The sequence below is a fragment of the Paenibacillus sp. 7523-1 genome (assembly GCF_002276415.1).
Taxonomy (GTDB): domain Bacteria; phylum Bacillota; class Bacilli; order Paenibacillales; family Paenibacillaceae; genus Paenibacillus; species Paenibacillus illinoisensis_A.
The window spans coordinates 1-364,077 of record NZ_NPBR01000002.1 but is presented as its reverse complement, the minus strand read 5'-3'; the positions used below and the strand labels follow the sequence as shown (position 1 = coordinate 364,077).

Below are 364,077 nucleotides of genomic sequence, written 5' to 3'. Positions count from 1 at the left end.
ACCAGTAGCACCTGTTGCTCCTTGCGCACCCGCTGCACCCGCGCCTCCGGTTGCTCCCGTTGAACTTGTTGCACCTGTTGCTCCAGTGACTCCTTGCGCACCCGCTGCACCTACGCCTCCGGTTGCTCCCGTTAAACCTGTGGCGCCTGTTGTTCCGGTGACTCCTTGCGCACCCGCTGCACCAATGCTTCCGGTTGCTCCAGTTATGCCTTTAGCTCCTGTTGCTCCGGTAACTCCCGTCACACCCACTGGACCGACACTCCCGGCTGCTCCTTGATCTCCTTTTATTCCTCTATATCCACGTGGTCCTCTCCAACCTCTACATACTCTTTTGCACTTTCTGCTCTTCTTTTTCTTATTATATTTCTTAGAATAAGCATCCCTACTACAGGAAGGTTTATGATCTTGTGGAGGTTCATGATTTTGAATCTGGCTATAACAGGGTTTTGTCTTCTTCAATTTCTTCTTCGTTGAAGAGCGATGGCTGGCCTTTTTCGGTTGCTGACGCAAAGCGTTTTCTTTTATGCGAGTAATCTGATTGAGATCCAATGAAAAGGTCAACTTCAACACACCTCCTTATGCCTAAGATATGCGGTGGTTGAAAACTGGGACTAGGTAAACTCATCAATAAATAGCCTATCGTCATAAAGAAAAATGCTCATATTAACCAAATCCCAACAGCAAGCGAGGCCAAATATAAGAAAACCTCAAAAGGCAATACTATGTATAACCGGGATCACCTTAAGTCTACACTCCATGAATTTAACTCGAGTTAGCTCCCTCCACGCTTTTCGAGCAAACGATTATTTTGTTAGTCTACAAATACCTTGATATATTTATATCAAGAGATATACGTCAAATATATAAAAATCGGAGTTCAAGTTTGTGAGGTGAAGCACGTGTATACCATTAGTGAAATGCAATCTATATTGAATATCAATGCTTCGACTCTCAGATACTACGAAAAAGAGGGGATTCTCCCCGAAATTGAACGTAATGATGGTGGAAGACGAGTATACAGGGAAGAACATCTACTGCTGATGAAATTTCTCCTCTGCTTAAAGGAAACGGGAATGAGCATTGAAGATCTGAAAGCCTATATGAACTTAGGCTATCATGTGGAGACCATGCTTGAAGACCGAAGAGATATTTTAATCAAACACAAAAAAAGCGTAGAACACCAGATCGCCCAAATCCAATCCAATCTGGAACGCATCAATCAGAAAATTGGATTCTATGATGACTTGATTTCGAAGAAGAACCTTCCTGAGTGAGGATGCTTGACTTAAAGTTAACTTTAAGATGTATGTTATGTACACATCACATAAAGGAGAATTACACATGCACTCAAACATAACTTATCGTCGTACTCCTCAGGAGCCCATTACATCAAGTTTCGGAAAACATTCCACAGCAAAAGAAACGCTCCAAGAAATCAATCTAAACAATAAAGTGTGTATTGTAACTGGTGGATACTCTGGCATTGGACTGGAGACCACACGTGCTTTGGCAGAAGCCGGTGCTACAGTTATTGTGCCTGCACGAACCATAGAGAAGGCTCGTACGGCTCTAGCCGATATCCCTCGTGTTGAAATAGAAGTGCTTGATCTCATGGACCCCGCTTCCATAGATGCTTTTGCCAAGCGCTTCCTGGATTCACAACGCCAACTTGATATTCTTATTAACAATGCTGGTATTATGGTTCCTCCTCTGACCCGGGATTTCCGTGGGTATGAATCCCAAATCGCTACGAATCATCTAGGACATTTCCAGCTCACTGCACGTTTGTGGCCTGCCCTTAAACAATCAGGAAGCGCTAGAGTGGTATCGGTCTCCTCATCAGGCATTGTGTTTGGCGGAGTTAACTTTGAAGACCCAAATTTCGAACAAGAGCAATATGAGAAATGGAGAGCTTACGGACAGTCCAAATCTGCAAACTCCCTTTTTGCCGTTTCATTAGATAAATTTGGGTATGATTATGGCATTCGGTCATTCGCTGTACATCCTGGAGCAATCTATACCGATTTGTCACGCTTTTTGTCCGAGGAAGAATTGAATAATTTGGACTTTGGCATGGATCTCAAGACAGAAGAGCAAGGAGCAGCAACGAGTGTATGGTGTGCCACAAGTCCGACTCTGGAAGATCAAGGCGGGGTTTACTGTTTAGATGTGAACATTGCCAGAGCTGTACCTACGGTGCAAGATATGCCGGGTGTACTGCCTTGGGCCATTGACTCTGATTCAGCAGAACGATTGTGGCAGCTTAGCGAGAGTTTAACCGGTGTAAAGTTTGATCTCTAGCCTAACCGGAAGTTTACGAAACGGCACCTTTAATCATCATATTCAATTTGGATACGTCCACTCTAAGCCATAAATTTTATACAAAGCCGCTCCAATGATGGAGCGGCTTCACTTATCTATAATGATACTGACCACCTACACTTGCCAAGCCCTGCAACACCCATGCTATAGTTAATCCAAAAAAAGAGGGAGACTTCATGAGTTTTCAACAATTAAACACCATCATCCCCGTATTTAAGAAAATTGAAATGTTTCATGATCCTTGTCAGATCGTGCCCGATCCAGGCTATGAGAAACTAATCATCATTCGGAAGGGTTATCTGCTCATCATAACAAACACAGGTGAATCCAAACCGGTATCGCACGGTTACGCTTGCCACTCCTCAAAAGGTCCTGTTACCTTACAGCTGCCATCAGGTCGTCAAGCCGAATATGTCGTTATCACTTATGGAATTGTTCCGGTAAATACTTCATGGAATTGGGACGGGCCGCTGCGCCTTCTAAGTGGGATCAAGGTGCAGTATATGGTTGACGCCTTGCTTCAGCTTCAAACCTCTCCGGCGTCCGATGAGGATGAGGATGAAAGTCATGCAAGCAGATTCCGCAGCCGCATGATGCTTGAACGTATCCTTTATTTTTTCATGTATGAAAGCAGGATTAGTGATGATCTGCATTCAGCGGATGCACGCATCGAGAAGTCTGTGCAGTACATTGAAGAGCATTACATGCTGAGATTGACGCTGACCATGCTTGCAGAACGAGCCAGTCTCAGTCCCGGACATTTCAGTGTGCGTTTCAAGGAACGCATGGGCATGACTGTCAGCCATTATCTCAAGCAATTGCGTATCGAAAAAGCAAAGGAGCTATTCGAGCTGGATCGCATGTCTCCAAAGCAAGCGGCACAGAGCGTCGGCTTTGCCGATTATTTTCATTTTAGCCGTACGTTTAAGAATGTGACCGGCAAGAGCCCTGTCGAATATATACGAGATTTGAAAAGAATCTAATAATACGACATGCTTCATCATGGATTTATACATGTTGCTGTTTGAAATGACATGATACTATCTGATAGAGAATAATTATCATTATCATTTCAAGGAGGAACATATGGTACACCATCGCATGAAACATTTGATCTCCCTCAGTCTGATCCTTGTGGTTATGCTGAGTCTGGCTGCCTGCGGGCAAGCTGGCAATACAAAGAATACTTCGGCACAAACGGAAGGCGCAGCTGGGAACAGCACGACCAATGTCTCTGCCGACAGTGGTACTGCATCCGGCGGAATCACTGTGACAGACGCCCGGGGTGAACTGCAGCTGGACAAAGCACCTGAACGAATCGTGGCCATGGACTTCAGCTTCACCGACATGCTTGTCTCATTGGGCGTGCAGCCAGTAGGCATCGCGGATGACGGCACACCTGAGCTGTTCATGGATTCGGTGAAGGACAAGCTTGGTGACTACCTGTCTGTAGGCTCCCGCTACGAACCGAACATCGAACTGATCAGCTCCGTGCAGCCGGATTTGATCATCGTAGACATCAATAAACACGGCGCAGCAATTCCACAGCTCGAGAAAATTGCTCCGCTATTGGTGCTGGACGATTTTCAGGCGGATTATGATCAGATGCTGAAGAACTTCAATATCCTTGCAACAGCGGTTGGCAAGGAACAAGAAGGCTCAGAGCGTCTAGCTGAGCATGAGCAATTCGTTCAAGACATCAAAGCCAAGCTAACAGGCAAGGACCTGACCATTCTGCCCGCTGTCGTCAATCCCACTGGCTTCTTCGGACACTCTGACCATTCCTATACTGGCTCAATCGTGAAATTTCTCGGTTTCACAGATCCATTGCAGAACGAAAAGTCATACCCTGAGTTAACGCTTGAGAACTTGTCCGAGCTTAACCCGCAAGTACTCTTCCTCATGCCGACTGCTGAAGTCACGATTGCGAACGAGTGGGAGAAAAATCCGCTGTGGAACAGTCTGGATGCGGTATCCTCCAAACAAATATATACCGTCGAGCGCCGCAATTGGTCACTCTCCCGCGGTCTGCTCGGATCGGAGCAAATTATGGCTGATATGACAGCCAATCTGGAGAAATGATCAAGGTGAGAATCGGATTTATACCGAAGAGTAGGCAGAACCATTCGATGGTTCTGCTGCTTCTTTTTTTCTCCGCTGTCATGCTGCTTATTCTTAGTTTTCTGCTCAGTCTCAAAGTCGGTATGGCACGGATCAGCTGGCATACGATCTTCGAGGCCCTCTTCTCCGGAACAGGTGACTCGAAGGAGCATCTCTACATACGCACACTTCGGCTGCCACGCGCGGTGCTGGCATGTATGATTGGAGCACAGTTAGCTTTGGCAGGTCTGCTAACTCAGATTGTGACCAAAAATCCGCTCGCTTCACCGCATGTATTCGGCATCAATGCCGGAGCATCGCTGGCCGTCGTCACAGGAATGCTCCTCTTTCCTGCAGCCAGTCTACTGTCCTCCATCGGGCTGGCTTTTGCAGGAGCCATGCTTGGTGCTCTGGCGATCTGGATGCTTTCGGGCCAAGGAGCGCAGCAGCACGTTATGCTTGCTCTGGCAGGCATTGCTATACACTTTCTGTTTGCTTCGCTTACCGAGGGAGCTATGATTCTGAACCAGTACAATACAGAGAGTATGATTTTCTGGCTGGCCGGATCGGTCAATCATGCCAGTTGGCAGCATATTCAACTGTTGGCACCTTTGCTGGGCATCGTGCTGCTGCTAGTCGTCCTGCTACTACCTTCTCTGCGTACGTTGGCATTGGACGATGAAGTTGCTATCGGATTAGGGACCCGACTCAAAGGTGTGCGTGCATTTGCCATGATCCTCGTTGTGCTTTTGGCCGGATCAGCTGTGGCAATCTGCGGCCCAATCGGCTTCGTCTGCCTGATCGTACCGCATGTCGCCCGTGCAATGCTTGGTTCCGGCTCTTCGCCTGGCGTTCTTCTGACACTTGCGATGCTGCTTGGCAGCATCCTACTACTGCTTGCCGACGTGATGAGCCGGTTGATTTCCTTCCCGTTCGATTCCCCGGTAGGCATTGTCATGGCAGTTATCGGGGCTCCCGTCTTTATCTATCTCGCTCGCAGGCAAGGAGGGAAAGGCTGATGAGCAATAACTGGATTCTCGGTTCAGGCATCATTCTGTTATTCCTGCTTGCCCTTGTTTCGATTGCTGCCGGAGCTGTCCCCATTGCACCAATAGACATAATCAGCGGGCTGACTGACCCTAATAGCCGATCCTATTTCATCGTACATGAAGTAAGACTGCCGCGTACACTGGTCGCCATTGCAGCTGGAAGCGGCCTGGCTGTAGCCGGAGCCATTCTGCAAACCATCCTGCGCAATCATTTGGCCAGCCCGGATGTAATTGGTATAACACAAGGCGCAAGCTTTGCCGCAGTCTCGGTCATTTTTCTGTTTCCGGCAGCAACAGCAAGCATTTTGCCTGCTGCTGCATTTGGCGGAGCACTATTGTCCCTGGCTATTCTTATCCTGATCAGCCGCAGACTGACACTTGCACCCGCAACACTTGCACTCGTTGGTGTCGCCGTAGGTTCTGTATTTCAAGCGGGTGTGCAGTACTATATCGTTACCTATCCTACCAATGTCAACATGGCGCTGCTCTGGATGTCGGGCAGTCTCTGGGGAAGAGGTTGGGAGCAATTACGACCACTTGCACCACTCCTCCTTCTGATACTGACGATTGCCATCGGCAACGCCAAAAAACTGAATATTCTGGAAGTCGGTGATGCAATAAGCATCTCACTTGGACTTCTTGTGCGCCGGGAGCGGTTATGGTTGCTCTTACTTTCCGTCTGTCTAACAGGCGCTTCCGTATCGGCGGTAGGGGCCATCGGATTCATTGGCCTGCTAGCCCCACATATAGCCCGAACGCTTGTCGGTACACAGAACCAGTGGCGCCTGCCCATGGCTGCTGTGATTGGCGCCATACTGATTGTTCTAGGCGATATAGTGGGCCGGATCCTCATTATTCCGCGCGAAGTGCCTGCAGGAATCGTGACGTCCGTGATTGGAGCACCGTACTTCATATATTTACTCCAGAGAGCAAGGCGAATAGGCAGGCATTAATGCCTGCTGGTTTGAGACGTATGTAAACACCAGGAAGCGAGCCGTGTACTGCTAACACGAGCTCGCTTCTTTTTTGTTTTATGGTAAGTTCAACAGGTTTCTGCCCTGTTTATTTTAATACACTGGTGAACTCCTTGATTTTTTCAGAGATTTCTTGGGGATGGGAACGATACAAGTAATGTCCCGCATCCATTAGGACCATTTCTGCATGAGTAGAATCCTTTATTTGCTTCTCATGTTCGGGAACCCATTGATCCGTTGCAGCGTTATTCGCTTGAACAAAGAGGAGAACAGGTAAGTTTTGAGGGAACGATAGCTTCTCGGCTTCAGTAAAGTTGGTATACATGTGCTCTGCCTCGTTCAACTGCGTGTTGTTATACATGTTTTTACGTATGAAGATGTCTATTTGCTCTTTGGTTTGTTGATCATATGGCAGTCCTTCATAAGGGTCCGTGCTTAATTTTAACTGTATGCGGTGGAAGCCCAGGTTACGAAACCATTTAATCGGAGTTGTCACCGATGAATCAATGGTCTGTTCTTCTTTCAGCGTTGGAACACTGCTATCCAGCCCGATAAATGCTCTCACCTCATCCGGATATTGGTTCACATAATCCAGACTATAGATCCCTGATATGGAATGCCCCATGAGAATGTACCGGTCAATATGGAGGCTTTGTAATGCTTCATGAATTTCACTTACGATATTTGCAGTGCTGCGCTCCTTCTCGGTCTGATCGCTCAATCCGTAACCAAAAGGCTCTACGACGACGACTTTGTAAAATGGTGATAGTTCTGTAATGAGCGGTTTAAAATCAAGCGCAGGTGCCGCAGTTCCATAACCGGGTAACAGGACGACCGTCTCTTCGCCTTTCCCCTGAATCGAAACATTCATCTGTTTCCCGTCCACAGATACAAGCTGACCGTAGGGTTCCGTTCTTTTTTGTTCTGAATAACTGCTAACCTTGTTAAATGTATACACGCTGGCTACAAAAAGCAGGATGGCTATAACGATTGCAGCGATGATTTTAAGTAAAATATGTAACACTTTCTTGAATAATGTACGATTCCTTACTTCCTTTGCTGCTTGTAGTGTCAATCTCTTTCAGCTCCTCTTGTCATCTGTACATTGACTTTCCGGTCCACTGATGCAAGTCTAACCAACCAAGTTGTCCTCTGAATGAATACAATATGAACGGAGTATGAACAACATAAAATGCAAAGAGATGAAGTTCCTAAACTCTTTCCAGACGTAAAAAATCAGCCCATGTAATTAAAAAAAGCCGCTAAATAGCGACTTTTAGTCAGGAAATGTTCAATTGTTAAATCCCTTTGTACTCAAGTAACTCTGAAAAAAAGGACATGACTTTGAAGCTCCTAAACTCCTAAGCTCTTATAAGTCCAGTGTCTTGTTTTTAGCTGCATTCCAAGCAATGAAAAATTCACGGACACATCTGTATCGTTGATCACGATCCTGACTAACCGCTCGTAAAGCGACTTCATATAGCGATCTGTTTGCTTCCCATTTTGCAAATGAATGATCCATCTCACCACCCAGCAGCCCGAATGCAATGGCTCCCATGGTAAACACATTCGTTCTCGCATCAATAGACGCCCCCCGTGTGAACTCTTCCGGTGCCTTTGAGCGTGCTGCTCCCCAAAAGTTCTCTCCCATGTCATTGACAGAAGGAGCCGCTCTATAGAAGTCAATATCACAGATCTTCGTTTCATCCGTTGTAAAATCATACAGAATACTACCGTCATAAAAATCAACAGCAACGTATCCTTTGGACTCCACGTGTTGATGAAACTCAAATATCTTATCCAGTGAATGCAGCCTTTGCTCAACAGATAGCTGTTTATATTTATAAAAGGGCGATTCCGGATGACTATGTTTCGCTTCACCTGCAAATAACCAGTGTGAATGCAGGCATTCGCCAGTAAACCATTCAAAAATGGCAGCATACCCATTTCTCGTTTCAAAATGATCTATAAGTTCAATGAGATTAGGATGGGCCAAAGTATTGTACAGTGGCATGGCACTCCTTAGCCTGGAAATTGCATCTCCGGGATTACCCGAAAAATCCATGGGTCTGCAACCCGCATATTTAACAAATCGCTTCTTGCCGTTAATCTCAACTCCAAAACTGATGTTACCCGAGTCCTGCTGGTCAAACACGCTAAAGACGGTACCAAGCGATTGCAGCCATGTGAAATCATGGTCTTCTTGAAGTTCGAATGATACACGATTCATCTTGAATGGAATCGATTTTTGACCCATACTATCGTCCCCTCACCATTTGGGGGATTCACGCCGTTTATAGGGCTACTTAAACGTGTTCCCCCCATTTTGATCTGCCCTGTTATCGTATAAATGTCTTCTCATAAGACATCACTCCTCTCATATCCTGTACCACTATTATCCATATTAATGCAAATTTAGCAAACCTCCATCGGGTGAGGAACTCCTCGTATTTTACTGAATCATTGAGAATCGAAAAAAGTCGCTTAAATAGCGACTTATTGTTCTAATGCTCTTATTTAACTATCCAGATAATTGAATTGGATTGCTCTTCATGCATGTTGATTAATACTGAAACACCGCCGGGAATTGTTGTACAATTCCCATTGTCATCATGTCCGCCATCTCTAACGCCTGTTGTTGAATGGAATCACTTATTGCAACATTTCTTACGTAATCTTTCGCTATCCGAGTTGCCACCTCTTCCGTGAGGAGACGTAAATGTTCATGCATCATTCGTTGCCATTCGATTTGAGACCAGTATGGATTAATTTGTGCCAGAAAGGCTGCTATTGCATCTGCATTCGCATACCACCGTTTCTGAGCATCTTCTGCAGCTGTCGTGTTACCTGATTTCAAGTTACTAACAAGTTCAGCCGCAATGGTTAAATGTTCTCTGAACAACGTTTCAAATCGCTTGGCAATAGCCGTCCCGTACAACGGTTCAAGCAACATGGCGAAATCACTTGGATTGCGTAAAAGTCTTGCAGTTGTTGGCTGGACATCCTCAAGCCCATCGACGATACTGTTTACGGTTAATCTCGTCCAGAACACATGCTGTTCCCATAATGATCTGAGCTTCCTGTTTAGTTCGACACTGGCTGGCGTCCAGCTCAAATGATCTGATTTTCGATAGACAGGATAATAATACGTTGGAACATAATTCATCACGATCCGTCAGCTCCTTTTCTACAACAATATATAGGCAATAGCCTTCAATGGTGCATTCTAATGAGCAAAGTTGATACTTTTGTCATTCCTAATTATTGATGAAAAAAATAAAAAACCAATGGACGAGTTAACGTCCACTGGTTTACATCTTCTAATCGTTTACACGGATTCTTCCCATATCTCGGGTTCAACATGTACATGTACAGTATACACGTCGTGTTCTCGGAGCAATTCGTCTTCAACATCGGTGCATATATCGTGTGCTTGCTGTAGGTCCAGGTCAGAACGAACCGTAATAACGACGTCTACAACCGCATTATTTCCGTAGCTTCTCGCTCTTACATCTTTCACTGTCTCTACCCCATCAATCGTAGCAATGGTTTTTCTGTACTCCCGAATAAGCTCCACATCAAAGCCGTCTGTTAAATGGTGTGTAGCCTCTTTGAAAATGTCCCATGCTGTTTTACAAATGAGGAAACCTACGATGACTGCTGTTACCGGGTCAAGCCAAGGCAGACCAAACTGCGAGCCTACAATTCCAATGACGGTACCGGCACTTACCCAAGCATCGGATATATTATCACGAGCTGCTGCCATAACAGCCTGGCTTTTGATTTTGGTAGCAAGTCGTTTATTAAACCGATAGACCAAGTACATCACAACTGCACAGAAAATGCCTGTATATGCGGCAATCAGATCCGGCGATTCATTTTCCCCTTGAAAAACGGAACCAATGGCTTCAAATAAAACTTGTAAACCAACAGCCATCATGATGAACGAAGCAACTAACGATGCAACGGTCTCCGCTCTCCAGTGACCATATGTATGATCCTTGTCTGCTGGACGTTGAGCAAGCCTGAGTCCAATAAGGACGGCGATCGAGGCCACAATATCGGTTGCGTTATTCAAACCATCTGCTTTGAGCGCTTCCGAGCCTGCGATGGAACCAATAACCAGTTTTAATGCAGTCAGGCATATATAAGCAATGATGCTAATAATGGCTCCTAGTTCACCCATTTTTAGATTGTCGTACTTCAGTTGATCCACGAATAAAATCCTCCTGCAATCCCCAGTCTTCTAGCACGTTTTTGATAGTATCATCGAGAGATTATGTGGGTCTAGAGAAACGTTTTGGGCACAGTGAAACATAATCTGAACGCGGCAAGACTGTTACAACAAACTAAAAGAATTGGAGCGGGTAAACTTTTCCCGTGTATAGAACTACAATTAGAAAAAGCGAGCCGTCTGCTCGCTTTTTCTACAATCCTGCATCTCATCCCGTTTTTTTGTTCTTCACGTATCTAGTTCATATCGTGAGTCTTCATCTTGGCCAATTCCTTATTTCTCTTTAGTAGTCAATTCTTCAAGGCCGGAATCAGAGTACTCCACTCTTCCCCATTAACGGTTCCCTCGAATTGGTACACTGGCTGGTAATAACCTTTTGAATCGTAGGTATAAGTCAGCTCATAACTCTTTACAATCAAATTGTCGCCTTTTTGCAGATCATTATACATGTAGAAATTCCCTCTGAGAACTTCTTCATACGCTTGCGCCGGACTGCTCACATCAACGGTACGAATATATTTATTTTTATTCATGGAATAGAACAAATCCTGTGGAATAAGACCCTCTGCCGCAGGAACAATGATGATCATCCCATGATCAAAGTCTCGCTGTTCTGTTGACATTTCGGAGTTGGTCATATGCAAATCCCATCGAACGGTATCTTCATTTTGTGTACTAAATTCAGCTTCCTTAGGCAGTAATCCATGCTGACTTAGCCACTTACCGTAGGTGGTTCCTTTTTCTTCCAGAACCTCCACCTGCATTGAGTTCGTCGCATACTGATTAGGTGCCAACGACCAATTACCGCTATTCACGTTGTAATTAAAGGTGTAATCGGTCCCTCCGCTGTCATACAGACTCCAGATCCGGTTGAATCCGTCAATGGAGATGTGACCTCTCTGCTGCAGTTGAAAATGATCACTCAGTAATGAAACCATCTGCTTGGCATACTCCATGTTATGAATCTCAAAGCTTCGATATAGTGCTACGGGTTCAGCGTGGTCGGGCAGTTTCGTGTCTAGCGTCACATTGACCTCATTCATTTTCTGCGATGTGGCTGGACGAATGGCAAGGTTCCCGAGCTCTTGGCTGGAATACATGATGAGGGCCCCTGTAAATAACAGTACAAAGGTCAAAGGAATGCAGAACGCACGAAACATAGCTTTGAGGGATATTCTCTTTTGCTGCCTGATATCAAGGATTGCACTCATCAACCCGTATCCCGCTAAACTGCCGAGCGTATTGTGCAATATGTCATCCAGTTCAAAAATTCCTCTGCCCGTCACCATCTGGAATGTTTCTATACCTATTGTGATCATCAGCGATATGATGAATATCGACTTGAAGCCACGTGTCTTCATTCCCAGAAGCGGAAGCAGGAAGCCTAGCGGTGCGAACATCAACATATTGAAAATAATAAGCTGGAATTCGCTCAGGGACCATTGATTCCATGCACTTACATAGCCGCTGAACAACTCCAGGTTTACCCATCCGTCAAAATTAGCCCCTCTGCTAAATGTTGTTAACATCATGACCATGATCAGCCAGCCCATCAACGAAAATGAGGCTATAAACTGCCATAATTTTATGATGCGTTTTCCACCTCTTTTTCTGTACAACCTATACGCCATAAACACGATTCCCAAGGCCATGAGACCGACTATTAATGCAACACCCATGACAGGCAATAGTTTCTGTATCACTTGAATGAAATCCATCTGTAACTCCTCCCATAATCATTGGCTATACTGAGCAGCCATTTATGGTTCAAGTATACCGACAATGGAAAAAAGCTCCTATCTATCAAGCTTTCATGAATCTTTCAATCGTGTAAGATTGTGCTTGATATCCAAACAAAATAAAACAAAAAAGGAGAGCCGCCTGTATAATTACAAGCAGCTCTCCTTCTATTTTAAATCGTTTTTTAGTGATCCAGAAATACAAGCTGGATGAAGAACAATACCGCAAACACGTAGAATACCGGATGAACATCCTTACCTTTACCACGAAGCAGCTTCAGAACGGGATAGAAGATGAATCCTACGCCAATACCTGTCGCAATACTGTGCGTTAGTGGAGTAAGGATGATAATCAGGAAAGCAGGAAATGTTTCTTCGAGATCCTTCCAGTTGATTTTGCTGATAACACTGATCATGAAGTACCCGACAATAATCAATGCCGGAGAAGTAATTGCCGGAATACCGGATATTACACTTACAATAGGTGTGAAGAACAGCGTAAGCGCAAGCAGCACACTTACCGTTACTGCCGCCAGTCCCGTTCTTCCTCCCGCAGCTACCCCTGTGCTGGACTCGATATAAGCCGATGTTGGGCTGGTTCCGAGCAAGGCGCCGGTGGTTGTTCCTACGGCATCTGCCAAGAGTGCACCGCGTGAGCGAGGGAATTTCCCGTCCTTCAGGAGTCCTGCCTGTTCTGCAACACCAAGCATCGTTCCCGTTGTATCAAACAGCGTGATTAACAGGAAGGTGAAGATGATCGTATACAAGCCATTCGAGAATACACCTGCCAAATCCAGTTGGAAAGCCGTTGCTGTAAGTCCTTCCGGCATGGATACGATTGATTCAGGCATTTGAAATAGTCCCATCATCCAGGCTAGAATCGCTGTAACCACCATTCCGATGAACAGATAACCTTTTACATTGTAAGCCATTAACACAACCGTAATAATCAACCCAATAATCGTCAGGTAGGTCATTGGCTCTGCCAAGTTCCCGATGGTAATCAAATTCGATTCCGAATCGGCAATAATTCCCGCATTTTGCAAGCCTACTGTCGTAATAAACAGACCGATCCCTGCTGTAATCGCATGCTTAAGACTCGCCGGAATGGCATCAAGCAGCATGTAGCGGAAAGAAGTAAGTGATAAAACAATAAATAAAAGCCCTGCGATAAATACTGCGCCCAGTGCAACCTGCCAAGACACACCATATCCCGCAACTACACTATAGGCAAAGAATGCATTCAGACCCATACCCGGCGCGATAACGATCGGATAGTTGGACCAAATCCCCATAATCAGCGTTGCCACAATGCTCGCCAGTACCGTTGCAATGAATACCCCGTTGAACTCCATCCCCGTGCTGCTGAGTATTCCCGGGTTTACGATCACTATGTATACCATCGTGAAGAATGTCGTGATCCCTGCGATGATTTCTGTTGAAACACTCGTGCCTCTTTCTTTCAGTTTGAACCAGTTGTTCATGGTAAAGCCAGCCTCCAACTTTCAAATTATTTCTGGATTAGATAAAAACAAAAAAATCCTAATCTTCGTATAGGATTGTAAATTTATCGCTCCTATATTCGTCATTAGGATTGAACAGCTAAGCTTAGAGACCCAAAAAGTGATCCTCATATCTGTTATAACCTGATGTCCATTTCGTATTTTAATCAAAGTAACACGCATTGTCAACGAATCAACCGATTTGTTCACACTTAATTACGAACTATATAGATAGATTGGAATTAATTCATTCGTTTTTCCGGTAGGGATACATTCCCTTATGGGTCATCCGAAAATCGGAAATGCATAATAAAAAAACACGGTACCTATTACGGTACCGCAGTTTAATGATCAACCAATCTATTCGATATGCTTCATGTACTCTTTGAATTCCTCGGCAATTTCTTTGAATTTTGTATGATGCAGGTAATGTGAACCTTCCATCGGTATGAGTTTGCCCTGTGCAGATCGTTTGGCTTGCTCCTCATGCAGCGGAACCCACTGCGGATTGTTTTCATTATTCGATTGAACAAAGAGAAGCACTGGCAGATCAGGAGGGTAAGTGAGTTGTTCTCCATTTTTGAAATTGGAACCAAGATGCCTTAGCTCATCCATCATCGTTGGATTGGACGCAACTTGATTCGAAATCAAGTCCATCTGCTCTTTGGTATGTTCATCGAAATCAAGGGACGCATAAGGATCTGCACTCACTGCTTTAATGAATCTCATCCAACCTGAATCCTGAAGGAACTGCATCAATCCCAGAGGCAATTGCACATCCATGCCGGGTTGATTGGGAACACTGCTGTCAATGCCGACAAAAGCAAGAACTTCATCCGGATACGTGTTCACATAGGATACTCCATAAAGTCCCGTGATTGAATGCCCCATCAGAATATAACGGTCAATACCAAGCTGCTGAACAGCTTCGTGATATTCGCTGATGATATTCTCCGTTGTTCTCTCCTTCTCTGTTTCGTCACTCAACCCATAACCGAAAGGCTCAATGGCTACGACTCTGTAATCGGGAGACAATTCATCAATCAACAATTTGAAATCAAGCACTGGCGATGGAGTTCCTTGTCCCGGAAGCAGAACAATCGTCTGCTCACCCTCTCCTTGAATATACGCATTCATCTTTTTCCCATCCACATGGACATACTGGCCATACGGTTCGATTTTCTTTTTCTCCAATCCGTTACTGATGGCATTCACCACAAATACGATGCCCATGAACAGTATAAGTCCACCGGCGATACCTCCGATTATTTTCAACCATAAGTTTCGTTTCTTACGGCTTCTCGTTCCCGTTGTTTGTATTTCCACCGTTTTTGCCACGTTCATCTTCTCCTGTCTTCGCTTCTGAAGCGTCGCCTTGGCGACATAGTTGAAGTGTAACCAAGCAAGATGTCTACTTCGTGACGGCAGTATGAACTGAATATGAACAAGTCAAAATCAAGTGATGTCATTGTTAAATCAACGCAACTGGAGAATAGATTCACAACCCTTAGGCCAGGTTTTGTCCCTCGTTATGAAGCGCTAAGCTAGATTCTCTCAATTTCCCTGGGACATAACAAAGGGGCTAGCGGAAAATTACCTTCTAACCCCTTTGCACTATCATCATTGTTCTACTTACTTAGCAAGGTATCTGCCTTCTTCGCAGCTTCGGCTATTGCTGCCTCTGCCGTAACGGAGGAATCAACAACCGCACGAAGGATCTCATCCTTAATCATCTCACCAATCTCAGGATAAACCTTCTGCATCGGACGAGGACCTGCATATTCCAGTTGGTCCACCGCTACTTTGAACAGCGGCTTTTCTTCATAGAGCTTCTTCATTTCATCACTTTCCACCGCGCTGATTCGGCTAGGTAAATATCCCGTGAAGGAGCTCGCATAGATCGTTTGCTCTTTCGAGGTCATCCACTTGATAAACTTCCACGCCGCTTCCTGCTTTTCGGGGGACAGGCCAGAGGTCATCACCAGGTTGGCACCACCCGTTGGTACACCAAACGTATCATTCGCAGGCATAAATGTTGTTCCAAGTTCAAAGCCCTGCTCTTCTGCAACCTTCATATTATTGGTCAAGTCTGCAGTGGAAGCGAACAGCATCGCTGAACGCTGATTGTGGAAATCGGTCTTGGCTTGCGTACCCGCATCATCCGTCGTACCGATGCTCATGATGCCTTCATCCTTCATCTTCAGCCACAACTTCACAGGTGCAATTCCCGTTTCATTATTGAATGCTGCACTTTTCCCATCCTCACTAATCATCGTTCCTCCGCTCTGTCTCACAAAAGCTTCATAGAACCAAATATCGACAGGCATCGAGATGCCATAGCGCTGATCCTTAATCGTTAGCTTGCGTGCATAATCTTCAAATTCAGTCCAATTCTTCGGTCCTGCAGGATCAAGTCCTGCCTCCTCCAGCATCGTACGGTTGAAGTACAGGATAGGTGTACTGCGTAAATAAGGCAGAGCATACAGCTTGTCATTCACGTAGGAATTCCCCATCAGACCTGGAATGAAATCATCCATATCAAGCTGATCCTTCTCTACAAAAGAAGTCAACTCCTGTGTCATGCCGGATTCGGCAAATACACCAACCGAAGCAATTTCATTTTGCCATACTTCGGGAGCATTGCCCGCTGCAAAAGCTGCCTGTGCCTTGGAATGCTGATCTGCATACGATCCCTGATATTCGGCCTTCACAATCACTTCATCCTGGGATTCATTAAACATTTTCACCAGGTTCTCATTGTTCTCGGCAATCTTGTCCCCCCATGAATACCAATATGTAATCTCGACCGGTTTACTCGCCGCACCATTCGAATTCCCAGAAGCAGCAGCATTATCAGTTGAAACTGCGGAATTGGAATCACCACAACCAGCTAAAGCAAGTGCAAGCGTTCCTGCCAACAAAAGCGAACCAAATTTTTTCATGAATAAACCCTCCCATAAATTAAGAATTGAATTATTTCACACCGGAATATACGAATGCTTTAATAATTTGCCGTTGTCCAAATAAGAAAACAATTAGAATCGGAACGACCAAAATCATGTTTCCAGCCATCAAAATGTGCCATGCCGCTCCTCCGTCCACCTCGCGAAGCTTGGAAATCCCAATCGGAAGTGTTCTGGCTGCATCCGAGGTGGTCATCACAAGCGGCCAAAAATAATCGTTCCAGTGTGCAATAAAACTGAATAATGCGAAGGTTACCAGCGTCGGACGGGCCATCGGCACCATAATCCTAAGGATGATCTTCCATTCAGGTGTCTGATCAAGCCGTGCGGCTTCAATAAGTTCTTCCTGTACCTGCTTGAATGACTGCCTGAGCATGAAGATCCCAAACGCGCTTGAAGCGAAGGGCAGAATAAGTGCCAGCAAATTGTTAATGAGTCCCCACTTGCTGAGTAACAAATACACGGGCAAAAAGATGAGCTGACCTGGAATCATTAAAGTGACCATCGTAATTCCAAATAACAGCTTGTCTCCTTTGAAGGAGTATCTGGCAAACGCATAGGCAGCCAATATAATGGTCGTAAATTGAAGAAGAAGGATACTGATGGATACGACAACACTGTTCATTAAATATTTCAAGAAAGGTCCCGATTCCCATGCCGCCTGGAAATTGCTCCACATCACCTTGGAGGGGATCCATTGGGGTGGAAAGATCACGGTCTCCGGATACGACTTCAATGATGTTGAGATCATCCATAGAAAAGGGATAGCAAAAATCGCAACCAGGACGATCGTGGCCGTGACGTTCAGAGTACGCAGAATTGACTTTCTTGCCATGATATTGCCTTGCTCCTTTCTATTGGTAGTGAACCTTGCGGCTTAGCAGCTTGAAGTAGACTAATGTAAGCAAACCAACGACAACAAGCAGGATAACTCCAGCTGCCGAAGCGTAACCGATCTTGAAGTAGCGGAATCCATATTCGTAGATATAAAAGACGAGCGTGTTCGTTGAATTGATTGGACCTCCATTAGTCATGATGGCTATGGTTTCGAATACCTGGAACGAACTGATCAGATTAATGATAATTAGGAAAAAAAGGGTCGGTGAGAGCATTGGCAACGTAATCTTGTAGAACTTCCGCCACCAACTGGCCTCGTCCAGAGCTGAAGCTTCATACACATCCTTTGGAATGCTTTGAAGTCCAGCGATGAAGATGAGCGCGTTATAACCCACGCCCTTCCAGACCGAAACAAGGACAAGTGACAGTAATGAACTGTCAGGACTGCTGAGCCATTCCAGCTTGGGCAAGCCAACCATGTCCAGCAAACCGTTAAGCAAACCGAATTTGGGATCCATCAGCCACATCCACACCAGGGATACAGATACAAGAGAAACAATATGTGGACTAAATAGCGCACCCTGAACAAACCCATACCATGCGCCTTCCCGATTCAGCCATATGGCTAGCAGTAGTGAAATCACAATGGATAAGGATACGGAAAGAAGCGTATAGTTCAAGGAATTGCTCAGGACCTGAAGAAACGCACTATCCTTAAATAACTCGGCAAAGTTGTTGAAGCCTACAAACTCCTTGACCGGATTAATGAAGTCCCAGTTGTAAAAACTGAGGAAAATCATATAGAAGATCGGATAGATGAAAAAGATCGAAAATATCACGATAGAGGGAGCCACCATGACATAGGGACGAAATCTGGACCAAACGGTCATGAATATTTCCCTCCCAGGACAATGAGCTCTCTCTCTGCGGATCTCTCATGCTGACGAGCACGGACTCCGTTCCGATCGAAGTAGTACAGGTCCTGCATGGAGACCGTGATGTTCACCTCGGAAGCTGACTCCAGCGGCTTCAAAAAACTCTTCACAGACACAAGTCCAAGCGCGGAATCCAGTTGATAGATGATTTCTGCACCTAGTGTCTCACGTGTCATGATCCGGCCCGGGAAATGAACAAGTCCGGACTGCGCGCGGTTCTCAAGTGTCATTGTTGCTTTCTCCGGCCTGAAACCAACCTGCCCAATATTATCATGCAGCTGCCCATTCAAGTATGGCAGGATACGTTCACGATCAATCACATTCATCGGCGGTGTACCAATAAACTGGGCTGTGAACACATTATCGGGATCGTCGTAGATTTTCATTGGACCATCTGCTTGTTGAATCAGTCCTTTGTTCATGATGACGATACGATCTCCCATCGACATCGCCTCAACCTGATCATGTGTAACAAAGACAAAGGTTGCGCCTAGCCGTTTGTGAAGCTGAATTAACTCCGTTCGCATTTGATGACGAAGTTTGGCATCGAGATTCGACAATGGCTCGTCCATCAGAAAGACCGCAGGACTCTTCACCATGGCCCGAGCCAAGGCAACCCGCTGGCGCTGACCTCCAGACAGAGCTTGCGGCTTCTTATGCAGGTACTCTGCCAGACCGACAACCTCTGTGATTTCCTTAACGAGGCGCTCGCGTTCGGGCCGGGGGACCTTGCGATTTACGAGTCCGAACTCGATGTTCTCCTTGACTGTCATCATTGGATACAAAGCATAGTTCTGAAATACCATGGCCACATTGCGCTTGCCTGGTTCTACACCATTGACACATTGATCTCCGATCCAAATTTCTCCGCCCGTTTCTTTCTCGAGCCCTGCGATCATGCGTAGTGTCGTCGATTTTCCACAGCCAGATGGGCCGACCAATACCGTAAAGGAACCATCCTCAATGGTCAGATCCAGACCCTCAATGACTTTATCCTGCTTGAAGCTTTTTTCAATCTGCTTCAACACAATTTGTGCCATGAGCTTCCCTCCTCTTTCATTTATTGAGCGGCCGATGCGAATTGAACGGATAAAATAAGGTCACTTTCTTCTCCTAATGCACCAGCGACAGGGCCAAAGCCTGGCATATCACAGCAAAAGCTCTGAATATCATCGAGGAGACCCGCCCCCTGTATCGGATGGTGAGTTATCTCTACCTGCCCCTCATGGACTTCGATAACACGGTATGCCGGAACGTCAAGGCAAGCTGCGGTCTGAACATAGTGCCACTTCCCCTGCTTCACAATGGAGTTTATGTGATTATGTCCGCAGAAATAGACGCCGCCTTCCGGTTGATTATTGAATATGCTCTTCAGTTCATCCTGTGGACGAATGTACAGCTTATCGAGTGTCGAGCGTGCAGTGGTATCAAATACTGGATGGTGCCCGAAGAGAAGTACTTGCCTATCAAGTGAATTGTTAAGCTCTTCTTTGAGCCATGTCAGCTGCTCTTCGTCCAGCTCCCCTCCCCAATCTGCAGGATTCATTTCCTGGGTCGTGTCCAGAAAAATCAGCTTGGCATGAGGCGTGTCAATCGCCCGATAGCGATCTTGACCTGTTAATTTGGAGATTTCATGCTTCGGTATCGAATACGTGTCATGATTGCCAAGCACATGAATGAAGTTCCGTTCACTCCTGGAAAGGAAGGAGAAAATCGATCGGAATTCCTGAGCCGTTCCTTCATGCGTCAAATCCCCAATGGAGATATGAAAGTCCGCCTCTACCTCCAAAAAAGCCTTGAGCATATGTTCATATGCACGAACTCTTGCAGCTTTCATCTCTTCCGTTCCGTGACTCATGCTTGAATAGTGATAATCACCAAGTAACGCTAAACGCATGAACTCCACCTCCATCATTTTTTCGATACGTATTGCTATTTAAGTCCTCTTCACCTTTAACTCCGTTGAATGCTCGTATTGGTTATCCTGCTCCATGATGCATTCGTTGAAAGAAGACCATATATAGTCTGGAAGGATTCCTGTCTCCTGGATATCCTCTCTTGAGGAAATACCTGTAAGCACGAGAGCCGTCTTCATTCCATTCTGCTGACCAAATAAAATGTCTGTTTCCAACCGATCACCTATCATGAGGCAACTGCTTTTGTTCACATTCAAAAGCTGGAGTGCCTTCTCTGCGTAGTAACGGGAAGGTTTACCAATCACGACCGATGCTTTCTGCTGGCTGGCTGCCTCAATCGAGCTTAAAATCGAGCCGGTGTCCGGAATGATGTCTCCCTGGACGGGACAGCAGCTGTCCGGATTCGTTGCCATGAGAACTGCTCCATGACGAACTGCTTTTGCCGCCAGATGAAGCTTATCGTAATGGAACTGCCGATCCATTCCGACTAATACATGCGTTGAATGAGTTGGATCTTCCGTCATAGTGATCCCGATCGCTCGAAGTTCACTCCGCAAAGCCTCTTCACCTACAACCAGTACCCTGGCATCAGGCGCATACTCTGCAAAATACATCCCTGACACGTATCCCGCGGTCAGAATTTCGTCAAGCTCGCATGGTACACCCAGGCTCAGCAGCCTTTTGTAGCATTCCTCCCTGGTATGTACGGGAGTATTCGTTAAGAACAACAGACGCTTGCCTTGTGATCTCAAGCTGCTTATGAAGCTGTTTACGCCAGGAAGGATCATCTGGCTAACATATATCGTTCCGTCTAGATCGAAGCAATACGCATCGTAATCATACACATTTTCCATAACCTTACCCTTGCCCACTCATACTGAGCTGGACAGCTCCAACACATCCCTGAAGGATTCGAGCTCGTCTGTACAGACCCACACGGACGGGTAATCCTGAAATTTCTTCATGATGGAAGTCTCGTTAATAGTCCAGGCCATCAGTTGAATCCCCAGCTCTTGACATCGATGAATATAATGCTCGGTCACAAAAGCGTAGTGCATGGACAAGAACGTCGCTCCCATCTCTACAGACCAGTCAAGAATAGCCTTCGAACAACCAAAGGTAATCAGACCGATGCGTACCTCACTAGATAATTGTCTGATTCTCTCCAAGGCGTCAAAATCAAATGACGTAATGACGACCTGATCCAGCATGTTGAATTCCTTAATCACTTCAAGTACTTTCTCCTCCAGATGAGGATAGTAGGCACCCATCTGCTTAAGCTCGATATTAAGTCCCATTTTCCCCTTCAAAGCTCGAAGCACCTCTTCAAGAGTTGGTATGTGCTCATCTTGTTTTATGTGGAACGATTGCAGCTCCGAAGCTGAATAATCAGCTACTCTGCCCGTTCCATTCGTCATGCGGTCAACCGTATGATCATGAATGACAACCGGGATACCATCTTTGCTGAGATGTACATCCAGTTCGAGATGTGTGAACCCAAGTTCTACCGCTTTTAAAAAGGATGACAACGTATTTTCAGGATATTTCTTTGGATAGCCTCGATGAGCAACTCCTTGAATAATCATGCTCAATTACCTCCTGTTATTTTTTTGGACAACACAAAAAACCCAGCAGCAAATCACCCTCCTTCAACATCAAGGTTGTATTGATTTACTTACCACCGGGTTTTCTCGTCGTCTCCACCCAAGGATAAATGTATGAAAATTAAGCCCAGAATTTCTCATGGCCTATCGAAACATAATCTGCCCCACTCTTTAGGGCTTGCTGTATCTCTTCCTCATGCCGGATCAGCCCACCAACAATTAACGGCTGTGTGATGCGTTCATTCAGCTCTTCGATGACTCGCGGCATCAGCCCCGGCATCAGTTCAACCTCATCAGGTTTGTAGCTCTTAATCATTCGAACTGCAGTCTCAATGGCTGCTGAATCAATGGCAAATATTCGCTGAATGCTCCGTATGCCTGCTTGCTTGGCCGCAGAAACCGCATTACTCTTCGTTGTCACGATACCATCAACTTTGAACACATCGGCAAGATATTGAATGGCCGAGGCATCTCGTCCAATCCCGGATACCATCTCGGTATGTACATATGCCTGTTTGCCGCTTTGATGCAACCTGTCTATGATGGAGCCAAGATTCGTAATGTTTCCTGTCATCAGAATAACTCGCTTCACATCGCTTGCTATAGCCTGTGCAATCTGTTCATCAACCGTAATGGAGGCGATGATCGGATAGTTCTTCATGATTCAGTCCTCATTCCCTCGTTTGTCATCTTAAATGTTAAAGCTGAAATATTTCTTTTGTTTCATGTTCATGTAAACGGGTTGTTAATTTCACGACTCCACATTCGCCATTCAGAGACAGCCTGAATGCAGTAGTAAAATTGGTTCGGAGCAGCTCAAGTTAACTGAACGCTTTAATAAAAATAGGTCCGTATCGACATAATCGACTACAGACCTATTCTGTCACGATATTCGTTTGTTCTCAGGCCATGTCCTATTCAATTACTCCTTCACCGAACCCAGTGTAATACCGTGAATGAAAAACCGCTGAAGGAACGGATAAACAATAAGTACAGGAAGCATGGCAATGAAAATTTTTGCGGCATTTAGGGTTTGATTAGACAACTCATTCATCCGTTTATATTGATCTTCCGTCATGTTGGACGCGTCGATGACCACAACGAATTGCTGGATTAACGTTTGCAGCGGATAATGATCCTGCCCTGAAGTCAGCACCAATCCATGGAAGAACTCATTCCAATGGTAGACGATGGTGAACAATGTGACCGTAGCCAGTACCGGTACGGCCAGCGGTACATAAATGGTGATTAACATTCGCCAAGGGCCGGCCCCGTCCACAAGCGCAGCCTCGTCCAGTTCCTTGGGCAGATTACGGAAATAGTTCACGATCAGAATGACGTTAAATACCGGCACTCCACCGCCAAGAACAAGTGCCCAGATGGTATCATACAGCCCTATCGCCTTCACCGTCATGTACCATGGAATCAGTCCGCCGTTGAACAGCAGTGTGAACACGAGAATCCACATGAATACATTGCGCATCCGGAATTCGCGTGGGCTTCGTGAGAGCGGATAAGCCATCATCGTGGTCACCACAAACGTGATTGTCGCACCAAGCACAACCCGCTGAATGGAAATCCAGAAGGAATTGAAAAAGGAACGGTCGCCGATAATTTGTTGATATGAATTGAAGTTGAAGCCAACGGGCCATAACCATACTTTTCCGGCTGCCGCCGCTGATTTTTCACTTAGAGACACGGCCAGTGTATACCAGAGAGGCAGTATGCACAGGAATGCAATCAGGAGCAGCACAACCAGAAGCGTGACATCGAACACCCTGGATCGCAGCGTTGTTTCTCTTATCATCTCGCTCGACTCCTTCTCCTTATCAGAATATTCGGTAATTGGCGAACTTCGAAGCCAGCAGATACGAAACGATAATTAGAACAAAACTGACCACCGATTTTAGCAACCCAACTGCGGTTGCAAGTCCATACTGCATGTTTAGCAACCCTTCGCGGTATACCCAAGTATCGATAATGTCACCCGTGGAGTAGAGCAGCGGGTTGTACAGGTTGAAAATCTGATCAAAACCTGCGTTCAGTACATTCCCCAGGCTTAATACTGCCAAAAGCACAATTGTAGTACGCAAGCCAGGCAGCGTCACATGCCAGATTCTCCGCACCCGGGTTGCTCCGTCAATTGAAGCGGCTTCGTACAGGGATGGACTGATGCCCGTAAGTGCAGCCAAGTAGATGATCGTGTTGAAGCCGAACTCCTTCCATACATCACTGCCTACGACAATAAATGGGAACAAGTCTGCACGGGCGAAGAACAACACCGGTTCAATCCCCACGAAGTTCAGTAATCCGTTGACCGGACCCGTGTACGAAAACACGTCGAGCAATATGCCTGACAGGATAACCCAGGACAAAAAGTGCGGAAGGTACACGATCGTTTGAACCCAGCGCTTAACCACCATAAGACGCATTTCATTCAACATGATCGCAAAGACTAACGGCACAATCAGGTTACCCGCAATTTTCATAACGGCAATGTACACGGTATTGAAGAAAATGGTCTTGGTATCGTTCAGGCTAAACATATATTCGAAGTTCTCCAGCCCGATCCAGGTCGATTTCCAAATGCCCTGGCCCGGGTTAAAGTCCTGAAAGGCAATGGCAATCCCGAACATGGGAATGATGCTGATGAACAGCAGCCATACAAATCCGGGCAATAACATAATGTAGTAATGTTTGATGAAACTTCGGTTTCGCATCCGGTGTTCCTCCTCCGCAATCTCCCATCCCTGATCTTCTCAAGAAGAAGCGCCGGATGACTGACCCGGCGCTCTGGACAGCTGCCTACTTGACGTACTCCTTCACTTCCTCAGTGATTTTGTCGCCGCCTTGCTTTTTCCAATCGCTGACAAACGTATCGAACGTATCCAGAGGTGCAGCTCCCATGATGATTTTTAGGAAGGTTTCATCCTCCAGCTTCTTCAAATTGGACCAGCGGCTTTCCATGGTGCGGGTCTGGGAATAGAGAAGGCTATATACCTTGTTGTAGTCCTGCTGCAAGGATGATGATCCGACCAGCAGTGAATAGATACGGCTCCATACGCCAAGGTCAGCCTGAGGATCCCAATACTGGATGTCCATCTTGTCATACGGCTCTTTCTTCACCTTTTTGACGTTCTGAATGTCTGCAGCAAGCAGTTTGTAGCCCGGATCGGTAAAGTCTTCCGGTTTTTTCGTGCCGGCAAGTACTTCCTGCAAAGCTTTCGCTGAAAATTCGCTCTCATCCATATAGGACATCGGTACACGCAGTGGATAGTGACCTACAGGCACAGAGATATCAAATTTCGATTCATCACGAATGAGCAGATTCAGCATTTTGATGACCGCTTCGGGATGTTCATATCCTTTGCGCACGACAACAAATACGGTAGAAGGAGCGCCCATGTGAGCATTAAATTGTCCATCAGCATCCAGCGGCAGCAAGTATGCCTGCCAGTTGGCTTTCGGATCGTTTTTAATCGCATCGGGAAGAGGTCCATATCCCATCCACCATGGTGCGAAGAAAATACCAGCATTACCGTTGACTACAGGCTCGGACGCTGCTTTGCGAATGCCGAGTTCCTTGTCGATTAGCCCATTCGCATACATGTCGCGCAGTTTGGCGAGCGCTTCCTTCGTTTCTGGCAGAATGGAACCGTAGACCGCGTTACCTGCATCGTCTTTTAACCAGTAACCAGGATAAGCCTTATAAGCCCCGAAGATTGGATCAAGTCCGTACGTGTTGTTCGTTGATTCCAGGAAATTGGCATATAACCGGCCGCCGTTCTGCTGCCCTGCAATCCCAATCGTATCGTTCTTGCCGTTGCCGTCTGGGTCTTGTTCCACGAATGCTTTCGCTACGTTCTCCAGTTCCTCCATTGTTTTGGGCGGTTCAAGTCCCAGCTTGTCGAGCCAGTCCTTGCGTATCCACATTTGGTGAACACCATCGGATTGTACTTGTATACTGGGAATAGCGTACATTTTCCCGTCAAATGTAACCGCCTCGGCAGACACACCGTTTGTTTTCTCCATATAACTTTTCATGGCTGGAGAAGCATATCGATTAAAGGTATCGGTCAGGTCTTCCAGCTGGCCTGCCTTCACCATCGCCCGCAGCTGGGTATCCTTGACCACGAGCGCATCGGGTAAATCATTGCTTGAAATCGCGAGGTTTACTTTCTGCTCATAGTTCGTTCCGGAAGCCGCCTGCCAGGTGACTTTTGTATCAATATTCAGATTATCCTTCACATAACGGGAATACTGGTTGTTCTCTGGAGTATCCCCGGCAGGCAAACTTTTGTCTGTCGGATCGACCTCTTTGCCATATCTTAGTGTAATCGTCTGATCGTACTTGCCGAATGGATCTGCCGGCCCTTCTTCAACAACGCCAGGCTTAGTATTATTTTCCGCCGTTTCATTCTCCTTGTTGCCCGTGTCGCTGCAGGCGCTCGTGAATGCGAGCAACAGCATCATTGCCACCATGACCATTTTTTTACCCAAATGGATGCTCCCCCTTAAATGGAATGTCCTTCGCGTCCAGCACCAACAATATAACACGGCCGGAAAACGTTTATGGATAGAGAACCGAACGAAGAACAGGAGGTGAAACGTCTGTTTTTGTTAACGCTTACAATTCATTCATCCTACCTTCTCTCCATTCGTCTACCCTCTTCTTGGTGTACTGCGGTACTCGCTTGGCAGCATGCCCACCTGCTCACGGAAAATCCGGCTGAAGTATTTTTCGTCCGCATACCCCGTATGTTCCGCGATCCAGACAATCGGTTTGGCCGTTTGAGTCAGATAGTCCTTCGCCTTGTCGATCCGAATTTTGCGCAAGTATTCGTTAAACGAATAACCCATCATTTCCTTGAAACATTGATTGAAATAACTCCGGCTGAGGTTGACCCGTCTCGATACATCGCTGGCGAATAGCGGATTCTGCAGCTCGTCATGTACGATTTTGACAGCGGTCATGATACTGCTGCTGACCTCCTTGCGAATATACTGTCCACCCGATAAACGTAGTGCTTCTGCACGAAAGTTCGCCATCCATTCCACCACATCGTTCCATGATGCAAAATGAACAGGTGTCGTCATTTCCGTGCTGACGATGTTTTTAAACGTGCGGTTCCAGTCTTCCGTTACACCGTACAGCAACTGCATCAATCGGGGGACAGGCAATCTCATTTTTTTCAAATCATCTAAAAGTTCAACCATATAAGACTCTTCATGAACCCAGCGAAACGAATGCAACTTGTCCTTAACGCTCACATCGCTTGCTTCAAGGACTGATGACTTGAACCGTTCACGTTCACAGCGCGACTCACCGAACGATTGAGTTTCTTTTCCTTGCTCCCCATAAAATAACGCATCCTTTCCGGATTCCATCATGGCTTCGTCATTGAACCGTTTTCGCCTGTCCGCCTGGATACGGTCATGAATGCGACCAAGCACTTCCTCGAACCGCTCTTTCTCAAGCTGTACTTTGGCAATGTAATCGATGGCGCCCAGACGGAGTGCCTCCTGAATGTATTCAAAATCCTGATGAAGCGTCAGAACCGCAATTGGCAGATCCGGGTATAGCTTACGAGCGGTGCGGATTAACTCGATCCCTGACATGACCGGCATGGCCAGATCGGTAATCAATAGATCGACGTGGTTTTCAGACAAAAATTCAAGCGCCTTCTCTCCGTTTCCCGCTTCACCAACGATCCTCATTTCAAATCTGTCCCAAGGCATGGCGAGCATAAGCCCTTTGCGCACAAGTTGATCGTCATCGACGATGAGTACGTCAATCATGATTTTTCCTCTCCTTCACAGTGAATAGGCAGCTCAATGACAATCCAGGTTCCTTGCCCCGGTTCGCTGGATACGTTCATACTGGCTTGGCCTTCATAATAAGACTCCAACATGCGCTTGACATAATTCATGCCAATCCCCATTCCGACCCGATGACGCTCGGCCTGTTCTTGTTCCAGCAGCGCTTTGATCTTTTCTTCGGAGATTCCCCTCCCGTTGTCTCTGATCGAAATTTCAAGCCGGTTGTTGTGCCTGCTTACTTCAACTTCGATTCTTCCTTTGTCATCCAGCCCATGGTACAGCGAATTTTCAACAAGCGGCTGCAAAATAAACCTCGGCACGGGCACGTTAAGCAGCTTGTCATCGATATGAATGCCAACATCGAATTGAAAATTATAGCGAATCTGCTGCAGGATCAGATACTGCTTGAGCGAATCAATCTCCTCCCGTATGGTTGAGCTCTGTCCGCCCATGCGCAGATTGTAATACAGCAGCTTGTTCAGTGAAGTAACCAGCCGGTCGATCTCCTCCTGTCCATTCATGACGGCCAGCCAGTGCGCAGTATCGAGCGTATTCATCAGAAAATGCGGATTGATCTGGTAGAGCAGCTTTTCAATTTCCAGGTCTGCCCTGCGCTTCTCCTTTAACTCCACTTCGGAATATAACCTTGCAATGTGGGACTTCATTCGTCCAAATTGTGTCAGCAGCATTTCAAATTCAGGTATGCGCGAGTTCGCTTCGACCACGTCGAAGTTGCTGTTCAGCATCTGCTTCATTTCCCGGTGGAATTGGGACAACGGCCGATATACCATTTTCCACAACAACCAGCCGATAGCCAAGCTGACTGCGGCGAATAACACGGTTAACAGAACCATCTGCATGATCCAGCGGTTTTTCTCCTGATCATAATCTGCCTTGGACACGAGCGACACAACGCTCCATCCCTGGTTGCTGTATTGCTGGTACCAATAATAGCCCGAAGCGATTCCTGAAGTTGTAGAAGGTTCGGAGAGCTGGCCCGAAACTGGGAATTTTGCGTTCTCAGGGAAAGCGTCCCTTAACTCACTGTAAGAGATGCGTCCGTGATTATCTAAAATGAGGTGGGCCGTGTTTTTACTGACATCATCCAGATCAAGAATACTCTGTGTTAGATTAAACCCGGTTTCAATGTATACATAGGCATCCTCCCGTTCGGGCAGATCCACCTTTCGCAGCGCGGAAAGAACATATTGATCGTTGAACCTATCGTTACTGATATGAGGCCCGAAATACGTGATTCCGTAATAACTCGCCATGATCGGCAATTTCTCCGGATCGAATGAGTCCTTCACCCCCATGGTTTCAAAGAGATAAGTGTCGTCTTCACGAAAATAATACATCGATAGCCCGATATTGGGATTGGTAAACGCAATCAGGTTCAGCTGATTTTTGATCTGGTCGGTTAAATAACTGCGGTCATATGGTTGATCCGCAAGCATGAGCTGCTCCAGTTGTTTACCAATGCTTCCCTCGAAGGCGAGCTGCTGAGATACATGGTTCAGGTTGCTGAGCGTGTTTTCCAAGGAAAGAGTCACCTGTTTGAGGTTACTTTGGATTCCGGATTGCAATTTGGTCGTCAAAATGGAATGGATTGTTCGGTAGGATAGGTAGCAGGATAAGAGGAAAGGAATGAGGGCTACGGCCGCAAAAAGGAAAAGAATTCGGTTTTTGAGCGTAATCCGTTCGATACGGGATCTTCGTACATGTTCTGGTTTCATGCATTCATCTCCGCTTCCGGGTTTCGAGAAGGCCAGACATGGCGGAAGTCCCCCGTTAATATATACGAGGGACTTTCTGTCCTGCCAATATAGAAACCACGCGTTATGTTCAGTTGCCATTCAATCTCTTCAAACGATGCAGTTGCTTCGATGACCCACGCTCAGCTGCGCAGCCAGACGCTCATTTCACCCGGTTCACGGTTCCCCCACAGATAATAAGGAATGGCGGTAAAACGTACCGGAATGCGAGGTTTGCGAATCGGTTGGTACAGTTGATCCTCCGGCCATGCTGACCCATCGGTAGTCAGTCCGTCGCCCTCGACAACAACGCAGCCGCCAAGTAAATTCGGTGCATCGCGCTCTGTTAAGTTGGCTGCTTCTGCAATGGATAATGAAGCCAGCGGGGCTCCGTTATCCGCCTCTTCCACGCAATATACAAGTGGTCCGCGCTGAATGGCTGCTTTGCCTGCATCAGCTCGAATCTGCGGATGAGCTTCAATCAAGTGCGTTTCAAGTGGCAGTAACCACTCCAATGAATCTCCTTCCATCCAAAGTCGTTGGATATGAGCATAACCATTGTTCAATGTATATGCCTGGTCTTCGCCATTCACTCGCAAAACCGGCTGCCCACTCTGGAACCAGTTCGGAATTCTGAGTGCAAGCGTGAATGCAGCACCATCGGAGCTGTCTGGAGCAAGTGAGATATTGAAGTTGATTTTTCCGTTCCAAGGAAGCTCGGATTGTTGACTCAGCTTGACTGCCCGGCCTTCGGCAGACGTGAATTCTACCGTACTGCCAATGTATAAATGAACATGAACTACATTCTCTTCTGGAGAGACATCGTAGATATAATCGTTCAGCGAGCTGAGCAATCGGGCGACGTTTGGCGGGCAGCAGGAACAGCCGAACCACTTCTGACGGACCGGTTTCACATGATGCTTGTCCGGATTGCGCAAGCTGGCCTCTGGCCATACTTCAAGCGGGTTGACATAGAAAAAGTGTTTGCCGTCCTTGGACATGCTGCCAAGTACGTTATTGTACAGCGCACGTTCCATCACGTCCGCATACTCACTCTTCGCCTCGAGACGAAGCATGCGGCGCGCCCAGAAGATCAGTCCGATGGATGCACAAGTTTCCGCGTACACCGCGTCATTCGGCAGATCATAATCAAAAGTGAACGCCTCGCCCAAATGTGTCGCGCCGATGCCTCCTGTAATGTACATCTGTTTGCGAGTTGTATTGGCCCACAGCCGTTCGCACGCCGTTCGCAAGCTGTCATCCTTCGTCAATCGGGCGAGATCGGCCATGGCTGTATACATGTAAACGGCACGAACGGAGTGTCCAACGGCTGCTGTCTGTTCCCGTACCGGAAGATGGGATTGGTACATTTCCAAATTCGGCGAACCGTGCGACCAGATGTTTGTTCTGCCTCCCCGTTCCCATTCCTGGATGAAATAACTTGGGCTGCTGCCCCGCTCATCAATGAAATATTGGCTTAGATTTAAATAACGTTCCTCACCGGTTGCATGATATAACTTGACGAGAGCCAGTTCAATCTCCTGGTGCCCGCAGTATGCCCGTTTCTGGTTCTCTCCCGTACCGAAGAGATTATCGATCAAGTCAGCGAAACGGCATGCAATGTCCAGCAGCTTACGTTTGCCCGTTGCGTCAGCGTAGGCCACCGCAGCTTCGATCAGATGTCCGGCACAGTACAGCTCATGGGCCTCATACATATTTGTCCACTCTTTGCCCGGTTCCTTGATTGTAAAATAAGTATTGATATATCCGTCATCCCGCTGAGCCTGCCCGATGAGTTCGATTGCCCCATCTGCGGTGTTCTCCAATTCGGGATCAGGATGACTCCTTAGCGAATAAGCAACCGCTTCCAACCATTTATATAAATCGCTATCCTGAAACACCCATCCGCCGAATTCTCCCTGTTCCAGACCGGCAGCAATTCGGAAATTGCGAATGGCGTAACTGGGTTCCGCCCCTTCGATACGATCATTTAATGCCTCCCATTGATAGGGTATGACTGTTTGACGTACCAGGGTGGAATAATCTTCCCAAAATGAGTCCCGGATATGAACCTGTGTTGTCTGCATCAGTAGTACCTCCTATATTAATTGACTCTTTACGAACTCAATTATATGCTTGGTATAACCGTCTTAATAGGAATGGAATGAACCATTTTCTATAAAATATGACACAAGCGAAAGGGGGCGAATATTCTGGGTGAAGACAACTTGATAGAACTTCATATGCCCCCACTCCCCTATTATTTGGGATCGGGCCTGACAGAGTATAAAAGAGGGGACCAGCATCCCCATCGCAGCAACATCGGGGCGTATGATTTGCTGATGCTTGTCCGCGGAGAGATGTACATCGGCGAAAATGGATCACAATGGACACTAACTGAAGGAGACATGCTGCTGCTGCTGCCTGATGGAGAACATTATCCGATCCGACCTTGCGATCAGGATACCGTTTTTTACTGGGTTCACTTTGAGCATGCACCAAGACGGGATGCATCAGTGGCTGAGGAAGTGGAAAACAATACATCACCTTACACAACCAGGCCATTTATTAACCCTTACACGCTGCGATTGCCTAAATACATGCATTTGACTGATTCACGTACGGTGTTCGGTATGGTAGAACAGCTGCTCACCCAGCCGTCTACACTTTCCTTTTGGCAGGAACAGCAGCTTCTCGGAGAACTGCTCGGCTTGCTTGAAGAAGAATGTTTCGGTCGAACGGATTCGGTAGCTTCCCGATTGGCTGAACGGACAGCAGCTTACCTTCAAGCTAACTATCGGGAGAAAATAACGAATGAAGCTATCGCGACCGCCCTGCACTTTCATCCGAATTATATTGTACGATGCATGAAATCGAGATACGGATGTACACCATCCGATTATCTGCAGCAGTTTCGGCTGGAGAGAGCCAAACGCCTCCTGGTCACAACCGACTGGTCCATTGACCGGGTCGCCGAGGAAGTGGGTTTCCGTTATTCCCCGTATTTTTCGTCCTGCTTCAAACAGGAATTCGGCTCTTCTCCGCTGCAATTTCGCAAGCAATACTTAAAATAGAATTGAGCTTCATTCCTAACAGATTTGAAAGTCTTCATGATCAGTCATGGAGGCAGCGATTGTCATGAAATCTTCGGCCCCAATTTCAAAATGTCCTTTGCGGAATGTAAATCCCCAATTTCGATTTCCGCGTGTAAAGTCGAGTTCGTTTAATAGAGAGGCAATCTTTACTTCCCGACACGGAACATAACGGATATCCCGGCGGAAGGGTACAAATGATTCCGTCATCTGATATTTGTAGACTGGGCTGTCCTTCACCTGGCCAATAGCGGTAAATGCCTGGAGTGGCTTCCCTGTCGACATGTCTGTGCGCGGAGAATAGTATATCAGCCAATCACCTGGGGACATCAGACGCAGTGATACTGCCTTGCCGTGACACAACTGTGCAAATCCGCCTTCTACGGCTGTATGGACATGAGAAGCAGAAACAACGCCAATCCAATATCTGCTTGTCTGATTTGTTAAAACCGACATTAGATTTCCCCTTCTCTCTGCCCAATGCCTAATTCCATCTTCAAACGATCCAATTGCAAAAAGTGATGTCTGTAATGCATTTCGATCAATAAAAACCATTCCTGGGCGTCCAGTGCCCCAAGTCTTGGGTGAATGACTTTATCCGTTGCTGGCGATGGACGTAAAACAGCTTCCATGTCCCTCATTCCTGCGATGACTTGATGCAGCCCTTCAACCAGCTGCTCCTTGTTCTCCGGTGACTTCGGAGTGTATTGCGGTGAAGCAGGGACTTTAACACGAATGGCCGGAAATTGTTCTTGCTCGAACACGCTTTCCCCCAGCTCCGTTTTTCCCTTATTCGTATTTACCGAAGGTTCGCTGTGAACCAAACATTGATTTATATTAGGCAGGTGCATAAAGAGCGCTGATTGAATCAAATGCATATACATCTGTCCTATGGACCATTCCTCCTCATCCGTCTTTCTATGTAATTGCTCTATATCCAGGTGTTTCAATTCAGCCAAATACCTCTCTACCGCATTTTCAAAAGATTTTAATACATGAAGTGTGTTTTTCATTCTTCCAGCAACCCCTTTTCATCTTAGATATAATCAAAGTATAAAAAAACACTACTGACAGGGGTATGTCAGTAGTGTTTTAAGATATTTTTCGCAGCTTCTTGAATTCGCAAGCGCAGAGACTCCGGCTCAATCACTTGAATATCCCCACCCCAGCCAAGCAAATGATGCAATAGTTCTTCCGTATGCCGGACACGAAAATGAAAATTCACACCTTCCACATGATCCTCTATGGCTTCGATATAGAAGTTGACTCCCTCTATAATCTTGTCTGCTATTTCAGGGTTTGCCCTGATCAGTACCCGTTCATTCCGATCATCAGACGGCCGATATTTGCTTAAGTCAAAACTATCCGGTAAAAGGAAGTGATCCTCCAATACTTGAAGTTCCGTCATACGGGACAGTCGGAAATGACGAATGTCTTGTCGCATATCGCAGTGCGCGATTAAAACCCAATGTTCATGCAAAAGGGTTAATCCATACGGAGAAACCTCCCGGAGATGGCTTCGACTCCCGTCTGCCCCCGGCATTTTTTTGCGGTACATAAAACGAATCTTGTGCTTTTCCAAAATGGCGCTACGTATTTGCATAAGGTACGTTTTAACCGTCTCCCCAGTTAATGGATCACTTCCATGAAGGAGCCGCATAGTTTCCCGAACACGAGTAGATTCATTTCGAATGGATTCTGGTAAAATAGCTTCAATTTTACGTTGAGCCGATTCGGCTTCATGTGCGTATGTATGATCCAATCTCTGTTCAATAAAATCTGCCCCCATGAGCAGGGCTACGGCTTCTTCGGCTGTAAAGCTAACCGGGGGAAGAAAGTATCCTTCCATTAGTGAGTAACCCTGACCAGGTGCTCCTATTATTGGCACCCCAGCTTCGCTTAGTGCTTGCATATCCCGATATATCGTTCGTACACTTGTCTCAAACCGGGAAGCCAGATCTTCTGCCCTTAGCGTTTTGCTGCGCTGTAACTCAAGGGTAATTGCAAGATGCCGCTCCGTTTTATTCATACTTCTATCCTCCGCTTATCCATCATCCAAACTGCATTCATTTTATCATAGTAAGATGTTCATGTTTAATTTGGAGTAATGGATCGCAGAAAATCCTCAATTTCATCCATATACCCCTTCACTGTGATGTTACGGGGTGCAAACAAACTGATCAACAATGCACGCGCCGGTGATTCGGCCGTAGAGACGGACAGCATGGAGTGCTCTGTGTTTGGTAGGAGTTTGACTCGTAATAATTCAGATGGTGATACATGTTCCCTGTAAACCCTCTCCGTTTCCTGCACGTCGACGTTTATATCCTGATCGCCGAGCATTAGCAGGACAGGTGACTCAAAATTCGAGATATCGTTTGTTGCATCGGAAGTGTAGTTCCGGCTCACGAATCTCCATCGTTCTCTGGACATGGCATCTTCTTGCCCAGCGAGGCACACATATTCTTCATAGGAACTGCCTGTGAGCAGCAGCTTCTTAATTTGGTTATTCTCTTTAACCTGTTGCTCAATCTCATTCATGGGGCGTCCTTCTTTAGCCATTTCACTCCGTGTGTTGTACTCTCCCTGCGTCAGCCAGTTGATTGCCGGAGACACCAGAATGCTGAAGGCTAGCCGTTCTTGGCCAGCCAGCTTGGGAATAACCCATCCTGCCTGACTTGCGCCCCATACGCCTATGCGACTCGCGTCGATTTCCGGTTGCTGCCTCGCCCACGCCAGCGCCTGCCGTGCTTCCTCTACCCGATCATCCATACGCTGGTCAAGCCAGCTGCCTTCCGATCCGCCGATTCCCCTCTTGTCCAGCGACAGTGAAGCATAACCAAGCCCAGCAAGCCGCTCCCACAGCGGTTTATAGCCGTCGTTGTGTGTCGCGTCGATCGGCCCGTCGCCATGAATGAATAATACTAAACCCACTTTGCCGCTGTATTTCACAGGAAACGTTAACACCCCCGTCAATTTGCCTTGGGGCGTATCTATTTGCACCGCTCGTTGGACCATGTCAAAGCTATTTTGCCGTAAAATAATTGTACCCGTCCCTCCTAACAGCAGCAGGATGATCAAGAGCATCATTCCCCATTTTTTCTTCACGTTTTTTCTACCTCCCTTCCTCGTAAAAAAGACTATCCTTCATGGATCATGTAATTCCAGTCCGGGTCGTCAAACAACCACATCATGAAGGAGCTGCGCTGTACTTCGAGCGTGCGGAATCCCATGCGCTCATACAGTCGTTTGGCTCCGAGGTTACTACCTGACACATGCAAGCTTACATATCGGACTCCCGGCCTTGCTACTGCTTCGCGAAGGGCCCATTCCAGCATCGCTCGGCCTACTCCTGTTCCCCGAAACCCTTCATGGACGGTTATATCGGCAATATACATTTCTCCACGCACCGGACGATGACTCAAACATGCCAATCGTAGAGCAAAACCGAGTGCTTTCCGCCACCCAACGTCTTGAATTCCTTTCCACAAGGGAAGCAGGTCTGTTAGTGTAGTACTCGAACGCAGCTCGCCTGACCGAGCCTTAAACTGGAGGCACAAGCTGCCGAGGATGACGTCTTCCTTCATGGCAACGATGCGCTCGCTTCTCCCCTGTTGTTCATCCAGCGAGAGACATGTTTCAAACAACATCATCATTTGTGCGTTATTCAAATTTGCACCAAATTTGCTGCAAAACCCTTGGAATAATAGTTGGCTGACCGATGCTTGCTGTCCCTCTTTCATTCGCTCCATCTGAACGACAGGATGGATGATCATCGTTTTCCGTCACCATCCACTGCATCGCTGCCATTATGTTCAATACGTGCAAACAATTCATAATATAAGCTTTCTTGGGTGAACAGTGACAGATATGACTTCTCCACAAGAATCCGTGAACGATGTAGTACGAGGCCCCTGCGGTCAGCAATGGCCTGGAATTGACTGAAGTGCTGCTCCAGGTCTTCTTCGCCATGTATTGTAAACTGGTAAGATAAGTATTCGCCAGCTGGCAAAGCGATATCGCCTTTCACGCCATGCACTTCCGTGCACAGCAATACACGGTCGTCTCCCTCATACACGTAATGAATGTCCGCTTCAAATAACTCTGGCAGCGTATCCCCCTCCTGAACCAACATTCGAGCATCCAATTCACTCTCCATGTGGGTCTCGATCCATGTAGTCAGGACAAGCTGATCACGTTGAATAACCTGAAAGGAAGTTCCATCCTGCCCGTAGTGCTCGTTCTCATCCAGCACCTTACGGATAAAGCCGCTTAACGATCGCAGCCTGTCTATTTCGGCTTCCATCTTGGAAACAGACTGTACAAGCAATTTCTGCATATCGTCTGGGGTACCTTCTTCACTCCATTCCCGGATGGCTTTTACCGGCAACCCAACTTTACGGAGAAGTAAAATATGAGCCAATCGGTAAATCTCATTCATCCCATACATACGATATTGATTGTCATCGATATACGACGGCAACAATATGCCTTTTTCCTCAAAATAACGGATTTGATGGACCGACACGCCCATCAGTTTCGCCAACTCGCTGATCGTAATTTCCTTTTTCAATTCCTTTCCCCCTCAGTTACGTGGAATACGCACTTAGCATATACCTTAGGTCAGACCTAAGGTCAAGTCGTGAAAGATACAGTGAACCAAGACTGCTTCGGATAGCAAACGTTCTGATGTATCATAGAGTTGCTATTCCAGAATAAAAAGACCATCATAAGATGGCCCACATTACGTTTTATAGTTTTTCAACTATTTGTTCAGAATTACTCTATTCGCTTTTCGTATTTGAATAAAATCAGCTTTTGAGTAAGCTGAACCTCTTTAGTCTTTTGGTATCCGAACTTTTCATAAAAGTAATGATTACGAAAGCTTAAATGCGGTGTATATAAGGTCCATAATTTTGTATTCGGAAAATGTGATTCCACAAATTGAATTGCTGCTGTACCTATGCCCTTACTTTGATTAGAAGGAGAAATGAACACCTTATCAATGTGCATGCGCTCATCGTTGCCTCTTACATCAATCGCACCTATAATTGTTCTTTTCTCTAAAATGGTAAAGTGTTGATATTTACTAATATTTTCAGCCAATTTTTCATAGGTTTCACATGCCGGATTAGATTCAAAGTCTTCGTACTTTTCCAAATCCTCTTGAAACGCTGCTTTTTGAAGAAGAAGCAATGTTTCAATATCTTCTAAGGTTGATTTCTTAAATGTAATAGGCATCTTTTATTCTCCTCTTCCATAGGAAAGCCAGTAATTTTATCCGCTTGTCTAAAAGAGCATAGAGGTTTACTTAAGTATGAATTATACCTAGCTGTGATCGACATACATCCAAGGCACGATAGGCGGAGCGTTCCATGTATGCCAAGATCTCGTCTAACGAAAAAACACTCATCTCCTGCTGGATATGTTCCACTGGGTAGTTAAAGTCCTCCAGCGCCTGTTTCTTCAATACGATTACATTCTTCTCATCAAGTTCATCCATAATTGGTATGTACGCAGCGGAATTCAGTGCTTCGTAAAGTCCCTCAGAAATAAACATCTCATTCAGCTTCGCATTGCACAATCGAAAGTCATGGTGATAGCGATCGTACAGTGTAGGCTCCTTTTTAAGTCGCTCTTCAAATCCGCTAAAGTAAGATTTCATAGCCCAAACTTCATCTGCTACCAAATGAGTTAAATAACCCAGCATGAAAGGCTCAGTAATATGCTCCTTATATTTAGTGATGAAACGCCCATATTCCCATCGCCTGTTGACGCCATACTTGAATTGAGCCCCTAGAAAATGGGTATCTCCTTTTTCGGAGTTGGCATCTGGCGCTATGGCGCCAAGGAGCATATCACCACGCTGCTTGATAGACAGCTCCTTGCACACCAAATCTGAAATCAGCAAATGCATCAACCTAGAGCCCATCTTAATCATCCCCTTGATCCATTTCAGATTTCTTATTCCAATGATAATACCACATATTGGGATTAACGCTCAAAAAAAACAGCCGATCCATTGATCAGCTGTCTTGATGGAGGCTTCGGTAATTAGTTAATCATAAATGCAGACTACTCGTTCTGTGATGGTTTCATACCCACTAATATCTTGAAGTCCATCGTAATTTGTTTCAAATCCATCCGTAAAATCTTTTCTCTGGACTCTTGTGAAGCCCCCCAAGATAACGGAGTCATCCCAAGCAAAGGTGGAATGAGGTGCTCACTGAGGCTAACTTGATATTGAATGTTTTCAACCGCTATTAAATCGAACCGTTCGTTAAAATAACGAATTGTAGGTGTATTCGAATAGACATGTTTACCTGTTCCTTTGTAGAGGATATCTCTTATTTCTTTTAGATAATGCTGCTCTGGAACCACTTTGATCACCAAACCATCATCTGTGAGCAATCTCTGGAACTCGGAATAATTGGCTGGGGATAGAATGTTGATGATGAAATTAAATTGCTGGTTAGCTAGTGGGATGTTTGCAATGTCTGCAACACACCACATGGCATTTGAATATTCCGCTGCTGCAAGACTGATCCCCTCTTTTGAGATATCCATTCCTACAGCCAATATAGCGTTACGCTTTCTCTGATTTATTGTGGATTGTATGCTATACAAATGAGAACCTTCTCCGCAACCTGCATCCAGTAAACGTATTGGTTCTTTGCTCGTGATTTGGTTCAAGATTATTTCACTTACGGCAACCTGCAAGGGATGAAATAATCCGCTCTGGCTAATTATTCTTCTGGTTTCGAAGGTGTATCTATCATACTTAGATTTAATGGAGCGAGAGGATAGATTGATATATCCTTGCTTAGCAATATCGAAACAATGCTGATTCATGCAGATTAAGCTCTGCAGGTGAATCAAGTTCATCGATTTACTGCATAACGGGCAACGAAACATCTCTTGTGAGGCCTTGATTTTCTCAATACTCATCCGCTTTTTACTTTTGTTGAACACAAAAAAAGCACCCTTTCATTCGTTTTAGGTCAACGAAAAAAGGCACAGTCAAACAAACCCGGCTTCTTGTTTTAAAAATTCCGGGGTATGTGAGCTGTACCTATCATTACCTTAAACGAATGAATTGGATGATCATATTTAAGCGCTCCTTATAATGATAACTATAAAGCACTTAAATAGTAACATGTTTCGCATGTCTGGTGTACATTTACATAAAAAACACCACTTTGACGAGCAATAAAGCATATCTTCACCTAGTTACCTGTATTGTTAGTTTCCGAAGCACGTTGTTCGAAAACACCTAATTTTGCATCGAGTTCCAGTGAGTTGCCCATACTACGTACCGAATATATATAAGGGAGAGACTCGAATGGATCTGCAGAGCGGTAAGTTATACTGGCCGACAACAATAGCTAATCCCCCCTCTTACCCTAAGTTGGAGGAGGACATATCCTGCGATGTGCTCATTATCGGCGCTGGCAGCTCCGGAGCTCAGTGTGCAAATTTCCTTTGTGACCAGGGTGTATCTGTCGTTATCGTCGACAAGAGAAAAGTTGGAGAAGGCAGTACCAGCACCAATACGGCCTTGATTCAATATGCAGGTGAGAAGAGTTTTGTATCGCTCAGTCACTCCTTTGGTGAAGAAATAGCCTCTCGTCATCTGAAGCTATGTGAACAGTCTATTAATCATATTGAGCAAGTAAGCAGCCAATTACCCATCAATCCTGATTTTATAAGACGTGATAGCCTCTATTACGCAAGCTATGAAGAGGATGTTTCCGCTTTGAATGAAGAATATGCCCTTCTACAGAAGTACGGATTTAAGGTAGATCTGTGGAATGAACAGCATATATCCGGCTCGTACCCATTCCGGAAAAAGGCAGCACTGTACTATCATGACGATGCGGAAATGAACCCCTTAAAATTCGTATATGGACTTCTTGAGAAAGTAAAATCTCAGGGAGGAAAGATCTATGAGAACACGGAGATAACAGGCAGACGATTCGAACAGGATTATGCCGTCTTCTACACTAAGGAACGTCGCGAAATCCGAGCCAAACATGTAATTATTGCAGCCGGGTATGAAGATAGCGATTTTAAAACCGAAAAGAATGCTACGCTGGCAAGCTCCTATGCCGTCATCACGAAGCCGATTAACGACTTTTCAAGCTGGTACAAACGAACATTGATCTGGGAAACTGCACGTCCATATGTGTACATGCGTACAACCCCGGACAATCGGGTTATTATCGGAGGAATGGATAAGGATACTTCCTTCGCTTTAACCCGAGATTCCAAAATTCTGGCAAGCAAGGACAAGCTCATTCAAGAGTTTAACAAGCTATTTCCGGACATTCCGGCCGAACCTGAATACTACCTGGGCGCCTTTTACGGAGGCACGCATGACGGATTGCCTGTCCTCGGCCAATACGAGACATATCCCCACTGCTATATTTTGATGGCATACGGAGATAACGGAACGGTGTATAACGGTGTCCTGGCCAAAATTGTTTCGGATCAGATTCTCACTGGATCGAGTTCGGATCTCGATATCTACCTGCAAACCAGACCGCTTATCTCCAGGTAATTCAAGATAAAAACAACTTTCAAGGCAAATGGATGGGTACCGGGCTTAATACAAGGCTTAAGGTACATGCTCAGGTTCTCGTTCGCCTGGAACAAGAACCTGAGACACAAAAAAAGCCGATTTCACAATGGAAATCGACCTTCAATAACGCTCTTGTTCCCGTTATTCCGTGATTATAATCGGACCATTTTTGGTCAGGATAATCGTATGTTCGATTTGAGCCACATAGCTCTTTTTGGTAGCAAAGGTCCAGCCGTCATTTTTTTGGAATACTTCTTCTTCAGAAGTTGAAATAAACGGTTCAAATGCAATAACCATTCCATCCTTTAGCAATTCGTCATCCGATGTATCGTTGTAATTATAAATATGATCGGGTGCTTCATGGATTGTACGTCCAATACCATGTCCTGTAAGATTTTTGATAACCGTTAATTCATGCTGCTTGGCAGTTTGAAACACTGCTTTTCCGATACCGCTTTTTTTGGAACCGGGTTTTGCTTTTTTAAGCCCTGCTTCAAATGCTTTTTTTGCAACTTCGCATATTTTGGTTAATACTTCTTCTCCCTCGCCAACTACAAAGGAGATTCCCGTATCTGCAAAATAGCTGTTCTTGGAGCCGGATACATCTATGTTTACGATATCACCTTCCTGAATAACGCGCTGTCCAGGAATACCATGCGCTACTTCATCATTAACACTGATACAAGTGTACCCCGGAAAATCATATTCACTTTTTGGAGCTGACACGGCCCCTTCTTTGGCAAAAAGCTCTCCGGCTATGTCATCAAGTTCTTTCGTCGTTATACCCGGAACTGTCCGCTGCACCAATTCATCCCGAATGGCGGCTACGATCTTACCGATTTCCTTCAAACCATTAAAGTCTTGTTCTGTCTTTGCAATCATTTTTTCTACCTCACTATCTTTTATCATCAGTGCACTTCATTAATGCTATTCTCTCGAAAATCGTACACAAAGTAAATGGTTTCCCATCACTCTCTATAAACTTACATGATCCGTTTGGAAATTGGATGATCCTTGTTCATTTCCAACAGGTCCCACAGATTACCGTATAAATCTTTAAATACAGCAACGATCCCATAATCTTGTTCTTTAGGCTCTCTAACAAATTCTATCCCTTTGGAAATCATCTCATTATAGTCTCTCCAAAAATCGTCAGTGTTCAGAAACAAAAACACTCTGCCACCTGTTTGGTTGCCAATAAACTGCTCCTGTTCAGGCTTCGAGGCTTTAGCCAGTAATATAGTAGTACCGACTGAACCTGGAGGAGAAACCACTACCCATCTTTTATCTTGCTCTTGTTGATAGCTATCTTCAAGTAAGACAAAATTCAATTTTTTTGTATAAAACTCTATCGCTTCATCGTAATCCTTCACAACCAAAGCAATATGTACTATGGACTGAATCATATAAGTTGGCCTCCAAATCGATGATCCCTCTATTGTGACACATTTACTAATACTAACGCAATGAAGCGATCTCAATTATCCGTCTAATGTAAATTTTAATTCCAAAACAACATAATTTCTTCAAATTGGTTCATCCTATAAATAGGAAACAAAGTACTTTCCAGAGAGAAGGGTATCCGAGATTGAATGGGATAAATGAATGGCTCAAGCAGATTGCACATAATTACGTACTGATTGTCATTGCAGCAATATTATTTTTTGCAGTTAAAGCCTTAATCGGGTTTATTACATATAAGCATTATGATAAACAATTAAAAATCTTAAACCAGAAGCTCAATACCCTTCTTGAGGATAAAAATAAGATGGATTAATGGATAAACTGGCTTTGTGCTAATGGTCGTTGAAACTGAGGAGTGATCAACATGTTGGGGAATATTATTTTCGGTTTTATGATCCCTGTTCTAATTGGTGGTTGGATTTTACGAAGACAGCCCAAAATTCTTCTTGTTTTTTATCCGCTAGGAGTAGCTGCCTCTGCTTGCATTAACAGTATAGGTTTCAACTTTTTCTGGAACATACTCCCTAACTCCAATAATCAGTCCTATACCGCTCTTCCAATGGATCTGGGCATCTACCCGATCTCAGGATGTCTTATGATGTATGCCATTATCAAAAAAGGCGCAAAACCCTGGCTCGCCATAGTCATTACATCCGTGATTCTTACCCTCATTGAATGGCTGGCCAAAGAAATGGGCAGAGTTATGTACTTCAATGGATGGAATATCTACTGGACTGCCGTTTCCTACCTTCTGCCTTTAGTTTTAGCATACGTTTACGGCCTTCTTTTCAGAAAGCTGTTCATACATTCGGAACTATAGGAAGGGATTTTACATGTCAGCCATCGCCATTTCTGATTTCTTGTCACCTGGAACACCAATCCTCTATGTCAAAAAGGAAAAGCCCCTTACATCTGTCAAAGGGGCCGTGAGTATATTATGCTTCTTCCTGTTCAACCTGACTAGGCCCGGCCATGAGACCTTGGACAGCCCCCATGAACGGCTTGATAGACTTGATCATACCGTAGCCCATTTTCACAACGGGCACGAATTGCTGGATCATGCCGAATAACCGCATTCCTCCACCAAGCAACCCTCCAGCACCACCAGCTGCTGCACCGCCACCGAGCCCGCCAAATAAGGAACTCATCATGGGCAGAAAGGACGAAACCTGCGCTTGCGACATTTGGCGCGAACGCGTAGACGGCTTACGTGTGCCTTTTCCCTGTTTTCTTTTGTGAGAGGAGCCTCCCTTACTGCCTGAAACAGCCTTTCGGTTCCGGTTGGAACGATGGGAGCTGTCTCCTGGTGTCGGTGTGCCCAATGCGGTTCCTCCACCAGTTAGCACCACTCCACCGTTATTCACTTCAGCGATATAACCAATGTATGTTTCACCATTATGAAGAGTCACGCAGACGGGTTTGGCTTTATATCGCTTTGCCTTTAGGCGTATATCGTTGATTTTAGCCATAGAATTCACCTCGCTCTACTGAATCTCCTGTAGTTTACGCAATAAATGGACTGCTTGCCTGTGCGAATGGGGCATATGTAAGGTATTCATAAGCCCCCTTGTGGCTTCTTAGTAAAACGGCATGGAACCGCTGAATGTATTCCAGGGGGTTAAAGATAAGTGAAACACTATTTTTTACTTGAAACGATATGTAAAAGGCCCTGCTGAGAAACGGCAGGGCCTTTTACAACTTTCATTTTTCTAATTGGGTACTATCCCGAATTCTACTAAAGTACTTTCAGTCCCCAAACGTTTGTTATTCAGCTCTCCATCTTCTACGTCGTCTGCCACCCTATAATCGGTTTCTCACTGTCTATCTGAGCGGTGCAAAATGGCTGATTGACGATAGAATCTTCTCCGTTCGTTCGATAATCTCAGAAGTAAGTTCCAGTTCGGTTGCTTTAATGTTTTCTTCAATTTGTGCCGGTCTACTGGAGCCGATGATGGCCGAACTTACAGCAGGCTGACGCAGAATCCACGCCAGAGCAAACTGGGATAACGTTGCCCCGAGCTCATTGGCCAGTTCCGACAGCTGTACAGTACATTGGAGCACGTCTTCACGCAAGTAACTGTTGATAACCCCATTGGTTTGATCATTGGAAGCCCTTGTTCCTACTGGAATCTGCTGTCCAGGTTTGTATTTGCCCGTCAACACACCTTGTGCTAATGGAGAAAATACGATAAGCCCCTGTCCTTCCTGCTCACATTGTTCAATAATACCTTCTCTTTCGATATAACGTTCAAACATGTTGTAAATCGGCTGATTGGATATGATTGGACGCAGATTCAGGCGTTTGCCGATCCCGGAGGCTTCCGCAATCTGTGCTGCGGTCCATTCGCTGACACCCGCATACAAAATTTTGCCCTGTGCCTGCAGGTCATCTAATGCCCTAAGCGTTTCATCAATAGGTGTTTCGGAATCAAAGCGGTGGCATTGATACAAATCAATATAATCGGTACCTAATCGCTTTAAGCTCGCTTCGCACTGCTCCATAATATGTTTGCGGGACAATCCACGATCGTTTGGACCCGGTCCTTGTGGGAAAAAGAGCTTTGTAGCCAGTACGTAACTGCTTCGTGGATACTGCTTCAATGTACTGCCCATTACCTCCTCCGCACCGGGATAGGAATTAGATGTATCGAAAAAGTTAATGCCCAGTTCGTATGCCTGATGCATGCAGGCACGCGCAGCTTCCTCCGATGTAGCCGATCCGTAGGTCAGCCAGCTCCCCAATCCGATTTCGCTCACTTTCAATCCGCTTCTGCCCAATCTTCTGTACTTCAACCAAATCACTCCTCCATTAAAGTTAAAATGAGAGCTTATCTCCTGAAAACGCTCTATTGAACAATCTTAGGATAGTGGTTAAACTTAGGTTTAAGTCAAGCCATTCAATCGATTTTTTTGAAAGGAAGATTTGCTTGGAATTTACGATTAAACAAGTCGCGGAACGCACCCAATTACCGCCTTCCACGTTACGCTTCTACGACAGAGCAGGTTTAATGCCTTTGTTGAAAAAGACAGAATACGGTACCCGCCAATATTCCGAAATGGATATCTGCTGGCTGGAGTTAGTCCGCTGCCTGAAGGACAGCGGCATGTCCCTGGAGGATATCAAAGCATTTATGCTGTTATGCCTGGAGGGTTCTTCCACGAGTGAACAGCGAAAGGTTATGCTGGAACAGCATCGACAAAATATACTGAAACAACTGGATACACTAAACTGCAGTCTTGGTACAATTGACTATAAGCTGGAGCATTATAACGAAATTGGCATCTTTCACATCGACTCCAAATAGCATATCGATTGTTTAATATTCTATAAAAAAAGAGGCCCATCTGAATCTGCTGGTTCAGGCGGGCCTCTTCATTTAGGTGAAAAGTTTATAGCAGATCGAACCGATCCAGACGGCAAAGACGATCCACACAAGGATAAACAATCCTCCTGTAATCCAATTCGTGGGTTTACCGTTCTTCCGGATCTCCTCCGCTTTATCCCTGCAATCCCGGATGACTTCTTGAGGAATCAGCTTCAAAGCCATCGTAATGCCGAGCGGCACTATAATCAGGTCATCAAGATACCCAAGTACAGGTATAAAATCAGGGATCAGGTCTATTGGACTGAAGGCATAAGCTACTACGCCGACCGCAAATAATTTTGCATACCAAGATACCCGAGGATCCTTGTACGCCAGGTACAAGACGAATACATTTCGTTTGATCTCCCTTGCCATGGCTTTTACTTTATCGATCCATTTTACTTGTTTCATCTTCTGCCCTCGCCGCTTGTCATTGTAATGAATTGATCATAAACCATTTACATCCGGTTTGGTAGTAAATCATGAGTACACTCCACGTATGACCCTGCACATGCAGGTCCTCTTTTTTGTAAATTATTTTACACAACGAATACAGAGGACTGGGACTTCTTTTACAGTCGAATGATAATCTTCATATTGACGGACAAATGAATAAAGCTACATATGTTCATGTTTAATAATAAAGGAGGAATTATCGTGAAATTATCCAAAAAAGTACTTCCTGCCGTTGCACTCAGCCTGGTCTTTGCCGCTTCTACCGTCTTGTCTGCCGGTCAAGCCCACGCGGTACAAGCCGTTAGTGTAGAGACAAAAAAAATCAAGAATATCATTTTCCTCATCGGTGACGGCATGGGAACGGCTTATACTTCCGCTTACCGTTATATGAAGGATGACCCTTCGACTAAGATCATGGAGAAAACGGTATTTGATCACTATCTTGTGGGCGCTCAAATGACCTATCCGGACGACGACACACAAAACGTAACGGACTCGGCTTCCGCGGCGACCGCAATGTCTGCTGGTGTGAAAACGTATAACGCAGCTATTGCTGTCGATAATGACCATACTGAAGTGAAAACGGTTTTGGAGCAAGCCAAGGAAAATGGAAAGTCCACCGGACTTGTAGCTACGTCAGAGATCACTCATGCTACACCTGCTGCCTTCGGCGCTCATGATATAAGCAGGAAGAACATGGATGCCATCGCAGATGATTATTATGATGAATTGATCAATGGGGAGCACAAAGTTGATGTACTTTTAGGTGGAGGAAAAACCAATTTTGTACGTGAAGATCGGGACTTGACCAATGAGTTCGAAAAAGCAGGTTTTAGCTACGTGAATGATCGCAGTGCCCTTCTCAAGGATACAAATAAACAGATTCTCGGACTATTTGCTGACGGAGGTATGGACAAGTTGATTGACCGTACTGGCGAAACGCCTTCGCTGGCCGAGATGACAAATACAGCCATTGATCGCCTGAGCTCAAACGAAAATGGGTTTTTCCTCATGGTTGAAGGAAGCCAGATCGACTGGGCCGGTCATGATAATGACATCGTTGGTGCTATGAGCGAAATGGAGGATTTTGCTGCAGCATTCGAGGCGGCTATTGATTTTGCCAAAGAAGATGGAGAGACACTTGTCGTAGCAACCGCTGACCATTCCACTGGTGGACTTACGCTCGGGAAAGACGGAGAATATAACTTTTTCGTGGATCCGATCAAAGCTGCTGTACGCACTCCTGATTTCATGGCAGCTCAAATCGCTAAAGGGGCTTCCGTGGAAGAAACCCTTAAGAGCTATCTCAAACTTGAGTTAACTTCCGAGGAGATTCAATCGGTTAAAAATGCAGCTAAAGAGGCAGATGTCACGACGATCGACAATGCCATCGAAGCCATTATTGATAACCGCTCGTTCACTGGCTGGACGACAGGCGGACATACGGGAGACGACGTGCCAGTCTACGCTTACGGTCCGGCAAGTCATCGATTCTCCGGCCTGATCGACAATACGAATAATGCAGAGATCATTTTTGATATCTTAAAGAAGCATAAATAACAATCTGCCTCTCACCAATAGCCCTTCTCTTTATCCAGCAGGAAAAGGAGAGGGGCTCTTCTGTTTTATTCTAAGTTGCCTTAGTGAAAGAATGGTTATAAGAAGAAATATGCAACTAATATTAATATTATTGCTTTAACTTTTCAGGGTTCTTCACTTTGATCGACACCACTTCGCCGCAGTCCAGACAAACGGTATAAATCTTTTCAGACCCCATTGCAAGTTTCTTATCCACTGGACGGAGATTGATAAAATCTGAAGCTTGTACAAATGAATTTCCTCCACAATCAGGGCATCTCTTTTCCGTTGCTTCCATATAGACTGATTCCTCCTGGTCATTTACTTTGCTCATCCTTATGAATGGAATTTCCTGTATTATAGGAAATGAACCACTTTCAATATACCGTATTAACCAAATCAGGACAATATTAACACATGCTATAAATGACAATAACACTGCGTTTTTAACCCTAATCTGAAACGTAAAAAAAACAAGAAGCCGCGTCTCCCGCGTCTCCTTGTCTATTTCAAGCTTCCCATGAACACGGCCAGGTACCTCCTTGAACATTTGCAGGGAGTCCATGGGCAATTCATTGATCTACAGCATGGATGTGTACTTCTCATTCAAGGACAGAAGATGAACTGGGCTTACCTAATGCTCGTTTTATTTTGAAGCTCGCCGACTAGAGACTGAGGATAAATACTTGTTCCGATAAAACAAAAAAAGTCGCCATGCAGGCGACTTCCTCTGTGTGAATTACATGTGCGAGTTGCATTACAAGATGTTTATTCATGTATCAGCATATATACTATTTTAGCCATTTCTGCCCGTGTGACTTTACCTTTCGGATCAAAGCGAAGATTCGCTTTGCCTGTCATCAGTCCCAGAGCATTCACATGCTCTACAGCATCGATGGCCCAAGCAGATACCTGGCCTTGGTCAGAGTATGCTGCTCTTCCCGTGGATTTCTGCTTTTCCATAAACAACACTTGCTGTGCTTTCATCAACATCACGGCTGCCTCTTCGCGGCTGATGGAATCCTTCGGCCTGAAGAGATTACCGTTTCCTTGTACAATACCAAGTTCGGTCGCCTGAGCAACGGCTGATGCATAATATGCATTGGCTGGTACATCGGCATACACCTCGGTTTTCCCCGAAGAATTCAGCCCTGCAGCACGCATGATCAGGGTAATGAAATCGCCTCGGCTTACCTGCAGGGCAGGACCGTAGTTATCATCGTCCATCCCCTGAATCAGATGTTTTGCCGCCAACGAGTGAACATAACGCTCAGCCCAGGAGTCCTCCATATCCTTGAATGGTTTATGATATTCCAAGATTGCATATAACCCTGGTTGCTCCGCCTCAAACGTTACCGTTCCGGCTGCGAAGCGGCCACCTTGATATTCCATTCCTTGACCAAGCAGATATACACCCGCATATTCAGATTGAATCTGTTTTTGCTGTTCAGCCGTCAAGATTCGATTAATCTCGACCGGACTGCCGAACTTCGTAACCTCCGTCTCGTTCTCTCCTTGGATGAGGAACATACGAAGCGATTGCACTAACTCCGTGCGGGAGTAATGTTGGTATCCCGTTAGACTGTTATTCAATAGTTGCTTCGAACTATCGTTATATACAGTACTGAAACGCAGGAGCAGCTGGTCTGTCTCTCCCCATTCTTGCGGCAGGGAACCAGCCGGGAGCGTGACTTTTAATACAGGTGATGAGATCACCATAGAGAGCCCGTCTGCTTTCACTTTTTTCACCGCACTGGCAGGTAGGTATACATCAAACTCCCCGTTATCGTTCTGCTCTTGTATGCCAGCAAGTGTAATGACTACTTTTCCTCCACTCGCTGAACTGGCGGCTTGCTCCAGCGCTTGTGCTTCAGCACGATAAGTACCATCCGAAGATGGATTAAGCGTGATTTGACCATTGCTGATCGGGGCTGCTGGCATCGTCACACTATTATTTTCTGCAGGAGCTGCCGGTTTACTGTTACCTGAACCTCCTCCATTACCCGGAGTCTGTCCCCCAGGAGCCGAGGTCCCTGTAGAGAATCCCCAAATATCGGATAGAGCACTTCCACTATGCTCGTCTTCGGCTTTAGCATACCATTGATAGTAGCTTGCGTTGGAAAGTCCCTTCCATTCCACAGAGGCTTCTCGTCCACTCTCAACGTTAGCCTTGGAGCCTATTTTCTGATCCGTGTAAACTTTAACCCCGATATAATCAGTGGCTACTCGCTTTGTTGCTGGTGCCAAACCAAGATCCAAGCTAAACTCATCTTTGCCTTGTTCGGTCTCTGGATCATAGTAGTTGTAGTCATCTAGATAAGGTGAATACGTTTTGATATGGAGCTTGTTGTTTGCCATGTCAAACTGCATAAGCCGGATATATCCAAGTCCTCCTTCAGGAGCACCTTGATAATCTGCCAGCATTTGATACACGTTGCGGTCAGGAATGCCATCTCCGTTATCATCCAGCTGATCGACCTTAAGCTCGGCATCGTGATAGTGCCCGGAAAGCGCAGCAATCACGTTTTTGTTCGGTTTTACAACCTTCTCAAAAATTTGGTCGGCGATCGGTGAACGGTTATTAGATACGAGCAAATACTCATGCAAACAGAGAATGGCTTTACGTTCCGGATACTTGGCAACGATGTCGTTCATCCATTCAATCTCTTTTTCACCAAGTCCCCATCCCATATACACAATGACAAAGTCATTCCCGTTCGCTGATACCAAATCATAGTGTCCACGGTTATTCTCATATGAACCGCTAAATACCTGATTATTGATGAACCGGTCGGCTCCAAAATACTGCTGGAACTTCGCGTAATCGTTATCCTGGTGCCCTACGTCGTGATTTCCTGCGAGTACTCCATAAGGTATCGAAGCATCCTCAAGAACTTTCATGTTTTTATCTGCTTCAATCCATTGATATTCCTGGTCTGCTTTGTCGACGACATCCCCGGTATGAATAACGTATTTAATGTTCATGTTTTCTTTTTGCCCGGCGATCCAGTTGACGATGTTTTGATAAATCAGTGGATAACTCTGGGAATAATACTGCGTATCCGACATCCAAACAAATGAAAAGTCGTACGGGTCCTGTGACTCCGGTGTAGGCTTATTGCCTGCAGCAGCAGCTGTTTCCGCTAGTTCGTCCTGCACCATAATTTGGATGACATCTTCGTTTTCATAATCACCTGCCTGTACCACAGCCTTTAATTCAAAATCTTCTGTACCGGCAATAACCTGATCCAGCTGATTCCATTTTTGCTCGCTTATGCTCCAGGCATATAAGCTTACTTTTCTTCCTTCAAGCGACTTGCCCTGCCATTCGATTTCAACACGATCTGTACTTTTCACGGTTGGATCAAGCTTCACTTCGAAGCGTTGGTAAGGAAACTGCTCAACCGAATCATTGACCAGATATGTTCCATCGATCGCAGCGATTTTTTGGTAATCCTCTGCATTCATGGCTTTTTCTCCGGAAGGAACCATTTCTCTAGGCGGCTCCGTAACGGAAGTATTCAGGTATCCTGCAAAACCTTCAGCTCGGGTTGCATCGTATTTATAACCTTTGTAAAAGGTCACATTCATGTCGTCTTTGCTTGGGTCCTGAACTTTAACTGTCAGGTTGGCGTCTGTGCCAACATTTGATTGATTTTGCTTAGGCGCCACCAATTCCGGTGGTAGCGGGTTCTCATCGGGCACTTCAAACTTTACCGTGCTCTCCGCAACGTTACCCACATTATCCGTTGCCTGAATTTGCAGGACATGATTCCCACCTTGCATCTCTCCCGATGAGGTTTTTAATGGAAGAGTAATTACATTGCCATCCAGCTTCACATTTACCTTGTCCACGCCGGCTATCGCATCCTGGATTTCAGCATCGATGATGAATTCACCACGATAGGTTTTGGCTTCTTCCACGGTTGGCTTGATATCTGGTGCCGTATTGTCCACCATGACTTTGGCCGTTAACTGCTCTTGACCATCGGTTAGAGCGACTTGATGTGCTCCATCGCTGATACCGGTGGTGTCCCATTCATAGGCTTTAGCCGTAAGATGTTCCGGTTTCAACTCAAAATGGAAGCCGATCGATTCGCTTTTCCCGGCAGAATCGCCCATTTTAATCTGTTTTTCTTTCTCAGCGTAGGCCGGATCCCATATTTCAGTCCCATCAGCCAAGAGCAAACGTACGTTTTTGACTTCAAAGTCATCTTTGTTCTCTTCCGGACGTTCATCAAACGGCGAGGTTTTGGAACCTGCCCGGATGTAGATCACATTATCCCCCTGAAGCAAACGTTCCGAATCAATAGGAAAGGATAAAGTCGTATAGCTTGTAATCGGGTTCATGAACGTATAGAGAATCGACTTGTCCTCCAGCTCTGGTGGTCCCATGGTTACTGCATTTTTAAAATAATAATCGACATTAACGGCTTCAAAAACGAAATATGCATCATGCTCAAGCGCAGCATAAGTACTGTCATCCGGCAGAACTTCACCGTCTATACTGAGGCTGGCGTCCATCCCCACCGCTTGCGAGGTCCCTTTAATGGTGTGCACACCACGAATGGTATCCAGTTCCTTCACATTAAGTCGAAGCGGTTCATCGCTTATTCCTCCGGTCACGGATATAACTGCTGGCTCGGTTCTCGTTTCGTTAGTACCGTCCGAAGCAACGAAATAGTACTCGATGGTTTTGCGTCCGATGAGATCGGCCGGTGACATGTTATAGTGGTACATCAGGTCATCGTAATCTTCCGTCAAACGATGTGCCGTAAATTCAGCCTGTTTATCTGAACGAACGAATACCTCTACGGATGTTACCTCACGGTCATCTTTGGCATCGACGATCAGCTCTAATCCGTTCGATTGATCCGCTTCGGTCGCTTTCGTCATATCCTGAACGGTCGGTGGAACGGTATCCAACTCGATATGGACGGGTACGGAAGGAACTTGTTCCGGCAAGATGCTGCCTGGCGATGGTGTTTCCATTCCGGAGCTTGACTTGATCATCATTGTGCTGCCGTTTCTCGGATAGGTGTAAGTGATTGCTTTATCTTCCTTCGTTTCATCACTTTTGGTTCCATTTTCATAAGTCTGATCCGCATCGTAATAGGCAGAAGAGATTTCCTTCCCCGTATTCGTTTTGATTACGAGCGCTCTGCGGCCGGAATTCGCCATGCCATCACTCTGGATCGAGTGCAGCGTAACATTTGGAATGAGGTTGGTTTGATAAAATTGGTTGAAATCTTCCTCGGAATAAGCAGTGTTGACGCTATTTTTGATCCAAAATACAACCGATTGCTGCGCAGGAATAACAAAATCGGGATTGGCTGCTCCCCATTCCACGTCGGCACTTGGTCCTTTGTCAGGATAACGATAGTACAGGCTGTAATTTTTAAAGTTAACCGGTTGGTCTGTATTGTTATATATCTCGATATACTCATAGGCATCCGAGGACGTACCCGGTACATTCGTTGTATTCGGCACAAGCTCAGTAATAAGCAGCGTAGGTGCTTTGCTCGGATCGAATGCATCCCATTGGACCTGTGCCGAATACGGCTTGTCCATATTGCCTGCTTGTATCCGGTATTGCAATTCAGGCTCGGTAAGTGCCGACGCCGGAATCGTTGCTGTATACTCGTCTGTTTCAACTATATTCGTCATGACTGCAACACTGTATCTGTGCTGGGAGGGCGTCTTGTACAATAGATTGACCGCAGGCTTGCTTCCATCTGCATTTGTACCCAGATTCTTGATCTGCGCCTTGATCTCAACATCCTGAATGGCCAAGACGTCAGTTGGAGCCGTATGCATAATTTCGATTTGGGACCCTTCTTCCACAACTGGCGGAACAGCCTGTGCCGGATCAATGGATCCTGGTGTGGCTGAGATTTTCCCGGCATTCTCCATAACACTCATCTGAGTGCTTCCAGCTGCCGGATGTTTGAAGAAAATCCCCATATTCGCTTTAACCTGAGCCGGTTCATAAGCTGCTGAAACGATACTCTCGTTGGCTTGATTTTTGATCACAAGTGACCTGGCACTTCCATTCGCCATACCAGCTCCGCCCTGTATGCGGAACAAGTGCTCCCCTTCGGTCAGAGATGTTCCATAATTTTGATTAAATTGCTCAGCCGTAAGATCGTTATTGCTTCCGTTCAAAATCCAAAATACGACCGGACTGTGAGCAGGAATCAGGATGTCCACATCCTCTTCTGTCTTCCAGGTATCCTTATTATTGTAGAAGAAAGTATAGTCTTTAAAATTAATCACTTGGTCCGTGTTGTTATACACCTCAACAAACTCATACGCATCCGTACTGAGATTGGGCAGATTGGTCGTGTCTGGTACCATCTCGGTAATCAGCAGATCAGGTCCTGTGGACTGCTGCATTAGAGACATGGATGGTCGAATGGCCGCCGAGTATCCTGTCGATTGAATGATTTTTCCTTCCACGTTCATTATGTCAATGTCATAGTCTAACTCTCTGCCGGTCAAATTCTCACCAGGAATGATCCCCACATAGGTATCCGGACTCTGCTCTAAGGGTACAAATTCCACCGGAGCATACATTTGGCCGTCTACCGAATAAGAGATACGCCCGGTCCATGACTGGTCGGTGCCATATACCGTTGCAGTAACCGTGTAATCCTGCATTTCGTAAATCCAATCAGCCGGGGTGTGGTCTATCTGAACGTTTACAGCTTGAGTGACTTGTGTCTGTTCCTGGCTGTCTTCCTGCGGCAGGCTTTCTGCATGAACTGCTGGCAGTGATGTGAAAGGCATCCCGGTTGTCAAGATCATGCTGCTTAATAAAGCGATTGCAATACTTCGCTGAAGAATCCTTCTTCTGTTCAATTTAACCCGCATCTCCTTTTATTCCATTTTTGCTTGCTCCACTTTGACAAACATTGTTTTATCATAAGTGGGATTTGTTAGGAGAGTGCGCTCCCTAAGTAAATGGAAAGTTAACGGTAGTACCCTTTCTCGATTAACTAGAGTTGAACAGATCCAACAAAAAAAGCCGCAAATCGCGGCTTTTCATGGAATTCTATTCTCTATCAGGCAACAGCTTAAACTCCGTCTACCAGATGTTTAAATTCTTCAATGTTTGTCTGAAAATCAGGAACCGTTTGTGTCTCTTCAGCAGCTTGGACCAGTTTAACAACCAAGTCATTATACGGTGTCGCAATTCCTGTACCTTCCGCTTTGCTCGAAACGACTCCATTAATGTAATCAATCTCGGTTTTACGTTTTTTCTCCAGATCTTGAAGCATGCTTGCTTTGAGCAGCCGGGAAGGTTCCATCACATACCGTAACGTTTTAATCCGTTCAGGAATATCTTGTTCACTTTGGAGTTCAAGGGAGGCGATATCGAATCCGTTCATTTTGACAAATTCAACCCCGTTCGCATGTCCGACCTTAATCGTTTCGTCCGCGATATGAACGGCACTCACAATACCGACTTCATCATCCAGAATGTCTCCGTATTCTCCGTTCAATGCCGCCGAAAGACCACTGAATGCATTATTGATCAGCAGCTTGGACCATTTGGTTCCCACTAAGTTATCGGAAATGTGTGTTCCTCCTACCAGGTCCAAAACCGATTTTACACGCTGAATGCGATCGGATGTTTCTCCATTTAATTCGCCAATCTGAAAAGCATACTTCTTGAATTGTGTGTACTCCGTTGTGAGGCTTGATACACCTGGTTCCATGAACGTGGCGCCAAACTCAACGGACCCCGCAATAACGCGCTCAGCGCCCACAATGGAAGCAACGTTCTCTTCAGGAATCCCGTTTTGCAAGGAACACACGATACTCTCATCATGTAAGAACGGAAGCAATTCTCGAAGGATGGTACTGTTGGATAATTGTTTGGTCAATAGCAGCACAAGATCATATGTCCCAGATTTTTGGTCAGGAGTGATGGCTTTAACTCTTGCATGAAACTCCGTTGTACCGACCACTTTTGCTCCCGTTTGATTCAAGGCATCAACATGCTCCTGATATGCATCAATTAACTCAACATCCATGCCACCATCCGCCAGGTATGCTCCTACGATGGTTCCTAGAGATCCTGCTCCTAAGATTGCGATTCTCATTATAATTTCCTCCTTATTTCTGCTCGAGATAGTTATATACAGGCTGTGCCGCGTTCAAGGTCAGGTCTGTTAGGATATGTGAAGCTGAAACAACTTCCAATACAGGCAAATCAGCAAGGGGTGCGAGTGCATGTTCAAAAAGCTGAAGTCGTGCTGGTCCCGTCCATGCTTCCTTCACTTCGATATCCGTAATTTGGGTTCGAATCAAATCACATATTCTTAAATTCCCACTGTAATCCGTAGCAATCTTCATCATAAAGTTAGGCCGACAGATTTCACTTTTGGCGAGTTCCTTATCCATCGGAACATGCTTATATCCCATCGTTGCCGTTGCAACACGAAGCGTTCCGTAATCAAGCGTACCCACAAGTGTATCTGAATCAATATATAGTTTGGGTGCACCTAACTTTTTGGGATACGCCGTGAGTTCTCTGCCACTTGCAATCGCAGGAAAGTTATCCACGTACATGGAATGCACATAGTCACCATCCTCACCATTGAATCGCACAGGGATAACCTGCCCAGCTTCGGTATATGCACCTAATCCGGAGACATCCGGCATCCACATCACTTCAAATTTAACCAGCGGCTCAACAATTTCCAGTGGTTCAGGTACCGCTGCCCGCAAAGCTTTTTCATCCGTTCGATAAATAATGTTTAAGTATTCCCGATTCACAAATTTATAGGGTGGCATGGGGTAAGCCGGTGCCGTTAGGGGTGTATTCAGATTTTTGGCTATGTTATTCACATCGATTTTCATGAAGGACACCTACCTTTTATGTTATGTTTTTATCTCTCTCACAAATAAAATTCTACATTAATAATTAAATTTAATATAATACATAATAAGTACTATATATATTTATTGAAATAAATAAGGGGTGCGAAACGAATGGAATTGCTGCAGCTCAAATATTTTCAAACTGTTGCCTATACCGAACATATCTCCAAAGCAGCTCAACAACTAAATATTGCTCAGCCCTCCTTAAGCCTGACGATCAAAAGACTGGAGGATGAGCTGGGTACAACCTTGTTTGATCGAAAAGGAAGAAACATTCAATTAAATGCGTCAGGGAAAATTCTATTGAAGCATGTTAATCGAATCTTTACCGAAATTGAAAATGCTCAACTGGAGATCCAATCGGAAGAGCAGCACGTTTCTAACATCATTCGTGTTTCGATTACGAATCCAAGATTCCTTACCGGGCTAATTAGCGAATATATTAGTAGCAACCCGCAAATTCAGATTCATCAAGGCATTGGAACGAAGAGCAAAATCATCACAAGCTTGCACAAAGGGGACATCGATGTAGGAATAACAGGTCATCCGATCCAGGATGAGGAGATTGAGAGTTGTGTACTGGTTAATGAGGATATTGTTCTTGTTGTACCTTCCCATCATCCGTACGCTGGAAAGACAAACATCTCGTTACATCTTGTTGCAAACGAACCCTTCATATCTCTTGCCGATAATGTGGAGTACAGCAACTTTACCACCATGCTCTGCGGGAAAGCAGGCTTCGTTCCCAATCAGGCCTTTGAAGTGGATTCACACACACTGCTTGAAATCATCAAGCTTGATCAGGGAGTCGCTTTGTTACCTGTTTCCGTATGTAGAAAACTGGGGTTACACTATATAAAAATTGCTGATGATTCAGCGATCTACCCGATTAGCTTATCCTGGACCAGACAAAAATCATTGTCTCCTTCGGTTCGACATTTTCGAGATTTTATTTCTATGTATTATGAATTGAATGCTGACCTCTTTATGGTGGATTAAGAACGGAAAGAATTCATAACAAAAAGGCAGCGGGATTCACCCGGCTGCCTTCTTAATTTATATCTTCCATTGTGATGATGATTTAATCAGCTACGGCTGTCTGCACTGGGCCAAGGTTGGTCAGGTTGACACCAGACAACGTAATTGTGGTGTTACCGTCTTCGGCACCTGCAATGTTACCCATGTCAAACACGATACGGCTGTTTGCATAGCTTGGTTCGGTTGTATCGAATGTGAAGGTGTACTCTTGTTCTTCCGTGGATAAGCTCACTTGTTGTCCATAAAATCCATTCCACGCGTATCCAGCGGGAACATCCACCCAGCCGATACCAACCCCCATTTTGCGGGCTTTATCCGCTTTGGCCTTGAAAGTCAGCTTATACTTGGTTCCCTGCTGCATTGCAAAACCTTCATTAATAACCTGCCGGTCCCACGGATTCGTTCCCGCCTGACCGATCACTGCTTGCAGCTGCTGATTCTCAACATGAATCGCAAGGTCAGATTCAACACCGGCTGCATATTTGAACCAGCCTTCACTTCCTTTGGCAAAGTCCCCATTCGGGATCAGATTGACGTGTACCGGCTGTCCCCCCTGATCCGCACCCTGGTTCACCTCGAACAACATCACATTTTGAATGGATACACTGTGCTCTTCCGCTAGCGGTCTGCCAAGACCAAAGTTCAGTAAGGCCGCCGCTTCCGCTGTTTCTCCCATTGTAAATGTGAAGGTGTATGGCTGCTTAATTTCAGTCAGATCTACCTTTTCATCCATATACTTGGCTTCGCCCCCATTACCTTGCGAGACCACAGCCTGTATTGATTTAGGTGCAGAGGCTGAAGCATCAAAGCTCAGACGATAGGTCTTGTCAGCCTCAAGAGCAATCGAACCCTGCTGCAAAAACGAATCCCACTCATCGTCTGTTGCAGCCGGCAACGTAATATTAATTCCATGGTCTTTCCCATACGTAGCCGAGAGCACGTCGGGAATTAGCGTCCAATCGTTTCCATCTGCGGTCAGTTCGCCATTCCTTACTCTATTCTGTGAAACGTCCAACCAACGTGTATTATATTCGTTTCCTTCAAAATTGACATAATACGATGTTCCGGCTTTCAGTGAAACTGCTGGCAGATATAACGTCTTATAGGATTGCCATCCCCCTGTATCTCCAAGCAGAAGTTCGGAGCTTGCAACCGTTGTGCCTTGTTCATCCTGCACACTGAATCGGACTTTTGAATCGGCTTTGGCACTTGCCATCCTTGTGGAGAATGCATATACACCATCGTTTGCTGCATCGATTTTGAATTGCAGCAGATCACCTTCGTCCATGTAGCTGACATGTTTGCCGCCTTCATCGGAATTTTCGAGCTGCAGACCTTGCATCATCCATGCATCCGCAGCAGGAATATGAGTATAGCCCTGGATTGTTACTGGCTTACCTCGTTTAGTCAGCTTCACATTGTCAATGTAAACCTTCCCTTCGGAACTGCCGAATAAAAGCTTCAGTTCGGCTGTTACCGTTGCTGCTGACGTTGCGTTCTGTCCGATCACAATTTCACCCGAATAATTCTTGAGTTCCTGACCAAGTTGGATCTGCTGCCCTTGATTCACCTGCACATCATGCCCCTCTGCGGTAGACAAATCCAAATCCATCGTACGTGGCGAATCCGCCTTTGCATCAAAAGTGAATCCGTAGGTAGTGCCCGCTTCCAGCTTCATTCCCGGCTGTACCACAGCCACCTGATCAGAATGGCCGTTCGTTCGTAGAACGTCGACCACGAGCTGCCGTTCCATGATCGGGAACTTCAGGAAGTTGTTCACGGTAATCTGCGCTTCAGCATCAGACTGAACCTGTCTGGACCAGAAGCCGAGGCGATCCTTCCCTTGATCAAATGTGCCATTAAAGACATAATTTCCATCCGGCAGTGCTTTGCGTTCCACTGGAAGAGAGTCGGCTTCACCGATATCTGTCAACCGCACATTGGTCACCGTAACTTCCCCTTCATTCAATCCCAGATTGAATTCAAACCTTGCATTGTTGTCTGCCCCATTCCGCATGTTGAAGGTGTATTCATACGGTTGCCAATCTGTAGTTAATGAGAAGCTCTTATCCTCGGAGTAATTTGTCCAGCTTTTTTCAAACTGTGTCACTTTCGAACGGATGACTCGATCCGCAGATGCCTTTGCATCGAACTGCACTTTGTATTTTCTATTTTTCTTCAAATACATCGGCATTTGTGTCAGTTGTACAGAATAACTTTCGGTTCCGGCTTGTGAGATCGTTACTTTCGCTGCCTTGCCCTTCTGCACATCATCAATAACCTCTACCTTACCAGCCCCGCCTGCATTCGTGAGGAAGTTCCATTCGTTCGGCACACCATCTACATCCACACCTTCAGAAAAGCGATCATTGTAGATCTGGTTTCCATCCGTTTGCGGTTCCCGCTGCCATTCCGGTTCGATAGGATTAGAAGTTACGTCCGGCCATTCGCTCAATTTCTTGTACTCGTAAACCCGAACGAAATCAACACTCATCTTCTCAGAGACAAAATCACTTTCCGGCGATCCCGGCCAGTCTCCCCCAACGGCAAGATTGAGAATTAAATAGAACGGACGATCAAACGGAGCAGGAAAGGTGTAACTCTCCGGCTGTCCCGCTGCTGTCGTCTCCCAGTTATTTACCTGATGATGCAGTTTGCCGTCAACATAGAAACGAATCATGCCAGGCAGCCATTCCACCTGAAAATCATGATAATCATCTGCGAACGATTCACCTTGCGGCAAGGTAAACTTGCCTTGGTCATGCCCGTGAGAACCATCTGGTTTTGGGGAATCGTAATGGATCGTACTGTATACTTCATGATCTTTGTTTGTACCGCCAATCAACTCCATAATGTCGATCTCCCCGGAAGCTGGCCATCCTCCGTAAAGTGCTTCATCTGTAGGCATCATCCAGATTGCAGGCCACATGCCCTGCTGCGCGGGCAATTTCGCTCGTACGACCACTTTTCCGTACGTCCAGTCGCCCTTCTCTTTCGTAATCAGTTTACCAGAAGTATAATTTTTGCTGCCCTTCTGCTCGCGCTTTGCTTCAATCTGCAATACATTGCGGTTGCCATCCTTAACAATACGTGTGTTATTTGGGCTGTAATATTGCAACTCATTGTTGTACACAAGCTCCGTATCCTGAACGGTCCATTTGGATGCATCCACGGAAGGCGCATTGAATTCATCATTCCAGACCATTTCCCAATGCTCATCCGGAATCGTCGTTGCAGGAATCGGTTTTTCACCTGAAGGATTGCCCGGTACGGATGGTGTCGTTCCGCCTGAATTGGAAGAGCCGCCCCCACCTGTACTAGAATTATTGCCATCGTTAGAAGTACCTGGTGTAGCAGCGTTTGGTTGCTCGGACTGTCCTGTCCCAGGAGTAGTGCTATCCTTGTATTGTCCTGGTGAAACCGCCTTCCCATTAAGCAATACGTTGCCTGCATCTACGTCCAGCAGATTGATTTTACCTTTGCTGTCAATCATGGTATTACGGGCTTTGCTGCTTACTTTTAATGTATTAATCGTACTCTCGGCTGACAACTCAACGGTAGCTCTGCGTTCAACAAACATGTTTTCAATTTGAGTTGTCCCTGTGATCTTCACATGTACCGGACTTGTGTTTTTGTCTACCACAATTCGATTCAATTTAGAGTTATGAATATCGATAGAGTGATTTCCTCCGCCCTTCACGATCACATTTCCAGTGACCGTCACTCCGTCGAGCGCCACTGTACCTTCTCCAATAGCTTCTGTAAGTAACAAGTTTCCATTAACTGTGGTATTTTTCAACGTCACATCGGTTGAGCGGACAATCAGATTACCTTCTACGTTGGATTCATAGGTACCTGGTTTGCTTTTAATATCTGCTATCAACGTAGACATGATCGTAGCAGCTTCTGCTCTCGTAATGTTGGATTCAGGTGCAAGATTTCCGTTGTATCCGTTTACAATTTTATTGTTTACAAAGTAGTTCATCGCATTCCTAGCATAGTCAGCTACATCTTTGTCGTCTTTAAACGCAGAACCGAGCGATTTATTCTCACTGCCTGTCGATAACTGAAACGCACGATCTGCCATTACCACAGCATCCTGCCGGGTAATCGGAAGCTGGGGGGACAGATGTGTTGCATCCGTTCCCTGAATAATGCCAGATCCACTTGCTCGTGTGATCGCATCATAGTACCAGTCTTTTTCACTAATGTCAGTGTATGACGCCGCTCCGGGGCCTCCAGCGAATCCGAACACCCGATCGAGCATTACAACAAATTCGGCACGGCTGATACGTTCACTCGGTCTGAATGTGCCGTCCGTATAACCTTTAGTGAGCGCCATATCCTGCATACGAATAACTGCATTTTCAGCCCAATGTCCCTGCAAATCTTTGTATGGTGCCCGAAGCAGGCTTGACGCCTGCTCCTGCTCCGTTATCATTTGCTGCTTCATCTGTTCTGCCCCGACTACGGCCGGAGCTGCCAGTGAAACGATCATGCTTCCTGCTACGAGACAAGCCAACCCTTTTTTCACTCATATTCCTCCCTAGAATGTGTGGTCACTTACAGGGCAGTACTACTCTTTTACTGCCCCAATGACGATACCTTTAACGAAAAAGCGTTGTAAGAATGGATATATGACCAAAATCGGCAATGCCCCGATGAAAATCTGTGCTGCGCGAACCGTACGCTGGGAAACATTCTCCAGCATGGATGGGTCCACGTTGATTTTACTGAGGTCTTGCTGCACGATAATGGTTTGTAGCAAGGAAGCCAGTGGGTAATTTTTGACATCGGACATATAGATCATGCCATCGAACCAAGAGTTCCACTGACCTACCATGGTAAACAATGATAAGGTTGCAATCGCAGGCATGGATAGCGGTACATATACCAGTGCCAGCGTTTTAATGTGACCTGCTCCATCCAGATAAGCTGCTTCCTCCAGCTCTTTAGGCAGACCACGGAAGAAGTTCATCATCAGGATAACATTCCACACGGACAATGCACCTGGCAGCACCAGTGCCCAGATCGTATCCATCAGTCCTAGTTTCTGGACCAAGATATAACTTGGAATTAGACCTCCGCTGAACAAAATCGTAAATACAAAGAACCAGGTGTAGATCGAACGGCCTTTGAAATTAATATCTTCCTTCGACAGTGGAAATGCCGTCAGAAGCATAATCACCATACCAATCACCGTAGCAATGACGGTTCGTTTAACCGAAACCAGCAAGGAATTAATGAAATTTGAATTGCCGAACGTTTTGACATATGCATCTGTCGTAAAGCCAATCGGCCAGAAGCCGACAAGATTGGCTGAGGCCGGTGCCATGCTGCTGAACGAAACAGCCAAAATATGAATGATAGGCAGAATGCAAAGCAGTGATAGTACGCCCAGAAAAATATAGTTCGCAACGCTGAATATTCGATAGCCTTTTGTTTTGTAATACAAGCCCTTTTTCTCCTCTCTACTAGAACACGCGGTAATTCGCCAATTTGTAAGCCATGCGATATGAGATAACGATCAGAATGGTTGCCACGACCGATTTGAACAATCCTACAGCCGTTGCGAAGCTCATTTTGCCGTTCAAAATACCTAGACGGTATACGAAGGTATCGATAATATCACCTTTGTCATAAACGAGCGGATTGTACAGATTGAACACCTGATCGAACCCTGCATTCAAAATGTTTCCGATGGAGAGTGTCATGAGTACAATCGTGATCGGCATCAGGGCTGGTATTGTAATGTGCAGTGTTTGTTTGAACCGGTTTGCACCGTCCACTTCCGCAGCTTCGTACAGTGCCGGGTTAATACCGGACAGAGAAGCCAGAAATACAATCGTGCCAAAGCCAAATTCTTTCCACACATCACTAACAATCAGTGTTATCCGAAACCAAGTTCCATCCCCCAGGAAAAAGATTGGATCTCCGCCTAGTGCAACGACCAGTTTGTTCACCATACCGCCCTGCGGCGAAAGAATATCAAGCAATATTCCGCCCAGGATAACCCATGACAGAAAGTGCGGCAGATACACCAGTGTTTGACTGACCCTTTTAAAAGCAGATAAACGAACTTCGTTCAACAAAATCGCAAACAGGAATGGAGCAATTAAACCTGCGATTATTTTGAAAAATGCAATCACCAGTGTATTCCAGATGACCTGGCCTACGTCCGGGTATAAGAATAAATACTTGAAATTATCCCAACCTACCCATTTGGATTCGGTAAATCCGAGGTATGGTTTAAAATCCTGGAAAGCAATCACAATCCCGCCCATTGGTATGTACTGAAATACAATTGCCAGCAAAACAGCTGGTACGAGCATCAAATGCAAGGACCAATTCCGCTGCATGTTCCAGCGCTGTCTCGCCTTGATGGCACGCCCCTTGCGAGGCGTTTCTAACGTATGTTCCTTCACCCCTACATCCCCCATGTTCTAAAAATTTGTATTTTACAAGTGGATATGAACTTGTATATTAAAATTATAGCAACGGTTATTAGCAATCTATATCCTAATATTGCAACAACGATAACAATATTTTAATGAGTTGAGGAGGCCCAGCATTGTTCGCACGTCTGAACGTCTTCACCAAAATTACACTGTTGTTTGTAGCACTGCTTGTCCTGGTTTTGTTCCTGTACACCTATTCAAACCGGGAAAGTGTACGTGTAATCGAACACGAAATTCAGAACAATACCATGAATCATTTGTCCACTTTTGCCGACTCTGTAGAATCCAACATTTACCAATTATCTCTCTATGGGATGTCCATTGGGCAAGATTCGAGCATACAGGAATATCAGCGGCCGGATTACAAAGATGTGCCTTATGAACGGGTCAAAGTTGGAAGTGCTATTCTTGAAAAAATGAATCTGTATAATGCAGCCAGCAAATGGCATTCCACCATCACCCTTTATTTTCCAAGGTTGCAAAAAGTCATTTCCACGGATTATTATGCTTATATCCCGTATGAAGAGGATGAATTTTCCAAGCCACTTTCGAAATCATGGGCATATAAGCATAATCAATTTGAGTGGTACACGACCGATCCAACGACAGCGATCGACACTCCTGGGAAGTCGAGACTGATTACCAAGATAAGCTTTCCAGTGTATCATCTGACCAGCATGCTGGATCAGAACAAATTGAATAACAAAGGTGACCCTTTTATGTTCCATCCCGAGTTTGGCTTAATTAACAACACTAGTGGAAATGGCACATTGACTGCGATTCAGTCCAAGCTGAAAGAGATGACTTTGCAGGAAAAAGGCGGATTCACCACGACGCTTGACCGTACAGAATACTATGTCTCGTACATCCATTCAGACAGTCTGGGATGGTACTACGTAGACTACGTGCCTATGCAGCAAATTCTAGGGCCGATCACAAATAGTCGTAATCTCTTCTACGCTTCCATAGCCGTTTTGATTGCTATGAGTGTTGTCGTATTGTATGTGCTTTATCGAAGTGTGCAGCTTCCATTGCTCCAACTGGTAAAGGGAACGAACCGTTTGTCGACGGGAGATTTCTCTGTTCGATTACATCATTCTTCACGTAATGAATTCAGTTTATTGTTTGCACGATTTAACATCATGGCACAGCGAATTCAGGAGTTGATTGAGAACGTGTACGAAGAACAACTCCGAAGACGTGAGGCCACACTAAAGCAGTTACAATCACAGATTAATCCGCATTTTCTATACAATTGCCTCTTCTACATCAAAAATATGGCGAGGATGAAAAATGAGAAAGCCGTTGTGGCAATGGCGCTTAATTTAGGTGAGTATTATCGGTACATCACAAGATCCGAGAATGATCAGGCCACCATCAAAGAAGAGTTGAACATGGTGGAAAATTACCTGGAAATCCAGGCACTCCGGCTGGAACGCATGCATTTTACCATCGATGTACCGGAGGATATGCTGCATAAAACGTTACCCCGTTTAAGCTTACAACCTATTGTTGAGAACGCTATCATTCATGGCATTGAACCCCGTACTGAAGACGGCCATATCAACATAACAGGTTATCATACGGATGAATGGTGTACGATAACCGTCGAGGACAGCGGGCTGGGTATGACGGAGAATCAGATGCAAGAATTGGTTGATAATCTTAAAAAACCGCTCGATGGCAATATGGGATGCGGAACTTGGAATGTTCATCAGCGTTTGTCTTTTTTGTATGGTGAAGACGCGGGTCTAAGCTATGAACATACGCCTGGCGGAGGCGTTAAGGTAAGCATTACATGGTACAACAATATCAATGAGTAGGTGAAGTACATGTTACAAATTTTGTTAGTTGATGATGAACGTTCCGTTGTAGAAACGCTGGCGGAAACCATTCCGTGGGAGAGCTGCGGAATCGGCACTGTACACGAAGCTTTGTCAGGTGCCGTAGCACTGGAAATTATGGAGAATCATGATATTGATATCGTAATCACTGATATTCGCATGCCGGAGATGTCTGGTATTGAGTTAATCACGGCAATTCACGAGAAATGGTCGCATGTGCAGACCATTTTACTCTCGGGCTTTGCTGACTTCGAATACGCCAAACAAGCGATGGCTCAAGAAAGCTTTGATTATTTGCTGAAGCCTGTAAGTGATGAGGATCTAATCGAAACCGTACAGCGGCTTGTTGACCGGATCAAACAAAAATGGGAAGCGGCGGCCTCCTATCAGCGTGCCTTACATGCATTCCAGGATAACTTGCCTTTATTGCAATCTACGATGCTCCATGAATTGCTGACAGGCAAAACCTATTCTCCCTCAACGCTCGCAGACAAGCTCGAATTACTAAATCTGCCCTATTCGGTTGGTGAGGAGCTGGGCATGCTTGTTATTCGAATGGAAGAGCATCTATCCGAGATGGCTGACCATGATCTTTCGCTGATGCAGTATGCCATTAGCAACATTATCAGCGAGGTGACGCAGCAGCATTTTCATATGTGGCATACGCGGGATGTCCATGATTATCTGGTTGTGCTGGTTAGTGTCAAAAAAGGCGGCACACAAAGTATGAGCAAAGAGGAAAAACCTCAAGTGCTGCTGGAACATTACGCTGCCCAAATTCAGACAAACGTTCAGTTATATTTAAAAGGGGCTATTTCAATCGCAGTCTCTCACTGGGGCAAATTCCCTAATGAGATTGGTGAGATTTATGAGAGTGCTGTCAGATCCATGCGGAAGCGTATGGGACATGCTCAAGGCTTGTTCATCACGGCTTCAGACGATAAGGATGTACACCCCCTTCCTGCCATCCGTTCACTGTACAAGCCTCCAACCCTAATCAGTCTTCTGGAAGCTGGCCGCTTTGACGATGTGGAACAGAAAATTGAGGTCATTTTCGAGGAATTGCTCGAATCCGCGCAGCATCATGATATCGCAGAAACGACGATTGAGGTGTATCATGCCTTGGCAGGGGCGTTTGCTTATATCATCCATAAGAATGGAAAACAAATTTCTTCTGTCCTGCCTGCCGAAACGTATAAATACTTCCAGGCTCCAAGCTATGCTACCGCCCAGCAGTTGAAAGACTGGTCGATCCGCACACTTCATTCCATCAGTGAAGACGCAGAACAGGAGCTGAAGGACAATCACAGTACCATCGTTCGCAGTGTCAAAAGCTTTGTGGACCTGCATCTGGCTTCCGATGTTTCCTTACCGGCTATTGCCGAGCATGTCCACCTGCACCCAGTGTATCTATCCAAAGTATATAAGGCGGAGACAGGAGAAGCGCTGACGGCCTATGTCTATCGGTTACGGATGGAGAAAGCAGCTTATTATTTGCGTTCGTCCAGCGCCAAAGTATTCGAAATTGCGGAGCTTGTCGGCTACAACAACACGGCGTATTTTATTCGGGTATTTAAAAAGTTTTACGATCTGACACCGCAGGAATATAGAGAGAATCTGCCGGTTTGAAGCAAAAAGGCCTCGCTGGAATGATTTCCAGCAAGGCCTTTTCTTTGTACTTTCCCACCTGCTTTAGCAGCTTGGTTAGAACGAAATAACGGATAAGATTTAATTACTTGGCTCGTACTTACTTTCCGCTCGTAACGGATTGGTACCACTCATTAACTTCCTTCGTATTTTGATCTCCACCGGAAGACTTCCACTTCTCTACAAATGTATCAAAAGCATCAACCGGAGCTTTACCATAGATGATTTGCGAGAACAGGTCCTTCTCCATTTTGGTTAAAATGTCGTTGTTCATTTGCATTGACATCGTTGGTGCACCTGTGAACATCTGTTTTAAAGCGATATCTTTTTGATCCTGAACAATCTTGGCCGCTTCCACCATGGGTACCGGTACACCAGACTTAAGTTTTTTCTCGAAAGGTGTTGTTGCTTCTTCACCGTTAGCAAACTTCGCAAGCGTAGTCATGTTCAGACTTGGGATACGTGCACCATCAAACGTTAAGGTGTATTTCTCAGGTGCATAACCGCCTGTCACACTAGCATCCGTTGTTACTTTGCCGTCTTTCATTGCCCAGTCATACCCTTCAGCGAAGCCATTTTCGAATTCATCACCTGTTTTTGGATTTGCATAGTGATCAAACAGATAGTTTTGATAAGTGAAAAAGACTTCCGGGTTTTTCATATCTTTGTTAATCAGAACTACACCGTTGTCGTTCGCGGTACCGCGTCTGCCTGCCTTGCCATCAGGTCCAGATGGAATCGGATAAGCTTTGTACTCCGCTTCCGGATTGTTTTTCTTCACATCTTCGAGCGGCCATGACGGCATCCAGTGAGGCCCGACAACAATCCCTGCTTTACCTGCTGTAAACTCTTCTGCTGCTTTGGTTTCATCATATACCCCAGCTTCTTCTGGAATATACCCTTTTTTCATCCAGTCAGCCAGTGTTGCCAAAGCTTGTTTTGCTCCTGGATTTACAGAACCGTACTCCAGTTTGCCTTCTGCGTTCAGATTCCACTGATTTGGCATCGTGCCGTAGGCTCCGAAGACCCAACCAGCATCAGACATCCATGTGCTGAGCCAGTTTTTGAATCCGATGGTCAGACCGTAGGTGTCTTTTTTACCATTGCCATCCGGGTCTTTATTCGTAAACGTTTCCATAATCACTTCAAGATCAGCCAGCGTTTCAGGTGCTTTCAAATTAAACTTCTTCATCCAATCCTCGCGAATCCACATCACTGGATCACTATTGTAGGAGTAATCCAGAATCGGAATACCAATCCGCTTACCATCCTGCATGTACGGATACCATACGGAAGGATCTTCATTCACGGCAGCTTTCCATGTATCACTTGCATATTTATCAAACAATTCACCAGCATCAACGAACTTGCCTGTTTCAATCAACTCACGTGCCAGATTGAAATCGCCGCGATACGAAATAATATCCGGCATTTCTGCATTGGAAGCCAGCGACAAGCGCAGCTTCGTTTCAAACGCATTGTTGGTGGACGGTGATACCCACTGATTTTTTAATTCAATGCCGAGCTTGTCTTTTGCCCATTTGGTGTGCACGTTATTGTCCTGATCTTCTCCAGATTTGAATTTGATTTCGGGTCCCCAGGGACGTAAATAAGTAAGTTTTACGGGCGGATCATACTTCCCTTCCTTCAATTCCAGTGCAGTACTCGGAGTGCTCGGTGCAGCCTCTTTGCTTGCTCCACTGTTACATCCGCTAAGAACTGCTGTAAGCGCCAACATTCCTGCCAAAGCCAAACCGCCAATCTTTCTTTTCTTGATTGTTTTCAACTTGTGAGTCCCCCTGTATGTAGTGATGTTGTCTACAGAGTCCATCATAATGAATGAACCATATGAATGCCCATACTAATATTGCAACATTTATTGTATTAATTTAGGATATTAAAAAGTGAATACGGATGTTGTATTAGTACAACGTCTTACTCTTGTCTCTCTTGTTTATCAGGGTGACCGAAAGGTTCCAGCAAGGTTTGTATCTGCTTGGCATCATAAGGTTGGCCTAACAGTTCAATAAACTGCTCGGGTGATCAGTTGTTATTGGTATCGTTGCTGTTACTCATACTCATGGTTTTCCGTCCACTCTATGTCGAGTTCATTTCCACACTTTTCCCTCATCATCTTACGTTTCGATTGTTCTGTAAAGGTTGAAAATGATCATAAAAAAACAGAGGATTGCGGACGTAATCCGCTCCTCTGTTTCTTGCAGTTTATTGCACTAGTTGGACATGATCGTGAGTTTCTGTTAGTTACTCGTATATTTCACCCAATCGTATTCTGCGTATAACGGATTAGCTCCATTATATGCCCCTAACCAGCTGTCAACGCCGGTTCCGTTCCACAAGTTCATCATAATTTTACCTGGTGTTTTCGGAATATTGGTTGTAGCTGTATGTTTCAGCACGCCATCGACGTACCACTTAATGTGACCTGGTTGCCAATCAAACGCATACGTGTGGAATCCCTGGGACGCATCGAAGCCCAGATTTACGATCTTCTCATGATTTCCAACGCCGTTTGTATAATAATTGAATTGTACTTTCGTTGTGTCTTTGCCAAGGAACTCGATATCAATCTCATCCCATTGTGTGCCATCAGAAGGACCGGTATAGGTGAAAAAAGAGGATACAATCCCTGTATTTTTAGCAGGCTTCATGCTAACTTCGTAAAGTCCATATCCATAACTGTTGGTTGTTCGGTATTCTCCGCAATCAAATTTGTTGTATGCCGAACTCGTCAAACCCAGTCGCAGTTTACCATCACTTGTAAAATTGACATTGTTCGCCCGCCAAGTACAGTTAAACATGGAGCCGTTGGAGTATCCATCTGCCTTTTGCCACGTACTAGAATTGAAGTAGGTTAACGGCTCCCAGAACACATACCCCGCGAAAGCGCTTACCGAAAAAAATAAAGAAACCACTCCCGAAACAATCAATGTGTACCATGTCTTCCTTTTCATCATACACCTCCATTAAGGATTCCACCCATTTATTAAAGCGCATACATTGGTTGGTATTTCCATTTTACCCGGATCGAAAATGACGAACTATAGCAAACTTCCAAGAATAAATATTCATTTTTTAAGCTCATGTTCTCTGTCGTCTTCTATAAAAAAGGCCCTTCTGTTAGGAAGGGACCTCTTATATTCCACGTACGACTCGAAACCCCTGATCGGGGCCAAATCCATTAGCATCAAATTTACCCGGAAAGGAAATCTCATTGTTGTTAACACCGCCAATCCAGCCGCCCCCCTTGACTACACGCCAGGTATTCTCCGGGCTCTCGGGATGGCTGTACCAATCCCAGCACCATTCTCTCACATTCCCTGACATATCATGGATGCCCAGTTCATTGGCCTTCATGGTACCCACTTTTTGGGTTTGATTTCGGTTGCTCTCAATCGCAGGCCAGCTCCAGTCGCCAGTCAATATCTTGTCCCCTGCATTGATCCAGTACCAGGCTACTTCATCAGGATTGCTGCTTCCACTATAGACGTAGTTCATGCTTTTTTGGCCTCCGCTTGCAGCATACTCCCACTCTGCTTCAGTGGGCAAGCGATAACCGTCTGCGCCTTCATTTACAGTGATCGTCCATTTGAGATTGTCGTTTTCGTTTTTGTTGCTTGGATCGGTCGTATTCTTGTCGATATTATAGTAGGGTTTCAGGTTTTCCTTGATGCTGCGCTGATTGCAGTATTCCACGGCATCGTACCAGCTCACCATTTCAACGGGCAGGTCGTCTCCCTTGAAGCCGGATGGATTCTCGCCCATGATCTCCATCCATTCCTTCTGCGTAACTTCGTATTTCCCGATATAAAAATCAGAAACGGTTACGTCCTTACCGCTAAACGTCGACTTGGTGCTCTTAAAGGTTCCACCCTCCACGTATACAAAATGATCCCCTACATCAGCATTCGTTGATGAACAAGCGCTTAGACAAGCCACAGCTACAATGAACAGAAATAGCATCCACTTTTTCATTCTATGTCTCCTTCTGGTTCCTGGATTGAAAGCAAGACAGGCCTTGGACCTGTCTCGCTAGATCTCCTGTTCAGGAAATTACGATTGAACCATTCCCTGGGAATGATGACCAGAAGCTAGGACGTTACCAAACGGTCACGTTGGAGCTTCCGCTGCTTTGATATCCTTCAGTTGCCATCACCTGATAAGACCAGCTGTTGCCCAGATACATGCCTTTGCTTGCCCATGCATTCACGTGATTGCTGAACGTAATTGTAGAGTTCACACCAATGGGACGCTTGGTTTGTCTCACACTCCAATATTGAGGGAAGGTCTGCGTTCCATCAATGGAAGGTGCGTTGTATCTCATGGTGGTATAGATATCATATGTGCCGCCATCACTGTTCACTGTGCCTTTATATGTTCCGGTTGGACGGTATGTTCCCCAGTTGTCCACCACGTAGTATTCAATAAGTGCATTCCGTGTCCACCCGTAAAACGTCAAATATCCGTTGCCAGATGGAGAGAATACACCCGCATTGTAATTCACTACTCGATTAGGTGTACCGTAAGTCCACCCTTTACCGACAACAAAGTTCCCCGTGTTCTGCCAGTTTACACTGTAGTTTCCTCCCGAACCGTTCACGGCATTAACTGTACCCCCTCCATCTGTCCAGTTCTGCCAATAATCTGTTGCTGCGCTGGATGTAGCGGCAAATACTCCGAAGCTCATGGAAGCGGCAAGGACAACAGTTAACAATTTTTTTCCGAATTTAAACATGGTAAAAACCTCCTGATATTTGGATTAGTTTTTGAATAATTCGGTACTTTTTTGGGTAGACACTGGAGTTGGAGTTGAGTTCGTATTTATTTAAAAAGACGTTTGGAAAACAGATACAAATCATTTTTCCACACTGGCCAGTCATGACCTCCGCTCTCTTCATACCAGATGTGCGGTACGTCCTGCTGCTCCAAATATAGATGTACGTCAACGCTAATTTGGATAAGATTATCCTGATCGCCACAGGAGATCCAAAGAAGCGACAAAAGCGAGATTGCTTCCTGCGGATTAGGAAGAAGTAGCTCTGGCGCTTTGGTGTTTGGAGCGGGAGAGAAGGCACCGACCCAAGCGAAATGGTTGAGATTGCCCAACCCTATGTTTAAGGACTGTCCTCCGCCCATGGATAAGCCGGCGATTGCCCTATTATCCCTGGTTGTACTTGCGGAATAATTAGATTCAATATACGGAATAAGGTCATGAATCAAGTCGGATTCAAATCGTTCAAAGGCTTTTATTTTCTCCGGGTCAAATAGATCTCCCTCGGCTCGATCGTTTGGCATGGCGCGACCGTTGGGCAAAACAACAATCATGGGCTCCAGCAGGTTATCGTTGTAAAGATTGTCCAAGATAATCTGCGGGCTACCATGCTGCTGCCATTCCATCTCATCTCCACCGATCCCGTGAAGCAGGTAAAGAACAGGGTATGTGTTTTCGGAAGAAAATCCTGGAGGTGTGTACACCAGTGCTTTCCGGGTATTCCCTACCGTAGTGGAATCATACTCTATCGTCTCTATTGCTCCGCGAGGTATATCATTGCGGTATTGGTCAAATCCAGCCGGTGCTGAAGATATCATGTACAGTACTCCCTTCATAGGTGCATTTAGCTATTGGATTAATCTCCGGCCTTTGTTTTGTTAACTGACATAGCCAAAACCAAGAATCGTGAAGCGTTTATCCTCATGCCCTTCTGCCATTTCGATCTCGATCGTATGCTCTCTGACGTGCTTATCTTGAATTAGGAGCATGGCATGACAGCGTGTCCAATTTACTTCATGCGGATTGGCTTGTTTGGTGAGAACACCATCCACTTTGATAAGGGCTGTTCCGAACTCGTCGCTTCCGGAGTCTTTGAAAATTAATAGAAGACACCTGCAACGCATTTGCAGCTTGAACTTTTGCGCTTCGGCCCTATCACCGCGGGTATACATCCAATTGTGCGGGAAGAGCGGCGTAGCATAATCGTGATCATCCATCTCGGCCATCTGCAGTTCGGTATCCGTCTGCGCGAAGCACCCCGGGTTGATTTTGGCAAGCTGATTGCCGTTTTTTCGATCAAGCAGTTTCACGTGGACGAAATCATCCCCAATCACAGGCGGCCTTCTCAGATCATGATCGTCCTGGTCCAGTTCGGCATGATTCACTGCATCAAACAGGTGACCCAGTGCATCGGCCATGATCTGATGTCCCAGGTTGGTCGGATGATATATATCATGAAAATATTGCTCTTTGGTTACGACGTTACCTTCTTGCTTGGTCTTGTGGAATTGCTCGACAAGAGCATCCTTCATGCTCACCATGGGCAGATTGTAATGCCAGCCCACCGGAGCTAGGCGATCCTGTAGATTCCAGTCATTCTCAAAGACACTGAACAAAAGGATGACTGCAGGCTTGTTATCTGCAGCAAGCGCTTTCAATATTAACCTTTCATAACAGTTCCCCCGGGTTTCATCGTCCGCATCATTAACTGCAAACTCAATAACGACGATATCCGGTTGAATTTGGCCATCTCCAAGCACATCACGATCATAGCGTATCATTCCCAGTTCGGAAGGCGTTCCGCCTACTCCGGCTTTAACCAGCTGAATGGAACCACTGTCTGATGGAGCAAACATCGCCTTGAACCGCTCATACGATCGATAGGCGTAACTACGGAGATGAATAGGAATTGCGCCAGCGCCGTGGGTGATCGAACCACCGATATAAGCCATAACAACAGGTTCACCCTGTCCAGCCTTCTGAATTGCCCGTTTTAATCTGGCATTGTGACCTTTGTTCAAAAGAGATTGGCTAATCATTTTGTGATATTCAGGGGAGCAGTAATCGAACGTTGCCTCGTTATTCGTCTCCTTCACTCCAACGGGATCGCGCGGTGCAGTTATCCCTTGGTGTATATCTGCTTCTGGTGTATCTCCTGCATCGCGAACCATGTTTACCACCATCCTCTCTTCGATCATAAAGTTCATCGTCATTTGAAGGAATCCAAACGGGTAAAACTTTATGCTTGGTGGGTCCTTCTTCACGAGTGTAACACTTACATAATTTTACAGATACCCGATAAAGTATAGGACTTGCAGCAATCATATCATTTCATTTTGGTCATGATAATCGGAAAAAGGAAAGAACTAAGATTTCCAATGTAAACGCTTTAATTTATACACATTTACCGTGATATAATGGGTTTAACGTTTGCAATAAGAGGAGGAAAACCCATGAATATCACCGGTCAAGGCGCCTATGATACAAATACATACAACAATCTCTTCCACAAATTTGGTTATGATGAACAGGAAATAAACGCACGGCTGGAGGAGTCATGGAACGAGCTGTTTTATGGAGAAGAGGATACGCGAATCTATTACCCGATGGGTGAGGACAAAGGCTATTTACTCGACACCGGTAATAACGATGTTCGCTCCGAAGGCATGTCTTATGGCATGATGATGGCTGTTCAGATGGACAAAAAAGAAGAATTCGATCGGCTCTGGAATTTTTCCCATACGTTCATGCAGCATGCTGAAGGTCGATACAAGGATTATTTTGCCTGGCACTGCAAACCTGATGGAACCCGCTTATCTCAAGGTCCTGCACCTGATGGTGAGGAGTTTTTCGCGATGGCTCTGTTCTTTGCTTCTAACCGCTGGGGTGATGGAGATGCGCCTTTTAACTATAAGGAACAAGCCAGAAGAATCCTCCGCGCATGCATTCATCAAGGTGAAAATGGCGAGGGAGATCCCATGTGGGACCCGGAAACCAAATTGATCAAATTCGTACCGGAATCTCCATTCAGTGATCCATCCTACCATCTCCCCCATTTCTATGAGTTGTTTGCATTATATGCGGATGAAGACGATCAATCCTTCTGGAGAGATGCAGCGGCGGCAAGTCGAGCTTATCTGCATACCGCCTGTCATCCTGTAACCGGGCTTTCGCCTGAATATGCGAACTATGACGGATCACCCGCTCCTGTTCAGCCGCATGGTGATTTTAGACACTTTTACAGCGATGCTTACCGGGTTGCCGCGAATATTGCTCTGGACTGGGAATGGTTCGGCAAGGATCCCTGGCAGGTGGAGCAATCCAATCGAATTCAGTCCTTCTTCAGCAGCATTGATGTCGCCGAATATCGCAGATATACCATTGAAGGTGAACCGTTCGATGAACCTTCCTTGCATCCAATCGGTCTGCTCGCTACCAACGCGATGGCCTCACTGGCTGCAGATGGTCCACATGTCGAACATTTCGTACGCCTCTTTTGGAACACCCCCCTGCGGCAGGGTGAGCGCCGCTATTATGATAACTGTCTGTATTTTTTCAGCTTGCTGGCTTTAAGCGGCAGATATCGGATATATTAATCCCTCTACAATGAGTCATCGTACAAATGGAGTTCCTATGCATCACAGCGCATCGCGCAGACTGAAATCTCACGTAAAGAGGACCTTTCCGGCGATAACAGCCGTGAAGGTCCTCTTGTCAATAATGTTAATTGCTAACCGCGATAAATTTCCATTGTTGATTCGTTGCACCCGTGTACGTATTCTGCTGCAACTTGGCACCATCGGATGTAGAAGCGCTTTCTACTTCAATCGCTTTGTTGCTGTTCACGTTAATAATACTCCAATATCCATTCCCCAGATCGTTGACTTTGAAATGCTGTGCGGTCGTGTTCAGATTGCTCATGAGCTGAACCGCTTCACCGTTCGTGAGGGTACCGTTGCGAATATCAATCACTTTGTCCGGTGAGTTCACGCTGGTTAGTGTATAACTGCCACCGCCGATGGAGGTCAGAACCCACTTCTGAGGATTGCCGCCCAGATCGCTCCACTGCTGAAGCTGTAGATTGTTTTGATTTTGCCCCCCAGGAACGTCAATGACCTTATTAGAATGTCTGGCCACAATTTTGTAGGTTGCACCTGACACAAGCCCGGTTGTGGGTCCACCACCATTTCCACTACCTGGATACGATTGAGCACGTTCATGGTACCAGTTGAACAGGAATCGTCCCATGGCACTTCGTGAAGCATCGCCATCCCATTTCAGTCCAGCCGTTGGATCGGCAAAAGAACTGCGCTGCCCTGGCTCAAGAATGAAGCCGTTCATGTGAGCCGCAATACTAACGTTTCCAGCCGCGTTGAAGATGGTTTTGGTATTGGTACCGAAACCTTCGTTGCTGCCATTAAACAGGTTCCAATAGGCCGAATCACCAGGTTTGTTCTTAAACCAGGTTACTTCCGTGATATTGATCGGATACTTGTCTGCTGCTGCTTTCACATTGGTATTCCACTGATCTTGCAAAATGGAGAAGTTATCGTACGCGCCGTAACCCGGATACCAGTGAACGGCATATCCGTAGTTGTTCAGGGGATCCGTCAATGGATGGCTTGCCGTCAGACTGTAGAACTGGTTATACCCCAGACCTGCAGCCCAGATTACGTTATCGGCACCCTGGTTACGAATCGTGGAGATGATGGAGTTCTGGAAATTGCGCAGGTCATTCCAGTGATCCACAAAATCATTTTCCCCGTTGTATCCGCCCCAATGTCCATTCGCATACGATTTCACTGGCTCGTTAATGAGCTCAAAGTGAACGTTATCGGCACTTTTAATCTCGGGACGAGATGCAAGATATCCCCAGATTTGATTGAATTTCTGCAGGTTGGAAGCGGTGGTTGCCTGGTCATCCTTCAACGTAAAGTCGAGTCCCAGGACGACATACACACCTTTGGTTTTGGCATATTGAATGTATGGGATAATGACGTTCTGCGTAACGGTCTGCACACCGGCAAAATTGTATGTACCCGCCGCCACATCACCCATGTCCTCACGATCAATGAACAGACGTACCTGATTCATGTTCCATCCATGATTGCTGCCGTATTTCGGACTTGTGTCCGCAAATGTATCGGTAATGTCTTTCAGGTAGGCCAGTGTAGCCGCATGACGATTGTTGCCGTGCAGATTAAGATAATAATTGCTGTTCTGATACGTCCAGTAGGCACCTGAAGGTTGATGCCAACCGTTCAGAAGCACAGGCTGATTGTTGCTGTTCACCAGATTCTTGCCACTTACGTGAAGCTTGCCCATAGGCATGCCAACCCACGCCTCTGCGCGGCTTCCTCCCCATGGAGCAATCGTAATCAGTAAAGCCAAAACGAGTAAAAGTTTACAAGACATCCACATCTTTTTCACTTTATATCCTCCTGTCATGATCGATTGCTTTTCCTCAATGCAATATCCGATGAATCGCAGCAAAGCCTAAGAGTAGACTAAGCATCGGTTGGCGCACGCTTCCGCAACCCGTTCCACACGTTCAGGGGCAAGACTCCTCCTCCTCTCTTCAGATCGTATCGATCTGTCTCGGATCTTTCTTCACGGTTAAGCCTAACGTTTTAGCCAACGATTCCTGTACGTTCTACACTTTCCACGAAATAACGCTGCACGAAGAGATAGATAACAATCAAAGGTAGAATGGCGAGCAATATTCCCGTATCCTGAATCATGCTTAGATAAAAAGGATCCGCCTTAGAGGCTCCATCACTTACTTGTTGGGCCAGATTATACGGAAGCGAAGACAGTTGGGTCGACATGACCTTACTTGAAGTCAGATACGTGGTCGTGTAGAAGCTATCATTCCACTGCCATACAAAGGAAAACAGCATCACGGTCACCATGGATGGAATTGCATTCGGCAGCATAATTCGGGCAAAGGTCCGCCCAATGCCTGCACCGTCCACATATGCCGCCTCTTCCACTTCCTTCGGAATGCCGCGGAAGAACTGACGAAAGATAAAAATATACAATCCGGCTTTAAGCGAATTGGCCGTAATGGCGGTCAGAATGAACGGCCAGTAGGTATTCAGCAGGTTCACCGGTTTGCCAGTAATCAGTGTCATCAAGCCCATCAGGTCGAAGCTTTTCAGATTGAGATACACCGGAATCAAAATCGTCGTGGGCGGAACGAGAATCGTGAGAATGACACCTGCGAACAGCAAATTGCTCCCCTTGAACTTCAACCTGGCGAAACCATACCCTGCAAGGGCACAGGACGCTGTCGTTAACAGTGTTGTTGTCGCTGACAGAGCGAAGGTATTGAACAGAGTCGACCAGTAATCCATAACCCGGATAGCCTGCTGAAAGTTATCGATCGAGAAATTCTGGGGGATCCATACCACCACTGCGGAATACAGGTCACCCTTATCTTTGATGGACGTTGAGATTTTCTGAAATATCGGAAAGAGGATAACAAAGGAAAGTCCAGTAATCAGTACGAACCGAATCACTGACCAGAGCCAGCCTTTCCAGTGTTCCAGCGATAATAATCGAGAAGTCGTCACGCTGAACGTCCTCCTTTCTAATCTTGATAGAAGACTCGTTTCGAGAAAATAATGGATACAATCACGAGAATGATGGCAATCGCTAGAAAATACACCCATGCCATCGCCGAGCTGAGGCCAAAGTCAAATTTCACGAATCCGGTATCGCGGATCAGTTCAGTCATGGCGTTATTGGCAAACGAGTCGATAATCGTGTAGATCGCATTGACAAAGATCAGCGGACTGACCATCGGGAATGTAATCTTCCAGAATGCTTCGTACCCGGTAGCACCTTCCATTTTGGATGCCTCATAGAGCTGAGGAGAAATGGTCTGAATGCCAGCCAAAAAGATCAAAATTTGCACCCCCGACTGGCTGACAATCTGATAGATTCGATCAACGGCACTGCTCAGATACGTCACGATCCATTCGCTCACCCCGGCATCCAACATCAGATTTTCGAGCTCAAATGTACCTAGTGCGCTTCCTCCAGTACTATTCTGATTAACAGCATCAATCAAGCTGGTGCTTTCCAGTGACATGATGACACCGGATGCCAAAATAACGGGCAAGAAGAATATGGAACGTGCCACAGCCCGGCCTCTGAACTTCTGGTTCAGGATGACGGCGAGAAACAGGCTAAATATGACAATAAGAGGCACATTGACAAGCACATCGGTAATCGACTCGATCAACGCTCGGTTAAAACTGGTATTGACGGTGAGCGCCTGAATATAGTTGGCAACCCCGGTGAATTGAATGGCAATGCCTTCCGCATTGGCCTGAATCGTGCTCATGCTGTAACGCAGTGACGCGAGCAGCGGGATGAAGAAAAATAATACAAATCCGACCAGCCATGGAAGCACGTAGATGACGCCCCACATGGCTTTCTGCTGAGCATACGTACGACTTCCCGATTTCCATTTCAGGAGTGTCTTCAGAGCTGCTCACCACCTGTCACATAACCTTGGGCTTCCACGGATTGGCCCTCAACCTCTACAGGAAAATCATTATAATTCACGATCACGAAGCCACCGCCATCATAGGTTGTTCGGTACACACCTTCCGCCAATGCTTCATGCGATTTCATGGATCGCCCGGCAAATGGAAGATTGGTCTGATTGACCTCGTTGTACATCTCGGCAGCCAGATCTACCCACTGCTCGTAATTTGCCGCGTACAGATCGTCATAATCGGTCTGTTTGACTACATGATTAGGCGCATTAAACCAGGCAAAGTACGGACTTGCACCATATTCAATCAGCTTCAGCACATATTGTCTCGGGTTCGTATACGTCGAGAGATTATAGGGAGATCCCGTATAACTAATATTTCCATGAACCACCAATTGGAAAAATGGAATCTCCTCATCCTCCAGTTTGAACTGACTGCTGCTCATTGGAGCATCTGTCAGTCCGGTAACATAAGGCAGTGCGTAGCCATTTCCACCTTCGGCCACAACGGAGCCTGCCTGCTGTTTGATCTGTTCCAGGGCTTTGGTGACTACGCCCAACGCTTCCGTTCGATCCAGCTGCTTCTTGGGATTCATGTCGCTGTTCAGCTGTTCAGCCAGATCCTGCAGGCTCAGAGATTGCGCTTGCTCTTCTTTTATAATAGACTTCATCTCATCCAGCATATCTGTGGTAACCTGATCCAGCTTGTTGGGCGAAAGTACATAGGCTGGTGACCTTTCCCGGTCACGGCGCTGTAAGGCTTGATTCATCGGATACACAACAGCCGGTTCCTGGGTTAACGTTCGTGAAGCCTCTTTATTTGGTTTGAACCCTTTCTTCGACTGCACATTCAGCAGAGCTATATCCGGATAAAATCCGATACCCGCTTCCCGTGCGTAATCACTAAATTCGCGCATGCCCTTCTTGCCACCAATGGTTCCATCCACCGAAATGGAATCCGGCAGTCGGTGGTGCAATCCATCATTGAACCATCCGGCGTAGCGAACCTGAATGTTGGATACATTTTTCTCCGTGAGCGTGGACAGAATCTGCTTGGCTTCCTCAAAAGTCGTAAGCGCCTCAGTCGAATCATAAGGGATGCCCAGCATATGCTGCCGGGTTGTCATCCCGCCGAACAATTTCAGATAAAATGGAATGCCCGCCTGTTCTTTACCCGCTTGCTGCTCGGGAAGTCCTCCAGTTTGCAGCAGATAATTCCGATAGAGTTCCGCCAGCCCTGAATAGGAAGCCTTCTCCCCGCCGACAAAGGCGTAACGGACAACAAAGTCTGACGCTGTCGGTTTTTTCTGGAATTTGGGAAGTGTTCGCACCATGTCACTTGCCTGAAGCGTTACATCGCTTTTATTCATGACATAGAAGCTTGGATATACGTTGTTATAGCTGTTCAGCTTGCCGCTGATATCTGCATTCACCACTGCCACAGCGTCCCCTTCCTCGATAATGCCAAGGAAAGCTCCCTCTTTGCGAATCAGTCCAAAGACCGGCAACCTGGCTTTGGCTTCCGCCAAGCCGGCTTCTCTCAACTTCATCGTCAAATCCGGGCCGTAAACATCTTGTTGATAACCGGGATACTGGAGCTTGCCATTGTTAAAATGGATTAGTGCTCCCGAGCCGTCCGGTACAAATATCGAGCCCTCTTCATTCATCCCACCGGCTCCGAAATATTCCAGTACGGATATGGTGTTGATCGGATATTCTTCCGGAAAATGAATGCCGGATGCAGGAACACGCACCAGCAGATTCTCACCATCCAGTTCGTATTCCAGCGTCATCATGAAGAGCCTCGGTCCACTTCGCTCCTGATCGATCCCGTGCTCGGCATGGTCCTGTGCCAGGTCTTCTTCCGTATAACCGGCCGTGTCAAATGCCTTGAGAGCACGAGACAGCTGAAGTCCCTGCAGAGCCTTGTCGATTCGAACATAAACACCTTCTTCTTTGTCTTCGGTATACCCGATCTTCAAGGCGCGTTCTCCTGCCTTGTCGAGCTGTGCTAACAGCTTTTGCTCAAATCGTTCCTTGCTGATTTTGACCGGCAAATCTTCAATGGAGCGCTCCGTGCTCCCGAACTGATAGTGAACCCGGACCCCGCTTGGCATAGCCTCATAGCTAACCTGCTTATGACCGATGCTATCCGTATAAGAGTTCACCGTACTGCTCTGACCCTGGTTGTTAAAAAAGCTAAGTCTGGCTTGGGATGACAGAAGATCTTTGTTAATGCCGGCCGCAATCCCGTCCTGCTCTCGATCTGCCGGATTGCTGCGCCAGATCTGTCCGCTCTCTCTGTCCAGGACAGCAATCTCTGCCGTTTTTTCATCGATAAACAGCTGTAAGGCTTCATTCCTGGCAATGCCAATCATGCCTTGCAGGCGAGGATCGCTGAAAGAAGATTTCAGTTGTTCTCCGGGAGGCAGGGAGGGAAGATCGGCCTGATCTACAGCTGCTGCTGCCTCACGAGCTTGCGGTGATAGCGAGACCTGGCAACCACTTAGAAGCAGACTGCCAATCAGCAGCATTCCGGTTATTTTTTTTGCTACAGCATATTTCACTGAATGTCCTCCTTCCTTAGCCCCGAAGCACGATTTCTTGATAGATGGTTACGACAAACGATACGATCTGCTGCACCAGACTGAAGAAAAGCAAGCACAGAAAAGCCATAAATGCCATGGCTACAAGGGTAAGCAGCATCGTAAGCACCGTCTTAGCCGGTGTGTACTGATGAACGGTCATGTTGCCCACAAATAACAGATACACCGTCCACGCCACAGCAAGTGCATTGGAGAAATAATAAAAGGCTGTCTCCTGCACGGAAATGACGAGACTCAGCCAAATCCACGGGAAATGAATCAGGAGCAGCGGCACCAGTGCAAAACACGTCGACATGAAAATCTCCGAAAACTTGCCTTCTCCGTCCATCAGGGTCGTTAGCGACCAGTTGGCCACACACCAGAACAGTACCGGGATCATGACATACAACACTTCAAGCAGGCTGTTCAGATACTTGGGATTGTTAAAATTAATGAGAAAACCGCTGTACTGGGCATGCAAAATCTTGGTAACCGTCAGCAGCAGCATAATCATACAGGCAATCATCAATGTCGTTCGTTGATTACGTTCATATTTCAGTTCCCAGTACCCATCGAACGGGTGAAAGATGAGGTGCAGCGGATACTGGTAAAGCTGCTTACTTGGCGCTTGCATTTGTTGTCCTCCTTTTCTGCCTGCGAACGATGACGACGGTAACAAACGCAGCAACAGCAAGGAATAGACCGGACATCATCCACGAAAAATGCTCACGCATCAGCTCCTTGCGGAACAAAAGAAAAGCTTTGGAGTAACCCTGCCGCTCCATGCTACGTTTGAAATATTGCGCAGATTCGGCATAATCCTTCTGGCGAAGAAGCGACTTGCCAATACCCGCATAGGCATACTCCAGGTTCGCATTCATCTCGGCGGCCTTGGCGAACAGCACCGAGGATTGATCTTCATCCCCGTTGTAATAACTGCGCACCGCTTCGTGCAGCGTGCGCCCGTATTCCGTGATCTCGAATACCGTAATCTCACCGAGCGCCTTATCCAGCACAAGCATTCGGTCTCCTGCACGTTCCAGTGCAACTGGTGTGTTAAACTGTCCCAACCGATTGCCTATCCCCCCAAAAATATGGAGCAGGTACCCATCACCGTTATAGGTGAATATTCTCCCTCTGCTGGAGTCAAGCACCGAGTACATGTCACTGTCTCCCACGTCTACATCAATCAGGCGCGATGGCCCTGCTTCATTCGTGTACATCAGATCACCTTGTGGGTAATGATAACCTTGTCTGCGCAAGATATCGGTCCCCTGGGCATTCAGCTTCTTGATTGGATCTTTGCCGCGGTCACCGCTCGTGGCATAGATGAATCCCTCTTCATCCATATCCAGGTTGGTGAATTCCGTCGGCGTGAACATGACCATCTGACTGCGCTGCTCGCGCGTGGCAAATCGTTTCCACAAATACTCTACCGGGTCAACTTGAACCCTGTTCGCCCCGATAAAGGAGGAAAATGTACCGTCGGCACTGAACTCCATGAATCCGTCAAATACACCCGCTGCCATGACATAAATGCGGTCTCCTTTATCCATGACAACCCGAACGGGTTTGAATTGAAAATCCGCTTGTAACAGATCCGATTTCGGTTCAGCCAGAACCTTGACCAATTGGCCTTGTTCATTCAGATGAACGACCCGTTGATTGTCGGTATCCGCAATGAGAAGATCCCCTTTTTCACTTACATACAGCCCTTGCGGATTATTGAATTGCTCCTTCTTTCCCTCACGTTCAAAGGAATCAATCGTCCGGACCAGCTTCAAATTACGATCCATTTCCACAATGCGACCATTGCCGGAATCCAGTACAAACACCCGCTGATCCGCGGTAACATGCATGTCACTTGGTTCTTTGAATGCACCAGCGTTCACTTTTTTCCCCGTAATGATGGACGTGGCCTCGTATGCTGCAGGAGCCGGAACGGAATCGCCCCAGTAGGAATATTGGTAAGCATCCTGCTTGCCATCTGCACTCACGGGTGCTGCCTCCTGGCTGAACCACAGGAGGCAGACCATGCCCATGATGATCCAGCCCTGCTTGTTCCATGTGCATATCCGCACCTCGCTGCCTCCTTTCTACTCTTTCATGCCCGAAGTAGCCATCGTCTGCATGACACTGCTCTGGGAGATGATGAACAGGGTAATCGGTACGATCATAAGCAGCAGTGCAACCGCTGCACCAACCCCCGCTCTCGCTATTCCTCCCTGAACAATCTGGCTGAGCGCGTAATGCAATGTTTTAAGATTTTCACTGTAAATAAAACTTCCACCGTCTGTTCCCCAGAGGGCCGGAAACTGCAAAATCATCAGAGTAAGCCAAGCTGGCTTCACATTAGGCATCACAATACTCCAGAAAATCCGGTATTCATTCGCGCCATCAATCTTCGCTGCCTCCAGCAGTGCATCCGGGATCTGTTCCATGAACTGTTTCATCAGAAACAGTCCCAACGAGAACGCTAGGGATGGCACGATAATCGAAGCATGACTGTTAATCCAGCCGAGCCAGGACATCACCATGTAGTTCGGGATGGCAGTGACATGCGGCGAAAACATGAGGGACAGAATGACAATTGTGAACAGCACCTTAGAACCGGGAAAACGATATTTCGCCAGTGGATAAGCCGCCGCTGAGGCCAGAAGGATATGTCCTGCCGTCCCCAGGATCGTAATGAGCAATGTATTGGCAATATAACGGGATAACGGTACCCACGAATTGCCCATCAGATTGATCAGATCCGCGAAATTCTCCGTTGTCGGATTGTTCACCCAGAAGCGCGGTGGAAAAATAAACAATTCATCCAGCGGCTTAAATGCGTTGTTAACAGCATAGATGAGAGGTAACACCATAAATGATCCAAACACGGCCAGCAGGGCAAACAGCATCAGGCTGACGGTAAATGACCGATTCAGTCTTTTGGGCATGCCGAACACGGCACGTACTTTGCTGGTCATTGTCATTCACCTATCTTTCTCAGCATTTTTTGCGTCAAGACGTTCGTACCAAGCATCAGTGCAAACAGCACCGTTGCAATGGCCGAGGCATAACCCATCTCGAAGCGAATGGTGCCGAAGTCCATCAAGTGGGTAACGACCGTATGCGCTGCATAGTTAACACTTGGGAAACCGGCCAGGGCAATCGAAATTTCGGCTACAGCAAATGAAGCCGTAATCTGCATGACTGCGCCAAACATGAGTTGGGGTCTCATCGATGGCAGGGTAATATACCAGAGCTCCTGCCAGCGATTTTTGATCCCATCCACTGTACCGGCTTCCACCAGCGAGCGGTCAATCGTCTGCAAACCTGCGATAAAAGCCAGGAAGCTGGTTCCCAGACTGAGCCATAGTTGAACGATAATGACGATGGCCAGCACGTATCTCTCATCTGCGAGCCATTGGATGGGTTCCAGGGTGACGCCCAGACGCATCAGGAAGCCATTCATGTACCCGTAGCTGTCACCGGAGAAGATGATCAGCCAGATGAAAAACACGTTACCGGATATGGACGGAGCGTAGAATACCAGCGTCATAACCGCCCGGATTTTGGGCGACAGTTCATTGATGATCCAGGCAAACAAAAAGCAGGCAATATAACTGACTGGGCCGGTGATGACGGCAAACAGCAGCGTATTTTTCAGAGCTATTAAAAAGACATCGTCCCCCAGGAACAAGCGTGAATAGTTTTGCCAGCCGATAAACCGCGGTAGCTCCAGCATATTGAAATGGAAAAAGCTGAGCCCAAGCGAAATGCCGACCGGAATGACAGTGAACATGAAAAAGATCAACATAAACGGTGCCATCAATACGTAATAGTGTCTGCTGAGATACAGATCCCTTTTCAAAAGGGACCACCTGCCCGCTGGACGCGTATGGATGGCAGGAGCGGCTGCTGTCTTGGCTGTTTTGGCTTGCAACCGTTACCCTCCCTTCCTTCTACTTCAGATTGAATTCCTTGCGCTTTAACTCGATTTCATCATCGATATACAAGACATAGTCTGACAGGGCCTCACGCGGGTTTTCGTTGGCGTTGACCACTTTACGGAATGCATTGTCCAGATGCCTGCCTGTGAAATAACCTCCCGGAAGCTGTGGGATACCTTGTACCCATTTCCATTGTTTCTCCAGATTTTGATAATCCTTCACGGGCCAAGGCAGCTGCTGCAGTGCCTTAATATTGGCCGTCGGATAGCGGGCAGCTGCCCCCATCAGGCCTTCCATTTCTCTACCGTATTCGATCTGGGTCTGCTCATCGGTCCACCATTTCATGAACTTCCATGCAGCTTCCTTGTTGCCTGCATTTTCGAGCATCATCACGGCGCTGGTCGCACTGGCTACCTCATGCCGTATAGTACCGTCCGGAAGCTCAGTACCCGGAACAATGGTAAAATCCCAGAGGTTGCGAATTTCTGGTGCCATAACCGTCAGCATGTTGTACGTGGTATAATCGGCGATGCCAATCGGCATTTCCCCAGTACGGAACCGGTTTGGAAAGTCTGCCTTGAGCGGAAATTTGTAATTGGTATAGAACTGGGTCCAACGTTTAAAAGCATCCATTGAAATCTCCGAATCCAGTGCACTCTTCTTCTGATCTTCCGTATAGAAGGTGCCATCATTCTGATACAACAGCATGGCAAAAGTAGAGTTCGGTACAAGGTTTGCATTGTTCAGCGTATCCTCTATGGGCAGATAGAACTCCATGTTGTGTTTTTGCAGAACAGCTATGGCGTTATAGACGTCCTGCCATGTCTTCGGGGGTTCAAGGCCCAGCTCGTTCAGGATATCTTTACGGTAGAAAAGCATCGGGAAGTGCTGCTGCTCCGGCAGCGCGTAGACCCCGTCATTGTAACGGTAAGGCGTCAGTCCGCTTTCACGGAACCGTCCGGAAACTTCTTCGAAGTCCAGGAACTTGCTCAGATCCGCTGCCGCATTTCTCATCGCATAGTTCACGGGTATGTCCTCACCCATCTGCATGGCCACGTCCGGTCCTTCCCCCGAAAGCGTTGCAGGCAGCAGAATGTTGGGCGGAACAAGACGCAATTGTACCGAGACATCGGTATCCGGGGTAAACGAATCATCGATCAGACCCTTAAGCACCTGGGCTTGGTCCCGTCCAGTTGTAATCCAGACGGTAATCGCGTCTTTCTTTTGCTCCACGTTGCCGATACTGTCGTAATCTTCCGTATAGGAAGCCACATAGGCACCCAGTTCATGCTTTACTTGCTGGATGGCCGAAGAATTTGCATCCGGCAGTGACCCACCTGGCTGGGATACGACAAGGTAATCCATCGTAATGGGCTGCTCTCTCACGGTCAGAATCCAGGTGCCAAGTCCGCCCACGTTAATCTTGAATGTATCCAATCGTTTCGGTACCGTCTCCGGTCTGGCCACCATATCCTTAAGCTGAACGACCATTGCATTCAGAATCGCGACTTTATCGCTCTGCTCACCCGTGGCCTCCTCGAGATAGGCTGCAACCGAGCTAAGTGTTTCCGCCTGTCGTTCAAATACCTCGGTCATCTCCGGAATACGCCGTTCGAGCTGATAGTCCCGCAGCGGATCGGGCTGGTTCGAAGTGATCATTAATATTTTGCGGTACATCTCGTTCAGTTCCAGCACGCTGGACTCCACCGTACGGAGCAGCGGGGCAATATCACCTAGTGTGACTGTCATCCGAATGCGGTGTTTCCCTTTTTCAAGATGGAACTGATAGGGCTGTTCTTCTCCGGCTCCGAGGACTTGCGTTTGCCAGGAAGGACTGTAATTAAAACGAATGCGTTTCATTTCCTTAAACGGTACCTTGCCGTCAATGGTGAGACTGCGGGTGGCATAAATGCCGCGCAGTTGGTCCTGCTTCACCTTCAGCGCGATCTGATATAACCCGTCTTCCGGCACGTCAATTTCCCACTCAATCCATTCACCCGGTAGTTTCCAGTTTATTCCTCCAATGGCGTTAATCCGAATCTTCGAAACGTGATATGGCTCCAGTGAAGGACTGGATCGATCCGAGATGGGTGACAGTGTCGGCGAGGACTTGCTCGCTGCCTGCTCTGCCTGAACCTTCAGCATGACAGGCTCAGCCGGTTTCAAGCCACGTGTCTCATAACTTGCCTGCAAATCCGCATAGGAAGGGACGTCCTCTTCCTGATACAGTTCGATATAATCAATGGCCATGCTCTCTCTTAACGAGGTGAGCGTTAAATCCTGTGTACCCTTTTCAAAATAAAATTGGAACGGCTCCTCGAAGTAACCTGCGCTATCCCTGAAGGAAGCGAGCTGCCACTCGGGCTGTTCCACCTGTCTCGGCCTGAGATCGTTGCCGCGGTCATCCCGCCTGATGTCTTCTTCCCGATTGCCCCACACCCTGTCGAACAGCAGGACGTCAGCACCCCTGAATGGAACCTGCCCGTTTAGCTCCAGCCTGCGTTCAATCCCTGAACTCTTGCCTTCAACGGGATAATAATGGATGCGGACATGGTACAGACCACTCACTTGAACGGGCACATCCCAGCGAATGCTTCCGGTTTCAGGCGTAATGACGGCTTTGCCGTCCAATCCCTCATATCCCTGTACAACTTCGAACGCTCCGCCTTCCGCCCGAACATAAGATTCGCCTTCAATTCGTATGACGTTATCCGGCTTGGCGCTGCTGGCATGCATACTCAGATAATGTTCATAGCTGCTTTCATCGTCCGTGTTCGAGACCGCTTCAAAATCTTCGAGTGCATGTACCGTTCCCGTGCTTTGATCACGCGATGGATAGATCGTCCAGATCGAGAACACTAAGGCCAGGACAAGCACCAGAATCAGCCCCATTTTCTTACGTGACCGCATGTTCGAATGTATCCCCTTTCCTGTAAGCGTAGCGACCATAAAACGGTTGACTAACTAACCCGGACAGACCACACCGCTACTGATGCGTTCTGCCCGTGAATAGTGTAGGTGCTTATTTATATACCTCATCAATCGCTGCCTGGAAGGGAGCCTTGTATTTCTCAATCAGCGTAGATACGGATACGCCCTCTTTAAGCTCTGCATCAAAGTCCCAGAATGGCAGGGACGGGAATGTATTGTGGTCGAGTACAAGCATGCCCTCTGCAACCTCTCTAGCGTTATTGATGTCTGCCTCATCCGTCAGGTGTGTCTCCAGCGTGGATTGGCCGGGATACTCGTAGATCGAATCGATCTCGTTAATTTTCTCCCAGATGTACATCAGTTGTTCCGGGTTCTCCACCGCTTTAGGAATTGTAATTGCTTGGTAGCGTGATTCACCGGAGTGATATGCCGAAGCACTTGGTCCTTTGGGAAAAGGTACAAAGCCGATATCATAATCCTTCATATCAGTCATAATGCCTTCCACTTCGTACATTGCCCCTGAATACATCAGCGTATTACCTTGACGGAAGAAGGTGGATGGTTCTGTCCAGTCACCGCCTTCTGAAGCTCTGCCGACTTTCTCCGTTGCTAGTTTGGACAGGAAGTTCAGCGCTTCTTTGGTTTTCGGATCTTCCAGGTTCTGCTTATCCTCTTTGGTCAGAGAAGCTTCGTTGGAATACAAAATTGGTTCAAGAAGGCCCGTCTGAGCAAGTCCCCACGTATCCAGCTTGCCATCGTTGTTTCGATCCTTGTTTGCTTCTTTTGCGACGCTGAGGAATGTATCCCAGTTCCATTCATCGGCATCCACATATTCCTGCAATGGCTTCAAGCCCAGTTCCTGCATAAGGGTCCGATTGTAGAAAATGCCATTAATGAACGAAGATTGATCTTCGGTAAACCCGTAGCCCTTGCCTTCGTACTGCATGTATTCCTTGGTCGTTTTCTGGTTGAATACCTTGTCGTTCTTGATATAGTCATCTACTGGCCACAACAGATCCTGTTTGGTCAATGCGGGGATGGCGTAGTCCTTACCGAGCCTTACAAAGTCCCCAAGCGGTTCACCTGCCATCAGGGAAGCCACCACTTTCTCCTGATACTCACCAAAGTCGATGGAAATATATTCGATGTTAAAGTTGTGTTTTTTCTTCAGTGCTTCCAGATTTTCGAGGCGCTGAATATTGTCCGGGTTATTGTCCTGAATCTCCATATCCCACCAAGCAACCACTTTGATGGTCCGGCCGCCCATATCAAAATCCATCTCCGGTGTGGAGTTTTCATTCTCGGGCTCAGTTTCGGCAGGTTGTTGTTCCTCCTGAGGTGCCGGTTTCTCCGGTTCAGGTTGTGCGGTTGGCGTAGAACTGCATGCAGCAATTAACAGCATGACCGCGAATACCAGGCTCAGCAGCATAAACTTGTTCTTTCTCATCGTCTTCCCCCCTGATTGTCGTTTGCTCCCACAGTGTATCTCTCGGATGAAAGCGTAAACAACCTGATGAAAATTAGATATTTACCCTGTCAAATTATAGAAAGGCGGGCTTTTGAAGAGATGCGCTGTCTTTTTAATGTGAATTGGTAAAGAAATGCACTGTCTGCAAAAAGTTGCACATTGTATGCGCTTTCTTTTATTCCCATAATAAAATTATGCCTTTATCCAGAGATGAACCGCCGAACGAAATTCAGGAAGGTGAGGTCATGCTTCTTGTACAATATGCTGCTTGTCGATTACAGTGGCCGTTGGTGCAGAGAACTTCAGCAACTGCTGAACCATAACAAATCGCAGTATGTGATCGGTGAATGTGTCCATTCTGCTCCTGCAGCACTGACTGCTTTGTCTGAACAGCAATTTGCCATTGTTGTTGTATTTACGGAGCGGTGTGATACGGCTGGGCTGTGGTTATGTCACCACATACGGAAAACAAGTGATATTCCAATCCTTCTGCTGGGTGGAAGAGATCACTACCGACTTGTGCGGAAAGCACTGGCTTATCAGGTAAATGACTATCTGTCTGGTCCAGTCGGGCCCTCTGATCTGCTGAACAGTTTACTTGGAATGCAGAACAGGCTGAGCTCTGAACCAGTCAAGCCAAGTCTGCCTAGTAAATTCCCTATTCCAATCTACGGAAAAGCAATGAACTCCAGTCATGTCATCCGCCTGGTCAAAGCCTATATCCGGGATCATCTGGGGGATGAAATCACGCTAAGGAAAATTTCCGATATGCTGCATTTCAATTGCGCTTACCTCGGCCAGAAGTTCAAGCTGGAGGAAAATATGTCTTTCACGGATTACTTGCTTCAGCAGCGTATGGAGAAAGCCAAGCAGCTTCTATCCTCTACCAGTTTGCGAATATACGAAATAGCTGTAGAGGTCGGTTATAAGGATATTGATTGGTTCTACAAAAAGTTCAAATCGTATACCGGTTCAAGTCCCAATGCCTACCGGAGACAGAAAACCCATACGGCATAGGTATAAATGAATCTGTTTGCTATTGGAACGCTTCCAGACAAACAAAAAAACGCAGGAGCAACTGCTCCTGCGTTTTTATCATATCCGGATCCTTATGACATCTGATGAAGACAGTTGACCTATCGTCAATGTACGGAAGCATACTTGACTCTTGAAACATGTCTCAGCCAATCATTTCTGTTTCTTACATTTCCCCTATCGAACCAGCAAGGATTCGCGATATTCCTGCGGCGTCATACCTGTCAGCTTCTTGAACAGACGCGTAAACGAATGAGCTGCTTCATAACCGACTTGCAGCGCGATCTCCCGCACCATAAGATCCGTATGGGCCAGCAGCTCCTTGGCTCTTCGAATGCGGCAATCGTCAATAAATTCGGACAAGTTGATCCCGGTTTCCTGCTTGAAGAACCGTGAGAGGTAGGATGGGTTGAAATGATTCATTTCAGCCAGTCGGACCAAGGATAAGTCCTTCTCCAGATTGTTTTTGATGTACGTGCATATCGTTTGGGTCACCAAATTAGCCCGTTCCGCTTCATTGGCCTGTTTGAATTGAACCAACTGATCAGCAGCTTGGTACAGGTTGTGTACGGCCTCTCTTATACTTCGATAATCTCCGAGATGAAGAAGGCGTCGCTGATCAGGGATCTCATGCGGAAGCCCCCAACGATTGAATGTGGTGTACAGCATCAGTGCCAAGTGATAGTACGTCTCCATCGCTCGCTCCATGATCATGTCCTGCTGCAGCAATTCGTTGATCAGCTCTTCAAAGACGTCATAAAAAGCCTGGAACCTGCCGGTCTCCAAATAACCGATCATTAATTCGATCCGGCTTGAAATGCGGATGTAATCCTTGGAAGCCCCCACTGCAGGTTCTTCGGTTCTATCTGTTAACACCATGGATACCCCATCCCCGATCTTCATCCATTGCAGGAGACGCAAACGTTCGTATTGTCTTGGAATTTGGGACCATGGACAGCCCTGTCCGCTTAATGCGAATGCTATGGATACACCTAAAGAGGACTGGCAAGCTTCTTGAACAATTTCCAATGTACCTTCGACATAGGTGACAAAATGATCGTCCCCGCTGACATTCTCTCTATTCGGTTGAATCAGCCAGACCGCATCACCATAATGATCGGTTACGCTGGCTGACATCGCATGTTCACGAATAAGCGAAGAGCCGATCACTCGAATGGATGCCTGAACATGTTCGAGATCAGCCGGGTTTACAGGCATCGTGTTGAATCGTCCAAGCACCAGGAATACCGGGGAATCGGCTTGCAATTCAATGTTTCTTCGGGTCAGCTCAGCTTGGATCTCATCTGCTGAACCGGCCGGCTTACACTGCTGAAGAAGCTTACGCACATATTCCTCCTGCTGCAGCGCCGCTAATCTGGAAGTAATCTCATCAGACTGTTCCAGCACTTCATTCATGGTATGACTTTGCCGAATCTCTTCGATCACCTGTTCGACGACGGTCATCACTTTGTCATAGCCCTCCGTTTTGAGTAAATACCTTACGTTGCCCATTTGAAAAGCCTTGTAGGCATAATCAAAATCACTGTGTCCTGTCAAGAAAATAACGCGGCATTGCGGCCATCGGGCCTGAATCTCCTCAGTCAGCTCCAGGCCGCTTGTTCCCGGCATGCGAATATCTGTCAGAACAATGTCTATCCTGGAGCGCCGCATCCAAGATAACGCCTCCGCAGCTGAATAGGCTTTGCACACGTCAAGGCTGTCTGGCATATATCTGGCAAACGTCTCATACAGACTATCCGTTATAATCTCCTCATCGTCCACGATTAAAAGTCTATACATTCGTTATTCGTCTCCCCTTCCTTCCGCCTGAATCCGAACAGCGACTCTGAGCCCCTGCAGCTCACTCTTGGAGAGAAAAAGACCACTTTTTTCCCCATAGGTCAGTCTAAGGCGCCGGTGTATATTCATTAATCCGGTCATTTCATCTGTACTTGTTTCATTCAGCAGCCGTTCTTGGAGGAGCTCAATATCTTCCATGCGCAGCTCGTTACCGTTGTCTTCCACGACAAATTCGATATAGGACTCCTCCTTATAGAAATGTACGCGCAAGAGACCCGTGTCTGTATTTTTTTCAAGACTGTGCTCGTAAGCATTCTCAATAATCGGCTGAATAATCAGCCTGGGCACCTGAATCTGTTCCATCTCCAGGGGTACCTGTCCGAAGTCCACCTTGATACGTCTGGAGAATCGCAGCTGCTGAATTTCCGTATAGATTCGTGAATGCTCCACCTCCTCCTTCAAGGGAACATGATCTGTCCCGTTTCGGGTAATGAAGCGGAAATACTCGCCAAGCATGTTCGTAAATTGTTCAATGCGATCCGTATCTCCTGTTCTGGCGAGGGAATTCAAAATAAAGAAGCTGTTGTACAGAAAATGTGGATTAATCTGGGATTGAAGCTGTCTTAATTCGGCCCGCTGCATCATCATGGTCATTTTGAAATCACGGTCAATCAGCTGCCGAAGATTTTCGATCATAAGATTGAAACGGCTGTACAAAAAACCGAATTCGTCTTTTCGATGATGGTTGATTGGAATGTCCAGCACGCCTCCCTCCATTTTCTTAAACCTTTTGACAAGTAGCAGCAGCGGCATGTGGATCAGCTTGTAGCTGGAATACAGATACGCCGCAATGGCGATGAATGAAGTGATGGCAAAAATCCAGGCCCATTGAACAAATCTGCTGAGAGGTTTGGTTACGATTTCCTCCGGCAAATAGGTGGCTACGGACAATCCCAGCGTACTTATATGAAGCTGGTTCACATGATACAAGGTATCGTCCACACTCACCTGAAAATTGCTTTGCGGATTCGTAAGGCTGGACTTGCGGTGACTGGACAGAATGGCATCACGCCGCTGGTCCGAGATGGCAAGCCCCGTTTGGTCCTCAATCAGCAATGTTGCGCTCTCGGGATAAAGATTGAGCTGTGACAATTCATTCTGAACTTCAGCGTTATCCAGTTCCACTTGGACAACAAACAGCGGATCCTCAACTCTTTGGCCTGTTAGTCTCACAGCGCTAAGATTCAGGTTGTCACCTTTCACAGTAAAGCGAATTCCTTTTTCTTCTCGGGTTGAGCTAAAGTAGCTAAAGGATTCCTGATCAAAGTCATCAATGCCCTGCACCGCCGAAACGCTCTTGTTGACTGAAGGGATATGTACGTAAACGTTCCTGATGTAAGCACTGCTGTTTTTGAAAGCAGCCAATCGTTCCGATAAATAATTCAACGTTTCACGTCGTTCCACTTGATCCATCATGTTCCATAGAATGGCAAGCCGGTTCAGTTTGCGGTCTTCCGCGATGTCGAACTGCTGCAGTTCCATCCATTCGATCTCCCTGTTCAGCTCCATGGCAAATTGGTTCAAACGCCGATCTGTTGACAAGGATATTTCCTGGCTTGCAGTGTCGTAACTCCAGTGATATAGATATACGCCGAGAAGAATCAGCGGAATGACAAAAGCCAGGTAGGTCATGATTAGTCTTGCAAATATGCTATTGAGCCACGACTGGGCAGGAATCCTAAACAACCCTTTCACCTCCTGTGAGCCAAACCGCGAGAAGGTTTGTGAATTAATTCGAAGATGCCAACGAGCTGTGATCCCCTCCACCATTGATTCTGAACCACGCATTCACCTCCGATGTAATTTCTTCCCCACCGAGCTTGTACCAATCGTCGACGAACCGATCAAACTCTTCGGGGGGCGAACCGAGGATAATATTCATGTAGGCTTCAAGCTGGAGATCTCGAAGAATAATTTGCCGGTCAACCATGCTTTCGGTTATGCCCCCGGTATATTCGTCGTATATCAGCTGCCCGTTCAAGTCATAGGCATCGGCAATGCTAAAAGCACCCGAAGGGCCATAGGTCTGTTTCCATCCCCATCCACTCTTTATGCCTTCCGAGTCATAAGCAACTATTCGTTTGTGGATCGCAAGTGCTTCATTCTCCAGACTGGAGTAATCTCCTTTTTCTGTAGCGTCACGAATATCTCTGTAGGCATCTATGTTTTTGGTTCCTGGAAACGGAGTTACTGGCGAAAGCTTCCATACGGCAAGTGAGTCATCATTGTAGTACTTTTCATACTCAGCTTGTTCACCCCAGTTTTTGTCCAGATGCAGATTCATAAGCTTAACGATGACCTCAGGATGCGCAAATCCTTTTTTTACGGCAAAATATTGTCCTGTATTGGAACGCAGCGGGACCCGTATGTCTTTTCCAGACTCGGCCACAAGAGGGTATGCTTGCCACTCTGCGTCGGGGTCCGTATCGCGCGTAGTCTGAAGCATGAATGGGGTCCACTGTTCACCATACAGCATGCCTATTTTACCGTCCTGAACCAGTCGAGACTCCTTGCTTCCGTTTTTGTAGGCAAACTCGGGATCAACCTGGCCATCAAGGTATAAGTTTCGCAGCATCTCAAGCGCTTTTTTGACCTCTGGTTGTATGCCACCGTAGACGAGATTCCCCTTCTTGTCCTTGATCCAGATATTCGGATAAGCCTCGTAACCCGCCATGAATCCGGATACGCCCATGACGGGATCCCACAAATAACTCGTCATCGCCATTCCATAGGTGTCGTTTTTCCCGTTACCATCGGGGTCTCCTTCGGTGAACGCTTCCGATATGTTCAGGACATCCTCCATCGTTTTGGGGGGCTGTAGATTCAATTTTTCCAGCCAATCCCTTCTGACCCACAGATACTGCGCCGTTTCAATGGAAGATGACGATTCAGGGATAGCCATCAGTCTACCGTTTATGGTAGCAGCGTCGAATGCACCTCTACCCTCAGCCTCCAATATTTTTTTGGTAAGAGGAGTGGCTTGCGTCTGGTACACTTCGGTCAGGTCTTCAATCAATCCGGCATTGCTTAACTGCCTGAGTTGGTATGGGTTTACTTTGACAACGTCAGGGAAACGGCCTGAAGCAAGCGCTACCCCCAGCTTCTGATTATAAACGTCACCCGTTGCGATCCAGTCATAACGAATCTGAATACCCAATTCTTCTTCATACAAGCGTGTCCAGCGATTATCTATCAGACTTTCACCCGGTAAATCCTCAACCATTCGCTCCAGTTCCTCCCCTGTTTCCCTGACAAAAGTGACTTGTATGGACGGAACATATTTCCCTTCCTCCTCATAAGGCTCTCCCTGCTGCCCCGCGGGTAACGGTTGCGTCTGCTCCGACATTCCTTGCATAAGGCTTACAGGCATGAGCAACGTAAGGAGCAGAATTAAGGTCCATCTTATCCTGTACTTCCATCGATTAGACACGACAACTTGCCCCATTTCTATTGGAATGAATCATGCCATTTATTCGACGGATCATCCGGAATTCAACTTTCTATATCCAATGATCTGTAGGCGTACAAAAAGCCGCCACCAGGCGACTTTATATATACCATTGTGTATTTGTTGCCTAGACGACCCGGTATTCGAAATTGGAGAAATCCGCCATGCCTCCAATAACCTTCGTTGAGTAGAGGAATAAGCCAATCCGGCAGCCCATAAAATGGTCCAATTTATAGAACATCTTGTGGGGGATGCCAATAGGCTTCCACTCCGTATCATCAAGATAGGCAAATGAACACTCATCCTGATTATTCACAAAATTGCCTGACGCCTGGAGCGTAACGACCGGCCCGGCTACGGGAATTCGTGCATGTTCCGTCGCCGGCTCCTGATCAATCAAATTCCCGAATATGCTGGAATCCTCACTTTCCCTTGCTTGCATGACTAGGTAAAACTGTCCCTCATCCCTTGTTAAAGCAATCAAACCGTAGGTTCCTATTAAAAAACATATTCCTGCATAATCACCATCGTTTAATCCGCTGCCATCCAGTGTCACGTTAACCGTACATGCAGGTCCCATCGCGCGCTGGGTTAATGTATTCACGGCAAACGTTAAGTTCGGACTGAGCTGACCGCTCCGAATACGATATGTACCAGGCTTCTCGGTTACAGTCCAAAGCGCATCATGGGGCGTATGATTCCACTGCCAAAAATCACGCAGGCGTACTCTACCGTCTTCTCCGATGTGATAACTGAAATCGTCGCTGCCTACCAGAGGGCTGTATTGATAATCCGGCCTTGTACTAGGAATATTAATTTCTTTTGGTGCCTTGCTTGCAAAAACGGGTATACTGCCTTCAAAATGCACAGGAACAAGTACTGGAATACGACCCACCGCACCATGATCCTGAAACAGCATGGCATACCATTCTCCATCCGGTGTATCAACAATCCCACCTTGCGCAACACCTGAATTGAAATAACCCATATCATCGTTAAAAACTTCCCCACCGACAAATTCACCGTCTATCGTATCCGCCATGAAGTAAGCCTGCGTTCTTCGTCCCGCCTCTTTCGAAATGTGAATCAGGAACACATAATACTTCCCATTGATTTTATAGAAATGGGCTCCTTCGTAACCCAGATGGAAAGGCTCTCGCTCTTTTACGATTAAACGCTGCAATCCCCCCGGTTTAGGTCCTGACAGATCACTCTTTAACTCGATCAGATGAATTTCGGTATTGCCATGTACCAGATATACCCGGTCGTCATCGTCAAAGAAAAGTGAGCAATCATGATAAAAGCCCTCAACAATGCGTTTGTTCCATGGCCCCAATATAGAAGAAGAGGTGTACAAATACGTTTTTCGCGTATCATTGGCTACAAAAATTACATAAAAAGTCCCTTGATGATACCGAAGTGAAGCTGCCCACATTCCTTTACTATAAATCTGCTTGCCGCCTTCCAGTCTTTGGGCGGGCGTGTCATCCAGTCTATCATACACATGAGTTGCCACTTCCCACTGCATCAGATCATATGAACGCAGGATGACACATCCTGGCATCATATGCATCGTCGTACTCACCATGTAGTACGTATCTTCTACGCGGATAACATCGAGATCCGGATAATCAGCCCATAGGATCGGATTGTCATGAACCATGCCTTAATACACCCCGCTTATTTATGAATATTTTAAAAATAGCAATTCAAACACTGACTCCTCAGTCAAAATCATTTTACATGTTTTAATCCTGAAGCGACAGAAAAAAATAACATCTTTCTCCATTATAATGTAGGTTGATGCCACAAATTAAGCGCTTTCAAAAATAGATAAGCTAATGTGACCTTTTCTTTAAAACCATATATATGCCCAAAAAAGAAATTTTTAAGGGCGGCTTCAAGGTATGATTATATAACTAGGGAGGCCCGTGAGGCCCCCCTTAAACTTGTTATTTTTCCGGGTATGGATCAATCATGCGAATGGTTCCATCGGAGTTATACGTCAGTTCGGCAAATTTGACACAGCGCTTGTAATCGACTCCACCGGACAGAGAACAGTCATGATAAAATAAATACCATTTATCCTTAAATTGAACAATGGAATGATGTGTTGTCCATCCCAAAACAGGCGGTAATATGGTGCCCTGGAATGTGAATGGTCCCATAGGATTGTCACCTGTAGCATATACCAGCTTGTGCGTTGTTCCCGTGGAGTAAGACAAGTAATACTTGCCATTATACTTGTGCATCCATGGTCCTTCGAAATATCTGCATTCTTCGTTGCTGGCGGTAAGCGGCTTGCCTTCCTGATCCACGATTACAATTTCCAATGCTTCCGTAGACATAGAGAGCATATCCTCGCTGAGCTTGGCAATTCGTGGACCAAGCGCAGGCGCATCCGGAGCAGGACCTTCGGCATCTTCCACGTAGCTTCCCGTCTGCCACTTCTCCAACTGACCGCCCCACAGGCCGCCAAAGAGCATGTAGGCTTCGTTGTCCTCATCAATGAATACGGCAGGGTCAATGCTGAAGCTGCCTGGGATGTACTGCTCCTCCGGTTGGAATGGACCTTGGGGAGAAGAGCTTGTTGCTACACCGATCCGGAAGATGCCATCATGATCGCGTGCGGGGAAAAACAGATAATATTTTCCGTTTTTGTACGCAGCATCTGGCGCCCACATCTGACTGGATGCCCACGGGACATCCTTAACGTGCAGCACTTCACCGTGATCCACGACCGGTGAATTCAGATCGGCCATGGACAATACATGATAATCCTCCATTTTGTATTGGTCTCCGTTGTCATTCACCGGACCGTCATGATCCAGATCATGAGATGGATAGATATAGATCCGATCTTCAAAAACATGTGCTGATGGATCTGCAGTATAGATGTGGGTGACTAGCGGTTGATGCGGTTTAGGCACTTCAGACATTCAAATACTCCCTTTCAAAAGAGATGATTCAATTTCAAATTTATTTTCGGACGCTTTAACGATATAAGTATCACTTTTTCTCCATTGCAGCACGCTTCGGAATTTGAGCGACGCGCTCATAAGCCGGTTTGGGAACATGCGACTCATCGAACAAGAATGGCCAATTTTTCCTGCCTCTGACCGGGAAATGATCAAGCCAGGTATAATCATCGGCTGCTCCCCAGAATGTGACGGCACTGATGTGTTCACGATATTCGTAAAGGAGACGGAAAATGGATTCATAACGCTCGGCTTGCAGTTCCAGCATCCCCCTCTCAGGACGAGTCAGGTCCGTACGTCGGTCGTCAAAGCGAAATACCGATACGTCAAGTTCAGTGAGCTGAAGCTGAAGGCCAAGCTGGGCATAACGCTCAATGGCAGCACGCATGTCGTCCAGCGTGGGGTCGTATAAATTCCAGTGTGCCTGCAAACCTACCCCATGAATCGGTACGCCTTGGTCCAGCAGTGAACGGACAAGTCGGTAGATGCGCTCCCGCTTATGCGGGTTGGACTCGTTGTAGTCGTTATAAAACAATAGAGCCTGTGGATCTGCTTCATGAGCAAACTCGAATGCTTTCCCAATAAAGTCCTCCCCGACAATATCCAACCATTTGGAAGGCCGCAGAAATGCACTTTCATCATTCTCATCAGAGATGACCTCATTCACAACATCCCAGCAGTAGATCACATCCTTATATCTGCCGATGACAGTCTGAATATGCGAGCGAAGCCGTTCAAGCAGTAGATCCCGCTCCGCCTTTTCGCCCATTTCGTTTTCGAACAACCAATCGGGAGTCTGATTATGCCAGACCAGCGTATGTCCTCGCAGTGCCATGCCTTGCTCTCTGGCAAATGCAGCTATGACGTCTGCGTTCTCGAACGTGTACAGATTCTCCTCCGGGTGTAGGCTTGAAAATTTCATTTCATTTTCTGCGGTCAAGCTGTTGAAGTGGTAGGCCAGCAGCGAGCGCTGGCTGTCGATCGTCAGGGGATTAACCGCTGCACCGATATGAAAAGCATCCTTATATAAAGCCTTCAATGATTCCTCTTCACGCCTGGATTCCATAATTCCCCTCCTCCTGATTACCGAATAAGTAATATTAGTTCGTCTCGTTAGATCAGTTAGCTAGATTTCATAATCGAACCAATCGAAGCGTGCAGGTGTATGACTTGCCTGGCCGTTGCCCGTGGCATATAACCCGACTACCGCTCCGGTAAAGCACATTTTATGCACAAAGTCCTCCGGAGAGATGGCCCGTGCTGAACCCGTGCCAAGACTTACCCAGTCCTGTTCATCCAAGGAGCAGCTCAGTTTATACTCCGTCTCCGTTGATTCAATCCGAAGAAACAGCTGCTCAGCTTCAGTCTCATTCTCGTACACGATTTTCGACTCTCCACGTACCGTCAGACGGGCAAAAATGAGGTTGCGTCCTTCCGACCTTTTAACACCAAGCTCATAATGCGCATCCTCATCCCGGCGAATGCACATGCCCGCTTCTTCTCCATCAGCAGTCGGCACAAATGTCATGCTCGTTGTGTAGCAGGCCTGAAGATGCTGCTGTCTACGGCCAATAAACGTAATCTGGCCAACGTCGCTGAGATTTGCCTCCTGCCCGTAAAGTGTCAAAGAACCCGGATTATCCGTTATGGAGCATGCTCCTTCTGACGGATTGCGCACAAACATCCACTGCGGACCCAATTCTTCATTGAAGTCATCCCGGCCTGCAACAATTGCTGCATTACCATCCGCTTGAGAAGGAACTGACATCGGCATACGCTGAATCGTCATGTCCAGGCTTACCGTGCCTTCATTGTTGTCAATGTGCGGCCAGCCCTCATTCCAGACAACCGGCGCAAGGAATGTTTCGCGTCCAAGCACGCTATATCCGTCTTCTGTCAAGCGGACGCCAAGGAATACAGCCCACCATTCCCCGTGATGATCCTCCACCAGATCGGCATGGCCCAAATACTGGATTGGGTGGTCCAAATGGCGGTGAGTCAGAATCGGCTCTGGATACCGTTCGAACGGACCATACGGATGTTCGCTGCGACCGATGATTTCGCGATGCTCCTTGGCCGTCCCTCCAGAAGCAGACATCATATAGTACATCCCGTTGATTTTGTACAAGTGCGGCCCCTCGGTCCACGGTCCACCGTCTCCGTGCCATACTACCTGCGGTTCGGATAACGCCTCTCCTGACGTAATGTCGATCTCATATTGAATGGCATGTGAATCGTAGTCCGCTCCTTGCTGCGCCGTAACATACACTTTTCCGTCATCGTCAAAAAACAGTGAGGGGTCGATTCCCCCATACGGAATGCGAATCGGATCAGACCATGGTCCGGCAGGGTTGGTTGCCGTAACATAGAAGTTCCCGATACCTCTAACATCTGTCGTGATCATATAAAACGTACCTTCGTGGTATCGAAGCGCAGGTGCGTAAATCCCGTCCGAGCTCTTCTGACCAGTCAAATCAAGCTGGCTCACCCGATCCAATACGTTGCCGATCTGCTCCCAGTGAATCAGATCCGGGCTCCGGAAAATCGGAACTCCCGGAAAATACTCAAACGAACTGCAAACAAGGTAAAAGTAATCCTCTGCCTTCACAATGCTCGGATCCGGATAAAAACCAGGAAGAATCGGGTTCGCATAGCGAATTTGTTGTACTTGAAGCTGTGACATTTATTCCTTCACACTCCCTACATTAAGTCCTACGACAAAGTATTTTTGCATGAACGGGTATACAAGCAAAATCGGAACGGAAGCCACAATGGTCACGGCCGCACGAATGGAAATTGGGGTTACCTGAGTCGAATGCTCCGCCCCTATACCATTGGCTACGGAAGGATTGCTGTTGGCGTTCATACTGGAAGACAACAATTTCATCAATTCGTATTGCAGTGTGCTGAGCTCTTGACGAGACGACGTGTACAGAAAAGCATCAAACCAGGAGTTCCATGCCCCGACGGCAACAAAGAGCGCAATGGTCGCCAGCACCGGTTTACATAGCGGAAAAATAATTTTCCAGAAAATCCGGAAATCTCCTGCACCGTCTATTTTCGCAGATTCAATCAAGCTTTCGGGTATGGTGTAAATATAAGTACGAATGACGATCAGGTTAAACGCACTTACCAGTGATGGCAGGACATACACCCAGAAGGAATTAATCAAATGCAGATCCTTCATCAGGAAGTATCCCGGAATCAGCCCGGCATTGAAATACATGGTCAGTACAAAAATAGTTGTAATCAGCCTACGGAAAATATAATCGCGCCGGCTCAGCGTATAGGCCAGCATGGTGGTCAAGAAAATATTAAGCAGCGTAGAAAGTACGGTCCGCGCAACTGAAACCAAAAACGCATTATAGATCGTGCCCGAAGCAAAAACTGCTTTGTAATTCTGCAAGGTGAAATCACGAGGCCATAAATATAAGCCTCCCCGAATGGTGTCATTCCCTGCATTAAACGAAACTACAATGGTGTTTAAAAATGGATACAGCGTCACAATTACGAGCACGATCATGAAAATCGTGTTAAAAGTGCCGAACAGAAACGGTTCAAGGCCTCTGGCACCAGGACGGCGTGCAGAAAGCGCCGATGTATTTCCTAAACCGGACAATGGTGTTTTTTTCATCTTATAAGAGCCTCTCTTCCCCAAGCCGCTTGGCTGTCCAATTCGCTACAAGCAACATCGTAATGCTGACCACGGTCTTGAATATACCGCCTGCAGTCGCAAGCGAATAGTTACCCTGTGCAATCCCGTATTTGAGCACAAAGATATCAATCGTTTCTGCCCAGTCAACAACCAATCCGTTACCCAGCAAATATTGAACTTCGAAACCGGCCTCTAGAATATGCCCGATCGACATAATCAACAGGATGACAATGGTAGGCTTGATTCCCGGCAAGGTGACATTCCACATTTTTTGATAACGGTTAGCTCCATCAATGTCGGCAGCTTCGTACTGTGCCGGGTCGATCGAGGCCATGGCCGCCAAATAAATGATGGTACTCCATCCGACTTCTTTCCAAATGTGGGAGCTTGCAACAACGCCCCAGAAATACTTGCCTTCCGTCAGCCATAGAATAGGCTCATTAATTAAATGCAATTTCATCAGGATATCGTTGATAATACCGTCAGAAGCGAGTGATGTCGCTACGATTCCGGTAACAATAATCCATGATAAGAAGTGAGGCAGATACGAGATCGTCTGCACTGTCCGCTTCCACAGGACCTTCTTGATCTCATTAAGCAGCAATGCCAGAACAATAGCGGTTACAAAACCCAGAATCATGTTGATGATACTCATGGCTAGCGTATTGCGAAGCACTCGCAAAAAATTGTCATCGGTAAACAAAAACTGGAAATGCTTAAATCCTACCCACGTCTGCTGTGAGAAACTCCGTGCCGGTTTATAATCCTGAAAGGCCATCGTCCAACCCCATACAGGTACGTACGCAAAGACAATAATGTACGCAAGCAGAGGAACAGACATCCAAATGAGTTGTCTCTGTGCTTTAATATTCTGCCAAGTAATCCGCCTGATTTTCGGTTTTTTCTTCGGGCGGAGCGGCTTGGTACCCACTACAATTTCCTCCATAATATCAAGCTCCCTATCCATCTTTATAATCAAAGGAAAACGTCGAAACAACCAGAACACATCTGCAATAACCATGTTTCAAAAGAATCAGGAAGGAAGGTTATCTTCCTTCCTGACATAAGTTGTTTTTATTTCACAGACCAGTTATCAATTCTCCACTTCAACACTTCATTGATACGATCTTCATATGCCTTGATGTCAAGCTTTTGAATCTCGGAAACGTATTCGCTCCAAACATTGTCAAACTCTGATGTACCGGCCAAGATGGCTTTTGGCAAATATTTGGTCGACAATTCGTTCAACTTCGTATTGGCAATCTTGGCTGGAGATCCCTCTACCACATCGACAGACCAAGCAGGGTAAGTCACCGGATTCTCTGGTGGAGCACTGAAGAAATCGACATAACTGTTGAAACCATATGCATCCAAAACTTCCTTATCAAACGGTTTCAAACTTGCCTGGTATTCTTCTGGCTGATTACTTGCCGAAGTTGCGTTGCCATCGCTAAAGTACCCTTCCGTTTTCGGCGCAGTTCCATAAAATGCGTCAGCTTTGTTGGCAAGCTTCCAAGCAGCATCCGATGCATTGTCGCGTTGTTCTTGTGTTTTCATGAAGCGGCCTTCTTCATTGACATAATAGTCTTCATCCACAATGCCCCAAGTGAGTGTTTTCTGCCATTCTTCCTCCATCAGTTTATCGAGCACTTTGAGGATTTTTACAGGGTCTTTGGCACTCACGGTAATACCGAAACCATTGTTGAGATTCAGTGCTGCGCGGTCACGATAATAGTCTTTGGTGCTGCTGTCATACACAAGCGGGAAACCTACATAAGTGCGTTCAATTTTGTCTTGCGTTATGAGAGAATCTTCCGCGCTTTGGAAATTCCAATGTTGATCGAACATGCCGAGTACGGAACCACTGGACAATTTGGCCATATATTGGTCGTAGTTCTGTGCAAACGCTTCCTTATCAAGCAAGCCTTGGGCATTGATTTCATTTAGCTTCTGATAGTACTGTTTGGCATAATCCTTATCGGCGAAGATCTCCGCCTTGCCATCGTTGACAACCACTCCGCCATCATTCGGATGACCGATCAAATGCTGAGGCGGGTTCAACAAGCCCCAGTTTTTCCAGTCATAGTTCAGGACCTCAAAACCGATGGTCGGCTTGCCGTCAATAGTCGGATATTTCTCTTTGTATTTCGCGATCAGGTCGAAGTATTCATCCAGTGTTTTTGGAGTTGGGTAACCGAACTCTTTCAGCACGGCTTTCTGAATCCAGAACGCGGGACCGCTGTAATAGGTGTCAGCTACTTCGCCGTTATATGCACCATAGTTTGGCAGGTAGTAGATATGTCCATCATTCGGGTCCTTCATTTGATTCCAGTACTTCTCGTAATGTTTTTTCAAATTCGGGGCGTGTTCTTCAATCAGATCTTCAAGCGGAATGACTGAACCTGCAGCTGTCAGTTTGGTATCAGCTGAGATCAGGTCTGGATAATCCCCACCAGCAATCATAACGCCAAGCTTTTGGTTTTTGTCACCGGCCAGAAATTCGAACTTGAATGATACGCCAAGCTCATCCTTCATTTTCTTGTAAATCTTGTTGTCAGCGGTTGGCTGCTGTCCGGCCTCGTTAAGGAATACCGAGATTTCTATCGGATTGTCAGGCCCTACCTCTGTACCACTTCCCTCTTCTCCGCTGCCTGGGTCACTTGTACCGCCGGAACAACCAGCCAGTACAACGCTCAGTGACAACAACATGGTTGCCCCCATACGGAAAAACTTCTTTTTACTTTCCCCCATAAAGCACCTCCAAAGTTTGATTACGCCTTCATGAAAGCCCTTTCATTTGAATAATTTCATTATAAATTTAATGGTAAATGGAAAATACACCCGAATTATAGCTCTTTCCGAGAAAAACTCAGGTTTTCATTCTATAATCTATAGATTCAACCGTACGCGATTTTATAAAAGGATTTTGTTAGACATGTTTCTTATATTCATTCGGAGACATGTTCAGCCTTTTCTCAAACTGCTTCAAAAAATGATGATAGGTGGAATATCCAACTTTTTCCGAGACCTCGCTATTTTTGTATTGATTCATTTGGAGTAAACGGCAAGCTTCCTCAATCCTCAAATTATGTAACAGTTCATTGAAACCAATGCCATTTTTTCGTATAAGCAGCTGTCCTAGGTAGGCTGGATGCAAAAAGAAACGCTCGGCAAGCATTTTAATGCTCAACCCTTCCCGGTAGTGTTCATGAATGTAATCATTGATATCCTGTACAATACCCTGCGCTTCGGAAGCATTCTCCTTAAGCAAAAGTTCAAAACAGACTCGCCCGCACGATTGGAGCATGTCGATCAGATCATTCCATGTCAGCAGGCGTTCATCCAGATTGGGAATATCGAACAGACGATTTGGAGCACCGGAATCCTGTGCCAGTTCGGCTCTCATATATGCTCGAATTTCATGAAGTAGGTAGATCACGTATTTGCGGGCCTCCTCCGGGTGAACTCGTAACTGGCGAAAAGATTGCTCAATATAATCCACTGCTGACTTGTAGGCATCGTGGTCGATGAGTTGAAATGCCCCCAGAATTCTCGCCGTGAGTTCAACCTGATCATCATGTCTTTGGAACGTAAGATCCTTAAGGCTCTCATAGTCCATCACGCCGTTCCTATTCGTTTCATAAAAGGTATGCAGGAGCGCTTTTTCTGCTGTGACCTTGGACTGATTAATGAAAAGAAGTGAAGACGCCGCTTCACCAATGGCTATAAAAGCATGAAAGTCCGCCAGACGGCGTGCCAGTTCCTCCAATCGCTGTCTGGCTGTACTGCTCGTGCCTTGGGAGGCTGATTCAGCACTCCCAAACACGATGGAAACCAGATCATTTCGCAAGCGAATCACATACATGGATTTTGACCTGTCCAAAAATTCCGCAGCAACCGTGCTCCACCTGCAATAATCCTCTGCCGCGATCTGAACGAGGCATACATTCCAAACATGAGAGGAGCGCGACAAGGACTGCAGTACACCCGCAGCTTCTGTGGATAATTCTTTGCCTGTTAGAGCCTCCTTTATCGCCAGATTTTCCTTCTCTCTCTGTGCCACCTGCCCCACGTATAGTTGTTCCCGCTCCTTAGCCAGTTCCTGTCCCATCTGACGGATCTCTAGCTCGGCCTGTTCCTCATCCAGTGGTTTAAGTAAATACCGGGAAACTCTATGTTTGAGTGCCTTTCGTGCATAATCAAAGTCACTGTACCCTGTCAGGATAATGAATTTGGTAGACTCGTTGCCCCTGCGTCTCCACTCCGCAATCATCTCCAGGCCGTTCATCACCGGCATATGAATATCAACCATGACCAGATCGGGCTTCAGCTCCTCCATTTGTTTCAGGCCCTCCGAACCGTTTCCGCAGACCCCGCACACCTCAAAGCCAAGGTTCTCCCATGGTATCCATAACTGCAGGCCCTCAAGCGCCAAAGGCTCATCGTCAATTAACAACACTTTAAATGCCATCGTCCACGCCTCCTTTTACATCCTGACGTTCCAGCAATTGCAATGGGATTTCAAAGGATACCTCAGTTCCCTCCCCGATCCTGCTTACCAGGTTAAAATTCACTTTATCGTCGTAGTACAATTCAAGACGGCGATATACATTTCGTATTCCAATATTGTATCCGCCGCTCTCTTCCTTGCTTCGCATGTGATACAGAACCTCTTGAAGCCGTTCCTTGTCCATACCCTTTCCATTGTCAGATACAACAACACGCAGATGCTCGTTCACAATTTCAGCTTGAATCTTCACATAGCCAAGCCCCTCAATGGCCTGAATGCCATGTTTGCAAGCATTTTCCGCCAGCTGTTGGATACTCATTTTGGGTATTTTATATCGCCTTGCCTCTTCAGTAATGTCAATATAGTACTCGAACTTGTCCCGGAAACGGAATTTCTCAATACCCAGATACATAACCGTAAAGCTCATTTCCTCCTCCAGCGTGACCACATCGTCCTTCCAATTCAACAGACGGCGAAGCAGCTTGGACAGATCCTTGATAATATCCTTCACGTCCACATAGTTATTCTTGGTGCTAACCACAAGCAGCGCATTCAACGTATTGAATAAAAAGTGAGGATTCATCTGGCTTTGCAGCAGATTAAGCTCAGCTCGAATGCGCTCAGCCTCCTGGCTTCGCTGCTGAATTTCAAGCTTGTACACATTGTTGATCAATGAATGGATTCGTGCTGTCATCATATTGAAATTGCTAATCAAATGCCCAATCTCGTCATGCCCACCATCCATGTTAATTAGTTCGAATTTCTCGTTACCCACCTTCTGCATATGTCTCGACAGCCGCTTAACACGATAATTATAGGAACGGAGCATGACATAAATGAAAATGGAAGTGATCAGCGTAATAATCCCGGCCAGCATTCCAAAGTAAAGCTGCATGGATAACATCGCTTGTTTGACACGCGTTTCCTGAGGAACACCAATAAGCTTCCAGCCTTTCACATAACTAGCACTACCAATTGGAACGATATGCAAGTCTTTGTCTGCCGCTTTGCTCATATCAAACAAAGCATAACTACTCTCCATCTCGCCCTGATACTTGTCATCCGCAGATACAATAATTTGATTCTGGGCATTCACCAGATACAGATCCAGAGAACTCTTTTCTCTGGCAATCACATCATAGAAGCGACTTACGTAGAAATCGATGCGTACCAACTTCTGATAAGAGTTGTCGGCGTTGTAGTAATCCATTTTTTCGATCACGCTTAAATACGAAGAGGTTGCAGCACGATCATTCGTTGCCTGATCACGGTATGCAAGCACTTTCAGGGTTTCCCCAGCGGCTTTCCACTGCTCGAACCAGGTTCCGGAGCGTACGTCGTTGTCCAGAACATAATAATCCCCGCCAGGCACAATGGTCGGATTTTCGGTGTAAACCCCTATTCGCTGAATTTGGTTGTTCACAGGAATATAGGAAGTCACCCGATGACGAAGCTGATCATCGAGTGTGTTATAGAAATCCAGTTGACTGTCATACACCCGATCCATGGATTCGCTCAACAACTTGTCCGTAATCAAGGCATGACTAACGGCGACGCCACCATCAATCATGGTATGAATATCCTTTCTTGCACGCTCCAATGAGATTTGTAAATTCTGCTCTTCCCGTTCCTTGATCAACCCTGACATACGATCCATAAACAAAACATTGCTTACAAGGATAGGAAGTAAAATACCAATGACATATATCAATATAAATTTGTAATTCAAGGGTATATCGTTCACGATGCTGCGAAAACGGATTGTTCTGAACATGTTTGCTATCGCCATCCTTCATTCGTACTTCTCATCTCTAGGGGGATCTATTGCTGCTTACGATATGCAGAAGGTGCCATGCCCGTCATTCGCTTGAACTGACTTACAAAATAGTCTGCATTCGGATAACCAGACTGTACCGCAATGTCAGCAACGCATGCGCAGCTTTGGCGTAATAGCCTTTTCGCTTCCTCAATCCGTTTATCGTTTAAATATTCCCGAAACGTTTTGCCCGTCTGCTGCTTGAATGCCTGCCCCAAATAATTGGCGTTCATATGAAATTGATGTGCGAGCTCCTGAAGCTGCAGCTTCTTACGGAATTCCTGATTGACATATTGCACCACACGAAAAATGGTGCTGCATTCCTTTTCTTTTCTCTGCTGCTGCAGGGCCTCCAAAGCGTTCAAACATAACACACGTGCATAATCCCGAAATGCTGGATAGGAGTCGATTTTAGTAATGCCGCCTGCCTTATTTTGAACGTGAAGCATAAAACTGCCCATATCTCCATCCAGCTCTTTCAACTCCTTGAGAATACTCATTTCAAGGGCAAGCAATTGAACCCGGACGTATTCCATATTGGAGAAGGGCAATCCTAGGTCAGAATCTGCAAGAAGTGCTTGAATCTTCCCTTCCAACCTATCCTGTTCACCAGAAAGAATGACTTCCATCAGACCGGCTAAAGCTTTTTGATTTACGCTGGCCAATGGGTCACTCTGCGGCAGATCCTGATGATGAACAAATCCGCCCCCTCCCTGATAACGCTTCCATCTCAGAGCGAACAAAGCTTTCTCGTAGGCTGATCGCATACCAAATTCTGTGCCCGAATGATGTCCAACGGCGACAATCATGGATGAATGACCAGCATAGGTCTCCGCCATATTTCTGCCCATTGACTCAAGGAGCTTCAAGGAATTATCGATGTCAGCAGCAAACACTCCGAGGTTTCCTTCAGCATCCACAAAAGGTTCCGACCAATGGACACCACCAAAAGCATGTATTCGCCCTTTCACGTCATCTTTACTGATATCCGTGGCAATTAGAAGACAGGCCATATTCTCTTGACCTTCCATTTGCAGCATGGTATTCACTTCGTCCTGCAGCTCCATGCTGACTTCCCCTTGAATCAGGCGATCAAACAAACAATTCACATACAGGGCACGATCACGCTGGTGTATTTCAGCCGAAATCTGTTCTTCCTGAATTTTACGGCCCATCTGTTCCAATACGTTTTCTATCTCGATCTCATCTATAGGCTTGAGTAAGTAGTCCTCTACTCTCTGCTCCAACGCTGTTTTTACATACTCGAAGCTATCATATCCACTTAATATAACGAATCGGGGTGCTTTGATCAGTTCATGCTTGGAACGGTCGATCAGTTCCAGGCCACTCACAGAGGGCATATGAATATCTGTAAACACCAGATCCGGTTGAAGACTTTTGATCATGGACCAGGCAGCGTTCCCATTCTCCGCCTCACCACAGATACGAAAACCGTATTTGTCCCAATTCACCATGGTTCTCAGGCCTTCGAGCACCCACGGCTCATCATCCACCAACAAAACATTCATCATTCGTATTCCCCCTCTTCAGTAAATGAAGCATGCATCGTGTTTGATAGCGAACTTATAATGTTTTAGTTCTTACAAACCAATACTATCATATGCTTAGCTTCATTAAAGCTAATAAATGCGTCGAATCTTCTCTCGTGATGGAAAGAGATTCAACATATCTGAGCAATCCCCAAGTCTAAGTGACTATAATAATAACTGTGTAACATTATAATTATCCAGAGCTTTCAGCACATATACAACATACAATACTTGATATAGCAGCCAAAGCTTTACTATTTGATAGTAAATAATGAATACTACGACATGTTCACAGTGGTAACGAAGAGATCTGCATGTAAATTGTACAGAAGAAAAAAAGGATATGATCAGCTCTAATCACTTTGAAGCCTGCATGCATAAATTAGCTTCATAGCAACCACATCATTATGGAGGGCTGAAAATGAATGACATATGTAATAATGCCAAATCGACACACACTAATTCAGATAAGTCCGGTTTCTACAGGGACATTTGGGAATGGAAGGCTTCCATCTCCTCCGTCAGTGATGATAAAGTCTCCCCTTTTGATCTTGGTGAAGCCGCTAAATACGAGATACCCAAAACCCTTGAAACGGAAATTCACCGTTATTTGATGCCCTATAGCGTTCATCCCGAAGGTGGGTATGTTGCATACATATCGAATGGGCGTGTTTGGGGAACATCAGGTTCTGTCCTGACGTCAGATGAAAAACTGATCTTCGACCTTTCTCCCGAATACGATGGAAGACTTAATAGAATGCTGACACTGGAAGAACACCCTGCTTTGTATCGGAGTAAGATACAGGAACTACATTATCTCCGTGGGACTTCTGCTGTTTTGACTTTTTGCGGGAGTCATAATTATTTTCATTGGTTATATGACGTGCTGCCTCGATTGGGTATGCTTCAAATTCTAAATGTTCCTTTTCAATCGCTTATCATGAATCCTAATCCTTCTGCATCGTTTGTGGAAGAAACGTTATTAATGTTTGGCGTATCGGAATCGTGCGTGATTCGTACTGGAGACAATCGGGAAATTCAGGCTGACCGCTTGGTCGTGCCTTCCCTAATGATGAATTCCCACTATCCGCCTTGGGCTACATCTGTCCTTCGCATGTTTATGCTACCTGGACGTGACACAACGCTTCATTCACCAGAACGCATTTTCATTTCCCGGAGCAAAGCCTCTGCACGACGGATAGCTAACGAGGGTGAAGTCATTCGGCTTTTGGAGGCGTATGGGTTTGTTTCGGTCTGTCTGGAGGATTGGAGCATTGCCCAGCAGGTTCAACTCTTTGCTTCCTCGAAAGCGATTGTTTCACCGCATGGAGCCGGGCTAGCCAATCTCGCTTTTTGCATGGAAGGCACCCTTGTCGTCGAAATTTTTCATATCCGGCATGTGGTACCTACTTACTGGATGATCAGCAACCATAACAAACTTGATTATTATATGATGTATGGGCAAGATGACGGAACGACGCCAGACCGTTTTTCAGGATTAGAGGACTTCACCGTGGATCTGAATCGACTGGAGCAAACGATTCGTATAGCTGGTCTGAATAAACTGGATACCTGAACAACCCTTCAGGTCCCTCAGAGCCACTCGTAACTAGTCGATAAGGATGCGGGTTCCTGGTTACTTAAAATAATAATAAAGGGCTACTGACCAAGAGAGTCAGTAGCCCTTTATTGAACTCGGGACATGTATCAGATCGATGATTATGGATGATGAATTTGCAATGTAACATCATAAACTTCATGTGACAGCATGAATGGGAAAGAATGTTATGCTCTCATAGGTGTTTTCTCTTGTTGCAATATTCGGTTCTTGGGATCGAAGGACGATCGTTTAAGCACCCCCGTCTTCTCCATGCTATGGTATGTTTCTCCAGCCTCCGTAAGCAGAGATATCCTCTGCTTCTTCTTCAGCATAGCCTTCGCATATAAATCCGGGTACTTCTGTCCCGTCTGCCAGTTCAATTTTCCCTATACCTAGCGGGGCCGGTATTAATGCAGCGAACGCTCCAAAAGAAGCGACAGGCATCTGCCACAATTCAAGCGTAAAACTGCTGCCGCCTGCCTTCTTCTTGAGCAATCCAGGCTTAGCCGGTATGCTAGGCAGCTTCACCATTTGATACTTCTCCGCGGTTTGCGACTCACCTATGAACTGACTCCCGCGCTCCAGCATTTGCTTCTCCAGTGGATAACCCCTCATGTGCAGGCCGCAGACGGCAACCAGCATTGTTTCTTGTCTGTTTGCTTCCAGAGGCGGCAAATTTACTTCAAGAAACGAGGCCGCAGCGTTTTCCATCAAGTGCTCATTTCCAGATAGCGAAAATAACGTTATTCCAAAGGGCATCTGAGACGCGGCATCCTCTGCCGGTACAGCCACCGCGCATAAATCCAGGAGATTGCAATGGTTCGTGTATCGTCCCATGTCCGAATTCGTGGTTATTGGGCCCGCTTCAACCTGCTCTCTCGTCCATGTGCCTCCGCAGGTCGGCATGACAAGCACCGCTTCCTTGAGAAGCTCGTTGCTCATCATTCGCAGCTCCTGAAGCTTATGCATCGCGGTAAATACGGAAGCTGCATCATATTTGTCTGATCCACCTGATCGCAAGACTTGTTCCGTCACCGGGAAAGTGACTCCTGGATTTGATTCGATGAATTCACCTACACTGGCCCAGCGCTCAGCTACCCAAGGTCCATCATATAGAAGTGCAGCAGCCTCCTCAAAGAGATCGTAATCGATATACGCGAGTGGAAGCTCCAACTGTTCGATCCTCTGGACGGCTGAATCCCATGCCTTGCTGTATTCCTCCGCCAACGGACCAAAAAACGTTAATGGTTTTTCAGGCAGATACAACTTTTTGGGAAGCTTATCGACCAATCGCGGTATTTCCTTGGACCACGGGTCTGATGATTCAACGCCTCGTAATTGCACATCGACAATCCTTGCTTCCTGTATAGAATGGGTAAATACAGTTACACAGTCCAGACTGGCACAAGCGGGAACGACACCTTTTGTCGACCAGGCTCCAAGACTCGGTTTATAGCCGATGAGACGGTTCAGCGCTGCAGGAACCCTTCCGGAGCCCGCTGTATCCGTGCCCAGGGCGAATGCCGCCTGCCCCCTCGCTACGGCTAAGGCAGATCCCGAACTGGACCCGCCGCTTATCCACTCAGCGCTCAGCGCGTTATGTGTCTCACCGTAAGGACTCCGGGTGCCTACAAGCCCGGTTGCAAATTGATCCATATTGGTTTTACCTACAGGAATCGCTCCGGCGTTTAACAATCGTTCTACAACTGCAGCATGCCTGTCTGGAACATATGCATATTCGGGACAGCCAGCTGTTGTTGGTGTGCCAGCCAAATCGATGTTGTCCTTAATGGCAAAGGGTACACCCCACAGCGGCAAGGAAGTATCCATTGTTTGGAGCCGATCCAAATACGGCTTGATCCTCTCCAGCACAGGCGGAGTGATCCAAATATTCATCCCTTCGTCCTCACGGGATCGGCGGATGATCTCTTCAATGACCTGCTCGGGCTTGAACTTCCCGTTCCCATATTGCGCTTGCAGCCAGTCTATTGTCAGTTCACACGGTATTTCCATATCCAACTTCCTCATCCGTCACCCCTCCTTGACGCGTACATATCAATCAGGCTGGTCTCATTTCATTCAGCTTCATCGCTAGATGCAGCTGCAGCACATCATCGCCATGGTCCATGCTGATCCCCAGCAATTCACACACCCGCTCTACACGATAGGAAACGGTATTATAATGGGTAAAAAGCTCCGCTGACGTCTTTTTCACATTACGATTATGCTTAAAGTATACCTTCAACGTTTCAAACAGCTGGGAATTATGCTTCGCATCATAGGCGAGCAAGGGCAGAATAAATCGATCGCGGTACTCCTGGACCTCCTCTGTATCAGGCAGATGGTATAAAAGCTGAAACACGCCTAGCTTCATATAGTCCACATAAGGTTCACGGTAATCGCAAATGGAGCTGATATGATGAATCTTTTTGGCATCGTTATAACTTTCGTACACCTTCTCCGCAGCTTCGGTTCGATTACCGATACAGAGAGAATAGCTCTCAGCAGGAAAAACCACCTTCATATCAGCGAGAATGGCTTCCATCGTCGCATTCCGAATCCCATGCATTTCTTCTGCGAAAAGAAGAACCAGCTCTCCCTCCAGTATGGTTGCCTGAAGCCCCACACATCTGGATTTGGTTCTCAATCTTTTAATCGCCTGCTGCATGGTCCTGATGCTAGGTTTGACGTTCAGAAATCGCACTAACGCGACATACCGCGTTTGATCATCATCAAGCGCATACCCGCACGCTTCCGCTCGCAGCCTCAAATCCTCAATAGTGACAATTCGGCCCGTAATCCAGTCCTGCAGAAACTGATCAACGTACTTCAGCTCTACTTCCCGCCTGGCGTTGGCGTTAATCATCTCGAGTCCTACCAAAACACCTACGCGATCAATCGTCAGCCGATCGACAACCGAGTGCTCCTGGTTCCATTCCAGCAGAACCAGCAAACACTTGTCGTATTGCTTGTCATTAACGGCTGATACATATACACGAATTCGACGCTCGCCTAGTGTTATGAAACTTACACCGAGGCTGCTCTCCTCCCGCAGACCGGACCACAGCATCGGATTATCTGCCTCCACAATCTCCTCTGCCTGGGGAGAGAGAAACAGATGATTGGAGTCATCAAGCAATACAATGGGATTGTTCAATATGCCATCCAGCGTTTGCAAAAATTCCTCTAAACCTTTCCCGTACAGGAGCTGTTGAGACAGCTTTTGAAAACGGCTTTGCAGCAGCGAAAGCTCTCTTGCCTCCTGCACAAGGACCCGCTCCATAATATCCCGGACAACATCCGAAAATACGGTCGCGGCCGGAAGCTCGAAAATTGGAAAGCCCAATTGGTCAGCCAGCTCGAGTGCACGGTCAGGAATATGATCGATGAATCGTTTGGTTTTGATCCCCAGCGCCGATACACCTTTCTCCACCAGCTGCGGTATGATATCCGCAATAGCCTCCGGCTGATCACGAAACGGAAATCCACTGGTAATCAGAAACTCCCCCGGGCGTACCCAATCGATCACATCGGGCACTTCCATCACGTTGACACGGTTAATCATTCGCTGCATGCCACTCGCTCCAGCCAAGACGACAGCTTCCTTAAAGTCGGGGATCAACAAAACATCACTGCACGTGAATCCTGCCTTCTTGTGATCTGCCATCTCCCATCCCGCCTGACTATTTCAATTTGGTGGAAAAGACATCTTCCACTAATGTCGTATTAAAAAAGGAGTTAACCGGAGCATTTTCTTCAACCGGCAAAAAAATACTGATCTGCTCTGTCGGCTGTACATCGTCATTGGCTACCGAATGAATAACGCCTGCCGGGACATGGAACGTATCTCCTGCCTGGTGGCTCTTCCATTCTCCATTGCACAGCAGTTTCACTTTACCTACCGTGATGTGAATGATTTCAGCTACATCATGATAGTGAGGCAGTACCTGACCGCCCACTCCAATCTTTTCCCACAAAACAGAGCTGGCACGAAACCCCATCTGATCCGCCTGTTCCGCAGACACAATCTCGCGGTGATACAGGTGAATGTGATTCGGCATTAATCCCCATTGCATGTCTTCTCCAGTGATAACCTCAGTTTTCTTGGCTGTAATCATCGTGTCATTCCTCCATTTGTTTTTTTATGGATGTATCCCGTCTAATCCCTGCGTTTAAAAACGACAGCCACTGGCCCGCCGCCTGCCGGCCCCTGATGTTCGGCTCCACCAGACACATAGATCATTGGATCACCACACACTGAAGCAAGCACACCTCCGACGACAGCTCGCGCATGTCTCGTATGGTTGATATCCGAATCATCAAGCATCGTATGCCGGTGACCCCGGATGAACCCGGTGGGATCAGCATCTGCCTTAGCCATTACCTGCACCATTTCAGCATCTGCATGAACATCCAGCAGGCGCTTGAGTGCTGGGGCGTCAATCGAATCTTTCATTACAGCATGGTCGATAAAATACGGACTTTCTGCAAAGTCGGAATTGCCGAAAACGATTACCTCACAATACGCCAGTTCGCTGCCAGCCGACGTGGAGGCTACCCTGCTGAACAGATGCCATGAATTGCAAATGTCCGTATCTTGAAGTCCAGCTCGTTCCACCTCGCCAAGAGCAACTGCCGCACCTAGTGCAGAGGCTCCTCGTGAATATCCCATGGATTTGTAGGTATCTTCTGTCACGGTGGTTTGAGATCTGCTCAAGGCATCATGCACGCCCTCGGACGTTAACAGCGGACACTTAATTTGCACAAAATGTACTTCTGCCGAGGATTCGATGCCAGCTTCCGCTATGGCTCGCTGAACGGCCGCAGCCACTTCGTCCACTTGAGCCAGCCTTCCAATCTCTTCGGGAAGAAAATCCCGTGTTTTTGCGACGCCAATGGCCAGCGATTTCTGATCTTGTCTCTGACCAACTTGGTTGTAAGCACCCTTGCGGCTAATCACTGTAAAGTGAGGGCTGAGTATGCCCTCGGTTCCTCCAGACATGACATAGGATATCGTAGAGGTTGATTCTTTTCGGTATTCGCCAAAAAATTGCTTTAACGCCAGCACAGCATAACCACGCGTAAAATCGTTTACGCAGCCATTGCCCTCTGTTTTGCCTAAGACTGCGACCACATCTTGAGGAACTATAATTCCCTCTAGGATGGCTTTCTCCATCGCAGCCGTATCGTTAGGCGAACGGCTTGGAATACGGTTCACAGTGCATCTCATCATAGGTCATCCGTCCTTTGCCAGAATATAATTCTTCTCTCAAGTAAGCTGATGGCCCAAAAGAGAACCAGTCCGCATAGTGCGGATGCAATAATTGCGGAGAACATCACAGGTGTATCCATATGGTATGAAGATACCAGGACGACATAGCCGAGCCCTTTGTTAGCGCCGACAAATTCACCAACAATGGCACCCACGATAGCCAGCGAGGTCGAGATTTTCAACGCAGAAAACACATAAGGCAAGCTTGCAGGCAGCCGTAATTTCCAGAAAATTTCCGACTTGGTGCCTTTATATGTGGAGAACAGCTCCCATGCCTCGTGCTCAATGGCTTTCAGACCCTTTACGCTGTTGACCAAAATAGGGAAGAAACAGATTAGCATGGAGGCTACAACCTTGGAGGAATATCCCGTGCCCATCCATACGACCAGAAGCGGAGCCAGAGCGACGAGCGGAGTCGTTTTGAGTGCAATCGCCAGCGGGAATACTCCTTTTTCAATGGGTTTGGAATGCACAAAAATTACAGCGGTAATCAATCCCAGGACATTGGCAAGCACGAAGCCTGCCAATGCTTCCAGCAGCGTGACCAGCATATGTGACCATAAGGAGCTGTCCATAACCGATAAGATGCCTGTGGGAGATGGAAGCAAATAAAGGGGTATGTCGAAAAGGCGTACAATGAGTTCCCATAATATAAGAAAGGCAACGGCGAATACGACAGGATACATGGCATCTTTGATCTTGGTTTTCATAGGTGTTTGACCCGCTTTCTTAACTCATTGACAGTCTGGTGGAAGGCCGGAAGTTCATCCATGCCAATCTCCCTCGGTGAAGGCAGCGGAACCGAAATAATATCCTCCACGCCGGCAGGCCTTGGTGACATCATGATCACGCGGTTGGATAGCAGCACGGATTCCTGAATCGAGTGGGTAACCATAACAACTGTACTTAGGCTCGTTTCGGGACTCTCCCATAGACGCAGCAGTTCGAAATTCAGCTTTTCTCTCGTAAATTCATCGAGTGCCCCAAAGGGCTCATCCATAAGCAATACTGTCGGATCTGCAGCGAGTGCCCTTGCAATCGCAATCCGCTGCTGCATGCCCCCGCTCAGCTGATGCGGAAAATGATTCATGAAATCCTGAAGTCCAACCAACCGCAGCGAGGATTCCGCTTTTTCCTTGATCTCTTTTTTGGTGAATTTCTTCTCTCCGATCGTGAGAGGCAGCGATATATTTTGGATTGCGGTTAGCCAGGGCATCAATACAGGCTTCTGAAACACCATGCCGAGCGAGAGATCCTTCGATGGATAGACGATCTCTCCTCCTGCATTGGGTTGAAGCAGATCGAGCATTAACCGGAGCAGCGTTGACTTCCCGCATCCGCTTGGGCCGAGGATTGAAACAAATTCATTTTTATAAATATCAATCGACACATTATTCAATACGTTGACGTCACCAAAGGATAAGGAGCAATTTTTCAACGTAACCGCGATGTCGCTTTTGGAAGAAATGGTTGTCTGTTGTTCATGCAGCCCTGAAGCTTCTTTCTCCAGACCACTGGCCGTTGTCAGCATAAAATCACACCCTATTCGATAAATTCGTTTGAAAATACGTCTTCAAGGTTTTGCTCTTCCTTCAAGAATTCCAGATCGATCAAGTTCTGCTGCAGCACGTCCCACGCCTCTGATTCCATCTTGCCGAGTGGAAGATTCTCGGGCTCCAGCAAAGGAATACTTGCGTTCATCATGCTCACCTCGTGATCAATGGTCAATTTATCCCCGTATTTCAAGCCAAATTCGGCAGCCTCTTCCGGGTTCTCAATAGCGTAGCTCCAGCCCTTCATGGAAGCTTGTACGAAGCTTTTCACCATTTCGGGATCACGCTCGATGATGTCCTCTGTCGTAAACAATGTATCTGCATAAAAGTTAATATCATAATCGTTTGGCTCAATAATATTGACTTCATTCCCCTGCTCCTGTACGGCGAGGACCTCATTGATGACATAACCTGGCCATGCCTTTACCTGTCCGCTGAGCAATGGGCTGAGATCATATTTTGCTGGCATTTCCTCCACCTTGGTTCCGTCTATACCCGCATTCTTCACCATTGCTCGGTAAGTCAGCTCTTCATTCCCTCCAAGCTTCACACCGATCTTCTGGCCGACCAGATCCTCCATTTTCGTGATCCCTGAATCCTTGAGACTAAATAGCACAAATGGCGTTTTTCTGTAAATGGCGGACAGCGCCTTCACGGGAACCCCTTTCTCCCTGGCCATCAGTATCTGATCTGCGCCCGTCACGCCGAATTGCTCCGCACCTGATGCAATCATCTGTACAGAAGGAAAATCAGCGCCGCCTGGTCTGATCTCAACATCCAAACCCGCTTCTTTGTAAAATCCCTTTTCTACGGCGGTATAGAAGCCAGCAAACTGTGCTTGATGAACCCATTTTAGACGCAGAACCACTTTTTTCAGTTCACCGGATTCTCCATCTCCTGATGCTGAACTAGGCACATCGTTCGACCCGCAAGCTGTTAGTGCGAGCAAACAAACCGACATTACGATAAGCAGTGACTTTCTGGACCATCTCCACATATGATTTCCTCCCGTGTTGTTGTTTTTCTATTGCTGTGGCGGTGTTACTTAAAAGGCTGCTAGCGCCTTTAAAACCTCGCTGGAGTTACTAACGCTGCCGAATACGCCTCCCTGCATTTTGACCATCTGGAGCGCTGCATGATGATTATCAGGGTCGGTTGCTCCCGTGCAGTCTTCCAGAATCAGACATTCATATCCTCTGTCGTTGGCTTCACGCATGGTTGTGTGCACACAAACATCCGTTGTAATTCCCGTCAAGATCAGATGAGTGATGCCTTTATTCTTCAGGATCAGATCCAGGTCTGTGGCATAAAAACTGCCTTTACCCGGCTTATCAATGATCGATTCACCTTCGATGGGAGCAAGCTCATCAATAATCTGCCAGCCCGGTTCACCTCGAACCAAAATGCGTCCCGCGGGTCCCGATGAGCCGATTTCTGCCCCGATCTGCTTGCTGCGCCAACGTTTGTTTGCAGGCAGATCGGATAGGTCCGGTTTATGTCCCTCTCTCGTGTGAATGACGTGAAAGTCTTCTATCTGCCTGACCCGGTGCAAGAGCTTTCGAATAGGCTCAATGGGTTTGGCCGTCAGGGACAAGTCATACCCCATCTGTTCCACATAACCGCCTTTGCCGCAAAAATCGATTTGCATATCAATAATGACTAATGCGGTTTTACCGGGATCGATGCTCCCGTCATAAGGCCAATTGTAAGGTGCTGCTGTAATTTGCATTGATATTCTCCTTTCAGAACAGAGATTGAGATCCCTGTGTTGATTAAATTAGATGTAATATAACCTGACTCATTCCTTCATTTATTCTTCTTGTGTCATATTATATTACGAAGGTTTCTGGATGTCTTTGTAGTTTTCCATAAAAAAGATTCATTATTTTTTGTTGTTTTTCACAATCATTCAATTCATGTGTTATAAATTATCACATAACATTTTTCCCCTGGCCTAAAGAGCAACATAAAAAAAAGCCGCTGATTCAGCGACTCTCCATTGGTATGCATTGCTATGATGAACACCTATCTATGACCTTATATAGCATTCATAAAGTTTACTGTGCAGTTATGTAGCCACTCCCTGGTTCAGGATCATACTGTATTCGATAAAGTCGATCCGTTCCACGCGATACAGATCATAGATCTGCTCCCCGGCATTGATGAATCCGTATAATTCATCATGCGAATCATTGGCCAGTTTTACATAGGACAGTTTTTGTGCAGCTTTGCTCGACCGGATATTTTGTTTGCGAATCTTCAAAAATACCGTTTCTATGGCATGTTCGAGAAATAGTTCACTCAAAAAGACGGATTTCGCCCGTTGACTGTATCCGTTACCGAAGTAAGGTGCTCCAATCCATGTGGCCAGAAACCCTGTATGGTTTACGATATGATATAAATCAATGGTTCCAATGGGCAGGCCCGCTTCGTTTAGAATTGTACGAGAAATCGTGGTTTTCTGTTCTTCCTCGTCCATCAACTGTTTGGTCAGGAATAAATATTCCTCAGGTGAATGACATTGGTAACGAACATAAGGTGACACTGAGGGGTCGTTCAATAAGCTGTACAGTGCGTGGCATTCATGCAAATCGCGTTTTTTTAACATTCTGTCTACCACCTAGTCCTTTTAGTTCGCTATATAAGCAAATTAAGTATATAAAAGGTATTGTGGAGTTTAATGAATTCTGTATGTGGCTTATGTAAAATTCATTTGGCAACATGGTATTTGTGTTTGAACGATACCGAACGAGTCATAGATAAAAAAAGGCATGTCCTTTCTTGTGAGAGGACATGCCTTTCGTACGAATTAAACGCATGATTAGATCACTGCATACCTTGCATGATGGCATTAATAATCCCTTGCTGGGTAACCGTATTGTTTGAGCGGTTAAACAAAGCGAAACCATGCTGACCGTTATGGCCATTGTCCCAATACACCGGCACGGCCCCGTACTTCTTGGCAGTTGCCGTTACCGCCTTGGCATAAGCTTGACGATAAACGTTATTGGTGGAGTCATACGTCGTTTTGTCGATGGATCCGAATTCTCCAATGACAACCGGATAGCCCTGCGTTACAAACTTATCGTACATCGATTTGAACTGTGCATTCAGATAGTCTTCCTGACCCCAGGTTGATTTCTTCGAAGGATTTGTTGCCGCTGCGCCCCACTGCGTGATATTTCCGTTCTCCTCACCAGCAAAATCCCACGGAGAGTAGTAATGTGCAGAGATCATAATTCTCTTCTGAGAGCTCGGGATTGCCGAGGATCTGAAGTTATCTGTAGGAAGAGCAAAGCCATAATTGCCCACCGAATAGTCAATATTGGTGTTCCAGCCTGGAATCAGTAGCCATCTGGCGTTGTTGTTGCCCCCAGTCTGCCGGACCGTGTCCACAAAAATTTGATTATAGGCGTTCAAGTTAGCATAGTATGCCGCATTCGGATTGCCGTAATTTCCGTCGAACACTTCGTTCATCGATTCGAAAATGAGACGCTCATTATAATTGCTGAACTTGGTAGCAATCTGCTGCCACACCTTTTGGTATTTCTCTTTAATTGCAGCCTGATTGCTGCCATTCACAAGAAGCCATCCGCCCGGGATGGAATTATACCCATCTCCATGAATGTTAATGACGACATATAAACCTTCATTATATGCATAATCAACCACGGTTTGGACTCGATTCAACCACGCAGCGTTAATCGTGTAATTGGGAGCGCTTCCAATATGATTGAAATAGGATACAGGAATGCGGATTGTCTTGAAACCTGCTGCCTTTACCTTTTTAATCAACTCTGGAGTAACGACAGGATTGCCCCAAGCCGTTTCACTAGGGACGCCATTCACTGTTGCTTCAAGCTGGTTCCCCAGATTCCATCCTGCACCCATCTCCGATACGATCTGTGAAGCGTTCAATGATCTGAAATCCGCTGCCGCTGCTTTAGTACTCCACCCGGTCAATGCCGCAGCCGCAAACAATACAAGTGCCAAACTGCAAACGCCATATTTCTTCATTTGTTTGAGCATAACCAAACCTCCGCTTATTTTTCATTTTTACAAGCAGTGCCGTTACTCTCTTTATACCAATTGAATGAATCGAGAAGATATCCCTCCCTTCTATATCGATCACACCAATGAAATGGTCGCCTATCATCAACAGAATAACACAAAAATGGAAAATAAAGAACAATATTCTCTATGGAATCTTCGACGTAAAAATTTGTCCCAATCTCGGGTATATCCCGTCATACTTAGAAATTCTTTAGAAATATCCTACCCATATATTCAGAGTTTTGCTCTATCATTGCCATGACTATTTACCAATTAAACATACCATTCAACTTTTTTCGGAGTGATGTAGACATTGAAGGATTATTGGCTTTTGCAACAATTTCAGCTATTTCTCGCCTACCTATTTCCTATAATATTCACATGTTTTTTCGTTTTATTATGCGGTTTGGTGACTTGGCGCATGGTTAGGGATATCGCGGCTTTGGAAAGTACTGTACACCTTATTTCGGAAGAATTGGATCAATTCCAGGAACTGGTGACACAGACGCATAAGGACGACAGCGCCAATTGGAGATGGCTTGGAGGTTTAACGAATGATGTGGTTATTGCTTTGGAAGAATTGATCAGGAACATCGAGCTAATCCAATCGGTATCCTACGAATACAAGGAAGAATACATCCAGCTCGTACACGAAGCATATGCAGCAGCATACCAATTGCGAGAATTACTCCATGACGAACGTTTCTATTAAAAGTCTTGCCAACCTTTTGGCAAGGCTTTTTAGGTTGAATGAAGATATGTTGTTGGCTTATTTAAATAATCTTTAGATTTTCTTTAGAAATATACTCATGAATTCCTTAGTTTATTTCATTATGATTTTGCTATCGACAAGCGAGGAGGTAAAACCATGGTCAGTAATACAATCTTAGAGCTGCTTCATCAGTATGGATATCTGATTTTTTATTTTGCCTTCTCCCTTGGTCCGTTCGGAATTCCCATTCCGAATGAGATCACGATTATCAGCGGGGCCATCCTGAGCCACACCGGTGCAATCGATGCCGGAATCACTTACTTCTGTATTTTATCCGGACTTTTAACAGCGATCACTGTCGCCTATGCTGCAGGTAAATTGTACGGCGCGAAGAACCTACGCCGATTTCAACATAATAAACATTTTATCAAAGCCGAACGAATGCTGAATCAACGGGGCCATTGGGCGATGTCGATCGGTTTGTTTATTCCAGTCGTACGATATGTTCTTCCTCTGGTGATCGGGCTGAGCGGAGTACATTTCAGAAGATTTGCAATGATATCCTATTCCAGTGCTCTACTCTGGACCTTAACGTATTTTGCTGCAGGCATCTACTTTGGAGATCCCCTTCTGTCTGTGCTTCAGTTATTACGCTTTTGAGTCCGTCTTGTATTTGCAAAATTCGATATGAAACCCATGGAGGAACTTAATTCATGAATTCCAATGAGACAATTTTGTTTTTGAAAAGCTTTGTAAAGAATCCCAAACATGTAGGTAGTGTCATACCAAGCTCTCGTTTTCTGGCGAGCAAAATGGTTAGTCATGCACCCTGGCCTGAATTCCAGGCCATCGCTGAGCTCGGAGCAGGCACAGGGGCCATCACCCGTTATATTGAAAAACAGGTACAGGATTCTACCAACGTAATCGTGTTTGAGTCGAATCAGATTATGAGGACCAATTTACAAAAGGCATTTCCCACATTCTCCTTCTATCCGAATGCTGCTCAATTAGTAGATTCGATGAAGCAAGAAGGCATTCAGCAACTCGATTGTATCTTTAGCGGATTGCCGTTTTTCAATTTTGAACCTGAGCTCCGAAACACGTTCGTAGACCAAATCGATCTGGCTCTCAAACCTGGAGGTTTATTCATCGCCTTTCAATATTCACTTCAGATGAAGAAGACACTTTCCAAACATTTTGTCATCGAGAACATCGATATCGTGCCTTTGAATATGCCTCCTGCGTTTGTTTATGTCTGTCGCAAAAAGGAAACAATTTAAACATTCTGGACGATGGATTACACTAATAGATGTCACAAATTCATTATATTGATTTATAGACTGGACTTAAAAAGGAGCTAGATTTATGAACACCGTACTTGTTGTCGATGATGAACCCGATATCCGAGATGTCATTCATGTCTATTTACGTAACGAAGGATATCACGTCATTGAAGCAGCCGATGGTCTGGAAGCACTTCAAATTATAAAAACAACATCGGTTCAACTCGTCATTCTGGATGTTATGATGCCCGTCTTGGACGGAATTCAAGCCTGTCTTAAAATTCGCGAAGTATCCAACACTCCGATCATCATGCTGTCGGCCAAAGAAGAAGATATTGATAAAATCACTGGCCTGACTACCGGAGCTGACGACTATATGGTTAAACCATTTAATCCATTGGAATTGCTCGCTCGTGTCAGGGCCCAGCTGCGGCGTCAAACCCTGATTGGAAAAGCAGAATACAATTCTCTGATCCTTATCAAAGATCTTGTCATCGATAAAAGTAAACATTCCGTGAAGTTGAAAGAAAACGAAATTTCGCTAACGCCGCTGGAGTTTTCGATCCTTGAGCTGCTTGCCAGCCACCCCGGACAGGTATTCAGCTCCGAGAAGATATACGAAACCGTGTGGAAAGAACCTTACGGGTATTCGGATAATACCGTTATGGTCCACATTCGTAATCTGCGCGAGAAGCTGGAAGCGAACCCAAGAGAGCCTCAATATATTAAAACGGTATGGGGAGTAGGTTACAAAGTTGACTAAACCGCAATCCAAGCAAACGAAAAAGATACAGCTTCACATCCTCAATCGATTGGTGATCAGTTTTGTTATTTCAATAGTTGGTTCGGTGTGCGTGAATAATGTTCTTATTATGACGGTTTCCAAAATCAGTGATGGGTTAGAATGGCACTGGCTTCTTACCTTTTTCCCTTATTTCATTACGCCTATTTTTATATTGATCTTTACATTCACTTTTTTGATTGCCACGCGAAAAATTGGCAGAGATCTGGTCTCCTTGGAACAAGGTCTTCAATTCATATCGGAGGGGCATCTGGATTATCGGGTAGCCGTTAATCGTCAAGACGAATTGGGACGGGTCGCTACCAACATTAATCTCATGACGGAGCAGCTGCAGCAACAGATTATGAAGGAACGTGAATTGGAAAAATCCAAAATGGACTTAATCACAGGCATCTCGCATGACCTGCGTACGCCTCTTACGAGTATTATTGGCTATATTGAACTTCTACGAACCAATTCCTTTCAAGACGAGGCGGAATATACACGATTCGTAGAGAACACCTATAACAAAGCGACGCACTTGAAAAAATTGCTGGATGATCTATTTGAGTATACTCGCCTTACCTCCGTCGATACCCAATTGGATCTGAGAAAAATTGATCTATTTCAACTTTTAGACCAGATGTTATTCGAATTTGAACCTCTCGCCATGGAAAATGGCATCCACATCGAGAAAGATATCGGTGATTCACCAATGATGACCTATATCGACAGTGATAAAATGGCTCGTGCCATCGATAATCTGTTGATGAATGCCCTGAAGTATTCCTTCAAACCGGGTACGATTCATATCCGGATGACCATGCAGCCTGAACATGTAATCATTGAAGTTGAAAATAAAGGAACTCCCCTAACGGCAGAACAGATGGACAAGCTGTTTGACCGGTTTTATAAGGTGGATTATTCAAGAAGCAGCGAAGGCATTCAATCGGGATCTGGGCTCGGCCTTTCGATTGCGAGAAATATTGCAGAGCTGCATCATGGCACCCTAACCCTTCAGCATGAGGATAATGTGTTTAAGTTTCGGCTAAGGCTGCCTTCCGGCATCCGGTAGATTTTACAACAATGGAGGATTAATGATTGAAAATACCCAACTTTCTTCTTTTTCTGCTAGCTTTCCTCAAGAATCCGAAAAGAGTAGGAAGCATCTTCCCCAGTTCAGCATTTCTGGCACGTAAAATTGTTCAGTCTGTGTATTGGAATGATGTTCGAGCCATAGCAGAGCTTGGGGCAGGAACGGGTGCTATAACACGCATCATGGAAGCTAATTTACCGAGCTCTGCAGCAGTACTTTTATTTGAAAGAGACCGAAGAATGCGGAAAGCTCTAAAAAAGGAATACCCTCATTTCAAGCTTGCTTCCAATGCCTCCTCTTTAGTCAAGAAAATGAATCAGGAGCAGATCCAACAGTTGGATTGCATTATTTGCGGATTACCTTTTTTTAATTTTTCCAAGACAATGAGAGATCACATTCTTGCTCAAATATCACAAGCTCTCCGGCCAGGAGGCATGTTGGTCTTATATCAGTACTCACTTCATATGAAGCAACTACTGGCTGAAGAGCTGATTATTGAGAACACCCAATTTGTCACCAGGAATTTCCCACCTGTCTTCGTGTATACATGCCGTAAGAAAGACAATGATGACTGAAATCTACAGTGCTTACCTGAATTAAAATCTCCCATGACTTCATCAGCATTATGTTCTATAAAAACATAAATAGCCGCTGTATTCAGCGGCTATTTCGCTTAAAGCTCAAGCTCATAGGTTTGTTCGATATGGCGGACTCCCCAGGCATCGTTCTGTTGTTCTTTAATTTTGACAAAACCTTGCTTGGTATACATGGCTATAGCTGTTTTTTGGTCCTCCGTCGTTTCCAGAAAGACATTGGAGTATCCCTTCTGTTTACAATAAGCCATGGCTTCACGAATGAGTTTCTTGCCAATACCCATACCTCTGTAGTCCGGATGCAGAATAAACCACCGGATCTGGGCTCTTTGGCCTGGATGCTCAATAACCGCGATACAGCCAACGATTTCATTATCGCATTCGGATATCCAGAACCGGTCCTTATCCGGATTGTACGTCTGGAGCAAATCATAGAACGTTTTGCAGACATACCCTTCAAATATATGATTATAGCCGCACTCCTTGGCGTATACCCAGCCGTGAAGATGAATCAATGCTCCAACGTCACCTGGTTTCAATTCAGTCCGGACCTCTATGCTCCGATCTTCTGAATTGCCGGATAATTTGTTCTGAATCGTGGTCATGCTTTTGGCAATACTTAACTGACTCTGTTCAGGCAAATCAACAATCATATTGTGTATCTGTTCATCGGATAATTCATTCAAGTGGGACAACTTTTCTTCACCGAGCTCCGATAAATACAGCAAGGACGATCTTCCGTCCTCCTTGGACTGCACGCGGTAGGTCAATCCCATTTTTTCAAACCGTTTTAACATTCGGCTCAAATAGCCCGGATCGAGTCCTAGCTGCTCAATGAGCATGCTTGCCTTGCATTCTTCGGATTGACCAATTTCATAAAGGACCCGGACCTCCGATAGAGAGAACTCGCTATCAAGCAGGTGCTTATCCAGCAAACCCAGCACCTTGGTGTAGTATCGGTTAAATTGGCGAATGATTGGAATAACTGATGTTGGTAAATTCATGGTGACCTCCTGCTTATAGTGAATATTATTTGACTAAGTCAACTAAATACATCATATCCATTTTAATTGACTCAGTCAAATAAATAAAGGTAGTGTAACAACAAAAACCGACTAATTTCCTGATTAAGGATGATAAGTCGGTTTCATAACATAACCCAATATTAGTGTTTTTGTTTAGTACGAGACCAAACGATTACAGGAATAAGGAGTAGAGATCCCCCCACCTAATAATGAAAGTGTGGCATAGCTTGTTTGTGCCACAACCATTCCCGACATGGCGCCTCCTGCGGCCCCTGCCAGTCCAAGTAGAGCCAAGGCCAGAACAAGAAGAATCCTAGAGTCAGCCGACGAATATGCAGCCAGCAAGCCTGCGAACAATAATGTCACGTCAGACGCGGTTGACCCGTTCCCAACATTTCCTGAGCATACAGTGCTCCCACCGTAATGCCGGACACCTCATTTTCTCATCTGCTCATTTCATTATAAAAGAGTACGATAAGTCTACAATCCCATAACATTGGGATATTAATGTTGAACAGGAAAGAAGTATGAACAATCATCTATTAAATACTTAAGAAGTACATAGAATCCCTATGCCCCGGAATCAGACCACAGCCAAAAAAAGCCGCTACATGTAGCGGCTTCTTCGGCTGTTCGAGTCATCCTACCATTAATAAACGCAACGTTGATTGACTTATCCAAAATCAGATTTTGATCAGTCCATCCGAATACCAGACACCTGGGATCATCTCACGTTCCAATTCCAGAAGATCTTTGATGATCTGATCCGCATCACCGATGGAACTGACAAGCGGATCCGTCAACATCGCTCTTCTTAGCTTCTCGAAGCTCTGCTCCACAACGGCCTCTGCCGTAAGCTCATGGGTATCCAATACAAGCTCCTGCATCCCTCGAATTCCTCTCGGCATCTCACCGACATGAACCGGCTTCGCTCCCTCCATGCTTACATCACATAACAGCTCCAGGAACGAATCATCATTCATATTTGTCACTGCCCCATTGTTGAGCGTATTCACGAAGAAGCGTTTCCCCAGATTGCCCACCATATTTTCAATAATGTCTGTTGCATGATCCGGGCCGAAGGTACTCATGTAATCGGCAATAGGAATGTCCCCCGAAAGGAAACCGTCCACTTGGTTCCACATCTCGTCGTGACGCTGATAACGGTCCTCTGTCTCCCAGATCGATAACGGCGGGATACGATCCGACGATTTACCATGACCTTGCCAATAACGGACATACTCCTTCGTATGTGCAGTACATGTAGGGATATATCCAAAAATATCGTACAATTCATACGTAATGGCGTCGTTATGGAGAGCTTTGGCACCTTGATCGCCACCGTTGTTTTCCTCACCGGCCGATTTCCGCATAGCCTCCGCAATCGTCGGCATGACGTCCTTGCCTTCGAACTCCGCTTTTAGGAGCCACGTGAAATGATTGACCCCGGCAATGCGGAAATCAAACTTCCGATCGATTTCCTCAGTGAACTCTTTTCTATCGCCGATGATCCCTGCTCGCACAGCATAATAAGCTTTCTTATGAGGCATATGATGACTGTCACAAAGCGCAAACGATTTCAGCTTCGGTGCATAACGGTGCAACGCTATACCGTGGACGGTAGACGGATTGATATAGTTAATCACCCAAGCATCGGGACAGAGCTCCTCAATGTCTTTGGCGCATTCCATAATGATCGGCAATTCCCGCATCGCACGGAAAATTCCTCCTGGCCCGATCGTATCCCCTGAGCACATACGGATGCCATATTTCAACGATACCTCGCAATCAATCCCCCGATATTTCACCGATTGCTCTGCGAAGCTGAGTACAACGAAGTCGGCCCCCGGAAGCACCTGTCTTCGGTCTGTCGAGCCCTCAATCTTCAAGGATACATGGTTCTCCCGAGCAACCATTTCCGCAAGTCTCACCATTTTTGCCAGCCGCTCTTCGTCCGTATCGACCAGAGCAAGCGTCCCCTGGTTCAAGTAAGGGGAATGAACCATCTGCCATATGGACTGACGACCAAAAAATAGACTTCCTGCTCCAATAACGACAACCTTAGGATGCGGCATTTTCGTAGTGTTCATGAATTACCCTCCTCATGTGATATAAGTTCATTATAGAAGAGTGGCTAATAATCGGAATGTGCAATAGTTTTCAATACATGTCATATCGTACGATATTTAACAACGTGTAAAACCTTTGATATAATGAATTAATTTTAAAGATGTCAGGTGGTAAAGGCGGATGAGGAAATCGGATGAGTGAAAACAGACTGAACATGAGCATCCTTAACGAACTTTCGGAATATATTCATCTCCGGATGAGCTCCTACCTAGAACAAACTCACGATCAAGAATGGACTGAACACAAATCGCATCCTGATTACGATCTTTGGTTCATTCAGGAAGGCTCCGTCAAGATAATAATCGATGGGTTCGAATATACGGCAGTCCCGGGAGATGCCATATTCTTTTATCCGGATATGCCCTATATCGCCTCGACGTCCGAGGACGTTTGCCGATTCATATACATCCATTTCGATTTTGGCATCGGGGAGCAGCAGCGAATTCTGGGCGGTTTTCAACTTCCGGGAATTGTGCCGTGCAACCTGATTCAGGAGGAAACCATGCTGTTCACCAGAGCATTTCGTCGATTAAAACAGGAGAACGGCACGTCAGGGAACCAACTCTACTTAAAAGCCTCTCTTCTCGCCGTAATTGCAAAGATTCTCGAGCTTCACGGCCAGGGCGCCTATGTGGGTCAATTCCTGAACGGTAAGAAACCGAGAAAATCCGAAGGCAGCTTGGAAGTATTACAAAATGTATTTCAATATGTCGATGCGAACCTGCACCGTCCGATCCGAATGAACGATCTCGCAGCCATGACTGGAATCTCTGAGAAATATTTTATTTCCTATTTCAAGAAAACCGTTGGGATCACCCCGGGTCAGTACATTTCCCAGATCAAAATGAATCGCGCCAGGGATTATCTCTACGAGAAAAAGTATACAATTCAACAAATCGCCAGCTTCCTGGGCTATCCGGATCCGTTTACCTTCTCGAAAGCTTTCAAAAAATACTATAACGTGCCTCCATCCAAGTTTGAATGATTAGGTTACATGGATGTAATTTGTGGGAAAAAACGCAAAAAAGCCGCCTTATGGCGGCTTCTTATCCTAGATGTGCTCCAATTGTATGCTAATCGTTCTCTCCCTACCCTATCTATTCTTCATAGACTACAACGGTTCTGCTTTGCTCTTCCCACAGGACAGTTGCTCTCAACGCCTCACTTATAAAACGAACAGGCACATAAGTACTCCCTTTGGTGATGGTGGCTGGCGCATCCAATGATACGTTTTGACCATTGACAGTTGCGGTCTTACTATCAACCACAAGTTTAATGCTTACTCCATCCTTGGTGACAGTTATGGAGCGTTCTTCAGGGTTCCAGGTGACTTCGGCGTTCAAAGTCTCGGCAATGGCGCGAAAAGGAACGAATGTGTTACCTTTTTTGATGAACGGTTCAGCATCTGTCCCTTCACCATTCACATACAACTTCACTCCATTCTTTTTACCCGCCTTTTCATTCAGTTTCCCCAGTGTTTTGTACAGATCGAGATTTTTGAAATTAGATTTTATCGCTTCTTCCTGCAAATACACAGCATCCGTCACACTACCATTATTCTCAAGCATCTCTGCTGCGGTTTCCAATGCCTTATCCTCTTCCATGATAGCTTCCAGTTCTTTTTTCTGTTCCTCCGTCAATTCAGCTGCATATTTTGTGAGCAAAATATCGGCCAAAACGGCACCCGCGGGCTTGTCTTTTACATTTTGAATGGCTTTTAACAACCCTTTGTATCCTTTGGGTCCTTTTTTACCGGGTTCTGATGAATCGGTTGTAGGGCTCTCTGTATTCTCTGCCTTTGATACTGAAGGCTCTTTCACTTCATCTTCTTCCGTACTAGCCGTTTCAGAAGGATCCATTTCTTCGGTCTGTTTTTCCTCCACTTGCCGCTCCTTGTCCTTAGGTGATTTTGATGATACTTCTTTACTTGGCTTTCCGGGTGGAGTGTTTCCCGGTTTAGCTGAAGCTGTGCCAGCAGCGGTGCCTAACATTAGCGCTAGACTTGTTAACAAGATGACCGTTTTTTTCATCGATGATTCCTCCTGAAGTAAAAATATATGCACCATCATTATCGGCAGAATGCATACGTTTCGATAGGGAGTTTGTATATGTTTTTTTGATGACTAAATCTTCAGAATGAAGTCAACACAAAACCACACACACAAGGAGAATCTACCATGAGTCATTTGCATTGTCATATGAATTATTTATTCGATGTAAACCTCCATCAGTAAGAAAAATACTCGTAACTTCAGCACGTTAACTTAACATAAAAAAGAACAGCTACCAACCGGTAACTGCCCTTTACCTTTGTATGATATAATTTAGAGTTGTCCTGAAGTTAGTTCAGTGTCACTTTTTCGTAAAACTTACTTATGCGGGGAAAGAGACGAAATGCGTTGCCGTAAGCAATTGCCTTCATGTTATCTTCGCTAATTTGCATGGCTTCATGGAGTACAGACTCCCGCTGCATGCGTAGTACGCTGTCTGCCGGCCAGGGAATATCCGCACCAAATAGGATCCGATCCGGCCCAATTAACTTTTGGATTGTGCCGAGGTTCAGCGTGGAATCATAGTAGAGATGGTCCAGCTTGGCCATTTCGGCTTCGAATAGTTCCGGTGTCGCTTCCACTTGGATGGAATCCTGCCCTATGGCTGCAAGGGCAATCCTCCACTTGATGTACGGAACCATGCCTCCTGTATGAGGAAGAATAAACCTAATTGAAGGGTATTGGTCGAAAATGCGATGAACCGCCATCGTAGTGACAGCACGGGTCGTATCAAAGGTTCCTTCTAGCAGCGCAGGACTCAGTCCGGCAATTTTCTGGGGAATGAGAATCGGGTGAAGAAACACAACCGCACTACGTCGATCCAACTCGCTCAGCAGTTCAGCGTAATCTGGATGACTTAAATATTTCCCTTGATAGCTAGAGAGCATTGCAACTCCATCCAGTCCAAGAATATCTAGCGCATATATGGTTTCTTCCAGGGCAGCTTCAGGATTCGGGAGCGGCAGCGTAGCAAATGCACCATACTTTTCTGGATACTGCTGAGCATACGAAGCAAGCTCTTCATTCATTTTCCGCGCAAGCGTATTGGCAGATGGCTGGTCAATGAATGTCAGATCTGACGGGGCCGAAAGAAACGAAAACGAAATGTCGGCTACACCCATTTTCTCAAGTCCAATCTCGGGCGTCCACTTCGGCATAAAACTCGGAATCTCCATGCCCAGCTCCTTCTGTTTCCTTTGCATCTCTCTAGAAATGATATGATGATGCACATCAATAACGGGATTAAACATATATGATCAGCTCCTTTTATTTGTTTTCAAGCCATTGGTTTAGCTGGTTTTGCTTTTCTGCCAATATTTTGTCAACGCCTGCACTCTTTAATTTTTGGATATACGCCGGCAATTCTGCCGGGTCAAACGTTCCTGTCTGAAATCCAGCGTCATACTGATTCTGCACATTGGTTACCGATGTAATTTGCGTTTTGACCGGATTGATATCGAAGCTGAATCCCATCGCCCTTGATTTTACGGCACTTTCATTTTTACTCTTTAACACCTCCCACATATCAGGGTCATTCCCTTCCCAGATATAGGATAGAAAATTGTTGCCAACTGCGTATTGATTGGAATCATATCCTGATGAGCTCACACCGTCCGGCTTGGCAATGAGGCCATCGCTCTGTTTAACATAGTGCTTGCCCTCGATGCCATTCGTGAACAGATTAATGACTGCTTCGTCCGAGTAAAACAGTTCCAAAACCTGAATTGCCTTATCCGGCTGTTCACTGTTTCTCGCCAAAGACATCATGTTGGAAGCAACGCTATTTCGCGTCATATAGGAATCCTCCAGGGGAACACATGCAAGCTCTGTCCCTGCCGCCAGTGATTCCGAGTAACACTCATTGATATTCCGGATATAGGAGAAGGCTTTGCCCGCCTTAATCAGGTTGGATCCCGTTTCCTGGGATGTTGCAACATCTTTGCTGAAATAACTTTTCTCGTACCATTCGCGCATCAGATCGGCCATCGTTGAGAAGCGTTCGGTGGCAAAGAGATTCTGCACGGTATAATCCGTTCCATTGAAATCCAGTACGCCAGGCGCTGTTCCCAATGGATCAAAATTGAGCATGGCCTGTCCGGGAGTTTCCTGCGAGGTATAGCTGACGATTGGTGTGACTCCCGGCTCTTCATCCTTGATACGTTGCAGCACACCCGAGATATCACTCCATGTCTTTATGGACGCAAGGTCGATACCGTGCTTATCAGCCAGCTCCTTGCTCATCACAAAACTTGGAGATAGTGCCCAGGCTTTGATGCTTGGAACGCCATAGGTTTCACCATTCATTCTTCCGGCTTCCACCGCTTCTCCCGGAATGGTCTCCAGAATCTTTTGGCCAAATTCGTTCAAATGTTCGTCCATAGGCAGCAGCTGCCCCCTGCTGATCTGAGACTCCAGACCGAACCACACACTGGTATACACCAGATCCAGTTTGTCGCTGCCAGCCAGCATCAAGTTCATCTGATTCGCATAATTGGAGCCATTCACAGGCAGGAGCTTTACCGTTGCACCTACTTTCTCAGCTGTAATTTCACTAATGGCATCCTGAACCTCCTTGACATCCGTCACGTCGCCAAAAGCCGGATACGTCATGACCACTTCGTACAAGCCGGTTTCTGCGTCATTTCCGCGTACCGAGTCTTCCTCGCTGCCCGAATTTCCGCATGCTGTTACTAAAACACCAAACAAGGAAATCACCAGCGTGAAACCTACAAACCTTTTCTTTGTAAACATCTTACTTCACTCCCCCATGTTTGCTATTGGAACAACCTATTGGATGCCGAGCGCTGTTAGCCTTTTACAGCACCAATGGTCAACCCTTTAACGAAGAACTTCTGGAAAAACGGATATGCTGCGATAAGCGGCAGTACACCGATGACGGCAATAGCCATTCTCACGCTTGCAAGAGGTACGGATGAAGCGACAGCCGTCTGGCCGGACAAACTGTTCTGCTGCAAATACTGAACATCGGACAACATGCGGTTAAGCAGGTTCTGAATACTGTACAGGCTTCCGTCATTGATGAAGATCAGACCGTTAAACCAATCGTTCCAGTACGAAATCATGAGCATCAGACCAATCGTTGCTAGACTGGGGAGCGCTAGCAGGAGAACAATTTTGCAATAAATGACCCATTCACTCGCGCCATCCACGTAAGCCGACTCTACAACTTCACCGGGAATTGACGTGGAGAAGAAGCTGCGCATCAATAAAATGTAGAAACCATTAGTCAGTAAATTCGGGATGATCAAGGACCAGATGGTATCTTTCAAATGAAAGAGGTCCGTATACACCAGGTACATGGGCACGAGCCCGCCATTGAAAAGCAGAGTGAAAAATACAAAGAAGGACAGGAACGAACGAAACGGAAGCACATTTCTCGATAATGGATAAGCGATGAGGGTTGTAATCAGAAGGCCAAGAATAGTTCCCACAATCGTGATGAACGTGGTTATTCCGTACGAGCGCAGAATCAATGAATACTGATCGAACAAGTACACATAAGCATCGAAACTGAATTGATCCGGAATCAAGCTATATCCATTTCTAATGATGGCTTGTTCCTCGGTAAGCGAAGCGGATATGAGGAGCAGAAACGGAAATGCTGCAGCAATTGCCATCGCGATGAGCACGAAGTGAACAGTTATTTGATACACTCGATTTGAATACAAGTTGGCCACCCCCTTTTACTAAAACAGAGCCAGATCCTTGTCTTTTCGGCGAACAAACGCATTGGTCGTCAAGACTAATACAAAACCGACGATGGACTGGTACAGTCCTGCTGCGGATGACATTCCGAAGTCCCCGAAAGTCATCAATCCGCGGTAAACATAAGTGTCAATGACATCCGTAGTGGTTTGCAGTGCACCTGAATTCAACGGGACCTGATAGAACAGTCCAAAATCGGAATTGAAGATGCGTCCAACCGAAAGGAGAACCAGAATGACCATTGTGGGTTTAATCAGAGGAAGGGTGATGCTCCAAACTTGTCTCCACCTGGAAGCTCCGTCCAGCGTAGCCGATTCGTAATACTCCTGGCTGATGCCTACGATGGAGGCCAGATAGACGATGCAGGTATAACCAACATTTTTCCACAAGTACACAATACTTAATATGTAAGGCCATTTCCCTGCGTCTGCATACCACGACACCGAATCGATCCCCAGCCAAGGAAGCACGTAATGGTTGACGAACCCATTCTCCTCGTTTAGCAAGGCTAGTACCAAATAAGCGACTATAACCATAGAGATGAGGTAAGGGAGTAAAATAATGCTCTGATACAAGCGGGAGACGAATCTTTTTCTTACTTCGTTTAGCAACACCGCTACGGCAATAGAGAGTATCGTTCCGAGCACGATAAACGCGCCATTGTACAATAATGTGTTTCGGGTAATCACCCAGGCATCCTGCGTTTGGAACAAGTAGGCGAAGTTATCAAGGCCTACCCAGTCGCTTCCCCATATTCCCTTTGCGAAATTAACATTTTTAAATGCAATGATAATGCCAAGCATCGGCAAGTAGTTGTTGATGAACAGATAGATGATACCTGGCAGGATCATGACCAATAGCAACCAATGCCTTTTTATGTTTTGGATGCGATATTCAAAGGTACTACGACGCATGCCCTTCTCCCCCTTTTCTACGTAACGATACTTGATGTCGTAAATCAAATATATCCCTCCTTTTCTCCTTCGTGTAAGTTTATCTAACGTTATTTTCTTCTTACAAGAATAATACGCTGTAAACACCCCCTAGTCATTGGTGTAATCGTCTAAAAAATTCAACGAATCTTGGACTGATCCACCAAATGGAAATCTCTATCCCGGTATCCGTGTCAATAATAGTTACGTGGCCACGAAAAATATCTAGTTTTTTATACGCTCTACTCTCGCAAACAAAAAAAAGCAACGCGTCGACAAAGGACGCGCTGCTTTTTACTCCTAGCAAAAAATAGTTATGAATGGATCTCTGCCATGTGCCTGCTGGTCGGGAACGCACGGCCTCCAACAAGTACACCTCCCGAGAATACCGCTTCTCGTGGAGGTGCCGCTGCCAGCGCATGCATCGCATTCAGGGCATTTACTAATGAGAAATTACCGCGTTCACCCACTTTTGGAATTAACGGCGCATTGGAAATAAGCTTGTACGTCTCAAGCAACCAGTGGTCTTCTACCCAACCGGATGCTTCAGCGAGACGTGACCCACGTGAGAGCATGTCGCCATTGCCGAATGGACTCCACGAATCCAGAATATTATCTGAACCGACATGTACAGCTACTCCCGCTTCCAGCAATAGTTTAATGGGCGGCATAGGTCTATCGATAGGGGCACTCGTCATAATGGATACGCCGTTCGCACACAGCTTTTCTGCCAATGAACGTACCTCTGCTTCACTAACCTGACCCAAACAATAAGCGTGGCTCACTGAAGTGCGGCCGGACATGCCTGCTTGTTCCGTTAAATCAGCGAAACGATCAATCGTGTATGTTCCGAGGTGATCCGGGTCGTGCAAATGTAAATCGATTCCCGCAGCAAATTCTGCCCCCAGCTCAAACATCGCTTCCAGGCTGGCGTCCACTCGGCGGTCCAGCCCGGCCGGATCCACACCGCCTACATAGTCGGCTCCAGCCCGGAGTGCTTGCCGCATGACGGCTACAGACTCGGATCGGAGTAGTCCTTGTTGAGGAAACGCAACGATCTCCATATCCATGCGGCCCCGATATAATTCGCGAACTTCCAATATCTCCTCAAGATGCGAGAGGCCGATTTGCGGATCAACGTCAACGTGCGTTCGGATCTTGGCCGTACCTTGGGCGAGCATCAAATCCAACAACCGTTTAGCACGTTCTCCTGCTCCGGTCGGAAGTTCTCCCAGCATACGTTTCTCGAATTCCAATTGGCCAGGCAGGGTGACAAAGGGCTGCAGTGTCTTCCACGGCTCGCCAAGAAAATGTTTGTCCAGGTGGATATGCATATCTGCCATGGGCGGAACGTAATGCAAACCTCCCGCTTCGAAGACATTTGCCTCTTGATGGCTGGTACCTTCAGATGCAAACTCCGCATCGGTTGCGGCTGCTTCAATGCTGATGATCGTTCCCGTCGTTCGATCAATCGTTAGATTGAACAGATCATCTGCCCATTTGACGTTTTTAACGATGGTTAACTGTTTCTCCATAGCTTCATCCCCTTCAGTCCTGTTCCAATAGTATACATAGCTTTTGATTTGCGCAGCCATTCTATTGCTTATGAATCATATTGCCCACCTGCACACCCGATTTCCAAACGATTCGCGTTTCCGGCTTATCCAGCAGCACATCCCTTTCGGATCGTTCCCGGAACAACACCATATCTGCCGGAACGCCTACCTTCATTCCATAATTTTTAATACCCAAAGCCTGAGCTGCGTTATACGTCAGCATCCTGATCAACGCAAGGGCATCCCGTTCCCCGCCCATATACGAAGTTACGGCCAGAAGCCAGGCAACCTCTAACGGATCCGCTTTGCCAAACGGTGTAAACGCGTTGCGGACATTATTGACGCCAATTGCTACATTCACACTGCATTCCTGCAGCAATTTCACTGGCGCCAAGCCTCTGCGCGGCCCTTCCGCATCTCCCCGACCATTCAAAAACAGGTCGGTCATCGGCAGCGTAATGACGCTGATCCCTGCACGATGCAGAAGTTCCGCGATATCCATGGCTTCATGCTCAGGCAGAGAACCGAGCGAGGTTACATGTCCGGCAGATACCTGTCCCTGCATTCCTGTGATGAGTGTTCTTCTGGCTATGTTCGCAATGGCACGGTCCTTGGGATTGTCCGAAAAATCCGTATGAAAATCCAGCGGTTTTCCGTATTTTTCTGCCAGACCAAATGCAAAATCCAAGTGATCTTCCAGGCATTCATCCTGATAAGTGATTCCTCCGACGACGTCAGCCCCCATACGCAGTGCTTCCTCCATTAACTCTTCAGTCCCAGGACTTCTGAATACGCCTTCTTGTGGAAAGGCAACCACCTGCAAATCCAGTTGACCTCTTATAGATTGTTTCAGATGGAGAGCCGACTCCATAGCCTTGAGACCAAGAATCGGATCAACCTCGGCATGGCAGCGCATATGGGTAACACCGTTGCGGACAGCTTGACGAATGACAGCAAGCGAGCGCTTGTTCATGTCCTCGTCTGTAAAAGAACTTTTCAGTTTAGCCGTTATCTGAATTGCGTCTTGGAGAGAATCTGCATCCCGATCCATGACATCCAGTAAATAGGCTTTTTCCAAGTGAATATGCGGCTCGACAAAGCCGGGTAGCAGCAAGCCTCCTTTGGCTTGAACGACATTCATCGCTTCCGATATCCCTTCACCGGTTGGTAAGATAAATGCAATTTTACCAGAGGATACCCCCACATCCATTCTGCTTCCATCCTTGGATAACACGGTATCGGTGATAAGCAAATCAACCATGACAGCCCTCCGATCATGTACGCTTTTGTTACACGTTAAAAACAATTCAAGCATATTCCACTCTGCAGGGGGAAGTCATTGGATGATAAAGATAAAAATAATTTGGATTATTGGACGAACAAGCCAAAGATATTTACTCGAAAGGACCTTAATGTTATATTACTTAACAAAAGTTTAACTTGTTCCAGAAAGGGATGGGTCGATGTGCTGCTGATAGATTTGCTCAATAACGGCATTTACGATGATGCCAGAGTGATTACTGGGCACAAGGGTCTTACGCGCGAGGTTCAAACCGTTAACATTATGGACTGTCCAGATATCATACGGTTTTTGAGGCCAAACGAGCTCTTGCTGACCAACGGCTATTTCATGAAACAGCAACCTGAAGTGTTCATTCACCTGATCAGGGACATGCAGCGGCTTCGCTGCTCCGGTTTGGCCATCAAAACCAAGCGTTTTGAACTTCCAATCCCTGATGAAATATTACATGAAGCCAACCGTATCGAATTTCCTATCATTGAAATTTCCGATGTATGTCTATCCCTTGGTGAGATTTTGCAACGATCGACCAGTGTTATTCTGAACAATAAGAGCGACGAACTCCAATATGCACTTAGCATTCACAAAAAATTCTCCGAAATGATTATGCGCGGCAAAGGAATTTCAGGCATTATCCAGTCCTTGTCCAAACTGCTCTCATCCCCAGTCATCCTGTTAAACAACAAATGGAAAACCATTGCTTCCACTAATCAAAATGCAAATATTACTGAGCTTACTGCAGCTGCAGTTAGTGCACTTCACGGATTGTCCGACACCTCCAGCCCGACTTCATTGTGCTTAATCGACTCATCCCTTCGGGAACGCAGCTGCATGCTAGTATATCCGGTAAAAACGTATCGTCACGAAGGCTATTTGTTATCTTTTCATACACCGGATCAATGGACCGGTCTGTACGGTTTAACGCTTGAACAAGCCTCTAACGTCATTGGAATGGAGCTAACCAAATCCCAAGCAGTCAAGGAACGTTCCCGCAGGCACAAAAACGAGTTTTTTTCCGATTTGATCGAGGGTTATATCACTTTCGAGCAGGAAGCACTGAACCGCGGCAAGAGATACGGGCTTAGAAAGGGTTATTCATGTGTCGTGCTGGCTATTCGTAATGATGAGGCGGCGGCACTAAAGGGAGGCAACTTGACTGAACAAGAGGAGCAATACGAGCACATCAAACGTCATTTCGGTACGCTTGAGCATCCTTTTACCATGTTTACCAAACATGATACCTACTGCATTTTGCTATCCATCCCGGACTCAGGCTGGGACGAGGCGAAACTCACCGAGCATCTCACTGGAATGCTTAAACACCTCCATCAGGAGAATGGAATGAGCATGTCGGTTGGCATCGGCAAACCTGCAATGAATGTGCTCGGCGTTCGCCATTCTTACACAGAAGCAGTCAATGCGCTGCAATTCGGCTATCGATTTAAACGCAAACAATTTGTCCAATCCTACCAAGCCAAGGATATCGGATATTTGTTCCATATGCTTCCCCAAGACGAGCTAAAACAATTTTACGAATCGACTCTAGATGGATTATTGCAAATCGCCGACGAATCCGAAAGAAAAGAGCTGCTCCGTACCCTGAACGCATTTTACGAAACACAATGCCAGCTTGTCGAAACATCCAAACAGCTTTTCGTGCATCGGAATACGGTGGTGTACAGATTGGAAAAGTGTGAAAGACTCCTGGATGTTAAACTCAAAGATCCCGCTGAAAGTCTACGAATTCGTATAGCGCTAGCGATCGAACCTTTATTGCTGCAAAAAGATTAAGAGACACATCTTCAGCAGGTTCTTGTTTCGTCAAAAATCCTATGCGATGATCCCGCTGTTCTACCGGTATCTCAATAAAAAACAGCCGTTCTCAGGATCTCTGTGATCGGCTGCAGATTATTTTTTAAATGAACGCTATCATCTACATGTAAGATATATACTCATCGCCGAAGCCCGAAAACAGAAGCTGCCGTAAGAAGGAGACCAATTGCTAACAGCCATGCCCATGAGTCATAAGTAAACATTTGAACAAGCTCCCATACGTTTGAAGGGCCAGATTGAGGTCCATCACACTTCTCCCCAAAATATCTCCGTTTCATAATCAAAAAGAACCGTACCCTCCCGTTTATTTCGATCAAATATATTCTGAAGCTCAGTCATCATCGGAGTATAATTGGGATGCCCGGGCACAGGACTGTAGGAAGATGATTGCAATCTGCCTTTCAAGCCCTCGAAGTCGAACTCCTGACTCATCTGAAAGTTCGCTTTCTGCATCGTGCCTTCCCTGAAAAAGGATTGAAGCACAGACTCAGAAATGTTTTTATGATTCACTTTTTCATAGTCGGTAGCGTACGCATGCAGCAGCTGATCATATTCTACACGAAACGAGTTACCGGTGGTAAGACGGGAATTCCAGACTAATACGACTTTACCTCCGGGCTGTAAAATCCGCCTAAACTCGGTCTGCGCTGCCAAGCGGTCAAACCAATGAAACGCCTGTGCGCACACAATAAATTCTACCGAATGATCAGGTAATCCCGTAGTTTCTGCAGAGCCTGATATCGTCTGAAAGTTCGGTTCATTCTCTAGCATTAGCTCGGCGGCTGTGCGCATGGCCTGATTCGGCTCGACGGCTATAACATAGCTTCCACGTTCCAGAAGCAATTTCGAGAAGATCCCTGTACCTGCACCGATATCTGCGATCTTACTGTTCGAATGCAAACCAACGGAGTTGTATAGATAATCAATGGCCTCTTTGGGATAACTCGGGCGGTAGTTCGTATAGGAATCAACCCGGTTTGAAAACCGTTCTTCATTTTTCATCTGTCAGCAGGTCTCCTTTGAATTAGACTATCCAAAACAAAACACCATTTCACTACTTTCTCTCTTTATTTCATAAAACCTTCCTGTTTATTCCATTATTTGTGCCATAAAAAATAACAGACCCCGGGCAGCCTGTGCTCGTGATCTGTTATCTCTACTAAACTCGTTTGATGTGGACTGCTGCGTTTACTTTAAATGGATCTTGAAGACATCTCCAGCTTCACCACCAAAAACGATAAAGCCAGCTTTGGGAAGCTCAATGGATTGTTGATCGGTGGCAACGGAAAAGTGAACCACTTCGCCCTGCTCATTATATACAGCGTAACCGCCGCCTTCCGGCGAATCTACCGTCAATGATTTGTTCGCAGAACGAGAATCGATTGCATACCAGCGGGCTTGACCGCTCGCCGGGATGGTGGCCTTTCCTGTCTTACCGCCAAAGATTGGTGTAATCGCATCCTCTGCAATATATTCCTGTCCGTCCTGAATCAAAATCTCAGCATTATTCTTGGTGTAAAATTGCAGATCGAAAGCATCTCTACCGTTCATCACGGGAATCTCTGCAACATTCACTGCATGGTCTGAATCTATAATTTGAGTGCCGTTTGCATAACCACTCTCCGTATCAACGCTCAGATTTTTGATTAGCATCGAAGGAAGCAGATAAAAAATCGATGTAATTTTTTCATCTAACGCGTAATATTTGGAGCCGCTGCGATCTGTCCATCTCTTTTCTGTGTCTGTGTTCAAAGGGTTGGGATCCAATTTTTGATAATCATACGTGTTCATCACCGTTTGACCTAGACCCGGCAATGATATCACTGCCTGCACCTTAACATACACTTTCCCGTTTTGTTCCTTCACAAAACTGGCCTTCACACTTCCATCCGTACTTGTGAATTGCCCCTCTCCAGTGTAGACATACGTCTGCTCTGGAATGATTCCGCCCTGCAAAGCTGGCAGAGTGATTTCGTCGTTCTTGACCTGAATATCCAGTGTTGTACCTACTGTACCGTATAGACCCGAATACGCATTGAGCTCCGTAGGCATCTTTACTTTTACGGGTGGGGAGAATGTCTGATCTTCCTTGATATCCTCGATGACACCCTGATCCTCCAATACTTCCAGCAGTACTTTGCTCGCAAACATCTGATTGTAGATGGAGGACCCACCTGAGGACAGAACGGCCATTGAAATATCATGTTCAGGTATAGTAATTAGTGATGCATGATACATCATGGTGTCTCCACCTTTGGCAAGTGCAGTAATGCCATAATCGCTAAACGGGGTAAGATCCACAGCATCCCATCCCAGGCCGTAATTGAATGTATTCCGCTCATCCGAGACCCATATTCCTTGTCGATATTCATGATTTTGCATAGACTTGACCGAGGATTCGGACAATATGTCTGGTCTGTTACCCATCAATACTTCAGCGAATTCGGTCAATTCTTCGGATGTAGAGTATATTCCACCTGTACCGAGAATGTTCGCATTTTCAACTGGCATTTTGGTTTCAATCGTGGGCCAATACGCTTCAGACAATTGATCTCTATCGAATGAATCCTGCGGTGTTTTGGTTGATTCCAGCTGTAACGGATTGCTGATAAACTTGGCGACATAATCGCTGTAGCTTAAACCACTCACGCGTTCAACCAGGATCTCAAGCAATTGAAAGCCATCGTTACAATAAACGGAATATGAACCAGGTTTCGATTTTAACTTTTCGGTTTTGAGTTTGAGCAATAGTTCATCGTGGTTGCGCATATCATTGTCGTTAAACAGCATGCTGTTCCCGTAATGTGAACCATAGAGACCAGATGAATGATTCATCAGCATCCGCGGGGTAATTTGGGTGTACCTGGCATCCGCCATCTCAAAGTCCTGAATATAGGTAGTAAGAGGCTCATCCAGATCTACTTTCCCGGAATCCACCAGCATCATGGTGGCTGCGGTGACAACCATCTTGCTCACCGAGCCAATGCCGTACATGCTTTCCCTGGTGACTGGTGTCTGCGATGCTTTGTCGTGAAAGCCAGTACTGCCCGACAATATGATTTCCCCTTGATCCCTAATGGCATATTGCAGACTTGTGACTCCATAATTTTGCACCAGATTTGTGGCCATTCGTTCTACCTGCTTTTCAATTGAAGTGCTCTTATTCGCCTCTGCCTTGACGTCTGTCATCGGAGTGATCACAAGCACCGCTGTAAATAACACACTGAACAGTTTCTTCATCCTCAGCTTCCTCCCTCAGTACTTTCGATAAGATGAATTCATCATATCTGGGAAGAGACACTCTGAACGTGAACAAACCCTGAATGGAAAAAAACAATCCCTGAACGGCATGTTCAGAGACTGTTGACTTCAAAGGGCAGCACAACCATGTTATTGAATGTCCGCTGATGATGTTCAATCGTCATATGCCCACCGTACTTTTCGCACATCCTTGATATATTCGTAAGGCCAATTCCGTGAAACTCCGGATTGGGCTTCTCACTCTTCATATGGGTTAGTGATTGCTCTGCATGATTCAGCACCTGGATCACAATTGCAGATGCAGTAGAATGAATGGCGATCAGGATATATCTGTCTTCAGCCTGTCTGACTTTTTTGGAAGCCTCGACTGCATTATCCAGCATATTCCCAAGTACAACACAGAGATCATAACGATCGATATGAACCTGTTGAGAATGAAGCTGAATGCGGGCGTCAATCTTGATTCCGTTTGCCTGTCCTACGGCAATGGTATTGGTGACAAGCGCATCGATCACGAGATTGCCGGAGTTTACCCGCTGGTACACGCCTTCAATCTTATTCAAGGTAAGCTTTATATGATCAGAAGCCGCTTCATGTTTGTTTTGCTTGATACATTCTTCAATGTACAAAAATTGCTGATGAATATCATGGATGATGCCTTTCACATTTTTGAAACTGTGCACTGTCTTCTCGTAGTTGGCATCCTGATAATCCATCTGACGCTGCAGCTGGGCATTCTCATTCGCAAGCTGAACCTTCTCCACCATATTATCGAATACATAGACAATGAACACATTGAGAAACAGCGAGCCCATCACGGAAATGATATAAAAGATGTTTTTCTCACTGTAGTTCGAAGCCACATTAATCTGATATAACGTAATGATCGGTACAATGAGAAATAAAAGATAATACCGATAGTGCAGGGCGAAACTTCTGCGTTTGGCAATAAGACGAACGACCTGAATGACAATAAACATGAGACTGCAGCCAAGCAGCATCACCTTGTAGAACACCCCATGATAACCCTCGTTGAAGTGATCCCATGTGGTGTAATCCGTAGCGTCCCAGACACTCATAATATACACAGCAATATAATTCACCATGGTGACCAGTACGGCATATAGGACCGTGAAAACCAGTTTTAGCTTCAACTCCACGTCATAGGATTGAGCCAAACTGAAGATAAATATTAACACAACCAACGACGAGATGACCGAAGGCAATGTAGAGGCCAAATAGAAAAAACATAAGACAATAAACAGGGCAAAATAGACCACTCTGTGCGGCTTTTGCCTGGACTTGCCGAGTACCGAATTGAAATAAAAATTCACCTGGAATGCCATAAGCAGCGTAACGACGATGACGGATAAGATTGTAAATGGTTCCATATCATTGAATCCTCATAATCATATATTTGGTATAGGCATCCTTGACTTCCTTGACTTTGGAACGACCGATGGGCAATTCAGCACCATTTAACATGACGACCTGGGAGCCGCTAAACTTCTGGACATGCATCAGGTTAATGATAATTGAGCGATGAATTTGCAAGAAACCATGATCCTTCAAAGCATCCGCATAATTCGAAATAATGCCTTTACTTTCATGCGTGCTTTCGGTGGTCACAAAATTCAGTTTGTTTTTGATTGTTAGACTTTTGATCACTTCAATCCAGAGAATGTCATCGTATTTCAACAGCAATTCTTCATAAGCTGATTTTATTAATACAAACTTTTTGTCCATTGATCTCAAGTACTGACATAGTTTAATCATTTTCTCCTCGAAGATATGTGGCTGGATCGGTTTGATCAGATATTGAAAAGTAACCACATCGAAGCTCTCTACCATATACTCCGGATAGCTGGTCAGAAACATGATTTGCACATCCAGAAATTTCAACATTCTGATTTCTTTGGCCGCCTGTATGCCGTTCATCCCGTTCATCTCCACATCCATAATAAGAATATGGAAGGTATCCCCAACCGTTTTGTAATGAGAAATCAATTCTTCACCGGATGGAAATAAGGTAACTTGGAAATCAATATTCGTTTTCAGAGATAAGGAGATCAGCATCGCTTTCACGAGCTCTCTTTGTTTCTCCTCATCATCACAAATGGCAACATTAAACATGATTGTACATCCGCCCTTCATTTGACGACAATTCTGAGTTTCACTCTCAAATATACTACTTTATCATACATTTCAGGGGGAAATGGGATGAAACGCAAGTTTCAAACCCTAAACTGCATGGAGATCGGTATGGACCAGGTAAAATTCCTGATTTATCGAACCACTATTGCTTGCTATCCGTGTCATTGATCAACATCGATGAACGTTTTTTTATGGATGAAAAAGGCTAGATTATGCACCATCCCAGCTAGTAGTGCGTAATAGAAGTAACTACTCAGATATCGAGGTGATTCAAATGAAGGCTGTAACGAGGTTACTGTTCCTATGTATGATTCCTCTGTTCTTGTCCGGCTGCTTACAAAACTCGAAGGAAAGTAATCAACCGATAAATACTTCAGATCTGGAGCCCCCGGTTAATATTTCAGTTGAAGAAGCGGAAGCTAAGATTCCGTTTGAAATCAAACAACCGTCAGTTCCTTTCCATGTTACTCAACAATCAGCAAGGATTTTAGATACCAATGGAGAATTTGATGCAATTGAAATCACGTATGCAAATAGCGATGAAGGAATAAATCTCATCATAATGATTACAAACTCACAGATTGATACACCTCCGACTGGGAAGAAAGGTTTGAAATTAACTAACGGTTCGCAAACATGGGACCAAGGAAACGAACATGTGAGTGCCATCTATTGGAGAAACGAGGGTCTAACTTACTCTCTTATTTCAGGAAAAAACAACAATCTTGAACCGTTATACGATTACCAAACCTTAATTGATATAGCAAATACATTAAATTGAATTTGAAAACTAATCGTACTCATAATGAGAAAAGGAGCCAACTCCTAAAGTTGGCTCCTACTTGAATGTGAAGATATAATATCGTAACACATGAATTATATAAATTAGGTTATATTACAACCCCATATCATCAGCAAGCTTCTCAACACCTGTGAAGATGGAATCTCCGTAACCCCAGAAATTATTGAAATCAATAACATAGATCTTCTTGTTTTTCACTGCGTTAATACTTTGCACCTGCTTGTTAGCAAGCAACTTGTCAATCGTTTCTTGCGGATCAATACCACCAGCATATTTGGAAATGATCATCACATCCGGATTGATCTCGATGAGTTTCTCCAGACTGAGTGTGCCTGTTTCATTGATCAACATATTATGTACGTTGATTAATGACATTGCACTTTCGATAAACGTATCTCCATTCCCGTTGTAAACCGCAATGGTTCCATCACCATTATCAGAGAAGGACGCATAATTGATTGTTTCAGCGCTAGCACGAGCCTTCAATGCTTCTTCGCGTACTTTAAGTTCCTCAATATAGGCCGCCGCGTTAGCTTGTACATTAAAGATCTCGCCTAGCTCGGTGATATCCTTATACAGACTATCCAACGAAGCATCAGTAACACTCGTGCTCTGCACAAACGTTTTGATACCCATATCATTCAAGCTGTTGACTGTACCCACACCCCAGTCGGCATCCTCAAACAGCCCGCCACGTCCCATAATCAGGTCAGGTGAAGCGCCAATGGTCACTTCCTTACCAACATATCCTTCGGCCAGAACAGGGATTTTCTTAAACTCATCAGCAATATCTTCAGGCACACTGCCAAATAAAGCAGCTACACCCACGAGCTTGTCCGTCAATCCAAGGCGAATCATCAGCTCGGCTGCACCTTGTGTATTGGCAACAACGCGTTCAGGTGCCTTGTCGAAGGTTTGTTCCTTAGCGACCCAGGTACCGTTCTCTGTTGTATAATTCGACACGGTTACCGGGTAAGTTGTTTCAGATGCAGCTGAAGTATCAGCATCGGTCTGCTCCCCATTTGCTGCTGCATTCGTGGCGCTGCTCTCCTCAGTTTGCTGTGAGCTGCCCTTGGCACCATCGCTGCCACCACTTGAACACGCAGCCATCACCAGAATCATTGCAGTAATCAAACAAAGAAACATCCCTTTTTTTACGGACACCAACATGTAAATAACCTCTCCCTTTTCCATTCTCGTCTGTCTTTTTGACCATTATGTAAAATAACTATTGTCAGTATACAGTAAATGTCGGAGTGTGTAAATGAGAACAATAATCAATATCAACTATATAGAAAACAAAAAAAGCCGCTAATATAGCGACTCTCACATGTGATTCTATTCTTGCCTCTCCATGAATACTATCAAACCGCATTAACAACCGATCCAACAGGATTACCAAAAGCGTTCCTTAAACCCCTTCAAAATCGATATCCCTTCTACAAAGTAATAATCGCCGTAAATCAGTGGAACATCGACATTTTTCTGCTCAGGGAAGTGGCTCGTTCCATGCAAAATAAGGCCTTCTTCTGCTTCGGAGTCCCAAGCACCATAATTCATATACAAGGAATGAAGAATTTTCTCTCCGCTTTTGAGATACATCTCTGCTTCAAGCCCATCAACCTGATCAGCTAAAAGCAGCAGTCCACAAGCAGCACAGGCTCCTGCCGACGAGTCACGAACTGAGGATTTTCCTTGAGGTGTACGAAAATCCCAAGTTGGAACCTGGTCTTCAGGTAAATTGGCCAAGAAAAAATGAGCCGTCCGTTTGGCTGCATCTAGATAATGCTGGTTACCTGTATAATGATAGCTTAGACTCATGCCATAGATCGCCCATGCCGTACCACGGGACCAAGCAGACTCTGGAGAATATCCCTGGCCTCCCTTTACTTCAAGCTTCTCCCCGGTTTCCGGGTCAAACACGAGAATGTGGGCAACAGAGCCGTCCGGACGGTAAAATTGCTGCCGCACGGTATCCGCATGCTTGACTGCAATGTGTTTGTAACGGGGATCTCCCGTTACGCTTGATGCCCAGTATAGCAGTGGTAAATTCATCAAGCAGTCAATGATGGCCCAGCCTGCCATATGCTCCCCATTCCATGCCCGGATATAATTTCCCTGGATATTAAAGCGTGCAGCCAGGAGATTAGCAGCAAGCAGAGCTCTCTTTTTGGAATCCTCTGAACCTAGAAGCTTATATCTGGCACCGCTTGTTAATGTCCACATGAAACCGATATCATGATCAACCATCTGGGAATCCGCTAACAATGCATCAAGCTGGCGTTCGCAGGATTCTGCCGCTTCCTTAAGATCCTTATCTTTGGTGTCCCGATAGACAAGCCACAGTATGCCGGGCCAGAAGCCCGCAGTCCACCAAGATGGTTGTTCTAACTGATATTCTCCATTTACACTTGCGTGAGGAAACCCATCCCCGATTCGACGAGAAATCCGTTTCACTTTTGCCTTCGTTTGATCCCATGCTTCCTGCACCCAATCCGGTTGAATCATCATTTCTCATTCCCTCCTCTTCAAATGTGCACTTCTAGTGTTGATCATGGTAGGCTTTATCCAAATTGACCTCTCCTCCGGACCATGCCTTACGCGAAGTCCACTCGGCCTCTCCCTGCCAGAAATCTGCATCAGGTGAGAGTCCTAACGCAAGAAATACAGTCGTACAGAGATACAGACTGCCCGTCGATATATAAAATTCTCCTACTTCCGGCTGGCTTCCGGCGAATCCAATTCGCAGCCATCCGGCATCGTCAAACGTCCCTGGCATCTGAATCTGCCGCTTGATTACCGCCGTAAGTGCGCAGCGAACTTGAGCTGGTTCCACTTCTACCGGGAGTTGCTCTCTTAGCGCCATGAGGGATAAATGCTGAAATGCCCCGAAACGATAGGCAAGCGATCGTCCAATGGGCGGGAAGGTGCCTTCCGGTGAAATTAAGCGTTCCAGGATGGCCGCATAGCGAGTTGCTCTGTCTAGCACCTTGACCCTAATCACTTTCCAATCCTCGAATTGATCTCCTAACGCGTCCAATGTATCCACGAGCATGGGTTGAATCACAAAGCTGTTATAGTAATCCCAATGAAAGTCAGGCCCGTCACCATAGGCACCATCTCCCAAGTACCATTGGTCATGCTGCCTTACCGCATAATCCACTCGCATACGATCCCAAGTTTCTACGCCCATTCGGGCAAGGGCCGCCTCAATGATTGCACTAAACAACAGCCAGTTGCTGAATACGGGGCGTATAATTCGTGTTGCGAGCAGGGCTGATTTCATATTATCTTTCGCTTTCTCATCCAGCAGTTCATACAGCTCACGTGGAGCCCGAAGCACCGCATTCGCAAGAAAGGCTGCGTCGACAACAGGCTGGCCGCCTTGCGTGAAATTCATAAAATCGGGTGAAGCTGGATCTGTCGCAACTCCAATTGAACGCCTGGCCAGGTCTGCCATCCTGGCTCGAATCTCCCCTTCCTCACCTGAACGAGGGCCGTGTTCAAGCCATGGTGCAATCCCGGCCAGTGTGCGGCCCAAAGCTTCTAGATATGCGTATTCTGCTCGATCGCCCCCCTTTGATTCGACAGGCATATCGAAAATAAGTCTGCTTTCGGATAAGGCGTAGAGTACAGGATGTGCTATGCGAACCAACGTATCCACCCAATACTTTCTGTCAACCGACACTTCCTCTTCCTCCTTCAGAATGAACATTTTTAGAAAATTATAGATGGTTGTTTAGACGCGAACAATAAACTATAATCATCAAAAACTGACCTATTGTGCTTAGGAGGATAAGGCATGCTTACGTTACTTTCTTGCGGCTATCGCACGATTCACCATGAAGGGATTGTGAGAAACCGACCAAATGGTTCAGGAAACTACACCTTTGTGTTTTTTAATAGCAGAGCAGAAGTGAGATTGTATGACAACATAAGCACGGTTGAGAAGAATACCTTCATTTTGTTTCAACCTCAAACACCTCATTATTACCGTGAGCTGGAGAGTCCATTTATTAATGATTGGTTCCACTGTAGCGGCAGCGAATTCCACGAATTTCTTCTACGTATTCAATTTCCTGTGGACACGCTTATTGAAGCTACAGATCCCTTGTTGATTTCCAGAAGCATCGCGGAACTTCAGAAGTGTTACAGACTGGATGGAAAGCTACGTGAGAGTATTATCGATTGCGACCTTCGGTCTTTCTTCATGAAATTGAGCGACTTGCGAGAAAGAACCGCTCCCCACCAACTCAGTCGATATTACGTCCAATTTACAGAGCTGCGCAACGACATCTATCGTTCTCCCCAGCAGAACATATCCGTGACAGAGCGAGCTTTACGATTAAATTTGAGCAAATCGTATTTTCAACACATCTATAAGGAGCTATTCGGTTGTTCCGTTATGAGGGATATGATTCATGCCCGGCTTGAACATGCCAAATATCTTTTGGATCACAGTGAGCTCTCCGTTAATCAGATTGCGTACGCATGTGGATATGAGAATGACACCCACTTTATGAGGCAGTTCAAGAAATTTGTTGGTGTTTCGCCCCGGAAATACAGATTCAGAATCGAGCCCAGTTGAGTTATGTTCGTTTGCACTTTAATTCCGTTCCCGTTCTATAAAATTACAAAAAACCGTTATTCAATTAACGAATGAACGGTTTTTTGGCTAAACTCTTAAATGATTTTGTTAGACTTCGAGATTTAACCAATCTGCCTTACGAAGCTGATAATGGTTATATTGTTCCTCTTCAATCTCAATCTCATCGATGAAGAGAAATTGGTTTTTCAGAATGACTTTGTTAGACGACTTGTTCTCTAAGAGTGCAATTGCGTTTAAATTTTCTACTTCAGTATTTTGAAATAGAAACTGAACAATACCTCGGACAGCTTGAGAAGCATAACCTCGATTTCGATGTTCTTTCGAGATTGCATACATGATTTCTCTATTCGGATTCGGTAGTTCATCTTTTATACCAGAACAACACCATCCGATAAGTTCTCTTCTCTCTTTCAAAACAATCCCTAATCTCAAAATGAGTTCCTCGACATGTTTTCCCTCTTGCACTCGCTGAATAAATTCATTGTTGGTTGGAATTTCGTAACTTATCAGCCATTCTTGGCGAACTTCCTTTGGAACATTCCACCCTGGTAAAAAGCCATGAATTTCAGGCTGCCATGTGAGTTCATGAATACGCTCAAGGTCAGAAGGTCGATATTCCCGAAGAATAATATCTCCACATTCAATAGAGAGTCTGTTATTTATGGTGTCATTAGATTGCATTATATCCTCCTATAATTTATGTACGATTTCTATTTTGGAGCGCAATTCTAGTAAATTCGGTTTAAAGGATAAATTCCAGGAAAGCTTTTGAATAATAACGCTTGTATTTTCTCGCTAAGCTCCACACCAATTTCAAATTCAGATACCTTATCTATTCTCAAATGACTCCTCCTAAACGAAGATATTGATCTAAACCTTTATACATTGCCTTTCTATACGGGTTCGCTAAAACCCTTTTATATTAACGCAATAGATATCTACATGATCCTTAGCACTCTGCTCTCTGTTGATTAATTCAGGTTTCCCAAGCCGGTAAAATAACGGCCTTAATCACTTAATCCCAGTACGTAGAAAATAAAAAGAAACACCCTCATGGGTGTCCCTTTTCGTTCACTCTAAATTTTAATTTCATGAGAATCTGGTCGTTCACTTCGTCGCATTGTTGTAAACTTCATCCGTGACAGGTTCTAGCCATTCAGGTGTACCTGCAGTAATCGCTATATGTTCAAACCAGCTGTTTTTTGCGGCACCATGCCAGTGTTTTACACCATCATGCGTAACAATAACATCGCCGGCTTTCAGGAATTGGGCAGGTTTGCCTTCCTCCTGATACCACCCTTCTCCACCGGTAACTAATAATATCTGGAATCCGTCACGGTGAATGTGCCAGTTGTTTCGGCATTCAGGCTCAAAGGTCACGTTCCCTACGCCAACATTCACTTTCGGATCTGCAACCAGAGCTTGAAGATAGCTTTGTCCCACAAAATATTGTGCATAAGCTTCATTCTTCTCTCCTACCGGAAATATAACGCCGTTCTTTACCTCTTCATGTTTTGTCATATTTGATTTCTCCAATCTGTTGATTATAATTATTTCTCTTCATTTTCCGGAATCACTTCATTGATGCAAGCAAGTGCATTTAGTGTTCTTGGAAAACCCATATAAGGCAGACAATGTGTGATCGCCGCAATCAGTGTTTCCTTGTCATTTCCCACATTAATATTTCCCTGTACGTGTGCCCTAACTTGGCCTTCGGCACCTCCCAATGCACTGACCATAGCCAGTGTTAACAATTCCCGGATTTTCAAATCAAGTCCGTCACGGGTATAGAAATCACCGAAGCAAAAAGCCGAAAGGTATTCCTGAATATGCTTCTGGTCCGAAGGTGCACTTGCTCTCATTTTTTCAATGACATCCCCAAAAATCTCAATCTGTACAGCAAGCCCTTTTTCCAAACGACTCTGTTCCGAAACCTGGCTTTGGCTTTCAATAGGCAATGCAATATTACGGAACGTGAACACCTCGTTCACTTCATGAATAGCGTTTAATGTTTTCGGAAAACCGATGTATGGGGCACACTGGTAAACGGCCTCTTTAATTTCAACCGGAGTCACCCCAACATTCAATGCCGCACTTACATGAGCCTTAAGCTGAGGTAATGTCTGATTGACCGTAAGGACCACCAGTGTCAGCAGCTCCCGCTGAATGTCCGTCAGCGTACCTTGATAGAACACTTCTCCAAAGATAAAACGGCTTAAGATGTCCTGAAATTCAGGATCTGTTGCATAGGCAGAGGGCACGCTCTCACCAAATAGTTCTTGGTATTTTTCCTTGCTCTTTTCGATTCGATCCAAGTGCTTCGCCTCCCTGTAGGCTTCTATTCTATTATTTCTGTGAAGGAAACATAAATGATGGAGATAATACATATTGATGCGTTACCGCACATGTGTATAATATAAAGGGAAAGTAATGCAGCTTCAATAAACAAACCGTCTTCATTCGTGCGCTATTGCACAAATTTGAAATAATGTGCGACTACCCTTTGGAAAGGAGCGAAGCCTCATGTCCAAATTAAAATTGGATCGAAGAGTGCAAAAATCTCAAGATGCAATTAAGAATGCATTCACTCAACTGATGTCTGAGAAAAATCTGGATCACATTACGATTCAGGACATTTCGCATCGGGCAAACGTCGGTCGTAGAACGATCTATGATCATTACATGGATAAATTTGATTTGCTCGACAAACTTATTGAAGAACACATTAACGAGCTACGCAGAATATGCGAAGCCGCATCTGACTTAAGTTTTGCAGAGGGAAATCTCCTCTGGTTTGAATACTTTGAACATCATCTTCCCTTCTTTTCAGCCATGTTATCAAGCAAGGGCGCCTCTGTATTTCGTCATCATTTTCTTGCATTTGTTATTGAAGAATTAGAGGGCGAAGTGAATATAACCGAAGGAATAAATCAGGGATTAAGCAAGGAGATCATTCTTAATTTCTTTGGAGCGGCAATCGTGGAGATCGTCGAAGCGTGGCTTACCAATGGAATTTCGGAGTCAACTCAGGTTATTGCAGAACAAGTAGGGGTTTTGTTGGATCGGAATTTCTAGGAACGAGTTACAGAATGAGATATCACAGCAGAAGGAGCATTGAGCCATGATTTTTATTACCAAAAAATTGATGAATCGGCTAACTCAATCTTATAGAGAACCTGACATGTACATATGTTATTGCACGCCGCAGAGCTGGTCAGCGAAGACAAGCCGGGCTATATTGCTCATAAATGAAGATAAATTAATCATCCTTTTCCTCAATTTTTTCTCGACTAAAGTCATACATAAAGTTGAATTCCAAACAGCAGAATTACAAGATCAAACCTATCATTCTGGAACCTTATTTTCTGCAACATGGTCATTCCACGTTCAAGGCCAGCGATGGAAATTCATGATTCCCAGGAAAATCCTTACGCTGGGCTCGATGCAGAGCGACTTTTTGAATTTTATGAAACTGCGTATCTATCATTAATATTGAAATCATCACTTCGATCTCCCGCAGCATGAATAAGAGCAGTCGATCCAATGAATCGACTGCTCTCCTGTGTTAAATCAACAGCTGTTCAACCAATTGAGCTTGAGCATCTGCATATAACTTTATTAAACTGCAAGCACCCGTACAGCTAAACATGTCGATGAAGCTTGGTGTTACACTCCGATGTTGTCGCAGTGACATACTCCATGTAATTCACTGAACCTTGAAAATTCAGATACGCTTCATAACGCATGCGGATGGCAGGTAGTGTAATATAATCCAGCACCTGTTCCTTCGGAACCCACCTGCACTCGCTCGTTTCCTCAGATGAAGCTAATTCTCCACCTTCTAATTTACATACAAAATCAAACATGACCTTTGTCGGAACATCCGTCACACCGTCATACCACTTATGTACTGCTGTATTCGAGACAACACTAATCAAATGACTAACACTGGCGTCTATCCCGCTTTCTTCCTTGATCTCACGGATCACGCCATCAATCAGGTTTTCTCCTACTTCAGTAATCCCGCCTGGGTACACCCAGCCATCGTCATGGGCCTTTACTAACAGGATATTTCCATGTCCGTCTTCTACAATTCCGCCTGCCGATACAATATGCGTTGGAAAAACCATCTAATCACCCCCTCAACAGTAAATCTGTATATAAATTCCACATCCTTCATATAACTTCCTGCATAAACCACATATTCCTTTTCCCTGATGCTTAGTCCATTCAACTTTTTGATACAAGCTGCGGGAAATGTGATATGGTCTAGAATGTATTTGTTGCATAACAAACGCACTACTTGCTGAGGAGAAGATTACAAGTGAATGAGATTCAAGGAATTGAGAAACCACACAGATTAACCGATCCACTGGTTGTAACCCTAGTCGCAAGCCTATGCTGCTTGTTATGGGGAAGTGCTTTCCCATCTATTAAACTAGGGTATATCGCTTTTAACATCATGCCAGAAGATATTGGTTCCAAATTTGTATTTGCAGGGTATCGATTTATACTTGCAGGATTGCTGCTCCTGACCCTGTACCGCTTGATTCGAAAACGGAAGTTTGCTCTATCTGGACGGCAATGGACCAGTCTCACTATGCTGGGAGTCATGCAAACAGGCCTGCAGTATATGTTTTTTTACATAGGTGTATCCAATACGACTGGTGTTAAAGGCTCCATTGTGAACGCAACAGCAACCTTTTTCAGTGTGGTGCTAGCCCATTTCCTGTATCAAAATGACAAGCTAAGCAGTAAAAAAGTTATTGGCTGCGTGCTGGGATTTATCGGTGTCATTATTGTCAATTTCAATACCGATCTACTTTCATTTTCCGTTTCGTTTACAGGTGAAGGCTTCGTCATTGCAGCTGCATTCATATTTTCCATTACGGCCATCTACGCGAAGCATTTAACCTCTTCCATGGATGTATTGGTTGTCACGGGTTTCAGCCTGTTTGTCGGCGGATTGACGCTGGCTATGCTGGGTCTGCTGCTGGGCGGACAGGTAACACATTTCACCCTGGAATCCACCAGTAACTTAGTTTATTTGGTACTCCTGTCATCCGCAGCATTTTGTTTATGGAATATGCTTCTTAAATACAACAAAGTAGGAAAAGTGTCTGTATACAACTTCCTTATCCCCGTGTTTGGCTCATTGCTATCTGCTGTATTTTTGGGCGAAAGCATTATGGAACTGAAGAATCTGGTTGCTCTCCTGTTCGTGTCGATCGGCATTTACATCGTGAATCGAGCAAGCTCTGCATAGCATCCGGCTGTTTGTAAACAATCTTTCCCGTAACGATAGAAAAACCAAGTTCATCTCCTCTTTACGGGATCGAACTTGGTTTTTCTTTACCTTATCTATTAATTTCGTGCCTGGTTAACCCTGGCAATAAGTTCATGAATAACATCATCAGGTGAACGCTCATTCATCCATTGTTGACCGAACATTTGAAATACTTTGATCATAGGGAAGTCTTCCCAAAATCCCACAAATTCCTCGTTAAGATATACCTTATCTGTAACATGCTCGTTCATGTCATTCAGACATTTTTCCAATTCCGCTTTTGCTGCCGGATCACTCATCCATTCGCTCAGAAGGCTGAATTTGTGAAACGTAATCTCTTCTTTCCCGAAGTCACAATGGAGACGTTCCGTGATTCGGATGTCTTTGGACGAGCTGCCCAGCGAAATTTGGAAGTATCCAGTCTCTGCCACCCAGCGGTTATACTTGGTGTTATAGTACGAAAAATCTCTCTCTTCCAGATCAAAGGTAATCTTGCGTTTCTCACCGGGCTCCAGTTCGATTTTGACAAAGGCTTTTAACTCTTTCTCCGGACGAGTCCATGTGCACTCTTCATCGTGTACGTACAATTGAACGACTTCTTTCCCTTTGCGCTTACCTGTGTTTTTTAACTGGAAAGAAACGGTGACGCCGGTGTTCGTCTGAGCCACTTCCAGATCCGAATACGAGAACGATGTATAGGACAATCCGTGCCCAAACGGGAATTGAGGAGCCAGTTCTTTCCGGTCATAGTATCGATATCCTACAAAAAGACCTTCACGATAATACAGCTTGCCATTCTCTCCGCGAATCCGCATATGGGACGGGTTGTCCGATAGCTTCACAGGGAAGGTCTCCGACAGCTTACCCGATGGATTCGTGTGTCCGAATAATACATCTGCAACCACTTTACCCATGCCTTGCCCCGACAACCACGAGTGAATCACACCAGGTACATGCTGTACCCATGGACGCATCGCGAGTGCGGTGCCGCTGCTGGTTACGACAATGCACTTGGGCTGAACCGCGGCTACCGCCATAATCAATTTCACTTGATGCTCGGGAAGGTCAATGCCTTGCAGATCATGCATCTCCGATTCGGCATATTCCGGTTGGCCAACAAACAGTACAGCAACATCAGAATTCTTGGCTAATGTGACGCTCTCCTGAATTAACTCATCGTGAATGGAGTCATCCTCCGGGTATCCTTCTGAATATCCCATCGTAATATTCTCGCCGGCCAGATTCTTTATCTCGTCCCACGGAATGTCTACTCTTGTCGGCGTTACCTTCGCACTGCCTGCCCCCTGAATTCGAGGCTTCTTGGCAAACCGCCCAATCACGGCAATGGACCCCAATGATTCCGGCTGCAGCGGAAGAATCGCGTTCTCATTTTTCAGAAGCACAATACTTTCGGCTGCCGCTTTGCGAGCAAGTGCATGGTAATCCGCATCTTCAGAAGTCTCCTCGCCTTTGTTGCCCGTTACCCGCTCGACCAGCTTCAAAATGCGACCCACGCTTCGATCCAATTGTTCTTCGGAAAGGCTTCCGTTTCGAATCGCCTCAATGATGGCTTTGGCATTGTAATGAGCAGGACCTGGCATCTCCAGATCAAGTCCAGCCTTCAGTCCGCGTATGCGATCATTGACAGCTGTCCAGTCGGATAGAACAACGCCTTCATAACCCCACTCTTCTCTCAAAATGTCATGCAGCAAATGCTCGTTCTCACTCGTGTACGTTCCATTCAATAAGTTATAAGAACACATAACCGTCCAAGGATCGGATTTCTTAATAATTCGTTCGAAGGCGCTCAGGTAAATTTCGCGCAGTGTCCGCTCGTCGATTTCCGAACTGGTCACCATTTTCTCAAACTCCTGGTTGTTTCCCGCAAAGTGTTTAACAGAAGCACCTACACCTTCGCTTTGAATCCCATTAATGAATGCTGCTCCAAGTTCACCCGTCAAGCACGGGTCTTCCGAATAGTATTCGAAATTTCTACCGCCAAGCGGTGTCCTTTTCATATTGACACCCGGTCCAAGCAGCAGCTCTACATCCATGGCTTTCGATTCGCGTCCTAGAGCCACACCGACCTCATGCAGCAATTCCGTGTTCCACGAAGAACCGATGGCCGAACCCGTAGGGTAACAGGTTGCAGGTACATTTTCCGTTGTGATGCCCATTTCTTCATCGCTGTTCGTTTTACGGATGCCGTTTGTTCCATCGTACATATGAACTGGCGGAATGTTCAACCGCTCGATACCCTTCGTCATCCACATATTCAATCCCGCGCAGAGTGAAGCTTTCTCGGCCAGAGTCATTGCCGACAACAATTCATTAATCGATTTATCCATAGTACTCACCCTTTTTATTTAATTTTGTTCCTGTTCTTTCTTCAGTTCCTGTGCATCATACAGTTTGAAAAACGGAAACCATACCACAAATACAATCAGCAGGACCACCGCCAGCAAAATAAGACCATTAAATCCAGACATAATGTAGGTGGACAAGCCGATCGGCGTGTACCATAGCTGGAAGATCTGGCTCGGGATCCGCACCCAACCCCAGTCGAGAGCCAAGTACACAATCACCGGAGTGATAAGCGCGTTGATCCACATGGGCACCATAAGCAGCGGATTAAAGGCAATCGGTGCTCCGTACACGACAGGTTCATTGATGTTGAACAAGGACGGAATGATGGTCGCTTTGCCGACAGATTTCAGTTTTTTCGATCGTGCCATCAGGAACCAGACCACTAACGGCAAGGTCGCTCCCATCCCCCCAATACCAAGCCATCCAGAGAAGAAGGTTTCAAATGTGTTGATATTGACCGGATCTTGTCCAGCTGCAACAAGAGAAGCATTCTGTTCAATTGCAGGTATCCAGATTGCGTACCAGATCGGTGTCATCACCCATGGGCTCACGCCGAAGGAATAGAGGACTACGCCGATAAAATTAAATAATAAAAATCCGGTTAAACTTTGTCCCACAGCATTGATCGGCTCAAATATGTTTACAATCAGTCCAAAAATATCAAAATGAAGCTGATATACGAGAACCCATCCTGTGGTTAATACCAGAGCGATCGGTACGAGAAAGTCGAACCAGTCCATAATGAATTCGGGAAGTGAAGACCCCTTTTTGAAGAACGAAAATTTGTTGCACAGGATCATCACAAGCGCAACGAATACTCCCACCAAGAGTGCTGTGATCATTCCCGAAGGTCCAAATCGTTCAAGGATGAACTGAATGGTACCATCTTCGTTTATTGTCGGATTAAGCAGCATAGCGAACAGGGATACCCCCGTCATTCCCGCCAGCAGTTTGATTTTGTGCCGCTCCTTTTTTTCCATCACCACATAAGGCGTCAGGAAAGCAATAAACAACCCAAGCAAACCGAAACTGAACGTCGTGATCGGTGTCAGGTCCGGCATTCCCGGAATAAAGTCCTGCAAAATTGAAATCAATGTAATAATCGAACCGATGAAAATCATCGGAATGGCGACCATAATGGCTTCTTGAATCGAAGAAACCCAAATATTATTCGTAAACGCCTCCAATCTTGGCGCAAACGAATCTGTCATCCATTTCATGAACCGCTTCATCCAAACTCCCCCTGTCTTCCTCTTAGCTGCTACAACCATAGTATATCGATTCGTGTGAACGCTTTCTTGTTGGAACTTGCCACTTGATGGTTCGTTTTTTGTCCATTTCTAGTCCTACGTTCTAGCTTGCCTGCCTGTACAAGAAATAAACAACAAAAAACATCCCTCCATTACAGAAAGGATGCCTTAAGGATACTTTTTTTAATATTGTCTATTTAAAATGAGCAGCACCACGCCATGTGGCGGGAGCAAAATCACTCTACGCCAACACTCATCTCTAATGATCTCTGTCCTCATGAAGGGGCCGCTTCTGTTGTTTAGATAAGAGATCTCTTCTTCCGTTAAGGCGTATGGCGATCCCATGCGTGTCCACTCATCAAATACGGAGCCATGATCCCGATCGAGTTGATAACTGGTGCATTTATAAGGTCCTGGGAGCTTGTTAAGCGTAAGTTCAAAAGCTTTGCTGCCCTTCTCCTCAAATACGTCATAACGGGTTGAACAGGATAATTCGGACCAATCTCCACTCGCAAACAGCTGATCTACATGCACATAATGATAGAACAGAAATTGCATGCTTCCGTCACTTTTTCGCGTTCCGACATAACCGTCTCCCTTGAATAGCAGCTCATCACCCAGCTTCTGCATAAGCTCAAATGCATAATAGCTAGGTTTCTTCAGACCATCGCGATTGATCAGGCCAAAGCCTCCATAGAAAGGAGAAGTAGGAACGATACTTTCTTCGAATACATCGGTAAAAGACCAAAAAGCCATGGCTTTCACATCACCGAGTGTATTCATGGTGTGATAAATGACGAACGGAGCCATAAACATGGTATCGTGCAGCAAGTTACGGTCATACAGCGAAAAATTCCACTCGGTGACATGGAGTTCAACATGATCGTACGAAGACGCCTTCATTTTCTGCCGAAGAAGATCAATACTTTCCTTATAAAAAGATGGCGGCATGATTTGAGTTAATCGATCCTCTTCAACTTTTAGCTTGGGATACTCTGAATAGATATGGAACGAGAAAAAGTCGAGAGCAACTTCATGCTTCCTGCAGTATGACAGAAACTCCTCAGCCCAGGTGTCGTTCCAAAGAGATCCATAACCCATCGCTGGGCCCCCCACTTTCAGATCGGGCAATACCGTTTTGATAGCATGGGCGGTCAATTCGTAAAAAGCGAAATATTCTTCCTTGCTTCCTGCCCAACAAACACCAGCCAGGTCAGGCTCGTTCCATACTTCGAAGTACCACTTCTTCACTTCTTCCGCCCCATAACGATTCAAACAGTGCCTGATGAATTCGCGAACAAGTGCCTGCCACTTGGCAGGGTCGGATGGCGGACTAATATTCCCCCTCCACCAAAACAACGTTTCCTTGGATCTCGCCAGCTGGCTCGGCATAAAGCTTAATTCCACGAATGGCCGAACTCCCTGAGCCAGCAGGAAATCATACAACTTGTCCACATAAGACCAGTTATAGACAGGAGCGCCTTGCTCCGTTTCACTGTACACCATCATCTCATCATTAAATATGCCGTGAAATCGAATGTACTGAAAAGGGACTTTGCCTTTCAAAGCAGACAGCTGATTCCGCCAATCTTCACGCAAACCTTCGATGGCTCTCCCCGCCGTCATGGTGATATTCCAGTGCTTTTCGTAGACGAACGACGTCTGATCCGCACGAACCTCAATGCTGGTTTGGTCTGACAGATGCGCAGACGATACAGGCAGCATCTCCTGATTCGCGTTGCCCTTGGGATCCAGATATCGATACAGCGAGCCAATTGCGTTCAGCGTTTCCATCTCGTAATAATCTCCGCTAGAAGATTCCTCATACGTTTTGGGTTTGCGGTTCACATTCAACTCATGGGGCTCCGGTGTACGCGAAGCTTCACGGTAGGAACCGGGCGTGCAGCCGTACTTTTCCTTGAAGTATTTGTTAAACAGCTTGATGTTGGCGAATCCGCAATCCAGTGCGATTTCGGATATTTTTTTATCATTTGCTGCCAGCTGGGCCTGAGCTTTCTCCAGGCGAATGAGGGTCAGATACTTTTGGAAAGGTATCCCGATCTTGTCCGTAAAGAAGTGGGAAAAATAATGCAAGCTTAAATGCTCGGAATGTGCCATATCCTGCAGCGTAATCTTCTCATTATAGTGAATATCAATATATGTGAGGACCCTGTTCAGCCGTTTATAGTCATAATCCTTACTTCCTTCTTCCTGCGTCGGATTCGTTCCATCTGAAAAATACCTCTGCAGGAAGCCGCATAACATCTGTAATCTGCCCATTGTGAAATTTTGATACCCCGGCGTTTTTTTGTTGATCTCCCAAACCATCTGCGCAAGATGTTGTTTGATGCTATGCAGCCGGGGAACGTCCTGCTCTACGTTCAAGGCAGAGTTACAGGAGATAAACGCATTATCGTTCATCAACTCCGGACCAAACTGCAATGTTAATAACACGTTGTCCTGATTGGTTCGTTCCATCTTGTGCACGGACATGCTGTTTACCACAATCAGATCATCTTCATGCAATGTATACTGCTGCTGGTCCAGATACATGTTGATTGAGCCATGGAGAACATAGACAACCTCCACTTCCTTATGCCAATGGAAATCGATATGTTTTACTGAGTTCACGAAGAGTTTCATCGGCAGATCGTCGTGATGTTGAATAAACTCATATAGATAGCGAATGGTCTGCACCTTCCTTCATACCGCTTATTATAGACACAGCATTTTGAAGATATCAATGTGCAGGTCAGTTTCACGTCCGTTACATTCATTGTCTGTCTTTTTTGGAGCCTCCCTACATTGTTCTTTAAGAATAACAAAAAAGCCGATCAATTATACTCCATTGATCGGCCTTTTTTCCTAACTATTCAGACTACCTACTTCATATCAAAGTCCCTTATTTCTTACCAACCGCGATCGGACATGCGCTCATCCGCAGACAATTTGGAAATCTCGATCCCTTTCATCGGTGCACCCAGGTTTTTGGACACTTCCGCAATCAGTTTGTAATCCGTGTAATGTGTTGTCGCTTCAACAATGGCACGAGCGAACTTCTCAGGGCTATCCGATTTGAAAATACCGGATCCAACGAATACGCCGTCTGCGCCCAAATGCATCATAAGTGCTGCATCTGCCGGAGTAGCTACCCCACCTGCAGCAAAGTTAACAACTGGAAGCTTGCCATTCTCATGTACTTCGAGCAGAAGCTCATAAGATACACCCAGGTTTTTCGCTTCAGCATACAACTCGTCCTTGGACATGTTTTGGGCTTTGCGGATTTGGCTGTTAATCAGACGCATATGACGAACCGCTTCAACAATATTGCCTGTTCCCGGCTCACCTTTGGTACGAATCATCGATGCGCCTTCACCAATGCGGCGAAGAGCCTCTCCCAGATCTTTGGCTCCACATACAAATGGTACAGTGAACTCATGTTTATCAATATGGAATACTTCGTCTGCAGGTGTCAATACTTCACTCTCATCGAGATAGTCCACGCCCAGGGATTCAAGCACTTTGGCTTCGATGTAATGACCGATACGCGCTTTGGCCATCACCGGAATGGATACCACTTTCATAACCTCTTCAACGATCGTTGGATCTGCCATGCGAGCTACACCACCGGCTGCGCGAATATCAGAAGGTACCCGCTCAAGAGCCATAACAGCTGTTGCCCCAGCCGCTTCCGCAATTTTAGCCTGTTCCGCATTCATGACGTCCATGATGACGCCACCTTTTTGCATTTCAGCCATTCCTCTTTTAACACGATCTGTACCTGTTTGCATGATTGTAATCCTCCCAGTTTAACTTTTGATTCATTTCAAAAAGGACATCTTATTTCAACAAAGTAAATGATCTATTTTTCGATGCCACTATTGTTTCCCCTTAAACTATGAATTAGTATAAAATGAGAATGGATACATAAAAAGATCCAATATCACCGGATTTTATTGTACCACTTTGAATGTGTTGAACCACTTTATACAACCATTGGAGGATCTATGCAATTTCATTTAGCGTACAGTTCATATTTGAACCGACAATATACCAAAATGAAGGCTCTCTATCATGCGGTTCGTGACGCTATTCATGATGGTAACCTCGTATACGGCGAAAAGTTACCTTCCACAAGGGAGTTAGCAGCGTCATATCACATTTCCCGGGGAACCGTGAACCAGGTCTATGATACGTTAACTGCCCAAGGTTACCTTCAGTCAGAGCACGGCAGAGGTACCTTTGTTGCTTATCAAGCGGATTTAAGCAATGAGGATTACCAGGTAAAATCCTGTACTCATCACTTGTCAGCTTGGGGAAACCGTATCCAACAGCTTGAGCAGCAGACTGCCCAACAAACGGCAAAAGCTCGTGATCACAGCAAAGAGAACAGCGAAGTGATCGACTTCAGCAAATATCAGCCGGATCTTTCCAAGTTCCCTTACGATGAATGGAATAATCGATTGTATGCAGAGATACGGCATCGTGAGGAGAACGTTATTCATGCTTCTGCCTCTGTTAGCTCAACAGGAGACCCGAAATTAAGAGAAGCCATTGCTGCCTACCTGCGGAGAATGCGGGGGATTCATGTAGATGCGGATCATATCGCCGTTACTGCAGGTTCCATGCAGGCTATAGCGCTGCTCACTCAGTTGCTCGCAGACCCTGGCGACCATGTTGTGACGGAAAGCCCTTGTTATGTCGGGATTTCTCAAGCCATTATGGCTGCAGGCGCCAAGTTGATTGAAGCGAGTCTCGATGGTCAGGGACTGGTTCCCCAAAACTGGGATGCACGTATGTTGTTTGTCACGCCGTCGAGGCAATTTCCAACAGGCGAAATGCTTAGTCTTGAACGCAGACAAACCCTGCTGGACTGGGCACATCGCCGGGATGCCATGATTGTCGAGGATGATTACGACAGTGAGTTCCGATACCGCGGAATGCATGTTGAACCTCTGAAAACACTCGATAAAGAAGGACGCGTCATTTACCTTGGAAGCTTCACCAAAACATTGCCTTTTGAAGTCCGGCTGGGTTATGTGGTCCTCCCTCCCACCTTGGCAGACACCTTTCGAAAGGCCCAGGCTTTATATGAGCCAAGACCTGTCAATCTAATTGAACAGCGGGCGCTCGCCGCATTTATGACAAGCGGTCAGTATGAGCGCCATCTGCGCAGGATGAATCGTCTGTACAGCCGCAAGTTCCATATGCTACTCAAATTATTGAATCAGCAGCTCTCTACATGGTTTGATTGGGTGGAAAATGAAGCGGGTCTGCACGTGTTCGGCTGGTGGCGAGGTACAACCTCAGCTTATGAAGCCTTTCGGTCATCCGCCAGATCGGAAGGGGTGCACTACTCGGAAGTCAGCAGCTCAACATCGGATGGCATAAAGGTTGGTATTTATTTATCATTTGCCCATTTGTCGGATGCACAAATACAGGAAGGCGTTGCGAGATTACAAAAAGCTGTAATGTTCTAGTCTTATCTTGAGGCAATTTGACTCTTTAATAGCAGTAAAAAAAATCCCCTCATGTGTGGCAGGAAGAACTCACGATTAGATGTGATTTCTGATTGATCCTGTCACCCCGAGGGGATTTTTATGATTAATGCCTGGGGAATGCTTAATGTATAATGTGCCTATTTCATTTCATTCTCATTGCTTATTTATTAAATGTTACCTTCTCCAAACCGCCTTCAAGAATGATCGATGTATCCCGTGGTTTCGTTTCCGCGATTTTGCGGCCGCCTCTGTACGAGTAGAGCACACCGGCTTGTTTACGGATGGCTTCATATTCATTCTCTGCTTCCAGAACGATGAAGTTGGCCGGCTTGCCTTCTTCAATACCGTACACATCCTCGATGTGGAGCGTTCTTGCGCTGTTTTTGGTAATCAGGTCAATGGAATTCACGATTTGATCGTAACCAAGCAGCTGCGAAGCATGGATACCCATATGCAGCACTTGAAGCATGTTACCTGTACCGAGTGGATACCATGGATCGAAGATGTCATCGTGACCGAAGCACACGTTCAGACCTGCTTCCTGCAGCTCTTTGACACGAGTCAGACCTCTTCTTTTCGGATACGTGTCGAAGCGTCCCTGCAGGTGGATGTTAACCAGCGGATTGGAGACGAAGTTCAGGTCCGCCATTTTCAGCAATCTGAACAGCTTGTACGTATATGCATCATTGTATGACCCCATCGCCGTCGTATGACTCGCAGTCGTACGGGAACCCAGTCCACGTTCATAGGCTTCCTTGGCAACGACTTCGACAAAACGGGATTGCTCATCGTCTATTTCATCACAGTGAATGTCGATTAGACGGTCATATTTCTCAGCAAGGTCAAATGCAACCTTCATGGAATCGACGCCGTATTCTCTCGTGAATTCGAAGTGCGGAATGCCTCCCACAACGTCAACGCCCATTTTCAGCGATTCTTCAAGCAGCTCCACACCGTTCGGATAGGAATGAATACCTTCCTGCGGGAAAGCAACAAGCTGGATGTCAATGTAAGGCGCCATCTCTTCTTTTACTTCAAGCATCGCTTTAACTGCCGTCAAGCTTGGATCTGTTACGTCCACATGTGTCCGCACATGCTGGATGCCCTGCGCCATTTGCCATTTCAGCGCCGTTTTGGAACGAGTTTTAACATCTTCATGCGTCAGAAATGCTTTGCGTTCGGACCACCGCTGAATGCCTTCGAACAACGTACCGCTCAAATTCCATTCCGGCTCACCTGCCGTTAACGTTGTATCCAGATGAATATGAGGCTCGATGAACGGTGGCAGTACAAGCGAACCGCCCACATCGACGACTTCCTCATTCGCAGCAGCAGCTGGCTCCTGCGTGATTTGTTCGAACTTCCCGTCTTTTACGACGATATTCCATAGACCTTCTTTACCCCGCAATTTCGCGTTCTGTATAATCATTTATTTTCCCCTTTTCTTTGGATTCTTTCGCAGATAGGATCAGCATAAGTACAATGTAGGCTACTGCTGTACCAAGAAGTGCATTCAACGGCGTTACTCCTGGTGCAAGTTGAGCGAAAGCCACACCGATCGCCCAAGCCGCCATCGCTATCCAGTTTACCGTTTTGAACGTCATCTCGGCAAACGGTTTATAATTTCTGCGCTTCACGAAGAAGTAATCTGCAATGATAATGGCCCCAATGGACGGTACGGCTGCGCCGAGTACGTTCAGGAAACCAACGAAGTTGTTGTACATCCACATCGCAAAGATGGTACCCACGATGCCGTTAACGATAACGAAGAATTTCTTCGAAATTTTAGTGATGTTGGCAAAACCAAGTCCCGAAGCATATAGAGCATTGTCGTTCGTTGTCCAGATATTCAATCCCAGAACGATGATTGCAGGAATGATCAAGCCTTGCAGGAACATGACTTCCGAAATATCTGCCAGGTTATAGGCCATGGCGCCGACTGCACCGAACAGGAACATGAGCGAGTTACCCAGGAAGAATGCAATGACGGTTGCGGTAACTGCCTGGCGTGACGTACGGGAGAACCGGGCAAAATCTGGCGTTAACGTACCCCCGCTGATAAATGATCCTATACAAATGGTTAGTGCTGCTGCTGCAGTGAGCGACTGTGCCGGCGTGTAATCAAACAATCCTTGCAGGCCACCCAGCGTGTCTGCACCTTCGAACATGGAGTAACTCCCGAGAATGGCAATGGCCGGAACCGCGATATAACCCAAAATAACAAGTGACTTCATACCGTAGATTGCAGATGCCGTCATGGCGAGACCAAACACAAAGATTAGCAGGTACACATTCCAATCCATCGCTTTGGCAACAGGAATCGCGAACATCGCTACGCCAACACCGAACCATCCAACCTGCGTGAATCCGAGCAGGAACGAAGGCAGATACGACCCTTTCTCACCGAATGCATATTTGGCCAGCAAATGTGTGGACAAGCCTGTCTTCGCCGCGATATGTGCCAGTGCTCCTGTATAGATCCCGAGCACCAAATTACCCGCAAGCACGATACCAATGAACTCCATAAAGGTTAAGCTGACACCAAGCGTCCCTCCTGCCAGCATGCTTGCTGAGAAGAACGTGAACCCCAGCATAACGGACAACGTCTTCCAAAAATGATTTCTCTGCGTTTTTGGCACTGCCTGCCATGAAAATTCTTGATCTTGTTTGCTCATCAGAATACCCCCAACTTAAAGTGTCCTGATACCAAAAAGCAGAAAAAAGAGGCTACTCGTCAGGTCATAACTGACAAGTAGCCTCTTTTTTGCATCATAACCCGCGCGAAGACGCAGAGCATCCCTGAACGGAATATGCCCTGTTTCATGCGTGATTATAAAAATCCGCTGCCCTTGCCAGCCTCTCTGGACTGAATTAAAGGTACCAGTATTCAATTACGTTCTATTATTTTGGAAAACGCCACAGATGTCAATGTCATTATTATCCAAACACGATAAAACAGTTATGGAATCAACTTTTCTTCTTAGACCTTCTTCATGTTTTCAGCGTGAATAGCCCTTCATATCTTCCGTTAACGATTATCCTTGCATCCTTGTTCTCAACAGATCCAACCTGTGATAAACTGGCCTTGCTTGATCTGGTTAAGTCTGAAAGGTGTGATGACCATGGCATATAAACTTGATACTCAAAACAAAAACGTACGTTCATGGAAGCAGCAATCTATTTAAAGGAGATGTCACGTTAAAATTGACTATGGAGAAATTTGATTATAGGTCAGAGACAGAGCGATTAATCATCAGACCTTTACAGAAAGACGATTATATCAATTGGTTGAATGAATTCGAAAACCGCTTCCCCTCCCAATACCGTCATGATCAAGGGAAAGTGGACATGACTGAATGTACACGGGATTGGTTCCATCATCTGGTAGATCGACATCAAGAGCTAGCATGCACAGATGCGGTTTATGTATTTGGGGTGTTTAGAAAGGAAGATGGTACACATCTGGGTACGATTGATATTGCAACCTTAGCCAGAGCTAATTTTCAATGGGCAAGCTTCGGCTATACAATCCATAATCAATATTGGAGGCAAGGATACGGCAAAGAAGCAGTAAAAGAAGCCCTTAATATGGCATTTGAACATTTGAAATTTCACCGTATAGAAGCCCATATTAACTTGGATAATATCCCTTCGATAAAACTTGCTGAGCGCGTAGGTATGGAATTTGAATGTATACGCAAAGGCTTCATACACGAATATGATGAATGGACGGACCATTTGGTTTATTACAAAAATATCAATTAATCTTTTCCACTGGTGAATTCAAAGATCAAAAACAAAAGACGGACTCCGTATGGTGGAATCCGTCTTTTGTTTATTTTTTTGATTATTATCAATATGCTTTAATTCGTTTTCACTGGCAACTTGCCGGTAGCTTCTTGATGACCAAGCAGTACATTGATTCCGGCTTCTGTATTGGGTTCCTGTTTGCCATAAACAGCAAGTCCTGAGCGAATGTTCTTCAGATATATCGTTTCATAGGGATTGCCGAGCGACAACAGCGTGTAGCGTTGATTTCGAGTGTTCATCTCATTAATTAGGGTTTGATAAGCGCTCCATCCAAACTGGCTGGCCACGTTACGGAACTGGTAGGAAGCCAGGATGACATAATCGGCTTTGGCAACCGTCTCTTTCGTTTGAGCTTGTCCAATTAGGGCAATGTCCGTCTTTAACGACAGGTTTTTTGATGCCTGCTTCAGCTGTCTCTCAAGCTGTTTGGCTTGCTCTTCCTCCGCTGCAACAATGACGACCCGATCTCCTTGTTGCAATGAATCCGGGCGTTTACCGTCACGGCTGGCCAACAGGGTGACTGCGCGCTCTGCAATTTCCCGCTCCACCTCGCGATGTCCCTCTGAACCGATAACTTGGTTAAGCTCGGCCAGCTTAGACGTAAGGCTTTCACTGCGTTCAAACAAGCCATACTTCGCTTTTAGTTCCAAAATGCGCTCAACGGATGCATGAATGGTATCAATCGGAATCGTTCCGTTCTTCACTGCATTCACGAGTGTTTGGTGAGCAGCGGCACAATTCTGCGGCATTAGGATGATATCCACACCGGCATTGACCGCCCGTTCTACCGCCTGATCTTCACCAAAATGCTCCGCTATCCCATCCATGGTGAACGCATCTGAAATAATGATCCCCTCATATCCAAGCTCTTCCCGAAGCAGACCATTCAATACCTTTTTGGATAACGTGGCTGGAACAGGCACCCGTTGTCCATCTTTAAGCGAAGTGACCTGTTCGTTGTCTATGGCAGGAAAAGCAATGTGAGCAGTCATGATCATCTCCACCCCGTTTTCGATTGCTGCCTGAAAAGGTTTCAGCTCCACCGAATCGAGCCGCTCGCGGTTATGCGTCAGGACCGGCAATCCGAGATGGGAATCCACCATCGTGTCCCCGTGTCCTGGAAAATGCTTAACTGCCGCAATGACGCCAGATTGCCGCAGCCCTGTTATCGTTGCGAGACCAAGTCTGGTGACCAAATCTGCATCTGAACTGAATGATCGCATTCCGATGATCGGGTTGTCCGGATTGCTGTTAATATCGAGCACTGGGGCAAAGTTGATATTCAGTCCCAGTGCTTTCAGCTCTTCGCCCGTCAGCTGTCCTGCCGCTTCAGACAGGGCTGAATCTCCGGTTGCACCTAGAGCCATTTGACCCGGTAAATTGGTACCGCCAGGGATTCGCTTAATCACGCCGCCCTCCTGGTCAATGCCAAGAAACATTGGAATGTCCCCTGCTTCCTTTTGCAGATTGTGCGTGAATGTTGTGATCTGCCGAGTGTCCACAATATTTTTATCAAAAAGGATTAAGCCACCCAGATCCTGATTATGGATACTGCTTTTCAATCCTTCATTGACTGTCGTTGTCACTTTACCGTTCCACTGCCGAATGTCAGGCATAAGCATCTGACCGACCTGCTCACTCACGGTCATATAAGAAATCAGCTTGTCCCAATCCTGAGCCTGAATGGCTGCCTGGCGTTCGAACTGAATCAATCGTGACATAAATACGGCATATTCTGCTCGCGTGACCGTTTGATTCGGACGGTAGGTGCCATCTGAATATCCGCCGACCAAACCATTGGAGCTCATGACGAGAATGGGCGCTGCTGCCCAATGGCTTTCCGTATCGGACCAATTGGCGGTTTGCTTGCCTTCCGATAGAGAATATGCGCGTGTTAAGAAAGCTGCAGTTTCAGCGCGGCTAAGCGGTGCATCTGGACGGAAGGAGCCATCCGGGAATCCGCTGGCCAGTCCATTTTTAGAAGCGATCGCAATTTCTTTAGTAAAGGCGTGTGTCTCTGGAACATCCGAGTAAGTCGTACCTTCAGCGGGCTTCTCTAGCTGTTCAGGATATAGCTCCCGTACCAGAAAGGTGACAGCCTGTGCTCTTGTGACAAGCCCTGCGGGTTTAAATTTCCCATCTCCATACCCTGCGACGGTTCCCCGCTTCGCCATATACTCAATACCATCTTCTGCCCACTTGGAATACTGTAAATCATTAAAATGCTCTTCGGCTGCTGCATTTCCCGCCCATATGAGCATAGAGCTGAGAACGGCGCCGAATATGCCTATCATTTTTCGCTGCATTTGTTTCACTCCTGTTGCTGTTCTATGTAAGATAAATAGACGCTATTGATATCCGTTTAGTTACGTTTTATAGCCTTGGACTTGATCATCGCTTACATACACTTGACTGTAAATGACGCATCTAAGATAATTAGGGTTTCACTAAAAATAGCCGAAGAGGAAGATTTTACATTAGGAAGTGAGGTGATTGTCTTGAATTGGTTAAATGAACTCTCCAAATCACAGAAACGCAAACCGAAAAAGGAGCTCGAACGCTCACTTGTTGAAGGCATCTTTCGGGTGTATGACCGTTTCCCCCGAATGGGTCTTCGCGAGCGGATCGGGCAGCAGGATATGTCTCTCGATATCACGGATGCCTATGTTAACGGGCGAAATGCCATGATTGAAGCTGGCGTGGGTATCGGCAAGTCCTTTGGTTATCTCATCCCCAGTCTGCTCATTAATCAGGTATCACAACAGCCCATTATTATCGCCACATCCTCCATTCAGCTTTCGGAACAGATACATAAGGATCTTCGCGTCATCGGCAGCCGGCTCGGCTTCACTACAGTTCGCTCTGTCGTAGGTAAAGGCATGGGCCAGTATGCTTGCCGAAACAGGGCTGCGGAGTTGTTCGAGCCAGATGATCCAAATTCCCCCTTGTCCACCCTTGCTCAGCGAGTAATTAATTATGAAATTGATGAAAGAGCGGACATCCAAGGTGGAATTAGTGATACTGAATGGTCTAACGTGTCCGTAAATGATTGCCAATTCGAACGTTGTCATCATAAAAATGGATGCTTGTTTTACGAAATGCGTGCCAAAATTAATGCTAGGCCAAGCGAGATTGATTTTATTATTGTGAATCAAGATCTGCTCATCCGGGATCTGATGAAGAAAAAAGAAGGAACAAGGGGCATTATTACAGAAAGACCGGCTCTAATCATCATTGATGAAGCCCATAATCTGGAGGCCAAAGTTAGAGACGCAAGAACGCTCGAGTTCACGTTAAGAGGCATCTGCCGTACACTGGACAACACGGTACAATTGCTCATGAAGCAGTCTATGGACAAGACTCTCCTTTCCCAATCCAAATTCATCAAAAGATGTACTCAGCATATTTTCAAACAAATCGAGGCTGACCTGCTCCGAGAGGCCAAACAGGATAGTGACCGTATCAAGATTGCTGAGATGCAAGGCATACCATTTCGCCAAGTCTCCCAACATTTGAAGGACCTTAGTCTTCGCTTATCGGTTCTGACTTCACGCAACGAGCGCGAGATTGACGAAGTTTATGAAGCGATGAACGGGCTTATATCTCTCATGGATGTTTTGGCTAACACAGATGATAATCATCTTAGTTGGGCAAGTAGAACACTTCGGGCAACCACAATCAGCATCTGTCCCAAAGATATAAGCCAGTTTCTAAAACATACGTTATTTAACGGCAAAACGTCTGTGATTCTCACGTCGGCCACGATGTGTCAAGGCGGAGAAACGCTGGAGGAACAATATTCTTATTTAACACAATCGCTTGGTTACAGGGGCGATTATATGGACCGCAAACCCTCTCCATTTGATTACACGAACCATGCCATGATGTACATCTCGAACAAGGTTCCAACCTATCATTACGATCATCGCGAGCTGTATCTTGAAGCAGCCTACCACGAAATGATTCAACTCTGTAATTTAACCCAAGGTAGAACTTTGGTCCTTTTTTCTGCCAAGGAAGACATGAAGTATATTCATCAGAAGCTGATCTCAGATAAGGGTAAATATCCATGGGCGGTACATGTTCAGAAGGAGGGATCTTCCCAAGATGGGGTAATCGCAGAATTCCGCCGAAGTAAAGGTGTCTTGCTTAGTACAGGCGTTTTCTGGGAAGGTGTAAATATTGAGGGTCCTGACCTGTCGCAAGTCATTGTTTTTCGTCTGCCCTTCCATGTTCCGTCCGATCCCATCTATGCGTATAAGGCCACTGTATCCGACAATTCGTTCATGGACGTCTTTGTACCGGACATGCTTCTTCGGTTACGGCAAGGAACAGGACGATTGATTCGCAGCGAAACGGACCTTGGCGTGCTCAGCATCCTTGACTCTCGCCTCAGCGAAGCAGCCAGGAAGAATTACCGGGAACAGGTGCTGGAAACATTACCTTTTAAAAAGGTGACAGAGGATTTTTCGATATTGAAGAAATTTGTCCACGAAAAGGACATTAAACAGTAAGTTTGAAATGGGATACTACTGTTAACGATTGGTTGCGGACACTCATTAAAGAGTCGCATTATGGGCGTTCAACATAAAAAAGCTGATACGGTCTTGTCACCCGCATCAGCTTTTCAGTTTACAATCCAACAAGGGAATGTACCTTGGCAATTACTTCTCTATATACATTGTCTCTATTTCGTTGCACGTTATGCCCATCATCGTAAGGTCTGCCGGGGCAACTTCATCCCCAGATGAGCAGTGAATATTGATTTACTCCTCATACTCCTTAATAACCTGCTCAATCCCCATCAAAATCAGCTTTAAACCAAATTCAAAAGCCTGATCGGTCCCCATTACCTCAAAAAGTCCACTTTTGTACATTCCTCGGAAAAGTCCTGCTTCTGCCTCTGTCATGGAGTCCAGAAGTTCGTTCATCTGCCCGCCCGGAGCCATTCCCTCATCCTCCAGCATCACGGCGATATTACGCTGATGTTGATAATCATCCAAAACGAAATAGAACACATAGTTTGTAAGCGTTATAACGGCTTGCAATTTCTGCTCTTGCTCAAGTGGTGTCGATTCTACGCAAAGCAACATACGGTTGGTGAATCGGATCATGTCAGGTTCATGGGGCAGCGTCATCATCATGAGCTGCGTCGAGCAGGGATAGCGACTCAACACGCTTCGAATGGTTATGGCTAGTTCCTCCAACTGCTCTTTCCAATTCCCCTCCGAATTGAATTCCTCCAAAATGATTTTCGATATCTGGTTAGCCAGTCGTTGATAGAGATTCTGCTTGCTCTTGAAATACCAATAAATAGAAGGCGCCTGAATCCCCAGACGATCGGCTAATCGTCTCATGCTGAATTTCTCGATGCCCTCTTCTCCCAGAAGTCCCCACGATGCTTCCAATATTTTATCTTCCGAGATTTGTGGCTGTTGTTTTTTCATTAATATCCGCCCTTTATCTAACAGTGTAAGTTTTACTTTACAGGTTCATACGCTCATGATATCATCTTACACTGTAAGGCACAAACTAACACTGTTAGATTGTCAGCAATACTAAATTACATGAAGAAGGTAGTGACCCACATGGATGCAGAAAACCTCCATTATTTTGAAAAGGCTCCAATCACCAAAGCCGTAGCTCACTTTGCCATCCCGATGATGCTCGGCACGTCAATGAACGTCATATACTCCATCTTGAACGCCTATTTCCTCGGTACGCTGGGCAATACTGCGATGTTAACCGCTCTTGCGCTAACTTTGCCTTTGTTTGCCGCCATCATGGCGTTAGGTAACTTGATTGGCATAGGCAGCGGTACCTTTATTTCCCGTTTGCTGGGCGAGCAGAAATATGATGACGTAAAACATGTGTCTTCCTTTGCGTTCTACAGCAGTTTAGCTCTCGGTTTGCTGGTCATGGCCATCGGTCTTCCATTGATCGATCCCATCGTTCATGGTCTAGGTGCAACAACAGAATCATTTGGATTCACAAAAGAGTATGTCACCGTTATGCTGCTTGGCTCGCCATTTGTAATCCTGTTTTTCACACTGGAAAATATCGTACGCTCCGAAGGATCGGCCATCACGTCAATGGTCGGCATGATCCTCAGTGTGGTCGTAAACATCATACTTGATGCGGTAGTCATCTACGTCTTTCACTGGGGCGTTATTGGTGTAGCCTCTGCTACCGTGATTTCCAACCTGGTTGCGAGTGCATTCTACGCCTTTCATATGGGGAATAAAAGCCGTTTACTCACCATTTCTGCCAAATGGTTTAAGGCAAGCAAAGACATCCTGAGCAATGTATTCAAAATTGGTGTTCCTGTCTTTATCATGAGTATCTTCCTGGGGGCCATGTCACTTTTCTTGAACCATTTTCTTGCCGACTATGGGGATCAGGCTGTAGCGGGTTACGGGATTGCATCACGTTTGCTGCAGTTTCCTGAATTCATTTTGATGGGATTATGTGAAGGAGTTGTGCCACTGATTGCTTTTACGTTTACGGCGAACAGGCTGCGTATGAAACAAACCATTGGATTTACGATTAAAAGCATTCTCGTTCTAGCCGCCGGGTTCGGCATCATCGTTTATCTGATCTCCGATCATTTAATCGGACTATTCACGAATGATCCGCAGCTCATTGAAATGGGAAGCTATATTCTGCATGTGACATTTCTGTCCCTGTTCATCTCAGGAATGACGACGCTGTTCACAGGCATTTTCCAGGCAACTGCCCAAGGAACCGCCGCATTTGTTATGTCCATTATTCAAGGAGTTACATTGATTCCTGTGCTTTTCATCGCCAATTATATGAGCGGCTTCCATGGCGTGGTCTGGTCACTAGTTATTGCGGATGCTGTTGCTTTCCTCGTTGGTGCTGCCATGTTGTTTATGCTGCGGAATAAACTGCAGCCTGAACTGGAACACCTTGTACAGTAGTATTCATTATTGGTTATTAGTGAAGCAAGGTCAGAATTCTACAAAACAAAAATAAGCCGCTTAAATAGCGACTTATTTTTGTATGATTCTAGTGTACATTTTTACAATGCACTTTTGTTTCTATCCATTTACGGATTTGTTGACCATAGCCCCGCATGCTTCAACAATACGCGTGGGTGCAGCTTCAGTTGTGCCACGATCAGGTCTGCCAGATCTTCAGGCTGCATCACCTTGTCCGGATTGCCGTCCGTCAACTTGAGCTCGACTGCCATATCCGTAGCAACAGTGCTAGGAGTCAGAGCCGTAACACGAATGTTTTTCTTACGTACTTCAAGCATCAAAGACTCGGTGAGTCCATTCACAGCTGCCTTGGATGCAGTATACGCGCTCGTAAGCGGCGCACCTTTTTGTCCAGCCGTAGATGAAATGTTAATGATATCGCCTGTGTTGCGCTCCATCATTTCTGGCAATACCGCACGGGTCGTGTAATATACACCTTTCACATTGACATCAATAATATTGGTCCATTCTTCCGGTGTTAACTCCATGAATCCGCCGAATTTGCCGATACCCGCATTGTTGATCAGAATATCGATCGCTCCGAGCTCTCCCCGCACAGACTCTACTGCTGCTGTAATGGAATCCAGATCGGTCACATCTGCTGCAGCAATCGCTACGTTCACATTGTACGGTTTAAGTTCTTCCTTGACCTTTTGCAAATTCTCAAGTGTCCGGCCTACAAGACCTACGTGAATGCCCTCTTGTGCAAATGCAATGGCAATCGCGCGACCAATCCCGCGACCTGCTCCTGTAATTAATGCTACTTTTCCTGCTATGGACTGCATATTATTGTTCGCTCCTTCGATTAGTAGATAAGTTAAATGGAATTACAAACCTAGCGTTAAAAACAATCGTTCTCAACTTCTATTCCATTCTAACTGCCCTTACTTTAAATGAAAAGCATGCACTTTTTGGTGCGGTGGTTACCAAACGGTAACTGCCACATCCATTTACTTGCTTTCTTCCTTAAGCTGACTTAGCCGATTCAGACCCCAAGTATACATCATTTCCACAATGGGCAGTATGCTCATTCCTACTTCTGTCATCGAATATTCAACCTTGGGAGGGACATCCGGATAGACTTCTCGATGAACGATGCCATCCTCAATTAGCTCACGCAGCTGGCTTGTCAACATTTTATGTGAAATTTTAGGAAAGAGCTTTTGTAAATCGCTAAACCGATGAGGTCCTTCTACTCCCAAATGCCATAAAATAACCACTTTCCACTTGCCGCTAAGAATTGATAATGTATACTCTTTCTCGCAATGGTAATCCTTTTGGGCTAATCGATCCCGGATATCTTGTCTCAGCGAATCTGTCATGTCTTATCATTCCTTTATTGTATTAAACATTAGTTGGACAAGAAGTTGCCTTCATGCATCAACAGCATATTATTTAGCAACCCTTCTATTATACCACCACAAGTTTGTATAAAAGAAGATAACATGATTCGGATGTGAACAAGAATAACGAAGAGAAATTAAAAAGAGACATTGGCTGCTGGTAAGACATATTTTTTTCTCAAACGTCTGTTGCAAAAAAAAATAAAAAAACCAAAGAAGCAGTAAATCTCTAAGTTTTATTACATATATTTACAAAATTTGATACCTGTGCTATGTTTGTTTTGAAAGCGCATCCATGACTGGTTTTATTGACAATTCTTGATCTTATTTCACAATGAAAAGGGAGATGGAAATGAAAAATCAGCTCACAAAGGCAAGCGCACTAATGTTGGTATTTGTCCTCATGTTTGGTTGGATGAACACGCCTGTTCATGCAGATCCTCCTCTATTCACAATTGAAAGCGAAAATGCTCAGCTGACGTCCGATCTGCAAGTCGTTACTGAAATTTACGGACAACCCAAACCTGGCTTCTCTGGAAGCGGATTTGTCTGGATGCAGAATTCCGGTACGATCACCTTCAACGTTACTGTTCCTGAAACCGGTATGTACGCTATCTCCACTCAGTACATGCAAGAGTTGAGCCCTGATGGAAGACTTCAATATTTAACCGTTAACGGCGTGACCAAAGGGTCGCACATGCTGCCCTATTCGACAGCATGGTCGAATTACGACTTCGGATTTCACAAGCTGAATCAAGGGATCAATACCATCCAAGTTAAAGCAGGCTGGGGCTTTGCTTATTTTGACACCTTCACTGTAGATCACGCCGATCTCGATCCTCTGGATGTACAGCCTGTTCTCACCGATCCTGAGGCTACACCCGAAACCCAGCTTTTAATGAACTATTTGACAGAAGTTTACGGCAACCATATTATTTCTGGACAGCAAGAGATTTACGGAGGCGGTAATAATGGAGATACCGAATTGGAGTTTGAATGGATTCACGACCTTTCCGGTAAATATCCGGCCATTCGAGGTTTCGATTTTATGAATTATAATCCTTTATATGGTTGGGAGGACGGCACAACCGATCGCATGATCGACTGGGTTAATAACCGAGGTGGGATTGCTACAGCTGCATGGCATATCAATGTTCCTCGCCAATTCGACACCTATCAACTCGGAGAATTCGTTGATTGGAAAGAAGCAACCTACAAACCGACCGAAACTAATTTTAATACGGCGAATGCAGTCATTCCTGGAACGAAAGAATATGAATACGTGATGCTGACCATTGCGGATTTGGCGGAGCAGCTGCAGATTTTACAGGATCATGACGTGCCTGTTATTTTCCGGCCTTACCATGAGGCTGAAGGTAATGGCGGGTTAAATGGCGAAGGAGCCTGGTTTTGGTGGGCTTCGGCTGGCGCAGATGTATATAAGCAGCTATGGGACCTTTTATATACCGAGCTCACGGAAACTTATGATCTGCACAACTTGATCTGGACTTACAACAGCTACGTTTATAGCACATCCCCTGCTTGGTATCCTGGCGACGACCAGGTGGATCTGGTCGGCTATGACAAATACAATACGATTTACAATCGATATGATGGTTTGTCCGGCGTTCCCAATGAAGATGCGATTACATCGATATTTTATCAGCTTGTTGATTTGACAGGCGGCCAAAAGATGGTGGCCATGACGGAGAATGACACGGTTCCAAGCGTACAGAATCTGATGGAGGAAAAATCGGGATGGCTCTACTTCTGCCCTTGGTACGGAGAACATCTGATGAGTTCTGCATTCAACAATCCGGCCACTCTCAAAACACTTTACCAAAGTGATTATGTCATTACGCTCGATGAGCTGCCAAATTTAAAGGTGGGTACCGGAGCACCAAGAGTCTCCATTACTCCTGCAGACAATGAATGAATAGAACGAAGAAAAAATGAATACCTGGAAAATGTATTTAAACGAATGTTCGGAAGCTTTCTAAACGAGCTTCCGAACAATACATAGCATGCCCTTCCGCCCAATAAGCGGAAGGGCATGCTTCATGCTGCAAGTAGGATTTCAATTGTAGCATTTCTGCTCCAATCAAAATTCACCCTCTTAACTATTAACGTCATGAAGCAGCCAAATCCACCATGAGAAGGTTGAGAATCACTCCGGGCATATATTACAATTAAATCTAGAGCTATGAATCCCAAAGGAGGCGCTAACATGCTTGAAAGACCAACGACAGAGGAGTATGCAGCTTATTATGAAGGATACATAAAACTGGTTCCCGAAGGGAATATCATCGAACGGTTGGAGCAGCAATCCAATATCGTACATACCCTTCTGTCCTCATTGACTGAGGAGCAAGCCAATTACCGTTATGCTGAAGGCAAGTGGAGCGTAAAAGAGGTCATTGGCCACCTGACGGATAACGAACGTATCATGAGCAGCAGACTGCTTCGCATCGCCAGAGGCGACCAAGCAAATCATCCCGGTTACGATCAGGATGTCCTTATGCAAAGTCATCCCTTTGATGCGTACACCGTAGCCGATCTGAACGAAGAATATACGGTCGCACGTCGCTCGACCCTTCTTATGCTCAGTCATATCACGCCGGAAGCTTGGCTGCGTAAAGGAATTGTTAGTGATAACCCAGCTTCGGCTCGATCCATTGCTTATGTTTTGGTTGGACATGAACTGCACCATCTATCGATTCTACGCGATCGTTATGCTGTAGATGTGCCATTATAATTAACTCAACTTTTGGAAGTGAATCCCCATTATGGTTATTGGACAGACGTTGAACCTTCGTTCCCTGAAGATATCAACATCTGTCCATCATCCTTTAATCCGTCCATCTACGCTTACGTTGATTCCCTATTATTTACCTTTCAAAAGAGATTGAATTTGTATCCTTATTCAATGTTAATGCAGAGTAATTATTCAGTATCGGCATATCGCCTTCCCATTCAATCGGTAGCACCACATAGCTGGATTGAAAATAATCTGCTCCATTCCAACGGTCCGCAAAGTACAGATATTCCTGTTCGGATCGCTTCAGTACAAAAGACGGCTGCGTGTGATATGTCGTTTCGTCACCGAAATTCCTCAGCATCCCCCACGGTCCATCCATAGTTTCCGCCACTGCTACCTTCCCTTGATTCGGATCCCAACCCGTACAAAAAGAGGTTAGCATGTAGTATTTCCCATTCCGCTTGAAAACCGCCGGCGCCTCCCGATACTCCCCCTGCCACAACTTTCCGATCAGACTGTCGACATTCAGGTAATCCTGCTGCAGACGATAGATATGAAGATCCGCATTATCTCTGGCAGCTGATATAAAGTAGGCAGTCCCGTCATCATCCTGAAAGAGCGTACAGTCACGCGACATATAACCATATGGATTGAAGCTGCCATGATAGATGAAATGGCTATCTGGATAATCGGATGTGGCAATGGCACATGCAGCATCATTATAATTCGTTCCGTTCTCATAGTGGACCCATAGTACAAACTTTTTAGTTTCCTGATTAAACAGCACTTTGGGCCGTTCGAGGTTCACTTTTCCGACCCTGTCATTCATTAATTTCATGTTGGTTCGTACCCTGATGGGGGCAGCCGGAGTGGAAGTCGTAAGGATATGATTTCGAAACTCCCAATTGAACAGATCTCTGGAACGGTAACAACTGACATAAATATCATCTCTGCGGTCTTCCCCATACCAGTAATAATAATGATCATGGAACAACATATGTCCACCATGGGCATGGATCGGCTGACCACTTATATCACGCCAGATGGTTCCATTGGTTAATTGATGATTATTCAAACCGTTATCCCTCTCTTCTATTTGTTTTTCAGGTTGGAGTATTTGCTATTCTTCATCTGCTCCAAATACCTTCACTTCCCACAACCTTGGTGTATACCAGTTGTTCGGGTTGTTATGGAGCTGAGCATTCACCATATGGATTCTTACATATCTCGCCGTACTTGATAACGTATCCGAGGTGAAACCGTAAGAGGTATTATTGGTACGATCCAATGCTTCAGTCCAATTTACATTGTCTGTACTTGTCTCAATTTTATATTTGTAAAACCCTTCAGAGCCTTTTTGCATCCACCAGGAAATTTGTACATTATGAATCTCTTGAACCGAACCGAGGTCTACCTTCCACCAATGTGGCCAGGAACTGCCTGTACCGATCCATTCCGTTTGATAGTTGCCATCGTTCGCATAATTCGCCGGGTTCGTCCCCGTAGCCGTTTGCGCTGTTGCTGGTTTGCCTTGGGACAGCAGCTTTCCGTCCTGGACAGGGACTACGACATCATCGTTCGCACTGTAGAGGACTTGATCGAAATAGTCATAGAATGCGTAACCATTGGAGAAGGAAACGGGAAGAAGCCGCTCCTCTGTTGTTCCGTTTTCCGTGCCAGCCCAGCCGAACATCCATCGATAAGCAACCATAACCACTTGGTTACCCGTGTTTGATTTTACCCGCATGACAGAACCCGATTGTGCCGAGAAGGTTGACGTGTTGCCTATCGTTCGTAATTCAGACCACTCTCCATCGATGCTTGAAGCGGAGGAATACATAGGTATACTCGGGTACCAACCCGCAGCTTGGGACGAGAACAAATAATAAACGCCATCCTTTTTGATCACTTTGGGCAGTTCCCGATGTTGATCCTGATAGATTACGGAAACCTGGTTTTCCACATCCAGCCAATCAGAGGTCAACTTGTACAAAATCGTATCTGAATTATTATTCGCTGTTGAGATCAAATAAGCTGAATCGTCGTCATCTTTGAAAATGGAGATATCCCGAGACTCATTCCCTTCTGGTCGAAAGCTTTTATGAAAGGTGAAGTTCTCTCCAGGCGTGGCAGAAGCTACTGACACCCTGGCAAGTGTGTAATCTGTGCTGTTCTCATAATGGGCCCAAAATACGAATTTGTTCGTGGGAGCATGGTATAAGACATTAATCCCTTCGAATTTGGAATTCGCCAAGTCCGGATGATCCGTGTAGGAAAGTACCACCTTGTCATTCCCATAAGTGATATCGTCAGTTGACGTCTGTTGTATCATCTGGCCAAAGCCGCCTGAGGACTTTTGAACAAAATTAAATCTGTAGTAGGTATTCCCTACTTTTAGTTCATTCGGGAGGTTTAAAGTAGATTGGTTCGTATTATCAAAGGTTGTGAGGTTATCTGGAAGGGTGTGGGGTGCATATTCGGGCGAGACAGCAGAGGTTATCAAGGAGCTTCCGCCATATGCTTTCACTTGATATCTGTATGTGCTGCCTATGGTAAGGTCATAATCATCCATCGTTGTTCCGGTCAAGGTTTGCAATAAAATGAAGGGCTCATTGTTCTCGGATCGATATAATTCATATTCGTTTGCTCCATTAACAGGTGCCCAGTGTATTTTGGCATTGGACACTTCGGATGCGTTCTTAAGCACAAACAGTGTTGCTGCAATCTGGGTCCCCTCACTATCTTCAGCGTGAACGGTTTGAGCAGAGAATAATAGATGGCAAGTTAACACTATCAATGCAATCACAATAGCCGTCCCTCGTTTTTCTATAACCATGTCTCATCATCTCCTTTTTAGTAGACCAACCTTCCTTATGCCGGAAGGCTGATCTTGGTAGAGTGTGACTTTATTTCAACTTCATGAGTGCCATGACATCCGTCTCGCTGGCCTGGCTATACCACTCGTTTACTTCATCGATGACTTGGTCTCCGCCTTTTTCGTGCCACTGCTTCACAAAAGTATCAAATGCTTCAATTGGCTCATTGCCGTATATGATTTTGGTGAAGGTTTCTTGCTCCATGGTAGTCAGCTGCTCCCACACATTTTGCATCGTTGGCGTAGGTGGACCGTTAAACTCGTTTGGAAGCAGAACATCCCGGTTTTCATATGAAATGCGATATCCATCTTTGGTTGTTTGATCCTTAGAATCACTTTGGATGAGCACACCGGTATCGGCTTTGACACCGTTCGCCAGATCAAAATATGATTTTCCGGGACCATCTACACTCGGCGTATTTTTGGTGAACCCCATTTTCCCAACACTTTGTATCGCTTCCAGAGGTTTGTTGAATTTTTTCGGATCGAATGTCACCTCTTCATTGACGATATCGTAATCGTAACCCTGAGCGTAGCCATATTTGAAATCCCCCGTACTGAAGGCCGCATCGTACATTTTATCGTAGTACAGGAAGAATGCCTCCATGTTTTGGAATTCGTTATTGAACATGAATACGCCATCGTTTTGCTGAGCGGACTGATATGTCTTATCACCATTTACACCTTGAATGGTCGGGTAAGCTTGGATTTTGGCGCCCTCGATATTTTTCTCCACATCCTTCACACTGTCATAGAGCCAAGGACGTCCAATGATGATGCCTGCCTTGCCTTCGGTAAAATCGGATAATGCGTCCCATGCACCCTGAGTGGCCAGTTCTTTGTTCAAATACCCTTTGGCATACCAATCCCGCAGCTTGGCGAGTGCCTCCCTGTTGCCTTCAGCTACTGATCCATAGGTTAATTTGCCATTGTCGTTCACCCATTGCCGCGGAAGGTGTTTCCCTGTATATGCGCTGAAGATCATGACGGGATCACTGACCCAGCCCGTGTTGTAGGAATCCTTGCCCGAGAATGTAAACCCGTATGTGTCTTGCTTGCCGTTACCATCCGGGTCCTCCGTGGTAAATGCCGCAATGACGTTCTCAAACTCTTCTATGGTTGTTGGCGCTTTCATTTTAAATTTATCCAACCAGTCCTGACGGATCAGCATGACTTCGCCCTCCGTCAGATTCGGTGCGATCGCCATTCCGTAAACCTTCCCGTCCCTGACCACCGGATTGAACGTCGTTGGGTATTGTTTGTAAATCTCTCTCATCCGCTCTGGCATATAAGCTGCAATATCTTCCGTTATCTCTTTGACCCGGCCCGATTCGATCAAATCGTTGACTAGCATGGTGTCATACACCGGCAGGACATCAGGCAGCTTTTCGGAACCGGTTAACGCCAGCCGAAGCTTGGTATTATATTGGGAAGCATCGCCACCCAGCAGTGTGGTTTCGATCTTGATGCCCAGATTTTTTTCTCCCCAGCGGGTTAATACATTGTCATTCAAACTTTCACCATTGATATATTTGCCGGCATTTTCATCCTGTTGTTTCGCAATCGTAATCTTGAATGGAGGATCGTATTTTCCGTCCTTAAGCACCGATGTCGGTGCAGATTCAGTACTGTTCTCTCCTTGGCTGCATCCAGCCACAAGCAAAGCGGACAGGATTACCAAGCTAACCATTTTCCGAATCCTTATTTTTTCCTTCATTGAAACATGCCCCCTTCGTCCATATCGTACTGCTTGCTAATCATTCTACTGCTCCTAATCATGATGAAAACTACTCTTTCACAGCACCTAACACAATCCCCTTCACGAAGTAACGCTGCAAAAAAGGATAGACCAAAATAATAGGCAGCGTACTGACAAAAATTTGGGCTGCCTTGATGCTCTGCTCCGACATGGCCGCGACTTCAGACTGGCTCATCGCCATGTTCTGCATGTTGCTCTGCACCACAACCGTCTGCAGGAAGGAAGCCAGCGGATACCTGCTCGCATCCGACATGTATAAAATCCCGTCAAACCAGGAATTCCAATGTCCGACCATGATGAATAAAGATACGGTAGCGATTCCGGGCAGAGATAGCGGCAGATAGATTTTGCTAAGGATCACAAAGAAAGATGCTCCGTCAATGAATGCTGCTTCTTCCAGCGCTTTTGGAATCGTTTTGAAGAAATTAACGAGAAGTATGAGATTGTAAGCTCCGAAGGCTCCTGGCAGTACAAGGGCCCAGATCGTATCCTTCAACCCGAGGCTTGTCACCAAAATGTAAGAAGGTATCAGTCCCCCGGAGAAAAGCATGGTGAAGATAAAGAACCACATGAGTGCGTTGCGGCCCCGAAATTCCTTGGACAGAGCATATCCTGCACAGGTCAGGATAAACATGCTGATGGTGGTCCCCAAAACGGTTCGGGTGATGGATGTCAGCATTGCACCATTGAAATTGGAATTGTTAAACGTTTTTACATACGCATCCACGTTGAACCCGACCGGCCAAAATGACACCATATTACCGCTAATGGCCGCTTTGCTGCTGAGCGATTGCGCCAACAGATGAAGCAGTGGAAGAAAACACGCCAGACCGGCCAGTATCATGAACACGTAATTAAAATAGGAGAATACTCTATAACCTGTCGTCTTATGGTACATGATCCCTCTCCCTCTTGTTAGAATATTTTATAATTGGCATACTTATAGGCCAGCCTGTAGGATACGACGATCAGAATCAGGCTGATTCCCGATTTGAAGAGACCAACCGCTGTCCCGAATCCGTATTGCCCGTTTAACAAGGAAGAACGATAGACATAGGTGTCGATAATATCTCCCGTACTGTAGACAAGCGGGTTATACAAGTTGAAAACCTGATCAAATCCGGCGTCCAGAATGTTGCCCAGACTAAGTGTAGAGATGACGATAATCATCGGCAGCATGCTGGGCAAGGTGACGTATCGAATTTGCTGCCGGCGTGTGGCTCCGTCAATCTCAGCCGCTTCGTAATAGGAGGGATTGATTCCCGCAATGGTAGCCAAATAGACAATCATGCCAAAACCGAAGCTTTTCCAAACGTCACTCACAACGACAGTGTACCGAAAGAGATCCGGATCACCCAAAAAGTAAATCGGTTCGCTCTCAAACAACCAGTTCAATATTCGATTGATGCCTCCGTCTAATCCCAGAATATCAATCATCAGTCCCGCGACAGTGACCCAGGACAAAAAGTGCGGCAGATACACCAGTGTCTGTACACTTTTCTTAATCCCGATATTTCGTACCTCGCTCAGCAAAATAGCCATGATAATCGGAACGATAATACCGACGATAATTTTGGAAACCGCAATAATCAGCGTATTAACGATCGCTTGAGTTGCTTCGTCGTACTGGAAGATCCTTTCGAAATTTGCTAACCCGATCCACCGGGAACCCGAGATACCAAGCCATGGTTTGTAGTCCTGAAACGCCATGAGCAAGCCAACCATCGGCCCATACGAGAAGATACAGACAAATACGAAAGCGGGAAGACACAGTACATACAACGGCCAGCTTTTCCTGATTTCGGTTTTCCATGGACTACGCCTTTTAATCCTGGTTTTTACTTTTTCTGCGGATGTAACGGTGCCCATCTCATTAATGCTGCATACCTCCTTTATGACAAGTCCTGGAAATCAATCCTCCAATCAAGCTTAACAAAAGCGCTTTCATTCCAAAATGCCAAAATTTCAAGATCATCACCCCAGCCTGAACCACTTTAAACCGCTTTCATTTTAGCGTTGTGCCGCCCTTCCTCTTTTCGGTCGTTTGGCTTATATTAAAGTTAAATTGGTAGAGACCTTATTACTCCCAAGCTTATGGTCAGGAAAGGGAATCACGATGCTAAGAAAAATGTACATGAAGCGATTTATCTATTTCTTTGTTTTTTTTCTGCTGCTGACGTTAAGTTTATTTTTCGTGATGAACCGTTTGAGTTCCAAAACACTGGAGGACAATCTGATTGGAGCTTCCAAGAACCAGCTTGATTATGTGAAAGGCATTTTGGACGGAATTATGTATGAGGCTAACATGTACGGGGTCCAGTTTGCAGCCGACAGTGACGTCCGGTTTTATCAGAGCCAAGTGATTGAGCTGAGTAACTACGATTCCCAAATGAAGAAAAATGAAATCGTTGATCGCTTACGTCAAATTTTGCTTTCCAGCCGTTCGATTGAGTCCATCGGCATCTACTGGAAGTCTGAAGAATCGTTCCTGTCCACCAACAATACGCTGGAGGCAAGACTTCCGTTCAAGGAAGTTCAAGAACGGGGTTGGCGAATTTTCGAAGGCAGCCTGTATTACTTTGCCGTCTACCCTTATATCCAAAAAAACGGAAAAGTTGAACCTGCCCAATATGTCGTTGGCGTAAAACTGAAAACCGATTATTTGAAGAGCCTGCTCAAGAAGGCGGTCAACAATGACAGCTCGAATGCTTTTTTCCTGTTTAACCAACAGCAATTGTGGAGTGAAAAAGAAGTTGACAACGATTTATTGAAAGCGGTTAACAGCATGCTCACGCCCCAACCGGAGTCAACTGTAAAATATGATTATCATACCAAATCGGATGATTACTATGTTCTCTCAAGATACATTGAACCGATTGACGCCTACCTGATTACATACACACGTACGAATGATTTTCTGCAGCCGCTGGATCGCAATCGCAAAGTTTTCCTTGTGAGCATTTTAGCCGTTTTGACGCTCGGTTTGTTTGTTATCTTCACGTTTTACCGGAATTATTACCGAAACATTCGTCTGTTGGAGAAGAAGTTCTCACAGGTTGAACAAGGCAATCACAACACACGAATTACCGAGAACACCGATAAGGAATTCTACAGCCTATTCCGCAGTTTTAACCATATGGTTGCAGAGATCCAGGAGCTGTTCGTATCCTTGAAGACCGAAACAAATCTGAGAAGAAGTGCCGAATTAAAACAACTGCAAGCCCAGATTAATCCGCATTTTTTATACAACAGTTTGTTTTATATCATGTCGGTCGCCCAGTTTTCGCCGGATGCGGTCATGCGAATGAGCAAGCACCTGGCGGAATATTACCGCTATTTAACCAAATTGGACCGGCATGAGGTAACACTGGAGAGCGAGCTTCAGTTTGCGGAACATTTCCTGATCATCATGACACTCAGCAAAAAAATCGAGTACAAGATCGACTTGCCGTCCGAACTTGCCTCCCTTCCTCTGACGCCGCTGATCATTCAGCCTGTAGTCGAGAACGCCATTCAACATGGAATTGAAGGACGACAGGGAGCCCATCAGGTCACGATCGATGTCAAACGGACGCAAACTGCCATAACGATCAGGATCTCGGATGACGGAAAAGGGCTCTCACTGGAGGAAATCCACAGGCTCGAAACTCAGTTGGAGAGCGACACCCCCCCTGAAGGAATAAGAGGCGTCGGGCTCTGGAATGTAAACCGGCGTCTGAGAAATACGTACGGCGAGCTGAGCGGACTTCAATTTTCCACCAATGATTGGGGCGGCTTGTCAGTACTGATGCTGATCGATTTTTCTGCAGAGAAAGGAGAAACGTATGCGACTACTGATCGTGGATGATGGACACTACGTTGTGGAATATATGAAACACCTGCTTGATTGGAAGTCCTTCGGCATCCAGCAGATCGAGACGACGACCAATTCGATTGAAGCCAGAGAATGGTTGAACCAACGTCATGTAGATATTCTAATCACCGATATCCGAATGCCCGAGGTTTCGGGAATTGATCTGCTCCAACACATCCATCAACATAACTTGCTCACTAAAGTCATTATCCTTTCGGGCTACTCCCAGTTTGAATATGCGCAGCAAGGAATTCGTCTAGGTGCACTCGATTATTTGCTTAAACCAGTAGACAAGGATGATGTGGAGAAAGCCATGTATAAAGCCATCCATAATATAAAGAACACCACTCCACGTCCCGCCGTCCATTGGGAAAACTTCGATGGTTTGGGCTATCTGCTATCACTGCTTGGAGAAAATGAGACGTTGAGAACGGAATTCGAGGCTTATACCGACTTATTAGGAAGTCGCCTTTTTTGCTGCTTGAAAATGGAAAATTGCACACAAGCTGATATAGAAGATTTGCAGCACAAACTTGGAGATCAATGGACCTGTCTCGTCTGGTCTTCCGGAACGCAGCTGGTCGGTTTAGTTCCCGAAGAGGTTGCCGAGATGCTGATCACCAAACCGGACTGTACATTCTTATCCCCACCATTTTCAATAACCGACCGGAACGAATTCCGTCAGCTGTTTTACGAATTCTTCCTGGGTGAGTATGTGCAGTCTGCGGACTTTGGCGGGATATTTAATCTTTCTCCATCATGCGGGGATTGGGAGTCGGCGGGCAATATTATGAAAAGTTATGATCGAATCCAACTGCGAAAGGAAAAAATCCTCTTCCTGATGGAAACCATCCTTTATGTATATATGGTGGATAAAGAACGGAATCCTTCGGAGACTGCGGATTGGATATTCAATCGGCTTAGGGATCCGGACAAACTATGGCCGACACTCATGGATATAGTTAGCCAAATCAGGAACAACAAGCAAATGTCCATTCAAACGATCGTGAGTAAAGTGCAAAAATATATCGAAGACCATCTTTCACATGGTCTCAGTCTGGATGAGCTGGGAAAAGTGGCACACCTTCACCCTGTCTACCTTTCCAAACTGTTCAAACAGGAGACTGGAGAAAATGTGTCCAACTACATTTCCAAGAAGCGACTGGAGAAAGCCTCTCACCTCCTGCTGGATTCAGAACTCCGCATAGCCGATATTTCTCAAATGGTTGGCTACAAGAAAAATCAGTATTTTATCCAATTGTTCAAGGAAGAGTTCGGGGTTACCCCTTATCAATACCGCAGGAATATGGTCCATCAGTAAGGGGAACAGTACGTGGCTAGACTAGCTTGAAGAATCAACCCCCTCTTTACCCCAGCGATGCCTGAGTATTAGTAACTTTCTCATGTTTAACTCGATGTGCCCAACGATGAGCTGAACCTTAGAGCTGACTCTCAGCTCTAAGGTTCAGCTCATTTTTTGTTGCTTGATTACTTGCCATAAAGAGAAGAAACGATGTAGATCACATGATGTGACAAACATACAAATTTTCAATCAAGGTAATTTGATTATAATACTACCTTGACAGTCACAGTAGTATGACGTATTATACAATTGCGAGGTGATTACATGAGCCAAAACAAAATTACATCCGACCTACTACGCGGCCATACCGATACAATGATTTTACGGCTCTTATCCGAAGCTGACAGATATGGGTACGAGATTGTCAAAATGATTGCCGAGCGCTCAGGCGGTGAGTACGAATTAAAAGAAGCCACCATGTATTCCAGTGTTCGGCGACTTGAAGCGGAGGGTGATATCGAGTGGTATTGGGGCGATGAATCTCAAGGCGGACGCCGTAAGTATTTTAGAATTACCGAAAAAGGCAAAGCAACGCATGCCAGCAACAAAGAAAACTGGGAGTACGCGAAGCGCGTGCTTGAAAACTTATTATAAGGAGTGTTGAGGTTATGAATGAAAAGCTCACTCACTATTTGAACGGAGTCTTTGCACCGTACGATGGGGTAAAAAGTGTCACCGAATTAAAAGCAGATCTGCACTCCGATTTGCAAGAAAGGTTTCGTGACCTCAAGGCAGAGGGCAAAGATGATGAAACTGCTTTTGAGATGACCATTGAGAGCATCGGCGATATTGAACAGACCGTGCAGGAGGTTGCCAACCTCTCCCGTTCTCTGGAGCGGCAAGTAGTGACAAACTTTAACGCAAGTAACCTGTCAACGAGCGATTTTGCTGGTGTTACCGCACATAAAGGACAATTCAAGTCCAGTGCGCTGAGAGGCTCCAATTTCAGGGATGCAGATTTGACTGGTAGTTCTTTTTCTAGCAGCGATGTCCGGGATGCCAATTTTGACCGCGCCAATCTGACGGACTGCACCCTCTCTACACTGGACCTTGCAAATGCGAGCTTCAGACAATCCCTTCTTGTACGCACGAACTTCAGCAAGTCGGGTATGGACGGAGCCAAATTCACAGATGTCAGACTGACTGACGTTACGTTCTCCTTAACTGATCTTAGAAAAGCTATCTTCCATAACTGTATCTTCGACGGTGTGGAGTTCAAGTCTTCCGATCTGAGCGGGCAGCGTTTTGATGGGCAAACCTTTATCGGAGTCAAGTTTGAAAAGGTGGCATTGAACGAAGTTTCATTTCAGAACGCTACACTCAAAAACGTATCCTTTCCAACGTCTTCCTGGTCCAACAAGTATTATCGGGTGATCAAGACCGTCTGCTTTGACGGTGCGATGATGGATAAACTCACTTATGCTGCCCTCAAAGGCATGGAAGCCAATGTATCCAAAGTTACGGTTATCTAAGGAGGGGATCCCATGCAAAACAAGTCCATTCAAGTGATTGGCCTGCAAAAATCCTACAAACAGCTGCACGTCCTCAAGGGCGTGGATTTCGAAGTGGAAAAAGGCAGTATCTTCGCCCTTCTCGGCTCCAATGGTGCCGGCAAAACAACCGTTGTTAAAATTCTCACCACGCTGCTTCAAAAAGACAGCGGAACTGCTACCGTGAACGGATTCGATGTTGCAGCAAACCCTGACCATGTACGGCAGGCGATCAGCCTGACCGGACAATTTGCCGCCGTGGACGAAATTTTAACCGGACGGGAAAATCTGATCATGATTGCCAAACTGCGATATCTGCACAATCCGCGTCAGATTGCGGAAGATTTGCTTCAACGCTTTGGTCTAACGGATGCTGCGGACCGCAGGGTATCGACGTATTCGGGCGGGATGCGTCGCAGACTCGACATTGCTCTAAGCCTCGTGGGAAAACCACAGATTATTTTTCTCGACGAGCCAACGACCGGGCTAGATCCCGAAGCACGTATTGAGGTATGGAAAATTGTTAAAGAGCTGTCGGATAGCGGGACGACAGTATTTCTGACTACGCAGTATCTGGAGGAAGCTGAGCAGCTTGCTGACCGAATAGCCATTCTCCACGAGGGAAGAATTATCGCCAGCGGCACGCTCTCCGATCTGAAGAAGTTGATTCCAACCGCAAAAGTGGAGTACGTCGAAAAGCAGCCTACACTTGAAGATATATTCCTCGCAGTCATCGGCAAAAAGGAGGCCAATTAAATGGAAACGGTAAAAAAGCACTTTTTTAGTGATATGAGCGTGATGCTGGGACGTTCCTTGCGCCATATTCTTCGCAGCATGGACACCATTATTACGGTTACGATCATGCCCATTGCCTTCATGCTGCTGTTTGTCTATGTGTTTGGCGGTGCAATTCAAACCGGGACGGATAACTACGTCAATTATCTATTGCCCGGTATACTACTCATTGCGATTGCCAGCGGAATTTCTTACACGGCGTACCGTCTGTTTATTGATGTACAGCGGGGCATATTTGAACGGTTTCACTCCATGCCGATTTCACGTTCCACTTTATTATGGGGGCATGTCCTGACCTCACTGGTTTCTAACACTATCTCTGTTGTCGTCATCATATTAGTAGCACTTGTAATGGGCTTTCGCTCACCGGCTGGAATCCTCTCATGGCTTGGCGTTGCGGGCATACTCGCTCTGTTTACACTGGCATTAACCTGGGTCGCAGCGATTGCTGGACTGTCTGCAAAATCTGTGGATGGCGCAAGTGCGTTCTCCTACCCCATTATATTCCTTCCTTTTATCAGCTCTGCATTTGTACCAACTCAATCGATGCCTACGGTTGTTCGTGTCTTTGCCGAAAACCAACCAGTAACCTCCATTGTCGAAGCGATCCGTGCGCTGCTCTTAGATCAACCGGTAGGCAATGAGATATGGGTCGCTTTGGCATGGTGTGTCGGGGTCCTGCTGGTCGCATATATTCTTGCAATGAGAGTTTATAACAACAAGCGGGTGTAAAAAAATTCGTTCTCTGTATATTCCTCCTCCCTGTTTAAACTCGAATTCCACATGTAAATCACTATTTAATTCACTTACGTATTGTGCAGCAATTAAACAAAAAGGTCGTTGAAATCGATCCCTATCGGGTGATTTCACGATCTTTTATTGTAACCATTTGAGTCAATGAAACTTCCGCTGATTGTTCTATCTTTATCCTGTGTTATACTATAACACAAACCTATTTTGGGTAATTCTAGGAGGTTCCAAATGTTGCAAAGTATTAATATCCCAGGCTTAATCATTCTCATCCTAATCGTTTTATTAATTATATGGTTCGTTCGTAAACTGATGGCATCCTTACGCCGTTAGGTACGTGTCCTTGTCCTCGGACCGTGACACCTGCGGTACGCCTCAAAAAAAGCCGCTATATTAGCGACTTATATAGGGTATATATATATCTGTTACTCGACATGTCATGAATACTGGCTACTTATGACCATCGCTTGATCTAAAGGACTCCTGGGCTACGTATCGCTTTGCACGGTCGACAGTGAAACGAGAACTGGTCCTGCAAAAGCCGATGCCTCTTCCCCTTTTGGATTATGAAGCCGGAACAGAAAAGTGTCTCCTGCTTCAGACTTCCATACCATATAATCACTTATTCCTTCCTCACCGGAAGCTTGAAGATAGAGTTCCGCGAAACGTAAAGGATGTTCAACCAATTCGCCACTATAATCGGATACCTCACCAACTGTGCTGAGCTCCTCATTGCCTTCGGCTTTAAGCTGAGTCACATCGTAATTAGAAGGCAGCGGTTCAATGTCCACATAATAATCCGGATTACTGCTTAACGACAAGCGACCTGCTGCTTCATCGAAGGTGAATTTCTCAAAGACATACAAGGAAAATCCTTCGCCTTGCTTCAGATCCGCTTCCATGGACTGGTTTCCATCTGCTGTCATTAACTCAAAACTCTCTGACTCTGGACGAGTCGTTTCAGGAGCAGGCTCCTGCTCGGCGGGAAGAGGTGAAACCGATTCAGTTTCTGGAGTCATAGGATCCGGATTAGCGGTAGGCACCGCTTCGTCTGTACAAGCAGAAAGCATCAAAACCAGGATAACCATCGGAAAGTTCAGCCACAGAGCATAACGGGTTTTCAATGTGATCGCTCCTTTCGAAAGTAACCTAAGAATTTAAATCTGAATGATGATGTGCTCAACCCACACACGATCCAATTGTTCCTAATGTTGAGACAATATGTTATTACCCGTTATAGTGATCTACACTCAACCATTTTTCCTCCAAGCTCCCCGCACTTTAAGTTTAATGATTCATATAAAAAAAGCCGCTACTTAGCGACTTCAACTTCAAACGTACTTCTTTATCCCATTCTAGATCGACATGGTTACATGAATCAGTCTTCTACAGTTTGACGTTATTAAAAAATGACTGCCGGACAGGTTGTCCGGCAGTCATTCGCTTAACTCGTAGTATGCTTCTCTTCATATTCGCTTGATAATTCTTTAAGCGATCTGATTTTACCATGAGGATGCTGTTCTTGCTTTCGTGACTTCCAAGCAGCTTCCTGCCTTTTCTTCTGGCGAGCCATAAAAGATCTCCTCCTCAGGAAATTAGAGTGATACTACTTTTCTATGATGTGAATTATCACTGACTTTCATTCATGTACAGCTTCATCTCAATAATCCACCATTCAGAAATCACCAGCTCTTATTGAGCAGTGTATCCACCATCCACGATCAGGCTGTTTCCTGTCATGTAAGACGAATCATCACTGGCCAGGAACAGAACGGCCTTAGCCATTTCTTCCGCTTGACCGAGACGTTTCATCGGTGTAGCTGCCGAAAGAGCTTGTTTGCTCTCTTCAGGAATAATTGGTGTATCGATAAAACCTGGGCATAGTGCGTTGACGCGAATGTTTTTCTCTGCATATTCCAGAGCCAGCGAACGGGTCAAATTCACAACGCCGCCTTTGGCTGCATTGTAGGCTGCAGATCCAGGTGAACCAACCCATCCATACATCGATGCCGTATTAACGATTGTGCCTCCACCGATTTTGAGCATTTCACGAATCGATTCACGCGCAACCAGGAATACTCCGTCCAGGTCGACATTAACCGTATTACGCCACTCGGCATAGTCCAGCTCGTGCGATGGATGAACACGTCCGATTCCTGCGTTGTTGAACACGATGTCCACTTTGCCAAAAGCTTCAACGGTTTGTTTGAAAATTTCAGCAACCTCTTGTTCGCTTGTGATGTTGGCTTTGATGAATAGAGCCTCCGCGTTAAGCGCTTTCAGCTCCTGCTCAAACGCTTTGCCTTTTTCTTCATTTAAGTCCACAAGGACGACTTTAGCTCCTTCGGAAACGAATAGACGAGCTGTCGCTGCACCAATTCCGGATGCTCCTCCTGTGATCACTGCTACTTTGTCTTGTAGTTTGCTCATGACTATATCCTCCAGTATACTATTTTGAATAGCGCCTATATCAATAGTGCTATATGATGTTTACAAAACTAATTGTATGCTTAAAATTGTAACAATCCAATCATTAAGATAAAGCCAAGTGTCTACCTTCTAGACACTTCTCCACACAATGTCTAATTTTATAGGAGATTTTTTGAATGAATGATGAACTTATTGTGACTTCTCAACATCGTAATCGTACCAGAGAGCATCTCAAAACGGCTCTGATTCAGCTTATTAAGAAAAAAGGCTTCCATGCAGTGTCTGTCAAAGATATCGTCGACCAAGCGGGTTACAATCGAAGCACGTTTTATTTGCATTATCAGGATAAGTATCTCCTTGCCGAAGAGTTGCTGGTCATGAAGCTGGAAGGCTTAAAAGAAGCAACAGGTAAACCCTACTGGCACGGTCACAAGGTCTTTACAAACAAACTTAACGTGGAATCTTTTCAAATCGTGGATTATATTTATGAACACCGTGACTTCTTCGAATTAATCCAATATGATGATACGTTACCTGGTCTGCACACAGGCTTTCCACAAACCATGCTCAAAATTTATGAGGAGCAATTTGTATTCGAAACGATCAATAATACCCCTGTCAACATGGAGTATTTCAAGTACTATACAGCATACGGTTTTTTTGGACTATTAAACAATTGGATTTTAAGCGGATTCCGTGAGTCACGGGATGCGTTTATCCATAACGTGATTGAGCTCACCAAAACGCATATTCAATCTTTTCATTATGTGGGGAACAAGCTGGACTCTGATACCGAGTGAGCAGCTTAACTTAGAAACTACATACAAAAAGAGCCGCTTTTTAAGCGGCTTCTTATTTGAGTGCATGATGTCCTCCGATATGTTCTACTGTTCACTCCATCTTTATGAATTGGTCAATCCTACACAAGCCACAGCTTTGTCCTCATTCCTGAGTATAACTGGTTTATATGGGTATATTGGATAATATAGTTAATGATCCGGGAGGCGAAGCACTTTGGCTATTCGAAGATCAGGCAGTAATTCAAATCCAAACCCAAATGGTACGAATCACGATCTGTACTCCAAACGAAATGTATGGTCTGGTGTTCTATTCGGCATGGGTGCTATCGCCTTCATGGATGAGGCGGTTTTTCATCAATTGCTGCATTGGCACCATTTTTATGATAAATCCACAACCAACGTAGGTTTGATCTCAGATGGGCTTTTTCATGCTTTTAGTTGGTTTGCAACCATTGGCGGATTGTTCATGTACGCGGATCTTCGAAGAAGAAGTGTTCTTTGCCGCGCCAGATGGTGGGGAGGATTATTACTTGGAGCCGGAAGCTTTCAGTTATATGATGGACTGATCCAACACAAACTGATGAGAATCCATCAGATTCGATATGTGGATAATGTCATTCTCTACGATATGATATGGAACATCTTGGCCGCTTGTATGATTCTCATTGGGCTCATTCTTGTTTACCGTACCCGAAGCAGCCAAGAAACAGGAAAGGCATACTCCAATGTACATTAATTCTCATCTACATCATTACCATGGAACTGAACAACAGCCAATAGTATCTGCCCTGCCACAACTGCTTCTGGCGATACCTTTTGTGATTGCTTTGATCTTGTATATTATGGCTGCACTTCGTTCTAATTCTAATAAGCCCTGGCCTCTACATCGGACAGTTTGCGGGTGTATTGGCGTTGTGTCAGCAGTTATTGCTGTAGCTGGTCCCCTTGCTAGTCTGGCCCATACTAATTTTGTTGCACATATGCTGAGTCATTTACTGTTGGGTATGCTCGCACCGTTACTTCTGGTCTTGGCCGCACCGATGACGCTTCTGCTGAAAACGTTAAGCATCCCGTTAGCCAGGCGGATTACACGCATTCTGAAAAGTTGGCCCTCTCGCCTGTTGACTCATCCGCTCTTCACAGCGCTCCTCAATATAGGAGGACTCTGGCTGCTGTATACGACGAATCTTTACTCACTTATGCATGAGAGTGTCGTTCTTTATCTCTTTATTCATATTCATATCTTCATTGCAGGCTATCTATTTACGCTATCCCTTCTTTACATTGAGCCTATGCCCCATCGATTCTCCTTTGTGTATCGTTCAATCATTCTGATCTTATCGTTGGCAGGTCATGGCATTTTATCGAAAATGATCTATGTTCAACCGCCTGACGGTGTATCTCTGAACCAGGCAAAGCTCGGAGCCATGCTCATGTACTATGGTGGGGATATGATTGATCTCCTTTTGATCATGATTTTATGTTCACACTGGTTTCGAGCAACTCGACCACGCTCGGACTTATCTATCCACTGATAGCATATCGCAATCGACCACCTTGGGAGATTTCCAACAACTACAAAAGACCGTTGAACGGGCTTAAATATGTTCAACGGTCTCTTTATTATATATGGTTGAGCATGCTTCGCCTGCAGATCTTGTAGTTCGCTATTTAATGTCCTTACCTGTCCACAATCTGACCCGATCTTTAATCCATTCCGTATATTGCTGTTCCATCTCGACGGCTCCAGCCTGATCAATTTCAGCAAGCATCCCATCATAGATGCCATCAAACGCACTCGGCGTAGTAGTGATCGCTTCGGCGATTCGTTTCTGGATGATATCCTGCGTTTTCTGCGAAATCACGTTGTAATCACCGCTATCCGAAGGTATAGGCATGTTATAGGCTGCTCCCCATTCTTTGACCGGAAACTCTTCTTCCGAAGGGAATAGGTCCTTCCACGTACTGATTCCGTAACCTGCAAGGGCCTCCTTCTCTGCTTCCGAATAACTTTGCTGTATTTGCTCAGGATAATTGGTTGTAAAATAATTTCCAGTGGAATCCTTCACTCCATCGCCGTAGTGAGCTCCGAAAATGTAGTACAGACCCACACCGGACTCCTTAGTAAATGTATTATTGTCTTTGTTTTTCTTTTCCTGGATCTCTGCCGGTATGGAGCGAACTCCATCTTCCAGGACATAATGCTCTCCCTCAACTCCCCAGTTTCTTAGAATCTGGCCTTCTTCGGAAGACATCCAGTCCAAAAATTTAATCGCCCGAACAGGGTCTGGGCAGTCCACCGTTATGCCAATTCCATAGCCGTCAAAACCTATGTTCTGGAAGTCTTTGCGCTGGAAAGTCTCATCGAGCGTTACAGGATAGTATCCATAAGTCAAGTCATCTTTCCCCACACTTTTGAGTGCATTTTCTGCATCACTGTAACCCCAGTTCGGGTCAAGCAAAGACAATACTCGCCCACTGGCAATTTTGGATTTATACTGATCGTCTTTCTGAACAAAACTATCTTTGTCCAGGAGCCCTTCATTGAACATTTTGTTCAGCCAACGGAAATATTCCTTCTCCTCCGGACGCTTGTAATGAAGCTTAGCTTCGTAGGTTTCAGGATCAATAAAGTACTCCCCGTCTCCTGGGCCTCCTGTTGCCATGGCCGCCGGATCGGTTACGGTGATCATTCGACGCCATCCGTCTGCGCTGAGTGTCAGCGGAATGGTCGGCTGTCCATCTTCAGTTGTGGGATGCTTTTCATAATATTCTCTTAGCACCTTCTCATAATCATCCAGCGTTTTGATCTCCGGATATCCCAGTTCTTTGACGACACGATGCTGGATGGCAGCGCCATTGTTCGCATCAAAGCTGATCTGGTCGATAGCACCATTCGTAGGAATCCAGTAAATGGATGGATCTTCATTGCTGTATTTCAATCGATTGAACTGCTCCCCATAGATTTTCTTCAGGTTTGGCGCATGCTCTTCGATTAGGTCCGTCAAATCCAGCATGGCACCTGCATCTACCAATCTCGTTAAATTTCCTTTTGGAAAGATCAAATCCGGATAATCACCGCTTGCAGCCATGAGGGAGATCCGGTCATTGCCTCCTCCGCTTGATATATCATATTCTGCATCAATGGTCACGCCTGTTTTTTCAGTAATCTTTTTGCCTACAGCGTCCTGCATCTTGTTCCAGTTAGGACTCGAATCTGCCCCGAAAAAAGTGAACGTAATCGGGCTATCCGAGTCGACACCCTCCGAACTGGAATTGTTCGCTGTGTTACTGCTGCATCCGGCTGAGATCAGTAAAGTGCTCGTTAAAAGACATGTTCCTATTGCTTTGGATAGTGTGCGCATGTTTTTTTAACCCCCTGTATCTGGATTGACTTGTTTCCAAATGGCTGTTCTTATATTGATATCGCTTTCAAGAATACGTTTTCGATAATACTCCTTGAATCACTTTTATCTCTCGCCTCACTCTCCTTTTTTTCTATATAGTAGTATGTGTGCATTCATTCAAACCTTGATTATTCAGTCAGAAATATAGCATGATATAGACAAATCTCGATGCTGTGGTGGTGATTTCTTGAAGAACGTTCGTCTAAGATGGTTTACGAGAGACGAGGAATTTCCATTTTTTATTCAATACGGGGAGCATGCGGAAGACTTTTCCCTTCATAAACATACGGACTTCTCTGAACTCGTCATTGTGCTAAATGGCCATGCTACTCATATCGTTAATGATGAAATTTCTTTTATAAAAAAGGGACACGTGTTCGTCATTAACGGGGAAACCACGCATGCCTATAAAGACCCTTGTAGCTTTGAAATTTGTAATATCATGTATAAGCCGGAAATGATGATTCAACTTGGATCTGATTTGCGTTCGTTTGAAGGTTATCATGCGATGTTTGTGTTGGAACCGCTTTATCATAACAAGAAATCAATTCACAAACATATGTATCTATCGTTAAACAATATGAAATATATTGAAGAGTTTATCTCCGACATGATCGACGAATATCACGGGAAAAGGCCGGGGTACAAAACGTTACTGACTTCCAAATTTACCGAACTCGTAGTCTATTTATCCAGGCACCATGAATCGAGTGGAAAAACGACAGAAGGCCAGGTCATGCATCTGGCCGCGGCAGTCTCCTATATTGAAGATCATTATTTGGAACATATCACTTTGGAGGATATCGCATTATATGCCAACATTTCCGTACGACATCTAAATCGGATTTTCAAATCCTTTTATCAAACATCTCCCATTGCTTATCTTCACCGTTTGCGCATGGAGCGTGCATGCCAGCTCTTAAGGTTAACGAATCTGCCTATTACACAAGTTTCATACCAGTCCGGATTTAATGACAGCAACTATTTTACGAGGCTATTTACTAAAACGTACGGGTTGCCCCCAAAACTTTTCAGACAAAGAGAACTGGTAATGGACGAATCCACCTCTGAATAAAGGAACCTTCGCCTGAAGTTCCCTTAATAGAAAGTTGAGTATTCATTCTCAGGCAACCTAACCCCAAGGAGTAGATAAAAAAAAACCGCCCTGGCGCATTCGGCCAGGACGGGATGTAAGATCATTTAGTTGTTTGCATTTTCCTTAGTCACCAGCTTCAATTCTGCCGGGATGGACTTCTCCACCTGTTTGCCGTCCAGGACATCCAGAGCAGCTTGTACGGCCAGCTGGCCAATCAGTACCGGCTGCTGAGCGACGGTCGCTGTCAGTTTTCCGTCCTGAATAGATTTAATTGCATCGTCGTTACCGTCAAATCCGATCACTGGAATGTCTTTGCCCGAGCTTTGAATCGCTTCAATCGCACCAAGTGCCATCTCATCGTTATGGGCAAATACAGCCTGTACATCCGGATTTCCCTGCAGCAGGTTTTCCATCACATTCAAACCTTTGGAGCGGTCGAAATCCGCCGACTGTTTGGCAACCACGTCAAGCTTCTGGTCAGCCACCTCGTGGAAACCTTTACCCCGTTCACGTGTAGCGGAAGCCCCTGGCACACCTTCTAGTTCAATCACTTTAGCACCTTCACCGAGCTGTTCAACGAAATATTCTGCTGCCATCTGTCCGCCTTTGACATTATCGGATGCTACCAGAGCCGCTACCTCACCTTTGTCTGCGGAACGGTCCAGTGTAATTACGGGAATGCCTACGCTGTTGGCCGATTGAACTGCCGTAGAGATTGCCGCGGAGTCCGCTGGGTTAATCAGGAGTGCATCAACTCCCTGCTGAATTAGGTCATCCACATCGTTGGTCTGCTTGGCCGAATCATTTTGTGCATCGACCACGATAACCTCAATGCCTTGTTTTTGAGCTTCGGCAACGACTCCGTCTTTCAATGAAACGAAGAACGGATTGTTCAGTGTTGAAATCGAGAGACCTATTTTCTTCTGTCCTTTATTTCCGGCACCGTCCGGCTTTGCCCATTCAGGCGGCTCCAGAGAGCAACCGGCCAGAACAATAATCATAATCATGCTTACAAGTGTTAATGTCCATTTTTTCATAATTATTTCTCCCCTTAAGCCGTTTTCTTGCGGTCCAGCAGGACAGCAATCGCAATGACGACACCTTTGACCACCATTTGATAGAAGGAGTTCACGCCGAGTAGGTTCAAACCATTGTTCAGCACGCCGATAATCAGAACACCAATTAATGTGCCCACGATCCGTCCGCGTCCACCTGTCAGGCTTGTTCCGCCCAGAACAACGGCTGCGATCGCATCCAGTTCATAAGAAGTACCTGCTGTTGGCTGTGCGGAATTCAAACGAGATGTCAGGATTGCACCTGCCAGAGCTGCCAGCATGCCTGCGAGGGAATAGATCATAATCTTTACACGTGTGACTTTGATACCCGAGATAATGGATGCTTTCTCATTACCACCAATAGCATACGTTTTGCGGCCAAAAGCCGTTTTATGCAGAATCGTCCATAGAATCACGAAGGTAATCAGCATCGTTATGGCAGGTACCGGAATGCCTAACAGATATCCGCGTCCAAACAGTTGGAACAGCAGACTGTCACCGAGTCCTGTGATCGGATTACCATTCGTATATACCAGCGTTAAGCCGCGGAATATGGTCATTGTCGCCAATGTAGCGATAAATGGAGCCATTTTACCCTTCGTAATCATGAGTCCATTCACCATACCCATCACACCACCAAGTGCTACCCCGATAATGATGGACAAAATCGGATCCAGGCCAGACAACATCATGTTTGCGACAAACGCGCTGGATAAAGCCAGTATGGAGCCAACGGACAAGTCGATCCCGCCTGTCAGAATGACAAAAGTCATACCGAAGGCAATCAGTGCATTAATCGATACCTGACGCAGCAGGTTCAAGATATTAAGCGGTTCCAAGAAGCTTGGATTGAGTACGGATACGATAATAATCAGAATGATTAAACCAAGCAGCGGTCCTAATTTCTGTGTTACGCTCGATAAGCGGAATCCCGTTCCGGTTGTTTTGTTGTTCTGCATTGTTGTCATTTCACTGTCTCCCTGTGGCCAATGTCATAATGTTTTCCTGTGTTGCTTCTTCCCTGGCCAGCTCTCCGCTGATCTGCCCTTCATGCACAACCACAATTCGGTCACTCATACCGAGTACTTCAGGAAGCTCCGAAGATACCATGATGATGGCGACGCCGCGTTCTGTCAGTTCATTCATCAACTGATAGATTTCACGCTTTGCTCCGACATCCACACCTCTCGTTGGTTCATCCAGAATGAGCACGCTTGGTCCGATACCCACCCATTTGGCAATAACAACTTTCTGCTGGTTGCCCCCTGATAGGTTACGCGCGGCTGTCTCCGAAGATTGCGTCTTGATCTGCAGGCGCTTGATCAGGGTATCTACGAAATCCTGTTCTTTTGGAGCTGAAATGAACCCTTTACTGGAGAAGCTGAACAGATTGGTCAGCGCCATGTTTTCCCGAATCGAGAAGTCCAGTACAAGCCCTTCATCCTTACGGTCTTCTGTGATGAAACCGATGCCGTGTTTCACTGCATCCGAGGGTTTACGAATGCTCGCTTTTTTGCCACGGATCAAGACTTCTCCACTGTCCAGGGTATCCAGACCAAAGATCGCTCTCATGATCTCTGTCCGTCCCGAACCCATAAGTCCGGAGAAACCAACAATCTCACCTGCTCTTACGTTGAAGCTGACATGTTGGAACAATCCCTTAATGCTTGCGTCCCGTACTTCCAGAACAACTTCGCCATAGGAAGGATTACGGGCCGGATACCGCTCGGTTAACTCCCGTCCAACCATTTTCCGCACCACTTCATCGAAGCTTGTCTCAGGAATCAGCTTGGTATCTACCGTCCTGCCATCCCGCATTACCGTGATCCGGTCGCAGATGGTGAAGATCTCCTCCATACGGTGAGAAATATACACAATGGATACTCCATTTTTCTTCAGTGCAGTAATCACATCAAACAACTTCTGAATTTCGCGTTCCGTTAACGCTGCAGTGGGTTCATCCATAATAATGACCTTCGCATCTGTCATCAGCGCCTTGGCGATTTCTATCATCTGCTGCTGTCCAACGGAGCATTCTCCTGCGGGCCGTTCGAGCGGGATTTGTACCGACAGCTTGGCGAATTGTTCTGAAGCGAGCGCTTTCATTTGTTTTGTATTGAGCAACCCTAAGGAAGAGGTCATCTCCTTACCGATGAAAAGATTATCGAGCACCGTCATTTCGGGCCAAACGTGAAGCTCCTGATGAATAAATGCGATACCTAACTTCTCTGCTTCCTTTGGACTGCCAAAATAGGTTTCCTTTTCATCAATGGAGATCTTTCCCTGATCACGCTGGTGAAGTCCGATTAAAATATTCATCAGCGTGGATTTGCCGGCTCCGTTCTCACCCATCAGGGCATGAACTTCACCTTCCCTCAGTTCGAAATCCACTCCGCTTAGCACCTGGTTGGTGCCAAATGCTTTATGAATGTTGTGCATCTGAATATGCATCATGCAACCTCCTTTTAACCGAAATGAACACCTGATTGTAAAATGCAATTGGCATAGGGTGTAGCTTCACCTGTGCGAATAACCGCCTTAACCTGCCGGGTTAGTGCTTTGAATTGTTCGTGGTTGATGGAAGCATCAATGGCATCGATGCCAAATTTCTCTGTAACGAACTGCAGAGCTTCCGGATTGCCTTCCTTGATCTCTTCTGCCACGATTACTCTCTCAATGACCATATCGTCTGTGATCACTTCAACAACTTCCTGAAAGCTTGGCGTTCCGAGTTTCAGAGCGAGATCAATCTTAATCACTCCTTCAGGAACGGGTAGACCGGCATCCGCAATGGCAATCATGTCTGTATGACCCAGATCAGCCAGTATTTTAGAAATGTGACTATTTAGTATGCCGTTTCTTTTCATGATAAACTCTCCTCCACTTCGTCTCTCGTCGGCATGCCGCCCTGTGCTCCAAACTTGGTCACGGACAACGATGCGGCACGATTGGCGAACCGTATGCTCTCCTGCAGCGGCTTGCCTTCCGCTAAGGCGACCGCGAATGCAGCATTGAATGTATCCCCTGCACCGGTAGTATCCACTGCCTCCACCTTATATGTTGGCACCAGGATTTCCTCAGCTCCGTCAAAGTAACGAACTCCCTTACTGCCTTCCGTTATAAACAATTTGTTCGGGTATTTGCGCAATGCCTCAGCTGGGCTCATGCCTTGAAACAGGATTTCGGCTTCATGCTCGTTCGGCGTGATGTAGGCGGCATTGTCAATGACTTCCTGCGGCACTGTTCTCGCCGGAGCCGGATTAAGCAGCAGAGGCGTTCCGTATTCAGCACACAGGCTGCTCACATGGACAACGGTTTCTTCCGGAATTTCCTGCTGGATCAACACGATATCGGCATCGCGAATTACTTCGGCCGCATGATCTACATAAGAAGGAGTGACTTCGCGATTTGCCGCCTCGACGACTACGATACTGTTATCACCTTCTGCCAATATGATATGAGCCGTTCCACTTTCCGAATGTGTAACCGGTTTCACATTTTGCGTATTTACAGCATTTGCTTTGAAATTATTCAAAATGTCTTGACCAAAAGCATCGTCTCCTACCCGGCCAATCATCGTTACATCACCGCCCAGTCTTGCCGCGGCAACGGCCTGATTGGCTCCCTTACCGCCAGGTACCGTTTTGAAACTTTCCCCAAGGACGGTTTCACCCGCCCCCGGACGTCTTGATGAAGTAACGACCAAATCCATGGAACTGCTTCCGATTACGCATATTTTAGCCATCTGAATTCACCTTTCTCGTTGTGCCTCGTTCGATAAAACTTACGGGCATCTGTATGTTTTTGTTCTCAATTGGAGCTTGTTCCACAAGCCCGATAAGTAATCCCGCCGCTTCCCTGCCCATCTCGTATGCAGGCTGGCGAATGGTTGACAATGCGGGTGATAACAGGCTGCTCATCGGAATGTCGTCGAATCCAATTACTTGCACATCGTCAGGAACCTTTCTCCCGATTCGCGAAGCCTCATGCAGTACCGCCATAGCTGCGATGTCATTGCTGGCAATAACTCCATCCGTGTCACCATATTTGCTGAACAGCTCTTCTGCCCACAATCCCGCTTCGTTAAAAGAGAATGAGGTCGTCTGGATCACATGGTAATCCAATCCGGCATCCCGGATGATTTCAATGGCTCCCTCGAATCGATCCTGTGCTGGCTTGATATGTGACGGACCCTGCATAACGGTTATCCGATGACTACCGCGCTTGATGATTTCTCTCGCTGCCAGTCGTCCGCCCTCTCTTCCGTCCGCATAAACAGAAGGACTATCCAGTGCAGTCCTGTCAAGAAACACGACAGGTATTTTTAATTTTTCATATATTGGAGAATGAGGGTAGTTCGTGGATGAGATCACACCGACTACGTTATTTTGGATAAACGTCTGGATGTAATCCTGCTCCTTCGATTCATCCTCATCACTATTTCCGAAAATGAGCCTGAAATCCTGCTCCTGCATCCGATCTTCTACACCCCTAGCTAACTGTGGAAAGTAAGGGTTTGCAATGTCCGGCAGCAGCAGACCAATCAGTTTGGACTTACGTTTATATAATGAGCGAGCTACTTCATTAGGGGAGAAGTTAAGCGCCTTCACGGCATCTTCTACTTTCTTGCGTGTATCCGCATGTACATAACCCCTGTCATTGATGACCCTAGATACGGTGGCTACTGATACACCAGCCAAATTCGCTACGTCTTTGATTGTTGTCATGAATTTGTTCTCCTTATGTGTAACCGGTTACAGACATTAAATTATCACATATCTTTTTATTTGACAATCCTTTTCTTGCTGGAAATTTATCCAAGTTGTTTTGTGTTTCCTGATGCTATTGAATATTGGAACAGAAAAAGCCACGGTTAACGTGACTTTTTATCCGTTTCAATTATTTTTCCGTCGTTTAATTCTTGTTGCTGGCGAGTGTAATTTCAAAAGCTGAACCGATTTCACCAGCAAAAACAATGATGCCATTCTCAGGAAGAACTACCTCGTTTTGGCCGCTGACCACAGTGTGATTAATGGAAATACCCGCTTGATTATACACGGTAAAAGCACCTTTTGAAGGCATTTGGACCGTCATAACCTTACCTGCTGCCGTCGCCGGGATCGAGTACCATGTGGCATAACCATTCGTCTGGATCGTTGTCTTCGACTGATTTCCGGAATAGAGCGGCTTCACTGCGTCCTGGCTCGCATAAACTTTGCCCCCTGCTGTAACATATTCCACTCCGTTTTCCTTGAAGAATTCGTATTCCATCGTATCACGACCGGCCAAACCGGGGATTTGCAGCTGGTTCACAGCGAGGTTGGCGTCTATGATTGTATTGGTGTATACCAAGCCTGGCATCTCGTCAAAGAGGTGAATCGGGATGATCGGTGTAGCACTGTCATATACCGTTGAAGTGTATTTCTCGTTCACAAGAAAGTAATTCTTACCTTCACGTTTCTGCCAGGCTGCCGCTACATCCGGGGACAATTCACTCGTTTCCAGCTTCTCAGCCTTGTATTCGGAAGAAGCGATCTGCCCAAGCCCAGGCATGGACTGATAGGAGCGTGACCATAAATAGATATTCCCGTTATCTTCTTCAACGAACATCAATTTTTCCGTACCTTCATCGTTGGTAAAAGTTCCATCTGTGGTATATGTGTACTTTTGTTCAGCACTATTCGGTGTTAAAGGCGCGGTCAAAGTTAGTTGCCCATCAGCTTGCACATCAATATTCAGTAGCGAGCTGGCTCCACCTCCATAGATGCCCGAATAAGCTGATAACCCCTTAGGCATCGTTGCGCTTACAGGTGTCCCAAATGACTTATCCGGCTTTCGTTCCGTAATGATATCCTTCTCCTCAAGTGCACCAAGCAGCAGTTCCGTTGCAATCAATTGATCCGTTGTACTTGTTCCTCCCGAAGAAGTAACGGCTGCAGCCATGTTGTATTCGGGAAGTACAATCAGAGAGGAATGGTACGAAATCGTATTTCCGCCTTTGGCAACGGCCTGGATGCCGTATTCATTGAAAGGAAAAAGGTTTACACTATCCCAGCCCAAGCCATAAGAAATTGACGAATCTGCATCTTCCGGCCACATGCCATTTTTGTATTCTTCTTCTGCCATGGCTTCTGCCGATTCATGCGAGAGAATGCCTTCAAGCTCTCCCGTGAAAATTTGCGCAAATTGAACCAAGTCTTCGGCTGTGGAATAAATGCCTCCCGAAGCAATCATATTTGTGTTTTCCTGTGGAAGTTGTCCATTATGCAGGGCTGAATACGTCACGGCCATTTTGTTGTCACTAATCAGATCCTGTGGCGTTTTGGTGTTGTTCATACCCAAAGGCTCGGTAATATAGCTGTGCATGAATGCAGTAAAACTCATTCCACTAATTCGCTCAACCAGAATCTCGGCTAACGAAAAGCCGTCGTTACTGTAAACCGAATATGCTCCGGGGTCTGCCTTTAGCTTTTGCGTAGCGAGTTGATCCAACAATGTATCATGTGCGTAAGTATCGTTATCCCCGAACAGGATGGCACTGCTGCTTGAAGTTCCAGGAAGTCCGGAGGAATGATTCAACAGCATTCGCGTCGTGATTTCTTTGTAGCGTTCATCCTTCATTTTGAAATCAGGAATATAAGTTATCACAGGTACATCCAGATCGATTTTTCCTTCATCGACCAACATCATCACAGCAGTTGTTACCACCATTTTACTGGTTGAACCTATGCCATAGATCGTATCTGCGTTAAGAGGTACGGTGTTATTCTGGTCATTCTTGCCGGTTTGGCCCGAAATTACGATTTCACCATCATCTATGAGTGCATACTGCACGCTTGTTGTGCCATAGGTTTCGGTAAGAATTTGGGCTTTCTCAATCACTGCTTTTTTAGTCATCTCGTACGTAACATCGTTGACATTACTTACCGGCACAGCCATAGCAGACATTGGAGCAAGTATGGTAAACACCAGCGTTACGGCTATAATTGAAGTTCGTTTCTTGATGGACAAAATTATCATCTCCTGTTTTTTCTGTGTTGGCTACCATCAGGTGGCGTCAAGATAAGTGTACTTAAGGAAAATGTACTGCCCGTGTCATCCATATGAACTGAACATGAACTACAAAAAAAGCCGCGAATGCGGCATGATCATGACACCCATCAACGACGTTATTTAAATTCCAAAGTATGGGTACAATCTACTTTCATTCTACTTTCGTTAGACTCTCGAATATTTTTCTTGACTTTTACTCATGTATAATGATGTTCGTTTTAACATTTTGGGAGCGCAAGTGCAGCTTAATTGTAGGTCGCAACAAGGTACAGAAAATGGTTTTATTATTGTGAATTTTTCATATGATGAAATATTATAGTTATATAGCAAAAAAAGAACCTTCGAACTCACATTAAAGTGATTTGAAGGTTCTTGAATTTTTATAAATACGCATCTTACTAGTTTTCCATTGCGTTTTCCATCGTTCGTTGCTGTTCCCTTGCCTGTAGGCGCTGATGTGCTATCCATAAAAAAGGAACTCCGCATACAGCACTGATCGCAATAGGTGCAAATACAAGCATTGGTTGGTTAGCCCCGAAGCTGTCGAGCAAAAAGCCGCCCAGGATTGGAGCACTGACATTGCCCAGATTGTTGAATCCGATCATGCCGAAATATGTGCCTTTCAGTTCCGGTTTCGCAATCCGATCCACCAGAACATCCATCAGCGTAAACATGAGTACTTCTCCTACCGTAAAAATGACAACTGCCGCCACCAGCATCCATGGGCTTTGTGCCAACCCAAACAGCAGCAGACTGACAGATACCATAATATTGCCTGTTATAAGCGGCACTACAGGTGGAAAGCGACTCGCGATACGAACCACCGGAAATTGAACGGCGAGAACAACCACTGCGTTTAAAGAAAGCATGTATCCAAACCATTTCGCACCATCAGTCATATTCGGGTTAATCGCCATGAACTGAGGTAGCGTCGAGCTAAAGTGTCCGTACCCGAGCACACAAAAGATGGTCCCAATCAAAACAAACATAAAGACAGGATCCCCGCTTGTTATGCGGAATGCTTGTTTCAAACGGATCGGCTCCGTTGTCCCCGTGCTCTGCCCGTCCTGCTTCAGAGGATGAAGAATAAACTGAACAATTAATAGAATACCGTAAGCTATGTATACTCCTCCAGCGACCAGAAAGGACAAATTCGAATCCGATAATCCCAAATACAGGCCTAGCAGCGGTCCGAACACAACACCCAGATTTATCGCTGCATACCTCAGATTGAATACAAGCAGCTTGCTTGACGGTGGTGTGATATCCGATAACAACGCCCTGGATGTCGGTTCAAATAACGCCCGGCAAATGCCGTTGAGTGCATTCATGATAAAGAACAGCCAGATCTCGTCCGATAGAGCAAACCCAATAAATACGAGCGCCCAGCCAAATACCGACATGAACAGCACTTTTTTACGTCCAATCCGGTCAGAGATGTATCCACCGTAGAAACTGGCAAAAACACCGACGAGCGCGCTCACGGCCACGATTATGCCTGTCTGGGTTGGCGACGCCCCCATCTGCTGTGTCAAATAGATGGACAGAAACGGAATGCTCATGGAAGTCGCCATACGTCCAAAGATGGTACCAACGATAATCGTCCACGCCAGTGGATGAATTTGTTTTAACTGTGAAGCCATGCTGTTCCCCCTTGTTGACCACTCCTGATTTTACATGTTCTTATAAACATATGTATGAATTCTATTATACGGCCCGTGGACTTTTTAGAGGTACATTTTATTTGGAAAACGGTCTTGACTTTTTACGTTTAGGCTTGATCCCCTCTCTTTTCCTCGTCACAGCCATACAATATATCTATATCCGGTGCAGATACATGATGAGTGTTCATTATTGTGAATTTTTCATATGTTGAAATTATATTATAAATGTCATACTAATTCTGTTTTTATAATTGTTCCGCGGGTTTATGCATGTCTCCTTTAGCTATGATGCTTGGATTCCATTAAAAAAAGCCGCCCTCGGGCGGCTTTCAAAAATCGACAGCTCTCTGTCGAACCGTTCGCTCCATTCTTCAATTACGTACGTCCGGTCCAATCCGCTCCGGCAACTTCCTTCCATCTTGTCCTGATTTCATCGTACAATTCCTGCGGAAGAGCGCCATTTGCGATCAGATCAGCATTTTGCTGCCACCGGTTCGGCTTCGTTGTTCCAACAATAGCCGTATCGACTCCCTCCGTACTTAACGTGAAACGAAGGGCCGTTTCGACCGCGCTTTGCACATCATTACCTGCAAGAAAACCGTAACCCAGCTCCTGCAAACGTCTCCAATATACGAATGGATAGGCATCTTCGGGGAGCGTGTCAAACGTCCATGCTGCATTGGCAATCGGTCGTTTGGCAATGACACCCATGTTTCTTTTTCTCGCCTCCGGCAATGTCAGATCAATCGCTTCCTGGTCTGCAATGTTCAGCGAAGTTTCCAAACTGTCGAACACCCCGGTGCCAATGGCATAGAGCGCGTCCGTTGTGTCCCCGCTGTACCCGATAAACCTGGTCTTTCCGGCTTCCTTGGCTCGCTGCAGCACTTCAATTACCGCCCCTTGCCGGAGAACTTCTTCAGAACAGCTATGCAAATGAATGACATCCACATACTCCGTTTTGAGTCTTCTCAGGCTGCGGTCAATCGTTTGCTCCAGCACCTTGGCGTCCCAGTCAGGTCCATCTACCCCTGCAGCATGTCCACATTTGGTAAACAAATAATAGTCATCACGCCGATGCGAAAGTACATCCCCAATCAGTTCCTCACTGTCCCCATAACATTCGGCGGTATCAATAACATTCAATCCGGCATCTAAAGCGGTATTCAGGAGTGTTTCCACGTCTTGTTTGGATACGTTGCTTCCGATTTCAGATCCGCCAAATCCGAGCGTGCTTACTTTCATGCCTGTGTTTCCATATTCGCGCAGTTCCATGATTGATTCCTCCGACTTCGTTAATATAGGTACAACGTATGAAAGATTGACAACTCTATGGGTTATTACCCGTCAGACGAACATCACACCCACTTTAGATCTATTTATCCAATAAACATTTAAAATCCATATAAGAAAAGTGCCCTCTGTTCTTGTCCATGAATTATCGGATCTAATCGTGTCACACGCTCCTAACTCAATCCAATATGTATAGTGACAGTCGATTAGGTCCTCACACAATTTTACGTTACAAAAAACTGGCTCGGATTACCAAGTTCCGGATGAAATTTCTCACGAAATCTCCCTCCTGTATAGGCTCCGATTACTTTCCTCCAGAATGCCTGAGCGACCACATTGTTGCGCACCTGCGTTACTTTCCATCTTCCCGGAAAACGATGAAACAGCTCGTGTGCCGCTTGAGTCCCTATTCCGCTCCGCCGATATTTTTGCATGACAAAGAACTCGGTCAAATAATAATCGTTATCCTTACTCCCAGGCTCGAAGCGTTCCACCAGTGCAAAACCGGCCGGGGCTTCATCACACGTGATGAGAAAAGCAAATTTACCGCCTTCCTCCTCCCAAAATGCTTCCAAACCGGGATACTCCGGAAAAATGCCATTGCTGTCCACATCGATATTCAGATATTTTGTAAAATCATATAGATAAAACTGCATTAAATGCCGAATTACCTGACTCCGTTCCCGGGGAACCAGCTCGATTTGCATATTCATCCGGTTCACCTCCTCTGCTTAATACTTATACTAGTTACTTTAAAGGTTTGTAAGGCGAAGGGCAAGAATACAGCCTTCCTCTGCACTATTCCGTGAACGGCTGTGACCAAGCAAATTATGGTACACTAGGACATAGACGATTTGAAGAAGATTTAACCAGGAGGTGCCGAACTTGACCAATGTGCAAAAAGAGATTGATCGACGCAAGCTGGATGACAAACTGCCTTCCATGCCTTGGTTCGTTCAGCAATTCATAGATTATAAGCTGCCCGATTTATCACCCTCTACCCTGCTGGAATACTTAAGGGACTATGATACTTTTTTCAGTTGGCTGCGTGCTGAAGGATTGTCCCAGGCTGAGTCTAACCGGGAAGTGACGTTAACTGAACTGGAAGTATTACGGATGGATTCGGTAACCTCGTTCCGCTTGTTCCTCGCTACTAAACGCGAAGGAGCCAATTCGAGAATTACGGTATCCCGCAAACTGTCCTCTCTGCGCTCCCTCTTTCATTATTTGAGCCAAATTGCCGAAGATGAAGATTTCTATCCGCTGCTGAAACGAAATATTATGGCCAAGATTGAGATCAAACGCACACACAAGCCAAAGGACACCGCGGCGAAGCTCAAAGGGAAACTATTAGAGGATGAGGAGCTGCTTGAGTTCATCGGATATATCCTCGAAGGATATGCAGTCGACATGCAAAAAAACAAACAAGCTCTGTACTCCCATGAACTCAACAAAGAACGGGATGCATGCATCGCCAGTCTTATTCTCAATTCCGGACTACGGGTATCCGAAGTGGTTAACCTGAATGTCGATGATCTGGATTTGAATAATAAACTGTTATATGTTTACCGCAAAGGTAACAACGATGAAACGTTCAAAACACCCGTATATTTCAGGGAGCAGGCCAAGGATGAACTAGCCAACTACATGCAGCTCCGGCAATCAAGGTATCGCACGCCCAAACGGGAAAAAGGATTATTCATTGCGCTTCGTAACGGTGAGTCTGAAGGCAGTCGAATGACCAAACGAGCCATTCAGGCCATGATTATGAAATATGCCAAATGTTTTGGCAAACCGTATCTGACGGTGCATAAGCTGCGGCATTCCTTTGCAACAGACTATTACTTGCAAAATGATATCTATAAAACAAAGGAACAGCTTGGACACGCCTCGACAGAAACGACCGAAATCTATGCACATCTTACTGACAAAACGATGTCTGAAGCCATTGAGCGTCGTTCAGAAGGTACGGGTTCATAGGAGACTCCCATGCCAATCAAACAGCGGATACTTTTTACTGATAATCAGTAAGAATATCCGCTGTTTTTTCGCTTATTCAGCTTTTCTATGATAACGAATATGAATACGGAGAGTTTACTGAGATGAAACTCATTACTTTTTGATCACACGAAATTCTTCTCGGCTCATGACTGCTCTATATTCACATGTTCCAGCAACCATCGTGCAATAAGTTCTGGTTTCTGCACAGAGTGCCAAACTACCTCGCTTATCAGATCAGGTTCACTGCATGCTGAATGCAAGGATTCTTTCGGAAACCAGGAAACAACTGCCATCACTCCCTTTAGCTTCTGAAGTATAGCCACATGCTGTTCTTCACGAATCATCACCAGTTTGGGGTAGGGTGCCGCTTTGTATCCTTCAATCAGAATCCAGTCATATTCCGATAGACGACTCAGCATCGTCTCCAGACTGGTTGGCTGCTGCTCGATGACAGCCGTTCGCTTCTCCGACATTACAACCACGGCGGAGGCTCCCGCCTGATTGAAACGATATGAATCTGTTCCTTCATGATCCATCTGGAAATGATCGTGTCCATCATGCTTTATGACGGCAACGCGTAACCCTTCCGAAGAAAGATAGCTCGTGAGCTCTGCAGTTAAGGTGCTTTTCCCCGTATTTTTGTATCCCACGATCTGCACAATGTGTGGAAGTGTTCTCTTGTTGACCATGAGCTTACCTCACCTGTCCACTTGGCAGCTTGAGTATGCGCACTTGTTCTCCTGCAGCAATCCCTTTCTTGTCAGGCGGAATGATGATCAGACAATCACTGTCCTTGATCGTAATCATGACGCTGGACTCATCCACTCGTGACGCAGCAGGCTTCGCATATACCCTCCCATTCCGGATCTCTGTGCGCCCCCGTACGAATCGCGTAAAATTGTTCACTTTTGTATATTCTTGATCCAATGTCGCTGTCCACTCTTCCAAATAAGGCCGTGCATCGTTTTGCATCATACGAATGGTAGGCCGTACGAACAGTCCGAATCCTACAAAACAAGCTCCGGGGTTACCGGATAGGGCAAATAGTAACTTACCGCTAACAACCGCTGCTGTCGTAACACTTCCTGGTCGCATCGTTACTTTATTAAACAGCATCTCCATGTTGCCTTCCCGTACCAGATCTCCCATAATGTCATAATCTCCAACCGATACGCCCCCTGTGGTTACAACGATATCGTTATGCTCGACTGCTTCTGCCAGCTTAGCACGAGCCGTATCCACATCATCGGCTATGGATCCATACATCACAGGTTCTCCCCCTGCCTCCACGACCAAGGATCGGAGCATATGACTATTGCTGTTACGAATGCGTCCCGGCTGCAAAGGCTCGTCCACCTCCAGCAATTCCGTTCCCGTTGCAAAAATGGCGACTTTCGGACGTCTAAACACCGGTACATTGGCCACACCAAAAGTAGCCAATACGGATTGTTCTCCTGCCTGGATGATCGTGCCGGCTTCAAGCAGCAGCTCACCTTCCTGAACTTCCAATCCAATTGGCGTTATATTGGCATTGGGCTGGATATGACGCTTCAATGCAATCCATTGTTCTCCATCCTGTTCCCTGCTTTCGGTCATCTCCAGCATAACAACCGCATCTGCCCCTTCAGGAACTTGTGCACCTGTCATGATTCGCGCGGTCGTACCTGAAGTAATGGATATGTTTGACGTGTATCCACATGGAATTTCATCAACGACTCGCAGCCAGATCTGTTGATCGCTGGACGCATGGGTTGTGTCACTGCTGACAATCGCATAACCATCCATACCTGATCTACGGAAAAAAGGATAAGGATGCGGGGCATGGATCGTTTCAGCAAGCGTTCGTCCATGCGCTGATTCCAGCGTTACTTTTTCTATTGAAGCTTTAGTAACATGAGGAGATATTTTGGCCTGAGCAGCTTCGACCTGAACGGCTGTGCGGTTGAATTTGGGACTTGTCATATCATCTGAATGTGTATTGATTTTCAAAATGGAACGGACCTCCTTGGGACAGAACTTGTTTAAGAAAGTGTAGCGTGAAAGCAGGGGTGTGACAAGTACTCGCTCGCGGGTAACATGAAACTGTGAGCTTATGCCCATAATAGGGGGAAGAACGGAGGAGCAGATATGAGCAACCGATGCGAATTATGCGGTAGAGAGCCTGTGGAAACAACAGTTCATCATCTCACACCCAAGGAAATGGGCGGTACTTTCATGCCTACTGCTGATCTATGTATCCCGTGTCATAAACAAATCCATTCGCTATTTACCAACCAGGATATCATCAGGCTCCAATTAACAGAACTTCAGGCCCTACGAGAGAATGAACGAATGGCCCCTTTTGTTCGCTGGATTCGCAAACAACCACCTTCCACCATTCCCCGGACACGTAAATCCAATCATGTTCGCAGATCTTAATGAAATCTATACTTCCTACTATAAAACAAAAAGAACAGCCACAAGGTGAGCTTTCGCATGGCAGGGTTCATTCTGCCTTACCTTGTGGCTGTTCTCTATATACTCTCCAGGCTGGCAAATCTCATCTTTACCTTCGCCTCATGATTCGCCCGCCGCCTACCCTTGTTTTGGGCTTCTTATAAGAGCTCTTTGGTGAATTAAACAATCCACCACTCTTGTTACGTTCGACGGTACCGGTGCTCGGTTCCTTTTTACGGCTAAACAATCCACCGCCTGAACCTACACTCGTATCGGTGTCTCCTCCCCGCCGGGTAATGGATCCTTTTCGGTCAACCGTGATGGGCGGAGCTGCCTTTTTGTCATTGTTTGTTGGTGCACGATAAGTACCTTGATTCGGTTTGTACGTATCACGATCGGTGTACCCTCTGTACTTTCCGTATCCGCTACCGCCAAAGGAATCAAACAAATTGCCAATGAGCGTTGCGGTCAAATACCCCTGTAAAAAGGAAGAATCATAATTCTGGCGTACGTATTCCTTGGAATCCACCTCAATTAAGGTATCTTCCTTCTTGTTCGGGTCCTGCTGCAAATGATAATACTGGTCCTGATACACCAGGAACATCCGCTCTTCGTTTTCCGCCGAGATCTGATCAGGTTTGCGCTGTTCGGATAACTCCTGAGCGACTTCCGGAACAGAACGATCGGCAGCCCGATACACATAGGATGTCGTATTGCCACTGCCACTTACAGACTCAAGCGGATAAGTGTCCTGAACGGAAGGCATCCCGCACGCGGACAACAGGGACATGACAAGGCTGAGGACCAGCATTAATTTTAATCCAAGTGCCATGCGCTTTTTCATTGGAACCTCTCCTAGCTCGAACGAATCACTTTGATATCCGCAGGAAGAATGGACTCACCTTCATACAGAGTAAATCTTCTGTCTTGCCATTCCACACGCAGAAGCATGTTATCATCGGACTGGTACTGCCAAACCAATTGCTCTCCAGCCTGACCATAAGGTGTCCTGCCGGCAGTGGTAACCATTCCTCCATATTCTTCCTCCAGATGATACGCGCGTCCGTCCAGATCAAGTAAGGTTGGTACTTCGTCTGGTGCGTCAAGACGCCCATCAATTGGCGTATAGAGGGAATAACGTGTCAATTCTCTTTCTTCTACATGCAGATGTCTAAACGTTGTACCGTCTTGCAGTGTTAGCACCACCGCTCTTCGGGCACGATGCTGCACCCGCCCCACGACTTCATACGTAACGAGCGAGACCTCACAGATATCTCCAGGCTCAAGGTCCAGCATGGTTTTCTCTGCTCGTGGTGGTTCGGGTTTGGCTAGTATTCCTTTAATCCGTTTCCATACACTCATACCCATTACTCCCGTTCGTTATCTTATAAACAAGCTGCAATAATTAATGCGCCCACGATGTGCAAGGCACCTGAGAACAAGCCATATCCTGTCTTCCCTTGCTGAATTCCTGTGTCCAAATCGAGATTGGCCCACGTGCGAATCATAAAATGCACAACGCTTTCCAGAATAAGCAGGATGACAAACGAAACAACGGATACAAGCAACGCTTCACCCAGATGACCCGCTGTCGAAATCGAAGTGGCAAGCACATACCCTTGAGCAAACAGCTTCATGACCATCCGTGTTGTAACTGCCATGTTCCCTGCCTTAACTTCCGCAAAATCCTTATACTTCGTAAACAATGAATCCACATACATCAAAACAAAAAGCAAAACCGAACCAGATAATGTCCAGACCAGCATCGCCAAAATGTTCAAATCCATTTACACAGCCCCCACTTATCAACATGAACCGCATTTAAAAGCGAAGGAGAAACGCTGTCTCTCCTCCGCTAGGAACCCTGCTTAAGATGCAAGGTTTAGTTCTTATTTTCGTACTGCTTCATGAGTGCCGCCAGTTCATCTTCAACGGCCTGATCCTTGCCGAGTTTCTCGAACTCTTCATCAAGTGATTTTCCTTTGGAAGACATCTCGTTGCTTGCTTCAGCCTGTGCTTCCATTTGCATCATTTTCTCTTCCATACGTTTCATGCCAGCACTCGCTGTATCGGAGCTGAATCCGTTCAACGCTTTGTTGATTTCGGTTTGTGCTTTTGCTGCATTATAACGCGCTACCAACGTTTCACGCTTGTTTTTCATTTGTGTCAATTGCTTGCGCATTTCATCCAGCTTGCCGCGCAGATTGTCTGCCGAAGCCTTGTTCTGATCATAGCTTGTTTTGTATTCTGCCATTTTTACTTCAGCAGCTTTTTTCTCTTCCAGAGCCCGGCGCGCCAGCTCCATGTTCTGTGCACGTGCTGCGGTATGAGCTTGCTCCTCACGTTTCTTCACCAATGCTTCCTGTTCCTCGAACAGCTGCTTGAACTTTTTCTCAATCGCGATTTGTTGAGCAACAGCCTTCTCTGCATCTTCCAGATCTTCCTGCATATCACGGATATATTGATCCGTCATTTTGATTGGATCTTCTGCCTTGTCAATAATGGCATTAATGTTAGACATCGTTAAATCACGCAAACGTTTGAAAATGGACATTATGGTATTCCTCCTAGTCGATTTACATCTTGTATATAATCATACATACGTGGTAACCTTCATCCCGTTTCAATTTTACCAAAAAAAATCATAAAACACGATTCAGATTCACCCAAAATATACTATTTTGTATCATTCGCCAGGGTTAAATGATCATCGAGCAGCTTTTCCGCCGTCTGTACGATCTCATCAATCTGTACACGTGTAATGGCGTCAAAATGAATCCCCATAATAACGGTTACAGTCACCTTAAGAGAATTTGCGGCCTTACGTGCAAGACGCTCACACAATTCCTGTTCCTTATGCCCCGGTATATGGACTGCCGTCCCCACCACGCGTTCTCTTTCCGGATAAAAGGTCGCCACAGCCCCTATATGAGCTTTCCCACCCGTGACCAAAAATATCTTATCTTCTCCAGCTTCAATGACCTGCAAACGAACCGATTTCAAATCATACGTACCCATCCTAATCCACCCATCCTTTTGGAGTATATGTAATGGTGGAATTATGAGCTTAATGACTGAATTGGACAATGAAACATCTCACATTTATGCATAATGGACCATCAACACGGGCATACCAAAGAGAACGCAATTTGACAAAGGAGGCTATATCATGCGTATTCGCCTCATCGCATTCTCCATGTTGATCCTTATCTTTATGAGTGGAAGCTATTCACCTGGACAACTGCTGGCAAAACCCGTTCGAGAGAGCATGCCTGCTGCAAAGCCGGATCTATCTGAGGATGAACAGCTGACACTCGGTCAGCTAAGGCAGAAATATGCCGATACGTTCAAGACCAATGGTCCTTCAACCAGACAGGTAGCACTGACTTTTGATGATGTACCTGATCCGCGCTTCACTCCGCAGGTATTGGATATTTTAAAGAAATATAATGTTAAAGCGACTTTCTTTATTGTTGGCAACCGGGCAGAGAAACATCCCGACCTCGTCAGACGGATCGTTAGGGAAGGTCACATTGTTGGGAACCACAGTTACAACCACCCTGAATTCAGTAAGCTGTCTTTGAATGCTTTTCGCAAACAAATTCTACATACCGGCGACATTATTCGTAAACTGACCGGGTATACACCAAAAATGATTCGTCCTCCATACGGGGATATTAATGAAAAACAGCTGCAATGGGCCGCAAGACAGCAATACAGCATCGTCAATTGGAATGTGGATTCGCTGGATTGGAAAGGCCTTAGCAAAGAACAAGTGAAGCAGAATGTCTTATCTGCAGTCAAACCAGGCTCCATCATTCTTCAACATGCGGGCGGAGGCGTGGGCTCCAATCTGTCCGGTACCATTGGAGCACTTCCGGAGATTATAGATGAACTGCGATGCAGGGGCTTCAATCTGGTGACTTTGGACGAGATGCTGCAATTGCCAAAAAGCAAATAATACTCGGCTTAGTAGAGGAAACACATAAGTTATGAATTAACAATCTTGCGCGTTTTAATAAAGACAAAGGGTACCCTTATTACGCGTTCATCGTGTAATAAAGGCACCCTTTTGTAGCACTGATACTTATTTCAAGATATAAAGTTCAACGTCCTGAAAACCAAAGGTACTCACAGACTTCTGGCTTCCAGGAATGAAAATGTCAATTCGTTTCCCTTTGATCGCTCCACCGACATCCCGGGCAGTAGCCACAAATGCCTGCTTAGGCAGCGCCGGATGGGAGTGACCCGTAACAAGAACCTTTGTACCCAGTGGGATGACACTAGGGTCTACTGCAATCGTGCCGAGTTCAAGTGGATTACCGAAGTAATCAACAGCACCCCATCCACCATTTTCGGAAGCGGCTGCAGAGTATGCTGTTGCTTTCACATCAATGGATTTACTATAATCAAACGTTTTGCCCCAGGCCTCAACGACTTTATCGTCAGCATTTACATCAAGGCTAGCGGTCGCAATCGTCTTTGCACCTGTAGAGCTCTTCGCAGCTGGAGCAGCTGAGGCTGTGTTTGCTTTTCCAGGAATCGTAATTTTCAAACCACCATAAATGTTGTAAGGTGAAATATCACTGTTTGCTTTAACCAGTGTGTTCAGTCCAACTCCATATTGTTTCGATAAGGTATAGAAGGTATCCCCCTCTTTGGCCACGTGAACAGAATCAGCGTGAGCTGGAACGGCCTGAATGAGCATTGCTGCTGTCAATAGGGCTGTTGCTGTTTTGGCTATAGTTCTCTTCTTAATCATGGTCTTCCTCCCTCATTGTGCCTGCGAAGTTAGTTGTCGGATTCGGATGGAGGAAACCACCCTATAGGTCTCTGTTACATTCGTCTTGCGTTATGTATCCCTAATTCACCCCAAGCAGCGTGCGTTTCAAACTTCCCCCCACGGTCTGCATCATTACATCCTCCACACTTCCTCCTCAGGAAGTTTCGGCAGGAACAATATATCACAATTTTGTAACCAAGGTCCGTAGTAAATGTTACCAACTGTATTGAACAACACATTATGCGGCTTTAGAAATAAGGATTTTTCTTGTTAAAGAGCGATCAAGCAGCTCTGGAACGATGACAGAAACGTTACTTTTACGACACTGGATACTTATCCATAATCAAAAAAACAACCCTGCTAACGTGACGTGAGCAAGGTTGTTTGATTTCTTTTTTTGTTCGTTCTATTTAATCCGGTTCACTGACTGGATCATGCTCAAAGGTTATGACAAGACTTTACCGAGGAAGTCACGTGTACGTGGATTCTTAGGTTGACCAAATACTTCATCCGGTGTGCCCTCTTCCACAATTACACCGCCATCCATAAAGATGATGCGATCACCCACTTCACGGGCAAAGCCCATTTCGTGGGTAACAATAACCATCGTCATGCCGCCTTCAGCCAGGCGTTTCATAACGTCGAGTACTTCACCAACCATTTCCGGGTCAAGTGCAGACGTTGGCTCGTCAAACAGCATCACATGCGGCTGCATCGCAAGCGCTCTGGCAATGGCAATCCGCTGCTTCTGTCCACCAGACAGCTGACTCGGATAAGCATCTTTTTTATCCAATAACCCAACGGTTTTGAGCAAGTCTGTGGCGATCTGCTTGGCTTCCTGTGCAGATTGCTTTTTGACTTTAATCGGGGCAATGGTAATGTTTTGCTCCACGGTTTTATGCGGAAACAGATTAAAGTGCTGGAACACCATCCCCATTTTTTCCCGGGTTGCATTAATGTTGTGTTTGGGATCTGTGATCGATACGCCTTCGAAATTAATTTCACCTGAAGTAGGCTGCTCCAACAAGTTAAGACAGCGAAGGAAAGTACTTTTGCCTGATCCTGAAGGACCAATCACAACAACGACCTCGCCCTTGCCAATCGTGACATCTATGCCTTTAAGTACTTCGTTTTTATCGTAGGATTTGTATAGTTGTCTAACGTCTATCACTTGCACTCAACTTCCTTTCCAGTCGACCCAGCAGCTTGGACAAAATAAATGTCAATACAAAGTATATGGCTGCTGCAATAAGGAACGGATTCATTCCTTGGTACGTAATGTTTTTGACTACACTTGCCTGATACATGATATCAACCATACCAATGACCGAGATAATGGACGATTCCTTGATAATGGTTACGAATTCATTACCGATGGCAGGCAGTACAGCTTTGAAAGCTTGTGGCAAAATAATAAATCTCATGGCCGCGGCTCTATCCATCCCAAGCGAACGGGCAGCTTCCAGTTGACCCCGGTCAACTCCTTGAATCCCTGCACGGAAGATCTCTGCCAGGTAAGCACCACTGTTGATGGAGAGTGTGATAATACCGGCTTGAAGAGCCGAGAAATTAATACCGAAGGTCAGGGAAAGGCCATAATAGATAATCATCAGTTGAACCAGCATCGGCGTCCCGCGAATCACTTCAACATATGCCGTACCAATCCAACGTAAAATGGCCATATCATGCATCCGGAACATGCAAATGATCAAACCGATAATTACCCCGAAGATTACGCCAAGTGCGGACAATAGGAGGGTATAACCAACCCCCGTAGCATAAAAGCTTTTGTATTGCCAGAATACTTCAAAAATATTTGGCGATTTGACCTCACGGTCTGCCATTAATTGACTGGCTTCCGTTACCATCTGATCAATTTTATTTTCGCTCTTCAGTCGTTCAAGCGTACCATTAACGGCATTCAGCAATTCCGTATTGCCTTTGCGAATACCGATCGCTGCTGCTACCTGCTCTTCGTCCGGAACTGCAGGCGCAAGTCCGATCATATCATCCAGGTATCCTGCGGCAACTGTATCTTCAACGATTGCAGCGTTAATCCGTTTAGTTTGCAGTTGAAGCACAATGTCCGAGATTTTATCAAGAGACGTCAGCTTGGCTCCAGGAATCTTCTGTCCGATTGTTTCCTGGATCGAACCTTTTTGTGCTCCGATCTTTTCATTTTCCAGTTCAGCCATGGTTGGGTATTTGTCTTTATCCTCATTGCGAACCATGATGACTTGTTTCGATTTATAGTAGGTATCGGAGAAGTCGATACTTTTCTTGCGGTCCTCTGTCGGTGTCATGCCTGAAATAACAATATCCACGCGTCCACTCTGCAATGCAGGCAGCAGGCCGTCGAAACCCATATCTTCTATTACAAGTTCTACGCCCAAATCGGCAGCAATCTCTTTGGCAATGGCAATATCGAATCCGACAATCTCATCCTTGCCATTAATCACTTTATGGAATTCATATGGTGCAAAGTCGGCACTCGTGCCGAGAACCAATTTTTTACTGTCTGAAGTGCCTGTAGTTCCACTTGCCAGCGCCGAAGGAACGGCAGCCGTCAATAAAACGACAAAGGTCAACAGCATCATGGTGTAACGACTAATCAATTTCAACCCTGTTCTCCCCTTACATACATTATGTGCTTCCTCATGTTGATGCCTGAGTCATTATAAAGTACAATGCATGATTATGCAATGAGTTTTCAACTTACAAATCCTGACTTGTTTCTGAAAAAACCAAGCAAACATGATATAATGACTAAATTATTTTCATTTTGCACGAAGGAGTTCACGATGACACATACCAAATCACAAATTTTGTCGGTTATTGATCAATATGCTTCCCGTTTTAAGGAGATTTCATCATACATTGGTGCCAATCCCGAACTCGGGAACGAGGAATACCTTGCTTCTGCCCGTTTAAAGGAAGAACTGATATTTCACGGTTTTGAAGTAGAAGCTCCCGTACTTGGATTGGATACGGCTTTTATCGGCACCTACGCTGCTGCCAAAAAAGGACCAACCATAGCGCTGTTATGCGAATACGATGCACTTCCCGAGATTGGTCACGCTTGCGGCCATCATCTGATATGTATGATGAGTCTGGGTGCTGCTGTCGGTCTAAAGTCCATTTTGGATGAAGTTGGAGGAACGTTAAAAGTCTTCGGCACACCTGCTGAGGAAACTCGTGGCGCCAAAGTTCCAATGGCTGAAGCAGGTCTGTTTGATGATTGTGATGTCGCACTGATGGCCCATCCTTACTATGCTTATGAGAAATCGGGCAGCTCTCTGGCCATTGATGCCGTGCAATTCGAATTCCACGGGAAATCCTCTCACGCCGCGGCCAGTCCGCATGAAGGGATTAATGCTCTCGATGCCGTCATTCAAACCTTTAACGGCATTAATGCATTCCGCCAGCAAGTGAGAAGTACAGTGCGGATCCATGGTGTTATTAATAGCGGTGGTCAGGCTGCCAACATCATTCCCGACTACGCTTCAGCCCAATTTTACGTACGCGCCGCAACCAGAAAAGAGCTTAACATACTAACGCAGCGTGTCATACAAATTGCCGAAGGTTCTGCGCTCCAAACAGGCTGTCGTCTTGTGACTTCGAATTATGAAACGTCATATGATGAGATGGTAACCAATGAATCTTTATCTGCAACGTTCAGTGAAAACCTCATGGAACTCGGTATTCCTCAAGACGAGATTGTTAGCGGAGATGATCATGGCTCCATGGATATCGGTAACGTATCCTTACGCTGTCCTGCAATTCATCCCTACATTCGGGTCGTTGATGAGGTGCATACCCTGCACTCCATCGAATTCCGCGATCTGGCTTTACAGGAAAGGGCACTGGATGGCATGATCTTGGGTGCAAAAGCACTTGCCACAACAGCTTATGATGTGCTAACGAAGCCTGAGCTGCTGCAAACGATTCGAACAGAGTTTGAACAAGCCTTACGATAATATAAGTTCTAAGTTAACAGAGACAACCAAAGAGGTGTTCTCTACAGATTGGATGGATATCACCAGGTCTGCAGAAAACACCTCTTTTCTTTATTTTGCATACGTATATTCAACCCTAACCTGGAGATGCTTGTGAAATGAAAATCATGAAAATGATGAAAATTTTACTAATTATGTAAACCCTTTATGGTTCATTTGCTGTCTAGCTTGGTTATGTAATGCTATACTCATCTTGATACAGGAGGTGCCGTCATGCTGCTCGAAGCGATGTATCACGTTCCACGTGACAAGTGGGCTTACGCCTACAACACGTCTACGATTCATCTGCGTGTACGTACGAAGAGAGATGATGTAGACTATGTGACTGCACTGACCGGTGATAAATATGATTGGGACGGAACCTACAGGGAAATCCAACTGGAAAAAGCTGCTTCGGATAGCATGTTCGACTACTGGGAGGCTGCGGTTAAACCCAAATTCAAGCGACTTACCTATATTTTTCGAGTCACTGCGGGTCATGAAAATGTATTTCTGGCCGACAATGGGATTCACCGAGATCCCCCTTACCCTACTGGAGGATATTACGAATTCTCGTACATTCATGAAATTGATGTGTTTAAGGTTCCCGAATGGGCCAAAGAAGCTGTGTTTTACCAGATTATGACCGAACGGTTCGCCAATGGCAATCCAGACCTCAATCCCGAAGGAACTCACGCTTGGGGAGGTACGCCCGAGCTGGATAACTACTTTGGCGGAGACCTGCAAGGCGTCCTCGATCATCTGGATGATCTAACCAAACTTGGCGTAAATGCTATATATTTCACCCCCCTCTTTCAAGCCAACTCCTACCATAAATATGACACCATTGATTATAAAAAAGTAGATCCGCATTTTGGAGATAATGATTTGCTCAAAAAAGTCACAGAGGAATGCCACCGGCGTGGTATCCGCGTCATGCTTGACGCCGTTTTTAATCATTGCAGTGAAGATTTCCCGCCTTTTCAGGATGTGCTGCAAAATGGAAAACAATCAAAGTATATAGACTGGTTCCATATCAATGAGTTTCCTGTCTGTATTAAGAATGGCATACCCACCTATGATACCTTCGGTTTTTATGGAAATATGCCGAAATTTAACACGGCTAATCCCGAAGTAAAAGCGTATCTGCTGGATGTCGCCGAATACTGGATTAAGGAAATCAAGCTCGACGGCTGGAGATTGGATGTAGCGAACGAAGTGGATAACCACTTCTGGCGAGATTTCCGTAAGGTAGTTAAAACGGCAAACCCGGAAGCCTATATTGTGGGCGAGGTTTGGAGTGATTCCCTGACATGGCTGATGGGTGACCAATTCGATTCCGTCATGAACTACCCTTTTGCCGACAAAGTTCTGGAATTTTTCTGCGGTTCCATGGATGGCTACAACTTTGCAAATGAGATGGGGTCCCTCATTATGCGGTATCCCCAGCAAACCAACGAAGTGATTTTCAATATGTTATGCAGTCATGATACGCCTCGTCTGCTCTCCCGATGCGGTGAAGACAAACGCAGATTAAAACTGTCCGTTGTATTCCTGTTTACCTACATCGGTACGCCGTGTATCTTCTATGGAGATGAAGTGGGCATCAGCGGTGAAGGAGATCCCGATTGCCGCAAATGTATGGAATGGAACCCTGCCAAGCAAGATCGGGAGCTCTATGACTTCTACCGGCTGATGATTGATCTCCGCAAGAGCAATGAGGCACTTCGCAAAGGGCGCTTCCGCTTCCTTAAAGCGGATCACAACGATCCCTGTATCGTATACGAGCGAATGGATGATCAGCTTCACTTTACCGTTTGGATGAATAATACGCCCGATGTACGCACCCTCGCTCACCCTATGGAGACCGAGGACTGGAGAGATGCTCTAACCGAAGACCCCGTTATTCCCACAGATGGCATCATGAACATTAAGCTCGATCCTTACGGTTATCGAATTCTATACAGACAGCTGGATCCTTCATAAAGGAATCTCCTAATTCATCAGATCCATGAACCCTTTTCTCGATCTGGTGTTTAGGAGGTTTTTTTATGATAAATGCTAAACCTTGGTCCCCTTAATATTACCATTGGCATCGACAGTGACTCTCCAGCGGGTGGAATTGGGTCCCGTCAGTACAAGGTCGTTCACCAGTTGGTAGACAGAACCATTGTTGTCCTTAACCACATCAATCACGACGTTTTTTCCATTCGAAAAAGCGCTGGACCCGAATAAATATCGACCAGTGGCACTAGACGATACCAGCAACACATTATCTTTGATAATGTTATTTTCCACAACCCGATTGGCATTATCAAAATGAACTGCCCACCAATTTCCATCATAGTTCATGCGATTGCCCGTTATAACGCTGTTTGATCCACGAATTTTAAGTGATGTGCCTTTACCCGAAATTGAATTGCTTGTAAATGTCACATGATCATTAATGCTGACCATCCGGTCAGGATTGGTCGTGACAAAACCAGGCTGAATGATATTGCTGGTGGCGACTACCCCATTACTCAAGTCCATAGCAATGCCTGCTTTGGCAATATAATTGCCTTTGATGATGATATTTCCGTCTGCAATGATCCCCCAATGATTGCCATTAGGAATCACGATATTATCGGAGATAACGCCAATATCCATGCCTTCAATCCCGTTATTGGTTCTTGCTTCGATGGCTGCTGTAGGATTCGACCTTAAAATGCTATCAATATAATTGCCCTGAATCACAAAAATATGGTTGCTCTCATCATTTGGGTTGAATTGGGAAGGAAGAAAGGAGACAGAAACTACAGAACTGTTTCGAATATTACTGAAGAAGTTTGAAGTGACAAATGCGCCTCTAAAACCGATAAGTCCTACGCCAAAAGCTGTTCCGATCACACTGTTATCATGGATATGGAGGCTCCGGGCCCCTGTCTCGCCACCTTCATTGTTACATGTAATGCCTCCACCTACTTTGGGCACATTAGATCCTTGCTGGCCTGCTGTAAACGTAGTATAGTCTGCATCGGTTGACAATACGGGTGTATGAAGAAAGTTTGTCGTTACAAATACGTTCCAGGTTGCTTTAATGAGGATTCCATCCCCCAAGTATCGGTAGCAGTCATTTTGGCTAATGATGACAAAGGCCAGATTGGTCCTCACTGCAATGGGCTCTTCACCCAAGTGGTGAAGCTTGTTGTTTCTAATGATAACATTTCTTGAAGGATTCTCCTGACTGGTTGAACCATTCACGCCAATGCCGTCCGTAAATTTGCTAATATCATTATTCTGCAATATGACGTTGCTGGAATTCTCTACGTAAATGCCTGTTCGTCCTTTGGCCCATCCAGCCTGAGTTGTACGCCTTAACGTTAGACCACTTACTTCAATATGGTTGCTGTTCTCAAAGCGTAAACCCTGATCCGATACTTCCAATATGGCTCCCGGATGAGCTCTGATGGTTACCGCTTTTCCATTAAACGTATAAAACCATCCCGATTTTACGACTTTGTAGTGTCCCGGCGTAAATAGTAAAATATCACCTTCTTGCGCTGAGTCAAAAAACGCTTTGATCTGTATGGACTGGTCAGTTCCATCCCCCGGAGCGAAGTTTCTAACGTCAATGATATTTCCAGGGATAGAAGATTCAACCGCTGCAATATTACCCAAAATCTGACTAAACATCGCGTTCATCTTGAGAGGATCAAATGTTTCATTCCCACCCCATGCCTCCAGATTCGGATTATAAGTGGAGGTGAAATTAATATGATTGGCCATTTTACCAACTCTCTTTCATCCAATTTTCAACCTCATTCACTTCATTCGACCTCAACAGGGCATTCCAACATGGCTCCAGATTTATTCTCCAAAAAAAGCCACAGTACGTATACTGCGGCTCCGTGGTTTAATCATTATTTTGTATTCTCAACAGTAATGCTACGATAAATGTCCATGTATTCATCAGCCGAAACATCCCAGCTGTAATCCCCGTTCATGCCATTTTTCACAATCTTCTTCCAGTGGTCGGGCTCGCGATACAACTTCACTGCACGACGGATGGTATTCATCATGTCATGTGCGTTAAAGCTGGTAAACGAGAAGCCGTTCCCTTCACCGTTGAACTCATTGTATGCCTGCACGGTATCGTTAAGACCACCCGTTTCACGGACAAGTGGCACACTGCCATACCGGAGTGCTAACAGCTGACTTATGCCACACGGTTCAAACTTGGACGGCATGAGAAATATATCACTTCCTGCATAGAAACGACGGGATAAACCATCGTTGAACTTAATTTGGGCTGACATTTTCAGTGGATAACGATAGGACGCCTCCCGGAACCAATGCTCGTAGGCAGGATCCCCTGTTCCCAATACGGCAAACTGGATATCGTCGTAGTACAACAGTTCATCCAATATGCGGCAAACGAGATCAAGTCCTTTAGAGTCAACAAGACGGGTAACCATTACCATTAATGGTACATCTGGACGGACAGGCAGCCCAAGCTCCTTCTGCAGCTCAATCTTGTTCTCCGTTTTCTTGGATAAACTTGTTCTGTACTTGACCGGGATTTTGTTGTCAGTCGCCGGGTTGTAACTCTTGGTATCAATACCATTCACAATTCCGGTAAAACGTTCGCCAAGCGAGCTAAGCAAACCGTCCAGGCCATAGCCATAATAGGAAGTTTTCACTTCCTGTGCGTAGGTGGGGCTTACTGTTGTTACATGGTCCGAATAGACAATACCTGATTTTAGAAAATTGACATTACCATAATATTCTGCGCCATCCATGGTGAAATATCGGTCGTCCAGTTCAAGCAGATCGCTGAATAACGAATGCGGGAATACACCTTGATACAACAGATTATGTATGGTGAATACGGTACGTATCTCACTATAGAATGGCTCATGTGCGTAATGTGCCTGCAGCAGCAGCGGAATCATTCCCGCATGCCAGTCATGACTATGAAGCACATCCGGCTTGAAGTCCAGCAGCGGCAATACCTCGAGTACCGCGCGATTGAAGAAAGCAAATCTCTCCCCGTCATCCATATACCCGTAGACACCGTCACGGCCAAAGTAATATTCGTTATCGACAAAATAAATCGGAATTCCGTCATGGACGAGCATCTCAATGCCGCAGTATTGCCTGCGCCAGCCGAGTGGAACATCAGTCACGATAACCGGCTTCATGGCCTCTTTATATTCGTCAGGAATCCCTTTATATTTGGGTAAAATAACACGAACATCTGCCCCAGCCTTTTTCAAGGCTTGAGGCAAAGCTCCAATAACGTCGGCGAGTCCACCCGTTTTGATAAATGGATGACCCTCGGCAGCAGCGAATAAAAGTTTCACACCTTTTTCCCCCTTTTTGATTTGGCAGTGGTCTTATTTGTATTTTTGAGTGCTTTTGGTCTGACAGAAGCGACTTCAATTGCTGTCTCATCCGTTTTCCGACGTGTATTCTTTTTTAGAATAACCACGCTTAGCGGAGGCAAAACAATCTCCAGACTGTGGGGATGACCATGAAAAGGAATCTTTTCGGTAGCTATGTGCATATCATTCAATATACCTGATCCCCCGTAATCGGGATGATCACTGTTCAGAACTTCGGCATACATACCGGGACGCATGACACCAATCCGGTAACGCTCCCGCTTGACCGGCTGGAAGTTAACAAGCACAAGGAGTGTATCCGCAGGTTTTTTTCCTTTGCGTACATATGAAATGACACTTTGGCCATGATCATCCGGAGTGATCCATTCATATCCGTCCAGGGAATGATCAAGCTCCCACAAAGCTTTTTCGCTCAGGTACAGCTCAGACAGGTCACGTTCAAACTTGTGGAGTTTGCGGTGACTGTCATAATCCAGCAAGAACCAATCCAGTTCATCCTCATCTTTCCATTCAATAAACTGGCCAAATTCTCCGCCCATAAAGAGCAGCTTCTTGCCTGGGAAAGTCATGAAGTAACCCAAGAAAGCTCGCATGCCATCAAACTTTTGTTCGTACGATCCAGGCATCTTGTCCAGCAAGGACTTTTTGCCATGTACAACTTCGTCATGCGACAGAGGCAGCACATAATTTTCAGAAAAGGAGTAAACCACAGGAAATGTCAGCAAATGATGCTTCGACGGACGATCGTGGAAATCGGTTTTCATATAATCCAGCGTATCGTTCATCCAACCCATGTTCCATTTATAATTGAATCCCAGTCCGCCTATGTCCACAGGAGATGTGACCATCGGCCATGCACTGGACTCTTCAGCCATCATCAGCGCATAAGGATAATACTTGAAAATCGTTTCATTGAGTTGCTGCAAGAAGGCAACAGCTTCTTTATTTTCCAAGCCCCCGTCTGCATTGGGACGAAATTGGCCAGAATGCTTTTCAAAATCAAGCCTTAACATGCTGGTAACCGCGTCTACACGCAGACCATCAAAATGATACATTTCCATCCAATACAGAGCATTGGAGATTAGGAATGAACGAACTTCCGGTTTCGAATAATCAAAACTTAGTGTGCCCCACCCTGGTTTCTCTGCCAGTAATGGATCTGCATATTCGAACAGCGGTGTGCCATCAAACAAACGCAGACCATGGGCGTCCTTGGCAAAGTGTGCAGGCACCCAATCAAGCAGTACACCTATTCCAGCCTGATGTAGTGTATCCACTAAATACATTAAATCCTTAGGACCTCCAAAACGGCTTGTCGGGGCGAAGAAACCCGTACTCTGATATCCCCAGGAAAGGTCATAAGGGTGTTCACTCAGCGGCATCATCTCCACATGAGTGTATTTCATTTCTAATAAGTAAGGAACGAGCAGATCCGCGATCTCTCTATAACTGTATAAAGAGCCGTCTTCCTTGCGCTTCCATGTTCCGATGTGCATTTCATAAATATGTAAAGGCTTGTTATATACAGCCCTCTGTTTCCGTCTCCATGCACCATCGTTCCATTTGTAACCCTGGATGGAACTTGTCATGGAAGCAGTCCGAGGCCTAACTTCGGCGTGAAATGCATACGGGTCAGCTTTTAGCAGTTCTGTTCCGTCTTCCGTTAAAATACGGAATTTGTATAATGTTCCTTCACTGATTTCCGGAAAAAAACGAGTCCAAAATCCAGAATCGGGTATCTTATATAAAGGTGCCTGTTCACCTTTCCAATCATTGCAGTCAAAAGCCAGCCCTACTTCTTTGGCATTTGGAGCCCAGACAGTGAAGCGATACCCCTGACGATGATCCTCAGTCGCAGGTTGTGCGCCTAATATTCGATAACTGTGATGAAGGTTTCCTTCATGAAACAAATAGATATCCTCCGGCGAAATGGCCGGATCTGCCAATGGTTGAATGGCCAAGAGATCACCTTCTTCCCCTAGAAAATAGATATAACGTTAACCATTACCCCATTCTAGCCAAGTTGAAAAGAAAAATGACGTGTTTAAAAAAATGTTGTAATTTTACAGGAATTTTACAGTATACATCGTTTCAACAGCTCCACTTTGCGTTTATGTAAGTACTACACTGGACAAATATCTTGGGAGGGAAACGATTATGTTTAATAAAGATTGCATCGCTATGCTGTTGGCGGGAGGAGAGGGGAAAAGATTAGCCCCATTGACCTCAAGTATTGCTAAACCCGCTGTACCGTTTGGCGGGCACTACCGGATTATCGATTTTCCTCTCAGCAACTGCGTAAACTCAGGAATCGATACGGTTGGAGTATTAACGCAGTACCAAGCTGAATCTTTACACGATCACATTGGTGGAGGAGAACCATGGGGACATGGGAATTCGGAAGAGGCAGGAATCTCCCTGCTTCCATCTTATCATACAGGAAATGACGAATACTTGGGAACGGCGGATGCCATTTATAAAAATATCGACTATATTGACCAACAAAACCCCGAAAATGTTCTAATTTTGTCGGGAGATCACATTTATCACATGAATTATCGTGACATGCTGGAATCCCACAAAGCGAATGAAGCAGTTGCGACCATTTCGGTCATGGAAGTTCCTTGGGATGAAGCACATCGCTTCGGAATTATGGCTGCGGATGAAAATATGCGTGTGACCGAATTTGCAGAAAAGCCCGCTGAACCAAAAAGTAACCTGGCTTCCATGGGTATTTACATGTTTAATTGGGAGTATCTGAAACGCCATCTTCTGCTGGATGCGGCTAACCCGAATTCCAGCCACGACTTTGGTAAAGACGTAATCCCTCAAATGCTTAATGAAAACAACTCACTTTTCGTGTATAACTTCGATGGTTACTGGAAAGATGTTGGTACTGTAAAAAGCTTGTGGGATGCACACATGGATCTGCTGCATAACGAAGAAAACTGGAGCCTGCACAAAGAACACTGGCCGATGTTCACTCGTGACTGGAAAACCAAATTAAGTGCTCACAAAGCTCGTCATTCCCGTGCTGAGCATGCGTCCTCCATGGTTCATGAGTCATGCGCCATTGAAGGTCGTGCAGAGCGCTCTGTTATCTTCTGCGGTGTTGAAGTAGGAAAAGGCTCTGAAGTCAAAGACAGTGTTGTTATGCCAAATGCCCGTATAGGTAGAGGTGTTCATATCGAACGTGCCATTATTGGTGAAGGTGCTATTATCAAGGACGGTGCCATTGTCAAAGGCACTGCTGATGAAATTGTCGTTGTAGGCCCGAATGAGGTTGTATCTGCCAAACCGGCAGTCCGCACTCAGCCTGCACGTATTCTAAAAGAAGTGTATGAGAAAACCGGTCGCTTGCGCGCTGGCGAACTCTCTTCATAATATACCAAAAAAGGCAAGCCGTTGACGGCTCGCCTTTTTTGGTGCATTTAGAATTTGTCCATTGTAATCGGTTTATTCGCTTTTGCCTGTACCCGAATCCGGATTAATATGTTGTGGCCCGCTCTCTTGTTGCGGTTCTGAAGTGAGTTCATTAACCTGATGCTCAGTTACGATCTCTTCTTCCGGCAAAGCAGGCAGTTCTATCGTGACGGTTGTACCCGATCCAAGTTCACTTTGTATCCTAATCGTTCCTTCATGCAGCTCCACGAGTTCTTGCGTAATGGCAAGCCCCAATCCTGTTCCACCATTCTGGTGATTGACCTGGAAGAATCGATCACGTACTTTGATGAGATGCTCCTCGCTAATTCCGATTCCGGTGTCCTGCACAGCCGCTATAATCTTCCCGTCCTCTTCTTTTACCGACAAGTAAATCCACGAATTTTCGTGTGAGAATTTAATTGCATTATCCACGATGTTCAGGAATACCTGTTTCAACCGATTTCCATCACCATGCACGTTAAAAGCTCGAGTCTCATCCGTGTCCAGCTTCAAATGTATTTGTTTTTGTTCCGCTTTGGCCCAAACGTTTAACATCGTTTCCTGCACAATCTCGCGAATGCTGACCGTGCCTTTGACCAGCTTCATCTGATTTTGCTGCAGTTTGGAGAAATCCAGCATCTCTTCGACAAGCCCGATCAAGCGTTCTGTTTCTTTCGAGATAATGCTCATGCCAATACGTGTCTCATCCGGATCATATCCGCCTGAATCCAGCGTTTCACTCCAGCCTTTGATACTGGTCAGTGGTGTTCTGAGCTCATGGGAAATGGATGAGATAAAATCATCCTTGATCTGGTTACTGCGAACAATCTCATGGGCCATAAAATTCAGTGTGGATGCCAGTTCACCAAGTTCGTGCTTATAGTTCCCTTTGACTCTGACATCCAGACGTCCTCTCGCCATCTGGGCAGATACCGCGGTAATATTGTTAATGGGACGGACGATGGAGTTCGCCATACCAATGCTGATAATCAGGACAATGGCCATAACGGCAATCCCGACGGCAACGGCAAGCAATCCCATGACAAGCAGCTTCGAGTTCACATTTTCAAGTGAGGTCAGATATCTTACAATGTACGTATTCTCCCCACCCAGATCAAGTTTGTGCGAAACGGCCATGACTTGCTCTCCGGTGCCCGGTTGTCTGCCTACCCACCGTCCCGTATTACCATTTATGGCCTGCATGATATCACTTGTCTGCATTACGGCCCGGTCAGACTCGAAGGCCGCAGAGCTGGCAAGAACTCGTCCGTTGAGATCAAGAATTTCGAGCTCTGTGCTGGATAGTTCCAGGTTCGAGAGTAACTTCGACAGATTACCATTATCCGCATTATCCTCGCGGGCGATGGGCTCCAAAAAGTCTTTTGACATGGAAATATGAGAGCTGATGGTATTGTAGATACTCTCGTAATAATACCGCTGCACCGCAAGCATAAAAATAAATTCCACCAATAACAGAGCAAGCAGAACTACAAAAAAATAATGTAGTACGATCTGCCTGGTGATGCCTTTTTTAATCATTGCTCCCGGCCCTTCCATTTATAACCGTGACCCCATACAGTCTGCAGGTATTCAGGTTCGGAAGGATTATTCTCGATTTTCTGGCGTAAGCGGCGAATGTTCACATCCACAATTTTGGGATCTCCCATATATTCCTTGCCCCATACATGATCCAGGAGCAAATCACGGCTAAGGGGTGTATTCTCTTTTTCCAGGAAGAATTGAATAAGTGAAAATTCCGTTGGAGTCAATTCAATCAATTCATTTTGTTTTTTAAATTGTTTGGAGATCAAATCAAGAGAAAACGGCCCTGATTGGAATGTGACCTTAGCTGCAGTCTCCCGATGCACATTTACTCTGCGCAGCAAGGATTGGATTCGTGCGATCAGTTCGGTCGGGCTGAATGGTTTGCTTACATGATCGTCAGCTCCAACAGAAAGAGCATATACCTTGTCCTGTTCCTGAACCTTGGCCGTCAAGAAAATGATGCCCAAACGTTCATTGGTTTCACGGATGCGACGACAAACTTCAAAACCGTCAATTCCAGGTACCATGACATCAAGAAGAGCCAGGTCAATATCTGGTACAGTTTGCAAGATGCGAAGTGCTTCATGCCCATCTCCTGCTTCAAGCACTTCGAACCCGTTTCTCTTCAAATTGATAACGATAAAACTGCGGATGGATTCTTCATCCTCAAGAATAAGTACTTTACTCATTTAGTTCTCCCTTTCTGTTCAGCTGAGACATATTATCAAGTAATCCATCATTACTATCCTGCGCATTACGTGAAGCAATCACCCGGTCGTTTGTTCGGGTAATTTCCTTCCATCTCTTTCCTTTTTCCTGTTCCCACTGAGAAAGCGTGAAATATTTAATTTCACCCACGGTTTCATCCGTATCAATCATTTTAAATCGAATATATTTTTCTTTTTCCGATTTGGTGTCAATGGTAATCTTCCCGTACCACTCCGGCTTTAGATTTAAATGGAACAGATTGGCATCATCACGATACTGGAACGAAACAAATTCTTTTCCATCCTTGCCATCCCATTGATAAAAGGTATAAAACCACATGCGGGAGTCAAACACGTAATGTTCCCAGCCCTTTGGCGTTTCCTTTAGTCCAAACTCAATAATACCATCATTGTTGAAATCACCGCTTAAAATTTTGTCATCTCTATAGGTTTGATCAGGTGATTTGAAGGCATTCACCAGTTTGTTATCCTTCACATAGATCAGTTGTGAGAAAGAACTGCGGTCATCCAGCTCTGTGTCCAGCACAATACCCATCTTATCCTTGGCGATTTCTCCTCCAAGCGCATTGTAGATCTCTTTAACGGTATAATCGGTCTGCAGCCGATCAACTTCCTTAAAGCTGCCTTCGTCATACTGATACAACGCTACACTTGCAAACCCACTGTTATTTAGGGCTACAATGGCAAAATCGCTTTTTCCATCCCCATTCATGTCCAGTGTATTACCTTGCAGATCATCAATAATATACTGATTATAAGGGACTCCACCCAATACCTGCTCAAGTGCACCGCCATTATATGAATACGCCGTCAGTGCTTTTTGGTCCTGCAGACTCACACCGAGTATGATATCCGGGTTTCCATCGTTCGTGATATCCAACACTTTAAAGGATTGCAATTCACTTCCCGGCACGTCAAACGTCAGTTTCTTAACCCACGTATCTCCCTGTTCCTCCAGGAGCATGCCATGGATACGCACATTCTCATTGGGTGTTTCGTAAAATACGATAGCTTCGCGCGTTCCGTCCCCGTCGAGATCTTCAACACGGATCATGCTGGTGTTGTTCATGTCTTTGGGGCGAATCAGATTGCTCTCTGGCGGCTGCTCCTTCTGAACAACGTAAAACAATTTTTCTTTGTCCGTGGACAGCATGGGTTTCTTCATCAAGCCCTTGGGGTCGCTTATGACCGTACATCCGCTAAGAACGGAGCCAAGCACCACCGTCACTGCTCCGCACGCTAACAGGCGCCCCCATCTTGAGTTAAGCAATTTCATCACTCATTTCAATAGTTTAAATCATGTTTTTTTCCTTCTGTGTCAGTCTACGTCCACGTATATCAAAGGCAATCTTGCCTTCTGCAAGACCCCAGATGCGAGTTGCATGTTTCTCCGCCATCTCGATTGGTAAAACGGCAATAACCGTTGCCCGTTCTTCTTCACACAGTTTCCGCAGCGTCTCGAGAACTGTATCGGCAGTATGTGGGTCAAGCCCAATTACTGGTTCATCCGCAAGAATGACTTTGGCCCCATGAGCGAGTGCACGGGCAATCGCTACACGCTGCTTCTCACCACCGCTTAACTTTTCTGCGGTTTGATGAGCTTTATCCAAAAGTCCGAGTCCTTCAAGATAATCCATGGCACCCATATAATCATCGGAACGGACCATTCCAGTCACCATTCTCCACCAAGGCGTCTGACCAGACCGACCAATCAATACGTTTTTGAGTGCTGACTTTCTAGGATAGAGCTGAGGATTCTGTTCCAAGTATGCCCATTCACGCTTAATTTTCCGTTTGCCGGACCAGCCTTCTTTCAAAATTTCGACACCGTCAACCGTAAATCGGCCGCCATCCCATTTCTCCATCATGGCCAGGCACTTGAGCAGCATGCTTTTTCCACTGCCGCTTGAACCGACTACTGCGATCATTTCACCTTGTTGCATATCAAATCGTATATCCCGTAGAACCGGAACACGGTCCGCTCCAACGGATTTACTCAAATTCTCAACTCTGATCATCGCGATGTCTCCTCTTGTCCATGTTTTTCCCTACTATATAGTGTACTCGGAAATGGACATCAATTTCCATGCGAACACCAGCTTCTATTTTAACACAGAATGAGAACTAGGTTTATGCTGGAACAGGACACCTGCGGCACCAAAAAGCAAATATAAACAACCAAGCAGGATAAACATGCTTCCGGGTGAGATCCAATTGATCATCTGACCACCCAAGTTCGGCCCCAGAATACTGCCTATCGTAAAATGGAACGAGGCCACGACGTTCGCTGCTGGAAGAAGTGCCTTTGGTAAAATATCTGCTGCATAGGCAAGTCCAAGCGAGAAAAACGACCCTACCAGCCCACCTGCTACGGTTAGTAATACCAATGTCCACCAGAAGTGAGTTCCGGCCACAGGTACCAGCATGAACATAACCCCACCTGCAATACCAGCAGACATTAACACTTTTTTGCGTCCAAAGCGGTCACTGAGGATACCCAGAGGTAGCTGCAGGAACAATCCTCCAATTCCCACAAACGGCAGTAAAGATGAGATCTGACTGGCATCTAAGCCGATCCGCAATCCGTATACCGGGAAGTTGCTGTTCATCCCGGCTTCCATATAACCATAGAGAAGCGCTGGTATTAACGCATACCATGCCCATGCCCAGCTGCGTCGGAAGCGGCGTTCCGGGAGCTGACCATGCTCTGCTTTTTCCGGTTTGGTATCAGGAAGCTTCAGTAATACAAGCAGGAGCACGGCCCCCATACAAACGAAAAGAACCCAGAACGGCACTGCCTCGCCAAATCCGAGCAGCTTGATGCCCAAAGGCCCGATACTGAAGCCAAGTCCGTAGGACATGCCATATAGGGATATGTAACGCCCTCTTTTTTCGGGTGCCGTCACGAGAAGAACCCAAAGCTGAGCAGCATAATGTAATGCACTATCGCCTATACCAACGACGAGACGAAGAATAAACCATATTTTAATATCCGGTAAATACGGAAAAAGAATCAGGGGAAACATAACAAACAGCAGGCCGCCGACAATCAGCTTTTTAAAACCAACTGCTCCGAGCAGCCGTTCAGCGACCAGTGTCATTGCAAAAGAACCTACATACAGCGCTGCTGCATTGAGGCCATTCAACCCTGGTGATACCCCTTTTTGCTCCAGGAAAATGGATAGTACAGGAAGCAATAATCCTTGACTAATCCCTGCTACAACTATAACGATGATAAGGATAAGATAGTTGGATGTAGAATGTGATGATTTTGCGACATTAATGGATGACACGAATTTCATTCCTCCTGCGGACAACCAAAAGAAAAATCGCCATCGCTGACGACTTTTCGCATGTTATTCATATTCGTATGATAAAGCGCTGCTTCACCGGTGCATTTGCCCCGGACTTGAACATTATAGTGGACAACGCCCTGCAAAACAAGCCATAATAGTACATAAGTCGCTGCGTACATTTAGATGTGACGGGAGGATTCTGCATCGTTATGACTTATCATGTCAAGATTGATGTTTCACCGATATATGAAATGCTCAACAGTTTTCTTGTATATGTCACGAAAAAATGGATTCAACATTTGGATGTTGGACCCGAATGGATTCTTGAAGTGGAAGGCAAACTAAGTTCCAACGTACGTGCTGCTCTTGCACCTGCGTCGACTTGGCCTTTTGATGATTTTGATGTTTTGTTCGCATGGGCTGCCTACCGGACCTGCTCTTCAGAGAATCAGGACTTTCTCAATATGCTTGCGAGTCTGCCTTCAGAGGAATTGTTTGCACGAGTATCTCCTCTTCTGCCGAGTATTACAATAGAAGAAACAAGTCGTATTCGGGACAGTTACGTGCCGCTTCTTCGTCTCTGGGACCAGCATTACTGCCAGAATATAAGTGACGATTATCGTACCTGGCTGGAAGAGGACGCTCAGGAGAAGCGAATTCTTTTGGAGAAAATGGGACCTGAACTGCTTATCGAATATGCTACAGCAGGTGTTATTGTGGAACCAATGCCCGGATTAGATGAAGTGATTCTATTCCCCACAGTACATAACCGTCCAATCAATATCTACTGCTTCTACGAAGGCATGATGATTATGCAATACCCGGTGGATACTCCTGAAGAGAATGAAGATCAGCCGCCAACCTGTCTGCTGCGCTTTACACATGCTTTGGCTGATCCCGAACGGCTTCGCTTGCTTCGTTACGTATCCGATGAGCCGAAGTCGCTTGCGGAGATGTGTGAAGAATTGAACAAAGATGAAGACATGGTTAAAGATCAGGTTATGGCGCTGCGTGTCGCAGGTTTGCTGCGTACCCATCTGCTCGGCAGTAACCGCAAAGAGAAATACAGTATCCGGCCGGATGGCGTGTCTGAATTGAACATGTTCCTAGAATCCTATATACGCATATAAATGAGGATGTAACTGGAGTTGCCGGCTGCAAGGAGTGATTTTGAAATGAACACGATTAAACAGCACATCATTTTCGATCTGGACGATACGCTCGTCTATTGCAACAAATATTTTAACTTAGTCCTCGGTGAGTTCTTCGAGAATATGCAGGAGTGGTTTGACAATCATGCATTAACCGTCCAGGACATTCGTGACAAACAACTGGAGATTGACGTGACCGGTGTGAACCAGGTCGGATTTGCCAGTCACCATTTTCCACAGTCTCTTATTGATACGTATCGCTTTTTCTCTCAGAAATATGCAAGAGCCACTTCCACTGAAGAAGAAACGTTCCTCACGAAGCTTGGCATGAGTGTATATGATCGGGAGGTTGAACCATACCCTCACATGGTTGAGACACTGGAAAGTCTGCAATCAGCCGGACATGCCCTCTATCTGTATACTGGAGGCGAAACGGTGATTCAACAACGGAAAATTGATCAGATGAAGTTATCTGCTTATTTCGATGACCGTATCTATATAAGGCAGCATAAGAACGTCGAAGCTCTCGAAGGCATTTTATCTTCCGGCCCTTTCGACCGCAAGACAACATGGATGATCGGAAACTCATTACGCACGGATATTTTGCCAGCAGTCACGGCTGGAATCCATAGTATATATATTAAACAACCAAATGAATGGCAGTATAACATTGTTGAACTTCAGCCCAATCCGGAGACTTCGATGTACACCATCACCGCTCTCGAAGAGGTGCCTCAGGTCATTCATGAGAATATTCAGCAGCAGCAGCAAAAAAGGACCCTTGGTTAAGGGTCCTTTTTGTTCACATCAAATCTGTGATTGCTTCATTTTTTTGAACAACCTTACTACTCCTGCCTTTCAGCTGACAGCTTGCCCGAAGATTGATCCTGCAGGATGATCCGGGCCTTAACCGTACTCCCGTCCTTACGTTTGAAAGACAGCACCTGAGTGCTTCCCTTCTCGATCAAAGACTTTAACATTGTACTGGTTATTTTTTTGCCAACGTACTCTTTCCAGATGACAAACCCACAGCCTTCCTTAAATCGCGTACACCCATAGCCTTTTTTCCCCTCTATAATCTGACCGGTGCATCCCGGCGAGGGACAAGATGCCAAGGGTTCACGAACACCGGCATTTGCCGAGCTCGCTGATGCAGCTTTTACTACTGAGACTGCTGTGTTACTCGATTTGGAGACAGATCCTGAAGACTGCCGTGATGATTTCGGAGCTGATGCTGCTGTTCTCGCTGTTGTTTTCGTTCCTGATTTTGAGGATTTTGCTCCCTTGCCTTTGCCACGTCCCCCACGTGAATCTTCACCAAATGCATCCGCAGGTGCAGGGGCTTGTACACGCACCTTATCAATAATGGACATGGTGAACTTCTTAACGTTCTCCATAAACTTATCCTGACCGGCTTCCCCTTTGGAGATCTGATACAATCTTCTCTCCCATTGCCCAGTCATCTCCGGGGAGGTTAACAAATCCACTCCGGCTCGGCGGATCAATTCAATCGCTGTTCGCCCTTTCAGCGTCAACTGCATCTTTTTCCCCTGCATCGTGATATAACCAACATTTTTGAGCCGCTCGATGGTTGCAGCTCGTGTTGCTGGCGTGCCCAGACCGCTGTCCTTCATGGCATCACGCAGTTCTTCGTTTTCGATCTGTTTACCCGCACTTTCCATCGCTTTCAGCAAAGTTCCCTCCGTATAACTTTTGGGAGGTTGGGTTGCTTTCTCCTTGAACTCGCTCTTGCTACACTGCACTGGAAGTTCTGGCTGCACAGAGAACGACTTATCCGTCCATTCTTCGGATTCTTCTTCCTCATTATTGTTCTTCTTCGTTTTTTTCTTTCCCGAGCCATTCTGCTCTTGATCTGTAGAAGGAAGAACGACTTTCCACCCGAGTGACAGCAGTTCCTTCACAGAAGTTTTGAACTGATGCTGCTCCACTTCAGTAAGTACGGTATGCTGTTTATACTCTGCAGGCGGATAGAAATGAGACAAAAACCGTCTGACGATCAGGTCGTAGATGTTCTGCTCATCCTTCGATAATGTACCTGGCCTTTTTAACGTAGGTAAAATGGCATGGTGATCCTCAACCTTGGAAGGATTGCAGACTCCCTTGTTATTTTTATGAACCAATTCAGGTTTTGCACCAATAGCCAGCTCACTATAGGGCCCATTCTTAAGCAGGTTTAATGTTTTGTGCATACCCTCAATATTCTGTTCCGTAACATAATTGGAATTCGTCCGCGGATAGGAAATAACCTTGTGTTTCTCGTACAAGGCCTGTGCAATATCCAGTGTCTTCTTCGCTCCATACCCATACTTGGCATTGGCTTCACGCTGCAGCAGAGTCAGATCATATAGTCTGTACGGATACTCCTTCGTTTGCTTCGCCTCATACTTGGTAATATGTCCGGTTTTGCCCTTCACACTGCTCGCTATCGCTTCAGCAGCCTCCGCATCCGTGAGCTTGTCTCCTTGGCGTAAGCCTCTGTACTCTACACCCTCCTGACGGAACCAGGCGGCGACTTCATAAAATGTTTGTGATTGAAATGCCTCAATCTCCATTTCCCGATCATAGATCAACGCAAGAACCGGTGTCTGTACACGTCCCACAGATAACAGGGCGTTATGCCGAGTCGTAAAGGCACGTGAAGCATTCATGCCAATCAGCCAATCGGCCTCACTTCGGGCGCGAGCAGCATGAGTCAGATTTTCGAACTCTGATGCATCCTTAAGCCCGTCAAAGCCACGCTTAATGCTCTCTGCAGTCAGGTCCGAAATCCATAGTCGTTTAACGGGCTGACGCAGCTTCAGCTGCTGTTGAATCAATGCAAAAATATACTGGCCTTCTCGCCCGGCATCACATGCATTTACGATCGATGATGCTCGTTTGGCAAGTTCTCCAATAATCTTAAGCTGATCTTTTGTCCTGGGATTCGGAACGATTTTGAACTGATCCGGAATAATGGGCAGATCCGCAATATTCCATCGTTTGTATTTCGTATCATATGCATCCGGTTCAGCAAGCCCGAGCAGATGACCAATCGCCCAAGTGATAATGTAATGCTCACCTTCAAGATAACTGCGATTGTTCTTGGCTCTTGGTTCTATGACGGCGGCAATGGTTCGACCCATATCAGGCTTTTCCGCTATAACCAGTGTCTTCATCCGTCCATCTCTCCTCCTTCACCGTCCGCATGACGGCAAAAAGGGGCCTTCCGCCCACGGAAGCCCCTTGCTTCTGAAACCTATTATATCAGATTTTGAATCCGGGAGCATCCTCCGTGGAACAATTAGCCTGCAGCTTGTTCATTTACGGCCTGCTTTTCCCTACATTCCCTGCATACACCCTGGAAGTCAAGGCGATGATCCGTCACGGCAAATCCGTATTGACGTTCAATCTGCTGCTCCAGACGAAGCAAGCCATCTTCCATAATTTCTTCCACAGTTCCGCACTCCGTGCAGATCAAATGGTGGTGATGATGTGAGCCATCTGTGCTCCGCAGATCGAAGCGTGCAGCACCATCTCCAAAATTTATTTTCTCTACAACCTGAAGATCACTTAGCAGCTCTAGTGTCCGATATACAGTTGCCAGGCCGATCTCAGGAAACTGCTCCTTCACCAGCAGAAACACTTCCTCAGCACTGAAATGATCCTTTTCATGTTCAAGCAGCACACGTACCGTCACTTCACGTTGTTGTGTCAATTTATATCCTTTGTCTACCAATTGCTTTTTAATGTCAAATATTTGTTCTGAAATGGACTTCTCCCGGTTTCTTGCCATAGCTGGTCGCACCTCCGGATTTAAATTCTCTATTTAACAAGGTCATTTGTAGTCTTATTTATAATTATTATAATCTAATAATAAATCTTTACGACTTAAAAAGCAATGCTATACCGCACACTAGCTCAAATTATTTGCTACGCAATAGAGTTATGAAATAAAAAAACAACTCCCACTATAAGCGAGAGCTGTTTTTTGTATCACATCTTTTGTTCCGATATAATGTATGAAATTATTGCTTATTTCAAGTTAAGCAAGAACGGTGGCACCCATCAGGTATTTGTCTACCTCACGAGCGGCTTCGCGTCCTTCATTGATAGCCCATACAACCAGACTTTGTCCGCGACGCATGTCACCTGCAGCAAATACTTTATCCACATTGGTATTGTATTTGCCGTAGCGAGCTTTAACATTGGTACGACGATCCGTTGCAAGTCCCAGCTGTTCAACCAGCGTTTGCTCTGGACCATCAAACCCGATCGCGATCATTGCCATTTGTGCAGGGAAAACGCGCTCTGTTCCAGGGATTGGCTGGTAGATCTTACGACCTGTTTCATCGACAATACGCTCGATTTGAATCGTGTGCAGTTCTTTGAGGTTGCCCTCTTCATCTCCAACAAATTTGGTTGTCATGATGGAGAATTCACGCGGATCCTGCCCGAACAACGCTTTGGCTTCCTCTTGTGCATAGTCCAATGTATAAACATTAGGAAATTGCGGCCAAGGGTTGTTAATGCGATCACGTTCCATTGGTGCTTGGGTATGTGTACCAAATTGGGTTACGGTACGACAACCGTGACGGAGCGATGTAGCCACACAGTCCGAACCGGTATCTCCGCCACCAATAACGATAACGTCTTTATCTTGTGCAGAAATGTAGTTTCCGTCTTCCAGGTTGGAATCCAGGTAGCTTTTGATACTGCCATTCAGGAAGTCCATCGCGTAATGTACGCCTTTCAAGTCGCTTCCTTCAATATTGAACTCCCGCGGCTTCGTAGCACCACCACACAACACGACTGCATCATACTCGTCCACCAATTGCTGAGCAGGAATATCCTTGCCAATCTCGGTGTTTGTCACGAACTGAACGCCTTCCGCTTCAAGCAGATCCACACGACGCTGCACCACTTTTTTGTCCAGTTTCATTGTAGGAATACCATACATCAGCAAACCGCCGACACGGTCCGAACGCTCATATACGGTTACCGTATGACCTGCTTTGTTCAATTGAGCTGCCGTCGCAAGACCTGCAGGGCCAGAACCAACGACCGCTACGCGTTTACCTGTGCGTTTCTCCGGAGGTTGGGGAACCACCCAGCCTTCTTCAAATCCTTTTTCGATAATAGCTTCTTCAATCGTTTTGATGGTAACCGGCTGGCCGATCAGGCCAACGGTACAAGATCCTTCACATGGAGCTGGACAGACACGACCTGTAAACTCAGGAAAATTATTTGTTTTGTGCAGACGATCAAGCGCTTCTCTCCACAATCCACGATATACAAGATTATTCCATTCCGGAATCAGGTTATGCACAGGACAGCCCGACGTTCCGCCAATCATATCTATACCTGTATGGCAATACGGGGTACCACAATCCATGCATCGTGCACCTTGTGTTCTGAGCTCTTCTTCAGCCATATGTTTATGAAACTCTTCCCAATCCTTAATCCGCTCAGCCGGCTCCCTGTCCGCAGGCAGCTGCCGTTTGTATTCCATAAATCCAGTAGGTGTAGACATCTTACGTTTTCCCCCATCCGTTCTCGTCTTAATCCTTTCATTGGCATGGTTCTATATGAAATGGATTACTCATGCTGAGTTTTTTGTCTATTGTATCACAAAAACTTCTCAAAGATATTTCAATTATAGTAGCATTTCGACAACTGAATATTAAATGGATTATCCGCATAATTATTTGTATTTTATACATCATATCGTCAGGTTTAGCTGTGGTCAATACCCTTATTTTGGAGCTGAAAATGATGATCAAAAGTCTGATCTAACGTTTATTATGTCGAAAAACAAAAAGAACGTCATGTAAATGTGAGCTAATTTGCCATTAAAATCAAGCAAGTCAGCCCTATATACCTCCCAATTCCGAATATTCGCTCGAATTTAGGGCTTTACAACGGTAAAAGCCCACAACTTTTATACTTTTTTACTAGTTATGTTGAAAATCTTATTTTCGAGCCCCAATTTCTCTTGGTTACAAATGTTATATTCGTGTAAACCACAAAAAATGGCTGCGGGCATCCTACATTTTTAAAATAAATTAAAAAAGACGCTGTTCACGAATATTTCGTCAATCAGCGCCTTTTGTATTTTTGCATTTCACACATGTAAATTTCAAATGAAATATCATTTTACAGGTTAGCTTCAGCGTTTGCGTTCATAAAACTCAAACGTATAGGCGTACACATTTTTCTCATCTCGCTCGCCCTCAATCTGCTCCTTCAGCTCCCATTCGGACCAATCCACATCCGGGAAAAAGGTATCTCCCTCAAATTCCTCATGGATCTTGGTAACCACCAACCGGTCCGCCAGCGGAAGGAACTCACGGTATACCTGTGAGCCACCGATTACACATAGTTCCTCTCCTTTGGTAGCCTCCAAACCTTCTTCAATGGAATGCACCACTTCTGCCTGCTCTACCTTGTAGTTCAGATCTCTGGTGACTACAATATTCCGGCGCTGCGGAAGCGGCTTACCTCCAAAGGATTCCCACGTATTGCGGCCCATTAAAATCGTTTTGTTTAACGTACGACGCTTAAAAAAAGCCATATCTTTGGGCAAACGCCATGGAATCGAATTGTTCAAGCCAATAACACCATTTTCACCCATAGCCCACACAAGTTCAATACTCAAAATGCTACACTCCTTCTTCGAGTCTGCTTATACCGCAATTGGAGCCTTAATACCCGGATGATGCTGATAGTTCTCAAACTCAAAATCCTCAAACTTATAATCAAAAATCGAATCCGGCTTACGTTTAATAATCAACTTAGGCAGTGCGAAAGGCTCACGCTCAAGCTGTGTTTTCACTTGCTCCACATGATTGGAATAGATGTGCACATCGCCACCCGACCAGATGAAATCTCCCACTTCAAGGTCACACTGCTGGGCAATCATATGTGTCAGTAACGCGTAGCTGGCAATATTAAATGGCAACCCCAGGAACGTATCCACAGAGCGCATCGTAAGCATACAGGATAGTTTACCCTCCGCCACATAAAATTGAAACGCAAAATGACAGGGTGGAAGCTTCATGTTGTTAATCTCTGCCACGTTCCATGCACTTACCAGATGGCGGCGTGAATCCGGGTTATTTTTAATTGAATCGATAACTGCTGAAATCTGATCAATTTTCTCCCCGTTTGGAGCTTCCCATGTTCTCCACTGTGAACCGTAAACCGGGCCTAGATCGCCATTCTCGTCTGCCCAATCGTCCCAGATCTTCACTCCGTTTTCTTTCAGATAGGCAATATTCGTATCCCCACTCAAGAACCATAATAGCTCATGAATGACGGATTTAAGATGGATTCGCTTCGTAGTTACAAGCGGAAAGCCTTCGGACAGGTTATAACGAAGCTGTCTGCCAAACACGGATTGTGTACCCGTTCCGGTACGATCCCCTTTATGAATACCGTTATCCAATATATCTTGTAATAAATCGAGATAGTTTTTCAAGTTGATATCCCCTCGCATCTCTATATATGTTGCCACTCAGTTACAGATTGATCTGAGTTTCATCATGTCTGATCATCTTAACAGTTTATCACACTGTGCACGATGGAAAAAGAGTTGAAAACACATTCAATTTTGCCCATGTTGTACAGCACAAAGTGCATGATGTAGCTCTACGGAAGCCATCTGCATTCACAAAAAAGAGGCAAATAACGCGTTAGCGCTATTCACCTCTTGATTTACGTATGATGCCGGACGAGTCCGAAGCTTAGACGATATTAGCGGGAAATGATGTGGATCGGGTGACCCATAACCAGTTCCGCAGCTTCCATCACGATTTCGCCCAGTGTTGGGTGAGCGTGAATAGTCAGAGCCAGATCTTCCAGAGTAGCACCCATTTCGATTGCAAGACCAAGCTCAGCAATCAGGTTGGAAGCTTCCAGACCAACGATTTGGCAACCCAGTACAAGGCCGCTTTCTTCGTCAGCTACGATTTTCACGAAGCCTTCAGCATGGTTCAAAGATACCGCACGGCCGTTACCCGCATAAGGGAACTTACCTGCTTTTACTTTGTAGCCTTTTTCTTTGGCTTCTTTTTCAGTGTAACCTACGCTGGAGCACTCTGGATCTGTGAATACAACAGCTGGCATACATTTGTAGTCAACGACTGACGGTTGTCCTGCGATCGCTTCAGCAGCCACTTTACCTTCATAAGAAGCTTTGTGGGCAAGTGCCAAACCGGATACGATATCACCGATTGCGAAGATGTGCGGGATGCTAGTGCGGCCTTGGTGGTCAACTTTAACGAATCCACGCTCGTCTACGTCAACACCGATCAGGTCCAAACCAAGCTCACCGTCTGTGTTTGGACGACGTCCAACAGTAACGAGCAGGTAGTCTGCAGTTACTTCTTTGGACTCACCATTTACGGAATATTTAACAGTTACATCTTTATCCGTTTGCTCAGCACTTTCAGCTTTTGCACCCGTTACGATTTCGATGCCTGTTTTCTTCATGTTTTTAGCCACAAGGCTAGTCATGTCTTTATCGAATCCTGGAAGTACAGTATCCAAACCTTCGATGATCGTTACTTTAGCACCGAATTTGGAGTACATTTGACCAAGCTCTGCACCGATATAACCGCCACCGATAACGATCAGGCTTTTCGGTACTTCAGGCAGGTTCAATGCTTCTGTCGAAGACAGAATGCGTCCGCCAAATGGGAAAGGTTTCAGTTCGATTGGACGGGAACCTGTTGCAATGATTGCATTTTTGAATTTGTAACGCGGAGATTCGTGATCGTTGAATACACGCGCTTCGTTTTCGTTAATGAACATGCACTCACCGTTGAAAACTTCAACTTTGTTGCCTTTAAGCAAACCAGCTACGCCGCCAGTCATTTTCTTAACAACGCCGTTTTTGAATTCTTGAGTTTTGCCGAAGTCCACTTTTACGTTTTCAGCAGAAATACCGAATGCTTCACCGTGAAGTGCATTTTCATATTGGTGTGCAGCAGAGATCAGAGCTTTGGATGGGATACATCCACGGTTCAAACAAACGCCACCAAGCTCGGATTTGTCTACAATCAATACGCTTTGGCCCAGTTGAGCAGCGCGGATGGCAGCTACATAGCCGCCAGGACCCGCACCAATTACTAATGTGTCGATATTGAGAGAAGCGTCGCCTACTACCATATCTTACACCTCCATAACGAGCAGCTCAGGGTTAGCGAGCAGCTGTTTAATGTAGTTCATAAAGTTTTGTGCTGTTGCGCCATCGATGATACGGTGGTCAAAGCTCAAGGAAAGAGCCATTACAGGAGCTGCAACAACTTCGCCGTCTTTGATAACCGCTTTTTCGCTGATTCGTCCAGTTCCGAGAATTGCAACTTCAGGGAAGTTGATGATCGGAGTGAAGAACATACCGCCAGCAGAACCGATGTTACTGATGGAGATTGTGCTTCCTTTCATTTCGTTAGCGCTCAATTTGCCATCACGGCCACGAGCTGCCAGATCACGAATGGAATCAGCGATCATCCAGATGGATTTGCGATCAGCATCTTTGATAACAGGAACGATCAAGCCGTTGTCTGTATCTGTTGCGATACCGATGTTGTAGTATTTTTTGTAAACAATTTCGTTAGCTTCTTCATCAATCATTGCGTTCAGAGCAGGGAATTGACGGGAAGCTGCAACCAATGCTTTAACGATGAACGGCAGATAAGTAACTTTCGTTCCTTTTTTCTCTGCGATTGGTTTCATACGAGTACGGAAAGCAACCAACTCAGTTACGTCCACTTCGTCCATGATTGTAACGTGAGGTGCAGTGTAAGCCGATTTAACCATAGCATTGGAGATAGCTTTACGGATACCTTTGAATGGTACGCGCTCTTCTTCAAGGCGTTGGTCAGCTGCTGCCGCTGCTGGTGCTGCGGATTTTTTCTCTTCTTGAGCAGGAGCTGCGGAAGCTGCTGCGGATTGGCCGCCACCATTTTTGAAGGATTCAACATCTTCTTTAGTTACTTTACCGTTGTTGCCAGTGCCGTTAACCTGAGCGATGTCTACACCTTGCTCACGAGCAAATTTGCGTACGCTTGGTGTTGCCAGAACGTCTTTGGCAGGTACTGCCGGAACGCTGTTGTTGCCGCCTTCTTGAGCTGCATCCGAGCTGGAAGCTGCTGCAGAAGAACCGCTAGTGTCAGCTCCGCCTTGAGCTGCGTCTTTCTCTTGTGCACCTTGGTCGCCAGCAGGAGCGTCGTCTTGCTCAGGCAGTTCGCCTTCTGCATCGATAACAGCAACAACTTCACCAACGTGACAGATTTGACCGTCTTTAGCGAATACTTCAGTAACTGTTCCGTTAACCGGACAAGGTACTTCTACTACCGCTTTGTCGTTTTGTACTTCCATGATGATATCGTCGTCAGTTACTTTGTCCCCGACTTTGATGTGCATCTTGATGATTTCGCCTTCGTGAAGGCCTTCGCCTAGTTCAGGGAATTTGTATTCAAATTTAGCCAACTGAAAAACCTCCTTGATTATGTGCTCAATCCTGAAAACAACCCTTAGCTCCAAGAACTAACTGTTACTGCTAATGCAAATAACTGTCAATCAAGGGGCTAATGGCTGTTTACAGTGCAGCCTGTGCTGCGATGTGAATCACCATACTGCGCCTTGCGGCATGTCAGATGATCAAATTAGAAATTTACGACTTTGTTAACCGCAGCAACAATACGTGCTGGGTTAGGCAGCCATGTATCTTCAATTTGTGCGAATGGATATACAGTGTCCGGACCAGCTACACGCAGAACCGGAGCTTCCAGGTGAAGAATTGCTTTTTCATTGATTTGGGCAATGACTTCAGCCGCAACACCTGCGCTCTTTTGAGCTTCTTGTACAACAATTGCACGATTTGTTTTCTTAATGGAAGCAACAACGGTATCGATGTCGATCGGGCTGATCGTACGAAGGTCGATTACTTCAACTTTGATTCCTTGTTTTTCAAGCTCTTCAGCTGCTTTAACAGAAGTATGAACCATCATACCGTAAGTAATGATCGTAACGTCGGAACCTTCACGAACAACGTTTGCTTTACCCAGTTCAACAACGTAGTCTTCTTCAGGCACTTCTGCACGGAAAGCGTGGTACAGGTTCAAGTGCTCCATGAAGAATACAGGATCATTGTCGCGGATGGAAGCGATCATCAGACCTTTTGCATCGTAAGGGTTAGAAGGAACTACTACTTTAATACCCGGAGTTTGCGTGAGCAAACCTTCCAGAGAATCTGTATGCAATTCTGCCGCTTTTACACCGCCACCGAATGGTGTACGGAATACGATTGGAGAATTGTATTTTCCACCGGAGCGGAAACGCATACGAGCAGCTTGCACTACCATTTGGTCAAGTGCTTCGAAGATGAAACCTACGAATTGGATTTCAGCTACCGGACGGAAGCCTTGAATACCCAAACCTACAGCCAAACCACCAATAGCGGACTCAGCCAGCGGAGTATCAAATACACGCTCTTCGCCAAACTCTTTTTGCAGACCTTCCGTTACACGGAAAACACCGCCTACATTACCTACGTCTTCACCGAAAAGCAGAACGTTAGGATCACGTTTCAACTCAACGCGAAGCGCATCACGGATTGCTTCTTTCATGTTCAATTGTGCCATTTGCTTCATTTCCTCCTTAAACATTGACAGTTCACATTTGAATTCATACATGTATACCGAGACACCAGAGCCGGCGCCGGATGTTTATGCTTTATCGGAAAAAACTTATTGGAAATCAGCTTTTTGCTCTTCCAAGTGCTTAGGCGTTTGTTCGAACATGCTGTCGATCAAGCCTGAAATCGTCATTTTCTCGGTTTTTTCCGCTTTTTTGATCTCTTCATTTACTTTAGCTTTTGCTTCTTCTTTCACACGAGCTGTATCTTCTTCAGTCCAAAGACCTTTTTTCTCCAAATACTTAGCGAAACGTGCGATTGGATCTTTTTCGCTCCACTCCGCCTCTTCTTCTTTTGTACGATATTTGGAAGCATCGTCAGAAAGGGAGTGAGGACGGAAACGATAAGTTACCGCTTCAATCAATGTAGCGCCTTCTCCGTTACGTCCACGTTCAGCAGCTTCCTGAACCGCTTTGATAACAGCGAAGATGTCCATACCGTCAACTTTAACACCTTTGATACCTGCTGCTACCGCTTTGTGAGCGATGGACAGAGCTGCTGTTTGTTTAGCAAAAGGAGTTGTGATGGCATAACCATTGTTTTGCACGAAGAAGATAACTGGCAGTTTGTATACACCAGCGTAGTTCAGACCTTCATAGAAGTCACCTTCAGAAGAACCGCCATCACCTGTGTACGTAATAACAACTTGCTTTTGTTTCTTCAATTTATAACCCATAGCAATACCCATTGCGTGCAGAATTTGTGCACCAATGATGATTTGTGGCATCAATACGTTAACGCCATCAGGAATTTGTCCACCATGTTGGTGTCCACGGGAGTACAAGAATGCTTGATAAAGAGGAAGCCCGTGCCACACGAGTTGCGGAATATCGCGATAGCCTGGAGCAATAAAGTCTTCTTTCTCAAGTGCAAACTCACTACCAACCATTGTTGCTTCTTGTCCAGATACTGGAGCATAGAAACCAAGACGACCTTGACGGCCCAGGTTTACTGCACGGTCATCCCAAGTACGGGTAAATACCATGCGATACATAATTTCTTTTAATTGATCGTCGGAAAGTTTAGGCATCATGTCTTTGTTTACAATTTCGCCGTCAGGAGACAGCACGGACAGAGCTTCTACATCCTCCGTATACACTTCATAAGGAACCTTGCTCATTTTTTTCTTCACCTCAACAAAAAATTTGAATATCAAGTTCCGCTGTTATAATATTATTATACACCTGTTTCACTGCATACGTCAAAGATATCCGTAATTTTTTTATGTTTCCTACCGGATTGTATGTATAACAGGGGCTTAATATTGGTATAACAGCATAATACATGATTGCGTGTTTGACCTATCCCCGCACCAGGTTAATCTTACCGTATTGCGCGGACGAATGCAAAAAATAAACCGAGAAAGGTGACGTTTTATGACGGATTCCCGCTATTTGAAACGTACGATTGTAAAGGAAGAAATCGATAGCCGCTATCTTGGAGAGAAGCGCACACTTCGAATTTATCTTCCACCCGGCTATAACGAATTACTCAGCTACCCTGTCGTTTATTGTCAGGACGGCGAAGAGTTCTTCAACTTTGGTCGTATCGCTACGACTGCCAACCGTATTATTCTGGATGAGGGTGCTGAACCTTTCATTATTGTAGGTGTTCAGGTTGATGTTTCTGTTCGAACCCAGGAATATGCTCCATTCGGTAATCGATTCAAAGCATATACCTCATGCTTTGCTGAAGAGATTATTCCCTTTATTGAAGAGAAATATCCGGTAAGACGCTCTCCACAGGAACGCTTGCTCGCTGGCGATTCACTTGGTGGCAGTGTTTCATTGCATCTGGCCCTGCTCTATCCAGATCTGTTCACACGGGTAATCAGCATGTCAGGAGCCTTCTATTCTGCCTCCCAGGAAATCTATGCAGCTGAAGAAGACTTGTCCTGGCTATCCATCTGGATGATCGTCGGTTTACAGGAAACTGCCTTTGAGGCGGATACCGGCACTTATGATTTTGTTCAGCTAAACAGGGACACACGTGATTTGCTGGAAAAACGCGGTGCTCACGTCTCTTATCGGGAAAAGGATGGTCATCATCAATGGGGATTTTGGCAAAAGGAACTGCCTGAAGCCCTGTTATATTTCTTGCAAGAGAAATAGTGTGCTTCATATTATAAGCGGCTGTATTGGCCGCTATTTTTTATTTCTATTTGAAAACGCTTACAAAAATCTTCATAAAAAAAGCAGGAATCTCCTGCTTGTCTATAACCTCATTTTATTGAAACAAATCCTGTACCTATTCGGATTAGGCAAGAGAATGATCTTTTTGAATTTGCTCCAAAAGTACATTGCAACCCGCTTCTACCAGCTTGTACACTTCTTCGAAGTTACCTGTAAAGTACGGATCCGGCACTTCCCGAAGGGATTCATTCGGCAGAAGGTCCATGAATTTCATAATATCCGCCTCTGCTCCGCCAGTTATCTTACGCACATTCGCAATATTGGAATCATCCATGCAGACAATATAATCAAATTGGTTAAAGTCCGCACTTCCGAATTGCCTAGCAGCCATGTCGGCATAGGAAATTTGGTACGAATCAAGCAGCTTGCGCGTTCCTTCATGCGGAGGCTTGCCAATATGCCAATCTCCTGTGCCAGCAGAGTCCACCTGAATCTGGTGTTGAAGCCCTCTCTCCTCTATCTTGTGACGCAATACCGCCTCGGCCATAGGTGATCGACATATGTTACCAAGACAAACAAACAAAACACGAACCATGATTACTCCCCCTTGCTTAACGTACGCTTAAGCGCTGACTGTGAAGGCTGTGATGGAGCTGCTTCTGCGCTCACCAAGGAACGGCGAGGAAGCTTCCATTTATAATGTACAGAACACATCCGGAAAAATACCACTGCTGCAAAACATATCAACAGTCCCATATTCGAGGTAAACCATCCCATACCTATAACAAATCCGGCTGTCATAGCCCATACCGCATAGATTTCGTCGCGGAGTACTAGTGGCTTGCGGCCTGCAAGCAAATCACGAATAATTCCACCGCCGATCCCCGTCAATACTGCAGCAACGATTACCGCGCTGATGGGATGTCCCATATTAGCAGCATACAGTCCACCTTGGATGGCAAACGCCGCCAGTCCGATCGCATCAAATAGCGCTTCTGTTCTCTTCCAGTGACCGATCCACTTCAGAGGAAGCAAGAACGCTACAGCAACTGATACCAGTGCTAGCATAATTAGTCCACCCTGACTCCAGAGCGTAGTGACAGGCACCCCAATCAGTACATTACGAACAACCCCGCCACCGAAGGCGGTCACCAGCCCCAATACGAGCACGCCCAAGATGTCATATTCCTCTTCCATTGCCACGAAAGCACCAGACATTGCAAAAGCAACGGTGCCTATAATGCTGAACACTTCAAAAATGTGCAAGTCCAACCTGTTCAAACCTCACTTTTCAAGTCATCTCCATGTCGCTCTACCCATTGTATCCGCGAGGACCAAAATTGTGCAACCACATTTTGTGTTTTATACTGAGAGCATTCGTGAATACTGTGAAATGATGTTATACGTTCTACATTAATAGAAAGGATGAATGGAATGACTACGAAACGCATTGTGATTTTTACAGGCGGGGCTCTCTCTCCTCAATTTCTCAAAGAAATTAGACAGGATGATATGGTTATCGCAGCCGATCGCGGAGCTCTGTATTTAATTGAACATGGCGTAAAGCCTCATATAGCAGTTGGAGATTTCGACTCCATTACAGAGCAGCAATGGCAAATGGTGCGTGAAAACAGTGAGCGCATGATCACGGTTGATCCTATCGCAAAAGATTGGACAGACACTGAAATGGCCTTTGAGACGGCACTAGAACACGAACCCACCCATATCCTGATGCTTGGAGCTACGGGGACTAGACTGGACCACACCTTGGCCAATGTACATATTATGGTTCGTGCTATGCAGCATCATATCTTCTGTACCATTCAGGACGAACACAACTATATGATGCTGACAACATCAAAATTAGAGGTGGAGGACCGGGGATATGAATACATTTCCTTACTGCCCCTCACTCCAGAAGTTACGGGTATTACATTAGATGGCTTCTTGTATCCTCTTGATCAAGCTACCATACGCATGGGACAATCTTTGGGGATAAGCAATAAACTGCTTGGATCATCAGGAACTGTATCCATAGACAGTGGATTATTACTTATCATACAGAGCAAAGATTAACCTATATCCTCGATAGTTATTACGTTTTTGTAACCTGAAAAATGTACGGAATATAAGATCAAAACTAGAAAAGACCCTTGATTATCAAGGGTCTTTTCTAGTTTTCTGTCCAAACATATAAGTCAACGATTAATTTTTTGACATTTTTAATTATTTTTTAATAAAGAAACCCAAACCTAGGCTGTACAAGGGATTATAGCAGTTTATCCAATTTCTAGGCTGTTACAAACCTGTTATACTCGCTTTAGCAACTTAACGAAAACGAATTTTGGAGGTAACAAACAACATGAAAACAAACATCTTAGTCCAAAAGGCCGTAACCGTCGGGTTGTGCGCTACATTAGGTTTTGGAGCTGTATTAATGACAAATGCACCTGTTGCACAAGCAGCAACTGCATCCGTATCTACTGGACAACAAATCGTAAACTACGGCAAAAAATTTACGGGAACACCATATAAATTTGGCGCGTCAACGTCCACTACGAAAAATTTTGACTGCTCTTCTTTTATGAAATATATCTTTAAGAAGTATGGTGTAGATTTGCCACGTACGTCTGTAAAACAATCCAAAGAAGGTAAGGCTGTATCGAAGGCTAACCTGCGTGTAGGAGATCTGGTATTCTTCTCGAGCGGTAGTCGTTCCACAGGTTCAAACATTACTCACGTAGGAGTATACGCTGGCAATGGCAAAATTCTGCACACTTACGGCTCTCCTGGTGTAACCATCTCGGATCTGAATTCCGGTACTTGGAAAAGAACATATATTAAAGCTCGCCGCGTACTGTAGTTATACTCTAATATATACTATAGACAGGCAGTTGGGACCGGATCTTGGATCCGGTCCTTTTATATTTACCCAAATTTCTAAGGATTACAAACAGGCGTATTTTGGTAATTTAACGTCATATTTATGCTGGGAGTCATTCATTAACTGGTATGAAGCATGTAGCCGATGCCGCGTACGGTATGAATCAGTTTAATATCTCTCCCTTTATCTACCTTAACACGCAAATGTTTAATATATACATCCACTACATTGGTATCCATCGCAAAATCATACCCCCACACTTCCCTTAGAATTGCACTCCGCGTACACGCCTCATTCACGTGCCTGGCCAAAAATTCCAGCAGTTCATACTCTTTTGGTGTCAACATGAGATATTCCCCTGCACGGCTTACCCTGCGTGAACGCAGATTCACTTTAAGATCATGCACGACGATAACCTCCTCATCCGTTCGGGCTGCATTCGAGAAGACGCGGAGCAAATTTCGAATTCTCGCCATCACGATTTTCCACTGAAACGGTTCAACAATGACATCATTCGCGCCTTGATCAAGCCAAGCCACTATCTGTTCAGGGGTTGCGTGAGATGCTATGACGATAACAGGAACAATGCCTTCCTTTTGCTCCATTAGCCATTGCAGTTCCTCCACTATGGAAGTGTCACGCTCGTCCTGATTTTCATCCACCACCCCGATGATCATAGTGCAGGTTCCAAGCCCAGAGTCCTGTTCCTGATACAGCTCTTCCCAAGTAATATCAGAAACGGAGTAACCTTCGGCACACAACACTTCCATGTAAACGTTCGTTCGATCCTCTGCACCAATCAGTAAAATGGACGTTTTCATCTCGATTCACCCGGCCTGTCTCAAACCGCTGTCAAGGTGTAGGATGACGCATTCGATCCTCATTTTTCACCTGAAGGACAGCAACCTGTTGTTTGCTTAGCATGCCGTAAAACGAAAAAGTCCATTCCCCTTTAGGGAACAGACTCGAGAAATTAATCATTTAGCCAAAGTATCGATGTACGAGTGTACGAGCTTCTGCAGTATCTTTTGTACCATGAACCAAAACACGTCCATCCTGAAAAATCACCAATCGATGCGCCCCTGTCGTAAAAGAGATCAGGAACGGATTAACTTCAACTGGTCCTTCATCAAGCCTCCTCAGACGCTCAGCCGTATCTTGAAGATTCAGCTTCATGGAGCGAGAAGGACGAATCTGTACCGTATCCCTACCGCATAACACATCGGTTTTCTCCAGATTGGCAGCGGAAAGGTAAGGATAGGAAGCGGTATTTCCACAGGAAGGACAATCTGCTTTTTTGGCCCCATCCACATTTATGGATATGTACTCATTCCGCCATACATCAAAAGACAACAGCTTACGCCGCAGCGCACTTTCATTACCGCTAAGAAGCTTCATCGCTTCTGCTGTCTGGTTCGCCGTTACCATCTGCACAGCCTGGGGTATAATCCCCGATGTATCGCAAGTATCTCCGCCAAGCGGTACCTCTCCAAGTAAACAGTTCAAACAAGGAGTATCCCCGGGCAGGAACGTATACGTGATACCATAACTCCCCACACACCCCCCATAAATCCAGGGAATGCGGTACTTCTGGGACATGTCATTAATCAGCAGCCTTGTATCAAAATTATCCGTGGCATCCATGATAAGATCTGCATTTTGAATGAGATCCTCCAGCTCGTCTGCACGGACATCCATCACCTTGCCTTCAATGCCAATCGAAGAGTTGATATCGAGCAGGCGTTTTTGTGCTGCCATCGCTTTTGGCATTCGCTGAACTGCATCCTGTTCAACATAGAGCTGCTGTCGCTGCAGGTTGCTCCATTCCACATAGTCCCGGTCCGCAATGGTAATGTGTCCAATACCTGACCTGGCGAGCGTCTCTGCAATGCCAGTTCCCAGTGCTCCTGCCCCCACGATAACAACCCTGCTGTTGTTTAGTCTACGCTGACCTTCTTTGCCAAGCGGAGCATATCGTTCCTGTCTCGAATATCGATCACTTTGCTCCGTTGAATTTGTTTCTTCTATCATGTATGAACCATTCCTTCCGCCGGACTGCTGGCTGCCGCATAACGCTTAACGGGTATCATGCCTGCTTCATAAGCAAGTCTTCCTGCCTCAACTCCCATTCGCATTGCTTTTGCCATTTTAACTGCATCCGTTGAACCGGACACCGCCGTATTCAGCAGCACACCATCCGCCCCCAGCTCCATGGCATAAGCAGCATCTTTCGGGGAACGCAATCCCGCATCCACAATTACAGGAACAACCGCTTGTTCTATTATGATTTCCAAATTGTATGGGTTGATAATGCCTCTTCCTGCTCCGATCGGTGAGGCACCTGGCATGACTGCATGAACCCCGAGCCGTTGAAGCCGTTTGGCTAAAATCACATCATCCGAGATATAAGGCAGTACGATGAATCCTTTTTCCAACAAGATCTCGCAGGCCTTGTACGTTTCGATTGGATCAGGCAGCAGTGTGACTCCATCTCCGATCACTTCTACTTTTATCATATCACAAAGTCCTGAGGCACGGGCAAGTTCAGCGGTTCGGACGGCCTCTTCTGCAGTGGAAGCACCCGCGGTATTAGGAAGTAAAGTGAATCTCTTCAAATCGAGTGTATCAAGGAAGTGGCGTTTATCCCGCTCTTCCAAGTTCAAGCGTCGAACGGCAAAAGTCAGCACTTCGGTTCCTGAAGCTTCTACCGCTTGACTCTGTATATCCAAATCGTCAAATTTGCCCGTACCCAACAACAATCTAGAATGAAATGAATGATGTCCTACCTTCAGCATGTTTTAACCGCCTCCCACAAAATGTACGATCTCAATTCGGTCTCCGTCTCTTAATACAGTCGATGCATGGTGCTCCCTCATCAAAATCTGACGATTTAACTCAACCACCACAGTTTTTACCTGCAAATTAAAGGATTGCAGCAGCTGATCTACATGATTCAAATCGTCATTAATGTTCATGCTCTGCCCGTTTACGATGATGTTCACTGCATAATCTCCTTTCTGCTCAAACGCTCCGGACTCAATTCATCAATGCCAAGTTCTTCCGAAGAATGGCCAGCAATCAAATCAGCCATCAGACTGCCGGTTATTGCGCTCAGTAAGATGCCGTTTCTGTAATGTCCAAATGCTGCATATAGCCCAGGTACGCTTTTACAAGCTCCCAGATAAGGCAAACCGTCAGGAGTCGCTGGTCGAACCCCTGCCCAAGCACGGATAAACTGGGCTTGCTGAATTCCAGGGACCCAGCCTGCTGCGGATGCAAGCAGCTTTTGAATACCTTCAACAGTTACATCACGATCCGAGCGCCCTGGTAAACTGGTTGCTCCGATCCAGACTTCGCCGTTTGCTTTGGGGACAATGTATACATTATCTGCATAAACCGTCTTGTCAGGTCGGTAATCTGCATCATGTTTCGCATATTGTATTGCTGCAATTTCACCTTTCACCGGAAGAGTGGGCAGGTTAAGACCCACCTGTTTCAACATCTCTCCACCTTGTAATCCAGCTGCGACAACAACATGCTTACACGTTAATCTTCCAATCGACGTTTCCATACCCTGGACTCCACTCGAATCCGCAGTTAGACTTACATTCTGTACACCTTCGATTAATTTGGCCCCCATTGTTTGAGCTGCGACCGCATAGGCACGTGCCAAATTGACAGGAAGAAGTTCACTTTCTGAAGCTCTATACAGAGCCCCGAAAGCTTCCTTGCTTATCCATGGGGCTTCACGTTGAAGATTGGAATGATCCCACCAAATTTGCTCTGTAAGCAAATCTGTACTTTTTCTGGTATCGCTATACTTTTTCATCTCGTCTTCATTCCGAAATGGTGTAATAAATCCATTCTGCTGCAAGCCAATTTCAATGCCGCTTAGTCGTTGAATCTGTTCTTTTTGCTGATGCAGTCGTTTTCTACTTTCATATGCTAGTTTTGACATCATAGTAGTATGAAACGTCTCGCTGTCTGCAGCTAACATGCCCGCTGCGGCAGAAGATGTCTCACTTGCAATACGCGCACGCTCGATTAAAATTACTTCTTTACCTCGTGAAGCTAGCTCATACGCGATGGCACAACCTATAACGCCGCCTCCCACCACTATCGTTTCCGCATGAAGCTTGCCACGAAGTTCTCCACGTATTTGGGCCGTAAAAGCTGCTCCATTTCGGTAAAGGCTGCCACTTCGTCTTCGACCTCTTGCTTCTCCGCTCATTCATTCACCTCCGCGATTCGTTCTTATTTCTATCGTTCAATAGCCTGCCTCAAGGCTGCTGCTGCGCTTTGCGGATTATCGCTAGCCCAGATAGATGATATTACTGCCGCACCACTTGCTCCGACTGCACGTACAGCAGCTATGTTTGCCGGTTCAATGCCGCCAATGGCAATTACGGGAATGGAAACGCCTGAACATATTTCAGACAGGGCGGATAGCCCTCTCGGCTTGATCCCAGGTTTACTGCTGGAGGAAAATACATGACCATAAAAGAGGTAATCTGCTCCGCGTTCTTCAGCTTCTCTAGCTTCGTGAAGAGAGTGAACAGAAATGCCGAGACGAAGTCGATCGCTTTTGTTCAGGCTGCTGCCTTGAATAGTCGTCATATTGGACTGGCCCCAATGAACCCTCTGAATTAATACATGCTTTTCCAATTCATTCAGCTCACATAGACCATTGATCACGATCCTGTCAGATGGAATTCCTGCGTACAGCAAACTATACGCCCATTGAATTTTTTGTTCGGTGGTTAGATGTTTCTCCCGGATGTGAATATAGTCAAGCCAGGGCCATACATCCGTTGCAATCTTCACAAAACGTTGTTCATCCCCTATGCCCGGCGAAACAGCATGCAGTTCAAACGATAATGAATTCACAAGTTTCTTAGAGATATCCGTTTGGTTTCACCTTCCCTGCTGTCAATATGTAAGCACAAAAAAGCCACTCCCGTAGGGAGTGGCCGCGATAACATGTCAAGTTAGTTAAACGAGCTTTACATGCCAGTTGTCAGGTATACAAGCTATAAACCATAGCCTTGATATATACGAGATATCTTCATGTTCCACTCGTGAGCATTCACATTCGCTGCAAAATCGAATATTAATTTGCCCATATCATTAACTAAAACGCGCCACTTCCCTACGCTGGTATAATCCAGATCAGGTGCAAAGGGTCCGGAATCGCATTATTCCATCTCAGCCGCAACGAGCGGCCCCCCTAGTGATCATATGAAGTTGTAGCCTATGTTACCATAGTCACCTTTTTTTGTCACCGTTGATTTCTCAAACTCATGTTGATGTTTGATTGTAGAGTACTTCATTGCTCCACAACAACTAGTTTTTCTCAGACCAGGCTTCGACGTCCCATGTCTTGGTGACCCAATCCTGATAAAATTCAGGTTCATGGGAAACGAGCAATACTGTACCTTTAAACTCTTGCAGAGCTCGTTTTAGCTCCGCTTTTGCTGTTACATCCAGGTGGTTTGTCGGTTCATCAAACAGGATCCAATTGCTTTCACGCATCAGAAGCTTGCACAAGCGAACTTTCGCTTGTTCTCCCCCACTCAGTGCACTCAGCGGGCGAGTGATGTGCTCGTTTTTCAAACCACAGCGGGCCAGATGCCCTCGTACTTCGTTCTGCGTCAGGTGAGAGAATTCGTTCCACACATCTTCAATCGGCGTAATATTGCCCGCACGGACCTCCTGTTCAAAATAAGCTGTCTCCAGATAATCCCCCAGGAACGTTTTACCGCTAATTGGAGGTATCTTTCCCAATATGGTTTTAAGAAGTGTCGACTTACCTACACCGTTACATCCGACAATGGCTATTTTCTCACCACGTTCGATTGTCATTGTCATTTTAGGCAGCAAAGGGTAGGAATAACCAATCTCAAAATCAATTCCCTCGAATACTGTTTTGCTGCTGGCACGGGCATCTTTGAATTTAAATGTCGGTTTTGCTGCTTCATCCGGGCGATCGATTCGTTCAATCTTGCCCAGCTGCTTCTCACGGCTTTTAGCACGTCCGGAAGTGGAGGCTCTTGCCTTGTTACGCTGAATAAAATCTTCCTGTTTCTTAATATATTCCTGCTGTTTCTCATAGGCATCGATATGTTGTGCTTTTTGCATATCGGCCATTTCAAGAAACTTATTGTAGTTGGCAGCATATCGCGTCAATTTAGCAAATTCCAGATGGTAAATGACGTTAACGACTTCATTCATGAACTCCGTATCATGCGAAATCAGGATAAATGCATACGGGTAATCTTTTAAATATCGCGTTAACCATTCGATGTGCTCAACGTCCAGGTAGTTTGTTGGCTCGTCCAGCAAAAGAGCCGTCGGTTTCTCGAGCAGCAACTTGGCGAGCAATACTTTGGTCCGTTGTCCCCCGCTTAGAGCAGCGACGTCACGATCAAGCCCAATAGCGGATAATCCAAGGCCATTCGCCATTTCTTCCACTTTTACATCAATCAAATAAAAATCACCCTGCTCAAGCTGCTCCTGGATTTCACCCATTTCTTCCAGCAGTTTTTCAAGCTGGTCTGGGTCTGCATCAGCCATCTGGTCTGTAATGGCCAACATTTCTTTTTCCAGTTCAAGCAGGGGAAGGAAGGCATCTTTTAAAACGTCACGGATTGTTTTGCCAGGAGTCAGCTTGGTATGCTGATCCAAATATCCGTACCGGACTTTTGGTGTCCACTCTACTTTCCCGCTATCTTTCAGCAATTTTCCGGTCAAAATATTCATTAAAGTGGACTTTCCTACACCATTTGCTCCGACCAGGCCTACACGCTCTCCTGCAAGTAAACGAAAAGATACATTTTTAAATAACGTGCGGTCACCAAAATTGTGACTAACGTTCTCTACTGACAATAAACTCATGAGATGAGGTTGCTCCTATCTATTTAACATTACTTTTTTTCGGTATTGTTGATACCGGTCAAGTTCTGAACTGAAACCCTATTTTAGCACAGGACCTGCCTTTTCTGAAAGCAATGTAGTAGGCTCAGCAGTCTTACTTAGTGAACAACCTTGTTAATGTAACAATTCCCCTCAAAATACCCCGCAGCCGCGGCCTGCTTCGCATCTGTAAAAACTTCTTCAGCTCGGAAGTTATTTTTACATGTTGCTGGATAATAATACTTTATGCCGGTTGAAGGTTCTATCCCTCCAATGACTGCAGTTCTTTTAACCAACCTTCCTCCGCCGATGGCATAGGTGTTTACCTTCAGGCTTCCTACAGGCAAGCCCTGAATAAATGCCATGATCCCCGTATCATTAATCGTATTGTACCAATCCTCCTGAGAAATAAGAGGCAGGGTAAACGTATAGGATATCCCGTTTCTTCTTGCAAACTCATTATGCCGATTAATGACTTCGGCAAGATTCTCCTGCACGCTCATGATGATACGAGTTTGTCTGACCTGCTCAAACGAATTTGAATTTTGCAGCAATGGAATTCCACTAGTTGAAGCGAGTTCCCTTTGAAAACCTTCAATCCATTTACCCTGAACGGCATCATAAGCATATACATAACCGTCGAGTGTAAAATTAATGCTGCTGCCGTCTGAATCTGAATATGTATAGGGCATTTTTGGACTCCATACCTGGTGGAACGAATCATCAGTCTCACCCGTCATCTCCGCTTCCTTAGCTAAGATATAATAACCATCGTAATCCAGTACAACTATGGCTGGTATGTAATTAAACAGTTCTTGTATCGCCTTTGGATCATCATATATGCCCATATTCAAGGCCATCGTCTGAGTGAATGTCTGAAGCGCCAGTTCTTTATCGGCCTTTACGAATTTGGTGGAATCATACCCTGCCTCACTGTTTTGCTTCTCATTCTGGTGCATTACGTTTCCTGCGTCCAATACAGCTGTTTGGAGGGCCGATCTATACCTTTGATTAAGAAGCTGAGCTTCATCTGCATCATGAGTATTCCGAGAAACCATCCAAAAAAAGGGTAGAAATATTAGAACAAACACAATAGACAAATCAGTAATCTTCATTGAGAACCATGCCTCCATAAGTGGTAAACACTGCTGCTGCAGGAGCCGTACCATTCAGCCACTCGCGAATCAGCATGGCTGATGTCCGGTTGGTATTTTTAAGTGCAATCGTGAAAAAGTCACCCATGGTCAGTGTGTATCTACGAAGCGGATCATCGGCTGCATACGTGCCCGAGACAGGGAACAATTTTTCCAAGATTTGCGCTGAGTAATATGCATCCTGTACCGTCTCATACGTTCCTGTAAATGTACCTTGATCCATCGGATCTGTGTAGTGAGGAACATATTTTTTGTGCAGATGCTCCATGGTAATCTCGTAAACATTGCCTGTTCGCGCCAGCTGTTCTTCAAATTCGGCATACATCCCAGGAGAGATATAACCTTTCGTTCTGACCGAATCCACAAAACGGGTAACCGTCTGATATGTGACCATTCGCGCTATATCGTCTTGGCGATCTGCTGTTTCCGCAGTCGGATATACATATAGCAGAAGTACTGCCAGCATAACTGCTAGCAGCTTGGATACAGCATTTATCAATTGATACTGGCCTCCCTCCAAAATGCAATTCGAAGCAATCCCCCGCTATCATCTCTTACAAACTCCGGTTTATAGGAAGCAATCACGTCAACAGGTATGGACGCACTTCGGTTGATAAGCGGGTCTATCGTATACGTTTTCCCGTCAACCTGCACTTCGACTGCTGTACCCGTCATTTGTCTAACCGTATGTAACACCTCAGCTCCGCTGTAACGAAGGGGTTTGCTTATTTTTAATGTTGTATTTATTCTTCCTTCCATGTCTTCATTCGTATGCACGCTGGAACTCAAAGCACTGGACAATAAGCTAACGCTTTGTTGTCCATACAGACAGGCTGTTACAAACAGGACAATGGCGGTACAAAACAACATGAGTTGCTGTGTATTCTGGGACAATGGAAACCAACTCCTGTCAGGATTGCTGGAAGATTAGTCCTCTCACCACATTTGATTTGTCTTTAACGATAACGGCCTTGAACTTTCCACTTGGGTTGACATATTGATTGTCCTTTTCGCTCATCGTCTGATTAATACTGCCTACTTTGTTATCCGGAGCAACAACTGAACCGTAGTCCGCATTATTGATATCCTGAGAAATGTTCAACTCATTGCCATACCACTGACCACCCTTGTTTTTTCCTGTAATGACCTGGATGCCAAATTGATCCTTGTCCGCATACTTACGTAGTGCGTTTGTAACTTGGGAGCCACTGATCGTGGTCCCGTCATACACCGTAAATGCTGCCTGAGACAATTCTGTCTGAATATCCGCAAAATTGTTTTGCGCTGTTTTGGTGGCCTCTTGAGCAGAAATAAACAGCAGTACCACAATTGTAATAAGGGCAATCGTCAAAAAGATCCCTGCGGCTACCTTTAAAGCACTTGAAGCATTGTTCATGTTAAATCCTCCTAAGTTTTGATAAATAAATGTATATCAGACTGAACAGGTTCAACCTGAACCGCTACAGTTTCTGAATTTGTTCATAATAAATGTTCATTTGCAGGAAGCTCATACCAACAAGCGGGATCACCAGATAGAGAAAAATAAGGGCATACATCGGGGTAAAGCCAATCATTCTGCCCCATGAGGCTTTCACATCTATCATTCTGGTATACTCCTGCTTCCGCTGATCGAAATAAAATGCCATCATACTGTCCAGATCATCAAACGCTTCCCGGATCGAAATTTTACCGAGTGCAAGCTGCAGTTTGTCCACCAGACGCTGAAATTCAGGCAACCCTGCCTCCTCTTTCAGCTGCTCAAGTGCATTTTCTGGTCCATGTTCAAAGTGCAGCAGACATTTTTGAAGGGGTCGTTTGAAAATGACGGCAAAACGATTGAGCCATTCCAAAATCTCTTCAACGGACATCCGGTCCATCTCACGCAAAATGGAGATCACCGTCTGATATTGGTAAATTTCATGCTTCATGTCCATACTTCGCATTTTACGCTGGAACATCATGAGCCATATGGGCATGTAATATCCGGCCGCGCCAATAAAGATGGCAATCAACAGCTCCCACCAGTGCAAATACTGCTTGTTGTATATTTCGAGCTTTTGAATAATACGCAGACTCGTTTCAGTTTGTGTATCAGAGTCTAGTGGGATGGAGGAAACCTGTTGTAACATGTTAAACACGTCATCATAACTAGTTCCACGTTTCATGTCTAACCGCTCCATTATCTCTCGGTCCAAAGCTGTTTTTTCGGCAGCCTGCTTCAGTTCCGCATCGGCCATCACTCCAAACATGCGGTCATCTCTCACCGGATCGTATAGAACATGATTTCGTTCAATATGATGAAGCAGTAATATGCAACCGATAGCCAGTGTAAAAGAGCACACAAACAACATCAGTCTGCGGATCGCCAGCCACTCGTATTTTAATTCAGCGCTGCTCTCCCTCATTAACCTTACGGTCTGGGTATAATTTGTACTCCCTGGTTTGGCAGCAAACAACATGGCCAATTTACGAATGTATTTTTGGTTATACAAAAAACGGTCCATGAAGGAAGGTTTGTGCCCTGATCGGAATCGCGTTTCATCGTAATGCTGAAGTCTCTGCAACAGCAAGTAGGCCAAAATAATGATGATATAGATTGATATTTTGGTTATAAATCCAAGCTTGCTGCGGTAAAACTCATCCATGGTCGGGAAACTGCCTCTCGCCCAGCGTTCAATGGGAGCCGTAAATAATACCGGAGCCAGCGCAATCATATTCAATCCTTTTAAAAGGTAATCCAACTTGTCACGTCGCAAAATTTCGAGGTGAATTTCCTGAGTCAGGTTTCCCAAACCTTTCAGGTATATTGAACCTTGAGCCCTGTCCTTGTCCCCAAACTCCATCACCATATAGGAGATGCCAGCAAAAGCCTTCAGAAAGCGATTGGGGGCTATCTCATAATACCTCTCCAACGCTTCATTGGGATCTGGTGAAGTCAGTGCCTCATAGATTAGCAGCACCTGATCAGCTGCTTCACCCACTCCAGCTTCTCCAGCTTCATAGAGTGCTTCTTCGATCATTCCGTGCTGGTGATATCGATGTCGCACGTCCGCAAACAGATCCAACATTTGGACCAGCAGCCGTTTCTCTGTGCGATTCAGCCACAAGTCCACAACAAGACTATGGATCACGACAGCGCAAAGTACAGACAAAATGACGAAAGCAATCCCTGGTTGCATTAAGAACAGCACGATACTAATACTTCCGTATCCTCCCGCAACAATCAGAACAACAGTCATGGTCATACGTCGTAAAGAGGCTTCATCTCCAACATGTCTGAATGAGATTCGCTTCTGAATTAAATTGATGTAAGATGCCAAAATCGGCGCCCTCGTACCCCAGCGATAGGACTGCAGCAGAAATGACCTCACCCAGACCGTTCGATTAGCAACAGGAGTTGTTCCAGGAACTCTACCGCTTAAGCCCTTCCCCCTCTTTTGAAAGAATTGGAGAGTCAGGAGGGTAATCACGAGCCCGGAGATACATATACCCAGCAAAAGGATAAGCCACGATTTAGTTGTCATGCATATCACCCCAGTGCCGGTCAATAAACTGTTCAAACTGCGATGCATCGTGCAATGTCATTTGGTCCCGCATATCCATGATGCAGCTAGGTGACAGGGGAGCGGTTACCACATATTCGCCGTCCTTGTATTCAATGACATTCCGAAAAGCAAACCCTGCCCGTTCTTCCACACTGTCCACCTGATCAGCACGAGGCAAGCACTCTGTAATTCGCTCTATGTATCTGCGTCCTTCGGGATCCTTTTTCATGTGCACATCAAAATTGATGACACTGACGACCTGTTCCTCAGCAATGTGCTCATGTTGAAACATGCCTGTTTTGAGCAAAGAGTTGCGGAGCGAGAATACCAGATCCCGGAATGTCTTGGCATGATGGGTAAACAGAGTGAACAAACTCGCCACCTGCGACATTTGAATCATCCAGGCAGCAACCTCATCACTCGCAACCTCTCCCAGTATGTTGACTGTTCCATCTGTTTTTTTCTGTAAATCCAGTCCTTGTTGACCTGAAATATGTTCCGTCTCCCGGAAGCTCAAAATATTACGACGACTGTAGATTCGACGCAGCTGCAGCTCGAATGCCATTTCTTGTACACGCAGGGTGTATGAGGCATAGATATGCTTGACCATCGCCATTAGCAGCGTCGTTTTACCAGATCCCTGAGCACCAGTCACAGCCGTAATACGACTTCCTTTCATGAGGTACTGCAGCAATGTGATTGGCAGTTCGGCATTGCTCCCGGTTATTAATTGCTCAAGCGACGCATTGGGAATATCGAATTTCCGGACAAAAAACGCCCATGATTCTGCAAAAGGGGGCCTTACCACAACTACGCGAGAACCGTCCTTCATTTCGTTAACCTTATATCCATTCGCTTCAGATAACTGACCAGGATAATTATATTTATAAATATTCTGACAAACCCTCTTCAGCTCGCGTGTACTGCCAAACGATAAAAATGAAAGATGGATCGACTTCCCTTTGTAAAAAATCCAAACACTTTCCATACCACTTAGCGGAACGTCAACGGGTGTATCCTCCAAGCCGTCTTCCAACAAATCATTCCAGGAAGCCGGGTGCTTAACTCCGATATCCTGCATGGCATCCAGCATACCGCTAACCCCACCGCTAACCCCGTCAATTCGCTGGTCTCTGATTTCATCTACAACCGAGAAGCCTTTGTAATGTTGGTATATCCGCTGGACGATAATATCCGTTTTTTCTCTAAATCCGAGTTCACGGTATTCGCATTCAAATACATACCGGATATCTTCCTCGGAAACATAATATCCGCCGCCATCCTCAGCACCATCCTCCAATCGGAGTCTGCCCAGATCGTAAGTGTCAATCAAGCGTGACAAGGCATCGACGCCGAACTGCTGTCGGTACAGGTAAAAGACAATTTCAAACTGGTCTTGAACGGATAACAGATCGGGTTCCGCAAAAAGGATGACTTCATCCACATTGGTTTTATTCAGACCTATGTTTCGAGTAAGTAAGTCAGCGATCAGGTTCTTTACATAGGTTTTGTCACTTATGCTGCCAGAGACGCAGCCTTTCAGCGCTTTTCTCATCTCGGCACGCTGATTGATTCTCCTGCGATATTCTTCTTCATGAAGACCGATATCAGCAAGCTGACTATGACTTAATTCATGCAGCGAGTTCTTCACCTGTTCAGTTAGCATTTCAATCGTAAATGCCTCACGTTCAGGAGTTCCTGCATTTTTTTGCCGATGGAATGATTTCGTTTTGATCCAGATGTATGTCAAAAGAGCTATTACAATAAAACTGATCCCTATCATATTCCAGAGCATTGGAGGCTCAGGCTCCCCTTTCCAGCCTTTTCAGAACAGTACGCATACCTGCACCGTCCATAATCAGGCGAGCAAGTTCAGCCATACTGGCGGCCATGCTCCCTTTTCGAAGATCTCTACTGTCACTCAATCCTTCAAGCTGCAGATACGTAGCCGTATCACTCCGATTCACAGCATCCAGAAATGCAGTCGTATAAGGCACAATGGATATGGATCCTTTGTACCGGAAACGTCGGCGAATGTTGTTAAGAGTTGCCCTTGCTTGCGGATCATACTTGCTTATGACAACATGCATGTTTTGGTTACTTAAGTTATCAGGTTTGATGTGTTCAAAAAACAATTCCAGATCCCGCATATTTTGTGTCAAATTCACCACAACATAATCAGCTTGAGCCAGTAGATCGGTCGCATCCATTCCCTCACGGTCCACATCCAGCAAAACCATATCGTAGTACTCATTCGCCACTTCCAGTAGCGCTTTCAACGTTTCAATATGTTCATTGGGCGTACGTTCCATCTGGTTAATTCTTCCAGTCAATAAATCCAATCTATCCCGTAATAGCGGCTTCGCGTAATCTTTCAAATTATGCTTGTTGAGGCTTCCACTTATATGTAATCGTTCTACTGCATCCCAACCACCCTCTTCAAATCTGAACAGACTGTCAGCCTGCCCTAATTCCATAGATGGTAGCGGTGCTTCAATACCACTGCCGACTGGACCTGTGTTCACTAATAAAACTCGGGTCCTGTATTGAAGTGCCATGGCGTAGGCGCTAATAACTGCACTGGACGTACTACCCGAGCCTGCAAAAGGACTCCAAAACAAAATGTTGCTCATGCTCTCATCCTTTCCGCTTCCTTAATCGCTCGGCGACTTCGAACACTTTCCCATCCAGTCAATTGTTCGAACAAACGACATAGTGATTTTTTGTAACTCCGGGATAAAGGCCCTAACCGCACCCGGCGATGATGTTCATTTTCCAATTTCACCGCAGCAGTCAGTTCATCCCATGGAAGTATCAAAGATTCGCCTGTCCAAACAAAAGGACTTCCTTCCAGATAGGCCCATAGGTAACGTTCTTCCAATTTGCAGTCGACTGCATTAATCAGAATGCGCTGAAATGAAAGCTCTGTTGGTAAAGACTGCTCTTCAAGAAGCCGCCTCAACCAGCCTTTTCCTCGTTCCAAATTGTAACGTTCATAATCACTCACCCAGACTCGAATATCAGCCGTGAGCCATAATTCTCTAGAGGCGAAATGGGAGGTTTCCATGTCATACAAGACATAATCATAAGAGTCCAACCCTTCTCCACTAGCCTCCAGATGACTCTCAACCGCGGCCGAAGTTACAAAGTGACAGGCCATATCAAAACCCTCAAATTCAGTGATAGCCAGAGAATGGTGTCCTTCTCCAACCCCATACCCATACTTTTGCTGTAAGGTTCCGTCAACCAGTAACACCCGCTTGCCTGAAGTGGCTAAAATTTTGCACAGATATAACATAAGATCATTTTTTTCACATAATCCAGCGAAAATCCAAGTTTGCACGTGACACTCAGCCCCTTCCTTTGAAGCATTAGTTCGTTGTTATAAGCATTATACTTTTACATTTTGAATGTCTACTACTCTCCTCCGGTCAACAGGCTTTTCTGTTCATCCGTATATGCGGAAGACTCCGTGGATTGATTGTTTACATTTGTCGTTTGCTGATTGCTTCCTGATCCGTCATTCCATATGACTTCGTCCGAACTATTGTTAGAGCGAGGTCTGCTGTTATGGGAAACGGATGATTGTGCAACATCTTGCTCAACACTTTGGGAGGGCGCTGTCATGGAAGCAGCCAGAGAGCTCTCAAGGGAACTCCGTACCTGTCTCGACAACTCCTGTTCTGCCCTTCGAACAATGTTCGGGTCACTTTCAAGCAGTTTCAGCACTTCACTATTGGCAGGGTACGTTGGAATTGCAGCTGTCTGGAACTGAGGCTCAACATACGTTAGTGCATAGATTGAAGCTTTATGTAAATAGGCATCTACAATTGCGCTGGACAGCGACAGAATTTCTTCCTCGGTCATGGTAATCCACAACGTCGCTTCATTTAGGCGCTCTACTTTCTTCTTGGACAGAAGGATATAGTCCTGACCTGTTGGAAATTGGATGCGAACGTCTATATTATCGCCTTGTGCAAGTGAAGTGGGTAATAAAACGACCTGCAGTTCACGATTTCTTAGATCTGGCGGTGCTGGCGTGTCTTCATAAACCATTTCGGTTGTTATGGCTGTTCCTTTTTTCAGTTCTATTTTGGCTACTTGCCCATCCATCTGTTTGGTGCTGGACCATAAATTACGTGGTGCTTGAGCATCAGGCACTGCGATAAGCTTAATATCCTCGGGTAAGATCGGTTCTCCTGCTTCAACGTCGCGTACCGTTACCCATCCTTGTGCTCCTGTGTTCCATTGCTGCAGCAGCTCAGCCTCTTTTTGTTCGTAAGCTGAAGCATACTGGGACTCCATTTCAGATTTGGTATCATTCATTGTAATCACGTTGTAGATGACATATCCCCCGAATAACAATCCTACTGCTCCCGCACCAGTTAGTCCGGCATAGATCATTTGTCGGCTTTGTTTTCTTAATTTGGACAAAAAAGGCTCTCCTCTCACAAGCTCCTCTAATCATGATTTTATTCTTCTTGCAAAAAACGAACGCTTCTTGGGCTGCTGCCCGATCAAATGATTCAATATATGGGCTAATACCTTGTCTGTCTGAGGATCCCTATCAAAAGGATCAATGTGCATTGGAAGTCCGTACACACTTGATGTATTCAGTGTTCTACGTACACGCTGAACAGCATCTGTCGCTGCAAGCGGCAGACAATAAATCCATTTGTCTTTCGGATAACGATGATGCGAACGAACAAATGCATTAATCTCTGCCTGTTTCCACTCAGCACCTGAGCCTACAACAATAGGCAGGTCTGCTCGCAGAAACTCCTCCAGTCGATTCTGATCCTGACCACTACCCAGATCCATTACGATAAATTGGTAGCTGCCACCCAGCAGAGACAAAATATCTGCTCGTCCGGACTGTTTCCAATAGTGCACTCCGTCTACTGCAAACTGTCTGCCTGCCGATAATGGCTTCCCGGCTTGGGCAACTTGCTGAATCCTTGCAAACGATTGGGAGCGCGGCGACATCTCGATGACCGCCACCTTAAACTGTTGTCTCTCCAAGTAATGGCTAATGGCTATGGCGGTATGCGTAACCCCTACACCGTAAGATGCACCTGTCAGAGCAATAACTCTAGTTCCACCGCTAATTGTCAATATTGTCGATTCATTACTCTCCGTTATTCCAGGTCTTCGAAGCAGTTCTTTGCGGACTTCATCGGCAGATTGGAAACGTTCCTCAGGGTTCTGTCTCAACAATCGCCGTACAACCGGAATGTAAGTGCGAGGTACATCACTGCGTATGGAACACTCAACGCCTTGTATCCATTCTGTATACGTACCACCCGTCATAAGGTAAAGCAGCAATGCACCGAGCCCATACAAATCCGACCTTTCATCCGTCTGTCCAGTACCGTATTGTTCAGGAGCAGCAAACCCTGCTGTTCCCAGTTTCACCGTATCCTCTGTATGCTGAGCTTTGAAGCTGCGAGCAATGCCAAAATCAATCAACCTGACTTCATGGTCTGGGGTTATCATGATGTTGGATGGCTTCAGATCGCGATAGATCACTGCTGGATTCAGACCATGCAAATAACTGAGCACGTCAAGTAATTGGAGCACAAAATCTGTCATATGTTCGAGGGGGATCTTACCGCGACATTGCTTGTGATAATCACTCAGTGTCTGACCTTCAATGTATTCCATTACCAGGTAAGTATAGCCCTCTTCATCCGGCACAAAAAAATCAACAATCAACGGTAATCTGGGGTGCCTGAGTGAAGTCAAAAGAGCAGCCTCCGTCTCCATACTCGATTCGTAAGGTAACGTAGCAACACTTTCTTTTATCGCCCAGGTCTTGCCTGGCAACTTCATATCTTCTGCCTTATATACGTGACTCATCCCACCTGTACCCAGTACGGACTCGATTCGATATCGTCCTCCCAGCAGGCTCCCGTGTTCCAGCCTCGCCGGATGTCTCATGTATAATCCTCCTTTCTGCATAACAAAAAAGGGAAAGCTTACCGAAGTGCAACAGTCCGGTTATCGGACTTGTCCACCTCGGGATGCTTTCCCTTGGATTTATTATGGTTAATATTGGTATCATTATAGTATACGCCACAAGATGTTGTAAAGTAGTAATTTAAAATCTTTACGTGCTTAATATTTAATCATATAAAGTGTTATTTCCTCGCGATTGTGAAACAATTGTTTGGATCGTTGAATCTGCATCCGTGAACGCTCAAACGTATCAATGACTTCCTTGATCAGCGCGAGTGGTTTCTTATGAAGCAGTTTCACCGTAACAATTGCTGTTCCACCGGATTGAAGACTATATAACAAGTCCGAAACGAGTCGGCTCATCAATTTGGGACTCCAGCTCATGTCACAGACAAGCAGGTCAAATTCACCTTCACGGAACCGTACATCACCTGCATTCTTTTTCAAAAACGTAAGTTTGGGCGATTCCAGAAGTGTGGCATCCATTTTGGCTGGGTCCACTGCTGTGACTTCTAGTCCTCGTTCTAGCAAAAAGGAAGTCCAACCACCAGGGGCAGCACCAATATCAAGCGCTTTGTGAAACGATGCAAAATCGATGCCAAATGTTTGCTCTGCCTCAAGCAGCTTGAATTTGGCTCGCGAGATCTGGCCTTCCTCTTTTTGAAAGCGTACAGCTCCCCCGCTCCAGTCGGAAAGGTTCTGTTCAGGTCGTGATATCCCAGCATACAATGCATCATCTGCCGCAAACACAGAAATAACAGAGTCTGCATCGCGAACAACCCACTCACAGCCTAGTGTATCCAGCTTTTCGGTCAACCATTGCTTCAATGATGCGGCGTTCTCCAGCCAAAATGAACCTTCCGTTTTACGGACTTGTAGTGCCACTTTGGTTCCGGTCAACTCCGTATGGTTTGTAATAAAGGCAATCAGTTTCTCCATCGCCTGATCAGAATCTTCCGTATTCTCCTGAAACTGAACAGGCTGAATGTGACGTAAAAACGTTGGATTTTCCTCAAGGAGTTTGATCGATACCTCTTCTTCTGTTACCGGTAAGCCGGCAAGAAGCACTTCACCCGGTACAATTACCGTGCTCTTAACAGCACCGAATGTACGGCGCAGTTCTTCCTGAGCATAAGGTGCAAAGCCATGATTGGCTGTGCAGATAAAACGGGAGAAGTTCCCTTCTCCGCTAGATGACTGTGTACTCAACTTGTGTTACCCTCCAGAACGTACGCGAATCCATGGTCGATCGTGATCCCACTGGATGTCGACCGGAATGTCGTACGTATGCTTAATTGTATCCTGTGTCAAAACATCATGTTTGTTTCCAGCCGCAGCAATACGACCTTCGCGAATCAATGCTACATGTGTGAATAAGGGCATGATCTCTTCTACATGATGCGTTACATATACTACTGTTATATTGCGCTGACGAAGTCGGTCGATTTCAGCCAACATTTTTTCACGTTCATACAGATCGAGCCCAGCGCACGGCTCGTCCATAATTAATAACTTAGGATCCGCCATCAATGAACGTGCCAGCATGACTTTTTTTCGCTCGCCCTGGGATAGTGTACCCAGCGGGTGGTTAGCCAATTTAGCGAAGCCCATGTCATCCAGAAAATTCAAGGCTCTGGTCTTCACTTCATCGGGAATGGTCTGATAAAAACGCAAAAAGGCAAATGCACCTGTCGCAACGACCTCCCAGACCGGGTCTCGCAATGTCAGTTTTTCAATCAGCGTTTGACTGATATAACCAATCTCTTTTCTGACTTCACGAACGTCACATTGCCCATATAAGTTCCCCAGCACCTCGATACGCCCTTGACTGGGGAACATATATCCATTCATCATTTCCAGCAGCGTTGTTTTGCCTGAACCATTACGTCCCAGAATGACCCAATTCTCGCCCTGCTCAATATGCAGATGAACGTCATCCAGGATCTGATTATCCTCCCGGCGAAGAGAAACATGCTCCATCGAAATAATCCTCATTTTAGGACCGCCTTTCGAATTTCATTTAGCAGGTGCTCCACCGAGGACATTCGATAAATCATTTTAGGTACATCCTGCTCACCATCAAACAGCATCACTGCAGGTACGCTTGAAATTTTAAACTGCTGCACAAGTTCCGGAATATCATGAATGTTCATTTCAAATAATGTGTTCTCCGGCAGCAAATGCTCCGCGATTTCCAGCATTCTTCTCGCTGCAGCACAAGTACCGCATAAAGGGGTGTAGATAAATACAGCTTGAGGAATACCTTCCCACACACCGCGCATCAAAAGCTTCGAATGAATGGGCTTCATCAGCTGAGCTCTCCCGCAGCAACCCGAAGCATAACCTCACCTGTCATCGGACCATTGTGTACCTTTACAGTGTCAGGTTTATTGGTATATAACAATTCGTACATCTGACGTTTGCCGTACATGCTGGAGGTGTGTAAATAAATTTCGCGCGGAAACAGCCCTTCCCGTACAATGGCAGCTGCAACTTCTCCACCATTTGGCGAATCCGGACCCAATTCATAATCCAGGGACAGGATATCCACATCACCTTCCCTGAGCAGCATCAGACATTCTTCAGCATTGGTAGCCAAGACAAATCCCTTAGGACATGCCCGGTAATCATCCAAGAAAACATGCATACAACCACTCCTCTCCCCGTTTACAACCAGGAACGCATGACCTCAATATCATCTTTGTGCGTCCCATCCTCACCTGTCTCGGTTTCCAACACAACGACTGCCCGTTGGAACTCAGGTGAACTCAACATTTCTTGCATCGCTTTGCTTCCTATAAATCCCTGACCGATTCGCGCATGTCGATCCTTGCACGAGCCGGAAGCATATTTTGAGTCATTAAAATGCACAGCAGCAAGAGTATCCCAGTACCCAAGCTGTCTGCCTTTTTGAAGCATATCCTGTTCACTATTACTGTGCCACATCCCTGAAGCAAAAGCATGACATGTGTCAAAACAAAAAGCAATATGCTCCGGATATTGGCTCAGCTTGCGAATCTGAATCATTTCTTCCATGGTCGTGCCCATTGGACCGTGGTCACCTGCCTGATTTTCGAGCAAAATCTTTGCCTGTCCATTCCAGTTTTCCAAAACCGTATCCAGACAATGGATAAGATTCTGATACCCTTCAAGCGGCTGATCGCTCTTAAGATGACCAAAATGAACTACCGTTCCTACTGAACCGCATGCATCTGCAATATGCAGATCATTTCTAATGGAAGCTACGGTAGCATGAAACCCCGCCTCTCCACGGGTCATGCCCAAAGCCGGATTCGTTGGATAGGGTGAGTGTGCAATGGACGCAATGCCATTCTCCTCACACCACTCCCTGCACAACTCAGCATTTTTAAGGTCAGGATCTTTCAAACCAAGGCTGCGGGGGTTCTTCGGAAAATATTGAAATGCCGTTGCCCCCATCTCATATGCCCTCTTGGCTGCTTGTAAAAATCCACCTCTCGTGCTGACGTGTGCGCCGATTCCGTAATTAGGCCTCATGCTGACAATTCGGACAGAAGAAAGCCTTCTTCCCCGTAATTTCCACTCGTTCAATCGTGCCTCCACAACGTGGACAGCTTTCCCCTTCGCGATCATATACCCTGCATTGCTCATCAAAACTTCCTGTTTTCGTGTCCCCTTGCATCAGCGGCATTTCCATATAACCACCCTCCGATGCTGCTTCACGGAGCACCGACTGCATAGAACGGAACAAACGCTCTGTGAGTTCTGAAGAACTGGCGATGTTCTGTGTTTTGGAACTAGGTCTCAAACCTGCAGCAAAAGCAATTTCATCCGAGTAACAATTGCCGATACCAGCAATAATGTGCTGATTAACCAGGGTCGTTTTGAGCGTTCCGCGGCGTCCTCTCAGCAATGAAGCAAAACGCTCAGGATTCATGCGTCGATCCAGTGGCTCCGGTCCAAGATCGGACATGGCTTCTTCTGTTTCCTTGGATGTTAGCAGGTGTAAATAACCCAATCGAAGTCCAATAAAGAACAAGATACGATCACCAAATTGAATCTCAACTTGTGTCGACCGATCGGGACGATCTGCCTCAGTCCCCCAGTAAATCATGCCTCCCAGCATGAGATGGAGCACCAGTCGTTTACCGTTTGCCAAATGAAAAATAAGATGCTTAGCCCGGCGCTCGACAAAAATAATACGATTGCCTGTAAGTTCGCGCGTAAATTCCTCTGGCTCTTTATTGATGGATTTTTCCCGATTAACGACAACACCAGTAATAAGTAAATCAAGTATTTCTGCGGACAATAATGTCCGGTAGTTTTCCATTTCCGGCAGTTCCGGCATCTGTATCTATCCCTTCTTGGATGCTTGGCTCGCTTGTTGCGACAGCCACTCAATCAGTTTATGCAAATCATCAAACACATGATCAGGACGTATCTTGGTCGCGCTGATATGAGTGTCCATATTTTCTTTCGTTGTGACTCCGGTCAATACGAGCAATGTCTCGCATCCTGCTGCTGCTCCTGCTGCAATATCTGTACGCATATTGTCCCCGATCACAGCCACTTCATCAGCCCTTAGATTTAAACGATCAATCGCTGACTTCATAATAATGCTGGAAGGCTTGCCGATTACAGTTGGTGAAACACCTGTAGCCGCTTCGATCGCAGCACCAATGGTACCTGCTCCTGGAGTCAAGCCATCATCAGAGGGGAGCTGCAGATCTGGATTGGTCAGGATTGATTTTGCTCCATCATTAATCCAGCGCAGTGCCTTGGTTAGTTTTTGGTAGGAAAATTCTCGGTCAATCCCTTGAATGACGTATTCCGGCTTTTCTTCCGTCCTTTGCAATCCTGCTTCATCGATAGCCTGAAGTAAACCAGCTTCTCCAATGCAAGCAACCTTTGCGCCAGGAGATTCTTCAGCTACATATTCAGCAGCAGAAACTGCAGATGTGCAAACTTGAGAAGCTTCCGCTGGAATTCCCATTTCGTTCAAGTGATCTGCTACCCCTTGCGGAGTACGTGAAGAATTATTTGTTACAAATAAATAAGGTACAGCCTGTTCATTCAGCGTCCGAATAAGCTTGTCTGCCCCATCAATCCGATGTCTGCCATGATAGAGTGTTCCATCCAGATCGATCAGATAGGCCTTAATCATACAGAGCACTTCCTTTCTTTTAGACCATTAACAATTCATGTCCTTAATTACATTTTGATGTTTTTTTGATCCATAGCTATGTATTTAAAAAATAATACGGGCCTGCTCGTATGAGCACGCAACACGTCGAACCAAATCGAAACCAGACGTTTTGACTCGCGCGCCTTCTGTACAAGCTTGTCATTTCCTGCGCTTTCCCGGAAAATAATTCAATTCATTTCCCTGCTCATATTGCCCATCCTACACGCTTTCCGATCAGATTGCAAAAGGGACCTCAGGGCCTATCCCCCTCAGTCCCGTTTGAATTGCCACCTTTAAAACCAAACTTATTTGAAGCCCAACTGGCTTAACTATAACTGTGATCCATTCTGATGATGAATGACAGGAATTAACTGATGCTCATTCGCCAACCTGGAGTTAGGAAAAACGGCCTTTGCTTCTTCCAAAAGGGGCTGCAGTTGTTCTTCATCCTTATAGCGAGAGCTAAAATGAGTCATAATCAATTCTCCAACATCTGCTGCTCTAGCCGCCTCTGCCGCTTGCTTAGCAGTGCTATGATAGTACTCATGAGCGGTATCTGCCAAATCGTCCATAAATGTTGCTTCATGTACAAGTACATCTGCGTGCTTAGCGAGGGGCAATACATTTGCACACGGTCGTGTATCTCCCAAAATGGTTATCACTTTGCCGCGTTTGGGAGCTCCTAATACATCCTCCGGACGAACAGCTCTGCCGTCATCCAGGGTAATCGTCTCTCCACGTTTAAGACGACCAAAAAGAGGACCCGGCTTCAAACCATACTCTGCCAGCTTTACTTGATCGAGACTGCCTGGACGATCCTTCTCCGTAATTCGGTAGCCGTAGCTGTCGATCCGGTGCTCCAGCAATGCGGACTCTACAATGAAGCTCTCGTCTTCAAACAGCATACCACCCGTATGCTCAACAATCTTCATCTCATAGTTAATCCGAGACTGACTTAACTCCATTACGGTTGTAACCATACGTTCTGTCCCAGGCGGTCCATAAACCGTAAGGGGTGTCGTACCTCCCTGGTAAGCTCTGCTTGATAGCAGGCCGGGAAGCCCGAATACATGGTCCCCATGAAGATGGGTAATGAAAATCTTCTCCAATTTACTCAGTTTTAGCGGTGAACTTAAAATTTGGTGCTGGGTTCCTTCCCCGCAGTCAAACAACCACAAAGCTCTTCGCTCATCCAACATGCGGAGCCCAATGGAAGTTACATTCCGCTGCAGTGTAGGTACACCAGCGTTAGTTCCCAGGAAATATAGTTCCATCCGGATTGCACCTCTTTCTGTTGCCAGCAAAAAGCCTCCGACGATGCGGAGGGCTCTGCCTGACCTCTTATTGACTATGCTTTTTCAACATTAAAATATTTGGCTTGCGGATGACTGAACACCATCGCGGATACGGAAGCTTCCGGCTCCATCATGAAGCCTTCCGTCAGTTCCACCCCAATGTCCTCAGGCTGCATCAGCTTGAAGAGTGGCCCCTGATCTTCCAAATCCGGACAAGCCGGATATCCAAATGACACCCGTATCCCTTGGTAACGTGCGCCATGACGCTGTTTCATGGTCATGTTCGCCGGATCCGGGAAGCCCCATATATCTCTCATCATATGATGCACTCGTTCAGCTAATCCCTCAGCCACTTCAAGCGCTACAGATTGCAGAGCATGTGATCGAAGGTAATCCCCTTGCTCCTTCCATGCCGTAGATAGTTCACGAACACCGTGACCGGCTGTTACAACCATGAATCCAACGTAATCCATTTCTCCAGATTCAACTGGCTTCAGGAAGTCAGACAGGCACAGGAACGGTTCAACCTTTTGCCGCGGGAATGTGAAGGTATGCAGAATATTGCTTGTATTCTCGGGATCGTAAATGATGATGCTATTGCCGCTGGATTGTGCCGGGAAGAAGCGATACATCGCATGTGCCTGGATAATTCCATCCCGGACTGCTTCTTGCATAATCCCGTCTACAACCGCTTTGAGATCAGTTGCTTTGGGATCACCCGAAGCGAGCAGCTGCTCCACAGAACCACGAAGGCCAAGATGATGACCAAGCAGCATCTGCATGTTTACATACGGCAAAATGTGCGACAATGGATAATTACGCAGCGTGTGCCGCTCAAGATCCGGAGGAACTAGAACAGGATTGTCGATTGCGATATCCGACCGTTCAACTCGCGTAAGCTCCGGCAGCGGTTTAACCGCTTCTGCACTGGACGCATCCGCTTCTTTTTCAGCCTCCATCTCCAGCTGCATGACTTCACGGGAAGCCGGGTTCATCAGCTTGTTTGCCAGATCCAGTCCGTCCATGGCGTCTTTTGCATATACAACCATTCCGTCATATTCAGGGCGAATCCGGTTTTTGGTGAATTTGCGCGTAAGTGCTGCTCCGCCCACCATGATTGGTACATCGATACCCGCTGTACGCAAATCTTGCGCGGTGACGATCATCTGCTGAGCCGATTTGACGAGCAAACCGGACAGACCAATCGCATCCACTTTTTCTTCTCTATATGCTTCTATGATTCGTTCTGGTGGTACTTTTATACCCAAATTAATGATTCGGTAACCGTTATTGGACAGGATGATCTCCACCAGGTTCTTCCCGATGTCGTGCACATCACCCTTAACCGTTGCCAGAATGATTTTGCCTTTCACAGATGTTTCATTTTTCTCCATGAATTGTTCCAGATAAGCCACTGAAGCCTTCATTACTTCTGCGCTTTGTAAAACCTCAGCAACGATCAGCTCGTTGTTGTTAAACAGGCGTCCTACTTCTTCCATACCCCGCATAAGAGGCCCATTGATGACTTCAAGCGCTGAGTATTTGGCAAGAGCCTGTTCCAGATCTGGCAACAATCCCTCTTTGCTGCCTTCGACAACATAAGAGGCCAGACGCTCCTCTAATGAAAGATTCGAAATCTTTTCTTTCTTCTCAACCTTTTTGTTCCGGAATGCCGCTACGAATGCAGCAAGTGTTTCGTCATTCGTATTATATAGCAGCTCTTCCGACAATCTGCGTTCTTCCTCCGGGATGGAAGCATAACGTTCCAGCTTCTCCGTGTTTACAATGGCGTAATCAAGTCCAGCCTTCGTACATTCATACAAAAACACAGAGTTCAGGACTTCCCGACCGGCTTCAGGCAATCCAAATGAGATGTTACTGATACCAAGAATCGTATGACACTCAGGCATTGCTTCCTTGATAACACGAATCCCCTCGATGGTTTCCTTGGCAGAACCAATATACTGCTCATCTCCGGTACCAACAGGGAATACCAACGTATCAAAAATCAGGTCTTCAGCCTTTAATCCATACTTGTTCACCAGCAGATCGTATGAACGCTTGGCAACCTCCAATTTATCTTCACGACTAATGGCCTGTCCACGTTCATCGATGGTACCAACTACAACGGCTCCGCCATATTTGTGGATAAGAGGAGTCACAAGCTCGAATTTCTCTTCCCCATCCTCAAGGTTAATGGAGTTAATTATCGCTTTACCTTGAGAGTACTGAAGAGCAAGATCGATAACCTTTGCGTCGGTTGTATCAATCATCAGCGGAACTTTTACTTTTTTGACGACCAGCTCGAGGAATTTCTCCATATCCTCAGCTTCTTCGCGGTCCGGGTCCTGCACACAAACGTCGACAACATGTGCACCATTTTTCACCTGAGCGCGTGCAATTTCCGAAGCTTCCTCATATTTCCCTTCAACGATCAGGCGCTTGAATTTCCGAGATCCAAGCACGTTGGTCCGTTCACCAACCATATATGGACGATTGTCCTGCTCTATATATACCGGATCAATCCCGGATAATGCAGGCGGATGTGTTCCGTTCATTTCTCTTGGGGGGTACTTGGCAAGCGTATCACGCATCGCCCGAATATGTGCTGGAGTTGTACCGCAGCAACCTCCGGCGATGTTTAACCATCCCTGTTCGGCAAATGCCCCAATTTTCTGAGCTAGTGAATCAGGTGACTCATGATAATTACCATTTTCATCGGGTAGACCCGCATTCGGATAACAGCTGACTGCTACTGACGCCATTCCAGAAAGAGAACGAATGTGGTCACGCATAAACTCCGGGCCTGTAGCACAGTTTAGTCCCACTGAAATTGGGTTAAGGTGTTCTAAGGATATATAAAAGGATTCGATGTTCTGACCCGCAAGGGTTGTGCCCATCGGTTCTATTGTCCCTGAAATCATCAAAGGGAGCTTAATTCCACTCTGCTCGAATGCTTGCTGGATACCAATGCTGCCTGCTTTGACATTAAGGGTATCCTGCGAAGTTTCAAGCAGTAGCGCATCAACGCCTCCCTCAATTAAAGCGAGCGCTTGCTCGGAATAACTGTCGATGAGCTCCTGGAACGTTACGCCGCCCGTAACCGAGAGCGTCTTCGTTGTTGGTCCCATCGCACCTACCACATACCGTGGAGAATCTGGAGTCGAAAAGCGATCTACCGCAGCTCTCGCAATTCGAGCAGCTTCGAGGTTAATCTCGCGAGCACGATCCTGGATATCATATTCGGCCAATACTACTGAAGTAGCTCCAAATGTATTGGTTTCGATTAAATCTGCACCAGCTTCCAGATATTCTTCATGAATGCGCTGGATGAGTTCTGGACGTGTAAGTACCAACATTTCGTTACATCCATCCAGATCATCCCCGCCAAAATCTGCACCAGTAAGATCAACTTGTTGAATCATGGTCCCCATCGCACCGTCGAGGATTAATATTCGTTGTTTTAATGCATCATGTAGACTAAGCTTATCCAATAACTTCACCCCCGCAAAACGTTAAATCTTAGTTTAACAGAAACTTACTTATTGTGAAAGATCGGTTTTATTCAGCTGTATGGCGGGTTTCAGGCGATCAAGGTCGAATTTGCGAATCGACAAAAAGGTAGACATCCGATATAATATCTATTAAACCAAGTGGAAAAGAGGGAAAGAACATGGCTGAAATTGTGATCAGAAATACGAACGAACGTATCACTGGAGACGAAAATGTTCGAAATTTCTTGGACAAATATGAAGTACTCTATGAAAAATGGGACGCATCCAAATTAAGTGCTGAATTGCAAAATAACTTTGGATTGACTGATGATCAGAAAAACCAGGTTTTAGAAACCTTTGATTATGAAATCAAAGACCTCGCTGCACGTCGCGGATATCAAATCTGGGATGTCATCACCCTCTCCGAACAAACGCCAGATATTGAAGAAAAATTGGCCAAGTTCGAGGAAATCCACACACATGCCGAAGATGAAATCCGTGCCATTGTCGCGGGTAAAGGGATCTTTGTTATCAAAGGCACAGATGATGTAGGTTACTTTAATGTAGAATTGTCTCCTGGAGACGTCATTTCCGTACCCGAAAACACGCCGCATTTCTTCACTTTGATGGAGAACAAACAGATTATTGCTGTTCGCCTCTTTATTGAGAAAGACGGCTGGGTTGCTGACCCGTACCCGGATCCTACGTTTATTAAACAGGCCTAATCTCATATTACGGATATCCTTCATTCAACAAACCCCTGTCCATTTGAACAGGGGTTTGTTGCGGTTTGGATCATTATACAACATTAGATGGATTATATAAAATAATGTGGATACTTTGCTTTAACCGTCTCCTGTTCAACGACGACAAGTCTAAGGTGAGCTTCCATCACCTTCATCGCTTGTTCTGTTTGGCGCTCCTTGATGAGCTGGTAGATTTCCTTGTGTTGGGAGATAATAATTTCGGAATTAATGTCTTCTGACAAGCGAAGGATACGCAGACGATTAAACGGAATGTTAAGCTGCTGAAGCATTTTCCACGTTCTCATTTTCCCAGTTCCCTGAAACAGGATCTGATGAAACTCCTCATCCAGTTCAAACAGTCGATAGAAGTTATTCTTATCCATGCACACTTCCTGCATGGCGATATTGGTTTCCAATCTGAATTTGAATTCTTCTGCAAATGAGGCACATGCCAGCGCTACAATTTCCTTTTCTATTTTTTCTCGCATAAATCTGCCTTCTTCCACATGCTCCAGATTAATATGCGAGACGATTGTTCCACTCTGCGGGATAATATCCAAAAGTTCCTCTTCAGCAAGCTTCATGAAAGCTTCGCGAACAGGCGTTCTACTAACCTCAAGTTCATCCGCTATTTCTTTCTCTGAAATCTTCGTACCAGGCTTAAGCTCAAGGTGCAAAATTCTTTCCTTTATCAGCTCGTATGAATAAGCGCGGGTCGAACCTCTAATCTTTTGATTAAGTGACATTCCTTAACCTCTTCCTCTCAGCCGTATTCATTCATCTTAGCATAAATTGCCGTTTCACTAAAATGAGCTCAGCGAAACGGCAATCGTTTAAACGTTGTCTATCATGCTACTACTGTTTGTTCTCTTTATACTTTTTGTACGTATCGTTGGAAATCTGCAAGTACTGAGACAACCCTTGTCCTTCCAGTTCTTTTACGAAAGCATCGAACTCCTCAAGACTGCGTTCACCCAGAATAAATTTAAGGGTATTTTGGTCCGAATAGTCCTTAAGTGGAGTACTAAGCAATGTCACCTGTTCACGGTCAAGATCTGAGTACGGGATTGGAGGTTCAGCAGGAATAACTTCCTTGGTATCCTTCATGTCCTGCTGGAATTTCAATTCTTCTTCACTAAACATGGAGTGCAGCAGATCCGTTGTTCCACCATAAGCAAACACACCACCAGAGAAACCGTAATCAATACGCAGATCTTTTGTGCCTTTAGGATTCAATCCATTATAGTTCACATCATCCGCAAGCTTGCGAACCCCATCCTGTTTCGTGAAGGTCTCTCCTTCAACTCCCCATTTGGCGAATTCCTGGCCTTCATCACTGTAGTACAACCAGTCAATAAATTGCATTGTTGCTTTGAAATTTTCACTATCTTTAATTTTACCGGAAATCATGACACCGTTTTCAAGTCTAGATCCAGACATTAATTGTCCTTTCGGACCGCCTGGAACCGTAATTTTAGCAATGGAAAATTTTCCTTCACCCAACGTTTTATTCATATCATTGCGATGCAGCACTAACGTTTGAGAGTTACCATTAATGATAAACGATTTGCCAGAGACAAATTTTTGTGTCGCTTGATCATCATCTTGAGTGAAACTTTCCTTGTCCAGCAATCCTTCTGACACCATTTTGTTGAAGTAGGTCAGCATTTCTTTGTACTCAGGAGTAGTGGATGTATATACGAATTCATCCTTGTCTTCCTTATACGTAAGACCATTTCCGAAGCCCCAACCGCCCTTGGTTCCAAAACCAGCAGCCGCAATATTTAACGTACTGTTAAATTCAAATCGGTCCGAGAACGGAATCGAATCCGGATAGATTTCTTTCAACTTCTTGGCAGCATCATATAGTTCATCCCATGTCGTTGGGATAGGAATATTGTTTTCCTCGAAAACATCCGTTCTAACAATCAGTGTATAGTCTGGCCACACTTCTTCATGCAAACCAGGGAGAACATAATACTTCCCGTCTTCCTGACGGAGACCCTCCAGTTCATCCTCAAGCCCCCACTTCTCTACTTTGTCCTTGAAATTGGGCATCAAGTCAACATAGTCACTAACGGGCAATACGGCACCAGATGATACAAAGGCAGATTCTTCGCCCGGATAAGTTTTAGGGATTACGAGAGGTGCATCTCCAGAACTGATCAAAAGAGATCTTTTTTGCGGATAGTCAGACATCGGTACAATGGTAGGATCCAAGGTCACACCCGTCAGCTCGGTGATTTTTTGGAAAAGCAACCAATCTTTTTTGTATGGATATGCTGGCTGATCACTATAAAGGATGGATAAGTTGAATGGCTCTGAGGCTTTAAACGTTTCACCCACTCCGTAGGACTCCATAGCCCCTTTGGATTCAGGTTCTGCCTTCTCGGTTCCCGCTCCGCTGCTGCATGCTGCCAAAACGACACTCATCATTGTTGCCAAAACCATCTTGCCTACAAGCTTGCGTGGTCTCTTTTTCATTCCATTGTCCCCCTGCATGTGGTTTAGATTGGCCTTGCGTCTAAGAGATGTTAGCTATATGCACTTGGAATTACTGCTTAACAGATCCCAACATGATACCGGTTACAAAGTATCTTTGCACAAACGGATAAATCGTAAGAATAGGCAAAATCGTAAGTACCATCGTTACCGACTTGATATTGGCTGAGATTTGAGTCAAATTATCAGCCGACGCTCCAGCAGAAGCTCCTCCTGTTGCACCTGCAATCATATTGCGCAAATAAATGGTCACCGGGAACAGTTCCTTTTTGTCAAGATACAGGAATGCCGGGAACCATGAGTTCCAGTGTCCCACAGCGTAGAACAGAACCATAGTAGCCATTACTGCCTTACTTAGCGGCAATATAATACGAAGTAAAATACCATATGTGTTTAAACCGTCGATGGCTGCTGCTTCCTCAAGCTCCTCGGGCATGTTTTCGAAAAATGACTTCATAATTAACATGTTATAAATGCTGATGGCTCCAGGTACAACTAACGCCCACATCGTATTGTTCATGCCAAGGGAATTAATCAGGACATAGTTTGGAATCAATCCGCCACTGAAAAACATGGTGAACACGGCAAACATTGTCCAGAACTTGCGTCCCATTAATCTCCTTTTAGAAATCGCATACGCGAATATGGTTGTCATAAACATGGATATCAACGTACCTACCACAGTGTAGATCACTGTATTTTTATAATTCGTCCAGAACATGCTGTCACGCGAGATGGTCTTGTAGGTTTCCACATTAAAACCGCGCGGGATGATGCTGACTTTTCCTGAATTGATATAGGATTCGCTACTGAAAGATTGTGCTACAACATTCAGGAATGGATAGAGTGTGATGAACACCACCAGCAGCAAAAAGATGGTGTTAAATACTTTGAAGACTTTGTATGATTTTGATTCCTGCATGTTACCCCTCCTTTACCACAAGCTTCGTTGTGTTAGTCTGCGTGAGATTGCATTTACCGAGAATACCAAGATCAGTCCGATGAGTGATTCGAATAATCCAATCGCAGTAGCGTAACTGAAGTTGCTCGATTGCAAACCTACACGATACAGATAAGTGGAAATCACATCTGATGTATCATAGATAAGCGGATTGTAAAGGAGGAGAATTTTCTCAAATCCGACAGCGAGAAAATTACCCATATTCAGAATTAACAATGTAACAATCGTTGGCAAAATGCCTGGTATGGTTACATGGATTGTCTGTTTCCAGCGATTCGCACCATCAATCCGTGCAGCTTCATACAAAGAATCATCGATTGTTGTTAATGCGGCAAGATACAAAATGGCTCCCCAGCCCATGCCTTGCCAAATTTCAGAGGTGATATAGATCGTTCTGAACCATTCGGCGCGCTGCATAAAAGGAATGCTGTCTCCGGTAAAGAATGCAACCAAGCCATTAATGGATCCATTCACTGCCGTTAGTTGCAAAATCATACCGGCTACGATAACGATCGATAAGAAATGCGGCAGGTAGGATGCAGTCTGAACGAACTTTTTGAAGCGTTTACTTTTTACTTCATTCAAAAGCAGAGCAAAGATAATGGGAACCGGGAATGTGAAGAGTAATGCAAGCCCACCCAGCATGAGTGTGTTTCCAAATACTTTCCAGAACGTGGGGTCCTGAACAAACATCTGAAAATATCTTAATCCAACCCAAGTTTCACCAAAAATGCTGCCTCCCGGTACAAATCTTCTAAAGGCAATCACATTACCAATCATGGGTCCGTATTTAAAAATCAACAAATAAATCACTGGAAGTATTAATAGTGAATACAGCTGCCAATCTTTGCGGAGTAATGCTCCAGCCGTTCTTAACCTGCTTTCTTTGCGTAATGAGGTCATCGTAAGCGTGGTTTTAGCAGTTTCTGACTTCATATCTGATTCACTCCGATCAAATAAACTTGATAAAATCAAAAGTACTTCATGACAGCTCCCATCTTCACTTCTTTCTATCGAAGACCTTGCAGAAATTCACCCCCACTGCATAATAGATATTTGGTAATGTAAGCGATATCAATTTAAAGTAGTTTAATGGATATACTTAGGTTCTGATTGTTATCTTACTGCTCAATCTCATGAGTACCTGATGTATTCCAAAAATTAATATTTCCCAAAACTATGTAAAGCGCTTACAATATACATAAAAATAATAAAGCAATAACTTCTGATTCCATAACCTGGACATGCCAAAAGAGTACTGCTTTTAAATGATTCCCATACTAGTCATACTAGTATGTTAGTTACATTCTAAAACAGCAGTCCCAACTTTTCAATACCTTTTTTTATTATTTTTGATATTTCTTCACTACACAAGTTTCAACCAAACCAAAAAACATTGATAACCCATGAATGATTTTGCATCATTCACCGAGGTTATCAATGTTTAAAAATGCACCATTGTTCAATTCTGAAATAATCAGAAATTAGCAATAATACGATCTAATTCTGATAAGTGCTTAATCTCATGATCAGGTACATACGACTCCGAGTTCACTTTGTTCTCCCGATTAATCCAGACAGCCTGGATTCCTGCTGACAAAGCTCCGCGGATATCCGTCGTGAGTTTATCTCCAACCATCAAGCCTTCTTCTGGTTTTACTCCAAGTTTGCTAAGCGCATGTTCAAAGATAGACGGATCCGGTTTTCCTTTTCCAAAAGTACCCGAGATGATGATCTCATCGAAGAAAGGAGCCAGTTCAGGCACACCATCCAGCTTCTCTTGCTGCAGAGCAGGACAACCATTCGTCAAGAGCAACAGTTTGAATTTTCCCTGCAAGTGACGCAAAGTGTCCATTGTTTCTTCATATACATGAGGTCTGGATCTTCGCTCTGCTCCAAATTGCGAGGCAAGACGTTCGGCCAAATCTTCACGATCCACTCCCAGCTTCAATAAGCCACGACGCCAGGACTCCTTACGATATACAGGGGCAAGCTGCTCCAATTGACGGAATTCCGGCTGATCACCGCCTGTAAAATTAGCCCATAGTCCTTCAAACGGATTGATACCAATCATTTTGGTGAATGGAAAGGTTTCATAGGATTCATATAGACTACGAGCTTCATTACGAACAGCTTCTTCCAATGCCCCAGCATCAACGCCGGTTTCTTGTGAAGCAAGCAGGCAAGTTTCGTGGAATGCTTCCCGCACACTGCGTTCATCCCACAATAAAGTATCATCCAGGTCGAACAAAATCGCTTTTAATGCCATTCCGATCATCTTCCCCTTTGTGAATAATTACTTTTTCTCGTCTGTTTCTACAGTAATCTGATGTGCTTTGGCAAATTTCAGAAGTCGTTCAGAAATGGCATCTGTGTCATAGCGGTTCAACAGTTTAGTGAACACCCATCTTTTGCCACGGCTGTTATGTTCGATAACTACCGTTCCCTGTTCGAATCTAAACTTAACGATGTCATCTACTCCAATGGAGCGTTCCCGATTCCCTTTGGTTGTTATAATCCGGTTGCTCCCTATTTTGATGTAAGGACGGCGAAGCATAAAAATCACAGCCAAAAATACATACAACAGCATCGTAACCCAGTCCCATGTTGTCATCGGAGCTTTAACAAGAAATGTGCTCATAAACAGATACAAAAACGCAAGTCCAATGAGGAAAATAGGAAACAGAAGACTGCGTCCTTTGAATATGTCCTCACCGGGCGTACCCGAAATCGGTTGACCATTTTTTTTGCGCTGCTGATTCAACTGCTTTGAATTTTTCCGAACCGTTCTCTCGAACGAACGAGCCATGAGAATCCCCCTTATGTCATCTTTGTATCGGCTTACAAAATTCGCAAACCGACATTCCCCCTATAAATTTGCATTCTCAAAATAAAAGGAAGAAACCTAAATATCATAATGATATCTTTAGGTTTCCTTAGTGTTTGAGTTTGCCTTGGTGGCCTTGATCCTTCTCATCATCAACAATTTCAATAGAATCCAGTTGCTGTCTGAAGTTGCTGCGGATGTTGTTTAAGTAAATTTCTCTAAGTTTAGCACGTTCGGCAAGTTCTTCCTCTGAAAGTCCAGTGGACTTTTGTTTACGAGCCAATTCATTGATGCGTGCTACCAGGCTATCTATATCCAAGCTTGTCCCCTCCAAAAATACAAAGTCATACTAACTTTGACATGATCGAGGCGGCTTGTCAAGGCTGCTACTTACTCGCTCGAATGAATCATGATTTTAAGGTGTAAACTGAGGCAAAATTAGGACTTGTCCAGCTTGAATTGAAGTCGTTTGAAGCTGGTTTACTTTCTTTATTGCTTCTATATATACACGTGTATCCATATTTTCCGGTTTATGCTCCAAAGATAAGCTCCACAATGTTTCACCCTGGGATACCGCAATTTTGCTGCCAGGAAGAACATTGTTCTCGTCTCCTGCAAACACAGTCAATACAGTGCTGCAGCCAATGAATATGATTAACGATGCCATAATCAATTTCAACATCCATGTTGGCATCTTGGCTTTTGCAAACCATTGTTTAAAGTTACCTATGTTAGACTTGACTGCTTCCGAGTTCATCGGTTCATAAATACTTTGATAAGTGGAATATCTCATATTAATCGTCCTCCAAACGTTTGTTCCTATCTGTTAAAATCAATATAACACGAACACTTGTTTTGTACAACAGATTTTTAGAACAATTGTTCGCTTTATTTCAAACCCCAAATTTCCTGTAAATCTCTAGATGAATCCAACTCGTTATTTACTATTGTTAGATTTGAAGGACTATACGAATAAAAGACTCAAAAATATTGATTTTATCGGATTTTATTTAGAACTTATGTTTGTACGAACGGAGGTTCTATGTTATAATTTTCCCAAACGTTACTAAAATGGGGTTGATACGGTATGTCGAAGATATCCAGCAGGCAGCAAGCTATTCTGGAATTTATACGCAATGAAGTCCGGTTGAAGGGATATCCTCCTTCCGTACGTGAAATTGGTGAAGCGGTTGGACTGGCTTCCAGTTCTACGGTTCATGGACATCTGGACCGCTTGGAGAAGAAAGGTCTCATTAGACGTGACCCTACTAAACCGAGAGCCATTGAGTTATTAAGCCAGGAGGAATCAGAACACTCCCATCAGTTTGCACACAGTGTTGCTCGCATTCCTGTCGTAGGTAAAGTCACTGCAGGGGTTCCGATTACCGCAACAGAGAACATTGAGGATTATTTCCCGCTACCGACACATTATGTTGGAGAACAGAAAGTATTTATGCTCTCTGTTGTTGGTGACAGTATGATCGAAGCAGGGATCGTCAATGGAGACTACGTTATCGTGCGCCAGCAGCAAACAGCAGATAACGGGGATATTGTCGTTGCGATGACTGAAGATGACGAAGCTACAGTTAAAACATTCTACAAAGAGAAAGACCATATTCGTCTTCAGCCTGAGAATGCAACATTTGAACCACTTCGTTTAAAACATGTTAGCATTTTGGGTAAAGTGATTGGCCTTTTCCGTGATATTCACTAGTCTTTCTTCCAACAGCAAGTCAGCTGAACTGTAATGACAAAAAGAGGTTGCCCTGTTCAACAGGACAACCTCTTTTTATATGTTAAATTTCGACTTCGTTAATTCCATTTGTTATCGTTTGAGAATGCTTTTGTGATGAGAGAATACTTCAAAACTTTGCTGACCATGATATGACCCCATACCACTCTCTCCTACACCGCCAAACGGTAAATAATGTGAAGTCATATGAGACAACGTATCATTAATGCATCCCCCACCGAATGACACTTGATCCAAGACCTGATTCTGCAGCTCTTCTTGCTGCGTGAACAGGTATAGCGCCAGCGGTTTGGGACGGCGTACAATCTCAGCGAGCAGAGGATTAAGATCATCGTAAGTCATTACCGGTAGAATGGGACCGAATATCTCTTCTTGCATAACAGGTGAATCCCAGTCCACATTTCCTACCAAGGTAGGTTCAATCAGCAGCTGATCCCGATCAGAGCGACCACCAATCAGAGTATCACCATCTTCTAAGAATACAGACAGTCGATCAAAGTTACGTGTGTTGACGATATGCGGGAAATCAGGATTTCCCATGACATCCTTACCGAATTTATCTTGAATCTCCTCACCAATCTCTTCAAGGAGTTTATCGTGTACGTCTTGATGTACAAGTAAGTAATCCGGAGCAACACAGGTCTGACCCGCATTCAAGAACTTACCACGAACGATCCGCTGAGCTGCCAACTTCAAATCTGCGTCTTTATGAACAATTACAGGGCTTTTTCCACCAAGTTCAAGCGTTACCGGCGTAAGATGCTCTGCTGCTGCTTTCATAACGATGCGACCAACACCCGTGCTGCCTGTGAAGAAAATATAATCAAACTTCTCTTTCAACAAGGCTGTGCTCGTTTCGACTTCACCTTCCATGACAGCTACATATTCCTCAGGGAAAATATCCGTGATCAGGTCATACGTCAGACGTGACACTGCCGGCGTTAATTCAGAAGGCTTAATAACAGCAGAGTTACCCGCTGCAATTGCACCAATCAAAGGACCAAATGCCAGTTGGAACGGATAGTTCCATGGCGCAATAATGAGAGCAACTCCGTAAGGTTCTGGATAGATCGTGCTTGTACCATCAGGTATAACAGCACTTGTTGGCACTGCTCGAGGAGCCGCCCATTCCTTAAGATGTTCTAGTGCAAAATCCAGCTCACCCAAAACGATGCGAATCTCAGAGTTATATGCCTCTGTTTCTGATTTATTTAAATCTGTATGCAGTGCGTCCAATATCCGTTGCTGATATTTCTCTATTCCTTGTCTTAATTGCTGAAGAGCATGAATCCGATACTCAATATTTTTAGTTTGTCCTGTATAAAAGAATGCCCGCTGACTTGCAACGAGTTGTTTCGCTTGTTCCATATTAACATCTCCAATTAATGATTTAAAATTAAATTGCTAAAAATATAATTGAATTATATCTTGTTTATATGAAATTATCAACATATTAAAATGACTGTTCTCTGGAAAATATATATCTTCTCTCTTACTATTATATGTATACTATTAAATACTGCTATTTTCTTAGAAACCTAATCACCACTGTCCCATTATGTAATTCATTAAAAAAACCCTTGGCACTATTGCGCCAAGGGCTTTCCATATTAGTACAGCGTGATGTATTGATCGCGTTCCCATTGGTGGACTTGTGTACGGTACATATCCCACTCAATTTCTTTCAGCTCGTAGAAGTGAGCCAGGGCGTGATCGCCAAGTGCATCACAGATGACTTCACTGCGGATCAATTCGTTCAAAGCTTCTTTCAGGTCAGCTGGCAAGCTTGGAATGCCTTCTTCCACACGCTCTTCTTCTGACATAATGTAGATGTTACGGTCAATCGGAGCTGGTAAGGAAAGCTCACGTTTGATTCCGTCCAATCCTGCTTTCAATAAAACCGCCAAAGCCAAGTAAGGGTTAGCAGCCGGATCCGGGTTACGAACTTCAACACGTGTACTCAGACCACGGGAAGCTGGAATACGGATCATTGGGCTACGGTTACTGGCGGACCATGCTACATAACAAGGAGCTTCATAACCTGGTACAAGACGTTTGTATGAGTTCACAGTTGGGTTAGTAATTGCTGCAAACGCACGGGCATGCTTCAGCGTTCCAGCCATGAAGTGACGTGCAGTTTTGCTCAGACCCAGCTCGTCCGACTCGTCAACGAATGCATTCGCACTGCCTTGGAACAACGATTGGTTACAGTGCATACCGGAACCGTTCATACCAAACAGCGGTTTCGGCATAAAGGTAGCATGTAGACCATGCTGACGTGCAATCGTTTTAACAACGAGTTTGAACGTTTGGATCTGGTCTGCTGCTTTTAGAGCATCAGCATATTTAAAGTCGATCTCATGCTGACCTGGAGCTACCTCATGGTGGGAAGCTTCGATCTCAAAGCCCATTTCTTCAAGTGTGATAACGATGTCACGACGACAGTTTTCACCAAGATCCGTAGGCGCCAGGTCGAAATATCCACCTTGGTCATTCAGTTCGTTAGTCGGGTTTCCTTTTTCGTCTGTTTTGAACAAGAAGAACTCTGGTTCAGGACCGACATTGAAGGAAGTGAATCCCATTTCTTCGGCTTCCTTCAGGTTACGTTTCAAGATGCCGCGTGGATCTCCAGGGAATGGGTTGCCATCCGGCAAATAAACATCACAGATTAGGCGAGCAACACGGTTCTCAGCTACCCAAGGGAAAATCAGCCAAGAATCGAGATCCGGATAGAGGTACATGTCGGATTCTTCAATACGCACATAACCTTCAATGGAAGAACCATCAAACATCATTTTGTTATCCAAAGCCTTGGTCAATTGGCTTACAGGAATTTCAACGTTTTTGATAGCTCCAAGCAAGTCGGTAAATTGCAATCGAACGAATCGTACGTTTTCTTCTTTAGAGATGCGGAGAATGTCTTCTTTTGTATAACTCACGATACCTCTCCCTTTCTTTTCTGCTTATTTGGCTTGCATGTTATATTTGTACATTAGAAAGTTCCACGGGTCAAGGAGTCTGCCATCACAACTGCATGATTTCCCCCCACTCACCAAGTTATGCGAACTTACTTTTTATTAAAAAATCGAGAAAGCTCTCCCTGAATGAGAGATACTTGTCCAGGTCTCTTACCCGAAACCAGCTGTTGCTTCAATAAACGGTGCAGCTGTGTATCCGACAGCTCTCTGCGCTTCACTTCTGTATCAGCAGTGATAACTGTCGCTTCTTCGGATTCCTTGGATACCGGATTCATAACCTGCTTGATGCCGGCAATATTAACACCTTTTTCGATCAAAGCCTTGATCTCCAGCAATCGTTCTACGTCATTAAAGGAAAACAACCGTTGGTTACCTGACGTTCTTGCCGGTACAATCAAGCTGTGCTGCTCATAATATCGAATCTGACGAGCGGACAGATCCGTAAGTTTCATAACAATACCTATCGGGAATAAGGCCATATTTCTGCGAATTTCGTCACCCATGTTCATCAACCTTCCAGTCATCTATTCTTCACCCTATTGTACATTTAGTTATTACTAAGTGTCAATGACGTGTTAGATAAACTCACAATAATTTACGATCTTTCATTGTCTGGAGCGCCATCAAAACGCCATATTTAACATGAGAGTAGGTTAACCCCCCCTGCATGTAGCCGATATATGGCTCTCGAATAGGCGCATCCGCTGACAACTCCAGGCTTCCGCCCTGTATAAACGTACCTGCCGCCATAATGACGGGATGTTCATAACCAGGCATGTCCCATGGCTCTGGAACGACATGACTATCCACTGCAGCAGCCCGCTGAATTCCCTGTACAAAAGCGATCAGATGCTCCGCGGAGGAGAACTGCACAGCTTGGATCAAATCTGTACGTGTCTCATTCCAAGCAGGTTTGGTTACAAATCCTGAAGCAGCAAACATTGCAGCGGCAAAGGTACTGCCCTTGATGGCTTGTCCCACAATTGTCGGCGCCATGTAAAGTCCCTGGTAGATCCCCCGGGTTGTTCCCAACATGGCACCAACCTCACCACCTATGCCAGGTGCAGTCAAACGATACGCTGCCAATTGAACATACTTTTCCTTCCCGCATATGTAACCCCCGGTTTCAGCAAGGCCTCCGCCAGGGTTTTTGATTAGTGAACCTGCCATCAGATCTACCCCGACCTCTGTCGGTTCGCGTTTCTCCGTAAATTCGCCATAACAGTTATCCACGAAAACGATCACATCTTCTTTGATGGCCTTGACCCGTTTTACCATATCTGCGATCTCATCAATACAGAAGGAAGAACGCCAGTCATAGCCGCGTGAACGTTGGATACCAATGACTTTGGTTGAAGCAGTAATATTCCCCTTAACTGCGTCCCAATCGACACTGCCATCTGCCAGCAAAGCGGTTTCACGGTATCCAATACCAAAGTCCCGAAGCGATCCGGTTCCATCTTCCGGACTTCCAATGACTTTGTGCAATGTATCATAGGGTTTACCTGTGATGTATAACAACTCGTCACCTGGGCGCAGTACGCCAAAGAGAGCGGTAGCTATCGTATGTGTACCTGAGGCAAAATGGGGACGAACCAACGCAGCCTCTGCGCCAAATACGTCCGCATATACTTCATCCAGCACTTCCCGGCCACGATCGTTGTATGCATATCCCGTTGAACCGGCAAAATGATAATCACTGACTTGTTTGCGTTGAAACGCATCAATGACCTTCCACTGGTTGTAATCCGTAATACCGTCAATCATTTTCATCTGTTGTTCAATCTGGGCCTCAACTTGTTGTTGCAGCTCCACAATCTTTGTATCCAAGCTTGCCATCTTACTTCATTCCCCTTCATTGCACTAATCTAACGCATAATATCGATTATCGTGTCAACTTACCATACCAATATGTCATGTATATTACAATTCAATGAAATCTTCAAGTAAATAACCGAATTTTTCATATTCCCCTTTTTGCAGCTCAACTTGATAGATCACATCGTTTTCTTCAAAAGTGGTTTCAACAACATCTCCAACCTTATAAAGAACAGATGTAAGATCTCCCCGCTCTGCAGGAATACGGAACCGCTTCGTATCACCCGTCAGCTCTTCCTGAATTCGCTCCCGAATTTTCAGCAGGTCAGCTTCTTCCAGTGCACTTACCTTCATATGGTCTTTGTCCAAAGGAAGCATTTCCAGCTGCTCAGGTGTACATGCATCTTTTTTGTTATAGAGCACCAATTGAGGCTTATCGCCAGATCCGAGCTGCTGGAGAATTTCATGCACGGTTCTCATCTGATCTTCCCTCATTGCAGAGGATGCATCCACAACATGCAAAATCAGATCGGCTTCGTTCACTTCCTCCAATGTTGCACGGAAAGCGGCAATCAGATCATGCGGGAGGTTTTGGATAAATCCTACTGTATCCGTAAGTACAATTTCTTTCCCGCTCGGAAGCTCCATCGTACGTGAAGTTGGATCTAACGTTGCAAACAGCTGATCCTGAATATATACATCAGCGGCAGTTAATTGTTTAAGCAATGTGGATTTGCCTGCATTCGTATACCCTACGAGTGCAACCTGTACAATGCCTGTCTTTTTGCGACGCTCGCGATGAAGTTTACGGTGGCGTGTAACCTCTTCCAGATGCCGTTTCAGATCATCAATGCGACCCCGGATATGACGGCGATCCGTCTCCAGCTTGCTTTCCCCCGGTCCACGTGTCCCGATTCCCCCTCCAAGCCGTGAAAGGTTTTTGCCATGCCCCGATAATCGTGGAAGCAGATAGCTAAGTTGGGCCAATTCGACCTGAATGATACCTTCTCTTGTATTTGCACGTTGAGCGAAAATATCCAGAATCAACTGGGTACGGTCGATAATTTTGAGATCCAGTGCCTCTTCCAGGTTACGAACCTGAGCTCCAGACAGCTCTTGATCAAATATCGCTGTGGTCGCGCCCAATTCCTCTGCGATCGCACGAAGCTCCTCCACCTTACCTTTTCCGATAAACCACTTCGTATCCCGGGTTTCACGGTTCTGGGACAATACACTCAGCACCTCAACACCTGCAGTCTCTGCAAGCTTCACCAATTCCTCCAAAGAGTACTCCGGATTAATGCCTGATCGCTTTACTTCATCTGTAATCAAACTAACTAAAACGGCGCGGTCTTTCTTAACCTGATCTGTATCATGGGTAACTGTCATATTCAATGTGTCCTCCTTATCAAACTCAGCTTCATCTATTACGGTTATTGTTCCCTCATAGCGTACTTTAAGCCGAACCGGTTAACCCGGCCGGCTGCTCCAAAAAGCCATTATCGCTTACTTTCGCTCAAACTTCAAATCCTCTGTTCGAATCGTCATCAGTTCCAATTTCCCCGGACTGCCTTGGGTATATTGTTCCAGCAATCGAACCGCCTGATGACGTATGGACCGCTCAATTGCATTTCGAACGTATCTAGCATTGCTGAAGGCATGCAGAGATTCATTTTTTTCCTGCAGTAAATGCTGCTTCAACTTCAGGATGGTCTGTGGCATTAAAATATAATCTCGCTCTTTCGCCATAATCTCTGAAATCTGTATCAACTGATCTATGCTGTAATCCGGAAATTCAACCTGGATAGGAAATCGGGATGGTAATCCCGGATTGGTCTGCAGAAAGAAATCAATTTCTTCAGAATACCCTGCCAGAATCAAAATGAATTGATTTTTATGATCTTCCATGGATTTTACAAGTGTATCAATAGCTTCCTTGCCAAAATCCTTCTCACCACCGCGAGCCAAACTGTATGCCTCGTCGATAAACAAGATGCCTCCAAGTGCCTTCTTCACCAGATCACGCGTTTTCTGCGCCGTATGTCCAATGTACTCTCCGACCAGATCGGCCCGCTCCACCTCAATAAGGTGCCCTTTGCTGAGCACGCCCATCTTTTGGAACAGCTTTGCCACAATCCGCGCAACCGTTGTTTTTCCGGTCCCTGGGTTTCCTTTGAAAATCATATGATACACATGTGCTCCACTGAGCAGGCCTGCCTCAGAACGCATCTGGGCGATTTGCAAAAATGCATAGATTTCAAATACGAGATCCTTGATAGTTTCCAGCCCAACCAACTGCTCGAGCTCACCCTGAATCTCCTGAAAATGGCTGTGCTTAGCTAATCCCTTTACTGCCTGAAGTGGTGTCTCCTCTTCCTTCGCCAACATCTGAGGCTCTTGGTTACGCAATACAACATTAATTTGTCTGGATGGTCTGCCTCCCGGTTGCCCTCCTGCAGCCATGACCCGTCCGTTCATTCGCCATCACCTCTATTTTATCGGGCTGATCTCTCCTGATTATTAATGTATTCTATCAGATGCTCCAATATTAGAAGGATGGCGAAGTAATTCTCTGCTTGTCAAAATTCAGATTTGAACGTTTTTGCGAAACTCCCCGTTCTCAAACAAGGTCTTCCGATGCTTCAATGATAGTTGAAAATAAGGAAACACATGAGCGTCAATAGCATGCAGCAATTCCTTGGCCGTTCGGTTAGCCAGATCATAATCGCCGGTTGTAATATGCTTACGCGAGAGGGCGTCTTCAAGCTCATCTTCATCCAGTAAAAATACCTCTCCATCTTTCAGGACGACTACATCGAGATAGAGATCATCAAACCAGGGAACCCCCTGGTCCGTGATGCCCTGGCTTCGACAGGTATCAATGTACCATTCAACGATCCGTTCCTGATCGTCAAACATGGCTGTCACCACGAAATGCTCTCCCTTCGGATAATACTGCAGCCATGAATACCCTTTATCTGCGATGCAAAACGTACTCCCCCCATAGGTTTTCCACAAGGGTTCTTTCAAATCCTGTATGGTATACAACGTAATGTAACCTGTAAAAACTTTGGATTGTACGAACCGGCATGTAAATTGTCGGTTCGTAATCCGGCGCCAGTTCGCGCGGTCCCCGAATTTCCGTTTCATACGAACCCCTCTTTGCCGACTACAGGCCCTTGACCTGTTCTCATATTGGTGAACACTGAATAACGTCCGCACAGCCGATTCCATGACTTACGAATCAGTTTTGCACAACGTATTACGATAGCTACAGCTTACCATATTTAAGTTATACACTCAAAATTAAGCTTTGCCTCACCAATTAATTGATATGAGTGAGTTAAAATATCACTGTCTAAAACAAAAAAACCTGCTTCACCGATCATACGGGAAGCAGGTTAAGAGCTGCGTTAAATGATATTTAGTTAAAGTTAACCGTCGTTTCCGGTCTGTGTTTCAACCGAACCATCATTTTCACCTGTGTTGCTTTCTGTTCCGGCATCCGGCGGAACAACTTCACCAGGAGTCGTAACCGTACCATCGCCGGATCCATCATTGTTCCCACCAGGATCGGTAGTTCCCGTTCCAGGGGATGTATTTCCATCACCAGACTGGCCGTTTCCTTGCCCCGGTCCTCCATTATTACCATTACCATTACCGTTGCCATTACCGTTATTGCCATTGTTTCCATTACCATTTCCGTTGTTACCATTATTCCCATTGTTACCGTTGTTTTCACCCGAGTTCCCATTATCCGGTGAACCATTATCCGGATTCTCGGTACCAGGCTGTTCCGTTCCAGGATCCGTTCCTGGCTCTGTACCCGGTTCTGGTTCCACTGGTTCAATCTCCTGCGCCTCAATCATAAGTGAGATCGTATTGGACGGATCCGTTTCAAGCCCAGAGGCCAGATCAAAGGCAGTAACATAATACTCATATGTCAGGCCTGGAAGTGCACTTAGATCCTGTGCACTAGTCGATCCCACCGAATCAATCAGATGGGTGAATTGCGCTTCGGACGTCTCTTTCCGATAGATACGATATTGAGTATTCGCATCTCCTGTTCCTGTCCAGTTAAGCGAAACCGTCTGAGAATTCGGATCATATGCCCCGCTTAACCCACTAACCGATAATTGCGGCTGCTCCGGTTGCGTTTCTTCCGGCGGTGGTGCCTGTGCACCTTTAGGTGCTTCAAAGTCCTTTACAGGTACACCCTTCAGTGCATCGGTCATGACTTTGGCGAAGAAAGCAGCAGATAGCTTACTGCTGTTTTTGAGCATATGGGTGGCGTCCGGATTATCATATCCCATCCAGACTGCAGCAGTCCATTCAGGTGTATATCCAACAAACCATACATCACGGTTTGCGCTGTTGCCAGCGATGCCGCTCTGCACCGTACCGGTTTTACCTGCTACCGGACGATCCAGTCTTGCTGAACGTCCTGTACCATCATTAACTACGTTTTGAAGCATCTGTGTCAATGCGTATGCATTTTGTTCACTCATGACGCGCGTCGTATCTGACTTGTCATGTTTGTAAACGGACTTATCCGAGCTGTCTTTGATTTCCTTGATCGCGTAAGCCTGTTGATATTCACCGAGGTTGGCAAATGCACTATAAGCTTGTGCCATCTCAAGGGTATTTGTACCTTTGCTCAGACCACCCAGAGCGATTGCGAGGTTTTTATCCTCATCTGTAAGCTGAATGCCTACACTCTTGGCAAACTGCACGCCAGTATTTACACCTATTTTATCAAGCAGCCACACGGCAGGAATATTCTCCGACTTCGTGATGGCCTCTGTCATACTGATTGTTGAAGAGTACCCGTGCAAGTTTCCCGGGCAATAATTGCCAAAGCACTGCTTCTGATTGCTCAGCGGCGAATTGGCGTTATAGTCGCCAGACTCCAGTGCAGGGGCATACGATACGATGGGCTTGAATGCCGATCCCGGTTGTCTGCGGCTCTGTGTTACCCGGCTGTACCCTTTCGTTTGATAGTCACGTCCACCCAAGAGAGCAACCAGACTACCATTTTCATGGTTCATGATAACCATGGATCCTTGAACCTTCTGGTCGTCTTTGCTTTCTTCAAATAAACTGTCATCCGAGAAGGCACTTTCCATGGCCGTCTGTGCCTGAGCATCCATGGTTGTATAAATCTTGTATCCACCGATGTTCAGATCATCTTCTGTTTTGCCTGTTACGCGTTCTGCTTCACGAAGAACATAATCAATAAAGGCTTGATACTTTTGCTCTTTTTCCGGTGGTGTATAATCATAATCCACCGCTTTCGCTTCATCCATTTCTGCCTTCGTAATGTAGCCTTGTTCGTACATCAGCTGCAGCACCACACCGCGGCGTGCTTTGGAATCGTTCGGATTGCTCAGCGGGTTATAGGCGGATGGCCCTTTAGGCATCGCTGCAAGCGTGGCAATTTCCCACAGATCAAGGTCTTCAAGCTTATCCTTGCCAAAATAAAATTCGGATGCAGCCTTAATACCATAACGCTGATGACCGAAAAAGATTCGGTTCAGATACATTGTCAGAATCTCGTCTTTTGTGTACTTGCGCTCCAAAGCCATCGCAATGGATACTTCCGTCGCTTTCCGGAAGAATGTTTTGTCACGGGACAGGAACATGTTTTTCGCAAGCTGCTGGGTTAGCGTACTTCCCCCCTCAACCATGGAACGGGCCATGATGTCTTTTACAGCTGCACGTCCGATGGACCAGATATCCACACCCTGATGCTCATAGAATCGTCTGTCCTCTGTTGCCACAAAAGCTTCCTTTACCAATTCGGGAATCTCATCTTCATCCACTGGTTCCAGCTTCTGAATCGACAGCTCACCCATTAATTGGCCATTGCGATCATATACTTTCGATGTCTCATTAATTGTTGTTTTGTCCATATTGGCTGTAAGCAGCCGCTCACCACTGACCATGATGAACAGATACCCGCCTAGTGCACAAAAGATGGCGATTGCCATAGTGAAAAACAGTGTCCACCCAACGCGTTTACCCGTAATTTTTTTCTTTTTAGAGGTCTTAGGCTTCGCTTTCTTGGGTGACTTGTTATTGTTGTTGCGATTATTAGACCTCGACAACGGATCGTTTGGCATGTTACCTCCTGACTCCCTTTCGGTTGCTCAATTTCTATTTGCCTGTATAGGCTAATGCTTATCATAACCCTTTTTTGCCCGGAATGAAAAGAACAACCCTTGTTAAGGTTGCTCTGCTTCAACTCCTATACTTGTAGACGAAATGGTTGTAGAAAAGGTTTCGTAATTTTTTAAGCTTCGCCGCTGTTATCCTGCTGCATCAGCGATACGCTGCGTTGCGGCGTGAACGTGGAGATGGCGTGCTTGTAGACCATTTGCTGGCGTCCGTCGCTGTCAATGACGATCGTAAAATTGTCAAATGCCTTGATCGTTCCACGGATTTGAAAGCCGTTGGTCAGATAGACCGTAGCAGGAATGTTTTCTTTCCGCAGTTGGTTCAAGAACGTATCTTGGATGTTGATGGACTTGTTCATTAGCCGTACCCCCATTGGTTCATTTGAATTCGTGTTTAAGATAGTATTCAATATCGCTGAGTAGCTTTCGTGCTATTATATCATGAACAGTTTCATATAATCCACAAAAACCCCTTGTCTACTATTTTGCATCTCGGAATCAATCTGACGTGCAGTTAGAAGACTTATCCATTATACACCGCTTGTCTAAAATGCAAAAGAGGGACAAAATCATCGTTTTAGAGCGCTTTATTCCTGCCGTTCCTGGTCAACCAAAGGGTTCGCCAATGCTTTCGTTAACGGAATTTTCTGCCGTTCTTTTCGATCATGAATCAGCATTTTCAGGTATGTATTGGTATTGGACAGAACGATAATTACCCAAATTAGGGCAATAAGACCCAGAATGGTAACGGCAATTCCGAATAATCCAGAAAAAAATAGATATAAGCTCGTTCCTCCACTCACACTTGAGTCCATTAAGATTCCTCCTTTCTCATATGAACACATCGTCAATGTCTCATGTTGTTATGTGTTTTCATCTTAATGATATTGTTATTTTTTTACAATCATTTTATTGACTATATTCATTTATTTTCTATGTTTTGCACTCAAAATAAAAAACCTCTACTCTTTTGAAATCAAGAGATAGAGGTTCAAACGTCCCATAGGGGACCTATTCACACGTCTCGCAATCATTTAAACTTTTGGTGAATTAATGCACATACCCGCTCATAGTTCCCTCCGAAATCTTCGGTATCTGTCATATCCACCCATTCAATGTCCTTCATATGCCGGAACCAGGAAAGCTGGCGTTTGGCAAAGCGGCGGGTATCCCTCTTCAGCCATTCCACTGCAGCATCCCAGCTGACTTCGCCTTGAAGATACGCCGCAATTTCCTTGTATCCCAGTCCCTGCATAGAGATATGTCCTCTGGCCACACCGCGTTCCAACAGTGACTTCACTTCTTCTACCAAACCTTGCTCAATCATCAGGTCAATACGTTCTTCAACCCTGGCGTAGAGCTTTTGACGATCCATTGTTAACCCTATAATACTCAGATCGTACGGGGATTCTTTCTTCTGCGACGCCAGTTGTTCAGATAACTTTTCCCCTGTCAGGTGGTAAATCTCAAGAGCACGAACAATTCGCCGCTGGTCGTTCACATGCAGCCGATCCGCACTAATTGGATCTATTTCCCTCAGCTTGTCATGCAGCGCCTGGGCACCGTGTAACTTGGCATAGCGGAACTGTTCCTCCCGAAAAGCCTCATCCGACCCGCTTTCCGAGAATTGAAATCCGTAACAGACCGACTCTACATACAGACCGGTTCCGCCAACAATAAAGGGCAGTTTACCACGATCCTGTATTTCACTGATCAGCCGGGTACAGCTCTCCTGAAATTCTGCAACCGAATATGGATATTCCGGTTCATGGATATCAATAAGATGGTGGGGCACTCCCTTCATCTCTTCACGGGTAATCTTGGCCGTCCCGATGTCCATTTCACGATAGACCTGCATCGAATCTCCCGAAATAATTTCGCAATCAAACGCTTGTGCGAGCTCGATACTCATCCTTGTTTTGCCTACTGCTGTCGGTCCAACCAGTACAAGCAGTTTAGGTTTAGCTTCCGCTTTCAACATTTATCACTCCGTACAGTGTTTTTGCATTGGCGCGATCCAGCACCTCGAATCCGAGCCTCGTAAACTCCGCGCTGCCGCGCTTTTCTTTCATCACAACCCGCTTGCGGGCTACCCGTTTGGCCTCCATGATACTTTGAATATCCAGTGCATGGGAGTTTGCATAATCCCGCAAGGGCTGAATCGCACTTGAATCCATCATCGGCTCGCGGAACATGGGGTCAAAATAGACTGTGTCGCAGCTTCGATCCGGCATCGAACGAAGAAGATCCAGATGATTGGCATGTCTTAACTCAATTCTGCGAAAGGCTTCATCGACTTCAGGCTGATTACTCTCGTAATAGGACATCCCTTCAACCAACAGTGTATAGAGCTGCAGCGAGCTTTCACAAGCAATAACCTGCCCCTGTTTACCTGCTGCTACAGAGAACACCAGCGCATCCGTTCCCAATCCGGCTGTACAATCAATGATGGTATCTCCTTCAAGTACAGCTCCCGCTTCCAGCATAGGATCGGGCTCTCCCCGCAATACACGCTTCGCGCGTACAAATCCCATGCTTGGATGAAATTCAAGCTGCGGTGCATTCTTACGATACAAGCGTGCCTTGCCTTGAAGCACGACCAGGATTTCGTTAACGCCATAACGTTCAATCAGCTTGGGCAAAGACTTTTTATTGCGCGGCACATAGGTACCCCCCGTCTTTTCCGCGAGCTTACGCGCGCGTTCCACAAGCGAAGGCGCCTCTGTATCACCGGTTGTAATATACATAACTTCCTCCTAAACAGCTACATGACCCGTTTGAACAACTTCTCCAGATCATAGGTTGAAAATGAAACCACGATCGGTCTCCCGTGTGGACAAGTGTAAGGCTGCCTGCAGGAACCGAGTCGCTGAATTAGCGTCTCTGCTTCCTGTTCTGTCAGCTTCTGATTGGCTTTAATCGAGGCTTTGCAGGAGCACATGATGGAAGCAGCTTCCCGCATTTTCCCCACATCAATGCTGCGCTCGCTGAGCACCCATTCAGACATTTCCTCAATAATATCCTTCTCGTCCCCTTTGGGAAACCAGAACGGATGGGAGCGTACACGAAACGTCTGTCCACCGAAATGCTCCAGATAGACCCCAGCCTGTTCAAACCAGGCCAGCCTGGACTTGAGTTTTTCCGTCTCTGAGGGTGTAAATTCCAGCGTGATCGGCAGCAAAAGCTCCTGTGAAGCTTGAGCCGGATTGCCAAACTTTTCATAATAATACTCATAATTCACACGTTCATGAGCGGCATGCTGATCAATCAGATAGAGGCCGTCTTCATTCTGGGCAATCAGATACGTACCGTGATGCTGACCAATCAGGCTGAGCTCAGGAAACGCCGGCATCGTTGCATTCGACTTCACCGCTGCCGCCAGCTTCGCAGTATCAGGTAAACCTGAACCCTTCCAGCTGCGCTCCATATTGGAACGATTAGAAGCTTGATAGGACAGCCGGTTTTCTCTAACTGGAGCATTCATGTTGGTTGGTCGATATGTCGGAGCTGTGTCCTGAGTTGGCACCTCGCGTTCATCTGCCTGAACCCGCTCATCAACAACAAGTGCTTGAAACGGATTTATCGGGTTGAGCTGATCTGGCGGTGGAGCGTCCGACAAGGGAGGTACCTCTGAAAAGAGTTCCGCAGCCTGTCCTGGTTGAATATCAGCGGGGGCATCCAGATCGTCCTCTTCCATGGCCGTGTTTCCTGGCACAACGGTGTTATTCTTTTTGATCTGTGCACCATCATTTTCTATCGCTGGCTCATCCTTGTATGGTCCTCGCGGAAACAGAAACTGTTCCTGTATAAATGAACTGTCGTTCCCACGTCTGATCTGCTGTTTGGTCACTTGAGGTATAAGCACTTCCTGCCGCAGTATTCCCCGTACTGTCGTTTCAATAAATTCGTACAACTCGGCTTCCTTGCTGAACCGCACTTCCAGTTTTGCCGGATGCACGTTTACATCTACGAGTGAAGGATGCATCTCAAGCTGCACCACAACAAGCGGGAATCGATTGATCGGCAGTAGCGTGTGATACGCTTTAAGAATGGCCTGATTAAGACCATAATTGCGAATAAATCGACCGTTCACAATCGTTGACATGCCGCCCCGATTGGCCCGAGTCCATTCCGGAAGACTGACTAATCCACTTACCCGATAATCCAGATTCTCGCCCTGGATAGGCAGCATGGCTTTGGCTGCACTCGTACCGTAGATTGCTGCCACCACCTGAAGCAGGTCGCCGTTTCCGAGCGTCTGCAGCAGCACATTGGCATTATGCCGCAGCGTAAAGGAAATATGCGGATGAGACATGGCCATCCGGTACAGCACATCCGAGATATGTCCCAACTCGGTTTGGATGGTTTTCATATATTTCAGGCGGGCAGGTGTATTATAAAATAATTCTTTGACAACAAACTCTGTCCCTTGAGGTGAAGTAGCATCCTCATGTGTACACAGTTTACCACCCTCAATCACAATCCGGCGTCCTCGGCCGTCGTCTCCGCTAGCCGTTAGCACTTCGACCTTGGAGACAGCCGCGATACTCGGCAGAGCCTCTCCCCGAAAACCAAGACTTGTGATCTGGAAGAGATCACGGCCGTGCGTAATTTTGCTTGTTGCATGACGATAGAATGCTGTTTCCAGATCCTCGGGCTCAATGCCTGAACCGTTGTCTTTCACACGAATGCTGAGCAATCCGCCCTCTTCAACGGAAACTTCAATTTTGGTAGCCCCAGCATCCACAGAATTCTCCAGTAATTCCTTTACAACCGAAGCAGGCCGTTCAACTACTTCACCTGCTGCAATCTGGTTGGCAATATGTTCGTCAAGGACATGTATTTTCGCCACAGGTTTCCCCTCCCATCATATCAGGATAATTGCTGTGCCTTTAACTTAAGCTCGTTCAATATTTGCATCGCCTGCAGAGGCGTCATATTCATAACATCAATGTCTTTCATGTTGCGTATAAAATCTCGCGCTGGTTTATCCACTGCAACCACAGCATCGGGCTTGCTTCCCACGCTGGGCTCATCATCACCGAATATCGACAGTTGGACAACGTCCTGTTGTTTGGAACCAGCCTTGTTCTTATTGCCTTGCTCCTTGGACGGCTCTCTCTCCATGTATGTCACCGTATTAGGTACCGAAACTACAGCTTCCTCGCGTACTACTGTGACACTTTTGGCATTTTCCGTTCCAAGTGTATTATTGTAGTCCGATCCCGAAATGCGGCTTTCCTTCCCGGCAAACTCACTGCCGACCGCCACCTGTGCGGCCGCATGTTCGAAGCCGTGCAGTAAACCATTCGCTCGTTCAATGATACTATCCGGCAGACCGGCAAGTCGTGCGCAGTATATACCATAACTGCTGCTGGCTGCACCCGGAATCAATTTGCGCAGGAAGTTTACTTTATCCCCGCTCTCTTGTACAGCCATGGAGTAGTTCGCCAGCTTATCCAGACTTTCTTCCAGGTGAGCCAGTTCATGAAAATGCGTTGATACGAGTGCTTTACAGCCTATAATGTCGTGCACATACTCAATGACGGATTGGGCAATGGCCATCCCCTCGCTTGTTGACGTGCCCCGGCCCAATTCATCAATAATGATCAGGCTTCTCGGCGTTGCTTTGTCCGTCATTACCTGAATATCCGCCATCTCCACCATAAACGTACTTTGACCGCCAATCAGATCGTCTGCTGCCCCAATTCGTGTGAAGATGCGATCCATGATGGGTACCTCAGCCTGACCTGCAGGTACAAAGCAACCGATCTGTGCCATGATTGAGATCAGGGCAACTTGTCGCATATACGTACTTTTCCCGGCCATATTCGGACCAGTAATCAGAAGAATCCGTGCTTCTTCCTTTTTCATTGCTGTGTGGTTGGCAATAAAGGCACCATCCCGCATTACTGCCTCCACCACAGGATGACGTCCTTGTTCCACAACAAAATCATAACCATCTGTCAGTGTTGGTCTAACAAAATTCCGCTCTGCACTGATTACTGCGAAGGATTGATACACATCGATCTCCGCAACCTGTTCAGCCAGTTTTTGCAGTCTTGCAATTTCCTGATTCAACCGATCCCTCAGCTCAGCAAACAATCCGTATTCAATATCGACCATCTTGTCCTGTGCTTCGAGAATCAATGTTTCCTTTTCCTTAAGCTCCGGCGTAATGTAACGTTCTGCATTGGCCAACGTCTGTTTTCGCTCATAACGGCCTTCCGGCAAGGAGGCCAGATTGGACTTGGTAATTTCGATATAATAGCCAAACACCTTGTTGTAGCCAATTTTAAGGGAGCGGATGCCCGTAGCTTCACGTTCTTTTGCTTCCAATTCAGCGATCCACTGTTTGCCATTCACCGATGCTTCCCTTAGTTCGTCCAGTCGTTCATGGTAACCTTCCCGGATTAATCCTCCATCCCTTACGGAAACCGGAGGCTCGTCCACAATGGCACGCCCGATGGCATCCCTTAAGTCACTACAGTCATCCATCATCTCCGCAATATTCTGAAGCGTGGTAGAAGAAGACTCTGCACAATACTGGCGCAGTCCAGGTATTTTATCCAACGATAGTTTGAGTGCATTCAGATCACGCCCATTGGCATTTCCGAAGGCAATCCGCCCCACCAGTCGTTCCAGATCGTAAATGTCCTTCAGTTCAGCACGCAAATCCTCACGCAAAATAAACTGATTGTATAGCGTGTCCACTGCTTCAAGTCGCTCATTAATTTTCCCTTTTTGCAGTAAGGGTTTATCCACCCACCGCCGCAGCATCCGCGCACCCATGGATGTCTCCGTTCTGTCCAGCAGCCAGAGCAACGAGCCTTTTTTGGAACGCTCGCGAACCGTTTCCACAAGTTCCAGATTACGTCTGGTGAATGGATCCAGAATCATGAAGTGATCCGGCTCGTAAGTCGAGATTTGTGTCAATTGCCCCAGAGAACGTTTCTGCGTTTCACTCAAATAAGAGAACAGTCTCGCAACACAAACCTGACGTTCAGGCTCCAGTCTTGCCCATGCAGCTTCACCGAATTGTTGCCGAACGAGATCTTCCTTGCTTTTGGTCCAAGGCGTGTATACAACAGGTCTCCCGATTGGTGATGACTGTGCAGCGACGGTATCGAGAAGAATCGCATCACCGACTAATTCGGAAGGTTCGTAGATGCCGATCTCGTCTTTCAGCCATTCCTTGGAATATGGCACGGACGTCACGTACAATTCACCCGTTGACAGGTCACATGCTGCCAGCGCCAGTGTATTTTGGTTTCCTGTCAGGCAGACCATATAATTGTTGGATTTGTCCCCAAGCGTCTTGCCTTCCATCACCGTTCCAGGCGTGATGACACGTACAATCTCCCGGCGTACCATGCCTTTTGTTACGGTTGGATCTTCCATCTGCTCACAGATGGCAACCTTGTATCCTTTTTCAATCAGACGCTGTATGTAATTGTCCGCCGAATGATAAGGCACACCGCACATCGGAATTTTCTCTTCCCCACCGCCTGCGCGTGCAGTCAGCGTAATTTCGAGCTCACGTGCTGCATTGACAGCATCATCGAAGAACATCTCATAGAAATCACCTAATCTAAAAAAAAGAAAAGCGTCTTGCGCTTCCGCCTTCACTTGCAAATATTGTTGAATCATTGGCGTATACTGAGCCATGAATATCCTCCATCCGTTCCTATGTTGTCAGGAAGAGTCCCTGCCCTAGAAGGAACAATAAGGCGGTCAGGCACATCTTCGTGCCTCCGCCTCATGTTTCGGCCATCTGCCGCTTCCTTCAATGACCAGTGTCTGCATGTCTTCCATAGCTGTAATCAGATCCAAAATTGACTTGCTTTCTATTATAACAAAAAAACATCTACTCTTCATGAACCTGCACGAATATTCCAGACTTTGCGAATGTCCCGGCTCTCATCCCACGTTTTCCCTTCTCTCAGGTGACGTATGAGCGGAGCAGCATACTTTTCAAATCTTGCGTAGTCCTCCAAGCGGACCAGATCGTCCAGAAGCGCTGGAATGTACTCTTTCATTCGTTCCCTGTCTCCTTCGTAAAAGGCAGCATGCACTGTTGTATTCATCAAAGGACGAAGAGGAAGACTGGTGTAGGAGGCGGCAATAAGACCTGCGAGAGCGACCACTCCTTTAGCAACAAGTGGAGAGATCAGGAAGCTGGGCAGTGTTCGATATTCGAATCCACCATAGTGCTTCAGTCGAAAATCACCCAGCGATCCGTACCTTGGACGCCTGCCCGAACCACGCGGGTCCTGCAGAAACGCAAGCGGCAGGGCCAGATAATTGTCAAGCACACGCAGCAGATCCCCGTTAAGCGTCACTCCGCTGAAATGGACATGTCCCCCGAGCGGCAATCCTCGCTGCGGCATTCCCCCAGCCTGCCAAATAAGCGAGTGGTCGGTTATGCTACGGGATGCCAGGTTGAAGGCTCTAAGTAAATGAGTTAGCAGCTCTCGCGGTTCCGAACTGGGGGCAGGACGAAGTTCAGCAACCGGATAGATTCGCCTCCCCCCAATGGTCACGGAATCACAGCCTACCATTCCCGTGCGTCCGAGAAACCTAGAGGCAGGTATAATTTTGGACTCCGGCATCTGCACGAGTAGAAACTCCGGGTCCATTCCAAGCACAGGCGTTACTTTGTTCTGACTTTCCTCATCCAGTTGTGACTGCAGCTGCTTCCAGCCTTCCCGGTACATGACAGATAGATCTGTCATGCCCTTCCACGGACGCGGGTCAATCGAAACAACAGTGCACCCTTTTTTTCCCGAAGCTTCCAGCCGTACAGCGCCGTGATCGAGTCCAAGGGTATATAAGGTTTTAACAGCAAGCCGCTCGATTCGTTTGAACAATGTAGAAGCCGCTTCCCGGTCCAGTACGCTATCCTGTGCACCGCCCATGCCGCTTGTATCCCGCCGTTTAATCCGAAGTGCGTACAGGCAGCATATCTCTACATCGTAACGTACTCTCAGGCCAGGCTCCCTTTTTTGCCTGTCACGTGAAGCAAGCACTTCAATGCCGGCTCGCTCCAATCGTCCTGCCCGTTCTCCCGCCGACATGCGTTCGTAACGTCTAACCGCTTGCTCTGCCTCTTCCATCACATTCATTCGGTCCCTCCTTTCCATCGCCCAAAAAGAAAAAAGAGGGCTTGCACCCTCTTCACTGCCGCTTGCGGCGCATATAATACCTTAGCTAAGGATACAAGAGACGAAGAAATTACAGTTCCTCGTCAAGCAGGTCCGGATCAAGATCATCATAATCTTCATCCGTGCTGCCAAAGTCATAATCCTTGTCTTCGTAGTCTCCGCAACCATCTGTGCATACCTTCACGCATACTTTGGTTTCGGCAACCAGTTCAACAGCGAATTCCCGTTCTACCCGGATAATTACGCTGCCTCCGCCTGCGGATACAGTGGCTTCCACACAGCTTGGTTCCTGCGTTGCATCCGCAGATACCTCTACTGTGGAAGCCCGGTGTTTCGGATCCACGTAAGACAAAGGCACATGTTCTACATACGACACCGTTTCTTTGGCTACATCTGTCTGCGAATTTTTGTCATAGGAATACCAAATGTTGATATCGTAAGTACCAATAACTTCAATTCCGTCCCCCGCTGATACGGCTTCATATTGGTGGTTGATAATCCAAGCCCCCAAAATACTGGTCGGACCATTAGGCGGAGTCACGGTATGTGTTACGGTAGAGAACTTACGACCTTTGCCGCAGATCGCCTTCGTGATGATCTCTCTACATTGATGTTTATGACTCAATGACATCTTTAAACCTCCTCCATACAATCATTCACTACAAGTGTATGCAGGGCATCCGTCTAGGGTGACAACTATTTTCTATTATTCGTTTGTAGATTGGGACCGGTCCGTAATCGGCGACGGCGCTTTGTCCTTTTTCGCAATTTTCAGATACAGCGCGAGTTCCCGGCACAGCTGGAGAATCGCAGAACGAATCTCGAATTCTTCCCTTGTATCTGGCAGCTCCATTCGCCTGAATTCTTCCTGCACATTTGCGAGAAGTTTTTCAGTTCGTCCAGTGTAAGACTCCGTGAGCACATCCTGACTGAGCTGGTCAAACAGCTCCGACACCATTTCAGCGTGTGGCATCTTCTGATAAATTTGGGATACCAGATGCATCATATGCTGAATGGAGTCCAGCTGCGTTTTTCGCATGTAAAAGTATACGCTCCATTCTTCGTTCGGATGAATGACCTGATTCTCCAGTGAACGCTTGGCTGCTTCAATGCCTCCAAGAACAGCCTTGTCCGCTTCGATCATTTCCTTCCCTGCCCAGACCTCATTCGGATTACGAAGAGTCGCAGCAAACTCCTTGAAGATCACGGAGAATAGTTCGTCAATCCTTTTGCGAATCTGAAGCATTTGCGGGTCCGCTGCTGGCATATATGCCAGATTAACGACCATCGCAGATCCCAGACCAATCAGCAGCAACCCGATTTGCACCAAAATGACTTGAACGTCCATCTCCCCGCCACTGAAGACACGAAAGACCACGACAGACCCCGTCACAATGCCTTCCTTGAATCCGGCCCGAACAATTACCGGAAACGCAATCAGTATGTACACGGCTAGAACCCAATAATGGAAGCCTAGAAAGTGAAAAAGTACACTTGCGAACAAAAGACCTACCACAGAAGCAAAGAATCGCGCCGAGATCGTGCGAATGCTTCTTTTTCTCGTAACGTCGACACCCAGAATGGCTAGCAAACCTGCCGATGTTGGCCCGGGCAAGCCGCACCAGTCCGCAATCAGCACAGCCATCAGTGCAGCAATTGCGGTTTTAATTACTCTAAAACCCATTTCTCATTACCTCTCCTCTAAGCTGCTTATATGTCCAAGCCAGCTCTTCGTCCCATCCGGATGAATGCATGTCCTGCTTCATACCTCTAACAAATCTGCGTTAGCCTGGTTCTGCAATACGTAGTATTACACACCCTGAGGCAAACCATTTCCAGTTTTAAAAAAAAGAAACTTTTAAAGGGATGCATAGACATATGCAGTCACATCAGAATCAATAAACGGCATCAACCGACATGCCCATGCATGCCGGTCACAACATCGCGTCCCGGATGTGGGACGCTGGCAATTTTGATTTCATGCGGGTGGAAGCCATATAAGGCTAATCTCCAATCTCCGCATACATGAAGGACTGCACGGAATATTCGTATTAGTATGGTACTTGATTTTGGGTTAGCGGGCAACGTGACACCCCTTGTGAAATTGTATACATAACACGATCTAGCAATATCTTTTAACTTTTTTCGTGGCACTACCTGCGTCCTGCCAGCAGTTTTCGCTCCACATACACCACAAGCTGATACATCGCTGTAGCTACGGCTGCGATAATAAGCAGGCTCGATAATACCAGGGTAAAATTGAAGACCTGAAATCCGTAGATAATTAAATACCCGAGCCCCTGTTTGGCCACCAGAAACTCACCCACAATTACACCGACCCAGGCCATGCCCACATTGACTTTCAATGTGGAGACAATCGCGGGAAACGAAGCCGGCAGGACAACTTTGGTAAAGATCTCCGACCGGTCGCCACCGAACGTACGAATGACCTTGATATAATTGCTGTCCACTTCGTTGAAACTGTTGTACACCACCAGGGTCGTAATGATCACCGTAATGGACAACGTAGTCATGACAATAGCCGTAAAGCCTGCTCCGAACATGACGATGAAGATGGGGCCGAGTGCAACCTTTGGCATGCTGTTGAATACAACCATATAGGGATCAAGCACTTTGGACAAAAAAGGAGACCACCAGATCAGGACCGCAAGCAGCGTTCCGACAAGCGTCCCCAGCAAAAAGCCAACTGCCGTCTCCCCAACGGTGACTGCGACATGGATCCAAAGTTCACCACTGGCGATGTCCTTGCCGATCTGGGCAAAAACTTTGCTCGGATAGCTGAACAGCAGGACATCAATCCAGCGCAGCCTGCCCGCCAGCTCCCATAACAAAAACATGCAGACCAGCAGGGACAGCTGAACCGCAAGTACCTTGCGGCGCCACTCAGCAACCTGCTTCATGTGGCCCTGGTGCAGCTTCTGCATCCATTCTTCACGGCGCATTTCCTGCTTCTCTCTCGTCTGATTCACCCGTTCTTCTCACCTCCTCCGGACTGTTCCAGTTCGCTCCATAACGCCTGAAAAAGCTCATTAAAACCTTCCTGCTCCCTTGCGAAGAATGGCTGGGATTTCCGAATGGCTTCAGGAATGATAAACTCTTTCCGAATTCGTCCAGGATTGCGATCCAGCACAATAACGCGGTCACTCACTGCAATCGCTTCGGACAGGTCATGTGTGACCAGCACCGAGGTTTTTCCTGTTTCCTTGAGCGTATCTGACACCAGATCCTCCAGCTGCAGCTTGGTCTGATAGTCCAGCGCAGAGAACGGCTCATCCAGAAGTAGCAAGGATGGATCGGTTGCTAGCGTCCGCACGAGCGCGACACGCTGCCTCATGCCACCAGATAGTTCGGAAGGATATAAATTCTCTGTTCCAGCAAGGCCCATCTCTGCAAGCAGCTCGCTTGTTCGTTTACGACTCCGTTCATCCAGCCTGCCCGTCAATTCAAGTCCGATCAGTGCATTGTCCAAAATGGTACGCCATGGAAACAGATAATCCTGCTGCAGCATGTAGCCAATCTGGGCAGATGGACCTTCAACCAGTTTCCCTTTAACCTTCACTTCTCCCGCTGTCGGCGTGAGCAGCCCGGCGATGATGGACAACAATGTCGTTTTGCCACACCCGCTAGGACCAACGAGACTGACAAATTCTCCTTGTTTAACCTGAAGGCTCAGGTCTTCGATGACCAATGAGGCTTCACGCTCATTGACATACACTTGCGAAATTCCTTCCAGTCTAATCACCGTATCGGATTCAGGCATGGCGATCACTTCCTTTCCTGAAAGCCTGTTACTTCACAGATGCTGCTTGTTCCGCATAGGTGTTATCGACAATCGCTTTGGAATCCACTCGTTGTTCGAGTTCTCCAGCTGCACTCATGACGTCCAGCAGATTGTTCCATTCTTCATCGTCAATAATCGGATCTGTTGCATATGTCCCCTGTTCCTTATAGCGATTAATACTACTTACGAGAATGGTTTGATCGATGTCTTTAAAGTAAGGGAGGATGACGTCGGCAATCTCTTCAGCCGAATGAGAATCTACCCAGACCTGTGCTTTGTGCAGCCCGTTCGTAAATTTCTGGACAATTTCCTTGTTGTCGTTGATGTAGCTTTGTTTCGTCATGAACACCGTATAGGGCAAATGTCCACTCTCCGTTCCAAACGATGCAACGACCTTCCCTCGGCCTTCCTGTTCAAAGATGGACGCCTGTGGTTCAAACAGCTGTACATAATCTCCTGTACCCGACGCAAATGCAGAAGCAATGTTGGCAAAATCGACATTTTGGATCAATTCCAGATCATTCTGCGGATCAATGCCATGTTTGTTCAACGTGAATTCTCCAGCCATCTGCGGCATCCCGCCTTTGCGTTGCCCGAGAAATGTACTTTGTTTCAGCTGATCCCAATCAAAGCTGCCTTCTGCACTCCGTGCAAACAAAAATGTTCCGTCTGTTTGGGTTAGCTGAGCAAAGTTAATGACCGGATCTTCCGCTCCCTGCTGATAGACGTAGATAGATGTCTCTGCTCCGACCAGGGCAATATCCACGGAGCCCGCGAGCAAGGCAGCCATCGTTTTGTCGCCACCCGCCGTTGTCTGGATCTCGACCTCCAGTCCCTCTTCTTCAAAAAAACCTTGGGCTACGGCTACATACTCCGGTGCGTAAAATACCGAACGCGTCACCTCGCCAATCGTAATTTTCGCTTCGTTTTTCTCTTGGTTGCAGCTCGTGAGCGCCACAATGATAATCAGCAATATAACGATGGCACGGATGAACCAGGGCGTGTATTTCATGCTGTTTCCCTCCTTCGCTGGTTTCAGCAGTTTCTCTCTACTATGAATATGCCGCTGCCCATCAAAAGGTTAAGAACTTGCACACCAAAAAAAGAGCCGGGCATATGCCCGGCTCTCTCTAGTACCAGCTTCGTGTTATGAGATTAAAAACTACAGTTTATAAATCTCGGTATATTTTGCTTCCAGATAATCGGCCAGATAATCCGGGTTCAGCTCCTCACCTGTCACAGCGAGAATCAATTCGGAAGGCGTACGGCTCTTGCCGTAACGATAAATCTTGTCCGTTAACCATTCCTTGATCGGTATCAGATTGCCTTCAGCAATATAAGCGTCAAACTCCGGCAGTTCCTGGCGCAGCGTATGTAGAATCTGAGCGGCATACATATTGCCAAGTGAATACGATGCGAAATAACCAAAATCACCACCGGACCAGTGAACATCCTGAAGCACACCTACACCATCGTTTGGAGGAACAATCCCGAGATATTCTTTGTACTTCGCGTTCCAGGTTTCCGGCAAATCCTTGACTTCCAGTCCCTCATTGAACAGCATTTTCTCAATCTCATAACGGATGATAATATGCAGATTATACGTCAGCTCGTCTGCTTCAATTCGAATCAGGGAACTTTCGACGCGGTTGATTGCACGGTAGAAATCTTCCAGAGCCACTTCGCTCAATTGCGGAAAATGCTGCTGCAAGTCTTGATAATAGCGAGTCCAGAACGGACGGCTGCGACCAATCATATTTTCCCAGAGACGGGACTGGGATTCATGAATACCCATCGACGTTCCTTCAGCCAAAAGGGTACCTGCCAGACTTTCGTCAATATTTTGCTCATATAGAGCGTGTCCGCCTTCGTGCAAAGAACTGAATACCGCGCTCGTCACATCATCCTGCAAGTAATTCGTCGTGATTCGCACATCCCCCGGGTTAAGTCCTGTCGCGAATGGATGAACACTCTCATCCAGTCTTCCGGCATCAAAGTCATAACCCATCTGTCCCAAAATGAACAAACTGAATTTTTCCTGTTGATCCGTATCAAACAGCTGGTTTAAGAACTCCGTATTCGGCTTGTTTTCGGAAGCATTGATCTTTTCCTGCAGCGGCACCAAACGTGCTTTCAACCGGGCAAATACCGCATCTACTTTCTCTACGGTCAGATCCGGCTCGTACATATCAAGCAGCGTATCATAGCGTGTGTCTTTCACACCCCAGTAGTCGATGAACTCCTGTTTGAGTTTCACGATCTCTGTCAAATACGGGGAAAAGCCTTCAAAATCGCTATTATGCTTGGCATCTTCCCATGCGGTTTCCGATTTGGCCGTGAGCACCGTATACGCTTGAACCTTCTCAGGCGGGACGGATTGGCTCCGATCGTATTCCTTTTTGCATTCCAATACCAGACGGCGATTTATATCATCCAGTTGATTCAACACCTCTGGTTTTGTCAGCGTGTCCAAATAGGTTTTCATCTCATCCGAAGTTTGAAGCTTGAACGCTTCGGTAGATAACATGCCGATGGTTTCCGAACGAGTCGGAACGCCTTTCTTCGGCGCACCAGTGCGCAGATCCCAATGAAGCAAACCAATGGCTTCGTGATAACTTTTGATTTTGCTGGCCAAATTAAGGAATGATTCCAGATGTTTCAGGGTTTGTTCTTCCATTGTTATCGTTCACCTCTACAAAAAAAGTTTAGACTCCCTATTGATGATACTTTTTGCAATGCGTATAATCAACTTTTAACAGAGGTAAATGGCATGATTCTTATTTATAAGATATCGTGCCGTTTGCTGACCGTGGTATAATTAAGAGCAGGGCTTAGGACAAGCTGCATACCGATGCAAGCAGCCGTGCTCATCGTATTGGATAACAGGAGGCAATGGACATGAACAACATTCAAGAGATTTTGGCGTACAACAAATCATTTGTCGAGACAAAAGAATACGAAAAGTATACGGCCGGTAAGTTTCCAACTAAAAAAATGGCAATTATCACATGCATGGACACCCGTCTGGTGGAACTGCTGCCTAAAGCGATGAATTTGAAGAATGGTGAGGTTAAAATCCTTAAAACGGCAGGCGCCATTATCTCTCAACCTTTCGGTTCTGTTATGCGAAGCGTGCTTGTAGCTATTTATGAGCTCGGGGCAGACGAAGTTGTTGTTGTCGGTCACACCGAGTGCGGTATGGCCTCTTTGCAAGCAGACACCATGATTGGCCACATGCTTGACCGCGGTGTATCCAAGGAAGTCATAAATGCTCTGGACAACTCCGGAATCAATTTGAACAATTGGCTTCGAGGGTTTAACAGTGTGGATGAAGGGGTAAAACATACTGTAGGAGTCATCAAAAATCATCCCCTGTTTCCACAGGGAGTACCCGTTCACGGCATGATTATCGATTCCTCTACAGGCCAGCTTGAGCTTGTAGTTGAAGGGTACGAGTAACAGGCATCTCTCTAAATGGTTTGGGTGCGGACCTCAAGGTCCGCACTCTTTTTTTGTCTAAATTGAGGCAGTTATGCTGTCAGGTTGTCAAACCATACAGTTTCAGTGTACACTTTTATGAAAGCGGTCATTGATGACAATATCCATTGTTTTCACTGGCCCAGCCCTAATATTAAGGAGACATGTGCATGAACATACTTTCCTACGGATTGCTCGGGCTGCTTACCCGCGAGGAGTCGTCTGGTTACGATCTGATGCTGAAGATCCAGCCTCATTGGCAAGCCAAACACAGTCAGATCTACCCGCTCCTGTCCAAGATGGAAAATGATGAACTATTATCTTCCCGCTGGGTGCAACAGTCTGACAAACCGGACAAAAAAATGTATGCAGTCACGGAAAAAGGTATCGAGAAACTGCTCGGCTGGATGATTACTCCTGTTACCGCTCCGGTAACGCGTGACGAATTCAATTTGCGTATTTTGTGTGTCGGCATCGCCGAAGATGGAAGCATGAGACGCATTCTGAATGAGCGCAAAAACTGGTTTATGGAGCGCATCCGGTATTTCGAGGATCTGAAGTCCCGCATCCCTCAGGATAACCTCCGCGTAGGCAGCCGGGAATTTGGGAGCTACATTTTGGTTCAAAAGGGATTAATGAATGCCCAGACCGGCCTAGAATGGTGCAACTGGGTGACTCAGCTGCTGGATGGTCAGGCAGCCATTCAGGACCCTTGTCCGATTATTTCGGAAAATTAATAAAAATTTGAAACGTTCCTGCTTTTAGACCGTATTACATGAGTAAGGCCCATTTTTAGGGTTGATCACACAATTTAATCGGGGGGTTACGATCTTTACAATGAAGAAAAAATTTGGAATTAAACATCTGATGATGGTTTTTATGGCTTTCACTCTGTTGTTCGCAACAGTTGGCGTAGCAAATCCGGATTCTGCTGACGCAAGACGTGGTGGCGGTTTCAAATCAGGCACAAAGAGTTATACCAACACACCTAAGAAATCCGACAACAATGTGAGTCAGTCCAACTCGAACAACAACTCAGGTACAGGCGCAGCTGCAACGAACCGTGGCGGATTCTTCGGCGGTGGCGGCGGATTCATGAAAGGCATGATGCTGGGTGGTCTGGCCGGTATGATGTTCGGCGGATTGTTCGGTGGCATGGGAGCTCTTGGTAACATCCTTGGATTGCTTGTAAACGTGGCTGCGATCATGCTGATCGTTATGCTGGCAATGGCACTCTTCAGAGCAATTGCAAATCGCCGTAAACCGGCTGCAGATGGTCGCTATGACCGCCGCAATGATCGTGATGATGATGACCGCAACAGAAACGGACGGTACTAATCATTATGGTTCTAAGCATGGATGAGATTGTTAATGCAATCTGTCTTCACATGGCTGAACGCAAAGGTGTGCGCCCGACTGATGTCAATGTTGAACTGAGCTGGGAAGAAGATACGGGATACTCCGCTGAAGTCTGGATTCAAGGCCGTAGTCAATACTTGGTTGAATCCAACATGATAGAAGCGATCCTGCGCTACCTGCACAGCGAATACAACATCCGGGCTTACCGTGAAAACGTCAGACTTGATCTGGACGAAGAGATTACAGCCATTGTGAATCAATAATCAAATCAATTATTTGCGGATGATTTGTTAAAGGGCCGTCTCCCTAATGTCATTGACATTAGTGGAGACGGCCCTTTTGTTCACCTTGAGAATGATGAATATCCTGGGAATTTAACCTTACGTTGTTCTTCCCAAGATATTCGTGATACGGTACGTTCCTACTTCAATTTCACAAGGCTGTAGTTCTTCTTGCCTTTACGAATAATAATGAACTTGCCACCAATCGCATGCTCCGCAGACACTGTAAATTCCAGCTCTGTAATCTTCTCTCCGTTCATAGAGATCGCACCTTTGGTGACATCCTCACGCGCTTGGCGTTTGGATGGCTCAAGGCCCAGATCCACCAGCCAGTCAACGATGTTTTTGGCTTCGCCGTCTGTTTCAAACGTAGGCATTTCCTTGAAGCCCTGCTCGATCTCATCGGCTGTCAGGGAGCGAATATCTCCACTGAATAGCGCTGCGGTAATACGTTTAGCTTGCTCCAGCATCTCTTCGCCGTGAACGAATTTTGTCATTTCTTCGGCGAGTGCCTTCTGCGCTTCACGTTTGTGCGGCTCGGTCTCTACCTTTTCAGCCAAAGCTTCAATTTCCTCTTTGCTAAGGAAGGTGAAGTATTTCAAGTATTTGATGACATCGCGATCATCCGTATTCGCCCAGAACTGGTAGAATTCGAATGGTGTCGTTTTGTCCGGATCCAACCAGATCGCACCGCCCGCGGTTTTACCGAATTTTGTACCATCGGCTTTGAGCATCAGAGGGATTGTCAGCCCGTAAGCTCTTGCTTCAGATCCTTCTTTCTTGCGGATGAGGTCCAGACCACTCGTGATATTCCCCCATTGATCGGAGCCACCGATTTGCAGCTGCACATCCTCGTTTTGGAACAGATGATGGTAATCCAGAGACTGCAGGATCTGGTAGGAAAACTCGGTGAACGAGATTCCGCCTTCCAGTCTGCTCGCCACGACATCTTTTGCCAGCATCGTGTTAAGATTGAAGTTTTTCCCGTAATCACGCAAAAACTCGATGACGTTAATTTGATGTGTCCAGTCGTAGTTGTTCACCATGCGAACCTGGTTGTCGCCTTCGGTTACAAACAGTTTTTTCATCTGTGCTGTCAGCTTATTGACATTTTCTTGGACCTGTTCCAGTGTTTGCAGCGAACGCTCGGATTGACGTCCACTTGGGTCACCAATTGTACCCGTTGCTCCCCCAATCAGGATCACTGGACGATGTCCCGCAAGTTGAAAACGTTTCAGCATCATGAACGGAATCAGGTGACCGATGTGCATACTGTCTCCAGTTGGGTCAACCCCACAGTACAAGGAGATCGACTTGGTTTCGGTCAGCTCACGCAGCCCCTCCGCATCCGTCTGTTGGTTTATGGCGTCACGCCATTCAAGTTCATCAATAATATTCAACCCAAACAACCCCTTTCTCTTCTAATCGTTCTTCAGTCATGGACTACGTTAATGGTCAAAAATACAGATGGGAGCAGCTTTTTTGGACACAAAAAAATCGCCTCCTTGTCTTCATTAGACATAGGGACGATTATCATAACCGTGGTACCACCCAACTTGCATGAACAGATGCTTACGCATCATCCATACCGCTTTTGGCAATATATCGTTTGCCCATTCCGCTTGGCATTACCCAAGTACTCCAGAGTGTAATTCGCAGCCCTTGTATGTATCAGGTTCCATCAACCCCTGACTTTCTGTAACAGGGACAAAGCCGCTACTGCGCTCCATCAACGTAATTCATGTATTAGATTATAGCCAGTATAGCCGAACGTTCAACCCATTGCAAGAGCCTGTATTCAATCTGCTCACCGTACAGCAAAAAGAGACACTGCTCTTTTATACTATGCCTCTATAATCAGCTTCCTATGATAATACGTATACGCCTTTCCCGCAATCTGATCCTCATTATCCCACAAACGCTGATCCAGAGTATCCAACCTCAGTTCCTCTTCTGTCGTGAGTAAACGGGGAATGTCCCATAATGCTGTCAGCCTTTCATCATCCGCCAAATGCTCGATCAAGCGATACTGCTCCTGAATATTGCCCAGCACCTGGTTCGCACCAATCGTATGTAATGCCCGCAAAACATGAAGATATGCTTCTTCTCCCCAATTGCAGAAAAATTGAATGAACCCACCGTTATATACGTCTACTTCCAACAGCCATAAGGCTGCAATTTCCTGCTCCTCGGATGTTAATCCCGACCATCCCTGTTCTTGTTTGTTCTTTTTGTCTACAAACTTCAACGCATAATCATACCATACATCATGAATATCTTGATTAGTCATGCCCTTCATCCCTTCCCCTAGTCTGCATGCTCTCCAGTTCATGGCGTTTACCGGTTTGATGCCAGTGCAAATAGGGTTCTCCCAATTGCTGAAAAGCGTTCATTACGTTGCGGTCCATTTCTTGTATCACTTCGCTCGTGTATTTCAAATGAGTGTTGATATTATCTACGTCGTACTTTTTCAACATCTCCACATGCACCGTGGTAAAAATAATATCCTCCAGCAGCCAGTAGATAACCATCTCGGTCTGCTTCAACTTTTTCTCCAACATGGGCATTCCACGTTCATAGATGGTGACAATATAGGTTCCATTTTCCATTTCAACATAAGGCACGCCTTCCCATTTGAACGGGTCTAATAGACGGTTAACATATGTATTGCTCTGTTCTTGGTCAAAGTCTGTTTGGGATAACAGTTCAAGCAGTTTTACTACTAATTCCTGTTTCGTTAAAACATCTGACATGGCAGCTCACCACCTGTAATTCATTAAATTTCTTCCCCATGACATGATCATGAAAAAGCTGCCGGTGGCAGCTTCTTCGTGATCACCAGGTTGCTTGTACTCACAAGGTACCTATTGCAACTTATGATTGTATTTTCAATCTGAAAATTTTCAAACTGAAGGCTGAATCTGCACTCCCCATCAGGTTCCGCAAAATGTCCGATAAGATGGATCACAGGTCGTCGGCAATGTGGCGTATTCTTCCTGTTCCGGTGTATGTGCGTAAGGTTCCCGGAGAACGGCTAGCAGCTGATTCATTACGCTATAATCCCCATCATTCTCTGCCCGTTCAAGCGCCTCTTCCACTCTATGATTCCGTGGGATGATTGCAGGATTGCTGCTCTTCATCAATTGCTCTACAGCCTCTTTTGATCCAGACTGCCGGCCCAGTCTGGCTTTCCAGCGTTCGTTCCATTCCGCAAATTCCGGTGCTTCGTTAAGATTCGAGTTCTCCCACTTATCAAAAGTTAAAGCTAAAAACGTATTCGTGAAGTCCGCCGATTGCTTTTCCATCAGTTCCAGAAAATCTTTCATCAGCGTTTCATCTTCGTCCTCTTCTGTCAATAATCCCAGCTTGGCACGCATGCCGGATAACCATTCTAGATGATACTGCTCCGAAAATTGGGAAATGGCATCCTGTGCAATCTGTATGGCCACATCTTCATGTTCATGCAGCAGCGGCAGTAATGTCTCCGCAAGACGAGCCAGATTCCAGCCCGCAATATAGGGTTGATTGCCGTAGGCATAGCGGCCTTGCGTATCGATTGAACTAAAGACTGTTGCTGGATTATAAGCATCCATAAAAGCACAAGGCCCGTAATCAATCGTTTCTCCCCCGATGGCCATATTGTCCGTATTCATGACGCCGTGGATAAATCCAACATTCTGCCATTTGGCTATCAGTGAAGCCTGTCGTTTGATGACTTCCCGGAGGAAGTTCAAGTAACGGTTATGATCCAAAGGAATGTCAGGAAAATGCCGTTCCAGCGTATAGTCCGCCAGTGCTCTCAGTTCGTCTACAGTTCCCCATCTAGCTGCATACTGAAAGGTTGCCACGCGGATGTGACTTGAAGCGACTCGAGTTAATATGGCACCCGGTCGTTCCGTTTCACGAATAATGCTTTCTCCAGTCGTCACGACCGCCAAACTTCTCGTTGTAGGGATACCCAGTGCTTCCATGGCTTCGCTGATAATATATTCACGCAGCATCGGTCCGATCGCCGCCCGACCATCTCCTCCACGGGAGTATGGCGTTCTGCCCGAACCTTTGAGCTGAATGTCCACCCTCTCGCCACGTGGCGTAATCTGTTCACCCAGCAGCAATGCCCGTCCATCACCAAGCATGTTGAAATTGCCAAATTGATGGCCTGCGTAAGCTTGGGCCAGAGGCTCGGCTCCAGGCGGAATTTCATTGCCTGCAAAAATTGCTGCCCCTTCCTTGCTGTTCAGCGTTTCAGCATTCAGTCCGAGGCTGGCCGCAAGGGTTTCATTAAAGATGACAAGCTCAGGTGACTGTACCGGTACTGCACCCTGACTCGTATAAAAGGTCTGCGGCAGCCGGGCGTAACTATTGTCCAAATTCCAGCCTGCGCCTAACTTATCCTTTTCCATGTGCACTCCACTCCTTCTCCTCAACAAAGGAACTCCTCTGTTTGTATTCATGTAGCCTGTGTGAACCAATGCTCATTTATGTAGTCGCATGGAATTTCGAAATGATGAACATATCATCTGTTCATAAGGAAACTTTAGCATATTTGTTGGGTGTTTGCATGTTTCATGGTGTCCGACAGCCAAATAAGCCCACAAGGTATTCATTAGGAAGAATGATGTTTTCCACTCTTTCCAGCAATGAATTCGATGTGGGCTTTCTCGTTTAATTCGATATTATTCAGTTAAGATGGAATTAGGTATGTGCCTCCTGAGTTCCGGCTACAGGCTGAACAGGCAGACTTTCCTTTTTGAAACCAAGATTGAAAAAGATATTGAGCAGAATCGCTGACAGACTTCCTGTGATAATGCCATCGCTCACAATGATCCGAATGCTTTGTGGCAGCTGGGCAAACAGGTCTGGTACGGCTGTAACACCAAGCCCGAGCGAAACCGAACAAGCGACGATCAACAGGTTGGACTGCTTGCCAAAATCGACGGTTTGCAGCATTTTGATTCCAGAGGATACGACCATACCGAACAGAACCACTGTTGCACCGCCTAATACTGCACTTGGGATAATGGTTGCAAATGCTGCTACCTTCGGAATGAGTCCAAGGAAGACGAGAATGCCTCCGGCTGCAACCACAACATTTGTTGTTTTCACCTTGGACAATTGAACGAGCCCGACATTCTGAGCGAATGTATTATATGGGAAGGCATTGAATATCCCGCCAAGTACAAAAGCCAAGCCCTCTGCACGATAACCGCGAGCCAGATCCTTCTCATTGATGGGCTGATCGCAAATTTTGCTCAAAGCCATAAACACACCCGTTGACTCGATAATCACGACAGTACCTACGATGATCATTGTAATAATCGGGCCAAGCTCAAATGTTGGCATTCCGAAATAAAAGGGTTGTGGCAAGTGGAACCATGACGCTTCTTGTACAGGAGAGAAATTCACTTTTCCCATGAGAGCGGCAATGAGTGTTCCTGCGATGATGCCAATCAGGACGGCAAGAGATTTAACGAAACCCCGAGCATACCGGTTCAGTATCAAAATAAAGAGCAGTACTCCGAAAGAAAGTGCCAGATTGTCCACGCTTCCGAAGTTCTCACTATTTGCCCCGCCAGCCATATTCTTAATACCGGTAGGAATAAGTGCTAGACCAATAATGGTTACCACGGTACCAATGACAACGGGAGGAAACAGCTTGACGATTTTGCTGAAAAATACGGCACAGATGACGATAAATAAACCAGCTGCTATGATGGACCCATAAATGGCTGGAATACCATACTGAGATCCGATGGCGATCATGGGCGTAACAGCTACAAAAGAACTACCGAGTACTGCTGGCAAACCAATGCCCAGATACTTTCCCTTCCGAGCCTGCAGCCACGTTGCAACACCGCATGTGAGCAGGTCAATGGATACCAGATATGCCAGCTGCTCTGCAGTCAGATTCAAGGCTCTTCCCACGAGTAAAGGTACCAGAATTGCCCCGGCATACATGGCCAATACATGTTGAATCCCCAGTGAAAAAATTCTCATTTTTTTTGTTTCGTTCATCCGCGCTCGCCCCCGAAATTAGAATCAACCCATCGCACTGAATAATCATGTTATGTTGATTCACATTATATAAACTATTTCGAAAACTTCCATGATACATGAACGAGAATTGTTACAGGAGATAAAGAGATCGTATCTTTTTGGGCAAACGAAACAAAACACCCGATTTCTAGTGTAACATTATTTAACATCGCACTACATTTTTTAATGAATATCAGGAGAATAGAAAAAAGCCAGCACTACATGTGCCAGCCTGCTGTTCAATCGATTTAATCATCATCGGAATTTTCATTGGAGGACTCCCGATATGAACTTCGTACTCCAGATCGCTTAAATCTTCCAAACGATACGGTCTGATATTTAAACTCATGCTTAGTGTTCTCCTACATGACCTGCCTTATTTCGAAGGGATCGGAAAGTCCGTTACAATTACATTCTCTACCCATCCGTTAAGGGAAGCTACAAAAGCCTGATGCGCAGGATGCGGACCATATGCACGCAAGGCTTCTTGGTCTTCAAACGTCACTCTTAATCCAAGCGTGAATCCCTGAATATGATCCGTCTCTTCCGTTACATTGATTCCGGCAGTCAGATCGATGATCCCAGGAATCTCGTCCTGCAAGGCGAGCAATTGTGAGACAAATTCCTGCTGTTTTGCCGGCGTAATTTTATCGTTGAATTTGAATACCACCAGATGTTCGAACATGAAATTTCCTCTCCTTCGTTATAAAATGTTCATTTACGACATAGTTCAGATTCTATATGTTTTTTCCATATGTTTCAATCTGAGCTCCTGATTCTGCTTCGAACTTTAGACGAAAAAAGGTGCGTTCAAAGCCAGACTATCGCTGACCTGACGCACCCCTTCGCAGACACAGTGACGCTAAACGTGCTTAATGCCTTAACGCTCTGCTCTGAACATGGTGAAGGAGCTTCTCCAACCATGCAATGTTGCTCTCAATCGTGTGATAAGCATGATCCCTCATCAGCCACAGAGCATCCATCAAATCCTCACTTACCTCGATCTCCTCTGGTTTCTGCTCGTCAATATAATCGAGTTTTTTTCTTTGTTTCACGATTATATCTTCAATAAGATATGCGATCTTCTGATTATCCACCTTATCCAGATTAACCAGCGCTGCATAAAGGGACTGAATGCTCGTGAATTTCTGAAATACTTTATAGATGCTCTCTTCCAGTGCTAGCCGTCCTTGATCAGTGATCCCATACATCGTTTTGTCTGGTCTATTCTCACTCTGGATCGTTTCAATCTTCTCGATTAGCCCCTTCTTATGCAGCACTTCGAAATTGTAATAGATCGTACCTTCCGTGATTTTGGCCTCGGTCTGATCCAAATGTTTGCCTATTTGCTTTTTGATATCATAGGGATAACAATTCCCTTCACTTAATGCACCAAGAATAAATATTTGAATTGACATGTGACTGCCCCCATTCTGCTCTTACCAAGGGCACAGCTTCTTACAAATTCGCCTGAGCCCTTTTATTTCTTATTTTATACTATAGCGGGCTGTTGTGAAGACTCTTGCAGCGGATTGGTTTGCTTGGCATGTTTGAAATGGTGAATCGCTGCATTGAGAACGAAAGCGACCAGTCCAACCAGCGCAAGTCCGATCGCATAATGGGCCGTTCTGCCACCACCGAAGAGAATATTGTAATCCAAATGCGTGGAATAGAACATCGGCGTGATCTGACTGACGAATTTGAAATATCCAGGCATCATTTCAAGTGACATGGACGTACCGTTGGCAATGGATTGACTTAGCACGAATATCATGTTGATCAGCATACCTCCCTGACCGAGAAGCATGATGAAGATACTTGTAAATTCGATCGACACGAATAATTGCAGACTATGCACCAGCCACATTTTCAGAAAGACTTCAACCCCATACCCTTGAACCATGAAGTAGATGCCTACTCCAACCAGAGGAGCAATCAGGGATATGAGCAGGTTCGCCCCCCGCAGGGCAAAGAAGGCTTTCCATTTTCCCATTTGTGCACGAAACTGCTGCATTCCGCCCACGCTCTGCATGGCATAGATCATGGCTCCAACATAGAGCGCCATCGTGATGAACATCGGCGCCATCTGATTTTGCATACCGGCAGGCTGTGGGTTGCTCATGACGATATTGGATGAGACCTTGCCCGTGGTTGATTCCACAATCTGTTTGGATTGATCCGCAGGAACCTGCATTCCGTTCAATACCGCTTCAAAGCTTTGAGCCTGAACCTGTGCGCTGATCTGAGCGGTAATTTCTGCTGCTACACTTTTCATCGAACTGGTAATTGTCGTTGGGTTAGATTCATTAATCAAATATTCCAGCTGCGCTTTGCCGCTCTGTTCAGACAGTTTCTCCGTAAAGTCACCAGGTATACGTATCACCATATGGATATCACGGTCTTCCAGACCCGTCTTCGCCTGTTCCAACGACTCATCGGTTACGATATGGAACGGGAGCTGCTCCTGCAGCTTCTGAACAAATTCAGTACCAGATTGTTGGTCCTCATTAACGATGGCCACGGTAAGATTCGTTACGTTTTTGGGAATGGCGCTATATCCGGACATGAAAACGGTCAGCATCACAATCTGATAGAACACAATCATGAATATCCCCGCTTTGACTCCTTTATGCTTCAGCATGCTCTTCACTCTTTACTCCACCTTATTATTATAATTTAAACTACTTGAATTAAAGTACTCTTGTTTGTTATATTTGTCAATGACCCCAACTAAGGAGGTAAGATGAATGAAGAAGAGCACGATTATTTCTCTGTCTGAAATCACGAAATTCCAATTGAAAGAAGAAGAGTTTAGTCCTTATCGTTGGTATCGCCACATGCTCAAACAGGAACCTGTCGTTTACAATGAAGAGACGGATTCCTGGCATGTGTTCAAGTATGACTTGGTCAAAACCGTATTGAATGATCATGAACATTTCTCCAGTGTAAGAGAAAGATCGATTGTAAACGTGGGGTATTCAAGTGAGGGTGAAGGTGCTGACAGCGAGCACCACATTCCGGACAAGCTGGATATTCACAACGTCGATCCTCCGGAACACCGCAAGCGAAGATCATTATTAGCAAGTGCATTTACCCCAAGAAGTCTCAAACTTTGGGAACCGCGCATTCAGGCCGCAGCAGACGAGTTAGTCGCGGAATTTTCTCAGCTTCCCGAGGTGGATATTGTACAAGCCTACACAAGTATGTTTCCAGTAATCATCATGTCTGATCTGCTTGGCATTCCTTCCAAAGACAGGCTCCTATTTAAGGAATGGGTAGATATTCTCTTCATGCCAACCACGGATGCAACCTTTAGCCGGATCAATGAAATGAAGAAAATTGCGGGTCAGCAATATTTCGAATACCTTTACCCTTTTGTTGTGTCCAAACGAACAAATCTTGCCGAGGACATCATCTCGGACCTGATCCAGGTCGAAGTGGATGGTGAACATTTTACGGATGAGGACATTGTACGCACCACCATGTTCATTCTGGGCGCAGGAATAGAAACCACAAGCAACCTGTTGGCCAATTCCTTCTATGCGCTGCTCTATGATAAGCCTGAACTGTACACGGAGCTGAGAGATAATCCAGAGCTAGTTGGAAATGCAGTGGAAGAAATGCTACGGTACCGTTTCCATATCAGTAAAATGGACCGCATGGTCAAGGCGGATAATAACCTGCTTGGGGTTGAACTTAAAAAAGGAGACGCCATCGTAGCCTGGATGAGTGCAGCCAACATGGATGAGGACATGTTCGAGGATCCTTTCACATTGAATATTCATCGTCCGAACAATAACAAACAGCTCGCTTTTGGCTTCGGCACACACTTCTGCCTGGGTGCACCTCTCGCTAGGCTGGAAGCCAAAATAGTTTTGACCACATTTTTAAGAACCTTCTCAAGCATTGAACCTGTCAGCGGATTCGTTTTGGAAGACCACCTGACTCCGTCTGCAGCAGGACAATCGCTGACAAGCCTTCCCATAAGGTTATATAAATAGTACGCTATAGATGGTTAACAGAAAAGGAGCAGGAAATCTGCTCTTTTTCTGCTGCCCTGCTATTAATAGCATGCGAGGGAGCAATATCGTCCAAGAACCTACCTTCTTTTCCGTTTATAATGACAAGAACTTACGAGAAAGAAGGTGCAGCATGAATCGCGAAATACGAACCGTTGTATTTGATACCGATCTGCAGCTTGAAGCTTATCAATTCCAGGGCATTATGCAGAAATTCCCCAATCACTTTCATGACTATTATGTCATTGGTTTTATTGAGCAGGGCAAGCGACATCTGGTCTGCAATAATCAGGAGTATGTGCTGAATACAGGCGACATCATCGTATTTAACCCTCATGACCCTCATGCCTGTGAACAGATTGACGGAAGAACACTCGATTATCGCTGTATCAACATCCAGCCAGAGGTCATGAGAGAATACACCCGCGAAATTACCGGACAAGACTATCTGCCGCACTTTACAGCACCCGTACTCTATCAACACGAATTGGTCGGCTCTTTGCATGACCTGCATTTGATGATTTTGGAGGAGCAATCCGATTTTGGCAAAGAAGAACTGCTGCTCCTGCTGCTTGAACAGCTGCTTCGGGATTATGCGGATGTTGAATCCCCCATCTCTTCTCAGGATGTCACAACCGAAATCAAGCGTATCTGCGAATACATAGAATCTCATTACATGGAAAGTATATCGCTGAGTGAGTTAGCTGAACGAAGTGGAATGAGCAAGTATCATCTGGTACGTCTATTTACTCGCCAAAAGGGCATCTCACCATATCGGTATCTGGAAACTATTCGTATTAATCAGGCCAAACGCTTATTGGAACAAGGAACGCTGCCGCTTGAGGTATCCGCCCAGACGGGATTCAGCGATCAGAGCCATTTTACGAACTTTTTCAAAAAACTTATCGGTTTGACGCCCAAACAATATCACCGAATCTTTAACCATGAATACGAGTCCCAACGGCAGCAGGACCGTGTTTCACGATGAGTGAAAATAAACATACGGCTGGTCACCTACTCGCCTTGCTTACGATTTTGATCTGGGGGACCACCTTTATCTCCACAAAAATTCTGCTCATCGATTTTACACCTGTGGAAATCTTGTTGTTTCGTTTTCTGATTGGATATGTGCTGTTGTTCCTGATCTACCCTCGTGTGATGCGGATATCAACGATTCGGGATGAGATGCTTTTTATGGCGGCCGGACTGTGCGGGGTCACATTGTATTTTTTGATCGAAAATATCGCGCTTGTTTTCACACTGGCTTCCAACGCAGGTGTCATTGTGTCCATTGCACCCTTCTTCACCGCTTTGCTTGCACATTTCTTCCTGAAGGATGAGCCGTTATCTCGGCATTTTGTCGTCGGTTTTGCTATTGCTTTGATAGGCATTGTGATCATTGCGTTCAATGGGCATTACAGCCTGCAGCTAAATCCGCTGGGCGATCTGCTTGCTTTTGTGGCTCCTGCTGTCTGGGCAATCTATTCCGTCCTTATGCGTAAAATAGGCGATCTTCACTATCACACCATTGGTGCAACACGCAAAGTGTTCTTTTACGGGCTTTTGTTCATGCTCCCTGCCTTATTCCTGTTCGAATTCCATTTTGACATGGAGCGGTTAGCCGATCTGACCAACCTTTCCAATCTTCTTTTTCTCGGGGTAGGCGCTTCTGCGTTGTGTTTTGCAACCTGGAATAGGGCGGTAAGCCTTCTGGGAGCAGTGAAAACCAGCGTTTACATTTATTTGGTGCCTGTAATTACATTGTTAGCCTCTGCACTGCTGCTGCATGAACCCATTACTTGGATTACCATGCTTGGTGCGGTGTTAACACTCCTGGGTTCAATCATCTCAGAACGAAAAGTTCGGAAGCACGCCCTCGGATCGAAGTTGTCCGAGAGCCATTAGACTCTGGTCGTTTGGAACGCAAAGAAGGCACCATTCATCCTTTCAGGATTAGTGCCTTCTTTGTGTTTGCGTGCGATGACTTACCTTTTGCACAAATGTTATTATCCAAGCTAGGAGTAGTTAGCTAATTCAGCCTGGCAAGCAGCGTACTCAGCTCATGCTTCTCCAGATGCCTCCATTGTCCTCGCTCCAGTTGATCCAGTGTTATATTCATAATACGGATGCGCTCCAGTTTCAGCACTCTGTACCCCAGGGCTTTGCACATTCTGCGAATTTGCAGGTTAAGCCCCTGTGTCAGAATAATCCGAAAAATATTCTCACTGTGACGATATACTTTGCATGGCTTGGTTATTACGTCTAGAATCTCGACTCCTTGGGACATCATTCTTAGGAAATCATCTGTAACCGGTTTATCCACGGTCACCACGTATTCTTTTTCATGATTATGCTCTGAGCGCATCATTTTATTAACAATCTCTCCATCGTTCGTAAGCAAAATTAAACCTTCCGAGGCTTTATCCAGCCTGCCAACGGCAAAGATACGTGATGGATAATTCACATACTGTATAATATTGCCCTCGACTTGTTGTGCTGCCGTACAGACAATACCTATTGGTTTGTTCAGAGCCAGATATACAGGTTGGCGATCAACCTGAGGGATTTCCTTGCCGTCGATCAGGACGCTATCTTCTGCTTCAACCTCTGCTCCCTTTGCACATACCTCGCCATTGATCGTAATGCGTCCGGCTGCAATTAAGCGGTCTGTCTCTCTCCGTGAGCAGAATCCCGTTTCACTTATGTATTTATTAATTCGCATGCTTCACCGCTTCTCATATCTGTAATATAGCCATCATCTCATTTATAATGAAAGGAAGCAATGAAGCCTATACGAAAGTCTTAGGATAAACAACTACCTTTGAGGAGATGCTCATGGACAAACAATGCATGAGAGTGCTTAAGAAGCTGTATCAGCATGCCAATGGCGAGTACGACAGCGAGCGACAGGTGACGGTGTATCGAACGGATACTAACTGCTGACGAACAAGACGTATTACATACGCACGGCTGGGTTCCTAATGATCTGGAGCTAATTGCTCATGACGAGATCATTCAACAATTAATCGATTTGCAGCAAAATGAACATCTATCCTGGACCACGGTCACCAATGCATTTGTGGCGGGTGTTGGTGGAAGTTATCCCCGAGGCATATCTGCACTTGGAAGCTATCATATGATGGTTCACATGCAGCACCATGCTTATGAAGAAGCGAAACATTTCCATTGTTGTAAATACTGCGGTTTAAGCCGTAACAGCAATGAATCATGGGATAATTTGTCCTTTATTCGCTATGCCGTTCACTTGGGACACGATTACAGCTCGAATAGTTTAGGGACATATGCTGATTTGACAGAGCTAGTTTCCCTGCTTGAACATGAATCCATTACACCGAGTGAAGAGGACATTCACACCTTCAATCAACTGCTCCATAGTTTGGATCAGGCAGAGAGCGAGGAATCTCCGGGAAAATATGAGAAACGGCTCACAGCCGAGAAATTGATCAAAGGACAGGCTGGTATCCGCCGAGGCATATTGAAATCTTTATCCCGAGTAGGGGTTCTGCCAAACCAGATTCTCTCCCTTCATCCTGATCATTGGACCAATATCGAAGAACTGCTGAATGCCGAATTACTGCTCAGCAATACGAAAGGCCGCTCCGACATGGAGATGCCATGGGCCGGATGGCAAGGTAAACTCGGTGTGGATTGGGAGAAGGCCCGTCAGCTTTTTGGAAGTATGATCCTCCATCATTCCTAGTCGTAAAAAACAACCCAAACAGCTTCAATTCGATGAATTGAAACCGTTTGGGTTCGCTTGCTGCAATTGTTTTTGAACATGCATTTCTTAGAAAATGTCTAAACTGAAATATCCAGACTACTTCCCAGATTCGGATGTGGGGCTGGAACAGATTTTAACATTTCCGTAAGCTGTTGACCTTGTTGTTCTGCCATGTTTTTCGACAATGACATCACCTGCAAACTCGCCGACTGCGCCAGCGACGTTTGACTCATGGCCATTGATAATGCTGCAATATCCATGTTCTGCACTCCTTTATGTATCTAGTAAATGAGCGTACCTAATATATATCGGATAGTGCACAGGAATTGTGTAATCTAACGCACGCCATGATCCGATTCAGGAGGGAAGATCTCAAGAACGTTAAGACTGAATCAAGCCATACTTCACAAAACTGTGATACAACCCATCTTCCTCAATGGTTTCAGTAATGTCATCAGCGATGGCTTTCAGACCGGGCTTCGCATTGCCCATGGCAATGCCTATATTGCAAAATTCCAGCATCTCCGCATCATTCATGCCGTCTCCGATGGCCAGTGTGTCTTCCCGAGACATGCCCAGGTGTTCCAGCAGATCCGCAATTGCAATTGCCTTGTGAATGCCAGGAATCATGAGCTCCCCGCTTCCCTCTCCAAAGATAGGTACGGTGCACTGGATAACCTCGAATTTGCCCTGAAATTCCTGCTTGATCCGTTCGAACGGAACCACAGCACTTTCCAGAAAACAAACCTTATTGACATCATCCTTATATAAGTCGGCTTCACCGTAGGTCAGACCCGTAATAAAGGGATGCGGCTTCTGTTCCTTTTTCGCTCTGGCTGTCGGATCATTCTCCACATCACCGTATATGCGACGTTCGAGATGGGTTTGAAGATTGCTACTTGCATAGAGGGCCGAATTGGATTCCAGATAGAAATCAATCTGATGTTCATTGAAAAAATCGACCATATGACGAACATCTTCAGCCGTTACCTTTTTATGATATAGAACTTCATCACCAAACTCCACGTATCCGCCACCTGCACCAATCAGACCGACGAATCCGACGTCCCAGATGGAATCATAGATCTCCGCCTTGGAACGCCCTGTGCACAAATAAAGCAGATGTCCATTGGCACGTGCCTGCCTGCAAGCCTTCTGAGCTGAAACAGGTATGTTCCCATCATCATCCACAAGTGTGCCATCAATATCGATAAAGACTATCTTACGTGTCCGTGTGTTCATCTGAATCTGCCCCCCATTATGTCTCAAGCCATGTTGTATCCATCCATTCATGCCAAAACACTTATTCCTTTATGATTTCCCAACCGGCCGGTCTTAGCACATAAACAGCATAGTGAAATTACGGATTCCGAGGGGTTCGTTGATCAATTAATTTCTCCAAAAATTCGGCGAAGGAGTCCGCATACACTTCAGGCTCGCCATTAAAATAATCCAGCCGCATAACCTTGTATTCCCCACGGTCATCAGCGTTTCGTGTATCAAAGTAGTAATACTCGTCCTCATCCGGAATAAACAGTTCCAACTTGCCTTCCTGCTTCGCCTGTTCATCAGCAAGCCGGTATATGTACAGAATATCCGTGTCTGCATATTCTCGGTCCTCTGGAGGCGCAACGGTTAGAATTTCTGTGCCGCTTAACATCGCCTGGCCATAATTCAGGAGCCACCAGCGATAGGAAGGAGGCAATGCGAAGCCTAGTTCCTGTTCTACTTCGATAATCCAGCTCTCCTGAACCTGATGATTGGGGAACCAGCGTATAGCCTCGGTATGCTTCAATTTTTCAATCAGACTTGTATACATAGATACATCTCTCCGATCTCAGGCGTTTTCGATTTGAGCGTTACCAACTGTGCTCGTTTGCTTGCTTTGACTTGATCATTGCCAGCTTCTATACAGTAAAGATCACTTCTCAGCTGGCTTCTCCATATGCACAATTTGCCACTCATTTTGCTCTTCGGTCACAATTGTAAATCCTTGACGTTCCCAGAAATCCACGGCCCCAGGCAAGAAACGGTGGGTATGTAGATATAACATGGTGTACGGCATTTCTCTTACAACACGCTCCAGCTCTTTCACCAAAAGTGAACCAATACCGTATCTGCGATAGGCAGGATCGACATAACATTTTACAATTTCAGCTGCGGATTGATCCGGATACCGACCTTCGATCACCTGAATCCGACCATCATATGGCAAAGTACCGATGGAGCCTACAATGCCCCCTTCCTCCGTTACGGCTACAAGAAAGACCCCACCTGCTGTCTCCATATAATGTTCTCTAAATTGCATCAGATCCGCAGGTATCTGTTCATGATTCATCATTGGGAATACTTCTCTGCGGACACGCATGGCAAAATCAACAGCTTGCTCAATCTGATGGAGCTGAACCTTCATTATCTTGGGCACCGTCTGAAGCTGTGTCACAATATTTTCATTCCTATCCTATAGATTAGAGCTTGGCTTATAGCAGCTACCCGAACCCGCATTCTTGGTGAGCTCACTCTCTTCCATCATCTTACCTAAATTAATTTCTTCTATCAATCTAGCTGCACTCCTATCCAAAATGATAGAAAGCCCGCGCGATTTGAGAGACTCTGCATACGATAAGACGTGTTACCAAATCAAACTCACAAGGGGGAAAAAGCGATGTGGCTATGGCTGGGTATCTCTGCAGCATTTCTGCTCATGCTGGGATTTGTATATCGTTACGTAGAAGATATCCTTGAAACGCGAAAGTTTCATCCCCATGCTCCCAAGCAGCTCTTGATCAAATTTAAAGACGGCACTACGGCAGATCAAATGCACGCTCTGCATAAAAAAGGAAGATGCAAAGTTGCCGAAACTTATGAGGATCTCGGCTGGTATCGGGTAGAATCAAGCAGAATCATGCATCGCATGCTCAAGAACTATAAGGATCATGAACTCATTGAACATGTAGAACCCAATTACTTCGTTCAGGCATCCTATACCCCGAATGACCCCTACTTCCCTTATCAGAATAACCTGCAAAAGATTAACGCACCTGCGGCTTGGGATATTAGCCAAAGCAACAGCTCCATCAAAATTGCCATTATTGATACCGGAGTGCAGCTAAACCACCCCGAGCTTGCCAGCAAGCTCCTTCCAGGTTATGACTATGTCAGCTATGACGCCATTCCCGAGGATGGAAACGGACACGGCACACATGTGGCCGGAATTGCGGCTTCCGTCACGAATAATGGAGCTGGCATCGCTGGCGTTGCTCCGCTTGCGTCCATCGTACCCATTCGTGTTCTGGATGATAGCGGGGTGGGAACCATGGGCAATGTCGGCAACGGGCTGGTCTATGCTGCCAATAACGGTATACAAGTGGTTAATTTGAGTCTGGGCGGACCTGTCGGCGATGCCTTCTTGCAAGCTGCGGTACAGTATGCCTGGGACCGCGGGGCAGTCATTATTGCTGCTGCAGGCAATGACAATACTTCCTATCCAATCGTGCCCGCTTCCTACCCCAATGTGATTGCCGTCGCTTCCACCAATCCTTCCGATCTGAAATCCAATTTCTCCAACTATGGTTCATGGGTTGATATGGCCGCTCCGGGTGACAGCATACTGTCGACTTATCTCGGCAGCTCGTACGCATATATGAGCGGAACATCAATGGCAGCACCACAGGTGGCAGGTGTAGCTGCCTTGCTTGCTGCCCAAGGCAAAACCAATGCCCAGATCCGCGATGCATTGTGCTTTGCCTCCGATCCCGTATCCGGTTCCGGGGTCTATTGGCAGTATGGCAGGCTAAATGCACAACGGAGTCTGCAAGTCCCTTAATTGGTTTTTCTCTTAGATGGACATATAAAAGTGAACTTCCCAAAGTTCTGTTCAATTGAACAAAACAGGAGCAGAACTGTGTGTAGCACAGGACTGCTCCTCCCTTTTTCTGAATTTCACTTACTGGACAGAACTTAGAAGTATTGTGCACCTTGAGTAGCAATGACGTCCTTGTACCAGTGGAAGCTTTTCTTTTTCACCCTTCTCAGCGAACCCGTGCCGTCATTGTTTCGGTCTACATAGATGTAACCATAACGTTTCTTCATTTCTCCTGTACCTGCACTGACCAAATCAATCGGGCCCCAGCTCGTATATCCAATGATCTCGACTCCGTCCTGAATGGCTTCTGCCATCTCGGCAAAATGACGGTCCAGGTAGTCAATGCGATAATCATCCTCCACCGTGTCATTATCCAGCAATACATCCGTAGCACCAAGACCATTTTCCACAATGAATAATGGCTTGCCGTAGCGGTCGTGCAGCTGATTGCAGGTAATGCGCAGACCTTTCGGGTCAATGGTCCATCCCCATTCCGATGCATCAAGATAAGGGTTTTTCACGGAACCAAATACGTTGCCCTCGGTTGAATCCTTCAAAATCTCCGGATCGGTGCTTGTGCAGCGGCTGGCATAATAGCTAAAGCCAATATAGTCCACCGTATTCTGCTTAAGAAGGTCGGCATCTTCTGGCTGCATCTCGATATGAATCCCGTTTTCTCTGAAGAAACGCTTCGTGTAGCCCGGGTATGCCCCCTTGGATTGAACATCAATGAAGAAAAATGATTCGCGATCCTGCTCCATCGCCTTCCATACGTCCTCCGGATTGGAAGTGTAGGGGTACACCATACCTGCCGCCAGCATACACCCGATCTGTGCACCGGGTATCATCTCGTGACACGCCTTAACAGCAAGTGCACTGGCTACCAGTTCATGATGGGCCGCCTGATACAGGACCTGCTGCTTGTCCTCCCTCTCTTGCAGGACGATACCTGCACCAATATAAGGTAGATGCAGAAGCATGTTGATTTCGTTAAACGTCATCCAGTATTTCACTTTGTCCTTATATCGATGGAATAACGTCTTCGCATAGGTTTCAAAAAATCCAATCATCTTGCGGTCCTTCCAGCCGCCATATGTTTGCACGAGGTGTACAGGTACATCAAAATGACAAATGGTAACGACCGGTTCGATATAATATTTCAACAATTCATCGAAGACATCATCATAGAATTGCAGGCCTGCCTCATTGGGCTCGGCGTCATCCCCGTTCGGGAAGATCCGGGACCAGGCGATCGAAAGTCTTAAACATTTGAACCCCATTTCGGCAAATAAAGCTATGTCTTGCTTGTACCGATGATAGAAATCAATGGCTTCATGAGAAGGGTAGAACTCACCTTCCTTGGGTTCGAACGAATCCAGGTTACCCATCGCAATGGGGAAACGCCTAGACCCGGTAGGGATCAGATCGACCGTAGTCAATCCTTTCCCCCCTTCCAGGTAGGCACCCTCCAGCTGATTCGCTGCTGTTGCTCCTCCCCAGAGAAAATTCTCCGGGAAGGAAGTTGGCTTTTCAAACATAAGCACTCCTCCTATTCATCCAAACTTGATTTAACCCAGCACAGTCAGCAATTTGTCTTTTTCGTTCACCGATGCATTCTCTGTGCCCACAACATCCAGGTAATTCGAAGTATTCGTAATAATAATGGGAGTAACCGTCTCATAACCGGCATCCTTGATGGCCTGCAGATCAAACTCCATAATCAAATCTCCAACGTTGACCCGGTCACCATCTTTCACATGAGCATTAAAATGTTGACCTTTCAGTTGTACCGTATCTTGTCCAATGTGGATCAGCATCTCTACACCATCATCCGTCACAAGTCCAATGGCATGCTTTGTGCGGTAAACCGTTTGTACAACACCTGTGATTGGAGATACCACTCGGCCACTTGTTGGTCGAATCGCAATGCCTTTACCCATATGCTCACCAGCAAACGTAATGTCGTTAATTTCTTTCAATTGAATAACTTCGCCAGCCATTGGACTAAAGATTTCGTATTTGCTGTTCGGATTGGGATCGAGTGCAGGTGCTTGTGCAGCTGCCGGAGCTGATACCGGTGCAGCAGCTTCCTTGAAACCAACTACATACGTAAGAACGAAACCAAGTATGAACGCAACGGCTGTTGCAACAAGTGCCATGTAGAATGAAGAATCAACACCTGTAGCCGGGTTAATGAAGGTCGGATAACCGAATACGCCAAGGCCGCCAAACATGTACATTTTCGAACCGAAGAATCCCAGTATGGCGCCGCCAATACCACCAGCAATACAGCTCATGATAAACGGTTTTTTCAATGGAAGGGTCACACCATAGATTGCCGGCTCGGTTACACCGAAGATGCCTGAGATGAAGGCCGGAATACTCAAAGATTTCAGTTTGGCATTTTTAGTTCTCAACATTACGGCAAGTACCGCACCAATCTGAGCAAAAGAGGCAGCGAACGACATGGCAACCACCGGATCCGCTCCGGACGTACTGAGGTTCAGAAGCATGACTGGAACCAGACCCCAGTGAAGACCGAACAGTACGAACACCTGCCACAGACCTCCAATGATAAGTCCTGTAAGAAGTGGGCTCAGATCATAGATCCCGGTTGCTCCTGCACCTATCAACTGTCCAGCCCAAGTGGATACTGGACCAATCACAAGGAACGTTGCCGGAACGATAACAAGCAGTGTAAAGAATGGAACAAGGAATGTACTAACCACTTTAGGAATAACATTTTTGAAGAATCTTTCGACCTTAACGGCAAAGAATGTAGCAATAATAATTGGAATTACCGAAGATGAATAGTTCATCAGGATCACTGGAATACCCAGGAACGTAATATGAATCGGTGATTCAAACAACGTACCCGCGAATAGCGTGTACAATGGATCTCCCGCAGTCAAACCGGACAGCGTAGGATAAACCAGTGTAGCCCCGATGGCCATACCCAGGAACGGTGAGCCGCCAAACTTCTTGATAGCCGTATAACCAAGGAATACCGGGAAGAAGTAGAACAGACAGTCACCCGTTGCATTCAGCAAATGGTACGTTCCGGATATGTCCGTCAACCAGCCGAAGGATAGAAACATGGCTGTAAACCCTTTGATCATCCCTGTTGCAGCAAGCAAGCCGAGAAGTGGAGTGAAGACTCCCGAGATCATATCGATAAATCGGCTGAACAATCCTACTTTTTTCCCCGATTCATCCTTCGTCTCTTCAACCTGACCTTCTGTCGGCAAGTTGCCCACCTTCACAATCGCTTTATATACATCCGGCACTTCATTGCCGATGACTACCTGATATTGTCCACCACTCTGCATAACCGTAATAACGCCAGGCAGATTTTTAATCTCTTCTGTTTTAGCAACGCTTTCATTTTTCAGTTTAAAGCGTAATCTGGTTACACAGTGGAAAACGCTGTTCACGTTTCCAGAACCACCTACACGGGATAGGATGTCTTTGGCCAGTTGATCGTAATTCATAGTTATTCTCCCTCTCTAAGTAGACTCCCCATGCTTGTGAAACAAAGAAAACCTGAACTACTGAACATACACAACGCGCCGGATGATCCGGAAACAAGTCGTGTTATTCAGCAATTCAGGTTTTGCCCTTAATGGTTGCAACCCTGTAAGGCTGTACACAGCGATATTCGGTTGTTACTTCAACAACTTCATCTTAAAGTAAGTTGCAACCAGTCTACTGACCTGGAGTGATCGGCATTGCCTGATTGAACAGTTACAATCCGATTTTGTATGCGCTTACTTTATGGATTTATAATAGTATAACTTCTGATCTTTTGCAAGCGCTTTTTTAGTGGAATATTTTGGTTTAATCGAACTACTCTGAAGTTGCGTGCACCACGCGTTCAATATGAATCGACAGATACATCATTTCCTCGTTAGTAAGTTGATACGTGTAGTTATTTTCAATAAATTTTTTGATTTTTTCGGAGCACTTGTGCGCTTCGGGATACTTCTTCTGGATCAATTCAAACAATTCATCATCATTGTTATTTTTATAGTGCTTTCCTTTGACAAGACGTTGGGCAAAAAATTTCAGATGTGTCACAAATCGGTAATAGTTCAGCGAGTTCTCGTCAAAATCCATTTTGAAATGGTACTTGATGATCGTCAGCACCTCTTGCATCACCTGCGTCATGCTCCGAATATTCGGCATTTCTTCGTTAAGTGCTGCATTTACAAAATGTAATGCCATAAATCCGGCTTCATCTTCCGGTAACAGGACACCAAATTGATCACAAATCATGTTGAGGGCCTCGAGTCCCACTTCGTATTCATCCTTGTACAACTGTTTCGTTTCCCACAGTAGTCCATTTCGTATAGGCAGGTTCTTGCGATATCGCTCAATGGCGAAATGGATATGATCTGTCAGATGGAGATAGATGCTGTCATTCAATTTTTTGCCCAATTTCAGTTTGGCATACGCGATGATCTCTTCGGAAACTTTCATGTATTCCAGCGGTATGCTGGCGATTAATGTTTTGAAGTTTTCCTGGATATCTTCATTCTGCAAAGTAAAGATCTTGTCAATATGCTCCTCGGAGACCCGATCACCTGCCCGCTTCTGAAAAGCTATTCCTCGGCCAATGACGATGACTTCGCGCCCATCCTGAATGGCAACTACAGCATTATTGTTCAGCACCTTCTCGATTTTCACTTTATCCACCCCAATATACAGAAAAAGACAAGCCATACCTTCAACGAGGTCATAGGTCTGCCCTTTTCAACTTCAATATCTACGATATGTGCGTTCATGGTATTACAATTTTCTACAATGTGCAACAATAAATTTAATTTGGTTCCATCTGTTTTATTTTATTCAGTCTCTCTCGTATGTTCTTGAAGCATTTGCATTAATTCCTCTTGAATTAAAAAAATACGCCCAAAAATGAAGATCACAATTCACCTAATTTTCAATCAACTATAGACAATATTCCATACCATTCACGGTTAATGAGAGAACGTCAAATGTTTACCGACCCGAGGAGAACTAGCACTCTTTTGCATTAAATTGCAGGGCGAAACGGGCGCGCACGCCTAGTTTTTCTTATTTCTATTTTCCTTCTCCAGCTCAGCTTCAATCCTCTTGTTGATCACACTCATCTCATCGGAATTAAGTTGATCCACTTGCTTGAACTCTTTATCGAATTCGTACTCTTTTGATTCCTTATTGTTCATCAGCCCCAAATGATTTTTAATCGCACGAATGTCCTCACGAACATACAACGTATTTCGATAATTATCCACCACAAGACCGAGTATAATGCCAATGACGATGACAGTGCCGTACGGCACCAAAAGACTAACAATAGCTCCTGCAACCATCAAGACTAATACAAACACTATGATTCAACTCCTTAGACCTTGCAAATATTAATACAATCGCTTCTCATACGATTCTTGTAAAGAACGGACGACATCGTCCTCCGTAACACCTAATTTACTAGCATTCGCAGCGATAATACGTGCTGGTTTGGGTAATTCCTCCTTGGCGAGCCAGTTCTCAGGTTCCCATGTGTGCGAACGTTTAAAGGCTTTGCCACAATGCATATAGCACTCTTCTACCGTTACAGCGATACCTAGTTTGGGTGTTTTGCCCTGCGCCTGCATTTGCGTCATCATGTCCGTATCCCGAATTATTATCGCTCTGCCATTGATACGCAGTGTCTCTTCAAGTCCAGGAATAACAAAAATCAATCCAATGTGCGGATTGGACAAAATGTTCAACAGCGAGTCAAAACGCCTGTTGCCCGGCCGTTCCGGAATGACCAGATGATGCTGATCGACGATGTGCACAAATCCTATTCCGTCCCCCCGGGGAGATACATCACAAGAGCCAGAACGATCACTGGTTGACATAAAGAGCAGGCCAGAACGGGCAATGAATTGCTGACAATGCTCATCCAGATAGGCAATCGATTTATTCTTCACCAATTCTCCCGGTGAACCGCAGATTTCTCGAAGAACGTCCTCCGATGTTACGATGTCTTTAAATATGTTATTGGTCAAAATGTACACGTCCTTTCTATCCTTCTACATATCTTGGTGATTAGCTGATTATAGATCAAATCTTTTCTTGATGGCTTCTGCCACCTCTTCAGGACTTTTATGTGTGTTATTGATTCGAATGTAGTGCTCATGTGTAAATTCTCCCGGGACTGAGTTCAGTTGGTGTTTGTTCATGCTATCTAGCAAATCCTGTTCGGACCATTCTACGTTTCGCTTCGTTGCCTTATGCAGCAGCCGGTGAGGACTCCGGTTACGTTTCAATCGCTCCGGCATATCTGCCTCCAATTCGACATAACACACCTGTCCGCCATGAGCAGTGAACAGCTCACTGATTTTACGGATATATTCTGCATCCTCTTTAGAATCAAACGCCCACACGTATGTAAAGATCAAGCCGGGAAGATTGCTCTTCGCCACTTCTTCAAAAATTTCCTGGCGAAACAGACTCACCAGTCGTTTACCTTGAGGTGTACCATAACTGAAATAGGGAGATACCAGCTCAATCGTCATGTGATTATGAAACAACTTCAGTTCCGTGATCTTCTCCAGTTCCTGGCCGACGGTCATCTTCCCGACCGCTTGTGGACCAAAAATGATGACAAACTTCATCCCATCACTCCTCATTTGGATATAAATGATTTGAATTTTCTGGACATTCATCCATAATACCTCTTTAAAAGCAAATAAAAAAGAGATTCAAGTTTCCCCTTTTTTCATCAGGAGCCTTAGAATCTCATTCATTTCTTTAAAAATAATATTCAAATTTATCGCCCAATCAGCGCCCAGCCCCATTTTATTCGCCGTAATCCAATCGCTATCAACCAAGAGAGCAGCAGGGCAACGACGTATGACAGTAGTATGCCAAAACTAAAATGCCGGGCCATTTCCACCGAGAACTCCCGTCTCCAGAATAACAATACTAATGGGTGCATCAAGAATACTCCGAAGGCCACTGTACCCAGTGAGTCGAAGAGACGATGAATCCGATGTGCTCGATCCCGCTTTTTTGCCGCTATTCGTTCACATCCCATCAGCAATAACAAACATGCAGAAAGTGTAAACAAATTCCGGAACAAAAACAGCAAGGTATACTGCATGATTGGAATTGCAGTTAAGGATGTTTTTATGTAGACACTGCCATATATAGATATAAAAGCTCCGCTTAAAAAGGCCAAAATTAAGACATAGCGGTATGAACGCAGTTTCTCCAGAGAAACGTTAAAGTTCAGGCCAATCCATGCGCCAAACCCAATAACGATCAAGTAACTCGGCAGTAGACTTCCCATTCGTTCGAAGTGAAACTGAAGATGCAGCACATAAAAGACAGCCTGAGCTGCAATGAAGAATAAGGGCAGATAACGCTTAAATAAACGAAACCGGGTTAGTGATAAAAGTAACGGAAACACCGCATAAAACTGAAGAATAATAAGAAAAAAGTATAAGTGCGTATGGGCTGTTCCTGTGAGTAATTGTTTAAGAAAAAACGTAAAATGAGACATTGGATCATGATGTGCCAGCTCCTGTTTGACCCCAAAATAAATGAATGACCACATCACATAAGGAACAAACACATAGAGCAGACGCTTTTTATAAAATGCGAACATCCACCCTGTTTCCTTCACCCTGGCATTATAATTGTAGAACAGAACAAGTGAGGACAAAAACAGAAACGCAGGCACCGCGAATTGCAGTATACTGTTCCAGAAAAAATAAAAATCATAGCCCTGCGAATGAGTGGGATAATGTGTAACTGCTGTGGATGTTGCATGGATAGCAACCACCGCCATGATGGCAATAGCCCGAAACAGATCCAGATATTCAATTCGCCGGGGCCGATTAACCGGTTGATTCATGATAAAACCTCACTTATGACTGATATGGGATGATAGTTTCCGGCCGCAATCCAGATTCTACACTTCATTGTAATCAGCCTGAGAGGGTTATACAATCGTTATCCATATTATTTTCGTCAATTCACACCCGCATTCAACATTATTCGACATTATCAATCCAGAATCGCTCCACTACGTTACCATCTGGCTCAACATAATGTTGATCCTGCACTCCCCCATTACGAAGAATGACTTTTTTGGAAGCGATATTATGGGCGTCACACACAACCAGCACTTTGGTAATTCCAAGCTCCCTAGCCTTAACCAGGCTCAGCTCAAGGATCTGTGAACCATAATGGTTCCGACGCTCATCTGGACGAATTCCATAGCCGATATGTCCACCACTGTTCAATAGTTTGTCTGTAAGCTCATGCCTGATATTTACGGCACCAACCATCTTGCCGGTCTCTGTTACAAGCCAGTATGTACTATCCTTGACCCACCCTTCCGGAATGTCAATTCCTTGTTCACTTCGATGAAGAGAGGCTATCATTCCTTCAAAATCACTTGGATCTTTTGCAATAACCCAAGGCACCATTAATTCTCCACTTTGTAGCCAATCCTGATAAAATGCCATGTATGCTTCTTTATAAACAATCGATGGTCTAACGAGTCTGACTTGTTCTTTTGTCATACGAAGTACACTCTCCTTTCCCTAATTCTACAATTACATTAAATAAAAATGAAGAAGGAGCTGCATTAATGCAGCTCCAGCAGCTCCTTTCACAGTTCTTATATTCCTCTATCTATATTACTTTATGGTTACGGGCTCCGATTCCTCCACACACTTGTATGTGAAATGGTAACTTCCCGATCCCAAATCAATCTTCACGTGAGATTCTATCGTTTGAACACCCTGAAGAAGAGGCACCTTGTGCAAAGGAAGACCGCCCTCCATAACTGTCTGAAGGCTTGCACCCGGCAAAACAACGGTACCAGTTACATTTGCGGGAATGGTTACGTGCACTTCCATCTCATTGTTTTTCCTGCGATACCAGCTTGAACCCACACGTCCATACATCGTATCAAGACTTGCTTCCACCCAATCCAGACCCGGACCAGGCTGCGGCTCAATATGCACAACATGGAAGCCCGGAGATTTCTCATCGGAACGGATGCCTGCAACATAACGGTAAAGCCACTCTCCAATGGCACCGTACGCATAATGGTTGAATGAATTCATGTCTGCACTCCATAGGCTTCCATCTTCTTTTATCCCGTCCCAATGTTCCCAGACGGTCGTGGCCCCTTTCGTTACCTGATACAGCCAGGATGGATAGTCTTCCTGAAAGAGCAGCGTGTAAGCTAGATCATGATGACCCGTTTCGCTAAGTACCGGATTCAGGTATGGCGTGCCCACAAAACCGGTTGTCAGATGATTCCCTGCATCTGCAACCAGTTTTCCCAGTTGATCGATAGCCCGCTGTCTTGCCTTAGCATCCAGTAATTCAAAATGCAGGGCAAGAACATGAGCTGTCTGTGTAGGAACCGCCAATTTCCCCGCAGGCGTAACAAATTCCTCACGGAAGGCCGTTACAATATGTTCATGCAGCTTTGCATAGTATGCTTCATCTTCGCCCTGCTCAAGAACTGCGGCCGCCTTTCTCACGAGTGAGACCGAATAGGCATAGAACGCAGTTGCCACAAAATCCTTGTCCGTGGCACCAATATAGCTGTCCGGCTTGGAATCAAGTCCCAGCCAGTCTCCGAAGTGAAATCCCGTATTCCATAAGTATGGATTGTTACCTTGCTCATGAATATAATAAACCCAACGTTTCATGCTATCATATTGCTCGGCAAGCAGTCTGACATCCCCATACATCTCGTAAATGGTCCAGGGACAGATAACCGCTGCATCGCCCCAAGCAGCCGAGGAATGACTGGTATCTCCCCAGCCCTCTGAAGTTGAACTTCTTAGATCCGGAACGAAAAAAGGAATACCGCCGTCCTCGCCCTGATCTGCCTGAAGATCCCGCAGCCATTTCGTGAAGAAGGGACCCGTGTTCATTAGATATGAAGCTGTCCGAATAAACATCTGGGCGTCGCCGGTCCAACCAAGACGTTCATCCCGCTGTGGACAGTCTGTCGGTACGTCAAGAAAATTCCCTTTTTGTCCCCAGAGTATATTATGATGAAGCTGGTTTACAAGCGGGCTGGAGCATTGGAAATCACTTGTTCGCTCCATATCGGAATGCAGCACGACTCCCCTAAAGTCATCTAGATTTATGGATTCCGCGAAACCGATGAGCTTAACATAACGGAATCCCTGAAATGTGAAATGGGGTTCATATGACTCAACCCCTTCACCTTTTAAGGTATATCGAATAGACTGCGCTGCTCCGCGCAGATTCTCGGTATAAAAATTACCCTCATGATCCAAAATCTCAGCGTGTCTTAACTCAACGGTATGCCCTTGTTCACCCTCGATGTTGAATTTCACCCATCCCACCATATTTTGCCCCATGTCCAGCACAAGGTCTCCCTGTGGGGTTGTGATCAAAGCGATAGGCTCGAGCTCCTGCACCCTGGTAACAGGTACATTCTCCTGAGCAACGATAATATCCTTGGTATATTCCAGTACATCCACAGGTGACCAACGGGTTGAAGTGTTATCTGTCCAATCCGTCTCCAAGCGTGCATCGTAGGTCTCCCCCATGTAAATATCAGACATACGGATGGCACTGCTCGCCGTCTTCCAGTCTCCATTAGACAGAATGGTTTCTACCGTTCCATCCGCGTAGTGAATATGGAGTTCCAGCAGTAAAGCTGCTTGATCTCCGAATATCCTCTTTTCTTTATTCCATCCCAAATGACCTTTATACCAACCGTCACCCAGATATGCACCTAGAATATTCCCCCCTGCTTGAAGAAGATCAGTGACATCATACACCTGGTATTGCAACCGCTTACCATAACTGGTCCATCCGGGCGTAAAATAATCCTGACCCACTCTCTTGTTATTCAGGTGCAGTTCATAGAGTCCAAGAGCTGTTACATAAATTCTTGCACAAGTTACCTCTTGTTTCAGTTCAAAAGTTGTACGTAGGCGGGGACAGGCCGTATCATGCTCATCGGGCCTTGACGTAATCCAATCAGCCTGCCAAGCATTCTTGCTGTCCATCAGTCCCATTTCGAAGAACGCTGCTGCTGACCAGGCAGATTGCTCTTCAGCAGCGTCCCAGACACGAATGCGATAATAATACCGGGTTCGTGCCTGAGGCTCCCAACCAGCCAGTTCCACATGAATGGACTGATCGGAGATAACTTTTCCGGAATCCCACACGGTCTGTTCATGGCCATCCGTTAGAGACAATTGAATTTGATAGGCGGATTGAACGCAGTTTCGCTGGTCCGACTGCAATTGCCAGCTTAATCTGGGTGATTTGACATCCAGTCCAATCGGATTTACTTTATACTCGCAACGAAGATGATTGATGGTCAACATAGGGATAAACATTCCTTTCCATCGTGGTTTCCAATACAGGCTTACGCTATAATTATACTGATCCCGCTCAAGGAAATACCCGGTAAAGAGGACTATTTAACCCGGTAATTCGGCCATAACCATAAGGAGGTGAAGCCATGAACGCATCAGTACACCTGTTAAAAAGTGAACTCTTCTTCAACTCCGAACTGCAGCTCTTTGTGAATAGATGTACCGAGGACTTCAACCTCCCTTTTCATGCCCATGATTTCTTGGAATACAGTTATGTTGCGGAAGGCGCGGGTTTCCATCACATTGCTCAGGACATTGTCCCGGTTCAAAAAGGCATGCTGTTTGTCATCCCGGTCGGCGTTCCCCATGTATTTCGTCCATCATCCTCCAATGTCTCAGAGCATCCGCTGATCATATATAACTGTCTGTTCCATACAGAGCTGATACATAAACTGTCCCTCGCCATCCAGGAAGAGGACATTCGAAGCCACCTGATCGATTTGGCCAACAATGAGGTCTCTTATATATCCATCGGTGATCAGAATCGTCAGATTGAAGAGTTGCTGGTGAAGCTCTACCGTGAAACCTCCGTTGCGGGAATCGGTTCTTCCAGTATGTTATTCACACTCGTTTGCCAGCTTATCGTAACGACTTACAGACAGCTGCATCAGAAAAGGCAAGGTGAACATGGGCACTCTTCCGATTTTGAATACATCCTTCAATATCTGAATCAGCATCTTGGCATGCGCATTCGCATGAGTGATCTATCTCACCAATCAGGTTGGAGCGAAAAGCAAATTGGCCGCATGTTCTTGAGCAATACGGGACAGACGTTCAGCTCGTACCTTCAGCACCTGCGCATACAAAAAAGCCGTGAACTCCTGAAGAGTTCACAGCATAAAGTTAGCCTCATCGCCGAGCTTGTCGGCTACCGGGATGTAGATACATTCTACACCGTTTTCAAACGAATTACAGGGGAAACTCCACTGACATACCGCAAAAGGTCCAGAACCTGAAGTCCTGGACTTTCCTTTTGGTACTTTGACTAGCCACTTGCAGTCTCAAACAAGTCATCTATGTATGCCTTGGCACCTTTCCAACTGGACATCAAGGGAAACGGATACTGTTCCCGCTCACTCCCATTCCACGGATGAGGGATACAAATGACTTTCTTTCCCGCTTTCCAAGCCGGAATCAAATTATGTGCTCCGTCATCAATTAACAAGTCAAAGTTAATCAAATTTTTCCGTTTGCATGTGATAAACTGCTCCGCCGTGATAAAGGGCATATGGCGCTGAAGCCAGTTCCACTTTTCCACCACGGTCTTCGGGTCTGCTGCCGTCACAATAATAACATCATAAGCTTCATTCAGCTTCTGCATTTCATCCACAACGTACTCGTCGTACAGCTCCAATTCCTCAAATAGTCCCGGCCGACCATAAAAAACATCATGAGTGCTCTCCGGATGACGCAAGTGAGACGTATCCCAATGAGTCATATCTTCATAACGCAGTGGATGGGTCGGGAAGTTGATGTTGTTGTGGTAAATGGCTCGCCGGACCAGATGACAGATCGTATCATCCATGTCTACAGCAATGATTGGTTTTTTCATGTTATCCCTCCCCAGTACGAACAAAGTATATCACCCCGGGTGTCATGAAGCTATTCTTTTTACCATCTCCCCTATGGATAAAAAAAGGCGCCCCCTGCGCTGCTTATCTGCTGCGCCTGGGGCTGCCATTATGAATTAAGCCAAATCTTCACCGTTTGAAGCAATGACTTTTTGATACCAGCCAAAGCTTTTTTTCTTATAACGGTTCAATGTACCATGTCCGTTGTCGTCCTGATCGACGTAGATTACGCCATAACGCTTGGACATTTCGGAAGTGGATGCACTAATGATGTCGATCGCTCCCCAGTTTGTGTAACCCATGAGGTCCACACCATCCATGACGGCTTCCTTCATTTGCGTAATATGTTTTCTCAGGTAGTCAATCCGGTAATCATCGTTAATGGAACCATCAGCCTCAACCGTATCCTTGGCACCAAGTCCGTTCTCCACGACAAATAACGGTAATTGATAACGGTCATACAGCTCTTTGAGTGCCACGCGAAGTCCAATCGGATCAAGCTGCCAGCCCCATTCTGTGCGCTCCAGATTCGGGTTTTTAATGGTGCTGTACAGATTGCCTCCAGTGACTCCATATTCCTCAGGATTTACAGCAGACACCAAGGACGTGTAATAACTGAACGAGATGAAGTCGACTGTGTGCTTCTTCAATATCTCTTCATCCCCTGGTTCCATCATAATGGAAATTCCGTGGTCTGCCCAGTAACGAGCCATGAAGGTTGGATAGCTTCCGCGAACCTGAACATCGGTATGCAGCAGATTCAGCTGATTATCAATCTGAGCCTGTAATACATCTTCTGGTCTCGAAGTGGCCGGATAGTGAATCATACGAGCAAGCATGCAGCCAATCTGGAAGTTCGGATTGATCTGACGTGCTTTTTCCGTAACCAGACTGCTCGCAACGAATTGGTGATGAAGCGCTTGATACGAAGCCTGCATCACGTTATCTACACGGTCTTCGATAATGCCTCCACCTGTGAACGGCTCAATAATGGTTGTGTTGATTTCATTAAATGTCAGCCAATATTTAACCTTGTCTTTATAACGGGTCATTACCGTTTCAGCATATCTCACAAAATGACCAATGACTTCCCGGCCAGCCCAGCCGTTATATTTCAGTACCAGTGCCATTGGCATTTCATAATGAGAAAGTGTTACGAGTGGTTCAATGTTGTGCTTGCGCAGTTCATCGAATACTTCGTCATAGAAGCGCAGTCCTTCTTCATTAGGTTCTGCATCATAGCCGTTCGGGAAAATACGCGGCCAGTTGATCGATAGACGAAATGTCTTGAAACCAAGCTCAGCGAATAGCGCAATATCCTCTTTGAAGCGGTGATAAAAATCAATGCCGTAGCGTTTCGGATATCCCTCCGCACTATGGTGGGACATCGCTTTCTCAACGGTTGCAGTCGTCACATGCATGAGTTCTCTTAGATTGGTGTAGTCTTTTTTCTCAAAATAAGGAACCATGTCCGCCGTGGACCAGCCTTTGCCACCTGCATCGAATCCACCTTCAGCCTGATTGGCGGCAATGGCGCCGCCCCACAGAAAACCTTCCGGAAATCCTTGTCGATTAATCATGCGTATCTCTCCTCTTCTCGTTGATTAAGATTAAATTTGGGCTTTCAATACCTCTTGCCCCATCGTGATTTCACCCAAGTTTACTGGTTGGATGTCTTTGTAGTCCGCCGTGTTCGTAACAACCATGGCTGTTGTAATGTCATATTCTTTCGCAATTTGATCGAGTTCAAAGGAAAGCAGCTTGTCTCCGGCCTGTACGCGAGTTCCGGCTGCAACATGGGATTCAAAATATTGTCCGCGCAGCTTGACTGTATTGATTCCCACGTGGATCAGGAGTTCCATGCCGTTATCACTGCGTACAACGATCGCATGTTTCGTTTTGAACACATTCATAACCGTTCCTGTTACTGGAGATACGAGCTCGCCCACGCTTGGAACAAACGCAACACCTTTACCCATTAATTCATCGCCAAACGTTGGATCATTGACTTCTTTCAGCGGGATTGCTTTTCCTGTCATCGGAGCCACAGCAACCGCATCACTTGTTGGCGTTGGTGCACCCATGTCGTCCACGTTCACCGCTGCAGCCTCATTAGAAGGCGCTGCTGCTGGCGTAGAAGAAGCACCAGGGGAGAATTGAGCGAGCGCTTCTGCGTCTCCTTCTTCTTCCTTAATTCCGAATACCGTGGACATAATCGCACCTACCACGAAGGCAAGAATCATACCAATCAGGGAATACCAGAACGTTTGTCCAATCAGGGAAGGCAGTCCAGGAAGTCCGCCGTTACCCGCAAGTACATAAGCTTTGGCACCAAAGGCCAGTGCGAATCCGCCACCTACAGCACTACCGATCATCGCTGCAGCAAATGGCTTTTTGTATTTCATGTTTACCCCGTACATTGCCGGTTCAGTTACACCCATGAGGGCTGTAAAGCTGGTCGATAATGCAACGGTTTTGAGCTTTTTGTCTTTTGCCCGGAAAAATACACCGAGAGTTGCACCGGCTTGACCCATATTGGAGATATACGTCAGCGGCAAGAATTTATCAAAGCCCAGTGTAGCAATGTTGCTCAGGATAATCGGAACAAGTGCATAGTGCATACCAGTCATAATAATCAGCGCCATTGCACCGCCAAGTACGATACCAGCAATCAATCCGCCTTCATTCAGCAGCCAGTTAATACCCCCGGACAATCCATTACCAACGAATGTGCCCAATGGACCGATCGCGATCAGCGTAACCGGAACCATAACAAGCAAAGTAATCAACGGAACAAGCAGCAGCTTCAAAGCAGCCGGAATTACGCGGTCAACCCACTTCTCGACATAGGACATGAGCCATACAGCCAGCAAGATCGGTATAACCGATGATGCGTAGCTTACTGCCGTTACCGGAATGCCGATAAAAGCAACGGATTCGCCGCTGGAGAGCAGTGTGCTCATATCCGGATACATCAACGCCGTACCTAATGCAATCGCAACAAACGGATTACTGCCGAACTTGCGGGCAGCACTCACTGCAATCAGCAGTGGCAGGTAATGGAAGACGCCATCACCGATGGCTGAGAGAATGCGATAGGTATCCGTTCCTGCTGACATCCAGCCGAGAGATACAAACAGGGCAAGCAAACCTTTGAGCATACCTGCAGCGGTGATCGCTGGCAGCATAGGTGCAAATACGCCTGCAATCGTTTCGAATATTTTAAGAATTACATTTTTTTTGTTGTCCGACTTGGTCTCTTTCTTTTCGGGGCTCTGCTGCAGTGCTGGATGTTCTTTGACCATCGCATCAAACACTTTTGGTACATCATTACCTATAATGACCTGGAATTGGTCGCCGGAGATGTTGGTCCCCATGACCTTGTCCAGCTTCTTGAGTGTACCGTTATCCACTTTGTCATTGTCTTTCAATTCAAAGCGAAGACGGGTAATACAGTGGTACACCGAGTTGATATTATTTGTGCCCCCAACGGCTTTGATAATCTCCTGTGCCGTTTCCTGATGGTTCATGATGTTTTCCTCCTCATATTTTCCAATAAAAAATACCCGAACGAATACGACACGTCATGTGCGCGTCATTTCATTCGGGTATTGCCTGATTGAACAGTAACAAGCCCATGGGATATTCAGTTAAAATCTAATTCTCTCGCTTGGTTTTCATTAACCGCTCCAGATGGAGCGTGAGATATAACTGCTCTGAGTGTGTCATGTCGTATTGATAATTCTTATGGATAAACGTTTCGATCTTGCCGATACACTTGAAGGTTTCCGGATAGTTTTTCCGAACCACCTCGTATAAATACTCCTCTGCATCATCATGAGTTGAATGCGTGATGACTCTCTGGCAGAAGTATTTCAAATGTGTGATGAAACGAAAATAGTTAACGCTATCTTCATCCAATTCGACATTGAAGTGGTATTTGATAATGTTCATGATTTCCTGAAGCAGCTGCATAAGATGAGTCACATCATTCATGGAATCATTGACTTCCGCATTAATGAAATGCAGTGCAATATTGCAAACCTCATCTTTGGGAAAATCAATATCCAGTCTTTCCTTCAGTAGCGTGAGCGCTTCTCGGGCGACATCGTACTCCGCCTTGTAAAAGTGCTGTACTTCCCAGGAAAGCGGATTCCTTGTGATCATGCCCTTTTCCATACGCTGGACAGCAAAATGAATGTGATCCGACAACGAGACATAGATCCCGTCACTGATGGTTTTATTCAGTTGCGTACGTGCCAGCGTTACGATATCATCCGTTGCCTGCAGAATTTCAATCGGCACTTCAGTGACGATGGACTTGAATTTCTCATAGATCGATGCATCCTGAAGACGGAACACTTTCTCTATCCGTTCCTCATCAATCTCATCACCGACCTTGAACTTAAACCCGATACCCCGGCCGAGGATCAGCAGTTCCTGATTTTTGTCATCCACGGTACTGACAATATTGTTATTAAATATCTGTTTAATAATCATTTTGGACCACCCGTTTTTTTTGAGGATTAAAAAAGGGCAAAACCAAAATAGAAATAATAAAATCATTTCCATAGTGGTTTTGCCCGCATTACCGGTAACAAGCCTCGGGTATAATTTATCACAACCTGAAAACGGTGTCAACCAAAAATGCTACCACTGTCTTATTTACATCGGTTTATTGCATATAAAATCTCTTTTTTTATTAGGGCTTTAATCTTAGCTATTTACTTTCTATCAGGTATTTCACCAGTTAGACCAACAGACCCTATGAAGTATTGCCATCGAATGGTGGTGCGAAACCTATTTTCAATTATCAACTTGTACCTGCCTCACAAATTGGGTTCTGTCGGTCACTTCAGTTATTAATGACTTGTTATCTAATCGTTTAAATCGTACGAGCTTGTAGCTGTTTATCCACTGATCATTATCTGCATTTCTTATGGTAATTTGTACTACATATTGTTTATATGTATCCAATATGTTCATGTCTATTGTTTTGTAATCCCCCTCATCAATGCCATAATAGACGTAAATCCACCCCTCATGCTCAGCAGCTAACACTTCAAATTTTCTGGCTTTTTCTTCAATTACCTCCATGACCTCAGGTGGTGCCTGAGCAAGTTCAATCGTCTCAAAAGCAACTTCAGAAATCTGGGACTGGTCTCTAATCCAGTAGAGATAGCCAGCCAATACAACCAACATCAGACCAATAACGAGCACGAATCGATTTCGTATCCGGGAATGTCTTTTTGTGTTCAACTGATCATCTCTTTCTTAGAAGTATTGAATGTTAATATCCTAATTTCCGAAGTAAATAAGCTCTATTTATATAAACACAGGTTAGATGGTTTTGGTTTGCTTAAGCAAAGACACTTCCATAAAAAAAGACCCTTCCAAGGAAGGGCCTTTTACTATTATTGTTGGAAGGTCACATGAATCTGAACAATTTCAGAGCGACTGCTCGTGCGGATTGGCGGTCCCCAGAAGCCATAACCCGAGGTCACAATGGAATGCATCGAACCTTTTTGCAAGTAACCCCAATCGTTCTCGTAGATCGCCTGCGTGATGAATTGAGCTGGTGCAATCTGGCCACGGTGGGTGTGACCGGACACAACCAGATCCACATGATTCTGCTCTGCAATATCCAGATCATACGGCTGATGATCCATCATCAGCACCGGCTTGCTGAGGTCGGTATCCTGCATCAACGTTGCCACTTCGGCACGATCGTTTTCGGTTCTGTCTTTCCGTCCGATCAAGGTGATTTTGTCGTCCAATATGACCTTATCATCGTAGAGAACCTGCATATTGCTCTTCTCCAGCGCAGCAATCAGATCTTCAATCGGACCGTCAAACTTGTCATGATTGCCCAATGAAGCGTATACTCCGTAAGGTGCCTCAATACCACTGATAATATCTGCGATGCCGCTATTCAGGTACATATCCAGATTGTCATCGATAAGATCACCGGGATAGAGGACCAGATCAGGCTTCAAAGCGTTAATTTCCTCCACCATGCGCTTGGCATGTGCCGGGCCTGATAGAAGTCCAAAATGCATGTCGGCAGCCATAACAATGTTAAGACTGTCGATCCCTTCCACCTTTTTATCAATCTGAATACTGTACTCTCTCACGACCGGACTATACGCATTGTAGATCCCGTATGCCATCGTAGAGAGAAGTAACACCAAAGTAACTACACCCGCCCACTTCTGCGTGTGATGTCTGGGAATCCGTGTTAATCGGAGTAGCCACAACGTTAAATGGATCACTGGCAAGATCAGCAGCAGCAATGAGAAAATCGCTAGCCAGTAGGAACCAATCACACTTAAGAAGGATATACTTCCAAACAGCCGGGCCAGAATGAATGAAACTGCAAGAAATACTAGGGCAACAATATAGAACCATCGAAATCTGGCCGACACGACGGGCTTCATCCAGCTCCAGCCGCTCCAGCCTATGTAGAACACCAATAAACCGTAAACCACCAAAAACAAAATGCCTGCCAATACGAACATGCTCCGGTTAACCTCCACGTCAGTAAGTTGATTGCTGAATTTACACCTAACAAACGATAACTAGTAGTCTGTCTGAACCAGTATAACGCAGTTTGCAGGGTCCAGGCATCACCTTCACCAGCATAGATACGTACATTTTATTACAATTTGGGAATACTTAAATTCCAGCCATTCACAATCAATAATATGGAGTAGTATGGTACCTAGTTAAAATAAAAAAACATGCCTGCATTCGCCTAGAATATAACACTTCTAAGCGATGCAAGCATGCTTGCTTGTTCTATTCAGTACACTTGAATCAACAGATCTTACTCGTTTGTATCCATCCATTGGAAGTGGAATGAACCTTCTTTGTCCACACGTTTGAAGGTGTGGGCTCCGAAGTAGTCACGCTGCGCTTGCAGCAAGTTTGCAGGCAAACGCTCTGTACGGTAGCTGTCGTAGTAGGAAAGCGCACTGGAGAAGCCAGGTACCGGAATACCTTGTTTTACAGCAGCTGCTACAACTTCACGCCAAGCATCCTGA

Annotated in this window: 312 protein-coding genes, 3 pseudogenes, 2 riboswitches and 1 other annotated feature; of the genes and pseudogenes, 68 read left to right on the top strand and 247 right to left on the bottom strand. The window is 45.7% G+C overall.

Annotated elements, in window-relative coordinates; translation table 11 throughout:
- A pseudogene (locus CHH60_RS30040) lies at positions 1–249 on the bottom strand (BclA C-terminal domain-containing protein); the annotation flags it as partial.
- Positions 250–890: 641 nt separating this feature from the next.
- Here CHH60_RS30040 and CHH60_RS01665 point away from each other — a divergent pair.
- The 6 genes from CHH60_RS01665 (at position 891) to CHH60_RS01640 (ending at position 6,424) form a co-directional block, all read left to right on the top strand.
- On the top strand, positions 891–1,274 hold the full coding sequence (locus CHH60_RS01665) for a MerR family transcriptional regulator (RefSeq protein WP_369680170.1): 384 nt from the start codon (positions 891–893) through the stop codon (positions 1,272–1,274).
- A gap of 67 nt (positions 1,275–1,341) precedes the next feature.
- Positions 1,342–2,301 (top strand): SDR family NAD(P)-dependent oxidoreductase, encoded by a 960-nt coding sequence (locus CHH60_RS01660; RefSeq protein ID WP_095357574.1) that lies wholly within the window; start codon positions 1,342–1,344, stop codon positions 2,299–2,301.
- 197 nt (positions 2,302–2,498) lie between these two features.
- Positions 2,499–3,305: a helix-turn-helix domain-containing protein gene (locus CHH60_RS01655; RefSeq protein WP_095357573.1), complete on the top strand. Its 807-nt coding sequence runs from the start codon at positions 2,499–2,501 to the stop codon at positions 3,303–3,305.
- Positions 3,306–3,408: 103 nt separating this feature from the next.
- Positions 3,409–4,404 (top strand): ABC transporter substrate-binding protein, encoded by a 996-nt coding sequence (locus CHH60_RS01650; RefSeq protein WP_176475930.1) that lies wholly within the window; start codon positions 3,409–3,411, stop codon positions 4,402–4,404.
- Positions 4,405–4,409: 5 nt separating this feature from the next.
- Positions 4,410–5,441 carry a FecCD family ABC transporter permease gene (locus CHH60_RS01645; protein WP_441339372.1) on the top strand — a complete coding sequence of 344 codons (1,032 nt, stop codon included), beginning with the start codon at positions 4,410–4,412 and terminating at the stop codon, positions 5,439–5,441.
- Positions 5,441–6,424, top strand: a complete 984-nt coding sequence (locus tag CHH60_RS01640) for a FecCD family ABC transporter permease (RefSeq protein ID WP_095357571.1) — start codon at positions 5,441–5,443, stop codon at positions 6,422–6,424. Before CHH60_RS01645 ends, CHH60_RS01640 begins: the two co-directional genes overlap by 1 nt.
- A gap of 109 nt (positions 6,425–6,533) precedes the next feature.
- Here CHH60_RS01640 and CHH60_RS01635 read toward each other — a convergent pair whose 3' ends face one another.
- From CHH60_RS01635 to CHH60_RS01535, 21 genes are all read right to left on the bottom strand, one after another.
- Positions 6,534–7,520: an alpha/beta fold hydrolase gene (locus CHH60_RS01635; protein ID WP_095357570.1), complete on the bottom strand. Its 987-nt coding sequence runs from the start codon at positions 7,518–7,520 to the stop codon at positions 6,534–6,536.
- A 294-nt stretch (positions 7,521–7,814) separates the two neighbouring features.
- Positions 7,815–8,702: a serine/threonine protein kinase gene (locus CHH60_RS01630; RefSeq protein WP_095357569.1), complete on the bottom strand. Its 888-nt coding sequence runs from the start codon at positions 8,700–8,702 to the stop codon at positions 7,815–7,817.
- A 306-nt stretch (positions 8,703–9,008) separates the two neighbouring features.
- The gene (locus tag CHH60_RS01625) at positions 9,009–9,611 is read right to left on the bottom strand and encodes an acetylglutamate kinase (RefSeq protein ID WP_095357568.1); all 603 of its coding nucleotides are present in this window, start codon (positions 9,609–9,611) and stop codon (positions 9,009–9,011) included.
- A 162-nt stretch (positions 9,612–9,773) separates the two neighbouring features.
- The gene (locus CHH60_RS01620) at positions 9,774–10,661 is read right to left on the bottom strand and encodes a cation diffusion facilitator family transporter (RefSeq protein WP_095357567.1); all 888 of its coding nucleotides are present in this window, start codon (positions 10,659–10,661) and stop codon (positions 9,774–9,776) included.
- A gap of 308 nt (positions 10,662–10,969) precedes the next feature.
- Positions 10,970–12,397, bottom strand: coding sequence for a VanZ family protein (locus CHH60_RS01615; protein ID WP_095357566.1), 1,428 nt, complete (start codon positions 12,395–12,397; stop codon positions 10,970–10,972).
- Positions 12,398–12,603: 206 nt separating this feature from the next.
- A complete protein-coding gene (locus tag CHH60_RS01610; protein WP_095357565.1) occupies positions 12,604–13,902 on the bottom strand; it encodes an NCS2 family permease in 1,299 nt (432 codons plus the stop codon).
- Positions 13,903–14,280: 378 nt separating this feature from the next.
- Positions 14,281–15,264 (bottom strand): alpha/beta hydrolase, encoded by a 984-nt coding sequence (locus CHH60_RS01605; RefSeq protein WP_095357564.1) that lies wholly within the window; start codon positions 15,262–15,264, stop codon positions 14,281–14,283.
- Positions 15,265–15,548: 284 nt separating this feature from the next.
- Positions 15,549–16,862: an ABC transporter substrate-binding protein gene (locus CHH60_RS01600; protein WP_095357563.1), complete on the bottom strand. Its 1,314-nt coding sequence runs from the start codon at positions 16,860–16,862 to the stop codon at positions 15,549–15,551.
- Between the two features lie 31 nt (positions 16,863–16,893).
- The gene (locus CHH60_RS01595; RefSeq protein WP_095357562.1) at positions 16,894–17,718 is read right to left on the bottom strand and encodes a carbohydrate ABC transporter permease; all 825 of its coding nucleotides are present in this window, start codon (positions 17,716–17,718) and stop codon (positions 16,894–16,896) included.
- Between the two features lie 19 nt (positions 17,719–17,737).
- Positions 17,738–18,610, bottom strand: a complete 873-nt coding sequence (locus CHH60_RS01590; RefSeq protein ID WP_095357561.1) for a carbohydrate ABC transporter permease — start codon at positions 18,608–18,610, stop codon at positions 17,738–17,740.
- Positions 18,607–19,695 carry an ABC transporter ATP-binding protein gene (locus tag CHH60_RS01585; RefSeq protein ID WP_095357560.1) on the bottom strand — a complete coding sequence of 363 codons (1,089 nt, stop codon included), beginning with the start codon at positions 19,693–19,695 and terminating at the stop codon, positions 18,607–18,609. The genes CHH60_RS01590 and CHH60_RS01585 overlap by 4 nt, the downstream gene beginning before the upstream one ends.
- A gap of 20 nt (positions 19,696–19,715) precedes the next feature.
- A complete protein-coding gene (locus CHH60_RS01580; protein ID WP_176475929.1) occupies positions 19,716–20,552 on the bottom strand; it encodes a metallophosphoesterase family protein in 837 nt (278 codons plus the stop codon).
- Between the two features lie 39 nt (positions 20,553–20,591).
- A complete protein-coding gene (locus CHH60_RS01575; protein ID WP_369680169.1) occupies positions 20,592–21,443 on the bottom strand; it encodes an HAD-IIA family hydrolase in 852 nt (283 codons plus the stop codon).
- On the bottom strand, positions 21,444–22,157 hold the full coding sequence (locus CHH60_RS01570; RefSeq protein ID WP_255247765.1) for a glycerophosphodiester phosphodiesterase: 714 nt from the start codon (positions 22,155–22,157) through the stop codon (positions 21,444–21,446). It abuts the gene before it with no gap.
- 139 nt (positions 22,158–22,296) lie between these two features.
- A complete protein-coding gene (locus tag CHH60_RS01565) occupies positions 22,297–22,836 on the bottom strand; it encodes a glycerol-3-phosphate responsive antiterminator (protein ID WP_095357556.1) in 540 nt (179 codons plus the stop codon).
- A gap of 261 nt (positions 22,837–23,097) precedes the next feature.
- Positions 23,098–23,982: a carbohydrate ABC transporter permease gene (locus CHH60_RS01560; RefSeq protein WP_095286647.1), complete on the bottom strand. Its 885-nt coding sequence runs from the start codon at positions 23,980–23,982 to the stop codon at positions 23,098–23,100.
- Between the two features lie 22 nt (positions 23,983–24,004).
- Positions 24,005–24,895 carry an ABC transporter permease gene (locus tag CHH60_RS01555; protein ID WP_095357555.1) on the bottom strand — a complete coding sequence of 297 codons (891 nt, stop codon included), beginning with the start codon at positions 24,893–24,895 and terminating at the stop codon, positions 24,005–24,007.
- 85 nt (positions 24,896–24,980) lie between these two features.
- Positions 24,981–26,663 (bottom strand): extracellular solute-binding protein, encoded by a 1,683-nt coding sequence (locus CHH60_RS01550; protein WP_095357599.1) that lies wholly within the window; start codon positions 26,661–26,663, stop codon positions 24,981–24,983.
- 174 nt (positions 26,664–26,837) lie between these two features.
- A complete protein-coding gene (locus CHH60_RS01545) occupies positions 26,838–27,974 on the bottom strand; it encodes a response regulator transcription factor (protein WP_095357554.1) in 1,137 nt (378 codons plus the stop codon).
- Positions 27,971–29,731 carry a sensor histidine kinase gene (locus tag CHH60_RS01540; RefSeq protein WP_095357553.1) on the bottom strand — a complete coding sequence of 587 codons (1,761 nt, stop codon included), beginning with the start codon at positions 29,729–29,731 and terminating at the stop codon, positions 27,971–27,973. The genes CHH60_RS01545 and CHH60_RS01540 overlap by 4 nt, the downstream gene beginning before the upstream one ends.
- Before the next feature lie 161 nt (positions 29,732–29,892).
- The gene (locus CHH60_RS01535; RefSeq protein ID WP_095357552.1) at positions 29,893–31,836 is read right to left on the bottom strand and encodes a glycoside hydrolase family 127 protein; all 1,944 of its coding nucleotides are present in this window, start codon (positions 31,834–31,836) and stop codon (positions 29,893–29,895) included.
- Positions 31,837–31,977: 141 nt separating this feature from the next.
- Between CHH60_RS01535 and CHH60_RS01530 the strand changes: the two genes are divergently transcribed.
- A complete protein-coding gene (locus tag CHH60_RS01530) occupies positions 31,978–32,823 on the top strand; it encodes a helix-turn-helix domain-containing protein (RefSeq protein ID WP_255247763.1) in 846 nt (281 codons plus the stop codon).
- 15 nt (positions 32,824–32,838) lie between these two features.
- Here CHH60_RS01530 and CHH60_RS01525 read toward each other — a convergent pair whose 3' ends face one another.
- The 9 genes from CHH60_RS01525 to CHH60_RS01485 form a co-directional block, all read right to left on the bottom strand.
- Positions 32,839–33,297, bottom strand: a complete 459-nt coding sequence (locus CHH60_RS01525; RefSeq protein WP_095357550.1) for an EVE domain-containing protein — start codon at positions 33,295–33,297, stop codon at positions 32,839–32,841.
- Positions 33,297–33,854 (bottom strand): DinB family protein, encoded by a 558-nt coding sequence (locus CHH60_RS01520; RefSeq protein ID WP_095357549.1) that lies wholly within the window; start codon positions 33,852–33,854, stop codon positions 33,297–33,299. Before CHH60_RS01520 ends, CHH60_RS01525 begins: the two co-directional genes overlap by 1 nt.
- 68 nt (positions 33,855–33,922) lie before the next feature.
- Positions 33,923–34,870, bottom strand: a complete 948-nt coding sequence (locus CHH60_RS01515) for a helix-turn-helix transcriptional regulator (RefSeq protein ID WP_095357548.1) — start codon at positions 34,868–34,870, stop codon at positions 33,923–33,925.
- Between the two features lie 65 nt (positions 34,871–34,935).
- Positions 34,936–35,949: an alpha/beta hydrolase family protein gene (locus CHH60_RS01510; protein ID WP_095357547.1), complete on the bottom strand. Its 1,014-nt coding sequence runs from the start codon at positions 35,947–35,949 to the stop codon at positions 34,936–34,938.
- A 32-nt stretch (positions 35,950–35,981) separates the two neighbouring features.
- The gene (locus tag CHH60_RS01505; protein ID WP_095357546.1) at positions 35,982–36,617 is read right to left on the bottom strand and encodes a GNAT family N-acetyltransferase; all 636 of its coding nucleotides are present in this window, start codon (positions 36,615–36,617) and stop codon (positions 35,982–35,984) included.
- A complete protein-coding gene (locus tag CHH60_RS01500) occupies positions 36,614–37,414 on the bottom strand; it encodes a MerR family transcriptional regulator (RefSeq protein WP_095357545.1) in 801 nt (266 codons plus the stop codon). The genes CHH60_RS01505 and CHH60_RS01500 overlap by 4 nt, the downstream gene beginning before the upstream one ends.
- Before the next feature lie 206 nt (positions 37,415–37,620).
- Positions 37,621–38,082: a GNAT family N-acetyltransferase gene (locus tag CHH60_RS01495; RefSeq protein ID WP_095357544.1), complete on the bottom strand. Its 462-nt coding sequence runs from the start codon at positions 38,080–38,082 to the stop codon at positions 37,621–37,623.
- Between the two features lie 70 nt (positions 38,083–38,152).
- On the bottom strand, positions 38,153–38,758 hold the full coding sequence (locus CHH60_RS01490) for a hypothetical protein (RefSeq protein ID WP_176475928.1): 606 nt from the start codon (positions 38,756–38,758) through the stop codon (positions 38,153–38,155).
- A gap of 158 nt (positions 38,759–38,916) precedes the next feature.
- Positions 38,917–39,813 (bottom strand): putative RNA methyltransferase, encoded by an 897-nt coding sequence (locus CHH60_RS01485; RefSeq protein WP_255247762.1) that lies wholly within the window; start codon positions 39,811–39,813, stop codon positions 38,917–38,919.
- A gap of 370 nt (positions 39,814–40,183) precedes the next feature.
- Between CHH60_RS01485 and CHH60_RS01480 the strand changes: the two genes are divergently transcribed.
- The gene (locus CHH60_RS01480; protein ID WP_095357542.1) at positions 40,184–41,401 is read left to right on the top strand and encodes an NAD(P)/FAD-dependent oxidoreductase; all 1,218 of its coding nucleotides are present in this window, start codon (positions 40,184–40,186) and stop codon (positions 41,399–41,401) included.
- A 162-nt stretch (positions 41,402–41,563) separates the two neighbouring features.
- Here CHH60_RS01480 and map read toward each other — a convergent pair whose 3' ends face one another.
- Positions 41,564–42,304, bottom strand: a complete 741-nt coding sequence (gene map, locus CHH60_RS01475; protein WP_095357541.1) for a type I methionyl aminopeptidase — start codon at positions 42,302–42,304, stop codon at positions 41,564–41,566.
- 101 nt (positions 42,305–42,405) lie between these two features.
- Positions 42,406–42,828, bottom strand: a complete 423-nt coding sequence (locus CHH60_RS01470; protein ID WP_095357540.1) for a VOC family protein — start codon at positions 42,826–42,828, stop codon at positions 42,406–42,408.
- Positions 42,829–43,250: 422 nt separating this feature from the next.
- On the opposite strand from CHH60_RS01470, the gene CHH60_RS01460 reads away from it, so the two are divergent.
- Positions 43,251–43,706 (top strand): CBO0543 family protein, encoded by a 456-nt coding sequence (locus CHH60_RS01460; protein ID WP_095357538.1) that lies wholly within the window; start codon positions 43,251–43,253, stop codon positions 43,704–43,706.
- A 115-nt stretch (positions 43,707–43,821) separates the two neighbouring features.
- On the opposite strand, the gene CHH60_RS01455 is transcribed toward CHH60_RS01460, so the two are convergent.
- Both CHH60_RS01455 and CHH60_RS01450 read right to left on the bottom strand, forming a co-directional pair.
- On the bottom strand, positions 43,822–44,355 hold the full coding sequence (locus CHH60_RS01455; RefSeq protein ID WP_095357537.1) for a hypothetical protein: 534 nt from the start codon (positions 44,353–44,355) through the stop codon (positions 43,822–43,824).
- 352 nt (positions 44,356–44,707) lie between these two features.
- On the bottom strand, positions 44,708–45,679 hold the full coding sequence (locus CHH60_RS01450) for an aldo/keto reductase family protein (protein ID WP_095357536.1): 972 nt from the start codon (positions 45,677–45,679) through the stop codon (positions 44,708–44,710).
- 134 nt (positions 45,680–45,813) lie between these two features.
- Here CHH60_RS01450 and CHH60_RS01445 point away from each other — a divergent pair, with 134 nt between their 5' ends.
- Positions 45,814–46,191: a MerR family transcriptional regulator gene (locus CHH60_RS01445; protein ID WP_095357535.1), complete on the top strand. Its 378-nt coding sequence runs from the start codon at positions 45,814–45,816 to the stop codon at positions 46,189–46,191.
- Positions 46,192–46,263: 72 nt separating this feature from the next.
- On the opposite strand, the gene CHH60_RS01440 is transcribed toward CHH60_RS01445, so the two are convergent.
- A complete protein-coding gene (locus CHH60_RS01440; protein WP_095357534.1) occupies positions 46,264–46,662 on the bottom strand; it encodes a YkvA family protein in 399 nt (132 codons plus the stop codon).
- Between the two features lie 219 nt (positions 46,663–46,881).
- Here CHH60_RS01440 and CHH60_RS01435 point away from each other — a divergent pair, with 219 nt between their 5' ends.
- Positions 46,882–48,267: an alkaline phosphatase gene (locus CHH60_RS01435; RefSeq protein ID WP_095357597.1), complete on the top strand. Its 1,386-nt coding sequence runs from the start codon at positions 46,882–46,884 to the stop codon at positions 48,265–48,267.
- A gap of 127 nt (positions 48,268–48,394) precedes the next feature.
- On the opposite strand, the gene CHH60_RS01430 is transcribed toward CHH60_RS01435, so the two are convergent.
- The 4 genes from CHH60_RS01430 to CHH60_RS01415 all read right to left on the bottom strand — a co-directional run bounded on the left by CHH60_RS01430 (position 48,395) and on the right by CHH60_RS01415 (position 57,153).
- Positions 48,395–48,583 (bottom strand): hypothetical protein, encoded by a 189-nt coding sequence (locus tag CHH60_RS01430; protein ID WP_095357596.1) that lies wholly within the window; start codon positions 48,581–48,583, stop codon positions 48,395–48,397.
- A gap of 470 nt (positions 48,584–49,053) precedes the next feature.
- The gene (locus CHH60_RS01425; RefSeq protein WP_176475927.1) at positions 49,054–55,146 is read right to left on the bottom strand and encodes an S-layer homology domain-containing protein; all 6,093 of its coding nucleotides are present in this window, start codon (positions 55,144–55,146) and stop codon (positions 49,054–49,056) included.
- A 215-nt stretch (positions 55,147–55,361) separates the two neighbouring features.
- The gene (locus CHH60_RS01420; protein ID WP_095357532.1) at positions 55,362–56,393 is read right to left on the bottom strand and encodes a ketopantoate reductase family protein; all 1,032 of its coding nucleotides are present in this window, start codon (positions 56,391–56,393) and stop codon (positions 55,362–55,364) included.
- A gap of 13 nt (positions 56,394–56,406) precedes the next feature.
- Complete coding sequence (locus CHH60_RS01415; protein ID WP_095357531.1) at positions 56,407–57,153, bottom strand: acetoacetate decarboxylase; 747 nt, start codon at positions 57,151–57,153, stop codon at positions 56,407–56,409.
- 132 nt (positions 57,154–57,285) lie between these two features.
- On the opposite strand from CHH60_RS01415, the gene CHH60_RS01410 reads away from it, so the two are divergent.
- The gene (locus CHH60_RS01410) at positions 57,286–58,173 is read left to right on the top strand and encodes a LysR family transcriptional regulator (protein ID WP_095357530.1); all 888 of its coding nucleotides are present in this window, start codon (positions 57,286–57,288) and stop codon (positions 58,171–58,173) included.
- Positions 58,174–58,255: 82 nt separating this feature from the next.
- Here the strand turns inward: CHH60_RS01410 and CHH60_RS01405 are convergent, their stop codons facing one another.
- Genes CHH60_RS01405 through CHH60_RS01395 form a run of 3 tightly spaced genes read right to left on the bottom strand, consistent with a single transcriptional unit; the run spans position 58,256 to position 64,637 of the window.
- Positions 58,256–62,746 carry a carbohydrate binding domain-containing protein gene (locus CHH60_RS01405; protein ID WP_095357529.1) on the bottom strand — a complete coding sequence of 1,497 codons (4,491 nt, stop codon included), beginning with the start codon at positions 62,744–62,746 and terminating at the stop codon, positions 58,256–58,258.
- Positions 62,747–62,788: 42 nt separating this feature from the next.
- Positions 62,789–63,667, bottom strand: a complete 879-nt coding sequence (locus CHH60_RS01400) for a carbohydrate ABC transporter permease (protein WP_095286604.1) — start codon at positions 63,665–63,667, stop codon at positions 62,789–62,791.
- A gap of 19 nt (positions 63,668–63,686) precedes the next feature.
- Complete coding sequence (locus tag CHH60_RS01395) at positions 63,687–64,637, bottom strand: ABC transporter permease (protein ID WP_371859924.1); 951 nt, start codon at positions 64,635–64,637, stop codon at positions 63,687–63,689.
- Positions 64,638–64,783: 146 nt separating this feature from the next.
- On the opposite strand from CHH60_RS01395, the gene CHH60_RS01390 reads away from it, so the two are divergent.
- Entirely contained in the window at positions 64,784–66,493 is a 1,710-nt protein-coding gene (locus tag CHH60_RS01390) for a sensor histidine kinase (protein ID WP_095357527.1), read from the top strand.
- 9 nt (positions 66,494–66,502) lie between these two features.
- A complete protein-coding gene (locus CHH60_RS01385; RefSeq protein ID WP_095357526.1) occupies positions 66,503–68,143 on the top strand; it encodes a response regulator in 1,641 nt (546 codons plus the stop codon).
- A gap of 118 nt (positions 68,144–68,261) precedes the next feature.
- Here the strand turns inward: CHH60_RS01385 and CHH60_RS01380 are convergent, their stop codons facing one another.
- The 6 genes from CHH60_RS01380 to CHH60_RS01355 form a co-directional block, all read right to left on the bottom strand.
- Complete coding sequence (locus CHH60_RS01380) at positions 68,262–69,947, bottom strand: extracellular solute-binding protein (protein WP_095357525.1); 1,686 nt, start codon at positions 69,945–69,947, stop codon at positions 68,262–68,264.
- 472 nt (positions 69,948–70,419) lie between these two features.
- A complete protein-coding gene (gene bglS / locus CHH60_RS01375; protein ID WP_095357524.1) occupies positions 70,420–71,133 on the bottom strand; it encodes a beta-glucanase in 714 nt (237 codons plus the stop codon).
- A 181-nt stretch (positions 71,134–71,314) separates the two neighbouring features.
- Positions 71,315–72,154, bottom strand: coding sequence for a formylglycine-generating enzyme family protein (locus tag CHH60_RS01370; RefSeq protein WP_095357523.1), 840 nt, complete (start codon positions 72,152–72,154; stop codon positions 71,315–71,317).
- Positions 72,155–72,278: 124 nt separating this feature from the next.
- On the bottom strand, positions 72,279–72,914 hold the full coding sequence (locus CHH60_RS01365) for a glycoside hydrolase family 11 protein (RefSeq protein ID WP_095357522.1): 636 nt from the start codon (positions 72,912–72,914) through the stop codon (positions 72,279–72,281).
- 86 nt (positions 72,915–73,000) lie between these two features.
- A complete protein-coding gene (locus tag CHH60_RS01360; RefSeq protein ID WP_095357521.1) occupies positions 73,001–73,768 on the bottom strand; it encodes an alpha/beta hydrolase in 768 nt (255 codons plus the stop codon).
- Positions 73,769–73,828: 60 nt separating this feature from the next.
- A complete protein-coding gene (locus tag CHH60_RS01355) occupies positions 73,829–75,157 on the bottom strand; it encodes an SGNH/GDSL hydrolase family protein (RefSeq protein ID WP_255247761.1) in 1,329 nt (442 codons plus the stop codon).
- Between the two features lie 246 nt (positions 75,158–75,403).
- Here CHH60_RS01355 and CHH60_RS01350 point away from each other — a divergent pair, with 246 nt between their 5' ends.
- Positions 75,404–76,546 carry a glycosyl hydrolase family 8 gene (locus tag CHH60_RS01350; protein ID WP_095357519.1) on the top strand — a complete coding sequence of 381 codons (1,143 nt, stop codon included), beginning with the start codon at positions 75,404–75,406 and terminating at the stop codon, positions 76,544–76,546.
- Positions 76,547–76,673: 127 nt separating this feature from the next.
- Here the strand turns inward: CHH60_RS01350 and CHH60_RS01345 are convergent, their stop codons facing one another.
- The 10 genes from CHH60_RS01345 to CHH60_RS01300 form a co-directional block, all read right to left on the bottom strand.
- Positions 76,674–78,371 carry an RICIN domain-containing protein gene (locus CHH60_RS01345; protein WP_255247773.1) on the bottom strand — a complete coding sequence of 566 codons (1,698 nt, stop codon included), beginning with the start codon at positions 78,369–78,371 and terminating at the stop codon, positions 76,674–76,676.
- 209 nt (positions 78,372–78,580) lie between these two features.
- Positions 78,581–79,525 (bottom strand): carbohydrate ABC transporter permease, encoded by a 945-nt coding sequence (locus CHH60_RS01340; RefSeq protein WP_095357517.1) that lies wholly within the window; start codon positions 79,523–79,525, stop codon positions 78,581–78,583.
- A 17-nt stretch (positions 79,526–79,542) separates the two neighbouring features.
- Entirely contained in the window at positions 79,543–80,388 is an 846-nt protein-coding gene (locus CHH60_RS01335) for a carbohydrate ABC transporter permease (protein WP_095357516.1), read from the bottom strand.
- 53 nt (positions 80,389–80,441) lie between these two features.
- Positions 80,442–83,024, bottom strand: coding sequence for a DUF5696 domain-containing protein (locus CHH60_RS01330; RefSeq protein WP_095357515.1), 2,583 nt, complete (start codon positions 83,022–83,024; stop codon positions 80,442–80,444).
- Between the two features lie 16 nt (positions 83,025–83,040).
- Positions 83,041–83,676 (bottom strand): Yip1 family protein, encoded by a 636-nt coding sequence (locus tag CHH60_RS01325; RefSeq protein ID WP_095357514.1) that lies wholly within the window; start codon positions 83,674–83,676, stop codon positions 83,041–83,043.
- Entirely contained in the window at positions 83,660–85,123 is a 1,464-nt protein-coding gene (locus CHH60_RS01320; RefSeq protein WP_441339371.1) for a hypothetical protein, read from the bottom strand. Before CHH60_RS01320 ends, CHH60_RS01325 begins: the two co-directional genes overlap by 17 nt.
- Positions 85,124–85,138: 15 nt before the next feature.
- The gene (locus CHH60_RS01315) at positions 85,139–86,014 is read right to left on the bottom strand and encodes a carbohydrate ABC transporter permease (RefSeq protein WP_076288847.1); all 876 of its coding nucleotides are present in this window, start codon (positions 86,012–86,014) and stop codon (positions 85,139–85,141) included.
- Between the two features lie 2 nt (positions 86,015–86,016).
- Positions 86,017–86,934, bottom strand: coding sequence for a carbohydrate ABC transporter permease (locus CHH60_RS01310; protein WP_376035425.1), 918 nt, complete (start codon positions 86,932–86,934; stop codon positions 86,017–86,019).
- 58 nt (positions 86,935–86,992) lie between these two features.
- Positions 86,993–89,890: an extracellular solute-binding protein gene (locus CHH60_RS01305; protein WP_095357512.1), complete on the bottom strand. Its 2,898-nt coding sequence runs from the start codon at positions 89,888–89,890 to the stop codon at positions 86,993–86,995.
- Positions 89,891–90,002: 112 nt separating this feature from the next.
- Positions 90,003–91,358 carry an extracellular solute-binding protein gene (locus CHH60_RS01300; RefSeq protein WP_095357511.1) on the bottom strand — a complete coding sequence of 452 codons (1,356 nt, stop codon included), beginning with the start codon at positions 91,356–91,358 and terminating at the stop codon, positions 90,003–90,005.
- 282 nt (positions 91,359–91,640) lie between these two features.
- On the opposite strand from CHH60_RS01300, the gene CHH60_RS01295 reads away from it, so the two are divergent.
- Entirely contained in the window at positions 91,641–92,396 is a 756-nt protein-coding gene (locus CHH60_RS01295) for a helix-turn-helix transcriptional regulator (protein ID WP_176475926.1), read from the top strand.
- A gap of 195 nt (positions 92,397–92,591) precedes the next feature.
- Here CHH60_RS01295 and CHH60_RS01290 read toward each other — a convergent pair whose 3' ends face one another.
- The 13 genes from CHH60_RS01290 to CHH60_RS01230 all read right to left on the bottom strand — a co-directional run bounded on the left by CHH60_RS01290 (position 92,592) and on the right by CHH60_RS01230 (position 112,213).
- Positions 92,592–94,214 (bottom strand): response regulator, encoded by a 1,623-nt coding sequence (locus CHH60_RS01290; RefSeq protein ID WP_095357509.1) that lies wholly within the window; start codon positions 94,212–94,214, stop codon positions 92,592–92,594.
- A gap of 3 nt (positions 94,215–94,217) precedes the next feature.
- Positions 94,218–95,969, bottom strand: coding sequence for a sensor histidine kinase (locus CHH60_RS01285; protein WP_441339375.1), 1,752 nt, complete (start codon positions 95,967–95,969; stop codon positions 94,218–94,220).
- Between the two features lie 34 nt (positions 95,970–96,003).
- Positions 96,004–97,644, bottom strand: coding sequence for an extracellular solute-binding protein (locus CHH60_RS01280; protein WP_255247760.1), 1,641 nt, complete (start codon positions 97,642–97,644; stop codon positions 96,004–96,006).
- Between the two features lie 205 nt (positions 97,645–97,849).
- Positions 97,850–99,385, bottom strand: a complete 1,536-nt coding sequence (locus tag CHH60_RS01275; RefSeq protein WP_095357507.1) for a glycoside hydrolase family 43 protein — start codon at positions 99,383–99,385, stop codon at positions 97,850–97,852.
- Positions 99,386–99,674: 289 nt separating this feature from the next.
- Entirely contained in the window at positions 99,675–100,661 is a 987-nt protein-coding gene (locus CHH60_RS01270) for a glycoside hydrolase family 43 protein (protein ID WP_095357506.1), read from the bottom strand.
- Positions 100,662–100,731: 70 nt separating this feature from the next.
- The gene (locus CHH60_RS01265; RefSeq protein ID WP_441339370.1) at positions 100,732–101,766 is read right to left on the bottom strand and encodes an endo-1,4-beta-xylanase; all 1,035 of its coding nucleotides are present in this window, start codon (positions 101,764–101,766) and stop codon (positions 100,732–100,734) included.
- Between the two features lie 60 nt (positions 101,767–101,826).
- Positions 101,827–103,383 (bottom strand): glycoside hydrolase family 43 protein, encoded by a 1,557-nt coding sequence (locus CHH60_RS01260; protein ID WP_095357504.1) that lies wholly within the window; start codon positions 103,381–103,383, stop codon positions 101,827–101,829.
- Positions 103,384–104,223: a carbohydrate ABC transporter permease gene (locus tag CHH60_RS01255; protein WP_255247771.1), complete on the bottom strand. Its 840-nt coding sequence runs from the start codon at positions 104,221–104,223 to the stop codon at positions 103,384–103,386.
- A 112-nt stretch (positions 104,224–104,335) separates the two neighbouring features.
- On the bottom strand, positions 104,336–105,301 hold the full coding sequence (locus tag CHH60_RS01250; RefSeq protein ID WP_095357593.1) for an ABC transporter permease: 966 nt from the start codon (positions 105,299–105,301) through the stop codon (positions 104,336–104,338).
- A 128-nt stretch (positions 105,302–105,429) separates the two neighbouring features.
- Complete coding sequence (locus CHH60_RS01245) at positions 105,430–107,106, bottom strand: extracellular solute-binding protein (RefSeq protein WP_095357502.1); 1,677 nt, start codon at positions 107,104–107,106, stop codon at positions 105,430–105,432.
- A gap of 178 nt (positions 107,107–107,284) precedes the next feature.
- Positions 107,285–108,826: a response regulator transcription factor gene (locus CHH60_RS01240; RefSeq protein WP_095357501.1), complete on the bottom strand. Its 1,542-nt coding sequence runs from the start codon at positions 108,824–108,826 to the stop codon at positions 107,285–107,287.
- The gene (locus tag CHH60_RS01235; protein WP_095357500.1) at positions 108,816–110,639 is read right to left on the bottom strand and encodes a sensor histidine kinase; all 1,824 of its coding nucleotides are present in this window, start codon (positions 110,637–110,639) and stop codon (positions 108,816–108,818) included. The genes CHH60_RS01240 and CHH60_RS01235 overlap by 11 nt, the downstream gene beginning before the upstream one ends.
- A 47-nt stretch (positions 110,640–110,686) precedes the next feature.
- Entirely contained in the window at positions 110,687–112,213 is a 1,527-nt protein-coding gene (locus CHH60_RS01230) for a response regulator transcription factor (protein WP_095357499.1), read from the bottom strand.
- A gap of 439 nt (positions 112,214–112,652) precedes the next feature.
- Between CHH60_RS01230 and CHH60_RS01225 the strand changes: the two genes are divergently transcribed.
- Positions 112,653–113,807, top strand: a complete 1,155-nt coding sequence (locus CHH60_RS01225) for a glycosyltransferase family 61 protein (RefSeq protein ID WP_095357498.1) — start codon at positions 112,653–112,655, stop codon at positions 113,805–113,807.
- Positions 113,808–114,104: 297 nt separating this feature from the next.
- On the opposite strand, the gene atzF is transcribed toward CHH60_RS01225, so the two are convergent.
- From atzF to CHH60_RS01175, 10 genes are all read right to left on the bottom strand, one after another.
- On the bottom strand, positions 114,105–115,859 hold the full coding sequence (atzF, locus tag CHH60_RS01220) for an allophanate hydrolase (RefSeq protein WP_095357497.1): 1,755 nt from the start codon (positions 115,857–115,859) through the stop codon (positions 114,105–114,107).
- 31 nt (positions 115,860–115,890) lie between these two features.
- Positions 115,891–117,498, bottom strand: coding sequence for a PucR family transcriptional regulator (locus CHH60_RS01215; RefSeq protein ID WP_095357496.1), 1,608 nt, complete (start codon positions 117,496–117,498; stop codon positions 115,891–115,893).
- 16 nt (positions 117,499–117,514) lie between these two features.
- Positions 117,515–117,949, bottom strand: coding sequence for a cupin domain-containing protein (locus tag CHH60_RS01210; protein ID WP_095357495.1), 435 nt, complete (start codon positions 117,947–117,949; stop codon positions 117,515–117,517).
- 41 nt (positions 117,950–117,990) lie between these two features.
- Positions 117,991–119,064, bottom strand: a complete 1,074-nt coding sequence (locus CHH60_RS01205) for a ring-opening amidohydrolase (protein WP_095357494.1) — start codon at positions 119,062–119,064, stop codon at positions 117,991–117,993.
- Positions 119,061–119,813 carry an ABC transporter permease gene (locus CHH60_RS01200; RefSeq protein WP_095357493.1) on the bottom strand — a complete coding sequence of 251 codons (753 nt, stop codon included), beginning with the start codon at positions 119,811–119,813 and terminating at the stop codon, positions 119,061–119,063. Before CHH60_RS01200 ends, CHH60_RS01205 begins: the two co-directional genes overlap by 4 nt.
- Positions 119,810–120,634: an ABC transporter ATP-binding protein gene (locus CHH60_RS01195; RefSeq protein ID WP_095357492.1), complete on the bottom strand. Its 825-nt coding sequence runs from the start codon at positions 120,632–120,634 to the stop codon at positions 119,810–119,812. The genes CHH60_RS01200 and CHH60_RS01195 overlap by 4 nt, the downstream gene beginning before the upstream one ends.
- Before the next feature lie 11 nt (positions 120,635–120,645).
- Complete coding sequence (locus tag CHH60_RS01190) at positions 120,646–121,653, bottom strand: ABC transporter substrate-binding protein (protein WP_095357491.1); 1,008 nt, start codon at positions 121,651–121,653, stop codon at positions 120,646–120,648.
- A 48-nt stretch (positions 121,654–121,701) separates the two neighbouring features.
- The gene (biuH, locus tag CHH60_RS01185) at positions 121,702–122,385 is read right to left on the bottom strand and encodes a biuret amidohydrolase (RefSeq protein ID WP_176475925.1); all 684 of its coding nucleotides are present in this window, start codon (positions 122,383–122,385) and stop codon (positions 121,702–121,704) included.
- A gap of 339 nt (positions 122,386–122,724) precedes the next feature.
- Positions 122,725–123,264 carry a GNAT family N-acetyltransferase gene (locus tag CHH60_RS01180; RefSeq protein ID WP_095357489.1) on the bottom strand — a complete coding sequence of 180 codons (540 nt, stop codon included), beginning with the start codon at positions 123,262–123,264 and terminating at the stop codon, positions 122,725–122,727.
- A 218-nt stretch (positions 123,265–123,482) separates the two neighbouring features.
- A complete protein-coding gene (locus tag CHH60_RS01175; protein WP_095357488.1) occupies positions 123,483–124,685 on the bottom strand; it encodes a glycoside hydrolase family 5 protein in 1,203 nt (400 codons plus the stop codon).
- Positions 124,686–125,130: 445 nt separating this feature from the next.
- Between CHH60_RS01175 and CHH60_RS01170 the strand changes: the two genes are divergently transcribed.
- The 6 genes from CHH60_RS01170 to CHH60_RS01145 all read left to right on the top strand — a co-directional run bounded on the left by CHH60_RS01170 (position 125,131) and on the right by CHH60_RS01145 (position 129,156).
- Complete coding sequence (locus CHH60_RS01170) at positions 125,131–125,421, top strand: hypothetical protein (RefSeq protein WP_095357487.1); 291 nt, start codon at positions 125,131–125,133, stop codon at positions 125,419–125,421.
- A 156-nt stretch (positions 125,422–125,577) separates the two neighbouring features.
- Positions 125,578–126,081, top strand: coding sequence for a DedA family protein (locus CHH60_RS01165; protein WP_095357486.1), 504 nt, complete (start codon positions 125,578–125,580; stop codon positions 126,079–126,081).
- Positions 126,082–126,134: 53 nt separating this feature from the next.
- On the top strand, positions 126,135–126,701 hold the full coding sequence (locus tag CHH60_RS01160; protein ID WP_095357485.1) for a class I SAM-dependent methyltransferase: 567 nt from the start codon (positions 126,135–126,137) through the stop codon (positions 126,699–126,701).
- An 85-nt stretch (positions 126,702–126,786) separates the two neighbouring features.
- Positions 126,787–127,467, top strand: coding sequence for a response regulator transcription factor (locus tag CHH60_RS01155; protein WP_095357484.1), 681 nt, complete (start codon positions 126,787–126,789; stop codon positions 127,465–127,467).
- Positions 127,460–128,560, top strand: coding sequence for a sensor histidine kinase (locus CHH60_RS01150; protein ID WP_255247759.1), 1,101 nt, complete (start codon positions 127,460–127,462; stop codon positions 128,558–128,560). The genes CHH60_RS01155 and CHH60_RS01150 overlap by 8 nt, the downstream gene beginning before the upstream one ends.
- 26 nt (positions 128,561–128,586) lie before the next feature.
- Complete coding sequence (locus tag CHH60_RS01145; RefSeq protein WP_095357483.1) at positions 128,587–129,156, top strand: class I SAM-dependent methyltransferase; 570 nt, start codon at positions 128,587–128,589, stop codon at positions 129,154–129,156.
- A 98-nt stretch (positions 129,157–129,254) separates the two neighbouring features.
- Here CHH60_RS01145 and CHH60_RS01140 read toward each other — a convergent pair whose 3' ends face one another.
- The 3 genes and pseudogenes from CHH60_RS01140 to CHH60_RS01130 all read right to left on the bottom strand — a co-directional run bounded on the left by CHH60_RS01140 (position 129,255) and on the right by CHH60_RS01130 (position 132,289).
- Positions 129,255–130,178, bottom strand: a complete 924-nt coding sequence (locus CHH60_RS01140; RefSeq protein ID WP_095357482.1) for a bifunctional helix-turn-helix transcriptional regulator/GNAT family N-acetyltransferase — start codon at positions 130,176–130,178, stop codon at positions 129,255–129,257.
- A 161-nt stretch (positions 130,179–130,339) separates the two neighbouring features.
- Positions 130,340–130,574, bottom strand: a pseudogene (locus CHH60_RS01135) (MFS transporter); the annotation flags it as partial.
- A 308-nt stretch (positions 130,575–130,882) separates the two neighbouring features.
- Positions 130,883–132,289 carry a family 4 glycosyl hydrolase gene (locus tag CHH60_RS01130; protein WP_095357481.1) on the bottom strand — a complete coding sequence of 469 codons (1,407 nt, stop codon included), beginning with the start codon at positions 132,287–132,289 and terminating at the stop codon, positions 130,883–130,885.
- 173 nt (positions 132,290–132,462) lie between these two features.
- Here CHH60_RS01130 and CHH60_RS01125 point away from each other — a divergent pair, with 173 nt between their 5' ends.
- Positions 132,463–133,314 carry an AraC family transcriptional regulator gene (locus CHH60_RS01125; protein WP_095357480.1) on the top strand — a complete coding sequence of 284 codons (852 nt, stop codon included), beginning with the start codon at positions 132,463–132,465 and terminating at the stop codon, positions 133,312–133,314.
- Positions 133,315–133,426: 112 nt separating this feature from the next.
- Here the strand turns inward: CHH60_RS01125 and CHH60_RS01120 are convergent, their stop codons facing one another.
- The 7 genes from CHH60_RS01120 to CHH60_RS01090 all read right to left on the bottom strand — a co-directional run bounded on the left by CHH60_RS01120 (position 133,427) and on the right by CHH60_RS01090 (position 141,855).
- Positions 133,427–134,359, bottom strand: coding sequence for a copper amine oxidase N-terminal domain-containing protein (locus CHH60_RS01120; protein ID WP_095357479.1), 933 nt, complete (start codon positions 134,357–134,359; stop codon positions 133,427–133,429).
- 311 nt (positions 134,360–134,670) lie between these two features.
- Entirely contained in the window at positions 134,671–135,630 is a 960-nt protein-coding gene (locus CHH60_RS01115; protein WP_095357478.1) for an amidohydrolase family protein, read from the bottom strand.
- Between the two features lie 16 nt (positions 135,631–135,646).
- Complete coding sequence (locus tag CHH60_RS01110; RefSeq protein WP_095357477.1) at positions 135,647–137,131, bottom strand: ABC transporter substrate-binding protein; 1,485 nt, start codon at positions 137,129–137,131, stop codon at positions 135,647–135,649.
- 56 nt (positions 137,132–137,187) lie between these two features.
- Positions 137,188–138,078 (bottom strand): carbohydrate ABC transporter permease, encoded by an 891-nt coding sequence (locus CHH60_RS01105; protein WP_441339369.1) that lies wholly within the window; start codon positions 138,076–138,078, stop codon positions 137,188–137,190.
- A 9-nt stretch (positions 138,079–138,087) separates the two neighbouring features.
- The gene (locus CHH60_RS01100; RefSeq protein ID WP_095357590.1) at positions 138,088–139,020 is read right to left on the bottom strand and encodes an ABC transporter permease; all 933 of its coding nucleotides are present in this window, start codon (positions 139,018–139,020) and stop codon (positions 138,088–138,090) included.
- Between the two features lie 332 nt (positions 139,021–139,352).
- The gene (locus CHH60_RS01095; RefSeq protein WP_095357589.1) at positions 139,353–140,573 is read right to left on the bottom strand and encodes an amidohydrolase family protein; all 1,221 of its coding nucleotides are present in this window, start codon (positions 140,571–140,573) and stop codon (positions 139,353–139,355) included.
- A gap of 61 nt (positions 140,574–140,634) precedes the next feature.
- The gene (locus CHH60_RS01090) at positions 140,635–141,855 is read right to left on the bottom strand and encodes an amidohydrolase family protein (protein WP_095357476.1); all 1,221 of its coding nucleotides are present in this window, start codon (positions 141,853–141,855) and stop codon (positions 140,635–140,637) included.
- 204 nt (positions 141,856–142,059) lie between these two features.
- On the opposite strand from CHH60_RS01090, the gene CHH60_RS01085 reads away from it, so the two are divergent.
- Positions 142,060–143,685 (top strand): PucR family transcriptional regulator, encoded by a 1,626-nt coding sequence (locus CHH60_RS01085; RefSeq protein WP_141236924.1) that lies wholly within the window; start codon positions 142,060–142,062, stop codon positions 143,683–143,685.
- Positions 143,686–143,973: 288 nt separating this feature from the next.
- Here the strand turns inward: CHH60_RS01085 and CHH60_RS01080 are convergent, their stop codons facing one another.
- The 4 genes from CHH60_RS01080 to CHH60_RS01065 form a co-directional block, all read right to left on the bottom strand.
- Positions 143,974–144,729 (bottom strand): class I SAM-dependent methyltransferase, encoded by a 756-nt coding sequence (locus CHH60_RS01080; RefSeq protein ID WP_095357474.1) that lies wholly within the window; start codon positions 144,727–144,729, stop codon positions 143,974–143,976.
- A gap of 186 nt (positions 144,730–144,915) precedes the next feature.
- Positions 144,916–146,967: a serine hydrolase domain-containing protein gene (locus CHH60_RS01075; RefSeq protein WP_095357473.1), complete on the bottom strand. Its 2,052-nt coding sequence runs from the start codon at positions 146,965–146,967 to the stop codon at positions 144,916–144,918.
- Positions 146,968–147,080: 113 nt separating this feature from the next.
- Positions 147,081–148,379: a sensor histidine kinase gene (locus CHH60_RS01070; RefSeq protein WP_095357472.1), complete on the bottom strand. Its 1,299-nt coding sequence runs from the start codon at positions 148,377–148,379 to the stop codon at positions 147,081–147,083.
- 1 nt (position 148,380) lies between these two features.
- A complete protein-coding gene (locus CHH60_RS01065) occupies positions 148,381–149,121 on the bottom strand; it encodes a LytR/AlgR family response regulator transcription factor (protein WP_095357471.1) in 741 nt (246 codons plus the stop codon).
- 295 nt (positions 149,122–149,416) lie between these two features.
- Between CHH60_RS01065 and CHH60_RS01060 the strand changes: the two genes are divergently transcribed.
- On the top strand, positions 149,417–149,923 hold the full coding sequence (locus CHH60_RS01060) for a hypothetical protein (RefSeq protein WP_095357470.1): 507 nt from the start codon (positions 149,417–149,419) through the stop codon (positions 149,921–149,923).
- Between the two features lie 114 nt (positions 149,924–150,037).
- Here the strand turns inward: CHH60_RS01060 and CHH60_RS01055 are convergent, their stop codons facing one another.
- The 3 genes from CHH60_RS01055 to CHH60_RS01045 all read right to left on the bottom strand — a co-directional run bounded on the left by CHH60_RS01055 (position 150,038) and on the right by CHH60_RS01045 (position 153,659).
- Positions 150,038–151,078 carry an ABC transporter substrate-binding protein gene (locus CHH60_RS01055; protein WP_255247758.1) on the bottom strand — a complete coding sequence of 347 codons (1,041 nt, stop codon included), beginning with the start codon at positions 151,076–151,078 and terminating at the stop codon, positions 150,038–150,040.
- A gap of 261 nt (positions 151,079–151,339) precedes the next feature.
- Positions 151,340–152,455, bottom strand: a complete 1,116-nt coding sequence (locus tag CHH60_RS01050) for a glycoside hydrolase family 88 protein (RefSeq protein WP_095357468.1) — start codon at positions 152,453–152,455, stop codon at positions 151,340–151,342.
- A 31-nt stretch (positions 152,456–152,486) separates the two neighbouring features.
- Positions 152,487–153,659: a DUF2264 domain-containing protein gene (locus tag CHH60_RS01045; protein ID WP_441339368.1), complete on the bottom strand. Its 1,173-nt coding sequence runs from the start codon at positions 153,657–153,659 to the stop codon at positions 152,487–152,489.
- 87 nt (positions 153,660–153,746) lie between these two features.
- Between CHH60_RS01045 and CHH60_RS01040 the strand changes: the two genes are divergently transcribed.
- Positions 153,747–154,532 carry a helix-turn-helix transcriptional regulator gene (locus CHH60_RS01040; protein ID WP_095357466.1) on the top strand — a complete coding sequence of 262 codons (786 nt, stop codon included), beginning with the start codon at positions 153,747–153,749 and terminating at the stop codon, positions 154,530–154,532.
- Positions 154,533–154,640: 108 nt separating this feature from the next.
- Here CHH60_RS01040 and CHH60_RS01035 read toward each other — a convergent pair whose 3' ends face one another.
- From CHH60_RS01035 to CHH60_RS01025, 3 genes are all read right to left on the bottom strand, one after another.
- The gene (locus CHH60_RS01035) at positions 154,641–155,234 is read right to left on the bottom strand and encodes a GNAT family N-acetyltransferase (RefSeq protein ID WP_095357465.1); all 594 of its coding nucleotides are present in this window, start codon (positions 155,232–155,234) and stop codon (positions 154,641–154,643) included.
- Between the two features lie 426 nt (positions 155,235–155,660).
- Positions 155,661–156,074 (bottom strand): cupin domain-containing protein, encoded by a 414-nt coding sequence (locus CHH60_RS01030; RefSeq protein WP_095357464.1) that lies wholly within the window; start codon positions 156,072–156,074, stop codon positions 155,661–155,663.
- 29 nt (positions 156,075–156,103) lie between these two features.
- A complete protein-coding gene (locus CHH60_RS01025; protein WP_095357463.1) occupies positions 156,104–156,868 on the bottom strand; it encodes a carboxymuconolactone decarboxylase family protein in 765 nt (254 codons plus the stop codon).
- Between the two features lie 208 nt (positions 156,869–157,076).
- Between CHH60_RS01025 and CHH60_RS01020 the strand changes: the two genes are divergently transcribed.
- Positions 157,077–157,628: a TetR/AcrR family transcriptional regulator gene (locus CHH60_RS01020; protein WP_095357462.1), complete on the top strand. Its 552-nt coding sequence runs from the start codon at positions 157,077–157,079 to the stop codon at positions 157,626–157,628.
- A 566-nt stretch (positions 157,629–158,194) separates the two neighbouring features.
- Here CHH60_RS01020 and CHH60_RS01010 read toward each other — a convergent pair.
- Positions 158,195–158,683, bottom strand: a complete 489-nt coding sequence (locus CHH60_RS01010; protein WP_095357460.1) for an NUDIX hydrolase — start codon at positions 158,681–158,683, stop codon at positions 158,195–158,197.
- A gap of 194 nt (positions 158,684–158,877) precedes the next feature.
- Here CHH60_RS01010 and CHH60_RS01005 point away from each other — a divergent pair, with 194 nt between their 5' ends.
- Complete coding sequence (locus CHH60_RS01005) at positions 158,878–159,819, top strand: DMT family transporter (RefSeq protein WP_095357459.1); 942 nt, start codon at positions 158,878–158,880, stop codon at positions 159,817–159,819.
- A gap of 98 nt (positions 159,820–159,917) precedes the next feature.
- Here the strand turns inward: CHH60_RS01005 and CHH60_RS01000 are convergent, their stop codons facing one another.
- The 4 genes from CHH60_RS01000 to pdxS all read right to left on the bottom strand — a co-directional run bounded on the left by CHH60_RS01000 (position 159,918) and on the right by pdxS (position 167,251).
- The gene (locus CHH60_RS01000; RefSeq protein ID WP_095357458.1) at positions 159,918–162,188 is read right to left on the bottom strand and encodes a beta-glucosidase; all 2,271 of its coding nucleotides are present in this window, start codon (positions 162,186–162,188) and stop codon (positions 159,918–159,920) included.
- An 18-nt stretch (positions 162,189–162,206) separates the two neighbouring features.
- A complete protein-coding gene (locus CHH60_RS00995) occupies positions 162,207–163,439 on the bottom strand; it encodes a PTS sugar transporter subunit IIC (RefSeq protein ID WP_095357457.1) in 1,233 nt (410 codons plus the stop codon).
- Positions 163,440–163,640: 201 nt separating this feature from the next.
- Positions 163,641–166,088: a GH39 family glycosyl hydrolase gene (locus CHH60_RS00990; RefSeq protein WP_095357588.1), complete on the bottom strand. Its 2,448-nt coding sequence runs from the start codon at positions 166,086–166,088 to the stop codon at positions 163,641–163,643.
- A gap of 278 nt (positions 166,089–166,366) precedes the next feature.
- On the bottom strand, positions 166,367–167,251 hold the full coding sequence (gene pdxS, locus CHH60_RS00985; protein WP_212676968.1) for a pyridoxal 5'-phosphate synthase lyase subunit PdxS: 885 nt from the start codon (positions 167,249–167,251) through the stop codon (positions 166,367–166,369).
- Between the two features lie 213 nt (positions 167,252–167,464).
- Between pdxS and pdxR the strand changes: the two genes are divergently transcribed.
- A complete protein-coding gene (pdxR, locus tag CHH60_RS00980; RefSeq protein WP_095357456.1) occupies positions 167,465–168,937 on the top strand; it encodes a MocR-like pyridoxine biosynthesis transcription factor PdxR in 1,473 nt (490 codons plus the stop codon).
- A 181-nt stretch (positions 168,938–169,118) separates the two neighbouring features.
- Here pdxR and CHH60_RS00975 read toward each other — a convergent pair whose 3' ends face one another.
- Complete coding sequence (locus CHH60_RS00975) at positions 169,119–170,387, bottom strand: cytosine deaminase (RefSeq protein WP_095357455.1); 1,269 nt, start codon at positions 170,385–170,387, stop codon at positions 169,119–169,121.
- Positions 170,356–171,633, bottom strand: coding sequence for a cytosine permease (gene codB, locus CHH60_RS00970; RefSeq protein ID WP_095357454.1), 1,278 nt, complete (start codon positions 171,631–171,633; stop codon positions 170,356–170,358). Before codB ends, CHH60_RS00975 begins: the two co-directional genes overlap by 32 nt.
- A gap of 535 nt (positions 171,634–172,168) precedes the next feature.
- On the opposite strand from codB, the gene CHH60_RS00965 reads away from it, so the two are divergent.
- Positions 172,169–172,723, top strand: a complete 555-nt coding sequence (locus tag CHH60_RS00965) for a GNAT family N-acetyltransferase (RefSeq protein ID WP_095357453.1) — start codon at positions 172,169–172,171, stop codon at positions 172,721–172,723.
- Between the two features lie 98 nt (positions 172,724–172,821).
- On the opposite strand, the gene CHH60_RS00960 is transcribed toward CHH60_RS00965, so the two are convergent.
- Positions 172,822–175,074 carry a glycoside hydrolase family 3 N-terminal domain-containing protein gene (locus CHH60_RS00960; RefSeq protein WP_095357452.1) on the bottom strand — a complete coding sequence of 751 codons (2,253 nt, stop codon included), beginning with the start codon at positions 175,072–175,074 and terminating at the stop codon, positions 172,822–172,824.
- 192 nt (positions 175,075–175,266) lie between these two features.
- On the opposite strand from CHH60_RS00960, the gene CHH60_RS00955 reads away from it, so the two are divergent.
- Positions 175,267–177,282, top strand: a complete 2,016-nt coding sequence (locus CHH60_RS00955) for an ATP-dependent DNA helicase (RefSeq protein ID WP_095357587.1) — start codon at positions 175,267–175,269, stop codon at positions 177,280–177,282.
- 252 nt (positions 177,283–177,534) lie between these two features.
- On the opposite strand, the gene CHH60_RS00950 is transcribed toward CHH60_RS00955, so the two are convergent.
- Positions 177,535–178,215, bottom strand: coding sequence for a TetR/AcrR family transcriptional regulator (locus tag CHH60_RS00950; protein WP_095357451.1), 681 nt, complete (start codon positions 178,213–178,215; stop codon positions 177,535–177,537).
- Positions 178,216–178,356: 141 nt separating this feature from the next.
- Between CHH60_RS00950 and CHH60_RS00945 the strand changes: the two genes are divergently transcribed.
- Complete coding sequence (locus tag CHH60_RS00945) at positions 178,357–179,709, top strand: MATE family efflux transporter (RefSeq protein ID WP_095357450.1); 1,353 nt, start codon at positions 178,357–178,359, stop codon at positions 179,707–179,709.
- Positions 179,710–179,837: 128 nt separating this feature from the next.
- Here CHH60_RS00945 and CHH60_RS00940 read toward each other — a convergent pair whose 3' ends face one another.
- Together CHH60_RS00940 and CHH60_RS00935 are read right to left on the bottom strand one after the other, a co-directional pair.
- Entirely contained in the window at positions 179,838–180,554 is a 717-nt protein-coding gene (locus CHH60_RS00940) for a 3-ketoacyl-ACP reductase (protein WP_095357449.1), read from the bottom strand.
- 165 nt (positions 180,555–180,719) lie between these two features.
- Positions 180,720–181,091, bottom strand: coding sequence for a winged helix-turn-helix transcriptional regulator (locus tag CHH60_RS00935; protein WP_095357448.1), 372 nt, complete (start codon positions 181,089–181,091; stop codon positions 180,720–180,722).
- 373 nt (positions 181,092–181,464) lie between these two features.
- Here CHH60_RS00935 and CHH60_RS00930 point away from each other — a divergent pair, with 373 nt between their 5' ends.
- A complete protein-coding gene (locus CHH60_RS00930; RefSeq protein WP_255247757.1) occupies positions 181,465–183,048 on the top strand; it encodes a glycosyl hydrolase in 1,584 nt (527 codons plus the stop codon).
- Between the two features lie 291 nt (positions 183,049–183,339).
- Positions 183,340–183,867, top strand: coding sequence for a DinB family protein (locus CHH60_RS00925; protein ID WP_095357447.1), 528 nt, complete (start codon positions 183,340–183,342; stop codon positions 183,865–183,867).
- A gap of 133 nt (positions 183,868–184,000) precedes the next feature.
- Here the strand turns inward: CHH60_RS00925 and CHH60_RS00920 are convergent, their stop codons facing one another.
- From CHH60_RS00920 to CHH60_RS00900, 5 genes are all read right to left on the bottom strand, one after another.
- A complete protein-coding gene (locus CHH60_RS00920) occupies positions 184,001–184,945 on the bottom strand; it encodes a family 43 glycosylhydrolase (RefSeq protein ID WP_095357446.1) in 945 nt (314 codons plus the stop codon).
- Positions 184,946–184,990: 45 nt separating this feature from the next.
- Positions 184,991–186,706, bottom strand: coding sequence for a discoidin domain-containing protein (locus tag CHH60_RS00915; RefSeq protein WP_095357445.1), 1,716 nt, complete (start codon positions 186,704–186,706; stop codon positions 184,991–184,993).
- A gap of 70 nt (positions 186,707–186,776) precedes the next feature.
- On the bottom strand, positions 186,777–188,462 hold the full coding sequence (locus CHH60_RS00910; RefSeq protein ID WP_095357444.1) for a hypothetical protein: 1,686 nt from the start codon (positions 188,460–188,462) through the stop codon (positions 186,777–186,779).
- Positions 188,463–188,532: 70 nt separating this feature from the next.
- The gene (locus CHH60_RS00905; RefSeq protein WP_095357443.1) at positions 188,533–189,402 is read right to left on the bottom strand and encodes a carbohydrate ABC transporter permease; all 870 of its coding nucleotides are present in this window, start codon (positions 189,400–189,402) and stop codon (positions 188,533–188,535) included.
- A 17-nt stretch (positions 189,403–189,419) separates the two neighbouring features.
- On the bottom strand, positions 189,420–190,373 hold the full coding sequence (locus tag CHH60_RS00900; RefSeq protein WP_095357442.1) for an ABC transporter permease: 954 nt from the start codon (positions 190,371–190,373) through the stop codon (positions 189,420–189,422).
- 265 nt (positions 190,374–190,638) lie between these two features.
- Here CHH60_RS00900 and CHH60_RS00895 point away from each other — a divergent pair, with 265 nt between their 5' ends.
- From CHH60_RS00895 to CHH60_RS00870, 6 genes are all read left to right on the top strand, one after another.
- Positions 190,639–192,351, top strand: coding sequence for a sensor histidine kinase (locus tag CHH60_RS00895; protein WP_255247756.1), 1,713 nt, complete (start codon positions 190,639–190,641; stop codon positions 192,349–192,351).
- Positions 192,329–193,678, top strand: a complete 1,350-nt coding sequence (locus tag CHH60_RS00890) for a response regulator transcription factor (RefSeq protein ID WP_095357440.1) — start codon at positions 192,329–192,331, stop codon at positions 193,676–193,678. The genes CHH60_RS00895 and CHH60_RS00890 overlap by 23 nt, the downstream gene beginning before the upstream one ends.
- A 306-nt stretch (positions 193,679–193,984) precedes the next feature.
- Complete coding sequence (locus CHH60_RS00885; protein ID WP_095286527.1) at positions 193,985–194,314, top strand: PadR family transcriptional regulator; 330 nt, start codon at positions 193,985–193,987, stop codon at positions 194,312–194,314.
- A 14-nt stretch (positions 194,315–194,328) separates the two neighbouring features.
- Entirely contained in the window at positions 194,329–195,192 is an 864-nt protein-coding gene (locus tag CHH60_RS00880; protein ID WP_095357439.1) for a pentapeptide repeat-containing protein, read from the top strand.
- Between the two features lie 12 nt (positions 195,193–195,204).
- The gene (locus CHH60_RS00875) at positions 195,205–195,966 is read left to right on the top strand and encodes an ABC transporter ATP-binding protein (protein WP_095357438.1); all 762 of its coding nucleotides are present in this window, start codon (positions 195,205–195,207) and stop codon (positions 195,964–195,966) included.
- Positions 195,967–196,737 (top strand): ABC transporter permease, encoded by a 771-nt coding sequence (locus CHH60_RS00870; protein ID WP_095357437.1) that lies wholly within the window; start codon positions 195,967–195,969, stop codon positions 196,735–196,737.
- 506 nt (positions 196,738–197,243) lie between these two features.
- Here the strand turns inward: CHH60_RS00870 and CHH60_RS00865 are convergent.
- The 3 genes from CHH60_RS00865 to CHH60_RS00860 all read right to left on the bottom strand — a co-directional run bounded on the left by CHH60_RS00865 (position 197,244) and on the right by CHH60_RS00860 (position 199,185).
- On the bottom strand, positions 197,244–197,879 hold the full coding sequence (locus tag CHH60_RS00865) for a hypothetical protein (RefSeq protein ID WP_095357436.1): 636 nt from the start codon (positions 197,877–197,879) through the stop codon (positions 197,244–197,246).
- A gap of 320 nt (positions 197,880–198,199) precedes the next feature.
- Positions 198,200–198,328, bottom strand: coding sequence for a DUF6254 family protein (locus CHH60_RS30145; RefSeq protein ID WP_220039431.1), 129 nt, complete (start codon positions 198,326–198,328; stop codon positions 198,200–198,202).
- Positions 198,329–198,447: 119 nt separating this feature from the next.
- The gene (locus tag CHH60_RS00860; protein ID WP_095357435.1) at positions 198,448–199,185 is read right to left on the bottom strand and encodes an SDR family NAD(P)-dependent oxidoreductase; all 738 of its coding nucleotides are present in this window, start codon (positions 199,183–199,185) and stop codon (positions 198,448–198,450) included.
- A gap of 176 nt (positions 199,186–199,361) precedes the next feature.
- Here CHH60_RS00860 and CHH60_RS00855 point away from each other — a divergent pair, with 176 nt between their 5' ends.
- The 3 genes from CHH60_RS00855 (at position 199,362) to CHH60_RS00845 (ending at position 201,520) form a co-directional block, all read left to right on the top strand.
- Positions 199,362–199,985 carry a TetR/AcrR family transcriptional regulator gene (locus CHH60_RS00855; RefSeq protein WP_095357434.1) on the top strand — a complete coding sequence of 208 codons (624 nt, stop codon included), beginning with the start codon at positions 199,362–199,364 and terminating at the stop codon, positions 199,983–199,985.
- Positions 199,986–200,205: 220 nt separating this feature from the next.
- Positions 200,206–200,721, top strand: a complete 516-nt coding sequence (locus CHH60_RS00850) for a DUF2243 domain-containing protein (RefSeq protein ID WP_441339374.1) — start codon at positions 200,206–200,208, stop codon at positions 200,719–200,721.
- Complete coding sequence (locus CHH60_RS00845; protein ID WP_141236923.1) at positions 200,711–201,520, top strand: cytochrome c oxidase assembly protein; 810 nt, start codon at positions 200,711–200,713, stop codon at positions 201,518–201,520. The genes CHH60_RS00850 and CHH60_RS00845 overlap by 11 nt, the downstream gene beginning before the upstream one ends.
- A gap of 132 nt (positions 201,521–201,652) precedes the next feature.
- Here the strand turns inward: CHH60_RS00845 and CHH60_RS00840 are convergent, their stop codons facing one another.
- Entirely contained in the window at positions 201,653–203,350 is a 1,698-nt protein-coding gene (locus CHH60_RS00840) for an ABC transporter substrate-binding protein (protein ID WP_095357433.1), read from the bottom strand.
- Between the two features lie 229 nt (positions 203,351–203,579).
- Here CHH60_RS00840 and CHH60_RS00835 point away from each other — a divergent pair, with 229 nt between their 5' ends.
- Positions 203,580–204,467: an AraC family transcriptional regulator gene (locus CHH60_RS00835; protein ID WP_095357432.1), complete on the top strand. Its 888-nt coding sequence runs from the start codon at positions 203,580–203,582 to the stop codon at positions 204,465–204,467.
- Positions 204,468–204,592: 125 nt separating this feature from the next.
- Here CHH60_RS00835 and rbsB read toward each other — a convergent pair whose 3' ends face one another.
- The 10 genes from rbsB to CHH60_RS00785 all read right to left on the bottom strand — a co-directional run bounded on the left by rbsB (position 204,593) and on the right by CHH60_RS00785 (position 216,263).
- Entirely contained in the window at positions 204,593–205,525 is a 933-nt protein-coding gene (gene rbsB / locus CHH60_RS00830) for a ribose ABC transporter substrate-binding protein RbsB (RefSeq protein WP_095357431.1), read from the bottom strand.
- 14 nt (positions 205,526–205,539) lie between these two features.
- The gene (rbsC, locus tag CHH60_RS00825) at positions 205,540–206,502 is read right to left on the bottom strand and encodes a ribose ABC transporter permease RbsC (protein WP_371859932.1); all 963 of its coding nucleotides are present in this window, start codon (positions 206,500–206,502) and stop codon (positions 205,540–205,542) included.
- A 10-nt stretch (positions 206,503–206,512) separates the two neighbouring features.
- The gene (locus CHH60_RS00820) at positions 206,513–207,994 is read right to left on the bottom strand and encodes a sugar ABC transporter ATP-binding protein (protein WP_095357429.1); all 1,482 of its coding nucleotides are present in this window, start codon (positions 207,992–207,994) and stop codon (positions 206,513–206,515) included.
- Positions 207,995–208,008: 14 nt separating this feature from the next.
- Positions 208,009–208,410 carry a D-ribose pyranase gene (rbsD, locus tag CHH60_RS00815; RefSeq protein WP_095357428.1) on the bottom strand — a complete coding sequence of 134 codons (402 nt, stop codon included), beginning with the start codon at positions 208,408–208,410 and terminating at the stop codon, positions 208,009–208,011.
- Entirely contained in the window at positions 208,407–209,288 is an 882-nt protein-coding gene (gene rbsK, locus CHH60_RS00810) for a ribokinase (RefSeq protein ID WP_095357427.1), read from the bottom strand. The genes rbsD and rbsK overlap by 4 nt, the downstream gene beginning before the upstream one ends.
- Positions 209,281–210,270, bottom strand: a complete 990-nt coding sequence (locus tag CHH60_RS00805) for a LacI family DNA-binding transcriptional regulator (RefSeq protein ID WP_095357426.1) — start codon at positions 210,268–210,270, stop codon at positions 209,281–209,283. The genes rbsK and CHH60_RS00805 overlap by 8 nt, the downstream gene beginning before the upstream one ends.
- A 187-nt stretch (positions 210,271–210,457) precedes the next feature.
- Positions 210,458–212,563, bottom strand: a complete 2,106-nt coding sequence (locus tag CHH60_RS00800) for a serine hydrolase domain-containing protein (RefSeq protein ID WP_176475923.1) — start codon at positions 212,561–212,563, stop codon at positions 210,458–210,460.
- A gap of 431 nt (positions 212,564–212,994) precedes the next feature.
- Positions 212,995–214,239, bottom strand: coding sequence for an MDR family MFS transporter (locus CHH60_RS00795; protein WP_095357425.1), 1,245 nt, complete (start codon positions 214,237–214,239; stop codon positions 212,995–212,997).
- A 396-nt stretch (positions 214,240–214,635) separates the two neighbouring features.
- Positions 214,636–215,532, bottom strand: a complete 897-nt coding sequence (locus tag CHH60_RS00790; RefSeq protein ID WP_095357424.1) for an aldo/keto reductase — start codon at positions 215,530–215,532, stop codon at positions 214,636–214,638.
- A gap of 242 nt (positions 215,533–215,774) precedes the next feature.
- Positions 215,775–216,263: a GNAT family N-acetyltransferase gene (locus CHH60_RS00785; protein ID WP_095357423.1), complete on the bottom strand. Its 489-nt coding sequence runs from the start codon at positions 216,261–216,263 to the stop codon at positions 215,775–215,777.
- A 172-nt stretch (positions 216,264–216,435) separates the two neighbouring features.
- Here CHH60_RS00785 and xerS point away from each other — a divergent pair, with 172 nt between their 5' ends.
- Positions 216,436–217,530, top strand: a complete 1,095-nt coding sequence (xerS, locus tag CHH60_RS00780; protein WP_095357422.1) for a tyrosine recombinase XerS — start codon at positions 216,436–216,438, stop codon at positions 217,528–217,530.
- 164 nt (positions 217,531–217,694) lie between these two features.
- Here the strand turns inward: xerS and mobB are convergent, their stop codons facing one another.
- On the bottom strand, positions 217,695–218,240 hold the full coding sequence (mobB, locus tag CHH60_RS00775) for a molybdopterin-guanine dinucleotide biosynthesis protein B (RefSeq protein WP_095357421.1): 546 nt from the start codon (positions 218,238–218,240) through the stop codon (positions 217,695–217,697).
- Between the two features lie 4 nt (positions 218,241–218,244).
- The gene (locus CHH60_RS00770; protein ID WP_095357584.1) at positions 218,245–219,513 is read right to left on the bottom strand and encodes a molybdopterin molybdotransferase MoeA; all 1,269 of its coding nucleotides are present in this window, start codon (positions 219,511–219,513) and stop codon (positions 218,245–218,247) included.
- Between the two features lie 165 nt (positions 219,514–219,678).
- Between CHH60_RS00770 and CHH60_RS00765 the strand changes: the two genes are divergently transcribed.
- Positions 219,679–219,969 (top strand): HNH endonuclease, encoded by a 291-nt coding sequence (locus CHH60_RS00765; protein WP_095357420.1) that lies wholly within the window; start codon positions 219,679–219,681, stop codon positions 219,967–219,969.
- 127 nt (positions 219,970–220,096) lie between these two features.
- Here the strand turns inward: CHH60_RS00765 and CHH60_RS00760 are convergent, their stop codons facing one another.
- From CHH60_RS00760 to CHH60_RS00740, 5 genes are all read right to left on the bottom strand, one after another.
- Positions 220,097–220,831 carry a DUF4247 domain-containing protein gene (locus CHH60_RS00760; RefSeq protein WP_095357419.1) on the bottom strand — a complete coding sequence of 245 codons (735 nt, stop codon included), beginning with the start codon at positions 220,829–220,831 and terminating at the stop codon, positions 220,097–220,099.
- Between the two features lie 11 nt (positions 220,832–220,842).
- Positions 220,843–221,349: a DUF4178 domain-containing protein gene (locus tag CHH60_RS00755; protein ID WP_095357418.1), complete on the bottom strand. Its 507-nt coding sequence runs from the start codon at positions 221,347–221,349 to the stop codon at positions 220,843–220,845.
- A 23-nt stretch (positions 221,350–221,372) separates the two neighbouring features.
- Entirely contained in the window at positions 221,373–221,774 is a 402-nt protein-coding gene (locus CHH60_RS00750) for a DUF350 domain-containing protein (protein WP_095286503.1), read from the bottom strand.
- A 95-nt stretch (positions 221,775–221,869) separates the two neighbouring features.
- On the bottom strand, positions 221,870–222,541 hold the full coding sequence (locus CHH60_RS00745; RefSeq protein ID WP_095357417.1) for a PspA/IM30 family protein: 672 nt from the start codon (positions 222,539–222,541) through the stop codon (positions 221,870–221,872).
- A gap of 122 nt (positions 222,542–222,663) precedes the next feature.
- Entirely contained in the window at positions 222,664–223,005 is a 342-nt protein-coding gene (locus tag CHH60_RS00740) for a hypothetical protein (RefSeq protein WP_095357416.1), read from the bottom strand.
- Positions 223,006–223,156: 151 nt separating this feature from the next.
- Between CHH60_RS00740 and CHH60_RS00735 the strand changes: the two genes are divergently transcribed.
- Complete coding sequence (locus CHH60_RS00735) at positions 223,157–223,948, top strand: polysaccharide deacetylase family protein (RefSeq protein ID WP_095357415.1); 792 nt, start codon at positions 223,157–223,159, stop codon at positions 223,946–223,948.
- A 126-nt stretch (positions 223,949–224,074) separates the two neighbouring features.
- Here CHH60_RS00735 and CHH60_RS00730 read toward each other — a convergent pair whose 3' ends face one another.
- The 3 genes from CHH60_RS00730 to CHH60_RS00720 form a co-directional block, all read right to left on the bottom strand.
- The gene (locus CHH60_RS00730; protein ID WP_095357414.1) at positions 224,075–224,749 is read right to left on the bottom strand and encodes a 3D domain-containing protein; all 675 of its coding nucleotides are present in this window, start codon (positions 224,747–224,749) and stop codon (positions 224,075–224,077) included.
- 2 nt (positions 224,750–224,751) lie between these two features.
- Positions 224,752–224,950: riboswitch (cyclic di-AMP (ydaO/yuaA leader) on the bottom strand.
- Between the two features lie 265 nt (positions 224,951–225,215).
- Positions 225,216–225,941: an amino acid ABC transporter ATP-binding protein gene (locus tag CHH60_RS00725; protein WP_176475922.1), complete on the bottom strand. Its 726-nt coding sequence runs from the start codon at positions 225,939–225,941 to the stop codon at positions 225,216–225,218.
- Positions 225,928–227,367, bottom strand: coding sequence for an ABC transporter substrate-binding protein/permease (locus CHH60_RS00720; RefSeq protein WP_441339373.1), 1,440 nt, complete (start codon positions 227,365–227,367; stop codon positions 225,928–225,930). The genes CHH60_RS00725 and CHH60_RS00720 overlap by 14 nt, the downstream gene beginning before the upstream one ends.
- A gap of 204 nt (positions 227,368–227,571) precedes the next feature.
- On the opposite strand from CHH60_RS00720, the gene CHH60_RS00715 reads away from it, so the two are divergent.
- Complete coding sequence (locus CHH60_RS00715) at positions 227,572–228,747, top strand: M20 family metallopeptidase (protein ID WP_095357411.1); 1,176 nt, start codon at positions 227,572–227,574, stop codon at positions 228,745–228,747.
- A gap of 252 nt (positions 228,748–228,999) precedes the next feature.
- Complete coding sequence (locus CHH60_RS00710) at positions 229,000–230,751, top strand: alpha-glycosidase (protein WP_095357410.1); 1,752 nt, start codon at positions 229,000–229,002, stop codon at positions 230,749–230,751.
- Positions 230,752–230,826: 75 nt separating this feature from the next.
- Here CHH60_RS00710 and CHH60_RS00705 read toward each other — a convergent pair whose 3' ends face one another.
- From CHH60_RS00705 to glgB, 3 genes are all read right to left on the bottom strand, one after another.
- Positions 230,827–232,533 (bottom strand): right-handed parallel beta-helix repeat-containing protein, encoded by a 1,707-nt coding sequence (locus CHH60_RS00705; RefSeq protein WP_095357409.1) that lies wholly within the window; start codon positions 232,531–232,533, stop codon positions 230,827–230,829.
- A 134-nt stretch (positions 232,534–232,667) separates the two neighbouring features.
- Positions 232,668–234,110, bottom strand: coding sequence for a glycogen synthase GlgA (glgA, locus tag CHH60_RS00700; protein WP_095357408.1), 1,443 nt, complete (start codon positions 234,108–234,110; stop codon positions 232,668–232,670).
- Positions 234,107–236,113, bottom strand: coding sequence for a 1,4-alpha-glucan branching protein GlgB (gene glgB / locus CHH60_RS00695; protein ID WP_095357407.1), 2,007 nt, complete (start codon positions 236,111–236,113; stop codon positions 234,107–234,109). The genes glgA and glgB overlap by 4 nt, the downstream gene beginning before the upstream one ends.
- Positions 236,114–236,309: 196 nt before the next feature.
- Between glgB and CHH60_RS00690 the strand changes: the two genes are divergently transcribed.
- Positions 236,310–237,536, top strand: coding sequence for a glucose-1-phosphate adenylyltransferase (locus tag CHH60_RS00690; protein WP_095357406.1), 1,227 nt, complete (start codon positions 236,310–236,312; stop codon positions 237,534–237,536).
- A 72-nt stretch (positions 237,537–237,608) separates the two neighbouring features.
- On the opposite strand, the gene CHH60_RS00685 is transcribed toward CHH60_RS00690, so the two are convergent.
- The 6 genes from CHH60_RS00685 to CHH60_RS30035 all read right to left on the bottom strand — a co-directional run bounded on the left by CHH60_RS00685 (position 237,609) and on the right by CHH60_RS30035 (position 243,323).
- Positions 237,609–239,114, bottom strand: coding sequence for a sensor histidine kinase (locus CHH60_RS00685; protein ID WP_255247755.1), 1,506 nt, complete (start codon positions 239,112–239,114; stop codon positions 237,609–237,611).
- Positions 239,111–239,809 carry a response regulator transcription factor gene (locus CHH60_RS00680; protein WP_095286490.1) on the bottom strand — a complete coding sequence of 233 codons (699 nt, stop codon included), beginning with the start codon at positions 239,807–239,809 and terminating at the stop codon, positions 239,111–239,113. Before CHH60_RS00680 ends, CHH60_RS00685 begins: the two co-directional genes overlap by 4 nt.
- Positions 239,802–241,124, bottom strand: a complete 1,323-nt coding sequence (locus CHH60_RS00675; RefSeq protein WP_146239907.1) for a hypothetical protein — start codon at positions 241,122–241,124, stop codon at positions 239,802–239,804. The genes CHH60_RS00680 and CHH60_RS00675 overlap by 8 nt, the downstream gene beginning before the upstream one ends.
- A 16-nt stretch (positions 241,125–241,140) precedes the next feature.
- On the bottom strand, positions 241,141–241,866 hold the full coding sequence (locus CHH60_RS00670) for a phosphonate ABC transporter ATP-binding protein (protein ID WP_095286488.1): 726 nt from the start codon (positions 241,864–241,866) through the stop codon (positions 241,141–241,143).
- Between the two features lie 84 nt (positions 241,867–241,950).
- Positions 241,951–243,150, bottom strand: coding sequence for an MFS transporter (locus tag CHH60_RS00665; RefSeq protein ID WP_095357404.1), 1,200 nt, complete (start codon positions 243,148–243,150; stop codon positions 241,951–241,953).
- Positions 243,147–243,323 (bottom strand): hypothetical protein, encoded by a 177-nt coding sequence (locus CHH60_RS30035; protein ID WP_217989964.1) that lies wholly within the window; start codon positions 243,321–243,323, stop codon positions 243,147–243,149. Before CHH60_RS30035 ends, CHH60_RS00665 begins: the two co-directional genes overlap by 4 nt.
- Positions 243,324–243,353: 30 nt before the next feature.
- Between CHH60_RS30035 and CHH60_RS00660 the strand changes: the two genes are divergently transcribed.
- Together CHH60_RS00660 and CHH60_RS00655 are read left to right on the top strand one after the other, a co-directional pair.
- Entirely contained in the window at positions 243,354–244,274 is a 921-nt protein-coding gene (locus CHH60_RS00660) for an ArsR/SmtB family transcription factor (protein ID WP_095357403.1), read from the top strand.
- A 45-nt stretch (positions 244,275–244,319) separates the two neighbouring features.
- On the top strand, positions 244,320–245,084 hold the full coding sequence (locus CHH60_RS00655) for an HAD family hydrolase (protein WP_095357402.1): 765 nt from the start codon (positions 244,320–244,322) through the stop codon (positions 245,082–245,084).
- A 56-nt stretch (positions 245,085–245,140) separates the two neighbouring features.
- Here CHH60_RS00655 and CHH60_RS00650 read toward each other — a convergent pair whose 3' ends face one another.
- The 9 genes from CHH60_RS00650 to pdhA form a co-directional block, all read right to left on the bottom strand.
- Positions 245,141–247,471 carry a type IA DNA topoisomerase gene (locus tag CHH60_RS00650; RefSeq protein WP_095357401.1) on the bottom strand — a complete coding sequence of 777 codons (2,331 nt, stop codon included), beginning with the start codon at positions 247,469–247,471 and terminating at the stop codon, positions 245,141–245,143.
- A 125-nt stretch (positions 247,472–247,596) separates the two neighbouring features.
- Entirely contained in the window at positions 247,597–248,088 is a 492-nt protein-coding gene (fur, locus tag CHH60_RS00645) for a ferric iron uptake transcriptional regulator (RefSeq protein ID WP_275439924.1), read from the bottom strand.
- A 249-nt stretch (positions 248,089–248,337) separates the two neighbouring features.
- Positions 248,338–249,825 (bottom strand): glutamate synthase subunit beta, encoded by a 1,488-nt coding sequence (locus CHH60_RS00640; protein ID WP_095357400.1) that lies wholly within the window; start codon positions 249,823–249,825, stop codon positions 248,338–248,340.
- Between the two features lie 636 nt (positions 249,826–250,461).
- A complete protein-coding gene (locus CHH60_RS00635; protein ID WP_095357399.1) occupies positions 250,462–250,950 on the bottom strand; it encodes a dihydrofolate reductase in 489 nt (162 codons plus the stop codon).
- Positions 250,951–250,977: 27 nt separating this feature from the next.
- On the bottom strand, positions 250,978–251,772 hold the full coding sequence (gene thyA / locus CHH60_RS00630) for a thymidylate synthase (RefSeq protein WP_095357398.1): 795 nt from the start codon (positions 251,770–251,772) through the stop codon (positions 250,978–250,980).
- A 275-nt stretch (positions 251,773–252,047) separates the two neighbouring features.
- On the bottom strand, positions 252,048–253,463 hold the full coding sequence (lpdA, locus tag CHH60_RS00625) for a dihydrolipoyl dehydrogenase (RefSeq protein WP_095286480.1): 1,416 nt from the start codon (positions 253,461–253,463) through the stop codon (positions 252,048–252,050).
- A gap of 3 nt (positions 253,464–253,466) precedes the next feature.
- A complete protein-coding gene (locus CHH60_RS00620; protein ID WP_095286479.1) occupies positions 253,467–254,786 on the bottom strand; it encodes a dihydrolipoamide acetyltransferase family protein in 1,320 nt (439 codons plus the stop codon).
- Between the two features lie 176 nt (positions 254,787–254,962).
- Positions 254,963–255,940, bottom strand: a complete 978-nt coding sequence (locus tag CHH60_RS00615) for an alpha-ketoacid dehydrogenase subunit beta (RefSeq protein WP_095286478.1) — start codon at positions 255,938–255,940, stop codon at positions 254,963–254,965.
- A 105-nt stretch (positions 255,941–256,045) separates the two neighbouring features.
- A complete protein-coding gene (gene pdhA, locus CHH60_RS00610) occupies positions 256,046–257,113 on the bottom strand; it encodes a pyruvate dehydrogenase (acetyl-transferring) E1 component subunit alpha (RefSeq protein WP_095286477.1) in 1,068 nt (355 codons plus the stop codon).
- 256 nt (positions 257,114–257,369) lie between these two features.
- Here pdhA and CHH60_RS00605 point away from each other — a divergent pair, with 256 nt between their 5' ends.
- A complete protein-coding gene (locus tag CHH60_RS00605) occupies positions 257,370–258,104 on the top strand; it encodes an alpha/beta hydrolase (protein WP_095357397.1) in 735 nt (244 codons plus the stop codon).
- Positions 258,105–258,249: 145 nt separating this feature from the next.
- On the opposite strand, the gene CHH60_RS00600 is transcribed toward CHH60_RS00605, so the two are convergent.
- A complete protein-coding gene (locus CHH60_RS00600; protein WP_095357396.1) occupies positions 258,250–258,720 on the bottom strand; it encodes a low molecular weight protein-tyrosine-phosphatase in 471 nt (156 codons plus the stop codon).
- Between the two features lie 2 nt (positions 258,721–258,722).
- Entirely contained in the window at positions 258,723–259,391 is a 669-nt protein-coding gene (locus CHH60_RS00595) for a trimeric intracellular cation channel family protein (protein WP_095357583.1), read from the bottom strand.
- 168 nt (positions 259,392–259,559) lie between these two features.
- Between CHH60_RS00595 and CHH60_RS00590 the strand changes: the two genes are divergently transcribed.
- Entirely contained in the window at positions 259,560–260,201 is a 642-nt protein-coding gene (locus CHH60_RS00590; protein ID WP_095357395.1) for a thiamine diphosphokinase, read from the top strand.
- 286 nt (positions 260,202–260,487) lie between these two features.
- On the top strand, positions 260,488–260,988 hold the full coding sequence (locus CHH60_RS00585; RefSeq protein ID WP_095357394.1) for a C40 family peptidase: 501 nt from the start codon (positions 260,488–260,490) through the stop codon (positions 260,986–260,988).
- Between the two features lie 140 nt (positions 260,989–261,128).
- Here the strand turns inward: CHH60_RS00585 and CHH60_RS00580 are convergent, their stop codons facing one another.
- The 26 genes from CHH60_RS00580 to metH all read right to left on the bottom strand — a co-directional run bounded on the left by CHH60_RS00580 (position 261,129) and on the right by metH (position 288,531).
- A complete protein-coding gene (locus tag CHH60_RS00580; protein ID WP_095357393.1) occupies positions 261,129–261,830 on the bottom strand; it encodes a response regulator transcription factor in 702 nt (233 codons plus the stop codon).
- 160 nt (positions 261,831–261,990) lie between these two features.
- Complete coding sequence (locus CHH60_RS00575; RefSeq protein ID WP_095357392.1) at positions 261,991–263,040, bottom strand: ThiF family adenylyltransferase; 1,050 nt, start codon at positions 263,038–263,040, stop codon at positions 261,991–261,993.
- Positions 263,037–263,804 carry a thiazole synthase gene (locus CHH60_RS00570; protein ID WP_095357391.1) on the bottom strand — a complete coding sequence of 256 codons (768 nt, stop codon included), beginning with the start codon at positions 263,802–263,804 and terminating at the stop codon, positions 263,037–263,039. The genes CHH60_RS00575 and CHH60_RS00570 overlap by 4 nt, the downstream gene beginning before the upstream one ends.
- 3 nt (positions 263,805–263,807) lie before the next feature.
- On the bottom strand, positions 263,808–264,011 hold the full coding sequence (gene thiS / locus CHH60_RS00565; RefSeq protein ID WP_095357390.1) for a sulfur carrier protein ThiS: 204 nt from the start codon (positions 264,009–264,011) through the stop codon (positions 263,808–263,810).
- Complete coding sequence (thiO, locus tag CHH60_RS00560; RefSeq protein WP_095357389.1) at positions 264,008–265,240, bottom strand: glycine oxidase ThiO; 1,233 nt, start codon at positions 265,238–265,240, stop codon at positions 264,008–264,010. The genes thiS and thiO overlap by 4 nt, the downstream gene beginning before the upstream one ends.
- A 29-nt stretch (positions 265,241–265,269) precedes the next feature.
- A complete protein-coding gene (locus tag CHH60_RS00555; protein ID WP_176475920.1) occupies positions 265,270–265,896 on the bottom strand; it encodes a thiamine phosphate synthase in 627 nt (208 codons plus the stop codon).
- Between the two features lie 242 nt (positions 265,897–266,138).
- Positions 266,139–266,248: riboswitch (TPP riboswitch) on the bottom strand.
- Between the two features lie 104 nt (positions 266,249–266,352).
- Entirely contained in the window at positions 266,353–267,903 is a 1,551-nt protein-coding gene (gene abc-f, locus CHH60_RS00550; protein WP_095357387.1) for a ribosomal protection-like ABC-F family protein, read from the bottom strand.
- A gap of 137 nt (positions 267,904–268,040) precedes the next feature.
- Positions 268,041–268,880, bottom strand: coding sequence for a hypothetical protein (locus CHH60_RS00545; RefSeq protein ID WP_369680167.1), 840 nt, complete (start codon positions 268,878–268,880; stop codon positions 268,041–268,043).
- Positions 268,881–269,022: 142 nt separating this feature from the next.
- Positions 269,023–269,574 (bottom strand): hypothetical protein, encoded by a 552-nt coding sequence (locus CHH60_RS00540; protein WP_095357385.1) that lies wholly within the window; start codon positions 269,572–269,574, stop codon positions 269,023–269,025.
- A complete protein-coding gene (locus CHH60_RS00535; RefSeq protein WP_095357384.1) occupies positions 269,571–269,969 on the bottom strand; it encodes a hypothetical protein in 399 nt (132 codons plus the stop codon). Before CHH60_RS00535 ends, CHH60_RS00540 begins: the two co-directional genes overlap by 4 nt.
- 16 nt (positions 269,970–269,985) lie before the next feature.
- Positions 269,986–270,471: an ABC transporter permease gene (locus CHH60_RS00530; protein ID WP_095286462.1), complete on the bottom strand. Its 486-nt coding sequence runs from the start codon at positions 270,469–270,471 to the stop codon at positions 269,986–269,988.
- Between the two features lie 64 nt (positions 270,472–270,535).
- Positions 270,536–272,446 (bottom strand): hypothetical protein, encoded by a 1,911-nt coding sequence (locus CHH60_RS00525; RefSeq protein WP_255247754.1) that lies wholly within the window; start codon positions 272,444–272,446, stop codon positions 270,536–270,538.
- A 142-nt stretch (positions 272,447–272,588) separates the two neighbouring features.
- The gene (locus CHH60_RS00520; protein WP_095357382.1) at positions 272,589–274,415 is read right to left on the bottom strand and encodes an ATPase, T2SS/T4P/T4SS family; all 1,827 of its coding nucleotides are present in this window, start codon (positions 274,413–274,415) and stop codon (positions 272,589–272,591) included.
- Positions 274,416–274,422: 7 nt separating this feature from the next.
- Positions 274,423–275,253 (bottom strand): ParA family protein, encoded by an 831-nt coding sequence (locus CHH60_RS00515; RefSeq protein WP_095357381.1) that lies wholly within the window; start codon positions 275,251–275,253, stop codon positions 274,423–274,425.
- The gene (locus tag CHH60_RS00510) at positions 275,250–275,963 is read right to left on the bottom strand and encodes a hypothetical protein (protein ID WP_095357380.1); all 714 of its coding nucleotides are present in this window, start codon (positions 275,961–275,963) and stop codon (positions 275,250–275,252) included. Before CHH60_RS00510 ends, CHH60_RS00515 begins: the two co-directional genes overlap by 4 nt.
- A gap of 74 nt (positions 275,964–276,037) precedes the next feature.
- Positions 276,038–277,054, bottom strand: a complete 1,017-nt coding sequence (locus CHH60_RS00505; protein WP_095357379.1) for an SAF domain-containing protein — start codon at positions 277,052–277,054, stop codon at positions 276,038–276,040.
- A 30-nt stretch (positions 277,055–277,084) separates the two neighbouring features.
- A complete protein-coding gene (locus CHH60_RS00500) occupies positions 277,085–278,560 on the bottom strand; it encodes a serine/threonine protein kinase (protein ID WP_095357378.1) in 1,476 nt (491 codons plus the stop codon).
- A 177-nt stretch (positions 278,561–278,737) separates the two neighbouring features.
- Positions 278,738–279,787, bottom strand: a complete 1,050-nt coding sequence (locus CHH60_RS00495; protein WP_095357377.1) for an SAM-dependent methyltransferase — start codon at positions 279,785–279,787, stop codon at positions 278,738–278,740.
- 6 nt (positions 279,788–279,793) lie between these two features.
- Positions 279,794–280,567 carry an ABC transporter ATP-binding protein gene (locus tag CHH60_RS00490; protein ID WP_095357582.1) on the bottom strand — a complete coding sequence of 258 codons (774 nt, stop codon included), beginning with the start codon at positions 280,565–280,567 and terminating at the stop codon, positions 279,794–279,796.
- Positions 280,568–280,569: 2 nt separating this feature from the next.
- The gene (locus tag CHH60_RS00485) at positions 280,570–280,887 is read right to left on the bottom strand and encodes a thioredoxin family protein (RefSeq protein WP_095357376.1); all 318 of its coding nucleotides are present in this window, start codon (positions 280,885–280,887) and stop codon (positions 280,570–280,572) included.
- Complete coding sequence (locus tag CHH60_RS00480) at positions 280,887–281,225, bottom strand: cyclic-phosphate processing receiver domain-containing protein (RefSeq protein ID WP_095357375.1); 339 nt, start codon at positions 281,223–281,225, stop codon at positions 280,887–280,889. The genes CHH60_RS00485 and CHH60_RS00480 overlap by 1 nt, the downstream gene beginning before the upstream one ends.
- A 20-nt stretch (positions 281,226–281,245) precedes the next feature.
- Positions 281,246–282,094: a deoxyribonuclease IV gene (locus CHH60_RS00475; RefSeq protein WP_095357374.1), complete on the bottom strand. Its 849-nt coding sequence runs from the start codon at positions 282,092–282,094 to the stop codon at positions 281,246–281,248.
- Positions 282,084–282,905 carry an Fpg/Nei family DNA glycosylase gene (locus CHH60_RS00470; protein ID WP_095357373.1) on the bottom strand — a complete coding sequence of 274 codons (822 nt, stop codon included), beginning with the start codon at positions 282,903–282,905 and terminating at the stop codon, positions 282,084–282,086. Before CHH60_RS00470 ends, CHH60_RS00475 begins: the two co-directional genes overlap by 11 nt.
- Before the next feature lie 6 nt (positions 282,906–282,911).
- Positions 282,912–283,721 carry a TIGR01457 family HAD-type hydrolase gene (locus CHH60_RS00465; protein ID WP_095357372.1) on the bottom strand — a complete coding sequence of 270 codons (810 nt, stop codon included), beginning with the start codon at positions 283,719–283,721 and terminating at the stop codon, positions 282,912–282,914.
- A 350-nt stretch (positions 283,722–284,071) separates the two neighbouring features.
- Complete coding sequence (rnz, locus tag CHH60_RS00460) at positions 284,072–285,016, bottom strand: ribonuclease Z (RefSeq protein ID WP_095357371.1); 945 nt, start codon at positions 285,014–285,016, stop codon at positions 284,072–284,074.
- A gap of 74 nt (positions 285,017–285,090) precedes the next feature.
- Entirely contained in the window at positions 285,091–288,531 is a 3,441-nt protein-coding gene (gene metH / locus CHH60_RS00455; RefSeq protein ID WP_095357370.1) for a methionine synthase, read from the bottom strand.
- Between the two features lie 179 nt (positions 288,532–288,710).
- On the opposite strand from metH, the gene CHH60_RS00450 reads away from it, so the two are divergent.
- On the top strand, positions 288,711–289,256 hold the full coding sequence (locus CHH60_RS00450; protein ID WP_095286447.1) for a cupin domain-containing protein: 546 nt from the start codon (positions 288,711–288,713) through the stop codon (positions 289,254–289,256).
- Between the two features lie 92 nt (positions 289,257–289,348).
- On the opposite strand, the gene CHH60_RS00445 is transcribed toward CHH60_RS00450, so the two are convergent.
- The 8 genes from CHH60_RS00445 to CHH60_RS00410 all read right to left on the bottom strand — a co-directional run bounded on the left by CHH60_RS00445 (position 289,349) and on the right by CHH60_RS00410 (position 296,360).
- The gene (locus tag CHH60_RS00445) at positions 289,349–290,023 is read right to left on the bottom strand and encodes a GntR family transcriptional regulator (RefSeq protein ID WP_095286446.1); all 675 of its coding nucleotides are present in this window, start codon (positions 290,021–290,023) and stop codon (positions 289,349–289,351) included.
- A gap of 109 nt (positions 290,024–290,132) precedes the next feature.
- A complete protein-coding gene (locus CHH60_RS00440; protein WP_095357369.1) occupies positions 290,133–291,761 on the bottom strand; it encodes an ABC transporter substrate-binding protein in 1,629 nt (542 codons plus the stop codon).
- 70 nt (positions 291,762–291,831) lie between these two features.
- A complete protein-coding gene (locus CHH60_RS00435; protein ID WP_095357368.1) occupies positions 291,832–292,701 on the bottom strand; it encodes a carbohydrate ABC transporter permease in 870 nt (289 codons plus the stop codon).
- Positions 292,702–292,713: 12 nt separating this feature from the next.
- Positions 292,714–293,643, bottom strand: coding sequence for an ABC transporter permease (locus tag CHH60_RS00430; protein WP_375335160.1), 930 nt, complete (start codon positions 293,641–293,643; stop codon positions 292,714–292,716).
- 574 nt (positions 293,644–294,217) lie between these two features.
- Complete coding sequence (locus CHH60_RS00425; protein WP_095357366.1) at positions 294,218–295,009, bottom strand: HAD family hydrolase; 792 nt, start codon at positions 295,007–295,009, stop codon at positions 294,218–294,220.
- A gap of 27 nt (positions 295,010–295,036) precedes the next feature.
- The gene (locus tag CHH60_RS00420; RefSeq protein WP_095286441.1) at positions 295,037–295,549 is read right to left on the bottom strand and encodes a hypothetical protein; all 513 of its coding nucleotides are present in this window, start codon (positions 295,547–295,549) and stop codon (positions 295,037–295,039) included.
- 127 nt (positions 295,550–295,676) lie between these two features.
- Positions 295,677–295,886, bottom strand: a complete 210-nt coding sequence (locus CHH60_RS00415) for a DUF896 domain-containing protein (RefSeq protein ID WP_095357365.1) — start codon at positions 295,884–295,886, stop codon at positions 295,677–295,679.
- Positions 295,887–295,982: 96 nt separating this feature from the next.
- A complete protein-coding gene (locus tag CHH60_RS00410) occupies positions 295,983–296,360 on the bottom strand; it encodes a LysM peptidoglycan-binding domain-containing protein (RefSeq protein ID WP_095357364.1) in 378 nt (125 codons plus the stop codon).
- A gap of 294 nt (positions 296,361–296,654) precedes the next feature.
- On the opposite strand from CHH60_RS00410, the gene lexA reads away from it, so the two are divergent.
- Complete coding sequence (lexA, locus tag CHH60_RS00405) at positions 296,655–297,281, top strand: transcriptional repressor LexA (protein ID WP_056689962.1); 627 nt, start codon at positions 296,655–296,657, stop codon at positions 297,279–297,281.
- A 111-nt stretch (positions 297,282–297,392) separates the two neighbouring features.
- On the opposite strand, the gene CHH60_RS00400 is transcribed toward lexA, so the two are convergent.
- From CHH60_RS00400 to CHH60_RS00300, 21 genes are all read right to left on the bottom strand, one after another.
- Positions 297,393–298,688, bottom strand: coding sequence for an aldehyde dehydrogenase (locus tag CHH60_RS00400; RefSeq protein ID WP_095357363.1), 1,296 nt, complete (start codon positions 298,686–298,688; stop codon positions 297,393–297,395).
- Positions 298,689–298,930: 242 nt separating this feature from the next.
- Complete coding sequence (gene glnA, locus CHH60_RS00395) at positions 298,931–300,259, bottom strand: type I glutamate--ammonia ligase (RefSeq protein WP_095286437.1); 1,329 nt, start codon at positions 300,257–300,259, stop codon at positions 298,931–298,933.
- A gap of 128 nt (positions 300,260–300,387) precedes the next feature.
- A complete protein-coding gene (locus tag CHH60_RS00390; RefSeq protein WP_095286436.1) occupies positions 300,388–300,801 on the bottom strand; it encodes a MerR family transcriptional regulator in 414 nt (137 codons plus the stop codon).
- 82 nt (positions 300,802–300,883) lie between these two features.
- Positions 300,884–302,137 carry a methionine gamma-lyase family protein gene (locus CHH60_RS00385; protein WP_095357362.1) on the bottom strand — a complete coding sequence of 418 codons (1,254 nt, stop codon included), beginning with the start codon at positions 302,135–302,137 and terminating at the stop codon, positions 300,884–300,886.
- A gap of 84 nt (positions 302,138–302,221) precedes the next feature.
- Entirely contained in the window at positions 302,222–303,505 is a 1,284-nt protein-coding gene (hflX, locus tag CHH60_RS00380; protein WP_095286434.1) for a GTPase HflX, read from the bottom strand.
- A gap of 117 nt (positions 303,506–303,622) precedes the next feature.
- On the bottom strand, positions 303,623–304,594 hold the full coding sequence (locus CHH60_RS00375) for an AAA family ATPase (protein WP_095357361.1): 972 nt from the start codon (positions 304,592–304,594) through the stop codon (positions 303,623–303,625).
- Between the two features lie 108 nt (positions 304,595–304,702).
- Positions 304,703–305,266 (bottom strand): DUF402 domain-containing protein, encoded by a 564-nt coding sequence (locus CHH60_RS00370; RefSeq protein ID WP_095357360.1) that lies wholly within the window; start codon positions 305,264–305,266, stop codon positions 304,703–304,705.
- A gap of 284 nt (positions 305,267–305,550) precedes the next feature.
- A complete protein-coding gene (locus tag CHH60_RS00365; protein WP_095357359.1) occupies positions 305,551–308,238 on the bottom strand; it encodes a penicillin-binding protein 1A in 2,688 nt (895 codons plus the stop codon).
- Between the two features lie 170 nt (positions 308,239–308,408).
- Positions 308,409–308,651, bottom strand: coding sequence for an RNA chaperone Hfq (hfq, locus tag CHH60_RS00360; RefSeq protein ID WP_017687918.1), 243 nt, complete (start codon positions 308,649–308,651; stop codon positions 308,409–308,411).
- Positions 308,652–308,879: 228 nt separating this feature from the next.
- Positions 308,880–309,107 (bottom strand): hypothetical protein, encoded by a 228-nt coding sequence (locus tag CHH60_RS00355; RefSeq protein WP_095357358.1) that lies wholly within the window; start codon positions 309,105–309,107, stop codon positions 308,880–308,882.
- Positions 309,108–309,322: 215 nt separating this feature from the next.
- Positions 309,323–310,270 (bottom strand): tRNA (adenosine(37)-N6)-dimethylallyltransferase MiaA, encoded by a 948-nt coding sequence (gene miaA / locus CHH60_RS00350; RefSeq protein WP_095357581.1) that lies wholly within the window; start codon positions 310,268–310,270, stop codon positions 309,323–309,325.
- Positions 310,254–311,039 (bottom strand): class I SAM-dependent methyltransferase, encoded by a 786-nt coding sequence (locus tag CHH60_RS00345; RefSeq protein ID WP_095357357.1) that lies wholly within the window; start codon positions 311,037–311,039, stop codon positions 310,254–310,256. Before CHH60_RS00345 ends, miaA begins: the two co-directional genes overlap by 17 nt.
- A gap of 17 nt (positions 311,040–311,056) precedes the next feature.
- Complete coding sequence (gene mutL / locus CHH60_RS00340; RefSeq protein WP_095357356.1) at positions 311,057–313,144, bottom strand: DNA mismatch repair endonuclease MutL; 2,088 nt, start codon at positions 313,142–313,144, stop codon at positions 311,057–311,059.
- Positions 313,145–313,164: 20 nt separating this feature from the next.
- Entirely contained in the window at positions 313,165–315,960 is a 2,796-nt protein-coding gene (gene mutS, locus CHH60_RS00335; RefSeq protein ID WP_095357355.1) for a DNA mismatch repair protein MutS, read from the bottom strand.
- A gap of 206 nt (positions 315,961–316,166) precedes the next feature.
- On the bottom strand, positions 316,167–317,417 hold the full coding sequence (locus CHH60_RS00330; RefSeq protein ID WP_369680166.1) for a putative amidoligase domain-containing protein: 1,251 nt from the start codon (positions 317,415–317,417) through the stop codon (positions 316,167–316,169).
- A gap of 109 nt (positions 317,418–317,526) precedes the next feature.
- The gene (locus CHH60_RS00325) at positions 317,527–318,087 is read right to left on the bottom strand and encodes an outer spore coat protein CotE (RefSeq protein WP_095357354.1); all 561 of its coding nucleotides are present in this window, start codon (positions 318,085–318,087) and stop codon (positions 317,527–317,529) included.
- Positions 318,088–318,162: 75 nt separating this feature from the next.
- Complete coding sequence (locus CHH60_RS00320) at positions 318,163–319,140, bottom strand: aromatic acid exporter family protein (RefSeq protein ID WP_095357353.1); 978 nt, start codon at positions 319,138–319,140, stop codon at positions 318,163–318,165.
- 469 nt (positions 319,141–319,609) lie between these two features.
- Positions 319,610–320,401, bottom strand: a complete 792-nt coding sequence (locus CHH60_RS00315) for an ABC transporter permease (protein ID WP_110823414.1) — start codon at positions 320,399–320,401, stop codon at positions 319,610–319,612.
- Positions 320,402–320,442: 41 nt separating this feature from the next.
- Positions 320,443–321,237: an ABC transporter ATP-binding protein gene (locus CHH60_RS00310; protein WP_095357352.1), complete on the bottom strand. Its 795-nt coding sequence runs from the start codon at positions 321,235–321,237 to the stop codon at positions 320,443–320,445.
- Positions 321,238–321,265: 28 nt separating this feature from the next.
- Entirely contained in the window at positions 321,266–322,270 is a 1,005-nt protein-coding gene (locus CHH60_RS00305; protein WP_095357351.1) for an ABC transporter substrate-binding protein, read from the bottom strand.
- A gap of 150 nt (positions 322,271–322,420) precedes the next feature.
- Positions 322,421–323,935 carry a carboxypeptidase M32 gene (locus tag CHH60_RS00300; RefSeq protein ID WP_095357350.1) on the bottom strand — a complete coding sequence of 505 codons (1,515 nt, stop codon included), beginning with the start codon at positions 323,933–323,935 and terminating at the stop codon, positions 322,421–322,423.
- 221 nt (positions 323,936–324,156) lie between these two features.
- Between CHH60_RS00300 and CHH60_RS00295 the strand changes: the two genes are divergently transcribed.
- The 4 genes from CHH60_RS00295 (at position 324,157) to CHH60_RS00280 (ending at position 326,357) form a co-directional block, all read left to right on the top strand.
- Positions 324,157–324,717, top strand: coding sequence for a beta-class carbonic anhydrase (locus CHH60_RS00295; RefSeq protein WP_095357349.1), 561 nt, complete (start codon positions 324,157–324,159; stop codon positions 324,715–324,717).
- Positions 324,718–324,905: 188 nt separating this feature from the next.
- Positions 324,906–325,472 carry a PadR family transcriptional regulator gene (locus CHH60_RS00290; RefSeq protein ID WP_095286420.1) on the top strand — a complete coding sequence of 189 codons (567 nt, stop codon included), beginning with the start codon at positions 324,906–324,908 and terminating at the stop codon, positions 325,470–325,472.
- A gap of 100 nt (positions 325,473–325,572) precedes the next feature.
- Positions 325,573–326,073, top strand: coding sequence for a hypothetical protein (locus CHH60_RS00285; protein ID WP_095357348.1), 501 nt, complete (start codon positions 325,573–325,575; stop codon positions 326,071–326,073).
- Positions 326,074–326,078: 5 nt separating this feature from the next.
- Positions 326,079–326,357, top strand: a complete 279-nt coding sequence (locus CHH60_RS00280) for a YxcD family protein (RefSeq protein WP_095286418.1) — start codon at positions 326,079–326,081, stop codon at positions 326,355–326,357.
- Between the two features lie 158 nt (positions 326,358–326,515).
- Here CHH60_RS00280 and tyrS read toward each other — a convergent pair whose 3' ends face one another.
- The 9 genes from tyrS to CHH60_RS00240 form a co-directional block, all read right to left on the bottom strand.
- Complete coding sequence (tyrS, locus tag CHH60_RS00275; RefSeq protein ID WP_095286666.1) at positions 326,516–327,775, bottom strand: tyrosine--tRNA ligase; 1,260 nt, start codon at positions 327,773–327,775, stop codon at positions 326,516–326,518.
- A gap of 119 nt (positions 327,776–327,894) precedes the next feature.
- Positions 327,895–328,117, bottom strand: a binding site (T-box leader).
- Between the two features lie 101 nt (positions 328,118–328,218).
- Positions 328,219–328,665 carry a DMP19 family protein gene (locus CHH60_RS00270; RefSeq protein ID WP_095357578.1) on the bottom strand — a complete coding sequence of 149 codons (447 nt, stop codon included), beginning with the start codon at positions 328,663–328,665 and terminating at the stop codon, positions 328,219–328,221.
- Positions 328,658–329,128 (bottom strand): Imm63 family immunity protein, encoded by a 471-nt coding sequence (locus tag CHH60_RS00265; RefSeq protein ID WP_095357347.1) that lies wholly within the window; start codon positions 329,126–329,128, stop codon positions 328,658–328,660. Before CHH60_RS00265 ends, CHH60_RS00270 begins: the two co-directional genes overlap by 8 nt.
- Positions 329,129–329,308: 180 nt before the next feature.
- Positions 329,309–330,778 (bottom strand): protein adenylyltransferase SelO, encoded by a 1,470-nt coding sequence (locus tag CHH60_RS00260; protein WP_095357346.1) that lies wholly within the window; start codon positions 330,776–330,778, stop codon positions 329,309–329,311.
- A gap of 292 nt (positions 330,779–331,070) precedes the next feature.
- A complete protein-coding gene (locus tag CHH60_RS00255; RefSeq protein ID WP_095357345.1) occupies positions 331,071–332,390 on the bottom strand; it encodes a nucleobase:cation symporter-2 family protein in 1,320 nt (439 codons plus the stop codon).
- Between the two features lie 214 nt (positions 332,391–332,604).
- The gene (locus tag CHH60_RS29660) at positions 332,605–332,760 is read right to left on the bottom strand and encodes a hypothetical protein (protein ID WP_176475919.1); all 156 of its coding nucleotides are present in this window, start codon (positions 332,758–332,760) and stop codon (positions 332,605–332,607) included.
- 27 nt (positions 332,761–332,787) lie between these two features.
- A complete protein-coding gene (locus tag CHH60_RS00250; protein WP_095357344.1) occupies positions 332,788–333,096 on the bottom strand; it encodes a Dabb family protein in 309 nt (102 codons plus the stop codon).
- A 187-nt stretch (positions 333,097–333,283) separates the two neighbouring features.
- Entirely contained in the window at positions 333,284–333,829 is a 546-nt protein-coding gene (locus CHH60_RS00245) for a PadR family transcriptional regulator (RefSeq protein WP_095357343.1), read from the bottom strand.
- A 74-nt stretch (positions 333,830–333,903) separates the two neighbouring features.
- Positions 333,904–335,052 carry a YhgE/Pip domain-containing protein gene (locus tag CHH60_RS00240; protein ID WP_255247753.1) on the bottom strand — a complete coding sequence of 383 codons (1,149 nt, stop codon included), beginning with the start codon at positions 335,050–335,052 and terminating at the stop codon, positions 333,904–333,906.
- Positions 335,053–335,158: 106 nt separating this feature from the next.
- On the opposite strand from CHH60_RS00240, the gene CHH60_RS00235 reads away from it, so the two are divergent.
- The 3 genes from CHH60_RS00235 to CHH60_RS00225 all read left to right on the top strand — a co-directional run bounded on the left by CHH60_RS00235 (position 335,159) and on the right by CHH60_RS00225 (position 338,335).
- Positions 335,159–336,412 carry a cytochrome P450 gene (locus CHH60_RS00235; protein WP_095357341.1) on the top strand — a complete coding sequence of 418 codons (1,254 nt, stop codon included), beginning with the start codon at positions 335,159–335,161 and terminating at the stop codon, positions 336,410–336,412.
- A 151-nt stretch (positions 336,413–336,563) separates the two neighbouring features.
- Positions 336,564–337,418, top strand: a complete 855-nt coding sequence (locus tag CHH60_RS00230; RefSeq protein WP_095357340.1) for an AraC family ligand binding domain-containing protein — start codon at positions 336,564–336,566, stop codon at positions 337,416–337,418.
- Positions 337,415–338,335 carry a DMT family transporter gene (locus CHH60_RS00225; protein ID WP_095357339.1) on the top strand — a complete coding sequence of 307 codons (921 nt, stop codon included), beginning with the start codon at positions 337,415–337,417 and terminating at the stop codon, positions 338,333–338,335. Before CHH60_RS00230 ends, CHH60_RS00225 begins: the two co-directional genes overlap by 4 nt.
- Positions 338,336–338,459: 124 nt before the next feature.
- Here the strand turns inward: CHH60_RS00225 and CHH60_RS00220 are convergent, their stop codons facing one another.
- Positions 338,460–339,152 (bottom strand): pseudouridine synthase, encoded by a 693-nt coding sequence (locus CHH60_RS00220; protein WP_095357338.1) that lies wholly within the window; start codon positions 339,150–339,152, stop codon positions 338,460–338,462.
- A gap of 309 nt (positions 339,153–339,461) precedes the next feature.
- Here CHH60_RS00220 and CHH60_RS00215 point away from each other — a divergent pair, with 309 nt between their 5' ends.
- Positions 339,462–340,151, top strand: a complete 690-nt coding sequence (locus CHH60_RS00215; protein WP_255247752.1) for a hypothetical protein — start codon at positions 339,462–339,464, stop codon at positions 340,149–340,151.
- Between the two features lie 98 nt (positions 340,152–340,249).
- Here CHH60_RS00215 and CHH60_RS00210 read toward each other — a convergent pair whose 3' ends face one another.
- The 4 genes from CHH60_RS00210 to CHH60_RS00195 form a co-directional block, all read right to left on the bottom strand.
- The gene (locus tag CHH60_RS00210; protein WP_095357337.1) at positions 340,250–340,432 is read right to left on the bottom strand and encodes a YjfB family protein; all 183 of its coding nucleotides are present in this window, start codon (positions 340,430–340,432) and stop codon (positions 340,250–340,252) included.
- Between the two features lie 121 nt (positions 340,433–340,553).
- The gene (locus tag CHH60_RS00205) at positions 340,554–341,414 is read right to left on the bottom strand and encodes a Cof-type HAD-IIB family hydrolase (protein WP_095357336.1); all 861 of its coding nucleotides are present in this window, start codon (positions 341,412–341,414) and stop codon (positions 340,554–340,556) included.
- Between the two features lie 118 nt (positions 341,415–341,532).
- Positions 341,533–341,991, bottom strand: coding sequence for an SMI1/KNR4 family protein (locus CHH60_RS00200; protein WP_095357335.1), 459 nt, complete (start codon positions 341,989–341,991; stop codon positions 341,533–341,535).
- Between the two features lie 102 nt (positions 341,992–342,093).
- The gene (locus CHH60_RS00195; RefSeq protein WP_255247751.1) at positions 342,094–342,597 is read right to left on the bottom strand and encodes a GNAT family N-acetyltransferase; all 504 of its coding nucleotides are present in this window, start codon (positions 342,595–342,597) and stop codon (positions 342,094–342,096) included.
- A gap of 240 nt (positions 342,598–342,837) precedes the next feature.
- Here CHH60_RS00195 and CHH60_RS00190 point away from each other — a divergent pair, with 240 nt between their 5' ends.
- Complete coding sequence (locus CHH60_RS00190; protein ID WP_095357333.1) at positions 342,838–343,998, top strand: S8 family peptidase; 1,161 nt, start codon at positions 342,838–342,840, stop codon at positions 343,996–343,998.
- A gap of 134 nt (positions 343,999–344,132) precedes the next feature.
- Here the strand turns inward: CHH60_RS00190 and CHH60_RS00185 are convergent, their stop codons facing one another.
- The 9 genes from CHH60_RS00185 to CHH60_RS00145 all read right to left on the bottom strand — a co-directional run bounded on the left by CHH60_RS00185 (position 344,133) and on the right by CHH60_RS00145 (position 355,412).
- On the bottom strand, positions 344,133–345,575 hold the full coding sequence (locus tag CHH60_RS00185; RefSeq protein ID WP_095357332.1) for a 6-phospho-beta-glucosidase: 1,443 nt from the start codon (positions 345,573–345,575) through the stop codon (positions 344,133–344,135).
- Between the two features lie 30 nt (positions 345,576–345,605).
- Positions 345,606–347,528: a beta-glucoside-specific PTS transporter subunit IIABC gene (locus tag CHH60_RS00180; protein WP_095357331.1), complete on the bottom strand. Its 1,923-nt coding sequence runs from the start codon at positions 347,526–347,528 to the stop codon at positions 345,606–345,608.
- 355 nt (positions 347,529–347,883) lie between these two features.
- Positions 347,884–348,723 carry a BglG family transcription antiterminator LicT gene (gene licT / locus CHH60_RS00175; RefSeq protein WP_095357330.1) on the bottom strand — a complete coding sequence of 280 codons (840 nt, stop codon included), beginning with the start codon at positions 348,721–348,723 and terminating at the stop codon, positions 347,884–347,886.
- A gap of 380 nt (positions 348,724–349,103) precedes the next feature.
- A complete protein-coding gene (locus CHH60_RS00170; protein ID WP_095357329.1) occupies positions 349,104–349,409 on the bottom strand; it encodes a hypothetical protein in 306 nt (101 codons plus the stop codon).
- 30 nt (positions 349,410–349,439) lie between these two features.
- Positions 349,440–350,075, bottom strand: coding sequence for a pyridoxamine 5'-phosphate oxidase family protein (locus tag CHH60_RS00165; RefSeq protein ID WP_095357577.1), 636 nt, complete (start codon positions 350,073–350,075; stop codon positions 349,440–349,442).
- A 48-nt stretch (positions 350,076–350,123) separates the two neighbouring features.
- Positions 350,124–350,684, bottom strand: coding sequence for an AAA family ATPase (locus CHH60_RS00160; RefSeq protein WP_095357576.1), 561 nt, complete (start codon positions 350,682–350,684; stop codon positions 350,124–350,126).
- 155 nt (positions 350,685–350,839) lie between these two features.
- Positions 350,840–351,928: an acyltransferase gene (locus CHH60_RS00155; protein ID WP_095357328.1), complete on the bottom strand. Its 1,089-nt coding sequence runs from the start codon at positions 351,926–351,928 to the stop codon at positions 350,840–350,842.
- A gap of 139 nt (positions 351,929–352,067) precedes the next feature.
- A complete protein-coding gene (locus CHH60_RS00150) occupies positions 352,068–352,601 on the bottom strand; it encodes a GNAT family N-acetyltransferase (protein ID WP_095357327.1) in 534 nt (177 codons plus the stop codon).
- A gap of 117 nt (positions 352,602–352,718) precedes the next feature.
- Complete coding sequence (locus CHH60_RS00145) at positions 352,719–355,412, bottom strand: alpha-L-rhamnosidase (RefSeq protein WP_095357326.1); 2,694 nt, start codon at positions 355,410–355,412, stop codon at positions 352,719–352,721.
- 137 nt (positions 355,413–355,549) lie between these two features.
- Between CHH60_RS00145 and CHH60_RS00140 the strand changes: the two genes are divergently transcribed.
- Positions 355,550–356,419: an AraC family transcriptional regulator gene (locus CHH60_RS00140; protein WP_095357325.1), complete on the top strand. Its 870-nt coding sequence runs from the start codon at positions 355,550–355,552 to the stop codon at positions 356,417–356,419.
- 29 nt (positions 356,420–356,448) lie between these two features.
- Here the strand turns inward: CHH60_RS00140 and CHH60_RS00135 are convergent, their stop codons facing one another.
- From CHH60_RS00135 to CHH60_RS00105, 7 genes and pseudogenes are all read right to left on the bottom strand, one after another.
- Positions 356,449–357,015 (bottom strand): 5' nucleotidase, NT5C type, encoded by a 567-nt coding sequence (locus CHH60_RS00135; RefSeq protein ID WP_095357324.1) that lies wholly within the window; start codon positions 357,013–357,015, stop codon positions 356,449–356,451.
- 135 nt (positions 357,016–357,150) lie between these two features.
- On the bottom strand, positions 357,151–358,614 hold the full coding sequence (locus CHH60_RS00130) for a glycoside hydrolase family 1 protein (RefSeq protein WP_095357323.1): 1,464 nt from the start codon (positions 358,612–358,614) through the stop codon (positions 357,151–357,153).
- A 30-nt stretch (positions 358,615–358,644) separates the two neighbouring features.
- A complete protein-coding gene (locus CHH60_RS00125; protein WP_095357322.1) occupies positions 358,645–360,564 on the bottom strand; it encodes a beta-glucoside-specific PTS transporter subunit IIABC in 1,920 nt (639 codons plus the stop codon).
- Between the two features lie 127 nt (positions 360,565–360,691).
- Entirely contained in the window at positions 360,692–361,534 is an 843-nt protein-coding gene (gene licT, locus CHH60_RS00120; protein WP_095357321.1) for a BglG family transcription antiterminator LicT, read from the bottom strand.
- A gap of 306 nt (positions 361,535–361,840) precedes the next feature.
- Complete coding sequence (locus CHH60_RS00115) at positions 361,841–362,254, bottom strand: hypothetical protein (RefSeq protein ID WP_217989963.1); 414 nt, start codon at positions 362,252–362,254, stop codon at positions 361,841–361,843.
- A 194-nt stretch (positions 362,255–362,448) separates the two neighbouring features.
- Positions 362,449–363,552, bottom strand: a complete 1,104-nt coding sequence (locus CHH60_RS00110) for a metallophosphoesterase (RefSeq protein ID WP_095357319.1) — start codon at positions 363,550–363,552, stop codon at positions 362,449–362,451.
- A 308-nt stretch (positions 363,553–363,860) separates the two neighbouring features.
- A pseudogene (locus CHH60_RS00105) lies at positions 363,861–364,077 on the bottom strand (NADP-dependent phosphogluconate dehydrogenase); the annotation flags it as partial.

Excerpts from the sequence above, each read along its gene's own strand:
- CHH60_RS00570 (WP_095357391.1), bottom strand. The coding sequence starts at position 263,804 with ATGCTGAAGGTAGGACATCATTCATTTCATTCTAGATTGTTGTTGGGT.
- CHH60_RS01600 (WP_095357563.1), bottom strand. The coding sequence starts at position 16,862 with ATGAAAAAATTTGGTTCGCTTTTGTTGGCAGGAACGCTTGCACTTGCT.
- abc-f (WP_095357387.1), bottom strand. The coding sequence starts at position 267,903 with ATGAGTTTATTGTCAGTAGAGAACGTTAGTCACAATTTTGGTGACCGC.
- CHH60_RS00930 (WP_255247757.1), top strand. The coding sequence starts at position 181,465 with ATGAAAAATCAGCTCACAAAGGCAAGCGCACTAATGTTGGTATTTGTC.
- CHH60_RS00615 (WP_095286478.1), bottom strand. The coding sequence starts at position 255,940 with ATGGCACAATTGAACATGAAAGAAGCAATCCGTGATGCGCTTCGCGTT.
- CHH60_RS01430 (WP_095357596.1), bottom strand. The coding sequence starts at position 48,583 with ATGGAAGCAACGGAAAAGAGATGCCCTGATTGTGGAGGAAATTCATTT.
- CHH60_RS00860 (WP_095357435.1), bottom strand. The coding sequence starts at position 199,185 with ATGAGCAAACTACAAGACAAAGTAGCAGTGATCACAGGAGGAGCATCC.
- pdhA (WP_095286477.1), bottom strand. The coding sequence starts at position 257,113 with ATGAGCAAGGTTCCTTATGAAGTGTATACGGAGGATGTAGAAGCTCTG.
- CHH60_RS00770 (WP_095357584.1), bottom strand. The coding sequence starts at position 219,513 with ATGACAAGTCCCAAATTCAACCGCACAGCCGTTCAGGTCGAAGCTGCT.
- CHH60_RS01070 (WP_095357472.1), bottom strand. The coding sequence starts at position 148,379 with ATGGAACCATTTACAATCTTATCCGTCATCGTCGTTACGCTGCTTATG.
- CHH60_RS01110 (WP_095357477.1), bottom strand. The coding sequence starts at position 137,131 with ATGTTTACAAAGAAAAGGTTTGTAGGTTTCACGCTGGTGATTTCCTTG.
- CHH60_RS01515 (WP_095357548.1), bottom strand. The coding sequence starts at position 34,870 with ATGAATAAAACGGAGCGGCATCTTGCAATTACCCTTGAGTTACAGCGC.
- CHH60_RS00710 (WP_095357410.1), top strand. The coding sequence starts at position 229,000 with ATGCTGCTCGAAGCGATGTATCACGTTCCACGTGACAAGTGGGCTTAC.
- CHH60_RS01180 (WP_095357489.1), bottom strand. The coding sequence starts at position 123,264 with ATGTTAAAAAAACGCGATTTGCATGAATGCCACGCACTGTACAGCTTA.
- CHH60_RS00665 (WP_095357404.1), bottom strand. The coding sequence starts at position 243,150 with ATGAAATTCGTGTCATCCATTAATGTCGCAAAATCATCACATTCTACA.
- CHH60_RS00370 (WP_095357360.1), bottom strand. The coding sequence starts at position 305,266 with ATGAAACGGAAATTCGGGGACCGCGCGAACTGGCGCCGGATTACGAAC.
- CHH60_RS01660 (WP_095357574.1), top strand. The coding sequence starts at position 1,342 with ATGCACTCAAACATAACTTATCGTCGTACTCCTCAGGAGCCCATTACA.
- CHH60_RS00885 (WP_095286527.1), top strand. The coding sequence starts at position 193,985 with ATGAGCCAAAACAAAATTACATCCGACCTACTACGCGGCCATACCGAT.
- CHH60_RS01080 (WP_095357474.1), bottom strand. The coding sequence starts at position 144,729 with ATGAAAAATGAAGAACGGTTTTCAAACCGGGTTGATTCCTATACGAAC.
- CHH60_RS01360 (WP_095357521.1), bottom strand. The coding sequence starts at position 73,768 with ATGATATCTTCAGCACCGGCTGGATTTGACCAATACCGCAATGATATA.
- licT (WP_095357321.1), bottom strand. The coding sequence starts at position 361,534 with ATGATTATTAAACAGATATTTAATAACAATATTGTCAGTACCGTGGAT.
- CHH60_RS01215 (WP_095357496.1), bottom strand. The coding sequence starts at position 117,498 with ATGGCAGATCACAAGAAGGCAGGATTCACGTGCAGTGATGTTTTGTTG.
- CHH60_RS00580 (WP_095357393.1), bottom strand. The coding sequence starts at position 261,830 with ATGAAAACGTCCATTTTACTGATTGGTGCAGAGGATCGAACGAACGTT.
- CHH60_RS00845 (WP_141236923.1), top strand. The coding sequence starts at position 200,711 with ATGTACATTAATTCTCATCTACATCATTACCATGGAACTGAACAACAG.
- CHH60_RS01195 (WP_095357492.1), bottom strand. The coding sequence starts at position 120,634 with ATGCTGACAACGGCCAGTGGTCTGGAGAAAGAAGCTTCAGGGCTGCAT.
- CHH60_RS00420 (WP_095286441.1), bottom strand. The coding sequence starts at position 295,549 with ATGGCTCGTTCGTTCGAGAGAACGGTTCGGAAAAATTCAAAGCAGTTG.
- CHH60_RS00130 (WP_095357323.1), bottom strand. The coding sequence starts at position 358,614 with ATGATTAATCGACAAGGATTTCCGGAAGGTTTTCTGTGGGGCGGCGCC.
- CHH60_RS00520 (WP_095357382.1), bottom strand. The coding sequence starts at position 274,415 with ATGCTCTGGAATATGATAGGGATCAGTTTTATTGTAATAGCTCTTTTG.
- CHH60_RS01200 (WP_095357493.1), bottom strand. The coding sequence starts at position 119,813 with ATGAAAACCAAGATCAAAGATGCCATGTATCCTGTCGTATTCGCCGTT.
- CHH60_RS01325 (WP_095357514.1), bottom strand. The coding sequence starts at position 83,676 with ATGCAAGCGCCAAGTAAGCAGCTTTACCAGTATCCGCTGCACCTCATC.
- atzF (WP_095357497.1), bottom strand. The coding sequence starts at position 115,859 with ATGAGGAAGTTGGATATGGAAATACCGTGTGAACTGACAATAGACTGG.
- CHH60_RS01455 (WP_095357537.1), bottom strand. The coding sequence starts at position 44,355 with ATGGCTAAAATCAACGATATACGCCTAAAGGCAAAGCGATATAAAGCC.
- CHH60_RS01605 (WP_095357564.1), bottom strand. The coding sequence starts at position 15,264 with ATGAACGTGGCAAAAACGGTGGAAATACAAACAACGGGAACGAGAAGC.
- CHH60_RS00575 (WP_095357392.1), bottom strand. The coding sequence starts at position 263,040 with ATGATAGAAGAAACAAATTCAACGGAGCAAAGTGATCGATATTCGAGA.
- CHH60_RS01335 (WP_095357516.1), bottom strand. The coding sequence starts at position 80,388 with ATGTGGGGCGTCATCTACGTGCTTCCATGGCTGGTCGGATTTGTATTA.
- CHH60_RS01230 (WP_095357499.1), bottom strand. The coding sequence starts at position 112,213 with ATGATGAATGTTTTGTTGGTGGATGATGAGCCGTGGGTGCTCGAAGGC.
- CHH60_RS00690 (WP_095357406.1), top strand. The coding sequence starts at position 236,310 with ATGTTTAATAAAGATTGCATCGCTATGCTGTTGGCGGGAGGAGAGGGG.
- CHH60_RS01125 (WP_095357480.1), top strand. The coding sequence starts at position 132,463 with ATGAGTGAAAACAGACTGAACATGAGCATCCTTAACGAACTTTCGGAA.
- CHH60_RS00910 (WP_095357444.1), bottom strand. The coding sequence starts at position 188,462 with ATGAAGGAAAAAATAAGGATTCGGAAAATGGTTAGCTTGGTAATCCTG.
- CHH60_RS01235 (WP_095357500.1), bottom strand. The coding sequence starts at position 110,639 with ATGTTCAGAACAATCCGTTTTCGCAGCATCGTGAACGATATACCCTTG.
- CHH60_RS00330 (WP_369680166.1), bottom strand. The coding sequence starts at position 317,417 with ATGAATGTGATGGAAGAGGCAGAGCAAGCGGTTAGACGTTACGAACGC.
- CHH60_RS00515 (WP_095357381.1), bottom strand. The coding sequence starts at position 275,253 with ATGAGCAACATTTTGTTTTGGAGTCCTTTTGCAGGCTCGGGTAGTACG.
- CHH60_RS00670 (WP_095286488.1), bottom strand. The coding sequence starts at position 241,866 with ATGATCAGAGTTGAGAATTTGAGTAAATCCGTTGGAGCGGACCGTGTT.
- CHH60_RS01170 (WP_095357487.1), top strand. The coding sequence starts at position 125,131 with ATGGTTAGGGATATCGCGGCTTTGGAAAGTACTGTACACCTTATTTCG.
- CHH60_RS00680 (WP_095286490.1), bottom strand. The coding sequence starts at position 239,809 with ATGAGTAAAGTACTTATTCTTGAGGATGAAGAATCCATCCGCAGTTTT.
- CHH60_RS00160 (WP_095357576.1), bottom strand. The coding sequence starts at position 350,684 with ATGAAGTTTGTCATCATTTTTGGTCCACAAGCGGTCGGGAAGATGACC.
- CHH60_RS01655 (WP_095357573.1), top strand. The coding sequence starts at position 2,499 with ATGAGTTTTCAACAATTAAACACCATCATCCCCGTATTTAAGAAAATT.
- CHH60_RS01470 (WP_095357540.1), bottom strand. The coding sequence starts at position 42,828 with ATGATTCAGTCCATAGTACATATTGCTTTGGTTGTGAAGGATTACGAT.
- CHH60_RS01265 (WP_441339370.1), bottom strand. The coding sequence starts at position 101,766 with ATGGAATCCAGGCGTGAAGAGGAATCATTGAAGGCTTTATATAAGGAT.
- CHH60_RS00735 (WP_095357415.1), top strand. The coding sequence starts at position 223,157 with ATGCGTATTCGCCTCATCGCATTCTCCATGTTGATCCTTATCTTTATG.
- CHH60_RS00190 (WP_095357333.1), top strand. The coding sequence starts at position 342,838 with ATGTGGCTATGGCTGGGTATCTCTGCAGCATTTCTGCTCATGCTGGGA.
- CHH60_RS00870 (WP_095357437.1), top strand. The coding sequence starts at position 195,967 with ATGGAAACGGTAAAAAAGCACTTTTTTAGTGATATGAGCGTGATGCTG.
- CHH60_RS00185 (WP_095357332.1), bottom strand. The coding sequence starts at position 345,575 with ATGTTTGAAAAGCCAACTTCCTTCCCGGAGAATTTTCTCTGGGGAGGA.
- hfq (WP_017687918.1), bottom strand. The coding sequence starts at position 308,651 with ATGAACAAGTCCATCAACATCCAAGATACGTTCTTGAACCAACTGCGG.
- CHH60_RS00295 (WP_095357349.1), top strand. The coding sequence starts at position 324,157 with ATGAACAACATTCAAGAGATTTTGGCGTACAACAAATCATTTGTCGAG.
- CHH60_RS01640 (WP_095357571.1), top strand. The coding sequence starts at position 5,441 with ATGAGCAATAACTGGATTCTCGGTTCAGGCATCATTCTGTTATTCCTG.
- CHH60_RS00465 (WP_095357372.1), bottom strand. The coding sequence starts at position 283,721 with ATGATTAAGGCCTATCTGATCGATCTGGATGGAACACTCTATCATGGC.
- CHH60_RS01190 (WP_095357491.1), bottom strand. The coding sequence starts at position 121,653 with ATGTGGAGATGGTCCAGAAAGTCACTGCTTATCGTAATGTCGGTTTGT.
- CHH60_RS01100 (WP_095357590.1), bottom strand. The coding sequence starts at position 139,020 with ATGCGTCGTAGTACCTTTGAATATCGCATCCAAAACATAAAAAGGCAT.
- CHH60_RS01300 (WP_095357511.1), bottom strand. The coding sequence starts at position 91,358 with ATGAGAAAGAACAAGTTTATGCTGCTGAGCCTGGTATTCGCGGTCATG.
- CHH60_RS00650 (WP_095357401.1), bottom strand. The coding sequence starts at position 247,471 with ATGAAGACACTGGTTATAGCGGAAAAGCCTGATATGGGTCGAACCATT.
- CHH60_RS01295 (WP_176475926.1), top strand. The coding sequence starts at position 91,641 with ATGCTGCTTGTCGATTACAGTGGCCGTTGGTGCAGAGAACTTCAGCAA.
- CHH60_RS01115 (WP_095357478.1), bottom strand. The coding sequence starts at position 135,630 with ATGTTTAATCCCGTTATTGATGTGCATCATCATATCATTTCTAGAGAG.
- CHH60_RS29660 (WP_176475919.1), bottom strand. The coding sequence starts at position 332,760 with ATGAGTTTAAATATCAGACCGTATCGTTTGGAAGATTTAAGCGATCTG.
- CHH60_RS00290 (WP_095286420.1), top strand. The coding sequence starts at position 324,906 with ATGAACATACTTTCCTACGGATTGCTCGGGCTGCTTACCCGCGAGGAG.
- CHH60_RS01250 (WP_095357593.1), bottom strand. The coding sequence starts at position 105,301 with ATGGAGGAAATTGTAGTGGGTACCAAGCCGCTCCGCCCGAAGAAAAAA.
- CHH60_RS00305 (WP_095357351.1), bottom strand. The coding sequence starts at position 322,270 with ATGAAATACACGCCCTGGTTCATCCGTGCCATCGTTATATTGCTGATT.
- CHH60_RS01570 (WP_255247765.1), bottom strand. The coding sequence starts at position 22,157 with ATGATTATTCAAGGAGTTGCTCATCGAGGCTATCCAAAGAAATATCCT.
- CHH60_RS00205 (WP_095357336.1), bottom strand. The coding sequence starts at position 341,414 with ATGAACACACGGACACGTAAGATAGTCTTTATCGATATTGATGGCACA.
- CHH60_RS00875 (WP_095357438.1), top strand. The coding sequence starts at position 195,205 with ATGCAAAACAAGTCCATTCAAGTGATTGGCCTGCAAAAATCCTACAAA.
- CHH60_RS01560 (WP_095286647.1), bottom strand. The coding sequence starts at position 23,982 with ATGATAAGAGAAACAACGCTGCGATCCAGGGTGTTCGATGTCACGCTT.
- CHH60_RS00480 (WP_095357375.1), bottom strand. The coding sequence starts at position 281,225 with ATGCATGTTTTCTTGGATGATTACCGGGCATGTCCTAAGGGATTTGTC.
- CHH60_RS00410 (WP_095357364.1), bottom strand. The coding sequence starts at position 296,360 with ATGAGATATTCCACTTATCAAAGTATTTATGAACCGATGAACTCGGAA.
- CHH60_RS00975 (WP_095357455.1), bottom strand. The coding sequence starts at position 170,387 with ATGATTATACAGAACGCGAAATTGCGGGGTAAAGAAGGTCTATGGAAT.
- CHH60_RS01035 (WP_095357465.1), bottom strand. The coding sequence starts at position 155,234 with ATGCAATCTAATGACACCATAAATAACAGACTCTCTATTGAATGTGGA.
- CHH60_RS00740 (WP_095357416.1), bottom strand. The coding sequence starts at position 223,005 with ATGGGTACGTATGATTTGAAATCGGTTCGTTTGCAGGTCATTGAAGCT.
- CHH60_RS01260 (WP_095357504.1), bottom strand. The coding sequence starts at position 103,383 with ATGTCACAGCTTCAAGTACAACAAATTCGCTATGCGAACCCGATTCTT.
- CHH60_RS01440 (WP_095357534.1), bottom strand. The coding sequence starts at position 46,662 with ATGAAACAAGTAAAATGGATCGATAAAGTAAAAGCCATGGCAAGGGAG.
- CHH60_RS01595 (WP_095357562.1), bottom strand. The coding sequence starts at position 17,718 with ATGGCAAGAAAGTCAATTCTGCGTACTCTGAACGTCACGGCCACGATC.
- CHH60_RS00300 (WP_095357350.1), bottom strand. The coding sequence starts at position 323,935 with ATGGAAGAACAAACCCTGAAACATCTGGAATCATTCCTTAATTTGGCC.
- CHH60_RS00125 (WP_095357322.1), bottom strand. The coding sequence starts at position 360,564 with ATGAACCATCAGGAAACGGCACAGGAGATTATCAAAGCCGTTGGGGGC.
- CHH60_RS00320 (WP_095357353.1), bottom strand. The coding sequence starts at position 319,140 with ATGGGTTTTAGAGTAATTAAAACCGCAATTGCTGCACTGATGGCTGTG.
- CHH60_RS00600 (WP_095357396.1), bottom strand. The coding sequence starts at position 258,720 with ATGGTTCGTGTTTTGTTTGTTTGTCTTGGTAACATATGTCGATCACCT.
- CHH60_RS00280 (WP_095286418.1), top strand. The coding sequence starts at position 326,079 with ATGGTTCTAAGCATGGATGAGATTGTTAATGCAATCTGTCTTCACATG.
- CHH60_RS00310 (WP_095357352.1), bottom strand. The coding sequence starts at position 321,237 with ATGCCTGAATCCGATACGGTGATTAGACTGGAAGGAATTTCGCAAGTG.
- CHH60_RS00240 (WP_255247753.1), bottom strand. The coding sequence starts at position 335,052 with ATGCTGAAGCATAAAGGAGTCAAAGCGGGGATATTCATGATTGTGTTC.
- CHH60_RS01520 (WP_095357549.1), bottom strand. The coding sequence starts at position 33,854 with ATGAAAAACACACTTCATGTATTAAAATCTTTTGAAAATGCGGTAGAG.
- CHH60_RS01585 (WP_095357560.1), bottom strand. The coding sequence starts at position 19,695 with ATGGCACAAATTGTGTTGAAGCAGATTGAAAAAAGCTTCAAGCAGGAT.
- CHH60_RS00250 (WP_095357344.1), bottom strand. The coding sequence starts at position 333,096 with ATGTTCGAACATCTGGTGGTATTCAAATTCAACGATAAAATTACGCCG.
- CHH60_RS01490 (WP_176475928.1), bottom strand. The coding sequence starts at position 38,758 with ATGCATTTGCTGATTTCAGATTTGGTGTGCAAGGAGCTGTCTATCAAG.
- CHH60_RS00820 (WP_095357429.1), bottom strand. The coding sequence starts at position 207,994 with ATGCATATTCAGATGCACAACATTCATAAAGCATTTGGCACCAACCAG.
- CHH60_RS01030 (WP_095357464.1), bottom strand. The coding sequence starts at position 156,074 with ATGACAAAACATGAAGAGGTAAAGAACGGCGTTATATTTCCGGTAGGA.
- CHH60_RS30035 (WP_217989964.1), bottom strand. The coding sequence starts at position 243,323 with ATGTACGCAGCGACTTATGTACTATTATGGCTTGTTTTGCAGGGCGTT.
- CHH60_RS00935 (WP_095357448.1), bottom strand. The coding sequence starts at position 181,091 with ATGACAGATTCGCTGAGACAAGATATCCGGGATCGATTAGCCCAAAAG.
- CHH60_RS00270 (WP_095357578.1), bottom strand. The coding sequence starts at position 328,665 with ATGACTAATCAAGATATTCATGATGTATGGTATGATTATGCGTTGAAG.
- CHH60_RS00795 (WP_095357425.1), bottom strand. The coding sequence starts at position 214,239 with ATGGCTTCACAGTTAAAACAAATTCATCCACTGGCGTGGACGATTATC.
- CHH60_RS01555 (WP_095357555.1), bottom strand. The coding sequence starts at position 24,895 with ATGCGAAACCGAAGTTTCATCAAACATTACTACATTATGTTATTGCCC.
- CHH60_RS00135 (WP_095357324.1), bottom strand. The coding sequence starts at position 357,015 with ATGAAAAAACCAATCATTGCTGTAGACATGGATGATACGATCTGTCAT.
- CHH60_RS00585 (WP_095357394.1), top strand. The coding sequence starts at position 260,488 with ATGAAAACAAACATCTTAGTCCAAAAGGCCGTAACCGTCGGGTTGTGC.
- CHH60_RS00255 (WP_095357345.1), bottom strand. The coding sequence starts at position 332,390 with ATGAACGAAACAAAAAAAATGAGAATTTTTTCACTGGGGATTCAACAT.
- CHH60_RS00435 (WP_095357368.1), bottom strand. The coding sequence starts at position 292,701 with ATGCAGGAATCAAAATCATACAAAGTCTTCAAAGTATTTAACACCATC.
- CHH60_RS01050 (WP_095357468.1), bottom strand. The coding sequence starts at position 152,455 with ATGATGATTCAACCGGATTGGGTGCAGGAAGCATGGGATCAAACGAAG.
- CHH60_RS00400 (WP_095357363.1), bottom strand. The coding sequence starts at position 298,688 with ATGGAACAAGCGAAACAACTCGTTGCAAGTCAGCGGGCATTCTTTTAT.
- CHH60_RS01495 (WP_095357544.1), bottom strand. The coding sequence starts at position 38,082 with ATGCCTATTACATTTAAGAAATCAACCTTAGAAGATATTGAAACATTG.
- CHH60_RS00430 (WP_375335160.1), bottom strand. The coding sequence starts at position 293,643 with ATGACCTCATTACGCAAAGAAAGCAGGTTAAGAACGGCTGGAGCATTA.
- CHH60_RS00500 (WP_095357378.1), bottom strand. The coding sequence starts at position 278,560 with ATGAGACATCCGGCGAGGCTGGAACACGGGAGCCTGCTGGGAGGACGA.
- CHH60_RS01385 (WP_095357526.1), top strand. The coding sequence starts at position 66,503 with ATGTTACAAATTTTGTTAGTTGATGATGAACGTTCCGTTGTAGAAACG.
- lpdA (WP_095286480.1), bottom strand. The coding sequence starts at position 253,463 with ATGGTAGTAGGCGACGCTTCTCTCAATATCGACACATTAGTAATTGGT.
- rbsC (WP_371859932.1), bottom strand. The coding sequence starts at position 206,502 with ATGCAGAACAACAAAACAACCGGAACGGGATTCCGCTTATCGAGCGTA.
- CHH60_RS01225 (WP_095357498.1), top strand. The coding sequence starts at position 112,653 with ATGAATGACATATGTAATAATGCCAAATCGACACACACTAATTCAGAT.
- CHH60_RS00590 (WP_095357395.1), top strand. The coding sequence starts at position 259,560 with ATGACTACGAAACGCATTGTGATTTTTACAGGCGGGGCTCTCTCTCCT.
- CHH60_RS00220 (WP_095357338.1), bottom strand. The coding sequence starts at position 339,152 with ATGCGAATTAATAAATACATAAGTGAAACGGGATTCTGCTCACGGAGA.
- CHH60_RS01435 (WP_095357597.1), top strand. The coding sequence starts at position 46,882 with ATGTTTAATAATAAAGGAGGAATTATCGTGAAATTATCCAAAAAAGTA.
- CHH60_RS00390 (WP_095286436.1), bottom strand. The coding sequence starts at position 300,801 with ATGGGTGACGAAATTCGCAGAAATATGGCCTTATTCCCGATAGGTATT.
- CHH60_RS00140 (WP_095357325.1), top strand. The coding sequence starts at position 355,550 with ATGAACGCATCAGTACACCTGTTAAAAAGTGAACTCTTCTTCAACTCC.
- CHH60_RS01350 (WP_095357519.1), top strand. The coding sequence starts at position 75,404 with ATGAATATCACCGGTCAAGGCGCCTATGATACAAATACATACAACAAT.
- CHH60_RS00785 (WP_095357423.1), bottom strand. The coding sequence starts at position 216,263 with ATGAATATGCAAATCGAGCTGGTTCCCCGGGAACGGAGTCAGGTAATT.
- CHH60_RS00640 (WP_095357400.1), bottom strand. The coding sequence starts at position 249,825 with ATGTCTACACCTACTGGATTTATGGAATACAAACGGCAGCTGCCTGCG.
- CHH60_RS01095 (WP_095357589.1), bottom strand. The coding sequence starts at position 140,573 with ATGGAGAAACAGTTAACCATCGTTAAAAACGTCAAATGGGCAGATGAT.
- pdxR (WP_095357456.1), top strand. The coding sequence starts at position 167,465 with ATGCAATTTCATTTAGCGTACAGTTCATATTTGAACCGACAATATACC.
- CHH60_RS01650 (WP_176475930.1), top strand. The coding sequence starts at position 3,409 with ATGGTACACCATCGCATGAAACATTTGATCTCCCTCAGTCTGATCCTT.
- mutS (WP_095357355.1), bottom strand. The coding sequence starts at position 315,960 with ATGGCTCAGTATACGCCAATGATTCAACAATATTTGCAAGTGAAGGCG.
- CHH60_RS00265 (WP_095357347.1), bottom strand. The coding sequence starts at position 329,128 with ATGTCAGATGTTTTAACGAAACAGGAATTAGTAGTAAAACTGCTTGAA.
- CHH60_RS01165 (WP_095357486.1), top strand. The coding sequence starts at position 125,578 with ATGGTCAGTAATACAATCTTAGAGCTGCTTCATCAGTATGGATATCTG.
- CHH60_RS00890 (WP_095357440.1), top strand. The coding sequence starts at position 192,329 with ATGCGACTACTGATCGTGGATGATGGACACTACGTTGTGGAATATATG.
- CHH60_RS01590 (WP_095357561.1), bottom strand. The coding sequence starts at position 18,610 with ATGACCGTTTGGTCCAGATTTCGTCCCTATGTCATGGTGGCTCCCTCT.
- CHH60_RS00855 (WP_095357434.1), top strand. The coding sequence starts at position 199,362 with ATGAATGATGAACTTATTGTGACTTCTCAACATCGTAATCGTACCAGA.
- CHH60_RS00605 (WP_095357397.1), top strand. The coding sequence starts at position 257,370 with ATGACGGATTCCCGCTATTTGAAACGTACGATTGTAAAGGAAGAAATC.
- CHH60_RS01075 (WP_095357473.1), bottom strand. The coding sequence starts at position 146,967 with ATGAAGAAACTGTTCAGTGTGTTATTTACAGCGGTGCTTGTGATCACT.
- CHH60_RS01020 (WP_095357462.1), top strand. The coding sequence starts at position 157,077 with ATGTCCAAATTAAAATTGGATCGAAGAGTGCAAAAATCTCAAGATGCA.
- CHH60_RS00840 (WP_095357433.1), bottom strand. The coding sequence starts at position 203,350 with ATGCGCACACTATCCAAAGCAATAGGAACATGTCTTTTAACGAGCACT.
- CHH60_RS00530 (WP_095286462.1), bottom strand. The coding sequence starts at position 270,471 with ATGAACAATGCTTCAAGTGCTTTAAAGGTAGCCGCAGGGATCTTTTTG.
- CHH60_RS01175 (WP_095357488.1), bottom strand. The coding sequence starts at position 124,685 with ATGCTCAAACAAATGAAGAAATATGGCGTTTGCAGTTTGGCACTTGTA.
- CHH60_RS00260 (WP_095357346.1), bottom strand. The coding sequence starts at position 330,778 with ATGGAAAAGGATAAGTTAGGCGCAGGCTGGAATTTGGACAATAGTTAC.
- CHH60_RS01625 (WP_095357568.1), bottom strand. The coding sequence starts at position 9,611 with ATGAATTATGTTCCAACGTATTATTATCCTGTCTATCGAAAATCAGAT.
- CHH60_RS01210 (WP_095357495.1), bottom strand. The coding sequence starts at position 117,949 with ATGATTACAGCCAAGAAAACTGAGGTTATCACTGGAGAAGACATGCAA.
- CHH60_RS01255 (WP_255247771.1), bottom strand. The coding sequence starts at position 104,223 with ATGATCGTGCTCGTAATTGTGACGCTGTATCCATTTTTAAACACCATT.
- CHH60_RS00315 (WP_110823414.1), bottom strand. The coding sequence starts at position 320,401 with ATGCAGAAGCTGCACCAGGGCCACATGAAGCAGGTTGCTGAGTGGCGC.
- CHH60_RS00950 (WP_095357451.1), bottom strand. The coding sequence starts at position 178,215 with ATGAAAAAACAACAGCCACAAATCTCGGAAGATAAAATATTGGAAGCA.
- CHH60_RS01305 (WP_095357512.1), bottom strand. The coding sequence starts at position 89,890 with ATGCGGTCACGTAAGAAAATGGGGCTGATTCTGGTGCTTGTCCTGGCC.
- CHH60_RS00655 (WP_095357402.1), top strand. The coding sequence starts at position 244,320 with ATGAACACGATTAAACAGCACATCATTTTCGATCTGGACGATACGCTC.
- CHH60_RS01365 (WP_095357522.1), bottom strand. The coding sequence starts at position 72,914 with ATGTTTAAATTCGGAAAAAAATTGTTAACTGTTGTCCTTGCCGCTTCC.
- rbsD (WP_095357428.1), bottom strand. The coding sequence starts at position 208,410 with ATGAAAAGAAACGGCATACTAAATAGTCACATTTCTAAAATACTGGCT.
- CHH60_RS00155 (WP_095357328.1), bottom strand. The coding sequence starts at position 351,928 with ATGAATCAACCGGTTAATCGGCCCCGGCGAATTGAATATCTGGATCTG.
- CHH60_RS00425 (WP_095357366.1), bottom strand. The coding sequence starts at position 295,009 with ATGGCATTAAAAGCGATTTTGTTCGACCTGGATGATACTTTATTGTGG.
- CHH60_RS00545 (WP_369680167.1), bottom strand. The coding sequence starts at position 268,880 with ATGCACCAGAATGAGAAGCAAAACAGTGAGGCAGGGTATGATTCCACC.
- CHH60_RS01000 (WP_095357458.1), bottom strand. The coding sequence starts at position 162,188 with ATGGATAAATCGATTAATGAATTGTTGTCGGCAATGACTCTGGCCGAG.
- CHH60_RS01540 (WP_095357553.1), bottom strand. The coding sequence starts at position 29,731 with ATGAAACCAGAACATGTACGAAGATCCCGTATCGAACGGATTACGCTC.
- CHH60_RS01615 (WP_095357566.1), bottom strand. The coding sequence starts at position 12,397 with ATGGATTTCATTCAAGTGATACAGAAACTATTGCCTGTCATGGGTGTT.
- CHH60_RS01610 (WP_095357565.1), bottom strand. The coding sequence starts at position 13,902 with ATGAACAACTGGTTCAAACTGAAAGAAAGAGGCACGAGTGTTTCAACA.
- CHH60_RS00675 (WP_146239907.1), bottom strand. The coding sequence starts at position 241,124 with ATGAAATTGCTTAACTCAAGATGGGGGCGCCTGTTAGCGTGCGGAGCA.
- CHH60_RS01545 (WP_095357554.1), bottom strand. The coding sequence starts at position 27,974 with ATGATTGACGTACTCATCGTCGATGACGATCAACTTGTGCGCAAAGGG.
- CHH60_RS00765 (WP_095357420.1), top strand. The coding sequence starts at position 219,679 with ATGAGCAACCGATGCGAATTATGCGGTAGAGAGCCTGTGGAAACAACA.
- CHH60_RS01565 (WP_095357556.1), bottom strand. The coding sequence starts at position 22,836 with ATGAAGAACTATCCGATCATCGCCTCCATTACGGTTGATGAACAGATT.
- CHH60_RS00440 (WP_095357369.1), bottom strand. The coding sequence starts at position 291,761 with ATGAAAAAGAGACCACGCAAGCTTGTAGGCAAGATGGTTTTGGCAACA.
- CHH60_RS00745 (WP_095357417.1), bottom strand. The coding sequence starts at position 222,541 with ATGTCCATTTTCAAACGTTTGCGTGATTTAACGATGTCTAACATTAAT.
- CHH60_RS00755 (WP_095357418.1), bottom strand. The coding sequence starts at position 221,349 with ATGAGTGTATGGAAACGGATTAAAGGAATACTAGCCAAACCCGAACCA.
- CHH60_RS01410 (WP_095357530.1), top strand. The coding sequence starts at position 57,286 with ATGGAATTGCTGCAGCTCAAATATTTTCAAACTGTTGCCTATACCGAA.
- CHH60_RS00145 (WP_095357326.1), bottom strand. The coding sequence starts at position 355,412 with ATGTTGACCATCAATCATCTTCGTTGCGAGTATAAAGTAAATCCGATT.
- CHH60_RS00375 (WP_095357361.1), bottom strand. The coding sequence starts at position 304,594 with ATGAACGGACGGGTCATGGCTGCAGGAGGGCAACCGGGAGGCAGACCA.
- CHH60_RS00475 (WP_095357374.1), bottom strand. The coding sequence starts at position 282,094 with ATGAGGCCTAATTACGGAATCGGCGCACACGTCAGCACGAGAGGTGGA.
- CHH60_RS00180 (WP_095357331.1), bottom strand. The coding sequence starts at position 347,528 with ATGAATTACGATCAACTGGCCAAAGACATCCTATCCCGTGTAGGTGGT.
- CHH60_RS01270 (WP_095357506.1), bottom strand. The coding sequence starts at position 100,661 with ATGTCTGAAGTGCCTAAACCGCATCAACCGCTAGTCACCCACATCTAT.
- CHH60_RS01630 (WP_095357569.1), bottom strand. The coding sequence starts at position 8,702 with ATGGGTCAAAAATCGATTCCATTCAAGATGAATCGTGTATCATTCGAA.
- CHH60_RS01460 (WP_095357538.1), top strand. The coding sequence starts at position 43,251 with ATGTTGGGGAATATTATTTTCGGTTTTATGATCCCTGTTCTAATTGGT.
- CHH60_RS00485 (WP_095357376.1), bottom strand. The coding sequence starts at position 280,887 with ATGAAGCCCATTCATTCGAAGCTTTTGATGCGCGGTGTGTGGGAAGGT.
- CHH60_RS00445 (WP_095286446.1), bottom strand. The coding sequence starts at position 290,023 with ATGTCACTTAATCAAAAGATTAGAGGTTCGACCCGCGCTTATTCATAC.
- CHH60_RS00450 (WP_095286447.1), top strand. The coding sequence starts at position 288,711 with ATGGCTGAAATTGTGATCAGAAATACGAACGAACGTATCACTGGAGAC.
- CHH60_RS00805 (WP_095357426.1), bottom strand. The coding sequence starts at position 210,270 with ATGACAACAATCAAAGACGTAGCGAATTTGGCTGGTGTATCAGTAGCC.
- CHH60_RS00915 (WP_095357445.1), bottom strand. The coding sequence starts at position 186,706 with ATGGTTATAGAAAAACGAGGGACGGCTATTGTGATTGCATTGATAGTG.
- CHH60_RS00685 (WP_255247755.1), bottom strand. The coding sequence starts at position 239,114 with ATGATTAAAAAAGGCATCACCAGGCAGATCGTACTACATTATTTTTTT.
- CHH60_RS01480 (WP_095357542.1), top strand. The coding sequence starts at position 40,184 with ATGGATCTGCAGAGCGGTAAGTTATACTGGCCGACAACAATAGCTAAT.
- fur (WP_275439924.1), bottom strand. The coding sequence starts at position 248,088 with ATGGCAAGAAACCGGGAGAAGTCCATTTCAGAACAAATATTTGACATT.
- CHH60_RS00245 (WP_095357343.1), bottom strand. The coding sequence starts at position 333,829 with ATGTCAATTCAAATATTTATTCTTGGTGCATTAAGTGAAGGGAATTGT.
- CHH60_RS00945 (WP_095357450.1), top strand. The coding sequence starts at position 178,357 with ATGGATGCAGAAAACCTCCATTATTTTGAAAAGGCTCCAATCACCAAA.
- CHH60_RS00660 (WP_095357403.1), top strand. The coding sequence starts at position 243,354 with ATGACTTATCATGTCAAGATTGATGTTTCACCGATATATGAAATGCTC.
- CHH60_RS01010 (WP_095357460.1), bottom strand. The coding sequence starts at position 158,683 with ATGGTTTTTCCAACGCATATTGTATCGGCAGGCGGAATTGTAGAAGAC.
- CHH60_RS00730 (WP_095357414.1), bottom strand. The coding sequence starts at position 224,749 with ATGATTAAGAAGAGAACTATAGCCAAAACAGCAACAGCCCTATTGACA.
- CHH60_RS01415 (WP_095357531.1), bottom strand. The coding sequence starts at position 57,153 with ATGAAAATCGATGTGAATAACATAGCCAAAAATCTGAATACACCCCTA.
- CHH60_RS01040 (WP_095357466.1), top strand. The coding sequence starts at position 153,747 with ATGCTTACGTTACTTTCTTGCGGCTATCGCACGATTCACCATGAAGGG.
- CHH60_RS00210 (WP_095357337.1), bottom strand. The coding sequence starts at position 340,432 with ATGGATATTGCAGCATTATCAATGGCCATGAGTCAAACGTCGCTGGCG.
- CHH60_RS00325 (WP_095357354.1), bottom strand. The coding sequence starts at position 318,087 with ATGTCATTGAGTCATAAACATCAATGTAGAGAGATCATCACGAAGGCG.
- CHH60_RS01580 (WP_176475929.1), bottom strand. The coding sequence starts at position 20,552 with ATGCGTTTAGCGTTACTTGGTGATTATCACTATTCAAGCATGAGTCAC.
- CHH60_RS00940 (WP_095357449.1), bottom strand. The coding sequence starts at position 180,554 with ATGCAGTCCATAGCAGGAAAAGTAGCATTAATTACAGGAGCAGGTCGC.
- CHH60_RS00345 (WP_095357357.1), bottom strand. The coding sequence starts at position 311,039 with ATGTATATTACAACCGGTGATACAGAGGCGCCTTCGCTTGTGGAACGC.
- CHH60_RS01505 (WP_095357546.1), bottom strand. The coding sequence starts at position 36,617 with ATGATCATCCATCCTGTCGTTCAGATGGAGCGAATGAAAGAGGGACAG.
- CHH60_RS01355 (WP_255247761.1), bottom strand. The coding sequence starts at position 75,157 with ATGAACTTTATGATCGAAGAGAGGATGGTGGTAAACATGGTTCGCGAT.
- CHH60_RS01130 (WP_095357481.1), bottom strand. The coding sequence starts at position 132,289 with ATGAACACTACGAAAATGCCGCATCCTAAGGTTGTCGTTATTGGAGCA.
- thiO (WP_095357389.1), bottom strand. The coding sequence starts at position 265,240 with ATGAGCGGAGAAGCAAGAGGTCGAAGACGAAGTGGCAGCCTTTACCGA.
- CHH60_RS00385 (WP_095357362.1), bottom strand. The coding sequence starts at position 302,137 with ATGGCAAGCTTGGATACAAAGATTGTGGAGCTGCAACAACAAGTTGAG.
- CHH60_RS00230 (WP_095357340.1), top strand. The coding sequence starts at position 336,564 with ATGAATCGCGAAATACGAACCGTTGTATTTGATACCGATCTGCAGCTT.
- CHH60_RS01280 (WP_255247760.1), bottom strand. The coding sequence starts at position 97,644 with ATGCCTGTAAGCCTTATGCAAGGAATGTCGGAGCAGACGCAACCGTTA.
- CHH60_RS00965 (WP_095357453.1), top strand. The coding sequence starts at position 172,169 with ATGGAGAAATTTGATTATAGGTCAGAGACAGAGCGATTAATCATCAGA.
- CHH60_RS00470 (WP_095357373.1), bottom strand. The coding sequence starts at position 282,905 with ATGCCGGAACTGCCGGAAATGGAAAACTACCGGACATTATTGTCCGCA.
- mobB (WP_095357421.1), bottom strand. The coding sequence starts at position 218,240 with ATGGTCAACAAGAGAACACTTCCACACATTGTGCAGATCGTGGGATAC.
- CHH60_RS01345 (WP_255247773.1), bottom strand. The coding sequence starts at position 78,371 with ATGTGGATGTCTTGTAAACTTTTACTCGTTTTGGCTTTACTGATTACG.
- rnz (WP_095357371.1), bottom strand. The coding sequence starts at position 285,016 with ATGGAACTATATTTCCTGGGAACTAACGCTGGTGTACCTACACTGCAG.
- CHH60_RS01090 (WP_095357476.1), bottom strand. The coding sequence starts at position 141,855 with ATGGTTGATTTGCTTATCACCGATACCGTGTTATCCAAGGATGGAAGC.
- map (WP_095357541.1), bottom strand. The coding sequence starts at position 42,304 with ATGATTGCAAAGACAGAACAAGACTTTAATGGTTTGAAGGAAATCGGT.
- bglS (WP_095357524.1), bottom strand. The coding sequence starts at position 71,133 with ATGAAAAGGAAGACATGGTACACATTGATTGTTTCGGGAGTGGTTTCT.
- CHH60_RS01245 (WP_095357502.1), bottom strand. The coding sequence starts at position 107,106 with ATGGGGGAAAGTAAAAAGAAGTTTTTCCGTATGGGGGCAACCATGTTG.
- CHH60_RS00365 (WP_095357359.1), bottom strand. The coding sequence starts at position 308,238 with ATGCCAAACGATCCGTTGTCGAGGTCTAATAATCGCAACAACAATAAC.
- CHH60_RS00150 (WP_095357327.1), bottom strand. The coding sequence starts at position 352,601 with ATGACAAAAGAACAAGTCAGACTCGTTAGACCATCGATTGTTTATAAA.
- CHH60_RS00225 (WP_095357339.1), top strand. The coding sequence starts at position 337,415 with ATGAGTGAAAATAAACATACGGCTGGTCACCTACTCGCCTTGCTTACG.
- CHH60_RS01045 (WP_441339368.1), bottom strand. The coding sequence starts at position 153,659 with ATGTTCATTCTGAAGGAGGAAGAGGAAGTGTCGGTTGACAGAAAGTAT.
- CHH60_RS00790 (WP_095357424.1), bottom strand. The coding sequence starts at position 215,532 with ATGGAACTGCGCGAATATGGAAACACAGGCATGAAAGTAAGCACGCTC.
- lexA (WP_056689962.1), top strand. The coding sequence starts at position 296,655 with ATGTCGAAGATATCCAGCAGGCAGCAAGCTATTCTGGAATTTATACGC.
- CHH60_RS01160 (WP_095357485.1), top strand. The coding sequence starts at position 126,135 with ATGAATTCCAATGAGACAATTTTGTTTTTGAAAAGCTTTGTAAAGAAT.
- CHH60_RS00715 (WP_095357411.1), top strand. The coding sequence starts at position 227,572 with ATGACACATACCAAATCACAAATTTTGTCGGTTATTGATCAATATGCT.
- CHH60_RS00995 (WP_095357457.1), bottom strand. The coding sequence starts at position 163,439 with ATGAAGCGGTTCATGAAATGGATGACAGATTCGTTTGCGCCAAGATTG.
- CHH60_RS01140 (WP_095357482.1), bottom strand. The coding sequence starts at position 130,178 with ATGAATTTACCAACATCAGTTATTCCAATCATTCGCCAATTTAACCGA.
- CHH60_RS00880 (WP_095357439.1), top strand. The coding sequence starts at position 194,329 with ATGAATGAAAAGCTCACTCACTATTTGAACGGAGTCTTTGCACCGTAC.
- CHH60_RS01550 (WP_095357599.1), bottom strand. The coding sequence starts at position 26,663 with ATGGTCATGGTGGCAATGATGCTGTTGCTCGCATTCACGAGCGCCTGC.
- CHH60_RS01120 (WP_095357479.1), bottom strand. The coding sequence starts at position 134,359 with ATGAAAAAAACGGTCATCTTGTTAACAAGTCTAGCGCTAATGTTAGGC.
- CHH60_RS01060 (WP_095357470.1), top strand. The coding sequence starts at position 149,417 with ATGAAGGCTGTAACGAGGTTACTGTTCCTATGTATGATTCCTCTGTTC.
- CHH60_RS01315 (WP_076288847.1), bottom strand. The coding sequence starts at position 86,014 with ATGACCAGCAAAGTACGTGCCGTGTTCGGCATGCCCAAAAGACTGAAT.
- CHH60_RS00925 (WP_095357447.1), top strand. The coding sequence starts at position 183,340 with ATGCTTGAAAGACCAACGACAGAGGAGTATGCAGCTTATTATGAAGGA.
- CHH60_RS01290 (WP_095357509.1), bottom strand. The coding sequence starts at position 94,214 with ATGTATAGACTTTTAATCGTGGACGATGAGGAGATTATAACGGATAGT.
- CHH60_RS01155 (WP_095357484.1), top strand. The coding sequence starts at position 126,787 with ATGAACACCGTACTTGTTGTCGATGATGAACCCGATATCCGAGATGTC.
- CHH60_RS00800 (WP_176475923.1), bottom strand. The coding sequence starts at position 212,563 with ATGATAATTTTGTCCATCAAGAAACGAACTTCAATTATAGCCGTAACG.
- CHH60_RS00235 (WP_095357341.1), top strand. The coding sequence starts at position 335,159 with ATGAAGAAGAGCACGATTATTTCTCTGTCTGAAATCACGAAATTCCAA.
- CHH60_RS00705 (WP_095357409.1), bottom strand. The coding sequence starts at position 232,533 with ATGGCCAATCATATTAATTTCACCTCCACTTATAATCCGAATCTGGAG.
- CHH60_RS01065 (WP_095357471.1), bottom strand. The coding sequence starts at position 149,121 with ATGTTTAATGTTGCCATTTGTGATGATGAGGAGAAACAAAGAGAGCTC.
- CHH60_RS00905 (WP_095357443.1), bottom strand. The coding sequence starts at position 189,402 with ATGTACCATAAGACGACAGGTTATAGAGTATTCTCCTATTTTAATTAC.
- CHH60_RS00285 (WP_095357348.1), top strand. The coding sequence starts at position 325,573 with ATGAAGAAAAAATTTGGAATTAAACATCTGATGATGGTTTTTATGGCT.
- CHH60_RS01205 (WP_095357494.1), bottom strand. The coding sequence starts at position 119,064 with ATGATGAGATGCACTGTGAACCGTATTCCAAGCCGTTCGCCTAACGAT.
- CHH60_RS00760 (WP_095357419.1), bottom strand. The coding sequence starts at position 220,831 with ATGAAAAAGCGCATGGCACTTGGATTAAAATTAATGCTGGTCCTCAGC.
- CHH60_RS00110 (WP_095357319.1), bottom strand. The coding sequence starts at position 363,552 with ATGTTCGTATTGGCAGGCATTTTGTTTTTGGTGGTTTACGGTTTATTG.
- CHH60_RS00200 (WP_095357335.1), bottom strand. The coding sequence starts at position 341,991 with ATGTATACAAGTCTGATTGAAAAATTGAAGCATACCGAGGCTATACGC.
- CHH60_RS01525 (WP_095357550.1), bottom strand. The coding sequence starts at position 33,297 with ATGTCGGTTTTAACAAATCAGACAAGCAGATATTGGATTGGCGTTGTT.
- CHH60_RS30145 (WP_220039431.1), bottom strand. The coding sequence starts at position 198,328 with ATGGCTCGCCAGAAGAAAAGGCAGGAAGCTGCTTGGAAGTCACGAAAG.
- CHH60_RS01420 (WP_095357532.1), bottom strand. The coding sequence starts at position 56,393 with ATGAGAATCGCAATCTTAGGAGCAGGATCTCTAGGAACCATCGTAGGA.
- CHH60_RS00960 (WP_095357452.1), bottom strand. The coding sequence starts at position 175,074 with ATGCAGCGAAAAATGATAGGCATATTCGGCGCCGTTCTCAGCTCTATG.
- rbsK (WP_095357427.1), bottom strand. The coding sequence starts at position 209,288 with ATGGCTAAAATATGCGTAATCGGAAGCAGTTCCATGGATTTGGTCGTT.
- codB (WP_095357454.1), bottom strand. The coding sequence starts at position 171,633 with ATGAGCAAACAAGATCAAGAATTTTCATGGCAGGCAGTGCCAAAAACG.
- biuH (WP_176475925.1), bottom strand. The coding sequence starts at position 122,385 with ATGCAAATTACAGCAGCACCTTACAATTGGCCTTATGACGGGAGCATC.
- rbsB (WP_095357431.1), bottom strand. The coding sequence starts at position 205,525 with ATGAAAAAATGGACATTAACACTTGTAAGCATGATTATGATTATTGTT.
- CHH60_RS01275 (WP_095357507.1), bottom strand. The coding sequence starts at position 99,385 with ATGGTTCATGACAATCCGATCCTATGGGCTGATTATCCGGATCTCGAT.
- CHH60_RS00750 (WP_095286503.1), bottom strand. The coding sequence starts at position 221,774 with ATGGATTTGAACATTTTGGCGATGCTGGTCTGGACATTATCTGGTTCG.
- CHH60_RS01240 (WP_095357501.1), bottom strand. The coding sequence starts at position 108,826 with ATGGCATTTAAAGTGTTGTTAATTGACGATGAGCCTTTGGCGCTTGAG.
- CHH60_RS00355 (WP_095357358.1), bottom strand. The coding sequence starts at position 309,107 with ATGGACTCAAGTGTGAGTGGAGGAACGAGCTTATATCTATTTTTTTCT.
- CHH60_RS01535 (WP_095357552.1), bottom strand. The coding sequence starts at position 31,836 with ATGCAGACAACACAGGTTCATATCCGGGACTCATTTTGGGAAGATTAT.
- hflX (WP_095286434.1), bottom strand. The coding sequence starts at position 303,505 with ATGACAGTTACCCATGATACAGATCAGGTTAAGAAAGACCGCGCCGTT.
- CHH60_RS00720 (WP_441339373.1), bottom strand. The coding sequence starts at position 227,367 with ATGATGCTGTTGACCTTTGTCGTTTTATTGACGGCTGCCGTTCCTTCG.
- CHH60_RS00895 (WP_255247756.1), top strand. The coding sequence starts at position 190,639 with ATGAAGCGATTTATCTATTTCTTTGTTTTTTTTCTGCTGCTGACGTTA.
- CHH60_RS01370 (WP_095357523.1), bottom strand. The coding sequence starts at position 72,154 with ATGAAAAAGTGGATGCTATTTCTGTTCATTGTAGCTGTGGCTTGTCTA.
- CHH60_RS00900 (WP_095357442.1), bottom strand. The coding sequence starts at position 190,373 with ATGGGCACCGTTACATCCGCAGAAAAAGTAAAAACCAGGATTAAAAGG.